The following is a 448,073-nucleotide window of genomic DNA, read 5'->3' on the forward strand; positions in this document are numbered from 1 at the left end:
TGAAGCCAGCGACGAAGCGCGTCGCCGGCTTGTGGTAGAGCTCGTTCGGCGTGCCGATCTGCTCGATCCGTCCCTTGTTCATCACCACGACGCGGTCGGCCAGCGTCATCGCCTCGACCTGATCGTGGGTGACGTAGACCGTGGTGGTCCGCACCTTCTGGTGCACCTTCTTGATCTCGATCCGCATCTGCACGCGGAGTTTCGCGTCGAGATTGGACAGCGGCTCGTCGAACAGGAAGACCTTCGGATTGCGCACGATGGCCCGGCCCATCGCGACACGCTGGCGCTGGCCGCCGGAGAGCTGCTTCGGCTTGCGGTCGATAAGGTCGGTGATGTCGAGGAGGCGGGCGGCCTCGGTCACCCGCGCCTTGATCTCGGCCTTGGGATAATGCTTCAGGCGCAGGCCGAACGACATGTTCTCCGCGACCGTCATGTGCGGATAGAGCGCGTAGTTCTGGAACACCATGGCGATGTCGCGGTCCTTCGGCGGTACGTCGTTGACGACGTCGCCGCCGATCATGATGTCGCCGTCGCTGATGTCCTCGAGGCCTGCGATCATGCGCAGCGTGGTCGACTTGCCGCAGCCCGAGGGGCCGACCAGCACGATGAACTCGTGATCGGCGATGTCGAGGTCGATGCCGCGCACGGCCTCGACATCATCGTAACGCTTGACCACTTTCCGCAAAGCAACCTCAGCCATGAGCCATCAACCCTTTGTCGCGCCGGCGGTCAGGCCGGCAATGTAGTAGTCCATCAGGAAGGCGTAGATGATCAGCGGCGGCGCGGCGCCCAGCAGCGCGCCGGTCATGATCTGCCCCCAGTTGAACACGTCGCCCTTGATCAACGTGGTGGTGATGCCGACCGGCAGCACGAGTTGATCAACCGACGTCGTGAACACCAGCGGATAGAGGAACTGCGCCCAGGACACCGTGAACGCGAAGATGGTCGCGGCGATCAGCCCGGGCAGCGCGACGGGGATGAAGATCCGCGTCAGGGTCTGCAGCCAGGAGGCGCCGTCGATGAGGGCGGCCTCATCCAGTTCCTTCGGGATCGAGGCGAAATAGCCGATCATGATCCAGGTGCAGAACGGCACGGTCAGGGTCGGATAAATGAACAGCAGCACGTACCATCGGTTGAGCAGCGTGATCCCGGTCAGATCCTGGACCACCGCCAGCATCTTGAAGAGCGGAATGAACAGCAGGCTGTCGGGAACCAGGTAGGTGAGGAACACGCCGGTCGCGAGCGTCGTCGAGCCCCAGAACTTCATTCGCGCCAGTGCGAACGCCGCCGGAATGCTGATCAGCATGGTGACGATCACGACCACGATGGACACGATGGCGGAATTCCAGAAGAAGCGCAGAAACTGGTTCGAGGTCAGAAGCTCGACATAGTTCGCCAGGGTCGGATGAAACACCCACCAGGGATTGGTCGCCGCCGAAATCTCCGCGCTGCTCTTGAGAGAGGTAATCAGCATGTAGATCGGCGGAGTGAGCGAGAAGATCGCGAACACCACCAGGAAGAAGTAGGACCAGCGCAGCGCCCAGGCGCGGTCCCGGCTCATGCTCCGGTACTTGATCTTGCGCGTGGGGCCGCCTTTGTCGATTGCGAGCGTGCTCATCAGGCTTCGTTCCCACGTTTGCTGACATCGCGCAGTATGAAGATCGCCGCGACTGCGAGGATCGGCACCATGAACAGCGAGACGCAGGCGCCGAGCGGAATGTCGCTGCTCTGGATTCCGACCTGGAATGCCCATGTGGCGAAGATATGGGTGGAATCCAGCGGGCCGCCCGAGGTCAGGATGCGCACGATGTCGAAATTGGCGAAGGTCACGATCAGCGAGAACAGCGTCGTGATGGCGATGATGTTGCGCATCATCGGCAATGTCACGTACCAGATCCGCTGCCACCAATTGGCGCCGTCGATGGCGGCCGCCTCATAGAGCTGGTCCGGCACGGATTTCAGCGCCGCGAGATACATGATCATGAAGAAAGGTGCGCCATACCAGACGTTGACGAGAATGACGGAGAAGCGCGCCCAGAAGGTGTCGCCGAGCCAGGGGACCGGGCCGACGCCGAAGAATGACAGCGTATAGTTGAAGGCGCTGTAGGAAGGATCGAACAGCCATAGCCACGCCAGCGTGCTCATCGCCGGCGGGATCACCCACGGGACCAGCAGCATGCCGCGCCATTTGCGCTGGCCCTTGGCCGGAAGGTTGTGCACGAAATGAGCGACGATGAAGCCGAGCAACGCCTTGAAGAAAACGGCGGTGATGGCGAAGATGCAGGACTGCCTCACCACCATCCAGAACGTGTCGCGCTTAAACAGGAAGGTGAAGTTGGCGAAGCCGACGAATTTCTGCATCGACTTGTTCAGCGTCGCAAGGTGCATGGAGTAGAAGGCAGGATAGAGCACGAGCAACGCGATCAGCAAAATCAGCGGCAGCGTCAGGAAGAACGCCATCGTCGACTTCCGCCTGAGGGCATTGCGCAGGCTGGTGCGTTTGCGCGGGCTCGCAGCGTGGACGGAGCGACCTTGCTCAACGACGACATCGGCCATGGTCAGACTTTCTCGCGGATTTCAAAGGGGAAGCCGGCCGGATCGGTCGGCTTCCCTCGACAATGTGATGATGGGACGAGCGGATCGTCGGCGGCTCACTCGTGAGCGCGTGAACCGCCATGAGCACCCGGCATCAGCTCCGCATGAAGCCTTCGCACTCGCCCTCGGCCCAGGCGAGCGCCTGGTCCATCGTCTCGCCCCTGGCATAACGCAGCGCCAGCTTGGTCAGCGTCGCCTGGGAGTAGATCTGCTGTGCGATCTTTGGCGGAGCGGGCGATGCCGCGATCGACATCGTCTGGCTGCCGTGCGGATCGGGATAGTGGTAGAGCGTGCCCTTTGGCGGCCCTTCCTCGGCCCAGGTCTTGAGCTTCGTCAGGTTTGCGAAGGCCGGCAGGTCATAGCCGCCGCTCGCTGCAACGAATTTTTCGATCGAGGACGGCTGCGAGAGGTGGGCGAGCAGGCTCTTGGCCGCCGGCTTGTTCTTGCCGAAGGCCCATACGCCCCAGAAATACGGCAGGAAGGGCGCGAAGCGGCCCTTCGGACCGGCCGGCATGCTGTGGGTCCAGCATTGCTCTGCAATCTGCGGGGCATCGCGCTTGGCCACTGCCCAGGCGCTCGGCGGATTCAGGATCAGCGCACCACGGCCCGAGATCAGCCATTTGTTGTTGGACGCATCGTCCCAGGACGCTGCGTCAGGCGGCAGGACGGCAATCAACTTCTTGTAGAACTCGAGCGCCTGCCGGACCGCGTCCGTCTTCACCGTGACATCGCCCTTGGCATTGACGAGCTCGGCGCCGAACGACTGGAAGATCGCGCCGGCCGTGTCGACGCTGTCGGTGGTCTCGCCAAGACCGATGCCGAACGCAACGCCGGCCTTCTGACAGGCCTCCGCCGCCTTCAGGAAAGTATCCATCGTCCAATTGTCGGCCTTGGGCGCGCTGCCGGCCGGATACATCGCCTGAACGTCGATGCCGGCATGCTTCTTCATCAGGTCGATGCGGGAGCAGGGCCCCTTGATCTGGCTGCCAACGGTCGCGGGCACGGCAAGCCATTTGCCGCCGCCCTGGCCCAGATACTTGACGGTGCCGTTGACGTCGCCGTTCTGCTTGATGATCGGCTCCATGATGTCGTTGACCGGCTCAAGCTGGTCGGCGTAGGCGTGCGGCCACCAGGTCGGCATCTGGAGAATGTCGTGACCGGATTTCGCTTGTGCTTCGGCGGCAACCGTCAGTTCGAGCTTCTTGTTGTTGCTGGTGATGTAGTCGATCGAGACTTCGACCTTCTCCTTCGCCGCCCATTCGTTGACGAGGTCGGTCGAGGCCTTGTTGGCGCCTGGCACCCAATGGTCCCAGAAGCCGATGGAGAGCTTGCCGGCGGCATAAGCGCCCCGGACATAGGGCGCGGTGATCAGCGCCGCGGAGGACATTGCAGTGGCAGCCACAAATTGACGTCGCGTCAGTGTCTTGCGTGACATCTCGTTTCCTCGCTTGGGTGTTGTTGTTGGAGTTTCCTCTAGAGACTTCTTTATTGATTTATCGAGTGTTTCTTGTTGGCGTTTCTTATTGGGGCCGTCGGCTCGCACGAGCAATTCACGCAAGCCGCAGCAAATTGGTAGCGCGATCAGATCATGATTGATCGCATCTGTCGAGAAAGCCGAACGGCTCCGCGGCTAAAACTAACGTTGTGTCCGGAAAAGGCGTGACGCATCGAGGCGGCACGCTGCAGGCGAAGGGCGTTCGCTGTTTTTGCGACGCACACGTCGCGGCAAGCCGCCTGGAACGGTCCGTGCGCATTTACGCCGCAGTTTCCAATAACCGTGCGTAACCGCTTCGCGTGAAAGACTTTTCGGGCGTGGACAACAATGGCTGCGTCTGGACCGCGAAGCGGCTGAAACGATACAATTGCAGCCGGCGGTTATTCCCGCCCGATGGACCGTCGATTCGATAATGGAGACGAGGATGATCAACCCGGCGCACACAGCGCTGCTTCACCTGCGGCGATGGTTCGCGCTCGGGACCGTGCTCGCGCTGCTGCTCGGCGCCGCCGCGCCGGCAAACGCTCAAGGCTTGGTCAAAGGCGTTCAGGAAGGCGCGGAAGCCGGGAACAAGGCTGCCGGTCCGGTCGGCGGCGTGCTCGGCGGTGCGATCGGCGGCGTGGTTGGCGTCTTCACCGGCGTGCTCGGTGTCGGCGGCAACAATCAGCCGCCAGCCCCCAAGGAGTCTGGCAAAGACGCCAAGCAGCAGGGGGTGGCCAAGGACAAGGATGCCAAGAGCGCCAAGACGGGTAAGAACGCCAAGGCGAGCAAGGAGGCGAAGAACGCGCCCCGGGACAAGAGCAGCAAGGAGAACAAGGGTGTCACGGTTCTCACCCAGCCCGGCGCACCCCAGCAGAGCGCGGAACAAATCGTCGCCAACAGCGACGCCTATATCGAGCGGATCAAGTCCGAGCTGAACCTCACGCCGGATCAGGAGAAGCACTGGTACGGCTTCTCCAGCGCGATGCACTACCTCGGGCACAATGGTGCAGAGCGGCTCAACCTTCGGATTGCGCGCGCCAAGCGGGATCCGCCTGACGACATCATCGAGCAGATGCGCAACGAGGCCCAGTTCCTGATCGATCGAGCCGCCGACCAGCGCAACGTTGCCGACGCCGCCGAGCCGCTCTACTCGAGCCTCGACGACAAGCAGAAGCAGGTCTTCATTCAGGAGATGGTGCGCCTCAGTCATGAGCGCGGATTGGATTGATCAAGTTGGATCGGTTCGGGCGCGCCTGAATTAACGGCGTCCGCCACGAATTCGTGTATCCACACCGCAGTTCGGTTATGCTTAGCTTCGCAAGGTTGATTGCGGGGTTGAAATGGCGGACGGACTCTCCGTTTTCCTCGTCGAAGACGAGGCGTTGATCCGGATGATGATTGCCGACATGGTGGAGGAACTCGGCCACCACGTCGTCGCGGAGGCGGACAATGTGCGGGACGCCAGCGCGTTTGCCATGACCGCGCAATACGACCTCGCCATCCTCGACATCAATCTCATGGGTGTCTACGTCGATCCCGTCGCCGACCTGATCGAACGCCGCGGGAAGCCCTTTCTGTTCGCGACAGGCTACGGTCCGGAATTGCTGCCATCCTTGCTCAGACGCAGGCCCATCCTGCGCAAGCCGATCGCAATGGATCAGCTCAAGGCGATGATTGATTCGATGTTCCCCGAGCGGCCAGCCACAAACCCGAACTGACAGGTGACGGCGGGAGAGTTGTTCAACCGCTCAGTCGCGCCCGTTTCTCAGCACCCTTGCGATCGTGTGGGCCGTCATGGCCGCGCGGTCCGAAGCGCGCTGGGCCGCCAGCCGCTCGCGCGCCCGTTCCGCGATCAGGAGTTCGATCAGCGCCAGCCGCTTGTCTTCGTTGTCCGCCTCGCTTAGCAGGCGGTGGTAGCGGTGATAGTCGAAACTCAGATCCTGCTTACGCATGTCACGCCCCCCGCAACCACGCCACACACGGTGAGATTGTTTCCCATCCGAAACGGGCAAGCAAGTACGTTCCGCCTGGAACCAGGCGCGCGCCGAAAACAAGTTGTGTATTACTGGAACTCGCGGTCGGGAGTGATCGTCCGTCAGTCAGCGGTGTGGTCGGCGAACATCTTCAGCCCGACGAAGCTTGCATCCGGCTTGATCACGAGCCTGGTCGGAATGTTGCGCAGATAATCCTGGAAGCGTCCCTTCGCTTCGAAACGTGCGCGGAACGCCGAGGCCGCGAGGAAGTCGCGAAAGCGCGGCACGATCCCGCCGGCGATATAGACGCCGCCGCGGGCTCCGAACGTCACGGCGAGATTGCCGGCCACCGAGCCGAGGATGGCGCAGAACATCTGCAATGTGGCTTGGCTGATGGGACAACTTCCTTCCAACGCGGCTTTGGTGATGGCGGCGGCATCGCGATGCGGTACCTGGGCGCTCTCGACTTCCGCGAGCGCTTCGTACAGGTTCTGCAGCCCGGAACCCGAGAGCGCGCCACGTTCGATGGAGACATGGCCTAGGCGCTTGCGCAGGCAGGCGATCACGCGTTCCTCGCGCTCGTTCTCGGCCGGTAGCGTGGCGTGCCCCGCCTCGGTGACGACCGCCAGCCGCGCACCGTGGCGTTCGATCAGACAGGAGACACCAAAACCGGTTCCGGGGCCGGCGACCAGCAAAGGCTCTCCGGGCAGGCCATCGCCGCCGCCAAGCGGGATCAGGTCGGCAGGCTGCAGGGCGGGCAGGGACCAGGCCACCACCTCGAAGTCGTTCAGCACGTGCACGCTGTCCAGGCCGAGCGCGGGTTGCAGCTCGTTGCCGTCGATGACCCATGGGCTGTTGGTCATGACGCAGCGATTGTTGGTGACGGGCCCCGCCACGGCCAGCACCGCTCTTTGCGGCGGCTCGTCGCCCGACCGGCGCGCCAGGACGTCCGCGATGGCTTCCCCGACGGTCGGGAAGTCTGCAACTTTCACATAATCGATCGGTCCGGTCTGACTGCCGTCATTGGATTCGGATGAGCTCAGCGCGAAGCGCGCATTGGTGCCGCCGATATCGGCGAGAAGAATCTTTCCTGACTTGCCGATGCCCATCGCCCTGCGGCTTCCGCGGCCTTGCCTGGCCTCGGGAACCTTCGCCTCCGTTCCTGATCCGATCCGCAAGCGCGGACGGTCTGAGAATCCTCGCTTGGTTGTTCCTAGTCAACTCGGACAGGATCAAACCGTTTCATCCTGCATGAGCCTTGTCGCCAGCGCGGTCTCGCCGCACGCGGTCAGTGGTTGCGAAGCCGCGCCGGAAGGCCGACATTGGGAGGGCGTCCGACGCGCGCTGCCGGACGGATCGGGTGGGGACTTGCGATGAAGATTTCCGACCGTGACGTGTTGCTGGTGATCGACGTGCAGAACGACTTCTGTACCGGCGGGGCCCTCGCCGTTCCCGGAGGCGAGAAGGTCGTCCCGGCCGTCAACAGGATCGCCCAGAAATTCGCCAATGTGGTGCTGACCCAGGACTGGCATCCGCGCGACCACATCTCGTTCGCGCCGAATCATGACGGCAAGCAGCCCTTCCAGACCATCGAACTCGACTACGGCACCCAGGTGCTATGGCCGCCGCACTGCCTGCAGGGCACGGCCGGGGCCGAATTCCATCGCGATCTCGACGTGACGCGGGCAACCCTTGTGGTGCGGAAGGGCTTTCGCCGTGGCATCGATTCCTACTCGGCGCTGTTCGAGAACGACCATCGGACACCGACCGGTCTGCTCGGCTATTTGCGCGAGCGCGAGCTGAAGTCCGTCTTTGTCGCCGGCCTGGCGCTGGATTTCTGCGTACGCTTCTCGGCGGAAGATGCGCGTAAGGCAGGGTTGGAGGTAGCCGTCATCGAGGATGCCTGCCGCGGCATCGATCTCGACGGCTCGGTGGCCGCGACCCACAAGAGTTTTCGGGAGTTCGGGATCTCTGTCGTCAGCCTCGAGGCGTTCCTGTGAGGATGTTGAGATAGCCATGGTGGAGAAGGCCGGTAAAGAGCAGGGCCCGGGGCCTGCTCCGGAGGAGCCCATGCTGTGGCCGTTCGCGGCGGCCCGGCTCGCCATGGACGCCTGCTTCTGGTGGATGGAGCGCGGGCCGACCGAGCCGGCCCAGAGCAGCCTGCCATGGACGACGCCGAGCACGGTGGCGCTTGAGCTAGCGACCATGCGCCTGCGCGATTGCTCGCAGGGTCACTCCGGCCAGGCGGCTCTGATCTGTGCACCCTATGCGTTGCATCGGGCCTTGATCGCCGACTTCGCACCGGGTCACAGCGTGGTGCAGTCCCTGCAAGGTGGCGGCATTGGCCGGGTCTATCTCACCGATTGGCGATCGGCCACGCCCGAGATGCGGTACCTCTCGATCGACAACTATCTCGGCGATCTCAACGTTGCCGTCGACGAGATCGGCGCGCCGGTTGACCTCATCGGGCTTTGCCAGGGTGGATGGCTGTCGCTGCTCTACGCGGCGCGCTTTCCAACGAAGGTGCGGCGGTTGGTCCTGGTCGGTGCTCCCGTGGACGTGTCGATCGCTTCCTCGCTTTCCCGGCTCGCCCGGGACGCGCCCGAGCTGGTTTATGACCAGCTCGTCGCGCGCGGCGGCGGCAATGTCAGCGGCGAGGAGATGCTGCGCCTCTGGTCCAAGGCGCCGAGCCGCGACGATATCGTGGCGGCCCTGCAGCGGGATCTCTCGGACGAGCAGGGGGCGGCGCTGCTCGCGCGGTTCGACCGCTGGAACGCGGAGACGCTCAATCTGCCGGGCAGATACTATCTCGAGATCGTCAACGGGATATTTCGGGAGAACCGGATCGCTACCGGCAATTTCGTTGCTCTCGGCCGCACTGTTGATCTGAAGGACGTGAGGGTGCCGGTCTTCCTCCTGGCAGGCCTCGATGACGATGTGGTGCCTGCGGCGCAGGCGTTCGCCACTGCCGGCCTGCTCGGCACGCCGCCAGCCTTCATTGCCGCGGCTTCCGAGCAGAGCAATCATCTCGGCCTGTTCATGGGCGCGCGGACCCACGCGCATGCTTGGCCCCGGATCGCTGCGTGGCTGCGAGATGACCTGCCGGGCGCCTTGGCTCGCAGCGCCTGAGCTCGCCGGGCGCGGCGAGGCAGGTTGCGCCCCGGCAAATCCGTTATGCATGAGGGCCGATGGCCTGCACGGGACGCGGTTGATGGGCTACATAGAGTCCGGAGCTGATGGCTTCGGCAAGAATGAGATTTAAGGGTACTGCGCTCGATGACTTTCCACTCGATCTACGCTCACGGATTTGCGCGCGTGGCAGCCTGCGTCACCACGTCCCATGTCGCCGATCCCACGGCCAACGCGAAGGCTGTCCTGGCGGCGGCCGAGGCCTGCCATGAGCAGTCGGCGGCGGTCGCGGTGTTCCCCGAGCTATGCCTGTCCGGCTATGCGATCGAGGATCTCGTCAAGCAGGACCCGCTGCTCGATGCGGTCGAGCGAGGACTCGCCAGCATTGTTGAGGCTTCCGTTGGACTGATGACGGTCCTGATCGTCGGCGCGCCGTTGCGCTTTAGCAATCGCATCTACAATTGCGCCGTCGTCATTCACCGTGGCAATGTCCTCGGAGTCGTACCGAAGTCTTATCTGCCGACCTACCGCGAATTCTACGAGGGCCGGCATTTCGCTTCCGGCGCGGGCATCTCGGGCGAGACGATCGCCTTTGGCGGCCTGCATGCTCCGTTCGGCGTCGATCTCTTGTTCTCGGCCGAGGACGTCCCGGGCCTCACCATCGGCGTCGAGATCTGCGAGGACATGTGGATCCCGGTGACGCCCGCCTCCGAGCTCGCGCTCGCGGGCGCCAGCGTGCTCATCAACCTTTCGGGCAGCCCGATCACGATCGGCCGGGCCCGCTCGCGCGCTCTCCTGTGCCAATCGACGTCGGCGCGTTGCCTTGCGGCTTACGTCTATGCCGCCGCGGGAGCCGGGGAATCGACCACGGATCTCGCCTGGGACGGCCAGACCTCGATCTACGAGAACGGCGTGCTGCTGGCCGAGGGTGAACGGTTCCGCCAGGGCGGCCAGATCACGCTGGCCGACATCGACCTCGACCTGCTCAGGCAGGAGCGCGCGCTGATGGGAACGTTCGACGACAATCGCCGGCAGCGCGAGGCCTTTTACCGCAAGGTGACGTTCGCCATGAAGCCGCCGGCCGCCGACATCGGCTTCCTGCGAAAGATCGAGCGTTTTCCGTTCGTGCCGAGCGACGAAAGCCTGCTCGAGCAGGATTGCTACGAGGCCTACAACATCCAGGTCGCCGGCCTCGTGCAGCGCATGCGCGCAACCGGCACCAAGCGCGTCGTGATCGGCGTATCCGGAGGCCTCGATTCCACCCACGCGCTGATCGTCGCGGCCAAGGCGGTCGATCTGCTCGGCCTGCCGCGCGAGAACATCCTGGCCTATACCATGCCGGGCTTTGCCACCGGCAGCGAGAGCAAGACCCGCGCGCTGGCGCTGATGCAGGCATTGCACACGAGCTGGCAGGAGCTCGACATCAGGACCACCGCGACGCAGATGCTGAAGGACATCGGCCATCCCTTCGGCAAGGGCGAGAAGGTCTACGACGTCACCTTCGAGAACGTGCAGGCGGGCCTTCGCACCGACTATCTGTTCCGGTTGGCCAACCATCATGGGGGCATCGTCATAGGAACCGGCGATCTCTCCGAGCTCGCACTCGGCTGGTGCACTTATGGCGTTGGCGACCAGATGGCGCATTACAACGTCAATGCCGGCGTGCCGAAGACGTTGATCCAGCACCTCATCCGCTGGGTGATCTCATCCAGGCAATTCAGTGACGACGTCAACAGGACGCTAGGGTCGATCCTTGTTGCCGAGATATCACCGGAGCTCGTGCCGGTGGAGGCCGGCGAGAAGCCGCAGAGCACGGAAGCGGCCGTCGGGCCTTACGAGCTGCAGGATTTCAACCTGTTCTACACGCTACGCTTCGGCATGCGGCCTTCGAAGATTGCCTTCATGGCGCAGCATGCCTGGAAAGACGTTGCCAAGGGCGAATGGCCGCCGGCATTCCCCAACGATCGACGCAGGGCCTATGATCTGCCCGAAATCCGCCGCTGGCTGGAAGTATTCCTGCGCCGCTTCTTCGCGTTCAGCCAGTTCAAGCGCTCGGCCATGCCGAATGGACCCAAGGTCTCGGCTGGCGGTTCGCTTTCGCCGCGCGGCGACTGGCGCGCGCCGTCGGATTCGAGTGCGTCCGCTTGGCTCGAGGATCTTGAACGGAACGTGCCGGGCTGATCGGCTGCCGATCGGCAATGTTGGGGAGGGAGGATTTGATGTCGGCCGGGGACGGCGCGGGTACGGGTGAGGAGGCCAAGGTCACGAACGGCCTCTACATCTTCGACATCGAAATGCGGGACGGCAAGCGCGGGCAGGCCAGAGGCGTGGTCGTGCTCTGCGACGGCCGCATCATGGGCGGCGACAGCTACTTCTGCTACACCGGCAGCTACTCGTTCCGGAACGGCAAATGGCGCGGCGACATGATCGTCAATCAGCACACCGAAGCCGTCGGCAGGATGCTTGCCTTTGGCGGTCGGGAGGTCACCTGCGGCTTTTCCGGCGACTATTTCCCCGGTGGCGCGGAAGTCGAAGGCATGGCGCTGGTCGGCAAGACCAGCGTGACGTTCACGGCGCGGCTGACGCTCAAGGATGCAATGTGAGCGCGACCTGATCTGCTCGACTCATTCCACGGCCACGTTCCTGCTCAGGAACATTCGCACGAACAGAACGTTCGCGTTTGTTGTTGCGATTTGTCGAGGAGAGGGACCATGCGTAAACACTTGATGTTATCGACTGCGGCCATTGGGCTGATGCTCGCATCCGGCTTCGCCTACGCCCAGTCGCCCGGTGAACGAAGGGACGAGCCAAGACGGACCGAGGAACCGGCGAAGGGCGCCGCGCCGCAACGCGGTGCAGCGCAAGAACGCGTTCAAGAGCGCGCACAGGGCGCCCAAGAGCGACTGCAGGGCGCGAGCCGCGAGGAGAAGGGCGGCGCTGCCAAGCAGGAGGCGAACGACGACAAGCGCCAGTCACGCGGTCCTGCCGATCGCAACCAGACGAAAGGCAGGGATCAGGCACAAGAATCCCGCGAGCCTTCGCGCGATCGCAACCGGGAAGCCGAGAGCACGAAGCCGGGACGCGACAGCAAGAGCAGCGCCGAGACCAAGCAGGACAAGTCTGCGCCGCAGAAATCGACCGCGGAGTCCGAGAAGTCCAAGAGCGGCCCTTCCGGCCAGCAGAACGAGCGCGCCGGGACTGCGGCCAACCAGAACGAGCGCAATCAGTCTCAGCCGCCGCGCAATGCCGCCGAGCAACAGCCGGCGCAGCAGAACAACCGGCCGGCCACCGCGACCGACACGAACCGCACCGCACCGACCAACAATGCGCAGACTGCGCCGGCCGCCACCGGCACGCAGACCAATCAAGCCAATCAGACCACGCAGACCAACACGCAGGTCAATCAGCAGGCCCAGGTGACGACCGAGAAGCAGGTGCGGATCTCCGAAACCGCGAGACGCGCGCGCCTGGCCCCGCCGGTACGCAATCTGAACGTCTCGATCCGGGTGGGTGAGACGATCCCGTCACGCGTACGATTGCATAGGCTTCCGCCAGAGATCATTGCGATCGAGCCGCAATACCGGGGCTACGAGTATTTCTCCACCGAAGAGGACATCGTCATCGTGGAGCCGCGCACGCAGCGCATCGTCAGCCAGGTGCCGCGCGATCCCTCGCGAGCCCGTGCGCAGATGGGTGGCTCCGGCACATCGAACGTGGCAGCTGCAGGCAGCAACACGAGCAGCAACTTGAATTGTCGGATCATGCGGCGTGATGCCTCCGGCAATGTCGCCGAGGCAGAGCCGACGACGGTCGGCTCGACCGCGCGCATGGATTCGATGAACGTGACGGTTCAGATGCCGGGCGGCGGCACCTCCGCGCCGATTGCTCTCGACGCTGCCGCCGGCAGCATCCTGGTCGCCACGCAGGGGCAGGGCGACTGCACCGTCACGATCGAACCGCAAGCGCGCTGATCGCCGCGAGGCACTGAAACGACAACGCGCCGCCCGGATGCCCCAGCCGGACGGCGCGTTGTTGCGTTCAATCTAGGAAAGCTTCGAGGTCCGGAGTGCCTAGGAGTCCGGACCTCGTCACCTGCCCCAGCCTTCAATCCCCCGCCCCATGTGGTCCCCCAACCCCATGCTGCGCGATCAGTAGGTGATGCCCGTGGAAGTGGCCGCCGATCGATGTCCCGCGATGTACGCGAACGCTGGATAGGATTCCATTCCGGATCACTACGGACACAGATCTCGCTTGCCATGTGTTCGTTCTACATCGGTCACGCGCGTCCGTGCCTGATCTGCTCCGGGTGGCCGGCAAGATGTCCACACCCTCCTTCGTTACGGCGCATCGGCATTCATGGGCCTGTCATTGAACTGGTCTAGCGCTGCTCTCCGTCATTGCTGACGACCGAGGAGCAAGCCATGTCGAAGCCGGTGCTGGGCGCCGCATTGTCCATCAAATCGATCCCCGCGCATCGCGACTGGCTTCTCGAACGGCAGCGTGACCTCGAAATACAGGATTTCTTCCGGGCCGATCTGCTCGACAGCGATTGGCGGAGCACCGCGGGCGAGATCAAGCAGATGCTCGCAGGCCATACCGGGCGCCTCGGCATTCACGGCCCGTTCTGGGGATTCAAGATCGACAGCCACGATCCCATGATCCGCCAGGCGGTGACCAAGCGCTTGCTGCAGGGCCTCGACGCCGCCGAATTCCTCGGCGCGACGCAGATGGTGATCCATTCCCCGTTCACGACCTGGGACCACAACAATCTCGATCTCTATCCTGACAATCGCGGCAATCTGGTCGAACGCGTCAAAGCAACGCTCGCCGAGGTGATCGCGCGGGCCGAGACGATTGGCTGCGAGATCGTGATCGAGAACATCGAAGACAAGGATCCTCGTGACCGCGTGCGCCTCGCCAGGGCGCTCGAAAGCAGCAAGGTTCGCGTCTCGCTCGACACCGGCCACGCCAATTACGCGCATATCTCCACGGGAGCGCCGCCGGTCGACTATTACGTCGAAACTGCGGGCGACATGCTGACACATGTGCATCTGCAGGACACCGACGGATTTGCCGACCGGCACTGGGCGCCTGGCGAAGGCAACATCCCGTGGGTCGCCGTATTCCGGGCGCTGGGACGGCTCACGTCGAACCCGCGGTTGATCCTCGAGCTCCGCAATCACGACGACGTCCGCGCCGGCGCAGCCCATCTCGCCGCGCTCGGGCTCGCCGAATAACCGACATCACAAGGGCAGGGGTCCAATATGAGCAAACTCACCCGTCGTACCATCCTGAAATCCGGCGGCGCTGCCGCGAGCACGCTGCTGCTGCCGCGCTTTGCGATCGCGCAAGGCGACAACCGTCCGTCGGTGACGATCGCCGTGCAGAAGGTGACCAATTCGAACGTGCTCGACGTGCTGCGCGAGCAGTCCAATGTCGGAGAGCGCGTGTTCTTCTCCTCGATCTGGGAAGGCCTGATCTCCAAGAACTGGCGCGGCGATCTCGAAGCCGTGCCCGGCCTTGCCACCGAATGGCGCCGCATCGACGATCAGACCGTCGAAGTGAAGCTGCGCCAGGGCGTCAAGTTCCACAATGGCGACGAGCTCACGGCGGAAGACGTCGTCTTCACCTTCAGCCGCGAGCGCATGTTCGGCGAGACCGAGGCCAAGAACCGCTCCACCATCAGGGCCTTCGAGAAGATCCCGACGCCGCGGCCGGGCAAGGAGCTGCCGCCCGACGTGCCGGCCGTCGCCCGGCGCATCTGGCCGGACCTCGTGCGCGTCGATGCCGTCGACAAGTACACGGTTCGCTTCTACAACGCGACGCCCGACGTCACCATCGAGGGGCGGTTGTCGCGCTACGGCTCCGACATCATGAACCGCCGCGCCTGGGACGAATCGGCGAGCTATCTCGACTGGGCGCGCAAGCCCGTCACCACCGGTCCCTACAAGGTCGTCGAGCTCAAGCCCGACGTGTCGTTGACCCTCGAAGCGCATGACGAATATTGGGGCGGCCGCCCGCCGCTCAAGCGCATCCGTTTCCTCGAAGTGCCCGAGGTCGCGAGCCGCATCAACGGCCTGTTGTCGGGCGAATACCAGTTCGCCTGCGACATCCCGCCGGATCAGATCGCCGGCATCGAGAAGAACTCCGCCTTCGAAGTGCAGGGCGGCACCATCCTCAATCACCGCCTCACCGTGTTCGACAAGAACCACGCCGTGCTCGCCAATCCCTTGGTTCGGCGCGCCTTCACCCATGCGATCGACCGCCAGGCCATCGTCGACAGCCTGTGGGCCGGCCGCACCCGCGTGCCGAAGGGGCTGCAATGGGAGTTCTACGGCGACATGTTCAACGCCGACTGGAACGTGCCCGCCTATGATCCGAAGCTCGCGCAGGATCTGCTCAAGCAGGCCAATTACAAGGGCGATGCGATCCCCTATCGCCTGCTCAACAATTACTACACCAACCAGGTCGCGACCGCGCAGATCCTGGTCGAGATGTGGAAGTCGGTCGGCCTCAACGTTCAGATCGAGACCAAGGAAAACTGGTCGCAGATCATGGAGCGCGGACCGGCACGCGCCGTGCGCGACTGGTCGAACTCGGCTGCGTTCAACGATCCGGTGTCCTCGCTGGTCGCCCAGCACGGCCCGAACGGCCAGCAGCAGCAGATCGGCGAATGGACCAACGCCGAACTGAACAAGCTCTCGGAGTTCCTGGAGACCTCGACCGACCGCGCCGCGCGCAAGAAGGCGTTCCGCCGCATGCTGGAGATCGCCGAGCGCGAGGACCCCGCCTACACCGTGCTGCACCAGAACGCGACCTTCACCGCCAAGCCGAAATCGATCAAGTGGAAGGCCTCGCCTGCCTTCGCGATGGATTTCCGCGCCGGCAATTTCGAGGCCTGAGGTGACGCAGCTGATCGCCATTGCAGGCCTGAGCGTCGCCTTCAGCGGCGTGCCGGTGCTGCGCGGCGTCGATCTCGCTCTGCAAAAGGGCGAGGCGCTCGGCCTCGTCGGCGAGTCCGGCTCCGGCAAGTCGGTGACGTGGCTGGCTGCGCTCGGCCTCCTGCCGCGGCATGCGCAGGTCGCAGGTTCGGTGCGGCTCGACGGACGAGAGATCCTCGGCGCGCCGTCCGCAGAACTCGATCACGTCCGGGGCGGGCGGATCGCCATGATCTTCCAGGATCCTGCCAGCGCGCTCAACCCGGTGCTCACCATCCGCAAGCAGCTTTGCGAAGCGCTGGCGCTGCATCGCGATCTCTCGGGCGAGGCGGTGAAGGCGGAAGCGCGACGGCTGCTCGACCTCGTCGGCATCCCCGACGCGGCGCGGCGGCTGTCCGCCTATCCGCACGAGTTCTCCGGCGGCCAAGTCCAGCGCGTCATGATCGCGATGGCACTCGCCGGAAATCCCGATCTGCTGATCGCGGACGAGCCGACCACGGCGCTGGATGCCACTATCCAGGCCCAGATCCTGGAACTGCTCTCGCTGGTCCGCCGCGAGATGGGCATGGCGATGGTCCTGATCAGCCACGATCTTGGCGTCGTTGCCGAGAATTGCGATCGCGTCGCGGTGATGTATGCCGGGCGCATCGTCGAAGCGGCGCCGAGCAACCAGCTTTTCGCCGATCCCGTGCATCCCTATGCGCAGGGCCTGATCGGCGCATTGCCGCCGCTCGACGGGCCGCGTCGGCGCCTCACTGCCATTCCTGGAACGGTGCCTGATCCGGCGCACATGCCGAGCGGCTGCGCCTATGCGCCGCGCTGCGCGCTTGCCGGCGAATCGTGTGGCCTTGCTGCGCCGACCCTGGCGCCGATCGCCGATGACCGCAGCGTCGCCTGTGTCCGCGCCGAGGCTTCGCGCCGCGCGGTGCTCGGGATGGCTGCGGAATGAGGCCTCCGCTCGTCGAAGTGTCCGCGATCTCGCGCAGCTATGCCATGCGCTCGGGTATGTTCGGACGCGCGACGGCCGTTCATGCCGTCGACGGCGTGTCGCTCACGATTGCCAAGGGAGAGACGCTCGGCCTCGTCGGCGAGTCCGGCTCGGGCAAGTCGACCACGGGCCGCATCGTGCTCGGCCTCGAGCCGCCCGACAGCGGCGATGTGCGGTTCGAGGGCAGGCCCATGGCTGCGCCGGGAACGGCCGCGTGGCGGGCGCAGCGGGCGCGGATGCAGATGATCTTCCAGGACCCGCTGGGGGCGCTGGACCGGCGCTTGCCCGTCGCGGTTCAAATCCGAGAGCCGCTCGACATTCACGGCCTCGGCACGCCCGCCGAGCGCGAAGATCGCGTCCGGGAGCTGCTGCGCGCGGTCGAGCTGACACCGGCCCACGGCGCGCGCTATCCTGGCGCGCTCTCCGGCGGCCAGCGCCAACGCGTCGTGCTGGCGCGAGCACTGGCCACGAAACCCGATTTCCTTGTTTGCGACGAGCCAGTCAGCGCGCTCGACGTCTCGATCCAGGCGCAGGTCGTGAACCTGCTTTGCGACCTGCAGGCACAACTATCGCTGACGCTGCTGTTCATCAGCCACGATCTGCGCGTCGTCAGGCAGATCAGCAACGTCGTGGCCGTGATGTATCTCGGCCGCATCGTCGAGATCGGCAGCGCCGACGATCTGTTTGCGCGGCCCGAGCATCCCTACACCCAGGCGCTGGTCTCGGCCTCGCCCGCGCCTGGCCGCCGCAGCGCGGGCCGTATCGTTCTGTCAGGCGATCCGCCGAACCCGGCCGCGCGGCCGAACGGCTGCGCCTTCCATCCGCGCTGTCCGCGCGCCGTCCCGCGCTGTGCCAGCGAGGTGCCGGCGCTCCTGGCTGTCGGCGGCAACCGCCAGGTGGCCTGCCATCTCGTCACGGGCGCCGAGACACGGGACGCCGCCTGATGGGACGCTATCTCGCCATTCGGATCGGACGCGCCGCGCTCACGATCGTCCTCGTCGTCACCTTCGCCTTCATCGTGCTGCGACTCTCCGGGGATCCCGCGCTGATGATTTTGGGACCCGAGGCGCCGCCGGAGGTGCTCGCAGCGTTCCGCAAGGCCTGGGGCCTCGATGATCCCATCTGGGCTCAGTATTTCGACTATTTCGGCGCCATCGCCAAAGGCGAGCTAGGCCGCTCGATGCGCGACGGCCGGCCTGCGATCGAGCTGGTGCTGGAGCGGATTCCGGCAACGCTGGCGCTGACCTTGCCGGCCTTCTTCTTCAAGGTCGCGCTCGGCATTCCCGCCGGCATCTACGCTGCGCTGCATCGCGGCTCGGGAATTGATCGCGCCGTGATGATGACGGCAGTGGCCGGCTTCACGGTGCCGAGCTTCGTGCTGGCGCTGCTCTTGGTCCTCGTCTTCGCCGTGCAGCTCGGCTGGCTGCCGTCAGGCGGGCAGGACAGCTGGCGTCACGCCATCCTGCCGATCACGACGCTGAGCCTCGGCGGCGCCGCGGTGCTGGCACGCTTCACCCGGAGCGCGATGCTGGAGGTGCTGGGCCAGCCCTACATTCGCACGGCTTCCGCCAAGGGCGTGCCGTGGCGCAAGGTGGTGACGTCGCACGCGCTGCCGAACGCAGCGATCCCGACCGTGACCATTCTCGGCTTCATGGTCGGCACGCTGATCGCGGGCGCGGTCGTGGTCGAGAGCGTCTTTGCCTGGCCGGGAGTAGGGCGGCTTCTCGTCGTCGCCGTCGCCAACCGCGATCTCGCCGTCGTGCAGTGCATCCTGTTGCTGGTCGCGATGACCATGGTGACGTCCAATTTGATCGTCGATTTCCTCTACGGCTTTCTCGACCCGCGCCTGCGCACCAAAGGAGCGCACGCATGACCGATGCGACGCTGAAGGATACGTCTGTCCGCCGCCGCATCAACCTGCCGGCCATTCCCGTCTCGGTGGCGCTGGCGGTGGCCTGGATCGTCGCGATGCTGCTGATCGCGGCCTTCGCCGAGAAGATCGCGCCGTACGGCTATACCCAGCTCGACCTGCGCAACCGGCTGGCGGCGCCCGGCAATGCTGCGCATTGGCTCGGCACCGACGAGCTCGGCCGGGACGTGCTGTCGCGTCTTCTCGTCTCCATCCGCATCTCGCTGCTGATCGCGTTCGGCGCCACCGCCATCTCGGCCATCGTCGGCACCACGCTCGGCTTCCTCGCCGCGCATTTCCGCGGGGCTGTAGAGCAGCTCGTGCTGATGCTGTCCGACTTCCAGGCCAGCATGCCGTTCCTCATCATGGCGCTTGCGGTGCTCGCCTTCTTCGGCAACTCGCTGCCGCTTCTGGTCGGCCTGATGGGCCTGTTCGGCTGGGAGCGCTATGCCCGCATCGCGCGAGGTCTTGCCATCTCGGCCAGTGCGCAAGGTTATGCGGCCGCGGTGCGCCAGCTCGGTGCGACGCCGTCGCGGATCTATCTTCGGCACATCCTGCCCAATATCGCCTCGACGCTGATCGTCTCGACCACGCTGGTGTTTCCCGAGGTGATCCTGATGGAATCCGGCCTGTCGTTCCTCGGCCTCGGGGTGCAGCCGCCGATGACCAGCCTCGGCAACATGGTCGGCTATGGCCGGGAATATCTGACCCGTGCGCCCTGGATCATGCTGGCACCGGCGACCACCATCGTGGTGACCACGCTGGCCGTCTCCGTGATAGGCGACTGGCTGCGCGACCGGCTCGATCCAACCCTGCAATAGGCACGCGGGCCAGGAGGGTCCGCGCCGGGAGCAGGGGAGCCCTGTCCGGGCCAAGTTCCCGTTGCGCCCGCACGGTCCGTGCGCTATCCGGCCGGAAAGGCCTGAGGCGGCTCCACATTTTCCCGCCCGGCTGCAAACCCGAGGACGGAAACCGCCATGCCAGCCTATCGCTCCCGCACCACCACACACGGCCGCAACATGGCGGGCGCCCGCGGCCTCTGGCGCGCGACGGGCATGAAGGATGCCGATTTCGGCAAGCCGATCATCGCGGTCGTCAACTCCTTCACCCAGTTCGTGCCGGGCCACGTCCACCTCAAGGACCTCGGCCAGCTCGTGGCACGCGAGATCGAGCAAGCCGGCGGAGTCGCAAAGGAATTCAACACCATCGCCGTCGATGACGGCATCGCCATGGGCCATGACGGCATGCTCTACAGCCTGCCGTCGCGCGAGCTCATCGCCGACAGCGTCGAGTACATGGCCAACGCCCATTGCGCCGACGGCCTCGTCTGCATCTCCAATTGCGACAAGATCACGCCCGGCATGCTGATGGCCGCGCTGCGGCTCAACATCCCCGCCGTGTTCGTCTCGGGCGGGCCGATGGAGGCCGGCAAGGTCAAGCTGCAGGGCAAGACCAAAGCCGTCGACCTCATCGACGCCATGGTGGCGGCCGCCGACTCCAAGGTCAGTGACGAGGACGTCAAGGTGATCGAGCGCTCGGCCTGTCCGACCTGCGGCTCCTGCTCGGGCATGTTCACCGCCAATTCCATGAACTGCCTGACCGAGGCGCTCGGCCTCGCGCTGCCCGGCAACGGTTCGGTGGTGGCAACCCATGCCGACCGCAGGCGCCTGTTCGTCGAGGCCGGACACACCATCGTCGATCTCGTCCGCCGCTACTACGAGCAGGACGATGCCAGCGTGCTGCCGCGCAACATCGCGAACTTCAAGGCATTCGAGAACGCGATGACGCTGGACATCGCCATGGGCGGGTCGACCAACACCGTGCTGCATCTGCTCGCCGCCGCCCATGAAGGGAAGGTGGCTTTCACCATGAAGGACATCGACCGGCTGTCGCGCCGCGTGCCCGTGCTCTGCAAGGTCGCCCCGTCGGTTGCGGACGTACACGTCGAGGACGTGCATCGTGCCGGCGGCATCATGGGCATTCTCGGCGAGCTCGATCGCGCCGGCCTGATCGACACCTCGGTGTCGACCGTGCACGCGCCGACCATGAACGAGGCGCTGGAACGCTGGGACATCAAGCGCACCAAGAGCGAGGCGGTGCGGACCTTCTACCGCGCTTCGCCGGGCGGGATCCCGACCCAGGTCGCCTTCAGCCAGGAGCGCCGCTACGACGAACTCGACGCCGACCGCGAGAAGGGCGTCGTGCGCGATCTCGACCACGCCTTCAGCAAGGACGGCGGTCTTGCCGTGCTCTACGGCAACCTGGCGCAAGACGGCTGCATCGTGAAGACCGCCGGCGTCGATGCCTCGATCCTGAAATTCTCCGGTCCCGCGCGCGTGTTCGAAAGCCAGGATGCCGCCGTCGAGGGCATCCTGGGCGGCAAGGTCGTCGCCGGTGAGGTCGTGGTCATCATCTACGAAGGCCCGCGCGGCGGCCCCGGCATGCAGGAGATGCTCTACCCCACGAGCTATCTGAAATCGATGGGCCTCGGCAAAGCCTGCGCGCTCGTCACCGACGGCCGCTTCTCGGGCGGTTCGTCCGGCCTGTCAATCGGCCATCTCTCGCCGGAAGCGGCCGAGGGCGGCAATATCGGTCTCGTGCGCACGGGCGACATCATCGCCATCGACATCCCGAACCGCAGCATCAACCTCGAAGTCTCCGACGAGGAGCTCGCCAGGCGCCGCGCAGCGGAGGAGGCCAAGGGCGATTCCGCCTGGCAGGCGCAAGGCCGCAAGCGCAACGTCTCGACCGCGCTCCAGGCATACGCTGCGCTCACAACCAGTGCCGCGCGTGGCGCGGTGCGGGAGGTGAAGCGACGCGTGAAGTAAGCCCGCGCCGTTCGCCTCACGCGCATGGTCAACAAGTTCTGAACGGCCGGCGATAGCCGGCCGTTTGCATTAAGGATGCCCCCACGAAGTTCGGCAGCCCAGGATTTTGCGGCGTATACTGGCGCGACCTTCGCAAATCCATTTCGGGCAACTGGGGCACCACCGCAATGTCTCGTACTCTTGCTGTCGTCTTCTCAACGGCTGTCGCCGCGATTTCCATGACGGGCGCAGCCTCCGCTGGCTGCTACAATTGCTATGCGCCGCCGCCCTGCACGACCTGTTACCAGCAGCAATATGTGCCCCCGCAATACCGCACTGTCGACGAGACCGTGATGGTGTCGCCGGGCTCAGTCGTCGCACACCGCACGCCGGCGCAGTACCGCACCGTGATGGTGCCGCAGACGGTGATGGTGGCGCCGCCCAGCGTCCAGTACGAGCGCATCCCGCCGCAATACGCCACGCGCCAGCGCGTCGAAATGGTCTCGCCCGGCTATTCCTACTACGCCCCGGTGCAGATGAACTGCGCGTCCTGCGGCTACTGAGCCCAGACGCAGCTAGGAAGAACCTGCGGCGCTCCTCTCGGGGGCGCCGCTTTCTTTTTGCGAGATGTGAGGGGCGGGCACTATGAACCGGTAAGCCCGGAACGAGACAAAACGGCATGAACTCGTTCCTAACAACCGTTGAGCGACCGCAACTCGGGATGGTCGCTGCCCTCGTTGGATCGCTGATGTGCGCGGTCGCGATTGTCTGGTCGATCGGGTCGACCGACCGCGTCACCTATCTGGGTGCGGACCACGGTCAGGAACAGACGGCCGCGCACATCCGCCTCAAGACGCTCCCTCAAGGAAGCTATGTGATCGAGCGAGGACCAATCTATCAGGCGATGCGCGCAGGGTGCCGTTACGACCTCAGTTTCAGCCCTCAGTTCGGCCGCCACGTCAGCGACCGCCAGAGAACGAAGTATATCAGGAGCGCCGTGCTGGTTGACTGTCCTCCAGCTAAGACCAAAGCGGCCGCTTCAGCTGTCCGGCTCACGGAATAGCCACCCTGTTCGACACCACTCTTCGGAGCCGCAACCGGTCGGTAAGCGTGATGTAGACCGACCTCGGGCGCTGGGCGGACGGAAGCGAGAACCAGAGCTGCGTCAGGCTAAACGGCTCGCCGAGGTCGCAGAATCCGTAGAGTCTCGTGTTCCTGACATTGTAGATGTCGACCCAGGTGCGAGATGCAGCGGCGTTGAGCCCGCACGGCGGCAGCTTCGGCGACGCCGCAAACAGCGCTGGCGAGTAGTCATTCCAGTTGACGACCGTCAGCCCGACAATGAGCGTTGATCCAAAAACGAACTGGCCGGCGTATTGGAGCACCGGACGTGGAAACGGCTGCGCCAGCGCCGGTGCCGCAAATCCAGCCAGAAGCGCGGCGGTCAGCAGAATTCGCTTCAAGCTCATATCGATCCTCCCTCGAACGTATGGGCCAAGGCTAACGACGATCAGCCGAAGCCCTTTGATCGTGCTCAACTCGGAGGCTCGTTCGCGTTGGCGGCGAGCACCTTTCAGGTAAGGACATTGCCACGACAGCTCATCGAAACGCGGCCCCCTCGGGGTCCCAAAACCCGATCACGCCGCCAGCACCAAGTTCGCGTTGCCTTCCCCGACCGACTGCGTTAAGCGACACCCACTCCCGGACTGGAAGGGTGGCCGAGTGGTTTAAGGCACCGGTCTTGAAAACCGGCGTGCCCGCAAGGGTACCGTGGGTTCGAATCCCACCCCTTCCGCCAGTATCCACTCCTCCAAACGGCAATAGTTAAGGGATTGAACCTTCTACGATTTTCTGAGGGCGACCTGAGGGTGGCGCGAAGTAGCTACGGTGACAAGCTACGAACTCTGTCACCAAGCGGAGACCGGCAGGGTACCTCGCGTTTCTTCATCGGCAGCTGAGTTCTGGTGTGAGATTGTAGACTGCTGCGGCGATGCAGACGCTGGTCTGCCTGCCCGGCCCATGCGGGAGTTCGAACTTTAGGAGAGGGGGCTACGGCACGACCAATACTGGTACCATTCCATTCGCCAGGACCTCGGATGTTTGACTTCCCAAAAACAGCCTCCTAAGGCCGCGTCGCCCGTGAGATGCCATGACGATCAAGTCGCAACCTTTGGACTTTGCTGTTTCGATGATTGCAGTAGCCGGGTGCGAATTCGGAACATGCAGAAAGTCTGAAGAAACGCCGATTTCCTCCGCCATCGATCGAACCACCTTTAACACATTGTGCGCGTGCTCCTTATGAGCTGCCTCGTAGCTATCGATCTCGTCCTGAGACGGTAGGATCGCCGAGGTGTGCCCACTCCCATAGTCAATGTACATTGCCTCCGTCACTGTAATGATCGTTGCTTTGGCGTTTAGAGCCTTGGCAAGGGCGAGTCCGTGTCTGACGCCTTTGTTCGCAAGGTCTGATCCATCGGTGCTCAAGAGGATGTTGGTATACATTCGATCTCCTCCCCGATCTGGCCAATCACCCGACGCGAATTTGTTCGTGCGCGGATGTCGAACTAGCGGCTATCCACCAGCGGCATAAAAAGTCGCTCAACGACTCATGGTGCGATTGAGCAAAAACGACTTTATTCATCGAACAGGCAATAGCGCGGCACTACTTGGTGAGCGTATCCTTGTATATTTTTCCGTCTTTCATGATGATTTTGAGATTGTTGACGGGGTCGGCAAGAAGGCTGATATCGTTCAACGGATTTCCGTCGACGAGCAGCAAATCCGCTAATGCGCCTTGTTCCACAACGCCGAGTTTGCCGGGATAAGGATTCCGCTTGCCGGATAAGGCCAGCAGTTCGGCATTGGTCGATGTAGCCATGGTCAGCGCTTCGGCGGGCGTGTACCAGCGGGCGAGTGAGGCCAGGATGGCCCCCTGTTGTCGCGCTAGCGCTGCAGAGAACAGAACATCGGTTCCCCACGCCGTCTTGATCTTGTACTTCCTCGCCAATTCGTAGGATCTCGCTATCCCGGGCCAGACCTCATCGGCCTTGGCTCTTTGAACTGAGCCTACTGGAAAGCCCAACCTCAATTCTTCGGGCAGAGGCTGCATACTCAGCCAAACACCCCTGTCTGCAATCAGTTTTGCTGTCTGTTCGTCCATGAGGAAGGCGTGTTCGATACACTTTACTCCGGCTGCAAGTGCTCCTCGAATCGCCGCAGGCGTGAAGGCATGAGCCGTGACGTAGGTGCCCCAATTCTCAGCGGCTTCAACGGCAGCACGTATTTCGGGTTCGGTGAAAGTGGTCACGTCGATCGGACTGAAAGGCGACGACACTCCGCCGCCGGCCGTCAACTTGATTTGTGAAGCGCCTTGCATGAGCTGTTCGCGGGCACGGACGCGGACCTCGTCCGGGCTGTCCGCAACCATCGCGCCGCCGGTCTGCTCCATGCGGGTGAGCATACCGCCGATCGTTCGTGGTAAATCTATAAGCTGGCGAAAATCCCCATGGCCACTCGTCACAGTAATGACGGCGCCTGAGGGATAAATGCGTGGACCCTTGATGATACCTTCGTCAATGGCGCTCTTAAGACCAAATACCGGACCGCCCACATCTCGAACAGTAGTAAAACCGCGCATCAGGGTGTGCGTAGCCTCGTCGCCAGCAACAAGATTGAGGTAGCCGACATCGCCAAATGATTGCACCGGGGTAACTCGGATCAACATCGCATGCCAATGGTTATCGATGAGGCCGGGCATCAGTGTGCGTCCGCCGCCTTCGATATTGCGAATTTCCGCGAGGCTATCCACCGCTAGTGGGTGTAGGGAAATTGTTTCGATCTTGTTACCACGGACCAAGACATTGGAGGGAGCAGACAGCGTGGTGCTCTTGCCGTCGAAGATGCGGACATTCTGAAATAGCGTAGTCCCCCCTTCTGCCGGAGGCGCCTGCTGCGCTAGACATACTCCACCAAACCAACTCGACAGCGCCACCGCGACGGCCAGTGAACGACATGTTGCGCTACCTCGCATTCGCCGCCCCATGCCCAGAGTAATCGAGAAAACTCCCAGCATCACCCGCGCATTCCCCCTCTATGTTCTGTATCAGCGACAGGATATCTTTACGAATGATCAGAGCGGATCGCTCTGATTGCGCCGAACGATTTTCAGAGCCAGGGAGATTGCGCCAGCAACAAGAAAGGCAATGCCGATAGCGGTGAAGCCGGCCGACTCGCTGCTTAAGCCGACCGCTGTCAGCAGCAAACCAAAAAGCAGGAGGAGCATACCCGCGAGCTTCTTGACCAGAAGGATTGGTCTTTCAACTACGATCGCCATCAGCGTACTCCCTTCTTATTGATCAATTCTCGCTATGTCGCTCCACCGCCGGCCCCATGCGTAGGTCAGCCTGACCTGCGCCGTGGGATGTTAGGCCACGCCGAGGACAAATCCGAGCACCCACACTCGGCCGGGAATTCAGCAGGCATGACAAGGCGCCACAACGATGACTAACGCCAATGCCTGTAACCGCAAATGCGACGCCCTCTGCGCCACCAGCACTCCCAGCGACGACGCCGACGCCGACGCCGGCGATGACGTTCCGGGAGGGGCCGCGGTGGCGGGCCTAAGCCAACTTGCGCCTTCTGTTTCAGATTGCTCGACTCGGCCGGAAGGTCTTTGGAAAGTGCAAGCGGTATGGCATTGGCCTCGCTGGGCCGCAGAGTAACGCCGCAACCCGCGGCGAAGGTGACACACAAAAGTCCACGAAGCGCGGCGCGACGATCGACGGTGCTCATGGTTCGATCCTCTTGTTTCGTTGCTTCTTATTCTTCGAACTTAAGACATGTGGCACTCTTCTACGTAGCGAAAATCTACTGTAGCGTGTATCACATAAGAATGAAACGACAGGCGAGCTGACACAACCGGGCGGTTGACGAAGACACGCCAATGCTTCGCGGCAGGAGCAGCCAGGTGAACTCTATCACTAAATCTGGATCCATGTTGCTCGGCTTGTTGAGAACAACAATCGGCGTTCTCATCCGGATCGCGATAGTCACATGGGCCGCACTGGCCATCTATTACTCGAACTTGCCTTGGAGCTGGCTGCGCACGTTTTTAGCTCTGGCATTTGCGGCCTTCGGGATTTGGGCGCTCTGGCGTTCGCGCCAGCGGCGCATGTCCATTCTCTTCCTCGTTTTGTTTCTTGGCGTCGTGGCATGGTGGATCGCGATTCCTCCATCGCACAATCGCCACTGGCGGCCGGAAGTTGCGGTGATGCCGAGGGCGACGATTGATGGCGACCGCGTGCGCCTATCCGGTGTGCGTAACTTCAGCTACCGCAGTCGGAACGAGTTCACAGTAAGCTACGAGGAGCGTGAGGTGTCGTTGGCTCACTTGATAGCCCTGGATTTCTATGTTTCCTATTTTACTGAAGGTCCAGTTGGACACACGTTTGTGAGTTTCGTGTTCGACAATGCGCCACCGCTCGCCATCTCCATTGAAACACGTCCTGAGGTCGGCGAAGGCTTCGCGCCTGTCGCCTCCTTGTTCAAGCAATTCGAGCTGATCTACGTCGTAGGTGAAGAGCATGATATTGTAGGTGTGCGCACCAACTATCGCCACGAGCCGGTGTACCTTTATCGCCTCAATACATCTGTTGAGGACGCGCGCCGGCTACTGATGGTCTATTTGACGCGCATCAACGAATTGGCCGATCAGCCGGAGTTCTACCATCTGCTGACCAACAGCTGCACGATCAATATCGTACGCTATGCAAATGCGGCGGGTAGGCGAGGACGCTTCGACATTCGACATCTGTTCAATGGACTCATCGACAGCTATCTCTACCACTCGGGCCGGATCGAGGCGACGCTGCCGTTTGATGAACTGAGGCGGCGGTCCTTGATCAACGCAGCAGCACATGCGGCCGATGGCACAGCGGATTTCTCGCAACGGATCCGCTCATCTCTGCCGACCGTGATCGGACCTTAACTAGCCTTCTGGGGCGCTGATAATTCGCACCGCGTCTTGAGCGGCTGCACCCGTCTCACGACTGGTAGCTTCAAGCGTCTCAGCTCTTCGTATCAGCGCCCTTCAGCGCCTCCCAGGCGGCCTTGTTCGCCTGATCGAACGCCTTCCGGGATTCGGCGAGCGCGGCGCTCATCACCGACCAGGACTCGCTGCCTGCCTGCTTCAGCTTCTGAAGGCGCGCTTCGGCTTCGGAGGCATCGGATTTCATCTGCTTGAGCGCCGCGTCGATGTCCCCGGTGCGGGCTGCGGCCACCTTGCCCGCGGCCTCGCCGATTTTGTCTGCGGCCTCCCGCCAGGCCCTGGCCTGTGCAGCGGCAATATCCTTGAACGTCGCTTGCTGCTGCTCGAGCTGTTTGCCCGCGCCTTCGAAGTAGGCCTTCACCTGCGCTTCGAATCCATTCCACTGCCTTTCCAGGTCGGCTTTGGCCTCCACCCAGGCCGCTTCGCCGGCCTGCGCCTTGGCCTTGAGCATCTCCTGAAACTCGTCGCGGCGCTTCGTCAGATCGGACAGGAACTGATCGGTCTTCGCCTTGGACTCAACCTTGGCCTGGCCGGCCTTGACCTCGAACGAGGCCAACGCGGCATCCATTTCGTCGATCCGCTCCTTGGCCCAATTCAGATAGTGATGCATGCTGCTCTGCTGTGGCATGGCCGCCTCCGTTGACTTGCCACGTCAGAATTCCAGAACTCCGGCTTGCTTGTATTGACCTGCCTCAACGACCTGCTGGTCCGAAGCGTGCCGGGCCTGACCACCAGGACGTACGAAGCTGCACAGGAACGCGATCCAATCTGAGAGATTAGCCTGACAAGAAGCGTCACGGCGGGCAACGCATGTTCTTCTTTTTCTCGAACCGGCTGGGATGTCTCGGTTCGCTGCTGATCTCCGGCTTCATCACGGTGGCGCTGCTGCTCCTGTTCGGAATAATTCGGTTCTGATCATCGCCGCTCACTGCCAATCCGTCATCTTCGACTTCGAGATATGCTGCGCGCGCGGCTTCAGGAACTCGGCCCCGGCTCGCCCGTTGTTCGCACTCGATCACACGGAGAGCCTCCTTGGAAACGACCATCATCGGAGAATTCGACACGCGCCGCGGCGCCGAGCTCGCGGTCGAGCACGTCGTGCAGGAATGCGGCGTGCCGCGAGGCGACGTCTTCGTCCAGCCCGCCGGCGATGCGAACACGGTGGGAACACGCCCGGCGGGCCCTGACGTCAAGGCTGCGCCCGCACCGGAGGGGCGACAAAAGCTCGAAGGTGTGATTGAAGTCTCCGTCGATTTCCACGGCGACGCCCCGGAGAAAATCGCCGATGCCTTGAGGAGCGCGGGCGCAAAGACTGTCCGCACCAAATGAGGGCAGTGTGCGATGTGCGCCGGACCTGCGGCATCGCGCCGGTTGAACCCCGGCCCCTGAGGCGTGGAACCCGTTGCTTGTTCGAGGCGTTTAGACGCGAATCCCAGTTGCGAGGTCCACCTGCTTCAGACTGCATCGACACTGATCCCCGGCGACACCGTCTGGCGGCGGTGCGAAGCCGCTCGGGTAGCGGTTCTGAACGATGCGGCCGCATATTTCGCGGCCCTGCGGGAGACGCTGCTGGAGGCGCAGGACGTCGTCTACATCATCGGGTGGGATATCCATAGCAAGACCCCGCTGGTCGGCGCGTCTGGGCGGGCGGATGACGGATTGCCGGAGCAGCTTGGTCCATTCCTGCGAGCGCTCGTTCGGCGACGTCCCGCCTTGCGCATCAACATTCTGGTCTGGGATTTCGTCTCGTTCTACGCCTCCGAGAGGGAATGGAATTCGGCGGCGAAGTTCACCGCGGACACGGACGACCGCGTGCGGTTTCACCTCGACGCGACGCTTCCGTTTGGTTCGGCGCAACACCAGAAGATCGTCTGCGTTGATGGCTCACTGGCATTCGTCGGCGGGCTCGATCTGACGGTCAGGCGCTGGGACACGAGTGACCACCGCGCCGACAATGCAATGCGCTGCGATCCCCAGCGGAAGCGATACCCGCCGTTTCACGACGTTCAGTGCCTGGTCGACGGGGATGTTGCGGAGCGGCTGTTCGAACTCGCCGAGGAACGCTGGCGGGCGGCGGGCCAACAGGCTGATGAACGGCGCGTCCTGAAGAGCGCTCGCTGGCCGACGAATGTACCGGTCGAAACCGAGCACTTGCCTGTGGGTATTGCCAGGACCGATGTGGTCTCTCCTGCGGGCTCGACGATCAGGGAGGTCGAACGCTCGTTCATTGCAGGCATCCGGTCGGCGACGAACTTCGTGTACATCGAGAATCAATTCACGAGCGCGACCAGGATGGCGCGCGAACTGGCAGAGCAGATGCGTCGCGTGCCGTCGCTTCGCGCTCTGATCGTTGCGCCCAAACTGCATTCCTCGTGGCTGGAATCCCAGGCCATGCAGAACGGCCGGGGCGCCTTCATGGACTGCTTCGGGGAGACTGGCGTCGCCGATCGCATCCGTTTCGTCTACCCGGTCTCGCGCAGCGGAAACAAGGAAGCCGCGGTGATGGTCCACAGCAAGCTCATGGTCGTCGACGACCGGATCCTGAGGATCGGCTCGGCCAACCTGAACAATCGGTCGATGGGCGCCGACAGCGAATGCGACCTGATCTTTGAAGCTGCAACGGAGGAGCATCGGGATGTCATCACCTCGGTGCGCCGTCGCCTGATCGGCCATTTCTGCGGTCTCGACGAACACGCCATCACGCAGAACGAGCATCGCCTGTTCGCCCTGCTGGACGAGGTGTCGAAAGCTCGTGGCCCCCAGACGTTGCGGAAAGTCGAGTCTTCGGTTCTAACCAGTACGCTGGCCACCCTGGTTCAGCCGGTGGCGGACCCTGAGCTGCCTCTTCATCTGGAGCGCGCGGCCTCTCGCATGTGGAGCACGAAAACGTTAATCGGGATCGCCTCAATCGCCGTGGCGCTTTTCGGGCTGGCGATGGCCTGGTCGTACACCTCCTTGAGCGATTTCGCCGATGCAGGTCATCTTTCGACGCTTCTGTCTGCCTATTCGCAGTCCATCTGGGGGCCGCCATTGGCAGTCGCGGCCTTTGTCGTTGGCGGGCTCGTCGTCTTTCCAGTTCTCGTGCTGATTGCAGCAACTGCCGCTGCCCTTGGCCCATGGCTGGGTTTCGTCACGGCGATGGCGGGCGTCCTGGTCAGTGCTTTGATCCTTTTTGCGATCGGCCGCGTCCTCGGCCGAGAACGCCTTCAGCGTCTGTTGGGCCGACGTGCCGCGCGCATCCAGGAGCGTGTCGTTGGGAAGGGGGTCGTGGCGGTTGTCGTCATCCGGATGCTCCCCGTAGCGCCGTTCTCAGTAGTGAACGTCGTGGCCGGTGCGAGCACACTGCCTCTTCGTGACTTTATCCTCGGAACTCTGTTGGGCAGCACGCCCGGTATCCTCGCCATGGCGGTTCTGGGCTCGCAGATCGCAGAACTCGCCAGAAATGCGTCCTGGAGCAACATGTTGCTGCTGGCACTGGCATTCCTCGGCTGGCTCGCACTCTGCGCCGGCGCGCAGTTCGTTACGACGTGGCTCGCCGGGAGGCGTTGATGGCGCCCGTGCGATTCATGACGTGGAATGTGCACGGTACGTTCAATCTCAATCCAAGGTTCGATCTGGAGGGTGTTTGTTCCATCATTCGCAAGTGGTCGCCGGATGTCGTCGCACTCCAGGAGGTGGATTCGCGATCCCGGTCGGACGATCCATTTGCGAAGCTGGCGAGTGTCGTCGGCGATCACCGTGTTCACGCCAAGTCGATCGTCACGAAGGATGGCGACTACGGTCAGATGCTGCTGAGTCGCTTTTCGTTCTCCAGCGTGCCCGAGATCGTCGACGTGTCGTATCAGGAGCGGGAACCACGCCGGGCCATTGCGACGGATTTGCTGACGCCTGCCGGCGATGTGCGCGTGGTGGCCACGCATCTCGGCTTGAGCATTCATGAGCGCTATGCCCAGGCACGGGCCCTTGTGAGCCTGGTGAAACCGGTGAGAACCGTCGTCCTCGGCGATTTCAACGACTGGTTCTGGGTCCGGTCCGTGCGGCGCGTTCTCGCACAGGCCTGTCCCAATCGTACGCAGCTGCGGACTTTCCCGTCACGCCTGCCTCTGATGCGGCTTGACCGGATCTATGCCACGCCCGACAGCCGCATCGGGAAAGTCTGGACCGACGGAGAGGCGAGGGCCTATTCGGACCATCTGCCGGTCATTGCGGAGATCGAGATTCCGCAAACGGAAGGTGCCGGTCATCCGGATCGGTCGGGCCCGGGATGATTTTCCGGTGTCAGAACCCGGCTGTTTTGCCCGACACGTCAACTACCGCTGCGCCTATTTGAAACGCTTGCATCCTGAGCGACTTGGCTACTGTGCATGGGGTTGTTTCGCGGTTTCAATGTCCGCGTCCATGCCTCCGCCTGGCCATGCGGAACTTTTGTCTCGCTGCCGGGTTGTATGGCCATGACTGAAGACCTTTCCTTCCGACGCAAACCCCTGACCCCCGAACAGCGCCAGGCCCGCGACGCGGCACGCCGGATCGAGGCCGAGAAGGCCATGCGCGACCATGAAGCGGCGCAAAAGGCGTTTTACGCCAACAAGGAACGGCTGAGGGCCGAGCGGCTTGCGCGCGAAGCTGCCGCCTCAAAATCCTGAATTCGCGTCCGGCGGTCCAGACCTGCGCTAGTGCCGCCAGGACTTCGTCTTTGCGCCCAAGGCGAGCTTGAGCGCCTGGACGGCCTCTGCGAATGGCCCGCGAGGCATTTGTGCCTCGATGGTCTCGGCGGCGATGCGACAATCGTCCGCGACCTTGAGCAGCCCGCTTCGCGTGAGATCCATGGTGGAGAGGGCGGCCTGCTCCAGGCAGACCCGTTCAAGCCGTCGAAACTCCCGCAGCTCTCTGTTCATGCGTCAGCTCTCGATATGTCCCAACGCCATGCGGCGCTGAGTCTCCCTAACGAATGGTAAACACCTCTGTGTCGCCGATCTTGCTGGCGCGGAGCTGTTGCCTGCGCCGCTATGCAGGCGCCCCGGAGCACGGGGGAGCGTAGGCGGGGACTCGTCTCGAAGCCATTCGGCAAATGATCCGCCGGGATCGCGAAAGCCGCTGCACTTATCGCCGGCGGCTCGACGGAGGCCCGCGCCAGCTTCTATCGCCGTTCGTTATTGGGGCTACGCCAAGCGGCGTGTCAGCGGCGCTTGCGGTCAACTGGAAAGGTTGCGAGCTGTGTCGCAATTGAGCTGGCTGGGCTCACACAGGAAGAGAGCGCTCAGGCAAACGCCAGGGCAACGAGGCTCGAGCAGAGCAGAACCAAACCGCCGGCAGTCAATGCCAGGAAGCCATCGGATACAAAGTCGTGGTTACGCATGGGACACCTGCCGCTCTCGTTTTCGATGCTTGAACGGATCGATCAAAATCGCCCGAACGCCCCGCCTTGAAAGAGGTGATGCTTGCCGCCCGCGCGAGTGCCTTCACGCCCTCGTGCGGTAACCTTCAAACGCATGGGCCAGGAAGATCCCCGCGCTCACCAAGCCCATCAGTGCCGAAACCGTCTCGATCATCGTTCAATTCCAAATCCCACCCTTGCATCCGAGAGAACGCGTGCGGCCTTGCACAGTCAAAAGAATTTCGGTCAGCGACGCGACAATGGGGGCGGGGTGAGGATTTGGCGCAACAGAATGTCCAGCCTTGGCACAGAGCAGGGGGCGTGCGCCCCGTAGATCAACGGGAAGAAGCGAACCTCCCGTTTACCATCCTGACGTGATCGCTGTGGGCTCCCCATTTCCGCCGTGTTCCGGTTGCGTTATCCTTACCACTTCCGATGCGGTGGTGGGCCGCCTCGGAATTTGAAGGACCGGACAGCGCGCCCCCGTAGCCAAAGCGGGTTGGGTATGCCTCCGGCGAAGTGGTATTTGGGGCGCATGGGGATCCGACGGTCAGATTCGGTTTTGCGGGCCGCGCGCGGTGTTGCGGCGGTCGCGACCTGCCTTGCGCTCGCCAATTGCGCCTCCTCCAACAAGTTCGCCGGCCGCGTCGATCCGAAATACGGCGTGTCCTCGAGCCCCAGGGTCGTGGCCTGGGGTGACCCGGTCCCGAAGGGGGGTGGCACTTACCGAGTCGGCAAGCCCTATTTGGTGGCGGGCCGGACCTACGTGCCGGAGGAGGACGTCAACTACCGCGCCGAGGGCATGGCGTCCTGGTACGGCGACAGTTTTCATGGCCGCCTGACGGCCAATGGCGAGGTGTTCGACATGACTTCGCTGACGGCGGCGCATCCGACCCTGCCGATGCCGTCCTACGCGCGGGTGACCAATATCTCGAACGGCAAGTCGCTGATCGTCCGCGTCAATGATCGTGGGCCCTATCACGGCAATCGCCTCATCGACGTGTCGAACAAGGCCGCCGAACTGCTTGAATTCAAAGGAAATGGCGTCGCCAAGGTGCGGGTCGAATATGTCGGCCGGGCACCGCTTGAGGGCTCGGACGACCGCCAGCTCCTGGCGACGCTGCGCACTGGCGTTCCCGCGCCGTCACCCTCGATGGTGCGGGTCGCCTCGGCCAAGCCGTTCGTACCGGAGCTGTCGTCCTCGAGCCGCGGCGCCATTCGCGGCGAGGTCCCGATGCCGGAAGGGCGTCCTTATAATCTCGGCAACAGCCAGGCCGACATGGCTTCGCTCAATGCGACGACGGAGATGTCGGCATCGGGACGCGGCCGGGGCCGGGCACTCCAGAACGCTCGGGCGGTGTCCTACGAGGAGGATGGCCGCTACGCCGCCGGGAGCGCTGGCTCGCCGGCGAATGGTGCGGCCGAGGCCCGCAGCATCCTGAGTGGTCGCGGGCTCTACTGAGCCGCACTCGCCTTCAGGAATTGCACCAGCGCCGTGTTCACCTCGTCAGGTCGCTCCTGCTGCACCCAATGCCCGGCGCCCTCGATGATCAGCTTCCGCTTCAGGTTGGGCAGCACGCGTTCGAGCTCGTTCACGCGCTTGGCGCCGATCAGGCCTGTGATCACCGCGTCCTTCGAGCCTGCGATGAACAGGGAAGGCTGGTAGATCTGGGCATCCTGCCAGGGCGCGGTCAGCTCCCAATTGCGGTCGATATTACGGTACCAGTTCAACCCGCCGCGGAAGCCGGACTTGCGGAAGCTTTCGGTGAAATAGGCGAGGTCAGCCTCGCTCAGCCAGCCGGGGAGCGGCTCTTCGGCGCCCGCATGGCCGAGAAAGCCCTTGCCCTCCTGCACGAACATGGCCGCGGACGGATCGGCGAGGCCGCGTCCGCCGAGCACGATGCGCATGGTGCGAGCGACGTCGCGCTCCAGCTCGGCTTCGGCGACGCCTGGCGTCTGGAAATACTGCCAATAGAAATTGGTGATGCCACCCTGGCGCAACAGATCGAGCGGCTTGCCACGGCCGCGGAATGGCGGCGGCACGCTCAGTCCCGCGACCGCCGTGAAGATGTCGGGCCGGAACAGCGCCGCGTGCCAAGCGACCGGAGCGCCCCAATCGTGGCCGACCACCATCGCCTTGCGCTCTCCGAGCGCCTGCACGAGACCGACGATGTCGCCGACCGTGTCGAAGATCGAGTAGGCCGCAGCGTCGGGCGGCGCGGCGCTCTGGCCATAGCCGCGCATGTCCGGGGCGACGACGTGAAAGCCGGCCGCGGCCAGCGCGGGGATCTGGTGACGCCAGGAATAGGATAGTTCCGGCCAGCCATGGCAAAGCACGACCAGCGGACCCTGGCCGGCTTCGCGGATGAACAGCTCGATCCCGTTGGCCTTGATCATGCGGGTTGAGGACATTCGCTTTTCCGCCTTGTTTCAGGGGTTTGGTCGAGAAACATGAGGCACGATAGGGGCGCGGCGAGAATCGTGCAATCTCAGGGACAAGCGTCCAGCCGCGTGTTGTTCGCATCTGTTCCAACTGTTAGAACGCTCTCTCAGGGCTTCGCCATGTCACTTCGTCTTCCTATGCTTCGTTGCAACCGGTTCACCGCCGGCACGCTGACGCGCGGCCTGATCGCGGCGGCCTTGATCGCAGGCATGGCCTGGGGCGGGGCGGTTCTGGCTGCCAACCAGAGCGTCCAGGGCGCCAAGAAAGCGGACGACGTTGGCTTCGATGGCGATGCCCCGACGGCGATCCTGATCGAGGCCTCCTCAGGCAGCGTTCTGTTCGAGAAGAACGCCGACGAGCTGCGCGCTCCGTCGAGCATGATGAAGCTGATGACCGCGGAGGTCGTCTTCAATGCGATCAAGAAGGGCGACATCAAGCTGACGGACGAGTACCGGATCAGCGAGAATGCCTGGCGCCGAGGCGGTGCGCCCTCGGGCGGTTCGACCATGTTCGCCGCCATCAACAGCAAGGTCTCGGTCAACGATCTCCTGCATGGCGCGATCATCCAGAGCGGCAATGACGCCTGCATCGCGCTCGCCGAAGCCATGGCGGGCAATGAGCGGATTTTCGCGGCCGACTTCATGACCAAGCGTGCGCGAGAACTCGGTCTCACCAGATCGACTTTCGCCAACTCCAATGGCCTGCCCGACCCCCGCAACAAGATGACTGTCCGCGAGCTCGCCATGCTCGCCCGGCACATCATTCTCGACTTCCCCGAATTCTACAAACTGTTCGGCGAGAAGGAGTTCACCTGGAACAAGATACGACAGCAGAACCGCAATCCGCTGCTCAATTCGATGGAAGGCGCCGACGGCCTGAAGACCGGCTACACCAAGGAGGGCGGCTACGGCATGGTCGGTTCGGCCGTCCAGAACGGCACGCGCCTGATCGTCGTCGTCAACGGGCTCGACGATTCCGACGACCGCGCCAGCGAAGCGAAGAAGATGCTGGAATGGGGCTTCCGCAATTTCGAGACGCGCACGCTGTTCGCGGCCGAGCAGCCGGTCGGCTACGCCAAGGTGTTCGGCGGCGAGAGCCGCTCCGTCAAGCTGGTAGCCAAGACGCCGGTGAAGGTGATGGTTCACAAGAACGGCAGCGACAAGCTGATTGCGCGCATCGTCTATAGCGGTCCGGTGCGTGCGCCAATCGAGCCCGGGCAGCGGGTCGGCGTGGTCAAGGTCTGGCGCAGCGGCAACGTCGCCGTGGAGACGCCGGTCTATGCGGCCGAGGCGATCGGCACCGGTTCGACCATGCGCCGCGCGATCGACGGCGCCAGCGAGCTCGTGATCGGCATGTTCCGCGCAGGCGCCGAGAAGCTCTGACCATGGCTGAGGGCTCGCTACAGCGGCCGTCCGGACGTGGACGCTTCATCACCTTTGAAGGCGGCGAGGGCACGGGCAAGTCGACCCAGATCAAGAAGCTCGCAGACCGCCTCAAGGCGGCAAAGCTGCGCATCCGGGTGACGCGCGAGCCGGGGGGCTCGCCGGGCGCCGAGATCATGCGTCATCTGGTCCTGTCGGGCATGGGCAAGCTGCTCGGCCCGGAAGCGGAGACGCTGCTGTTTGCCGCTGCCCGGGACGATCACGTCCGCACCGTGATCCAGCCGGCGCTCAGCCAGGGCGTCTGGGTGCTGTGCGACCGCTTCGCCGACTCGACCCGGGCCTATCAGGGCAGCCTTGGCCGCGTGCCCGATGGCCTGATCAACGCCATGCAGCGGGTCACCATTGGCGACCTCAAGCCGGACCTCACCATCGTGCTCGATTTGCCGGTCGAGATCGGCCTGCAACGCGCCGCCGCGCGCCGCGGCAGCGGCACGCCCGACAGGTTCGAGGCCGAGAAGCTCAGCTTCCACCAGGGCCTGCGCGAGGCCTATCGCAAGATCGCAGCCGAGGATCCCGCGCGTTGCGTGCTGATCGACGCCAATTCGGACCCTGACACGGTCGCCGCGCGGGTCTGGACCGCGCTGCGCGAGCGTCTGCTTCCCACGCCGGCGTCAGTGGTGTCGGCATGAGCCCACGTCAGGCCGAGCGCGAAACCGCAGTTACGCATCCGCGCGAGACGTCGCTGTTGTTCGGCCATCGCGAGGCCGAGGCCGCGCTGCTGAGCGCCTATCGCAGCGGGCGCATTCCTCATGCCTGGCTGATCGGCGGCCCGCAAGGGATCGGCAAGGCAACGCTGGCCTATCGCATGGCCCGCTTCGTGCTCGCTCATTCGCAGCCGCTGGCGCCCGCCGTGCAGCGCGCCGAAGATCTTGCGATCGATCCTGACGATGCCGTGGCGCGGCAGGTGGCGGCCGGCTCGCACGGCGGCCTGCTGACATTGGAGCGTACAGCCAACGACCGCGGTGTGATGCGCACCGTGATCACCGTGGACGAGACGCGGGAGACGATTGCGTTTTTTGGCTCGACCGCTGCGGCCGAAGGTTGGCGTGTCTGCATCGTCGACACCGTCGATGAACTCAATCCCAACGCGGCCAACGCGCTTCTGAAGATTCTCGAGGAGCCGCCGCAGCGATCGCTGTTCCTTCTGGTGAGCCATGCGCCGGCTCGCGTGCTCGCCACGATCCAGTCACGGTGTCGCAAGCTGCGGCTGCGGCCGCTCGCGACGGATGATGTGATCGGAGCGGCTTCTTCAGTCGCCAACATCGATCCGAGCGATGCCGCGCTGCGCGAGGCGGCGGAAGCATCCGAGGGCAGTGTGGCGCGCGCCTTGGCGCTGCTCGGCGGTGATGCGCTCAAGCTCCAGCAGCGCACCGCGGCCCTGCTGGCCCGCCTGCCGCAGGTCGACCCGCGCGAATTGCACACGCTCGGCGATTCGCTCGGCACCAGCGACCGCGTCGCGCTCGCCGCCTTCGTTGACGGCATCGATCGCTGGATCGCGGAGCGCCTGCATGCGGACGACGTCAATGCCAACCAGAACCTGCCGCGCCTTGCGCGCTTAGCTGAGGTATGGGAAAAGATCGTCCGCGCCGCGCGCGACACCGAAACCTACAATCTGGAGCGCAAGCCCTTGGTTTTCTCGGTGTTCGGCTGGCTGGCGGACGCAACGCGCTAGAGCATGATCCGAAAAGGTGCGCAGCGGCTTTCCGAGGGGATCATGCGCAAATCAACAATCGAACTCAGGTTCGTTTCCAGATTTCGAGAAGCCGGCAAAGGAATTCGTGGTGGCAACGCGAGCTAGGAAAACCGTCAAGAGCAAGAGCGGCAAGAAGGCTGCGAAAAAAGCCGTCAAGAAAGCCACGAAGAAGGCCGTGAGGGGGCGCACGCGCAAGACTGCGAAGAGTGCCAAGAAGGCAGCCAAGTCGAAGACGGCTCACGCCAAGAAAAGCGCTGCCAGGACGGCAAGGAAGGCCGGCAAGAAGGCTGCTAGGAAGCAGCTGGCTGCCAAGAAGACGGTGAAGAGGGCGGCCAAGAAAGCAGCTGGAGCTCCGGCGAAGAAAGTGGCCAGGACGGTGAGGGGCACTGCGCCTGCAGTGATCGTCAAGCCAGCTTCCGCCGTTACGCCGCCGAAGGCAGCGAAGCCGAAGATCTCGACTCCGAAGGTGCCGCGTGCGCCGAAGCCCGCAGCGCCCGTTGCCAACCCCTCGCGCGACAACGTGTTCTACGTCACGACAGCTATCGCCTATCCCAACGGCAGCCCGCATATCGGCCATGCCTATGAGGCGATCGCGACCGACGTGCTGGCGCGCTTTGCCCGGCTCGACGGCAAGGACGTGTTCTTCCTGACCGGCACCGACGAGCACGGTCAGAAGATGGTGCAGACGGCGGCCGGCGAAGGCATGTCCGCCGCCGCGCTTGCGACCCGCAATGCCGGCCGTTTCAGGGAGATGGACGAACGCCTGAACGTGTCGTTCGACCGGTTCATCCGCACCACGGAGGAGCAGCATCACCGCTCCAGCCAGGAGATCTGGCGGCGCATGGAGGCGAACGGCGACATCTATGCCGACACATATGCCGGCTGGTACTCGGTGCGCGACGAGGCCTATTACGCTGAGGACGAGACGCGCCTGAACGATGATGGCGTCAGGCTTGGACCGCAGGGCACGCCTGTCGAATGGGTCGAGGAGAAGAGCTATTTCTTCCGTCTGTCCGCATACGAGGACAAGCTGCTGAAGCTCTATGCCGATCACCCTGATTTCATCGGTCCGGACTCCCGGAAGAACGAGGTGGTGAGCTTCGTCAAGAGCGGTCTTCGCGACCTCTCGATCTCGCGCACCACCTTCGACTGGGGTGTGAAAGTGCCTGGCGACGAAGAGCACGTGATGTATGTCTGGGTCGACGCACTGACCAACTACATCACGGGCGTCGGCTTCCCCGACGAGCAGGATGCGAACTGGCGCTATTGGCCGGCCGATGTGCACATCATCGGCAAGGACATCATCCGTTTTCACGCCGTGTATTGGCCGGCGTTTCTGATGTCGGCCGGGATTCCGCTGCCGAAGCGGGTCTATGCCCACGGCTTCCTGTTCAACAGGGGCGAGAAGATGTCGAAATCGGTCGGCAATGTCGTCGATCCCTTCAACCTCGCCGAGCAGTACGGCGTCGACCAGCTGCGCTACTTCTTCCTGCGCGAGGTGCCGTTCGGGCAGGACGGCAATTACAACCACGAGGCCATCGTCGCGCGGATCAATGCCGATCTTGCCAACGACCTCGGCAATCTCGCGCAACGCTCGTTGTCGATGATCGCCAAGCAGCTCGGCGGCGTGCTGCCGGAGCCCGGCGAGTTCAGCGACAATGACAAGGCAATCCTTGCGATGGCCGACGGCATGGTTGCCACGTCACGCGAAGCCATGGCGACGCAGCAGATCCATCAATGGCTGAACGCCGTGTGGGCCGTGGTCGCAGAAGCCAACCGCTACTTTGCGGGAGAGGCGCCGTGGGCGCTCGCGAAGACTGATCCCGTCAGGCAGAGGACGGTGCTTTATGTCACCGCCGAGGTCGTGCGGCAGATCGCGATCCTGGCCCAGCCGGCGATGCCGACGGCCTCGGGATTGCTGCTCGACAGCCTCGGCATCCCCGCAGACGAACGCAATTTCGCGATGCTCGGTGGCGCCAAGCGGATCGCGCCCGGCTCGATCTTGCCGGCACCGACGCCGGCATTCCCGCGCTACGTCGAGCCGGCGGCCTAGAGGCGTTCGCGCAATGTTGGTCGACAGCCACTGCCATCTGGATTTTCCGGACTTTGCGGAAGATCTCGACGGGATCGTGTCGCGGGCGCGAGCTGCCGGCATCGTGCGCATGGTCACGATCTCGACGCGGGTGCGGCGGCTGAAGGACCTACTCGCGATCGCCGACCGTTACGACGACGTATATTGCTCAGTCGGCACCCATCCGCACAACGCGGACGAGGAAGACGGCATCGCGCCGGACGAGCTTGTTGCATTGACGGAGCACCCCAAGGTCGTCGCGCTCGGCGAGTCCGGGCTCGACTATTTCTACGATAACGGCTCGCCGGAGGCGCAGGCGAGGGGCTTTCGCACCCACATCGCCGCCGCTCGTGCCACCGGCCTGCCGCTGGTGATCCACACCCGCGAGGCCGACGAGGACTGCGCACGCATCCTGGAAGAGGAAACAGCAAAGGGATCGTTTCGCGCCGTGCTGCATTGTTACACCGGCGGGCGAGAGCTGGCGCTGAAGGCGGTGTCGCTCGGGCTCTATGTTGGCTTCACCGGCATCCTGACGTTCAAGAAATCGGAGGCCTTGCGCACGCTCGCGGCCGAATTGCCGTCCGATCGCATCCTGGTCGAAACGGATTCGCCCTATCTCGCACCGGGTAAATTTCGGGGCAAACGCAACGAGCCCGCTTACGTGGTCGAGGTCGCAAAGGTGTTGGCAGAGACTCGCGGAGTCTCGCTCGACGAGATCTCGCGCCAGACGACCGAAAACTTCTTCCGTCTGTTCTCGAAGGTGAAAGCTTGAGACTGGGAGCTACATGACGCTGACGTTGACGATCCTGGGCTGCGGCTCCTCCGCCGGCGTTCCCCGCCCGGCGCTCGGCTGGGGCGCCTGCGATCCCAACAATCCCAAGAACCGCCGTCGTCGCTGTTCGCTGCTGGTCGAACGGATCTCCGAGCATGGCACGACACGCATCCTGATCGACACCTCGCCCGACCTGCGCGAGCAATTGCTCTCGACCAATGTCGACCACATCGACGCGGTGTTCCTGACGCACGAGCATGCCGATCAGACCCACGGCATGGACGATCTTCGCTCCGTCGTCATGCACATGCGCCGGCGTATCCCGACCTATTTCAACCAGTCGACGGCCAAAGACATCCTGTCCCGGTTTTCCTATTGCTTCATTTCGCCAGAGGGCAGCGATTATCCGCCGATCCTGACCCGGCACTCGATTGAAGCTGGCGAAAGCCAGACCATCCTGGGGAAGGGCGGGGCGGTGACGATGACCGCCTTCCTGGTGCAGCACGGCAACATTCCCGCGCTCGGCTACCGCATCGGCGATGCCGCCTACACGCCTGATCTCAACGACATCCCGCGCGAGAGCTGGGGTGCACTGGAAAATCTCGATCTCTGGATCGTCGATGGTCTGCGCTATACCAGCCATGTCAGCCATTTCAGCATCAACGACGCGCTGTCGTGGATCGAACGGTTCAAGCCAAAGCGCGCAGTCATCACCAACATGACGGCCGATGTCGATTACGAGGTCATCAGGCAGTCGCTGCCGGCCGGCGTGGTGCCAGCCTATGACGGGCTGCGGCTGGAGACGCATTGAACCTGAGGTAGAAATTCCGGCACATGCCGGCACACTCCTTGCTTGCACAGGCCGCATCATGTTGATCTAACAGGCGTTGGGTGGGGCGATATTCAGACACGATCCGGCGTGGTCGATTGAATCGCTTCGTGTGAGGATGGGGATTGCGTTGGCAGGAGACGATGTAGGAGCTCGAGGACCGGTGCGCCGCGCTCTGGACCTGCTTTATCTCGGCGCGGGCTACGCCGCGGGCGTCTTCCTGGTCGCAATCTTCGCAATCATGATGGCCATGTCCGTCGGGCGCCAGTTCGCGATCAACATTCCCGCCGGCGATGATTTCGCGTCTTGGTGCATGGCGGCGATGGCTTTCCTCGGTCTCGCGCACACATTCAAGCGCGGGGAGATGATCCGGGTGGGACTCTTGCTGGAACGCCTGCACGGGCGGACCAAGCAGATCGCGGAGATCTTGGCGCTCGGGATTGCCACCGCCTTCATTCTCTATTTCACGCGCTATGCCGTGCAGATGACTTACGACTCCTGGCGCTTCAACGATGTGGCCCAGGGCGTCATCGCACTTCCGCTCTGGATTCCGCAGCTCGGCTTTGCCGGCGGCCTCGCGATCCTGTCGATCGCGCTCATCGATGAATTGGTCAATGTCGCCGGCGGCAATCGCCCGAGCTACGAGAAGGGCTCGCCGGACGAGACGCCGGACGAATTCATCGAGCGCATCTCGCAGGGCGGCGGAGGTTGACCATGGCCAATCTCGGCATGATCGAGCTGGCGTTCGTCCTGCTCGGCGTAATGATTCTGCTGCTGGGAAGCGGCGTGTGGATCGCAGTCTCGCTCGGCCTCGTCGGCTTCGTAGCGATGGCGCTGACGACCAGCTTGCCGCTCGGCGCCGTGCTCGCCACCACAACTTGGAGCGCCAGCTCCTCGTGGACGCTGGCCGCGCTGCCGCTGTTCATCTGGATGGGCGAGATCCTCTTCCGCACCAAACTGTCGGAAGAAATGTTCCGGGGACTGTCGCCCTGGGTTCAGTGGCTGCCCGGGCGGCTCACGCATGTCAACGTGATCGGCTGCGGCATCTTCGCGGCAGTGTCGGGCTCGTCCGCCGCGACCTGCGCGACCATCGGCAAGATTGCGCTGCCCGAGCTCGACAAGCGCGGCTACGACAAGAGCCTCAGCCTCGGATCGCTCGCAGGCGCCGGCACGCTCGGCCTGCTGATTCCGCCCTCGATCCCGATGGTGGTTTACGCGGTCACCGCGAATGTTTCGGTGCTTCAGGTGTTCCTCGGCGGATTCCTGCCGGGCGTCCTCGTGATGGTGCTCTATTCCGGCTACATCATCATCTGGTCGCTGCTCAATCCCAACAAGGTCCCGCCGCGCGATCCGCCGATGCCGTTCCGACAGAAATTGCGAGAGTCGGCCAAGCTCGCACCCTGCTTGCTCCTGATCCTGGCCGTCTTTCTTTCACTCGTGTTGGGCTTCGCCACGGCCACGGAATGCGCGGCATGGGGCGTCACGGGCGCGTTGCTGCTGGCATGGTGGAGCGGCACGCTCACGCGCAAGAATTTCCTCGAGAGCATCATGAGCGCGACGCGCCTCACCTGCATGATCATGCTGATCCTGGCAGGCGCGGCCTACACCACGGCTGCGATGGCCTATACGGGCATTCCGGCCGCGCTCGCCACCTGGGTGCAGGGCCAGCAGCTCACGCCGAGCATGCTCGCACTGTATCTGAGCATCATGTACATCATCCTGGGCTGCCTGATCGACGGCATATCGATGATCGTTCTGACTGCCGTCATCGTGCTGCCAATGGTCAGGCAGGCCGGGCTCGATCTGGTCTGGTTTGGCGTTTATCTCATCATTCACGTCGAGATGGCGCAAATCACACCGCCGGTTGGCTTCAATCTTTTCGTGCTCCAGAACATGAGCGGTCGTGATACGTTCACTGTAGCGCGGGCGACATTCCCGTTCTTCGTGCTATTGCTGGCTGCCGTATTCATCATCACGGAGTATCCGCAGATCGTGATGTTCTTGCCCAAGCTTGCTTTCCCAGACTGATATAGCCGTTTCCGATTGACTGTGAGGAGAAGCCTGATGATGTCTCGTTTAGTTCGCGCATCCTTGATCGCTGGCGCGATGCTGGCTGCAACCCCCGCTTTGGCTCAGACCAAATGGAATCTGCCGGCAGCGTATCCTGCCGACAATCCGCACTCCGAAAACCTGGTGGCCTTCGCCAAGGATGTCGAAGCCGCCACTTCCGGCAAGCTCCAGATCACGGTTCATCCCGGCGCCTCCCTGTTCAAAGCACCCGACATCAAGCGTGCGGTGGTAACCGGGCAGGCGCAGATGGGCGAAGTGCTGTTGTCGATCCACGAGAACGAGGACCCGCTGTTCGGCGTCGACGTCGTACCGTTTCTCGCGACCAGCTTCCCCGACGCGATGAAGCTGTATCAGGCGTCCAAGCCCGCGATCGCCAAGAAGCTCGACGCGCAGGGTCTCAAACTGCTGTTCGTCGTGCCATGGGCGCCCCAGGGCGTCTACGTCAACAAGCCGCTCGCGGCGATCGAAGACATGAAGGGCTTGAAGTGGCGTGCCTACAATGTCGGGACTGCGCGTATCGGCGAATTGGTGGGCGCCCAGTCGGTCACGATCCAGGCGGCCGAGCTGCCGCAGGCGCTGGCGACCGGCGTCGTGAACTCCTTCATGTCCTCGGGGGGCACCGGCTACGACGTGAAGGCCTGGGAGTCGCTCAAGTATTTCTATGACGTGCAGGCCTGGATTCCCAAAGACTACACGTTCGTCAACAAGGCCGCATTCGAGGCACTCGACAAGGCGACCCAGGAGGCCATTCTCAAGGCCGCTGCGACCGCGGAAACCCGCGGCTGGAAGGCCTGGCAGGACAAGAGCACCTGGTACCTCGATCAACTCAAGGCGAAAGGCATGACCGTCGAGCCGCCGAGCCCGGCGCTCAAGTCCGGCTTCCAGAAGATTGGTGAGCAGCTCACGGCCGACTGGCTCAAGAAGGCCGGGGCCGACGGCCAGGCTATCGTCGACGCCTACAAGAAGATGTGAGACCGATGCAGCCTTCCGCTCTCCGCTTTCCGGCGCGGGGGCGGAAGGCCATCCGGCAGTTGAATCAGCTCGAAATCGCCTGCGCCGAGCCAACCTCGTTGCGCAGCAGGAATTTCTGGATCTTGCCGGTCGAGGTCTTGGGGATCGACCCGAACACGACGGCCTTCGGGGTCTTGAAGCCCGACATGTGGCTGCGACAGAACGCAATGATGTCAGCCTCGGTCGCGTGTGCACCGTCCTTCAATTCGACGAAGGCGCAGGGCACTTCGCCCCATTTCGGATCGGGCTTTGCGACCACGGCTGCAAACAAGACGGCCGGGTGCTTGTAGAGGATGTCCTCGACCTCGACGGAGGAGATGTTCTCGCCGCCGGAAATGATGATGTCCTTGGAACGGTCCTTGATGATCACGTAGCCGTGCTCGTCGAGCACGCCGAGGTCGCCGGTGTGAAACCAGCCGCCTTCGAAGGCTTCCTTGGTCGCTTTCTCGTTCTTGAGATAGCCCTTCATAACGATGTTCCCGCGGAACATGACCTCGCCGATGGTCTCGCCATCGCGCGGGACTTCCTGCATGGTCTGCGGATTGATCACGGTGACGCTTTCCTGGAGCGGGTAGGGCACGCCCTGCCGGCGCTTCATGCGGGCGCGTTCGGCAGGCGCAAGCTCGTCCCAGCCGGGCTGCTCGGCGCAGACGGAGGCGGGACCGTAAACCTCGGTCAGACCGTAGACATGCGTCAGCTTGATGCCGATGCTTTCGGCGCCTTCGAGCACGGCGACCGGTGGCGCTGCGCCTGCGATCAGGCCCACCAGGCGGCGGACAGCATTTCCTTTCGGCGCATCGGGCGCGTTGATCAGCGTGTTGTAGACAATCGGCGCGCCGCACATGTGGGTGACGCCGTGCTGCTTGATCAGCTCGAAGATCTTGGTCGGCTCGACCTTGCGCAGGCAGACATTGACGCCGGCGGCGGCCGCGATCGTCCAGGGAAAGCACCAGCCGTTGCAATGGAACATCGGCAGCGTCCAGAGATAGACCGGATGCTGACCGAGATTGCCGGCAAGGATGTTGCTGACGGCGTTGAGATAGGCGCCGCGATGGTGGGTGACGACGCCCTTGGGATTGCCCGTCGTGCCCGAGGTGTAACCGAGCGCGATGGCGTCCCATTCGTCCCGCGGCGGGATCGCTGTGAAGTTCGGATCCCCTTGCACGACCGCCGCCTCATATTCGATCTCGCCAATGCGCTTGCCGCCTTTGAACGCGGCGTCGTCGACGTCGACCACCAGCGGTTTCGGACCGCTCATCTGAGCCAGTGCGTCGCTGATGACGCCCGAAAACTCGGGATCGACCAGAATGATCTTGGCGCCGCCATGGTCGAGCTGAAACGCGATCGAGGGTGCATCGAGGCGTATGTTCAATGCGTTGAGCACGGCGCCCGTCATGGGAACGGCGAAGTGCGCCTCGTTCATCGCCGGGATGTTCGGCAGCATGGCCGCGACTGTGTCGCCAACGCCGATGCCCTTGCTCGAGAGCCAGGACGCGAAACGCTTGCAGCGATCGGCGGTCTGCGCCCAGGTGAAGCTGCGTCCCTCGTAGACCGTGCTGACATGATCGGGATAGACGGCGGCACTGCGCGCGAGAAAGCTCAGCGGGCTTAACGGCACGTAGTTGGCCGGAGTCTTGTCGAGCCCGACATTGTACGGGTTCTGCCGCTCACTCATCGACTCACTCCTTAAATGGCGTCAAAGGAATCCAATCGAGATCCAGGGGAAGATCGCGACGATGATCAATCCCACCAGCAGCGCCAGCAGGTAGCCCCAGATCGGCCGGATACCTTCGGCCGGATCGACGCGTCCGATGGCGCAGGCGGCATAATAGCCGACGCCGAAGGGCGGGGCGAATAGTCCGATACCCATGGCCAGAATAATGATCATCGCATAGTGCACCTCGTGCACGCCGACGGCGCGGGCGATCGGAAACAGCAGCGGCCCGAACAGCACGATGGCCGGAATGCCCTCAAGCACGCTGCCGAGAATGGTGAAAGCCAGGATCGAGACGGCGATGAAGGTCGCGGCGCCTCCGGGCAATCCCGTCATGGCGGATGCCAGCGAGCGCGAGAAGCCGGATTGGGTCAGACCCCAGGCCATGCCCGTCGCTGTGCCGATGATCAGGAGGATTGCGCCGGAGAGCGATGCGGTCTCCACCAGCATCGGAAATATCCGCCGCCAGTCGAAGCGGCGGTAGACGAGGAGGCCAACGAGGGCGCCATACACGATGCCGATGGTGGAGACTTCGGTTGCGGTCGCGATACCCTCGACCACGGCGTAGCGGATCACGAAGGGCAGCGCGAGCGCGGGCAGGGCGACGATGAAGGTCCTGCCGATCTCGGATGCCGTGGCGCGGCGGACATGGCTCATGTCCTCGTGGCGATAGCGCCACCAAACCAGCATGCACAGCGTGATCGCAAGCACGACACCGGGCAACAGGCCGCCGGTGAAGAGGGCGGCGATGGAGACGCCCGTCACGGAGCCGATCGTGATCAGCACCAGACTCGGCGGAATGGTCTCGGTTTGGGCGCCCGTGGCCGCAAGAAGCGCGACGAGATCGCCCGGCTTGGCGCCACGCTCTTTCATCTCCGGGAACAGGACGGGCGCCACCGCCGCCATGTCGGCGGCCTTGGCGCCTGATATGCCGGAGACCAGGTACATCGCGCCGACCAGCACATAATGCAGGCCGCCCCTGATATGGCCGAGCAGGCTTGCCAGGAACGCTACCATGGCCCTGGCCATGCCGGTCATCTCGATCAGAACGCCCAGGAAGACGAACAGCGGCACCGAAAGCAGGATCAGGTGACTCATGCCTTCGTCCATTCGCCCGACCAGCACCATGACGGGCGTGCGCGTGGTCAGCGCCAGATAACCGAAGATCGCGAGGCCAAAGCCGAATGCAATGGGAACGCCGGCAAAGACGCAGAAGCCGGCGACGGCGACGAAGAAGATGACGAGGTTGAGATTGCCGAGCGGCCGCAGGAGCGGCTCCGAAAGCCAGAACAGGCCGATCACGGCGGCGACGGTGACGAGCGATGCAGCGACCATCCGGTAATCGGCGGAACGCAGCAGGCGCAACAAGGCGAAGGCCGCCATCAGGCCGATGCCGACCGGCAGCGCCGCAGCTCGCCACATGTTGGAGATCTGCAGCGCCGGCGTCGTAATGTAGCTCTCCTCATAGGCATAGTCGCAGGCCGGCCAGACGATCAGCAATAGAAACGCCAGCGCCGCCGAGGTCGCGACCAGATCGAGATACGCCCGCATCGCCGGCCTGGCGCTGGCGACGATCGCCGTCATGCGCATGTGCTCGGAGCGACGGAATGCGACCGCCGCGCCGAGCATCGCGAGCCACAGGAAGAGAATCGAAGCGAGCTCGTCGGACCAGATCAGCGGCCGCTGAAAGCCGTAGCGCGCGACCACGCCGGCAAACAGGATCACGATCTCGGCGACGACCAGGATCGCCGCCGGGATTTCGACGACGAGACCGAGCATGCGCTCGGCCGAAGCCAGCAACGAAGGTCGGCGAGGGGATTGAGACGCCGCCTCACCCGCCAGTTCGGTCATTTCGATCCCGACATGAGCCATGACGGCCGCAACGCGTTACGACAGCTTGCCGACGGCCTTTTCCAGGAGGCCCCAGGCCTGGTCGCCATACTTCCCCTTCCACTCGGCATAGAAGCCGGCGGTGCGCAACTTGTCCCGGAATGGCGCGACGGCGGGCTGGTTGAAGGTCAGGCCCTTGCCCGCGAGCTCCTGCTGGAGGCTGGCGTTGAGCTTGGCGGTGTCCTCACGCTCCTTGACGGCAGCGGCATTGATGTTCTTGGCGACGACTGTGCGCACATCCTGCGGCAGCCTTTCCCAGGCCCTGCGGTTGGCCAGGAACCAGAAGCCGTCCCACATGTGGTTGGTCAGCGAGCAGTACTTCTGCACCTCGTAGAGCTTTGCGGTCGAGATGATCGCCAGCGGGTTCTCCTGGCCCTCGACGATCTTGGTCTGGAGCGCGGAATAGACCTCGCTGAAATTGATCGAGGCGGGCGCCGCGTCGAACGCCTTGAACATCGAGGTCCACAGCGGCGACACCGGGACGCGGATCTTGAAACCCTTGAGGTCATCAGGGCCGGTGATCGGCTTGGTCGAGGACGTGGTCTGGCGGAAGCCGTTGTCCCAGATCTTGTCCATGACCTCGAGGCCGGCCTTCTTGATCTCGCCGCGCACGTGGGCACCAAGATCGCCGTCCATGGCCTTCCAGACCGTGTCGTAGTCCGGGAACGCGAAGCCGATGCCGTTGATCGACGCGGCCGGAACCAGGGTCGACAGGATCAGGCCGGACAGCGTGAAGAACTCGACGCCGCCGGAGCGGATCTGGCTCAGCATGTCGGTGTCGGAACCAAGCTGGTTGTTCGGGAAGATCTGGAGGTCGAACTTGCCGTTGGTCTCGCTCTTGATCGCTGCCGCCATTTCCCTGGCGCGGACGTTGAGCGGATGTGTGTCAGGCAGGTTGTTGGCGTATTTGTAGGTGAACTCGGCGCTCTGCGCGCGGGCCACATGCGGTGCACCGATGCCGCCCAGGACCGCGGTCGCGGCGGAGGCCTTGAGAAGCGTGCGTCGGGAAAAGCTCATGGGTCTGCTTCCTTGGGAAGTGTGTTGTTGTTGTTGTTGTGAGATGCAAACCTATACGGACGGTCAGCCTGAAGGTCATCAGCGATCTCGCGGGCCCCGCTTATTGCAGCCGGACGAAGTCACGGCAACATCGGCTTTCGGCGCACCGGTCCAATCTCCAAACCTGAAAAACAACCCCATGCACAGTAGCTGTCAAGGATCTGACGCGATCGTCGATGCGTGGAGGCGAAACGGTGCCGAGCGAAGGTAGCGCGGCAACATTTCGATCTAAGTGTTGTCGTTTCGCGTTCGATCTGAGTCTCGGGTCGAGAAAAACCAATAGTTTCAGCCCACAGATGTTGGCTCCTTCAGAGTCTATTCAGGTTCCATCAGAGTCATTTGGTCGGAATTCGGGTTCCATCGGAGTCATTTTGACCCCAGCGGGTTCAAGGGGTGGCCGGGAGTTGAGGGCAGGGACCTCAAAGAGCGGATCTCACCTGTTCAGGCATCTCAGGACCAGGAAAGACGTCCCGGAAGGAGGGTGAGGCGGAGCGGCTCGCGCGTCTAATCGACTTTTACGGACAAAAATGGATAATTAATCGAATTTTACGGACGTTTGGCTTGCGAAGGCAGACTTAATCGAATAATACGGCGACAGCTGATCGAGCTTTACGGACAAAGCCGGGCCGTTAATCCAATTTTACGGACAAGGCTGAGGCTTAATCGACTTATACGGACCGAGACTGCAGATGGTGTCGTTCGGGGAAATCCAGATCACGACCGGCGACGACGAAACGGCAAACCGGCAGATCCGCCGCCGGGCCGAGGCCGGAGAACTGAGGCAGATCACCGAGCGCGTCTACACGTCGAACCTTCACGACGACCTGGCAGCCGTCGTGAAACGCAACGTCTGGTACATCCTTCCTCACCTCTTCCCGAACACCGTCATAACGTCGCGGACGGGCGCAAAGGTCAGCGTGTACCAGCCGGAGAAGAACGGAAGATCGTACGTGTTCCTGACTGGCCCGTATGCGACGCGCAACGTCGAGCTTCCCGGAATGGAGGTGAGACTAATCCGTGGACCGTCGGCGTTGCCCGGCGACACGCCAATGACAACGGCAAGCTTTTATGTCCCTTCGCGGGCGCGCGCGCTCCTCGAAAATCTTATGCCATCTCGCGCGCGTGGCGGCATCCAGCGAAATCTCCGGGACGACGAATTCGAAGAGTACCTCGTCACGCTCCTCGATTCCGGCGGCACCGAAAATTTCAACGAGATCCGCGATCAGGCGCGCGCCTTGGCGCCCCAACTCGAAGCCGAGGAAGAATTCAAGAAGCTCGACCGTCTCATGGGAGCACTCCTTGGGACGCAGAAGACTCGCTTCGCCAGTCAGGCTGCCAAAGTGCGTGCATCTGGAGCAGACAAGGCCTGCGTCGAGCGCCTGCAAGCCTTGTTCTCGCACTTGAAGTCCCTGACTTTTCAGAACCTGCCTGCATCGAGTGACGGCGCAGTCCGTCAGTCGACCGCCTTCATCGAAGCCTACTTCTCCAATTTCATCGAGGGCACCGAATTCACTCCCAAGGAGGCGCAGCGGATCGTCTTCAGCGGTCAGGCGCCGGTCAATCGCCCCGCCGACGGTCACGACATCCTTGCAACCTACCGTCTTCTGACCGATGAGCGCGCTTTGAAGGCGAAGCCCTCAAACTACGAGGAATTCGAGAACGTGCTGCGCGCGCGCCATGTATTGCTAATGGAGGCGCGCCCGGAGAAGCAGCCTGGCAAGTTCAAGACCACGATGAATAGCGTCGGCGGAATCCAAATGGTCGCGCCGGACCTTGTCATCGGCACCTTCAAATTCGGTTACGACCTGCTTCAAGGCCTGAGCGAACCATTTGCTCGCGGGTTATTCCTCCACTGTCTCATTGCCGAGGTGCATCCTTTCGACGACGGCAACGGTCGCATGTCGCGTCTCCATTTCACGTCGGAACTGCTGCAGGCCGATCAGGCCCACGTCATTATCCCGACGGTCTTCCGGGACGACTACATCGGAGGCATGTGGTCGCTGACGCGGCGTGGCGATCCGGCGCCGATCACGAGGGCATGTATTCGAGCCCAGGAGACAACGGCCGCGATTCAGGTGCCAACCGTAGACGATGCGATCATCGCATGGGCCAAGACGAACGCCTTCATGAAGCCCAACGCAAACGCCCGATTGGAGGTCTACAATCCGGCCACTGAAATCGATTGGCGCGGCGAGATGCCAGCACCCGTCAGCTACTGGGAAGCGGAAGAAAATCCGGAAACGATCCTTTCGCCGGCCTCTCTTAGCCGGTGAACGTGGAACCTGGCTGATTGCATTCGACGCCTTCCTGGCCACGCGCCACCCGGAGAATTCCAGTTTGCTTTCCGTCACACGCAACGCACCTGCAAACAGACGCGTCGGAAACCTTGCAGAAGATCGGCCGTGCGTTCGGATTTCAGGCTTCGTCCCGACAAAAAGTGTCGCCCCTGGGTTATCGAGAAAGAAGATAAACCTTCGGTTCCGAAGCTGTGAGTAGCTGCCGTCGGCGATGTTGACGGAATTCACGCGGTCGCGCTCGGCGCTTGCAGCGTGAGACCAACTAGAGCCAAGGATATCTTGGCCTGCAGCGAGACGACCGCCGATCTCTCCAAGTCGTCACGGCCAGATACGGCAGTCTGGACCGCCTCGCTCCACGTGATGATCTCAAAGTTAGGAGCAGACCTGGGCGCCGTAGATGCGTGGCAGTTGTGCTGACGAGCGTCATCGTGAGTGCCTGCAACTGGCTCAAACTGGCCCAATGATGGACTGGACCGAGAGCTCAGGTGTTTCAAATGGTTAGAAGGCATTGTGTGCACAACGTGTGCACCGGGAGATCAAGAAAAATCCATCGGAGGCAAGCGCAAGGTAGTCGTTCGTTGGACCTGCGCGCGGCGTTCGGAAAGCGCTGACGAGGGGAGAGCGGAGGCGGTGCGCAGGCTCGGCAAAGTCTCACGAGCAGGGCTCAGCGTCGGTCAATCCCAAGATGTAAAGTGAGCTGCAGTGAGAAAAACAAAAGGCCAGCGTCGGGGTTCTAGTCGCTCCCCCGCTACCAATCATACGATTTTCTCACCAAACTGCGATTGTATATGATGGGATCGCTTCACGGAGCACAGAAGGCGCGAAATGCGGTCCTCCTGCCTGCGTCGAAGCACGGCCTGACAGGGCGACTCTCCGCCGCTGGCGGTCTACTGCGGGTCGATACCGGCCGCTTTGATGATCATTCCCCATTTGCCGATCTCGGCTTTCAAGAAGCCTTCGAGGGCATCCGGCGTCGCACGCTCGGGCTCGACCGGAGCCATGCTGAGCTCGGCAAAGCGGTTGACCAGTACGGGGTCCCTCAGCGCGCCCTGCAACGCACCAACAAGTCGGTCGAGGACTGGCTTTGGCGTGCCGCGCGGCGCGTACAGGCCGTACCAGGTCGTGACGTTAAATTCTGGAACGCCAGCCTCGGCCGAGGTCGGCACGTCGGGCAAGGTCGCGACACGCGTCTTGCTGGTGATGGCGTAACCCCTGATCGTCTTCGACTGGATGTATGGCGTCGGTCCGGTCGCGGGATCACAATAAACGTCGATATGCCCGGCGATCACATCATTCAGCGCCGGCCCGCCACCCTTGTAGTAGATCGGCGTGAGCTTCGTATCGGTGGCGCTCATGAACATCAGGCCGCAGAGTTGTGAGGCAGAGCCCAGTCCGACATTGCCGAAGGTCATCTTGCCGCCTTCGCTGCGGATGCGTGCGATCATCTCGCTCAAGTCCTTGGCCGGAAAGTTCGGCCGGGCCACCAGGATCATCGGGACGTCGGTGACGAGCCCGATCGGGGCGAAGTCGCCGACGGGGTCGAACGGCAGCTTTGCGTACAGCGCGGGCGCTGTCGCCTGGCCGACATGCATCAGCAGCAGCGTGTAGCCATCAGGAGCGGCTTTGGCGACGCGGTTGGTGCCGAGCGTGCCGCCGGCACCAACGGCATTCTCGATCACAATGGACTGTTTCAGCGCCGCGCTCATTGCGCTGCCGAGAATCCTCGCGATCACGTCTCCGGGACCGCCAGCCGAGAACGGCACGATGATCGTGACCGGGCGTGAGGGATATTCATCCGCGATGGCCGTGCCGCTGGGAGAGAGCAGGAAAAGCAGGATTAGCGATCGTACGAGATACGGCATCGAACACTCCCTGGCGGCATTGTTCTAGTCGTCGGAAGGCGCCGCCTCCTTGGCCGCCGACGATTTTTCGATCATGTCGAGCGCGGCCACCGCAGCCGCATTGATGTGGTCCACGCAGCAGCGCTCGGCGAGGTCCGCATCGCCGGCCTGGATCGCACGCCAGATCGCGGTGACTTCGCGCAGGCTCTTGTTGATGCGCTTCGGCTGCGACATCGATGTGATCCGCAACAGCTGGATGCGGTCGTGCAGCGGCTTGAGCATGCGCTGGATGAACGCATTGCGGCAGCCGCCGATCAGCGCCGCGTAGAATTCGGTCTTGGCTTCGAGGCATCCGATGAGGTCTTGCTTGGCCGCGGCCGCCTTGAGCCGCGTCAGGGCGTCGCCGATCCGGCGGGCCACCTCGGGGTCGTGAAGCCTGGCGCATTCGCGGCCGGCGAAGCCTTCGAGGACGGCGCGCGCTGCGTAGAGCTGCCGGGCTTCTTCGAGGCTGATGGTGGACACCACGGGGCCGCGGTGTGGCACCATATTGACGAGCCCGTCGGCCTCGAGCGCACGCAGCGCTTCGCGGATCGAGGGGCGGCTGACGCCCATCATCTCGCAGAGCTCGCGCTCGACCAGCCGTTGGCCCGGCTTCAGCGTTCCCGACATGATCGCCTCACGCAGCTTCTGCGCCACCATCGCACGGACGGTCGGGACGTCCTCGATGCGGAGTGTCGATTGCAAGTCGCGGCGTCTATCCATGTCCGGGTCCTGTTCGGGAAAACTCAGTACCGGTTTACAGGCAGAATCATCATTTCGGCAATTTGAACGTGGGCGGGCTGGTCAAGCGCGAAGACGATCGACCGGGCGATATCGGCCGGATCGAGCGCCATCCTGAACTGGTCGAAATAGTCCTTTTCCTTCTGCGTATCGCCGCGGTAGCGGGTCAGGATGATGTTGGTGCGGGTCAGGCCGGGCTGGAGCTCGGTGACCCGGATCGCGGTCTCCGCCAGCTCGCCGCGCAGGGTCTCGGTGAACATGTGCACGCCCGCCTTGCTGGCGCTGTAGGCCGCCATGTCGGGCACGATCCGTACCGCGTTGATGGAGCTGATATTGACGATGTGCCCGGCATCGCGCTGAACCATGCCGGGGAGGATCGCGCGCGTGACGCGCATCAGGCCGATCAGATTGGTCTGGATGATGTTGGACCAGTCGTCGGCAGAACCGATGTCGAAGCGCGTCCGGCCGCCGATGTCGTGGCCGGCATTGTTGATGAGGACGCCGACCGGCCTGAAATGATCGGGAATGGCATCGGGCAGGCGATCGACGGCCTTTGCATCGCTGATGTCGAGCTCGATCGGAAACACCTTGTCGCCCCCCGTCGCCGCCACTTCCCGAAGCGCCCTGGCGTCGCGGTCGACCAACACGACGCGGCGGCCGCTGTCGATCAGCGCCTCGGTAATGGCGCGACCCATGCCGCCGGCGGCACCGGTCAGCACGACGGTTTGGCTCGATTGTTCAGTCATCGCGAAACTCCCATTCCGGTGCTCATGCGACCGACCAGCCGCCGTCGATTGGCAGGCTGGCGCCGGTGATGTCGTTTGCGGCGGGGCCGCAGAGAAAGACGACCATGGCCGCAACTGCGCCCATGTCGATGAAGCGGTGCGTCGGCTGGCGTTCGCCGAGATAGTCGCGCGTCACCTCGGCGACGGGACGGCCGCTGGTCTCCGCCATCCCCGCGATCTTGTTCAGGATCGCTGGCGTTGGCAGCGTGCCGGGGCAGAGCATGTTGCAGGTGATGCCGCTGCGCGCCGTTTCGATGGCGACGGCGCGGGTCATGCCTGCGATCGCCGTCTTGGTGGTGACGTAGTCGATGCGGTCCTCGACCGCGCGGCTCGAATAGATCGAGCCCATGTTGATGATCCGGCCCCAGCCACGCTGCTTCATTGCCGGCAGAGCCAGCCGGATCAGGTGGAACGGCGCCGACAGATTGACGGCCAGCGCCTCGTCCCAGCGCTCCGGCGGGAACTGCTCGATCGCAGCGAAATGCCTGACAACCGCGTTGTTGACGAGAATATCGATGGCGCCGCAGCGGTCGAGTAGGTCGGCCATCATGGTGTCGATGGCGTCCCGCCGGGCCAGGTCGGCCGCGGCGGGGATGACCTCGACGCCGAAGCGGGTGCGGAGATCGTCCGCGGCCTGCTTCGGCGCAACGAGATCATGAAGGACAATATTGGCGCCCGCGCCGGCCAGGCCCTCGGCCACGGCGAGGCCAAGGCCTGCCGTCGCACCGGTCACGAGCGCCCAATTGTCCTTCATCGCAGCTGCGCTCCGTTACTTCTTGTCGAGCTCGGCGAAGACTTCCTTCGCGTTCCGGAACGCGTCTACGCCGGCGGGCACGCCGCAATAGATCGCGACCTGCATGAAGACCTCGCGGATCTCCTCGCGGGTTGCGCCGTTGGCGAGCGCGCCGCGGACGTGGGTCTTGAGCTCGTGCGGCCGGTTGAGCGCGCAGAGCATCGCCAGATTGAGGAAGCTGCGGGTCTTCCGCGTCAGGCCTTCGCGGCCCCAGACGTAGCCCCAGCAATACTCCGTGGTGAGGTCCTGCATCGGCCGGTTGAAGTCGTCCGCGGATGCGATCGCCTCATCGACGAACTCGTTGCCGAGCACGCTCTTGCGAATTTCGAGACCGCGGTCGTAGGTCGCCTTGTCCATTCTGTTCTCCGTTTCTCCTTCGGGCGGTATCAGCTCTCAGCTCAGCTCTTACCTTAGCTCTTGGGCCAGAATGGCTTTGCCAGCGCGAGCTCGGGCGGGAACACCGTCACCGGCACGCCGGATTGCCACTGCACGATGGTCATGCCGGCGCCGACGCGGCGGCCCTTCTCGTCGAACTTGATCTCGCCGAGCGGGTAATATTTCGAAGGACCTGCATCCATGGTGCGCAGGGCTTCGCCGACGGCGACGCGGTCCGCCTTGCCGGCTTTCTCCAGCGCGTCCTTGATCACCCACATGTCGCCATAGGTGGAGATCGCGTTCTGCGTCATCCAGGGCTCCTTGTAGCGGGTCTTCAATTCCGCGATCAGCGCCTCGTGGCCTTTGGCGCCCCAGCTCGCAACGCAGGTCAGGACCCCCTGGAGCAGTTCGGGGCTCACGGTCTCCAGCATGTCCGGCTCGGCGATGGCGATGCCGAACGAGATCGTGGGAATCTTGCCTTGACCGAGGCCGAACTCGTTCATCTTTTCGAGCAGGAGTTTTGCGTCCGAGATCACTGTCGGGAGGAAGAAGAGCAGGTCGGGCTTTGCCGAACGGATCTTCTGCACCAGCGATGTCGCATCCGCCAGCGGCGGCGTGAACGTCTCGTCGACTATCAGCTGCAGCTGGTTTTCCGCCAGCAGGCCTTCGCGCATCGATTTCGCCGAGGCGATCGACGCGGCCGTGTTGTCGGTGAGGATCGCGACCGTCTTCGGTCGCTTGCCGGACGCCGTCTCCGCCAGCTTGATGATCTGCGGCAAGGCCTGACGGGCCTGCGATCCTGCCGTGGCCGAGGTCTGGAACACGTATTTGAAGCCGCGATCGGTGATCAGGTCGGAATAGGAGAGGGTGAGGACGGGCAGGTTGGCACGTTCGGTGACCTCGGTCACCGCGAGCGTGAACGACGACAGGTAGGCGCCGCTCGCCGCGACCAGATCGCTCTCCTGCGCGACCATGCGCTGGGCTGCGTTCTTGGCCTTCTCGGTGGAGTCGCCGGAATCGAGCACCACGAGCTTCAGCTTGGCGCCGCCGAGCGCCTTGATGCCGCCTTGCGCGTTGATGTGCTCGACCGCCATCTCGGCGCCATGACGCATCACCGTGCCCGGGCGGGCGTACATGCCGGAGATCGGCACCAGCAGGCCAACCCTCACTTCCGCAGGTTGCTGGGCCCAGGCGCGAGATGCGATCAGCGTGCCGGACGCGCCGGCAAGCAGCGTTCGTCGACTTAGCGTGAATTTACTCATGACAATCCTCCTCCCTGAAAAATTGCGCGATGCTACTTCTTCGGCCAGAACGGCTGTGCCTGCGCGAGTTCGGGCGGATAGACGGTGACCGGAACGCCCGATTGCCATTGCACGATGACGACGCCGGCGCCGATCCTGCGGCCCTTCTCGTCGAACTTGAGCTGGCCGCCCGGATAATATTTCGACGGGCCGGCATCCATGGTGCGGAAGGCCTGCGCGACCGCATTGCGGTCGGCCTTGCCAGCTTTTTCCAAGGCTTCCTTCATCAGCCACATGTCGCCATAGGTCGAGATGACGTTCTGTGTCATCCAGGGCTCCTTGTATTTGGCCTTCAGCTCGGCGATCAGCGCCTCGTGACCCTTCGAGCCCCAGTTGGCGACGATGGTCATGATGCCCTGCACGGTCTCTGGGCTCACGCTCTGGAGCATGTCTGGTTCGGCGATGGTGATGCTGAAGGACACGGTCGGGATCTTGCCCTGGCCGAGGCCGAACTCGCTGATCTTCTCGAGCCCGAGCTTGGCGTCCGACACCGCGTTCGGCATGAACAGCAGCAGGTCGGGCTTGGTCGAACGAACCTTCTGAATCAGCGGCGTCGCATCCGACAGCGGCGGGGTCCAGACCTCCTCGACGACCAGCTGGAGGCCTTCCTGCGCGAACAGTCTTTCCTTCAGCGCCTTCGCGGTGGCAACCGAAGTCGCGGTGTTGTCCATCAGCATCGCGACGGTCTTCGGCTTCTTGCCGGAGGCGTTCTCGGCGAGCTTCATCAGAGTCGGCAGGCCGAGCTCGGACTGGCGGCTTGCGGTCGCGGCGGTCTGGAAGATGTATTTAAAGCCGCGATCGGTCAGAAGGTCCGAATAGGACAGAGTCAGCACCGGCAGCTCGGCGCGCTCGGTCACCTCGGTGACCGCCAACGTGAAGGACGAGAGATAGGAGCCGGTTGCGGCGACCAGATCGGGCTCCTGCGCCACCATGCGCTGCGCCGCGTTCTTGGCCTTCTCGGTGGTGTCGCCGCAGTCGATCACGACCAACTTCAGCTTGGCGCCGCCGAGCGCCTTGATGCCGCCTTGCGCATTGATGTGCTCGATGCCCATCTCGGCGCCCATCTTCATCACCTGGCCGGGGCGGGTGTAGATGCCCGACAACGGCACGATGAGGCCGACCTTGATCTCGGCCGGCGTCTGCGCGTGCGCCACGCCGGCAAGCCCCACGGCGGCAGCGCCGGACAGCACGGTTCGGCGCGTGAGTCCGTTCGATGTCTTTTTCATTGTTTTCTCTCCCTAGTCATTTGTTCTTGTCGTCACATGCCAAGATAGGCCTTGCGCACGCGATCGTCCGCGCGCAGCGTGTCGTTGTTGCCCTCGAGCACGACGCGCCCGGCTTCGAGGACGTAGCCATGATCCGCCGATTCCAGCGCTTCGGCGACGCGCTGCTCGACCAGCAGCATGGTCAGGCCGGATTGACGGCGGATCTCGATCAGGCGCTCGAAGATGAAGTCGGCGGTCGAAGGCGCCAGCCCCATCGAGGGCTCGTCGAGCATCAACAGCTTCGGCGAGGAGGCGAGGCCGCGGCCGATCGCGAGCATCTGCTGCTGGCCACCAGACATCGTGCCTGCGAACTGGTTGCGGCGTTCCTTCAGCACCGGTAGCCACTCGAAGATGCGCTCGATGTTGCTCTGCCAGTCGCGCCGGCCGCTCTCCGTCATCGCGCCCATTTCCAGGTTCTCCATCACGGTGAGAGACGGGAAGACCTGTCGGCCCTCGGGAACGTGGGCGATGCCGAGATGGGGGCGCTGCGGCGGCGGCACGGCGAGCAGATCGACGCCGTCGAAGGTGATGGCCCCGCCGCTCGGCTTGACGATGCCGGAGATCGTCTTGAAAAGCGTGGTCTTGCCGGCGCCGTTTGGTCCGACGATCGCGACAAACTCGCCGGCGCCGACATTGATCGAGATGTCGTTCAGGACGGGCTTGGCGGAATAGCCCGCACTCAATCCCTCAATTCGCAGCATGGCCCACCCATTTCTTGCCGAGATAGGCCTCGATCACGCGATTGTCGCGCGTCACCACTTCCGGCAGGCCTTCGGTGATGACGGCGCCGTGGTCGAGCACGACGAACCTGTCGACCAAGCGGACCATCGCCTGCATCGTGTGCTCGATGATCGCGATGGTCGTGCCGTCGCGCGCGAGCTGCTGGATCACTGCGACGACCTCATCGGCCTCGCCGTGGCCAAGGCCCGCGAGCGTCTCGTCGAGCAGCAGGATGCGCGGCTGGCCGGCGATGGCGCGGGCAAGTTCCATCAGCCGCAGCTCCTTCGTCGAAAGCTCGCCGGCCAGGCGGTCGGCGACGGCAGAGAGCCCGACACGGGCGACCGCGTCGGAAGCGAGCTTGCGCGCCACCTCGTCGGATCGCGCGCGCACATAGGCGCCGACCACGACATTGTCGAGGATCGACATGCGCAGGAACGGCCGCATGACCTGGAAGGTGCGGCCGATGCCGGCTTCACAGATCACGTGCGGCCGTTGACCGGACATGTTGCGGCCGCCGATCAAGACTTCCCCCTCGCTCGGCTTCAGGAAGCCGTTGAGGAGATTAAATAGCGTCGTCTTGCCGGCGCCGTTGGGCCCAATGATGCCGAGGATTTCGTTCTGGTGCAGCTTGAAGCTGACATTCTGCACCGCCTTGAGACCGCCGAACGAACGCGAGAGGTTCTTGACCTCGAGCATGATCTCGCCGGTGGCCGCACGCTGCTGCGAGGCGGGCTTCAGCGCGGTGACGTTGGCGACCGCTGTTTCGGGGACGTCAGCTGCAGCCGCCTTCGGCGCCATCCGCTTGCGCAACAGATCGCGCAGCTTCCAGAACAGACCCTCCGGCGCCAGCAGAATGACGCAGACGATGGCGAAGCCGAAGATGACGCCCTGGATGCCGGGGAAGCGGTCGCCGGCCTCGGCATGCAGGACCTCGGCGAGCGGAATCAGGATCACCGAGCCGATCACCGGGCCCCAGACCGTGCCGACGCCGCCGAACATGGCGACGGTCAGTGCCTGGGCCGACACCAGCATGCCGAACACTGATTGCGGCGTCACGACCAGCAGCACCTGGGCGTAGAAGCCGCCGATAGTGGCGGCGATAGCGCCGCTCAACGTGATCGCGCGCAGCTTCCAAGCGAGCGTGTTGATGCCAGCCGCCTCGGCCGCGGCCTCGTTCTGCTTGATAGCGAGCAGCGCCATGCCGAAGCGGGAACGCTCGATCACTTGCGTCAGCACGATGGTCGCCAGCATGATCGCGAGCCCCAGCAGCGTGTAGATGTGCGGGTCGGAGAACTGCATGTAGGCGATCGGCGCATTGCGCTTGATCGGAAGCGTCACCTCCTGAAAGCCGAGCCACTCGAACACGTAGAGGATGGCGAGCGGGTAGGCGAGCATCGCCAGGGCGAAGTAGTGGCCCTGGAGGCGGAAGGTCGGAAATCCGATCAGGAGCCCGGCGATGCCGCCGAGCACGGCTGCGACGGGGATCAGCAGCCAGGGGGAGATGTCGAAGTAGATTTGGCCGAGCGCAGTCGCATAGGCTCCGATGCCGAAGAATGCGGCGTGGCCGAAGGAGATCAATCCGGTGTAGCCGCTGAGCAGGTTCCAGGACAGGCCGAACACCGCCCAGACCGGCACCAGCGTCAGGATCAGCTGGTAATAGGAATTGGTCACGCCGAGCGAGAGCGCGGCATAGGCGAGGGTGAACAGCAGGGGGGGCAGAAAGGAGCGCGTCCGGAGCATCGTCACGTCCTCTCCACCATCCGTCCGAAGAAGCCTTGCGGACGGAAGAAGATGATGAGGAGGAAGACTGCGAAGATCGCTGCGTTCTGCAGCTGCGTCGGCAGGATCAGCGTCGACATCTGCTGCACCAGGCCGATGGTCATGCCGCCCCAGAACGCGCCGATGATGCTGCCCATGCCGCCGAGCACGACGCCCGCATACATGACGATGACGTATTCGAGGCCGACGAACGGGTGGAACGGATAGTTGGTGGCAAGCAGGCCGCCGGCGATCGCCGTGATGCCGCAGCCGAGCGCGAAGGCGGTGCGGTGCGCCCGGTCGACGTCGATGCCCATATAGGTCGCGGCGGTCGGATTGTCGGCGGCCGCCCGTAACGACTTGCCGATCCGCGTCCGCGTGATCAGCAGCGAAAGCAGGATCATCATGACCAGCGAAACGATCATGTCGATGCTGCGCGCCTTGTTGAGGAAGATGCTCATGTCGAAGAAAGGGCCGAGCTCCCAGGCCGAGCTCGACAGCGGCGTGCGGATCGAGGCCAGCACCGATCCGAAGACGAGCAAGCCACCGTTCTGCAGAATCAGCGCGATGCCGAGCGTCAGGATGAGCTGGGCGTAGTGGCCTTCGCCTTCCAGCGAAGCGGTGCGCGTCCCTGAAACGTGCGAGATCAGTGTCCGGTGGACGAAGTAGCCGAATACAGCGAGGACGGGGCCGGCTAGCAGGATAGCGACGAATGGTCCGACGGCATTGCCAAAGAACGATTGAACGCCGGCGGCGGTGAATAGATAAAAGGCGGTGTACATGCCGAGCATCATGAAATCGCCATGGGCGAAGTTGATGACGCGCATGACGCCGAAGATCAGGCCGAGCCCGACGCACATAAGCCCGTAGACGGCGCCGATCAGAAGGCCCGCGGCGAGCGCTTGCAGGAATCCCTCCATCAGCCCCGCCTCCGCGCGGCTGACGAACTTAAGCAGGTCTCGAAATCGACCATGTTTCCCCCGTACTCTCCGGCACTTCTTATGATGCCGATCGTAAAACCCGTTCCGCCGTGTCCAGGCGGCATTGCGCTGCGATCTCGCCGGCATTGTCGAGCCGGTCACTGTTCTCGATGAGTTGCTCCAGCCTGTGCGCGCGGGCCTCACCGAGGACCGGGCAACTGGCAGCGCGGAAGCGCGCGCGAATATCAGATGGTGTTGCGGCTATGACGTCGGGCAACATGTGCTGGATGGTCCGGCCGCTCCGCAGATGCACGGTCACATCCGCGCCCTGCTTGCCAGGGAAGGCGGCGGTGAAGCCGGCATCGGCCTCGAGGTCCGTGACCGAAACCAGGCGGATGATGTCGGCATTGCCGAGCTCGGCGTAGTTCTCTTCCTCAATCTCGCCCCGCGCCAGCGTCGCCGCGACGCTGAAGGGAATGCTCATCTTGGCCTGGAGCGCGTTCCGGTAAGGCCCCAGGGAGTCGCAGCCCGGATAGCGAACCGCAGCATCGGGGGCGCGAATGACGACGCGATCGATCTCGTCGGTGCCGACGAGTTCGTGCGAGACACGGAGCGCAGCTTGAGCGGCGGTTTGCGCGAAATTGCAGGCCGGAACCGGCTTGTTGTACACGGCCATGATCTCGCACTCTCCGCCAGGGAAGATCGCGATGCTGTCGGGTGCGGCTTGGCGACGATAGGCGGCGAACAGGCCTGCCTCGCCTTCGAGGATGGTTTCGGAGCCGAAGGCGCCGGCTGCGGCCAGGCCGATCGCCTTGATCGCGTTGCTGGCGGCAAAGCCCGGATGGAAATACATGTCGGAGCCGCCGGCATGCGGCCACTCGTTGAGACCGCTGGACGTATTGGCCGCGATCGCCATGGCGCTGGTCGCCTGGTCCTCGGAAAGGCGGAGCGCGAAACTTCCCGCGAGCGCCGCGCCCAGAGGAGCCACGACGCCGGTCGGGCGATAGAGCCGCGCAAGGTCGGAGGTCAGAAGCGCGCGGCCGATCCGCGCGCCGGTCTCATAGCCGATGATGGCGGCCGCGAGTAGCCTCGCGCCGGACAGCGGCGCCTGTTCCGACAGCGCGAGCAGCGCCGGCCAGATCACCACGCCGTGGTGCGCGATGCTGGCCGCGTGCATGTCTTCCCGCACGAGGCCGTGCCCCATCACGGCGTTGCTGAATGCCGCGTCCGCCGGCGAGGAGAGTTGCGAGGTCCCGATGATGGTCGCGCCGCCGCCGTCATGCGCGATCTGAATCGCCTGACGGCTCCAGGGATGCTGACCTGCCTCGAACGCACAGGACAGGAAATCCAGCAGGCAGAGCTTGGCCTTGGCGACGACTTCGGGCCCGAAATCGCCGAGATCGACGGCGAGTGCGCTCCGCGCCATCTGGCGCGCGAGCGATGCCTTGCCGGATCTGGTCGGGCCGTTCGTCATTGCCACGTGCTCTCCCCAAGACTCGCGCGCTCAGCCGCGCATCTCGACCCCGGCCCACTCCTCGAGCACCTTGGCGATCGAGGTGAAATCGGATGATGAACCGTACTTGGCATTGGTGATCGCCAACATCTGCCGCACGACCGCGCCGCAGACCATTGGCACGCCCATAGCCTCGGCCTCGTCTACGCAGAGACGGACGTCCTTGTAGGAAAGGCCGGTGGTGAAGCCGAAATCGAACGTGCCTGGCAGCACCGATCGGGGGAATTTGTCTTCGGAAGCGCTGTTGCGGCCGCTGCTGGCATTGATGATGTCGATCAACACCTTGGCGTTGACGCCGCCCTTGACGCCCATCGCGACCGCTTCCGACGTGATCACGAGCGCCGCCGCTGCCATCAGATTGTTGGCGAGCTTGGCGGTCTGCGCCACGCCGGGCTTGTCGCCGGTGTAGAACAGCTTGCCGAAGTTCTTCAGGATCGGCTGCACGATCTCGTAGGTCGCCTGCGGGCACGATACCATCACGGCCAGCGTGCCGTTGACGGCGCCCTTGATGCCGCCGCTGACCGGCGCATCGACCAGCGTCATGCCTTTCGCCTTGAGGCCTTCCGCGACGAGCTTCGCCGCGCCCGGACCCGAGGTCGAGAGATCGATCACGATCTTCGCGCGGTTGCCGCTGCTGATGCCATCCTGGCCCAGCGTCACCGCCTTGACGATGTCAGGCGTCGGCAGACTTGCGAGCACGATGTCCGCGCGGGAGGCGACGTCCGCGGGCGACTTGCCGAGGAGAGCGCCGCGCTTGACCAGCGGCTGCGTTGCGTCGCTCTGCGTGTCGTAGACGACGAGCGAATAGCCCGCGTCCATCAATCGCCCCGCCATGGGGCCGCCCATGCGACCCGTTCCGATCACGCCGAGTGTTTCTCCCGCCATCGTCCACTCCTGTTGCGTGCTCCCGCGATGGGCGCGCCGTCTTGATCTTGTCGTTTCCTTTACCAGTCGGCCTGGACGACCGCCGTCGTTGCGGCGGCGGGGATCCCGCGCCAGCGGCCGGATTGTTGTGATTGTCAGACAAGCTGTCAAGCATAACATTTGGGGTCGACAGTTAGCCGCGGATCGGCATAAAGTCCGAACAAAACGAGGAAGAAGCCCCGCGTGCCGCAATATTCCATTCCTAGCGTGAGCAGGACGCTCGCTGATTTCGTCGCTGCCTCATCATGGGCGGAGGTGGAAGCGCAGAGCCTCGAGGCGCGACGATCGATCCTCAATTTCTTCGCGACGGCACTCGGCTCCGCACGCGATCCCGTCGTCATCGCAGCGATTCGCGCGCTGGCACCGTTCAGTGGTGCCGCGACATCGACGGTGATCGGTCATTCCGAGCCGATGGATGCGCTCTGCGCGGCGTTCCTCAACGCCATCTCGGCGAATCTGCTCGACTTCGACGACACCCATCCCGAGACGATCATTCATCCGGCCGCGCCGGTCGCAGCCGCCATATTTGCGCTCGCGGAGACGCGAAGGTTGTCGGGGCACGAGGTGCTGACGGCATTCATTCTCGGCGTGGACGTAGAATGCCGCATCGGCAATTCAGTCTCGCCGCGCCATTACGCGCGTGGCTGGCACATCACGTCGACCTGCGGGATTTTTGGAGCGGCTGCGGCTTGCGCGAAGCTCCTGGGCCTGCCCGCGGAGGGCATTGCAAACTCAATCGGAGTTGCGGCGAGCCAGTCGGCCGGCAATGTCGAGAACCTGCCGACTGGAGCCAAGAATGTCAGCGTCGGCAATTCGGCGCGAAACGGGTTGTTCGCCGCGCTGCTGGCGCAGCAGGGCTACGAGGCGGCGCCCCGTGCCATCGAAGGACCGCTCGGCTGGGCCCGCACCATGGGCGATGAGCCCGACATCGCGCGGCTGCTCAACGGTCTCGGCAGGACGTTCGAGATCGCAAAGAACACCTACAAGCCGTATCCCGCCGGCATCGTGTTTCACGCGGTGATCGATGCCTGCCTCCTGTTGCGCAAACGGATCGCTGGACGCATCGACCAGATCGAGCAGGTGACGGTGCAAGGCTCGGCCCTGCTGCTCGCCCGTGGCAACCGCCCGGTCAACAACGAGCGCGATGCGCGCGTCAGCATCCATCATTGCGTGGCATGCGGTCTTTTGCTCGGTGCCGCCGGGGTCGCCGAGTTTGTGCAGGAAACCGTAATCCGGCCCGACATCGTGCAACTGCGGCAGAAGGTGAGTGCGGAGCTCGACAGCGAAATGCGCGATGGCGCCGCGCGTGTGACGTTGCGCCTGGCGTCCGGGGATGTCCTCACCGAGACAGTCATTTCGCCGCGCGGCAGTCTTGCCGCGCCGCTCACGGATCGCGATCTCGAGGCCAAGCTGCGCGAGGGCGTGCGGACCGGCCGAAGCGACTGGGACGCCGACCGTGTCATCGACGCGGTCTGGCGGATCGACGCGGTCGATGACGTCGCTGCTTTGCTGCAATCGCTGCGGCCGCTATTGCGTTCATCGACTTCCAACTCAACTCTCAAGACCTGAAAGGGACGATCATGAGCAAGACCGAACTGTTCGACAAGGGGCTCAAGGTTCGCAAGGAAGTGCTCGGCGAGGATTACGTCAATAAGTCCATCGCCGGTGCCGACGACTTCACGCGCACCATGGCGGAATGGTCGACCGAGTTCTGCTGGGGCGCGTTGTGGACTCGGCCCGGCGTCGACCGGCGCACGCGCTCGATCGTCAATCTGGCGATGCTCGGCGCGCTGAACCGGCCGCACGAACTGAAGCTGCACGTCAAGGGCGCCTTGAAGAACGGGCTCACAAAGGAGGAGATCAAGGAGATTTTGCTCCAGGTCGCCGTCTATTGCGGCGTGCCCGCCGGCATTGACGCCTTCCGTAACGCGCGCGAGGCGTTCAACGAGGTCGACGCGGCCGGCTCCTGAGCAGATCGCAGATACATGGCTGATCCGGTCTACGAGCTGTTCGCCATCCGCTACGCCACGCGGGAGGCGCAGCGCAGCGAGCACTTCATCGGCGGCGACCCGCATGACGGGCCGATGCCGATGGATTATTTCATGTGGCTGGCGCAGGGAAGCGGGCGCACCTTCGTCATCGACACCGGGTTCAACGCCGAAATCGCCAGGCAGCGCAGGCGGACATTCCTGCGCTGCCCGGTAGAGACGCTTGCCGCGTTCGATATTGACGTGGCCGACGTCAAGGACGTCATCCTCACGCATCTGCACTACGACTATGCGGGCAATTTCGACCGGTTTCCGAACGCGCGGTTTCATCTGCAGGAGCGCGAGCTAGCCTACGCCACCGGCCGGTACATGCAATATCCGAGGTTGTCGCATTCCTTCGAGGTCGAGGACGTCTGCGGCATCGTGCGGCTGAACTATGCGCGTCGCGTCCTGTTCTACGATGGCGATGCTGAGATCGCTCCCGGTCTGACGGTCCATGCGGTGGGCGGACATTCCGCGGATATCCGAAAATCCTGGGATTGGCTTGAGTGTTGCCAGCCCAGATCATAGGAGACTGTGATTACCTAGTGCGGATAACAACGAAGAACGTCCCCAATGGACAAGGTGCGCACGGTAGGCCGGCGAAAGCCACGTCCGATCAGCGTCTTCGGGCCGACCGAGGACGAGGTCGTGGCGAGCATGGACCAGGCGAAGCTGGCGCCGCGCGTCGCGCCGAAGGGTGTTCATCGATACCGCTCGCTCGCGGAGGCGAACGTCGCGGCCGACCGGTGGGCGGCCGCAGGCATGGCGATGCGGGCGAGGGAGCTGGAGGATGCGAGCCGCAGCAAGGCGGGACGGACCCGCTCCGCCATCCTGGCGTTCCGCTTGGCGTGGCGATGGCTCTGCCGATGGGTTCGCCGAGTGCGATAGTTTTGCTCGATGTTTCGGGTCAGCTAGTGCGGTTCACATTGAGAAAATCTCTTTTCGTGCTGTGGCTTAGGCTCCCAAAGTTCAACCGCCTGGATCGGCCTGACAGACTCCCATTGAACGCGAATGACTCAGATCGAACACGGAACGACAAGTGTTGTCGTTTCGCGTTCGATCTGAGTCTCGGTCCGAGAAAAGCCAATAGTTTCAGCCTACGGACGTTGGCTCCTTCAGAGTCTAGTCGGGTTCCATCAGAGTCATTGGCTGGGATTCCGGTTCCACCGGAGTCAATTTGATCTCACGGGTTCGAAGCGGTTCAAATGTCGTCTGGCGAGGATCCGGAAGACAGGCCAGGGTTCCACCCGAGGCTAATGCTCTAATATCGTTGATGTAATTATTGGGGGTATTTTTTTGTAAAACCCCCTCCAAAATTACATGGAGACGCCGTATCCCCTTCCGCATGCAGGTCGACGGCGAAAAGAACGAGCCCCCATCTTTTGGCAAAATCCGGAAGCTTCTTTCCGGAAATCGGCTCCTGCCGCCCTCAGCTCTGGTCAAGGCAGGGATCAATCCGGCCAGCCTGGCCCGCGCGGTCGAAGACGGTGTCGCCGTCGTTTATGCGCGCGGCATCTACATCGCTTCAGACGCTGACCTGCCCGAAGGGGTCAGTTTCGCGGCGACGGCTTTGCTCAATCCTGGCGGAGTGGTGTGCCTGTCCTCGGCAGCCCTCTACCACCGACTTTCAGACGAAAATCCAGGAGCCGTCTGGTACGCAGTCGATCCCCATAAGACAAAACAAATACGGAGCAAGGCTCGAGATCCAGTGAAGCTGGTCTTTTGGACTGAGGAGGCCAGGAGGATCGGCGTGGATGACATAGAAATTGCCGGCGTGCCGATCAGGATCACCAATCGTTCGCGCACTGTGGTCGATATGCTTCGATATCGCACCAAGATCGGCGACGAGCCGGCAATGAAGACACTCAAGGATTACGTGTCGGATGGCGGCGACCTGAACGAGGTGATACGGCTTTCGAGCCAACTCGGTTGGAGAAAATCGATCGAGTTGGCCGTTCGGGCGGCGGAGGAGTTGCAATCTCTAATCGGAAGGAAAATGACGCCATGAGCAACATGAGCAACACCTCAGCTCGAGCGTGCTTCAGCGCGTCCTCAACGATTTGTCCAAGCTCGGTGTCACGGCGATCGAAAGGGCTTCTGTTGGCCAAGATGCTGCCTGAGCTTCACGACTGTTGTGAATTTTCTGCCTCCTAGCTAGGCTCCCACTCCGAGCCGAAAGTCACGCAAATGAGACGCTGGCTGGGTTCCCGGCTTTTCGTTTGCTCCCGCGGGTGCAATTCGGGCCCGCAGCGTGAAGTAGGGAGGGGGGGTATGGCGGTAACGGACCCCGCTCACCAAGGCCGCGATTTTGTACGCCAAACTATGATACTCCGGGCTTTCGTACGCTCGATGATAGCTTCTGGCGCGCGCGAGGCCGCCGAACGGCTGCCAATGATCGCGGAGCATACGATCGCGTACCGCTCCTAACGGTGAGTGCCGCACGGTGCGAAATTCAGGTTGGTTCGCTGTTTGGCGCCCAAGATGCCGAACTGCGCAATGGCAGGTCCAGTCTGATGCGCTCGATGAGATCACGGGTCGCCTTCGACGGCGAAATGCCCAGTTCACTCTTCAACAACTGAGCTAGCCGATCATATTGGCGTATCGCTGCCGCCCGTTGCCCGGATACGGAATAAAGCTCGATCACGTGCTGCTGAACCAGTTCCTGCAAGGGTTCGATCCGAAGGGCCGATAGGCCGGCGGCGAGCGCGTTCTCGAGATCCCGAGCGGCTGAATAGTGCTCCATCAGCCTCCGATAGCCGCGCAAGCAAAGCACGCGCAGCCGCTCGCGCTCGACCAGCACCCAATCGTCATACCACCCCAGCATCAGATCCCCGCGATAGTGGTTGAGGGCGGTAGCGAGGCCATTGACCAGCGCCGGCTCCAATCGGCCGGGTGAAGCGGCGAGCGACGGTGCGATGCCGGTTTCAAATGCGACAATGTCAAACCAGACCTGCGATGAAACGCTAATTCGAGGCTCGCCACGCGACGAAAATTCAAGGCAGCTCGACCCGCTGACCTTCAACACATTTCGCAGGCGCGACAATGCCGTACCAAGACACGATCGCGCGCGCGTCGGCTCGCTCGACGACCAGAATTGTTCGATGAGAACCTCACGAGGATGGTCGATCTCACGAAACAAGACTAGATAAGCCAGGAAGGAAATGCTTTGCCGCGACACCGAAATTTCTTTGTCGCCAGCGCAGACTCGTGTTCGGCCCAAAAATTCTACTGAAACCTGCACCCCCGTCCCCCCGAAACATACGATAGGAAGACACCCTCTAAATGTGGCAAGGCTAGTCGCAGTCAGTGGATTTCGCAACCCTCGAATGTATCGCGCTCGAGCGGCCTTACGGCGCTGGCCGGACCGCCACGTTGGCTACTGCGTGCGGCTGGCCAGGGCCGGTGTGGGTTCGGTCGCGCGTCTGCGCTTTGCCGATGCTGGTTGGATTTGATTTGGCGCCTCACATTGGTGGCCGCGCACTTGTTCGGTCGACGGTCACTCCAACACTAGCTGCTGCCAAGAATGCACCTCCGCTGCGCCGCACGATGGTAACGGGGTCAGCCTCCCAAAAAATCGCCCTCAATCAAGAGGATCGCGCACGATCAACTCGAATGAGCCGGCTTCGAAGCCCGTGAGGCGAATGGCGCTGTGACGTCGCGGTGACGACTAAGTCATCCTTCGGTCAAGCGAGGGTTTCGTCCGGCTGCGTCTGCACTCAATCGCGTGTGCTGGAGCACTGAGGACGATCGGCTAGGCTCAACGTACGAACCAAATTCCCGTTCCCCAGGCATGCGATGGATCGCCAAAGCGAACCTCAAGCCGAAATGAGTTTCGTGATTCACGTTTGGCTCGAGGATCGAGTGACGTGGCGCGGACGGGTGACTCTCGACGACAACAAGCAATCGGCCATGTTCGAGGACGCCCAAACGCTGATCGATTTCATTGACGGCCAGCTCAGGAGCCATGGGGTCTCGCTGCCGATGCATCGAACTCACTCGTGAACATGATGGCCGGATCGATCGCCTGCACTAATTTCTGCGACTGCCGCATTGCAGGCAAACCGCTAAGGCTGTCCTGGGGCGGGAGCTTGGTCGCATGCGGGATGCCGTGGATGCGTTCCAGATCGATGGCATCACCCCTGAAGAGTACCGAGAAGTCGGACCGTTGGCTCGTCGGCAAATAGCCGCCCGAGCGATAAGCGCGGTACTGGCGCCAAGGCAAAAAAGCTTGCTTGAGGCGCGGTCCCGATCTCGCCGGATGCGGCTGATGAGAGGAAGCCTTGATCTGGTCCTAATGTCAGCCTGGCCGCCAGGAAGCGCTCCAGTCATCTCCAGGAGCTTGCTGAGTCGGCGCGGGGCACGGCGGCGGGACCGCCTTGTGTGCCCGCGGCCACCCGCAGGTGCGGTAGACTCCAATTGAACGCGAATGACTCAGATCGAACACGAAACGACAAGTGTCTGATCCGGTGGAAGATAAATTTATTCCATAATATGCCTTATGCGAATCCGACTTTTAGGCTGGGCGCGGTTGACCGAGCCGATGTCGTTCGCCTTTCATTTTATCTGCGGCCGTTGGCGACCGGCGGGTCCCCAAAGAAACCGCCTCTACGCCAGGTGCCAATCGCCGTGAGTTCCCTGGAAGATCATCTGGCTTCCTTCGGTGCTGATCGACGGGTCGGGAACGAACGCGCCCCCTTCTACCGCGTTGAACATGAAGTCATCCTGCGCCATCTGGCTCTTTTGGATGCCCTCCAGAAAGATTGATCCGTCGCCCCAGCTCACCAGGACCCCCGTGTGTCCATCGCCGTGGGGAGATAGCGAATCAATGACGCTCACTTCGTTGGGCATGATATCCATGAAGGCGACGTGATCGAAGGCGCCCGGTCCTGGATCGAAACCCGCGACAACAGTGTCGTTACCGCTGCCGTGGGAAACCATGAAAGCGTCGGCGCCGTCGCCGCCGTTGTAGATATCGTCACCCGGTCCTCCTTCGAGCATGTCGTGTCCGGCCCCGGCGTTCAGATGATCGGTGCCCGCGCCGCCCATGAGGTTGTCGGCCATAGCTCCGCCGTAGAGGCTGTCGTCCCCGTCGCCACCGCGAAGGTCGTCCCGTCCGTTTCCGCCGTCCAGGACGTCATTGCCGGCATCTCCCGCAAGATGGTCGTCGCCCCTCCCGCCGGAGAGATGGTCATCGCCCCCCAAACCGAAATAGTGATCGTTCTTGGACGTCGCATGGAACACGTCGTTCTGTCCATCGCTGCCGTACTTGACGAGATTGCCATCGAAAGAGCGCTGGAATTGCGCCGGCGTCTCGCCCGCTGACGGCGGCGCATCCTCGTTACCCTCGTCCTTTACGAAGTGTTCCGCGGCGACGCGGTCGGAATGAGAACTCGTCGGGTCAATCAGGTGCCGATCGTCGGCGAACATGAAGTCATCCTGTGCGAGGTCCGCCTTGAATACACCCTCGAGCAGCACCGAACCGTCGCCCTTGCTCGTATGCCAACTAATCCGGACGCCGTCCCGCGTATCGTTGAAGCGGAACTGCTCCGGTTCGATGTCCATGACCGCAAGATGGTCGAACATCCCCGGACCGGTGCGGAAGTCGGTTATGATATCGTGGCCGCTATCGGGAGAGATCATGAACGCGTCCGCTCCCGGACCGCCGGTTAGAACGTCGTTACCGCGGCCGCCCTCGAGATCACCATGACCCGCACCTTCGTCCAGGACATCGTTGCCGTCGCCCCCGATCAACGTGTCTGCCTGATCGCCACCGTCCAGTTGGTCGTTTCCGGCGCCGCCAACGATATGATCGCTCCCCGCGGCCCCTACGAGATGCTCGTTGCCAACTCCACCGATGAGATCGTCGTCCATCGCTCCGCCGGACAGGCGGTCGTTTCCGGCGCGGCCGAACGCTATGCTCATCTGGTCATCGGAGCCCGCGAACCGGTCAGAGTGCCGGTCACCAATGAAGAGAAGATAGTCGTCGAAGGTCTGGGCGATGGTTTCGTCGACGGAGTGATGATGATGCCGATCCTGGAAACGCCTGCTCATGTGATTGCTCCGGTTGGAGGCCACACGGCGAGTGCTCGACCCGCCTGGACGCGTTCGCGCCAGCCGTCAGAACCGAAGCGCGCCACCGATGTTCCTCATTCGATCGGCGCTAGCGCAGAATAGATTAGTCTCTTTAACGTGGATTAAGCGTTGGATCGGCTTTATGAATCAGCGCACGATGTTCCATCGCGCCGCGGTAACCGAGCACGAGGGCGCAGCGTAGAACACTGAACGCACACCCAGGCGCCCGGTCTGCCCTCCACTCTCCCGCGCGGCTGCAGGCGTGCATCAGAAGACGTCCACGGTGCCAGCGGCCAGTCGGGCGACGAGTTCGGGAGTTCGGCTGAGACCGTCCGACACGAGGGCCTCGACCGGGTTTCTCAACTGGGCGAGCGACGCACCGTTCCGCGTTGCAAGCCTGAGATGAACCAGCGCCGGTTCAGATATCGGTGCGCCGATCTTGCTGACGAGGAGGCAGTGCGCGTGGTCAATGTCCGCAATGGCCGACACCAACGTTTCAGCCAATTGCGTCGCGAGAACATTATAGATCTTACCAACATGGCTGACCGGATTCTTGCCGGCTGCAGCCTCGAGGCTCATGGGTCGGCACGGCGTGATCAGGCCGTTGACACGATTGCCGCGGCCGACCTGCCCGTCATCGCCGGCTTCGGCGGACGTTCCCGTGACCGTTAAATAGACCGACCCGGATGCCGGATCGTCGGCGGCATTGATCGCGATGTGGCACTCCGGAAAGCCGTACTGACTGGCGCAGTCGCGGACCCTAGCGGCCAGTGCGCTCTTCTCCTCCAGATAGTCGTCGATGCCGGCAAGAAATCCTCCGATCATGGCACAGGCGATGGTTAGATCGAGGTGGCTGCCGTTGCGGACCGCCATGATCTTGATGTCCTCGCCCCACGCGGGATGGTCAGATCCGCGATCACGGCCATTTAGCCGCTGCTCGATGGCGCGCACCAGGCGCTCGAGTGGGCTCAGCGGCGCATGACCGACACCAAACGACGTGTCGTTCGCAAGCGGAATGTCTTCGATGCGCCGCCGGGAGTATATTGACCGCAGGTCGTGCGAACCCGGACGGACGAGAGCCTCGATCCGGACGTGGCGATCAACGTCGAGCGCGTGCAGATTGGCCTTTAGCCAGGACTTCGAACCTTCGACGGCAATTGTGTCGATTGGGACAGTCACGCTTCCAAATTCGGCGATGGCGCGCCCAGCCAGGAAGATTCGGATGGGGACCGTGACAGTTCCTCCTCCAAAGGCCGGCACCGCCTGCCCTCCGCACAATAACGCCTTGTCGACGTTGTGATGGAGCACCCGACCGAATTGCTTCTGGTACTCGCGGCAGAGATTCCGAGACAGCATCTCGGCCAGCGCGTCACAGATGGTGTCGGGGTGACCGATGCCCTTACGCTCGACGATCTCGATTTCGTCGTCTGTTTCAAGACGCGAGATTGCGATAGGGATCATGGAGCCGGCCCTCCAGTAGCGGCCTTGCTTCGTGACCTTCGCAAAAAAATGAACCAGTAGGTAATCCCAACCAATACACCTCCAACCATGTTGCCGACTGTTACCCAGGCGAGATTGAACACGGCGCCGCGCACCGTTAAATGCGGAAAATGGGAGGGCGTCTTCCCGATCAGATCCCAAAACGTACCGTCTGCGCCTGACTTGGTCAGGAGTGCAACGGTCAGCAGATACATATTCGCGATCGAATGCTCGAAACCGGTCGCGGCAAAGGCCGCAATCGGGAAAACTATGGCTAGGATCTTATCCGTCGTCGATCGTGCGCCATAGCATAGCCAGGTTGCAAGACAGACGAGTACGTTGGCAAGAATGCCGTGAATGACTGCCTGGGTCGCCGACAAGGATGCCTTTGCATTGGCGGCCGCCAACGCGGTCAGCCCAACCGCTCCACTCCCGTGGTCGTAACCGGCGGCTAAAAAGACGAGCAGCGCGAGACCGGCAGCGCCGACAAAGTTTCCGATATAGACCAGCGTCCATGCCCGCAGGAGAGCACCTGGTGCGACGCGGCCACTCGCACAAGCCATGATCATGAGATTGTTGCCGGTAAAGAGCTCGGCGCCGCCGACGATCACCAGGATGAGGCCTAACGAAAAAACGGTGCCGCCCAGCAGGCGTATGACACCGTATGGCAACACACCTTCGGCGCCGGCGGTCACCACAACGGAGAACATTGAACCAAAACCGATGAACGCACCCGCGAGCACCGCAAGCGCCATCAAGCTCCCGGTTTCGAGATGCGTCTTGTCGACACCAATCTGCTCCGCGCGTTCTGCCATCTCTCGCGGCAGTAGCGCATCGATCGAATTGTGGCCTGTCGCTTCGAACATTCAGAACCCCGACCCAGGATGAGGCGCTTGACTGTCTGTTACGACGGCACTCATTTTGTCCCCCCGCGAGCTGCCTGACACACGACAGAGGCTCCAATGTCGGCGCTCCGCGTTTTCCTGAAGTGTCCGTCTAGAGCACCTCGAACCAGATTTCGCAGGTCGCCACCCTAAGCTCATGCGCCGAGCCGTGAGGCGGAACTCAGCACGTGACCCGGTGCCATTCTGACCAGTCTAGCCGCGCAAGGTTTGATCTATGTCAGACCGCAACTCCCGGCTCCTGCGATCTCGGCTGGAAGCACAAGCTTCCTGGTGCGGCGCTGAGCATCGACGCACTGGGGTGAAGTCACGGGTGACTCGAATGAAACTCGAAACTCGCCGGTGCTAAAGCGGATGTCTGCGACACCGTCCAGTAGCATTGGCAACCGCCGCCCCCTTCTGAGCCGCGATGCGATCTCGGCGCTGCGACGGCAAGGCTAATCTTCCATGAGCGAGCGCATCCAAGCCAGTCTTGAGATGGCCTGTTCTGCGAGCCGCTGCAGGCTCGCGAGGCGAGCCGCATCGCTCGCGCGCTCGGCGCCGTCGAGGTAGGCGTCGGCCAAGGCTTCGGCGATCTCCAGCGAATCCTTTCGCTCCATGGCGGCCGGAAAGCTCCCGAACCCGGCGGCCTCGTCAGCCAACCTGGTTGCTTGCTGGCGGATATCTCGTGCCCGGACGGCGGCCGGGCCGCGCAGACGTTGTTCAATCTCCCCAAGCTGTTCCACCAGACGAAGCTCTAGTCGGCGCGCATCGATGGGCAGCTGAGGCGCGGCGGATGCATCGGCGCTCTCCCGTTCGTGTTGTTGATGATAGGCGCGGCGCCTCTCCTGTCGCAGCGTGGCAACATGACCGAGTTCCTCCCTGGCCATTGCCTCGGACGCCTTCTTGACCTCGGGATCATGCGAGTAGGCTGCCAGATAAGACCAGAAGGCAAAGGCGCGCTCCTCGTTACGGACCGCCATGGCGAGCGCGCGGTACGGCGTCATCAGGCGGGATGCTTTCACCTCTGCGGCTGCTTCCTTATCAAGGGCTTCCGGCGGTTCCCAGCGTACCAACGCGGGATCCGGGCTCTTGCCCCGGCGCGAATGCGACCATTGTGCGACGCTATCGACGTGCTCGCGCTCAGCCGAGGCAAGCCGGGTGAACACGTCGGCAAGATCATCCTTGCCCTGCGCGCGCATGTCCTGGGCAAGAGCGTCGTACTTGTCGGCCGCTTCCTGCTCCATTGCGTGCGCTAGCGCAAAGAGCTCGTCGAGAGACTTCAATACACCGGCAGGCTCAGCGCTCAGTAATGAAGTGCGTAGAAATGGCATGGTCTTGGTTCCCAATGCAGTCGTTTGCTTCGGTTCCCCAAACACGAATCCTTTTCGTCGGGGTTGACAGATGCGGGCGCGCGCGATGATTGTGACACGTCAGCGGCGACAAATCATCGACCAAGAATCGCAACGCATCCGCGGCCCGGTTGGCCGCGCAGATGGCATTTGAATCGACATGTCGAAGCGCCCGGTTGACGATATCGCCTTGGCAAGGCGTGCAGCGCTCGCGCTCGCGGGCTTGCTGTTGGCGTGTCTGACATATATTTCGCCCGCATGCGCGGCCGGTGACTTGCAGACATACCTGCCGAAGATCGCACCTGGCGAGTTCTTCGCCAGCGCGGATCGCTTCGGCCCGCCACAGGGCGATCCGCCAATCGTGCCCGTCTACCGCGGCGATCAACTGCAAGGGTTTGTCTTCCTCAACTCCGATTTCGCGAACTCAGTCGGCTACTCCGGAAAACCGATTCACCTGCTGGCTGGGATCGACCCGAAGGGTGTCATCACAGGGATCAAGCTCGTCGATCACAAGGAGCCGATCGTGCTGGTCGGCATTCCTGAGGCCAGAATCGTCGCTGCCGTGAACGCGCTGATCGGCAAGGACATGAGGCCGGTCGCAAGTGGCGCCGAGAAGCCGCCTCAGGTCGACATCGTGAGCGGCGCAACCGTCACCGTGCTGGTGATGCACGACAGTATCGTCCGCGCCGCCTCCAAGCTGATCCGGAGCGGCCGCGTCGGCGCCGGCGACGGCGCTGCGGCTTCGGCAGCCCTGCCCCCTGTCGTCAAGACTCTCGATCTCGAACATAGTGAAGTGCGTGACTGGGAGAGCCTCGTTGGCGACGGCTCGGTGCGCCGGCTTCATCTCGGCATCGGTGACGTCAACGAGGCGTTTGCAAAATCTGGTAGTGCGGCAGCGAGCCAATATCCCGAACCAGGCGAGGCCAGCGAGACCTTCATCGACCTCTATGTGGCGCTCGTGAGCGCGCCTACGATCGGCCGCAGCCTGCTCGGCGACGATGGCTATCAGCGTCTCAAGGGTCGTTTGAAGCCTGGGCAGCAGGCCATCGTCGTCGCCGGCAACGGCCTCTACTCCTTCAAGGGTTCCGCCTATGTGCGCGGCGGCATCTTCGATCGCATCGAAATCCTGCAGGAAGGCAACAGCACCCGCTTCCGCGATCGCAATCATACCCGGCTTGGTGCGTTGGAGGCCGCCGGCGCGCCCGAGTTCAGGGAAGTTGCCCTATTCGTCACCCCTCCCGAATTCACCCTGGATCCGACGGAGCCGTGGCAGCTCCAATTGCTCGTGCAACGGAGCCTCGGCGGTCGCGACAAGGCCTTCCTGACCTTCGATCTCAGCTACGCCCTGCCCGACCGCTATATCCGCCGCGAGCAGCGTGCGGTGACGGTGCCGGAGAATGCACCGCCTCCTGCTTCGCAGCCTGCCGCTGCTGCCTCTGCCGCCCCGCCAGAGGCAGACGAGCCGCTGTGGATGCGGATCTGGCGATCGAGCACGGTGTCGATCGCCATTACCGCATTCATGCTGGCCGGCCTCACCGGAATCTTCTTCTTCCAGAATCTGCTTGTTCGCCGACCTGTGTTGTACAACTGGGTTCGGCGAGGCTATCTCGCCTTCGTTCTGGTCTGGCTCGGCTGGTACGCGAACGCGCAGCTCTCCGTCGTCAACGTCGTCACCTTCACCAACGCGCTGGTGACCGGCTTCCGCTGGGAATTCTTCCTCGCCGCTCCGCTGATCTTCATTCTATGGGCCGCGACGGCCGGCGGGCTCCTGTTCTGGGGACGCGGCCCGTTCTGCGGCTGGCTGTGTCCCTTTGGCGCACTGCAGGAACTCACCAACACGGCCGCGAAATGGCTGAAGGTGCCGCAAATAACGGTGCCGTGGGGACTGCACGAGCGGCTTTGGCCGATCAAGTACATCATTTTTCTCGGACTGTTCGGGCTATCGCTCTACTCCGTCGACATGGCCGAGCGATTTGCCGAGGTCGAGCCGTTCAAGACCGCGATCATTCTGAAGTTCTCACGAAGCTGGCCGTTCGTCGCCTATGCAGTCGCCCTGCTGGTCATCGGCCTCTTCATCGAGCGTTTTTTCTGCCGCTATCTTTGTCCGCTTGGCGCCGCGCTCGCGATCCCCGGTCGCATGCGGACATTTGAGTGGCTGCGCCGCTGGCAAGAATGCGGTTCGCCCTGTCAACGCTGTGCGAAGGAATGCCCGGTGCAGTCGATCCATCCCGAGGGGCACATCAACGTCAATGAGTGCATCTACTGCATGCACTGCCAGGAACTCTACTACGACGATCATCGCTGTCCGCACATGATCCAGGTCCGGCTCAAGCGCGAGAAATTCGCGGCCATGTCGTCGCCTTCGATGCGTTCAGGCGGCAAGGGTCCGGCGACCGTCATCACCGCCGGCGGTAAGCCCGTCGGCGCTTCAGCCGCCATCTCTCCACCACCACACTGAACCGGAAGCCCAGGAGGCAATCATGAGCGAGAACGAAAAGACCAAAGGCGTCAGCCGACGAGCTGTGCTGGGAACGACGGCGGCCGCAGCGGGCGTGGGGCTGGCCGGTGGAGTGGCGATGAACGCCGGCAGCGGCTTCGTCTCGTCCGCCGACGCTCAGACCAAGACAGCGGCACCAAAGGCGCCGGCGGCGCGACCGGCGGTGCAGAAGGCCGAAGTGGCGCCCGGTGAGCTCGACGAATACTACGTGTTCTTCTCGAGCGGCCAGACCGGCGAAATGCGGATCATCGGCCTGCCCTCGATGCGCGAACTGATGCGCGTTCCGGTTTTCAATCGCTGCAGCGCGACCGGCTGGGGGCAGACCAACGAAAGCATCAAGGTTCTGACAGAAGGGATGCAGCCGGCAACGCGCGAATTCCTCAAGAACCGCGGCGGTACCTACCTGAACGGCGACCTCCACCACCCGCACATCTCCTTTACCGACGGCACCTATGACGGGCGTTATGCCTTCATGAACGACAAGGCCAATAGTCGCGTCGCGCGCGTGCGGCTCGACGTCATGAAGTGCGACAAGATCATCGAGCTTCCGAACCAGCATACGGTCCACGGCCTGCGCGTGCAGAAATATCCGCGCACCGGCTACGTGTTCGCCAACGGCGAGGATGGGGTGCCCCTGCCCAACGACGGCAAGATCCTCGACGATCCCAAACAGTATCGTTCCATCTTCAGTGCGATCGACGGCGACACGATGAAGGTCGCCTGGCAGGTGATCGTCAGCGGCAACCTCGACAACGTCGATGCCGATTACCAGGGCAAATACTGCTTCGCGACCTGCTACAACGCCGAAGAAGGCGTCACGCTGGCGGAGATGACTGCCGCCGAACAGGACTGGGTCGTCATCTTCAACATCAAGCGGATCGAGGAGGCCGTGAAGAAGGGCGACTTCAAGGAAATGAACGGCGTGCCCGTCGTCGATGGCCGCAAGGGATCGGCCTACACGCGCTACGTCCCGGTCTCGAACAACCCGCACGGCATGAACACGGCTCCGGACGGCATCCATGTCGTCGCAGCCGGAAAGCTCTCGCCCACCGTGACCGTCATGGACGTGCGGCTGTTCGACCAGCTGTTCGACGACAAGATCAAGCCACGTGACGTCGTCGTCGCGGAACCCGAGCTTGGCCTCGGGCCGCTACACACCGCCTACGACGGCAAGGGCAACGCCTATACGACCCTGTTCCTCGACAGCCAGGTCTGCAAATGGAACATCGACCTCGCCAAGCGGGCTTTCAAGGGGGAGAAGGTCAATCCCATCCTCCAGAAGCTGGACGTGCACTATCAGCCGGGCCACAACCATACCTCGATGGGCCAGACCAAGGAGGCGGATGGAAAATGGCTCATCTCGCTGAACAAGTTCTCAAAGGATCGCTTCCTGAACGTCGGGCCGCTCAAGCCGGAGAACGATCAGCTGATCGACATCTCAGGCGATCAGATGAAGCTGGTGCATGACGGCCCGAGCTTCGCCGAACCGCATGACGCGACCATCGTCCATCGTTCCAAGATCAATCCGATCTCGATCTGGGATCGTGCGGATCCGATGTTCGCGGATGCGGTGAAGCAGGCCAAGGCCGACGGCATCAACCTCGAGGCGGATTCGAAGGTCATTCGCGACGGCAACAAGGTGCGTGTCTACATGACGTCGACCGCGCCGGCCTATGGCCTCGATCAGTTCCAGGTCAGGCAAGGCGACGAGGTCACCGTCTTCATCACCAACATCGATGCGGTCGAAGACCTGACGCACGGCTTCTGCATCGTCAACTACGGCATCAACATGGAGATCGGACCGATGGCCACCTCGTCGGTGACCTTCACGGCCGATAAGCCAGGCGTCTACTGGTACTACTGCTCGTGGTTCTGCCACGCCATGCACATGGAGATGAAGGGCCGCATGTTCGTCGAACCGAAGTCGGTCTGACCGGAGCGAACTGGTGCGTCTCCTGTCACGCATGTTTCCGGCGGTGCTGGTCGCCGCCGGATTGTCCAGCTTCGCTGAAGCGGAGACCTTGACGGCTGCGCCCGGCCAGCCGCTGCAAGCGGTGCTGGATCGCGCGCGCGCGGGCGACGTCGTCAAGCTTGCCCCGGGGGACTATCACGGCTCGATCCGGATCGACCGTCCCCTGGAGCTCGTTGGGACCGAGGGCGTGGTGCTGGACGGCGATGGCTCCGGCAACGTGATCACCGTCAGCGCGCCCGACGTCGTCGTCCGCGGCGTAACCATTCGCGGGTCGGGTCGCGACCTGCAGGCGATGGATTCCGGGATCTTCCTGCAGAAGACGGCCGAGCGTGCGAAGATCGAGGACAACCGGCTGGTCGGAAACCTGTTCGGCGTCTACGTGCACGGTGCCAGGGGCTCCCGAGTCGTCCGCAACGAGATCGAGGGACTGCGCGGCGGGCGCCTCAGCGAGGCGGGCAACGGGGTCTCGCTGTGGAATGCACCCGACGTCACCATCGCGAACAACACGTTCCGCTACGGCCGCGACGGCATCTTCTCGATCTCCAGCAGCAAGGACCGCTTCATCGACAACCGCTTCGAGCAGGTTCGCTTCGCGGTCCACTACATGTACACCAACGACAGCGAAGTCAGCGGCAACGTGTCGATCGGCAACCATGTCGGTTACGCCATCATGTATTCGAACCGCCTGGTGATCCGCGGCAATTCCTCCGATCGCGATCGCGACTATGGACTACTTTTGAATTACGCGAACTATGCGCGGATCGAGAACAATCGTGTCACCGGCGGCCCGCTGAATCCGGTCATGCAGAAGACTGAGGATGCTCCGGACGATGAGCGAGGCATGCTTCCGCAGCCGAAACGGGAGAGCTCTCTCAGGACCGGCCCGGAGAAATGCGTTTTCATCTACAACACCAATCACAACAAGTTCCGCAACAACTGGTTCGAGCGTTGCTCCATCGGCGTGCACTTCACGGCCGGCTCCGAAGGCAACGAAATCACCGGCAATTCCTTCGTCAGCAACGCCAACCAGGTGAAATATGTCGGCACCCGGCATCTCGACTGGTCGATCGGCGGGCGCGGCAATTATTGGAGCGACAACCCGGCATTCGACCTGAACGGCGACGGAATCGCGGACACCGCGTACCGGCCGAACGATATGATCGACCGCGTGCTGTGGACCGCACCCGCTGCCAAGGTTCTCATCAACAGCCCCGCCGTCCAGGTGATCCGCTGGGCGCAGGCGCAGTTCCCGGCGCTGCTGCCGGGTGGCGTCGTCGACAGCCATCCGCTGGTATCGCCGCCGAACAGCCGCACACCGAAGGAAACGCGATGACCGGTACGGTACGCGTCAGCGAGGTCACCAAGACGTACGGCCGGCTCACGGCCGTGCGCGATGCCTCGTTCACGCTTGGACAAGGCGAGCTCGTCGCCTTGATCGGTCACAACGGCGCCGGCAAGACCACGCTCATGAAGCTCATGCTCGGGCTGATCCGGCCGACAAGCGGCTCCATCGAGGTGCTCGGAGACAATCCCGCCGCCGGTGAATTCGCGGGCCGACGGCAACTCGGCTATCTGCCGGAAAACGTCTCCTTCGACCCTGCCCTGACCGGCCGCGAGACGCAGGCGTTCTACGCCAGGCTGAAGCGGGAGCCGGTTGCCAAAGCCCTGGAGCTGCTCGATGCCGTGGGCCTCGGCGCAGCCAGCCGCCGCAGGGTGAACACCTACTCGAAGGGCATGCGCCAGCGGCTCGGCCTCGCGCAGGCGCTGCTGGGGCATCCGCGCGTGCTGTTGCTGGACGAGCCGACCACCGGTCTCGATCCGGAGCTGCGGCAGACGTTCTACGACATCATCGCGCGGCTTGCAGCTGGCGGCGCGACCGTACTCCTGTCGTCGCATGCGCTCACCGAGCTCGAGGAGCGCGCCGGCCGGGTCATCATCATGAACCGCGGCATCAAGGTTGCGGACGGATCGATCGACGAACTGCGTCGCCTCGCCCGGCTGCCCACCAGGATTCGCCTGAGGGTGGCGGGCCTCGCTCCGAGCGAGCTGCCGGGTTGGGCGCCCAAGGACGCGACCTGCCGTCGCTTGAACGGCCACATCGTCGAGATCGACGCTGCGCCGGAGCGGAAGATCGAGCTTCTGCATCGCGCGACGGCCGCCGGAAACTCCGTCGAGGACGTCGACGTGGTCCCGCCGACCCTCGACGAGCTTTATGCTCACTTTCTTCGGCAATCGGAGCAGGCGCCATGAACGTCCTGATCATCGCCGCCAAGGAAATCCACCAAGCCATCCGCAATCGCTGGGTGCTGGCAGCAACGCTCCTGCTCGCCGGCCTTGCCCTGTCGCTGACCTTTCTCGGCAGCGCGCCGACGGGGAACGTGGGCGTTCGCGCGCTCGACGTGGTCATCGTCAGCCTGTCGAGCCTGACGATCTTTCTCGTTCCGTTGATAGCGCTTCTGATCTCCCATGATGCCGTCGTCGGCGAAATGGAACGAGGGACGATGCTGTTGCTGCTGAGCTATCCGGTCGCGCGATGGCAGGTGCTGCTTGGCAAATTCCTGGGCCACCTCGCCGTTCTCGGCTTTGCGACGTGCCTCGGTTACGGCGCCGCCGCCGGAGCGCTGGCGGCGACGGGCAGCGACATCGACAGCGATAGTCTCCTGGCATTCGCTGCGATGGTGGGCTCCTCGGTGCTGCTCGGCGCTGCGTTCGTCGCCATCGGTTATCTGGTCAGCGCGCTGGTACGCGACCGCGGAACTGCGGCCGGCATCTGCATCGGGCTGTGGCTGCTGCTGGTGCTGATCTACGACATGGCGTTGCTGGGCGTGCTTGCGCTCGACCAGGGGCGCAGCATCTCAGCGACCGTGCTCAACGCCCTGCTCCTGTCGAACCCGACCGACGCCTACCGGCTGATCAACCTGACCGGATTCGCCAATGTCAGCACCTTCGCCGGCATGGCCGGCCTTGCTCAAAGCACGTCCCTGACGATACCGGTCCTTCTCGCCGCCCTGCTCTGCTGGACGCTGCTGCCGCTGGGGCTTGCTGCGCTCGCCTTTTCGAGGAGGGAGCTATGAGGCGCGTGGCCATCGCTTGGGCCTTGCTGCTGCCATTCGCGCTTGCGGCCTGCAACGAGAAGCAGACCGCGAAGATCCCGCCGCCGCATCGGATGACGGCAGAGGACATCGGGCATTACTGCGGCATGAACGTGCTCGAACACCCCGGACCGAAGGGCCATATCTTCGCTGCGAGCCTCATTCAGCCGGTATGGTTCTCGTCGGCGCGTGACACCCTCGCCTTCACCATGCTGCCGGACGAGCCCAAGGACATTCAGGCGATCTACGTGTCCGACATGGGCAAGGCGGCGAACTGGGATGCGCCCGGCTCCGACAACTGGGTGGAGGCCCGCAAGGCGCTGTTCGTGATCGAGAGTCGAGTCAAGAGCGGCATGGGAGGGGACGAGGCCGTTCCGTTCTCGGACCGGGCGGCCGCGGAGAAATTCGCCGGCGAGAACGGCGGCAGGATCGTCGGCTTCGACGAGGTGCCCCGCGACTATGTCCTGGCCTCGGCGAATGCCGGCGGCGGCGCTGGGCCCGGCGAAGCCGAAGGGCCGCCCGGCGACGGATCGAGGAGGACGCCATGACGCAAGCGCTGACGCGCCGACGGTTCATCCGGATCAGCGCGGCGGCGGCGGGCCTCGGCCCGCTGTCCATCAGCGGACGGCTCCGGGCGGACATCGCGCCAGTCACCTGGCGCGGCACGATGCTGGGCGCCGTCGCGACAATGGAGATCCACGACGAAGACCGCCGCCGGGCCGAGCGGCTGATAACGCTGGCCTGCGCCGAGGCGCGTCGGCTCGAACGGCTGTTCAGCCTCTACTTGGACGATTCCGCCCTGGTCGAGTTGAACCGGAAGGGCATCCTGATCGATCCGGCCGCCGAAATGGTCGATCTGCTGTCGGCGTCGCAGCATTACTCCACGCTGACAGGCGGTCTGTTCGATGTCACCGTGCAGCCGCTGTGGGATCTCTATGCCGGCCACTTCTCACGAGATGAGGCGGATCCGGCGGGACCTGCCGCAAAGGAGATCCAGGCAGCGCTCGCGCGCATCGGCAGCAGCCGGCTGTCGATCAGCCGCGACCGGATCACGATGCCCCGCGGCATGGCCGTCACCCTGAACGGGATCGCGCAAGGCTATGTCACGGACAAGGTGGTCGATCTGCTGCGGGCGCACGGTATCTCTCACAGCCTGGTCGACATGGGCGAGGCCCGCGCGATCGGCGCCCGTCCGGACGGCCAGCCTTGGGAAGTCGGCATCGCCGACCCTGATCATGTCGGCCACGCCGAAGCGGTGCTCCCGATCGTCGACCGCGCAGTGTCGACGTCCGGCGCCTACGGCCTACAGTTCGGCGCCAAGGCGCAGTTCAACCATCTGTTCGATCCCCGAACAGGAAGCTGCGCAACGGGCTATCGCAGCGTGACCGCTGTGTCCCGCAGCGCGACTGCGGCGGACGCATTGTCGACGGCGTTCAGCCTGATGCAGGAAGAGGAGATTCGATCCTTGTTGCCGCGTGCCGGCATCGACCGCGTCGATCTCATCAACGATGCAGGCCACACCACGCTCACGGCCAGTCGGCAAAGTTGAGGGTCGGCCTCGACTGTCCGGCTCGCGAGCGGGCGGCAACGCGCCGTCGCCAGACGCCCGGTGCCTCACCGGTGTGCTTGCGGAAGAAGCGGCTGAAATAGGCGGTGTCCTTGAAGCCGAGCGCGAACGCGATCTGCTTGACGGCAACGGTGCCGGCCTCGAGCCGTGTCGCGGCCTCCTTGACGACGCGCTGCTGGATCAGCTCGCTCGGCGAACGCTTCAGTTCGCGGCTACAGAGGGCGTGCAGACGGTCCGGGGTCATGCCGAGAAGCTTGGCGTAATCGCTGACGCGCAGATGCTGCTGATAGCGCTCCTCGAGCAGCCGGCGGAAGCGGCTCAGTATCTCGGCGCTACTGCCCTCCTCGTTCCGGTCGCTGTCGGCGAACAGCCGCCAGAGGCGCAGCACGCACAGCGTCAGCTCGGCCGACATGATCGATGCCGCAGCGCTGCGTGCGGGCGATGCGATTTCCGCGGCGATTGCCGCGATTGATCGCGACATCGTGGTCACGAGGTCGGGTTCGACCGGCAGCGCCATGATGCCGCCGGCGGCTTCGAGCGCGAGATAGGCAGGCTCGGCCGAGGGCGGCAGATAGCGGTGCCAAATGCCAGCGCGTAGTTGCAGCAACTCGGCCGTCGCCCCGGCTGACACCTCCAGGTATTCGGCTGAACCCGCCGGGAGCCAGACGATGGCAGGCCCGGTGAAGGCCATCGTCCTGCCGGGCTCGCCGACGTCGATGCTGGCGCCTTCATGCAGGCAAAGCAGATGGATGAACGGCCTGGCGGCCTTCGACGACAGCATCCAGCGGCGCGCAACGTAATGCGAACGGATCAGCTCCGCGCCGACAGGCGCAGCGCCGCTCGCGGCCGCCGAAACGGTCCCCGCGACGCCTCGACGCACCTGCCCGTCGCGACCAGAAGCGTCCAATCTTTCACCGGATCTGTCCATTGTGCGAACAAACCGCGCGGTGCTTGTTAGGTCAAGTCCTGGTCGCGGCCGGCTAAACGAAGCTGCGCCGAAGAAATCAGGCCAAGAGGAACGACCACTCATACCGCTTGCGAACAATCGCTTGCGTGAAACACGAGGGAGGATCGACATGTTTTCGGCGAACCGTCGAACGTTGCTGCGCGCAACTGGCCTGGTTGCGGCAGTGCTGGGAGCCTTGGCATCCACGGCCGAGGCGCAGGAGAAGATCCGGATCGGCTATGCCATTTCCAAAACGGGGCCCTATGCCGGCGGCGCCGGCATCACCACGCTGCCGAATTACGAGCTGTGGGTGAAGGATGTGAATGCCGCCGGCGGCATCAAGCTCGGCGACAAGAAGCTGCCGATCGAAGTGGTCGAATACGACGACCGCAGCAGTTCTGAGGAAGCCGTCAAGGCGATCGAGCGCCTCGCCAATCAGGACAAGGTCGATTTCATTCTTTCGCCCTGGGGCACCGGCCTCAACCTCGCGGTCGGCCCGACGCTGAACCGTCTCGGCTACCCTCACCTCGCGGTGACCTCGGTGACCGACAAGGCGCCAGAACTTGCCAAGCGCTGGTCCAACGCGACGTTCTGGCTCGGAACGTCGGCGCAGATCTCCCAGGCGTTGGCCGATCTGCTCGGGAAGCTCAGGAGCGAAGGCAAGATCGGGGCGAACATCGCGATGGTCAGCATCGCCGATCAGTTCGGCATCGAATTGTCCGCTGCGGGGCGCGAAGCGTTCAAGAAGCACGGCTTCACGCTGGCCTACGACAAGACCTATCCGATGGGAACGCAGGATCTCCAGCCGCTGGTGAAGGACGCCATCGCGTCCAACCCGGACGCGTTCGTCGCCTTCAGCTATCCGCCGGACACGATCGCGCTGACCGAGCAGGCGCAGCTCCTGAAGTTCAACCCCAAAATCTTCTACGTCGGCGTCGGCACCGCATTCCCGCTCTACAAGGGCAAGTTTGCCGCCAACAGCGAGGGCGTTATGGGGATCGGTGGCTGGAACGCGGACTCGCCGCGGCTGAAGGACTATCTCGCGCGCCACAAGGCCGCGACGGGCAAGGAGCCCGATCGCTGGGCAAGCTCGATCACCTATGCGAGCCTCCAGGTGCTCCAGCAGGCGATCGAAAAGGTAGGTAAGCTCGATCGCGCCGCAGTCGCAGCGGAAATCCGCTCGGGCACGTTCGACACCATCATCGGCAAGGTCAAGCTGAAGGACGGTCTGCTCCAGGAGGTCTGGAGCGTCGGCCAGTGGCAGAACGGCGAATTCTACGCCCTCGCACCCGCTTCGCTTTCAGGCGCGCGTACGCCGGTCGTGCCGAAGGCGCAGTGGCAGTAAGGCAAGGCTGGCGGGCAGGCCTTGCGCTGCGAGGCCTGCCCCCATCCACTAGGAACCCCGTTCATGCTGCTTGTCGACATCGTCCTGCCGGGCCTGGTGCTTGGCGGCATGTACGCGCTGATCGCGCTTGGGCTGACGCTGCAATATGGCGTGGCGCGGATCATGAACCTCTCTTATGGGGAGTCGCTCGTTGCGGCCGCGTTCGGCGCGTTCTCGCTCTACAGTGGCCTCGGGCTGAGCCCGCTGGCTGCGCTGCTCCTGGCTGTCCCTGTCGCGATGGTGGTGAACTGGCTGCTCTATCGCTTCCTGCTCGAGCGCCTGATGCGGCGGAGCAAGGACAGAGGCGCGCAGGAGATCGACAGCATCCTCGTCACCTTCGGCGTATTGTTCGTGATCCAGGGCGCCATGCTGGTCGCCTTCGGCGGCCAGTATTACAGCTATAGCTATCTCTCCATTCCGCTGACGATCATGGGCTCGACGCTCGCGGTCAATCGCCTGGTCGCACTGCTGTTCGCGGCCCTGGTCGGCGGCGCCGTGTATCTCGCCCTCACCCGCACGCGGATCGGCACGGCCGTACGCGCCATCGCTGTCGATGCCAACGCCGCGCGCCTCGTCGGGATCGACGTGGCCGCCTTGTCGGGGCTCGCGTTCGCCTTTGGCGGTGGCCTGGTCGCGGTCGGCGGCGTGTTGGTCAGCATGTTCCTCACCTTCAATGCCGCGATGGGCGTGATATTCACCATGAAGGCGCTGGTCGTCGTCATCATGGGCGGGGTCGGCAACGTGATGGGCGCGCTGGTCGCGGGACTGCTGCTCGGCGTGGTCGAAACCGCGGTGGCGCGGCTGGTCGATCCGGGCCTGACGCTGGCTGCCACCTACGCGCTGTTTCTCGGCGTGCTCCTGATCAGACCGACCGGCCTGTTCGGGAGAGCTGCGTCATGACCGGGCCCAAGCGCGCATTGTTGTGGTGCGCCGGGCTTGCCCTCGCCGCGGCCACCGTCACCTACCCGCTCTATGCCAATGGTTACTATCTCGCGCTCGGCATCAGCGTCCTCTATTTCACGATTCTGGCGACCGCCTGGGCGATGTTCTCAGGTCCGACCCGCTATATCTCGCTTGCGACGGTCGCCTTCTTCGGCCTCGGCGCCTACACCGCCGCAGTGCTCGGGGAGACCATGCCCTGGCCAGTCGTGCTGCTGGCCGCGGCGGGCGTGGGCGCATTCACCGCCGCAATCACCGGCCTTTCAACGCTGCGGTTATCAGGCATCTATTTCGTGATCTTCTCGTTTGGGCTTGCCGAGCTGATCCGGCAGCTGGTGATCTGGTACGAGGTCAACATCCACAAATCGGTCGGCCGCTATCTCTTCAGTGCGGTGACGCAGGATATTCTCTACTGGCAGCTCCTGGGCTTGACCGCGATTGTGTTCCTGGTGGGCTGGCTGCTCGGGCGCTCGCGCTACGGGCTGGCGCTGCGCGCCATCGGTGCCGACGAGACCGCGGCCAGCCATTCCGGCATCGACGCCACGCGGGTCAAGCTCGGCGTCTTCATCCTGAGTGCAACCTTCATGGCAGTAACCGGCGCGGTGATGGCTCCGCGCTGGACCTATATCGATCCAGCCATCGCATTCAATCCGACGATCTCGTTCCAGGTCGTGATCATGGCTCTGCTGGGCGGCGCCGGCTCGCTGTTCGGGCCCGTGCTCGGCGTCATTCCGCTGGTCCTGCTGTTCGAGGTGCTGAGCGCGACGCTGCCCAACCATTTCAGCATCGTGCTCGGCCTCATCTTCGTGCTCATCGTCATGGTGCTGCCGAATGGGGTGATCGGCCTGTTCGGGACTGGCCGCTGGCGCGTCCCGACCGGCGGCCCCGTGGCCGCGCGCGCGGGTACAAGCGATGCACCGCTCCTCGCAGTCGAAGGCGTCAGCAAGTCGTTCAGCGGGTTGCGTGCCGTCGATGATGTCAGCTTCAAGGTCGCACCGGGCGAGATCGTCGGCATCATCGGCCCGAACGGTTCCGGCAAGACGACGCTTCTCAACACGCTTTCCGGCGCCTTGAAGCCCTCGTCGGGCACGATCCGGTTCGGTGGCATCGTCCTCAACGGCCTGCGCGCGCACCAGATCGCACGCCTGGGCCTTGCCCGCACGTTCCAGCTGGTGCGTGTGATGCCGGATCTGACCGTTGCCGAAAACGTCGCGGCGGCGCAGCTGTTCTCCACGTCGAACGGTTCAAGCGCTACGGCAAGCGAGCTGCTGGACCTCGTCGGGCTCGGCACCGTGCACGCCGCCCCCGCAGGCGACCTGACTTACATCGACCAGAAGCGGCTGGAGCTTGCCCGCGCGCTGGCGCTGCAGCCGCGCCTCGTGCTGCTCGACGAATGGCTGGCCGGGCTCAATCCGAGCGAGCTCGAAACAGGCATCGCCCTGATTGCCAAGCTGCGCGACCGCGGCTTCACCATCATCATGGTCGAGCATGTCATGGACGCGATCCGCGCGCTCTGCGGCCATTGCATCGTCATGAACGCGGGCTGCGTGATTGCACGCGGCGGGCCGGACGAGGTGCTGTCCGATCCAAAGGTCGTGGCCGCCTATCTCGGAGACGACGATGCTTGAGGTCGCCGCCCTCTCCCACTTCTATGGCAAGCACCAGGCCCTGGCCGATGTTGCGCTCGGCATCGAACAAGGCGAGATCGTCGCTATTCTTGGTGCCAACGGCGCCGGCAAGTCCACCCTGCTCAAGAGCATCGCCGGGCTGGTCAGGCCTGCCGCGGGCGCAAGGATCAGATTCGAAGGACAGAGCATCGCCGAACTGCCTGCCCATCTGATCGTGGAGCGCGGCATCGCTTTGGTGCCGGAGGGCCGCGGCGTCTTCGGCGATCTGACCGTTGCCGAGAATCTCCAGCTCGGCGCCTATCCCGCTCGTGCCCGCGCTGGCGAGGCAGACCGGCTCGCAAAGATCCTGCAGCTGTTCCCGCGCCTCGCCGAGCGCCTGCCCCAGGCCGTCCGCACCATGAGCGGCGGCGAGCAGCAGATGGTGGCAATCGGCCGGGCGCTGATGTCGAATCCATTGCTGCTCTTGCTCGATGAGCCCTCGCTCGGTCTATCGCCGCTCCTCAGCCGCGAGGTCTTCCGTGCATTGACGCAGATCCGCGGCAGCGGCTTGAGTGTGCTCCTGGTCGAGCAGAATGCCCGGGCAAGCCTCGATATTGCCGATCGCGTCTACCTGATCGAGTCAGGCCGCAACGCCGGCACCGGGCTTGCCAGCGCGATGAAGAACGATCCCGAGATCCAGCGCGCCTATCTCGGCAAGGCGCGCGGCGCGTCAACACCAACGTAATCCTCCCCAGCACCTCACGGAGAACGCCATGAACGCGATCGACCTTCTCATCGGCGGTAAGGACCAGTCGGCCAGCAACCAGCGCACCTTCCAGCGCCGCAATCCGATCTCCGGGGAGATCGCGACCATCGTGGCCGCGGCCTCGATCGACGATGCGATGCGCGCCGCCGATGCCGCAGCCGCCGCCTTTCCGGCCTGGTCTCAGCTCGCCCCCTCCGAGCGCCGCAAGCGGCTCAGCGCGGCGGCCGACATCCTGGCACGTCGGGCGGCGGAGTTCACCGCGCTGATGGTCGCCGAGACCGGCGCCACCGACGGCTGGGCCGGGTTCAACGTGCATCTCGCCGAAGGCATGCTGCGCGAGGCCGCCGCCATGACGACGCAGATATCGGGCGAGATCATTCCAACCGACAAGCCTGATAATCTCGCAATGGCGTTCCGTCAGCCGGTCGGCGTCGTGCTCGGGATCGCGCCGTGGAATGCGCCCGTGATCCTGGGCGTGCGCTCCGTCGCGATGCCCCTTGCGTGCGGCAATACCGTGGTGTTGAAGGCGTCCGAGATGAGCCCGGGCGTGCATCGCCTGATCGGCAGCTGCCTGACGGAGGCCGGGCTCGGCGACGGCGTCGTCAACGTCGTGACCAATGCGCCGGAGGATGCGCAGGCGGTCGTCGAAGCGTTGATCGCCCATCCCGCGATCCGCCGCGTCAACTTCACCGGCTCGACACGGGTCGGCCGTCTCATCGCACTCGCCTGCGCCAAGCATCTCAAGCGCGCGCTGCTGGAGCTCGGCGGCAAAGCCCCGCTCGTCATCCTCGACGATGCCGACCTCGAGGCCGCCGTGAACGCTGCGGCCTTCGGTGCCTTCATGAACCAGGGTCAGATCTGCATGTCGACGGAACGGATCGTCGTCGACGACAAGGTGGCGGATGCTTTCGTCTCCAAGTTCGTAGCCAAGGCGAACAGCCTGCCTCACGGCGATCCTGGCAAGGGCAATGTCGTGCTCGGCTCGCTGATCAGCAACGCAGCCTGCGACCGCGTCCGAGGCCTGATCGACGACGCCGTCGCCAAGGGCGCGGTGGTTGCGGCGGGCGGACATGGCAGCGGCACGATCTTGCCGGCCACCATCGTCGATCACGTCACGCCTGCAATGCGCATCTATGGCGAGGAAAGCTTCGGTCCGGTCGTGACCGTGGTCCGCGTCAGCGGCGTGGACGAGGCGGTCCGCGTCGCCAACGACACGGAATACGGTCTCTCCTCCGCCGTGTTCGGCCGCGATATCGCACGCGCCCTTGGCGTCGCCAAGCGGATCGAGGCCGGCATTTGTCACGTCAACGCACCGACCGTGCACGATGAGCCCCAGATGCCGTTTGGCGGCACCAAGGCGTCGGGCTACGGGCGTTTCGGCGGCAAGGCCGCCATCGACGAGTTCACCGAGTTGCGCTGGATCACCGTACAGACCGGACCACGGCACTATCCGTTCTAACGCCAGTCCAAGTCTCAGCGCGCCAGCAACGAATCCAGCTGTGCCTGCGCCTTCTTCACCGCCGCCGCGAACCAGCTCTGGCTCGGTGCTTCCTTCGCGAAGCACTTGGTGTAGGCGTCCATCGCCTGGTCCTCGCGCGCCATGGCATCCTGTGGCGTCTTCCTGGCCATCATCTGCTTCCAGACCTTTTCGCAGGCCGGAATCTCCGCCGTCTTCACGGCATCCGACGTGGCGATGAAGTAGACCTTGTCACCCTGGATCGCGACCATGCCAATTTCGCTCGGCAGGCCCTTCAGGTCGCCGTTGCCGCGCAGGCCCAGCACGGCGACCGCAGCGCTGGCAGACGCGGGCTTGGTGACCGGCAGCTCGGCGTACTTCGCGAAGGCGGCGTCCTGGATGGCGTAATGGTAGAAGCGGTCCGACCTGAGCGCGGCCGCGATCTCCTGCGGCATGCCGTCCTCGCGATGCTCGCGCAGCCAGTGCCCGAGCAGCGTCATCGTGGTCACCACGGCTTGCGTCCTATAGTCTTCCGAGGCGAAGCTGAGCCCATCGAGGTGACCGAAGCCGACGTCATCCCTGAAGAGCGTGTCGACGTTCGACTTGCCCTCTGCCGGGAGCCCCTTGATGGCGACCGGACCTACCAGGCCACGCAGCACGCCGGCCAGCTCCTTCAGAGCCGTATCATGTTGCTTGGATGTTTCGTCGCTCTCCTTTGCCTTCGAGAACTTGGCGATATAGCGATCGCGCAGCTCGAGATAGTGCTGCTCGGGCGCGGCGGCATGGCCCGGCGCGGCGAGGACGAGCAGGCAGACCAAGGCAAGGGATCTCAATTTCAGCTTCCGGAACGACTGGGAGTGATCTCCCAGTGTTTGTGCTGGCGCGGGGCGGCGAGGTTCATCTGCATAGGGAGTTAGAATGCCCTACTCCGCCGGTGTCAGCTGCCGGCTCAGCCGCATTGCCGTGGTCTCGCGCACGCGGACCCGGGCGCGGCGCTTGCGCCACCAGATCACGACGCCGGTGACCGAGAGCGCGGCCACCACGAGCCCCATGACGGAGATCAGGATGCGTCCGAACAGTCCGACGATGCGGCCTGAGTGCAGCGGGAACTGTGCCTGCACGAAGATGTCGGCGGCGGTGCCGACCCAGGGCAGCCGCTCGCCGATCGGGCGGCCGTCCTCGCTGTCGTAGTAGAGCTGCGCCGGACCGACACCGCCGGCGCCGTGATCGTCGCCAGGGTGGAAGAAGGCCGCGGCATAGACGCCGTGGGCCGGGCCATAATTGATCGAGCCGACAGGGGTGGTCCACCCGCGCGCCTTGCCGTCGGCGGCGGCGCGCGCGGCGATGTCGGCGAAGGTCACCTTGGGCTCGATGGGATCGTCGAGATCGCGATAGGGCCGCTGCTCGTAGGGCGTCGGCGTGTAGTTCGACACCATCTTCATCAGCGGCGAGAACACCTCGAAATAGAGGTTCAGCGAGAACGCCGTGAAGGCGACGATGAACAGCAAGCCCCAGGTCCAGAGGCTGAAGGCGCGGTGGATGTCGAAATTGATCCGGTAGGCGCTGCCCGAGGTCTTGATGGTCCAGGCCGGTGCCCAGCGCGCCCAGAAGCCGCGCTCGAGCTGGCGTGCGACTTCAGGTGCCCGCGCCGCCTTGGCGCGCCGCCGCGAGGGCAGCGTCAGGTAGAACCCGACGAAGCAATCGATGGTCCAGATGATGGCGATGATGCCGAGCACCCGCATGCCCCAGCGATCGCTGCCCCAGAACTCAGGGATGTGCATCGTGTAATGCAGCTTGTAGAGGAACGAGACGAAATTCTCTCGCGTGACGGGCCAGACCGCGCCCCAATAGCGGCGCCCAAGCTCCGCACCGGTGTTGGGATCGAGGAAGACCTGGTTGTAGTCAAGTGCATAACGCTTGCCGGTCGCTGGATCGATCCGCGGCATGACGAAGAACCACAACGAATGGCCCTCCTCCGGCATCATGAAGAGATGGACGACGCGTGCGCGGTGATCGCGCTGCTCGATCATCTTGGCGAGCTCGATCGACGGAATCGCCGGTCCTTTGGTCGAGACGTCGAACAGATGGCTGTTCAGGACGTCGTCGAGCTCGTGATCCCAGGAGATGATTGCGCCGGTGATGCCGGAGAAGAACAGGAACCCGGCCGTGAGCAGGCCCGCCCAGCGGTGCAGTTTGCCGAACATCGCTCTCATCGCCTTGTCTCCTTACGCCGCACGACGTGAGAGATTGGTCGGTTACTTTCCGCCAGCGTCATGGCCGGCCTGTCCCGGCCATCCACGCCGCGCCACGGAGCACAAAGAACGTGGATGCCCGGGACGAGCCGGGGCATGACGATCGCCTGTGAAAGGTCATGAACGAGCGCCATCAAGCATCACCAGCGATAGGTCAGCCTGCCGATCGCCTTGCGGCCTTCGGCATAGAAGCAGCCTGAGAGGCTGTAACAGGCAGCGACGTAGCGCGTATCGGCAAGGTTCGTGACGTTCAACGACAGGCGCCAATTGTCCCGGGTGTAGGCGAGCAGCGCGTCCAGGACGGTCGAGGCTCCCACCTTGAACGTGTTGGAATCATCGCCCCAGGTTGCGCCGACATGGCGGATGCCGCCGCCGAACTGCAAGCCTGCCAGCGGTCCGGTCTGCAGCGTATAGTCGCTCCACAGCGAGGCGCGGTTGAGCGGCACGGTGACCGGCGCCTTGCCGACATTGACCGGATCCTGCGTGACCACGGCGTCGACATAGGCGTAGGCGGCGCGCAGGTTCCAGCCGTCGGCGAGCGACATGGTGCCTTCCAGCTCGACGCCCCGCGATTTCACCTGCCCGGTCTGCTCAGCGACGAAGGTGGGGGGCGGATAGGTCACGACGTTGTCGCGTGTCAGGTCGAAGGCGGCGAAGGTGAACAGCGCATTCCATCCGAGCGGCTGGTACTTGACGCCGACCTCGTACTGGACGCCGGTCTCGGGGCTCAGCAACTGGCCGGAAGCAGTGGCAAGCACCGGCAGAAATGACTCGGAATAGCTGAAATATGGCGCGATGCCGTTGTCGAAATTGTACATCACGGCAGCCCGGCCGGTGAAAGCCGAGGCATCCTTCGACGCCGTGGTGTTCGCGAGACCGTTGTCGACCTGCGTGGTCACGAAATCCTGGCGGCCGCCGAGCTGGAACGAGAGCCGGCCGAGCTTGATCTGATCCTGCGCATAGACGCCGACCTGGGACTGCTTGACTCCCGTGTTGTCGCTCATGGTTCCAATGACGTAGTCGTAGCTGTAGTTCGGGTTGAAGACGTTGATCTCGGGGGACGAGGTCGTGACGCCGAAGGCGGTGTCGCGGAAGGAGGTGTTGCGATAGTCGACGCCGACCAGCGTGGTGTGGCTGAGCATGCCGGTGGTGAACTTGCCCTGGAGCTGATTATCCACGGCGAAGGAATTGATGTAGGAGTTGCTGTAGCTGCCGTAGCGCGCGAGCTGACCCGCGGCCTCGTTGGTATAGCCGCCGCCGTAGAACACCTTCTCCTCGTTGTGCTGATAGGCGTAGCGCAAATTCTGCCGGAACGTGATGTTGTCGGTGAAATTGTGCGAGAGCTGGTAGCCGGCGGTCGCGATCTCGGTGTTGAAGGCGTCGAAGCCCGGCACGCCCGCGAAGAAGGACACCGGGATCGTACGGCCGTTGTTCGGCCACACAGTGCCCGAGGCGGGCAGGAACTGAAGGCCCCACCCTGCCCGGTCGCGCTGATAGTTGGCGAGCAGGGTGAGGGTGGTGTCCTCATTCGGCTTGAACGTCACGGCGGGCGCGATGAAGACGCGGTTGTCCTTGCTGAAGTCGACCTGGGTCTGGCCGTCGCGGACGACGCCGGTCAGACGCCACAGCACGGTGCCCTCCTTGTTGGCGGGGCCGCCCATGTCGAACTGACCCTGATAGCGGTTGAAGCTGCCGCCGGAGATCGAAACTTCTCCAAACTGCTGGGCCGTCGGCAGCTTGGTCACGTAGTTGAGGATGCCGCCGGTGCCGCTGCCGCCGTACATCGCCGATGACGGGCCCTTCAGAACCTCGATGCGCTCGGCGCCATAGGGATCGAGGCCGTTGAAATGCACGTAATTGCTGGACGGAATTCGCAGGCCGTCGATGTAGAGACCGGGCATGGTCATGTCGAAGCCGCGGATCTGCAGGCCGCCGAAACGGGTGTCCGAGCCGCCATTGACGTCGCCGCTGACGCCGGCAGTGTAGCGCAAGGCTTCGCCGATGGAGACCGCGCCCTGGTTCCTGATCTGGTCCGTGGTGATGACCGAGACCGACTGCGGAGTTTCGATCAGGGGCGTGTCGGTCTTTGTCGCGGTGCCGCTCCGCGTCGCGACGAAACCGCGCACCGGTCCATTGGCACGTTCGCCCGTGGCGCCGTTCGATGATGCCGACTGGGTCGGCGCGGGCTGCTGCGCCGGGGCGCGACGAGCGGCGCGTGCGGTGCGTGTCGCCGCCGCTCTTCGCGACGAAGCAATCGCCGCGGGACGGGCGCGCTGCGCCGGCGCTTCCACAGTCACTGCAGGAATTTGCGTCTGCGCCTCCACGGAACCGATGGGAACGACGAGGGAGAATGTGCTGACCGCTCCGAGAAAAAGCACCTGAATGGGTGGACGACGCGTGCTGCCACGCGAAGAAAGTTGGAAGTCGGTCACGTTTTTCGAAGCCCCACGCACTGCCGGCTTTGCCGGTATCGTTCTTGATGCCTCGCCGTAACTCAGGCCGTTTCGTAGTGCGATAGGAACGAGGTTAGAATCTCTCCAGACCCGTGCGCAGCATGTGCGGCGAAAGCGCCCACGGCAAATGACGCCGGCGGCGATTTGCAGTCGACGTGCATGCGAGCAGCGATCTCGCTCCTCGCTGCCGTCGAGCATTTGGAATAATTCTAGATGGAAACACGCCCTCACTTATCGGCAACGGCCGGACATAGTCGACCCGTTACCGCGCGGGCTCTACGTCTTGCCGGCGCAGCAGCACGATTCGTCGCGGTTGCTCCCGCTTGCGAGCACGCTGCGGCTGTTGCGGTCGGGCGGAATGTCTCCGGCCGCATTGGCGGCGAAGAAGCCGGTCGGCTTCAGCACGAAACCGGCATATTCGACCGGCATGATCGGAAAGTCCTCGGGCTTGCAGACGTGGGTATGGCCGAAGGAGTGCCATACCACGATGTCGGCATTCTCGATGTTGCGATCCTGTGCAGCGTAGCGCGGGAGACCGTCGCCGCCGGCATGGACGTTGGGGTAGTCGCCGCTCGCGTATTTCTCGGCGGGATCGAACGCCGTCACCCACACGTGCTTGGTCGCGAAGCCGCCGCGCTTGCGCACGTAGCTGCCCTCTTGCGCCAGCATCAACGGGCTCGGATTGACGACAAGCTTGTAGGCCGGAGCATTGCCGACCGAGTTGGTCGCGTTGGGATTGCTGATCTTCCAGAACCGGCCGGTTTCGCCGTTCGCAACCGCCGCCGCGTCTGACTCGCGCGACAACACCCGCGTCGTGGTGTCGAACACGTTGCCATGCGGATTGTCGTCACCCCAGGGCCGAGGCACGAAATCGTGCTCGGTAACGGTGTTGCCGCCGCCATCCAGATCCATGTGCAGCCGGACGTTGAAGAAGTGCTGGTGCGTGGGTCCGCCCAGGTTGTCGTCGATCATGCCGCCCCATCGATACTTTTCGCCTGATGGCACGGCGGCGGTCTGGATGATGCCGGTAAGCTTGGTCTCCAGCTGGATCGTGCCGTCCTGGTAGAGATACCAGTAGAAGCCGTAATCGTAATTGCCGACGGTCGCGAAGAACGAGATCACGAGCCGCCGCGAGCGGCGAACCTCGAACAGGCCGTTGCGGAACTCGTAGTGCTTCCAGGCGATGCCGTAGTCTTCCTCATGCATGCAGATGGCGTTCTGCATGACAAACGGTTCGCCTTTGTTGTCGGCGGCCGGCACGTCGAAATAATGGATGTTGCCGAGGCAGTCGCAGCCGAGTTCGAGTGCGTTCGCAAGCATGCCGAGGCCGTATTCGCCGGCATCGAACGCCGATTTCCAGAAATGGTTCGCGGTCGGATCGGCGTATGGCACCACCATCTCGGTGACGCTGGCGCGATGGATCAGCGACCGCTTGCGCGTCCCGTCCTGGTAGGCGAGCTGATGCAGCACGAGGCCCTCGCGCGGCGTGAAACCGACACGAAAGCTCCATTTCTGCCAATCGACCTTCCAGCCGTCGACGCGAAAGCTCGGGCCCTCGGGCTGCTCGATGTGCAGCGGCTTGATGTCGGTGCGCGGGTCCGTAACCTCATGTGCGCCATAGTTCCGCTTCTTGCGCGGGATCGGCACGATCGGGTCTTCGTCGGTGAGGTCGATGACCTTGCCTCCGATCAGATCGACGACTGCGACGACGCCTTCGATCGGATGGGCGTAGCCGTTGTCCTGGGGATGCTCGCGGAAATAGCTGACCGCGCGTACGATGCGAGTGCCGCGCTCGAACTCCTTGTCGAAGAAGCCGGACGAGAACGGGTCGACCTGAACCAGCTCGATATCCTTGTCCGTCAGCCCGCGGCGGTGCATCGCGGCGCGCCAGCCAGGATCGGCCTTTACCGCGGCCTCGCATTTGAAGAACTCCTCCAGCATCACCGGCGGCTGGCCATAGGGGGCCTCGCGGTTCGGGAGCATTTTTCGCGTGACGATCTCGCCGCGGCCGAGATCGACGATATGCTCGATCGCCTCGCCCGTCATCGCGTCCAGTGTCAGCACGAAGGCGCGGCGGCCTCCCCGGCCCGCGGCGAGCTGTTGCTTGGTCGGCTCTTCCAGCCGAACGATCGGGAAGCGGCAGTTCTCCGGGGCGGTCGCCGCCGCCCGCACCCATGTGCAGGCCGCGGTGATTTCCTCAGCCGTGAGCGGATCGAGCGGATGTGGCCTGGCGGCTTGGAGCCTTGAATTCGCTTCGGTGGGATCGAGCATGTTCTGTCCGAACGTTCAGCGCAGGGCGAGATGCGCGGTGATGGCACGGAAGGCGGCGAGCCAGCGATGGTCGAGCGGCACGTCCATCGCCTTCGGCTGCGTGGCGAGCTTGACGATCACGGTGTCGGCGGCAGCGTCGATGTAGAGCCACTGGCCATGAATGCCGATCCCGGCAAGATCGTTACGCGAGGGATCGATCGTGTACCATTTGCTGCGGTAACGCGCGCCTGGGAAGATGTCGGCGAGATCGCCGTCGGCCCAGGCGTCGGGATCGCCGTTCTCGTGGATGTCGTCGATCCACCAGCCCGGCACCACCTGTCGGCCCTCGACGGCGCCGCGGCAGCGGATCATCTCGCCGAAGCGGATGAGATCGCGCGCGGTGACCGAGAGGCCGCCGGCGATGCGGCCCATGCCGTGGCTGTCGAGGGTCAGGGAGCCGTCCTCCTCCGCGCCCATCGGCTGCCAGAGATATTCGGAGAGGATGCGCGGGTAAGGCGCACCGCAGGCACGCTCATAGACCCAGCCGAGCACTTCGGTATTGGTCGAGACGTAGTGAAACACCTTGCCATGCGGCTTGCCGGTGCCGCGCAGCGTTGTGAGATAGGCACGCTGGTGGCTGGGCTCGACACCCTGCGGCGGCACGTCCCAGCCCGATGAAAAGCGGTAGCGCGCCACGTCGCCGGCGGGGTCCTCATAATCCTCCTCGAACTTGATGGCGACCGCCATGTCGAGCACATTGCGGACCGTGCAGCTGCCGTAGACCGAGGCCTCCAGCTCCGGCACGTAGCGCACCACCCTCGCCTCGGGATCGAGCAAGCCGCGCGCGGCGAGAATGCCGCCGAGCGTGCCCGCGATCGACTTGCTGATCGAGCAAATCAGATGCGGCGTGGTCGCGCTCATGCCGTCGCCATACCATTCGTGGACCAGGGTGCCCCTGTGCATGACCAGCAGCGCATCGCCGAAGGTCTCGTGCAGGGTGGCTTCGACGGTGGTCGGCTGGCCGTCCGGCGTGGTGAAGCCGAGCTTTGACAGTTCGCGCGGCGCGCTTCGCATCGGAGTCGGATGAGCGGAACGGCGGACCTCCGCGGTCGGCAGCACTTCGCGGGTGTGGGTAAAGCCCCAGCGGATCGCCGGAAAACTGCGCCAGTTGGCGCGTGTCACCTGCGCCTCGGGCGCGGGCGGACTGCCGCGCATGATCTCGGTCGGTCGCATCTCGATCCTCCGCAAAGCGGCCCCGACCCCGATGTCGGGAACGGCCGCCAACGGAGAGTGCATTGAAGGTCGCGGCAGGCGTTATCGAGATCCGGCAATATTTTGCTGGACAGCGCCCGTGGCCGTGCCAGTCTGGCGTGGTTCCCTGCCAGGTGCCGGATGGCAAATTTCCAGTGTTGTCATGCCCTTAAGCGCAATTCTTCCGATTCAAGACTCGGGCGCCAGTCTGCTTCAGGCGAGCAGTAGCGATGTCGACGAGCATTGCGCTTCGCTCGGAGGCTGGCGGCTGAGCTACGACCAGATCAGCGCCGGCGCCTTCAGGGGCAGCTTTACCCAGCTCTCCCTGCCGCGACTCGACGTCTTTCGTGAGATCACCAGTCAGCAGGTCCGCCAACACGGTCTGCTGGGCGACGGCTGCTTTGGTATTGCTCTGCCGTGGCAGGGTGACGGTGAGATCAATTGCAACGGCGCCAGCGTTGCAGGCGCCCAGGTCATCGCCTGCATCGACGCCGAAATCGACATCTGCACGCCGAAGTCGTTCGAGCTGCGCGGCGTCGTCGCCAGCGCGGCGCTGATCGAGGAACTCGCCGCCCGGCTCGATATCGAGCTGCCGCGCGTGGTCTGGCATCAGCTGCGGGTGATCGAAATGGCACAGGCGCCGGTCGCGCGATTGCGAGCCCACCTTGCGGCCATTCACGACACCATCACGACCACGCCCGAACGATTCGACCAACCGGCCGTCCGCGCGGGGCTCGAAGACGCCCTCCTCGTCGAGATCATGGACATGCTGCCGACCGCACGCGCGAACGATTCCGGCCGCAGCGCGGCGGCGCGCAAGCGCACCGTGGAACGTGCCCGGGCGCTGATGCATGGCAGCGGCGAGCGTACGCTCTCGCTGCTGGAGGTCTGCAAGGCGGTCGGCGCCAGCCCGCGCAAGCTCGGCTATTGCTTCCAGGAGGTGTTGGGCACGAGCCCGATGCACTATTGGCGCGCGATGCGGCTGAACCGCGTGCGGCGTGATCTGAAGCGCGCCGCCGGCACGGGCGCCTCCGTTTACGACGTCGCCGTACGGCACGGCTTCTGGCACTTCAGCCAGTTCTCGCTCGACTACAAGCGCCATTTCTCCGAGCTGCCATCGGAGACGCTGCGGCGCACCAGACTGGCGCCTTGAGGCGCACCGCTCGCCTCTACCAGGTCGGCAGACAGTTCCTTGAAGCGAGTTTCCAGGAACGCCTTCACGGGCTCTGAGTGGTTCTAGCGCCCCCTGAAGCGCGGCTTGCGGCGGGCCAGGAAGGCCTCGACGCCTTCCTTGTGGTCCTCGCTGAGACTCGCGAGTGCGAACTGATCGATGTCCATGTGGCTGGCGAGATCGTCCAACGCGTGCGCGAGCCGGTTCACGGTGAGTTTCGTCATTGCGACCGAGAGCGGCGGCTGTGCGGCGACTTTCCGGGCAAGCTCCATGGCGGCGTCGAACGCGTGGCCGGGTTCGGTCACCTGCTCCACCAAGCCCCATTCATGAGCCTCGTCCGCGCTGATCCGCTGGTCGGCCAGGATCACCGCCTGCTTGGTGCGGGCCGGTCCGATCAGATGCAGCATGCGCGGGATGCTCTGCCAGCTCATGTTCATGCCGAGCCCGATCTCGGGCACGCGCAGATGCGCATCGCGGCCCATGATGCGGAAATCGAGTGCCACGGCCAGCGCGACGCCGCCACCAACGCAAAAGCCCTCGATCGCCGCGATCGTGATCTGCTCCATTTCCTGCCAGGCTTGCGTCAAGCGCGGCCCGAGCTTGAGATGCCGCCGCAGCGTGCCGAGATCCATGTCCTTGCGCGAACGTCCCTCTGCGTCCTTGAGGTCGAACCCGGCGCTGAATGTGCTCGTGCTGCCGGTCAGCACCACGACGGAGGTCGCCGCGTCGTCCTCGAAGCTGCGCGCCGCCGCGGTGAGCTGGCGCAACGCTTCCGGCGAGAGCGCGTTGATGCCGTCGCCGCGGTCGAAGCGCACCACCGCAATCCGTCCCTCAGGCCCAAGGCCCTTCTCGATCTTCACGTAGTCCGTCACCATCGTCTCCACCCCGTCTGCGGCGATACTAGCGCAGAAGCTTGGCTGCGAATACAGGCCCGATTGCGCTGCAACGAATACTCGACAGGCAGGGACCATTGCGCCTATCCTTCCGCCCATGAGCCACGAGCACGAACATCATCACGATCACGACCATTCCGAGCTGTCGGAGACCGAGCTGCGCGTGCGCGCGCTCGAGACGATCCTGACCGAAAAAGGCTATGTCGAGCCGGCCGCGCTCGATGCCATCATCCAGGCCTACGAGACCAAGATCGGCCCGCATAATGGCGCCCGCGTCGTTGCCAAGGCCTGGACAGATCCAACCTTCAAGAAGGCGTTGCTGGACGACGGCAGCAAGGCGATCGGCACGCTGGGCCATGTCAGCCGCGTCGGCGACCATCTCGTCGTCGTCGAGAACACGCCTGGACGCCACAACATGGTCGTGTGCACGTTGTGCTCCTGCTATCCCTGGGAAATGCTGGGGCTGCCGCCGGTCTGGTACAAGGCCGCGCCCTACCGCTCACGCGCCGTGAAGGACCCGCGCGGGGTGCTCGCCGATTTCGGCGTCGCCTTGCCGAAGGACACGGAAATCCGGGTATGGGATTCCACTGCGGAGACGCGCTTCCTGGTGCTGCCGATGCGCCCCGAAGGCACCGAGGGCTGGAGCGAAGAGCAACTCGCCGGGCTCGTCACACGCGATTCCATGATCGGCACCGGCTTGCCGCGAAAGCCCGGAGCGCCATCATGAACGGCGTGCACGACATGGGCGGCATGGACGGGTTCGGCAAGGTCGAGCCCGAAGCCAACGAGCCGATGTTTCACGAGCAGTGGGAGTCTCGCGTGCTGGCCATGGTGCGCGCAATGGGCGCAGCCGGCGCCTTCAACATCGACACCTCGCGTTTTTATCGCGAGACCTTGCCACCGCACGTCTACCTGTCGAGCTCGTACTACAAGAAGTGGTTTCTCGGGCTGGAGGAGATGCTGATCGACAAAGGCTACCTCACCCGCGAGGAGGTCGCCGCCGGCCATGCGATGCAGCCTGGAAAGGCGCTCAAGCACGGCAGGTTCGATCTCGCCAATGTCGAGCGCGTGATGGTGCGGGGCAAGTTCGACCGTCCTGCTCCGGCACCGGCGAAATTCAGCATCGGCGACCGTGTGCGCGCGAAGAACATCCATCCGACGACGCACACGCGGCTGCCCCGATACGTGCGCGGCCATGTCGGAGTCGTCGAGCTCAACCACGGCTGCCACGTCTTTCCTGACACGGCCGCGATGGAGCGCGGCGAGAATCCGCAATGGCTCTACACCGTGGTGTTCGAGGGCCGCGATCTCTGGGGCCCTGACGGTGATCCAACCACGAAGGTCTCGATCGACGCGTTCGAGCCCTATCTGGACCCCGCATGAACAGCAGCACACAAGCCGCCGCCGCGGCGACGGCGGCGATCCCCAGCATTCCCCGCGACGATGAAGGCCCGGTGTTCCGCGCGCCTTGGGAAGCGCATGCGTTCGCGATGGCCTTGACGCTTCATGAGCGCGGCGTGTTCACCTGGCCGGAATGGGCCGCAGCACTCGCTGACGAGATCAAGCGTGCCCAGGCGGCGGGCGATCCTGATACGGGTGAGACCTACTACCTGCATTGGCTCGCCACGCTTGAAGGTCTTGTTGCGCGCAAGGGTGTCGCCTCGACGGAAACACTGCACCGCTATCGCGACGCCTGGGACCACGCCGCCGATCGGACCCCGCACGGCAAGCCGATCGAGCTGCAGCCGGAGGATTTCCGCTAACCGACCGAAGCGTGCATGCGGGTCGAGCGCGATATTGCCCAACCGCGGGCGCGATCATTCGAGCAGCAAAACGGTCATTCCTCACGCACTTGCATCCCTGCACGCGGAAGAGCCATTCCGCCTGCTCGCGCTTTGAACTGAATCTAAGCTGGGCCTGTTGACCTCGGGCAAACGCACGAGATAACCGATGCGCGTAACAGCCGTTTCGCCGTGGGGACCCCGTGAGCGCGCCAATTCAGCAAGGACCTACGATTACCATCTTGGCCGAGGAGGAGCCCATCGAGATCGGCTTTCCGATGGTGGCCGCCTATCATGGCCAATCCGCGCTCGCCATGGCCGCGATCGTATTCCAGGCGCAGCGTGCCGCGTTCGCCTTGCTGTCGCCGCAAGCTGTGCCGGCACGACGCGACATCAGCATCGTGAGCGGACACCCTGGCCCCGGTGTGCGCGACGCCTTCGAGGTCATCACCCGCGCCGTGACCCGCGGAGCTTATGTCGTAGACCGCTCGCTGCCCGATGCGAGATTCGTAGCGGGCCACGCCATTTCGTACAGCTTTCGAATTACGCTGGGTGAACGCACCGTCGAGATGGCGTTGCGGCCGGGCGTTCTGCCCGGGCGGTTTTTCGAGCTCGTGTTCACCAGGGATCGCACAACAGAGCAGGAGCGTGAGCTGAGCGCATTGAAGCGTGCCGTTGCGCAGGATGTGCTCGCCAAGGAGCCAGACACCCTCTTCACGATGCGGGTGAGCTGAAAGATGAAGCCGGGACTTGCGCTCAGCTTTGGCTACGAGGACGGGTCGCTGCATGCTTTGACCAGCGCAGGAACGGCGCCGGAAATTCTGCTCCGCGACATCTATTCGCTGCCCGGGATCGACCTGAACGATTTCAGCGTCCTCTTCGTGAGCATGCATAGCGATCAGCGCTTCCTGGCGGCTCGCGCGCTCCAGATCGAGCAATTCCTGGTTCGCGGCGGCGTCGTCGTCGCCAACGGTCATCATGCCTATTCCTATCTTCCGCGCATGGCAGGCTTTCACACCATTCACCATTACAGGCTCAGCGACATCACCGTGCTGCGCCTCACCGATCATCCCATCTGGCACGGCATCGATCCGCGCGATCTGACCTTCCGCCGCGGCGTGTCCGGGTTCTATGGACGGGTCTGGCACGAGGCGCCGCCGGATGCGCAAATCATCCATGCGCTTGGCAAGCCGGACATGCCGCTGGACTTCATCTATCCCGTCGGTCGCGGTCACGTGCTTTTCCATGGGGGAAACGACCTCTGGACCTTTGGCGGCGAGGACAAGCAACTGGCTTCCCGGATCATGCAATGGGTCGCAGGAGAGCGAGACGTTCAATGAGCCTGGCGATCCTTGACGGCGGCACGTTTTATCATCACGCGGCAATCCACGGTCAGCGCTATCGAGAGCTGTTCGACAAGACCATCTATGCCCCCGAGCTCACGGCTGATGCCTTGGTCGGCGTCACATTCCTGATCGTTCCGGATCGTGTCAATCCGAATATTCTTCGCACCAAGCGCGACGTTTTGATCGATTTTGCAAAAGCCGGGCACACGCTGGCCGTGTTCGGCGAAAATCGTGCTGACACATGGTTGCCGGGCGTCACGTGGGCGCCACGGCCAACCAATTTCTGGTGGTGGCTCGACAAAGACGCGCGTCCGCCGAACCGTCTGCTGGCGTCCGAGCACGAGTTCTTCCAGGCGGTGCCATTCGAACATACGATATGGCACTTTCACGGCGTGCTAACTCCGCCTGCGGGGGCCCGGGCGTTGATCGACGTTCCGGCCGATCCGCAGGGCCGCGACAGCGGCGGCGCGTTGCTCTACGAGGATCGCGTCACCCTGCCCGGCAGCATGCTCGTCTCGACGCTGGATCCATTCTATCATCACGGCAGCAACTTCATGCCCGCAGCCACGAAGCTTCTCGACGGCTTCCTGCCCTGGGCCAGGGCGAAGGCCGCTCTCCGAGCTTATTCCAGCGACGTCTGATCTCAACGCGCCGCCAGATCCGGCACTCTGCCTCGCAAGCCGTGCAGCGGCACGATCGCCGATGCCGTCTCTTCGTCCGCATGAACATCCACGCGGCGCACCGGCACGCCATACATCCGGGCGAGATTGCCTTCCGTCAGCACCACCTCGGTGCGGCCCGCAATGTGGGTGGCATCCCGCTGCATCAGCAACGTCGTATGGGCGATGCCGATCGCGTGGTCGGGGTGATGCGTCGTGAACAGTACGGTCAAGCCTAATGAGCTTGCAAGGCGAAGGAGCAGACGAAGAACGACGCCCTGGTTGGCGATGTCGAGCGCCGACGCAGGCTCGTCCAGCACCAGCACCTTGCAGTCGCTAGCCAGTGCGCGGGCCAGCAAGACAAGCTGTCGCTGCCCGCCGCTGAGCCGGTCATAACGCTGCTGCGCGAGCGCCGTGAGGCCGACCTCCTCGAGACATGCATAGGCGCGCTCCCGGTCCTTGCGGTTCGGTGAGCTGAACCTGCCGAGGTAGCGGCTTCGACCGAGCAGAACCATGTCCGCCGCGCTATAGGACTGATCCGCCGTCAGTGCCTGCGGAACGAAACCCACGTGGCCGTCGATGGCGACGATTCCTTCCTTGAGCCTCAGCGTCCCGCTGATCGCCCTCAGCAGGGTGGTCTTGCCACAGCCATTGGGCCCGAGGATCGCTGCGATCTTGCCGGCGGGAAAGGTCGCCGACAGTCCACGAAAGAGCCACTGCCCGGACCCGTAGCTGTGGCCTGCATTCTCGATTTGGATCATGCCGCGCCACTCTTCGTGGTGCGCCGAAGAAGCAGCGCAAAAATCGGGGTGCCGACCAGGGCCGTGATGATTCCGACCGGAATCTCCGCCGGCGTGAGCGACCGCGCCAGCGTGTCCGCCACAACCAGAAAGATGGCGCCAAGAACCGTCGATACCGGCAGAAGCCGGCGGTTGTCTGCCCCGACCATCATGCGCGCCAGGTTGGGAATGATGAGACCCACCCAGCCGATGGTGCCGCTGACCGCAACCTGGGACGAGATCGCAAGACACGCCGCGGCAAGCAGGATCAATCGGTCCCGAGCCGGATTGACGCCGAGGGTTCGGGCCTCGTCGTCTCCAAGCGAAAGAACGTTCACGCGCCACCGCATCCCAATGAGAACGATGGCTGCGAGCGTGGTGCAGAATGCAATCAAGCCGAATTGCGGCCAAGTCGAAGATGCAAAGCTGCCTAACAGCCAGAATACGATCACCTGCAATGTCGTCTCGGGATCGGCGAGGTAAGTCACGAGTCCGACCAGCGCGCTGCAGAACGCGCTGACGACCACCCCCGCGAGAACGAGCGTAAGGATCGGCGAGAGATTGTCGCTGCGATGAAACGCAAGCACCGCCAAGAGCGCCAGGGCGGCTCCGCCAAACGCTCCGACCTGGACGAGTGGTCCGAACCCGACCAGATAGATGACGGTGACGCCCCCGAGGGCGGCACCGGAGGATGCCCCGATCGTCTGCGGGCCGACGAGCGGATTGCGGAAGATGGCCTGGAGCACCGCGCCGCAGAGTGACAGACCGGCGCCTGCGATGGCGGCGGTGAGCACGCGCGGCAGCCTCACCGTTTCGACCACCACGGACTCGGTGGTCGTCCATGTCACTTTGACGGCGACCAGGTGAGACAGGATGATCGACAGGACCGTGTCGAACGGGACCTGATACCGTCCCGATGCGACCGACCACAGCAAGACGAGGACCAAGCTCGCAACGAGCCCAACGCAGAGCAGGCCGTAGGATCGTTCACCTGACGATTGGGCCCGTGTCGCCGATCGTGAGACAGCGCTGTCCATCAATGAGCCCGATATGCTTCGTAGCCGGCCGAGCCCGCGTTTTCCTGCAGAAATAGGATGCGGTCCAACTCCTCGTCCGTCGGATCGTAGGCATAGAGAAAGCCAAACCAGTCCCTCACCGACCTACGAATGTCCACCTGCCCACGCTCAGGATGCAGCAGACCCGCCAACCAGAGCCAGCCAAGGGCCGACTCGTGACTTGGCGGATCCCAGCGGTAACCGCCCAGCGGAACGCGATAGACGCGACGAGCCCGAACCGCATCGACGCCCTGCCAGCGCGGGTCGCTGTAGAGATCGGACGGCATCGCTGAATCGAAGTTTCCGAGCAGGATGACCTGCGGATTCCACGCCAGGATCTGTTCGATGGTCACGGTGCTGATTGAAGGCGTGCTACCGATCGCGTTCTGTCCGCCGGCCAATTGGATGGCGAGATCCTGCGCCGTGCCTTGGCCGCTGACGCGCAGCATGTTGGTCGCGCGATTGAAGTAGAGTACGCGTGGCCGCTGGGTCGATGATAGATCGGCAAAGCGCGATGCCAGGGACTGACGTATCTCTTCCTGCTTGCCGAGAAGTTCGGCGGCCCTTTCTTCCCTGCCCGCGATCTTCCCCATCAGCCTCACGTACGCGACGTAATTCTCGAACGAGCCCACACGCATTCCGACGACGGGTATTCCGGTTCGATCCAATGGCCCGATGACTTCGTTGCTGTTGGCCCATTGGAAAATGGCATCCGGTCGCAATGCGAGGATCGCCTCCACATTTGGAGCGAAATTCGAGGCGTCTCCCCCGGTCGTCACGCCCGTTTGAATTTGCTTGAAGCCTGGAAACAGCTTTCCGGAAATGCCCTCCTGCATCGCGCGTGCGGCGTATTCGTTCATGCCGACGATCTTCCTCTCGCTGCCATCGATCGCCATGAAGGTCGAGGGCGCCGGAATCGGGATGATGACCAGACGTTCCGGCAGTCGGCTGAATGAGATACTGCGATTGCGCTGGTCAGTCAGATCAATCGCATGAGCCGAGCTGAATGCGCCGAGCGCAATCACGAAGCTCCCCCCCAAGCCCAGCAATGATCTTCCCCAGCGCAACGACGGCAGCATGAAATTCGAGAACCTCGGGGGGCGCCAGCGAGGATCTGCGCGGCGCCGCGACATGGCTACATAGTGCCATGAGAGGAAAACGCAAAACCAAAATGTTCGTCCCGCGCTGCAAGTGGCGATCTGCAGAACTGGAATTATTCAAAAGAACGAGTAGGCGCCGCTCGACCACGACGATGCGTGATCGAATTGCGTGCATCGACCGCTTGCGCGATGAGCATCGCAGACGCCGCAATTTGAATAACTCGAAACTCGTCTGCGGACCATGGCTCACGCGCCTGCAACACGATAAGGACCCCGAGGCTGAGGGAATGCTGAGGGATATCGCTGATGTTGTTGAGGACCGCGCTTGATTGCAAAAGGAGCTGGATCTTTTCGTCGACCTGCAAACTGAGCTTCGGATTTGCCTGTGTCGTGACCGCGGCATCGAGCGTGATCGCCGAAGCCCAGACCGCGAGCGGCTCATCTCAGCAATCCGTGCTGCCGGCCGTGACAGTCGAGGCTGGAAAGCCGGCGACGCCGCGCCGCACGAGACGGCAGAGCACGGCGCGTGCGACGCGGCAAACTCAATCACCCGCCGTTCAGCCGGCGCAAGGCCGGCAAGCCACGGCAGCGGCTCCCGAAGGCACGAACAGCGATTCCCTGAAGCCGATGGGCGGCAGGCTGCCGCAACCGGGCATTCCTCATCCGCCGACGCAGAGCATTTCGGTTGTCGACCGAGCGCAGATCGAGGCGACGTCGCCAACTGGTCTGCTCGATGTGCTTGCCTCTGTCCCGGGGATATCGATCGCCCGCTCCGGTGGCATCGGCGGCCAGATCTACTTGCGAGGGTTCTCGTCAAACAACTTCCGCTCACCCCTGTTCATCGACGGCGATCGCTTCCGCGGCCGCAATACGCTGCAGCTCAACTATCTTGCCCCTGATGAAGTCGAGCGCGTGGAGGTCATCCGCGGTCCAGGCTCCGTCGTCTACGGCAGCGAGGCGCTGACCGGGCTGGTCAACGTCGTGACCCGATCGTACAGCGGCGACACGTCGGGGCCGTTCCGGTTCACGGGCGGCGGCTGGTCAGCTGGTTACGGCAGCGTCGCCAACTCGTTCAGCACCTATGATTGGGTCAAGGGCGCCGGACAGGGTTTCGATTTCATCGGCGGTTTTGCCGGCCGCTGGGGTAGCGACTATCAGACTGCGCTCGGAACGGTGCCGAACAGCGACTATCAGAGTGTCGGCGGCAACATCAAGCTCGGCTACACGCCCGATATCGGCCAGAGGCTCGAGCTTTCGTTGCGCTCCTACAGCGAGGTGGACGGGCGCGCCGGCGGTGTCGGCGGAGCGCCGGGCGCGCCATACCTGCAGGTCCGACAGGATCCCAATCAGGTGCATTCGGCGCGCATCGCCTATACCGGCGAGCTCGACGGCCTGGTGAAGCACGTCGAGACATCCTTCTACGTCAACTATTTCGATACGAAGCTGTCGACGATCAACAATACGATCAACGCCGCGGGCATCGCCACGAAGACTGTCAGGTCCACCAGCCATGTCATCGGTCCGCTGGTGATCGGCGGGCGCTCACTGGCTGAAATTCCCTGGCTCGGTCCTTGGGGCGCAACGAAGACGACGCTCGGCCTCGATGGCTTCCGGGAAGCACGGCCGGGCAGCGAGTCGACGTCCGAGACCATCACCCGCAACGGAACGACGGGGGTCGTGACAAGCGACGTGATTTCTCCTTACACCAAGCAAGGCCCCGACACGACGCAATCCAACGTCGGCGCGTTCGTCCTGCATGAATGGAAGCCGATTCAGCCGCTGACGCTTTCGGCAGGCGGCCGTTTCGACTGGTTCAACACGACAACTGATACCTCGCCGCTCGCCTCGACCATTCCTGCAAATGTCAGAGCGGTATACGCAAGCAAGACCAACGTGGATCAAACGGCTCCGACCGGCAGCCTCGGATTCGTCTACGCCGTCCTGCCAAACGTCGACCTGCTCGGCAACGTGGCGACCTCGTTCCGCCAGCCGACGAATTCCGAGCTGTTTGCTGTGACGGCCACCCAGCTCCCCAATCCGAACCTGAAGCCGGAGAGCGGCGTGACGTATGAAGGAGGCGCACGCTTTCATACGACCAATGCGGAGCTCAAGGTCACTGCGTTCGATACGCACTACGAGAACTTTCTTCAAACGGTCGCAGTAACGCTCAACGGCGTCGGCGGATACACCCAGTCACAGAACGTCGGCAAGGCCGAGGTGACCGGCGTCGAGGTGGAAGCGCGCTGGCAAGTGACGCCGGCCGTCAACCTGTTCACGAATTTTGCCCAGCTGCGCGGCACCAACACGGTGACGGACAAGCCGCTGCCCTTTCTCGCCCCGTATCGCGGGCGGGTCGGGATACAATACGCGGACCCGAGCGGCGCCTACTCGATCCTTGGCGTGATCGATTGGGCCGCCAGCAAGACCCGGATCGATCCGGCGCAGGAATATACGACCTCGGGCTACGCCATTCCCAAGCTCTATGCGACGCTTCAACTGGGCAAGCTGGTATCCCCTCAACTCGGCGATACCAAGCTGATCCTCGGCGTGGAGAACATCTTCAATACGGCTTATGTCGACGCATCGACGTTCGTGAATCGCTCCTATCCGCGGAGCTTCACAAACCCTTTGGTGGAGACCGGCCGCAACATCTCAGTGAAAGTGCAGCACACCTTCTAGCGGGCATCATCTGCCCGCCACAAACTCCCGCCATCCCTTCGCCCGCAGGCTGCACGCCGGGCACTCCCCGCAGCCATAGCCCCAGTCGTGCTGCGCGCCGCGTTCGCCGAGATAGCAGGTGTGGGAGTGCTCGCGGATGAGATCGACGAGGCCGTCGCCGCCAAGATCCTGCGCGAGCTGCCAAGTCGCGGCCTTGTCGATCCACATTAACGGCGTATGCAGCTCGAAGTTGCGCGCCATGCCGAGCGAGAGCGCGACCTGCATGGCGCGGATGGTCTCATCGCGGCAGTCGGGATAACCGGAATAATCGGTCTCGCACATGCCGCCGACGATGTGCGTGATGCCGCGCCGGTAGGCCAGCGCTGCCGCAAACGTCAGGAACACAAGGTTGCGGCCGGGCACGAAAGTGTTGGGTAGGCCGTCCGCGCCCATTGCGATCGCGACGTCGCGGGTCAGCGCCGTGTCGGACACGGCCGCCAGCGTCGGAATCGACAGCGTGTGGCTCTCGCCCAGCTTTGCGGCCCAATCGGCCCGCAGCCCCTTGATGCCGTCGAACAGCCGGTCACGGCAGGCAAGCTCGATAGCGTGGCGCTGGCCGTACTCGAACCCCAGCGTCTCGACCCCCGCAAAGCGGCTCAAGGCCCAGGCGAGGCAGGTGGTGGAATCCTGGCCGCCGGAGAACAGCACCAGCGCGGTTTCGGAGGAAAATGCGTCACTCATGCCCGCGCTTTAGCATTGCGCGACTTGCCCGCCAATCCGTGGAAATCGGCCCGTTCCGCGCGCCTGCGCTGGGAACGGCGGCCCGCTTTTGGCATAAGGCTCTGGACCCAGGAGACCACCCCGCAATGACCCCTTCCCGCGACATTTCCCGCCTGATCGAGATCATGGCGGCGCTGCGCACGCCGGTGACCGGCTGCCCCTGGGACCTCGAGCAGGATTTTGCGACCATCGCACCCTACACGATCGAGGAAGCCTATGAGGTGGTGGACGCCATCACCCGCGGCGATCTCGACGATCTCAGAGAGGAGCTCGGCGACCTCCTGCTCCAGGTCGTGTTTCACGCCCAGATGGCGTCCGAGCAGAACGCATTTGCTTTTGGAGACGTCGTCGAGGCCATCACACGCAAGATGATCCGGCGTCATCCCCACGTCTTCGCCGACAAGGACGGCAATCTCGCGCCCTCCCACGTCAAGGAAGTCTGGGACCGCATCAAGGCCGAAGAGAAGGCCGAGCGCGCTGCGCGCCGACCGCCGGAAGACGCGGCCGGGCATAAATCGCTGCTGTCGGGCGTGAAGGCCGGCCAGCCGGCACTCACCCGCGCAATGGAGCTGCAGCGCAAAGCCTCCACCGTCGGCTTCGACTGGAACGATCCGCGTGCGGTGCTGCAAAAGATCCGCGAGGAGGCAAACGAGATCGAAGCGGCGCTGGATCGCAACGACAAGCAGGAGCTGGCAGAGGAAACTGGCGACCTCATGTTCGCCCTGGTCAACCTCGCCCGCCATGTCGATGCCGATCCGGAAGCTGCGCTGCGTGCCACTAACGCAAAATTCGAGCGGCGCTTTGCCTATATCGAACGCGCGCTTGAGGCGCAGGGCCGGACGCTCGAGCAGGCGTCGCTTGAGGAGATGGACGCGCTGTGGAATGCGGCGAAGGGTGAGGAGACAGCGTCAGAGGAGCGCAATCGGGCCCGCCGCTAACGGCACGGCGTCTGCGCCAAGCGCGCCTCAGTCGCGCGCAGGACCCGGCAGGACAGCACCGTTCAGCAGCAGTGCGCAGCTCGCGGCGGGACCTATGTCGCGTGCGGCACGGCGTCGAACCGCGACACGACGATGTCCCGCTTGGTCTCATCCACCCGCACCGTCATGTCGAAGCGGCCGTCGTGCAGCTCCTTCGACAGCACCTCGGCATTGCGATGCAGCCAGCTGATGCCGGCGCCGTCGGTGGCATCGATGGACAGATCGAGCGTCGTACGCTTGGCCGCGAGGCGTTGCTCGATCGCGGCGAGCAGCGCGTCGATGCCCTCGCCCGACACGGCCGAAACCAGCATCGCCGGATGATCCTCCGGCCTGCGCGCGGCGATATTGAGCAATTCTTCGCGCTGCTCAGGGGCGAAACGGTCGATCTTGTTCCAGACCTCGATGATGCGGCCGGAATCGTCGGGGTTGATGCCGAGCTGGCGCAGCACGGCATCGACGTCGCTCTGCTGGGCTTCGGCATCTTCATGAGAGATGTCGCGCACATGCAGGATGACGTCGGCTTCGAGCACCTCTTCCAGTGTGGCACGGAAAGCGGCGACGAGCTGGGTCGGCAGGTTGGAGATGAAGCCCACAGTATCCGACAGCATCGCCTTGCCGCCATGCGGCAGGTTGAGCGCACGCAAGGTCGGATCGAGCGTCGCGAACAGCATGTCGGCGGCCTGAACGTCGGCGCGGGTCAGACGGTTGAACAGCGTCGACTTGCCGGCATTGGTGTAGCCAACCAGCGCGACCACGCGATACGGCACGCGTTGGCGGCCGGCGCGATGCAGACGCCGCGTCGCCTGCACCTTCTTCAGTTCGCTCTCGAGCTTGGAGATGCGCTCCTGGATCAGGCGGCGGTCCGCTTCGATCTGCGTCTCGCCGGGGCCGCCCATGAAGCCGAACCCGCCGCGTTGGCGTTCGAGATGGGTCCACGAGCGCACCAGGCGCGAGCGCTGATAGTTGAGGTGCGCAAGCTCCACCTGGAGCGAGCCTTCTCTGGTCTTGGCGCGGCGGCCGAAGATTTCCAGAATGAGCCCGGTACGGTCGAGCACCTTGGCTTGCCATTCCTTCTCGAGGTTGCGCTGCTGGATCGGCGACAGTGCGCAATCCATCACCACGAGCTCGACCTCCAGCGTCTTGATCAGCCCGGCGATTTCCTCGACCTTGCCCTTGCCGATATAGGTCGCGGGCCGGATCTGGCCGACCGGCGCTATGATGGCATCTGCAACGACAAGATCGATCGCGCGGGCGAGGCCCGCAGCCTCGTCAAGCCGCGCCTCCACATCGCGCATCGCATGGCTTTCCGATTGCGCGTCGGCACCACCCCCACGCACTCTCAGGTAGGGGCCGATGACAAGCACCCGTCCCGTATGAGCCCCTGCCGACCGCGGCCGGTCGGCATCCCCGCCGAAATTCCGGGGTTCCAATCAGATCACTCTCAAGCCGGCTGATCCTCACCGCCTTCGAACAACTGGATCGGAGCGCCCGGCATGATGGTCGAGATCGCATGCTTGTAGACGAGCTGCGAGTGACCGTCGCGCCGAAGCAGCAAGCAGAAATTGTCGAACCAGGTCACGATGCCCTGGAGCTTCACTCCGTTGACCAGAAAGATCGTCAGTGGCGTCTTGGTTTTGCGAACGTGATTAAGGAAGGTGTCCTGTAGGTTTTGTGCGCGGTCTGCCGCCATTGTTTTTTTCTCGCTTTGAGTTTCTTTTTATTGCGCCGGTTGCTGCCCTCTTGTGACGTCGGGGCCTCTCCCGGTGCCGCTCCCTCATGAGATCCCCCTCGGAAGGAACAGCGTTTCGATTAGAGGACAGGTCGGGATATTAGGCAAGCTGCTTCACGCGGCAGGCCACCCCTATTGTCCCGGAAAACTACGGAAATCGACGGTTCTCCTCGCTCATCCCTGACGCGCGGCAGCAGGGTCGCGCGCTAGGCCATTGTTTTACCGCGCCTTCTTCGACGGGGACCGGCCTCCACTCCGGCGGGAATAACGCCTAGCCCACACCGAGGGCCTTCAATTTCCGGTGGAGCGCCGACCGTTCCATGCCAACGAACTCAGCCGTACGAGAAATATTTCCTGAGAAACGGCTGATCTGGGCGATCAGATAGTCGCGCTCGAACACTTCGCGGGCCTCGCGCAGCGGCAAGCCCATGATGTGCTCGCCGTTGTTGCTGGTCGGCATTGCCGGCACCATGGAGCCGACATCCTGCGGCAACATGTCGGCCGTGATGATCACCTCAGGTCCGCCAGCCGCCAAAATCATGACTCTCTCGACGTTGTTGCGGAGCTGACGCACGTTGCCGGGCCAGACATGGGATTGCAGCACCGCCATCGCATCCTGCCCAATCTGACGCTTGGGCAGGCCGCTGCCGGCGGAGATCTGCTCCATGAAGTAGTCGATCAGTTCCGGAATGTCCTCGCGTCGCTCCGACAGCGCGGGCACGCGGATCGGCACCACCGAGAGCCGGTGGTAGAGATCTTCGCGGAAACGGCCGGCCGAGATCTCCTCTTCGAGATTGCGCGCGGTCGAGGAGATGATGCGCACATCGACCTGCACCTTGGCGGTGCCGCCGACGCGCTGGAATGATTGCTCGACCAGCACGCGCAGGATCTTGTTCTGGGTCTCGCGCGGCATGTCTGCGATTTCGTCGATGAACAACGTGCCGCCATGGGCTTCCTCGAGCGCGCCCGGCTTGCGCGGCTGCTCGCCGTTGGACTGCTCGATGCCGAACAGCTCGTGCTCCATCCGCTCTGGCGTGATTGCGGCGGCGTTGATGACGACGAAAGGACCGTCGGCGCGACCCGAGGCCGCATGCAGCGTACGCGCCGTCAATTCCTTGCCGGCGCCGGCAGGGCCGACGATCAGGATGCGGCTGTTCGCCTTGGCCGCGCGCTCGATGGTCTGGCGCAGCTGGTTCATGCTCGGCGAACGGCCGACGAGCTGGCTGGCGCTCGGTGCGAGCTGCTTGAGCTCCTTGACCTCGCGCTTGAGCCGGGAGTTTTCCAGCGCTCTGGTCGCGACCAGGATCAGCCGATCGGCCTTGAACGGCTTCTCGATGAAGTCGTAAGCGCCGCGCTTGATCGCGGCAACCGCGGTCTCGATGTTGCCATGCCCGGAGATCATCACGACGGGCAGATCGGCGTTGTCCTTCTTGACCTGCTCCAGGAGCTGCAGGCCGTCGAGCTTGGAGCCCTGCAGCCATATGTCGAGGAACACCAGATGCGGCCGACGATTGGCGATCTCGGCCAGCGCCGTGTCGCTGTCGCGCGCGGTCCTCGTGACGAACCCCTCGTCTTCGAGAATGCCCGCAACGAGATCCCGAATATCGGCCTCATCATCGACAATCAGAATTTCACTTGCCATGGATCGCGCCTGTCTTGTCAGCTGCCTGTTGAGGCTTCGATTTTGGTTGAATCATTGGTCTTTTCAGCCGGCTCTTTGGTTCCGGCGGCCGGCTCTTTTGTTTCCAAATCCCTGTTGGACTCCTTGATGAATTCCGCGGCCGTCTCCTTGCCTTCCGGCTTGGTTGCTTGCCCGGCGGGCGCCGCTGGCTCGGATCCCCCGGATTTTGCCGGTTGCCCGGAGACCGCAAAGCGCATCCGCATCCAGGCGCCGCGCTGCCCTTCGCGGAAGTCGGAGGCGTCCTTCAGTTCGATGCGCCCGCCATGGTCTTCCAGCACGCGACCGACGATCGCAAGGCCAAGGCCGGTGCCTTTGGCGCGCGTCGTGACATACGGCTCGAGCAGGCGCGAACGCGCGACCTTGGGCAGGCCTATGCCATTGTCGATCACGTCGATCAGCACGTCGTCGCCCTCTCGTGACACCACGACGTCGATGCGGCCTTTGCCGAGTTCCTCCGCTGGGACCTGCTCAATCGCCTCGGTGGCGTTCTTGACGATGTTGGTCACCGCCTGGGAGATCAGCCGCCGGTCAAACTGGGCACGGAGCGGATCCTGCTTGAACTCGGCCTCGATATCGATCTCGGGATGAGCGACCTTCATCAGGAATACCGCCTGACGCACGGTGTCGGCGACGTCCTCGCCTTCCATGACGGGTTTCGGCATCCGCGCGAAGCGCGAGAACTCGTCGACCATACGCCTGATGTCATCGACCTGGCGCACGATGGTGTCGGTGCACTGGTCGAAGATCTGCTTGTCCTTGTCCTCGGTGATCGTCTTGCCGAACTTGCGGCGGATGCGTTCGGCCGAGAGCTGGATCGGCGTCAACGGATTCTTGATCTCGTGAGCGATGCGGCGGGCCACGTCACCCCAGGCTGATGTGCGTTGGGCCGAGACCAATTCGGTAATGTCATCGAGGGTGATGATGTAGCTGTCATGCGGCTGATTTTTCTCGGCACTCACGCGGACGGAGAGATTACGTTCCTGCCCGTCGCGGTTGATGGTGATCTGGCCCTGGACCAGCCGCTGGGTCCCTTCCCGCGCCGTCTTCATCATGTCGTCGAGTTCGGGCAGCACGTCGGAGAGCGGGTGGCCCAGCGTCTCCGCTTCGGAGTGCCCGATCAACTTCTCGGCGGAGCGGTTGAGAATGCCGACGCTGCCAGATGCATCGACGCCGATGATGCCTGCGCTCGCCGAGGACAGAACGGCTTCGATGAAGCGGCGGCGACTGTCGATGAGGTCGCTCGCATTGACGAGCTCGTCGCGCTGGCTGCGCAATTCCTGCGTCATCTTGTTGAAAGTCTCACCCAGCTGGGCGAGATCGCCTTCCGATTGGTGCACGGACACCTGGACATGAAGGTCACCGGTCGAAACCGTCTGCGCCGCGTTCATCAGCCGCCGGATCGGCGAGACCAGCGAATTGGCGAAGTTGAGGCCGATCAGCACCGAGGCCATCAGAATGGTCAGCGCGATCACCGCGAACATCAGCGCGAACGCGACCTGAATGCCGAGCCGGCGCGACTCGATCTGAGCGTATTCGGCGACGCTGACCTCCGTCTGCTTGAGCTGATTCACGACGTTCGGATCAAGGGGGCGGGCGACGTAGAGGAACGTGTCGTTGAAAGCGCGCAGGCGGATCACCGCGGCGACGAAGCTCGCATCTGGGAGCACCGCGATTTCGGGCTCGCTCTCGTTGACATTGCTGAGAAAGTCCGGCGCCGGCGGCGAATAGGCGAGCCGCATGCCGGTGTCGGCCGACTCCAGGATGTTGGTGTTCTTGTCGATGATCATCGCGCCCGGCAAATTGCGCGAGCTGGCGCTGGCCGTCAGCATCTCGCGAAAGGAGCGGCGATCCTGGTCATAGAGCGGCCGGGCGTGCGCAATGTCGTTGGCCATGCCGAGAATGTCGCCTCGGATCAGCTGCGCGTGGTCTTGCATATAGGCGCGCGCAATCGTCAGCGAGTTCTGGATCACCTCCTTGGTCGGACCGGAGAACAACCGGTCGAGGCCGCGCGAGATGGTGACGTTGGCGACGATGGCGACGAGCACCGCGGGCAGCACCGCCACGATCGAGAACAGGCTGACGATCTGGACATGCAGGCGCGCCGCCGCCCTGCCCCTTCTTCGCGCCAGGATCAATTGCCAGAGTTCGCGGATGATGATGCCGACCAGCAGCAGGATCGTGGCTGCATTGATGAGGTAGAACGTGCGGACAACCTCCGGCGTCGGCTCGATCCTGGTGAGGCCGGTGAGAACCAGGAAAGTCAGGAAGGCCGACAGCAGCGCCAGCGCCACCGCAACCGGCGCCAGCCAGCGCCGCACCGACCAGCGCCGGGGCTCTTCCGCTGGGGTCGTGTCAAAGTGTGCGGCCGAGGTGTCTGCGCTGGTCATTCCGGCAATGGTGGGTGCTGAAAACGGGTCCGCGATGGGCGGATACTGATGTATTCGTACCACATTGTTGCTGAATTGCGACAATTCCGCGGCGCTGCGCGCGCGGCGGAGCGGCGCAATCCACAGGCACATCTTGCCCGTCAGGGTGGAACGGATTCCGACCATCCCGGCTTGATCCGGCATGGATAGGATCTTTCTCGCAACGATGGTGTCGGCCGTTCTGCTGCTGATCGTGGCCGCCGACCTTATGGTCAATGGCCTCGGCCGTCAGCAGGCGGAGGTGGATGTCGCCAGCATGATGCCGGCGTCAGTGGAAGGCCTGTCAAATCGATGCGACGTCACACGTTGCGGCCAATCGGCCAGCTTGGACGCGCGAGCGGAACATTTCGGTCCGCTCCGGACTTCTGCTCACCGCGTCAGCCACAACGGCCAGCGCGATCCGGACAGGCTCAGCTCTGCCTTTGTAGGGGGAGCTGAGCCACCTTCCGCTCCGAGAGACTAGCCCCCGCTCCGATAGACTTGGATATCGAGGTCCCGGATCTTCTTCCGGAGCGTATTGCGGTTGAGACCGAGCAGGTCCGCCGCGCGGATTTGATTGCCGCGGGTGGCAGCGAGAGCGGCCGTGAGCAGCGGAACCTCGATCTCCTTGAGGATGCGGTGGTAAAGGCCGGGCGGCGGCACGCCATTTGGAAATCCCTGGAAGTGTGAGGACAAATACGCCTCCACCGCACCGCCGAGGTTGTCGACGCCCTGCTGAACCGCGGCGCCGGGGCTGACCGAAGGCGGCGCGAGCTCGCCGTCGATGACAGAGGCCGTGATCACGTCCTGCGGATAGAGCGCGGCGAGGCGCCGGGCGAGATTTTCGAGCTCGCGGACGTTGCCCGGCCAGCGGTGCTGTTTCATCCGCTCCAGCGCCAGCGTGTCGAGCTTCTTCGGCGGCAGGCCGTCCTTCTCGGCCAGCGCGAAGAAGTGCCGCACGAGATCGGGCAGGTCCTCGATGCGCTCGCGCAAGGGCGGCAGCCGCAGCGGGACGACGTTGAGGCGGAAGAATAGATCCTCGCGGAACAGGCCCTGCTGTATCAGCACGCGTAGGTCCTTGTTGGAGGCTGCGACGATGCGCACGTCGGTCTTGATCGGGGTGCGGCCGCCGACAGTGGTGTACTCGCCCTGCTGCAGCACCCGCAGCAGGCGGGTCTGCGCCTCCATCGGCATGTCGCCGATTTCGTCAAGGAACAGCGTGCCCCCCTCGGCCTGCTCGAAGCGGCCGGAGGCGCGGGTGTTGGCACCGGTGAAGGCTCCACGCTCGTGGCCGAACAATTCGGACTCGATGAGGTCGCGCGGGATTGCGGCCATATTGACCGCGACGAACGGACCGTTGCGGCGCTTGCCGTAATCGTGCAGTGCCCGCGCCACCAGCTCCTTGCCGGTACCGGACTCGCCCGTGATCATCACGGTGAGGTCGGTCTGCATCAGCCGCGCGAGCACGCGGTAGATTTCCTGCATGGCCGGCGAGCGGCCGACCAGCGGGATCGCCTCCATCTCGGCGTCCTCGTCCGGCGTCGAGGTCCGCTCCTTCGGCTCGGCGAGCGCGCGGCCGACGATGGCGATCAGCTCCTTCAGGTCGAAGGGTTTCGGCAGATATTCATAGGCCCCGCGCTCGGAGGCGCGGATCGCGGTCATGAACGTGTTCTGCGCGCTCATGACGATGACGGGCAGATTCGGCCGCATCTTCTTGATCCGCGGCAACAGGTCGAAGGCGTTTTCGTCGGGCATCACGACGTCGGTGATGACGAGATCGCCCTCCCCTTGGCTGACCCAGCGCCACAGCGTTGCGGCATTGCCGGTCAGCCGCACTTCGTAACCGGCGCGGGACAGTGCCTGATTGAGAACGGTGCGGATGGCGGTATCGTCATCGGCTACGAGAATGCTACCTGCGGGCATCGTTGATCCTCATTTTGCCCCCTGTGACGCAGGCGACGACGTCCCGGCAGAGTCGGCGCGACTGCTTTGATCGGCATGTTTCACCGATGTGGAATACATCGGCATCAGCACGCGGAAGGTGGTCTTGCGCGGCTGAGATTCGCATTCGATGATGCCCCCGTGATCGCCGACGATCTTGGCGACCAATGCAAGGCCCAGACCGGAGCCGGTCTGCTTGGTGGTCACGAAGGGATCGAACAGGTTGGGCAGAAGATCGTCCGGCACGCCCGGCCCGTTGTCCTTCACGCAGAATTCCAGCGGCAGGGATACCCTGGATTTCTGACCGGGCACCGACAGCCGCACGCCGGGGCGGAACGCTGTTGTGAGCTGGATCTCGGCGTCCGGTACGTCGATCAGGGCTTCGGCGGCGTTCTTCACGAGGTTGAGGAACACCTGGATGAGCTGGTCCTGGTTCGCCAGCACCGGCGGCAGCGAGGGATCGTAGTCCTCGACGAAGCGGATGTTGCGGGCAAAGCCCGACTGCGCCAGCCGCTTCACGTGATCGAGCACCGAATGGATGTTGACGGGGCCGCGCACCACGGGACGCTCGTCTCCGAATACCTCCATGCGGTCGACCAGCGTCACGATGCGATCGGCCTCGTCGCAGATCAGCCGCGTCAGCATGCGGTCCTCGGACGAGGCCTGCTGCTCCAGGAGCTGCGCCGCGCCGCGGATGCCTGAGAGCGGGTTTTTGATCTCGTGTGCCAGCATCGCGGCGAGCGCGATCACCGAGCGCGCGGCGCTGCGATGGGTAAGCTGGCGGTCCATCTTGTCGGCGATGGTGCGCTCCTGCAGCATCACCACGATGTGGCCGGGCCGCTCCGTCAGCGGGGCGACATGCAGATCGACCTGACGGTCGCCGCCCATCCGCGGCGTGCCCAGGTCCACCTTGTATTCGTTGACCGGCGAATTCGACGAACGCACCTGGTCGATCAAAGCCAGCAGCGGGCTGCCGAACGGCACCAGTTCCTTCAGCGACTGCCGTTTCAGGAACTGGGTCGAGATCTCGAAGAAGGCTTCGGTCGCGATATTGGCAGCGACAATCTTGCCGTCCGGCCCGATCATCAGAACGGGATTGGGAAGTGCATCGAGGATCGCGTCGCTGTCGGACGGCCGACGATGTTCAGCGGCTAAGCTCATGCAGCAGCCCTCCATGCGAAATCGTCGAAGGCGTCTTGCAGCGATTGGTGGACGAGGCGCGGATCCTCCGAGACCAGGATCTTCTGGCGCCAGGATTTCAGCTTCTCAGCGGGGGCACGGCTCGCCTGCGCGGCGACATCAAGCGCCCAGCCCAGGTGCTTACGGGCATGCCTGAGACCGATGCGCAAACCGTAGAGCGCGCAAACGCCGTCATAGAGCGTGCGGACGTACTGCAGCTGCGCTTCGAGTGAGGGCATGGCCTCCTCAGGCCCGCCGTTGAGACGGCGACCGATCTGACCGGGCAGCCAGGGCTGGCCCTGCGCGCCGCGGCCGATCATGACGGCGTCGGCGCCGGAGGCCTCCAAGGCTGCGAGCGCCTTCTCGTAGGTGGTGATGTCGCCATTGACGACGAGCGGAATGGAGATGGCCTCGCGCACGGCGCGGATCGCATCCCAATCGGCCTCGCCCTTGTAGAACTGGCAACGGGTGCGGCCATGGACAGTGACGAGCTTGACGCCTGATGCCTCCGCGCGCCGCGCTAGTTCCGGCGCATTGCGCGTGCGGTCGTCCCAGCCAAGCCGCATCTTCAGCGTCACCGGCACCTTCACCGCCGCGATGGTTGCGTCGATCAGGCTGACCGCATGGTCGAGATCGCGCATCAACGCCGAGCCCGACTGCCCGCCGGTGACGTGGCGGGCCGGGCAGCCCATGTTGATGTCGATGATGTCGGCGCCTTCGGATTCGGCTATCCGGGCACCTTCGGCCATCCAATGCCGTTCGCAGCCGGCGAGCTGAACCACGTGCGGACCGATTCCCGTGGCTTCGCAGCGCAACCGCGACATCCGGTGGCCGCTGGCGAGCTCATCGCTCGCGGTCATCTCGGAGACGACGAGACCGGCCCCAAGCTCGGCGGCCAGCCGGCGGACGGGCGAGTCCGTCACACCTGACATCGGCGCCAGGAAGACCGGGGTGGCGACATCAATATCGCCTATTTTCAACGGCTTAGAGCCGAATACTGCCGGGCCGGTCACAGGGGTCTCGTTGACTAGGCAGGGCCTCATCGCGCCTGCCATGATCTATCTTGCGCACAATTCTTGTGCAGTCAAGCGTCATGCCTACAGTTTAGACAGTTCTGCAAATCTTTCAAGTGCAGTGCAGCAAAATGCTGTTTCCCACAATCCGGGGAAACCCCCTTTTTTTGCGGGCCTGCCGTGCTAGAGGCATGCCGGCAATAAATCCTGCCCTTCATCAGCAACTGAGTACTTCAGTCCTATGGCGAAATCACAACGCACCGCGGTCGTCCTGGTGGCTGCCGGACGCGGCCTGCGCGCTGGCGCCGGCGGACCGAAGCAGTATCGGACGATCGGCGGTGTGCCCGTTATCTATCGCGCCATGGAGGCGTTCAGCCGCCATCCGGACGTATCAGCGGTGCAGCCCGTCGTTAATCCCGACGACAGCGCCATGTTCACGGCTGCGGTCGCAGGGCTGATGCACGAGCCGCCGACCATGGGTGGGGCCACGCGGCAGGCCTCGGTGCTCGCCGGCCTGGAGGCGCTCGCCAGGCACGAGCCCGACATCGTCCTGATTCACGACGCTGCGCGTCCTTTCGTTTCGGCAGGCGTGATCTCCCGCGCGATCGAGGCGGCGAGCCGCACCGGCGCCGCGATCCCCGTTGTTCCCGTCACCGACACGATCAAGCTCACCGGCGAGAACGGCGAAGTCGAGGACACACCGGACCGGGCGCGCCTCAGGATCGCGCAGACGCCGCAATCCTTTCGTTTCGACGTCATCCTTGAGGCGCATCGTCGCGCGGCAAAGGACGGGCGCAGCGATTTCACCGACGATGCGGCGATTGCCGAATGGGCGGGATTGACGGTCGCAACCTTTGAAGGCGATGTTGCCAACATGAAGCTCACCACCCCCGAGGATTTCGTGCGCGAGGAAGCGCGCTTGGCCGCCCAGCTCGGCGATATCAGGACCGGCACCGGCTATGACGTGCACGCCTTCGGTGAAGGCGACCATGTCATGATTTGTGGCGTGCGGGTGCCGCACACCAAAGGTTTCCTGGCCCATTCCGACGGCGATGTCGGCCTGCATGCGCTGGTGGATGCGATCCTCGGCGCACTCGCCGACGGCGATATCGGCTCGCATTTCCCGCCGAGCGATGCGAAGTGGAAGGGCGCCTCTTCCGATCAGTTCCTGAAATACGCCATCGAGCGCGTCGCCCAGCGCGGCGGCCGCGTCGCCAACCTCGAGGTGACGCTGATCTGCGAGCGGCCCAAGATCGGCCCCTTGCGCGACGCCATGCGCGCCCGCATCGCCGAGATATCAGGCGTGGACATCTCCCGCATCGCGGTGAAGGCAACGACAAGCGAGCGGCTCGGCTTTACCGGCCGCGAGGAAGGCATCGCGGCCACCGCGAGCGCCACCATCCGCCTTCCCTGGAGCGTGTAAGATCATGGGCGGCAGCGACCCACGCGCCCTCTCCCGCTCGCTGCTCGATCTTTGCCGGATGCGCAAGCTGACGATCGCGACTGCCGAATCCTGCACCGGCGGTCTGGTCGCGGCCGCTCTGACCGACATCCCGGGCTCCTCCGACGTGATCGACCGAGGCTTTGTCACCTATTCCAATGACGCCAAGCGCGTCATGCTCGGGGTCGAGCCAAGCACGCTGACGAATTTCGGCGCAGTCAGCAAGGAGACCGCAACCGCTATGGCGATCGGCGCACTGGAGCGCGCCGATGTCGATCTCGCGGTCGCCATCACCGGCATTGCGGGCCCCGGCGGCGCCACGCCCGGTAAACCGGTCGGTCTCGTGCACTTTGCCGCCGCCGCACGCGACGGCCGTATCATCCACCGCGAGCATCGTTTCGGCGCGATTGGCCGCAGCGCGGTGCGCGCCCGCTCGGTGGTCGAGGCGCTGCGCATGCTGATGGATCTCGCCCGCGGGCCGCAAGTCGCAGCCAAGCCGCAGCGTGCCGCCGCCAGCCGCCTGCGCCCGCGCGTGACACGCTCGCCGCGCCGGCATGCAGTGAAGCGCAGGTCGCCGCGTTCGCCGCGGAGCTGAACGACTGCGCCTTCCAAGCCTCTACGCCGCTGCGAGCAGCGCGCTGGCGTGATCGAGCACGCACTGCCTGACCGCGTTCGCCTCCGAGGGCTTTGCCTTCGCACTCACAGTCAGCTCCAGGATCGGCGACGCCGGATTGGCAACATCGACGACTCTGGAGATGTTGACCGAAGGCGCAGCCTGATCGTCCATTCGGGAATCGCTGCGAAGCTCATTCAGGATGCGATCAGCGAGAGCCGAAGCGGCGCTCGCCGGTACCGGAAACGTCACCTTGATCTCGCCTGTGCCCGGATAGGTGCTGTGGTTGATGATGGCCGCGCCCCAAACCTGTCCGTTGGGCAGCAGGATCTGCGTGTTGTCGGGCGCGACCAGCTCGGTCATGAACAGCGACAGAGATCTCACCTTGCCTGCCTTGCCGGCAACCTCGACATCGTCGCCGATGTGAAAGGGCCGGAACAACAATAGCATCACGCCGGCGGCGATATTGGAGAGCGTGCCCTGCAACGCCAGACCAATGGCGAGCGATGTCGCGCCCAATACGGCGACAAGGCTCGCGGTCTGGATGCCGAAGAGCTGCAGCACGGCAATGCCGACGACGGCGAGGACGCCGTAGCGCGCCAAGCTGCCCACGAACAACGTCACCAGCGGATCGACGCGGTGCGCGACGCTCAGGACGCGAGCAACGAAACGGTGCATCGCGCCGGACAGATACCAGCCGACCGCCAACAGCAGGATCGCATAGATCGCGTTCAAGCCGTACAGGATGAGCGATGCTTTCAGCGTATCGAAATTGATGGTCATGGTGACTCCAACCCGAGACAATCCGGAGAGAACTCGTGGCACCGCGAAATGATCCCGGCGGATGTTGATAGGGAACGTAGGCTCGTAACGTGTCGGAGCGTCGCGCAATCAGGAATCGCTCACGCAGAGTCGGCGGGCCTGATTTGCTTTGCACTGCATCCAGGCTACGCACTCATGTGCGCCGGGGCCCAATAGCGAAGGCGGTGGATTGCATGGGTTTCTCCACCGTCATTTCGAGCACAACAAAGCAATCCGAATCCTTCCGCGGAGAGATCTGGATTGCTTCGTCGCAAGAGATCCTCGCAATGACGGTGGAAAGATCGGTGCCTGCGGCAGCTACGTCGACGCGAGCTTCGGCCGCCCGTAGATCGCGTCCGCCCGTTTCTCGAACGCTGTGGAGAAGCGCGCGAAGGCGGCATCGAACATCGAGCCCATCAGCATCGCGAGCATGCGGCTCCTGAACTCGTAGGACAGGAAGAAACCAACATCGCAGACGCCCTCGCCTTTGGGCTCGAACGTCCAGCGGTTTTCGAGGTTGCTGAAGGGTCCTTGCAGGTATTCGACGAGGATCTTCAGGTTGGCGCGATCTAGCGTCACCCGGCTGGTGAAGGACTCCTTGATCAGCTTGAACGACACCGTCATGTCGGCCACCAGCACCTCGGTGCCATCGGGCTTGGCCATGCGCTGACGAACTTTCAGCGCGCTGCACAGCGGCACGAATTCCGGGTAGCGCTCGACGTCGGCGACCAGATCGAACATCTCGGGTGCGCTGTGATTGACACGGCGCTTGCTCGAAAAACGGGGCATATCGGTTCAGCGGGCGTTAGCGGCCCGCGCGGCCTTCAGTCGGGCAAAGTCCTCGCCGGCATGATGCGAAGAGCGGGTCAGCGGGCTCGCCGACACCATCAGAAAGCCCTTGGTGTAGGCGACCTTCTCATAAGAACTGAATTCGTCCGGCGGCACGTAGCGCATCACGGCGTGATGCTTGCGCGTCGGCTGGAGATATTGCCCAATGGTCAGGAAGTCGACGTCCGCCGACCGCAGGTCGTCCATCACCTGGAGCACCTCGTGGCGCTCCTCGCCGAGGCCGACCATGATGCCGGACTTGGTGAAGATGGTGGGATCGAGCTCCTTGACCCGCTGCAGCAGCCGGATCGAGTGGAAATAGCGCGCGCCTGGCCGCACGGTGAGATAGCGCGACGGCACGGTCTCGAGATTGTGGTTGAACACGTCGGGCTTCGCCGCAACGACAACCTCGAGCGCGCTATCCTTGCGCAGGAAATCCGGCGTGAGGATCTCGATCGTGGTCGAGGGACAGGCGACCCGGATCGCGCGGATGGTCTGCGCGAAATGCTCGGCACCGCCGTCGGCGAGGTCATCGCGATCGACCGAGGTGATGACGACATGGGCGAGGCCCAGCTTGGCGGTCGCCTCGGCAACGTTCTGCGGCTCGGCCGCATCCAACGCATTCGGCAGGCCGGTCTTGACGTTGCAGAAGGCACAGGCGCGGGTGCAGGTGTCACCCATGATCATGAAGGTCGCGTGCTTCTTGTCCCAGCACTCGCCGATGTTCGGACAGCCGGCCTCCTCGCAAACCGTGTGCAGGCCGTTGGACCGCACGATGTTCCGGGTGTCGGCGTAGCCGCGGGTGCTCGGCGCACGCACGCGAATCCAGTCCGGCTTCGGCGGCGAAGCGGAATCGGGCCGGTTCACCTTTTCAGGGTGGCGCGGGCGCAACGGGTTCGAGATGGTATCGACAATAACGACCATGGGGTGTCCGGTCTGTTCAGACCCTACCTAGTCGGTCTGGCCAGGCATCGCAACCCGCCTCGCCCCGCTTCAGGGAACATGGCAGATATGGGCAATATCCTGCTCTGTTCTCAGGCGATTCTCACCTCGAATGGCTCCAATCTCGAAGATCTCATCCCCGCCTCTTGGCAAGCGGCTGAAGCGGGCCTTTTTCAGCCGCAGCGTTCACGAGGTCGCTCCTGACCTGATCGGTGCGACCATGCTGGTCGACGGCGTCGGCGGCATCATCGTCGAGGTCGAGGCGTATCATCACACCGATCCGGCTGCGCACTCCTATCGCGGGCCGACTCCGCGGAACCAGGTCATGTTCGGCCCGCCGGGCTTTGCCTATGTCTATCGCTCCTACGGCATCCACTGGTGCGTGAACTTCGTCTGCGAGGAGGAAGGCTCGGCCAGCGCCGTACTGATCCGCGCGATTGAGCCGACGCATGGCCTGGCTGCGATGCGCCGCCGGCGGCACCTGCAGGACTTGCATGCGCTATGCTCGGGCCCAGGCAAGCTGACCGAGGCGCTCGGCATCACTATCGCGCACAACGCCCTGCCGCTGGACCGCCCGCCGATCGCGCTGCATGCGCGGACGGAGGATGTGGAGGTCGCAACCGGGATTCGGATCGGCATCACCAAGGCGGTCGAACTTCCCTGGCGCTATGGCATCAAGGGCTCGAAGTTCTTGAGCAAGCCATTTCCGAAATAGGCTTACGATGCCTGTTTCAGCCGCTCCAGCGCCTCGAGCAGCTTGGCCTTGCGGGCCAGCGCCGCCTCGCGCTTTTCACGCTCCTCCTCGACGACCTCCTCGGCCGCGTTGGCGACGAATTTCTCATTGGCCAGCTTGGACTCGGCACGCTTGATGTCGGCGTCGGCCTTGCCGATCTCCTTGTCGAGACGCGTGCGCTCGGCGGCGACGTCGATCACGCCCTTCAGCGGCAGCGCAGCGACCTCACCGCGCACCAGAAGCTGAACCGCGCCGTCGGGCGCGCGGTCGGCGAAGGAGATGTCCGACAACCGGGCCATACGCTTGATCACATCGGTCCAGCGAGGGGCGCGCTCCTTGGTCTCCGCAGATGCGCCCGCAAGCACCAGCGCCGTCAGCGTCGCGGGCGGGATATTCATCTCGGCGCGCACCGAGCGGATCTGGGTGATGAGGTCGATCACCCAGCCGATCTCGGCCTCCGCCGCAGGATCAGTGAAGTCGGCATGGTCGAAGATCGGCAGCACCCAGGCCGGCGAGACCAGCGCATCGGTCGGCCCCGTCGTCGCGGCGAGCATCGCGAGTTGCTCCGGCGTCGGCCCGACCGGCTTGAGCGGCCACGGCGCCAGCGCGAGCAGGCCCTCACGCTTGGCCGTCACCTCCCACAGCTCTTCGGTGATGAAGGGCATAAACGGGTGCAGCAGCTTCAGGATCGCATCGCGCGCCCAGGCGACCATGGCGCGGGTCTCGTCCTTGGCTGGGCTGTCCGGACCCAGCAGCATGGGCTTTGCGAGCTCGACATACCAATCGCAATAGACGTTCCAGACGAAGCGGTAGATGCTGCCTGCGGCGTCATTGAAGCGATAGGCCTCGATGGCCTCGGTGACCTCACGCGTGGTGTGCGCGGTCTCATGCGCGATCCAGCGGTTGAGTGTCTCCTTCGCCTTCGCCGGCGCGAAACCTTCTGGCACTGCGCAGTGGTTCATCTCGGCGAACCTGCACGCGTTCCAGAGCTTCGTCGCGAAATTGCGGTAACCCTCGACGCGGCTGGTGGCGAGCTTGATGTCTCGCCCCTGCGCCGCCATCGCGGCCAGGGTGAAGCGCAGCGCGTCCGCCCCGTATTCGTCGATCAGGTTGAGGGGATCGATGACGTTGCCCTTCGACTTCGACATCTTGGCGCCCTTCTCGTCGCGGACGAGGGCGTGGATGTAGACGGTGGAGAACGGCACTTCCTTCATGAAGTGCAGGCCCATCATCATCATGCGGGCGACCCAGAAGAAGATGATGTCGAAGCCGGTCACCAGCGCATTGGTCGGATAATAGCGCTGCACCTCGGGTGTATCGTCGGGCCAGCCAAGCGTGGAGAACGGCCACAGCGCCGAGGAGAACCAGGTGTCGAGCACGTCCTCGTCACGGGTGATGAAGCCTTCGCGCTTGTTACGGTCGAGCGCCATCTCGCGCCCCTGCTCCGGGGTGATGACTTCCTGCTCGACGTAGTAGCCAAGGGCGTGGCTGATCGCCTCCTCCTCGGTCTCGGCGACAAACACCTTCCCGTCAGGGCCATACCAGGCCGGAATCTGGTGGCCCCACCAGAGCTGGCGCGAGATGCACCAGGGCTGGATGTTCTCCATCCAGTCGAAATAGGTCTTCTCCCAGTTCTTCGGCACGAACGTCGTTTCGCCCGAGCGCACCGCCGCGATCGCAGGCCTCGCCAGCGTCTTGGCGTCGACATACCATTGGTCGGTCAGATACGGCTCGATCACGCTGTTGGAGCGGTCTCCATGCGGCACCATGTGGGTGTGCGGCTCGATTCGCTCGACGAAGCCGAACGATTCCAGCCGCTCGACGATGCGCTTGCGGGCGGCGAAGCGGTCGACCTTGTGGAACTCCTCGGCGAATTGCGAAGCCCCTTCGGGCAGGTCCCGCAAATAGTCTTCGTTGTCGAGGAGATCGAGACACCCCTCCCTGTCGAGCACGCTGATCCGACGCAGGCCATGGCGATTGCCGACCTCGAAGTCGTTGAAGTCGTGCGCCGGGGTTATCTTCACCGCGCCCGAGCCCTTCCCCGGATCGGAATACTCGTCCGCGACGATCTGAATCTTGCGGCCGACCAGGGGCAGGATGACGTTCTTGCCGATCAGGTTCTCATAGCGCTCGTCATCGGGATGCACGGCCACGCCCGTGTCGCCGAGCATGGTCTCGGGGCGCGTGGTGGCGACGACGATGAAGCTGGAGGAATCATCTGGGCTGAATGTCTTGCCCTCGATCGGGTAGCGCAGATACCAAAGGTTGCCCTTGACCTCGATCTGCTGCACTTCGAGATCGGAGATTGCAGTCAGCAGCTTGGTGTCCCAATTCACCAGCCGCTTGTCCTTGTAGATCAGACCCTCGCGGTGCAGTTCGACGAAGACCTTGACGACGGCCTTCGAGAGGCCCTCGTCCATGGTGAACCGCTCGCGCGACCAGTCACAGGAGGCGCCGAGCCGCTTGAGCTGGTTGATGATGGTATCGCCGCTCTCGGCCTTCCACTGCCAGACCCGTTCGAGAAACTTCGCGCGCCCCATCTCGCGGCGGCCGGGCTGCTGACGCTCCATCAGCTGGCGCTCGACCACCATCTGCGTGGCGATACCGGCATGATCGGTGCCGGGCTGCCAAAGCACGTCGCGGCCGCGCATGCGCTCGAACCGGCACAGGATGTCCTGCAGCGTATTGTTCAGTGCGTGGCCCATGTGCAGCGAGCCCGTCACGTTCGGTGGCGGGATCACAATGGTAAAGGGCACGGCATCACGGCGATCAGGGCGGCCGGCCTTGAAAGCGAGGCTGTCCTCCCACACGACGGACATGCGGGTTTCGATATCGGCGGGCTGGTAATTTTTCTCGATCATGGGCTGTTAGAAAGCCGCGCGAGGGGGCCAAGTCAACGGACAAGTCAACAAAGGTGAGCGCAGACGGGCGCTCCGGTCCGCTCAAACGCCAGTATGGCGCACAAGCGGGGCCATATCAGGGCCGGGCATATCCTTCCTATCGGCCGCCGCGCGAGACCCGTTCGATTTCCGCCTTCACGATGCGCTCAACGAGGCCCGGCAGGTTGTCGTCGAGCCAGGACTTCAGCATCGGCCGCAGCATCTCCTTGACCAGATCCTCCAGCGTCCGTGCATTGCTGCTGAGCACCGTATGGGCCAGGGAGTTGAACGCGGATTCGACCGCCGAGACCGTCGATTGCGCCAGGATCGGCTGCTGCGGCGGCAGTGGCGGCGCGTCGAAATCCACCGGCGCGTAGGAAGGTGGCGGCGTCGGACGGGGGGGCGACTCGGCGAATTCAAGATCGTCCCGCGGCTCGACCTTGCGGAAGCTCGGCGGCGGTGGAGGCGGTGTCGGATCCATCACCATCTCGTCCGTCAGCTCGAGCACGTCGGGTTCCGGCTCGGGCTCGGGCTCGGGCTCGGGGGCACGGACCTCGGGCGCAGGCGTAGCTGCGTCGAGCCCAGCCAGCAGCGCGTCGATATCGTCCTGGCTGTTGGAGGCATCCGCCGCCGGCGCGGGTGGCGCCGCTGGAGCCGGCTTCGCAGCTGGCGGCGCAGGCTTCTCAGCGGCCGGTTTGGCAGGAGCGACCTTGGATGGTGGAATGTCGTTCATGGCCTGCGGCTTCGGCGGAGCGGCCGGCGCTGCAGCCTTCTCGGGCTTGGTGGCCTCGGCCGGCGGTGGCTTGGCCTCATCGTCGGCAATGATGCGCCGGATCGAGGCCAGAATCTCCTCCATCGAGGGTTCTGTAACCTTTGCAGGCTGCGTCATCTCCGACTCCACATCATCAACGCCCTCGCATGCGTTGTTTTACACCAAGCACGACAGGATTGGCCGGTTCCGCAACGAGAGGCCCGTCATTTTCGTCGCGGCGGCCCGACTTGTCCCCAGATCACGGCTCAACGTGCAGCGGTGCGCCCCTGCCCCCGGGCACTCAAGCCTTACGCACACGACATCAACGCGGGCGAATCGACCCGCATCATCTTGGCAAGGCTATGTCAGGGAATTTGACGATTGCAAGCAAAGCACCGGTCGACCTCAGCTGTTTGCGAGGTCGACCGGATGACTACGGGAATCAGCGCCCGTCGGGCGTGCGTACGCCCGCCCAGCTGTCGCGGACCTGATGGTAGTGAACGCTTGCGTCGTAGGTCGTGGTCCGCAGACCAAGCACCTGCGGCGACAGGCGGCCGACGGCCGCGAGAACATTATAGGACGCAACCACGCGATCATGCTGCGCCGTGACCAGCGCGACGCGTGCGTTAACCAGCGCCTGTTGCGCGTTGAGGACGTCGAGCGTGGTGCGTTGCCCGGCTTTCGCTTCCTCGCGCACGCCGTTCAGCGCGATCTCGGACGCAGCCACCTGAGACTGGGCTGACTGCACCTGCGCCTTGGTGGCCTGCAACGATCCCCACCATTGCACCACGGTCGCACGAGTCTGGTCGCGCGTGGTTTCGAGGTTGAGGCGCTGCTGCGCCAGATTCTCCTTGGACTGGCGGATCAGCGAATATTCGCTACCGCCCTGATAAATCGGCACCGAGACCTGCGCGATCGCGGCAGCGTTGAACGCCCTATACTGGATCAGGGATTGTTCGTATGCCTGCGTGGCGCTGGCCTGCAAAGTGACGGTCGGCAGAAGGGCACCTTCGGCGACTTTCACCTGCAGAAAGTTGACGTCGATGCCGAACATTGCGGCCGTCACATTGGGATGCTCGACCAGACTGAGCTCGATGGCCGAAGCGAGCGTCGGAGGCAGGAACCGATCGACGGGCGAACCTGGCGCCAGATTCGTTGGCTCGTTGCCGATGATGCGCCGGAAGTTCGCGCGCGTCGTGGTGAGATTCGCCTCGGCGGTGAGCGCCTGAGTCCTGCCGGCAGCCAGTTGCGCTTCCGATTGGGCGACGTCGGTGCGGGTCACTTCGCCGACGTTGAAACGGTCACGAGTCTGCTTCAGCGTTTGCTCGAGCACGCGCACGTTGCTGCGCTGGACTTCGAGCGTGGCGGCATCGCGCAGATAGTCCATGTAAACCGTGGCCGCCTGGAGCAGCACATTTTGATCAAGACTGCGCAGGGCTTCGCGGGCTCCGGACACCTGACTCTCAGCGGCGCGTGTCCGATTGGCCGTCTGGTTGCCGTTGTACAATGTCTGGGAAGCAGTCAGTCCCACGCTTCGGGGGATGCCGGTCCCGTTAGCCGGAACGCTGGTGCTGCTGCTCTTGAAGTCCGAGTACTGATAACCAGCGCTCGCGGACAGCGAGACCCTGGGACGATAGCCGGACAGGGCCTGAGGCACGTTTTCGTCAGTCGAGCGCACCTGGGCGCGCTGCGCGTTGAGTTGCGGATTGTCCTGATAGGCACGCACCAGCGCGCCTTCCATGGTCTCCGCCAAGGCAGGCGTCGGCCCGGCAAGCGCGAGCAGCAGGACCGAAACCGCAGCTCCGGTGAAGAGCTTCACCCCATGCATCCCTGAATTCCGTTCATTCTAACGCCCGGCTCGTGCCCGCGAGCTAGGTACCGTCTACCAGTGGAGTCGCTGCCCCGCCGCAACATAGGACGCGGTCAAGCGCGACGGAACTACCCGGGAGGGGTTCTCAGTGGAAACTCTTCACGTGCAGCATCCCGGCCACACTTCTGATTCGGAACGGGATTTTAACGGGCTGTGGGCTCAGAAGACGAAGGCAGGCGCCCGTTCCAGCCCGGGAAGGACCGGGGCTGCGGCGTCGAACAGCGTCCGATGGCCGAATTCACCGTGGGTACGGGTCACGAGCATGGCGCGCGGCGGCTTGGACTCGGCCGAGACCCCCACCAGACGTCCGCCTTCCTTGAGCTGCCCGAGCAGAGCTTCCGGCAACACCTCGGCAGCGCCGTTGAGGATGATCACGTCATAGGGGGCGGCGGAGGGATCTCCCTCGGGGCAGGCCGCCGCCCTGCAGGCGATATTGGCAAGTCCCAGAGAGGTGAAGGCGGCCTTGGCCTTCGCAGCCAAGGCCGAATCGCACTCGGTCGCAGTGATCTGCCGCGCGAGCTTGGCGCTCAGAGCGGCCAGGTAGCCGGTGGCGCAACCGACGACCAGCACGTTGTCAACCTCGCCTATCTCAGCGGCCTGGAGCAGCTTGCCGGTCAGCGCCGGCTTGATGAGGAACCGCTTGGCCGCCCCTTCGCTGACGTCCAGATCGAGATCGAGGTACGATAGCGCCTGCCTGGCGGCCGGCACGAAGGCCTCACGCGGAACCGTGAGCATGGCATCGAGAACACGACGATCGGTGACGTCATTGGTGCGCACCTGGCCATCGACCATTTTTTGGCGCGCGGTCGAAAAACCGGACATTTGCGGACCCTGCAATGCGGACGATGCCGCGGACGAGAATTCGCGGCATCTTTGGAGCATGCTCGGTCAAAACGCAACATGGCCGGTAGACCTGAGACACCAGGCTACGCCACTCCCTCGGAGCCCGGCCGATCAGCCTTATTCGATCGCCACCGCGAGGCGGCCGATCAGAGCGGCGATCTCGCCCAGCCGGGCGGAATCCGGCGTCTCGACCGCGCGCGCCAGGCAGGCGAGGCATTCATCGTCGCTGAGCTCGGGAACGCCCGCCGGCAGAATCGAGGGGGCCATGTGAGAGCGGTCGACCGGGATGTCTGGCATGGGAATCGGCTCCGTAAATGTCCGGCAACTCAATGCTGCATCCGGATTGGGTCGATTTGGCGCCGTCCGCATGGCGTCACCGCGCCCGCGCATCCTTTTGACGTGCGATCCACCCCTTGGGACATGCTCCAGCACTACGCGAGCGAGTTCACTCGCCACGCTAGATCACGAGCCTAAACCACAGAAATACTTGAAGGATTTGGCTCCCCGGGCTGGATTCGAACCAGCGACCATCCGATTAACAGTCGGATGCTCTACCGCTGAGCTACCGAGGAAAAGGCGAACCGTTCGTTCGCGCGCGGCTGCGTATAACAAAGCCGCTTGCGCTTGCAAAGGACGAATTCGTCATCGTCCGCAATGCGTCTTGAGAAAGGGGGCTGGAATGGCTCCTCCTCCAGCCAACCCCGGCCACGCACTATGCCGCGAGGAACGAATTGCTTGGTCCGGCGTCGCAGCGCGGCGACTGGGAGAGGTTGGCGTTCTTCCGCCTCGTCCTCGTCTTGCCAATCAACGCGGATGTTCCAGACGCAGCCTTCGTCGTCGAACCGACAAACGTGCTGGCCGGGGTCTGCAGCACCTTGTCGATTCGCGACGCGAGATGCGCTGCGCATTCTCGGCAGCAATGAACTGACCTTCACAGATCCGCGGCGCTTGCTTTCTCCGGGAGTGGCGTCGGCACGGCCGCGCCGTTGCTCTTCCCAGTAACGGCACCCACCAGCGCCTTGACGGGATCGTCGTCCGGCGCAAAGCCGCCCTGGCGCAGGATCTCGTCGATCATCGGACGCAGCGCATGCACCTTCAGGAGCTCGCCCGCGAGACCCTCGCCGAAGCCGACATTGCCGCCCGCGCCGGTGCCGTTCCCGCCGAACGCGCCGCCGGTGTGCAGGATGCGGACATCCTTCAGATTGGCGATCGGCCTGACCATTTCGGCCAGCGCCGAGGGCATCGTCTCGATCCGCTTCTTGGCGATCTCGAAATCGATGACGTTGCTGCCGAGCTTGTTCTGCGCCTCGTTTTTCATCGTGATGACGGCGGCCTCCGCCTCACCGATGTTCCTGACGCCGACCGCCTTGATCTTGTTGGACTCGGCTTCGGCGGTGGCCAGTGTGGTGATGGCCTCGGCGCGGTCGAGCGCCGCCCTCTTCTCCGCCTCGGCTGCCACGATGACCTCGGTCGACTTGCGCTCGGCCTCGGTGCGCGCAGCGAGCACCTGGGTCAGGCGGGCGCGATCGGCGACTTCGACGGCGCGCGCGGTCACGACCTTTTCTTCCGCCGAGACGGCGAGCGCTTCTGCGGTCTTGGCTTCGGCGACGGCTTCCGAGGTCTCCTTGCTCTTGGCCGCGATCTGGATCTCGTTCTCCTGGGTCGCGATCTGGATCTCGCGCTGGGCGTCGGTCCTGCGCTTGTTGATCGCTAGATCCGATTCAATGACTGCGGTCTCCTTGACCTGCTTGGCACCCGCCTCCTTCTCGGCAACCGCACGGTCGGTATCGATGCGCGCGTTCTCCTCGGTCAGGCGTGCGGTTTGCGTCGCTGTTGCGACCTCGGCGCGGGTGCTGGCGGTCTTGTTGGCGATGTCGCGCTCCTGCGACAGCTCGGCTTCTTTCTTGGTGCGCTCGATGGTCAGCGTCTGCTGCCGCGCCTCGAGGTCCTTCTGCGCGATTGCCACCTCGTTGTCGCGCACGATCGCATTGCGGTCGCGGCGACGGGTCTCGGTGATGGTCTTCAGCTGGGTAAGACCTTCGGCGTCGAAGAAGTTTTCCGGATTGAAGAACTTCACGTCGGTCTGGTCGAGCTTCGTCAGGGACACCGATTCCAGCTCGAGGCCGTTCGACTTCACGTCGGACTCGACCGTCGACTGCACGTGCTTGACGAAATCCGAGCGCTTCTCCTGGAGCTCCAGGATGGTCATGGTCGCCGCCACCGACCGCAAGCCGTCGACGAATTTCGCCTCGACCTGGTTGCGTAGCGCCTCGGCATCGTTGGTCAATGCACCCAGCGTCTGGCTGGCGAGCGCAATGCTCTCCTCGTCGGGGCGGACACGCACGTAGAACTCTGCAACGATATCGACGCGCAGACGGTCCTTGGTGATGAGGGATTCCCGCTCCTTGCGCTCGACGGTGAGGCGCAGCGTCTTCAGGTTGACACAGGCATAGGAGTGGAAGATCGGCAGGATCATGGCGCCCCCGTCGAGCACGACCTTCTTGCCGCCAAGCCCGGTGCGCACGAAGGCTTCGTCGCGGGTGGCGCGCTTGTAGAGGATGGTGAAGACGATCCCCAGAACGACGATCAGCGCGACGCCGATCATGGCCGGGACTGCAATGTCGAACATGGACTCTCTCCGCTGGATGGGGCTTGCTAACTGCTTAGACTGGGCTTGGACGGCTTGAGTTCATCGTCAGCTTTCACCGCGACGAAACGGGTGCCGTCGCGGTCGACCAGAAGGACCATGGTTCCCTGCGGCAAAGGTCCCGATGACGGCGCGGCGACCGCCGAGACAAAGTGGCGATTGCCGTGGACGTCGGCGACGCTGACGCGGCCAGGCGGCCCGTGGTCGAGCGGGCCGATGACGACCTCGCCGATGCGGCCGACGAGATCGCCGAGGCCGACGGCATAGCTTTCATCCTTGGGAATGAGCCGCGCGATGGTCCTGCTTGCGGCGCGGACCAGCGGAACCGACACCACGACCGCACCCACCGAGGCGGCTGTCGCCGGCAAGGGACCCGCAACCATTCGTGCGATGTCCTGGATCAGGAATCCGGTGATGGAGAAGACGCCCAGCAGCAGCAGCAGGAAGATCAAGAGCGGTACGCCGCCGACATTGATCCAGGAGATGGCATTGACGACGCCATTGTCGCTGGGGTGAGCGAAATCGATGTTGGTGCCGAGTATTTCGCTGAGCGAAGCCCCCACCAGAATCGAGACGATCTCGATCGAGCCGACGATGATGATCATGGCCGCCGCGATCGCGAACGGCCTGACCTCCGGCGCCATGACGTGTTCGAGCAGAGCGCTCATGACACGGCACTCAGGAGCCCGACTTCAACCGGGCCAGCCTTGCCGCAATTTCCTTGTCTCGATGCAATGTGCTGAGCTCGTCGATGTCGCTCGAATAGGAAATGCCAGGGGGTACGCCGGTGGCGCGTGCCACTGCCCGTCCTGCCCGCAGCGCCTTCGCGGCCGCCGAGCTGCCGCCCTGCTTCCGCGGCGACGCCGAGGTTTGATGGTTCGCGGCCGCCTCGCTCTTTTCGAGATCGGCGCGGCGCTGCTCGGCGTCCTGGAGCGCCGAGAGCACGGCGCGAAGCGATGTCACGCACTGTTCGATCTTCTCGTTGTTCTCGTCGATGGCCCGCGAGAGCACCTCGAATTGTGCCTCCAGATCCATCTGTCGCGCGATGCCGGCACGCGCGAGATCGTCACGGCTATCAGCGACCGCGGCTTCGATCTTGGGCGCAAGATCGGCCATCTGGCGCTCGATCTCGGTACGGCGCGCGTTGAGGCGATATTCCTCGGCACGCGCGGCCGCGAGCGCATCGCGCGCCTCCGTCTCGGCGCGCTCGATCTCGCGGATGGCCTGTCCGACCACCTTCAGCTTGTTCTTGCCTTCCGCCTGCTCGATCGCGTCATAAGCGATGCCGGCGATCAGGCGCCCGACCCGGGACAGGAAATTTTCGGGAGCGGCAGCGATGGTATCCATGGCATTCTCCTCCTCTGGCAAACTGTTCGGCGTGACGCCGTAGTGGATTTCAAAACCGTCGTCGGTGCGGATGAGGTGCGCGGGCACGCTCTGCCCCCAGCCCTCGACATAGCCGGCATAGTCGAAAGGCACGCTGAAGCGCCCTTGTACGGTCGCGATCGACACAGCGGCCGGTCCCTTGATCTTGACGAGCTTGTCGTCGAGCGGAAGCCGGCGGCCCTGCGCCGCGCGATACTCGGCGCGATCGCGCAGGCCGAGCGTCACCAACCGCGACGGCAGCCCCGTCTGTTTGCGGACGGGCTCGTAGGCATGGGCATGGAGCAGGACGACATTGGAGCCGACATTGTGCGCACGAGCCACCTCGTCGAGGATCTCCATCATCCGGTCATAAGCCTGAAACGTTGCCTCCAGCGCAGCCTTGGCGGCCGCGTCGGGAACGAGCCTGTAACGCAGGGCAGAGGGAGCGTTGCGGGGCGACTGCTTCATGGAAAGCACTAAAGCACCATTTTGGTGCTTTAGGAAGAAGGAAGCTGATCACGTTCCTCTGATCCAATGCACTCTGTTGGTTAGTCGCCGTGGTTCGGGCGCGCGTTCAAGCCGGCCGATCACCCCTAGCGCACCGCCAATCAAGACTTCCTGCACGCAAAAGTTGCAATTTGAAGCGAACTGCAAGCTCTCACCGCCATCTGGCGAGGAGCCCCTCGCGACGGAGAAGTCCAGAGTCTTTCTGCGGACTCTCGATGCTGATCTCAACTCGCAATGAGGGAGCGATGAGCACGCGAGACGTTCCGGGGCGATCGACCTTGCCTTGTGACGCCTAGGGCCGCCGGCACACCAGGTCGATCTCGATCAGCGCCTCATAAGCGAGCCCGGTGACGCCGACGCAGGTGCGTGCGGGCAGCCGGTCCGGCGGAAAGAACGCGCGGTAGGTCTCGTTCATGGCCGTGTAGTCCTCATTGAAGCGCGTCAGATATACACGCGCCATCACGACGTGCTCGAGGCCCAGATCGAGGCCGGCCAGAACGACCTTCAAGTTCTCCATCACCGCGCGGGTCTGCGCAACGATGCCGTCGGGCAAGACTCCTGGTGCCTGCGGCGTGTCCGGCATCTGGCCCGTGACGAAGACGAAGCCATCGGTCTCGACCGCGTGGCTGAATGGCGCGACCGGCTTCGGTCCGCCGCTGATCATGTGGAATTTCACTTCGGTATCCTCGTCAAGGTGCGTCTTCAAACAGGCGCTTGCTGAGGATGGCGTGCACGCCCCAATTGCCGTCGACCACCTGCGTGACGCCGAAATCGACCGCGGCCGACATCAGCGCGATGGCCTCGTCCTCGCTCAGGCCTTTGACGTTCATCAGGAAGCGGCGCATCTTGCGGAACGCATCTTTCATGGCGAGGTCGAGCGACGATTTTGCGTAGACCTCGCTCTGCCCCTGGGCGCCGAATTCGGCGAGATAATTAGGATGGCTGAAGCCGGTCAGCACCCAATCGGTGGCGGTCTCGATCAAGGGATAGGAGAGATCGGCGAAGGGACGACCGGCGAGGTCCGCCTTCTTGTGCAGGATCACTTCGAAGGTGCCGGTCATCGAGCATTCGATCGCGGTCCCGCTGAGCTCGCCGTCGCCTTGCGCGGCATGGGGATCGCCGATTGACAGCAGCGCGCCGGGTACCGAAACCGGTAGATACACGGTCGCCCCCTTCCCCAGCCGCCAATTGTCGAGATTCCCGCCGAAATAGGACGGAGGCACGGAATCGATGAAATCGACCTCGCGCGGCGCCAACGCGATCACGCCGAAATGCGGGCGCAGGGGAATCTTGATGCCGTCGAGCACGGCATGGCGACGCTTGATCGTGGCGGGTGCGACGGGAACGCCGGGATAGTCGTAGGTGGTGTGCACAACACCGAAAGGGTCTGTCTGCGGCTCCCAGCGGTAGGAATAGAGGGCGCGGGCGTGCGGCACCTCAGCGTCGTCGAAGATCTCGTAGATGGTGACGGCCTCGCGCGGCTTGGGGCCGCCAAGAAATTCGTTGTAATGATAGCCCCACCAAGCCGCGACCGAGGAGCCGAATACCCGGCCCGCGTGGTTCGGATTGCGGCTCGCCCGCGGGACGATGTCGAGGATGCGCACCTCCAGCACGTCGCCGGGCTGGGCGTCCTTCACCGCGACCGGGCCGGTGCAGATGTGCACGCCAAACCCCTCGCCGGCGCCGCGACCGAACACGCTGGCATCCATGGGTCCTGCGCCGCGGCGGTCCACGTTCTTCCTGTTTCGCGTCCAGCCGAACACGCTTTCAGCGGCGGCATCGCCCGCGATCATCAACTCGGGATCGTCGGAGGCGTGCTGGGTCAGCGTCTCGATGGTGATCGTATCTCCGGAGGCGATCTCGATCTGCGGTGGCAGCGAACGGCTGAAATAGCCCCAATGCACGCGGCTGGCCTCGACCGGGAGATGGTGATGCCTGCGCTCCGAGGTGGCCCGCTTCTCGCCGTCGCCCGGGGCGATGCTGCTGCGCGCCGCTACGCTCTGATGCGCCCGCAATTGAGCCAGCGCCTCCTGTGGCCAGCCGCGCTGGCCCGCGATGCCAAGCTGCGAGGCCGCCCGCTCTGCCTCCTGTTGACGAAACTCTCGCGGCGGCAGGCCGAAGCGATGGCGGAAGGCTCGGCTGAAATGCGCGGAGTCACCAAAGCCGTAGGCATAGGCGATCTCCGAGATCGAGCGATGCGCCGCGGTCGGATTGGACAGATCGGCCCAGGCGCGCTGAAGCCGGCGTTCACGGACGTAGTGGGTGAAATTGTCTCCCACCGTCTCGAACAGCCTTTGCAGGTAGCGCTCGGAAATCCCTTCGGCCTGGGCAACGCGCGCCGGCACCAGATCGGGATCTTCGAGGCGACGCTCGATGGTCTGGCAGATCCGGTGCAGGAGCGCGGCTTGCGCCGCACTCGATCCGGCATCGGAGTTCGAGGCCGCCAACTGATGCGCAAGCGTCAGCAGCAGGTCTGCAAGCGATCGTGCCACCAGATCCCATTCGGCATCGCTCAGGGTGTCGAGCGTGCGCGCGGTTGCATCCAGCAGGCGCGAGAACAATTCGGCAAAGCCGCTCGGCGGAACGACCCGGGGCTCGCCGAGCCGCGGCTTGCCCGAGAGGCGCCCCTGCAACGCCTCCGACGTCACCGACAGCACGATGGCGCGCATGTCGCGCTGGAACACGATGCTCCAGTCGCCGCTGCGCGGCAACAGCACAAGGTGACCGACGGGAACGATGCGGTGATCACCGGCGCTCTTCAGCACCATCCCATCCTCCACCGGCATCAGTGCGATGGGAATGTCTTCGCTGGCTCGCGACAGCGGCCCGACGCTCTGCGCACCCGCGGCCATGCGTGTCAGCGCGATGCCTGCAGCGCGCCGGTGCGATGCACTCGCATGTCCGTCGAAGACGTCGTGACCACCCGCCGGTTGCAGGCCGACAGCGGCCAGCACGTCCCGCCAGGCCTCCGGACGGTCGTCTTGCGCGTAGGATTCGCTCGTGAACGGGCGGAAGCTCATCGGATCGACCCAAGTTGCAGTCGATCGAAGCAACCTCCGTGCCAGAAGCACGCGATCGTCCGTCGTGGCGACGGGCCGCAAATGATCTCCGCTCGTCACACGCTCACCCCGAAGACAGGCCGCGCACTAGTCGCACCGGAAGATGTTCTTACGGATCGTACCGTGGACGCCCCAATTGGCATCGACCACCTGGGTGACACCAAAATCGGCGCCGACGGACATCAGCGAGATCGCCTCGTCCTCGCTGAGTCCATGTACGGTCATCAGAAACCGGCGCAGTTTCCTGAACGCATCGCGCATCGCACGGTCGAGACTGGAATGATTGGCAATCTCGGTTTGCGCCTCGGGGCCGAGCGCAGCGAGGTAGTTTGGATAGGTGAAACCGTAGAACGACCATGCCTGGTCGGTCTCGAGCATGGGATGGTCGAGGCCCTCGAGGCTGGTACCGGCAAGGTCGGCCTTCTTGTGCAGGATGAATTCGAAATCACCCGTCAGCGACGTCTCGATCGCGGTGCCGCCGAGCTCACTGTCGCCCTGCGCCGCATGAGGATCGCCGACCGAAAAATAGGCGCCAGGCACCGCGACCGGATAGAACATCCGCGCGCCCTTGCCGATGCGCCAGTCGTCGATATTGCCGCCGGTATAGCTCGGCGGAATCGAGCTGACGAAATCGGCCTCCGATGGTGCGAGCCCCATTGTGCCGAAATGCAGCCGCGCCGGCACCTTGACGTTGGAGAGAATGTTCTTGCGCTTCTTGATGGTGGCGTGGTCGACGGGGACGCCGGGATAATCGATGGTTGAATGCACGATGCCGTCAGGGTCGGTCTGCGGCGTCCAGACATAGTTGTAGATGGCCTTCGCATAGGGCTCGCCCGAGGTATCGAGCTCGAAGATGGTGATGACCTCGCGCGGCTTCGGCTCCTCGATCAGATCGTGATAGTGAAAGCCCCAGTTCGCGGCGACGTTGGAGCCGAAGCAACGGCCGGCGTGACAGGCGCTGCAGCTCGGACGCGGCCGGACGTCGAGGATGCGCACTTCCAGAATATCGCCGGGCTCGGCGCCCTCGATCGCGACCGGGCCGGTGAGAAGATGCACGCCGATCCCCTCCCCGGCGCCACGAATAAAGGGACCTTCGACCGGACCGGAGCCACGGCGGGCCACCGCCTTGTGCTCGCGCGTCCACTGGAAAACGCTCTCGGCGCCTGGATCGCCCTGAATCATCCGCTCGTAATCGTCGTTGGCGTGATGCGTCAGCGTCTCGATGGTGGCGCGATCCCCGGAGCGCAGCGTCAGGGCCGGCGTGACCTTCTTGGAGAAATAGCCCCAGTGGACGGTCTTCGGCGAAACCGGCAGCGTGAAATGCTTCATCAGGTGGCCTCCTGGAAAATCTTGAACAGTGCGGAGACAGCGCTCATCGCACCGCCTCCGGCCTCTTGTCGGCTTCCATCACGCTGAGGAAACGCGCGGTGAGCGGACTACGCGGGTTGGAGAGCACCTCATGCGCCGGGCCCTCTTCAATGATCGCCCCCCCGCTCAAGAAAGCGACGCGGTCGGCGACCTCGTCGGCGAAGCGGATCTGGTGCGTCGAGATGATCATGGTGAGGCCGTCGTCGATGGCGAGGCGCCGGATGACCTCCAGGACCTCGTTGACGAGCTCGGGATCGAGCGCGGAGGTCGGCTCGTCCAGCAGCAGCACGCTCGGGTTCGGAGCCAGCGCACGGGCGATGGCGACGCGCTGCTGCTGGCCGCCGGAGAGATGCCGCGGCAGCGCGTCGGCGCGATGCGAAAGCCCGACGCGGTCGAGCAACTCGGCCGCGCGGCGATCGGCGTCGATCCGGGTCATGCCGTGAACCCAACGCAAGGGGCCGGCGATATTCTCCTTCGCCGACAGATGGGCGAACAGGTTGAACTGCTGGAACACCATGCCGACGCCGACACTGGCGCGCTCATTGGCAATCGCCCGGGGCGATAGCAGCTTGCCGTGTTCGGAAAAACCGAGGCGCCGGCCGCCGACGCGCACCGTGCCGGAGTCCCAGCTTTCGAGGTGATTGATGCAGCGAAGCAGCGTGCTCTTGCCGGAGCCGCTGGGACCAAGCAGCGCAACGACCTCGCCGACCCGCACCGTGAGATCGAGTCCGTCGAGCACGGTCTGCGAGCCGTAGCTCTTGGTGAGGTCCTTGACCTCGACCGCGATGTTGTTGCGCGCGATCGTCGCAGCACGGCGGGCGCGCTCCTCGCGCGTCAAGGCCAATGGCGGCGTGTCGGTCAGCTCCGCTGGTGCGGGCTCAGGATTCGCGGCGGTCGCAGCGGCAAGCTCGAGCTTGGTGCCGAGATCGACACGGCGCCACGGCAGATAATCGGCGAGCTTGCGCTGGCGGCGCGTGGTCCGGTCGAGATCGAGCAGCCATTCGACAAAGAGCTGGATGACGCTGATGGCCGTGGTCAGCACCAGATAGAGAAGTCCTGAGGCGAAGAAGATCGAGAAGAAGTCGAAAGTTGAGGAAGCGAGCTGCGTCGAGCGCAGCGTCAGTTCCTGCACCGCGACGACGGAGGCGAGAGAGGAATTCTTGAGCGCGCTCACCGCCTCGTTTCCGAAAGCCGGGATCATCGTGCGGATCGCCTGCGGCGCGATCACCCGCCACATCAGGATCCGGGGCGTCATGCCGAGCGCCTGGCCTGCGGTCACCTGCCCGCGATCGACGCCGAGGACGCCGGCGCGCAGCATCTCCGCGATGAACGGCGCCTCGTTGCAGGCGAGCGCGAGACCGGCGGCGAGCACCGCCGGCAGCTTGATGCCGATATGCGGCAGCGCGTCGTAGGCGAACACCATCTGCAGGATCAGCGGCGTGCCGCGAAAGATCACGGTGTAGGCCCTGGCGATCGCCGCCAGCAGCCAGAAGCGGGAGAGCTGCATGCTGGCGAGGATCAATCCGAGGATCAATCCGCCGCCGAGTCCGAGGGCGGTCACCTCCAGGGTGAGCTCGATGCCCGCGAGCAGATACGGCATGCTCAGGTAGTGAAGGAACAGCGACATCAGTCAGCCGTCATCAACGGAATGAAATTGGCAGAATGCGAGTGAGCCTGGCTCGATCCACCTCTCCCATAGGGAGAGGTGGGGTCGCATCGTCAGATGCGAGCCGGGTGAGGGATTACGCTGCACCGCATTTGCCGCGCCGCCCCCTCACCCGGCGCTTCGCGCCGGCCTCTCCCCGTCGGGGAGAGGTAAACCGCGCTCAGTCGGCCGTGAGAATTCCCGGCTCCATGAAGTTGTTCACATCGAGCCCATGCTTCTTAAGGAGCGCCATGTGCGTGCCGGCCTTCTGCACCTCGATCAGCGCGGCGAGCACGGCATCGCGGAATTTCGGCTTGTTCTTGGGCACGGCGATGCCGACGGAATACGGGATCGTCACCGCAATCGCCTTCTCCAGCTTGTCCGGATAGGCCTTTACGGCGCTGTCGACGGTGTTGACGTCGTTGATGTAGGTGTCGGCGCGGCCGGCGAGGATCGCCTGAATGCAGTTGGCGTTGTTGTCGTAGAGCTGGATGGTCGGTTCGGGCTTGCCGGCCTTCTTGCACTCCGGGATCAACGCCTGGATCAGGGGCACCTCGACATAGCCGGTGTTTTCGGCGGCAGCGGCGCCGCACAGCGACAAGTTGATGCCGTTGATGCCCTTCGGATTGCCCTTGGCGACCAGGACGCCGTCGAACACTTTCGAGTAGGTGATGAAGTCGGCGGCCTTGGCGCGCTCCTTGGTGGCGTAGATGTCGGAGATCACGATGTCGGCCTGCCCGGCGGCCAGTGTGGTCAAGAGGGCTGCGAACACCACGGGCTTGTAGGTCAGCTTGAAGCCGAGGCATTCGCCGATGGCTTCGCCGAGATCGATGTCGAAACCGATGTACTTGCTGGGGTCCTTGGGATCGATCGTCTCGTAACCCGGCGTGTGCGGGTTGATGGCGTTGACGAGTGTCTTGCCCTTCCAGTCCGGGTATTTCTCCTGGAGTGCGGCGCAGGCGGCGGGCGGAGCGGCCTGCGCACCGAGCGGTGCGGCGACGACGAGGCCGAACACGACGGCGGCGCCAAGCGTGGCCTTGCGCCATGGCGTTGATGCGCGCGCCATTCCCCGCCGCGCCTGGGGCCAAACCGATTTCTCCATTTCGCCAGTTCCTCCGAATGTCATGGCGCCTGCCATGGTCCAGTGATCGGGGAGGAAGCGTGCGGAACCGGGCCGTGAAAAGCTTGTCCGCGGGCGCACAAAAAATTGGATGGAGTGCGCCCGGCATTTGGGCAAGCGGCTGCACAAAAACTGGGATCTGCAGAATACCGTCCGGTCGTCCACAGCCTGTCCGCAGCATATCCACAGGCTGACCGTGGCGGATTCGCCAGCCCATGCGAGCTACTTGCTGCGCACAAACTCACAAGGCGGCACGCTCAGCCCCCCGCCTGATCGAGCACCGCGCGGCAGGCCTCGCCGGTGGCGTGGACGTTCAAGATCTCGCCCGCGTGGAGCCGGTACACGTCGGGCGTCCAGGCCCGCCGCTGCACCGCTGTGCCCTGTGCATGAGCCGAGGAGGCAAACAGCGTCAGGAACAGCCCGACGGTGGATGCGCCGCGCGCTCGGCTCTTCACGCCCGCAAACCGCAGGAATCTTGCCTTCATGACCAGTCTCCTGCTCTGCCTCTCCCGCCGAAGCCACCGCGGCTGGCGTGGCACGAAGAGATAGGAGAATAAACCGTTGGGAATGTGATCTCTTTCACACCCGCGGCGCGCAGGAGGCACCTAGGCTTCGCCGAGGAATTTTCAGGAATTGCTAACCAATCGGATCCCGATCGCCGGATCGTTAAAATGCGAGCGATCGGGTCAATCCGGAAACAAACCGGCTTTGCGACATTGCGCCATCCGCGTTCTGCGAGGGTGTGATGAGCGAAGCCGAATTCAACTTGATGCTGGATGCTGTCCGGGACGCCATGGTCTTCGAAGATGTCGCGCCCGTGCCTGAGGTGGAATTCGTGCCCCGCTCGTGGAGTCTTGAGACGACGCCCAAAGCCGCCAATGACAACGAAGGCGCCTGGCCCCTCCTGCCCTTCCCCGAGGGGTGGTACGCGGCCAGCTGAGGGGTTTTTTCGCGGCAGTCTGGATGCACGCCCGCCTCACGGGCGCAGTGCGTCTGACCGTGGGCAAAGCCGTCGGTACAGCGGGGGCAAGCCTCGACGCTCTCTCCCGGCCGGAAGTCGAATTACGACGATAGATCAGTGATTTATGAATGGAGGCCACGACCAGAATTGAACTGGTGTACACGGTTTTGCAGACCGTTGCGTAACCACTCCGCCACGTGGCCCCGTAAGGGCGGAGCAATATAGGGGATGAAGGGTTTAGGCAACCGCCTTCGTCCCACTTTCCCGCCGACTTCCAGGCTCTTGAAAGACCCAGAGTGCCATGCCGTCAGGCGCGTTTGCGGCGTCGGAAGTCGCGCCTGCGGCCTTTCGCGGCGGGTCTGGGCGCCAATTCCGGCATCTCTGCCTGGACCTCGCGGTAACGTGCAAGCAGCCTTTCAAAACTCGCGTGCAGCGTCTCGGCGATGTCGGGACGCCGCTCGAGCCCGGCGAGGATCGTCGCCGCGGCCTCGATGGTCGAAAGCCCGTCGCTCCGCGGCTCCCTGCGCAACCGCCCGTATCGCGAGGGGTGCGCCGGGTTGAGGATCACGCGCTGGCACTTGAGCATCCAGGGATTGCGCCACCACAGCGCCTTCGCCTGGCTCCAGGTTCCGTCGAGCAGCACGATGCCTTCGAGCTTGCTGAGGATCGCGCGCTGATTCTCCGCGACCTCGCCCTTGCGGTTGAGCGCGACGATCTCGCCTTCGGCTTCCAGATCGGCCGCGCGCGCCGAGCCGAGGTAGAGCACGGCCCAGTGCGAGGCGTTCTCGATCGGCCGGCCCATTGCTTTGGACAGGCTCGGCCAGGACAGGCCGACCCGCACTGTGGCGTCGGCAAAATGCTTCGCCAGCAGCCGCGCGGTGCCGAGCGCCCTGTCCTGCTCCTGCGGGTGCTGGAGGATCAGCAGCGAAAGACGGTTCTCGATCGGCACGACGCTGTCGCAGATGCAGAGCGGCATCGGCTTCTGACAGTGCGGGCATTCGGGAATCGTCTCGGGCGGCGCGGCGGTGGTCTGGGGCGGGTTGGACATGGGCGCGCTATACGCTTGAAGCTGCACTTCAACAACCTATTCCGCCGGCACTGCCAGCGGACGCGGCTCGGACCGCCGCCGCAGGCGGTCGATCAGGAGGTAGATCACCGGCGTGGTGTAGAGCGTCAGGATCTGGGAGACGAACAGGCCGCCGATGATGGTGATGCCGAGCGGGCGGCGCAGCTCCGTGCCGGGGCCGGTCGCGACCACGAGCGGAATGCCGGCGAACAGCGCCGCCATGGTCGTCATCAGAATGGGGCGGAAGCGCGCCTGGCAGGCTTCAAAGATCGCCTCGGCCGACGATAGACCTCGCTGGCGCTCGGCATCGAGCGCGAAATCCACCATCATGATGCCGTTCTTCTTGACGATGCCGATCAACAGGATGATTCCGACGAAGGCGATCACCGTCAGCGGCGTGTTGGTGAGCTGAAGCGCGAGCAGCGCGCCGAGCCCGGCCGAGGGCAGCGTCGAGATGATCGTGAGCGGATGAGCGAGGCTCTCATAGAGCACACCCAACACGATATACATCGCGACCAGCGCACCGAGGATCAGAAGCGGTTGACGGCCGGCGGTCCTGGCGAAGTCGCCGGCATTGCCATCGAAGCTGCCGCGAATGCCCTCCGGCATGTGCAACTCTTCGACCGCGCGCTGGATGTTCTGCGTCGCCGCCTGCAGCGGTACGTCCGGCAGCAGGTTGAACGACACGGTGGTCGAAGGGAAAGACTGCGAGTGATAGACCGCAAGCGGGGCGAGCCCGCGTGTAGCATGCACCACCGCCGATAGCGGCACCTGGGCGTCGCCCGCACCGGCGACATAGATGCGATCGAGGTTGGAGGGATCGACCTGGAACTTCGGGTCGATCTCCAGCACGATCATGTACTGGTTGCGCTGGGTGTAGATGATCGAGATCTGCCGTTGCGCGAATGCATTGTTGAGCGCGGTGTCGATATCCTGAACCCGGACGCCGAGCGCCGAGGCTTTCTGGCGGTCGATGGAGAGCGTGAGCTGGAGCCCGCCGGGGTCGCGATTGCTGGAGATGTCGGTGATGCCTTCGACGCTCTCCATGCGCTTGGCCACGATCGGAGCCCATTTCTGCAGCAGCCCGAGATCGGTGCTGGTGAGCGTGTACTGGTAATCGGAATCGCTCTGGCGCCCGCCAGCGCGCACGTCCTGGGCTGCGAACATGAAAAGACGGATGCCGGGCACGGGGTACAGCGCGCGCCTGAGGCGATCGATGACAACTTGCGTCGAGACGTGGTCGCGCTCCTCCGGCGGCTTCAGGCTGATGAACATGGTGCCGCGATTCGAGGTCGCCGCTCCCGGCCCGCCTCCGCTGCCGACGGTCGATCCGATACCGGCAACGGCGGGATCCTGCATCACGATGTCGGCGAGCCGCTGCTGGAGGCTGAGCATCGACTGGAACGAGATGTCGGCCGAGGCGCGCGTCGCGCCGATGATGAAACCGGAATCGTCGGTCGGGAAATAGCCCTTGGGCACCTTGATGTAGAGCGTCACGGTGAGGCCGATCGTGGCGAAGAACACCAGCAATGTCGCCAACGGATAATCCAGCACGGCACGCAAGCTTCTGGCGTAGAAAGCCACGATGCGCGACAGCGAACCCTCTATGATGCGATCGAAAAGGGTCGCCGTACCGGACGTGGTCTGGCGGATGTAGTGAGCGCAGATCATCGGCGTGACCGTCAGTGACACCAGCGTCGAGACCAGGATGGCGAAGGTCAGCGTCAGCGAGAATTCGCGCAGCAGACGGCCGACGATGCCGTCCATGAAGATCAGCGGGGTGAAGGCGGCGATCAGCGACAGGCTGATCGAGACGACGGTGAAGCCGATCTGCTTCGCACCCTCCCGCGCGGCCTGGAACGGCCGCATGCCATGCTCGAGATTGCGATACATGTTCTCGATCATGACGATCGCATCGTCGACGACGAAGCCGACGGAGATCGCGAGCGCCATGAGCGACAGATTGTCGATCGAGAAACCTGCGACCCACATCCCGGCGCAGGTGCCGGCCAGCGCCAGCGGCACCGATATCCCGGCCGCGATCGTCGGGGTCAGGCGGCGGAGGAACACGAACACCACGACCATCACCAGGAACGACGTCGCCAGCAGGGTCCATTGCATGTCCAGGACGCTGGCGCGGATCGTGCTGGTACGGTCGACCAGAGTGGATATCTCGACGCCGGCCGGGATCCACTGCTTCAGCGCGGGGATCAGGGCCTTCACCCTGTCGACGGTGTCGATGACGTTGGCATCACCCTGCTTGGTGATCTGGATCAGCACCGCCGGCTGTTTGTTGAACCAGGCGATCGAGCGGGCGTTCCGGACGGAATCCTCGATGTCGGCGACGTCCGAGAGCCGCACGAAATTGCCGTTGGAGCTCTTGATGACGATGTCGCGGAACTCTTTGGCGGTGCGCATCTGCCGATTGAGCGCCAGCGTCTCGGCCTGGCGTTCGCCTTCGAAGATGCCGACCGGACCGAGCGGATTGGCATTGACGATCGCGGTCCTGACGTCGTCGGTGGCGATGCCAGCACTCGAGAGCGCGACGGGGTTGAGCTGCACCCGTACGGCCGGCTGGTCGGCGCCGGATACCGTGACATCGCCGACGCCGGGCACTTGCGAGATGCGCTGCGCGATGACCGTATCCGCAACGTCGTAGATTGCACTGGCCGACAGAGTTTTCGAGGTCAGCGCCAGCACGAAGACGGGCGCGCCGGCCGTATTGGCTTTCCGGAAGCGCGGCAGCGTCGGCAGGTCGGTCGGCAGGTCGACCATCGACGCGTTGATGGCCGCCTGCACGTCGCGTGCGGCCTTGTCGATGTTGCGGCCGATGTCGAACTGAAGCTGGATGCTGGTGGTCCCGAGGGTCGAAGTCGAGGTGATCTGGTTGATGCCGGCAATCTCGCCTAACCGCCGCTCCAGGGGCGAGGCCACCGTGGCCGCCATCACGGACGGGTCCGCGCCGGGGCGGCTGGCCGAGACGAAGATGGCGGGGAAATCGACATTGGGGACTGAGGCGACGGGCAGAAATTGGTAGGCGACGACGCCCAGCAGGAACAACCCGATCGACAGCAGCGTGGTCGCGACCGGCCGGCGGATGAAGGGCTCCGAGATCGAAGCCATCACTGCATACCCTCGGTCGCACCGGCGACCGGCGGCCCGCCGGATTCGGCAGGCGGCAGTGCCTGTTCGAGGCGCCGGTTGATGCGGTCGAGCGCGAGATAGATCACGGGCGTGGTATAGAGGGTCAGGAGCTGGCTCAGCAGCAGGCCGCCAATGATGGAGATGCCGAGCGGAAAGCGCAGCTCGGCGCCCGTGCCGCTTTCGATCGCGAGCGGCAGCGCCCCGAACAGCGCCGCCAGCGTCGTCATCATGATGGGGCGGAAGCGCAAGAGACACGCCTGCACGATCGCCTCGTTCGGCGACATGCCCCGCCCGCGCTCGGCCTCGAGCGCAAAGTCGATCATCATGATCGCGTTCTTCTTGACGATACCCATCAAGAGGATGATGCCGATCAGGCCGATCACCGAAAGATCCTGACCGCATAGCATCAGGGCCAGGATCGCACCGACGCCGGCCGAAGGCAGCGTCGAGAGGATCGTGATCGGATGGATGTAGCTCTCATAGAGCACACCGAGCACGATGTAGATCGTGATAACGGCGGCGAGCAGCAGCCAGGGCTGACCGGCGAGCGCCTTGGCGAATTCGGCGGCGTCGCCGGCGTAGACGCCGACGATGCTGTTGGGCATGCCGATGCGGGTCTCGATGGTCTTGACCGCCTCGACGGCATCGCCGAGTGCCGCGCCCGGCGCGAGGTTGAAGCTGAGCGAGACGGACGGGAACTGCGCCTGGTGCGAGATCGCGAGCGGCGCCGTGGTGCGCTTCAGCGTCGCCACCGCCGACAGAGGCACTTGGGCGGCGGGCGCGCCCGCGGTCACGCTCGCAGCGCCCGGGAGATAGAGCTTTGACAGGATCGAGGGATCGCGCTGGTACATCGGCAGCGCCTCCAGCACGACGCGGTATTGGTTGGCCTGGCCGTAAATGGTCGAGATCTGTCGCTGCGCGAAGGCGTCGTTGAGCGTGTCGGTGATGGCCTGGAGGCTGACGCCGAGCTGGCCTGCGCGCGTCCTGTCGACATCAAGCTGAGCCCGCAGGCCTCCCTCCTGCGCCTCCGAGGAGACGTCCCGGAACAAGGGATCGCGCCGCATCTCGGCAACCAGCTTGCGCGCCCATTCCGAGACCAGCGTCGCATCGGTACCGGTCAGCGTGTACTGATATTGCGAGCGGCTCGACTGCGTCGATATCTGCACGTCCTGCACCGGCTGGAAATAGACGGTCATGCCGGGGATGCCCGACACCCGCTCCTTCAGCCGGGCCACGACGACTGTGATGTCGTCCCGTCGCTCGCCGCGCGGCTTCAAGCCCATGACGAGCCGGCCGACATTGGTGGTCGGATTGACCGAACCCGCACCGATCACCGAGACCACGCCGAGCACATCAGGGTCGGCCCTGATGGCCTCCGCCACCTCGGCCTGCCGTCTCTTCATCTCCGCGAACGATACGTCGGGCCCAGCCTCGGTTACCGCCGTGATCGAGGCGGTGTCCTGCAGCGGGAGGAAACCCTTGGGCGCGACGACATAGAGCACGAGGGTCGCGATCAGCGTAACGAATGTCACGACCAGCGTGGCGCGCTGGCGTTCCAGCACCCACAGCAGCGATCTGTGATAGGCCTCGACCGTGCGGTCGATGAAGCGGCTGATCGCGGCCAAGCCCGGCACCGCCAGCTCTTCGTGGGAATGCTTGAGCAGGCGCGAGCACATCATCGGCGTCAGCGTCAGCGAGACCACCGCCGACGTCACGACCGCGATCGTCAGGGTCAGCGCGAATTCGCGGAACATGCGCCCGACGAGACCCGACATGAACAAGAGCGGAATGAACACCGCGATCAGCGACACCGTCAGCGAGATCACGGTGAAGCCGATCTCGCTGGCGCCCTTCAGCGAGGCCTCCATCGGACCGTCGCCGTTCTCCATGTGCCGCACGATGTTCTCGATCATGACGATGGCATCGTCGACCACGAATCCCGTGCCGATCGTGAGCGCCATCAGCGAGAGATTATCGAGACTGAAGCCGGCAAAATACATGATGCCAAAGCTCGTGATCAGCGACAGCGGCAGCGCGACGCCGGCGATCACCGTTGCGCGCAGCGAGCGCAGGAACAGCAGCACGACCAGCGTTACCAGCACGACGGCGAGGACCAGCGTGAACTGCACATCGCGCACCGAAGCGCGGATGGTGACGGTGCGGTCGGACACGATAGTGAGGTTCACGCCGGCCGGGATCGCGCGCTGCACCTTGGGGATTTCCGCGCGGATCTGGCTGACGACGTCGATGACGTTGGCGCCGGGCTGGCGCTGGATGTCGATGATGACGGCCGGCGCGCCCTGGTACCAGCCGCCGGTGCGATCGTTCTCGAGACCATCGATAATCTGTGCGACATCGCCGATGGTGACGGGCGAGCCGTTGCGATACGTGATGATGATGGGTTTGTAGGCGTCGGCGGCCGCGATCTGGTCGTTGGCAGCGATGATGTAGGATTGTTGCGCGCCGTCGAGCGAGCCCTTCGGCCCCGAGACATTGGCGCTGGCGATCGCGGTGCGCAGATCCTCCATGGCGATGCCGTAGGCGGCGAGGCGCGCCAGATCGGCCTGGATGCGCACGGCCGGCTTCAGCCCGCCCAGCACCGAGACGCGCCCGACGCCAGAGATCTGGCTCAAACGCTGCGCCAAAATGGTATCAGCGATGTCGCTCATCGCTCGCAGCGAGATCGTGTCCGAGCGCAGCGCCAGCGTCATCACCGGCGCATCCGCCGGGTTCACCTTGGCGTAGGTCGGCGGATAGGGCAGCGTCTTGGGCAGCACGCCGGCCGCCGCGTTGATCGCGGCCTGCACGTCCTGGGTGGCGCCGTCGATGTCGCGGTTGAGGTCGAACTGGAGCGAGATCTGGCTGACGCCGAACGAGCTGGTCGAGTTCATCGACGTCAGCGACGGGATCTGGCCGAGCTGCCGCTCCAGCGGCGCGGTGATCAGCGAGGCGACCACGTCGGGGCTGGCGCCAGGAAGCTGCGTCGTCACCTGAACCGTCGGGAAATCGACCTGGGGCAGCGCCGAGACCGGGAGCGCGAAATAGCCCAGCAGCCCGCCGATCATGAGAGCGATGCCGAGCAGCGAGGTCGCGATGGGTCGACGGATGAAGGGTTCGGAGACGCCCATGGGATCTGCCTGCCGCTCAGGCGGCTGTTGTCGGGATCATGGCTGCTTGGCTCCTGGTCCCGATGCCCCCGGCCCCGGTGCCGGCCCGGTCTGCCCCTTCTGGTCGCCTTCGCTGCTCTTGCGCTTGGCGCGGAACTCGCCCTCCTTGACTTGGCCGTTCTTCTGGCCGTCTCTCGCACCATCCTTCTTCTGGGCGTCCGGCCCGCGCGAGCGCTTGCGCGGCGCAAGATCCGCTGACGGGGTCTGGTCATCGCGGCCGATGATCACCTTGGAGCCGTCGGCCAGATTGGCAAAGCCCGTGGTGACGACCTTGTCGCTCGCGGACAAGCCGCCGGCTATCACGGCATCATGCTCGTTCTGCTGCGTCACGGTAACGGGCTTGGCCGAGACGATGTTGTCCTCACCGATGACATAGCTGAACGTCCCGACCGGCCCTCGTTGCACTGCCGAGGTCGGCACCACCAGCGCCTGCGTCAAGGTCTCTACCTTGAGGCGGACATTGACGAACTGGCCCGGCCAGAGCTGGTAATTGGCATTGGGGAATTCGGCCTTGAGCTTGAGCGTGCCCGTTGTCTGGTCGACCAGGTTGTCGATGCCGGTCAGCTTGCCGGTGTCGATCACGGTCACGCCGTCATTGCCGAACACGTCGACCGCGAGGGGCCCTCTTGCCGCGGCCGCGTTGACGCGCATGATCTGCTGCTGAGGCAGGCTGAACCACACCGCGATCGGCTGCAATTGCGTGATCACCACGAGGCCCGTGGTATCGGACGCGCGGATGATGTTGCCCTGGTCGACCTGGCGCAGGCCGGCCCGCCCCGAGATCGGCGCCACGATCTTGGTGTAGCTGAGCGTTGCCGCCGCATTGTCGATTGCGGCCTGATCGGCTTTCACCAGCGCCTCGGTCTGCGCCACCAGCGCGCGCTGCGTGTCGGCCTGCTGCTTGGAGCCGGCATTGGAGGCGGCGAGCTGCTCGTAGCGCGCAAGGTCGATGCGCTGGTTGGCGAGCTGCGCCTGGTCCTGCGCCTTCTTGGCGACGGCCTGGTCGTACTGGGCCTGGTAGATCGCCGGATCAATCTCGCCGAGCACGTCGCCTTTCTTGACGTCCTGGCCTTCCGTGAAATTGACCGAGATCAGCTTGCCATCGACCTGCGAGCGCACGGTCACGGTGTTGAGCGCGCGGACCGCGCCGACGCCGTCGAGAAAGACCGGCACGTCCTGAATGCGCGGGGTCGCCGCCAGCACCGGCACCGGCAGATCGGGGCGCTGGTTGCGATTGTTGGCCTGCTGCTGGTGCATCGCAATCCAGCCGAGGTAACCAAGGCCACCGAGGATCGCGAGCGTGATAAGAGTCACGACGAAGCCGCGTGCACGCGATCTTTTCGCCCTCCCCTCTCCCGCGCCTTGCTTCGCATCCGGCTTAAAGAGCATTGACCGGTTTCTCCATTCGCGGCTCCCAGCCGCCGCCGAGCGCCTGATACAGGCTGACGATGGCGAGCAGGCGGGCCAGTTGCGCCTGCAACAGCGCATCTTCCGCCTGGAACAGGGTCAGCTGGGTGTTGAGCACGGTCACGATATCGGCAGTGCCGGCGCGCAGCTGCTGCTCGGACAAGTCGAATGCTCGGCGCGAGGCGGCAACGACGTCGCGCTGCAATTGCAGCCTGATCGTGGTTTGCTTGATCGAGAACAGTGCGTTGTCGACGTCGGCAAAGGCCTGGATGATGGTCTTGCGGTAGATCTGAAGCAGCTCGTCCTGCCGTGCCTTGGCAAGCTCGAAATTGCCGAGGATCCTGCCCCCGTCGAAGATCGGCTGCGTCGCGCTGCCGACGAGCTGGAAGAAGGCCGCATGCGGCTGGAACAGCGAGACCAGCGCCGAACTCTGATAGCCTCCATTGCCGGTGAGCTGGATGGTCGGAAAGAACTGCGCGCGGGCATTGCCGATGTTTGCGGTGGCGGAGGCGAGCTGCGCCTCCTGTCGGCGAATGTCGGGCCGCTGCGTCAGCAGTTCCGACGGCAGGCCGGGTGTCACGCGCGGGATCGCGATCCGGTCCAGGGAGCCGCCGTGCACGCGCACGCTTTCCGGCGGGCGGGAAACCAGCACCGCGAGGGCATTGACATTCTGGTCGAGCGTCTGGCGCAGTGGTGGCACAAGCGCCTTCTGGTTTGCGAGCACGCTCTCCTGCTGGGCGACGTCGAGATCGGTGCCGGTGCCGGCGTTGCGCCGTTCCCTGACGGCGTCGAGAATGCGCTGCGCGCTCGCGATGTTACGCTGCGAGGTCCTGATGCGGTCCTGCGAGGCCAGCACCTGGAAATAGGCGTTGGCGACGGCTGCCAGCGTCGTCAGTGCCACCGTGTCGCGATCGAAGCGGTTGGCGTTGGCCGTCTCCTCTGCGGTCTGCAGCGCGGCGCGGTTCTGGCCCCAGAAGTCGAGCTGGTAGCTCGCGCTGAGCGAGGCCGAATAATTGACGACCTCGCGCCCGCCGATGGACAGGCCCGAAGCGCTCGAGCCCGAGGTGCGCGAATAGGTTTCCGAGCCGCCAGAGGAGACGCTGGGCAGCAGCGCGGCGCCCGCCTGCCGCGCCTGGGCATCGGCCTGGACGATGCGCGCAACGGCGGCTGCGATGTCGAGATTGACGGTCTGCGCCTCCTGCATCAGCTGCGTCAGCTCCGCAGAGCGGAAGCCGCGCCACCAATCCAGTGACGGCGGCGCATCGCCTTTGCCCGCATATTTGTACTGCGCGGGAACGTCGAGGGCGGGATCTGGAAGATCCTGGGTCAGCACACACGCACCGGAACCGGCACCGAGGCACAGCACCGCAATCCAGCGCGCCGCGCGCAGCGTCCATGACGGAGAACCGAGAAACCGCCGCGCGGCGATCGCAGGAACTTCCAGTGTCACATCCAGCCCCCGCCGGGCAGAACGAGCCGCTGCCGCACAGCCGGATTAACCGATTCGCGGCGGGGCAGTCGGGAGGCTTTGAACGACGCGTTCACAGGCGTGATGCTTTCTGCGGAACCTCGAACCATACTAGCCGGGCGCGGAATGGCGGGACAGTGCCGCAGTTGCGAGATGCCCATGTCAATGCGCCGGCAGGGAGCGCGCAAGAATGCCGAATGTGCCTGTCTCGCAGCGGCTTCTTGGATTGCGGTACATTGGAAGCGCGATCAAGCTTACCAAGATTTCATGTGATATTGCTGCAACACGGGCTGCTGAGCCCTTCAATACGACCACACCCTGCGGCTTCAGCTCAATCACGCCCTCCGGCAACTCACAAGACCGTCAACTGCCGACCCCCGTGGCTCTTTCGTGCCGATGTCGCTCCGGCCTTCCCACGCCTCTCGAACTCGACCGGTGTCGCCCGTAGCAAGAATTGGTCGCAAGACTGCTCATGAAGCGCGTATCATTTCGCTCCCTGACCAAGCTCGATGATTTCCTCCTACCGATATCCCCGCCTCGCGGCCACGCGCATCTTCCGCCGGTTTCGTCCCTCGAGAATATCAGTGTTTGAGCGGACGTTTCGCTCCGGTTCGCCGCACCGCAAAGGCCTTCCCCTTTGGCCTGCCAAGCACTACGTTCTCGCCAGACCTGATCAACCCCCTGGTAGCGATTTTCCCCGACATGCCCATTCGAAACGACGTTGTCGAAGCCATCGGCAACACCCCGCTGATCAAGCTGAAGCGCGCCTCGGAATTGACCGGATGCACCATCCTCGGCAAGGCCGAGTTCATGAATCCGGGCCAGTCGGTCAAGGACCGCGCCGGCAAATGGATGATCCTGGAGGCGGAGAAGCGCGGCGAGCTCAAGCCTGGCGGTCTCGTGGTGGAAGCGACCGCCGGCAATACCGGCATCGGACTGGCGGTCGTGGCGAGCGCGCGCGGCTACCGCACCTTGATCGTGATCCCGGAAACGCAAAGCCAGGAGAAGAAGGACTTTCTGAAGCTGTGCGGTGCCGAGCTGATCGAAGTGCCCGCCCTTCCTTACGCCAACCCCAACAACTACCAGCATGTCGGCCGGCGACTCGCCGACGAGTTGCGCAAGACCGAGCCGAATGGCGTGCTATTCGCCGATCAGTGGAACAATCTCGATAATGCCAAGGCGCATTACGAATCCACGGGGCCGGAGATCTGGGAACAGACCGCAGGCAAGGTCGACGGCTTCGTCTGCTCGGTCGGCAGCGGCGGCACGCTGGCCGGCGTCAGCCGTTATCTGAAAGAGAAGAGCAAGACCATTCGCATCGCCTGCGCCGATCCGCACGGCGCCGGCATGTACGAATATTTCAGGACCGGCGAAGCCAAGGCGACGCCCGGGAGCTCGATCACCGAAGGCATTGGCCTCAACCGCGCCACGGCGATCGTCGAAACAGCCAAAGTCGATGACGCCTATCTCATACCCGATGCTGAGGCCGTGAGCGCCATCTACGAGCTGCTGCAGCACGAGGGCCTGTGCCTCGGCGGCTCGACCGGCGTCAACATTGTCGGCGCGATGCGCCTTGCGAAACAGCTCGGGCCTGGCAAGACAGTCGTGACCATGCTCTGCGATTCCGGCAGCCGCTACCAATCCAAGCTGTTCAACGCCGACTTCATGCGCGCCAAGAACCTGCCGGTGCCGGAGTGGCTGGAGAAGCGCAGCAACATCAAGCCGCCGTTCGTGTGATCGCGGAGGGAAGGCTCACGTCGGAGACACCGCCCGAGCTCGCGCACGGCAGGATGCCCTATACCATCGCGCCGTGTTCCGACCCCGCCGCACAATAGTCACGCCAGAACTGGCGATATCCCGCCTCGACCTTGCGCGTGTAGATCTCGACATTGCCGGCGGGGGATGCGGCGATCCGAGCCGGCAATTCGTTGCGCAACTTCGCCAGACAAGCCGGCTGCGTCGCGTATTTGTACGCGATCGCGGCATAGCCCTCATCATCTTCGGCGACCCAGTCCTCGAGACCGACTGCCGCCACAATCGACCCGCCGGCGCGCGAGGAAGCGCCGTTGCCCAGCTTGGCGACGACGGGAACGCCGGCATAGAGCGATTCCCAGGTGCTGATGCCGCCGTTCTGCGGGAACGTATCGAGCGAAATGTCGACATTCGCAAACGCCCGCAGATGCTCATCGCGCGGGGTCGAGCCCATGCAGATGACATTGTCTTCGCCGATACCCTGCCCCACGAACCGCGCGACCAGGCTGTCGCGCAGCAAGGGATCGTCAAGCAAGGTATGCTTGATGATGATCTTCGACCCTGTCACCGCGCGCATCACCTTCGACCACACCCGGATGGCCTCGTCCGATATCTTGAAGATGCGGTTGAACACGCCGAACGTCACATAGCCGTTGCGAAGCATGGGAAGCTCCGACGACGGCACGTCCAGGATGGGATCGATCGTGATCAGGCATGGCAGATCGTAGACTTTTTCTGCCAGCAGATGGCGCGCCGACTTGGGAATGAAAATCGGATCTGCGAGCACATAATCCATGGTCTGAAGGCCGGTGCCGGTGGCGTGCCCGAAGCCTGTGACCTGGATGGGCGCCGGCTTCCGTGCGAAGACTGGAAGCCTGTTGCCCGAGGAGTGACCCGACACATCGATCAGGATATCCACCTTGTCGGCCTGGATACGATCGGCCAGTTCGTCGTCCGAAAGCTGCCAGGCATCGACCCAGACGTCCGCATAGGAGTTGAATTCGGCCGTCATCTCATCGCGTCGCGGCGAGCACGAATAGCAGACGATCTTGAACCTGGCGTGATCATGGTGGCGTAGCACCGGCAACAGGGCGAACGCAGCCGAGTGGTACCAGAACTCGGCCGCGACATATCCGATCACGATCCGCCTGTCCGGATCGCGCTCCCGCGGCGCCAACGTCCGTTGCGGCAATCTGGACCCGATCGCCTCCCACCAGTATTTCCGCGCAGCCTGCTGGAGCGCGAAATCGGCGTCGGAGAGAAAGTCCAGAAAGAAGATCTTGCGTGCAATCAGGTCGGCATCGTCAGGCGCGAGCGCCAGCGCGGCGTCGAGATGCGCGATGGTGGATGCGATCTCTCCCTGGTTGGCGAAACAGGCGCTCAGCAGCGTCACCGCAATCGCGGAGCGCGGATTTTCCACGAGCAGGATCCTGACGGCCTCAATCGCCTCGGCCGTATTCCCAAGCTGGATGCTGACTTGCGCCTTCCCCTGCAAGGCGACCTCGAGCTTGGGCGAAAGCGCAAGTGCTGCATCAAAATCCACGGCCGCCTGGTCCAGTCGCGACAGCTCGAAATGCAGCCGTCCGCGGTGCGCCAGGGCCTTGGCCCAATGAGGCCTGATCGCGAGCGCGGCTTCGAGCGCGGCTTTCGCTTCATCGTAGTGCTTGAGCTCAATACAGACCACGCCTTTGCCGACGAGCGCTTCCGTGTGCCGCGGCTGAAACACGAGAGCGCGATCGAAACTCTGCTTGGCGCGGTCAAACTGGCGCAGCGCCAGCTCCGCCAGGCCGCGATTGCAGAGCGCATCGGCATGGTCCGGCTTCAGCTTAATCGCGCGTTCGTACATTTCGATCGCCTGCTCCGCGAAGTTGAGCTGGAGCAGTGTATTGCCGAGATTGGCCAGACCCTGCGGAAAATTCGGCTTCAGTGCGATCGCCTTCTCCTGGCAGCGGCGCGCTTCATCGAAGTTCCTGAGATCGAAATGCACTGCCCCAAGATGGCTGTGGGCCTCGTGCGAACGAGGATCGATCGCGGTCGCACGCTCCAGCAGCCGTTGCGCCTCGTCCAGGCGTCGGCCGTTCTGCGCACACAGGCCGAGCAGGTGCGTGGCGTCGAAATGATCCGGAAGCGCTTGCAGGATCTGACGGCAGAGCGCCTCGGTCTCCGCATATCGGCCCTGGCCATAGGCGCTTGCCGCGGCGGCGACGACCGCGTCTGCCTGTTTCTTCAGTTTCTTCTGCAATCGCGCGTTCTGGAATGCGCGCGCGCCGGCGCCGCTGCTCTGCAAAGTATTCTCTCCGGAGGATCGCCCGGAGAAAGTCTAACTGATTCGCAGGCCCCGCCGGCCGCCCGCGGGACCGGCCTCGCCTCCGGAATGTCCCGGTGCTCAGCGCCTACGCCGGGCCGCGTTCCGAGGCCGAGGCGCAATAATCGCGCCAGAACTGGCGATATCCCGCCTCGACCCTGCGCGTGTAGATCTCGACATTGCCGGCAGGGGATGCGGCGATCCGAGCCGGCAACTCGCTGCGCAACTTCGCCAGATGAACAGGCTCCGATGCATGTTTGATCGCGATCGCGGCATAGCCTTCATCGTCCTCGGCCACCCAGTCCTCGAGACCGACGGCAGCGACGATCGACCCGCCGGCGCGCGAGGAAGCGCCGTTGCCGAGCTTGGCGACGACGGGAACGCCGGCGTAAAGCGATTCCCAGGTGCTGATGCCGCCGTTCTGCGGGAATGTATCGAGCGAAATGTCGACCTTCGCGAAGGCGAGCAAATGCTCGTGGCGCGACGTCGACCCCATGCAGGTGATGTTCTCCGCCGCGATACCTTGCGCCACGAACCGCGCCACCAGGCTGTCCCGCAGCAAGGGATCGTCGAGCAGTCCGTGCTTGATGATGATCTTCGACCCGGTCACCCCGCGCATCACCTTCGACCACACGCGGATCGCCTCGTCCGATATCTTGTAGATGCGGTTGAACACGCCGAACGTCACATGGCCGTTGCGGAGCATGGGAAGCTCCGACGGTGGCACGTCGAGGATGGGCTCGATCGTGATCAGACACGGCAAATCATAGACTTTCTCGGCCAGCAAGTGGCGCGCCGATTGCGGGATGAAAGTCGGGTCCGCGAGCACATAGTCCATGGTCTGAAGGCCCGTGCCTGTGGCGTGTCCGAACCCCGTCGCCTGGATTGGCGCGGGCTTGCGAGCGAACACATGGAGCCTGTTGCCGGTTGTATGCCCGGATACGTCGATCAGGACATCGACCTTGTCGGCCTGGATACGGTCGGCCAACTCGTCGTCCGAAAGCTGCCCGGCGTCGACCCAGACGTCCGCCAAGGGCTTGAATCGTTCGGTCATCTCATCCGGCAACGGACAGCAGGAATAGCAGATGATCTCGAACCTGGCGTGATCATGATGGCGCAGAACCGGCAACAAAGTGAGCGCCGCCGAGTGGTTCCTGAACTCGGACGCGACATAGCCGATCACGATCCGCTTGTCCGGATCGAGCTCCCGCGGCGCCAACGTCCTTCGCGGCAGCTTGACGCCGACTGCATCCCACCACGATTTTCGCGCCGCTTGTTGAATGGCGAAACCGGCTTCGGACAGATAGTCCAGCAAGAAGATCTTGCGCTCGATGGCGTCCGCGTAGTCCGGCCTGAGCTCCAACGCCGCGTCGAGATGCGCGAGTGCCGTCGTGATGTCGCCCTGACTCGCGTAACACGACGCCAGCAGTGCCATGCCGATCTCGGATCGCGGATTTTCCTCGAGCAGAGTCTTGACCGCCGCAATCGCCTGCGCCGTGTTCCCCAGGAGAATGTTGACTTGTGCCTTCCCGCGCAATGCCAGCTCGAGGGTCGGCGCTTGCGCCAGCGCGGCCTCGAAATCCGCAGCCGCCTGCGGCAGCCGCGACAGATCAAAATTGAGCCGTCCGCGCTGCGCCAGCAGCCTCGGCGAATTGGGCTTGATGGCAAGCCCGGCCGCGAGCGCGGCTTCGGCCTCGTCAAAGTGCCGGAGTTCGACGCTCACCATTCCCTTGCCGGCGATCGCTTCGGCGTGACGCGGCTGAAATACCAGGGCGCGATCGAAACTCTCCCTGGCACGCTCGATCTGGCCCATCATGAGTTCCGCCATGCCGCGGTTGCAGAATGCATCGGCATAGTCAGGCTTCAGCCTGATAGCGCGTTCGTGCAGCTCGATTGCCTGCTCGGCCTGCTTCATGTGCAGCAGCGTGTTCCCGAGGTTGGTCAGCGCAAGCGGAAAGTTCGGCTTCAGCGCGATAGCCTTCTCCTGACACCTGCGCGCATCCTCGAACTTCTTCAGGTCGAAATAGACCGTCGCGAGATTGCTGTAGGCCTCATGCGAGCGTGGATCGAGCGCAATCGCCCGTTCAAGCAACTGCCGGGCCTCCTCCAGGCGCCGGCCTTCATGTGCACACAAGCCGAGCAGATGCGTCGCGTCGAAATGCTCCGGAAGCGCCTTCAGGATCTCCCGGCAGAGCGCCTCGGCTTCTCCATACCTGCCCTGGCCATAGGCGGCCCCGGCAGCGGAGATGACGGCGTCCGCCTGCTTCATCAGTTTCTTCTGCAATCGCGCGTTCTGGAATGCGCGCGCGCCGGCGCCGCTGCTTTGCAATGTGTCTCTCCGGAGAATGGCCGTACGGAGAGTCTAGCTGATTCGCCGTCGGGGCCGCCGATCAGCCGAGCCTCCGGGATTTCCCGGGGGCTCAAGGCAACATCCGGCCGGGCCCAAGCTACCTCCCGCCCTTTGAGGCCACGGCACAATAGTCTCGCCAGAACTGGCGATATCCCGCCTCGACCCTGCGCGTATAGATCTCGACATTGCCGGCGGGGGATGCGGCGATCCGAGCCGGCAACTCGTTGCGCAACTTCGCCAGATGAACAGGCTCCGATGCATGTTTGATCGCGATCGCGGCGTAGCCGCCATCATCTTCGGCGACCCAGTCCTGGAGACCCACGGCGGCCACGATGGAGCCGCCAGCGCGCGACGAGGCGCCGTTGCCGAGCTTGGCGACGACGGGAACGCCGGCATAGAGCGATTCCCAGGTGCTGATGCCGCCGTTCTGCGGGAACGTATCAAGCGAAATATCGACGTGCGCAAACACCCGCAGATGCTCCTCACGCGGGGTCGAGCCCATGCAGACGACGTTCTCCGCGGCGATGCCCTGGGCCACGAACCTCGCGATCAGGCGATCGCGCAGCATTGGGTCGTCGAGCAGCCCGTTCTTGACGATGATCTTCGACCCTGTCACCGCCCGCATCACCTTCGACCACACCCGGATGGCCTCGTCCGATATCTTGAAGATGCGGTTGAACACGCCGAATGTCACATAGCCGTTGCGGAGCATGGGAAGCTCGGACGGCGGCACGTCCAGGATCGGATCGATCGTGATCAGGCACGGCAGATCGTGGACCTTTTCAGCCAGCAGATGGCGCGCCGATTGCGGAATGAAGATCGGGTCCGCAAGCACGTAGTCCATGGTCTGAAGGCCGGTCCCCGTGGCATGCCCGAAGCCGGTGACCTGGATAGGCGCCGGCTTCCGTGCGAACACATGGAGCCTGCTGCCGGTCGTATGCCCGGATACGTCGATCAGAATGTCGATCCCGTCCGCCTGGATGCGATCGGCCAGCTCGTCGTCCGAAAGCTGCGCAGCATCGACCCAGACATCGGCGAGAGGCTTGAAGCGCTCAGTCATCTCGTCCTGAGATGGCCAGCAGGAATAGCAGACGATCTTGAATTTGGCGTGATCGTGATGGCGCAGCACCGGCAGCAGCGAATACGCTGCCGAGTGGCGCCTGAATTCGGAGGCGACATATCCGATCACGATCCGCCTGTCCGGATCGACCTCGCGCGGCAGCAGCGTCCTTTGCGGAAGCTTGGCCCCGATCGCGTCCCACCAATATCTTCGCGCAGCCTGCTGGGCCACGAAGTCGGCCTCCGGCAGATAGTCCAACACGAAAATCTTGTATCCGATAGCTTCCGGAAAATCCGGAGCGATCCTGAGCGCCGCGTCCAGGTGCTCGAGTGCGGTCGCGATGTCTCCCTGGTTCACATGGCAAGCCGCCAGAAGCGCCATCCCCATCTCAGATTGCGGATTGACCTCGAGAAGTCGCTTGACGCCCGCCAGAGCCCGCGCGGTATTCCCCACGAGGAGGTCGATCTGCGCTCTCCAGCACAGTGCGAGCTCGAGCCGCGGCGATTGCACCAGCGCCGCATCGAGGTCCGCGGCCGCCTGCTCCAGCCGGGACCGGGTTAGATTGAGACGCCCGCGCTGCAGCAGAAGCTGCGGTGAACCGGGCTTGAGCGCGAGTGCTGCGTCAAAGGCGACGACTGCCTCCTCGAAGTGTCGGAGCTCGAGGCTCACCATGCCCTTGCCGGCGATCGCCTCCGCATGACGCGGCTGAAACGCCAGCGCGCGATCGAAGCTCTCTTTGGCGCGTTCTAACCGGCCGGTCATCAGTTCCGCCATGCCCCTGTTGCAAAGTGCGTCGGCATAATCCGGCTTGAGCCTGATCGCGCGTTCGTGCAGCCCGATCGCCTCCTCGGCGAGGCCGATATGCAGCAGGGTGTTGCCGAGATTGGTCAGGGTGATCGGGCAATTCGGCTTCAGCGCAATGGCCTTCTCCTGGCATGCGCGGGCTTCCTGAAATTTCTGGAGGTCGAAATACACGGCTCCGAGATTGCCGTGGGCATCGGGCGAACGCGGATCGAGCGCAATCGCACGCTCAAGCAGGATTTCCGCTTCCTCGAGCCGCCTGCCATCGAACGCGCGCAGGCCGAGCAGGTGCGTGGCGTGGAAATGATCCGGCACCTCCTTCAAGATCTCGCGGCAGAGCATCTCGGCTTCGTCAAGTCTGCCCTGCCCGAGTGCCTCGACCGCGAATGCCATGACGGCATCGGCTTGCTTCTTCAGCTTCTTTTCCAGTCGCGCATTGTGATATGCGCGCGCGCCGGCGCTTCTCTGCAAGATCTCTCTCCCGAGTATTGCTCGGAAAGAGGCCAGCTGATTCGCATGGTGCCAGGCTTGCGGTCGGTCAGACCGCGAGGCCGGATCGCAAGGTTCACCGCAGAATCTGGCTGAGGAACAGCTTCGTGCGGGCGTGCTGCGGAGCGGCGAAGAACTCGTTCGGAGTGTTGGCCTCGATGATCTGGCCAGCGTCCATGAACACGACGCGGTTGGCGACCTCGCGGGCAAAGCCCATCTCGTGGGTGACGACCAGCATGGTCATGCCCTCCTCGGCCAGATCGACCATGGTGTCGAGAACCTCCTTGACCATCTCGGGATCGAGCGCCGAGGTCGGCTCGTCGAACAGCATCACCTTCGGATTCATGGTCAGCGCGCGGGCGATTGCGACGCGCTGCTGCTGGCCGCCGGACATCTGCCCCGGAAATTTGTTGGCCTGGTGCGGGATCTTGACCCGCTCCAGGAACTTCATCGCCGCCGCCTCCGCATCCTTCTTGGGGATGTTGCGGACCCAGATCGGCGCCAACGTGCAATTGTCGAGCACGGTCAGATGCGGAAACAGATTGAAGCTCTGGAATACCATGCCGACTTCACGGCGCACGGCATCGACATGCTTGAGGTTGGGACCAAGCTCGATACCGTCGACGACGATCTCGCCCTCCTGGAACTCCTCCAGCGCATTGATACAGCGGATCAACGTCGACTTGCCCGAGCCCGAGGGGCCGCAGATCACGATGCGCTCGCCCTTGTTGACCGCCAGATCGATGTCACGCAGGACGTGGAATTCGCCGTACCACTTGTTGAGGCCCGAGATCTTGACGATGGGGTCGGACATGGTGACCTCGATCAGTTGCGCCGGTGGGCGTTGAGGCGGTGCTCGACGAACAGCGAGTAGCGCGACATGCCAAAGCAGAAGACGAAGTAGATGATCCCGGCGAAGGCGAAACCCGTGAACGCCGTCGACGGCGTCGACCATTTCGGATCCGAGAACGAGGCACGAAGGGAGCCGAGAAGATCGAACAGCGCTACGATCGAGACCAGCGAGGTGTCCTTGAACAGCGAGATGAAGCTGTTCACGAGGTTCGGAATGACGTGGCGCAGCGCCTGCGGCAACACGATCAGCGAGGTCGTTTTCCACCAGGACAGGCCGAGGGCGGCCGCCGCCTCGCTTTGCCCGCGCGGGATCGCAGCGAGCCCGCCGCGGACGTTCTCGGCCTGATAGGCCCCGGTAAACAGCGCAATGCCGATCAGCGCGCGGACGAGCCCGTCGACGCTGAAATTGCCGGGCAGGAACAGAGGCAACATATAGGTGGCGAAGAACAGCACGGTGATCAGCGGCACACCGCGCCAGAACTCGATGAACGTGATCGAAAAGATGCGGATCAACGGAATCGTGGAGCGGCGGCCAAGGGCCAATGCGATGCCGATCGGCAGCGAGGTGACGATGCCGGTGACAGAGACCACCAGGGTCACCAGAAGGCCGCCCCACAGATTCGTCGACACGACCGGTAATCCGCCGCGATCGAGGCCCATCAGCTGGATGACGACCGCGATGCCGATGAAAACGGCGACGCTGGTCACCAGAGCGCGCCCTCCAGCACGAACGCCGCCCCCCAGTACGAAGGCGACGAGGGAGACAATCGCGGCGGTAACGGCAAAATCGATCCAGACCGGTTGCGCCGTCCCCTGGATATGATCGCTCAGCCAGGTGAGCGGAAAGATCAACCAGGAGATCGCCGTGCCGACCAGCATGATCAAGCTTCCGAGACTCCACAGCAGAGGGCCGATTGCGGATGTCTTGCTCAGATTGAGCAGCGCCTGCCCGGCGCCGATAATGCTCTCGTCGAACAGCTGAAGCAGCCCGGCCGTCCAGCTCAAGCCAAATCCCTTGATGCCGCCACCGTACAGCAGGAAAAATGCGACCACCGGAAATGCGACGAAGAAGAGGCTGGCGTTGATGCCCTTCGCCGGCAGCCGCGGGACGAGCAGCGGCACGAGAAGGACGGCTGAAAGGAGGAATGTGACGTTGACGCGCCAGCGCTCGGCCTCGGGATAGAAGCCGTAGATCAGCTGGGGCAGCTTGGCCTGGATGTAGGGCCAGCAGGCGCCGACCACAAAGCCTGCGTTCTCGGGGAGACACGCGGTGCGGTCCTGGCCGGTCCAGACCGCATCGACCATCAGGAACTTGACCGAGGGAACGATGGTGAACCAGAGCAGCAAGGCACCTACGACCGTGAGTAGGATGTTGGTCGGCGAGTTGAACAGGCGCGTGCGCATCAGGCCGATGAAGCCGGTGGTCTTCACCGGCGCGGGACGCTCGGCGAGCAGATCCCGCCGCACGAAGCTGAGCGAAGTGACATCGCTCATGCGCCGAGGCCCCGATTGACGCGCCAACCGTAGACGCTCATGACAGCGCTGGTGAACAGCGAGATCAGGAGGTACATGCCCATCGTCATCGCAATGATCTCGATCGCCTGTCCGGTCTGGCTTAGCGAGGTGCCGGCGAACACCGAGACCAGGTCAGGATAGCCGATCGCGACCGCCAGCGACGAGTTCTTGGTGAGATTGAGATACTGGTTGGTCAGCGGCGGCACGATGACGCGCATGGCCTGCGGCACGACGATGAGGCGGAGCGTGGCGCCGCGGCTGAGACCGAGCGAGGACCCCGCCTCCATCTGCCCCTTGTGAACGGACAGGATGCCGGCACGCACGATCTCGGCGATGAAGGCGGCGGTATAGGTCGACAGCGCCAGCGTCAGCGCCACGAATTCGGGAATGATCCGCGAGCCGCCGGCGAAGTTGAACCCCCTGAGCTGCGGCAGCTCGAAGGTTAAAGGCAGACCGAACATCAGGACGGTAGCGAGCGGCAACCCGAACAGCAGACCCAGCACATAGGGCCAGATCCGGATCACCCGCCCCTGCCGAAACAGCGCACGCCGCGCATGGAAGTGCAGGGCCAGTGACGCAACGACGCCGAAGGCCAGCATTGCCAAAAACGGTTCGAGTCCGCGCTCGCCGATCGCGCTCGGAATGACGAGTCCGCGATTACTGATGAAGGCAATGCCGAGCAGCGAAATGCTCTGTCGTGGATTGGGCAGGGCCGCGAGCACCGCGAGGTACCAGAACAGGATCTGGAACAATAGCGGCAGGTTGCGAATGACCTCGACATAGATCTCGCTGACGCGCGACAAGAGCCAGTTGGGCGACAGCCGACACAGCGCGACGATGAACCCGATCACGGTGGCAAAGACGATACCCACCGCCGAGACCACCAGCGTGTTCAAAAGCCCGACCACGAACACGCGCAGGAAAGTGTCCGATCCGGAATAGGAGATCAGGGTCTGGTTGACGTCGAAGCCGGCATTGTTCCTGAGGAAGCCGAAGCCGGCGGCGATATGCTGGTTCTCCAGGTTGGCACGAGCATTGGAGATGATCTCATAGCCGATCCAGCCGAGGATCGCCGCGAAGGCAAACTGGACGGCAACGCCGTTCCAGCCTGCCCTGCCGCCCAGAATGCGCCGGATCTTCAGCGCGATCTGGGGCGGCGGCTTTCGGGCCTCGGTGCTCATGCCGCTGCTGGCCGACCGGGTGATCAGCGGATCGGCGGCGCGTACTGAAGACCGCCCTTGTTCCAGAGATTGTTTAGGCCGCGGTTGATGGCGAGTGGCGAGCCTGCGCCGACGTTGCGATCGAAAACTTCGCCGTAATTGCCGACGGTCTTCACGATCCGCACCACCCAGTCCTTGGTCAGGCCGAGTTGTTCCCCGAAATTGCCGTCGCTGCCGAGCACGCGCTTCAGCTCCGGATTTTCCAGCTTCGCCTTCTCGTCGACGTTCTTCGAGGTCACGCCGAGCTCTTCGGCGGTGATCATCGCGAACAGGGTCCACTTCACGATGTCGAACCACTGGTCATCGCCGTGGCGCACCATCGGCCCGAGCGGCTCCTTCGAGATGATCTCCGGGAGCACCATGTGGTCGTTGGGATTGGCGAGCTTGAGGCGATTGGCGTAGAGGCCCGACTGGTCGGTGGTAAAGACGTCGCACCGCCCGGCTTCATAGGCCTTGACGGTTTCGTCGTTGGTGGCGAACGCGATCACCTCGTATTTCATGTTGTTCGCCTTGAAGTAGTCGGCGAGATTCTGCTCGGTGGTGGTACCGGTCTGCACGCAGACCGATGCGCTGTTGAGCTCGAGCGCCGAATTCACCTTGAGCGACTTCTTCACCATGAAGCCCTGCCCGTCATAGTAGGTCACGCCGGTGAAATTGGCGCCGAGCGAGGTGTCGCGCGAGATGGTCCAGGTGGTGTTGCGCGAGAGCACGTCGATCTCGCCCGATTGCAGCGCCGTGAACCGGTCCTTGGCCGACAGCGGCACGAACTTGACCTTGGCCGGGTCATTGAAGATCGCGCCCGCAATGGCACGGCAGACGTCGACGTCGATGCCGGTCCAGTTGCCCTTGTCGTCGGGTGAGGAGAAGCCGGGCAAGCCCTGGCTGACGCCGCAGGAGAGCATGCCGCGGTCCTTGACCGTCTTGAGCGTTTGCGCATCGGCGGCTTGGGTAGACAGGCCTGCGGCGAGAGCAAGGGTGAGAGCCAGGGTTACGCGTTTCATGGGCTTTGGGCCTTTCAAAGGTCGTCTCAAGGTCAGGAACGTTGTCTCTGGGATCATCTGTGCCGGGGAGAGCCCTGCAAGAGTCATGCTGGCAAACCTAGCCGAACACTCGCCGATGCAGGGAGGCCATATCCATACCTTAATCCCTGTCCCGGCGCCCGCCCTGGTGGCTATGGCGTCTGGCCCGGTCAGACATCGGATCGAAGGTCGCGGCAGGCCCCTCAACATGCGGCGACTGAATAGCACCTGCGCATCACAGAACGACTGGCCTGCCCGGTCAAGGGGTTGACGGGACTCTTCTGTGTTCTGTTATTAACGACAGTGGCCTTCGGGCCTAACCGCGGGCGCGATGCGTCCGGTGGAAATTTTGAAAGCAGGCGCATGGACTCCTCGCACCCTCAAGAGCAGCACGCCGAGACCCGGCTGGTCACCTCCGGCCGCGACACCAAGGCCCAAAGGGGGTTCGTCAATCCACCTGTCTTCCACGGCTCGACCGTGCTCTATCCGACCGCCGAGGACCTGCATGCCCATCGCGGCGAGTTCACCTATGGCCGCCACGGTTCCCCGACCACCAAGGCGTTCCAGGAGACGCTGATGGCGCTGGAGGGGCCGCAATGCGCCGGCGTGGGCATCGTGCCGTCGGGGCTGTCGGCAATCTCCACCACCCTGCTCTCGGTGCTGAGGGCCGGCGACCACATCCTGGTCGTCGACAACATCTATCGGCCCTCGCGCAATTTCTGCAACGGCATGCTGGCGCGCTACGGCGTCGAGACCACCTATTTCGATCCGCTGATCGGCGCCGGCGTCGACAAGCTGTTCAAGCCGAACACCCGCGCGGTGCTGGTGGAGGCCCCCGGCTCGCAATCGTTCGAGATGCCCGACATCCGCGCCATGGCCGAGGTCGCGCATGCGCGCGGCGCGCTCGTCATCGACGACAACACCTGGGCGACGCCGCTCTATCACCGCTCGCTCGAGCAGGGCGTCGACATCAGCATGCAGGCCGCCACCAAATATATCGGCGGCCATTCCGACATCATGTTCGGCACCATCTCGGCCAATGCCAAGGCCTGGCCACAGATCAACGAGGGCATCCGCCTGCTCGGTGTCTGCGCCGGTCCCGACGACGTGTTCCTCGCGCTGCGCGGTCTGCGCACGCTGTCGGTGCGGCTGGCGCAGCATCATCGCTCCGGACTCGACATGGCGCGCTGGCTCGCGGGCCGGCCCGAGGTCGCGCGCGTGCTGCATCCGGGCCTGGAGACCGATCCCGGCCATGCGATCTGGAAGCGTGACTTCACCGGTGCATCAGGCCTGTTCAGCATCGTGCTGAAGCCGGCGCCGCAGAAGGCGGTCGACACGATGCTCAATACCCTGAAGCTGTTCGGCATGGGCTTCTCGTGGGGCGGATTCGAGAGTCTTGCGATTCCCTTCGACTGCGACAGCTATCGCACGGCGACGAAATGGGCGCCCGGCGGCCCGACATTGCGCCTCCACATCGGGCTCGAAAACACTGACGATCTGAAGGCCGATCTCGATCGCGGCTTCGCTGCCCTGAAGGCGGCAACGTGAGCCTGCTCACAAGGCACAGCGCCATAGGAACGCGCATTCGCCGCAGGCGTTAACGCCCGTTGCCCAACAAACGGTTTGAACGCCGGACGTTTGGCGCTAGCCTCACCGATCGACTCCAATCCGGACACGGAGCATGGGAACGTTGGTTCTGCTCGATCTCATGGGCGGCGTTGCGCTGCTATTGTGGGGCCTGCACATGGTCCACAGCGGGATCCTGCGCGCCTTCGGTCCCGACCTCAGACGCCTGCTCGGCAAGGCGCTAGGCAACCGCGCCAGCGCGTTCGCCGCCGGCCTCGGGCTGACCGCGCTGCTCCAGAGCAGCACGGCGACGGCCCTGATCACTTCTTCGTTCGCAGCCGAGGGGCTCGTCAGCCTCGCCGCGGCGCTCGCCATCATGTTGGGCGCCAATGTCGGCACCACGCTGATCGTGCAGGTGCTGTCGTTCAACATTGCGGCCGTCGCGCCGGTGCTGTTCGTGCTCGGGCTCGTCGCCTTCCGCTCCGGCCCGCGATCCCGGATCAAGGACATCGGCCGCGTCTGCATCGGCCTCGGCCTGATGCTGCTCTCGCTGCACATCCTGCTCGATACGCTGGCGCCGGCGGAGAACGCGCCCGGCGTCCGCATCGTCATGTCGGCCATCACAGGCGATCCCATCCTGTGCGTCGTCATCGCCGCTCTCGTCACCTGGGCGGTGCATTCGAGCGTCGCCAGCGTGCTGCTGATCATGTCCCTCGCCTATTCGCAGTTCATCTCGCCCGAAGCGGCACTGGCGCTGGTGCTCGGGGCCAATCTTGGCAGCGCCATCAATCCAGTTTTCGAGGGCGCCAGGCGCGACGACCCGGCGAGTTATCGCCTGCCGGTCGGCAATCTCGTCAACCGCGTGGTCGGGATCGGTCTCGTCCTGCCCTTCCTGGGTGACGTCGCCGGGCACATGCACGCCTGGCAGCCCGATCTTGCGAGGATGACCGCGGCCTTCCACATCGCTTTCAATGTCGGCACGGCCATCCTCTTCATCGGCCTGCTCGACACCATGTCGCGCCTGCTCACCCGCCTCCTGCCAGATCGCGTCCAGGAGGCCGATCCCGCCGGCCCGCGCTATCTCGACGAGACCGCGCTGGAAACGCCGTCCCTGGCACTCGCCGACGCCGCCCGCGAGACGCTCCGCATGGGCGATTTCGTCGAGGTGATGCTGCGCAAGGTCATGACCGCGATGATGTCCGGCGACCGTGCGCTGGTCGACCAGGTCTCCAAGATGGACAATCTCGTCGATGGTCTCGACGAGGCCATCAAGCTCTACGTGACCAAGCTGATGCGGGGCAGCCTCGACGAGAGCGAAGGGCGCCGCGCGATGGAGATCATCTCCTTCGCCATCAACCTCGAACATATCGGCGACATCATCGACAAGAGCCTGAGCGAGCTCGCCACCAAGAAGATCAAGCGGCGCTTCCAGTTCTCGGCGGAAGGGGCCGAGGAACTCGCCGCGTTTCACAAGCGCACGATGGACTCCCTGCGCATCGCGTTCGGCGTTTTCATGTCGGGGGACGCCACCGAGGCGCGCAAGTTGCTGGTAGAGAAGACGGCGCTGCGCAACACCGAGCTTGCCGCGGTCGAGCGGCATCTCGATCGCCTTCGCGAGGGCCGCCCGGAGACCATCGAGACCACCTCGCTGCATCTGGACGTGCTGCGCGACCTCAGGCGCATCCACTCGCACATCTGCTCGGTCGCCTATCCCGTGCTCGATGCGGCCGGCGAGCCTTACCGCAGAGCCGAGGTGGACACCGTCACCCTGCCCGCATCAGGCGCAGCGTCGGCATTGCCGCGATGACGCCTTGGATCAGCGGTCCAGTGTCTTCGAGGCGGTGCCGCGGTTCTTCCAGATCAGCATGATGTTTCTGATGTAGATGACGGTCGCAAGGGACTGTCCGAGGATGATCACGGGCTCGCGCTTCACGACGCCGTAGACCAGCGTCATCAGCCCGCCGCCCATCGAGCAGAACCAGAACGCCATCGGGACTACGCTGTTGCCGGCGCGTTCGCTCGCGATCCACTGCACCAGGAAGCGCGCGGTGAAGAACAGTTGCGCGACGAGCCCGAACGCGAGCCAGAAGTCGAACTTGGCGACGAAGACGTCGTAGAGATAGTTGCTGAGCGCCTGACCGTATTGGATGATCATGCATGCACCTCGGTCACTTCCGGCGTCGGCTTCTTGCGGCGGATCAGCCACCATACGCCCGCGAGATCCATGATGCCGATCCACAGCCGGTCGAAGAAGCCATAGTTCGACACGCCGGAATGGCGCGGCCTGTCGATCACGTCGACATAGGCGATGTCGTAACCTTCCCGGCGGACCAGCGCCGGCAGGAAGCGATGCAGCCCGTCGAAATAGGGTAGCATCAGGAACACGTCGCGCCGAAACGCCTTCAGGCCACAGCCGGTATCGCGCGTCCCGTCCTTCAGGATCGCGTTGCGTACCCCGTTCGCCACGCGCGACTGGAACTTCTTGAAGCCGGTGTCCTTGCGGCCAACGCGTTGGCCGGCAGCGAGCCCCACGCGCCCTGCTCCTTTCTCGACCGCCGCGATCAGGTCGGGCAGGAAGGCCGGGTTGTTCTGGCCGTCGCCGTCGAGCGTCGCCACGATCTCTCCGCGCGCCGCACGCACGCCGCTGCGCACGGCGGCGGATTGGCCGCCCGATCGCGCATGGCGAAGCTGACGCAGATTGCTCCGCTGCTTCATGATGGCGGCGAGACGCTCGCCCGTCGCGTCGGTGGAGCCGTCGTTGACGTAGATGATCTCGTACGGCCACCGGCCATCGAGCGCCGCGCCGATCTCCGCGATCAGCGGCGCGATATTGTCGGCTTCGTTGCGCACGGGAACGACGATGGAAACCGAGGGCTGGGACGTCGACAAATCAAGGCTCGTGGTTGGAATTGGCCGCCTCAAAGGGAACCGGCGCCCCCCGCAGGCAGCCGCTTTTATGTGGCAGATGCCCCGCGGGCAACCTTTTTGAGGCGGTTCGAAACCCTCCCCGGAAGCGGCACGATGGTGCCGTCAGAGCGGATCGCAAAACCGAGCCGTCTGGCCGCGAACCAGTAGCGGACCGCCATGGCGCCGGCCGTGCCCACCAGGGCGCCGGCAACGACGTCGCTCGGATGATGGGCAAGCAGCACGAGGCGCGTCAGGAGAATCACGATCGCGTAAGTGAACATGAAGGCGCGCAGGCGCGGCCACAGCGACGACACGGCAAACGCGAGGGCGAATGCGGCCACGGCATGCCCCGAGGGCAGGCTGGCATAAGCGCCAGTCCCTTCGAATGGAACGAAGTTGAACGGATTGGGCGTGCCGCCGACGAACGGACGTCCACGACCGATGACGTATTTCAGGATCTCGGTCACCAATGCCGAGACGGCAACCGACAGAAACAGGAATTGCAGGCGCGTGCCGAAGCCGAGCAGCAGCGCGCGGCGAGTCCCATGTAGTCCCGCCGCAACGAAGGCGAGGACCACCAGCGCAGCCCCCAGCACCGAGAGCAGATACTCGTCCTTCCCGAAGTCGGTGAGGATACGGATCGGCCAGAGGCTGGGTGTCCCGCGGGGCGGCATCAGCTGGATCTCGGTCTGGTCGAAGGTGACCATGAGCGCAATGATCGCGATCGAGCCGGCCACGGCAAGCCACAGCGAATGCCGCGCCAGCTTGCGGGCTGCCTCGGCCCGGCGCGAATGCGAGGGCGAGCGCACGAGCTGCGCCAGCCCGCGCCTGGTCACGGCGAGCACTTGCGCGGGATAGCCGGCGCGCGGCGCACTGTCGGCCGGGGCCCGCATCCTACTCGGTGCCTTCCGAGCGGAAGATCGAGATCGAGATCGCGCGTCCTTGCGAGAAGTTGTAGCCCTCGATGCGGGCGCCGACCTTGTAGCGCAGCCCGATCGCCTCCGCGCGCTGCACGAAGCTACGCTCGGAGCGCTGCTCGATCAGCGCGAAGCGGCAGCTGCCCTGCCCGAGGAAATCGGCGGCACCGGAACCGTCAGTGAGCAAGGTTCGCGTGCCTACCAGAAAGACGAGGCTGGGCTCGTGATAACCGGCCGCAGCCGCTTTCGGCCCGACACAGGTGACGTTGCGCAGCGCGCGCGCGATCTCGATGCTCGGAAACAGCGGCGTCAGTGACGGCAGCACGATGCCGTAGACCGCCACCGCCAGCATCAGCGCGGCGACCAGCGCGTTGAGGAAAGAGCGCTCGGCGCGATTGTTGTCGTAGAGCCACCAGGCGAACAGGCCAAAGATCAGCGCGGCGGCGAAGAACGGCCAGGCCACGAATGCCGGCTGCCGCGTCAGGATCACCGCGCCCACGACCGCGATGATCGAGGCGCCCGCGGGGATCGCGAACCACCAGGCCGAACCGCGCGCCAGCCAGGAACGCGACAGCACGCGCTGCTCCACCGCGCCTGCGGTCAGGATCGCGATCGCCGGATAGAGCGGCAGCACGTAATGCGGCAACTTGGTCAGCACCGCCTCGAATACGATCCAGGACGGGATCAGCCAGGCCAGCAGAAATTGCGCGCCGGGCTCGCGCCGGGCCCGCCAGACTGCGGGAGCCGCCATCGCTGCAAGCGGCGCACCGGGCCAGAAGGTGATCCAGAACAGCACGAGGTAGAGTCCGGGCGGTGCACCGTGGGATTCCTGGGCACCCAGCTTGCTCAGCATGTCGCCGCCGACGGAGGTGGTGAAGAAGGTGTCGCCCGCGCGCCAGAAGATCGCGACAAACCAGGGCAGCACCAGCACCAGCATCCACATCAGGCCCCACACCGGGCGCAGCTTCCACAGCCAGGAAGCATCGCGATCCTGAATCGCGAGCGCAACGATGGTCAGGCCCGCGAACATCAGGATCAGCGGGCCCTTGATCAGGATTCCGACAGCGAGCGCAGTCCAGAAGATCGCGGGCCAGCTCCAGGGCGGATGCGTCTCGTCCTCGGCTCGTTGCCAGGACACATAGGCCCGCGCCATCGCGCCCATTGCGGCCACGACGCAGAACAGCAGCATGGCGTCGGTCTTGGCGAGCCGTGCTTCGACGCCGAGCAGCACGGAAGCGCACATCATCAGTGCGGCAAGCACGGCGGCACGCCGCGTGACGAAGCCGAGCGCGGCCCAATAGGTCATGAGCACGGCGCCGATCGCGCCCATCAGCGACGGCAGCCGATAGACCCAGATGCGCAATTCCGCCCTCGGCAGCTTGAGCAGCGACGCCGCCTCCACGGTCGCCGATTGCAACCAGTAGATGCCGACGGGCTTCTTGTAGCGGACGTCCTCCTGGAAGCGGATGTCGACGTAGTCGCCGCTCTCGACCATCTGCTTGGTGGCCTGGGCGAACCGCGCCTCATCGCGGTCGATCGGCGGGATGGTGAAGAAGCCCGGCAGGAAGAGCAGTAGCGCGCACAGAACCAGGAAGCCGACGGCGCGCGCATGGCTGGTCGTGACGATGTCGAGCATGCGCACGAGACCGCTGCCCGGATTTGCGGGCGATTTCGACTCTCGGGGTGCTCCAAAACGGGGGCTTGGGTAGGTCTCGGCCATTGGTTCCGCTTACGCCGAAACCGCCATCGCCACAACCGCTTGAGGCAGGGATCATTGAATTCGAATGACGACTGTGTCCGCGGCGCCCGTGGCATCGATCACGGTGAGCCGGGCAAAGCCGGGACCGGGCGGATCGATCAGCCGCTGACGGCGACCGTCGATCTCGCCGAGCGCGGTGCCATTAACCATGACGGTCATCGGCAACACGCCGCCGGCGACTTTGACCGGCATGGCTGCGCTTTCCCGACCACCCGATCGGTCGACGTCGATCCGCGAGCCGTTGAGCGGAAACTGAATGTGCAGCGGCTGCTCGCTTCCGGCGCGCACCAATTCTCCGACTGGGCGGAACCGCTTCAGCGGCAGCGGCAGCTTGGCGTTGCTGGCAACCAGGGTTCCCTTGGGCGCCTTGGGCAGCGGGACAAGCGTCTTGCCGCTCCGCGCGAAAGCGTCGAACAGGATCGGCGCCGCGGCGACGCGGCCAATCAGGCCGGGAACTGGGGCGCCGTCGGGCCGGCCGACCCAGACGCCGATGGTCATGCGGCCATCGAAGCCGACCGACCAGGCATCGCGGTAGCCATAGGACGTTCCGGTTTTGAACGCGATGCGGTTATGAGCGGCGTTCTCCGGGGGCGGCGTACCCAGGAGCACGTTGCCGACCTGCCAGGCTGCGACCTGATCCAGCAACCGCATCGGCTCGCGGTCGTCCTTGTCAGACATGATCTCCCGAATGGGCCTCGTGGTGCCGAGCCGGGCGAAGCCCGCATACAGCTGGGCGAGATCCTGAAGGGTGACGCCCACCCCGCCGAGGCCCATGGCGAGCCCTGGCGCCTCGTCCTTGGGCAGGACCAGGTTGCCGCCGGCCTGGCGCAGTCGCGACGCCAGCCGGCTGGAGCCGACGCGGTCGAGCAGCACGATGGCCGGCACGTTCAGCGACAATTGCAGCGCCTTCTTCACGGGCACCGTGCCCTGGAAGGTCATGTCAAAGTTCTCCGGCGCGTAGGAGCCGAAGCGGGCCGGACGGTCGTCGATCAGACTGTCGGGATGGACGAAGCCGTCCTCGAAGGCGAGCCCGTAGATGAAGGGTTTGAGCGTCGAGCCCGGGGAGCGGATCGCACGTGTCATGTCGACCTGCCCTGCCCGGCTTTCGTCAAAATAATCGGCCGAGCCGACGCGGGCGAGCACGTTCCCGCTCTCATTGTCGACCACGATGATGCCGACCGAGATGTTGGGCCCGAGCGCGATGGCGCGGTCGCGCGCCAGCGGCTCCAGCACCTTTTGCAGGTTCGCATCCAGCGTCAGCTTGACTACCGGCTTATCCTTGATCATCGACAGCGCGGCGTCCGAGGCGTGCGGCGCCAGGATCGGCATCGGCTTGCGCAGCTTCGGAATGGGAACGGCCTTGGCCTGCTTCGCCTCCTCCGCACTGACCTGATGCTCCCCGACCATGCGGTCGAGCACACGGTCGCGCGCGATGCGGGCAGCCTCGGGATGGCGATCGAGCCGGCGCGTCTCCGGCGATTGCGGCAGAGCCACCAGCAGGGCGGCCTCGGCCAGCGACAGCCGCTTCGGCTCCTTGCCGAGATAGGCAATCGACGCGGCGCGGATGCCCTCAAGGTTGCCCCCGTAAGGCGCCAGCGCGAGATAGAGATCGAGGATCTGCTCTTTGCTCAACGTTCGCTCGAGCTCGATCGCGCGCACGATCTGCCTCAGCTTGGCATAGAGCGAACGCTGGCGCCGCGGCTCCATCAGCCGCGCGAGCTGCATGGAGATGGTCGAGCCGCCCGAGACGATGTGGCCGCGCGTTCCGAGCTGCAACGCCGCGCGCCCGAGCGCAAGCGGGTCGAGGCCGTTGTGGGCGTAGAAGCGCTGATCCTCGTAGGCGAACAGCAGCTTCAGATACGTGGGATCGACGCTGGTCTTGGCATCGACCGGCAACCGCCAGCGCCCGTCGGCCATGGCATAGGCGCGCAGCAGCTTGCCGTTGCGATCGACAATGGTGGTGGAGACCCGGCGGGCCTCGTCGAGCGGGAGAGGACCGAGAGAGTAGACCCAGCCGACGAAACCGACGAGGGCGAGGATGAGCGTGAACGCAGCGGCTGACAGCAGACGAAAGGCTATCCGCCCTCGCCGCCCGTCATGGCCCGGCTTGACCCGGCCATCCACGCCGTCATCCACCGCCGCTGCGGCCGTGGATGCCCGGGTCAAGCCCGGGCATGACGACTGGTTGTGTGGCTCCGCTGCGCTCATCCAGTTCAACTCAGATTCGAGCTCGTCTCACTTCGCGGCGCGTACCTCGACAGTGCCCGTGCCGGTCCGCCCATAACGCGATGGATTGTACATGTCCTCGACATAGGCCTGCGGCAGGACGTATTTGCCGGGCGAGACCGCGCGCACGACATAAGCGACGGTGAACACGGACTTGGAGTCCGAGGCGCGGTCGACCGCCGCAGTGAAACGGTCATCGCGGAACTCGGTATGCTCGGGCTCCTCGCCATCCTCGATCCAGTCCAAAGTGCCGCTGTCACCGGACGACACCAGGTTCGGATTGTCGATCTCGAGACCGGCCGGGAGATAATCGGAGACCATGATGTGGCCGTACTCGGGCTTTGCCTCGGTGATCTTCAGCACCACCGCAAAGCGCTGGTTCTGCTTGACCTTGCTGATGTCGGCGGGCTTGCCGTCGAGCGTGAAGTAAGTGCGCTCGATCTTGAAGCCGTTCGATGCCGCCGGCTCCGGCGTCACCGGCGAGCCCGACACCGAGACCACCGCCTGCACCGGTGCGTCGCCGGTGTTGGTGATCTTCATCGGCTTGCCTTCCAGTGTCGCAGCCTTGTAGCTGCGGTACAGCGCGGTTTTCACCGGCTGGCCGTCCACCTCCATGGAAAGGTTCTCCTTGGCGAGCGCGCGCGCCGCCAGCACGAGCCAAGCATTCTCCTGCGTGGAGGTGTAGGGTGTCAGCCCGCGCGCGGTCTCGACCCGCACTACCGCCTTCGTCAAGGTCGCCTTCGGCGCGTTGCCTTCGCTGGCGAGCGACACCAGCGCTGCGGCGTCGCGAAGCTGCGAGCCGTAGTCGGTGCGGCCGAACTCCAGCGCCGGCTTCGGCGCGAGGCTGTCGAGAGCGGCACCATAGACCCGCTCGGCGCGGTTGCGATCGCCAACCAGCGCCAGCGCCGCCGCAAGCTGGGACTTCGCGATCGGGGTCGCGAGGTTGTTCAGCTTGGTGTCGGCGAGATAGCGGAGGTCACCGATCGGGGCTGCGCCGTTCCGTGCGAGCACGTAGAGGCCGTAGGCGAGTTCGCGGCCGCCATCCTTCTCCGGCTCGTCGGCATTGACGACGGAGTTGCGGATACGGTCGAGCGCGTTCTTGAACAGCACGTCCGGCACCGCAAAGCCCTTTTCGCGGGCGCGGGTCAGGAAGTCCGTCACATAGGCATCCAGCCAGGCATCGTCGCCGCCCGCCGACCAGAGCCCGAACGAGCCGTTCGAGCCCTGGCGCGCCAGCAGCCGCTCGATCGCGTCGCGGATGCGCTGGTCGACCTCCGTGTCCATGGCCAGATGCGCACCGGCTGCGAGGTCATTGACGTAGAGCAGCGGCATGGCCCGGCTCGTGATCTGCTCCGAGCAGCCGTAGGGATAGCGGTCGAGCGCTTTGAGGATCGTCGCCGCATCGAGCGCGGTCGACAGGCTCGCCGAAACCGAGACGCTGCCGGTGCCCGGCACGAGATCGGAGAACATGTCCGAGGTCAGCGTCAGGCTCTCGCCCTTGGCCAGCGTCCGGACCGAGCGCCGCGCGAGCACCTGGGTCGCCGGCTTGACGTCGAACGCATAATGGCGCGCCAGGGCAAGGCCATTCGGCCCCTTGATGTCGACATCGAGCGTCGCCTGCCCCGCCGCCGTTGCGTCAAGCGCGAGCGAGAAGGAGTTGCGCTGCTTGGCGGCAAGCTTGACGGTCGTGGCGGGATTGCCCGTCATCTTCACCGGGCCGCCTGTCTTCACGTTGATGGCGTAATCGCCGGCCTGGCCCTCGACGTTGTCGATCTCCAGGTTGACCGTGCCGTGGTCGCCATTGAGCAGGAAGCGCGGCAGGGTCGTGGTCAGCACCACGGGATCGCGGATCACAACGTCGGTGTTGGCGCGGCCGACCTTGGTTGCGGTCCATGCCACTGCCATTACGCGCGCGGTGCCGGCGAACTCGGGAATGTCAAAGCTGACTTCGGCGGTCCCATCGGCGGCGACGGTGACGATGCCCGAATAGAGCGCGAGCGGCTTCTGCGTGGGCGGCGAACCCTGGAGCTCGCCCGCACCGGCATCGCCGCCGGATTTGATCTGGCCGCGCGTGCCCGACATGCCGTCGATCAGTTGCCCGTAGAGGTCGCGGATCTCCGCGGTCAGGCGGCGCTGGCCGAGATAGAAATCATCAGGCGCCGGCGGCTTGTAATTGGTGAGATTGAGGATGCCTACATCGACCGCGGCGATCACCACCTTGGCGTCCTCGCCCGGATTGAGCCCGTCGAGCTTGACCGGGATCTTCAGCGCGGCGTTCGGCCGGATCAGCGCCGGCGGCGTCAGCTTCACCTGGAGCGTGCGGGTCTGCTTGTCGATGCCGAACCATTTCAGGCCGATCGCCCGGCCCGGCATGCGCTGGGCGGCCGCATCGAGGGGACGGCGCAGCGTCGCCACCACATAGGCCCCCGTGCCCCAGTCCTTGCCGACCGGGAGCTTCACCTGGGCGGTGCCTTCCTTGACGTCGATGGTCTGAGTCGTCAGGAGACGGTCGCCGAGCACATTGACGGTCAGCTTGCCGGCGCTACGGACATTGACGGACACCGTCATGGTATCGCCGGAGGCGTATTGCGGCTTGTCGATCGATGTCTCCAGGAGGTCAGGCGTGTCGGCGCTTCCATCCGAATACCAGCCGACGTCGAACTGCACGGAGGTTACCGGGCCGTCGGCCTCGTTCGATTTCACATCGAGCCGATAACGGCCGGGCTGCGGGCTGAGCGAGATCCGCGTCGGCCTGTCGGCCGCGATTGCGACATCGCCGTCGGCGACGCGCGAGGTCGATTTGACCGGCTCGTACTCCCAGTAATTGTTCTGGCGATACCATTGGTAGCGCGACTCGATCTTCAGGAGCTCGTACCGCAGACCGTCGCGAGCGAGCTGCTTGCCCTCCGGCGAGACGAACACGACGTCGAACTCGGCCTTGTCGCCCTCGGCGACGTTCTTCTCGCCAAACAGCGGCTTGACGCCGATCTGCGCAGCGGCCGGCGCGACCGGCAGCACGAGCTTGCGCTCGACGGCGCGCCCGCCGGTCTCGACCATGCGAACGAAGATCTGCGCCTCCTGCGGCCGGGTCGATGCCGGCTGACTGTCCAGCGTCACCGGGAAGGTCGCGACGCCGTTGGCGTCAGCTTCGGGCAGGTTCTCCAGCGGCGTGCGCTCGTTCGAGGTGGTCTCCTCGTCGTCGACGCCGAACTGGTAGCCGGCAAAGCCCGGCCGCTCGCTCGCAGGCGCGACCAGCATGTCGCCTTCAAGCGCAAGGCCTGAGGCCGGTGCGCCGTAGAGGAAATGGCCGTCCGCCTTCAGCTCCACTGGAACGTTAGCTTTGATAAGCTTGTCCTTGGCGGACAGGTCGAATTCGATCCGATCGGGGACGTAGTCCTCGACCATGAAGGTGGTTTCCCCGACCGACGATCCCTTCGGGTCGGTGAAGGCGCGCACCCGCCAGGTGCCGGTCGGGACAGCCGAGTTGAGCGGCACGGCCAGCGTGCGGCCGCCGGCGCCTTGGTCTGCCAGCACGGCACGGCGGAATTCGACGCCGTCAGGACGCTCGATCACCAGCGTCATCGGTCCCCCGGTGACGGCATTGCCCTGCCCGTCGCGCAACAGCGCGGTCAGATAGACGGTCTCGCTGGAACGGTAGACGCCGCGCTCGGCATAGACGAAGGCATCGGCACCCGCCGGGACGGTGCGCCCCGAGACGCCGCGGTCGGACAGGTCGAAGGCCGAGCTCTTCAGGCTGAGGAAGGCGTAGTCGGCCTTCTCGCCGGTGACGGTCAGCAGCGCTGGCGACAGCCCGCCCTCGCCTCGCGCAAGGCCGGCCTCGAACAACACGTGACCGGACTCGTCGGTCTTGCGCGTCGCCAAGATCTCGTTGTTGCGCGCGACCAGCCGCACCTCGGCCTTGCCAACCGGATCGGTCGAAGCCAGCGAGTTGACGAAGACGTGGATGCCGTCATTGCCGGAATAGGCGGAGACGCCGAGATCGGAGACGATGAACCATTGCGTGGCGATCTGGTAGTCGTCGTCCGAGCCCGGGCCCTTGGCGGCGGCTGTCATCACGTAGACGCCGGGCTGAAGCTCGCCAATCGCCTCGTCGACCGGGAATGCCGTGGTGACGTCCTGGTTCAGCGTCATCGCGGTTGCGAGCTCGCCGGACCAGACCTTGACGCCGCGCTCGTCGCCGAGATCGCTGAGCTGGTATTTGGACAGGGTCTTCTGGAAATCGCTGTCGACCACCGTGTTGATCAGGTTGCGGTCGCCGATCCGGAAGACGTTGATGTTGACGGCGGGCGTATTGACGCTGACGACGGGAATGCCGCGCTGGCCGCTCCGCGGCAGCACATAGGCGCGGCTGGTGAAGCGCACGAAGGGCTTGCGGTCGCGCACATAGATGTTGAACTCGGCCGATTTCGGCAGGCCCTCCTTCACCGTGGACGGCAGGCCGGCACGCAGATTGATGTTGTACCGCTCGCCGTGCTTCAACCCGTCGACGCAGAGCTGCTTGCCCTCGGCCGACAACGCCGGCTTGTCCTGGCCCGCCAGCGCCAGGAACGGTGCGAAATCGGTGCGCTTGGCGAGCTCCTCCGAGAACTGGAAGCAGGCGCGCGGGCTCGCCGAATCCGAGTCTACGGTATAGTCGAGCAGCCGGAAGCCGTGCTCGTCCCGCATCTTCTCGTACTGGCCGCGGACGTCGGCGACCTCGCGCATGTCCAGCGATAGCCGCAATGCGTCCAGGGCCGGCCGCCACAGCTTGCGCTCGGCGAACGACTTGCCGAGCACGGCGAGTGCGTCGGCCTCCACGCCCGGATTTCCTGCACGCTGATAGGCGATGTAGGCCGCAGTCGAGGCCCGCTCCAGGAGGAACGTCTGCTCGCTCGAGCTCTTGGGGGTGATCTGGAAGATGACCTTGGCGAGGCGCAGCCAATTGCCGGCATCTTCAGGCGTGGTGGCGGCGATCTGGCCGAGCACCGAGAGGCCGGTGCGGTAATCATTGCGCCGGAACGCGGCGTCGGCGTCCGTCTTGAGCGTCGCGCTGGTCTTGGCGACCGGCCCCGCCTCGCTCTTGATCTGCGCCTCCAGCTTGATCGCGGAATCAGCGAGATCGTCGCGCTTGAACGCCTTGTCCGCGGCTTGCGCGGCGCTTAGGCCGAACGCCAGCGTGGCGCAGAGTGTGACGGCGCGAAGCAAAGCGATCATGATGGACTCCCGGAAATCGCGGCAAACGCCGCGTCAGATGAAATGCGCGGAAAGGTGACGGACTCAAGGCGATGGAACCACAAGAACAAAACGCCGCATTGCGCCATGACAAGTCCTAACCAAACCGGTCAAGGTAGCGGCGCGCGCGCCCTTCCGGTTGGCGCAGCCTGACATGGCCGGTCGACCGGCAACCGTGTCCCGGAAGCTGTTCAGCGGCCCTGGCGATTTAACCGATCGTCCGTTCCGCTGCCGCTCGACCCCACACCCCGCCGTTCCGCTTTGTCGCCGCATTGAGGAAAAGGGTTCGGTTCAGGCTTGGCGAAACACCAGATTTTTCATATTGGCTGCTAGATGAACGGCCAGCCGTCCAGACCGGCCGGCTCGAGACGGTCCCGTAGCTCAACTGGATAGAGTAGCGGATTTCTACTCCGCGGGTTGCAGGTTCGAGTCCTGCCGGGATCGCCAATTCTTGCATCGCCAATTCTTGCGCTGATGGACCTCGTTCACGAACGCGTGGGTCGCTTCGCTCCGGGCTTTGAAGCTTCCACATCAGCCCTATCTATGCGCCGGGCGAAGTGCACCCGAACAGGATCCCAATGCCTCAACCCGAGTGGACCAGAATGGCGATCGCATCTGCGGTGGCGATCGTCGCGATGTCATACTTGGCGATCGACGCAGGCGTCGTGAATACGAACGTTGTCAAGAAGCCTATCGAAGTGGCGCAGGCATCGATCGTCGGCGCCGCGATGGGTCAGCATCACCTTGCCTTCGCCGTTCAGGAGTGGGCGCGTGGCGGCCAAGAGAAGCCGGCCTTGGAGCAGTGCCTGGCGACCGATTGATGCGAAGCGCGCTCGCGGAGCTGTCGAACGGACATCGCATTCACCCACCACCTCACGCCTGATGTGCCAGCCACCATCGCGCGATTGCGGCGGCCAGATCATTCCAAAGCTCGGTCGGAAGATCCGGGACCGCCACCCGGACGCTATACTGGTCCGTGGTCGCGTCGTGAAACCACTCCGTCGCGGCGAAATCAAAGCCGAAGCTGCCGGCGTGGCGGATGGGAAAGCCCTCACGCCGCAGTTCGCTGCTCATGTCTTCGGCAGCCTGGCGCGCTGCCGCCTCGTCGAGCGGGCGCCTTCCCCGGAGGGTCACGTACAGGCCGTGGGCGAAATGCAGTTCGGCCGAGAGCGCCGGGAGCTTTGCGGCAAAATACCGAGCGGTGCTTCGGCCGTTGCGCAAGATCGCCGCAACGCGCCTTTTCGTGAGAGCCCAGTACGCGGCGCTGCCCGCAAAGGGCGGGAAGTGGGCCGGCAGCGCCGCGCCCCCGAGCAGCCGCACCGCGTTTCGCGTTTCGGACGCGAGACGCGCCCATTCGAGCCCCCCTGCCCGCTGCTGACGCTCATTTTCATGCACGAAGACGGCCGAGCCAAGCCGGCCATACTCCGCTCCGAGCGAGTCGAGCTTGTTGTGGCTGCGCACCAGCACCAGCGGAATGCCGTGTCGCCGGGCCCAGCTCAGGACCCGCCTGATCCGGCCTGACCGGCCGGCGAAGCATGTCGTATCGAACACCAGGAGGTCGAGGCCAGAGCCGTCGCAGCGCAGCGCCGCCTCGAAAGCGCCGGCCAAGGAGCAGGAATCCAGCAGCAAGATGCGCGGCCGGCCCGCCCGGGCAAACGCATCGCCCAGCGGCAGCTTCAAAGCCTCGAGCCGCAAATGAGCGACGTAGCTCCGGATCAGTTCCAGCGTCTCGCCATAGGAGCCCGGCAGCACCAGGATATCGGCCTTCGGCGCGATCTGCGCGGAGGCGAGCAGCGCGGCAGAGATCGCGGCCATACCCGAGGCGGTATAGATTGCGGTGCTCGTGGAGGCGCAGTCGACTTCATAGAACGGCGGCCCGCGTACCGTAAGATCGGCCCGCTGATAATCGTAGCCGAACTCGAACGGTCCGCTGGCGGGATTGGCGGTGTGCGACCAGGCCGTCTCCGTCGCCTTCCACTCATGCAGTTCGTGCTCCGCCCTCAGCGCCGCAGTGATCCGGAACTTGGACCCGACCACGTCATCGACGGATTGCGGACGCACTAAGTCAATCCGGTTTCTCAGGCAGCCATTCAACAGCCTGAGTTCCTCATGCTTTCGTTGCAGATAGGCTTGAATGGTCTCCATGCGCTTCTGACAGATCTGATCAGGCGTCAACGTATAGAAAGCGCCTTGGGTCCAAGGCCCGTGCAACGAACATGCGTTTTCGCAGTTGAATCCGTGCAAGGAGGACAGCATGTCTGAAATCAGAGAGCACATGAAGATCATCGGCAAGGACGGCGCACATGTCGGCACCGTCGATCGCGTCGAGGGCAACCGCATCAAGCTGACGCGCAAGGACAGCCCGGAAGGTCACAAGGACCATCATCACTACATCGACACGAAATATGTAGGAGCCGTCGAGGGCGACGTCGTGAAGCTGTCGATGAATGCCGACGCGGTACCGAAGACGGAAGCCGCATGAATCACTGAGCCCCTTCGGGGGCTTTTTGTTTGTTCACGATCCGACTCTGCTTCGTTCGCACGGCACGAATCGCGATCGCAAATCGAAGCGTCGAGCAATTGTTAAGAACTGGTTCAATGCATGGATCAGGCAGTCACGAGCGCGGGCCGCAGCCGATAGGCGTCGATCGCGGCATTCGAGAGCAGCAATCTGCGCCGCTCTCCGCGCTGCATCATGCGGTCGATCCGGCTCAAGATGAAACGGGCGGAATCCTTGTGCTCACCCGTGAGCAGGCCGGACTGGTCGAGATATCGCCAGGCGATCTCGAAAGACTGTGCTCGTAGCTCGGGATCGGTCATAGCCGCACAACGTCGCCGCGGAACGGACGTTCCTTCCTGCCAAGCGCAGGCGTCACTCCAGGAGTGCAGGTCTCAGCCGCGCCGATAGACCTGGAACGAACGCGCAAGCAGAGCGTTGAATGACCGACTTGAGTGGTGCCGACCGCCAACCCCGGTCGGCTTTGCAGAGCCCCGTGCTTGTCCCCCGAGCACGGGGTTTTCTCATGTCCGCGTTATCGGACCGCGGCTGTGTGCCCGGCTGGATGAGAGAGGCCGGTTCGCTCGCCACGCGGATCGCGGGCGAGCTGGTGCCATGCCAGGGCCAGCTGGATGAGCCGTTGCCTGTCCGCACCTTCGGCCTCCGCAGCGCGCTTCATTGCGAGCTCGGCTTCATGCTGCGGATCGTACTCGGTGCACATGAGGCAGACCCTAACCGACCATCTGGACAAGCGCGTGGCAATTTCGTCCGTATGATTGCGGGGTAACCGGCAAGGCTCTGTGAACTGCGTCACAACTCGCGCCGGAAATCTTCGCTAAACAGCGCTTCATGGCTCTATGGATGATGTCCCGTCATGACACGCAAGGCAGCAACGGAAGCCATCGTCCCGCCGCGGCGGCATAGCTCGGATCTGCTCGGCGTCGCATATCTCGGCACCATTGCGATCGTGATGCTGGCCTGGATCGCCAGCCTCGTCTGGGGGGCGATCGCGTTCTTCAGCTGGCTCGTGTCTTGATGCGCGAGCAGATTGGTTCAGGTGCCACACGCATGGGTTGCCGTGGCGAATCGTGCGCTAGAACAGATATGGTAACGCCTGCGAGAGTTTGATCCCGCCACAGACGATCATGGCCCAAAGCGCCAAGCTGATCTGGATGGCATCCAGCATGTCCCACATCCCCGCGAATCATCCCGACGTTTTCTTTTGAGACTTGCGTGAGGCGGCGACGAGCGCCAGCGCTAATTTGCTGATTTGAAGCAATCGCTGCGGCGCAAAACAAAAAAGGCGGACCTAAGCCCGCCTCTTCTTCGATCCGGATTGGAAAACTCAATAGCACGCGCGAGGATCGGCCTGCACATACTGGCCATTCGGATAACGGTAGTAGCAGGTGCCCTGCGCCCAGTAATAGCCGGGCTGGGATGCAGCGGTGGCCCCCGCAATCGCGCCCGTCGCGCCGCCGAGAACCGCGCCTGCGGCAGCCCCCGTTGCATTGCCCGAGATCAGGCCGCCCAGCAAGCCGCCGACGAGCGCCCCGCCGAGCGCGCTGGCACCGGGATCCGCCGGTGCAGGAGGCGGAGGCGGCGGCGCATAGGCGACCGGAGGTGGGGCGTAGGCCACCGGCACGTCGTCGATGTAATCCTCGGAGATGTAAGCGGGCGGGCCCGCCATGCGCTGCGGATAATAATACCAGACGCCGCCGACGTCCCACCACCAGCCGGACCGTCCGTTGCGGACTTCGTGCCGCCACCGTCCCCCATCCCAGGCGCGGTTGCCGCGATAGATGTGACCGCCCCAATGGCGCTCCGGCGCAGGACCGCGGGCGACGTGCCGTCCCGGCGGCGGCCCCCCGGCATGGTGCGCACCAGGACCCGCATGGGGCCGATCGGCAGGGCGCTGCGCCGGCCGGACCGCCTGCTGCTGCGGCGGAAGGCCTTTACGCATGTTCTGATCGGTCGGGGCCGGCGCACCAGCGCTGGGGCGGGCCGCTGCCGGGCCGGCATCCCTCGGCCTTGAGTCCTGAGCCTGCGCCGAAAGCGCGAGGAACGACATGGCCGAAGCCACGGGAATGATGATCTTGATGCGTTTGGACGCACTCATGCGTGCTCGCCCCCTGCTCTGTCGATGGCCGTGGTGCCCGGCGCGATCGGCGAATCGCCGCGCGCCGGGCTGATGCCGGCCGAAACAACTGCCCTGCTTGATCGGCTAAGTCCCGTTACAAATGATTAAGATCACGGCAATTTTTGGCCCCAACCGCTGCGGCGGAGCCGGACTCTAGCGGGCCGGTTCAATCACATTACAATTGGTGCGGCCCGACATCAGGCAGTCCTGCATCTTGCTTGCCGAGGTGAGGTGGCGAGCAAGCCACCAGCCGACGGCGAGGATGACAAGCGTAATGATCAAGCCGGCAATGGCGCCGCGCCGATTGCCGACGGGTCGAGGTCTTCCAGCTGGTTTGGGCTTCTGGCCCAGTTCGGGCTTGGACATGGCCACCTGATCGCGCAAGGGGCTCTATCACCTGTGCGGCGTCGCGTCACATCCCAATCCGCGCCCTCATTCAGCCGCGCCGGGACGGAATAGCTTCCTTACCCGAGGTCTCGACCGCCGGGATCGCCTGCAGATCCCGCGGTGCGCAGCTCGTGAGCACGAAAGCGGTCTGGGTGCATTCCCAATCCGCCCCAAGTACGGCACTTTCAATGGGCTGCGGACGGGCTAGCAGCACCGCGGCGCCGGTCAGGCTTGCCAGGACGAAGGCGATTGAGAGCGCCTTCAGGTTGGGTCTGGAGAACGTCATGGCTGTGCTCCGTCTCGTAGCGGGCGGACGCTAGGCGTCGCCCTCGTGCTCCCTTATGAGGGAGATCACAATTCGGCAGTTTTTTCGGGCTACGAGAGATCGTCGGGGCGATTTCGTTGACCTGATCGGCTGCGATTTGGGTGGCTTCGCGACGCGCGGCGATGTACACGCTTCTGCGTCGCGTGGCGCCTGCTATGCCCAGCCGACGTACCAACAGGCACGGATGTAGGATCGAAAGCGAGGAAGACAAGGCTCGTCGATGAGTGGATTCAGGGAACCAGGTTTCGCAGACCGGCAAAAAGCGGCGCAAGAGGCGCGCAAGAATCTTTTGAACAAGTTCAAGTCGCAGCCGGGTCCCGATGATCCCGCGGTGGCGGCGAAGCGTGCCGAACGCGAGGCTCTCGCGGCCAAGCGCGCCGAGGCGAAGGCTGCGCGCGAGGCCGAAAAGGCGGAGCAGAAGCGACGCGAGGAAGAGGCCAAGGCCGCCGAGGCCGCGCGGATCGCGCGCGAGGCTGAGGAGGCCGAAGCTCAGCGCGCTGCGCTGGAAGCCGAGCAGAAGGCCAAGCGCGACGCGCGCTATGCCGCCCGCAAGGCCAAGCGCAAGTAAGGCTTCTGGTCGCGTTCAATTGAACCAGAATTGAAGAACCTTCCGGAGGCTTCCAACGGCTGCCACCGGAAGTCGAGAGAGTGCGGCCGCCTCAATGTAGGCTCTGCTCCGAAGGCGAAGGATCAGTTCTTCTTCATCATCCCGTCTTCCTTCTTCATGCCGTCCTTGGACATGTGGTCCTTCTTCATGCCGCCTTCCTTGGACATTGTGTCCTTCTTCATCATGCCGTCCTTGGACATCGTGTCCTTTTTCATCATGCCGTCATCCTTGCCCATCTTGTCTTGGGCAAAGGCGGCCGGGGCAAACGCGAGGCCGAGCGAGAGAGCGGCAGCCGAGACGCCGAGCACGATGCGGGTGCGAATGGTCATGGTTCATGTTCCCTTCGAGTGGTGGTTGTCAGCGACAGACGCCGCTATTTGATGTCGACGGATCGCGAGCCCGCCTTGTTACGCCCCCGCCGATAAAATTGGCGCGACCGACCTCGAGGATCTTCGAGCTTGCGAGGAGTCGGAAGTGTGCAGCGCAGCACGACCGGTACCTGCCGGAACATCCGGTCTCAAGCTGTCAGTTGAAAGAAGTTCGACTGAAGGACCGGCCAGGACGGGCGCAAGTGCCGGTCTCGATGCCCAAGCCCAAATCACAGCACAACAATAATGCCCAAGGACATCCCGCCATGCTCGCTGCACCTGCCGCGCTGGGAGCTGCTGTTCGCGATCCATGGCAGACGTTGAACGGTCAGGCGGGTACCGCGCTACGCCTCCCTGCCGTCCTATGAGGCGGCCCGCTTCTTCTTCGCGTTCAGCGCCGACGCCACGCGGCTGACGGGCGGCTTGCCCAGGAGGCCACTCATCGCGTTCGTGGCCGCGAGCAGCTTTTCCATGTCGATGCCCGTCCTGATGCCCATGCCTTCGAGCATGTAGACGACGTCTTCAGTCGCGACGTTGCCCGTGGCACCTGGCGCGTAGGGGCAGCCGCCAAGGCCGCCGGCGGCGGCGTCGATGACGCTCACGCCCTCCTCCATCCCGGCATAGAGGTTGGCGAGCGCCTGGCCGTAGGTGTCGTGGAAATGCATCGCGAGTCTGGCCGGCGGAATGTTGGCCGCCACCGCGCGCAGCATCTCCTTGGCCCTGGTGGGCGTGCCGACGCCGATAGTGTCGCCGAGAGAGATCTCGTAGCAGCCGAGTTCGAACAGCGTACTCGCAAGGTCTGCGACCGCCTTCGGCTTGATCTCGCCGTCGAACGGGCAGCCGAGCACGCAGGAGACATAGCCGCGCACCGGCACGCCGTCGGCCTTGGCACGCGCCAGCACCGGCTTGAACCGCTCGATCGACTCCGCAATCGTGCAGTTGATGTTCGCTCGCGAAAAGCCTTCCGAGGCCGCTGCAAACACGGAGACGACCCTGGCGCCCGCGGCGCGCGCGGCGTCATAGCCCTTCTCGTTCGGCACCAGCACGTGAAATTCGGCGTCCTTGACGTGGCTGACGCCGCGCAGCACGGCGTCCGAGCTTGCCATCTGCGGGATCGCCTTGGGCGAGACGAAGGCGCCGACCTCGACCGTATCGAGGCCGGCCTCAACCAGCGCCTCGATGAAGGCGATGCGCGCCTCGACGCTGACGGGAGTCTTCTCGTTCTGGAGGCCGTCGCGCGGGCCCATTTCGATGATGCGGACTCGGTCGCTCATGTCACTCCCCGGACGGCTCGACGACGGCGAGTTCGACACCCTCCTGGACGATGTCGCCGACCTTGCACTTGACCGACTTCAGCACGCCGGCAAAGGGCGCGCGCAGCGTCTGCTCCATCTTCATCACTTCCAGGGTCAGGATCGGAGCGCCCTTGTCGAGCTTGGCGCCCTCCTCGGCCAGCACCGCGACGACCGTTCCCGGCAACGGCGCGGCGATCTTGTCCTCGCCCGTCTGCTCCTCGGTTTCGCCGCCGAACGGATCGACCCAGTGCAAATCGAAGCGGCCGTTGCGCGTGCGCAAGTAGAGCTCATGGCCGTCGATCACGGCCGCGACGGACGATTTGACGCCGTCCAGCGTCAGATCGAAGCCGCCGTCACGCGGCGCAATCGCGAAAGCCAGCTCGCGCTCGCCGATCAGCAGCGTCGACGGTCCGCTGCCGTAGTTCAGCACGATCTTCTGCTCCGGTCCGTGACCGACGCGGAAGGCAAAGCTGCGCTGGCGGCGGCCGACCGGCTGCCAGCCGAAGGTCTGCCATGGCGAATTTGCCTGCGCACGGGCCGCCTGCTGCTCGTCCTTGAGGATCGCCGCCACCGCGGCGCAAAGCTCGAGCTCGCCGGGTACCGGCGCGGCCTGTGTGAGAACCGCCAGCTCACGCTCGATGAAGCCGGTGTCGATCGCATTCATGCGCACCTTGGGATGCGTCATCAGCGCCGACAGGAACGGGATGTTCGTTACGATGCCGCGGACGTCGGACTCTTCCAGCCCGCGATTGAGCCGCTCGATCGCGACGTCCCGCGTCGGCGCCCAGGCGATCATCTTGGCCAGCATGGCGTCGTAATACGGCGAGACGCTATCACCTTCGCGATAGCCGGCATCGATGCGCAAGCCCCCGGCTTCCGCCGGCAGCCGCCAGGTCGATATCCTGCCGACCGACGGCATGAAGTTCTTGGTCGGATTCTCGGCGTAGACGCGCGCCTCCACCGCATGGCCGTTGAGCCTGATCTCGTCCTGCCTGAGCGGCAGCGCCTCGCCGAAGGCGACGCGAAGCTGCCATTCGACGAGGTCGATGCCCGTGATCAGCTCGGTCACGGGATGCTCGACCTGGAGGCGCGTGTTCATCTCGATGAAGAACACGTCCTTGCCGTCGGAGACGAACTCGATCGTGCCGGCGCCGACATAGTTGACGGCACCCGCTGCCTTGCGTGCGGCGGCGCAGACGGTCTCGCGCTGGGCGGCGTTCAGCGTCGGTGACGGCGCCTCCTCGATCACCTTCTGGTGCCGGCGCTGCAACGTGCATTCGCGCTCGAACAGCGAGAGCAGATTTCCGTGGCTATCGCCGATGACCTGCACTTCGATGTGCCGGGGATTGTCGACATATTTCTCGATCAACATGCGGTCGTCGCCGAACGCGGCCTTGGCCTCGCGCTTGGCACTGACGACCGCAGGCCCAAGCTCATCGGCCGACCGGACGATGCGCATGCCCCGGCCGCCGCCGCCGGCGGAGGCTTTCACCAGGATGGGGAAGCCGATCCTGTCCGCGGCCTTCGCAAGCGTCGCCTCGTCCTGGGCCTCGCCGTGATAGCCGGGCACCAGCGGCACGCCGGCCTTCTCCATCAGCTCTTTCGAGCCGGACTTCGAGCCCATCGCATTCATCATCCCGGCGGTCGGGCCGACGAACACCAGCCCGGCGTCAAGGCAGGCCTGCGCGAACCCGGCATTTTCCGAGAGGAATCCGTAGCCGGGATGCACGGCCTCGGCGCCGGTCTTGCGGGCGGCCTCGATCAGCCGATCGATGTTGAGATAGCTGTCGCGGGCGCGTGCCGGCCCGAGCAGCACGGCCTCGTCCGCGAGCGCGACATGCATCGCGTCGCGGTCGGCCTCCGAATAGACCGCGACCGTGCGCAGGCCCATGGCGCGCGCCGTGCGGATGACGCGGCAGGCGATCTCGCCCCGGTTGGCGATCAGGAGCGTGCGAAAACGCCGGTAGAGCTTTGAGCTGTCCATCGCATCACATCCTGAACAGGCCGAACTTCGTCGGCTCGATCGGCGCATTCGACGCCGCCGAGAGGCCGAGGCCGAGCACGAGGCGCGTGTCGGCCGGATCGATCACGCCGTCGTCCCACAGCCGCGCGGTCGCATAATATGGATGCCCCTGGCTCTCATATTGCGCCCGAATCGGCTCGCGGAATTTGTCTTCCTCTTCCTTCGACCAGCTGTCGCCCTTGGCCTCGATATTGTCCCGGCGGACCTGGCTCAGCACCATCGAGGCCTGCTCGCCGCCCATGACAGAGATGCGCGCGTTCGGCCACATCCAGAGGAAGCGCGGCGAGTAGGCGCGGCCGCACATGCCGTAATTGCCCGCGCCGTAGGAGCCGCCGATCACCACCGTGAATTTGGGCACCGAGGCCGTCGCGACCGCCGTCACCAGCTTGGCGCCGTCGCGGGCGATGCCGCCGGCCTCATACTTCTTGCCCACCATGAAGCCGGTGATGTTCTGCAAGAAGACCAGCGGAATGCCACGCTGGCAGCACAGCTCGATGAAATGCGCCCCCTTCAGCGAGCTCTCGCTGAACAGGATGCCGTTGTTGGCGATGATGCCGACCGGATAACCCCAGATGTGGGCGAAGCCGCACACCAGGGTCGTGCCATAGAGCTTCTTGAACTCGTCGAACTCGGAGCCATCGACCACACGCGCGATGATGTCGCGCACGTCGAACGGCTTGCGGCCGTCGACCGGCACCACGCCATAGATTTCCTCCGCCGCAAACAGCGGCTCGCGGGGCGGATGCATATTGAGGTTCGGCCGCGCGGGTGGCTTCAGCGTGCCGACGATGCGCCGCGCAATGCCGATCGCATGGGCATCGTTCTGGGCATAGTGGTCGGTCACCCCGGACTGGCGCGAATGCACGTCGGCGCCGCCAAGCTCCTCCGCGCTGACGACCTCGCCGGTCGCAGCCTTCACCAGCGGCGGCCCGCCAAGGAAGATGGTGCCTTGATTGCGGACGATGATGCTCTCATCCGACATCGCCGGCACATAGGCGCCGCCCGCGGTGCAGGAGCCCATCACGATCGCGATCTGCGGAATGCCTTGCGATGACATCTGCGCCTGGTTGTAGAAGATGCGACCGAAATGCCGCTCGTCGGGAAAGATCTCGTCCTGCAGCGGCAGGAAGGCGCCGCCGGAATCGACCATGTAGACGCAAGGAAGATTGTTCTGCCGCGCGACGTCCTGCGCGCGCAGATGTTTCTTCACGGTCATCGGATAATAAGTGCCGCCCTTGATGGTGGCGTCGTTGGCGACGATCACGCATTCGCGGCCCGCAATGCGCCCCACCCCGGTGACGACGCTCGCCGAATGCACATCGCCACCATAAAGGCCATAGGCCGCGAGCGGCGACAGCTCCAGGAACGACGTTCCCGGGTCGACCAGCAGATCGACGCGCTGGCGCGCCAGCATCTTGCCACGCGCGGTGTGGCGGTTGCGCGAGACCTCGCCGCCGCCGCCGGCGACCTGGCTGAGCTTCTCGCGCAAGTCGGCGACGAGCGCGCGCATGGCCTCGGAATTGCGCGCAAAGTCTGATGAAGACGGATCGATGCTGGAATGGAGCGGCATGGTGATTCCAATGAAGTGAAACGTTTAGGCCGTCTCGGCCATCAGCTCGCGGCCGATCAGCATGCGGCGGACCTCCGAGGTGCCGGCGCCGATCTCGTAGAGCTTGGCGTCCCGCCACAGACGCCCCACAGGGAATTCGTTGGTGTAGCCGACGCCGCCGAGCGCCTGAATCGCCTCGCCGGCCATCCATGTCGCCTTCTCCGCGGAATAGAGGATTGCGGCCGCCGCATCCTTGCGCAAGGTACGCGCATGGTCGGCGCGATCGCAAGCGCGCCCAACCGCATAGACATAGGCGCGCGTGGCTTGCCAGGTCGAATACATGTCGGCGAGCTTGCCCTGCATCAGCTGGAAGTCGCCGATCGGCTGGCCGAACTGCTTGCGCTCGTGCATGTAGGGAACCACCGCGTCCATGCAGGCCGCCATGATCCCGAGGGGGCCGCCTGAGAGCACCGCGCGCTCATAGTCGAGGCCGGACATCAGCACCTTGACACCCTCGCCCACCTTGCCGAGCACGTTCTCCTCCGGCACCTCGCATTCGTCGAAGAACAGCGGATAGGTGTTGGAGCCGCGCATGCCGAGCTTGTCGAGATGCTGGCCGTGGGTGAAGCCCTTGAAGCCCTTCTCGATCAGGAACGCCGTCATGCCGCGCGGGCCGGCCTCCGGATCGGTCTTGGCGTAGACCACGAGCACGTCGGCGTCGCCGCCGTTGGTGATCCACATCTTGGAGCCGTTGAGCACATAACGGTCGCCGCGCTTGTCGGCGCGCAGTTTCATGGAGACCACGTCGGAGCCGGCCCCGGGCTCGGACATCGCGAGCGCGCCGACATATTCGCCTGAGATCAGCTTGGGCAGATAACGCTGCCGTTGCGCATCGTTGCCGTTGCGGCGGATCTGGTTGACGCAAAGATTTGAATGGGCGCCGTAGGACAGCCCCACCGCCGCCGAGCCGCGCGAAATCTCCTCCATGGCGACGATGTGGGCGAGATAGCCCATGTTGGAGCCGCCATATTGGTCCGGCGCGGTCATGCCGAGCAGCCCAAGGTCGCCGAAGCGCTTCCAGAGGTCCGCGGGGAACAGGTTTGCTTTCTCGATCTCGGCGGCGCGCGGGGTGATCTCCGCCTCGACGAAGGCGCGGAGCGTGTCGCGCAGCAGGCTGATGTCTTCGCCCAGATCGAAGTCGATGCTCGGGATGTTCAAGGCGATTCCTCCCTATTTTGGGGTCCGAACCTAGCCCGGTGCCGGCCCTCTTGCGGTCGAAAAGGTTGCATTTTCCGCCAAACTTGGCGAGGATTTTCGAAAGGAACTCCGATGCCTTTTCAAGCCGCCACCGCAATCCCGCGCCGCGCCGTGACCCCCGCGGCCTTCGTCCGCGGCGTGGTTGCCGCTTATGAGCGATACGGCCTCGATCCCGCGGAGGCATTGAGCCGGGCCCAGGTCGCGCCAGACCTCGTCAATTCTCCGGATGGGCGGGTCACCGCCACCCAGTTCGAGGCGCTGGCAGACCATGCCATGCGCGAGCTCGACGACGAGGCGCTCGGCTGGTTCTCGCGGCGGCTGCCTTGGGGCACCTATGGCATGTTGTGCCGGGCCTCGATCACCGCGCCGACGCTGGAGGTCGCGCTCAAGCGCTGGTGCCGGCACCACCGTCTCGTTACCGAAGATGTGTTGCTCGATCTCGCGGTTGGCAAAGAGACCGCAATCGTGTCGATCCGTGAGCTGCGCGACCTCGGGTCTTTCCGCGAGTTCTGCCTGGTCACGCTACTTCGCTACGTACTCGGCTTCTCGTGCTGGGCCGTCGACTCCCGGATCGCGCTCCGGGCGGCCGAGTTCCCCTTCGCCGAGCCCAGCCACGTCTCGGTCTATCCGACCATATTTTGCAGGACTGTCCGCTTCGATGCGGACCGTGCGGCAATCGTCTTCGACAAGCACTATCTTTCGCTGCCGCTGACGCGCAGCGCGGCCGATCTCGACAACATGCTCAAGGGCGCGCTAAGGCTGACCGTGCTGCCCTACCGCCGCGACCGGCTGCTGGTCGAGCGTGTCCGCCGCGTGCTGCGCCATGCGCGCGGACGCGTCCTCGGCGCCGAGGATGTCGCAAGCGAGCTCGCGCTCTCCACCCGCACCATGCACCGCCGCCTCCGGGAGGAGTCCACCTCGCTGCGCGATCTCAAGGAAGAGGCGAAGTTCGAGCTCGCCAAGCAGGAGCTGATGCGCGGCCGCACTCCGATCAAGCGCATCGCGGAGATCGCCGGCTTCCGCAACGAGAAGAGCTTCTCCCGCGCCTTCCGCAGCTGGACCGGCGCAAGCCCGCGCGAATTTCGCGGCCGCTATCGCTGAGGCGCAAGCCAGTGCGATCTGGCTTAATTGCTCTGTATCGGCGGCCCCGACATGGGTCGCAGACCGCAACGTCGCCAAGCTGCTCTCGCTTGCAGCCCTAGTTCGAGTTGGTCTGTCCGCCCGGTCGAAGCTTGCGCGATCGCGACTGTTTCGGCTGCAAGGCGAACGCGTCGTTCGCGGTCTTGGCGCCGCCGCTCTGCGAGCAGATGCCGCCGATGCCAGCGGTTGCGGCCCGGCACGCCTCCATCGTCGGATAGCCGCAGCCATGAGCGGCCTGGGCGCCGTTGGTGATGCAGTATTCTTCCGCCTGTGTTGCTGCGGGTGCGGTCATCGTGAGCAACGCGGACGCAAACAGCGTTGCAGCGGATGCGACGAACGTGTTCGAAATCGATGTCATGGAGTCTGTTCCTGCTTCAGGGTCTCACAAGAGACCCTCGGCATGCCAAGCATGCTGAGGTTCACATCTTGGAGCTAAGCGGCGCACAGGAACCAGCAATCACGGCCCAGCGCATTGCAGGACTTCAAAAATCACATGTTGCACTTAGGTGATTAACTCATACTTAATGTGCGCAGTTTCATTCTCATCTGGGGAGTGTTCAGATCGCTATCCTGCCGGCGCCGCGGAGACCTCCTGCAGCGGCAGGGGCACATCCTTTGCGACGCCCAGCACGGGGAAGCTGCGGACGTTCTTCACGTTGGGCATCGCCGCGAAATGCAGGAGTTGCTGGCGCATGCTCTCGACACTCGGCGCGACGCATTTCAGCAGATAATCGGTATCGCCCGAAATCCGCCAGCACTGCTGGATGCGCGGGATTGCGGCGATCGAGCCCTCGAATGCCTCCAGCACCGGCTGGGCTTGGCTGCCGAGCTGGATCGAGACGAACGACGTCACCTCATAGCCAAGCAGCCGCTCGTCGATGACGGCGCGCACCGCCCGGATCACGCCCCGGCTGAACAGCGATTTCAGCCGCCGCAGGCAGTTCGGCGCGGACACGCCAACGCGCAGCGCCAGCTCGTTGTTGCGAACCCGCCCGTCCTGCTGGAGCTCGGACAAAATTTTCAGATCGATGCCGTCGAGCTGGTCACGCCCGGCCATCTCCTAACCTCGCCGATGAGCTGTCATGCGCGGTAGCGAAGCACGAGGCCAAATTGCTGCCAAGGGGCTCTCGCGGCGGGCGGCCGGCGGCCCTCCTCATCAGGCCGGGCTTGTCCCAGTCATCCACATTCCTTCATCGGCTACCAAAACGTGAATGCCCGGGACAAGCCCGGGCATGCCGTGCCGATGGCACTCGTCGAGGATCAATGCGTCCAGGGTTCGCCGCGTCGGAACGAGAAATTGTCGGCATAGGCGACCGGGCGGCGGATCGATTCCTTCGGCTCGATCACCTGGTAGGCGATACCCTTGCGCTCGCAATAGGCGATCGCCTCTTCCTTGCTGTGGAAGCGCAGCGTGATCTGCTGCTTCATGTCGGCCGACGAGGTCCATCCCATCAGCGGCTCGACCGAACGCGGCTGCTCCGGCTCGTAGTCGAGCTGCCATTCCCGGGTCTTGGACCGGCCGGATTGCATCGCGTTCTTGGCGGGCTTGAAAATGCGTGCGGTCATGGTTGGTCCGGGCCTCTTGGTCTTTTCGTCCGATTCCGATGCGTCACGGTGGCAGTTGGTGGAAACCTCGGGGATAGTATAGAGACACCGACCGGGAACTGATCGGTGATTCCGGGCCCTCCCGGCACCCTCGCCAACGGTATAGTCATTATGCTGCACCGTGACAATTGCGTACCCGCCTTCGCCGGGATGCCACCCGGCGGTACTTTGTCGTCGACACCAGCGTATCCGTCCCCTTCGAGAGCTCCCGTCGCATGGCCTTCCTGAACATCACCGCCACCCTCCCTGAAAAGGGCCGTGACCTCAGGCTCGACCTGTTTCGCGGAATCGCGAACTGGGCGATCTTTCTCGACCATATCCCCGACAACGTCGTGAACTGGATCACGACCCGCAACTACGGCTTTTCCGACGCGGCCGATCTGTTCGTCTTCATCTCGGGTTATACGGCCTCCTTCGTCTATGCGCGGATGATGCTGGAGCGCGGCTTCATCGTCGGCGCCACGCGGCTGACCAAGCGCGTCTGGCAGCTCTATGTCGCCCACATCATCCTGTTCGTGATCTACATCGCCTCGATCAGCTATCTGGCGCTGCGCTTCGGCGATTCCGAGATGATCAACGAGTTCAACGTCGCCGGGCTCGTCGACAACGCCACCGAGACGTTGCGCCAGGGCCTTTTCCTGCGCTTCAAGCCGCTCAATCTCGATGTGCTGCCGCTGTACATCGTGCTGATGGGCCTGTTTCCGCCGGTGCTGTGGCTCATGCTGCGCAAGCCCGACCTGACGATGATCTTGTCGATCGTGCTGTGGCTGACCGCGCGCCATTACGGCCTCAACCTCACCGCCTATCCGGCCGGCCAGTGGTACTTCAACCCCTATTGCTGGCAGGTGCTGTTCGTGTTCGGCGCATGGTGCGCGATGGGCGGCGCCCGGCGTTCGATGACGCTGATCAACTCGCCGATCACGCTGTGGGTCTGCCTCGGCTATCTCCTGTTCGCGCTGGTCATGACCATGGCCGGGCGCTTCCCCACCTTCGGCGCCATGTTCCCGGAATGGCTGTTCTCGGCCTTCAACCCGAACGACAAGACCAACCTCGCGCCGTATCGCTTCCTGCATTTCGTGGTGATCGTAATCCTGGTGATCCGCTTCGTGCCGAAGGAATGGCCGGGACTGGAGTGGAGGATCTTCGACCCCTTGATCGTCTGCGGCCAGCAGTCGCTCGCCGTGTTCTGCGTCGGCGTGTTCCTGTCCTTCGTCGGCCATTTCGAGCTGACGATGAGCTCGGGCTCGCTGCTCGCCCAGATCTTCGTCAGCGTCGCCGGCATCGCGATCATGACGACGGTGGCCTACTACATTTCGTGGTCGAAGAAGCAGGATAAGCCGCTGAAGCCGCCACCGTCCAAGCCGGGGGCAGCTGCGGCAAAGGCGGCCTGAACCCGCACCGGAGCGCGGCGCCCGGTTGCCCGTGCTTGCTCAGCCGGGACGGACCTGATTGACATGGGTCAACAGAGGCGGCGCCGGCCGGCTTAGTGTCGCCGCGACATGCGCCGCCGCATCGACGCCGGCGGCCTCCTCTCGCACAAGGCCCAGACACATGCCTACTCATTTCCACGCCGTGGTTTGGATCGACCATTCGCAGGCCAGGATCTTCCATCTCGGCCTGAGCGGCTCGGATGAAGTCACGCTGCATCCGCAACTGGCGACACGCCATCTTCATCACAAGGCCAATTCGATCGGCAGCGGCCATGCTGCACCCGACAAGGCATTCTACACTGACGTGACCAAGGCCCTCGCCGAGGCCGGTGAGATCCTCATCATCGGTCCGGCAAGCGCCAAGACGGAGCTCGCCAGCCACATTCGCGCGAGCGCACCCGATCTGGCCAAGCGGATCGTGGCGGTGGAAGCGGCCGATCATCCCTCCGACGCCGAGATCATCGCGTACGCGAAGCGTCATTTCAAACTGCCGCTGCCCCGCGTTCAGGCACCGGGATCGGCCGCAGGCGAGCGGCACACCCGCTAGAACCGCACAGAGCCAGGCTTGAGCCGCGAGGAGATTATCACAATCTCCTCGCGCGCTTCAGGCAGCCTCTTCGCCGTCGAACTCGGTGAACTTCTTGTAGATCCAGTCGCGACCGTCATGGCGGCGCCAGACCTTCCCGACCACGAACTGCCCATTGATGGAGCGGCGCGGCACGATCACTGTCCACAGATGCCAGATCTCGGTCCAGCTCGACCGCGAACCAACGGTCTTCAGGTTGCGATCGAAGGGCATGGACGACACTCGCTGGCGCAGAACTCGACTGATACGCGCGGCGCGACGAACCGTGAGCTGTGGTCGCCCGGATTGAAAGGCAGGCCGTCGCGAGCCGATGTTGATCTAATAACAGCCGGCAAAACGGCCGCAACAACCGCCCGCCCTTAACCTAACCGATCAACCTTACTCCTTGGGATGGAGCGAAGCGACCGGTTGAAAGCCAGAAGCAGCCTTTCTAGAATGCAGATCATTCGAGAACGGGCGCGCTGTTTCGGCGCACCGTCATTTTCATGCTGACCTCGAACTTTGAAAGCAACCGGTCGTTTGGAATTAATCGTTCTGCCGGGGGCCAAATCATGAAATTGCTATGTTCACGCCTAGCGCTGCGCATGACGCCGCCTGCACTGGCCGCGAGGACGCCGTCTCAGGAGACGCCGCAAGCCGCTAACGACAACCAGGCGGTCTGGCCGTTCGCCCCGTTCCCGCCCGGCTGGTACGCGTCAAGCTGACCCGCCCGATCGGAAAAGCGCAACGCCGCGCAAGCGGAATATCATCGCTTGGCGGCGTCCGTTTAGACATTGGGCGCTGAAATCCCCAACACACATATGTCTGCGGCAACAGCTAAAGGTTCGATGAATCTTTGGCAATTCGGCGCCGCGCGCCCCTCAGCAACACCTTGAAAAATCCCGCAGAAGTCGTGTGGCGCAGGCTATGAGCGCCAGGGCTTCAAAGTGATTGGACAGACCTCGCGCAAACGACTCACCCGCACTATGCCGCCCGCCCCGCCTCGGCGATCAAGCCGACTGGGACGTGGCGCTGGAGGCGCTGCCGGACGCGTTCTGCGCATTTGTCCCGAGCGCGCCTTGCGCGTTGTAGGTCTGCCCGGACGGACTGCCTTGCGTGCTCGCGGAGGTCTCGACCTCTGTGGTGCCGTCGGAATAGGTGATGGTGGTGGTGGTGACGCCGTCGATAGTCATGGAGACCTCGCTGACGATGGTCTTGGCCGAGCCGCCGCCGCCCGATCCCGAGCTTCCCCCCGCCGCTTGCGAGGACGATTCCGACGAGGTCGATGAGGCGACCTCCGTCGACGAGGCCGCAGACGTTGAGGATGCCGCAGACGACGACGGCGTCGCGGTCGAAGCGGACGTCGTCACGGCCGCGGTGGTGGATACAATCGCGCTGATCGACATGGAGACCTCGCTCGAAGGAGACCTCGGGCAAAGTGCTGGTTGCGCGCCCGATCCTTGCTTCACGCACACATCCCGCAAAGCAGGCGCGGCGCTGCGAAAAAATCGGCCCGGCAGATCTACTAGCTCGGACGGAGCAACCAAACGCAGCGCCGTGCGTTGCAGGTTTTTCCCAGCGATCTCAGGGTCCCCGTGAATGTCAACTATCAGCGCGCGCCCGCCATGGACGGAGTCATCTCGTCTCACGTCCGTGTGAGCAGAAGCGCGGCCGGTGAATTTCTGCGATCGAGCCGAGACCAATGATGAGCAGGCCGCATAACCAAGGGGGAGCAGTGAGCCAGATCGATAGGACCGAGAAACTATCCAACGTCCCGGAGACCGGAAGCTCGCTGTTGCCGCTCCTCGGACTTGGCGTGGCCGTGATCGCAATGCTGGGCTGGATCTGCACCCTCGCCTGGGGCGCCTGGCGGCTTGTCGACTGGCTGCTGTTCTGAGCGGAGTTGCGGTCGCAGCTCTGCGATCCCATGCCCTGCGAGCCTTCTCGGGACTGGTCGGGGCAGCTGGATTCGAACCAACGACCTGCAGTACCCAAAACTGCCGCGCTACCAGGCTGCGCTATACCCCGAATGTCCGGCGAGCCTCGTCGATACACGCTTCCCGAGCGGTCAGCAAGCTTTCCCAGCCCATCAGCAGGGCTCAACGCGCAGCAGCACGGCGGGCAATCGTCCCGGCCCGCTGGCGCTATTTGCTGCCGAACAGGGGATGGCCGACGCGGTCGCCGGGGCGGATGCCGTACTTTTGCGCCGTTCCCGCCACGACCTCCAGGACGGCCCTGGCGGGACCTCGGGACGAGATGATCTTGGTCGACAGCGGCTCGGTGTTCTCGGCAATGCGCAGGATCCGGCCGTCGGCGCGGATGAAGATCATGTCGAGCGACACGTACGTGTTCTTCATCCACATCGAGATTTCCTGCTCGGGATTGAAGTCGAACAGCATGCCTTTGCCGTCGGCCAATTCCTTGCGGTACATCAGGCCAGTCCGCCTCTCGTCCTCGGTCGTCGCCATTTCCACCGAGAACACCTGTACGCCGTTCTTGGTGACGATCTCGAGCGGCTGGAAGGTGGCGGCGCCGGCAGGCGCGGCGGCGGCACAGCCGATGATGACGAGGATGGCGGCAAGCCAGCCCTTCGCAGCGGACCAGATGGCCTTTCGATCAGAATTCATGTGGGCTCTCGAGGCGTGGCACTTGGCCAGTCCTTACGCGGCGGCAGCCGCAAAGGAAAGAGGCGCGCCGGACTGCCGGCACGCCTCTGCTCACGATGGCGGGAATTGGTGCTCTCAGTGCGACTGCAATCCCGGCGATCCGGTCTCGGGATGAATCTCGGCCGCCATCATGCCCTTGGAGCCGGGCCCGAAGCGGACCAGCACATACTGGCCCGGCCTGAGCTCTGTCATGCCGAAGCGGCGCAGCGTCTCCATGTGCACGAAGATGTCGGGCGTGCCCTCGCCGCAGGTGAGGAAGCCGAAGCCGCGCAGCCGGTTGAACCATTTGACCTGGGCCCGCTCCAGCCCGCTGGTCGGGGTGACCGTGACATGGGTGCGCGGGGGCAGCATCTGCGCCGGGTGGATCGCGGTCGACTCGTCCATCGAGACGACGCGGAAGGCCTGGTAACCCTTGGCGCGCTGGATGCATTCGACGACGATGCGGGCGCCTTCATAAGCCGTCTGAAAACCGTCGCGCCTCAGCACGGTAACGTGCAGGAGAACGTCCGGCCAGCCATTGTCGGGAACGATGAAGCCGTAACCTTTGGAGGCGTCGAACCATTTGATGACGCCATGGACCTCGACGAGATTGGCGCTGGTCTCACCAAGCCCGCTGAACGGACTGAGCCCACTATCCCGGCCGGCCCCCCCGTGCTCGCCCGGCGTCATTCGCCCGGGCGATACTCCCTGCCCGGGAACCCCGAGCTTCTTGGACTCAAATCCGTCCGACGACCCCATAACCCCGGACCCCACACTGCCATGCAGCCCGCCACATCGGCGGCGCTCGAATCACGCGTCTTTAAGAGAATGTTCTCAATTCGACGCGACGCGAATCTTTCGACTCAAAAGATAACACTCTCGGTTGCGAGGCATAGACAAAAAAGAGATTCGCCGGAACCTATGAACAGCTTGCACAGCCGCGAATCAAACTGATGCCTCAATTGCCGACAAAGGGCCCGAGCGTCTCGCCGATGTCGTGGCGGATGACGAGGTCGGCGATATCGTCCTGCTCGGTCGGCTCGCGATTGATGATCACCAGACGTGCGCCGGCCCGCTTGGCCATCATCGGAAAGCCCGCCGCCGGCCACACCACGAGCGAGGAACCAATCGCGATGAAGAGATCGCAGGCCTGCGACAATGCGGTCGCGCGCTGCATCTCGTCGTCCGGCATCATCTGGCCGAAGGAGATCGTGGCGGTCTTCACCGGCTCGTCGCAGGCCGTGCAGTTGGGCGCCGCGCCATCGTCGTCGAAACGACGCCTCACCCAGTCGAGCGGATAGGCCTGCCCACACCCGATGCAGCGCGCATAAGTGGTATTGCCGTGAAGTTCAACCACGTGCTCGCCGGCGAAGCCCGAGGCTTGGTGCAGATTGTCGATGTTCTGGGTGATGACGGCGGGAACCTTGCCTGCGCGATAGAGCGAAGCCAGCGCGCGGTGGCCGCGGCCGGGCTTCGCCGCGGCAAAGACCTCCTCCATCGCGAAACGGCGGCGCCAGGATTCGTTGCGGGCCTCGAGGCTCGCGACGAACTCGTCGAACGGGATCGGACGGTTTCGCGTCCAAATTCCACCCGGCGAGCGGAAATCGGGAATGCCGCACTCGGTCGAGATGCCGGCGCCGGTGAACGGAACGATGATCCTCGACTCGGCAATCATGTCGCCGAGCCGCTCGACGCCGCTCTGAAGATCCAATGCGATCAATCGCGCCTCCCGACTCGTTTTGCCTGACAGCAATATGCGCAAGCGGCAAGATCGTTGACGCTTTTATCAAGCGCGAATGCAATGCGCCCGGCAATCCTTTCCGATCTTCGCTTATCACAATCCTGCAATGCCTCCTCCCCATTGACGCCCCATTCAAGAGCGCCAATGGATGTGTTGACGCGACTCAACGTGATTGCGGCGGCAGCGCTTGAGTTCAGGTGTGCACATACTCAGGTGTAGAGGGGATTTGACATGACCGAAGATGAAGAACGGAAAGAGCGCGAACGCGAAGAGATCGCTGCCCGTGTCGCCGCCTTCCGTGCCACGCAGGAAAAGTTCAAGCGCGAGCGCGACGAATATTTCGTGTCGACGCTGGAGAACGCCCGCAAGGTCGAGCGGCCCTCGCTTTGGCCGTAGGCCGGTCACGCAAGCATGAGCGGGAAGACGCGCGAACGAAAAAAGCCCGGAGCATCGCTCCGGGCTTTTCGCTATCCATGACTACCAATGGCGCCAGTGGTGATGGCGGTGGTACGGCCCGCCGCCGTAATAGGCGTGGGGTCCCGGTCCGTAATAATAGCTCGGGCCGCCGTAATAGCCGTAGCGGGGACCGTAGTACCCATGAGGCCGGGAGGCTGCGACCGCGCCGGCGGTGATCGCGCCGGCGGCAAGGCCGAACGCGAGGCCCGGGCCGATGCCACGACCGCGCGCTTCTGCCGGTGACGGCGCGGCTACTGCCGTCACGCCAACGGCGGCCATGGTGGCCAGAACTGCCAGTGTCTTCTTCATGCTCTCTCCTTCGCGTCGTGCGGAGATAACCGTCAGCGCCAGCGATGGTTGCGGGCCCGGTGAAACCGACCGCTCGAAAAAATGTCGCGACACCGGGAACAGAATCGTCGAGCGCAGATTGACCTTCCAAGTGCGGGAGCCTCCGCCATCCGGGTCGAGGCAACGGCACGAAGACCCCGTCAGCATCTCCGCGATGCTGGCGGGGTTTTCAGTTTCACGGGAGCAGATGGCAGCAGACCATGACGGTTGCCAGCGGGGCCGACGTTCGAGGAGGAGAGCTTGCCGTTATCCGCTTTGCTGGCCCGTATCCGCAGATTGGTTCCCAAGTCCGACGATCAGCACTACGAGGAAATCGTGCGCAGCTTCGGCGTCGGCACACTGCGCCCGCCGCCGACACCGATGAGTGATCGTGAGCTGGCGCGGGCCATTGCCGAGTTCCTGAAGGAGCAGCCGTCGAGCAAATCGGTCGCGACGCTCGGCCGGCGCCTCGACCCCTCCTCTCCCCTTTGAGCAGCGCCCGCCTTGATTTGAGCGGCACTCGTTCGGGAACATGCGCTCCGCGCGCACGTTGTTCGTCCCTTCAAGACGAGGAGGTATGACATGCCGGTGTGGCTCGAAGTCCTGGTGAACCTGTCCGGCTATGCGGGTTTCGTTGCGCTGGCGACCTGCGGCGCCGGCTGCGCCGACACGTCCACCGACGATCGGATGTGCAGCAAGGAACGTTAATTCGCGCGCGGCACTTGCCCTGCCGTTCGCAACAGCCGGTCGGCCTTCACGGCGACGCGCGTGTCCTCGGCCTGCGGCGGCCGCAGCGAGAAGCTGATCTCCACGAAGGCAAGACAGAACAGCGCGCCGACGATGGCGACGCGACGGTAGGTGTGCCGGTCGCCCTGATAAAAGGACGTTTCTGAAAAAGGTGTCATGGCAAAATTGCTTCTTGGCGAAGTCGTTTCTTGCTTGTCTTTGCCCGACACCTATCGCAACCCGCAGCAAGCGCAATGCGATTGAGCTTTTAACCTAACCGAATAGCGTTATCGGCATTCGTGCAAGCTATCGTTAGGCACCACAGGCGGGCACCTTCGCGAAAAGCCCAGACGGACAGCCGACTTGTTCCGGCTTCGATACCATTTCGTTCTCGCAGAACGAATCGGAATCGCAGAAATCGATGCGGAGCAATTCTTAACAGGGGGTTCGCAACGACATGGTCGCGTCGCGTCGTCTTCGATTGCGGATCCCTGCGGCCGCACTGGAACGGAATGAGAGCGTGGTGCCGCTCGCATTTGCTCTCTCTTCGCCTCATAGGGGCGATGAGCACAGGACTGTGCCAGGCACCACGCCTTGCGATACGCACGGTCTTATCGCAGACAGCGGGCAGCGCGTGTTCTGCATCCGACTCCATTTCGTTCCCGAAGAACGAATCGGAATCGGATGAGCAGCGCGCAGCGACTCCTAACAATCAGTGAAGCACGCTCTCACCCTTCGGCGGCACCACTCGTCGTCAGGAATCCATCAGGGGCAAATCAAGCGCGCGCCGCGAGGCACGAGATCGCGCTCACGTGCTGCCGCAGCGCCGGCGCTGATCAAGCCGCCCGCTTCGTCTTGTCCTTCGCCGAGAAACATTCGAGAATCTGGATACGAAGTTCTTCCGCGGCCGGCCCCTCGAGCTTCCTGAGTTCGTTCCAGAGCCTGATCACTTCGCGCTGCTTTTCGACGGTCATGAGTCACCTCCAATTGATCACAAAGGCGGCTCATACTAGAACAAAAAGAGAACGAAATGTCCAGCCCTCTTCAGAAATTTCGCAGACCGTCGAACCTTTTCAGCCGGCCAAGAACTCATGGAGGCTGGGGATTTCAGCGCCCAGTGATACGGCAGCGCCGCCTGACGAACATACTCCGTCGCCGCGGCGCTGTTGCTTTTTGATATTTCAACTTTAAGTTAGCGACACGGCTGGCGGCCAGGCGCTGAATCCCAACGCCGTCAGCCAGAGACCCCGCGTGAGAGCGCGGGGTTTTTCTTTCAGGTCTGAGAGTGCTCGCGTCGGGGACTGCCGTCATCGTCGTGGCAATGTTCGGCATGGCCCCGAGCACCACCTGTCCTCAGCCGTTTATCGTTGCACCGTCCTGCGAGGACGCGCTGCAACGGCATCGCAGGCTTTTCAGACGGCGTCCTTTGCCACCTTCAACGGCGAGGCCTTGACCGATTTGCTGGCGGGCTTCGCCGCAAACTGCATCGGCTCCTTGGTGAAAGGATTGACGCCCATGCGGGCCTCGGTCGCCGGCTTGTTCACGACCGACATCTTCACGAAGCCGGGAACGACGAACTCGCCGGACTCGTTGAGCTCCTTGTAGCCGACCGTCGCCATGTACTCGATCACGGACTTCACATCGTTCTTCGAAAGCTGCGTGCCCTCGGCAATAGCATCGATCAATTGGGTCTTCGTCATCTTCGCCATGTCTGAATTCCTTCGAATGGATTCGCGCGAGCAATGCCTGCTGGAGACGCGGTCGGACCGCGATGGCGCGCTGCTGATTCATGCCAGAAGCCATGAAGCGATGGGGCTTAGAGCCCATCGAGGCCGAAAACGCAAGCACGGGTTCTGCGAGGTTCCCGACTTGTTGTGAAAGACGGCGGGATGCAATTTCCTTGAACCATTCTGCAGCGGGCGCGTCTCGTCGACGATGTCCCTGCGCTTCATCCACGAGAGAGCCACCTCCCGCGCGGGTCTTCGCTTTTGCGTGCCGGCAGAACGCCCCCGCTGCTATAGTGACCCGAATATTCTCGTGGGGCGCTCATGAAGGTTGCTATCGTCGTCGCAGGTTTGATCGTCATCGCTGTCGTAGCGTTCGTCGCGATACAGCCAAGCTTCCTGAAGCCGGCATCCCTCGCACTCGTCAAGAAGTCCGACATCTTCGGCTTCTCGCCCGGAATGACGTTCGAGGAGACCAGCAAGCTCGTCAGTCAACGCCGTTATCTCTGCCGCCGGGGCCGCAGCTCGCCCAGCCTCGAATGCGAGATCAATGGAGCCAAGGTCTCCGTCGACAGCGACGAGTCCGACGCCAGGCACCCGATCTGGCGCGTCAATGCGACGTTGAGCAATCCGGGCTCGCAGGAAGCTGCCGTGAAGTCGATCTCCGACCAGTACAACGCACAGGCCATCAAGAGCCGGGAGGGATGGACATGGATCGTCGGCCGCGGCTTCAAGCTGAGCTATGACGGTCTCGCCTTGAACCTCGTGGACGAGGCCGCGGAGGCACGGCTTCGCAAGGACGAAGCAAAGCGATAGAGCGTGGAGTCACCTCCGCGTGAAATCTGTGGCTCTGCAGGCGTTGTTGACACTTCAGTAACCCAACGCCGCCAAGCTCCCATCAGGTTCGTTGCGTTGGAGTACCCCACAGTGCTGGATTTTGACGAGCTGCGTGAACTCGCAGCCGATGTTCGTATTTTTGTCGACGTCGCCGAAGACAAGGCCGAGGCGCTGAGGGCCGTCATCGCGGCTTACGACGTTGTGCTGGCGATCTTCCCCACCGAAGAGGGCATGGGCCTTCACGTCATCAAGGGCGGCGAGATCCTGGATGGCATTGCAAAATCGCGGACACATGCGATGTACAGCCATACGGCGATCGCAGTTCCCGACCTCGCCCATGCCGAAGCCCTCAAGTTCCTGACGAGGCCCGTCGAACAGCGGATTGCGGCCTGACGCCGCGCAACTTCGCCGGCCTCGGCTGCAATGCCGCGGCCGCACGTAAACATCCGCGCCTGCTCGAACGTGGTGCAGGCCGGGGGCTACAGCTTCGCGGAATTTCTTTGCTCTTGAATATCCTGTTCCCGGGAACATGATTTCCGCACTCCCGTTGGCTCCAGGCAACCAACCAGGAGTTTGCGATGAAGAAAATCATGATCGCCACCGCCGCCCTCGGTCTGATGTGCGGTTCCGCCTTTGCGCAGAACCAGACCGGCCCGGCCCCGCAGTCCAACAACATGCAGAAGCCCGGCATGAACAGCACGGACAAGGGCTCGATGAATCAGGGCACGACCGGAATGAGCAACGACGGGATGAGCAAGGGCGGAATGGTGAGGCCGGACGCGTCCGGTCAGGGCGGCTCGGGCCCGGGCAGTGACCAGGGCGGCACCAAGACGCGCAGCAACATGAAGTAAATCGCTTTTCGCAGAGCCTGCTTCCCGGCCGCGCCGCTCCGCAGCAGAGCGGCGCGGCCGAATTATGCGCGGGCTTCAGCGGCCCGGCTCTAGGCGGTTCGCGGCTTCCGCCGCAGACCGATGCGGGTGCCGGGCAGATTGATCCCGAGCTCGATCGCCCGCGACCTGATCGATGCAATGGGACGCTTGAGTTTCACGATCATCAGCGTGAGGCTCTTTCCGGTTTCACACATGGATCGCAGCAGCCGGTCGTCGTCTTCCGACCAGCGTTCGTGATTGTAGGTTCGGGCAGCCATGGACATGTGCCTCTGAGGCCGGTGAGGCGGGGCCAAGCGGGGGAATGTCAAAGGACCCAGCTTCGCCTTTTCTGAGCGCGGCGGCTGGGTGTCAGTTGAAGGGCGGCTTGTTACGCTGCCGCCTGATCCAGAGATAGTTTTTAGACGCAGCTTTTCAATCGACTTACGGATTTGTAATCGCGGATACGTCTCGCGCCCGCGTTCAGCGAAATTCGCGAACTTTCCGCGTCAATGATCGAGAAAGAATGCTGCGAGTCCGATTGCAATGCAGGAAAGACCGACGATTGCAGTGGTGAGTTCGACGGCGTTCTCCAGGCGCAAGAACCTGACGACGGCGTTCCACACAGAAGTGAGGAGCGTTTCCACGATGGCGCTGAGCAGGCCCTGAAGCATGGCGATTGGTCACAGCCGGTCTCGCCGAGGTTCATCCGCGACTGATCCAAGAGCCGCCTCCTCCGCGAGGCAGTGCATTTTGTTTTGAACTTTCGACCGGCTCGCGCGTCTTACAGTTGAAGCCCCCAAGGCTTCCCCCCGACAGAGAACCCCGCTTCCCCCAGGCGGGGTTTTCCGCTTTCGCGCGCTGCATCAGCTTGCCCGGGATTTCAAGCGCTCTTTGCCGTTGACCTCGCTACCCCTCCCGGCGCACTTTTTGCGCCGGGCAGGGTTTTGAGGAGCCGTGATGCCGAAAACCCTTGTGGAATTCAGAGCGCAGAACCTTCGTTTGCTCGAGCGGCTTTGTCCCGACGATCCGCGATACATCGCGGCGTGGCTGAAGCAGTTCGATGAACAGAACGGGATCGTATCAAAAGCTCGGCCGAAGTCCGGCAAAACCGGTGGAACGTCTCCGCCGCGCAGGAAGGCTGCTTCACCCGGCCGGGCCAGATCAGTGCCCTCCCCTGTCTCACCTCGCTGATCGCAGCAAACGGCGGCGCGCACCCGTTCGCCTTGCGCGCGCGTGCGCTTCCCAGCGCCGGCCGCAAGCTCATGCGGCTCGGCGCTTCCTTCGCGGCCCTGCGGACTTCGTCTTCGGTTTTTCGGTGCTCACCGTGGAGACCCGCGCGACCGAACCGAGAGACGCGGAAAGAATCTCGCGCTGCGCTTCGAGCCAATGCGTCTCGGCGTGGCCGTCCTGACCGCCGCTCTCCATCCAGATCTGATAGGCACGCTCGCGGATCGCTTGTTCCAGGTCTGACATCGCTGTGTCCCTCCGAATTGGAGCGGCATCCTGAGCGTGCTCGGTTAACAAGCTCTCAAGCGAATGACGTTCCCGCACCGGAACAGTTTGCACAGAGCACGCGGCTCTTCGAGGAACCCGTCATCGTACGTCGGCAATGATGGCTGCGACGCGGCGCGAGTGATGATCCACGATCACGAGGGACTTCCCCGCTATCAAATATTGATCGCCCCAAAACCCGTTGAGGATTTGCGTCACCTCAGCCGGAAGATCCGCGGTCTCGGTTTGTCGCGGGACCGACGTGCCGACCATCATTTCGAAATTCGGCCGATCCACCGCAGGACCTTGCGCCGTCGAGAGCACCGACTGGAGTTGCTGGCGCTGCTGCTCGGAAAGGTTCGCGGGCTGGCTGCTCTGCTTGATCTGGCGGGCGCGACCGCCGCTCGAATCCTCGTTTACAGCCGGATCTTCTTTTGCAGCCGTGCTGATCGCGTCGCGCTGTGTTGGAACACCAGTGCCGACCGTGGTCGCCGGCGCGCTGCTGTCGGCTCCGGTCGTTGGGCGCCCAACGTAATCGGTCATGCCGAACATCTGGGGAGCCGCAAGCCAAAGCCCGGAGCCCACGAACAGGATCGCGGCAACCGCCGATCCCCACATCATCAACTTGCGCGTGCCTTCTCTCTCTTGGTCCCGGGAAAGATCTCTGGCCATGTCGAGGTGCCTCCAGTTGCTTGTGGCCAACCCGGGCATTGCTTGTCCGTTCCTCCTGAGCTTCGGCCAACCTCTGTCCGGCGCCTCATCCTTGATTTGGAACGTTGCGTCCGCACCCGCGACAACGATGACAACAGCGCAATCGCCTGCGGTGCTTGGAAGGGGCGATGCCCGACAGTCCATCGGCCCCTTTGACGCTCCCGTTCGAACGGTCAGGCAGAAGCAATGCAGAGCACTCAGAAACCAGGCTGCAGTCGTTCCGGCGGATGCATCCGCTGAACGCAGCCAGCACCCTGCCGGCCCGCACGCCGCGCCGGAGCTGACCGACGCGGACAGGACGCCCGGTTGCGGAATGTTGCCTGAACCGGATGACCCAAACATCAGTCCCAGGGGCTAAGTCGGATGAACGATACTCGGCGGCGCAGTGGTCCCGCGAGGAGTGACGTGTGCATGGGTGGAGCTCCGCCAGTTCCACCAAATAGAGCGGATAGACAATCAAGGAATGTCGGCAGCTTTCCGGCTCTCCCCGATCGAAACCGGCTTGTTCAGGAAATACTCGCGATTGCCCGTCGCGGCTTCCGCGTACTGGTCGATGGCCACGATGATGGCCTGGACGTGGGCATAGCACCACCCTTCCCGCGTCGCTCTGCGACGAACGTCCTCGAGCGCGGTCAGGAAGGGCGACAGGTCTCTCTCGTCGTCGAACCATCGCCTGCTCACCATGTTCTCCCGCCGAGCACCCTGCCCTTGGTCTGGCGCGGCTGTGCCGCCTTCAGCGCGTCGCGTTCGGCACAGAGACTCTCGACCTTCGCCTCCATCCGCGACAGCAGCGCTTGCGCCGAGGCCGTCCCGATCCCCGCGCGCTGCAGCTGGAGGATCTCCTTCCTCTGTCTGCCCATCTGGATGCGCATCCGTTCGATCTCCCGCCTGAGAAAGTCCAGGTCCGGCATGTCTGGCCTCGCGATTTTGAATATGGCCCAATGAGAACAAAAACGGAACGAAGAGTCGAGTCCGACGTTCTACGGAAAACGGAATAGGAGATGTGCAATGGCCGACAACACCCAGAAGGACCCGAAAGACTGGGTTTCCGGAGACGACCCGATGACGGGTGCTCAGGAATCCTATCTCAAGACACTTGCCGAGCAGGCCCATCAGGACCCGCCAGCGGAAGACCTGTCCAAGGCCGAGGCCTCCGAGCTGATCGACAAGATGCGGCAAAAGGCCGGGCTGGAGGAGTGAGCCAGTAGAATTGCGGGAACTCGCCGCCATGTGTATGCAAACGAAATTGGGAATCGAAAATGCCATATTTCGTTTGCGCCCGCGACGGAGCGGGCCAGATCATCTTGAAGCGCGACACCAAGGAGGCAGCCGAGAAGAAGGCCGCCGAACTCCGCGACATGGGCTATTTCGAGGTCGAGATCGTCGCGAAGGGAGTCGAGAAGGCGGCGTGAGGGAACGGAGGCGCTCGGGGCGAGTTGGCCGTGCATGACCAAAGTATCGCTCCAGCACCAAGCCGACCGCGCCGAAGCCCTCGCTGCCCAGACGGCGGATGGCGAAATCAGAGAGGCTCTGTTGAAGGCTGCGCAGGAATATCGGGCCCAGCTCGAGAGCGACGATGACAAGGCCGACCTTGAGTAGACGCGGCCTCATCAGCAAGGTTCGCGTATTGGACCTTGGTGGCGGCTTGACCGCGCGCCCCGCATCGATCGAGCTTCGTCAAAGCAAGTCGCCGACGAGCTTGATGATGCTGACGATCAGGCCGGACAGACATGCCGCGGTGCCGAGGTCGGCCACGTAAAGCAACGCGTGACGTTCGTCCTCATTTAGTTCTGCCAGCGCCTTTCGCATCTTCCCTCTCCATGGCCTCGATGAGTTCTTCGTCATCGAGAACATCCAAAAGACCATCAGTCGTCTTGTTGCAGTCGCGCAGTCCCGGCCCGGCCGACGCCTTCCCTCCCGCGATCCGGCATGCCGGTACTCACTCTGTGAAGCAAAACGCGATCACGAGCGGCGCGTTCCTCTGCTCGATCCTTTGAATAGGCCTGCGCGACAACCCTTCGGAGGTCGTGTCGCGATACTCGTCGTCCACATCGTGTGTCGGCTCGACCCAGATCGCCTTCGGCTTCTGACGGGCTCGGTCAGCTTGGTCTCGGGTTGAGCGGATTCGTAGACCAGCAGGTGCCGAGACCTTGGTCTCTGCCAAGGCTGCCGAGCCAAATACGTCAAACGTTATCGCGCAGCCGCTTCTGACCCAATCCCGATCATCTGTGATGAAGCACACGCAAGCTGCTTACGTCCTGCCGGATTGAATTCACCCTTGTTTTCAGACGCATCGTCTCTATCTGTCTCGCATGGAAATATCCGACATTCAGGATTTTGCGATCCAGGCCCGCCTAGCGGCGGTCCTCGGCGCAGCCGAGTTCGACCGCGTCTTCGCCGGGGTTCGTTTTGCCGAGGTCGAGGGGCCGCTGTTGTATGTCTATGCGAAAGACGAAGCCGCCGCTGCCGCGATCGAGGACGACTTCGCGCTGCTCGTCGCGGACATTGCCGGCCACATCTTGAAGCAGAACATTGACGTCGTGGTCGTGCTGCCGAAGGTGTTGCAGTAGCTGAAGTGACACTTGGCGGCGAGTTCAGTCAATCGCACGCGACCGCCGACAGCGCTTCGGCCTGAACGATCCCGATGTTCGGTCACATGCAGTAGTATTGCCCCATTCGACGCATCGCTTCCGCGCGTACGCTTCGCGCGGTGGCGGTGGCGGTATCGCCCCTAGCGAGCGCTTTCCAGCACAGCGCGATGTTCTGCGGAGTCAAAGCCATCACTTCGGCAAGTCGGCTTTGCGTCAACCGTCGCTTGCGTGAGCAATGCCGAAAGCTCCATGCTCGGCAAGTGATCGTTCGCAGCCTCTTCCCTTCAATCGCGCCTGCCGCGAGCCATTCTCAGATCCTCTCGTTCTAAGCTCGACGAGAGCCCTGCCCTTCCTCCCTCTTTTTTGCTATCTCTCGCTCCTGCCGGCTTCGCCGCCTCAAGACCCTCCATCTTTTCCAGGGAGCAACAACCATGAGATATCTCCACACCATGCTGCGCGTGAGCAATCTCGATGTCGCGCTGAAGTTCTACCAGGATGCGCTGGGGTTGAAGGAGGTGCGGCGGATCGAGAACGACAAGGGGCGGTTCACACTTGTCTTCCTGTGTTCGTCGGACGATCTCGAGGCGCTGAAGACGCAGCCGCCGACGCGCGGGGCGCCGCTCGTCGAGCTCACCTGGAATTGGGACGAAGAAAAGTACGGCGAGGATCGCTTCTTCGGCCACCTCGCCTACGAGGTCGACGACATCTACGCCACTTGCGAGAAGCTGATGAAGGCAGGCGTCACCATCAACCGGCCGCCACGCGACGGCAACATGGCCTTCGTGCGCTCGCCCGACCTGCACTCGATCGAGCTCTTGCAGAAGGGAGATCCGAAGCCGCCGCAGGAGCCCTGGGCTTCGATGCCGAACACCGGTCATTGGTAGCTGCGCGCGGGAACAAGCGCGCACGGCCCGCGTTCACCCTCCAGTGATGCAATTGGAGGAGGATGCGATGGCGAGAGGGCTGTTGCTGTGGATGATCGGCGTGCCGATCCCGGTGATCATTCTGTTGTGGCTGTTCTTCGGCCGCTGACCGTCAGGTTGAACTTTGCAATGAAAGCTCCGCCACGTGCGGAGCTTTTTGCATGAGAGGCGCGCCGCATCGCGCATCGCGTCTTTCGGGAAATTCCGCTATCACCCGCGCAAGGTGGACTTGTAGCCCGGATGGAGCGCAAGCGTAGTCCGGGACAGCCGATGTCAAAGCCCCCCGGATTGCGCTCCGCTCCATCCGGGCTACGACTCCGGACAACGCTGCGGGGAGACGCCTGATGCCTGAGACCAAGCTGACGATCTGGGGCCGCGCCAATTCGGTCAACGTGCAGAAGGTGCTGTGGTGCTGCACCGAGCTTGGCCTGCCTTTCGAGCGCATCGATGCCGGCATGCAATATGGCAAGACCCGCGAGGCCGACTACCTCGCGATGAACCCCAATGCCCGGATCCCGACGCTGGTCGAGGGCGACTTCGTGCTGTGGGAGTCCAACTCGATCATGCGCTATCTCTGCCTCGCGCATGGCCGCGGCACGCCGATCTACCCGGAGGCGCCCAAGCAGCGCGCCAGCGTCGACCGCTGGCTCGATTGGACGCTGTCGACGGTGCAGCCGGTCGACCGCCCGGTGTTCTGGGGCATCGTTCGCACGGCGCCCGCCGAGCGCGACATGATCCAGGTGCAGCGCGATGCCGATGCGGCCGCCGAGGTCTGGGCCATCGCCAACCGCCTGCTCACCACGCGCAGCTTCATCGACGGCGATGCGTTCACGCTCGCCGACATCGCGATCGGCTGCTATGCGCGGCGCTGGCTCGGGGTCGAAGGCATCACCCGGCCGGCGCAGCCGCATCTCACCCGCTGGCTCTCCGAGCTCGGCAAACGGCCCGGATTTGCGCAATTCGTCGCACCGCCGATGTCCTGAGCCGGTGATGCGGCTCAAGCCGCGGCGAGGACGCGAGGAATCGTCGTTCGCGCGCCTGCCGCCGGGCGCTACGGCAGCGCTTGACGGCTACTGTGCATGGGGTTGTTTTCGCGGTTCTGTTTGAGGCCTTAGCGCCAGCCGCGCTCGACCAGCAGCACGATGACGATCAGCACCAGCGTCACCGCGACGGTGGCGAGCCGCGCCGTCCAGCTCATCCCGCGGCCGATCCACCAGAGCAGCGCGCAATACATCAGGACGGGAACGATGAGGTCGAGCCGCAGCAGATCCGCCGGCATGGGCTTCAGCGCCTGACGGCGGTGTCGATGCTGATCGCGCCGCCGATCTTCACGCAGGTCCCGGTGCCCTCGACCATGACGAAGCGCGGGCCGTAGGAGGCGCAGGAGCCCGCCCCGGCCTTTCCGGCGGTGCCCTTCAGCGGCAGGGCCTTGCCTGCTTGCGGGCGCTCGGCAGGCGGCAGGCGCAGGCTCTCAGCCGCAGCTGCGGACGTGGCCATGAGCGAGATCAGGACGAGGAGCGGCATGCGCATTGCCGCCTTGTAGCCCGAACGGAGCGGGCGCGCCATCGGCCCCGCTGCGGCGCGATGTCAGATGAATTTGACGCCGGCCGACTTGCCGCGGCGCCAGACCACCTGGCAGCTCCGCCCCGTGCGGGCGTCGCGTGCGAAGGCCATCCGGATCACGCCCGGAAGCTGGCTCGCGTCCTCGTCCAGCGTGATCCTGGCCCCGGAGTCCGAAATGTCCTGGACCAGGCAATGCCGCGCGGCGAAGCCGCCGTCGAGCGTGATCCAAGCGTGCTGCGACAACAGCTTGCGGGCTGCGCGCTTTTTCGGCGGTGGCATCGGAAATCTCCTACTCAAGCGCTACGCAGGGAACCCTAAGAAACCGTTGAGATCGCTGCCGATCATGCCGAGGCCCGCCGCTGTTCACCGAGGCCCAAAACTCCGTTCCCGAACGGCTTGCCCGGGAGCGCAAAGGCCACTATACGTTCGCCGCTGCAAGCCGCCGGGCGCTGTTCGGCCGGCCAGCGGCCGTGCCGCGGCAAGCGGCAGGGCCCTGTTTGCTCCCTTCGTCTATCGGTTAGGACGCCACCCTTTCACGGTGGAGAGAGCGGTTCGATTCCGCTAGGGAGCGCCAAAGGCGGGAAATCCACCCGCCTGGCATGAACCTCCGCACCTCCGATTTCCGACCAACCTGCGATCGGAACCGGCAAGAGGCCATGGAGCAGCGCCAGACCATCCCGAACGACTCGTCCGGCGCTGCCTCGCCGCCGCCGCCCTGGATGCATCGTGCTGCCGCCCACCCGCCGGACCGCCGGGCCAGGATGCTGGAGCACATGGCGCGCGCCCGATCGCTTCCGCAGCCCCAGGCCGCTGCTTTGCGGCCGACGGCCAAGACGCCGCTCGCGGCGGGCCTCGCCATTCTCGGAGATGCCTGCGGCTACGCAATCCTGTTCGGCACCATCACGCTTCTGTTCCAGTCTCACGTTCCTCTTTACCTCGGCGCGTTTCTTTTCCTTGCCGACGGCAAGCGCATCGAAAGCTTGCTCGGAGCGATCGGCTTGAGGTTCGAGCCTGATGCGATCGGGCCCGATATCGTCAAGGGCTGCGCCTTCTGGTTCGCCTGGATCGCACTGCTCGTCTCCTTGCGGGGCTCTGCCCCCGCCTGGCTCGCGCCGTGGATGCCGCCAGCCGAGTCATGGGCTTCGATCGCCGTCATCATTCTGGCGCTCGCTGCTTTCGATGCAGTCGCAGCGCTGGCGATCCGGCGCGCAGGTGCGCGGTTCGGATTGGCAATCCGCCCCGACAGCCTGATATGGACGACGATCAAGTTCGCCATCGTCGTGGGGCTGCTGGCCTTGCTGGTGCTTCTCGGCGCGGTTTGACACCACCGCCCGGCAATGCACCCCGTTGTGACTTTGTGCCGCGCGTCGTCGCCCCATCTTCGCTCCCCGCATTTACCGGAAATTTACCCCCACTCATGAGCGCGGGTATCAATTGCTTAGAGTTTGCGCCCTACCGTGAAACTACGGGAATAATCCAAGAAGATTGGCGTCCATGTCCGTCGCAGAGTTCCTCAGGCAACGAGCGGTGGACGTGGCGGTGAGCGGCAGCTACTCGCTGCCTCGCTGGTATGATTGCGAGGGCAAGCTCCGCAGCTTCGCTTGCCGGACCAAGCGCGTCTCGCCCTTCCGGATGATCGTGGACGTGCCGGTGGTCGGCAAGGTCGGCGAGCGCGTGACCTCCTACTTCCAGGATTTCGGCGAATTCCAAAGCACCATCAGCGCGACACTGAAGTCGGGCTTTCTGATGGAGCTCGACATGACGCGGGCGCGGCGCGCCTGGATGTCGGAAAAGCTGACGTGGCTCGAGAAGAAACAGAAGGACGACAGCATTCGAGAATTGCGACGTGACGCGCGTTTCGTTCCGCAGGTCTCGCACACCGTCCTGACCCTCGCGGACGGCAGCACTCACCCCTGCTTCATCATCGACGTCTCCACGGCCGGCGTCGCGGTCTCCTCGGAGCATGATCCGGCGGTGGGAACCCCGCTCGCGGTCGGCGCCTGCGTCGGACGGGTGATCCGCAAATTCAACCACGGCTTTGCGGTCAAGTTCGCCGAGAAGCAGCCGCGGGACGACCTCGTCCGCCTGATCGTCCGCGCGCCCATGCTGAAGTCGGCCTGACCCTCGGCACCACCTGCCCTATAGCAGCCCCAATGCCGGATCAGCCTTTCGAGGTCCGTGCCGCGGGCCGGACGTCATTTTGCAGACTTGCGATCGGGGGACCGAATGGCAGTCGACAAGATCACGGTTGATAAGATCAAGGTTGGCAAGATCACCTGGGACAGGGTCGGCCGGGTCACCGAGCCCGGACGCTACATATACACGTTCGGCTGGCTCACCATCACCGCCGGTGACCTCGAAATCTGGAGACGATATCCGCAGGCTGCATTCACGCTGCTGGCCCAGCCTTCCGAATCGCTCGAATCCGTTGGTGAGGAATTCCATCTCGGCGCCTTCGACGTCGCACCCGACGCCCCGCCGCCCATCACCACCCACTGAGCCCGGAGAGCGCGGCCGTCACCAGGGGCGATCAAGCGCGGCCGGCCTGAGCGCTGGCCGACAGGTCCTCGCGGCGGGATGCTGCACGGTGAATCGAAGAAACCTGCGCATTTCCCTGATCTGGCTTGGCTATCTCGATCGATCCAAAGGCGCGCGGACGCTGCCATGGATGGCGAGCATCTTTTGTCATGCAATTGATTGCGCTTGTGTTCTACATCTCCATCGACGCTGCGATTGAACGGGAGCTATCGCACCCATGAAGCGAGCCGACAGCAGGCGCATGACACATGGTCGCATCGGCGAACGTAGATAAGCGGATCAAGGGAACCTATTTTCGGCGCCAATGTATTTGATCGAAGCGCTCCCCACCGTCGTTGGAACTGCCGCCATCGCCCCGGCGCTCCTGATGTTATGGCTCGTCATCGCCGCTGAAGAGCGCCCCGGCCCGCCGGCCCAGGTCTGGACTGCCTTCTTGCTTGGTGCAGCCAGCATTTCGCTCTTGGGCCTCGCCCGCGCCCCCTTCGCCAAGATGGTCGCGGCCCCCGACGACCCGTGGGCCGCGCTTGCGATGCATTCGATCTTCGGCGTCGCGTTACCTGAGGAAGCCGTCAAGGTGATCGCCATCGTGCTGATCTCCTCGACCAAGCGGCGAACCTTTGCCAATCCGATGGACACCGTCGTCTATGGCGCTGCGGTCGGCCTCGGCTTCGCCGCTTACGAGAACCTCGCTTACCTGGTCCAGCACGCGGACATGTGGCGCTCGCTGGCCGCCCTCCGCAGCGTGCTGACCGTGCCGTTCCACGGCGCTCTCGGCATCATCGCAGGCGCCTACCTGACGATCGCGCGCGCGGGCACGGCGCTGGGCGCGAACCGCCATCATCGCGATTGGGCTCGTCTTTCCAGCCGGCTGTTGATCTTCGCTGCGCCGCTCGCGTTGCATTCGGCCTTCGACTTCCCGTTGCTGACGCTCCAGCGCATGCCCGATCTCGATCCGACCCTGCGGATGTGGCTGGGCGCCGCCAGCCTCCTGATCGGCTTCGGCTCGATCGCATTCGCGATCCGCCTGGTCCGGCGCGTCGCGCGCCACCATGCGCCCCGGACCGATCTCGCGCGCGAGCGGCTCAGCCAGCTCCGGCGGATGTGGGCACTGCTGCTCGCCGGCGGCGGCATCGGCTTCCTCGGGCTCGCCTTCGTCCTGACCTCGATCCATCACTGGCTGACCAACCCCGAGCGCAACCTGACGCTGGCTCTGATCCCGATCGGTTTCGTCTCGATCCTGCTCGGCCTGGCACTTCTGATCGTCACAACGGCGATCTACATTCTCGGCCGCAACCGCATCCGCACCAGCGCGGACGGCTTTTCCTCGGCACCCGGCGGCGGCTGAGGCGCGCAATGGCAAGCGCCGGGCGCGCATACTAGATTAGATTGATCTGCAGGGCTGCTTACGGGATCGAGGCAATCATGACATCGCCTGAAGAATTTTCACGGCTGCAATCCGCTATGAACCAGGCGGTCAAGACGCATTGGAAGGCTTTCCTGTTCGAGGGAATCCTGCTTGTGGTTCTCGGCATTGCCGCTTTGATCCTCCCGCCACTCGCAAGCCTTGCGACCACGATCTTCCTCGGCTGGATGTTCCTGATCGGCGGTATCGGCGGACTGATCGCGACCTATTGGGCGCGCAGCACGCCAGGGTTTTGGTGGTCGCTGATCTCCGCCGCACTCGCCGTCCTCACCGGGATGCTCCTGCTGGCGCGACCGATGCAGGCCGTGCTGACGCTCACCATCGTGCTCGGCGCCTACTTCCTTGCCGAGGGCGTTGCCACCATCATGTACGCGCTGGAGCACCGCCGGGAGCTGAGCGGCCGCTGGTCTTGGCTCCTGATCTCGGGGCTTGTCGACATCGCGATCTCGTTCATGGTGATCACGGGACTGCCGAGCTCGGCGGACTGGGCGATCGGCGTTCTCGTCGGTATCAACCTGCTGTTCGGCGGCGCCTCGCTGATCGGCATGGCCCTCGCGGCACGCAAGGACAGCACCTGAAGCGCTCGTCACGTCTTGCGCCGATTTGGGGGGTGACAACCCGCCGGCGGCACGCTATATGGCCTGCCATGATCACCGTCGCCACCAGCTATTTTTGGTACTTTAGCTACGACAGCTCGCTGGCGGCGGGAGGATCGCGCTCAATCTGACACATTGCAGCAGACGTCCGAACAAGCCGCCAGACCTGGCGGCTTTTTTGTTGGCCGGCAGGTTCTAAACCAGACAGGAGCCCGCCGTGCTGAGCACGACAGACGATCTTCGCATCCGTGAACTGAAAGAACTGAGCACGCCGGAAGAGGTGATGCGGGAGGTCCCGCGGACACTCACCGCCACGCGCGTGGTGATGGCCGCGCGCAACGCCATCCATGCGATCCTGAGCGGCCAGGACGACCGCCTCCTGGTCGTGGTCGGCCCCTGCTCGGTGCACGATCCCAAGGCCGCCCTCGACTATGCCGAGCGCCTCGCGAAGCTGCGGGAAGATCTTGCCGACCAGCTCGAGATCGTGATGCGCGTCTATTTCGAGAAGCCGCGCACCACCGTCGGCTGGAAGGGGCTGATCAACGACCCCGATCTCGACGGCAGCTTCGACATCAACAAGGGCTTGCGGCTGGCGCGCAACGTGCTGTCGGCTGTGAACAATCTCGGCCTGCCCGCCGGCACCGAATTCCTCGACATGACGACGCCGCAATACATCGCCGACCTCGTGTCCTGGGCCGCGATCGGCGCGCGCACGACCGAGAGCCAGATCCATCGCGAGCTGGCGTCGGGCCTGTCCTGCCCGGTCGGATTCAAGAACGGTACCGATGGCAACGTGCGGATCGCGGCGGACGCGGTGAAGTCGGCCTCGCATCCGCATCATTTCATGGCGGTGACGAAGCTCGGCCGTTCGGCGATCGCCTCGACCGCGGGCAACGAGGACTGCCACATCATCCTGCGCGGCGGGAGCAAGCCGAACTACGACGCGGCAAGCGTGGCGGCCGCCTGCAACGATTTGACCACGTCCGGCGTCGCGCCGCTGGTGATGGTCGATGCGAGTCATGCCAATTCGAGCAAGAAGCCGGAGAATCAGCCGGTGGTGATGGCCGATATCGCTGCTCAGATCACCGGCGGCGAGAGCCGCATCATGGGCGTGATGATCGAGAGCAACCTCGTCGCGGGCCGGCAGGACGTCGTACCGGGCAAGCCGCTCACCTACGGCCAGAGCATCACCGATGGCTGCATCGACTGGCCCACCACGGCAAGCGCGCTCGAGCAGCTCGCCGACTCCGTCGAGATCCGCCACAACATCCGACGCGCTGGGCGGCACGAGCGGTCGGCCTAGCTCTCGAGCAACCAGCTGTCGCTCCACCACCTCTCCCAACGGGAGAGGTGGAAGCCTCAACAGCCGCGGCAGATGCTCTTGATCTTGCGATCGAGCTCCGCGTCTTCCTTGTTCGCGGGCGTGTTCGGATTGCTCAGATTCTTCTCGCTCGGCACATCGGCCGCGCGCGGCTGACGGTGACCGACCGGCGCCGGCAATACCGTTGCAGGGATCCCACTGCCGGACGTCGGCCCCTTGGAGCCACCGGTCTGTGCCATCGCGCCGTCACCCAGCAAGAGCACAAGCGATGCTGCCAGCATGATCTTTTTCATTTTCGGTGCTCCATTCTTAAATCGGCGCTCTCCACTTCCGCTCAAGTCTCTGGCGGATAAAGATGAACGTCGCCACAATAATCCACGATACGATAGCGCGTTTCGGCTCCCGCATCATCCGCAGGCAGTGCGGTATTTTGCGTCGTCAATAGGTAGCTGGGTCCTACCGGCGACTTGCCGGCGCCGCCGGGAATGTCGATGACATAGTCCGGCTGACAGAGTCCTGACACGCGCCCGCGCAGTTGCCGCATCAGGTCCTGTCCCTGCGCCAACGTCGTTCGCAGATGCGCGGTGCCCGGCGCAAGATCGCCGTGATGCAGATAGTAGGGCTTGATCCTGCATTCGACGAAAGCTCGCATCAAATCCGACAGAGCGACGATGTTGTCATTGACGCCGCGCAAAAGCACGGACTGACTCACCATGGGAACGCCGGCGTCGACCAGACGCGCGCAAGCGGCGCGCGCCGCTCCAGTCAGCTCGCGCGCATGGTTGGCATGCAGCGCGATCCAGGTGGTGGCGCCATCGACCTTCAGTGCAGCGACCATCTCGTCGCTGATGCGCGCGGGTTCGGCCACCGGCACGCGGCTGTGAAGACGGATGATCTTGACGTGTTGGATCGCGGCCAGATCGGCCATGATCTCGCTCATCCGCCGCGGCGACAGCATCAGGGGATCGCCGCCGGTCAGAATCACCTCCCAGATCTCGTCATGTGCCCGGATGTAGTCGATCGCCGCGCGATAGGCGCTGTCGGACAGCGCATTCTCCTTGCCGGGCCCCACCATCTCGCGGCGGAAGCAGAAGCGGCAGTAGACCGCGCAAACGTGAACGAGCTTGAACAACACGCGGTCGGGATAGCGGTGCACGATCCCGGGAACCGGCGAATGCGGATGGTCACCGATCGGATCGGCGTTCTCGCCCGGCTTCAGGTCCAGTTCGGCCGCGGTCGGAACGAATTGTCGCGCGATGGGATCGTCGGGATCCGATGCGTCGATCAACTCGGCCAGATCGGGCGTGACCGCCACGGCATAGCGCGCGGCAACGCGTTCGAGCGCCGGTAGCGCTGCCGCGGGCGCCAACCCCTCGGCGATGAGCTCGGCAGGCTCACGCAGGGTGCGTGCAAGATTCGCCTTCGTCATCTATCATCCGCGGGCGGTGTCCACACCACCTGATCAATTCGTGTTGCGCCGCTCGCCAACATGACCAGCCGGTCGAAGCCGAGTGCGACGCCACTCGCCTCCGGCATTGCGGCAACCGCAGCCAGAAAGTCCTCGTCGAGGGGATAGGCTTCGCCGTATCGGCGCTGTTTCTCGATCATCGACTCCGTGAAACGTTTTCGCTGCTCGTCGGCATCGGTCAGCTCTCCAAAGCCGTTGGCGAGCTCGACGCCGCAGGCATAGACCTCGAAACGCTCGGCGACCCTCGGGTCGTCCGCCTTCGCCTGCGCCAGCGCCGCCTCTGGAGATGGGTATTCAAACAGGATGGTCAAACGCCCCTGCCCCAGATGCGGCTCGACATGCTCCACCAGGACCTTGCTGAAGATGTCGGACCAGCTGTCGTCCTCGGCAACACGGACCTTGGCCCCGGCCGCCGCAGCGAGCGCGGTACGGTTAGCCTCGCCGCCCGGGATTGTCGACAGCAGATCGATCCCAGCGAAACGTTCGAAGGCACCCGCGACGGTCAGAAGCTCGGGCTCGGCGAACGGATCGGCGGTCCGACCGCGGAAGGAGAAGGACCCGATCCCGGTCGCCTGCGCCGCACGGGCGATCACGACGATGCAATCGGCCATGATGGCATCATAGGGCGCGTCCGCTCGATACCATTCCAGCATGGTGAATTCGGGCAGATGCAGGTCGCCGCGCTCGCGGTCCCGGAACACCCGCGCGAACTCGAAGATTCGCGTCTCACCTGCCGCCAGCAGCTTCTTGCAGGCAAATTCGGGCGAGGTCCGCAGGTATCGGCTCGCACGGCTGCCGTCGGGCCGCATGATCTCGGTGCTGGGGGCGTGCAGATGGGTCTCATTGCCGGGGGAGACCTGTAGGACCGAGGTTTCGACCTCCGTGAAGCCCTGTTCGGCGAAAAAGCCCCGCAACGCCCCGGTCACGGCTCCCCTGGCCTGGAGGAACGGACGCCGGTCAAGGTGCCGCGAGGGCGCCCAGAATGGCGACAACGGCTTGTCCCCGGCCATCAACCGGTGGCCCCAGCCGGCAGCAAAGTGCTGGCTTCCAACGGCAAAATCAGTATGTTGCGGCCCGAAACGGGCGCCAAGGTCCGATTTGAGGCCCCAAGTCCCCCATCAATTTGACCACGTCCTGGCCGCAGCCGGGCCAAGCAAGCAGGAAATACAGCCTTGAGAGTCATCGCCAGTTCTATTCGCAAGGGCAACGTGATCGAGCAAGACGGCAAGCTTTATGTCGTCGTGAGCGCCGAGAACATCCATCCCGGCAAGGGTACCCCGGTTAGCCAGATCGAAATGCGCCGAATCTCGGACGGGGTAAAGATCTCCGAACGCTACAAGACCACCGACCAGGTCGAAAAGGCCACGATCGAGGAGCGCAACTACACCTACCTCTACGAGGATGGCGACGGCTACCACTTCATGAACCCCGAGACCTACGACCAGGTCCAGGTCTCGAAGGACGTCGTCGGTGATGCCGCCGCCTACCTTCAGGAGAGCATGACCGTCAAGCTGTCCATGCACGACACCAACCCGGTTGCGATCGCGCTGCCGCAGCGCGTGACGCTGGAAGTGGTAGAGACCGAACCCGTGACAAAGGGCCAGACCGCCTCCTCCTCCTACAAGCCCGCGGTGCTCTCCAACGGCGTGCGCACCACCGTCCCGCCGCACATCACCGTCGGCACCCGGGTGGTGGTGATGACCGAAGACGGCTCCTACGCCGAGCGCGCCAAGGACTGAGCGAGCAATCGAGGATCGGAACAGGTACCGCCGGGGGGCGAGGCAGTGGGCAGAAAGAGTCTCCGCTTCGTCTCGCTTCTGCTGGCGCTGCCGCTTCTCGTTGCCACCCCCCTCGCTGCGGATGAATTCCGCAGCCCCTCGCTCACGGCCCTGCGCGTCGACTGGCGCGCAGCGCTGGACCAACTCCGGATCGAGATCAACAGCCGTCCCCAGATTGCGGGCGAGTTCATCTTCGCACCCCGCCGCTCGGTGCCGCGCTACGATCCGCGCGCGATGCCGGCATTGGTGCAGCTGAATGCGGTCTCTTCGCGCTTCTTCACCGGCATTGCCCGAAGTCCCGTACCTGTGCTGCTGCCGTTCGACGTCGCCGCATACATCGAGGCGCAGCGCAGCGGCGCGCCGGTGACGCTCGCGCTGTCACGCTACCAGGCCGACTTCAATCCCGTCGACATGTTCCATGCCGGTCCGGCCGGTTACAGCGCGACCTTCTCGTTGGAGCCCGGCGCCGGTGAGGGCATGCCGAGCCGGGTGTTCGCAAGGCCCGTGGAGGTACAGATCACCGGCTCGGCACTCGTCTACGACATCGCCGATCCCGCCGGCGGCAAGGGCGAGCCGGTCAAGCCGCTCGCGACAACCTATCCGGATCTGCGCAGGTTCATCCGGGAAGGTTATGTGCGCTACGCTTTCACCCGCTTCGGCGCCGCCTATGTGGTATCGATCCAATGCCTCGACAGCGTCGCCAAGCCGCGGCGGCTCGCCTGCAAGGAGGCCTATCCGGTCGCCGAGCGCTTCCTGAGGGCGCTGCGAGTCGCAGGCGGCCAGCGCATGCGGCCGTTGACGGACATTGCCTCCAACGTCATCGATCGCCCCGCGGCGCGTTCGCCGGATTTCAGCTACCGGCCGAGCGGCGATATCATCCCGAATACCGGCTACCGTAAGCAAGGCGGCCATCCCGACGCGATGGCCTATGCGCAGATCCGCTTTCCGCTCGAGAAGGCACCCGCTTTCGTGCGCTCGCAATCCTACGGCAAGCGCGACAAGAGCGGCGAAGGTCCGACCGCCTATCCCTGGCGCGACAATTTCTGCGAGGCGCGCAGTTTCGAGGTGTGGCAATGCGCCGGCGGATACGGCCATCAGGGCGAGGACATTCGCGCCGCCGACTGCCCGTCGCCCGGCGAAGGCCGCGAGCCCTGCGACCCCAAGCAGCGTGCCGTCGTCGCGGTGCGCGACGCCATCGTGATCCGCGGCGTCAGGGACCAGGCCGCGACGCTGCAGATCAACAGCCGCACCGAGCACATCCGCTTCCGCTATATGCACATGAACCCGCAGGCGATGAACGCCGACGGCCTCGTCAACGGCCGCCTCGTCAGCGAAGGCGAAAAGATCGGCGTGGTCTCGAACTATCTCGACCGTCCCGCCGGAACCTCGCTGCACCTGCATTTCGACGTCCAGGTGTTCACCCGCGACGGCTGGATCTGGGTCAGTCCCTATGTCACGCTGGTCTCGGCCTACGAGCGGCTGATACGCGCCCGCGGCCGCGAGATCGGCCCAGATATCGCAGTCACGTCGCAGCCGGTGGCTCACGCTCTGCCGGAAGACGTGATCAAGCCGCACCGGCGCGAGGGATCGAGCGGCGACAATTGACGGCTTGCTCGTTCCAATGCCTGGCTATGCAAGATTGTCGTCGCGCACCACCGCCAGTTCGAACGAAGAAGGGACAGGATTGATGAGCGTCGGACTGATCGGTCTTCTCGACGATATCGCGGGGATTGCCAAGGTGGCGGCGGCCTCGCTCGACGATGTGGCGGGCCAGGCTGCCAAAGCGGGCACAAAGGCTGCCGGCGTGGTGATCGATGACGCGGCCGTCACGCCGAACTACGTCATTGGTTTTGCATCGAAACGCGAGTTGCCGATCGTCGGCAAGATCGCGCTCGGATCGCTGCGCAATAAACTGCTGATTCTGCTGCCCGTTGCCCTGTTGCTCGGATACTTCCTGCCTGCAGCGGTCACGCCGCTCCTCATGCTGGGCGGAGCCTTTCTCTGCTACGAGGGCGCCGAGAAGGTGCTCGAAGCGGTGCTGCCCCATCATGCGCATCACCACGAAGCTCAGCTCCAGCCGATTGCGCTGAATGCCCGCTCGGTCGAAGACGAGAAGGTCGCGAGCGCTATCAAGACAGACTTCATCCTGTCGGCGGAGATCATGGCGATCACGCTGGCGGCGATTCCGGCGGGCAGCATCTGGACCCAGGCGTTGGTGCTGGCGCTGGTCGGTGTCTTCATCACCGTCGGGGTCTACGGCGTGGTGGCTCTGATCGTGAAGGCAGACGATGCCGGCATGGCGCTTGCGCGCTATGACGGCGCCTCAGTCATCGGCGGCGCGATCCGCATGCTGGGACGCGCGCTGGTCCGCGGCATGCCTATCTTCCTGGCCGTGCTGAGCACCATCGGCACCGCCGCCATGATCTGGGTCGGCGGCGGCATCATCCTGCACGGCATCGAGAAATACGGCCCGCCCGCGGTCGGTCACACCGTCCATGCTGCAACCGAGGCGGCCGCACACCTTCTTCCCTCCGTCGCCGGCATCATCGATTGGTCGGTCGAGGCGGCCATCTCGGGCGTCGTTGGACTGCTTGTCGGCGCGATTGCTATTCCGGTTGTCGAATACGGCCTCTCGCCGGCATGGAAGCTGTTGAGGCGATCGGAGCCGGCTTGAATACGCAGCCGAGACGACGAATGGCGGCTAATCCAAGAAAGTCGTGAGCTGCGCGCCCTCATCCGCGACGAACACCGCGATCAACTCTGCCGGCTCCGTCATGCTGGCATTGGCCGAGACCAGATGCGTCGAGCCGGGCGGCTCGAAGAAGGACTGGCCGACCCCGAACGTCTCGACTGGGCCGCCACCGAGCTGCGAGCGGATCTCGCCCTTGGTGATGTAGGCGGTGACAGAGCCCGCATGACGATGCGGCCGTGAAAATCCGCCGGGACCATAGGACACGCGCACGATGGTCACGCGCTTGCCGGGGACGTTCGGCAGCGCGTAGGAGCCGATCGGCTCGATCTTGTCGAGCGGCGAACTCTCCGCCGCAGTGGCACAGAGCGGGGCTAGCGCGTCTGATACACTGTCGATCGTCACCGGCAGCGCTTTTCCAATCGCAAGCGCGCAGGCGAGTCCTGCAACGACGGCGAGCGCCGTCGAACGTGACGGTGCCGGGTATGGCAGGGCCGAAACGCTGATGGCCGACATCGTGACCTCCCCTTCTGCTGATCAGGAGGCAGCGGCGGCCGCGACGGCCGGTCGCTTCGCCGGCGTCCAGCGATAGGCGGCGCCAAAGCGGTTCCAGACATTGATCGATGCGACGGCCGAGGTCAGGTACATCAGCTCGGTCTCGGAGAACTCGCGGGACGCTTCGGCGTAGACCTCCTCGCTGACGCCCTCGGGCAGACAGGTGAGCGCCTCCGCCCAGGCCAGCGCGGCACGCTCGCGCGACGAGAAGATCGGCGCCTCGCGCCAGACCGCCACCAGGTTGAGCTTGTCCGCAGGCACACCAATCCGTTCGGACAGGAGAATGTGATGCTGCACGCAGAAAGCGCAGCCGTTGATCTGCGAGGCGCGCAGCTTGACGAGTTCGAGCAGCTGCTTGTCGAGCCCAGCCTTGGCCGCGAGCTGGCCGAGCGCCAACACCAGATCATAGGCATCGGGAGCGATCTTCTTGAAATCCTCGTATTCGCTGCGGGCGTGTGACATTGCCGTTCACCTCGTCTTGTTATATGAACCCTTACATCTTATAAGAGCTCTGATATGACGCGCAAGGCGAAACACGTCGTGAGACCGGGACGAAAAGCGCTCGAAGCCGGCACCGTGCATGTTCCTGCTCCGGGCGAAGGCAAGCGCGGCGAGCAGGGTTATCTCGGCTACCTCCTGCGCCAGGCCCATGCCGCGGTCCGGCTGAAGATGGAGCGCACCCTTGCCGATCTCGGCGTAACGTCGCCGCAATTCGCGGTATTGACGATGTTGAATGCCTATCCGGGCCTGTCAGGCGCCGACGTCGCCCGCCTCACCTTCCTGACCCCCCAGACCGTGGGCGTCATCATCCGCAATCTCGATCGCGACGGAGCCATTGCGATGACGCCTCATCCGGTCCACGGCCGCATCCAGCAATGGACACTGACGCTGCGCGGCGCCACGCTGTTGAAGGAGTGCCGGCAGCGTGTGCTCGAACTGGAAAAGCGTCTCGCCAGGGATTTGGATAGGAAAGCTGAAGCCGCAATCCGGCATTGGCTTGCCGCGATTGCGACTGACCTACAGGAGGGTTAGACGACGTCCCCTCGGAGCCGCGGGCGCGCCCCTCTACCCATCTTTCAGCGCATTCTTGACCTCGCCGTCGGGCCAGGTCTCATCGGCCGCGATGACCCGTACACAGCTTTGGTCGGCGGTGTTCACCAGCACATGCGAACTCACACGGTCGGCGCTCCGCTCCAAGTGCAGATCGGTCTCGGGCTTCCAGCTCAGCGTGGCCGCGAGGTCGCCGGGAAAGATCTGCCATTGCGATCCGTCGTCGAGCTCGACAACATGGCTTTCCGCATGCGCGCGTATCTTCATCCGACCCCCGGCTCGATCAATCAATGGTGAAGGAAGGCCCCAGCCAAAGCCGAGGCCCCTATTCGTCAGTCGTTGTCGTGATGAATCACGGTTTTGCTGCGATTGCCGAATTCATCTTCCTTCTTGATCACCGTGGTGCGGCTTGACGGCTCGCGTTCCTTGATGACCGTGGTGCGATCACGCTCGCGGACGCGGTAATCCGGCGACTGGCCCACAGTGACACCGGCACCGACCGGACCAACATGAACGCCGACTTCACCAGCGAATGCAGGCGCCGCGATCGCGGTAGCCATGGCGGCGGCAAACAGAACTTTCCTCATCTTCTCCTCCTCGTTTCCTTCGGAGGGAATGCAGGACTGCGACACTTTGTTCCGCGGGAAACGGGTTGTTCCGGCCCTGTGGGAACCGGCTCACATGGGCCACGTTTCCCGCTAGAATGGCTGGATGACACAAACTGATTCCTGCGCCCAATACACCCGCCGCACCCTCCTGAAATCTGCACTCGGTGCGACCGCCCTGCTTGCGTCGGCGGACCGCGCTCTCGCGGCACCCGCGGGCTTCGACGAGTGGCGCGAGACCTTCCGCGTGCGCGCGACGGCCAAAGGTATCTCCGCCGCGACATGGCAGCGCGCGATGGGACGTGTCGAGCCTGACATGAGCGTGTTCAGGCAGATGCGCAACCAGCCTGAATTCCGCGAGGAGATCTGGCAATATATCAACCGCCGCGTGTCCGACTGGCGCATCATCAACGGCAAGATCGCGCTGAAGAACAACGAGGCTTTGTTCGCGCGCATCGAGCGCGATTTCGGCGTCGAGCGCGGCACGCTGCTGGCGCTGTGGGGCGTCGAGTCCGCCTATGGCGATCCCCTGGTGCAGCAGAATCACATGAGGCCGGTGTTTCCCTCGCTCGCTGCGCTCGCCTGGAACGAGCCGCGCCGCAAGACCTATTGGGAGACCGAGCTGATCAACGCGCTGCGCATCGTCGAGAAGGGTTGGAGCACGCCGGAAGAAATGCGGGGATCCTGGGCCGGCGCCATGGGACATTCGCAATGGATGCCGGAGGTCTGGCTCAATGTGGGCATCGATTACGACGGCGACGGCAGGGTATCGCCGTTCGGCAAGCCCGACGACGCGCTGGGTTCGACGGCCAAATACCTCGTCAACCGCGGCAAATGGCATCGCGGCGAGCATTGGGGCTACGAGGTGCGCGCGCCCGGCAACCTCAGCGGCCGCCGCACCTATGCGGCGTGGCAGGCAGCCGGCGTGACCCGCGCCGACGGCCGTTCGTTTCCGCAGCCGAACGCATCCGCGCAGATGTGGACGCCGGTTGCGGGCGGGCCGACCTTCCTGCTGGGACCGAACTTCTATTCGGTGAAGAGCTACAACCCTTCCATGAACTATGCGCTGGCGATCTGCCATCTCGGCGATCGTTGCCTGGGCGCACCGCCCTTCATCCAGCCGTTCCCCGGCTCCGAGCGCGCGTTGACGCTGGCCGAAGTACAGGAGATGCAGACGCGGCTGACCAAGGCCGGCTTCGACACCGGCGGCACCGACGGGCGCGTCGGCAACGATACGATGAAGGCGGTCAAGGATTTCCAGCAGCGCGCCGGGATCACGCCGGCGGATGGCTATGGCGGGCTGAAGGTGCTGGCCAAGCTGCGGCAGGGGTTGTAGGCCGACGTCCTCTCATACGGTCACTCCGGGTTCGCGCTTCGCGCGCCCGGGAAGGACCCGCTGAGATCAATGCCGATACTGCGGCTCTTCCGCATCGAGCTGCCTACGGATTGCGACGAGATGCAGCCGCGCGGATTCGGCATCCCCCTCGCGCATCTGCCTGTAGGTCTCGGCCGCCACGGCCGGATCGACCGGCAGCACCTTGCGTCCGGTCGACATCGCCAGCACCTGCACCTCGGCGGCGCGTTCGAGGTAATAGAGATCGTCCCAGGCTTCCGCGATGGTCGGCGCCAGCACCATCACGCCATGATGCTTCATGAAGACGATGTCGGCATCGCCGACGGCAGAGGCAATGCGCGCACCCTCGCGGTTGTCCAGCGCGAGGCCGTTATAGTCGCGATCGACCGCGGTGCGGCCATAGAATTTCAGCGCGGTCTGGCCGGCCCAGATCAAGGGGTCGCCTTCAGTCATCGACAGCGCCGTCGCGTAAGGCATGTGGGTGTGGAAGGCGACTTTCGCGCGCGGCAGGCGCTTGTGCATCTCGGCATGGATGTAGAAGGCGGTCGCCTCGGGCACGCCGTCGCCGTCGAGCACATTGCCATGGAAATCACAGATCAGGAGCTTCGACGCCGTCAGCTCGCGGAAGGCGTAGCCGTAGGGATTGACGAGGAACAGATCGTCATGGCCGGGCACCACGGCCGAGAAGTGGTTGCAGATGCCTTCCTCGAAGCCGTTCCGCGCCGCCATGCGGAAGCAGGCGGCAAGATCCTCGCGTGCGGTGCGGATCGCATCGGTCGCAAGGTCCGGCCGGTTGGAGCGGATTGGCGCTGGCGCGGGTGAGGAAGCATGAAGGCTGTGCGCCATGGCGAAGGACACCTCTGTCGGTAAGCTCCCCGCGTTGTACAGGGCTGGCGCTTGCACGTCAGCCCCTTGCGTGCGCCGCCCTGCCCTGCGTGGCTTATGCGCGCCGCGGCACGCCCCCGGCATTCATGCCGCCATCGATGACGAGCTCGCTGCCGGTGACGTAGCGCGAGGCATCGGAGGCCAGATACAGCACGCCCGAGGCGATCTCCGCGGCCTGACCGGCACGGCCGAGCGGCGTCACGACACGGGCGCGCTCCTCGGGATCGATCGGGGCGTTCTGGCCCGCGCCGGTCGCTCCCGTCGGGATCTTTCCCCAGATGGGCGTATCGATAATGCCGGGGTGAACCGAATTGACCCGGATGCCGTCGCCCACCGCCGCACACTCCATCGCGATCGATTTGGCGAACAGCCGCACGCCGCCCTTGGTGAGCGAATAGGCGGAAAGGCCGGGCGCACCGCGCAGGCCCGCCAGCGAGGACATCATGATGATCGAGCCGCCGCCGGTCTTGCGCATCAACGGCAGGCAATGCTTCACCGAGAGAAACACGCCGTCGAGGTTGATGGCATTCTGCTTGCGCCAGTCAGATAACGTCATGTCGACGATCGAGGGCACGGCGATGCCGATACCCGCGTTGGAGACCAAGATGTCGAGCCGGCCGTAGCGCTTCGCAATTTCGGCGACCACCTCCATCCAGCGCTCTTCGCTGGTGACGTCCTGCTCCAGGAAGATCGCCTTGCCGCCGGCTTGGGTGACGCGCCTGGCGAGTTCGGGGCCCCTCAGCTCGTCGATATCGGTTGCAATGACGGTGGCGCCTTCGCGCGCGAACAGCTCGACGACGGCCTCGCCAATTCCGGACGCGCCGCCCGTCACCAGCGCGACCTTGCCCTCAACCTGCCCTGCCATGTTCACTCCCTTTTTTTGTTGTTAGCGACCGTTGCTATCTAATCACGGATGGCCCCTGGTCCGGTAGCGCGACGTCGACGACGCGGAATTGCACGCGCTCGGCACCCTGGTAGCGATCGACCGACAATGATCCCGCGACATGCAGCTGCTGGCCGCGGTTGGCGAGCAGCGCATTGCCGAGCTTCTGGCCGACCGAACGGAATGCGATGCCGTTGACGATGGCGCCGTCGCCCGACTTGAAGCGAAGGCGCAGATGGGCCTGCCCGACCTCGTCGGCAAACACGAGCTGGTGCGCCGGCAGCGCCAGCACAGGCTCCGGGTTGCCGCTGCCGAAGGGACCGGCGCGGTTGAGCGTCGTCGCAAGCTCCGGCGTCACCGCACGTGCGGAGACCGCGCCGTCGATATAGAGCTCGTTGACGTGGCGCGCCTCGGCGACGTCGCGCGCCAGCGCCTGCTCCATATAGGCGCGGAATTCGGACAGCTTCTCTTTCCGCAGTGTCACGCCGGCGGCCATCGCATGGCCGCCGCCCTTGAGCAGGATGCCGTCGGCGACCGCCTGCCGCACCGCCTTGCCGAGATCGACGCCGGCGATCGAGCGGCCCGAGCCGGTTCCGATGCCGCCGGGCTCCAGCGCAATGGCAAAAGCGGGCCGCGCGAATTTCTCCTTCAGGCGGGAGGCGACGAGGCCGACCACCCCGGGATGCCAGCCTTCCGAGGCCGTGACGATCACCGCGAGCTTATCCTCCAGTCCGATCGAGGCCAGCGCCTCCGCTTCAGCCTGCGCCTCCGCGGCCTGCTCGATGACACGGCGCTCACTGTTGAGCCGGTCGAGCTCGGCGGCGATCCGCGCCGCCTCGACGCTGTCGCCCTCGAGCAATAGCCGCACGCCGAGGTCGGCGCGGCCGATGCGGCCGCCGGCATTGACGCGCGGTCCCAGCATGAAGCCGAGGTGCCAGGCCTCCGGCGGGCCGTTGAGCCGTGCCACGTCCATCAGCGCGGTATGACCGACGTGGTCGCGCCGGCGCATCGCGATCAGGCCCTTGGCCACGAAGGCACGGTTGAGGCCGATCAGCGGCGCCACGTCGGCCACGGTGCCGAGCGCGACGTGATGCAACATGCCGAGCAAATCGGGCTCAGGCATCTCGTTGCTCCAGAAGCCACGCTGGCGCAGCTCGCGATTGACGGCGACCAGCGTCACCAGCACGAGGCCGACGGCGGCGAGATGACCCAAGCCGGAGAGATCGTCGGGGCGGTTCGGATTGACCAGCGCGTCGACCTCCGGGAGATCGAGACCGCATTGGTGGTGGTCGATCACGACCACGGACATGCCGAGGCGCTTGGCTTCGGCAAGCGGCTCCATGCTGGTGGTGCCGCAATCGACGGTAACCAGCAGCGTCGCGCCCTTCGCGGCGAGCGCTCGCACCGCCTCGGTATTCGGGCCATAGCCCTCGAAAATGCGGTCGGGAATATGGATCAGCGGATCAAGCCCGCAATGACGCAGGTGCCAGGCGAGCAGCGCAGCAGAAGTCGCGCCATCGACGTCGTAGTCGCCGAAGATGGCGACCTTCTCGGTCCTCGCTGCAGCATCGGCGATCCGCTTGGCGGCGGCCTCCATTTCCGTCACCGTGAACGGATCCGGCAGCAGCTTGCGGATGGTGGGATCGAGAAAATCGGGCACGGCGTCGATATCGACCCCGCGTCCGGCCAGCACCCGCGCCAGCAGCTCCGGCAATTGGTGTCGCTGCACGATGGCGAGCGCCTGGGCCGCCCCGCGCCCGTCCAGACGGTCGCGCCAAAGCTTGTCGGTCAGCGAGCGCGACACGCCCAGGAAAGCCTGGGGCGCTTCGACGGGCAAGGCGGTAGCAGGCGGCGTCATGACGGGAGGCAGGCTGTTGGAACTCGGGTCCAGGCGATCACGCGGACGCACGGTCACTGGGGCTTCCGGGGATTGGCCGGCAATCGGCCCGGATTTGCAACGGCCCGGCCGCACAAAGCGGTGGATGGCCGTCGGCCCGGGAGAGAGTGACTACCATTTAGGCATCCCGTCGAACAGCAAATTAAGCGGGCGTTAGGTGGAATCCTCGAAAAAGAATCGTATTCGATCTGTAATTGATTGTTCCGGGTTCATTGCAGATCAGACCTCATTGCCAAGGGAAGCTCCCCGATGTCTGCTGCGCTGGGTCTGAAAACCAAGCCGAGTGCTACCGAACCCGCGGACGATGATTCCGATGTCTCCGCGCTGATCAATCGCCTTACGGCAGAGGTCAACCAGATCGCGGTCGACAAGACCAAATCGATCCAGCAGATCACCAACCAGATGAAGATGCTGGCGCTAAACGCGCTGATCGAGAGCTCGCGCGCCGGCGCCCAAGGTGCGGGCTTTGCGGTGGTTGCGCAGGAGGTGCGCGGCGTCGGACAGCAGGTCGAGACCATCGCCCGCGAGCTCGAAACCCAATTGACGAAGCGCACCGGCGATCTCGTCGCCTCGATCGAGCGCATGAGCCAGCGCTCCCGCGGGGAACGCATGGTCGACCTGTCGCTGAACGCCATCGAGCTGATCGACCGCAATCTCTATGAACGTACCTGCGACGTGCGCTGGTGGGCGACCGACTCTGCCGTGGTCGATTGCGCGGCCTCGCCCAGCGCTGCCGCCGTCTCCCATGCCTCGCAGCGCCTCGGCGTGATCCTGGGGGCCTACACCGTCTATCTCGACCTCTGGCTCTGCGATCTCGACGGCAACGTCATCGCCAATGGTCGGGCCGATCGCTTTCGCGTCGTCGGCGAGAACGTCGCTCACACCAAGTGGTTTCGCGAGGCGAAGGGTCTTCGCTCCGGTGACGATTATGTCGCCGGCGACGTCGAGAACCAACCGCTGCTCGGCAATGCGCAGGTCGCGACCTATTGCGCCAGCGTCCGCGCCGGCGGCCAGGCCAATGGCGCGCCGATCGGCGTGCTCGCCATCCACTTTGACTGGGAGCCGCAAGCCCGCGCCATCGTGCAAGGCGTCCGCGTCGGCGACAGCGACAAGGCCCGGGTGCTGCTGGTCGATTCGAATTTTCGCGTGATCGCGGCCTCCGATGGTCAGGGCATCCTCAGCGAGCGCATCTCGCTTTCGCTGAACGGCCAGCGCTCCGGCTTCTATCACGACCGCACGGGTACGCTGGTGGCATTCCATGCAACCCCCGGCTACGAGACGTATCGCGGGCTCGGCTGGTATGGCGTGATTGTCTGCGGAGCATGAGGCGAACGCCGCCGGTCGCCTTACGAGATCCTCACGAGATCGAGCAGGTCACGCGACCAGCAGACATGATCACGACACAAACCTTGCTTGTCTTGCGCCGACCCATGGAATCGTTCTGACGGCAAGAACGTCGGCGACGGCGCGTATGCCATGCGCCAGAATTTCCGTGCCAGCTTTGAGAGCAGCGATCAACCCCGAACCAATTCCACTTGCTAGCTTGTTCAAACCAGCGCAGCATCGCGCGGCCGGCTCCAGGCCGGTCGCAACGCGCAAATGGTTGCGAAAAATAAAGCGGAGGAAACGCATGACAATCGATGTCTCTCGTCGGTCCCTGCTCGCACTCGGGGCGGGTCTTGGTGCTAGCGCCATGCTCGGCAGCAGCGCGATGGCGCGGGCGCCCAAGCTTGGTACTCAGACGCCCTACTGGCACCGCTTCGTGCTCGGCGACGCCGAGGTGACCGTCGTATCCGACGGGCCGCTGCCCCTCGGAGACCCCTCGGGGACCTTCACCGGCGTTCCGAAGGAAGAGGTCAAGAAGATGCTCTCCGACAATTTCCTGTCGCCGGACAACGTCGTGCTCGAGCAGAATTCGCCGATCGTCAACACCGGCGACAAGCTCATCCTGTTCGACACCGGCATGGGCAGCTCGAAGATGTTCGGCGCCAGCACCGGCCGGCAGCAGAAGAGCATGACGGAAGCCGGTATCAAGCCGGGCGACATCGACGCCGTCGTCTGCTCGCATGCCCATATCGACCATATCGGCGGCATCGTGGACGAAGGCGGCAAGCCGCTGTTTCCGAATGCCCAGATCTACATCGCCCAGAGCGATTTCGACTTCTGGACCGACGAGGGCAAGCTCGGCAGCGCCGCCAAGGATTTCGTCATTCACGCCCGGAAGAACCTGCTGCCGGTTCGCGACCGCATCGTGTTCTTCAAGGACGGCCAGGAATTCCTGCCCGGCGTACAGGCGATCGCCGCCCCCGGACACACCGTCGGCCACACCATCTTCATGGTCTCCTCGGCGGGGAAATCGTTCGCGTTCCTCGGCGACCTCTCGCACCATTCGGTGCTGCTGCTGGAGCGGCCGCGGATGGAGTTCTCCTATGACTCCGACCCGAAGCAGGCGGCCGAGTCGCGCGTCAAGCTCCTGACGATGCTCGCAACGAACAAGATCCCGGTGATGTCCTATCACTTCGCCTGGCCGGGCTATGGCCATGTCGCCAAGGTAGGCGAAGGCTTCCGCTACTATCCGGAGCCGATGAAAATGACGCTTTAACGCAGATCAGCTCCGGGCGGCGCTTGCGCTGCCCGGACCGATGTTGCCGCGCACATCACCGGAAACGCCGTTAGCACCCCAACCTGTCGGCGATGCCGCCAAAATCCTTCGCGACGATGTCCCAATTGCCGGTCGCCTCGAAGTCAATCTTTTGAAGCGGACCATACTCCGTCGGTCGTGCCACGAAGGCAGTCTTCAGCCCGTTCTTCTGCGCCGCCGCGAGATCGCCGTTGTGGGCAGCCACCATCATCACCTCTTCCGGCTTGAGACAGAGCAGCCGCGCGGCGCCGAGATAGGTTTCCGGATCGGGCTTGTAGTGCTCGAACAACTCGGCCGACAGGATGAGGTCCCACGGGAGCCCCGCAAACTTCGCCATGTTGGTGAGCAGCGCGACATTGCCGTTCGACAGCGGCGAGATCACGAACTTCGTCTTGAGCCGGGTCAGGCCGGCGACGCTGTCCGGCCACGGGTGCAAGCGGTGCCAGCCCTTGGTGAGATAATCGAGATCGGCTTCCGTCAGCCCCTTGATCGCGAACTTCTCGACGAGCTTGTCCAGCGAGCGGCGATGCAGATCATCCAGCATGACATAGCCGCGCTCGGGATGCTGGCGAACGTCGTCCATCGAGGCCATGTACATGCCGCGCCAGCCGTCGACGAGCGCGGTCCAGTCGGCGCTGATGCCGCGGCCTTTCGCCCACCACATGAAGTCGGTGATCAAGCTGGTGCGCCAGTCCACGACAGTGCCGAACACGTCGAAGACGAGGGCTTTGACGGCGGAGAGATCGGACATGGGCGGTTTCCCTGCTTGTTCTTGTTGTCGCTATTGTCTTGTTGTCATTCCGGGGCGATGCGCAGCATCGAGCCCGGAATCCATTTCGCGTCGGAGTCTGCCGCCCGTTGGATTCCGGGCTCTCCGGGCCCGCGCTTGCGCGGTCCCGTCGCCCCGGAATGACGGAAAGCGTCAATCCAAATGGAACTTGGCCAGCTCGCGGTGCTCGGCCTTGATGTAGCGCACGGTGCCGGTGACGGAGCGCATCACGACGGTCTCGGTCTCGATCACGCCATCCTTACGGAATTTGACGCCCGAGAGCAGCGAGCCCGTGGTGACGCCGGTGGCGGCGAACAGGCAGTCGCCGCGCGCCATGTCCTCGATGCCGTAGATCATCTTGGGATCGTTGACGCCCATCTTGGCGGCGCGCTCGCGCTTCTCCTCGGAATCGAGAATGAGACGGCACTGCATCTGGCCGCCGATGCAGCGCAGCGCCACGGCGGCGAGCACGCCTTCCGGGGCACCGCCGGTGCCGAGATACATGTCGACACCAGTGTTATCAGGGTCGGCGCAGTGGATCACGCCGGCGACGTCACCATCCGTGATCAGGCGCACGGCCGCGCCGGTCGAGCGCACGCTCGCGATGATGTCGGCATGGCGCGGACGGTCGAGCACGAGCACGGTGATTCCTTCCGGCTTGACGCCCTTGGCCTTGGCGAGGCGGCGGACGTTGTCGGCCGGCGAAGCATCGAGATCGACCACGCCCCTGTCGTAGCCGGGGCCGATCGCGAGCTTCTGCATGTAGACGTCGGGCGCATGCAGCAGCGTGCCGCCGTCGGCCATTGCCATGGTAGCGATCGAGCCCGGCATGTTCTTGGCACAGAGCGTGGTGCCTTCGAGGGGATCGACCGCGATATCGACCTCGGGCCCCGCCTTGAGGCCGACCTGCTCGCCGATATAGAGCATCGGCGCCTCGTCGCGTTCGCCCTCGCCGATCACGATGGTGCCCTGGATCGGCAGCTTGTTGAGCTCGCGTCGCATGGCATCGACGGCGGCCTGGTCTGCCGCCTTCTCGTTGCCGTGGCCGCGCAGCCGCGCCGACGACACCGCCGCCCGCTCCGTCACCCGCACGATCTCCAGCGTGAGGATCCGCTCAAGCAACGCTTGCGGCGGGACTGAAATATGGGTCGACATCGGCTGACTCCTTCGAAACAGTTTGGGACAGACTTCTCTGCCCGCATCAACTCACAGCACCCACAGTTCGTTCGAACCGTGTCAGTTCTTCTCGATCCGGATCACCTGCGGCCGTCCGCTGATCACCTTGTCCTTCTGCACGGCGGCGAGTGCGCGGCGCACGGCGTCCTCGTGTGTGGCATAGGTGATCAGGATGACGGGCACGGGTGCCGCCTTGCCATTTGCAGGCGCAGCGCCGCCATTGGGATGACGCTGCACGATCGACTCGATCGAAATCTTCTGCTCTGCAAGCCGGGTCGCAATCGCGGCCGCCGTACCGGGGAAGTCGCGCGCGAGCAGGCGGATGTAGTAGCCGCCCTCGTGCCGCTCCATCGGCGCCTTCTTGGTGTCGTGGAGTTGCGAGATCGGCCGGCCGAACGGATTGGCGCGAATGCCGCGCGCAACGTCGGCGATGTCGGCAACGACGGCGGATGCGGTCGCCGCACCGCCGGCGCCGGGCCCGACCAGCGTGATCGGCGGAATGCCCTCGCCGTCGATCGTGACCGCGTTTGTGACACCCATCACCTGCGCGATCGAGGAGGATTTCGGTACCATGGTCGGATGCACGCGCTGCTCGATGCCCTTGGCGGTGCGCACGGCGACGCCGAGCAGCTTGACGCGGTAGCCGAGATCGGCCGCCGCACGCAGATCCTCCGGCGCGATGGATGAGATGCCTTCGACATACACGGCGCTTTGAGCAACTTTCGTGCCGAAGGCGAGGCTGGCGAGGATGGCGAGCTTCTGCGCGGTGTCGTGGCCGTCGACGTCGAAGGACGGGTCGGCCTCGGCATAGCCGAGCCGCTGCGCATCCTTGAGGCATTCGGCGAAGGACAGCCCTTCCTGCTCCATCCGGGTCAGGATGTAGTTGCACGTCCCGTTGAGGATGCCGTAGACGCGGTCGATGCCGGTTCCGGCAAGACCTTCGCGTAACGTCTTGATGACGGGGATTGCTGCGCCGACCGCTGCCTCGAAATTCAGCGCACCACCATGCTTTTCAGCCACCTTGGCGAGCTTGACGCCGTGCTTTGCGAGCAGCGCCTTGTTGGCGGTGACGACCGACTTGCCGGCGCTCAGCGCGGCGTCGACCGCCGACAGAGCGGGATCGCCGGCGCCGCCCATCAGCTCGACGAAGCAATCGACGTCCGGATGGGTGGCGAGCGCGATCGGGTCCTTTGCCCATTCGAAACCGCGCAGGTCGATGCCACGCTTCTTCGCCTTCGAGCGCGCGGTGACGGCAACCACGCGGATGCCGCGGCCGCTACGGCCCGCGAGCACGCGCGCTTGCGTTTCGATCAAACGGACAACCTCGGCACCCACGGTGCCGAGCCCCGCTATGCCCACTTTCAGGGGTGCGACCATGATGCTTCAGAAAACCTGCAGAAGGGAATTAGCGCCGGTTGGCGAGCGGAACCACGTTGTGCAATGTTTCGATGCCGCTTTCAAGGAAGCGGCGCACGCCGCGTGCGGCCTGCCTGATCCGTTGCTCGTTTTCCACCAAGGCGATGCGGACATATCCTTCACCATGCTCGCCGAAGCCGACGCCGGGCGAGACCGCAACGCCGGATTTCTCCACCATTAGGGTCGCGAACTGCATGCTGCCGACGCTGCGGAACGCTTCCGGCAGCGGTACCCACGCGAACATCGAAGCCTCCGGCGGCGGGATCTCCCAGCCGGCGCGGCCGAACGATTCCACCAGCGCATCGCGGCGCTTGCGGTAGGTGTCGCGCATCTCCTTGATGCAATCGTCCGGGCCGTTCAGCGCAGCAGTTGCCGCGACCTGGACCGGCGTGAACGCGCCGTAATCGAGGTATGATTTGACGCGGGCGAGCGCCGCGATCACGCGCTCATTGCCGACCGCAAAGCCCATGCGCCAGCCGGCCATCGAATAGGTCTTCGACATCGAGGTGAACTCGACGGTGCAGTCCATCGCGCCCGGCACCTGAAGCACGGAGGGCGGCGGGTTGCTCTCGTCGAAATAGACCTCGGCGTAAGCGAGATCGGACAGGATCAGAATCTCGTGCTTCTTCGCGAACGCGACGAGATCCTTGTAGAAGTCGAGGCTTGCGACATAGGCGGTCGGGTTCGAGGGATAGCAGACGACGAGCGCCAGCGGCTTGGGGATCGAATGGATGATCGCCCGCTCCGCCGCCTCGAAGAATTGCGGCGTCGGCTCCGACGGCACCGAGCGGATCACCCCGCCCGCCATCAAGAAACCGAAGGCGTGAATCGGATAGCTCGGGTTCGGACAGAGGATGACGTCGCCGGGCGCGGTGATCGCCTGCGCCACGTTGGCGAAACCTTCCTTGGAGCCGAGCGTCGCCACCACCTGGGTGTCGGGGTTCAGCTTCACGCCGAAGCGGCGGCCGTAGTATACGGCCTGGGCCCGGCGCAGGCCGGGGATGCCGCGGGAGGCCGAATAGCGGTCGGTGCGCGGCTTGCCGAGCGTCTCCTTCAGTTTCTCGAGCACATGCGGCGGAGCCGGTAGGTCCGGATTGCCCATGCCGAGGTCGATGATGTCGGCGCCGGCATTGCGCGCAGCCGCCTTGGCCCGGTTGACCTGCTCGAACACGTAAGGCGGAAGGCGGCGAATGCGGTAAAATTCTTCCATGGCTCTCTGGGCTCCGGGCAACCGGTCAGGGACAGAATCGGCAGGCCGCGAGGGCCACTCCAAAACGCGATCGATCTCACCGCGAAAAGTGCTCAAAATCAAATATTTAGAGCAATCATCGACGACGAAGACTGAAGTCGTTCGCCCTGACTCTTGGCTGTACCGACGTCTTTTAGCACGGCAAAGCGGAGGCGCCAGCGATTACCTTGCCAGTCTCCGCCTCCCAGACCTATTTGGCGTCCTTGGTGGCAACGGCCTGACGATCGCGCGCAGCGGCGAGCTCGGCCTCGATCTTGGCGCGCTGCTCAGGCGGGATGATTGCCTCATCGCGGTCCGGCGGCAGATCGTGCACCGGCAGATAGCTGCCGGGCTCCCTGACAGCCGACTGCGCATCCGCGGGTGTCAGATCCGCGAGCTGGCTCGAACAGCCGCCCAGGGCGAGCGCCGCGATCAGCAGCGCGCCGCGGATCGGCAGCGTCTTTTGCAGGTCCCATAACGCCAACACTTGGGAAATCCCCTACTCGTCCCAAAGCACGGCCCCGGGCAACCTTACCCAAGACCGCGCCCAAGCTCAAACCATTGCTGCCCAAATGGTGCGAGCCAGAAAACAGCCCAATGCCCAACAAGCCGAGCGGTGCGGCTCGATTGTGACGGAACCAAGAAGATTTGTCGCAGTGCAACACATCTTCGAGAGTGTTTAACGTCAAACATGCGAGCTTCGCGGTGACGAGTACGGAATGAATCGTTACTGTTCTGCTCATGAGCATGGCCACGACCGAGACGCCGAAATCAGGTACGAAGTTCGACGCGGAAGCCTTCGCGATGAATGTCGCGCGGGCGATGGAGAGCGGCGGCAAGGCACTCGCCGCTTATCTGAAGCCGCGCGAGAGCGGCGAGGTGCAGGATCGGCCACCGGCCGAGCTCGCGGAGATCGTCAAGACGTTCACATCGGTCGCCGAATATTGGCTGTCGGATACGTCCCGCTCCTCCGATCTGCAGACCAAGCTCGCGAAGGACTATCTCGACCTCTGGGGCGCCGCGGTGCGCCGCATGGCCGGTCAGGACGCCGAGCCCGCCATCGCACCCTCGCCGCGCGACAAGCGCTTTGCCGATCCGGAATGGAAGTCGAACCAGTTCTTCGATTTCGTCATGCAGTTTTACCTGCTCACGGCCAAATGGGCGCAGGAGCTCGTGCGCGATGCCGAGGGGCTCGATCCGCATACGCGCCGCAAGGCCGAGTTCTACGTCCAGCAGGTCACCAACGCGCTGTCGCCGTCGAATTTCGTGCTGACCAATCCGGAGGTGCTGCGCGAGACCGTGGCGAGCAGCGGCGAGAACCTCGCGCGCGGTCTGACCATGCTGGCCGAGGACATTGCGGCCGGCAAGGGCATGCTGAAGATCCGTCAGTCCAATCCGGACAATCTAGTCGTCGGCGTCAACATGGCGACCACACCGGGCAAGGTGATCTACCAGAACGAGATAATGCAGCTGATCCAGTATGCGCCCACGACGGAGAAGGTGCTGCGCACACCGCTCCTCATCGTGCCGCCCTGGATCAACAAATTCTACATCCTCGACCTCAAGCCGGAGAAATCCTACATCAAGTGGTGCGTCGACCAGGGCATCACCGTGTTCGTGATCTCATGGGTCAATCCCGACAAGCGGCTCGGCAAGAAGAGCTGGGAAGACTACATGAAGGAAGGCCCGCTCACGGCGATGGACGTGATCGAGAAGGTCACCGGCGAGATGAAGGTGCACACCGCCGGCTATTGCGTCGGCGGCACCATGCTCGCGACCACTTTGGCCTGGCTCGCCGAGAAGCGCCGCCAGCGGGTATCGTCCGCGACGTTCTTCGCGGCCCAGGTCGACTTCACCCATGCCGGCGATCTCCTCGTCTTCGTTGACGAGGAGCAGATCTCCGCGCTCGAGCAGGACATGAAGACCGCCGGCGTGCTCGAAGGCTCGAAGATGGCGATGGCCTTCAACATGCTGCGCTCGAACGATCTGATCTGGTCCTATGTCGTCAGCAATTACCTGAAGGGCCAGCAGCCGAGCGCGTTCGACCTTCTGCACTGGAACTCGGACGCGACGCGGATGACCGCGGCCAACCATTCCTATTATTTGCGCAACTGCTATCTGGAGAACCGGCTCTCCACCGGCACGATGGTGCTCGACAACACATTGCTCGATCTCTCCAAGGTGAAAGTGCCCGTCTACAATCTGGCCACCCGCGAGGACCATATCGCGCCCGCTGAATCGGTGCTGTACGGCTCGCAATTCTTCGGCGGCCCGGTGAAGTACGTCCTGTCCGGGTCGGGCCACATCGCCGGCGTCGTCAATCCGCCCGCCTCGAACAAGTATCAGTACTGGACCAACGACAACATCAAGGACGTCAACATCGCGCAGTGGATGAAGGGCGCCACCGAGCACAAGGGCTCGTGGTGGCCGGACTGGCGCCAATGGCTGGGCGAGCTCGATCCCGAGGAGGTCCCGGCGCGCGCGGTCGGCAGCGAAGCCTTCCCACCGATCGAGGACGCACCCGGCAGCTATGTCAGGGTTCGCGCATAACGGAAGCTTGCTTGCGCGTGGCGCAATCTTGCGCGCTTTCGTATAGACAGGCACAGCGACGACAGAGGGGAGCGGCACTCATGACACGCGAATTGTTCTGGCTGACATTGACGGTGATCCTGACGGGGGTCCTCTGGATTCCCTACATCATCAACCGATGTCAGGTTCGCGGGCTCAGCGGTGCCATGGCCAATCCCTCGCGCGGCGACAAGCCGCAGGCGGAGTGGGCGAACCGGCTCATGTTCGCACATGACAACGCGGTCGAGAACCTCGTCATCTTCGCGCCGCTGGTGCTGATCCTGAACGCGATCGACTATTCCACGAAATGGACCGTGCTGGCCTGCGCCGTCTATTTCTGGTCACGCGTCGCACACATGATCGTCTATGCGCTGGGCATCCCGGTGTTCCGCACGCTGGCCTTCACCGTCGGCTTCCTCGCCCAGGCCGTGCTGGCGCTGGCGATCTTCGGGGTAGTTTAGCTGCGAAGCTCGCTTCCCCTTGGTGTCATTCCGGGGCGCCTGAAGGGCGAACCCGGAATCTTGAGATTCCGGGTTCGGTGCTGCGCACCGCCCCGGAATGACGGAGCGAGACGTCTCTCACTCCTCCGGCAGGCCCAGCATCAGCCGCATGTTTTGCACAGCGGCTCCCGAGGCGCCCTTGCCGAGGTTGTCGAGCCGGGCGACCAGCACAGCCTGATGATACTTGTCGCTGGCGAAGACGTAGAGCTCGAGCATGTTGGTCTCGTTGAGCGCCTCCGGCTCGAGCCGGCCGCTCTTGGTCGCCTCGTTCTGCAGCGGCATCACCTTGACGTACTTTGAGCCGGCGTAACGCTTGGCCAGCGCCGTCTGCAGGTCGGCACCGCCAGGCTTGCCCGGCAGCGTGTCGAGCTGGAGCGGCACCGAGACCAGCATGCCTTGCCGGTAATTGCCGACCGAGGGAATGAAGATTGGCCGCCGCGTCAAGTTCGCATAGAGCTGCATCTCCGGCAGATGCTTGTGCTCGAAGCCGAGGCCATAGAGCTCGAAGGCCGGCGCGCTGCCGTCCTCGAAGCTCGCGATCATCGACTTTCCGCCGCCGGAATAGCCGCTCACCGCATTGACGGTGATCGGATAGTCCTGCGGCAACAGACCGGCATCGACGATCGGCCGCAGCAGCGCGATCGCGCCGGTCGGATAGCAGCCGGGATTGGAGACTTTTCTCGCGGCCTTGATCATTCCGGCCTGGTCCGGCGTCAGCTCGGGAAAGCCGTAGGCCCAGTCCGGCGCGACCCGGTACGCGGTCGAGGCGTCCAGCACCTTCGGACCGGACGGCCCCATGCTGTCGATGAGCGCGACCGTCTCCCTGGCGGCATCGTCAGGCAGGCAGAGGATGACGAGGTCCACCTCCTCCATCAGCGCCTTCTTTGCCGCGGGATCCTTGCGCTTGTCGTCGGCAATGGTCTTCACCTCGACATCGCTCTGCAGCTTCAGCCGCTCGCTGATGCCGAGGCCGGTGGTGCCGGAGCCGCCGTCGACGAAGACGGTCGCGGGCTTCTTGGCCGCGCTGGTGGTCGGGGCTTTCGTGGTGTCAGCGAGGCTCATGGCGTGCTCCCTTCGAGCAGGTTCGTGTCGGCTTTGAAAGCTTGCGGCTTGGCTTGCCGCATCAGTTGTGAGATCTGCCGGGCGTCGGCATCGCCGCCACCAAGTGCGTCCGCAATGGCTGCATAGTCGGCGTCGGATTTGTGCTGGTTCAGCTTGAAGCTGCCCTCGACCTCCTCGACCATCATGACCAGGCCCACGATCCCCTTCTTCATCGCCTCGAGCCGGCCCGCCGTCATCTTGCCCGAGGTCCAGGGCTTCTTCGGCAACAGCCGGCTCTCGAACTTGTCGCTGAGCGTGTCGACCTGCACCGACAGCTCCTCGTCCGACAGCAGCCGCACCGGCCCGCTCAGATGCACCGACTGATATAGCCAGGTCGGCACCTGGTCCGGCGAGACGTACCAGTCCGGCGATACATAGGCATCGGGACCGTTGACCGCGAGCAGCCATGACGCATCACCGCCAGCCAGCTTTACCAGCGGATTGTGACGGGCGAGATGGAACGCGGCCTGCGGCGTCCCGTCAGCCGCATAGGTCAGATAGAACGGCAGCGGCGAAGCGACGGGCTTGTGGCCGTCGAAGGCGCACATGGTGCCGAAGCCGCGCTGCTCCGCAAATTTGAGGCTTACGGCGCGGTCCTGCTTGAAGAAAGGTGGCGTGTACATCGTAGTCTCCTGCTGGGCCTCCTGAGGAAGCCGCCGGATCAGATCGCGCTGACAGGAGAGAGAATGCCGCGGATCGGATCCAGCGGCAAAGACGATGATCTCAAACGCGATCGACCGCCCTAACCGCTGAAGTGCGGCGGCGGCGACGGGCGAACAGGATGGTCGCGGCGTTGATCATGGTGCGCGGCTATAGGGCCAGGCGCAGTTCCCGTCAAGGTTCAGACCGTCAGATCACGCGCCAGATCCATTCCATGATCTTGGCGAGCACGTCGCCAAACAGCAGGAGCACGGCCGACCAGATCAGGGCCGAGACGAAGTTTGCGGCCTGGAAAGTCCAATAAGGCATTTCGAAAATGCCGGCCGCGAGCGGCACCGAGGCGCGCAGGGGACCGAAGAAGCGCCCGATGAAGATGCTGGGTATGCCCCAGTTACGCACGAACGCCTCTCCTCTGGGCAGCAGATCCGGATAGAGCGAGAGCGGCCACATCTGGGCAACCCTCTCCTTGTAGCGGTAGCCGAACCAATAGGAGACCCAGTCACCCAGCGCAGCGCCGAGGCCGCCGGCGATCCAGACAGGAAAGAAGCTGATGCCGCTGACCCCGATGAGCGCGCCGATCGCCACCAGCGCACCCCAGGCCGGAACGAGCAGCGAGACGAACGCAAGCGACTCTCCGAATGCGAGCAGGAACACGACCGGCGCCGCCCAGGCCTGGTGAACGCGCACGAATTCAGCGAGGGCGTGCGCATACTGCTCCATCAAAAATAGCCTTCCCGCCCCGTCTCAAGGTGCTGCTCGATGAAAAGGACTGGTAAGCCAAGGACTTGTGTGACATCAAGTCACAAAAGCCCACATGGCGAGGTCGGAACGTCAAATTGCCGGGAATTGGCCGGCCTGCGGCGTAAAACCGCCGGGATTGTCTCCCACCCACACCGCCCGGTCCGGCCCCCGGTAACCTTTCCACGTCAGAAGTGGCATAGTCGGCCCGACCGATTCGCCGCCAATGCGGCCCTCAGAACGTATCAAGATATATGGCCAAGCAGTTGAAGCCCAAAGCAAAAGATGACTTTTTTGGCGGCGATGAGCCGAAACCCCGCGCGCCCAAGGCGGCGCCGCGTGGAAGCGGCGGAGAAGCCGACTACACCGCGGCCGACATCGAGGTGCTCGAAGGCCTGGAACCGGTGCGGCGCCGACCCGGCATGTATATTGGCGGCACCGACGAGAAGGCGCTGCATCACCTCTACGCCGAAGTGATCGACAACTCGATGGACGAGGCGCTGGCGGGGCATGCGACCTTCATCGGAGTCGAGCTGAGTGCGGACGGGTTCCTGACCGTCACCGACAACGGCCGCGGCATCCCGATCGATCCCCACCCGAAATTCCCGAAGAAGTCGGCACTCGAAGTCATCATGTGCACGCTGCATTCGGGCGGCAAGTTCGACAGCAAAGTCTACGAGACCTCTGGCGGTCTCCACGGCGTCGGCATCTCCGTCGTGAACGCCCTCTCCTCGCGGCTCGAAGTCGAGGTTGCGCGCGGGCAGAAACTGCATCGCATGATTTTCGAGCGCGGCCACCCCAAGGGCAAGCTCGAGGATCTCGGCAAGGTCAACAATCGCCGCGGCACCCGCGTGCGCTTCAAGCCTGACACGGACATTTTCGGGCCCAAGGCTGCGTTCAAGCCGCAGCGTCTGTTCAAGATGACGCGCTCCAAAGCGTATCTGTTCGGCGGTGTCGAGATACGCTGGAACTGCGCGCCCGAGCTGCTCAAAGGCGTCGAGGACGTGCCGGCCGAAGCGACGTTCCACTTCCCCGGCGGCCTCAAGGATTACCTTGCCGCGGCGATCCACGCCGACACGCTGGTGCACCCGGACATCTTCTCCGGCAAGTCGGGCCGCAACGGCGCGCACGGCGCCTGCGAATGGGCGGTGGCCTGGACCGCGGATGCGGACGGCTTCCTATCCTCCTATACCAACACCGTGCCGACGCCCGATGGCGGCACCCACGAGTCCGGCCTGCGCAGCGCGCTGCTGCGCGGCCTGAAGGATCACGCCGAGCGCGTCGGTCAGGGCAAGCGCGCGGCGTCCGTCACCTCGGAAGACGTGATGGTGGGCGCCGCCGTGATGTTGTCGGTGTTCGTGCGCGAGCCCGAGTTCCAGGGCCAGACCAAGGACCGCCTCGCCACCGCGGAGGCGCAGCGCATCGTCGAGCAGGCGATGAAGGATCCGTTCGACCATTGGCTGTCGGGCAATCCGAACATGGCCAACCGGCTGCTCGATTTCGTGATCGACCGCGCCGAAGAACGGCTGCGGCGGCGGCAGGAGAAGGAGACCGCGCGAAAAACCGCCGGCAAGAAGCTGCGCCTGCCCGGCAAGCTCGCCGACTGCACCGACGCCGGCACCGAAGGCTCCGAGCTGTTCATCGTCGAAGGTGACTCGGCCGGCGGCAGCGCCAAGCAGGCGCGCGACCGCAAGACCCAGGCCGTGCTGCCGCTGCGCGGCAAGATCCTCAACGTCGCCTCCGCCGGCAAGGACAAGCTGACCGCGAACGCCCAGCTCTCCGACCTCGTGCAGGCGATTGGCTGCGGCACGCTCGCGCAATATCGCGAAGAGGATCTGCGCTATCAGCGCATCATCATCATGACCGACGCCGACGTCGACGGCGCCCACATCGCATCGCTCCTCATCACCTTCTTCTACCGGCAGATGCCGCGGCTGATCGACGAGGGCCACCTCTTCCTCGCGGTCCCGCCGCTCTACAAGCTGACGCACGGTACCAAATCGGTCTACGCCCGCGACGACAAGCACAAGGACGAGCTCATCAAGACCGCGTTCAACGCCAACGCCAAGGTCGAGGTGAATCGCTTCAAAGGCCTCGGCGAGATGATGCCGGCGCAGCTCAAGGAGACCACCATGGATCCGGCCAAGCGGACGCTGCTCAAGGTGGTGCTGCTGGCCGACGACCGCGACACGACTGCGGATTCGGTGGAGCGGCTGATGGGCACCAAAGCCGAGGCACGCTTCGCCTTCATCTCGGACAAGGCCGAATTTGCCAGCGAGGAGCTACTGGACGTCTGAGACCTCAACCCAGCCCGCAGCACGCCAAAACAGCCCCGGCCAGCCGGGGCTGTTTTGTTTCGGGGGCCGGGCTGTCTTGCCTGGCAGTTCGCAGGCGCTTTCGTTGATTCCCCGAAAGCGCCGCACGGCGATTCGTCCAACGGCTCATAGGCGCCGAGGCTAAGGCAGGATTGCCTCCATTTCGGACGAGGCCGACTTTGCTAACGAGACGTTATCCGAAACAAGAACTGCGAAAATCTCATAACTACATGATTCTTCATATCTATTTTCTGTTCGATCGAGAGGGCCCGGGTTACCCCAGCACCGCCGTTTTCCGGTAACTGTGCCCACCCGGCAACAGCATTTCGGCGAGAACCGTCTATAGTTCGGGCATCAGATGACACGGACTTAAGTGCGCTCGCGCCACGACAGACCAAGTTGGGGATTTTGACATGAAGAAGATTTTGCTCGCTCTGTCCGCGGTCGCGGCGATGACCGGTTCGGCCTCCGCGGCTGACCTGGGTGCCCGTCCCTACGCGAAGGCTCCGATGGCGGCCCCGGTTGCCAACTGGACCGGCTTCTACATCTTCGGCGGCGGCGGCGGCGGCCTTTCGAACCAAGATCAGCACGTGCAGACCACCGTCGGCGCAGTCCCGCTGACGATCGACCAGCGCCAGGGCGGCTCGGGCTGGTTCGGCACGGTCGGCGCCGGCTACGACTGGCAGTTCAGCGGCACCTGGGTTGCCGGTGTGTTTGCTGACGGTCAGTTCGGCAGCATCCGCGGCACCGTGCAGGATCCGATCTTTGGCCTCACCGGTCACCAGAAGCTGGAGACCTCCTGGGCGGCTGGTGTTCGCCTCGGCTGGCTGGTTGCCCCGAATGTTCTTTCTTACGTCAACGGCGGTTACTCCGGCGCCCACTTTGGTCGCACCAATTTCACCAACCTCGCCGGCACTCCGGCCGGTATCCACCTCGACGGGTATGACCGTCACGGTTGGTTCATCGGCGGCGGCGTCGAGAACAGCCTGAACATCTTCGGCATCACCTCGCCCGGCTGGTTCATGAAGACCGAGTATCGTTCGGCCTTCTACAACGCCACCACTCGTGACGAGCTGTTCGATGCCGGCAACATTCCGACCGGCAACAGCATCCGTACGAACCACTGGAACCAGACGATCTCGACCTCGCTGGTCTACCGCTTCAACTGGACCGGTCCGGTCGTCGCGAAGTACTGATCTGATTTGACCTCACGATCGAACGTCAAAGCCCTGGCATCGCCGGGGCTTTTTCGTTTGGGCGGGGCGACCAACGCTTGACTGCAATACCGCGTCCCGCGAGCCGGGTTTCGCCAGCCGACCATCGGCACTGATTGCCAAGCAGCGAGTTGCCTTTGACGGACACGCTCCCTTCCCGCCGCCAGCCGGGACCGGTGGCGCCATTGTATCCACACCGAAGCTGCGGTTACTGTGCACCCTAAGCCTCGCGGTTGGCGGCACTTCGCCGCCACGCGCGACGGAAGCGGACGATGGGAGGAATGCTTGCGCAGATTTCTGCTTGTGGCAGGCCTGCTTGCGACAGCCGTCGGTCTGCTCTGGATCGGACAGGGCACGGGCACCGTTCCGTGGCCGCGATCGAGCTTCATGGTCAACCAGTTGCAATGGGCGGGCTATGGCGCAGCCATGGCCGGCTTCGGGCTGGTGCTGATCTGGCAGAGCAATCCATAGAAGAAACCAGGGAATACCAGCATGACATCCAGCCGGTTCGATCTCAGCGGCAAGGTCGCGATCGTTACGGGAGGCAATGGCGGCATCGGCCTCGGCATGGCGCGCGGCCTTGCCGACGCCGGCGCCGACATCGCCGTCGTCGGGCGCAACGAAACCAAGTCCGCCGCGGCGGTGGCCGATCTCCGGCAGCGCGGCGTGAAGGCGATCGCCGTCTCCACGGACGTGACGGACATGGCGGCGATCGCGGCCATGATCGATCGGGTCGTCAAGGAGCTCGGCCGCATCGACATCCTCGTCAACAATGCCGGCATGAGCATCCGAAAGCCGCCGCACGAGCTCGAGCTGGACGAGTGGAATAAGGTGATCGACACGAATCTCACCAGCGCCTTCGTCTGCTCGAAGCTGGCCTATCCGGCGCTGAAGGCGTCCGGCAACGGCAAGGTGATCAACATCGGCTCGATGATGTCGATCTTCGGCGCGAGCTTCGCGACCGCCTATGCGGCGAGCAAGGGCGGCATCGTGCAATACACGCGCGCCTGCGCGAATGCTTGGGCGCCCGACAATATCCAGGTCAATGCCATCCTGCCGGGCTGGATCGATACGGATCTCACCCGGGGCGCGCGGCAGCAGGTCTCGGGGCTCCACGAGCGCGTGCTGGCGCGCACGCCCGCAGGGCGCTGGGGGGACATTGACGACTTCGCCGGCATCGCCGTGTTCCTTGCCTCGCCTGCTTCGAATTTCGTCACGGGCACCGCGATTCCGGTCGACGGCGGCTTCTCCGTGATGGCCTGACGCCGCGCCTGCCTGCAATCCGGCAGAGGCAAAAAAGAAGCCCCGGCCTGGCCGGGGCTTTTGAAATTTGCAGTGCTTTTCTTGATCGTTGGTCGCGTTGCGTCGACGTGCTCAGTAGCGGGAGATGGTGGGTGCGTCGAACTTGTAGCTCGCGCGCACCACGGCCCACTGAATGTCGCGCGGCTTGGCATCGAACGTGTAGTTTCCGGAGGTGCCGCCGAGCTGATAGGTCTGGCTGCCGAAGGCAGCGTAGTTGTATTCGAGGCCGACGATCCAGTTGCGGGTGACGCCGTATTCCCAGCCGGCGCCGACAGTCCAGCCGTTGGCCCAGTGGGTTTGTCCGCCCGAACCCGTCGCCACACCGACTGTGTCGGTGACCGAGAGGCGGTTGTTCACGCCGGCATAGCCGCCCTTGATGTAGAAGAGGTTGTTCTGCACGGCGAAGCCGGCGCGGCCGACGATGGTCGCGAGCACGTTGGCGCGCCAGGAGAACACGTCGTCCGCGGCGCCAAACACGTTGTTTACGACCGTGCCCTTGTTGTCGAGGCCGGAAATCGTGCCCTCGATGCCGAACACGTAATTGTTGGCCTGCCAGTTGTAGCCGATCTGCGCGCCGCCCATGATGCCCGATCCGCGCTGGCGATAGCCCTCGCCCGGAATGAGGTCGCCGAACGCCGCACCGGTCCCGTTGTTGATGAACTGCTGGTTGGTCCAGGCGCCACCGATGTGGCCGCCGACATAGAAGCCGGTCCAGGTGAACAATGGCTCGACATAGGCCGGCGCCTTCGTGTAGCGCGCAGCGAGATCGGCGGCAGAAGCCGCGCCGGTCGAAACCAGAGCCGTCGTGCAGGCGAAGGCGGCAATCAATTTATTACGCATGGTACACCCCGTGTCCTTTGATGGGCGCACGGTCACACGCAGGTCTTACTCAAATTTGAATCAACGAAGTTAATGCGCCGGATTGGCCTGCCGCGGTCCTACAATCCATCTGCGCTGTTGCACGCACGCAACGCGCGGGACGCCATTTAATGCGACGTTATCCCTACTAAATTGCTGCGCCAAATCTTGCGGCCTTCGAATGCACATGCTCGGGCCGCGCCACGAGCACAAGCAAGCTCGCCGGCATGCCGCGTAGCCATGGCAGCGCGGTGACGAGGCGCAGGATCGGCGACACCTTCAGCGGCCGGTCGCCGCTCTGCAAGGCACCGCTGATGATGTTGTTCTGCACGACCACCTGCATGCGTTGCGTCATCTTCACCGGACGCTCGCGGCGGCGGCGCACGGCATCGAGCTCGTCCTCGGACAGGCAGCCCTGCTGCAGATTGTCTGCCAGGAGGTTTTGCGGTCGCGACCGGGTCCCGCACGGCGAGATTGACGCCGACGCCGCCGACCGGCGACATCGCATGCGCGGCGTCGCCGATGCACAGCGGAGATCGACGTTCGCGTGACTAGGGCTTTGCCGACTTCCGCTCCCATGGGCGCTTGCCGTCAGCGTCGCGATCCCAAGGGCGCGTGATCGGAGCCACCTTCTCGTCCTCGGCTGCCTTCGCACGATCCGCTTGGACGCGCTCGCGGTCCGTGGGCGGCGGCACGGTGAGAACTGGAGTCGTTTGGGCCAGAACCGGAAACGTCGTAAGAAGCACGACGATGATGAATTTTGTCATCCCCGGCTCTAGCACTTTCACCTTGGCCCGTCGATTAAAGTTCGTCCACTCCGTCAGCCGAGCGTTCCTAACCCCAATCCGCCGGCTGCACAGCCCATCAATTGTTGCTGCGGTTGACGCTCCGGAAGCTCTTGATCTCGGACACGCTGCCATCGCGATAGGTCAACTCGACCGAGACAGTCTGCGTGCTCGGCGCGAGCTTCATGTAGAGCGGCATCCCGGCGCTGATCGCGCTAGGGTCGCGCATGTCACAAGGCGGCATCTTCAGCACCTGGTTGGGAACGGCGGTGTCGATGCCGATGCGCACCTCACGGATTGCGCAACGGTAGGACACGAGGTGGGTGTAGTAGACCAGGAGTCCGTTGAACTCGCGGAACGACAGCCAGCTCGTCGACGTCCTGTCGAGAATCTTGCGCTGATCGCGGATCAGCGCAGCCTCGGGATCGAACCTGATCGGGAACGGCCCCTGCAAGTCGCCGGACTGATCGACATAGCGGACCTCGATGGTGCCGGGCTGCGCATCCGGCGGCAGCTCGATCGAGGGGTTCGGCATCCGCTTGCGCGTGCGCGGATCGAGCGTGTCGATGAAGCCGGTCTCGCGGAAATCGCCCTTGCCGGCCATACGCCAGGAAATGCCGAGGGTCGGATCGGCGAAGGAGAACACCACGCTCCAGCCGCCATTGTGCCGGGAGAAGCTCGCGATCGGCGCGTTGAGCGTCTCCTCCTTGGGCAGCTGCGGAACGGATACCGGCGGCAGCGCCGCAAGTTTCTGCGGCGGCGGATCGTCGGAGCGCGCGGCGGTATCCTTCGCCATGCCGCTGAGGAACACGTCGTCGACCATCTGGTCGAAATAAACCGGCACCTGCCTGTGCTTGACGGTCTCGGCCATCTCGCTGACGGCACGGCGGGTGCGCTGCGCCACCTGCACCAGGTTCTCGCCGGGCTTGAGCAGTTCCTTCGCGAAGGTCCGCGTGAACACCGAATTGGGATTGGCATCGTCGTTGGACAGGCGATCGAGCGCGGTCTGGCGGGGGCCTGCCGAGAACACGGAGAACACGCCTTCCGGCAGCTGCGTCATCGGCGCGAGCCCGCCGCCGCCGGCGACTGCGCGGGTGCCCTTGCGCTCGAACGGATTGTTGCGGCAGGCATCGAACACCAGGATCGAGGTGCGCGCCTTCTTGTTCTGGAGGCGCTCGACGATGCGGTCGGCCAGGATCGAAGCGTCACGCACCAGCTCTTCCTGCCCTTCCGTCGCCGCCGGCACGTCGGTCGGCAGCAGATAGTTCTGTCCCGCGATCTCGAAGCCGTGACCGGCGTAGAAGAAGAACGCAGTGTCGCCGGGCTCGATCGCCTTGTCGAAGGCGAGCAGCGTCTCGGAGAATTGTTGCCGGCTCTGGTTCTCGGCGACCATCACCGAGAAGCCGAGCTGCTTCAGCGTGTCGCCCATGGTGCGAGCGTCATTGACCGCCTTGAGCAGCTTCGGGACGTTCCTGTAGTCGTTGTTGCCGACGACGAGCGCAACGCGCTTCTCGGCATAAGCGGGACCTGCCAAGCCGCTCAGGCCCGCCGCGAGGCCAATGGCCGCCAGAATTCCGAAAAGCCGACGCGTCATCGCAAAATTCCTGTTGCAGGACGGCCCTGCCGCCGATCCGTTGGAACGGCAGTTCATTTGACCCCCTGCCGCTGTGTGATAGTCGACCCAGGCGTGAGGACGGTTCAAGGGCCTGGGCTCCGTCCGGCCATGGCGGACTTCGGCGAAATCTGCTTCTTCTTGGACCATTTCGCCGGAAGCGAGGAGCTGCCGTGTTTCGCTGGTGTACCGACGAGGTCGAGCCGAGGGATCGCTTCGACTATTGGCGCGAGGTGCGCGCCAAGGGATTGTTCGGCGTCACGGCCGAGCTCGCGCGCGAACGGCGCGCGGACTTCGTTGGCGAATTCTCGCTGCGCCAGCTCGGCGGTGCCAGCCTCGTCGAGCTGAAGGCATCGCCCTATTCGGTCGAGCGCAGCACGTCCGACATCGCCGCCGCCCCAGGTGACGCGATCTGCGTCTATCAGCAGCTCGGCAGTGGCGGCTGGTTCGGCGGCATTCGCGCAAGCGCCTTTTCGATTGCCAACGGCAGCTTCGCTACCAGTCATACCAACCTGCCCTACCGCACCGCGCCGCTCGGCGCCGGGGGCTTCCATCTGCGCATCCTGAAAATCCCGTTGAGCAACATCCCGGCACAGGACAGCCGCATGCGCGAACTTGCGCCACGAACGTTTTTCGACCCCGCTCTGGCGCCCCTGCTCGCTGCCTGCTTTGCCGATCTCGGCGAGATCGCTGGTGCCGCCACCGATGCTGGCTCTGCCGTTCAGACGCCCTTGGTTCAAGCTTTAGGGCATCTGGCTTTGATGGAGCGCGGTGTCGTGCGGCCCGGCAGCAGGCGCGGACAGGCCGCGCTGCGGACGGCCCGCCTCTCGCAAGCCCGCCGCCTGATCGCGCACCATTTGCAGGATCCCAATCTCGCCCCAGCCATGGTGGCCGATCTGCTCGGGGTGTCCGTGCGACACCTGCACATGCTGTTCAAGACAGCCGAGAAGAGCTTCTCGCAGACGGTGACGGAGGAACGCCTTGAGCAGAGCCGCCGCCTGATGCAGGAGAAGCCGGAGCGGCTGATCGCCGACATCGCGGCATCGTGCGGCTTCGAGAGCCTGGCGACCTATTACCGGGTCTTCAACGCTGCCTATGGCATGGCGCCCGGCGACTTCCGGGCGGGGACCACCGACCGGCGTTAACCCCCCGTCCTGGCCGCTGCGGACGCACTCCCGGCTCCTCGGAAAACCCGAGCCGCGCCCGTAGTTTGAGCAAAAACCTCAGGTTTTTTAGGGCCTTCCCGCGCCCGCTCCATTGACTTTGGCCAATTCCTGCCTATGTTCCGGGTCGACGCGGCTCAGATCGAAGAGCGATTCCTGAGCCTTGCGCTTTGTTCGCGTGTGTCAGCACCCCCAGCTTCTTTGAGAGCGCGCCGTTTCGGGGTGGAACGCGACCAGCCTTATTACCCTCGATTCCGAACGGCGGTTTCGACCAGAGGCTCAATGTCCTTCTCAGATCTCGGACTGTCCGAAAAAGTCCTCGCCGCAGTAGCGGCCACCGGTTACACCACCCCTACCCCCATCCAGGAACAGGCGATTCCCCACGTCCTCGCACGCAAGGACGTGCTCGGCATCGCCCAGACCGGCACCGGCAAGACCGCGGCCTTCGTGCTGCCGATGCTCACCATTCTCGAGAAAGGCAGAGCCCGGGCGCGCATGCCGCGCACGCTGATCCTCGAGCCGACCCGCGAGCTCGCGGCCCAGGTGAAGGAAAACTTCGACCGCTACGGCGCCGGCCAAAAGCTCAACGTCGCCCTCTTGATCGGCGGTGTCTCTTTCGGTGATCAGGACGCCAAGCTGATGCGCGGCGTCGACGTGCTGATCGCAACCCCGGGCCGCCTGCTCGATCACACCGAGCGCGGCGGCCTCTTGCTCACCGGCGTCGAGCTGCTCGTCATCGACGAGGCCGACCGCATGCTGGACATGGGCTTCATTCCCGACATCGAACGCATCTGCAAGCTCGTCCCGTTCACCCGGCAGACCCTGTTCTTCACCGCGACCATGCCGCCGGAAATCCGGCGCATCACCGAAACCTTCCTGCATAATCCGCAGAAGGTCGAGGTCTCCAAGCCCGCCACGACGGCCGTAACCGTGACGCAGGCGCAGGTGCCCGCCGGACGCGAGGCGCACGAGAAGCGCGAGTTGCTGCGCCGCCTGCTGCGCGACGCCAAGGATCTCAAGAACGCGATCATCTTCTGCAATCGCAAGCGCGAAGTCGCCATCGTTCACAAATCGCTTCAGAAGCACGGCTTCAGCGTCGGCGCCCTGCACGGCGACATGGATCAGTCGGCCCGTACCGCGGCGCTCGAACAGTTCCGCAGGGGTGAACTGCCGCTCCTGGTCGCCTCCGACGTCGCAGCGCGCGGCCTCGACATTCCCGAGGTCAGCCACGTCTTCAACTTTGACGTTCCCCATCACGCCGACGATTACGTCCACCGCATCGGCCGCACCGGCCGCGCCGGCCGTACCGGCACCGCAATCTCGATCGTGACCCCGCTCGACCAGAAATCGATGGCAGCGATCGAAAAGCTGATCGGCCAGAGCATTCCGCGGGTCGAAGGCGATTACGAAGCCCCGGCCGAGCCCTCCGAGGCAAGCGAGCGTCCCCGCGAGCAGCGCGGCCGCGAACGTTCACGTGGCGGGCGTGGCAAGCCGCAGCGCGGCCGGGATCGTGAACGCAGCCACGAGCCGCGCGAGGCCCGGGGCGAGGCAAGAATTTCTTCGGAACCAAGACATTCTTCCGAATCAAGGAGCTCGTCGGAGTCGCGCCAGCTCGCCGAGCCAAGGCATCGATCCGACGACAAGCGTCGGGCGGACACACGCCAGCAGGCCAGTACGGCGCACGTGCCCTCGATCGGCCGTCCCGAGCCGCGCCGCCAGCGCGAAGTCGATACCGAGCCGGGCGATCACTCGCATCTGCCGGCGTTTCTGCTGCGGCCGGTTCGCTCCCCTGCGGGAGCCTGAGGCGCGACGCGTTCCGGGTTTCGGTTGAGCGAACCCGGCACACAATTTTTTGGACGCAGTCGTGCACGTAAATTTACGGGGCGTTCACGATCGTCCATTAGCCTACGACCATAGTTTAAGTATTGCTACGGTCGATGGCGCGCCGACCGCTGTGGGGTATGTTCCGTGATCAAGGTGCTCGACGAACACGAACGCACGATGGCGTTCGCCGAGGTGGCGCTCGGTCAGATCCGATCGCTTCGGCAGACGGCAATTCCCCGCAATTACGAGATCTGGTACGTCTACGCCACCGGCTACAATGCTCCGCTCAACAAGATCATCAACGAGACGCTGGCGCGCAGCGGCAAGCTGACCGAGGCCGATCTCGAGCAGATCTACGAGACCTATCTCTCCCACATCAAGACCACCGACCGCATCGACAAGGTTGGCGCGCGCGTCATCGGCGAGATCGACGACGTCATGAAGGTCTTGGGCGATGCCCTCGGCATGACCGGCGCCTATGATGCCAACCTGTCGGGCGCCACCGAAGAACTGTCGTCTGCCAAGAGCCGCGAGCAGGTCAAGGCGATCGTCGAGGCGCTGCTGCGCTCGACCAGCGAGATGCGCGAAGCCAACAAGGCGCTGGAAGACCGGCTGACGCTGTCGAAGAACGAGATCAGCAATCTCCAGCAGAGCCTCGAAGCGATCCGCGCCGAGAGCCTGACCGATCCGCTCACGGGCCTCGGCAACCGGAAATATTTCGACCGCATGATCGGCATGGCCGTGCAGGGCGCACTCGCCTCGGGCGAGCCGCTGTCGCTGCTGCTGTTCGACATCGATCACTTCAAGTCGTTCAACGATTCCTACGGCCATCTCACCGGCGATCAGGTGCTGCGGCTGGTCGGCCTCTCGCTGAAGCAGACCATCAAGGGCCAGGACATCACCGCCCGCTATGGCGGCGAGGAATTCGCGGTCGTCCTGCCCAATACGACGCTACGCCAGGCGCTCACGGTGGCCGACCACATCCGCCGCGCTGTGATGGCGAAAGAGCTGAAGAAGAAATCGACCGGCGAGATCCTCGGCCGGGTCACGATCTCCGTCGGCGTCTCGCTGCTGAAAGAGGGCGACGACACCGACGCGCTGATCGAGCGCGCGGATGCCTGCCTCTATGCCGCCAAGCGCAACGGCCGCAACCGCGTCATCTGCGAATCCGATCCGGAATACGCGGCCGAGACGCACACCCGGGTGGCGTGACATCTCGTCGGATGAGACCATGTAGCCTGAGCAAAGGCTACGGCGCCCACCAGCTCTCCAGCATCACACTCTTGAACGACGCTTCCGCTTACGCTCTGCAAGCCTCGGCGCGCGAGTTGCTTTGTCCACCGGACCCGCCGTCGTCTTGGCAGCGTTCTTGGTCGGACGCTTCTTTGCAGCAGATTTCTTCGCCGCCGCCTTCTTCGCTTTTGGCTGCTTCTTCACCTTGGCGCGCCGGGCTGCGGCGAGTGCCGCCCTTGCCCATTGCGCAAGCTCCGTGGAATCGTCGAACAGGCGTGCGGGAAGCTCCCAGTAGGAGTTCACCATCACGGTTCTGGCGCGCGTCTGATACTGGAACGGCTTGGAGCCCTCGGCCTCGAAGTCCGGGATGGTCATCTCGTCGGCGCGGAAGAACAGGCCGGCACGCAGGGCCAGCGCGAAATTGACGCCGTCGGCGGAGATGCCGTAGCCGGAGAACATCTTGCGGATGGTGACGGGGCCGAAATCGGCGAACAGGTCGGTCAGGAATTCTCGGTCCATCGGGGGTTTTCCTGCGCAAGCAAGCAAACCCTCATAGCATTCTCGTCAATGCGAGCGAAGCAGTCCATACGACCTCCGCGGAGGCGGTCTACCCGTCGATCTTGGCCGGCCGCAGCTCGACCGATTCGCCGCAACCGCAGGCGGAGATCTGGTTGGGATTGTTGAAGACGAACTGGGCCTGCATCTTGTCGGCCTTGTAGTCCATCTCGGTGCCGAGCAGGAACAGCACGGCCTTGGGATCGACCAGGATCTTCACGCCCTTGTCCTCGACGACCTCGTCGGTCGGGCGGATCTCGTGGGCGTATTCGACCGTGTACGACTGGCCGGCGCAGCCGCCATTCTTCACGCCGACACGCAGGCCGACGATCTCCGAGTCTGCACGTTGGGTCAGTTCGGTGATGCGCTGGGCAGCGGCATCCGTCAGCCGCATCACCTGCGGGCGCGGCCGCCGCGGCTTCGGAGTGGAGGATGCTGGTGTCACCTGGGTCATGTTGTTTATGTGGTCCGTTGCGGAGCGAATTCAATGCGGGCTGAGGCCGTCACCACATGTTGAGCACAAGGCGCGCCTCGTCGCTCATGCGTTCGGGGGACCACGGCGGCTCCCAGACGACCTTGACGTCGACCACGCCGACGCCCGGAACGCTGGCGACCGCGTTCTCGACCATGGTCGGCAGTTCGCCTGCGGCCGGGCAGTTGGGCGTCGTCAGAGTCATCAACACGTTGACCGAACGGTCGTCCTTGATCTCGACCTTGTAGATCAGGCCGAGTTCGTAGATGTCGGCGGGAATTTCCGGGTCGAACACGGTCTTGAGCCCCGCGATGATCTCGTTGGTGAGACGCTCGGTCTCCTCAGGCGGCAGCGCCGACTGGGTCTCCATCGGACTAGCTTTGACTTCGGCCGTGTCACTCATGCGAACAAATCCCGCGCCTTCAAAAGCGCCTGTGCCAGATGATCGACTTCTTCCCGCGTATTATACATGCCGAACGAGGCCCGGCATGTCGCGGTCACGTTGAACCGCTCTAAAAGCGGCATCACGCAATGGGTGCCGGCGCGGACCGCGATGCCCTGACGGTCGATCACGGTGGCGACGTCATGAGCGTGCGCGCCCTTGAGCTCGAAGGAGATCACCGGCCCCTTGCCGCGCGCCGTGCCGATCAGCCGCAGCGAGTTGATCTCGCGCAGCCGCTCCTGGGCATAGGTGGTGAGATCGTGCTCGTGCGCGGCGATGCGCTCCTTGCCGATGGAGTTGACGTAATCGATGGCGGCGCCGAGGCCGACGGCTTCGACGATGGGCGGGGTTCCGGCCTCGAACTTGTGCGGGGGATCGCCATAAGTGATGACGTCGCGCGAGACCTCGCGGATCATCTCGCCGCCGCCATTGAACGGGCGCATTGCGACGAGGTGGTCGTACTTGGCCCAGAGCACGCCGATGCCGGTGGGGCCATAGACCTTGTGGCCGGTGAAGACGTAGAAATCGCAGCCGAGATCCTGGACGTCGACCGGTAGATGCACCGCGCCCTGGCTGCCGTCGACCAGCACGGGAATGCCGCGCGCATGCGCGATTCTGACGACGTCCTTGACCGGCACGATGGTGCCGAGCGCGTTCGACATCTGCGTGATCGCGACCAGCTTGGTCTTGGCCGTCAGCAGCTTTTCGAACTCGTCGATGAGGAAATTTCCCTCGTCATCGACCGGTGCCCATTTGATCACGGCACCCTGACGCTCCCTGAGGAAGTGCCAGGGCACGATGTTGGAATGGTGCTCCATGATCGAGATGACGATCTCGCCGCCTTCTTTGATGTTCGGGCCACCCCAGGACGAGGCAACCAGATTGATGGCCTCGGTCGCGTTGCGGGTGAAGATCACTTCCTCGGTGCGGGGCGCGTTGATGAACTCCGCCACCTTGGTGCGGCCGCCCTCATAGGCTTCCGTCGCCGCATTGGCGAGGAAATGCAGGCCGCGATGCACGTTGGCGTACTCGCTCGTGTAAGCCTGCGTCATGCGATCGAGCACCGACTGCGGCTTCTGTGCGGATGCGGCGTTATCGAGATAGACCAGATTCTTGCCGTAAACCTGCATGGCGAGCGCCGGGAAATCCTGGCGCACGCGCGCGACGTCATAAGCGCCGTTCTTGACTGCCGGATGCGTGCTCATGAGCGCCGCTCCAGCCAGCGCTCGGCCATGCCGATCACATGCTCGCGCAAGCCATCGTCGGCGATCTGCTCGATCGCCTCGCCGACGAAGGCCTGGATCAACAGCGCCTGGGCCTGCTTCTCCGGCAGGCCGCGGGCCTTCAGATAGAACAGGAGACTGTCGTCCAGCGCGCCGGCGGTGGCGCCGTGGCCGCAGGAGACGTCGTCGGCGAAGATCTCGAGCTCCGGCTTGTTGTCCGCCTCGGCTTCGTCGGAGAGCAGCAGCGCGCGGGTCATCATCTTGCCGTCGGTCTTCTGCGCGTCGGGACGGACGATGATGCGGCCCTGGAATACCGAATGGGCGCGATCGTCGATCACGGCGCGGAAGGTCTCGCGGCTGACGCAGTTCGGCACGGCATGGTCGACCACCAGCGTGGTGTCGCCGTGCTCGGTCTTTTTCAGGAGGTTCACGCCATTCACCGAGAGCTCGCTGCCCTCGCCCGCCAGCGTGATGAATCCCTGCAAACGGCTGACCGCGGCGCCGCTGGTCATGCTGAAGAGGTTCAGCTTGGTGTTGGCCCCGACCGTGATGAACTGCGACGTGATGTTCACCGCATCGGGCGCATCGTCCATCAGCCGGATATGCGCGACGTCGGCGTTGTCGCCGACCGAGACGATGACGGCGTCATTGACCTGGTAGGCCTTCGCTTCCGCCGCCACAAAAGTCTCGACGATGGTGGCGCGAGCGCCCTTCCCGATCGCGACCCGCGAGCGGGTGAAGGCCGATGCCGACGCGGCAGTCGCGATGTGGATGATCTGGATCGGCGCGGACAATTGCGCGCCGTCAGCGATCGAGAGCACGACCCCGTCGGTCGCCATCGCGGCGTTCAGCGCGATCACCGCATCGGTGCTCGCGGTCTTCAGCAGGCCGGCATCCTTCTCCAGCGTCTCACGCAGGGTCTTGAAGCCTGCCTCGGGGGCGAGTGCCCTCACGTCGGACAGATCGGCCGCGAACACGCCGTCGACCAGCACCACCTTGCGGGCGCCCTCGATCGCATGCGCCTTCACCGCCTCCGCGGCGCGCTTCAGCGCGCCCGCATCGGGGATCGCTGCCAGGGGCAGAACCTCGCCGACCAGCGCGCGCAGATCGGTATACTTCCATTCCTCGATCCGGCGATGCGGCAGGCCGAGACGCTCATAGCTCTCGAATGCCTCGCGCCGCGCCGCGATCACTTCGGGCGAACCCGGCAGCCGGCCTTCGGCGCTGGCGAACAGATCGCTCACCGCGCGGCCACCTCCGGTCTTTGCCACAGCAACGTTCATTGCAACCAATCCTTACGCGGCCTCGAATTGCGCGTAGCCGGACGCTTCCAGCTCCAGCGCCAATTCCTTGCCGCCGCTCTTCACCACGCGCCCCCTCGACATCACATGCACGACGTCGGGCACGATGTAGTTCAGAAGCCGCTGATAGTGGGTGATGACGACCATCGAACGCTTGGGCGAACGCAGCGCGTTGACGCCGTCGGCCGCAATGCGCAGCGCATCGATGTCGAGGCCCGAATCCATCTCGTCGAGGATGCACAGGCTCGGCTCGAACAGCGCCATCTGCAGCACCTCGTTGCGCTTCTTCTCGCCGCCGGAGAAGCCGACATTGACGCCGCGCTTGAGCATGTCCTGCGGGATGTTCAACGATTTCGAGACTTCCCGGACCTTCTTCAGGAAGTCGGGCGTCGAATATTCGCTCTCGCCACGCGCCTTGCGCTGCGCGTTGAGCGCGGTGCGCAGGAAGTTCATGGTGGCGACGCCGGGAATCTCGACCGGATACTGGAACGCCAGGAACACGCCCTTCGCGGCGCGCTCGTCCGGCTCCATCTCCAGGAGGTCCTCGCCTTTGAAAAGGATTTGGCCGTCGGTGACTTCATAGCCGGGCTTGCCGGCGATGACGTGCGAGAGCGTCGACTTGCCGGAGCCGTTCGGCCCCATGATCGCGTGCACCTCGCCCTCGTTCACGGTCAGCGTCAACCCGTGGAGGATCTCACGCTCCTCGACACGAACCTTGAGGTCTTTCACTTCAAGCAAAGCCATCATGTTTTTCCATCTATCCCCTCATCCCAGGGAGCGCCGAAGGCGCGTCTCGAAGGATTGAGGCCAACAATCTTTCCGGTAATCCATCCTTCGAGACGACCGCGTTCCGCGGCCTCTTCAGGACGAGGCCGGTGCTAGCCGACCGACCCTTCGAGCGAGATCGAGATCAGCTTCTGCGCTTCCACCGCGAACTCCATCGGCAGCTGCTGCAGCACGTCCTTGACGAAGCCGTTGACGACGAGGCCGACCGCCTCTTCCTGGCTGAGCCCGCGCTGGATGCAGTAGAACAGCACGTCCTCGGAGATCTTCGAGGTCGTCGCCTCGTGCTCGAACGTCGCCGACGAGTTCTTGGCCTCGATGTAGGGCACGGTGTGCGCGCCGCATTTGTCGCCGATCAGCAGCGAATCGCAGGCGGTGAAGTTGCGCGCCCCGGTCGCCTTGCGGTGCGCGGTGACCAGGCCGCGATAGGTGTTCTGCGACCTGCCGGCGGCGATGCCCTTGGAGATGATCCGGCTCGACGTGTTCTTGCCGAGATGGATCATCTTGGTGCCGCTATCGACCTGCTGGAAGCCGTTCGAGATCGCGATCGAGTAGAACTCGCCGCGCGAATTGTCGCCGCGCAGGATGCAGCTCGGATACTTCCAGGTGATGGCGGAGCCGGTCTCGACCTGGGTCCAGGAGATCTTGGAGTTGGCGCCGCGGCAGTCGCCACGCTTGGTGACGAAATTATAGATGCCGCCCTTGCCTTCCGAATTGCCGGGATACCAGTTCTGCACGGTCGAGTACTTGATCTCGGCATCGTCGAGCGCCACGAGCTCGACCACGGCGGCATGCAACTGGTTCTCGTCACGCTGCGGCGCGGTGCAACCTTCGAGATAGGAGACGTAGGAGCCCTTGTCGGCAATGATCAGCGTGCGCTCGAACTGGCCGGTGTTGCGCTCGTTGATGCGGAAATAGGTCGACAGTTCCATCGGGCAGCGCACGCCCGGCGGCACGTAGACGAACGAGCCGTCGGAAAAGACCGCCGAGTTCAGCGTGGCGTAGAAGTTGTCGGAGGTCGGCACCACCGAGCCCAGATATTTCTGCACCAGTTCGGGATGCTCGCGGATCGCTTCCGAGATCGGCATGAAGATCACGCCAGCCTTCTTCAGCTCGGCCTTGAAGGTGGTCGCAACCGAGACCGAGTCGAAGACAGCATCGACCGCGATCTTGCGGCGGGCCGGGTCCTCCTCGCCAGGCTTGGGCTCGACGCCTTCGAGCATGGCCACTTCCCGCAACGGGATGCCGAGCTTCTCGTAGGTCTTCAGGATCTCCGGATCGATCTCGTCCAGCGAGGAGACCGTCTTCTTCGGCTTCGGCGCCGCGTAATAATAGAGATCCTGGAAATCGATCTTTGGATAGTCGACGCGCGCCCAGGTCGGCTCCTGCATGGTCAGCCAGCGCCGATAGGCCTCAAGCCGCCACTGGAGCATCCAGGCGGGTTCGTTCTTCTTCTCGGAGATAAACTTGACGGTCTCCTCCGACAGTCCCTTGGGGGCCTTGTCGGACTCGATCAGGGTCTCAAACCCATAACGATACTGGTCGACGTCGATGCGCTTCACGCGCTCGACCGTCTCTTGTACGGCTGGCATTCCATCCTCCGCTCGCGGTTTCAAGGACCGCGGTGGATCAAACTCGGACGAGTATTACGATATTTCACTGCGGAAAGCACGGGCTTAGAACCGTTCAAGCCGTGTTTCGTCGCTTAGCCCTTAAGTAGGGTATTACCCAGCTTTCGCCAAGCCTCTAACGCCCTATTGATGTCCTCCGGTTGGGTGGACCAGCCAAGACTGAGACGCACCGCTCCCTGGGCCACAGCGGGATCATAGCCCATGGCCGACAAGACGTGGGATGGCTGGACCCTCCCTGAGGAACAGGCGGAGCCGGAGGAGACCGCTATGCCCTCCAGGTCGAAGCCGATGACGGCGGTTTCGGCCTTCAGGCCCGGCGCGGTGAAGAGCACCGTGTTTGGCAACCGCGCCACATCGTCCGCAAAGACCGTCGCCCCGGCGATGCCGCGAAGGCCATTTTCCAAAAGATCTCTGAGGCTTGCCATTCGCTCCACATCCTTCGCCAGAGCCTGAAGGGCAGCCTTTACCGCCGCCCCGAAGCCGGCGATGCCCGCGACATTCTCGGTCCCGGCGCGGCGGTTGAGCTCTTGTCCGCCGCCTCGCAGGACCGGCTCGAGGCCGCCTATGCCTTCAGCCATCACCAGGGCCCCGACACCCTTGGGGCCGCCGATCTTGTGCGCAGAAAAGGTGGCAAGGTCGGCGCCTACCGTATTGATATCGAATGGGATTTTCCCCAGCGCCTGGATCGCATCGACGTGCAGGAGGCCGCCGGCCGCGTGGACGATGCTTGCCGCCTCAGCGACGGGCTGGAGGGCGCCGGTCTCGTTGTTGGCGGCCATGATGGAGACCAGGGCTGGCGGGCCATCCTGCAGCTGGATCTTCAGGCGATCGAGGTCCACCACGCCGGAGCGCGTGACCGGGATGAGGCCGATCTTGTCGCCAGGGAACCGGCCGCCGGCCAGCACCGAAGCATGCTCGACCGCAGAGACCAGCAGCCGCTCGACAGGTCCGCCAGACCGCCCCCGCAGGCCCGGCGAGAGCGCAAGCGCATTGGACTCGGTGCCGGCGGAGGTGAAAACGACGTTGCGCGGCTGAGCGCCGACCGCGCCCGCCAGCGCGGAGCGCGCCTCCTCGACCAGTCGTCGTGCCTCCCGGCCCTCGGCATGGACCGAGGATGGATTACCGATCAGGTCGTATGCAGCCAGAATAGCAGCCCGCGCTTCCGAACGGAGCGGCGTGGTCGCGTTCCAATCGAGATAGACCCGGGCAAGCATTGAGTATTTTGTTACCTCGCATCGCGGGCGGCGTTTCGCGCCGACCCGACATGGGCCGCGGGCGCGCAATTGGCAACCCGATTCCGAGCGAGCGGGCGCCGTGACGCGGTCATGACAAGCTAACGTGTTGAACCCATTGGGGGATGTTCAAGATGCTTGCTTTTTGACCCTCTGCCTATGTTAGAACGCGCTCCGTCAAGTCACCGCGCGCTCTTAGCGCATCACCGCAAGGCGCGCCTTCTCACCCTTCATTCGCGCTTCCGTCGGCATCTGCCGACGAGGCTACAATCGGTTGATTGCTAGGGATCATCTCTCCAGGAAATCAATCAAGAGACACCAATGCCCGAAGTCATTTTCACCGGCCCTGCTGGCCGCCTCGAAGGCCGCTACCATCCGGCCAAGCAGAAGAATGCGCCGATCGCGATGATCCTGCATCCGCATCCGCAGTTCCACGGCACGATGAACCACCAGATCGTGTACCAGTGCTACTACGCGTTCGCGCATCGCGGCTTCTCCGTGCTGCGCTTCAATTTCCGCGGTGTCGGCCGCAGCCAGGGTTCGTTCGACCACGGCACCGGCGAGTTGTCGGATGCCGCCGCCGCGCTCGACTGGGCCCAGACGATCAATCCCGAAGCGCGCGCCTGCTGGGTTGCCGGCTTCTCCTTCGGCGCCTGGATCGGCATGCAGCTCCTGATGCGCCGCCCCGAGGTCGAGGGCTTCATCTCGATCGCGCCGCCGGCCAACCTTTACGACTTCTCGTTCCTCGCGCCCTGCCCGTCGTCGGGCCTGATCGTGCATGGCGAGAAGGATGCGGTGGTGCCGCCCAAGGACGTCAACACGCTGGTCGAGAAACTGAAGACGCAGAAGGGCATCGTCATCGACCAGCAGATCATCCCCGGCGCCAACCACTTCTTCGACGCCAAGCTCGAGCCGCTGATGGAAACCATCACGGCGTATCTCGACATGCGCCTGGCGAACGTGCGCTGAGGGATTCGGCTTGAGCGCGCTGCGCTCAGGCCGCAAGCTTCAAAAGATGCGCGTCGTGCCGTACGAGGAAGGCGCGCAGCAATTGCGGATAGTCGGCGTCGACAGCGCTGCGTACGCTCGGACGCTGCGCAAGCGTGGTCCGCCACGCCCTGACCTTCGGCGCGTCCTGGAAGATGCCGTGCTCGGTTAGTTCGTCGAACAGATCGAAATAGCGGAAGACGGGCGCGAATACCGCGTCGACCAGACTGAATGCGCGGCCCGCGAAATACGGACCGGCGCCGAGCGCGGCTTCGACACGCCTGAATTTCGCAACCAGCGCCTGGCGCTTGCCTTCGAATGTCGCCGGATCGCTCGTGGTTTCCAGCCCCCAGAGGTCGCCGAGGATCGCCGAGCCGAACTCCATCCAGGCGCGGTGCTCGGCACGCTTCAGCGCATCCACCGGATGCAGCTTCGCACCGGCTTGCGTCTCCTCGAGGTACTCGCAGATCACGTTGCTCTCGAACAGCGCGACCTCGCCCTCCCCGGTGGTCACCACCAGCACCGGCACCTTGCCGAGCGGCGACAGTTTCAGAAACCAGTCGGGCTTGTCAGCCAGATCGATGTCGATCCGCTCGAACGGCACGCCCTTCTCCTTCAGCGCGATCACCGCGCGCTGCACGTAGGGGCAAAGCTTGTGGCTGATCAGTTTCAACGAAACGGTCATGGGCGATCCCGGCGGTTAGATGCAACTGCATTCAATGTAGATGCATTTGCATCTACCCGTCAAGTTGCATGCAGTTGCATTGATCTAGCCTTGCGTCAGGGACGCGCGATCACCCCGCCGGTCACCGGCATCGGCACACCCGTGGTAGTGGGATAAGATAGCGGCAGGCCTTTCATGCCGCGGACCGCGAGGAAGCCGAAAGCCTGCGCTTCGATGGCGTCGGAGGCCCAGCCGAGCGTCTCGGCCGCCTCCACCCTTGCCGAGCCCACCTGCTCCCGCAGCATACGCAGCATGGTGAGGTTGCGGGCGCCGCCGCCGCAGACGATCCAGCTCCGCGGCCGCCGGGGCAAAAGCGGAATGACGCGGGCGATCGCAGCCGCAGTGAAGGCGGTGAGCGTCGCGGCGCCGTCGGCCGGCTCGATGGCGCCGAGCTTGAGTGCAGCGAAATCGTTGCGATCGAGCGATTTGGGTGGGGCCGCCGCGAAGAAGGGCAGTTCCAGCGCCCGTGCGATCCAGGCCTCATCCACCTTGCCGAGCGCCGCGAACTTGCCTTCCGCATCGAACGCCTGATTCATGGTGCAGTACATGAAGTCGTCGAGCAGCGCGTTGCCGGGGCCGGTATCGCAGGCAATCAATGCATCGTTGCCGTCGATATAAGTGATGTTGGAGACGCCGCCGACGTTGACCACGACGATCGGTCCTTCGCGTTCCAGCGAATGAGCCAGCGCGCGGTGGTAGACGGGCACGAGCGGCGCGCCCTGCCCGCCCGCCTCGACGTCGGCGGCACGGAAATCATGCATCACCGGGATATGGATTGCCCTGGCCAGTAACGGCGCATCGCCGATCTGGACGGTCAGCCGCTTCTCGGGCCGGTGCAGCACGGTCTGGCCGTGGAAGCCCACGATATCGATGTCCTCCGGCCTCATGCGGTTCTGCGCCAGGAAGGCGGCCACCGCCTCGGCATGGGCACCCGTCACGGCCTGCTCGGCCTGCGCCAGAATGCCCGGCCGGGCGTCGCGCTGCTGCAGATGCACGGCCTCGCTCAGCGCCTGGCGCAACACGTTGCGCTCGGCCGGGCTGTATGGCCGGTAGCCGGACGGCCCGAACGCCTTCACCTGCTTTCCGTCGGTCTCGATCAGCGCGACATCCACCCCGTCCAGCGAGGTGCCGCTCATCAAGCCGAGTGCCGTCAACATCATGGGATCAGCGTCCTGAAAGACCCCTCCGGCATGCCGATCTTGTGCCAGAGGGACACATCTTATAATGCCACAGCGCCAAGTGGCGGGCGGACATCGGGTTCCCGCGGAAGACCCTTAAATTGCCCCCAAAAGAGTAAACCAAGAATTGTCAGGCACGCCGACAGATGACTGCATTTAAATCGGATTTCCTCAATACCCTGCAGGAACGTGGATTCATCCACCAGTGCTCCGATTTCGAGGGGCTGGATGCGCTTGCCGCCAAGGGTGAGGCCATCGCCTATGTCGGATACGATTGCACCGCCCGCTCCCTGCATATCGGCAACTATCTGACCATGATGATGCTGCACTGGCTGCAGCAATCCGGCAACAAGCCGATCACGCTGATGGGCGGCGGCACCACCATGGTGGGCGATCCCTCCGGCAAGGACGAGACGCGCGCCATGCGCACCATTGCCGAGATCGAGGCCAACAAGGCCTCGATCCGCGGCGTGTTCGCCAAGGTGCTGCGCTATGGCGAGGGCAAGAGCGACGCCATCATGCTCGACAATGCGGAGTGGCTGACCAAGCTGAACTGGATCGAGATGCTGCGCGATGTCGGCCGGCACTTCTCCGTCAACCGCATGCTGACCATGGACTCCGTGCGGCTGCGTCTCGAGCGCGAGCAGGAGATGAGCTTCATCGAGTTCAACTACATGGTCTGCCAGGCCTATGACTTCGTCGAACTCGCCAGGCGCACCGGCTGCCGCCTCCAGATGGGCGGATCGGACCAGTGGGGCAACATCATCATGGGCGTCGATCTCGGCCGTCGCATGGGCACGCATCAGCTGTTCGCGCTGACGACGCCGCTGCTGACCACTGCGTCCGGCGCCAAGATGGGCAAGACCGCGCAAGGCGCGGTCTGGCTCAATGCCGACCAGTTCTCGCCCTACGACTTCTGGCAGTACTGGCGCAACACCGAGGATGCCGATGTCGGCAAGTTCCTGAAGCTGTTCACGACGCTTCCAATGGCCGAGATCAGAAAGCTCGAAGCGCTCGGCGGCTCCGAGATCAACGAGGCCAAGAAGGTGCTCGCGACCGAGGCGACCGCTCTGCTGCACGGTCGCGAAGCTGCGAATGAAGCCGCGGAGACCGCGCGCCGCACCTTCGAGGAGGGCGCGCTCGCCGAGAGCCTGCCGACGGTGGAAATTCCGCGCGGCGAGCTCGACGCCGGTCTCGGCGTGCTCAACGCCTTCGTCAAGGCGGGTCTCGTCGCCTCCAACGGCGAAGCCCGGCGGCAGATCAAGGGCGGCGGCCTGCGCGTCAACGATGCGCCTGTCGCCGACGAGAAGATGGCGCTGTCGGCGGACAATCTGACGCCGGAAGGCGTGATCAAGCTGTCCTTCGGCAAGAAGAAGCACGTCCTCATCAAGCCTGCATAGGCGTATGAGCTTTTCACTGCTTGTCAGGGCGCGCATAAGCGCGCTCCCTGATGGCAATGGACCAGAACGCGCCCAAGGAAACGACAGCGGAAGCGAGCAAGGAACAGGTCGGAAGCACCAGGCAGGACGCAGTCCGCATCGCGCTCGTCGTGCTCTGCCTGTGCTTTGCGCTGGCTGTTCTTGGTCGCGGGCTGAGCGAGAGCTTCACGGTCTTCCTCAAGCCGATCTCGGAAGATCTCGGCTGGGACCGTGCCCAGGCCGTTTCGATCTATTCACTGGCCTGGCTCATCAGCGGACTGACCGCCCCCCTGGTTGGCCGCCTGTTCGATCATTCCGGACCACGCATCGTCTATGCGCTCGGCTTGCTCTTGCTCGGTTCGGCCTTTCTGAGCGCGAGCCATGCGCAAGCACTCTGGCAATTCCAGCTTTCGATCGGCATCTGCGTCGGCATCGGCGTTGCCTTCATCGGCAATGTGCCCAACTCGATCCTGCTCGGCCGCTGGTTCGGGCCGCGGCTGCCGACCGCGATGGCGGTGGTCTACTCGGCAATGGGCGGCGGCGTGCTGGCACTGCTGCCGGCCTCGCAACTCCTGATCGATCATCTCGGCTGGCGCGAGACCTACCAGGTCTACGGTCTTGCCGCGCTCGCCCTGCTGGTGCCGCTGCTGCTCCTGCCTTGGCGCCTGTTCGCGGCCGGCTCGCCGCATGTGGCCAAGAAGAGCGATCCGGACTTCGTCGACAACGGCTGGACGCTCGTGAGCGCGATGCGCCACCACGCCTTCTGGGCGCTGTTCTCGACGTTCTTCTTCACCGCGGTCGGCATGTATGCCATCGCGGCGCAGATCGTGGCCTATCTGATCGACGCCGGCTTCCCGCCGCTCCAGGCCGCGACCGCCTGGGGCTTCTCCGGCGTCGTGCTGGTGTTCGGGATGCTGGGTGTTTCTGCGCTCGACGGCTTGATCGGACGCCGCCCGTCGGTGCTGCTCAGCTACGCGATCTCGATCCTCGGCATCGTTCTGCTCTGGCTCCTGCAGTACTATCCGAACGTCGTCCTGCTCACCGGCTTCGTGGTCTGCTTCGGCAGCATGATGGGCTCCCGCGGGCCCCTGATCACCGCAACTGCGATGAAGATCTTCCGCGGCAAGCGCGTCGGCACCATCTTCGGGACGATCTCGATCGGCAGCGGCCTGGGCTCGGCGTTCGGCTCATGGAGCGGCGGCCTGATTCACGATGCGACTCACGGCTACGATCTCCTGCTCATCTTCGCGCTTGCGAGCGTCGTGCTCGGCATGATTCCGTTCCTGGTCGTTCCCGCCTTGCGGGAGTAGGTCTCCCCTACGTAACCTGCATCCCCGGACATCACCGGAATAGTACGTACCGACCACAGGTGAACACGTTCGAAAAACCGCGGCGCGTGCGGATCAACGACCGCTACTGCGATGTTTTGTCCGACATGACGAAAATGTCAGGGCGCATTGATCCCAAGTGGCTTGCGAGACGAAACTGAATACGGTCCAAGTCGCGCATTGGATGGAGGGCACAAACCAATGGACTTTCCCTATCTCACCCGCTTTCAGCCGGTTCTCCTGAGCCTGTTTCGCTTCATCACCGGCCTGTTGCTGTTTCAGTACGGCGTCGCCAAGCTGTTCAAGTTTCCGGCTGTTCCGATGTTCGCCAAAGTCGAGCTGATGTCGCTTTACGGCGCGGCCGGGGCGCTTGAACTGGTGCTTGGCGCACTACTGATGATCGGCCTGTTCTCGCGGCTGTCGGCCTTCATCCTGTCCGGTGAAATGGCTTTCGCTTATTTCATGGGCCATATGTTCAGGGGCGAAACCCCGGTGTTCCTGCCATTGCTGAACAACGGCACTCTCGCGATACTCTTCTGCTTCGCGTGCCTGTATCTCTCGGCAGCTGGCGGCGGCCCGATCAGCGCCGACGCCGCAATGGGCAAGAAATAAGTGCTGCACCGGCGCAGCCCGCACCGCGCTGACACACTCAACTTATCCCGCTAAGCACGGCGGCACCGGCAGACCTCCGGTGCCGCTTAGCGCGCGCCCAGCACATTCCAGATCAGAACGAGGGCCGCGACGAGCAGCAGGGACATGACGGCGCGATGAACGAATCGATTCATTGCCTGTCCAACCTGTCTCTTTGGCTACCAAGGTCCATGTCGATTTTCGACTCCGGATCGGCCGCCGCCTGCCGGCAAGAGCAGATTCGCCTGCACGGTTGCGCATAAGCCTGCGGCAGCCGTCCCGCGCGGCAGGCCGGCCATGCCTACGTTCATGATTGGTAAGAACTTCATGCTACCCATGCGAGCAATAACAACCATTCCGTAGGGGCTGTGATGAATCTGCTGAGTCACCTGAAGATCCGCACCAAGCTTGCCAGCATGGTCTGCCTTGCGGCGCTCACAGTCACGGCCATCATCGGCGTATCGTCGGTGCTCAGCAAGAGCCGCATGATGGAGGACCGCGTCGAGCAGATGCGGACCGCGGTAGAGCTGCTCTACAACTATGCACAGTCGCTCCAGGACGAGGTCACAGCAGGCAAGCTGACGCCGGCCGAGGCCAAGAGCATGTTCCACCAGCGCGGTCGCCGCATGAGCTTCAACGGCGGCCAAGGCTACCCGGTGGTCTATAATCAGGACACCTCCCTGGTCGTCAACGGCGCCAATCAGCAGCTCGAAGGCAAGATCACCGGCGCCAAGGATTCCAATGGCGTGCTGATCGCCGACGCCATTATCAAGGCGGGCAGCGAGACCGCGCAGGGCGGCGTGACCTCCTATCTCTACCCGCGCCCCGGCCAGACCGAGCCGGTCCGCAAGACCGTGTTCGCGCGCAAATTCGCACCATGGAACGTGACCATCAGCTACGGCGTCTACGTCGATGATATCGACGCCGACGTGCGCGGCTTGACGCTGGAGCTGGCCGCGATCGGCGGCGGCCTGATGTTGTTGATGGCGGCGCTGTCCTGGCTGATTGCTCGCGACGTGCTCGGCGCGCTCGATCGCCAGAAGAATCGCATGCAGGAGATTTCCGAAGGAGCCATCGACAAGCCGGTCGAGGAGACCGACCGCGGCGACGAGATCGGCCGCATGGCCGAGACCCTCGAAGTGCTCCGGCAGACCGCGCTGACCGCGCGCACGCTGGAAGCCGAGCAGGTCGCCATCAAGGCCCGCACCGAGCAGGAGAAGCGCGACGCCCTGATCGCCCTCGCCGATCGCTTCGACGCCTCCGTCGGCCAGCTCGTGGGCCTGATGGCCTCCGGTTCCGGCGAGCTCGAGAACACCGCCAAGTCGATGTCCTCGACTGCCGAGGGCACCAACCGCCGCGCCGCCGTGGTCGGCTCCGCCGCCACCGAGGCCAGCCAGCGCGTCCAGACGGTGGCAGCTGCCGCCGAGGAGCTCTCCTCCTCCATCACCGAGATCAGCCGTCAGGTCGCGCAGTCCGCGGAGGTCACCGGCCGCGCCGTGGACAGCGCTCGCCGCACCGACACCATCGTCCGCGCGCTGTCGGACGGTGCGCAGCAGATCGAGCATGTGGCCGAGCTGATCTCCAGCATCGCGGCCCAGACCAACCTGCTCGCGCTCAACGCCACCATCGAAGCCGCGCGTGCCGGTGAAGCCGGCCGCGGCTTTGCCGTCGTCGCTTCCGAGGTGAAGTCGCTGGCGAGCCAGACCGCGGAAGCCACCCGCGAGATCGGCGACAAGATCGCCCAGATCCAGGGCGCAACCAAGGAAGCTGTGGACGCGATCGGCGGCATCACCGCCACCATCGAGGAGGTCAGCCGCATCGCCACCTCGATCGGCGCCGCCATCGAGGAGCAAGGCGCCGCCACCGCCGAGATCGCGCGCAGCGTCTCGCAGACGGCGGAGGCGACCAGGGAGGTCACCACCAATATCGGCGTGGTCTCCACCGCCGCAAACGAGACCGGCAACGCCGCCGGCATGGTGCTGGCAGCAGCTTCGAGCCTCTCAAAACAGGCCGAGCAGCTCTCCGGCGAAGTCGGCACGTTCCTGGCCGGCGTGCGCGCGGCGTAGCCGCTCGTTCACCTCTCCCGCTTGCGGGAGAGGTCGGCGCGAAGCGTCGCGTGAGGGCTTTCTCCTCGTTGGGAGCCGCTCTGTGGAGGCCCCCTCTCCCCAGCCCTCTCCCGCAGGCGGGAGAGGAGCGCACCTTGCATCGCGGCTGCAACTGGATCGCGCTACTGCCGCCGCGAGACGCTGCAGCCGCTCGACAGCTGACGGGTCGATGCCGTCGAGCCGTCGTTCGACTGCGACGGGAATTCATCGAACGGCGAGTTCTGCTTGCCGGTGTTGAATTCGAATATCTTGCGGAACAGGCCGGGCGCCATCGCCGAGATCGGATTGACGCGCATCACGGGCGCGGCCGGTGTACCGACGACCTCGTAGGTCACGCCGATCAGCCCCTCGTTGTTGCCGCCGCCGAGGAAGATGCCGAACAGGGGGATCTGGCCGAAGATGTTGTTGACGCCATACATCGGCACGAAGGTGCCGCTCATGCACACCTGGTTGCCGGGATAGTCGATCGAGCCCTCGATGGTGGCACCGATCATCGGCCCCTTGACCACGCCGTCTCGGATCGTCAGCGCGCCGTTCTGCCGGGTGAACTCGGCACGGAGCGCGTTGAATGAGACTCCGTTGCCGGTGCCGTTGGGCGCGCCGGCGGCCACGCGCTCGAGCTGCGCCTCGCCCTTCACCGTGAAGTCGCGCACGTTGATGAGCCCCTCGCGGGCGGTGTTCGGCTCGGATGTCGGCGGCTCCATCGCCACCACCATCTGGCCGCCGACCGCCTTGGTGTAGGTGTCGGTGAAGCGCAGCAGCGCGCCAGCATCGTTGGTCTGGAGATAGATCACTTCGCGACTGCCCTGCGCGCGGCCGCCGCGAAGATCGGCTGCCACCGGCGTGTCGCGGCCGATCTTGCCGCTCAGCGTCAAGGCTTTCACGGCGCCGTTGCGCTTCGACATCTTGGCATCGACGCTGCGCATGGCCTCGCCGTTGAACCCGGCCACGGCACCGAGCTTCACGTCGATATCGAAATCGACGTTCTTCAGCTTGCTCTTGTCCTCCTTGGAATGGCCGGAGATCGCCGACTTCAGGAAACCGCGGCCGTCGAACACGTCGCCACGCATCGTGCCCTTGATGACGCCCTCCTGGCTGCGCTCAACTCTGAGCGAGGCCTTGTCACCGTCTGTCGGCGCGTAAATCGGGAAATTCGCGTTCATGAGATCGCCGTTCGCGTCGACCTCGAGTGAGCCCTTGATCGAGGCACCGCCGCCCTCGATCACGATGTCCTCGAAACGCGTCGATTGCGCCGTGGGCACCACCTTGAAGCTGGCCTTCGCGGACTTGCCCGGCAGCTTGACCCAGCCGGGCAGGATGTTGTCGAGCCGCACCGACGTCAGGTCGGCCTCGACGCCGAGCTTCGTGGTCTGATCCGCGCCGCTCGCGATCTTGCCCGACAGCCTGATCGGCAACGATCCGCTGACGGCGGGGCTGAGATCGAAGCCGAGGCGCGCGCGGCTGGCATCGTCCAGCGTCGCCTGCAGCCTCACGTCCGCGTCGCCCTCAGCCGGCTTGCGATAGTCCAGCGAGGCTGCCTGACCGTTGATCTTGACGTCGCCCTTGACCTGGTAGCCCTGGTTGTTGGCGATGATCTTGAGGCTGTTCGCCTCCAGCTTCTGGTTCATCACCAGCTTCTCGGCGGCGAAGCCGTTGAGGTCGGCGGTGACGGAATAGGTGGTGTCGGCCTTGGTCAGCTCGCCCTTGACCGGCATGCCGAGCTGGATGTTCGCGGTGAACGTCCCCTTGCTGGTGTTGGGATCGATGACCGTCGCGGAGAGATCGCTCAGCCGGTCATTGGCGAGCATTTCAGCGGCGGCAGGCACCGGGCCATCGACGCGGAACCTGCTTCGCGACGGCGACGGCTTGGGCGCCATGTCCGGCACCTCGAACACGAAGTCTGAGATCGTAACCTTGCGGCCCGAGGGCGTATCGGCAACGCCCTGCCCGATGTTCACGGTCGCAGTGCGCCCGGTCACGCGCGCCCTCAGATCGGCATCGCGCACCACCGGCATGCCATCCACGGGGCGAACTGCGACGCCGCTCGCCACGATGTTGACGGACAGGCCGTCGTCCGGGATTGGCGGTCCCTTGCGCGGCAGGTTCTTCGTCGGCGAGTTGACGCCGATCTCGATGCGCTGGAGCGTTCCGCGCTCGATCCGCTCGATCACCCATTCGCGCAGTTCGGGGACGATCAGCGTCGGCCACATCCGCTTCAAGGCGGAAGCCGACATCGGCGTTCCCGCAAAGCCGAGAGTGAGCCGGGGCTCGCCGGAATAATCGATGGCGCCAGTGCCGGCAACGCCGATCTCGCCGTTGGAGACATCCGCCTGTGTCAGCAGGAGGCGCTTGTGATCCGTGTCGAAGCGAAAGCCGATCGCAATGCGGTTGAAGACGAGCGGCGGCTCGTTATCGATGCCGCCAAGCAGGATCGAACCGCCGCTGAATCCGAGCTGCCAGTCATTCCTGGTGCCGTTGGGCGGCTCGAGATGGGCCAGCAATGTCAGGCGGTTCGCGCCGGAGAGGATCTTGAAGGGTGCGACCAGCACGCGCCGGTTGGCGTCCCACTCGACGTTGATCTCGGCCGAGTCGATCCCCATCGGATAGTCGGGCGTATCGGTGTCGATGATGTTGCCGGCACCCACCGCGATCTTGCCGCGGAAGAAGGTCGGCACGCCGTCGCGGCCGAGTTCGCCCTTGAGCTCGCCCGTCAGCGGCATATCCGCCGTATAGGTGAGGTCCTTCACCCGCAGCGCCAGGAGGATGTTGGAGGTCGAGACCTTGTCGGCCTTGATGTCGACGGACCGCACGCCGTTCTCGGCAGGGCCGATCGTGGCGCGCAGCAACCACGGGCGCGCGCCCTCCTCGCCGAGGCTGAGCGCGATACCGCCGCGGCTCGGCCGGCGCAGGCTGAGGGTGATGTTCTCGAACGACCATTTGCTGCCGCGCTGCTGGTCGTCGACGATCAGATTGCCGTTCTTCAGGCCGATCTCGTTGAGGTTCTGGCCGTCGAGTCCCGTCATGCTCAGACTGTCGAGCCAGTCGAGGCTTTGGAGGATGCCGCTCTGCCCCGCCGCCTGCGGTGAGGCCTGCGGCGCTTCGGGACTCGTTGGCTGAGCAGCGAACGGCGGCGGGGGCACCCCGTTGCGGGGGAATGTCGGCGGCAGGCCCGCGTCCTTCTTGGACGCGACGCCGGTCGCAAGCGGCTTGGTGGTGTCGCCGGCGGACACGGTGACAGTGCCATCAGGCGCGATGCGGATCGCGAGCTCGGCATCGACGAGATTAAGGCTTTCGGCGCGCAGCCGCCCCATCAGCAGACCCGCACCCGACAGCTTCACCTCGGCCTTCGGCGCGCTGGCAACCACGGCCTGATCGCGATCGCGAACGATGATGTCCCGGATGCGTACGGCGATGCGAACCCGGCCGGCGCGCTCGATCTGGGTACCGCCGACCTCGACCGTGTTGCCGTGACCGATATTGTCTTCGATCGCGGCCGCCAGCCATGGCGTTGCGATATCCAGATTGATCGGACCGGCGCCGAGCCGCCACCACAGCGCACCGAAACAGCCGACGAAAATGACGAGCACGGCGCCGACGACAACGGCCAGACGCTTCAGCCAGCGGCCTCCACCCATCCAACGGCGCAATGAACCGAATCCGTCTCCGAAACGATGGAAACCCGAACCGGAACGCGCCAGCAGCCGGCGTGCGCGATGGCCCGCCGCCGCTTCCTGATCCGGATCCCACTCGGCATCGTCCCATTCCTGCGGCTCGTATTGGCCGCTGCGCCGATCAAAATTCCGGTTGTAGTCCTGGGGCGACGTATTCCTTGCCATTGCCTCTTGATACAAGCGCCCGTCGTAGGGGTGAGCGCCGCCGGGACCGCAGCCGTTCACAGGACGCGAAGCCCCCTGCGCCGGCACTGCCGCCATACCTCGAATATTCCTGCTGTTCGTCATTTCGCCCCGGGAGCGCGTTCAACGAGCAGTGGGGTGGTGCGTGGAATTCCTTGTAACCATACTCCGGCGCCGCCAAACTTGCCCAGCCGAGGGCGCGATTCCAGCACGCCGGACGAGAGCTGCAATACCGCTTCGGTTGACCCGCCGAAAGCGTCGAAAGGAAGGCGTATGTCCAAGAAATCCCGCAAGAAATCGTCCAAAACGTCCTCCGGCAGCCCGACCGCCAAAAAGAAGACCGCAAAAACGCAGGCATCGACTCAAACAAGGTCCGCGAAAACACAGCGGACCCCGGCAAGCAAATCAACCGGGACCATAGCAAAAGCAGGATCACATAAGGCCGCATCGAAACAGTTAAATACGTCCAAATCGTCTCCCCCACCCGCTCGGGCGAAGTCCGGCCTGGCCGAAGGCCAAAAGGCCCCCGGCTTCAGCCTGCCGCGCGATGGCGGCGACACCGTCACACTGGCGGACTATGCCGGCCGCAAACTGGTCCTGTTCTTCTACCCCCGTGCCGATACGCCTGGCTGTACCCGCGAGGCGATCGACTTCACTCGCCTCGCCGAAGCCTTCTCTGCCGCCGGCACTGCCGTGCTCGGCATCTCCGCCGACCCGTTGAAGGCCCAGGAGAAATTTCGCGACAAGCACAAGCTCGCCATCCCGCTCATCTCGGATGAGAAACATGAGGTGCTCGATGCCTATGGCGCCTGGGGGGAAAAATCCATGTATGGCAAGAGCTTCCTGGGAGTTCTTCGGACAACAATCCTGATCGGGACCGACGGTAAGGTGGCACGGATCTGGCGCAATGTCCGGGTCGATGTCATGCCGACGACGTGCTGGAGGCGGCAAGAAGTCTTTAACCAGTCCGTCGAATTCGCGCGTTCCCATTTCCGGAAAATTAACCATGACCGGCCCAGATTGCTGCGGCAATTGAGCCGCAAGGAACCCATCCGACCGGCGCGGGAGTGCCGATGTCGAAAAGTTCTGCCCAATACTCGCAGTACCCCCAACATCACCCTCACGACCACGGACGAGCCTTCCAGCGCCGCCCGGCTGCTGCGGCGGCGGCAACTGCGATTCCCCTGCCCCCCACCGACGATGCCTACACCATCGTCCATGCCGGCAAGCAGGTCCGCTTTGGGCCCGTCGTATTCTGGATCGTCGTTGGCACCGTGGTGCTGCTGGGGCTGTGGTCGGCGGCGACGGCCACTTATTTTGCCTTCCGCGACGACGTTCTGACCCGGCTGATCGCCCGCCAGGCCGAGATGCAATACGCTTATGAAGATCGAATCGCCGAGCTGCGCGCCAGGGTCGACCGCACCACCAGCCGCCAGCTGCTTGACCAGGAGCAGTTCGACCAGAAGCTCGACCAGATCATGAAGCGCCAGACGGCGCTGGAGTCCCGGGCCACGGCGCTCGGGGCCATGCCCGACGTGACTGGCTCGATTCCCCGCTCGGCCCCGCAGCGCGGCGACGCAGCCCATACCACACCGAAGCCATCGCCGATCAGCGACACCGTCATCTTCGTGGCGCCGCCGGACCGGGAAGCGCGCCTCGAATCGCGCGCGCCGACCGTGGTGGCAGCGCCGAGCAGTCAATTTGCCCGGAATCAAAGCTTCGAGAACGTGCTGGTCCGGCTCACGAACTCGCTTGACCAGGTCGAGCGGCGCCAGATGGCGGCGCTCAGCGCCGTCGAGGAAAGCATGGACTCACGCATGCGGCGGATGCGCGGCGTGGTCAGCGATCTCGGCTTGAACCTTGCCCATCTCGAAGCCGCCGTGCCGCGCACCGCGATGGGCGGGCCGTTCGTGCCCATCAAGCTGACGGCCAATGCCGGACCGTTCGAGAAGCAGCTCCATCGTATCAACACCACACGCGCCGAGATGGATCGTCTCAATCGCACGCTGGCGTTGGTCCCCTACCGCAAGCCCGTCATCGGCGAGGTAGAGTTCACCTCCGGTTTCGGCGTGCGCAGCGATCCCTTCCTGGGCCGGCCCGCGATGCACACCGGCCTCGATTTCCGCGCTGCCACCGGTGACCCGGTCCGCGCCACGGCCTTTGGAAAGGTGATTTCCGCCGGCTGGTCCGGCGGCTACGGCCGCATGGTCGAGGTCGATCACGGCAATGGGCTTTCCACCCGCTACGGCCATCTCTCCGAGATCAACGTCAAGGTCGGCGAGATAGTGAAGATCGGCCAGGTCATCGGGCTCGTCGGCTCGACCGGCCGTTCGACCGGTCCCCACCTGCACTATGAGACCCGCATCGAAGGCGAAGCGGTGGATCCGCAAAAATTCTTGCGCGCTGGCGTCCGGCTCAGCGCGGGTTGAGCCTGCGCTTCTCTCATCGGAACGTCGGGGCGAAAGCCATTGGAAGCGACTGGTGGCCAAGAGCTCATGCGCCGCGGCGCAGCAGGCCAACCGCACGTCCGTCGATCACGAGCAGCGCGCTGCCGATGACGATCGCGCCCACGATCGCACGCATGGAAATCGGCTCCCCCAGCACCAGCCATCCCAGAAGGATGGCGGTGACGGGAATGAGCAGCGTCACCAGCATCACGTTGCTCGCGCCCGAGCGCCGCACGATCTGAAAGAAGACGATATAGGCAAGCGCGGTCGAGAGCGTGGCGAGGCCAAGCACGGCAAGCCAGGTCGCAAGGGCCGGCATCGGCAGTTGCCAGGGCCGCTCCACAGTGCCGGCGACCACCGCCATCATCACGGTTGAAGCCATCAGTTGAAATGTCGCCGTTCCGAGCGGGGCTGAGTTTTTCAGCAACCGGCGCGCGGCGAGCGCTGCAAGACCGTAGCTGAAGGCGCCGCCGAGGCAGAGCAGGATGCCGAGCCCCTGCCCAGGCCTTGCCTCAATACCCCATCCGCGCAGGATGACCACGCCGACGATCCCCAATGCGACGCCGGCAATCCGCCGCATCTGCAACGTCTCTTCGCCTGCCATCGCCATGACGATGACCGTGCACATCGGCGTGGTCGCGTTCAGGATCGACCCCAGCCCGCTCGGAATGAACGTCTGGCCAATCACGATCAACGAGAACGGGATGACATTGTTGAGCAGCCCGATCGCGACGAAGGGCGTCCACTCCGCCATGCTCTTGGGAAAGCCGATCCCCTGCATGCGGAGCAATGGCGCAAGAATGGCCGCTCCGAACGCGACACGCAGCAACACGAGCGTCAGAGGCGGCAATTCGCGCAGAGCCGCTCCGTTGAAGAAGAACGAACCGCCCCAGAGAATGGAGAGCGCCGCAAGCAGCGACCAGTCCCGACCATCGATCCTGTTGGCATTGATGGTCATACGCGGCTCATCGACAAGCTAACGATCACAAAGGCCGGCAGGAGACAGCAAAGCCGGCGGCGAAATTCAGGGCGCCTGGCCTCTAGAAGGGGCCTACAGCCCGTTTCGCGCAACGAGGATTTCACCGACAGCTCTTTCGACCTGTTGCCAGTCCGTCGCCGGAACGATCTTCAAGGCAGCGTCGAGCGAGCACGTCCGTTGTTCGTGCTCTCTCGCCAGTGCTGCCAGGTCGATCTGTATCTCGGATCGAAGTTGGCCTGATGCCACCTGCTCGATCCGCGCCGCCATCTGCTCCATGAGGCGAACGTGAAACGACTTCATCTCTTCGATGAATTCGCTTTGCGACACGCGATAGGAGCCGAGGCTCGCCGACCACGCCGGCGATCCACCGAGTTGGCGATCGCGATTATCCCACTCGATGTGCACATGCTCTTCATCGGACCAGATTGCGATGTTGGCCGATGGAGCCAGGTACGAACTGTCCAGACGACGCTTTCCGACCCACATGACTGCAACGTCGGCAGAGTCAAAAAGGCCATCCTCATCGGGGACGTCATCGGCTCTCTCGCACCAGGCCTCATGGGCGCTTCGCAGAATTCCGGCCCCGTCGCCGGAGATGTACGGCACGAGCGCATCAGGAACCGGCTCGAGTATGTAGGGAAGCATGTCCATCAAGTCCTCGTAGAGGCGGACGACTTGATAGGTGCAATAGCGCTCTGCACCGGCAGCCCGGGCATGGTCGCTGTATTCGAAGAGTGTGGCTTCACCGGCTTGTATCCAGTACTCGCCGAAAGTGAGACCAAACCAATGAAGGCAATAGCTCCCCGGCTGGCCCCAGGGGATGATCTTTTCGAGTGGCGCGAGCGTGAAGTTGATGAGCACGACGAACCCTGGCCTGACTACGGAGAGACAGATCTAGTCCACCGCGATCGATCTTCCCACCCGATTTCAGGCAGCAGGTTCGTGAGCCCGCTACTTCCGCCGCGACACCAGCTCGATCATCCGCCCCTCATCGTCGTCAGGCATCGCCGCCTTCGCTTTCGCATAGGCCTCGACCGCCGCTCGTGCAACGATCGGCTTATCGGCGAGCAGGCTCTCCGCTAGCTTCACAGCGTAGGCGGCATCCTTGTGCCGCAGCGCTGCCGTGAAGGTCGCGCCGGAGAAATCGCGGGCGACCATGCGTTTGGAGTGACGCTGCACCTGGGGGCTTGCGGCAACGCCAGCCTGGATCGATTCCAACACGAGGTTCATGTCGAGACCGGCCTGCTCGGCGATTGCGAGGCCTTCGGCGAGTCCGGCGATCTGGATAGCGCCCATCAGATTGTTGATGAGCTTGTAGACCGTGCCGGCACCGACCGGGCCGAAATGGCGCATGCTCGAGCCGATCGGTTCGAGATAGGGCCGCGCACGTTCGAGATCGGCTGCGTCGGCGCCGGCCAGGAGAGTCAACTTCCCGGCCGCGGCTGCATCCGGCAATCCGGTCACCGGGCAGTCGATGTAGATGAGCCCGCGCGCGTTCAGCTCGCGGCCCATCTCTCGCGCGTGGTCGTAGGAGACGGTGGAGCAGTCGATCGCGATGGTGCCGGCCTTCGCTGTCTTGGCGGCGCCTTTCGGCCCAAGCCAGACCGCACGCGAGGCCTCGTCGTCGGCGACCATGGTCACGACCGCGTCGGCGTCGATCGCAGCATCCTCCGGCGAGGTCGCCCAGTGCGCCCGCGCGCGATCAGGTCTTCCGCCTTGGACTTGCTGCGATTCCAGACCGTCACCGTGAAGCCAGCATCGAGATAGCGGCCGGCCATACCATGACCCATTCGCCCCAATCCGATGAAGGCGACGCGAGGCATGATCAGTCCACGTCCTCGATGTCGCCGGTCGTAGTGCCGAACGCGCGTTGCGCCAGTGTCGCCGCCATGAACTCGTCGAGATCGCCGCCAAGCACGCCTGCGGTGTCGGAGGTCTGCACGCCCGTGCGCAGATCCTTCACCATCTGGTACGGTTGCAGCACGTAGGAGCGGATCTGGTGGCCCCAGCCGATGTCGGTCTTAGCGGCTTGATCGGCCGCCGCTTTCTCCTCGCGCTTCTTCAGCTCGATCTCGTACAGGCGCGCGCGCAGCATGTCCCAGGCCTGCGCCCGGTTCTTGTGCTGGGAACGGCCGGCCTGGCAGACCACGGCGACGCCCGTCGGGATATGCGTCAGCCGCACCGCGGATTCGGTTTTGTTGACGTGCTGGCCGCCGGCGCCGCCCGAGCGCATGGTGTCGACGCGCACGTCGGATTCCTTGATGTCGATCTTGATGCTGTCGTCGATGACGGGGAACACCTGCACGCTCGAGAACGAGGTGTGCCGCCGCGCGTTGGAATCGAACGGAGAGATTCGAACCAGACGATGGACGCCGGCTTCCGTCTTCAGCCAGCCATAGGCATTGTGGCCGGAGACCTGGATCGTCGCCGATTTGATGCCGGCCTCTTCGCCCTCGGACTCTTCGAGGAACTCGACCTTGAATCCGTGATTTTCCGCCCAGCGCGTGTACATGCGCAGTAGCATCTGCGCCCAATCCTGACTCTCGGTGCCGCCGGCGCCGGCATGGATCTCGAGATATGAATCGAAGCGATCGGCCTCGCCCGACAGCAGCGCCTCGAGCTCGCGCCGCGCGACCTCCTTCTTGAGGTTCTTCAGCGCAGCTTCGGCTTCGGCGACGACGCCCTCATCGCCCTCAGCCTCGCCGAGCTCGATCATGCCGATATCGTCTTCGAGCTCCTGCTCGACCTTGCCGATGCCGGACAGCGCATCCTCGAGCGAGGTGCGCTCCTGCATCAGCTTCTGGGCTTTCTGGGGATCGTTCCAGAGATTGGGGTCTTCCGCGAGCTTGTTCAGCTCAGCAAGGCGCGCCGTCGATTTCTCGACGTCAAAGATGCCTCCTCAGCAGCCCGACCGACTGCTTGATCTCTTCTACCAACCGTTCGATTTCGGCGCGCATGTTGTTCTCTGTCTTGCGGAATCCCGCGTGCAATTCGAGAGGGGGATGTAGCGGCGGCGGCCGCAAAGCGCAACCGCCGGAACCGTGATCGTCGGCCTTATCCGCGGCCTACCACAGCCCGCCGGTGCCCGGCCGAATGAGGAAGCCGGAATCCGGCTGCTGCTGCTGCGAGAGCGGCATGCCGCGTCCGTCGGCGTCGGCAACGCCGATGACCGAATAATTGTCCGGCGGCGCCGTGCCGGGCTTGAAGGCTTCGAGGATGGTTCCGCCGGTCTCGCCGGGGCCGGCGCGCATGCCGGTCTTGGCGACGACGCGGACCAGCTTGATGCCAGCCGGCACCTTGAACGGGACCGCAGGCTTGTCGGCAAGCGCGAGCTTGAGGAAGTCACGCACGATCGGCGCAGCGAGATGGCCGCCGGTCGCCGCATTGCCCCTGCCGAGAGGGCGCGGCTTATCAAAGCCCATGTAGACTGCGACCGCGATGTCCGGCGAGAAGCCGACGAACCAGGCATCCTTCGCCTCGTTGGTGGTGCCGGTTTTGCCCGCGACCGGCTTGCCAACATCCTTGATCACGGTGGCCGTTCCAGCCTGCACCACGCCTTCCATCAGCTCGGTGATCTGATAGGCCGTCATGGGATCCAGCACCTGCTCACGGCGGTCGATCAACTGCGGCTCGGGCTGGTTCTTCCAACCGCCCGGCGCGTCGCAGCCGCGGCATTCGCGCTGGTCGTGCTTGAAGATGGTGTGGCCGTAGCGGTCCTGGATGCGGTCGATCAGGGTCGGCTTCACGCGGCGGCCGCCATTGGCGAGCATTGAGTATGCCGTGACCATGCGCATCGCGGTGGTCTCGCCGGCACCGAGCGCGTAGGAGAGATAGTTCGGCAGTTCGTCGTAGACGCCGAAGCGGCGGGCGTATTCGCCGATCAGCGGCATGCCGATGTCCTGCGCGAGGCGCACCGTCACCGTGTTGAGCGACTGCCGCAGCGCGTTGCGCAGCGTCACGGGACCCTGGAACTTGCCTGAGGAGAAATTTTCGGGCCGCCACACGCCGGCGCCCTGACCCTGGTCGATTTCGATGGGAGCATCGAGCACGACCGTCGAGGGCGTATAGCCGTTGTCGAGGGCGGCCGAATAGACGATCGGCTTGAACGACGAGCCCGGCTGCCGATAGGCCTGCGTGGCGCGATTGAACTGGCTCTGATCGAAGGAGAAGCCGCCGACCATCGCGAGCACGCGGCCGGTCCAGGGATCCATCGCCACCATGGCACCGGAGACTTCCGGGATTTGGCGGAGCCGGTACTGGCCCTCGACGGGGTGGCCGTCCTTGTAGAGCGGATCGGCATAGATCACGTCGCCGGGCTGGAGCACCTGCGACACCGCTGTTGGAGTCTTGCCCCTGGTGCCGCCTTGCAGGGGCCGTGCCCAGCGTACGCCGTCGACCGTGACGATTCCGGTCTCGCGCTGCTTGCTGACGGCGCCGCCGAGCTCGCGGCCAGGCTGGAAGCCGATCCGCGCCGACTGCTCGCTGGTCTCCAGGACCACCGCCATGCGCCATGGCGAGATGTCGGAGAGCGATTTGATCTCAGCGAGCCTCACGCCCCAGTCGCCCGAAATATCGAGCTTGCTGATGGCGCCGCGATAGCCCTGCTGCTCGTCATAGCTCACGAGGCCGGCCACCATGGTCTTGCGCGCCATGACCTGGATCTTCGGATCGAGCGTGGTGCGAACCGACAGACCGCCCTCGTACAGCTTCTTCTCGCCGTAGCGCTCGAAGATGTCGCGGCGGACTTCCTCGGCGAAATATTCGCCGGCGAAGGTGTGGGCGCCGTTGGAGCGGCTGGTGACCGCCAGCGGCTCCTTGCGCGCCTTGTCCGCGTCGGCCTGCTTGATCCAGCCGTTTTCAAGCAGACGGTCGACGACGTAATTGCGGCGCTCGATGGCGCGGTCGCGGTTGCGCACGGGATGCAGGGTCGCCGGCATCTTCGGCAGCGCGGCCAGGTAGGACGCTTCCGCCACCGTCAGCTCGTTCACCGACTTGTCGAAATAGACCAGCGAGGCGGCCGCGATGCCGTAGGCGCCGAGACCGAGATAGATCTCGTTCAGGTACAGCTCGAGGATCTTGTCCTTCGAGTAGGTCTTCTCGATGCGCATCGCCAGCAAGGCTTCCTTGATCTTGCGGGTGAAGGAGACCTCGTTGGTGAGCAGGAAGTTCTTGGCGACCTGCTGGGTGATCGTGGAGGCACCCTGCGGACGGCGGTTGGAGCCGTAGTTCTGAATGTAAACCAGACCGGCGCGCGCCATGCCGGTGTAGTCGATGCCGCCATGCTCGTAGAAATTCTTGTCCTCGGCCGCGAGGAACGCGTTGATCACGAGCTTGGGCACGGCCTGGATCGGCAGGTACAGCCGCCGCTCCTTGGCGTATTCGCCGACCAGCGAGCCATCGACCGCGTGCACGCGGGTCATCACCGGCGGCTCGTAATCCTGAAGCTGAGAGTAGTCCGGCAAGTCCTTGGAGAAATGCCAGATCAGGCCTGCCACGGCCCCGACACCGACAAGGAACACCACCGTTCCCGCGGCGAACAGGAAGCCCATGAACCGCACCAGCAAGCGCATTATCTGTTTATCCGTTCAAACTCTGGATCAGCCCAGTACCAGCCCTTTGGCACCCCAAACAGGCGCCAACCTCACGTCGCGAATTTACCGGCTTTACGCAATCACATCGATGCCGGACTCAAGACGCTCGCCGAACGGGATTCTCACCGATTCCGGAACCCTCTGCGGCGGTTTTATAAAGCGTCCGCTGTGGCCAAACTAGGGCCTTTGGGTCGGGAGGGAAAACCCTTTCAGTTCGAGGTGCCGGCCGTGGCCATCCGCTTGGTCAGGAACCCGTCGATCGCCTGGGCCATCGAGCCCACGGCGCGGGATCGCCACCCCTCGGAGACCAAGTGTTGCAGGTCCCCCTTGTTGGAGACATAGCCGATCTCGACCAGCACCGAGGGTACATCGGGCGCCTTGAGGACCCGGAAGCCTGCGGACTTCAAGGGATGCTTGTGCATTCGCACCGTCTGCTTCATTTCAGTCATCAAAAGGCGGGCGAAACGGTTTGAAAAAGTGCGGGTTTCCCGCTGCGTGAGGTCGATCAGGATGTCGGCGACGTCGGTCGGCTCTTCCGCGAGGTTGAAGCCGGCGATCGCATCGGCCCGGTTCTCCGCATCCGCCAGCCGCTGGGCCTCGGCGTCGGATGCCTTGTCGGAGAGCGTATAGATCGTCGCGCCTTGCGCGTCGCCCTCCGTCCGCGGCAGCGCATCGGCGTGGATCGAGACGAACAGGGCCGCCTTCAGATTGCGGGCAATCTTGGTCCGGTCACCGAGCGGAATGAAGGTGTCGTCGTCCCGCGTCATGACCACGCGGTATTTTCCGGCCTTCTCCAGCTTGTCGCGCAGCGCCAGCCCGAAAGCCAGCACCAGGTTCTTCTCGCTCTCGCCGCTCGACTGTGTCCCGTTGTCGATGCCGCCGTGGCCGGGATCGATCACCACCACCGGACGGCCGTCGGCCTTCTGTTGCGGAGCATCGGGCGTCGGCGCGCTGGGAGCGGCGGCAGGCGGCGATTCCGCGATTGCGGGCCGCAGTTCAGGACGGCTTTCTGGCTGCGACGAGGAGGCAAAGGCGGTGCGATCAACCTCCTCCAGCTCGAGCACGAGCCGAGCCGGTTGGCCGTTGGCGGCCTCCACGACGTAAGAATTGGCGATCTTCGCGGGCCCGGTCAGGTCGAACACGATTCGCGAGCCGCCTGGCATCACGAGCCCGTAGCGGAAGGCCTTGACGAGCCCCCGTCCTCCGCTGCCGGTACCGGCTGGCAGCCGAAAATTGACTTGCGGCACATCCACCACCACCCGGTAGGGGTCGGCCAGCGTGACCGCGCGGAAGGTGACGGCCTGGTCGATGTCGAGGATGAAGCGCGTGTGCTTGCCGTCGCCGGCCAGCCGGGCGGCCGACGCGACCGGAAAATTCGCTGCTGCGTGAGCGGGTTGCTGCTGGCTTTCCGCAGCAACGAGGCGCGAGGAATCAGCACACGGCAATGCCGCGATGCACAGCAACACGCCTCCCAGCAAAATCCGTCGATTTGTGCGGCTCGCCACCGATTCCGTGCCTCCGAGCAGCCCTCTTAACGCAATAGAACCACAGGGTTAATCGCTCCTTAATGACCGACGCGCGAAACTCGCTGAGTGTGACCGCCGTGCGACGCTCCCTTGCACGGCTGGCTCATTCCTCGTATGTACGGAATGCTGACGGCCGATATTTCCGGTTGTGTCGCATTCAGCCTCCCGGTGCAGCGCCGGAACTCTCAAGGTTTGGGAATTCCAGCGTTTTCCGTTTCCCTCCAGACCAGCGCGGTGCGCGGCAGCGAGGTGGAGCGGGGTCAAGCGCCGGCGGTAGAACGGTCCCGCGTTACCACTCATGTACCGGGATGGTTCTGACAGCGACGTAACCCATTACCCGGTCCCTTGATCCCAAGGGAGCGGTTCGTGATCCCCAAGGCGAGCGCGCTCGCGCCGTGCCTGGCCAGCAGCAACTGATTGAAGGGCGGCCTCACCGTCCAGTGTTTCATACGGGCCGACGCTTGATGCGCCAGACTGTGCCGACGAAATCTGAAGGACCATTCGCAACGCTGCGGAGTGACAATGCCGCGCGTCGCATTGGTCCTGAAGCTTCCGGTTCGGCACGGCGCGAGAGACGGCGTTTCGGCCTTCCCCTCACCCCCGAATCAGGTGGACCGTCGCGTCACCCGGCGGCGCGATACGCGCCCACGGTTTATCGCGCCCGCCGCCGCCAAGAGTTAAGACATGCCCAACAAGATGTTGATCGATGCCACCCACCCGGAAGAGACCCGGGTCGTCGTGGTCCGCGGCAATCGCGTCGAAGAGTTTGATTTCGAGACCGCGCAACGCAAGCAACTGCGCGGGAACATCTACCTCGCCAAGGTCACAAGGGTCGAACCCTCGCTCCAGGCCGCCTTCGTCGAATATGGCGGCAACCGCCACGGCTTCCTCGCCTTCAGCGAAATCCATCCCGACTATTATCAGATCCCGGTCGCCGACCGGCAGGCGCTGATCGAGGCCGAGGAACAGGCCCATCGGGAGGCGGAGGAAGAAAGCGAGAATCGGTCGCACGGCCGCCGCCGTTCACGCCACCGCAACGCCCGCCGCCGCGGTCATGGCGAACGCGTGCGCAGCGACATCGTCGAAGGCCTCGATGCCGGCGCCGATCCCGTGGCCCAGCCCGTGGAGGGCGAGCCCCCGCATGGCGAGGGCACGCCGCACGAGGGCGAGCATCTGCATGCCGACGCGGAGCATCACGGCGAGCACGACGCCCATCATGAACATGATCACGACAATCATCATCATGATGACGAGCACCACCACGGCGACGATGGCCATGGCCACGAGCACGATCATCACGACCATGACCATGCCGATGAGACGCCCGCGCCTGTCGCGGCCGTCGGCGCCGAACCGGTGCTTGCGACCGAGGCCGTTGCCGAGCCCCAGGAATCTCACGCCTTCGAAGCTCATGTCTCCGAGACACCAGCTTCCGAGGCACCCACGGAGGCCCTGGCGGAAGCGGTAACGTCAGCCGCGGAGCCGGCCGATGCCGTCTACGCCGCCGGCGAGAGCACTGAAGCGTCGCAGGCCGAAGCCGCGGAAGCAACCGGCGATGATGATGATGACGACGACGATGATGATGAAGAGGACGAGGACGGCGAGGAAGCCGAAGAGGAAGTCGTCGAATCCGTCGGCGGGGACGACGTGCTGGAGGAAGTGCCGGAGCGCACCTTCCGTCCGCGCCGTCAGTACAAGATCCAGGAAGTGATCAAGCGCCGGCAGGTCATGCTGGTGCAGGTCGTCAAGGAAGAACGCGGCAACAAGGGCGCCGCGCTCACGACTTACCTCTCGCTCGCCGGCCGCTACGCCGTCCTGATGCCGAATACCGCCCGCGGCGGCGGCATCAGCCGCAAGATCACCAGCGCGCAAGACCGTTCGCGCCTGAAGGAAGTGGTGCAGGATCTCGACGTGCCCGAGGGCATGGGCATCATCCTGCGCACGGCAGGCGCCTCCCGCACCAAGCCCGAGATCAAGCGCGACTTCGAATACCTCATCCGCATGTGGGAAACGGTGCGCGATCTCACGCTGAAGTCGCAGGCCCCGACCCTCGTCTATGAGGAAGGCTCGCTGATCAAGCGCTCGCTGCGCGATCTCTACAACAAGGAGATCGACGAGATTCAGGTTGCCGGCGAAGCCGGCTACCGCGAGGCGCGCGATTTCATGAAGATGCTGATGCCCGCCAATGTCGGCGCGGTGAAGCAGTATCGCGACGGTCAGCCGCTGTTCTCGCGCATGGGCGTCGAGAGCCAGCTCGATGCGATGTTCTCGCCGACCGTGCAATTGCGCTCCGGCGGCTACATCGTGATCAACCAGACCGAAGCGCTGGTCTCCATCGACGTCAACTCGGGTCGCTCGACCCGCGAGCACCACATCGAAGACACCGCGCTCAAGACCAACCTGGAGGCGGCCGAAGAGGTCGCCCGCCAGCTTCGCTTGCGCGACCTCGCCGGCCTGATCGTCATCGACTTCATCGACATGGACGAGAAGCGCAACAACCGCGCGGTGGAGCGCAAGCTGTCCGATTGCCTCAGGCAGGATCGCGCGCGAATCCAGGTCGGCCGTATCTCGCATTTCGGCCTGCTCGAGATGTCGCGCCAGCGCATCCGTGCCAGCGTGCTGGAGAGCTCGACCGATCCATGCCCGCATTGCGGCGGCACCGGCCATGTGCGCTCGGTGTCCTCGGTGGCACTGCAGCTGCTGCGCGGCCTCGAAGAGATCCTGATGAAAGGCGCGACCCACAATCTCGTGGTCCGCACCCGCACCGACGTGGCGCTCTATGTGCTCAACCACAAGCGCGGCCATCTGCGCGACCTCGAGAACGGGTTCAAGGTCACGCTCTCTGTCATCGCCGATCCCGGCGTCAGCGGCCCACAGGCTTATGTGATCGACCGCGGTGAGCAGGTCCATACGCTCGAAGCCGCCAAGGCCCTGCTTGCTGCGCAGGCCGCCGCGAGCCCGCCGCCACAGGCCGAAGAAGCCTATGACGACGAAGATGGCTTCGACATCGAGACTGAATCCGAGGTCGAAACCGACGAGACCGAGGGTCTTGCCGACGAGCAGGCGGCCGGCGAGTCCGCCTCCGAGCAGGACGGCCAGCGCCGCAAGCGCCGTCGCCGCCGGCGCGGCCGCGGTGGCCAGCGCGAGGGCGAGTTGCGCGAGGATACGGCCCCGACGCTGCCCGAGCCGGCGATGATCGCCGGCGAAGCCGAGGACGAGACCGAGGCCGAGCAGGACGGCGAGGAGGGCGAGGAACAGGCCGCCCGCGGCGAGCAGCAGGGCAGCGATCGCAGGCGCCGGCGCGGTCGCCGCGGCGGACGTCGCCGTCGCGGTGGCGGCGAGGAAGGCCTTGCCGGCTCCATCAACGACGAACTCGGCACCGGCCAGCCTTCGGAAGCTGCCGACGCGGTCGCCGATTTTGACGGCTTCTCCAGGGAAGCTGCGCCCTCTATCGCGCAGGTCGAGCACGCCCAAGCCGAGCACGGTCAAGCCGAGCACGGTCGAGCCGAGCACATCGCGGAGCAAACCGCTGAGCCGCAAATCGTGCGGCCTGAGCCGCACCTCGAGGCGCAGATCGAGGTGGCCGCGAAGCCGGAGCCGGAGCCGGCTCCTGCTGCCGCGACGGCAGAAGAGCCGGCCGACGACAAGGCCACGCGCCGACGTTCGACGGTCCGGGAAAAGGTGAGCTTCCTGTCGAACGGCCGGAGCGAGCCGACAGCGCCGGTTGCGCAGGCAGCCGAGCAGGTCGCTCCGCCCGCACCGGCGGCCGAACCCGCGCCGCAAGCCGCAAGCGAAACCCCCGCGGCCCCGCGCCGCGCCGGCTGGTGGTCGCGCCGCTTCGGCGGTGGCGGCGAATAGGAAACGAAATCGAGATCAAACCGCCCGGCCAAACCGGGCGGTTTTTGGTTGGTGAGGTCAAATGAACAGTGCAATCGTTCTCGGCGGCGGCATGATCGGCGTGAGCGCGGCACTGCATCTGCAGCAGCGCGGCTGGGCCGTCACGCTGGTCGATCGCAGGGAGCCGGGCCGCGAGACCAGCTACGGCAACGCGGGGATGATCCAGGCGGAAGCGGTGCGCCCCTATCCGATGCCGCGCGACTTCGCTTCACTGTTGAAGATCGCGACCGGCCGCACCAACGACGTGCGCTACAGCCTCTCCTCACTCCACCTCCACGTCGAGCCCCTGCTCCGCTACTGGTGGCATTCGGCGCCGAAGCGGCATCGCGAGGCGATCGAGGCGTGGGCACGGCTGATCGCCTATGCGACGGCCGAGCACGACGTCTTGATCTGCGAGGCGCACGCCGACAACCTCATCCGCCGCGCCGGCTACCGCGCGTTGTTTCGCGACTCCGCGTCATTGAATCTCGCGCTCAAGGCTGCGGAGGAAGATCAGCGCGAATTCGGCGTGAACTTTCGCGTGCTGTCCGGCAGCGAGCTTGCCAGGGCCGAGCCGATTTTGCGCGACGATCTTCCTGGAGCGATCCATTGGCTCGACACCTGGACCGTTTCCGATCCCGGCGCGCTGGTCACGGCCTATGCCGAGTTGTTCGAGCGGCTCGGCGGCAGGATCGTGCTCGGTGATGCACGCTCGCTGCAACAGACCGCGACCGGCTGGTCGGTCGACACCGACCAGGGGCGCATCGATGCTCCCCACGCGGTCGTGACGCTCGGGCCGTGGTCGCCCGACCTCCTCCATAAATTCGGCTATCGCATTCCGCTGGTGCGCAAGCGCGGCTACCACATGCATTACAGCGGCGGCGCCTCGCTCGACCTGCCGCTCATCGACAAGACTGGCGGCTATGCCATGGGTCCGATGGCCAAAGGCATTCGCATCACCACTGGTGCGGAATTGACCGGCGCGGACGCGCTGGCGACACCGGTGCAGCTCGCCAGCGCCGAAGCCTCCGCGCGCGAGCTGATCGACCTCGGCAAGCGGGTCGAACCGGATCCATGGTTCGGGACGAGGCCCTGCACGCCCGACATGCTCCCCGTGCTCGGCCGCGCTCCGCGTCACCCAGGCCTCTGGATGAACTTCGGCCATGGCCACCAAGGCTTTACGCTGGGACCCGCGACCGGACGCCTGCTGGCTGAGATCATGAATGGCGAGACGCCGGCCGTCGATCCCACGCCGTACCGGCCCGAGCGCTTCTAGCCCTCGCAAGAAAGCCGATCGAGGATCTCGATCAGCCCTTTTGCTTCATCGTCCGCCAGTGTGGTTGTAGCGCGTCTTTACCCGCGGCGCTCGACGATCCGGCGCGCTGCCGGCAGCAACGCCGCGCCCAGCGCATTCTTGACGAGCGAGGCCGCAAGGAACGGCACGATGCCGACGTGCCAGGCCTTCGCGGCGCCGAGACCGAGGCCAAAAGCCAGCCAGCCGAAGCCGGCAGCCAGAATGGCGACATGGCCAACCGCCATCGCAGCAAACAGCAGCAACACGCTGCGATCCCAGCCGCGCTCGGCGAGCCAGCCGGTCACGAACGCAGCCAGCACGAAGCCGAACAGATAGCCCGCCGTCGGCCCGACCAGCGGCGCAATCCCGCCCACCGGCCCGGCGAACACCGGCAGGCCGAGCGCCCCCTCGGCGAGGTAGGCAATCATGGTTGCACTGCCGAGGCGCCAGCCATAGGCAGCCCCGATCATCAGCACCACCAGCGTCTGCAACGTCATCGGCACATAAGGCAGCGGCAGATTCACCTTGGCGGACAGCGCCATTAACGCCGTGCCGAGCGCGACCAGCACGATGGCGCGCAGCGCGCCGACGGATTCGCCTGGCCGGGTCGGCCACATCAAGGCGGCGAGAGGGGAATGTGGCGCAGCGGCGGATGGGACGGAACGGTCTGACAAGCTGAACTCCGGAAGCGTGACGAAAACTTTCTCAGTCATTTAAGCCAATCAGCAATCCGGTCAACTGCCTCACGCATCTCCCCTGGCGAGCGCGCATAGGAGAAACGAATGAACGAGCGGCCGTGAACGGGATCGAAATCGACTCCGGGCGTTGCCGCAACGCGTGCCTGCTCCAGCATCTGCTTTGCGAACGCGAAACTGTCCGAGGTGAAATCCGAAACGTCGGCGTAGAGATAGAATGCACCATCGGCGGGCAAGAACTTGCTGAGACCTGCCTTCGGCAGACCCTCGCTCAGAATGCGCCGGTTTTCCTGATAGCCGTGCTTGATCGCCTCCATCTCGGCCGCGCCGTCGAAGGCGGCCTCTGCCGCGATCTGCGACAGCGCCGGCACCGAGATCGAGAGGTTCTGTTGGAGTCGCTCGATCGGCCGCACCAGAATCTCGGGCACGACCATCCAGCCGACGCGCCAGCCCGTCATGCAAAAATACTTGGAGAACGAGTTGATCACGATTGCGTGCTCGGTCAGCGCCGCCGCCGTGACGGCTGGAAACGCGTAGTCGAGCCCGTGATAGATCTCATCCGAGACGAAGCGGATGCCGGCATCTTCCGCCGCCGCGATGAGGCCGGCGAGCGCTTCGCGTGACATCATCGTGCCGGTTGGATTGGCGGGACTGCCCACCAGCACGCCCTTCAGCGGCGCCTTGCGATGCGCCGCGAGCAGCGCCTCGCCTGTGAGCGCGTGGCGCGTCTCGTTCGTGGTTTCGATCAAGACCGGCTCGCAGCCGAGCGCGGTGAGGATGTGACGGTACGGGGGATAGCCCGGCACGGTCACGGCGACGCGATCGCCGGGCTCGAACATCGAAAGGAAAGCCAAAATGAAGCCGCCGGAGGAGCCAGTGGTCACGACGATCCGCTCGGCGCTGAGATCACAGCCATAGGTGCCGCGATAATGCCGCGCGATGCGCTCGCGCAAGGATGGGATACCGAGCGCGGAGGTATAATCGATCCGTCCCGCCTCGAGCGCGGCATGGGCGGCCGCGATCGCGGTGCTCGGCGCGCCGGCCGCGGGCTGGCCGACCTCCATGTGAATCACATGGCCGCCGGCGGCCTCGATTCGGGCCGCCGCGGCCATGACGTCCATCACCATAAAGGGGGGAACATCACTGCGGCGGGAGGGCTCGAGCCATTGCCCCAACCGGTTCCTCAATGTCGCGTCGTGCATCGATTTCTGCTATTCGCTGGCGAACCGACCGTCCGGTCCGAAAACGGGGCGCTTGCGCCCCAGACTGGCCGCATTGTACGGCTCATAAAGGGCACGGCTTACAAGGGCATATCGCGTATCCGGTCCGCCGCCAATCGCCAAACCAATCTCGCAACTGCTTGACCAAGACCGTTTGACCAAGACCGCTTGATGTTGCTCCAGATCGCATTGCGCCGGAAGGCCTCCGCCCTCACCGCCCTCGTGACGGCCGCCGCCATCGCGCTGACGCCATTCTCGTCTGCGCGGGCGCGGGCCAAGGGACCGCCGGTCCTGCGCGACACAGAGACCGAGCAATTGCTGCGCGAATATACGCGCCCGATCCTCCGCGTCGCGGGTCTGGAGAAGCAGAACATCCAGATGGTGATCATCAACGACAGCTCGTTCAACGCGTTCGTCGCGGACGGCCGCCGCATATTCGTCAATTGGGGCGCGATCCTGCAGTCGGAGACGCCGAACCAGATCATCGGCGTGCTCGCGCACGAGACCGGCCATCTGGCCGGCGGCCATCTCTCCAAGCTGCGCGAGCAGCTCGCCGCCGCCCAGACCCAGATGATCATCGCGATGCTGCTGGGTGCCGGTGCCATCGCAGCCGGCAGCGCGCAGCGCAGCGGCGCCGGCAACAATGGGCTCGCCAATGCCGGCGCGGCCGCCATTGCAGCTCCGCAGGAGATGATCCGCCGCACGCTGTTGTCCTACCAGCGCCAGCAGGAGGAGAACGCCGACCGCGCCGGCGTGAAATTCCTCACGGCGACCCAGCAATCGCCGAGGGGCATGTACGAGACGTTCAAGCGCTTCACCAGCGAGAGCCTGTTCGCGGCCCGCGGCGCCGATCCCTATCTCCAGTCGCATCCGATGCCGGCCGAGCGCGTCGCCGCGCTTCAGGAGCTCGCCAGCTCCAGCCCGTACTGGACCAAGAAGGACGATCCCGCGCTGCAGCTCCGGCACGACATGGTCCGCGCCAAGATTTCCGCCTTCATGGAGCGGCCGGAGACGGTGTATCGCCGCTATCCGCAGACCAACGACAGCCTGCCGGCGCGCTATGCCCGTGCGATCAGCACCTATCTGCACGGGGATCTGCGCAGCGCCCTCGCTCAGATCGACGCACTGATCCAGGTGCAGCCGAACAACCCCTACTTCTACGAGGTGCGCGGCCAGGCACTTCTGGAGAGCGGCAAGCCGGCCGAGGCCATCGCTCCCCTGCGCAAGGCGGCGCAGCTTTCGAACAATGCCCCCCTCATCGAGATGTTACTTGGGCAGGCTCTGGTTGGAACCGATAATAGGGCCTACACCGACGATGCCGTCCGGATTCTCCGTGCCGCGGTCGCACGAGAGCCAGAGGCGGCGCTCGGCTATACCCAGCTCGCGATGGCCTATGGCCGGAAGGGAGACTATGCCGAGGCGGATCTCGCCTCCGCCCAGGCCGCTTACCTGCGCGGCGACAACAAGACTGCCCGCGAGCTTGCTACGCGCGCGAAAACCCGTTTCGCCGTCGGCACGCCCGGATGGGTCAAGGCCGACGACATCGTGGCGGCAAAGCCGCCGCGCAACTGACGTAACGTAACCGACGCCCCTACACGACGTCACGACATCGAGCTTGAGTTCGCGACGTTTTATCGACACCTGCTTTGGATAGAGGATTTGCCCATGCTTTCGCTGCGCCTGCTTGCTCCCGCGCTGTTCGCGCTCGCCATGTTCGGCGCATCCGACCCTGCGTCGGCCGACAGCTTCTCCGATGCGCAGCGCACCGACATCGAGAAGATCGTCAAGAACTATCTCGTCAGCCATCCCGAGGTGCTGGAGGAGGCCATGGCCGAGCTCAGCAAGCGCCAAACAGCGGCCGAGACGCGGAAGCACGAGGCCAGCATCGCGCAGAACGCGGACGCGATCTTCAACTCGCCGCGCCAGGTCGTGCTCGGCAACAAGGACGGCGACGTCACGTTCGTCGAGTTCTTCGATTACAATTGCGGCTACTGCAAGCGCGCCATGGGCGACATGCTCGACATCATGAAGAGCGACCCGAAGCTGAAGGTCGTGCTGAAGGAGTTTCCGGTGCTGAGCCAGGGTTCGGTCGAAGCGGCCCAGGTTGGGGTCGCCGTGCGCATGCAGGATCCCACCGGCAAGAAGTATCTCGACTTCCACCAGAGGCTGCTGAACGGCCGCGGTGCCGCGGACAAGGCGCGCGCGATCCAGGCGGCCAAGGAAGCCGGCCTCGACACCGCGAGAATCGAGAAGGATATCGCCAGCCCCGAGGTCCGCGCCACCATCGAGGAGAACTTTAAGCTCGCCGAAGCGATGGGCATGAACGGCACGCCGAGCTACGTGATCGGCAAGCAGATCGTAATCGGCGCCGTCGGTGTCGAAGCCCTCAAGGAAAAGATCAGCATCGCACGCTGCGGAAAGGCGACTTGCTGATCGCACGTTGTAGGATTACCGAGAACATCGAGGGCCGGCAGAAAAGCCGGCCTTTTTCTTTCGCCGAAGGCTGGCCGCTTCGTGCAAAGTCATTCATCTGGCGTTCAACAAACAAATGCCGCGGAACAGCCGAAGTTCCGGAACAACTCAAATCTCCTTTCGTTGTCGGCGCGGGCAATGACGCGAATGAACACGTGAGGAGAATTTCGATGTTGAACCGCTTTATGATCTCGGTTGCCGCGGCCGCACTCGTTGCGGGCACCGGCCTGGCGAATGCACAGGGCACCATGGGCCGCGACAGCGGTGGCGGCGCCGGCGGCGCACAGATGCAGCAGTCGCAGCCCTCCAGCGGCGGCGCCGAGCGCGGCGGCTCGATGGGCCGCGACTCCATGAGCCACGACAAGGGGACTGTCGGCCAGTCCGGCGGCTCCGACACCATGAAGTCCGGTCGGGCTTCGGAGGACAAGTCCGGCGCGACGAACAAGAACGCGGCCGACGACAAGTCGGGCACCAAGGGCCAGCGCACCGACGACCGTGCACAGGGCCAGACGGACAAGTCGCAGCAGGACAAGTCCAAGAGCATGAGCCAGGACACCAGCAAGTCCGGCAGCAAGGACCAGAAGGACATGAAGGCTGAGGGCAGCAAGAGCGGCGCCTCGACCAACAACGCCGAGACCCGCCAGGGCACCGGTGCGAGCACCAACCAGAATGCGCAGGGTCAGGGCTCGTCCTCGACCACGGTCGGCCAGGCCGGCGCCGCTGCCAAGCTCTCGACCGAGCAGCGGACCCAGATCACCTCGGTCATCCGCGAGCAGCGCGTCGCTCCGGTGACGAACGTGAACTTCTCGATCTCGGTCGGCACCCGCATTCCGCGGGAGGGCATCACCCTTCACTCCCTGCCGTCCCGGGTCGTGACGATCTATCCGGAGTGGCGGAGCTACAAGTACGTCCTGGTCCGGGAAGAGATCGTGATCATCAATCCGGATACCTACGAGATCGTGGCCGTCCTGAACGTCTAAGGGCGCATACCGGCAGCCTCAGGGGGCGGGCAGCAATGCCCGCCCCCTTTTCGTTCGGCCGACATCCACGTTTTCGACTGGTTAACAAGCAATTTCCGTGGCTTCCGCACAAGTTTTTGCACACCGGATGAGGCGCCTGATCCCTCCCCTGAGGCCCTTCAAGGCTTCCCCTCACGCGCTTTGTTACCTATAACCCGCCACGCCGAAGCACCTCCGCCGGGATTGGAATGGCCGAACCTGCAACCGACACGATCCTCGTCCTGAACGGGCCGAACCTCAACATGCTGGGGACGCGCGAGCCCGAAAAATACGGCCATGCGACACTGGCGGACGTCGAGGCGCTGTGCCGGGACGCGGCGGCGAGCTTCGGTCTAAAGGCCGACTGCCGGCAGTCCAACCGCGAAGGCGAGCTGATCGACTTCATCCACGAGGCGCACCGGCGCAAGATGAAGGGCATCATCATCAATGCCGGCGGCTATTCACACACCTCGATCGCACTGCACGATGCGCTGCTCGCGGTGCAGATTCCGGCGGTCGAGGTGCATGTGACCAACATCCACGCCCGCGAGAGCTTTCGTCACCATTCCTACACCGCGCGCGCGGCCTTCGCGTCGCTGTGCGGTTTCGGCATCGAAGGCTACCGCCTCGCCATCCAGGGCCTTGCCGCCAAGCTCGGCATCAAGCCCAACGCCTGACGCCCCCTTCCAACAGAACATTCGGATCAAACAACATGGCGCGCCAGCCAGACGACAAAGCAGCCGCAAAGTTTTCCAGCGAGGATTCCGCGCTCGTCCGCGAGCTGGCCCTGCTGCTCGATGAGACAAGCCTGACCGAGATCGAGATCGAACGGGCGGGCCTGCGTCTGCGCGTCGCGCGCAACATCAGCGTTGCCGCGACCATGCCGATGCCGATGGCACCCGCTCCCGCCGCCGTTCCGGTGGCAGCAAGCGCCGCCGCGTCCGCCCCAGCCGCCTCCGATCTGTCGAAGCATCCCGGCGCCGTGACTTCGCCGATGGTCGGCACCGCCTATTGGGCGCCGGAGCCGGGCGCAAAACCGTTCATCGATGTCGGCACCAAGGTCTCTGTCGGCCAGACGCTGCTGATCATCGAAGCCATGAAGACCATGAACCAGATCCCCTCGCCACGCGCCGGCACGGTGACGCAGATCCTGGTCGAGGACGGCCAGCCGGTCGAGTACGGCGAGCCGCTGGTGATTATTGAGTGACGCGAATGGGGAATAGCGAATAGCGAATGGCGTCAGCCTTCCCTACTCGCCATTCGCCACTCGCCATTCGCTGCAGGACAATATGTTCGACAAGATCCTCATAGCCAATCGCGGCGAGATCGCGCTTCGTATCCTCAGGGCCTGCAAGGAGCTCGGGATCGCGACCGTCGCGGTGCACTCCACCGCCGACGCCGATGCCATGCATGTGCGCCTGTCGGACGAGAGCGTCTGCATCGGGCCGCCGCCCTCCAAGGACAGCTATCTCAACGTGCCCGCGCTGCTCGCGGCCTGCGAGATCACCGGGGCGGACGCAGTGCATCCCGGCTACGGCTTCCTCTCCGAGAACGCCCGCTTTGCGGAAATCCTCACAGAGCACAATCTGCATTTCATCGGCCCGAAGGCCGAGCACATCCGCCTGATGGGCGACAAGATCGAAGCCAAGAAGACTGCCAAGCGCCTCGGCATCCCGGTGGTGCCCGGCTCCGAGGGCGCTGTCGGTCCCAATGACGACGCGATGGCGATCGCCAGGGAGATCGGCTTCCCGGTGCTGGTCAAGGCGGCCGCCGGCGGCGGCGGCCGCGGCATGAAGGTCGCGCACAGTGAGGCCGACCTCCAGCTCGCGCTGTCGACCGCGGCCAATGAGGCCAAGTCCGCCTTTGGCGATGCCTCCGTCTACCTGGAAAAATACCTCCAGAAGCCGCGCCACATCGAGATCCAGATCCTCGGCGACGGCCGCGGCGGCGCGATCCATCTCGGCGAACGCGATTGCTCGCTGCAGCGCCGGCACCAGAAGGTCTGGGAGGAAGGTCCATCGCCCGTATTGGCCGCCGCCGCGCGGGCCAGGATCGGCGAGACCTGCGCCAAAGCGATGCGCGAGATGAAATATCTCGGCGTCGGCACCATCGAGTTCCTGTACGAGGACGGCGAGTTCTACTTCATCGAGATGAACACGCGAATCCAGGTGGAGCATCCCGTCACCGAGAGCATCACGGACATCGACCTCGTGCTGGAGCAGATCCGCATCGCCGCGGGCGGCGACCTGCCGGCCAGGCAGGACGAGGTCCAGGTCATCGGCCACGCGATCGAGTGCCGCATCAACGCCGAGAACCCGCAGACCTTCCGCCCGTCACCAGGGCGCATCCTGCAATATCATCCGCCCGGCGGCCTCGGCGTCCGGATCGATTCCGCGGTCTATCAGGGCTACACGATCCCGCCCTATTACGACTCCCTGGTCGGCAAGCTGATCGTGCATGGCAAGACCCGCGCCGAATGCCTGATGCGGCTGCGCCGGGCGCTGGACGAGATGGTGGTCGAGGGCATCGAGACCACGCTGCCGCTGTTCCGCGCCCTGGTCCGTGAAGCCGACATCATCAACGGCGACTACCACATCCACTGGCTGGAGCAATATCTCGCCGGAAAGATGGAACCCGCCCAGAGATAATTCTCCTCCCGAGGAACTATTGGGGCCCAATCGCGTTCTGGACGGTTGGGCAGTTCCAAGGGGGCGTTTTGAATTCCACTGAACTTACAGGTGACCTGTCGTGACGGCTGAGGCCCAGCGACGGCGGGCGTTTTGGCAGGTCCTGCTGTTTTCGGCGGGCCTTTTGGTGCTGACCGCGATCAGCGCCGGCTCGGTCTACTTGGTCAACAAGGCCCGGCAGGACGCCGAATGGGTGGTTCACACGATCGAGGCGCAGAACCAGATCAACGCTCTGCTGCTCGAAATCCGGCGTGCCGAGAGCACCGCCCGCGGCTACCTGCTGACGCAAGCGACGGACTTCAAGGCCGACCATGAGAAGGCCGTGGCGGCAATCATCCCGGCGCTCGACAGGCTCACGCGTCTGACCGGCGACAACCCTGCACAACGTGCGAACATCGAGAAGTTGAGCGCGGCGATCGAGACCCGGCTCGGCCAGTTCGCTCAGGAGATGGATTTCATAAGTCAGGGTCATCCGGACAAGGCAGCAGCGGTGGTCCGCGAGGTCGGCTCCACCGATACCACTGCCGCGATTGCCAAAGTCGCGACGGCAATGATTCGGGAAGAGGAACGGCTGTTCCGGCTAAGAACGGTGAACTCCGACCGCAGCCAGACTCTGGCCGCATCGATGACCGGCATCGGCTCCGGGCTCGTCGTGGTGTTGGCGCTGATCTCCATTTGGCTGGTGCGCCGCTCGGCGCTCGCCCGTGACGAGGCCGAAGCACGCTTGCGCGATGCCAATGTCAATCTGGAGGCCGTGGTCGACGAGCGCACTGCCGACCTGCGCGAAGCCAACAACGAGATCCAGCGCTTTGCCTATATCGTCAGCCACGACCTGCGCTCGCCGCTCGTCAACATCATGGGCTTCACCAGCGAGCTCGAGGAGCTCGGCGGCGACATCTTCCGCCGTATCAGCAGCCTCGCCCGCGCTCGTGGGGATGGGACGCCGCCGGCGCCCGCAGGGCCCGGTGAGATCGCGCTCGAAGGCGCCGACAAGCAGCTCTCGGAGGATTTTTCCGAAGCGCTCGGCTTCATCAAGTCGTCGATCGCCAAGATGGACCGCCTGATTTCGGCCATCCTCAACCTCACCCGCGAGGGCCGGCGCGAATTCCAGCCGGTGAAGATCGACACGCGCGAGCTGATCGCGGCCATCGTCTCGACAGTGGCGCACCAGGCGGCGGAGGCCCGGGCCGAGATTCACCTCGAGCCTCTGCCGGACGTCGTGAGCGATCGTCTCGCGCTCGAGCAGATCTTCTCCAATCTGATCGACAACGCGGTCAAATATCTCAAGCCGGGCGTGCCCGGCGAGATCAGAATCAGCGGGCGGACCAAGCTCGGTTACGCTATCTTCGAGATCAGCGACAACGGCCGCGGGATCGATCCGAGGGATCACCAGCGGATATTCGACCTGTTCCGCCGTGCGGGAACCCAGGACAAGCCCGGCCAGGGCATCGGGCTTGCGCATGTGCGTGCACTTGTGCGTCGCCTCGGCGGCACCATGTCGGTATCATCGGAACTGAACGCGGGCAGCACCTTCACCATCACCCTGCCCATCGCCTGGAATGTGAACAACCGGAACGCAGATCGATGACCCAGCCTGTCACCATCATCATGATCGAGGACGACGAGGGCCATGCCCGCCTGATCGAGCGCAATATCCGCCGCTCGGGCGTCAACAACGAAATCGTCTCGTTCGCCAACGGCACCGACGCGATGCTGCACCTGTTCGGCGCCGACGGTTCCGGGCTCGTGCAGAAGGGCAATGCGCTCCTGATCCTGCTGGACCTCAATCTGCCAGACATGACCGGGATCGACATCCTGAGGCAGATCAAGGAGAACAAATATCTGAAGGCCTCGCCCGTGGTGGTGCTGACCACCACCGACGATTCCCAGGAGATCAAGCGTTGCTACGAGCTCGGCTGCAACGTCTACATCACCAAACCGGTCAACTACGAGAATTTCGCCAATGCCATCCGGCAGCTCGGCCTGTTCTTCTCGGTCATCCAGGTCCCGCCAGCCGCCACATGAACCAGAGCACGCCGACACTTCTCTACATCGATGACGACGACGCGCTGGCGCGCCTGGTCGATCGCGGCCTGACGCGGCGCGGCTACAGGGTCGTCCATGCCGCGAGCGGCGAGGAAGGCCTCGAGCGCATCCGCCGCGCCGGCGCCCAGGGCAGCATTGAAGACAGCATCGATGTCGTGGCACTCGACCAGTACATGCCGGGCCTCGACGGGCTGGAAACGCTCGAGCAGATCATGGCGATCCCGGACGCGCCGCCGGTCGTATTCGTCACGGCGTCGCAGGATTCCAGCATCGCGGTGACTGCACTGAAGGCCGGGGCGGCCGACTATCTGGTCAAGGACGTCCATGGCGATTTCATCCCGCTGCTGCATGTCGCCGCCGACGGCGCGCTGCGCCAGGCCGAATTGCAGAGGGCGCGCGAGGAAGCCGAGGCCGAGATCCACGCCTCGCGCGACCGCTACGCGGCGCTTGCCGCCGAACGCGAGCTTCTGCTGCGCGAGGTCAACCACCGCGTCGGCAACTCGCTTCAGATCATCGCCTCGTTGCTGCACCTTCAGGCAAGCTCCGCCGCGCAGGACGAGGTCAAGGCGGCGCTGACCAATGCGATGGGCCGCGTTGCCGCCGTCGCGCAAGTGCACCGCCGCCTCTACACCTCGCAGGACCTGAAGAGCGTGGTCCTGAACCAGTATCTGGACTCGCTGCTCGAGGATCTCCGCCGCTCCGCCGAGGGCAACCGGATGTCGCGCCTGACGTTGAAGGCCGAGCCGATCGAGATCGATCCGGATCGCGCGGTCGCCGTCGGCATCATCGTCAACGAGCTGGTGATGAACGCGGTCAAGTACGCCTATCCGGACGGCGCCGGCCCCATCCATGTCGAGCTGATCTCGCGGGGCGACGATCTCCAGCTCTCGATCTCCGACGACGGCGTGGGCGACAACGTCAAGGCCGATCCGCGTTCCACCGGCATGGGTCAGCGCATCGTCGCGGCCATGGCTTCCAAGCTCGACGCCACGGTCGAACGCGATCCCGCGCATTCCGGAACCCGGATCGTGCTGAAATTCGGCCGCGTGCCCGCAGTCCCCGGCAAGACCAGCACCGCCGCCGCAAGCTGACCTCGCGCCCTGCCGCGCCACCCATCGCAACCGCAATGCGATCCTGCTATGATGGCGCATGACTTCGCGCGACTCCGCCCCGTCTGAAATCACGCCGGCCGTGCTGCTGCGCGCTTATGCCTGCGGCATCTTTCCGATGGCGGAAAGCGCCGACGATCCGACCCTGTTCTGGGTCGAGCCGGAGTTGCGTGGCGTCATCCCGCTCGACGGATTTCGCGTCGCCTCGCGGCTGGCGCGCACGGTGCGCTCCGACTCGTTTCGCGTCACCGTCAACACTGCGTTCAAGGCGACGATCGCCGGCTGCGCCGCGCCGCAGGCCGGGCGCGAGGACACCTGGATCAACAAGCGCATCCGCGACCTCTATGGCGGCCTCTTCGAGCTCGGCCATTGCCACAGCGTCGAGGCCTGGCAGGGCGACGATCTCGTCGGGGGGCTCTACGGCGTCAGCCTGGGACGTGCCTTCTTCGGCGAGAGCATGTTCCACACGGCGCGCGACGCCTCGAAAGTGGGGCTGGTGCATCTGGTCGCGCGGCTCATTTACGGCGGCTTCGAGCTGCTCGACACCCAATACGTCACCGAGCATCTGAAGAGCTTCGGCGCAGTCGAGATTTCGCGGCGGCGCTACACCGCGCTGCTCGACAAGGCGCTCGCGGGCGAGCCTGGCGATTTCCTGAGACTCTCCGCCGGCGAGCCGATCCCCGGCGCACGCGCGCTCGAGATCATCGCCTCGCGGCAATGATCGACAGCTGGGGTTAGCGCCCGAACCCGGGGATACCGAACAGACCTGGCCGTTGCTCCGGCGGCGGAGGCGGCGGCGGTGCCGGTTGCTGCTGCTGGATCGGCGGCAGCGGCTGCGGCGGACGCTGCTGCGCCTGCTTGGGCGCGGCCTTCTTCTGTGCGGGCGGCGGAGGTGCCGGCTTGGCCGCCGGGTCCGGTGCCGCAGTCGCGATGGTCTGCTGCGGCTCTTTGCAGTCGGTCAGCCAGATGTCGTAGATCGGATGCTCGACGCCGTGCAGGCCCGGGCTCGCCGCGAACATCCAGCCCGAGAAGATGCGCTTCACCTCGCCCTGCAAGGTGATCTCGTCGACTTCGACGAAGGCGTCGGTGTTGGCGGCCTCCGTGGCCGGACGCGTATAGCAGGCGTCGGTCTTGACCCGGAGCGCACCGAATTGGACGGTCTCGCCGATCTCCTCGTCGAAATTGATGATGCGCCCGGTGATCTTGTCGAGGCCCGAAAAGGTCGCCTTCTTGTTCGCGATCTTCTGGGCCGGCGGCTCGGTAACGACCTCGTCGCCCGGCTGCAGGCTCGCCGGCGTCTGCGGGACAGTGCCCGGCGCGCCCTTCTGCTGGGGCTGGCGCTGACCGGGGACGCCTTGCGGACCGGACGGGGTGATCGCCGCGGAAGGCGGCTGGTTCGGGGGCGCGAGGGTGGAGCCCGGCGGCGGGGCCAGCGGCTGGCTCTCGACCGGCCCCGGCATCACGTTACCTTGGCGGCCCGGGGGCAGCGGCATCGGGCGCGACGGCAGCACACGGCCCTGCGGCGGCAGTTCCGGCACCTCCTCGTCGTCCTCCGGGATCTGCTGCGGCTGGCCGCGCGGAATGCTGCCCGGCGGCCGTAGCGGCGGCGGGTCGGAGAAAATCGTGCCGATCTGCGCCTGAGCCGGCGTCGCGACCGTGAGTGCGGTGGCGGCCAGCAGTGCCGCAAGGCCTGTCAGGGTAAAGGTTCGAAACATCTCGCGCGGCTTCAACAGCGAATCGGGCTTGTTGGACATTCTACAGGGGATACCGCCGCTCGCAGGCCCTCCGGTTAACACGCCGAATACGGCGGGGAAAGGGCGGCATCCCTGCCCTTCCCGGCGCGGTCTGGCCAGGCCAGCTGCCGGATGGGATAGTCATGAGCCCCTCACCAGGCCAGGGCGGGCGTCGCCCGAAAATGACACCCAATGATAACTGGAAACCCCGAGGTCCCCGTTCATGCCCGTTGTGCTCGATCCCGATGCCGCTGCCGTCTACAAGGCATTCCAGGAGGCCGGCCGCCCTGCCTACGAGACGCTGACAGCTCCGGAAGCACGCGCCTATTATTCGCAGGCCCGCTTTGCCACCAACCCTGACGCGCCGGAGCTCGCCCGCGTCGCACCGCTGGCGATCCCGGCGCCGCACGGCGTGATCCCCGCCCGCCTCTACGTGCCCAAAGAACCGCGCCAGCGCGACGGCCTGTCGCCGGCGCTGGTATTCTTCCATGGCGGCGGCTGGGTGATCGGCGACCTCGACTCTCACGATGTCGTCTGCCGCCAGCTTGCGGTCGAAGGTGCGCTGATCGTGATCTCGATCGACTATCGGCTTGCGCCCGAGCACAAATTTCCCGCTGCCGCAGAGGACGCCGTCGCCGCAACGCAATGGGTCGCTGGGAACGCGCGCGAGCTCGGCATCGACGCCTCGCGCCTCTCGATCGGCGGCGACAGCGCCGGCGGCAATCTCACCGCGGTCGTGGCACTCGCGGCGCGCGATGCCGGCGGCCCTGCGCTCGCAGGCCAGGTGTTGATCTATCCGGCGACCGATTTCGCCATGACGCACGGCTCCCACAGCGAGCCCGAGACCAGCGTGCTCCTGACCCACTCGGTGATCCGCTGGTTCCGCGATCACTATCTCAACAGCGCGGCCGACATCCACGACTGGCGCGCCTCGCCGGCGCGCGCGCAAAGCCTCGCCGGCCTGCCGCCGGCCTATGTGCTGACCGCCGGTGCCGATCCCCTGCGTGACGAAGGCGACGAATACGCCGACCGCCTCAGGCAGGCCGGCGTGCCCGTGACGACCAAGCACTATCCCGGCCAATTCCACGGCTTCTTCACGATGGGCAAGCTGCTGGCAAAGGCCAATGTTGCTGTCGGCGAGATCGGCGCCTGGCTGAAAGGATTGGGCTGACAGCAGTCCCCTCCCACATGAGCGCAGCAACCTGCGGGACCGCTCTTACCGCGGCAATAGCTTCTTCCGGATATCGCCGCGCTCATTCGGGCTACGGGTTGGACTGATGCCACACTCAAGATGACTTCCTTTCTCCAATCCATCTTCGCTCTTCCCCTGCGCGGCCTGACATGGCTCGGCGGCCAGGGCACCCGTGCGGTGGCCGCCGTCGCGTTCATCGCAGTCGCGGTGCCGCCACTTGGGGCGTTGCTGCGCCCTTACGTCACCGAGGCGATTGTCCTTCTGCTCTGCATCTCCTTCATGCGCGTCGATTTCGCCGCGCTGCACGGCCATCTCCGCAGGCCGGCGCTGGTCGTAACGGCTACGGCCTGGACGATGATCGGTGTTCCGCTGATCGTCGGGCTGATCACCCATGCAATGGGACTGACGAGCCACTCCCCCGGCCTTGCTCTTGCGCTGATGCTCCAGGGCATGGCCTCGCCGATGATGGCCTCGCCGGCACTCGCCGCGCTGATGGGGCTCGATGCCACCTTGGTGCTGGTCACGCTGGTGACATCGACTGCGCTCGTTCCCTTCACCGCTTCACTGTTTGCAGCCCTGTTTCTCGACGGAATGCTCAGCATCTCGCCGCTGACGCTCGGCCTCAAGCTCCTCGGCATCCTCGCCGCATCGCTGCTGGCCGCGACCGTCACCCGCTGGGTCTTTGGCGCGGAGGCGATTCAGCGCGCGAAGCGGCCGATCGACGGCTTCAACATCATCATCCTCTTTGTGTTCGCCTCCGCGGTGATGGGCGACGTCGCCGGCGCCTTGGTAAGCCAGCCGCTGTTCACCATCGGCCTCGCGCTGCTGTCCTTCGCGATCTATTTCACCCTGCTCGCCGTCACCGCGCTGCTGTTCCGCCGCATTGGGTATGAGCGCGCGCTGGCGCTCGGGCTGATGGTCTCACAGCGCAATCTCGGATTGATGCTGGCGGCGACGGCCGGCGCATTGCCGCCTAGCACCTGGCTTTATTTCGCGATGACACAGTTCCCGATCCACCTTGCGCCGTACATGCTGATGCCGATCGCAAGGCGACTGACTGCGGACGTAGACGCGCTCAACGGGACGACCAAGGCTGACGCTCGCTCGTTCGCGTCGCACCGACGCAGGGGAGGAACATCAGTTCAGGACCCCGGTTGAAGCCTCTCACCGCAAGGAGGTTCGCGATGAAGTTTGCCATGATTCTGGTTCTCGGCTCGCTCGCCATGGGCTCGGCAGCGAGGGCCGATCAACCCGGACCTGACTGGATGCCGATGGAGCAGGTGAAATCCAAGGTCATGGAGTCCGGCTATTCACAGGTCACCAAGCTTGAAGCCGACGACGGCCAGTGGGAAGGCGAAGGCGTCAAGAACGGCCAGAAAATGGAATTCCACGCCGATCCCAAGACCGGCGCCATCGTGCGCGAAAAGCCCGATAAGTGACCATCGCCTAGCCCGCTCCTGAGCGAAGCAGGCCTGGCCATTCCGCACGGAGCGCCAGTTCAGGAGTACAGGGCTGCTAGCCCGCGCGCGCCGCGCGCCGCAGCGCCTGCGGCGGCTGCCCGAAGGCGCGGATGAAGGCGCGCCGCATGCGCTCGGGATCGCGGAAGCCGGTCGTTTCCGCAACGCGCTCGATCGCCTCGCGTGAGGACTGGACGCGCTCCCGGGCGGCTTCGAGCCGCAATCGCTCGACCGCCTTGGATGGTGTCGTGCCGGTCTCGGCGGCAAAGGCGCGGGCGAAGTGCCGCGCGCTCATGCCGGCGCGGTCGGCGAGATCTTCCACCGTCAAAGGCGCATCGAGGTTTTCGCGCGCCCAGGACAATAGCGGGCCGAAGCGCCCGCTCGGCGTCTTCAGCTCCAGGAGCGACGAAAATTGCGACTGGCCTCCGCTGCGGCGGTGGTACAGCACGAGCTGGCGCGCGGTCTGTCGTGCGATCTCCTCGCCGTGGTCCTCAGTGATCATTGCGAGCGCGAGGTCTATGCCTGCGGTAATTCCCGCCGAGGTCCACACATTGCCGTCGCGGGTAAAGATCTGGTCCGGCTCGAACTTCACCTTGGGAAAGCGCGAGACGAAATCGCGCGTGCGCCCCCAATGCGTGGTGGCGCGGCGCCCGTCGAGCAGGCCTGCTTCGGCCAGCACGTAGGCGCCCGAGCAGACGCTCGCGACGCGTACGCCGCGCCTTGCGAGCCGTTGCACGAAAGCGCGCGTGGCGTCGCAGCGCGCGGCATCGGCCACCCCGGTCCCGCCCGCAACGACCAGCGTCGTGATCGTGCTGGCCGACTTGAGGTCACGCGCCATCATCTCGACTCCGGACGAACTGCGCACGAGTCCGGGCTTCGCCGCCAGCACGCGAAGGAGAGGCGCCTTGCCGATGCAGCGCGCTGCGATCTCGAATGCCGAGATCGGGCCTGCCGCATCGAGCAGCTGGAAGTCGGGGAAGATCAGGATGCCGATCATCGGTGATGTCCGAAAGTGAGGGAATTACGCCATTCCGGACAGAACGGCACCATGCCATCCTGCCCGCGTCAAGCTCGCAATTGAAGGACCCTGTCGATGTCGTCCCCGCTTCAGATTGGCCTCCTGGTGTTTCCGCGCGTCACCCAGCTCGATTTCACTGGTCCCTTGCAGGTGTTCGCCATGGTTCCCGACGCAAAACTGCACCTGATCTGGAAGCGGATTGAACCGGTGCCGAGCGACTCCGTGATGACGCTGACGCCGACCACGACCTTTGCGGATTGCCCCCAACTCGACGTGATCTGTGTGCCCGGCGGCCACGGCACCAACGACCTGCTCAACGATGAGGAAGTGCTCGATTTCCTGCGCCGGCAGGCTGATGGCGCCAAATACGTCACCTCGGTGTGCACGGGATCGCTGGCGCTCGGCGCCGCCGGCCTCTTGAAGGGATACCGCGCCGCCACCCATTGGAGCGCAATGGACATGCTCGCCGAGTTCGGCGCGACGCCGACGAAGACACGCGTCTGCATCGACCGCGATCGCATCACTGGCGGCGGCGTCACCGCCGGGATCGATTTCGCGCTGACGCTGGTGTCGATCATGGTCAATCGCACCATGGCGGAAGCGATCCAGCTCCAGATGGAATACAATCCAGCCCCGCCATTCAATTCGGGTTCGCCCGACACCGCACCCGCCGAGGTGATGGCGTTGCTCGGAGCGCGCGGCGCGCAGAACCAGGCGCGGCGACTCGAGGCGGTCAAGCGGGCTGCCGAGCGCGTGATGTAGACTCGCTCTCGTGTCTGGCATGCGGTGCAGCGTGCAACGTTGGGGAACGAGCATGCAGGTCCAAAAAGAAAAAGGCCGCTCGGTTTCCCAAGCGGCCTTTCCTGTCTCACGGCGGCTGCACATTCACATCGGGCGATTTCGGAGCTTCAAGACCGGGGGCCTATCTCCCGGTCGAGTCCTTCGTCGGCGGCCGCTGCATCTCGGGACAGTCGCGAGCTGTTGCCCGAACCGAACGCGATGGTCTCCCATCTCCGCAAGATGGGATCATTGAGCTCCATCGCCCGCGTCAAAGCAACGCCGGCGCAAGCGGCATCCCCGCTGTTCCCATTGTCCACAGCGGCATGGCGCGGATGCATGTGCATCCGCTTAGGCACGATGGCGGTTTGCGGGTGGCTGAAAGCTAACCGGGCGTCCAGGGCTGGTAGTCGCCGGTTGCCTTCGGGCGCCGGCCGCTGGCAAGCGTCGAGCCGGAAGGACGATAGGCCTTCGCCGTGCCGGTGAGATTCGGCTGGTGCGGCTTTTCCCACTCGCGCGGCTGATAGTTGATCTCAGTCGGCGGCATGTCGACGACGTGATGAATCCAGCCGTGCCACGACGGCGGAATCCGGCTCGCTTCCGCGTAGCCGTTGTAAATCACCCAGCGCCGCTCGAAACCGAGCGCCGGATCGATGGCTCCGCCGCGGGTGCGGTAGTAGCGGTTGCCCTGCTCGTCCTCGCCGACCAGCTCTCCGTACCGCCTGGTCCAGAGTTGGGTGCCGAAGGTCTGGCCATTCCACCAGGTGAAGAACTTGAGGAAGAACTGTTTCATGCGGCAAGGGCCCTGCTTTCGTGGGGTCCTGATGCCATCCGGGCGACGAAATGTCCAGTTCGACAGGGCTCACGATGTGCCGCTGCGACAGGTATTGCCGCAAATCGGACGCGATCCGTTCATGCCGGGTACAGCGGCTGCGCGCGAGGCTCAATTCCCGCGCAAACTGGCATGGTCCCAGGAACTCCTGCCCACTCATGGTGTTTGCTTGCGGGAAAGGAGTTAAACCATGAACACTTTGAAAGTTTTGAGTGCTGCCGCAGCGCTGGCTCTCGTTCTACCCATGACCTCTCCGAGCTTTGCGCAGGGGCTGAGCCCCGGCGGCGCTCGCGGTGGCGGCGGTGGCGGTGGCGGCGCATCCATCGGCGGTGGTGGCGCCTCCATCGGCGGGGGCGGGGGCGGTGGCGCGCGGATGGGGGGCGGCGGCCCCGCGTTTCAAGGCGGTGGCGGCGGTATGGGCGGTGGGGCCGGCATGCGGCCGAGCACCGGCAATTTCGCGGCGGGCCCCGCGGCCCGTCCCGGCGGCGGCAGCTTCGTAGGCGGTTTGGCATCCCGTCCCGGAGTCGCACCGTCCTATAGCGGGTCTCGCCACGTTGCGACGGGCGGCAACTGGCATGGCGGCGGCGGCCGCCACTGGCACCGTCATCATCGCCGCGGCGGCTTCTGGCCCGGCTTCGCGGCTGGCGCCGCAATCGGAGGAATCGGCTCGTACGCTTATTACGGCAGCGGCTACGGCTATTACGATGATCCCTATTACTACGGCTATTATGACGAACCGTCGGTTGCGGTGGTGCAGGACGGCGGTGGCGACTCCGTGGCCTATTGCTCCCGGCGCTTCAAGTCCTACGACCCGGCTTCGGGCACCTATCTCGGCTATGACGGCAAGCGGCATCCCTGCCCGTAAGCGGATCGCCGACGCATGAGGCGAGAGGCGTCGCAGCGATGCGGCGCCTCTTTCGCGTTGAGGTGTATGTAGCCTGTTTTCGGTTCCCTCATGCTCCGTGCCCCGCGAGGCTGCGTACGAAATGCAAATGCACCTTTATGCACTGCGCCGTGCATATCCTCGGTGATCCAATCCAAAATTGACCCGACCCACGATTCGCGGATATCACAAAAAGCAGAGGGGACTTTGATTGCTGGGAAGTGTCATGCCGCGTGTTCTCGTGGTTGATGACGATCCGATGGTCGGTGCGACCATCGAGGTCCTCCTCCAACGTCAGGGCTTCGACGTCACGCTGGCCGATGGCGGCGAAACCGGGCTGGCGGCGCTCGAATCGCAGGTGTTCGACGTGATGCTGGTCGACATCTTCATGCCGCATATGCGCGGCTTCGAATCCATCCGCATCTTTCACGAGCGCGCGCCGACCACTCCGCTGATCGCGATGTCTGGCTACGCCTTTGCCTCGTCCGCCTCGCCTTCTCCCGATTTCCTGCGCATGGCCCTGGAACTCGGCGCAACGCGCTGCCTGCGCAAGCCGTTCACGCCGGAAGCGCTGCTGACGACGATCCGGGAATGCCTCGCCGGCGCGGGCGAGAGCGCGCAGCCGAAGGACAAGAAAGAAGCCCCTTGATTCCAACGCAGCGCGTCATTCTGGGTGCCGGACTTGCCATCCTCCTGATCATCACCGCGGCCTCGATCGCTCTCGACGTCAAGTCGCGGTCCGACGCGGCACGGGTCAATCATACGATCCAGGTGCAGAAGAAGATTTCCGATCTGCGCGTGCTGTTGCGCCGCGCCGAGAGCGCCGCGCGCGGCTTTGAGCTTTATCGCACGCCGGGCTTCAACGATGAGTTCCGGACAGTGCAGGCCAGGATCGCGCCTGCCCTCGCCGAGCTCAAGCGCGACGTGCGCGACAATCCGGACCATGTCGCGCTGCTGGAGGGCACCGAGCCGCTGGCGCTGCGCCGGATCGAGATCGCCGCCACGGCGATGCGCCTGCGCGCCGAGAACGACGAGGCCGGCATTGCCGCGCTCATCAGCAAGGCCGAGGGCCGCGGCCTCATGGACACCGTGATGGGCAATCTCGACCGTCTGGGTGCCCAGGAAGAACGCCTGCTCACCGAGCGCACCCAGGATTCACGCCGCACCGGCATCGTGCTGCTCGGCATCGACGTCGCCGGCGCCCTGCTCATCCTGCTGCTCGTCGCGCTGGTCTTGCGCGAAAGCCGGCGCGCCACGGGCGAGCTTCAGAGCTCGCTGGCGCAGACGCAAGCCGCGAAGGCGGCGCTCGAGGCTGCGGTGGCCGAGCGGACCGAGCACCTCGTCACCGCGCATGACGAGCTCCGCCTGTCGGTCAACGTGCTCCAGAGCACGTTTCGCAGCATGGCGGAGGCGGTGCTCGTCATAGACGCCGAGGGCACCGTGCTCCTCTCCAATCCGGCGGCCGAGCGCATGCTGCTGCATCGCACCGGCATGAACGTGAGCAATCTGCGCGCGCTGTCCGACGTGTTTCACGGCGACGGCGTCACGCCGCTCAAGACCGACGAACTGCCATCGGCGCGCGTGCTGCGCGGCGAGCACTTCGAAGAGCTGGAGATGATCGTCCGCCCGCACAGCGGCAATCCCACCCGCCATCTCATGATCAGCGGCCGACCGATGCGGGACGGGCAAGGCAACGTCTCCGGCGCGGTGCTGGTCTATCACGATGCGACGACCTCGCGCGAGACCGAGCGGCAGCTGCACCAGTCGCAGAAGCTGGATGCGGTCGGCAAGCTGACCGGCGGCGTCGCGCACGACTTCAACAACATGCTGACCGTGATCTCCGGCAACACCGAGACGCTGGTGGAGGGCCTGAAGGACCAGCCCGAGCTTCAGCGCACGGCGCGGCTGATCGACGATGCCGCCGAGCGTTGCGCCGAGCTGATCCAGCATCTGCTCGCGTTCGCGCGCAAGCAGCCGCTCGAGCCGCGCAACGTCGAGATCAACGCCGCGATCGCGGATATCGCCAAGCTCCTGCGCCCCACCCTGGGCGAGCAGATCCAGATCGAGACCGTGCTGGAACAGGGGACGATGAAGACGCACATCGATCCGTCCAGGCTCACCAACGCGGTGCTCAACATGGCGATCAACGCCCGCGACGCCATGCCGAACGGCGGCAAGCTATTGCTGGAGACGCACCGCGTCGTGCTGGACGAGGCCTATGCGCAGGCCAATGCGGACGTGACGCCCGGCCCCTACGTGATGCTCGCGGTCAGCGACACCGGCACCGGCATGCCGCCCGAGGTGCAGCAGAAGGCGTTCGAGCCGTTCTTCACCACCAAGGAGGTCGGCAAGGGATCCGGCCTCGGCCTCTCCATGGTCTACGGCTTCGTCAAGCAGTCCGGCGGCCACATCAAGATCTACAGCGAGGAAGGCCACGGCACCACGATCAAGCTCTATCTGCCGCCGGGCGAAGGTGCGGCGGACGCGGCCGCGCCCGTCACCCCTGCCGCCGAGGGCGGCGCCGAGACCATCTTCGTGGTCGAGGACGACAATCTCGTGCGCAATTTCGTCACCACGCAGCTGCAGAGCCTGGGCTACAAGACCGTGGCCGTGCCGGACGGCAGATCCGCGCTGGACCTGATCGACGCGGGCCAGGCGTTCGACCTGTTGTTCACCGACGTCGTCATTCCCGGCGGCATGAGCGGACGCGAGCTGGCCGAAGAAGTGGCCAGGCGCCGGCCGGGCGTGAAGGTGCTCTACACCTCCGGCTACACCGACAACGCCATCGTCCATCACGGCAAGCTCGACGACGGCGTGATGCTGCTGACCAAGCCCTACCGCCGCAACCAGCTCGCCGAGATGATCCGCAAGGCGCTGGGCAACTAGCCGCGCGTCGCCAGCACCACCGCCGCCAGCGTGAAGACCAGCGCGGCGATCTGCCCTGCCCCGAGCGGCTCGCCGAGCGCGACCGCCGACGCCACGACGCCGATCACAGGCACCGCCATGGTCCCGATCGCGGCGACGGAGGCCGGCAGCCGCGCCAGCGCTGCGAACCAGCTGACATAAGCGATGCAGAACTGCACCACGGTCGAATAGACCAGCAGCCACCAGCCGAGCGGCGTCACCTTGCCCAGATCCGTGGTCTCGACCAGCAGGCCGACGATCGAGATCGGCAGGCACCCGATCCCGATCTGCCAGGCCGCGGCCGTGATCGGCGGCAGGTGGATCGGGTACTTCTTCGAGAGCACCGTGCCCAACGCGAAGCCAAACGCGCCGACGAGCACCATGATGATTCCAGGCGCTTTCTCCGCGCTGGCGGCGATCCCGTTGCCGCCCATGATCGAGGCGAGCCCCGCGAAGGCCAGCACCAGCCCCAGCGTGCGCAAGACCGTCGGCCGCTCGCCCAGCACCGGCCAGGCGATGATCGAGGCCCAGACCGGCATCGTGTAGGCGATCAGCGCCGCCTCGCTCGCCGGCAGCCAGAGCAGCGCCAGCCCCATCAGCACCATCCAGCCGGTGACGTTGAGCGCGGCGGCGGTGAGCAGGCGCGGCCAGATCGCGCCCGGAACGCGCAGGCTCTGCCGCCGCATCACCGCGAACAGCGCCAGCAGCACCGCGCCGAGCACGCCCGTGACCCCGCGCAGGGTCAGCGGCGGCAGCTCCGCGAGCAGGAACTTGGTCACGGGCCAGTTGAAGCCCCAGCCGATCGAGGTGATCGCGAGGAACATCAGGCCGGCCGGGGCGATACGCGGCCGCGCATCCCGGCGAGTCGAATCATGCATGAGGGCAGTCCGGCAAATCTGACAGCAGCTTGGCCCGGATTCGCCGGCCGAACCACCGCCCTAGCGGGCATGCCTGCCCTCGCCTTCCGTAGGGCAACGTGAGTCCCGCAGACGCAATCCCAATCGCCAAAAATATACCTGGCCTGTGAACAGCGGGATGAAGGCCCGCATCACCCCGAGACGCAAATTTTTTCAGTTGGGAATCCCTGAGGACTCACTGATACTTGGCCCAAGACAGGCGCGGCGAAGACCCCTGTTATCCCCCACAATCCACCATATTTAGTATTTGATTCAGGAACTCGCACTAGTTCTTGACGGGCGCAACGGAGAGTCCTAGCTTTCGGTCCGTTCGGCGCGAGTGAGTTTGCGTCCCGCCGGCACTCCCCCAAAGGGCACCGCAAATTTCAGCTCCGCCGGCCAGCCAAAGGCAGCGGATGAGGGCTTGTCTGCCCTCGAAAGGCGGGACTCCTGGGGCGCCAGAGCGGGCCGGCAACAGGCTCGGATGGCAGACTTCGCGGTGGTTTCGAGTGACACCTGCGTGAAGTGAGAGAAGTAGCGGCGTTGTGGGGCGTTGATCGCCTGTCGGGCTCATCCCCTTGGGGGCGGATGGGTCTGGACAGGCAGGCGGGATGTGAGGTGCGCGCACCGAGCCATCGCGTCGGGAGAACAAGGGCCGGGTCCACCGGCTGAGCTGCGGAGCCTGAAGGCCGACGGCCGAGGGACTCGCGAAGTGAAATGACGACCCGGGACGCCTTCAACGAGGGGCGTGACCGGTCAGAGATGAAAGACGGGGCAAGACATGCGGATTGAGCGGCGCCACACCAGTGCGGGACAGTCACCTTATGCGGGAATCGAATTCCGGCTGACCACGTCGGAGATTCGCAATCCCGACGGCTCGGTCGTGTTCAAGCTGGACAATGTCGAGGTGCCCTCGGAGTGGTCGCAGGTCGCCTCCGACGTGCTGGCCCAGAAGTATTTCCGGAAAGCGGGCGTTGCCGCGCGCCTGAAGAAGGTCGAGGAGGAATCCGTCCCCTCCTTCCTGTGGCGCTCCGTGCCCGACACCGAGGCCCTCGCCGCGCTGCCCGAGAAGGAGCGCTATGTCAGCGAGCTCTCGGCCAAGCAGGTGTTCGACCGTCTCGCCGGCTGCTGGACCTATTGGGGCTGGAAGGGCGGCTATTTCACCTCCGACGACGACGCCCAGGCCTTCTATGACGAGCTCCGCTACATGCTCGCCATGCAGATGGTCGCGCCGAACTCGCCGCAATGGTTCAACACCGGCCTGCACTGGGCCTACGGCATCGACGGTCCCGGCCAGGGCCATTATTACGTCGACCCCTTCACCGGCAAGCTGACCAAGTCCAAGTCGGCCTACGAGCATCCGCAGCCGCACGCCTGCTTCATCCAGGGCGTCGGCGACGACCTCGTCAACGAGGGCGGCATCATGGACCTCTGGGTCCGCGAAGCCCGCCTGTTCAAGTACGGCTCCGGCACCGGCTCCAACTTCTCGCGCCTGCGCGGCGAGGGCGAAAAGCTCTCCGGCGGCGGCCGCTCCTCCGGCCTGATGAGCTTCCTCAAGATCGGCGACCGCGCCGCGGGCGCCATCAAGAGCGGCGGCACCACCCGTCGCGCCGCCAAGATGGTCGTCGTCGACGTCGATCACCCCGACATCGAGACCTATATCGACTGGAAGGTGAAGGAGGAGCAGAAGGTCGCCGCCCTCGTCACCGGATCCAAGATCAACCAGAAGCACCTCAAGGCGGTGCTGAAGGCCTGCGTGAACTGCGAAGGCTCGGGCGACGATTGCTTCGATCCCGAGAAGAACCCTGCCCTGCGCCGCGAGATCAAGCTCGCGCGCCGCAGCCTGGTGCCCGATAACTACATCAAGCGCGTCATCCAGTTCGCCAAGCAGGGCTACAAGGACATCCAGTTCGACACCTACGACACCGACTGGGACAGCGAGGCCTACCTCACGGTCTCCGGCCAGAACTCCAACAACTCGGTCTCGCTGAAGGACGACTTCCTGCGCGCGGTCGAGACCGACGGCGACTGGAATCTCACCGCCCGCACCTCGAAGAAGGTGACCAAGACGCTGAAGGCGCGCGACCTCTGGGAGAAGATCGGCTACGCGGCCTGGGCCTCCGCCGATCCCGGCCTGCACTTCAACACCACGATGAACGACTGGCACACCTGCAAGGCGTCCGGCGACATCCGCGCGTCCAATCCGTGCTCGGAATACATGTTCCTGGACGACACGGCGTGCAACCTCGCCTCCGCCAACCTGCTGACGTTCTACAACACCACAACCAAGCGCTTCGACGTCGAAGGCTATGAGCATCTCTGCCGGCTCTGGACCCTCGTGCTCGAAATCTCCGTGATGATGGCGCAGTTCCCGTCGAAGGCGATCGCCGAGCTCTCCTACGAGTTCCGCACGCTCGGCCTCGGCTACGCCAATATCGGCGGCCTCTTGATGACCATGGGCCTGCCCTATGACAGCAAGGAAGGCCGCGCGCTCTGCGGCGCCCTCACCGCGGTCATGACCGGCATCACCTACAAGACCTCGGCCGAGATCGCCTCGGAGCTCGGCACCTTCCCCGGCTACAAGAAGAACGCGCCGCACATGCTGCGCGTGATCCGCAACCACCGCCGCGCCGCGCACGGCCAGTCCAACGGCTACGAGGCGCTCAGCGTCAACCCGGTGCCGCTCGACCTCGTCTCCTGCCCGCAGGCAGACATCGTCAGCCGTGCCCAGGCGGCCTGGGATGCGGCGCTCGAGCTCGGCGAGAAGCACGGCTATCGCAACGCCCAGACCACGGTGATCGCGCCGACCGGCACGATCGGCCTCGTCATGGATTGCGACACCACCGGCATCGAGCCCGACTTTGCGCTGGTGAAGTTCAAGAAGCTCGCCGGCGGCGGCTACTTCAAGATCATCAACCGCGCCGTGCCGGCCGCGCTACGCACGCTCGGCTATCGCGAAGCTGAGATCGCGGAGATCGAGGCTTACGCCGTCGGCCACGGCTCGCTGGCGAACGCCCCCGGCATCAACGTCACCACGCTGAAGGCCAAGGGCTTCACCGAGGAGGCGATCGCCAAGGTCGAGAAGGCCCTGCCGACCGCGTTCGACATCAAGTTCGCCTTCAACAAGTGGACCTTCGGCGAGGACTTCATCCGCGAGCAGCTCGGCATCGGCGCCGAGGCGATCGCGGCCCCCGGCTTCGACCTGCTCCAAGCCGTCGGCTTCACCAAGCGCGAGATCGAGGCGGCCAATGTCCACATCTGCGGCGCGATGACAGTGGAAGGTGCCCCGCACCTCAAGGCCGAGCATTATCCGGTGTTCGACTGCGCCAATCCCTGCGGCAAGATCGGCAAGCGCTATCTGTCGGTCGAGAGCCACATCCGCATGATGGCGGCGGCGCAGCCCTTCATCTCGGGCGCGATCTCCAAGACCATCAACATGCCGAACGACGCCACGGTGGAGGACTGCAAGTCCGCCTACATGCTGTCGTGGAAGCTCGCATTGAAAGCCAACGCGCTCTACCGCGACGGCTCCAAGCTCAGCCAGCCGCTCAACTCGCAGCTCATCAGCGACGATGAGGACGAGGACGATGCGGTCGAGGCGCTGCACGAGAAGCCGATGGCGGCGCGCGCCACCCACGTGGCCGAGAAGGTCGTCGAGAAGCTGGTCGAGCGCATCATCGTGATGCGCGAGCGCGAGAAGATGCCGGATCGCCGCAAGGGCTACACCCAGAAGGCGGTCGTCGGCGGCCACAAGGTCTATCTCCGGACGGGCGAATATGACGACGGCCGTCTCGGCGAGATCTTCATCGACATGCACAAGGAAGGCGCGGCGCTGCGCTCCTTCATCAACAACTTCGCCATCGCGGTGTCGCTCGGCCTGCAATACGGCGTGCCGCTGGACGAATATGTCGACGCCTTCACCTTCACCCGCTTCGAGCCGGCGGGTCCCGTGCAGGGCAACGACAGCATCAAGTATGCGACCTCGATCCTCGACTACGTCTTCCGCGAGCTGGCGGTGAGCTATCTCAGCCGCTTCGACCTCGCCCATGTCGATCCCAACGAGACGGGCTTCGACGCGCTCGGCAAGGGCGTCGACGAAGGCAAGGAGCCGGACGACGACGGCGGCCACCACGCCACCAAGCTGGTCTCGCGCGGCCTCACCCGCTCGCGCACGGACAATCTGTTCGTGATGCGCGGCGGCTCGGCCGCGGTCAGCCAGGGCAGCGACAGCGCGCCCTCCGGCGGCAGCAAGGTCACGGCGATGGCCTCGCATGGCGCCAGCGCCCGCGTCGGCGACGCCCTCGAAGGCGCCGTCGCCCTGAAGCAGGAAGTCCAGCACGACCTCTCCCCGACGGAAAAGCTGGAGGCCCTGCAGTGGAGCAAGGCCGGCAGCGCCGCGACCGCTGTCCCCAGCAAGGCCGAGCGACGTGCGGAAGCGAAGGCCAAGGGCTACGAGGGCGAGATGTGCTCGGAGTGCGGCAACTTCACGCTGGTGCGGAATGGGACCTGCATGAAGTGCGATACGTGTGGAAGCACGACGGGGTGTTCGTAAAAGACAACTGGTGAAACAAAGGGGCAGCCGCAAGCTGCCCCTTTTTTTATAGAGTCGTTCGACTATGGGCACGCTCAATCGAATTCAAATTCGCTCGTTCAAGAAGATAAATTCTTCCGAACTGGATCTTAGTCCGATCACCGTTCTCGTCGGCGGCAACAATTCCGGGAAGAGCTGCTTTCTTCAAGGAATTCATTTTGGAGCTACACTTTCGCAGTCCCAGATCTCCGCTGGAGCACAACAATTTCCTCCGGAAAAGCTTCGATACTGCCCAACCGACGACTTTCTCAATCTGCGCCACGGTGAACGACTGACCGAGACCTCTGAGATTGTCATCAGCTTCACGGAGAATGAGCCTCAGCTTAGAGAGGCGAGCATTTCGTTAACCCGTGGGAGAAACGGAGTAGTCAAAGCCGTTGGGATGGATAGCGATCTGGGGAGAGAGATATCAAACCCCAAGGCATTCTTCACCATTTATGTGCCTGGCCTTGCAGGCGTCGCTATACGAGAAGAGTACAGGTCTGATCTTGTCGTGAACAACGGGATCGCGCGAGGGGATGCCAACCTCTACCTTCGCAACGTGCTCCTCCGGATTCAACAGCACAATGATCGACGCCTCAGATTCACCGATCTTCTGAACCGCGTTTTTCCAGGCGTCGTTGTCACCGCAAAATTTGACCTCGCCAACGACTTGTTCATTTCGGCGGATGCGACCCTGCCTGACGGCAGAACTCGCCCTCTCGACATGTCCGGCACGGGACTGCTCCAAGCGGTGCAATTGTTAGCCTACGTCACGAACTACGAGCCAAAACTCCTTCTGTTAGATGAGCCTGACGCTCACCTACATCCTAACAATCAGCGACTGCTGGCTCAAACGCTCAACCTCATCGCAAGAGAGAGCGAAACACAGATTTTGCTCGCCACGCACTCGCGCCATTTACTCGATGCGTTAAGTGAGTACGTGGACGCAAAGCTCTATTGGGTAAAGGACGGTTCCGCGACACCACAGGAAACTTGGTCAGACGTCGCGGTCCTTATCGACCTTGGCGCGCTCGACCGCGGGGAGCAGTTCTTGCATGGCCAGTTTAAGTACCTCGTCTGGACGGAAGATACAAACACGCGCTATCTCGAAGCACTTCTCGAAGCTAACGGCTTTCCGCTCGATCAAACACTGGTCTTTTCTTATAAGGCAAGCAGCAAGATCGACGCTGCGGCCCTCATGGTCAGCTTCGTACAGCGTGTCAGACCCGGCGTTAAGCTTATTGTTCACCGAGATCGAGACTTCATGACCGATGATGAGGTTGCTCGCCTCACCAGAAAGTACTCTTTGCCTGAGGGCGCAAACGTTGCACTGCTGATTACCAAATTCTCCGATGTTGAGGGCTATTTTGCCCAAGCAAGCCACTTGGCCGCATCTCTACAGCGACCGATAGAAGACATGACGATATTGGTCGACGACGTCGTTAGAAACGACAATAATACTTTTGTGATTAAGTTTCGGGACAAACGCGAGGAGATTAAGAGAACTCTCTACAAAGGTGACGAAGACAATTGCCCGGATCCGGCTGGCTTACTGCCGGCGAACCAAATCACCGTAGAGAATGCCATGGGAAAGCTGTTGCTAAGGAAACTAAACGCTCAAGTGCAGGCACTCGGGATGAATCCGGCGAGCATCATCGTCGCGAGCCTCGCGCTTCGAGACGAAGGTGTTAGCTCACTGCTTTAACGATGACAGCTTCAGCACGTTGAAGCGGAGCCATCGGGGTGGACGGGGGCACTAAGTGCACTGTCGCCGATTGAGGTTGGTTCCGGCTTCGATGCTCAGCAAACCTATCGCCGAAATTGCCTTTGCGGCTGCGCCCTTCCCTCCTAAACTCCAGACGCCACCGGCATGCGTTCCGACTGGCCCGGTAACAGCGGAGTCAAACTATGCCCAAACCGGAAAGCTTCCCGATCGAGACAATCTTCGTACCCACGAAGCAGAAGAAAGCCATCAAGCCCGAGACCGTCGCGGAGATCGCGGAGAGCATGCTGGAGATCGGACAACAGACCCCCATTTCCATTCGGCGCGACGGAGACCGCCTCGTTCTGGTCGAGGGACTGCATCGGTTGGAGGCCTGCAAGGCGCTCGGCGAGACGACCATTCTCGCCGTCGTGGTCACGGCGGAATTTGCTGAGCACAAGCCGCAGCTAGCCGAACGGCCCGAGGTCGAGGCCGAGCGCCTCAAAATGGCGCGATTGAAACAGTTGCGCCTGGAGAGGGAAGCCGCGGAGGCATCGACGGCTGCCTCGAAGGGCGCCGGCGCAACGCAAGCGTCGCGCACGCATCCGGCGAAAGGCGCTCGCGACAATCCGAAGGCATCACCGGGCCGGACTGTGAAATCGAAGCCGAAATCATTGTCGGACTGGATCACGCAGCAAAAGGGCAGCGGCGGCCGCTATTGACTGTCGGTGCCGGTAGTTCTGGGGCTAAGTAGGGTGGGTTAGCGCAGCGTAACCCACCTCTTCACCCTTCGCAGACACAAGATCGGTGGGTTACGCCTTCGGCTAACCCGCCCTGCGCGCCGTCACCGTAATGACGACTACGCCGCGTTGCTGCGCTGCGTGTGACGTCCTTCCCTCACCTCTTCGATGATCTTCGCGCTGAAGGCCTTGAGGTCACCGGGATTGCGCGAGGTGATGAGGCCCTGGTCGACGACCACCTCCGAATCCTCCCACTTCGCCCCGGCATTGGCGACGTCGGTCTTGATCGATTTGTAGGACGTCATCCTGCGGCCCTTCGCGATGCCCGTCTCGATCAGCAGCCAGGGCGCATGGCAGACCGCGGCCACCACCTTCTTGGCGTCGAACACGCTCTTGATGAATTGAAGCGCCTTGGGCTCGACACGCAGCAGGTCGGGGTTGATCTGGCCGCCGGGCAGCACGAGGGCGTCATAGTCGGCAGGCTTGGCCTGGTCGAGGGTCTTGTCGACCTTGACCGGGCGGCCCCAGTCCTTCTCGTCCCAGCCCTTGATCTCGCCGGCTTGCGGCGAAATGATCTCCACTGTTGCGCCGGCCGCCTTGAGGGCATCACGCGGCATTTCGAGTTCGGACTGCTCGAAGCCGTGGGTGGCCAGAATCGCGATCTTTTTTCCGGACAGTTCCATCCGTGTCTCCATTGCGTGTGAGGCGATGCCACTCAATCGAATGCTTTCGCCTTTGGTTCCTCACACGACATCGAGAGCCGTAACCCTTGCGCTGTCATTCCGGCGCGGATGACGGTAAGTTCCGCAGCGCTTCACCTTGCGTGGTTGCCAACGCATGACAGCCGCAACCTTTCGATCGCGGCCGTGTCTCCCTCACCGATCAACCTGGCTGTCTCAAGCCGCCTTCGCCTGCTCCGGCGACGCTTTCCATCGCGCGCATGTAGAGGTCGAGCAGGCTTCCGCGCTCGTCCGAGTGGGCGGCCTGCAAGCGCACAGCGCCAGTCCATCAGGTCATCCAAACATGCTAGCAGGAAGCTCCTGTCTAGATGCGAGGCCCCATGTTGAACTTCCAGCTCCCATGGCACGAGATCTTTGCTCCGACGCATTCTCTCATCGAGATGATCGTACGGGGCACCATCATGTATTTCGGCATCTTCACGTTGATGCGCCTCATCCTGAAGCGACAAACCGGCGGAATCAGCATCCCGGACGTGCTCCTCGTCGTGCTTCTGGCCGATGCCGCGCAGAACGGCATGGCGGGTGAATACCGGTCGATCACGGAAGGCCTGGTGCTCGTTGCCACCATCATCTTCTGGAACCTTGCCATCGATTGGGTCGGTTATCACGTCCCCTTCGTCGAGCGGCTCGTTCAGCCCCCGCCGCTACTTCTGATCAAGAACGGCCAGGTCCTTCGCCGCCATTTGCGACAGGAGCTGGTTACGATGGACGAGTTGCTGAGCAAGCTCCGGGAAGAAGGCGTCGATAGCCCTGCGGACGTCATCGAGGCCTACATCGAGGGCGACGGCAACATCAGCGTGAAAAAGAAGGAGAAGTGACACGCGAGGTCGGGAGCGGCCGAGAGGAAAGCGCGTAGGGTGGACTAGCGAAGCGGAATCCACCGTCTTGCCCGTCGGATACGCGGTGGTGGGTTACGCCTTTCGGCTAACCCACCCTACGAAGTAGCCGGCATTCGCCGATTGCAGATACGTCCGCGAAAGTGACCCTCTGCTCTTACGCCGCCTTCGCCTGCTCCGGCGTGGCCGTCTCCATCGCGCGCATGTAGAGGTCGAGCAGGCTTTCGCGCTCGTCGCGCTCGTTCTTGTCTTCCTTGCGCAGCTTGATGATCTCCTTGAGGATCTTCACGTCGAAGCCCTCGCCCTTGGCTTCCGCGAAGACTTCCTTCTTCTGTTCGCTCAACTCCTGCATTTCGCTGTCGAGGTTCTCGATCCGCTCGACGAAGGAACGGATCTTGCCGCCGGGAATGGTGATGTCGGACATGGTGCCTCTTTGCTGACTGAGGTCGCGAAAATGACCGCAAAGAAATGACCAATGTATTAACCCTCGCTGCCGGACCTGCAGCGACCGCGCGCGATCAGAAGGCGCCGTCGAAGTGCGCTAACGGCCGTCTCTCACCACCAATACGGCCAGCGCCATCCCTGATAGCGCACGTAGGACGGCACCAGCGGCGGGCCGTAGGGATCGACCTTGTCGTCCTCGGGACGATAGCGATAGCGCGGCACGATGTTGTAGTCCCATGGGGTCGGCCGCAGCACGGGCGCCGTGATGATCAGCCTCTCCTGCGGCGCGCGTACCACTTGCGCCTTCCGCGGCCTTGCTTCGGCGGCTGATGTTGCGAGGCCGCCCAGCACCAGGGCGGTTCCGAGCGCATAGGCGATGATCTTCGTCTTCATTGCGTTGGTCTCCTTGCCGCCAGAGTGCAAAAGGACGCTTTGCATGGCAAGCGAATTTGTTCTCGACTTTGCGTGAACGACCGATGCGGGCCTCGACTTTCCGTCATTGCGAGCCATCGGGTCCGCGCGGAGCGCAGCCCGACGGCAGGCTCCGCAACACACCGCCGCCGCCGCATATTCCGTCATTGCGAGCGCAGCGAAGCAATCCAGAGTGCCTCCGCCGAGGGACTCTGGATTGCCTCGTCGCCTCGCTCCTCGCAATGACGGTCGAGAGGCGCAGACCCTGCAAGCCGCAATCGTATTTTCGCGCAGCTGCGTCTTACTCGCCCCTCCCCCCGTTCAACCGCGCCAGCGCCGCCGGCACCTGATCGCGATCCGCGACCAGCACATATTCCTGCCGCGCCAGGCTGGCGCCGCTCGCGAGCACGATCGACTTTTTCGGGCACAGGCCGAAGCATCCGGTCATGACCAGCTTGGCCGGCTTGATGCCGTCGCGCTTGTTCGCCTTCAGTTCGGACTTCAGCGCGCGCCTGACGTCGCGGCCCTCGTCGCTGCGCTTGAGGCACTTGGCGCACACCAGGACCGGCGCCGCGCGGCGCGAGCGCACGATCATCGGGCCTGCAGGTTTCGGGGATTTTTCGGGCATTCCAGACCTATAGGAGACTCGATCTCATATGGGGATGGAACCGCGATCCCGCCGCTGGGCGATGTGATGACGTGATGGGCGCGCCCGCCGCTATTGGTGCGCGCGGCGCACCGCCTGCTCCAGCTTGAGCCTCTGCTTGTCCCAGCGCTCCTGCTCGGCTTCGGCACGCGCGTCGAGCGCGGCGCGCTCGGCTTCGATCGCCTCCGCCTTGGCGTCGTGCTCGCGCCTTGCCTTGTCGAGCGCCGCCTCGGCGGCGGCAACCGCCTTGTCGCGGCGGGCGCGCGCCCTGGCGCGGGCGGCCTCTTCCTTGCGGCGCTCGGCCTCGCGCCGCCGCTCTTCCTTCTCGAACGCCGCGGCGGCCTTGCGCGCCGCCGCATCGTCCTCCTCGCGGGATGCCTTCTTCGCGGTCTTCGCTGGCTTCTTCGCCGGCTTCTTTGCCGGATTCTTGGCCTTGCGGCCGGGCCTGGCCTCGTTCTCGACGAGATCGGTCGGCAGCTCCGCGCTCTCCGTGAAGCGGCCGTCCGAGCCGACGGGCCGCCTGAGCACGACACCCGGCTTCGCCATGGTCGCCGCGACGATGTCGGGGTCGTCGGTCTCCCTGGCGACGCCCTGATGGAACAGGTTGGAGCTGGCGCCCCAGGCCTCGAGCGCCGCCTTCATCGAGGGCGCCGCGATCGCCTGATCGTAGAAGCCGAGCGAGGTCTGGTAGGTCTTCAGTTTTCTTTTCGGCTTGCTTTTCGCTTGCTTTGCCATGCCGCCCCGATCTTGGCTACGTAGCCCGGATGGAGCGTAGCGCAATCCGGGGTCTTGTGTCCGCGGGCCAAGCGTCCCGGATCACGCTTGCGCTTCATCCCGGCTACGAGCTTCCAAGCAGCGCGTCGTACCCCTTCTCGCTGAACGCCAGCAGGCAGAAGCCGTGGCCGAACGGATCGGCCAGCATCGCGATCCGCCCATAGGGCGCATCGCGCGCCGGCGCCTCCAGGATCGCACCCGCGCCGACCGCACGCGCGACGGCGGCATCGACATCGTCGACGACTACGTCGATATGCATCGGCGTCCAGTGCCGCTCGTAGCGGCGGCGGTCGCCGCCGGCCCCCGGCGTGCCGGCCTGCTTGGTCAAAAGATAGACCGGCGCCGGCCAGCCGTTGAGCTCGACGAAATCGGTGCCGAAGCGGCGTCCGACGGTGAGGCCGAAGGCCTCGGTGTAGAAGGTCGTGGCTTTGCCGACGTCGGGGACGTCGATGTTGAGGAGAAAGCTCATGTCAGACTCGTCGCAAGTTGCGGAGCGACCGTAGCCCGGATGGAACGCAAGCGTAAATCCGGGGTGATGCCGCACGTCATATCCGGGATTTCGCACCCCGGACGACGCGCAAAGCGGCTCGCCACCGCTCGAGCGCCAGCATGCCATCATGCCCCTGTTTTGCCCGACGCCGCAACTATTTTTCGGTATCACCGAAGTCGACGGGAACCCCGAGCGATTTCATGGGGACCTCTACTGTGCATGGGGTTGTTTTCGCGAAAGCGAGTCCGGGCCCGTCTCTCAACGGCTCCTCAGGCTCAGGATGTAGGCCGACAGCGCATCGGCCTGCTCCGGCGAGATCACGATGTTCGGCATGTTCTGGTGGCTCGTGCGCCAGAACACCTTCAGCGACAGCGCGGTGGTGCCCCGGCGATCGGCGATGGCCTGGAAGCTCGGCGCCTCGTCGAAGAAGTCGGTCATGTGCGGCTCGATGGCATGACAGGACTGGCACCACGCCTGCGCCAGGCGATGGCCCTCCGCGGCCATGCGCGATGCGGGCCTCGGCGCGCCGGCGGCGGTGTGGACCACGCTGAAGAGGAACAGCACCGACAACACGATCAGGACGATGATGCCGATGGAGATTCGAACACTGTGCGACATCGCCAAACCTCGCGATTGATTCATCGGGCCAGCGTAGGTCGGCACCGCCCGGTCAGGTTGATCTGCGTCAAGAGCGCGGTCGCGCAATGCCGTTGATGCAGCTCAACGCGCGCAGGCGCTGCCGCATCGATCATGCCGCTCGCCAGGATCGCGTTCACCGCATAGGCTCGCGCTCATTCGAGGTCAGGAGGCATCACCATGAACGAGAACCGCTATTACGGCGTGCGGGTCGAGGGCGCGAAATACGGCGTGGGGTTCGGCTCGGCGCTCGCCATCGCGATCTCCTACACCAACAACCATTCGATCCTGTGGGCGATCATCCACGGCATCCTGGGCTGGTTCTACGTGATCTTCGTCGCGCTGTTTCGGTGACATCGCACCGGCAGGTCGGGCCCGCCGCGCGCGGTTCGCAGCTTTTCCTTGCTTTCCCGGTTCCCGCCTCTACGGTCGCGCCGCGCACGAACCCGCGAGACGAGACCAGAGATGCCCGACACGATGAAATGCCCCGCCTGCAACTCCGAGCACGCCTACCAGGATCGCGATCTCTGGGTCTGCCCGGAATGCGGTCATGAATGGAGCGGCGCGGCGGACGCGCTTGCAGACACGGCGCAGGATGCCGGCGTGCGCGATGCCAACGGCAATGCGCTCGCGGACGGCGACAGCGTCATCGTGATCAAGGATCTCAAGATCAAGGGCTCGTCATCCGTGGTCAAGGGCGGCACCAAGGTGCGCAACATCCGCCTGCAGGATGCCAGCGACGGTCACAACATCGCGTGCAAGATCGACGGCATCGGCGCGATGAACCTGAAATCGGAGTTCGTGAGGAAGACGTAAGCTCGCGCTAGCTTTGCCGCTGCGCCAGGTAGAATCCGCACAGCACCGTCACGAGGCCCGCCGTCTGCAGCATCGTCGGCGGCTCGCCGAGCAGCAGCCAGCCGGTGAGCAGCGTCAGCGCCGGCACGCAGGCCGGAAACACCGCGGCGCGGGCAACGCCGAGACGCTGGACCGAGACGGCGTAGAGATAGAGCGCGGCGGGGCCGGCAAGCACGCCCTGCGCCAGCGCCTGGATGGCGTTCTCGGTCAGACCGATGGCCGCAACATGGGCGAGGCCGACGGTCGCGATGTAGACCGGCACCAGCAGCAGCGACAGCACGTTGATCACCAGCGCAGCCGGGACGGCCGAGACGCGCCAGCGGCGCAACATCGCGCCGAAGCCTGCGAACATGAGTCCGGCGAGCACGAAGATCAGATCGCCCTGAACGCCCTCGGCGCCGATGTGGCCGATCGATTCCGCGCCGATCACGCCGAGGCCGCCGACGATGACGAGCGCGCCGGCCAGACGCGAGGCGGAGATCCGCTCCTTCAGCACGAGCGCCGCCAGCAGCAGGCCGCCCAGCGTCGCGCAGGAGGGCTGGATCACGCTGCCGTGGCCGAGCGGCACGAACAGGAAGCCGGCGTAGGAGATCAGCGACATCACGGGACCGCCGAGCACCATCAGCACGAGGCCCCTGCTCCAGCCGATCCCGCAGAGATCGGAGACGCCGGCGCGCAACACGAGCGGCACGAACGCGATCCCCGACCAGACATAGCGATGCACCAGGAGATCGACCGGCGTGAAGCCGACCTTGAGCCCGTGCCGCGTGGCGGCAAAGCCGAACGCCCAGAACAGCGCCGCCGCAAGCCCGCAGACCACGCCGAGCAGCGCCGGCGCTGCATCGTTCTTCTGAGTGAGAGCGTCGGCACCGCTCGTCCGCTGATCCATGGATCAAGCGATATGTCGGCGCGCCGGGCCGCTCAACCCACGCAGTTGCAGGGCTGGCACGCAGGCGTCGCCGAATGCGGCGAAACTCCGCGATGGCCGCACGCACAAATGCGCATGCGGCGCCTTGATTGTCGACGGCGCGAGGCGAGCCGCGCCTCAGGCGAGCTCCGCCTTAGCGGGCTGCGCCCGTGGTGACGTCCGCGGTCTTGACCTTGCGGGGGCTGAGCACCTTGGCCTGGTGGACCGAGGCCACCGTGGCGGGCGCCTCAACCTGCTGCTCGACATGCGCCGCACCGAGCACGCGCACCTGCAGCGGGGAAACCGGGAAACCGCCAGCCTCATAGGTCGGCAGCTCGGCAGCGACGGCAGCGGTGCCACCCGCGATCGTGAGGACAGCAGCGGCGATCGACAAAGTCTTCTTGTTCATTGGTGATGCTCCAGAGGTGAGAACTCGGAGCATATTTAGGTCCGCTTTGCTGCATTGCGACATGCTTTGTTGCAACGCAACATTCCCTTCAATGCATGGCGGTATGCTTGATGCTTACGCCGGTATGGAGAATCGCGGCGACGTTCGCCTCAACCACCAAGGACGTTGCCCCATCCGTCGAACACGTAGCTCCTCCAAGCAACGGTTCCGTCTGCGCCAGGCCGGCTGGCTCGGCGGTAGTCGTCGGCCTGATCGGCGGTCCAAGTAATGATCGTGTCGGAAAGACGATCGTGCAGGATGGCGGGCTCGTTGGGATCGAAGGCGTCCATGGGACGAAGCGAGGGATGCGTCATGGCGCCTCCAACGCACCAGCCGCTGCAAAGTTGCGGCAGAGACATCAAGCAAAACACCGGGCCAGAGGCCGAAGATGCAGGCGCCTCATTTCAATGCGGTTGCCAGCGATTGCAGCTTTGCCACGAGATTGATGCCGAGAGCATGAATGACCTCGATGATTGCGAGTGCGATTCCGGCTGCGATAAGTCCATACTCGATCGCGGTGGCGCCGGATTCATCGGCGGCGAACTCGGCCAATATGCATTTCAATTTCACGGGCAACGATTCTCCCAATTCTACTCGAAACTGGCGGCCGCGTAGAAATGCACGACCACAATCCAAGATTGTGTAAACGCAATTGCTGCAAGTTGACAGCAATCCAGCATTTGCCGGTTTTTGGCGGCGGCCCGCAGCTCGGGCTTGCATGGAACCCGCGTTGCACCTCGGCAACACCCGCCTCGAAAAGCCGGTCCTCGTCGGTTTGCGCCATTGCGCCGCCACACGATCCCCCGAACAATCGGCGGGCTGCGTGCCTTTCCGTGCAAGACTGTTTTCGTCAAGCGTCTGCATCATGACTGTTCGGACCAGATGGCTCGGACAGAACCGTTTGGAGGCAGGATCATGAACGATCGACGGTCTCTTCTGGTTGCGGTGTCGTGTCCCTCCGCCGTTCTCGCCGGCTGGCTGGCGTTGTCTTTTTCTGCCTATGCGCCGGCCCTCATCGAGAACAGCGGAGCGAATGTGGCGGTCGTCTCACCGGCGAAGGATATCAGCCGCCTTGACCTCGCCGACGTACCGCGCGCTGCGACCATCGAGGACGGCGTCGCCTTGACCGCCGAAATCGCCGCCGCCATCACTGCGACCCCTGCCCCGGCGACGACACCGCAGGAGACGGCCGAGGCGCCCGCCGCCGCCGTCAAGCTCGCTTCGGCCGACCCGCTGCTGATCCTGCCGACAGATGCGGCGCCCGTAGCGCAGATCTCGCCCGAACCGGAAGCCATCGTCTCCGAAGCTGCACCCGCGCCAGAACCCGTCAAGCTCGCGTCCGCCGATCCCACCGAGATCGTGACGACGGACGCATTGTCGCCTGCGGCGATCGCGAGCGGCCCCGTCCCGCCCGCGAGCAAGGCATCTCCACCGGCCGACACCGTCGCCGTGCTCGACGAATGCTTCGTCATGGAAGCCTGCGTCGACCGCTATCTCTGGACGCTTTATCAGCGCACCGCCAAGGAGGACACGATGAAGGTCCAGGAGCGGCGCGCCGTCACCATCAAGCGCAAGGGCAAGACCGTCACGGTGATGCGCAGCTCCACCAAGCTGGTCGATCAGGACTTCACCTGGAAGGATCCGAAGGCAGCCGAGCGCGCCGGCATGTCGATGATGGACTACGTCATCGGCGGCATGGACAAGAGTTTCAAGCTGAAGCTGTTTCGCATGATGCTCGCGGCCGAAGCCGCCGGCCTGTCGCCGGGCATCACCAGCGCATTCCGCGACGACTATCGCCAGTCCATCGCGAGCGGCCTCAAGGCCGCCTCCGACCGGTCCTATCACGGCGGCAGCGCGCGCGGCGGTTATGGTCACGGCATGGCGGCCGACATCGTCAGCACCCAGGGCAATAACCGCGCGCAGCGCTGGGTCTCGACCGAGATCCTGTGGAAGTGGGTCGATGCCAACGGCAAGGCGTACGGCATCGGCCGGCCTTACCTCGGCCGCGATCCGCCACATGTCGGCCCGATCGATGGCAAGGAATATATCTCGCGTCGCGGCACGGCGGACCGCAAGGAAGCAGCCAACGTCAAGCCGAAGAAGACGCACACCGCGGCCCACGCAAAGCCCCCCAAGGCCCAGGCGGCGCGAGAGCAGAAGGGTCCGGCAAAGCCGCAGAAGTCGGCTCAATCGGGCGTCAAGCCCGCAACCTGAAGCCGTTACGGCTTGCGGCCCGGCAGCGGCACGAGGCGCATTTCGGCTGTGCCGGCCTCCTGCGTGCGCACCAGCACTGCAAAGATCGTCTCCACTGCGAGCTGCACCGCCACCTCCGTCGTCTCGCCCTTGGCCAGTTGCGCGGCGATCAGACCGCTGAGGAGATCGCCGGTGCCATAGGGCCGGATCGGCAGACGCGGCGTCGCAAAGCGCGACAGATCGCCATCGGCACAGAGGATCGTCTCCAACCGCCCTTCCGCCGTATCCGCGAGCGTGCAGCCGGTCGCAACGACATCGATGGGGCCACTTCGCGCGAGCGCCGCACAGGCCGCGCGCAGGTCCTGCGCATCGGCAATCGCAAGGCCCGCAAGCAGCCCGAGCTCGAACTGGTTTGGCGTCGTCAGCTTCGCCGCCGGCAGCAGCCGGTGCCGGACCACGTCCAGAATGCCGTCGGCGACATAGACGCGGCCGTCATCGCCGATCACGGGGTCGCAGAGATAGACCAGCTTCGCATTCCGCATGAGCGCGCGCTCGACGAAATCGGCAATCACGTTGGCATTGCCGGGCGAGCCCAGATAGCCGGTGACGAGTACCGCGGCCTCCTCGACCAGGCCGCGCTCCTCGACGCCCTTCAGGAGGTCGGCGACGAGCTCGGTCTCCAGCACCCGCCCGCGCAGGGTCGGATAGCGCGGATGGTTCGACAGCAGCGTCGTCGGTACCGCGGCAACGTTCACGCCTTCCGCCTGGATGGCATAGGCAGCCGCGCTATTGCCGACATGGCCGTGGACCACCTGGCTCTGAATGGAGATGACGAGCATGACAGAGGTCCGTAGGGCCAATCAGGCCAAGACGCAAGCAAGCACAGCCTTTTGTCGCGGACTCGTCATTCCGGCGTGATACACCCTGCCACACGCCCCACATTGTCATCCCGGACACAGCCTCCGCATGACCTCCGCCTTCAACGCCTATGCGGCACTCGCTCTCGCCATCGTGTTCGAGGTCACCGCGTCGGCGTTCCTGCAGCAATCCGCGCAGTTCACCCGTCCCTGGCCAACGCTGGCAATGGTGCTGTTCTACGTCGCCTCGTTCTACGCGTTGTCGGTGGCGATTCGCGTCATCCCGCTGAGCATCGCCTATGCGATCTGGGGCGGGGTCGGCATCATCTTGACCGCCACCGTCTCCTTCGTGCTGTTCCGCCAGATGCTGGATGCCGCGGCCTTCGTCGGCATCGCGCTGATCGTGTCGGGGGTCGTGGTGATCAACCTATTCTCGGAGACGGCGATGCATTGATGCCCGCCGCTTAGGTGGCGCGGGCAATTGACGCCAAAGCCCTCCGACCGTCGTCCCCTCGCCCGTCTTTTCACGCCGCCGACAGCTGATCGAATTCGGGCGGCGCGTAGGCCTTGCCGTCCTGATCGGTGATGACGACCCGCCACCCCTCGCTCGCCCACACTTTCGCCTTCGCCACGATGAGCAGCCGGCTCTCGCGGTCGAAACTGTACTTCTCGTTGTCGCGTTCTGCGACCATTTTGTAGGCCAACTCGCATCCCCTTGCGTCGCCCTGCACCCCGCCTCCTCGTGGCAGCGGGCTTTGGCGGCAATTCGCCGGGAGCGTGGCAATTTGGTGCCATCCGCAGCAGTATGGCCAGTCCCGTCTCTTGCTGGAACGGAGTCGATCCTGCTGCGTCGAATCGGCGCCAAAGCATGATCCGGACAAGCGCGGGTCGGTCTTCCGCAGAGGCCATGCGTAAACAACCTAGAGCGCGACGACGATCCAGGATGCCATCGCTTAGTGGACGCGGATGATGTGGGGGCGGCCGAGATTGATCAGGCCCTGCACCGCCGAGAGGCGGTCGTCGAGGGCTGCAATGGTGAGCAACAGATTGTTGCGGCGCTCGTCGAGAAAGCCCATCTCGGGGCTGGAAAGCTTCGTGCTCATTCGTTCCTTCTGGATCCCTTCAAGCGACTTGCGCAGTCCCGCGATCAGGCTGGTCAGCTGCCTGACCTCCTTGGTCATCGACCGCTTCGCGACATTATGGCGGCGCGTCTCCGCCTGGCTCTGTCTCATCGCATCCTCCCGTGCCCCGCTGCCCCGAGTGGATGCGTACATCCTTGGGTACACATCTTACGATCGATGAAATCTGCCGGCGAAGAACTTTCTTAAATTGTACGCGCAGGGAACCCGAATCCCCACGTAGCCGGCCGGCGCATCATGGGACACTGAGCGAAGTCCAATTATCGTCCGCTGTTTCATAGGCGCGACGGTCGAGGTGCCTGAGGCAACAGTTGGCCATCAGCATGAAGCGGTCGAAGTACGACGCAAGCCCGGCATAATCATCGAGCGGGAGCACATTCGCGACATACTGGTCTGGCCGCACCACGACCATGCAGCCGACCTTCCGGTCAATGCCGCGCATTGCGAAGACATCGTGACCGCCCTTGAGATCCGGACAGAACATCTTCTCGTAGTCGATCAGACCGTAGCGGCCCTTGCGCGGAAGCAGCAGCGGCGGCATCGCCGCGACGGCAAGCTCGCGATGATCTTGCTGGAAGACGGCGCGCAGGTCGATGACGCTGTCGATGTCCGTGCCAAGGGGCGTATATCGCCTCACCGGCGATTCCCCTGCTTCGGTGAGGAAGTCGCACAGCGCGCGGATGGCCGAGCCGGCGGCTGCAGGATCTTCCGCCGGCGAGAACGCATAGATGCGGAAGCGGCCGTCGGCTTGCGCGGCATGGCCGAGATGTACCGGTTTGGCGTCTGCCAGCCGGATCACCGGCGCGGAATGGAAGCGCTTGCCGACGATGAGGCCTTGCGCGAGGTGCTGATGCGAAGCCGCACCGGTCAGGATCGATGGCCTGTAGTGCGTTGCCGTGCCCGCGGTGTAGCGCCCGTGCCTGACGAAATAGTCCTGCGTTTTGGTCGCGTCGACGCCGCCGGCCCTGGCTGCGGAGGCGAGGATTCCCGCCCATTCGCGATCGAAATCGATCAGCTCCTTCGCAACCGCCTGGCGCTCGGCGGAGTAGGAATGCAACAGACTCGGCGCACACTGCTTGCGCAGGACCGCGGCAAGCTTCCAGCCGAGATTGAAGGCATCCTGCATCGAGACATTCATCCCCTGCCCCGCCTTCGGGCTGTGAGTGTGGCAGGCATCACCGGCGATGAAGATGCGCGGCAGACGCGTATCGACCGCGCTCTCCGGCACGTCGTCAAACTTGTCGGTGAGGCGCTGGCCGATCTCATAGACTGACCACCAGGCGATCTCCTTCACCTCCAGCGTATGCGGCTTCAGGATCCGCTGTGCTTTTGCAATCACGTCGGCGGCGGAGATGTTGCGGCTCGCAACACGCTCGCCGACGTCGAGTTTTGCGAGCTCGACATAGATGCGGACCATGTAGCCGCCTTCACGTGGAATGATCAGCAGGCTGCCGTCCTTGGCCGACTGGATCAGCGACTTGAAGCGGATGTCCGGGAAGTCCGTGACCGCCAGCACGTCCATCACGCCCCAGGCGTGATTGGCGGAATCCCCATGCAGCTCGCGCCCGATCGCCTTGCGCACCGTGCTGCGTGCGCCGTCGCAGCCGACGACGTAGCGTGCCCTGATCGTCTCGACCTTGCCCTCGTTCGCGGGATCGACGCGCTCGAGCCGCACGGTCACGGCATGATGGGCAGCCGGATCGACCTGGAGGTCAAGCACGCGCCGGCTGTAATACGGCTCGAGCTTTGCCGGAGACTTGCGCATGACGTCGAGAAAGCAATCATGGATGCGCGCCTGGTTGAGAATGACATGCGGGAACTCCGAGAGCCCGTCCTCGACGTCCTGCACCCGGCCGCTGCGGGTGATCTTCTCCGGCGTCCGCTCGTCCGGCTTCCAGAACGTCGTTTCATTGACCCAATATGCTTCCTTCAGCACACGCTCGCTGAAGCCATAGGCGTGGAACATCTCCATGGTGCGGCAGGCGATGCCGTCGGCCTGACCGACCAGCAAGCGGTCCGGCTTCTGCTCGACGATGCAGGTCTTGATATCGGGAAATTGCGCAAGCTGGGCGGCGAGCGTCAGGCCGGCAGGCCCGCAGCCGACGATGAGAACATCGACCTCGTCAGGCACAGCGCCCGCTGCACCCGAGGATCGAACGCGTTCGGCGGGATCGGTGATCTCAGGGTCGCCGGGCTGAAATCCATTGAGATGGAATTGCATGCGCTCCTCTCCGACAACGCTCGTTTTGATATTGCTCAGTATGCTGACTATCAGTATACTTGTCAACGACGCCTCATTCGCCGCGACGTCCGGAGAATTCGGTGAAAGACAACAACGACATGCCCGGGCATTTGGCGCGCCGCTTCCAGCAGATCGCGGTGGCGGTCTTCCTGGCCGAGGTCGAGGACGCCGGCTTCGACCTGACGCCGGTGCAATACGCTGCGCTCGCCACCATCAAGGCCAATCCGGGGCTCGACCAGGTGACGCTCGCCGGATTGATCGCATACGATCGCACCACCATCACCGGCGTGATCGATCGCCTCGTTCAGAAGGGCCTCGCGGAGCGTCGCCCCTCCAGCCGCGACCGCCGCGCCCGCGAGCTTGAGATCACCGGCGAAGGACGGCGCACGCTGCGCAAGATCACACCGGCGGTCGAATCTGCCCAGCGCATCATGCTGCGCGGCCTCAGCGCGAAGGAAGGCGAGGAGCTGATGCGGTTGCTGCGTAAGGCCATTGCCGCGGGCAATGAACTCAGCCGCGCCCCGCTGCGCGACGCGCAGGTCTGATCCCGGGCCAAGTGCGTAATTGTCGCAGCGCACGAAACCAGGAACTAACCTTCAGCTGCTAACGTCGACCCCATTGGGCGCTTAACGCGCAATTAACTTTGCGGGGCGGAGTTTGGGAATGTTCAGGTTCCTGGTTGGGGCTGCAGCCATCGCGCTCTCGATCGGTCAGGCGTTCGCAGGTGGCCATGGCGGCGGCGACCCTCCTCCGCCGAAAGCCGAGCCGGCGGTTGCGCCGGCGAAGGTCATCCTGACCAAGCAGGGCGCCAAGCTCGTCGATCTCAACGGCATGACGCTCTACTATTACGAGCGCGACACGACCGGAAAATCATCGAGCTGCAACGGCAAGTGCACGGAAAGCTGGGTGCCACTGGCGGCGACGGCCGACGCCAAGGCCGTCGGCGATTTCACCGTGATCAACCGTGACGACGGGAGCAAGATGTGGGCGTATCGCTATCGTCCGCTCTACACCTCGCCCGCCGACAAAGCGCCCGGTGACGCCAACGGCAATGCCACGACGCTGCAATGGCGCATTGCGCGGCCGGAGAACTAGAGCCAAGTACGGCCGGCGGAACCAAGCTAACCGCAGGCGGCCGTCAGCCGCGCCAGCGCGTGCCCCTCTCGGCTTGCGCGTTCTGTCCCGGCGGCAGCACCACGACCATCGAGTTGAGCTTCACCCGATCATAGAGATCGATGATGTCCTCGTTGCGCATCCGGATGCAGCCAGACGAGATCGCCTGCCCGATATATTCCGGCTGGTTCGTGCCGTGGATGCGGTAGAGCGTGTCCTTGTTGCCGACATAGAGGTAGATGCCCCGGGCCCCCAACGGATTGGCGGGACCGCCAGGAACGCGCGGCGGATACGGGCCGAGGCGCGCCTGGATGTCGGCTGTCGGAACCCAGTCCGGCCATTCCGCCAGCCGGCCGACACGCGCAACGCCTGAGAACGCCATGGCTTCCTCGCCGACCGCGACGCCGTAGCGCATGGCCTTGCCGTCGGGCAGCACGAAATAGAGGTAGCGCGCGTCGGTATCGACCAGGATCGTGCCCGGCTGCTCCTTGCGGTGGTAATCCACGATGTGACGCAGATATTGCTCAGGCACGTTGACCTTCGCATACGGCGCGTGCGCGAGCAATTGCCGGTCGCGCGGCGTCATGCTTGCGTCCGTCGATGGCGAAAGCGTCGTCTGCATGCAACCGCCGAGCGGCAGCAAGGCAATCGCAAATAAAACGAACAAAGATCTTGGCACCGCCGGCCCCCCAACTGCGGACAGCAACGCCCCCGCCTCCCCACATACCGTCAAAATCGTGCTGAAAACAAGGCGGCTCGGAACACGTGCGCGTGTCCGGCGAGATGGGTTCCATCACCACAAAGGGCGGAGAAGCGTCCCACCATCTCCTTCCCCTCGCCTTGCTTTGGTCAAACGCGGCTGGACTCGTGGGGGCTGGGGATGAGCGACCTCGCCGATCGGCGCCGCGCCAATGAGAACGACCTGGGCCTCACACGCCGGGCTTCAAACTGGGTTTCCACCACTGGGCTTCAAAGGAGCTGCGATGCTCGCGACGCTGAACGCCAAGCAAATCGTCGATGAGATCGTGAAGGACACGGTCAAGGACAACGATCCGCACGACGCGGTTCAGATCTCTCCCGAAATCGTGCTGGCCTCACGGCCGGTCAACGTATCGCCGGCGCTGGCGACGGAGATCGCCCCCCGTCCGGAGCCGAAGTTTGCTCCGGAGCCAAAGTTCGTTCCGGAGCCGCCGCGTGCTCCTGAGCCCACCATCAACGTGGTGTACGGAAAAGCCGCTGCGGCACCGCCGGTCGACACGGCCATCCGCGTCACGACCAGTGATGGACTTGTCACGCGGAAGCGATCCGCCGCCGGCAAGTGGCTGCGCGGTGCATTCGTCGCATTTTTGTTCGCGGGCGGCAGCGTGGCTGCCTCGATAGCCTGGGAGCAACACGGCGACACCGCAAAGCAAATACTCGCCGAATGGAAGCCGGTGCTTGCGTCGTTGATGCCTTCGACGTCGCAGACGATGCCGGTTGCCGCCGTGCAAGCCGACGATGGGCCGGCACAAGCTGCAGTGGAACAATCGGTCGTTCCATCAGCCTCGCCGCTTCCAACGCAAGCTGGCGTTCCACCGGCTGCAGCGCAGCCCGACCCGGCGCCACTGGTGCAGTCGATGTCGAACGACCTTGCGGCGATGGCGCAGCAGATCGATCAGCTCAAAGCCAACATCGCCGAGTTGAAGGCCGGACAGGAGCAGATGGCGCGCGAGATGGCGAAGCCTGCCGCGCAAGGGCCAGCGGCTGCTGAAACGAAGCCGGTCGATTCGCGCGCACGTGCTGCTGCGTCGCCTCCGCAGCCTTCAGCGCAGCGGGTTCGCAAGCCGAAGCCGCCGGTGACCCGGACCTATTCGCCCACGCCGCTCGCACCTCCACCGCCGCCGTCGCAAGCTTCCGCGGCGCCGCCGCCGGCTGCGGCGGTTGCAACGACTCAAGCCGTAGCCGATGACGATGGACCTATCGTGCGTCCACCGATGCCGCTGCGCTAACATGGTTCGGGCGACGTACCACGTCGCAGCTTGCCCACGTGTCGGAGTGGATGTGATCGATTGAGACCGGGCAATTACGGTAAGCGATATTTCGCTCAAGAGAAAAGGCCGTCGGGATCTATGCCGCCGGCCTTCTCTTGCAGCTGCCGGTTCCCGGAGCCCGGTTCTGCTGCAATTCCATGCCTCATGATCGCGCCGGCATATTTAATAAATTCTTAACGAGCCCACGCGCTGCACATCATTTCTGCGCCATAAGCACAGAGATTGCGCGGCCTGTTCATTCGATAGATATCGACTCAGTGGTACATTCCGGCATGGGTTGAGACTTGCACTGAAGCTGACATCCTCACACCGGGGAATTCGGATGCCCTACTACTATTTCGATCTTGTGGTTGGTGGTGAGTTCAGGAACCAGGGTGGAATCATCCTCGAAGACATCGAGGTTGCCTCCGATCGCGCCGACCAATTGGCTTGCGAGCTGTCGCAAGTGAAGCCGGAGCTGCAGCAGAAGGGTTGCGCGGTGCGCGTCACCGATCGCGATCACAACGAGCTCTATCGCACGCCGCTCGATCCCGTGCCAGCCTGGCAGCGCTAGCTAGATATCGAGCACCGGCGGCTCGAACCAGTTCGTCAGCGACAATCCGCCGTCGACGACGAAGGCTGCGCCGGTGACGTAGCCGGACAGCTTGTTCGACAACACGGTGAGCGCCATCGGTGCGAGGTCATCGGTCGCACCAAGACGCCCCAGCGGAACGTGCCGCGCCAGCGCGGGATCGGCCACGAAGCCGCCGGCTGCGATCGCGCCAGGCACCAATGCGTTGACGCGGATGTTGTAGCGCCCGAGCGTCTTCGCGAGCTCCTTCACCAGCATCGCCATTGCCGCCTTCGCCGTCGAATAGTGCGCCAGGTTGCGCGGCGTGCCCGCATGCAGCGAGGTGAGAAACAGGAACGAGCCCGGTTGCTTCGCCGCGATCAGCCGTTTTCCGAGTTCGCGCGCCAGGTGAAAGCCGGCATCGAGATTGACGGCGTGCATCTCCTGCCATGTCTTGCGATCGACCGCGAGCAAGTGATCGGATTCGCGCCGTGGCGGTGAGGCGCTGTGGACCAAATGCGTGACCTCGCCGAGCGCCGCGTGGGCGGCAACCAGCAGCTCATCGCAGGCCTCGAGCCTGCCGAGATCGCCGACCCAGGGCACAGCCAGACCGGGGCGCTCGCACGCGGCGATCGCGGCACGTACGCGCTCCGCGCTGACATCGGCGAACACGGTGCGGACGCCCTCGCCGACGAGGGCCTGCGCGATCGCACGGCCGATGCCATTGCCCGCTCCGGTGACGAGCGCGGTGTCGCGTTCGGGGTCGAAAGGCGTGCTGAACAGGCTCATGTCGCGCTCCGAGACTGGGGAGTTCCAGATTAGCCCACCACCCGGACGAACGACAATCGCGCCGTGCACCATTGCCGAGCAGCGCGACCGGCGCTAGCCTCTCAAGAAAATGGAGGAGGTTCCAGGATGCGCACCGGTTTTCTGATTGCGGGTCTGTTGCTGCTGGCTGCGCCGGCCGTCGCGGGCGACGCACCGCCACGCTCGACTTATGTGACCATGGTCTTGCAGGCCTTCGCTGCCAAGGTCGAGTGCCCCAACACGGATCTCGTCTACCAGGACCTCGTGCAGAGAGCGCAGCAGATGCAGCTGCCCGACGGCACCACCGAGCGGGTGCGCAAGGCGATCGCCTGGATGCACACCGGCGGCAAGATGGGCGAGAAGCAGGACGACGATCTCATGGTCGAGGTCGCGGTCGCGACCCAGGCCACCGATCTGGACCAGCGCCGGCTCGGCATGTCCGGCTGGTGTGAGGCCCAGAAGACCAATCTGGCCGGCCTGATCCGCAGCAAGGGCGGCTAGCAAGCCGGTCGTGGACGTTAAGCACGCCGCGGCAGCCCGGTTGATCTGGCTAAAAATCGTCACAATTTTTCACAGCATGCGGCTTCCTCGAACACGAACAGGAGGTACTGATGCGGAGTATCCATTTCGTTTTCGCCGGCGCTATTGCGGCTGCTGCGCTGCTGACTGCGCCCGCACTGGCGAGGAATTCCGACGCCCAGAGGGGCGAGGAAAAATCCACCTCGTCGTCCTGCAGTGCCTATCAGCAGGCGCCGGACGGCTCCTGGGAGCAGCTCCCTTGCAAGGAGGCAGGCGAGCGCGGGCAGCCGCAGACCCAGCATCGTTCGTCATCGCGAGGTGCCGATCGCGGGGAGCGTTGAAGACGCTCGCGCTCGGATATCAGCCCTGATGCGGGCCACGCATGATCTTCATGGCGTCCGCAATGTGACGCCACTCCCTGGCCTCCTCGGCATCGCCACGGCCCTCGCAGGCCTGGGCCTGCTCGGCCGCCTTCGCAATCGCAGCAAAGCCGTGCTGTTCGAGCATTTGCCTGGCAATGGTATGGACCTGGACCTCGGACATCATGGGCGCTCTCCCGCTTGAGGGAACTGCGGTGCAGCGCGTCGCTGCCGCCGCGGGTCGCTCATAACGATTGGGCCTGGAGCTCGTTCCGTCAGATCGTAGCGAGCCACACCATAATGGCGGCCCGCCATGCCCGGCGGACCGCGTTTCTCCCCCAAGAGGCCAGAGTCTTCGGCCGGGCCCTACGCGACCGCCGCGCGCTTGCGCTCGAAATCGTTGGGCACCTCGATATCGACCTCCAGGGTCGAGACCTCGTCGCCGCGCTCGAGCCGCACGATGACCTTGGTCGGGTCCAGCGTCACGTGCTTGGACACGACGGCGAGAATTTCCTCACGCAGCACACCGAGCAGATCGGGCTGGCCGCGCATTCCGCGCTCATGGGCAAGCAGGATCTGCAAACGTTCGCGCGCGACCGGTGCAGTGGCCTTGTTGCCGCGGAGAAGCCGGAGCAAACCCATGCTCATGCAGCCCTCCGTCGCAGCAGGCGGTCCATGAAACCCTTGCGCTCGGCCGGCACCTGCATGGCGATCGTTTCGCCGCACAGCCGCCGCGCCGCGTCGATATAGGCGCGAGCCGGTGCGCCGTCCGCATTCGACAGCGTGACGGGCGTGCCGACGTTGGAGGCGCGCAGCACGTCCTGGCTCTCGGGGATGATGCCGAGCAGGGGCGTAGCGAGGATCTCGAGGATGTCGTCGATGGTCAGCATCTCGCCGCGCGCGGCGCGGGCGGGATCGTAGCGGGTGATGAGGATGTGCTTCTCGACCCGCTCGCCCTTCTCGGCCCGCATGGTCTTGGAATCGAGCATGCCGATGATGCGGTCAGAATCGCGCACCGAGGAGACTTCCGGATTGGTGACGATCACGGCCTCGTCGGCGAAGCGCATCGCCATGGAAGCGCCGCGCTCGATGCCGGCCGGGCTGTCGCAGATCACCCAGTCGAAACGGCTGCGCAGGTCGGCAATGACCTTGCCGACGCCCTCTTCCGTCAGCGCGTCCTTGTCGCGTGTTTGCGAGGCCGGCAGCAGCCAGAGATTCTCCAGCCGCTTGTCCTTGATCAGTGCCTGCGGGAGCTTGGCAACGCCTTGTACCACGTTGATGAGGTCGAACACGACGCGGCGCTCGGCGCCCATGACGAGATCGAGGTTGCGCAAACCGACGTCGAAATCGACGACGACGACCTTGTCGCCGCGCTGTGCGAGCGCCGCTCCCAGCGCGGCCGTGGTGGTGGTCTTGCCGACCCCACCCTTGCCTGATGTCACGACCAGTACCTTGGCCATCTCAATTATCTCCTTCTGGTCAGTTCAGCGCAGTAATTCGCATGGTGTTGCCCTGCAGGAAGGCCTGGGCCGGCCGGCCGCGCAAGGCCTCGTCGATGTCGTCGGCTGTCTGGTAAAACCCATCGATTGCAAGCAGTTCGGCTTCGATCTTCTGACAATAGATGCGCGCGCTGGTGTGACCGTTCACGCCCGCCATGGCGCGGCCGCGCAGCGCGCCGTAAACGTGGATGGAGCCGCCGGCGACGACCTCGGCGCCGGACCCGACCGAGCCCAGAATGGTGACGTCGCCGTCCGGGAAGATCACGGTCTGGCCAGAGCGTACGGGGTGTTCCAGCAGCAATGAAGTCGGCTTGACCTCGACCTTCGCGTCGGCCTTCTTCGGCGCGCTCGGTTCCACCACGCAGCTGCGTCCGCCGGACAGCAGCGGCGGCATCATGGGAGTCAGCCTTCCCTCCTCCACGCCCTCGATGCCGAGCACGCGGATGTTGCGGTCCTGAAGACTTGTGAGCAGATGGCCGATGCCAGCCTGGCTTAGCTCCACCGAGGACAGATCGATCACCACGGGCCGTCCGGCGAAGAATCCCGGCGAGCGCGCAATGGTGGCGTCGATCTCATGCAGCCAGTCCTGCACCGGAACCGTCGGCGTGAAAACAAAGGCCACATAGGAGCGCCCGCGCAGGCGCACCATTTGGCGTTGAGGTTTGACTGCAGCCTCCATGGCGGCCGACTCGTTCCCTGTTATTGAATGGTTAACGATGCGGCCGACATGGTTAACGGTCAGTTAATTTCCCCAGGGCGTCACGTGGGAACGTGAACCAGCGACGGCTGCCGTGTCCGGGTCGCGCTGCGAGCAGTCACGGCAAGCGGAGCATGCCCTACGTCCTTCGGATGTCATGCCATCCATGTGGTTGCAGGCCCGCTTGCCGGATTGACACCGTGGTACCAACTGGTTTCGATGCGCGTCCCGCAGACGGAGCCCATCATGTCAATTCAGTCGTCCATCAGACGCAAGACCGCGCCGGACATCCGCGCCCGCAAGCACGGCGAGCCGGTCGTCATGCTGACCTCCTATCATGCGCACACGGCAGCGCTGGTGGATCAGCATTGCGACGTCATTCTGGTGGGCGATTCCCTTGGTAACGTCATGCACGGCTTCGAGACGACCGTGCCGGTCACGCTCGACATGATGATCCTTCAGGGCGCGGCGGTGATGCGAGGATCGAAGCGAGCGCTGGTCGTCGTCGATATGCCGTTCGGATCCTATGAAGCCTCCAAGGAGCAGGCATTCAATTCCGCGGTACGGATCATGAAGGAAACCCAATGCGGCGCGGTGAAGCTTGAAGGCGGTGTCCGCATGGCGGAGACCATTGCATTCCTGTCCGGGCGCGGCATTCCGGTGATGGGTCATATCGGCCTGACGCCGCAATCCATCAACACGCTGGGTTCGTTTCGCGCCCAGGGACGCAGCGAGATCGACTGGGGGCCGATCGAGGACGATGCAAAGGCGGTCGCCGATGCGGGTGCGTTCTCAGTCGTTGTTGAGGCCGTGGCCGAGCCGTTGGCGCGCAAGATCACGGAAGCGATCGCGATCCCCACCATCGGGATCGGCGCGAGCGCAGCCTGCGACGGCCAGGTACTCGTGCTGGAGGACATGCTCGGGCTTTCGCCACGAACGCCCAAATTCGTTCGCCGCTACGGCGACCTCGGTCCGGCCATTGAAGCGGCGATCGAACGCTATGCCGCCGACGTGCGGTCGCGCGCCTTTCCCGGACCGGAGCACGTCTACGACATGAAGAAGGGCTGACGCAGCGAGCGGTCAAGCGCCGCTCACTTCTTCACCTTGCTCGCATCCATTTTGATGCTCGGATCCAGCATCTTGGTCGTGAACGCCGTCGTCACGTCGAACGGCTTCTCCATGCCGAGATAGGTCTGCACCAGCTCGTAATCCTTCTTCATCCGCTCACCGTCGATCCAGCCGAGCCCCTTGGTCGTCGTGAACTCGTCCGTCATCAGGAACTTGATGCGCTCCCACTGGCGCTCCTGGTTCGCCTTGTCCAGGCCCGAGACCTGGTCCAACAGCGCCTTCAGGCATGGGTTGACGTCGGCGACGCACGCCGCGAACGCCTTCTGCGTGACCCGCACGAAGTCCTCGACGACCTTCGGATTCTTCTGCAAGTAGGCGCCGTTGACGATCAGCGAATTGCCGTACGGGTTGAGCCCGATGTCCTTCCAGTTGAGGTAGCCGAGGTCCTGGCCGAACTCGATCACCTTCAGATCGTGCTCGTTGTAGAAGTCGCTGATGATGTCGACGGTGTGGCTCTTCAGCGCCGCGATCTTCGCGGTCGGCCCGACATTGACGAAGCCGACGGAGTCGGGCGCAAGGCCGGCGGCCTTGGCGAAGGCCGGCCACATCACGCGCGAGGCATCGCCGGGCGGATTGCCGATCTTGTGGCCGGCGAAATCCTTGACGCCATTCACGCCGTAGCTCTTCAGCCAGTAGAAGGTCTGGCCGGTATTGGCATAGACGCTCATCACCGCAACGGTGTCGGCGCCCTTGCTCTTGGCCACCAGCATGGTGGCGAGGTCGGCGACGCCGAACGGCGAGCCGCCGGAGCCGACCTTCGCGGCGGAGACGCCGGAGCCCTTGCCGGTCTCGATGGTGAGATCGATGCCCGCCTTCTCGTACCAGCCCTGCGCCTTGGCGTAATAATACGGCGAGTGGTCGGCCGTCGGCGTCCAGTTCAGGATCAGATTGACGGCCTCTCCCGCCTGGGCGGGCACCGCCGACACGCCGAGCCCCAAGGCCAACACCAGGGCCGAGCCCGCCGCCTGCAAACGCTTCATCGCATCTCTCCTCATTGCCGCGACCCGGCTTGTCGCTCTCCCCATGTGACGATACCAATGCAACAAGCCCGCCCTCCACTTGTCAACTGTTTGGTTGGAAATGCCCGCAAAACGATCCGGCGACACCGCGCCGCAGCGCCGCGACCCCGTCGCCACCCGCAAGAAGCTCCTGACCGCGGCGCGCCAGGAATTCGCCCGGCACGGCCTTGCGGGCGCCCGCGTCGACGAGATCGCCGAGCGCGCCGGCGTCAACAAGCAGCTCGTCTATCATTACTTCGGAGACAAGGACGCGCTCTACCTCGCCGTGCTCGAATGGGTCTACGAAGATATCCGCGAGCAGGAGCGCAGGCTCAATCTCGAAGGCCTGCCGCCGGAGAAGGCGATCCGCAAGCTGATCGAGGCTTCGTTCGACCATCTCGCGGCGAACCCCGATTTCATCGTGCTTCTGAACGACGAGAACCGCGGCGGCGCCCGACATGTCCGCGGCTCGACCCGCCTCGAAGCAATGCACTCACCGCTCGTCAGAAGCGTCTCGCACATCCTCAATGAGGGGGTGCGCGCGGGCGTGTTCCGCAAGGGGATCGATCCGGTCCAGCTCTATATCTCCATTGCCGGCCTCAGCTATTTCTTCTTCTCGAACACACCGACGCTGTCGGCGATCTTCGGCAAGGACCTGTCGAGCCGCACCGCACGCCGCGCCCGCCGGCGCCACGTCGCCGATCTGGTGCTGCACTCGCTTCGGCCATAATCAACCAACTGGTTGAAACTTGTCCCGAGGCCGGCTAGGCTGACATCGTGGCGGCGAGGCCACGGACAACAGGGAGCAGAACGTGGCAGCCGACCGGGCACGCGCGGCACGCAGCTTTGCGATCGTCCTGATCGTGCACCTTGCCGTGCTCGTGCTCTGGCAAGTCGCGGTCGACGCGTTCCAGGTTCCGAAATTCATCCTGCCCTCGCCGCTCGCTACCGTGCAGACGCTGGGAACCTCGGGCTATGCCTGGGGCGCCAACACGCTGGTGACGGCGATCGAGATCCTCGGCGGCTTCGCGCTGGGCGCCTTCGTCGGCGTGACACTCGCTGTGATCTTCAGCTGGGCGCCGCTGCTGAGCCTCGTGCTGCTGCCGCTGTTCGTGACGCTGAACATGATCCCGAAGGTCGCGCTCGGCCCGCTCTTCATCGTCTGGTTCTCCTACGGCATAGTCCCGAACATCCTGATCGCCTTCAGCATCTGCTTCTTCCCGATCCTGCTCACCACCGCACGAGGATTGCGCGAGGTCGAGCCTGATCTGCTCGATCTCGTCAAATCGCTGCGCGGCTCGCGCTGGACTCTGTTCCGCAAGATCCAGTTGCCGGGATCGCTGCCCTACATCTTCTCCGGCATGAAGGTCGGTGCCATCCTCGCGGTCGCTGGCGCCATCGTCGGCGAGTTCATCGCCTCCGAGCGCGGGCTCGGCTACCTCATGATCCAGGTGCAATCCTCCCTCGATACGCCCGCGATGGTGATGGCGGTCGTGCTGCTGACGCTGCTCGGGGTCGCCCTTTATGGCCTGGTGCTGGCCCTCGAACGCATGTTCGTGGTCGGCGACGCCAGGCAGAACTAGGACTGGAAAGATCCATGCTGCTCACCCGCCAGACGCTGCCGAAGACCATTCCCGATATCGCCGCTCTCGACGAGCTGCTGTGCCGGCCGACGCAGGCGCTGATCGACGACCTCGAGAAGGTCGACGGCGACATCATGATCCTCGGCGTCGCCGGCAAGATGGGGCCGACGCTGGCGGGGCTGGCGAAAGCCGCCACGCCCGACCGCCGCGTGATCGGCGTCGCCCGCTTCAGCGAACCCGGTGTGAAGGACTGGCTGCACGCGCGCGGCGTCGAGACCATCAATTGCGACCTGATGGACGAGCGCTCGATCCATGCCTTACCGAAGGCGCCGAACATCATCTTCATGGCCGGCCGCAAGTTCGGCGCCGAGGGCGATCTGTCGCTGACCTGGGCGATGAACGCGCATGTGCCGGCGCTGGTCGCGCAGGCCTTCCCCTCCTCGCGCATCGTGGCGTTCTCGACCGGCTGCATCTATCCGTTCGTGCCTGTCGACGGCAAAGGCTCGACCGAAGACATGGCGCCGAACCCGCCCGGCGAATACGCCCAGTCCTGCGTCGGCCGCGAGCGCATGTTCGAATATTTCTCGCGCAAGTTCGGAACGCCGGGGCGGCTGTTCCGCCTCAATTACGCGATCGACATGCGCTATGGCGTGCTGCACGACATCGCGACGAAAGTGCTCACGGGTACGCCGATCGACGTCAGCCTCGGCCATGTCAACTTCATCTGGCAGGGCGATGCGTCCTCGCAGGCGTTGCGCTGCCTCGCCCATTGCACCACGCCGACTTCCCCGATCAATGTCAGCGGCCACGAGATCCTGGCGGTGCGCGATCTCGCGCAAAAATTCGGCGCGAGGTTCGGCCGTGCGCCGGTACTGACGGGCAAGGAAGAGCCGACCGCCTGGCTGACCGACACGTCCAGGGCGGTCGAATTGTTTGGTCTGCCCGTCGTCGATACCGAGCAGCTGATCGCCTGGACGGCGGACTGGGTCTCGCGCGCCATGCCGAGCCTCGGCAAGCCCACCAAATACGAGGTGCGCGATGGACGCTACTGACGGCCCGCCGGTCATCAAGCTCGGCGAGCAGGATGAGATCGCCGGGCTGGCGCTCTCGACGGAAGCGCACTGGAACCAGACCGAAGAGGACTGGCGCATCTTCCTGCGCGACGGAGTCGTATTCGGCATCCGCGACGGCGCCCGACTGGTCGCGACCGCGGCGCTGCTGCCCTATTCAGGCAACAACGCCTGGATCAGCATGGTGCTGGTATCGGGCACCCATCGCCGCCGCGGCTTGGCAACGCGTCTCGTCGACGCTTGCATGGAAACGGCGCGCAAGAGCGGCCTGACGAGCTGGCTCGATGCGACGCCTGACGGCGCCAAGGTCTATGGTCCGCTCGGGTTCACGCCGACCCTGCAGTTACGACGACTGAAGCTGGTCAACCCCGCGCCGTCATCCGCGCCGGCGCCATCGGCCGCAACGATCGAGGCGCTTTGTGCCCGCGACCGGCGCGCCGGCGGTTTCGACCGCACCGCCCTGCTGACCGCCTTCGCACAGCGCCCGGGGTCACGCATCGTCGCCGCAAACGGATGCATCGCGCTGGTCCGCGACGGCAGAACCGCGCGCCATATCGGTCCGTTATTCGCCGATCATGCTGCCGATGCGCTGGCCCTTGTTGGCGCGATCGCAGCATCGGAGACCAGCCCGCTCCTGATCGACGCCGTCGCATCGCAAAGCCAGTTCCTGGACGGCCTGACGGCCTCTGGCTGGACCATCGAGCGACCGTTCCAGCGCATGCGGTTCGGCCCCGCCACCAATGCCGCGAAGGAAACGCCATTCGCCGTCGCCGGCCCTGAATTCGGATAGGACATCATGCACCACAGCCAGATCAACAGCGACATCCGCAAGCTGATCGCCGAGGGCACCGTGCTGCCTGCGCATCCTCTCGCGCTCACCGCCGAGCGCCAGCTCGACAAGACGCATCAGCGCGCGCTGACGCGCTATTACGTCGACGCCGGGGCGGGCGGCCTCGCCGTCGGCGTGCACACGACTCAATTCGCGATCCGCGACGTCGGCCTCTATCGCCCCGTGCTGGAGCTTGCCGCCGAGACTGCCGCGAACTGGACCAAGCGTCCGCTGGCGCTGGTTGCGGGCCTCGCGGGTCCGACGAAGCAGGCGGTCACCGAAGCCCGTACGGCACGGGATATCGGCTATCACGCCGGCCTGCTCAGCCTCGCCGCGATGAAGAATGCGTCCGAGGACGAGATCATCGCGCATTGCACGTCCGTCGCCGCCGAGATCCCGCTGGTCGGCTTCTACCTGCAGCCCGCCGTCGGCGGCGTCATCCTGTCCAGCCGGTTCTGGCAACGCTTCGCCTCGATCGACAATGTCATCGCGATCAAGATCGCGCCGTTCAACCGCTACAGGACTCTCGACGTGCTCCGCGGCGTCGCAGCCGCCGGTGCGCTCGATCGCGTCGCGCTCTACACCGGCAATGACGACCACATCCTGCTCGACCTGGTGCTGCCGTTCGACCTGCGCGATAACGGCGTCACCACCCGCACCTACTTCAAGGGCGGCCTGCTCGGCCACTGGTCGGTGTGGACCGCAAGCGCCATCAAGCAGTTTGAGCGCTGCAAGGCGGCGCGTCACAAGGACAGCGTGCCCGCCGATCTGCTGGCGCTTGATGCCCGCGTCACCGATTGCAACAGCGCCTTCTTCGACGTCGCCAACAATTTCCACGGCTGCATCGCCGGCTGCCATGAAGTGCTGCGGCGCCAGGGCCTGATGAAGGGCCTGTGGTGCCTCGATCCGAGCGAGGGCCTCAGCCCCGGTCAGAAGGAAGAGATCGATCGCGTCACGCGCGAGCACGCCGACCTCAGCGACGATGTCTTCGTCGCCGCAAACCTGGACAGATGGCTGGCATGAGCTCGGCCCCTTTCATCAGCCTGCAGGGCGTCCGCAAGGTGTATCGCAGCGGCGGCACCGACTTTCTCGCGGTGTCCGACGTCACCATGGACGTGCAGGAAGGTGAGCTGGTCTCGCTGGTCGGCCCCTCCGGCTGCGGCAAGACCACCGTGATGAAGATCCTGGCCGGGCTGCACGGCGCCGATGGCGGCACCGTGAAAATCGGCAATGCCAGCAGCCCGTTCGATCCCACCCGCGACATCGGCATGGTGTTCCAGCAGGCGCTCCTGCTGAAATGGCGAACCATTCTGGACAACGTGCTGCTGCCGGCCGAGATCGTCGGCCTTCCCGTGAAAGCCGCGCGCGAACGGGCGCGTGACCTGCTCAATTTGGTCGGGCTCGCCGGTTACGAACAGAAATACCCGCAGCAGCTCTCCGGCGGCATGCAGCAGCGCACGGCGATCGCGCGCGCCTTCATTCACGATCCAAAGCTGATCCTGATGGACGAGCCGTTCGGCGCGCTGGATGCGCTGACGCGCGAGCAGATGAATCTGGAGATGCTGAAGATCTGGCGCCAGAGCGGCAAGACCATCATCTTCGTCACGCATTCGATTCAGGAAGCCGTCTTCCTGTCCTCGCACTGCGCCGTGCTCACGGCGGGCCCGGCGAAGATGGCCGATTACTTCGCGATCGACCTGCCCTTCCCGCGCGACCTGCCGCTCAAGACCACGGACGCGTTCGGTGCCTATGCAAGGCGGATCTACGCGAAGCTGGGGTTGGGAACGGCGTAGCGCGCCGTTCCGCTGTCAGTCCGGGGCGCGACGAAGTCGCGAACCACGATGCGCAATTGCGCATCTGAGAATCCATCGGGCAGCAAAACACGCGTGAAATGGATTCCGGGTTCGCGCCAAGAGGCGCGCCCCTGAATGACGGTGCGCGGCCTGACGACCGCGCCCGGTTCTTCCGCTCAGGTCTTGTTGCGCGTCTTGCTCAGCAGATAGTTGTCGTAGAAGTTCTCGGCGATCTGCGTGTAGAACAGGAGCTCCTTCATGTAGGCGTCGTGGCTCTCCTTGGTCCGCTTGAACAAGGCGCTCTTGGCGGCGAGTTCGTTCAGGTGGTCCTGGGTCGCATTGTAGCAGGCTTCCAGCACCGGCTGCGGGAACGCCTTCAGCTCCGCGCCATTGGCGATCAACCGCTTCAACGCTGCCGGATTCACGCTGTCATACTTCTCCAGCATCCAGGCACCGGCCGCCGATCCTGCCTGGTTGACGATGGCCTGATACTGCTTGGGCAGCGACGCCCATTTCTCGTCGTTGACGATCATGTGCAGCATGGCGCCGCCTTCCCACCAGCCGGGGAAATAGTAGTACTTGGCGACCTTCTGGAAGCCGAGCTTCTCGTCGTCATAGGGGCCGACGAACTCGACCGCGTCGATCGTGCCCTTCTCCAGCGCCGGATAGATATCGCCTCCGGCGATCTGCTGCGGGACGACCCCGAGCCGCGCCAGCACATGGCCGCCCATGCCGGCGATGCGGAATTTGAGACCCTTGAGGTCGTCGACGGTCTTGATCTCCTTGCGGAACCAGCCGCCCATCTGAGTGCCCGAATTGCCGCAGAGGATGGCGTGCGCCTTGAACGGCTTGAGCGCTTCGTTGGTGAGATCGGCACCGCCGCCGAAGTGCCACCACGATTCCTGATGGCGATGGTTCATGCCGAACGGCGCACCGGTGGCATAGGCCAGCGCCGGCTCCTTGCCGATGTAGAAGTAGAGCGGCGTCTGCGCCATCTCCACCGAGGCGGTGCTGACGGCATCGAGCGCCTGGAGGCCCGGAACGATCTCGCCGGCCGCAAAGGTCTGGATCTGGAATTTGTTGTCCGTGGCCTCGGCCACGTATTTCGCAAAGGTCTGCGCCGTGCCGTAGATGGTGTCGAGCGACTTCGGGAAGCTCGAGGTCAGGCGCCATTTGATCTCGGGCATGCTCTGCGCGATCGCAGGTGCAGCAACCAGCGTCGTCGCACCGGCGACTGCACCGCCCTTGAGGAAACAGCGTCTAGTGCTTGGCCTGGCTAGCATCTGTCAGTCATCCCTTTGAGTTTTGGACATCTAAGGAATTAAACGGAGGACTGTCAAATGGCCGAGGTTTCGGCGATCTCTTGGACGGACGCGACCTTCAATCCGTGGATCGGCTGCACGAAGGTGTCGCCAGCCTGCGACCACTGCTACGCCGAGCGCGACAACAGCCGGCGGGGTTGGGTGCCAGGCTGGGGGCCGGGCGTCCCGCGGAAGCGAACCAAGACTTGGGGCGACCCCGTCAAATGGAACAGGAAGGCCGCCGAGACCGGCCGGCCGCTTCGGGTGTTCTGTGCCAGCCTTGCGGACGTGTTCGATAACGAGGCCCCGCAGGCGTGGCGCGACGACCTCTGGCAGCTCCTACGGGAGACCCCGCACCTCCGCTGGATCTTGCTGACTAAGCGCATCGGCAACGCCCGGAAGATGCTGCCGGCCGACTTCGGGCCAGACACCTATCCCCACGTCGGCATCATGGCGACCATGGGCAACCAGGAGGAATACGATCGGGACAGGCTCAAGCTGGCGGCGGTGCCGGCGGCCTGGCGCGGCATCTCCATGGAACCGCTTCTTGGCCGGATCGTGCTCGACCACGCCAGCCACAAGCGGGACCGCTGGTGCGACTGGATCATCACCGGGGGCGAGAGCGGCCCGCAGCGCCGGCCCTTGGACATGGATGCCGTGCGGTATCTCCGTGACCAGTGCGCCGCACTCGGGATCACCTTCCACCACAAGCAGAACGGCGGGCTTCGCGGCAAGGACAACGGCTGCCTGATCGACGGCGTCGAGCACAAGCACTTCCCGCCCGCGCTCGCAGCCTGACCCACCAACCGGAGATGAGACAATGTCGCCTGCCGAGATCAAGAAGCTGAGGGTCAATGACGAGATTACATGCGGCCCGTTTTTGGGGCGCGTGACGTGCATTGATCTAACCGATGATGACAAGATTGTCGTCAAGTGGGATTGCGCAGAAAGCGAGGACGTTCTGTGCGAAACATCGCCGCTATGGCCCTGCGTCGAGCCGGCATAGCCCCTCGCACCTGAAAGTAATGCTACCTGGAGAACCCAAGATGGACCAAGCCACCGACGCCAAGCTCGACACCAGGACGTGCACTTGCCATCCGGACGACGACCGGCCTGTGCCATGCCCTCGCAAGTTTGCCCTGCATCATTGCTGGCGATCAGCCGTCTATGACGAGACGCGGGAGCACATCGTCATCCTGAAGAACAGAGATCGGAGCCCGATCGAACAGGAAATGCTTGACTACTTCATGCGGGTCGAGCGCGCCCTGGACGGCACGTACTAGCATCTGGAATGGGAGCGAAGAACTGATGTTGACCATGCAAGAAAAGGTTGAGCTTCGATATCTCGGACGTTCACGTAAGCCGCTCTGGGGCGGACATCTAGAGCGCGGCGAGCCTTTGTCTGATCAGACAATGCAGCGTTGGCTGTCCTTAGGGCTTATCCAGCAGGTCGGGAAGGAAGGCTATGTGCTCACCCCGAAGGGCGAACAGCAAGCGAACGCCGGGAGCGTGAGATGAGCAGAATGCCGTTCGTGCCGCCACAACCTGCCCCAGAGCCTTCAGAAGAACTGAAAGAAATGGTTCATAAATACGGGCGGTTTGCGATTCAAAGCGACGTGACCGACGAGATGGTAGAGAACGGATGCCGCGGCATGTACGGCAAGACCTGGGATGGACCGCCCGAGAAGATGCCGGGCGAAGAGATGAAGAATGTTTGGCGCAAGCTGGCGCGCAAGTGCCTCGAAGCTGCACTAGCCTGACTCACATATAGGAAGAACGGCGGCCCACCGCTGAGCCGCCGTTAATTCCGGACTCATAGCAATCCGGGCGGGGCTACCCCCTCCCTTCGGCCTCAGCCGAATTGAGGAAAGATATGGCAGATGTCGGTAACATTATCAAGTTGGCCGGCCAATAGAGAGATTAAGAGTTTGGGATGTGGACAGGAAAAGCGGCTGTTTGAAAGTCGGACCAAGCCAGCCGCCGGCTCGCCCCACGGGGCTAGATACTTCCAGGTGAAACGATCCCCGGCTTCCTACGGCATGTGCGGGTAAGGAGCTTTCCGCTGCCGGGAGACGAGGTAATCGCTGGGGTAGCGCCCGGCCGTCCCGCCATCAACAAAGAGGCAGAAAATGGAAATCGTGACCACGATCGAATGTGACCCTGAGGTCGAACTGGTGGCGCGGGCGCTCTACGCCCACAACCATTGCCCAGGCCGGCCGTTGTCAGAGGCTCCATGGCCTCCGAAGACGAGGCCACAGCTTGGACACTACCTGAATCAAGCAGCGTCGGTGGTGAAGGCACAGCGAGAGGCGCAGCAGCAGCGCGTGACGCTGGTCGATATCTCGCGCTGTGAAGGGTTGAAGGCCGCCCTGATGTCCCGTCCTAAATAGCCCCTCACACATTGGAAGACTGAGACAATGAGGATCATCAAAAGCGAGCGCGGCTATTTCCGCGGTACCCACAAAGGCTACGAGATCGAGATCCAGCGTGATCACGACCTTGAGGACCACCATTTCTATATCTGGGTCCGATCGCTTGAGTCCGGAATGCACGCCTACGACGGCTATGCGCCGGAAGGGATCACCACCATGGCTGAGGCGAAACGCGAGGCGATCCGCGGCGCCTGCTTAGACCGCCGCACCTGAAAGATGACCTGCATGGCACCGCGTCATAAGCCTCGGTACGAACAATACGACATCCCGCACCAGTTCATCGACTTGGCGCAGCGCCGCACCGAGTTCCTATTCCGCGTGATGACCTACGGCGATCAACCGATGAAGATAGTGCTCGCGTCGGCCTACCTTCAGGGAATCAATGACGCATCAGACGCGATGGAGAACAAGAATGAGCGAGACCGAGCGGCTAGAGAAGGAGTTGGGGCGAGCGTACCGAGCCCTGCAAGGCTTCTACCGTTGCATTGCTAATGGCAGGGTGCCGGATCGCACGATGCTGGTTTACCACTCCCCGGCAGTCGGCGCGGCCTTGCGATACGTGGATGAAGGCGCCCTCGACGGCGCAGACTATTTCACCGGCAAGCATATCTCTGTGCTGCACGAAGTACTCGGACGCGCCGTCAGCCCTTCGCACTCGAATGGAGATCGAACGTGAGCAACTATTTGAAGCGAGAACAAGAGCGCGATTTCCTCCTCTCGTCCATCATCTCGCTCGAGTCCCTAGCGAAGGGCGGCAAACTGACAAATGAGAACGTGCTTGAGGTTACTCGGCACATCCTGAGTCGCATCGAGCCGACCTCGCAGCCGCACGCATCTGAGCAGAATGCGGCCCCGAGCGGCCAATCAGGCCCGCTGATACCCTGAGTGTGCAGGACCGTGACCGAGACCAAGTTCGTCCGCATCATCCGCCACTCGATTGTGCCAGACTGCGGAAGCTTCGAGGTGCGCTACAAGGACGGCCGCCAGAGCGTCTATTTCTATTGGGATGACAATGCAGGCCGGCGCCTCAGGCCGGAAACCTTAACGCAAGAAGAGGCCAAGAAACAGGCCCAGGAGACCGCCAGAAGGGGCTAGGCGGGAGGGGCAACGTGGGGTAGTGGTGGGGTATGGAAGGTATTGCTTTTATTGTGGTCGGCGCGCTCGTCTGGATTTTGATGCTCGCCGCCATGTTCTTTAGTGATCGAAATATTAAAAATGCGCCCAATCAGTCAGACAGACGACGGCAAAAACAACTTTGACGCCATTCGATTAGCGATGGCTCTTGCCGTTGTCTGGTCACACAGCTTTGCCCTTGCTTTGCCAGAGGGCGAACGCGCGGAGCCAGTCTCGCGGATAACCAACGGCCATTATAGCGCCGGCAGTATAGCGGTCATGGTCTTCTTTACGATCAGCGGCTATCTCATCTGCCAGAGTTGGATGTCTAGTCGGGATTTGCGTTCGTTTTTAGAAAAGCGCGTGCGGAGAATTTATCCTGGCTATATGGCCGCCACCTCCATCTGCGCGTTTGTCGTCGTTCCAGCATTCTCTACCGTTTACGACCTGTCGCCTTACACGATCGCAAAGACCATCAGTTCGAATCTACTTCTGCGAAATTTCTTTCCACCGTCCACTGCATTTGCTCACAATCTCAACACAGCAGTTAATGGTTCCCTCTGGAGCATCCCCTTTGAATTTTGGTGCTACATATTTACGGCCGCTCTGGGGCTTTTAGGACTCCTGCGCAGCGCGCGGGCTGTCATAGCGATCATTGCGGTCACCCTGCTTGCGCGCGCAGCCTTCGATCTTTTCGACCGGAAACCGGGATGGGGAGCGATCGGCTATATTTTTGGATGGCCCTACCTTTGGACGTTCGTTCTCCCGTGCTTCCTTTCTGGCGCTCTCGTGTTCCTGCTGAAGGATCGCATTCCGAGACATCTAGCAATTCTCGTCGCCCTCGTGACCGCATTTTTTGCGGCCTGCTACGCCCCCCTTGGCGCTAAGTTCCAGCAGATCGCATCGCAACTGATCTTCCCGGCGGCAGTAGCCTACTCGACATTTTACCTTGCGTTTAGCGACAGAATACGCCTCAGGAACGCAGCGTGCTACGGCGACCTCTCTTATGGGACGTACCTTTATGCGTTCCCCATTCAACAGGCTCTTATCTCGGCCAACCTGTTCAGCCTTCCGGAGGTCGTTCTCCTCTCAGCGGCGCTCTCCATACTCGCTGGGGCTTTAAGTTGGCACCTTGTTGAAAAGCATTTTCTGAGCAGATCAAAGCTCGCTCGTCGCCAGTTGCATCCCGCCATCACCACCTGATGCGCCGCAAGCGATTGTTGTAGTGTTTGATGAACGTTGCCTGCGGCTGCTCCGGCGTCTGATACAGATCCTCCATGACGGCCCATGGATATTGCTTTGGAGCGTACCCGCCCATCTGGAAGCATGACGGAAACTCACCGCCGGCAGCCTCAAAATTCAGGTACATCAATCGGAGATAATCATAGAGCTTTTGATAGCTCTTGCACCGATCGCGCCATGTGACGAGGTTAGCCGCCTGATCTTTGTAGAGATAGTTGTACCCGCCTTCGTACATTGTCATCCGGAGAGGGTGTCCGTCTTTGGTCGAGAAGCGCGTTCCGAGCACGGCCAAATTGACGAAGAGCGCATTCATAGCCTGAATGCCATCGTTCCCTACGCTCAGCAGATCATCCATATAGGTCGCGATGTTCGCAGTGTTACCGGTAGAGACATAATCATTCGCCCACGTCGTCTCTTGAGCAGTTCCGTAGTAAGTCGAAGACCGGAAGTACATCGCCGCGCACGAGTGCGTCAGCCAGTTCGACGCCGCATCGGACGACGGCCGGCTGAACGTCGAGCGATAGAGCGCGCTGGTGTAGTGCTCGTCGTGGCTCATGCTGGGGCCAGAAATGAAGTTCGCCAGCCAGACATTATTGATGGTCTGGTAGGGCGCCGTCGCCGGATTGAGGACGCCCCCAGAAGGAAAGAACGTGTTGTAGACGACCTGAGCCGCTCGCGAGTTCACCATTCCCGCCCAAGCGTGCCAGTTGCCGTTATCGGTTCTCCACGATGCGTTGTTCTGCCAATACGCGATGGCGAAGCACTGCGCGACGGCACAGCAGTTCGGGAGAGCAGTGAATAGGAACGTCTCGTTCGGGATGGTCTCAAGTCTCGGGATCATCCACGGCGTCTCTTGGACGGCATCGTAGACCATCTGGACGAGACCGGGCCAGAAGTCCGACTGAGCGTAAGCGCCGGGGTGCAGGTTCGAGAACCACGGGTGCGCGCCCATCTCCTGGCAAAGCGAAAGCATGACCTCGTATGGCACGCTGTTCAGGTAGCCGAGATTGTCCTCTCCTGAGGAAATCGTGCCTCCTCCGGCTATCCACGATTTTTGGAGGTCGTCATAAGTAAGGATATAATAGTTATTCTTCATCCGCAGGTTTTGACCGAAGCTCCCATAATTCGGGCTCTTGATCGGAATTCGCGTACCGCCGTTCAAAGTGAGTGTCGGCTGGCGTGTGGCAAAGAACCCCGTCGATGTCCCGGTCCCGCCGGTCGAGAACAGCACCTTGGCACTGCCCGGAACAATCTGACAAATCTCGATGCGGTTGGCATCGACAACAGTCTTGACGTAGTACATCACCAATGTGCTTAGCTCGGGAGGCAGCGCGGTAGCGCCGTCCAATCCAAACATCACGGGCTCGTCTACGCTAAGTCCGTGCGATGTCCAATTGACATAGTCGTTCGTTGCATCGAACGAGATGCCAGTGACCTTGGCAAAGGTCTGCGCATTCGGGATCAGAACAGAGATGGCCATGCCGTCCGTGGGGTCACCGCTTGTTGGGATGATGCCCGGAACGCTGGCCCCATTGCCCACGTTGCCGTTGACGGCATAGTCATTGGTGCCCGTGCAGCCGGAGCAGTAAAGCTCGGGTCGGACGTCCGAACTGCCCCACGTCGCGTAGGTCAGGGATTTGCGATCCGACCACTTCCAGATGTTGTTGTCGTTACCGGACTGCCAATTCAAGAAGCGATAGACTCCCCAGCCCATCTCTCGCAGCTTGTTCTTGAAATCAGTGCTGAAATAGCTGGTTGATAGATTTGCTTCCTCGTCCTTGAAGAAAATCTTGATGTTGGTGATCTTGGTTGTCCAAGACGTGATGCCTACCTGAGCTTGGCTCGTGTTCGGGATCGTGAACTCGTAACGGCCCGAACCTGTTGTGCTGGTGAGGCTCCCGACCCCCGCATAAGTCAGGCCGGAAACAGACAGGCTCATGGTCCCGTTGCCGTCCCACGTCATGACGAGCGTACCTGGGCGGACGTTGGCACCCGGCAGCGCTCCGTTGATGACGAAGCCCTTCCCGGACGGATTGATGTTCGGATAGCCGTCCGCGTCGAGGTCGGTCGGCGCCATTGCGCCAAGCGTCCAACGTGGCCGTCCGAACTGCTTGAAGATATTGTTCGCCCACCACTCCCCGCTTTGTGTGGAAGACGGGAAGTTGAAGTTGACCTGAGATCGGCCGCCGTTGTGAGACGTTGCGAGGACCGTCATCAGGCCACCTTGAAGCCGACGAGCGGGAAGCCGCCGGAACTTACGGTCTCGACGAGTGTCGCCGCCGTCAAATCGTCCCATGTGCCAAGAGACACACTAGCAATAGAGTATCCCGGAACGAATTGCGAGGTGATCTGATCAACGTTGGCGAGCGTGGTCGTGCCAAGAAGCGACGATAGTCCGAACAGACTTCCAGCAGCACTAAGAATATGAAAGGTCGGCGAGACCGTACTGGCGTTAAAAGCAAAGTAATAAAGAACGCCTTCACTCAACGAAGCATTGGTATCCAAACCACCAGCAGCGACGACAGTGTTCGAACTGCTCGTGCTCGCGCTTGCACTGCTCTTTGCAATCAGAGTGGTAGGATGAAACGTGCTCTGGTCTGCGTTATAGATTGCAGCTTGCCAATTCCCAGCAGCTCCAGTCGAGACTCGAACCCAAAGATCAGAGATCGTCACGTCAGCCGGGAAAATAACCGGGAACAGAAGCAGGGTATTGGCGCCCGCAGGAGACCCCGACGACGGAGCGATGTTATATCCAAACGGGTAGTGATACGTTCCCGTCTTATAGGGCTTCCAGAGTTTGGCCCACGAACCTGCGTTGGCCCGAACCGTGCTGGCATTCGCAGAAATTTTGCTGAGTATCCACGTCCAGATCGCGGCGAACGTCTGGTGAAGCGTCGAGGCCGGCGCAGAAAAGGACTGCTGCACCTCGAAAGCGTCAGTGTCACTAATATCCGACCCAAGCGTGAGGCCGGACGAGGTGCCATCTGTCTTGATGAGATAGTCGGTCATGCTGCTGCAATCCTGTAGTTGCCGGCTGAAGAGATGCGACGGTTGTTGGAAGAAGCGATACGGAAGTTACCGGTTACGATGTCGCTGACGACGACGGTTAGAGTGTTCGACCACGCGCTGACTGCACTGTCAGAGGCGCGCGTCACGCGCCCGCGGACGTAATAGGTGCCGTTTGCCGGCGCCTGGTACTGATCCGTCGTGACCTCGTTGGCGGTATCTTCGCCAGACGTGATGACGTGCGGCGTGGTGTCGATGATGGTTGAGAAGCCGCTGTCGGTCGCGACTTGGCGCGTCAGCGTGTCGCCAGTCGTTACCGTATCGTCCAGATCCCAGAAGAAGGTCATCAGGCCGGCAACGGCGGTGTTCAGGCTCAGAACCGGCGCGGTTGGAAGGTCAACAGGCGGCCCGCTGCCTGCCGCACTCCCAAGGCGTCTGTCACGCCAAACCCGGTGCAACTGAGCTTGAACCCGCCAAGGGATCTTCTTTTTGGCCTTTGCCATCATGCCCTCAAGAAAAAGCCCGGCTCAGCCGGGCGGCTTGTAGACTAGTGCGACAGGCTGCCGTCATTTCAGACACCGCCTTGCAGCGCGAATCTGAGCGAGCGAGAAACCTTGCTTGATGGCCCAAGCCAGAGATGCGGCCTTGCCGTGTTCGGCGACCTTCTCGCGAATGACTTCGCAGGTTGCGCCGGCAGGAAGGCCGATGTCAGGCGTCGCAGCCGCCCTTGCTTGGCGCGTCATGAGCATGATCAACGCTGCTGACAACACGAAAATTCCGACGACCAGCAAGAGCAGGAAGAGATTGGATCTACGTCTCATGTGTGGCATCAGCTCGGCTTCATCTTCAGCAATTCCCGGATGTCGTCCCTGATCTCACCGAGACCACTCTTCAAATCCGCCGAAAGGCGCTCAATAGCGCGTTCGAAGTCCGGAATTTTCACATAGTTGTCCCTGCCATAGATCTCGACTTCGCGGATCTTGTTCTCCACGGACGCGATTTTTTCCCGCATGGCGTGGCCGACCTCTCCGAAGTTGTGATCTTGATTCCGTTGCTCATCTGCAAACTTGGCTTCGAGCCTTTTGATTTCCGCGAGTATCTTGTCTCGCTCATCATCAATCTGCTTTTTTAGAGCAGCCTTAAGCTCTCCAACCGCTTGCCCAAGTCGAAATGAACCGAATAGGCCCTGCCCGATAAACCCTAAGATGACGACGCCCACCGAAATCCAAGGATACAGCTCCTTCATCCCCGTCACTCTCCTAGCCGTCCGCCGCCGCTAGGAAGATTCCCAGCATGTTAACCTTTCCGAGCTAGGGTCCGCCCAGCCCGTGCTATGGTGCCGCCACAGCGCGGGTTAGGATCGTCGTGGCGGCTGCAACCGCCGCGGCGATCCGCTACTTCTTTCGGCCAGTAACGGCCTTGATCGTGGATGCGACAACACCTTCGGGAGCCTGCCCCGTGATCGCCGTCTGCTTCATCGCAGTTGTGTCAGAGGCAACGTATCCAAGCAAAGCGAACAGGCCGGCAGTAAAGATGGCCGTGGAGTTGAACAATGTCGCTAGCTGGTCAGGCGGCACGCCCTTGCCGAACATCGTGTAGGCGATCGCAGCAACTTGTTCGATGCCGTAGAGCAGAACCAGGTAGCCAAGAAGGTGACGCCAGTGCCACCACGGAACCTTGCCGGTTTCTGCACGGATGGTCTTGTTAATCTCAGAGATGTTTGCCTTGTCGACATCGCCCTTAACTTCGGCCAAGCGTGTTAGATAGGCGTATTTCGCCTGCACGTCGGACTGAGCGGCCTCAAGGGCCGCGCGCGCGGTGTCCGGATCGGCTACGACTGCCGTGTTCACCTCTTCCGGCGTTGCCGAGGACGGCAGCCCGAGAGCCTTCTTGATCGCGCTGACCGCGAATGAGGACACCGGGCCAGGAACGCCGAGCGCGGTTCCAAGGATCGGAAGGCCGAAGTCGATCGCGGTGTTTGCAAGCCACGACCATTTGCCGAGATCGATCGCCATGTCAGGCCGCCTTCCGCTTCTTGGTGGTCTTACGCTTAGCTTTGGTCTTGCCATTCTTCGCCGGAGCGCGCCGCGCGCGCGGCTTCGCTGGCGCCTTCCACACATCGGCCGGCGCCGGGAGTGCAGCCAGCGCGCCCGAGGACTTTGCCCGATCTGCCGACAGGAGAACGTCGTGATAGGGCTCCGGCTGAGCTTGATGCCGTTTCCACCAGCGCCAAGCGAAATACCCCAGCGCCGCGACCGCGACGACCGCAGCGGCCAGCAAACCCCACTGCCAAGCAGACCAGCCCTGTTGCACGCCAGCTGCAACGGTACCGGCCACGACCGCGCCGCCGCCAGCCTTGCCGGCATCAGATGGTGTCACCGTCGGCTTTGGCGCCTCAAACCTGATGGTCGGATCGATGGCCTGCATGGCGAGGATAAGACCGGCACAGCCGAGTTGCTTGTCGACGACGTTCGGGTCAAAGACGTGGTCCGCGACGTATTTCCCGGCTTTGTATTGATCCGTACCCGACCAGACATAGGGCGACGGCAATCCGCGCTGCGCATAGCCGAAGCCGTTGTAACCCTCGAGCAGCGTCAGGATGCCGCCAATAGACCAATCCTTGTTCCGGGCAGCGTAGGGCGGACAGTTGACCAGCGCATCATAGGCGGCCTCCTCCCAGCTCTTGAACGGCCCCCTGCCCTTCGGAACGATGGTCGAGACCTTATTCCAAGGCTGACCTTGAGCGATGCTCCTGAGCCACTGCGGATCGGCACCAGACTCCCGTTCCTTGATGACCGCGATCACAAACCAGGGGACGCCGGTGCGGGCCTCCATGGCCTGAAAGCGTGCCTTCCCCGCTACGAGCCGGCGAGCGACAGGACCGAATTCAGGGCCACGGGTAAGTTTCGCCGCAGCCCATCGGCGTGCGTTGGCTGCTTTAAGCTTTTGAACATCGATTGCCATAGGTTCTCCTCGTCAGAGCCATTCTCTGGTTGAATCAACGGCTGGTTGTCTGGTAAGTACCCCGCCCGGGCTGGGAGAGGAATGATGCGGACTATCTGGTTAATAGCTGCTGGAGCCCTGATATTGGCTGCGGCAGCGATCGGAGCTAGCCTCAGTAACGATCGATGTTACGCCTACAACGGCGCGCTAATAGAGAAGCCCTGCTCTACGGAATGAGCGGCCCGAACGTTGCGGTCATGAGCGGCATGGTTACGCGCTGAAGGCCGCTCAGAAGCGGATGAATGCCGTCATCAACAGCATATTCTTCCGGATGGAGAACTGGATCGCCCCAGGCTGTTCGGACATCGATCAGTTGGACGCCCAGAGTTATGGCCAAGCTCCGAATGCGAGCGTCATAGCCAGCAAGGTTCGGGAACGTGGCCGCTATGGCATCCGCTCGCGGCTGTGATGCAAGCATGAAATAGATCGAGGTGTTCGGCGATCCACTGCGGATCGCGGCAACCATGGCCGTCCAGTTAGACGCGGCCTGCGAAATGCTGACCCCCTGCGCGGGATTCGCGTCGTTGATCCATTCCAGGACGGCGGCGCGAGGACGGAGGTTTACGACCGGCTGGATATTGGCAAGCCCGTACCCGGAGGCCTGGCCTTCTCTGCCTGTTAGATAGGTTTTGATGCGGCTGACTCGACCAACCTGCATCGACTTTTCCCAAATGATCGGCCAGTTGCGCGCGTTGCGGTCGACAGTCAAGCTAGTGCCATGGATCGCAATGTCAAAGACATTCATCAGGCGTACTCGTCGCGAAGATCGGTCCAGCCCTGCAAGAACACGTTCACCAAGTTGTCCGTGTCGGTAGAACCCGCGCTATACGTATAGACCTGCCCGGCTGTGCTCGTGAACGTCTCGACCAAGCCGCCATCAAACCCCGCCTGCTTGTATTGTGAGGCTTGCTGCCCGAGCGTTGGCGCACCGAGATCAGGGTCACGAAAGATCACGAAATATGCCGGGTTTCCTGCGTCAACGAGGTTTTCATAAGTCAGGAAACAACGGGCCTTCATCTTGACGCCGATCGGGACAGGCAAAGTCAGAAGCGAGGCGAGGCCGAGAGATCGCCCGCTCGTGACCGTGATGGGAGTTGCAAACTCAAAAGAACCATCGGCACGCCATAGACCGGCGAGAATGAACCCACTTGCATCAGTGCGGAAAGCGCCGATGCGCCGCTTTTGCGTGTATCCAGACGGCATTGTCGGCGACACAGCCGACGTGCTGAATAGAATATCGACCGCAGAGCTCGTCGGATTTCGGATGATGAAAATGTGATAACAAGTATTGATCGCGACGGACCCCGTGTCCAACGCACCGTTGCCCGATCCTGAAACCCATGCGCTTGTGGTCTTGGTCACACCAGCGCCGAGCGTGATGTCGATCAGGTTATTGTTGTCGCGCGCCGTGCCCGCCGTAAAATCAAGTTTCGTGTTGGGCGTTGTTGCGTTGTTCGATGGAAGAAGACCGGAGATAGCCTTTGCAACACTCGTCGAAACGGCTGATGCAGAATTAGCGGCAGCAGTAGCCGAAGCGGCAGCGGCGGAAGCAGACGCAGCCGCGGCCGTTGCAAGATCGCTAACCGCGTCCGTCGCTTCCTGAAAATCCGCTTGGTTCATCCAGTATTCCCAGGCGATATTGTCCGTTCCGATGTCGGGCCGATCAGTTGCGAGGCTCCAGACATCGCCGCCATGGGCAGTTCCAGCTTGAACCGAAACCTTCATGCCCGCGATCAAGGTTCGATTGGAGGCCGCGTCAGGAGAGCGACGCCACGACCCCTCCGATGCCGTGTAAATCCCATTCGCGGTCGCATCGCTCTGGTCTTTGACCAAGATGCGATCACCGGAAACAGTCAGCACGCCGTCAATGGTCTGTAGGCCTGACAACGTGATGTTTGCTGTCGTCGCGAGACGAACGGGTTCCTTATCGCCAGCGAGCAGGCGAACAGCGGCAGTCGAGGGGGTCGGCATCATTTACCTCGCTTAGACCGCGGCCATCGTCACGCCGTTGTCCTGCCCGTTCAGAAGACGGGCCTCGAACATGCAGGCGTGATCGGTGATGGTGCCGGTGACGACGAGTGTCACCTGAACGTCGAACGTCTGCGTTCCAGTGTTCGCGCCGGAAATCGCGCTCACGCTATAGGCGAGCGTCAGTGTGCCGCCGCCGGAGACCGTCGCGATGCCGGTCAGGGCAATGGTAGCCGCCGCTGCCACCGTGTCGACGCTCCCGGTCTGACGCGCGATGGCGATCAGGCCCTTACCGATGCGGGTGGACTCGCTCTGATCGGTGCCGGTGCCGAGCCAGGCCGCCAGCGTCAGCTCAATCGATGCGTTCTGATTGCCCGACGGCACCGTGACGCGGATGATCGACGTCGCGGTGTTGTTAGCGATGCCGGTCTTGCGGCCGGTCAGGGTCGAGAGGTTCCCGGCATAGCCAGGGCGGTTGCCGAAATCACTGCCGCTGGTGCGGGTCCGTCCAAACTTACGTGCCATCTGCTTTTTCTCCTCAAGAGCCGCCTCTCGGGCGGGATTGCGGGCTGCCGGCCCGTGCGGTAGAAACCTGCCTCCGGGGATGGAGGCAGGCTATGCGGTTGCATTCTGTTGGCCGGTTTACGGTCTACTGTATGGGCGCGGTCGTCATCGCCGCAGCCCTGATCCACATCGCAAGGGTTGCTATCGGCTGATGTGGCGCGAGCTCGTCTACTGGATGTCCAAGCGGTCACACTGGCTTGCGCCTCTAGCCGCCCTGATGGTCGGGCTTTCGATCATCATTCTATCTGGCGGGCCGAAACCGATAGGGTCCGGCACAAAGCCTCCAGCCGAATGCGGAACAGGCCTTTCACGCGAGTTCTGCTAGGTCTGAGGGTTGACGACGTAGCGGAGAAATTGCCTCAGGCCCAAATAGCTGTTGAATGGCAACAGGCGCTCAGCCGCGTTCTTCTGAGCCTGCGTCACTTCCTCGCCGTCGATCATCTTCTTAGGAAGGCCCATGACCGTCGCGGTGTCGTCGACAAGTCCGGCGCTCGGCCCGACGATCGAGCCGATAAGGCTCCGGTTCTGCATCCTCTGCGAGATCGCCGAGCCCTCGTCCGCCGCCTTGATCGGCGTCTTGATCGGGTTGAAGCCGGTTGCCTTCTCAAACGTATTGGCCAGCTCCATCGGGACGGCGAAGATGCCGGAGCGGTCCAACCCCTCTGAAATCCACCAGCCAGGGTTCTTGCCGATGTCCTGAAGCTTCTCGGTGCGGTTTCCGGATACGGCCTTCATCCAGGTTGCCATCATGCCGATGGTCGTCATGGCGATCAGGCCGCCGACAAAGCGCGCCTGTCCTTCCTGAAGCCCGCGCAGCAACACCCGCTGATGCGAGGCCAGCGCGAAGGACTTGAATTGCAGCATGGCCCGGCCGGTCGGGGTATTGGCGAACAGCGGAGTATCGGCGACGCCCTTGGTCGTGATGATGGAGTCGACGTCCTTCGACAACGCCGCACGATAGGTGCGCGCCGCAACCTCGTCCGTCCAGCTTTCAACGTTCGCAACGCGGACCTTATCGACAGTCTCGCCGTGCTCGGCGAACTGGCGGGCAATGCGCTCGGCCATGCTCTGGTCGATGCCGAGATAGGCCAGATATGCCCGCTCCTTTTCGGCAACTTCGGCAAACTGCGCAGAGCCGCGCAGGATCCGGTTCTGCGTCATCACCGCGGCAATGGACTTCTGCATATCGGTCAGCAGCCGGATGCCGTTCCACTTCGAGGCGATGTTCGTCATGTTCTCAAGGAACGCCTCGACCGGCCCGCGCGAGGCGTAGGGGTCGATGATTTCCGAGAGCGTCGCCAATCTGGTTCCGAGCACGCGCTCGGTCACGACGCCGGCAAGCTGTGCTTCCTTCACCGAGGCCCGAATACCCTTCAGGTTCGTCAGGGTCTGGCCCAGCGTTTCCATGTAAGGCATCAGGCCGTGCACCATCGCCGGCCGTACGGTTTCCGTCAGGGACGCAATTGCCACCTCACCCATGGACCGCAGGTAGTTGAAGTGGTTCACCGAACGGACGATACGGGAATAGTTCGCCTCAACCGCAGCTCCCGGGTTGGTCCCGCGCAGCATGTCGCGGACTGCCTCAAGATCGCGGATATCGGCCTTCTCACGATCGGCAAGTTTCTTCAGCTGCTTCTCGTCAGTGATGCCGGCGCGCAGGTTGCGGTAATCATCCCTGATTTTGTTGATCTGGTCGACCATGTCGACAGACCCAAATTTACGGGCCAGCTCCACATCCGCGCCCATCACCCGAGTATAGCGCCGCGCCACGTGCTCAACGTCATGCTCGAGATAGTCCTCAACAGCCCGGCCGTTCGATGCGCGGAATAGGTCGGCGATGTTGAAGGTGCGTTCCTTGAGCGGTCCCCGCGCCTTGATCGTCAGGAAGTCGTTGCGGACTCCGCCGCCCGTCCGCCCTGTCAAAGTGTCGAATACCTCGTCCGCGATGCTCCTCGCGAGTTCCTTAGGATCGCCGAGGAATCGGCTTTCCCGGTCAACTCGAATATCCGCCTGGCGCTCGTTCAGCTTATCCTTGAGAACGGCAATCTTGCGATCGGCCTCCGCATCCAGCGCCTTATAGACCCGCTCGACCGCCCCCTTCATTTCCTCGGACGTCGAGAACCGCGGCGCCTTGCCGTCGACGCCAACGCCCGCCCTGGCAAGATCTGCCTCGAGCTGAGCGACAAGCTCCGTCAGGCGATAGGCGTCCTCGTCACCCCGCTTGAGCACAGCCCGCGTCTTACTGAAATCATCGTTCAGGGCTTCGACAAATTCATCAATGCCGGGCCGCTGGCTATGCTCCGGGAAATAGCCGTTTTCCCAGGCGTGCCGCGCCATGTCATCCAGCGTCCAGCCGCCGCCATTGCCTTGCGCCGTCCGCCGTTCCTTGCGGATCATGCCGGGCCGAGCCTTGTTCGTGATGCCGCGGTGCGCCAACTCGCCGGCATCATCAACCAGGCCGCCCTGCTCGACCACGAACTGAGACAGCGTCTTGACGCCCTTTGGTTTCGGCGCACCGCCCTGCACAATCCGCAGGGCCTGCCGGATATCGCCTTCCGACATTTCTGAGGTGTCAGCCACGTCCGCGCGCTGCTTCAGATCTTCCGCGCGCCTGACCTTCTCCATCTCAAGCGCGGAAATCTCGCGGTGCATCGGATCAAGCCGCCGCTCGGCCGCCTTGTCAAACTGCTCGGCCCACTTCGGTTGGTTCTGCTCAACCCAATCCTGCACCATGCCCTTGAACCCCTGCTCGTCGGCAGAGATTTTCCGGCTGTTCCACATGCGGGTGAAGTAGGACTGCGCCGTATCGACCGACACATCCGGCGGGAGGAGCCCCGCCTTGATGGCCTGCTCCTTCAACGGCTCGAACACATTGGCTCGGTATTCCTGCGCAACACGCGCCACGACCGGATCAGCATCCGTGTCGCCGCGGCGCATCGCCTTGCCGACGGCCTCCCGGAACTCATCCCGCGCGAGCTGACCACCCGCCTTGCGATGCTCGAGATAAGCGTCATTGGTCGCCTGAAGGGCCTTGGCGAGGCCCCCGTTGTATTCCTTCATGAGGGTTTCGACCGCCGGCGCGGACGCTACCCCCTCGAAATTCTTGGTCAGGTAAAGCGGGTTTTCGACCGTATCCAGCATGATTTCGCGATAGGCCGCCGACGGGCTATGCAAGGCGCGCAGCAGCGGGTTCATCTGGGCCGTGGCCGCCGCAGTCATGCGCGCCGCGCCGCCGGCAATGGTGTTCTCCTCGATCGGCGCCGCAGTGTTCGCAGCCGCGCCAGCGGCGCGCAGCGGCGCGTTAGAATTGGCAGCCTCAAGGAGTGCCTCCGGCGTCACAGAAGGCGCCCTAGCCGGCGCCTGAAGCTCCTGATCCAGCGCGGCAACGGCCCTCTGCCACTCACCCTTCGATAGCAAAGCTTGGCCCCCGACCCCCAACAGGCCACCCAGGAACAGCGAGGATCCTATCGCCGTGGCGCTTTCAGCCGCCGTCCTGGTCTGCTCGATTGATTGCAGCGCGCCTTCCTGAATGATTGCACTGACAGCATTCGCGCCGCCGACGACGGCACCGGCCTTGGCCAGCGCGATCCCGCCCTTGGCTCCCTTCACGAACGAGCCGCCAGGAATGAGCGATGTCGGGCTGAGCACGCCGGCCGCGCCTTCGGTCACAAGCCCCATCCACCACGGCTGCGAATCCAGGAGCTTACGATCCTCGGTCTCGCGCGCGATGTCCGCCCTGATGGCGTCGAATTTACGCTGATTGCGCGCCTCCGACAGCGCCTCAAAATTCACTTCGTCCGCCGTTCCCTTGATCTTGTCCCACGGATTGAAGCCAGGTTCGGCCTGGTTATCTATCCAGTATGAATTCGAGGCGGCCAACGCAGCCACCTCGTTGTTACGGCGGAACGCGGCGCCCCAATTCCATGACGGCTTTTGCGAGCCCTCCTCAAGATCGGCCGCTCCAGGCGCCACCGCAAACCCCTTCGGAACGTCGATCGTCCGCGACAGGTCAATAGCCTGATCCTCTTCAAGGAACGGCATCACTGCACCCCGAAGTTGGCGCGGGACAGGTCGACGTTGTCGGCCGTGATACCGGCGGCTTCGTTGATTTTGGCCGACTGCGCCGCGCGGGCCGCGGTCTGAGCGTCGCGCATCGCAGCTGGATCGGCGTAGAACTGCCTCGGGATAGTCTGCACGTGCCCGTTCTTGTCGACATAGGAAAGGACATAGGTCGGCGGCTCGCCGCGCGTGAACCGTTCGCCGGTGTTGCGGACCTCGTCAAAGCGGAGCTTTGAGCGCTCGACGTCGGCGCCGTTCAGATCCTTGATGGCGGCCAGAGCCTGCATTGCGATCTGCTCGCTGGTATTCTCCACCCCGGCGTAGGCCGGAGACCGTTCTGGCGGGTATTTCATCACCGTCTTAGTCCCGCTCACCGATGTCACGCCCCAGGTTTTCTTCATCTCCTCGAGCGCCAGCGTCTTGCTTAGCGAGACATCGCCATTTGCGAGGTACTTCTCCCGGAAGATTTCCTCGTAGTCTCCCATCGCGCGCACGCGCATTTCCGGACTGAAGGTCAGCTGCGGGTTGGGCGCCAAGCCAAGGAACGACGGATCGAACGCCGAGCGAATATCGTTGACGTTCAGTTCCTTCTTGACGACGGCAGTCACATCGTCTGACTTCAGCTTGGCCCTTACCTTCTGCTCATACTCCGGCGTCCGCTCTTCCATGATGCGCTTGGTGGCATCGGCCGCTGTCATGCCTCGATCATAGACGTAGTGGCGGAATGTCAGCGCGGCGTCGGTCAACTGCTTGCCGTCGGCGACACTGGCGAAGATGTCGGGATAGCGCCCGCCCACCAGATTTGCCGAGGTCTGTAGCGCGTTCTGCACCGTTTGCGCGTTGGGCGAAAAGAGAGCGCCCTTCAGAGCCACGCCCGCACTTGCCGGCACAATCCCGGTTTTCTCGGCAATCGTCTGCAACGCCTGCATATTGCCACCGAGCGATTTGAACCCGGCGTCCGCCCAATCCCGCTGATCCTTGTCGACCGGGTTCCACGCAAAATTCGGGTCGGCAATCGCCTTGCCGAAATTCACACTATCGGCCAGACCCTTGTCCCGCGCCGCGATCATGTTCTGCAGGCGCAGTATGTCCCCGGCATCCTTGAGCCACCCGTCCGCCCGCGCCTTCTGGATGTCCGCGAGCGTTGCGTTGTTGTCAATGATGGCCGTCTGCAACGTGTTAAAGCGGTCGTTGTAGACCTGTGTATCAGCCGCAGCCGTCGCAGCCTCGCGGCGCCGCATCTCAAGATCGGCCATGCCGGCAAGCTGCAGCCGCTTGTCGGCTGGAACGCCATCGAACCTCGCGTCAGGCTGGTAGACGCCGGGTACAGGACCATCACCTGAGCTTCGCGCGAGCGCCGCTTCCGAGAGACGACGGTTGCGGTTCACGCCCTTGTTGTCGTCCTGACGCGCCTCGATCGCCGCAGCTATTGCGCTGGCATCACCCGTGCGAGCCGCAGCCGCGATGTTCTCCGGCAGCCGTCCGTAATTGTAGGTCACCGAGCCGAGCGCGGCCTGCTGGTTCGGATTGAGGCGGGAAAACGCCTCCTCGCCGATCGCCTGCCGAACCTGGTTGAGCGACTCCTGCGTCCGGCGCTGAAGATCCCGCTCAGCATCCGCTCGCGTGACCGTGTCGCCCTCCTTGACGGTCCGCACCGTGCCGTCCGGACCCGTTATCGTGTCCGAACCATAGCCGAGCCGATGCGCGTTGACGTCCCAATATGTGCCGGTCTTGAAACCCTCCTTGTCCCTCAACAGCTGCATGGTGCGGTCGACCGCAGTCCCGGAGAACCCCTTGTCGATGCCCCAGCCCTTGGCGACGCGCTGGGCCTCCTCCGGGTCGCGCTTGGCGAGCGAAAGGAAACCGGTCTCAGCCAAATCAGCCTTGACCTTATCCTTGGCCTGCTGCTTGGCGATCGGCGTAAGTGTCGAGGAGTCGATCAGCTCCTCGACGTCGCGCTGATAGGCCGCGACCGCCTCTGGCCCGGACTGCAGCACGCCAGACTTGGCGCCGTCGAGCCGTTTGGTAATGCCGTCGATCTGGAAGCGGTCGCTCTCGTCCTTTTCCAGCCTGGCAGCACCGACAGAGAAGGTTTCCCGCTTCGCCCTGATGCGCGCCTCAAACTCCGGCCGCTGGCTTTCTGGCAGCGTTGCAAGCCATTCCTGCGAGCGCCTATCATAGTTCTCGAGCAGCTTGTCATGCAGGCCGAGAGCGCCCGGCTGCATGTCCTGCTTGGCCTTGTCTGTGTCGGCGACGAGCGAATTTGAAAATCCATCGAACGAGATCAGCGACTGAAACCGTTCCTGCTGGTTGACGCGATCTTGGTAATGGATAACGAGCGACTGCAGCTGCTTTCCGCTCTGCTCCAGTTGCTGCCCGACCGGACTTCCGGACGGATACGAAACGACGCCCCCAGGATCGAGGCTTCGGCCAGCGACAATGCGAGGAATAGTTGCCATCAGGCAAACGCGCTCCCGCCGAGCCGCACGGAAGAGCGCGGCGTATAGAGCTGGGTCAGGCCGCCGGCGACATTTGTGATCGCCCCGAGATAGCCCGCCTGCTGCTTCTGTTGCCCCTGCATAAACGCAAGATCGCCCTGCGTGCGAAGGTTCTGCTGCTTGATCTGAGAGCCAAACCGGATCGCGTCGACATCCATCTGGGTCTGGATAGCGTTATCGGCGAGGACTTCCGTCGGCGAACCAGCTAGCGAAACGCCAGAACCCGCCACCTGCACCAGCGCCGCCGACTGCGCGCGCCGGCCCCGGTCGTAAACCCGGGTCGCCTCATATCCAGCAGCAAGCCGCTCATTTTCAGCCGCCTGGTTGTAGGCTGCCTGCTGAGCCGCTCCGGCATCGGCTGCAGCATTTCCCTGCATAATAGAGCCCATGGCCTGAAGGCCAGTTGTCGCGATCAGCAACGGCGCCATAGCGCACATTATGAACCCTCACTATCGAAGCCGGGGATAATGGCCCGGATGGTGCACGGCACTGGATCTGGAGCTTCAATCCTCAATCGCCCCTGACCCTCCCACGTGTCATCAAGCTTCACTTCGTCCAGATTGCCGGTATAGAGCGAGACAACATCGGACGCCGCGGCCACAGTGTTCCGGCCGGCGCGCTGGAGCTCAAATCCATCCCTCGATGCAGACCGAACATAGATGTTCGCGCTTTCCAAGACCGACAGGATCACCGAGTTGATCCGCTTACGACGGCCCATAACAGAGCCGTCGCGCCCGCCCACATCAAGCTCCAGCGTTTCCGCCACCGCAGTATAGGGCAATCCAACATGCCATTTCGAAGCCGCGACCGGGATCGTCACAGCGCCGTCGCTCACAACCTTGTCACGGTAAACGACGCCATCAGCAAGGATAGATACGGTCTCGCCCTCGAGATGGTCGAGCCCAGAAACTGACGTCACTTCCGACCCATCATAAGTCAGTCCGGAATCAACGAGAAACGCATTTTCGGCGTCATCATATTCAAATCCAGGCTGCAGAACCTCAATGTAGCGCCGCGTCGCGCCTCCAATCGTACGCTTTACAACCAGCCAGATATCGTCTGAACCCGACTGTCCAGGCGTCGCCGCTACCCATTCCACTACCCCATGATCGAGATTGCCAAATGATCCACCCAGCTTGTGACGATGCCAACCCCTGACGTTCTGGTCGGCCTCAAAAGTCATCCCAGCGAACTGACCGTCATCCAAGCCCATCCAAAAAATCTGATCTGTCTCGCTCTGATAGCACAGCGATGAAATGCCAAGTTTCGGTATATGCTCTGAGATGATGCTGATCGGAGCCGTGGAATAGCCATTGCGCTCAAGAGAGAAGTTCATCTCAACAACAGATTTCCGATCGAAGCCTACATAAACGAACGTAGAACCCGCCTTAACGGGTGGGACGCTCGAGCACCGCTTGGTTGGAGATCCACGCGTTTTGAATTTTGAGGGTGTCAGCTGTTGATCAGCCCCACCACCCGAAAGCGTCCTAACCCCGCCGATCGTGCCTATGATTAGAAATCCGTCCGACTCTTCCAGCCAAGTAATCTCACGCGCGCCGGCAAACTGGAATGAGATCGCATCATCATCATCAGCCCCACCACGAAAGGATGTGAAGTCAAATGTTTTGGAACCGTAAACAGAATATTTCTGACCAAAGGTCAGCCGCTCCTCGAATATCTTCACCGAGCGTGGATATCCTCCATCACCTCCAAACCCGCCCAAACTCCACCGATACGATTTGTTTCCGGACCCAACAACTTCAGTTGGGAACGTGGAAAGCACGGATGCAGTAGCTGATAAACCATCTACAGCAACAGCCGTAATGCGCGCCACGCCAAACCCAGAATGCAGATAGGTCCACTGCACGCCGTAATTATCATCGAACGCGCTTGCAGAACCGTCGTAAGCCTCTCCGGTCTCCGAACCGCCGTCCCACTCGGCACCTTCCAAATGGGTTGGTGGCGTTCCGCCCATACGCACCTTTCCGGTCACGGTAAGGGGAGCTGTCGCCTGATATACATTCCCGTTGTGGCGTCGGTAGATCGGCGTTCCAGACACGCCAGAAGTCGTTAAGAACCCGCCAGACTCCCAAGGCTTCCATGCCTCATAGGTTTCGACCTGGATTTTGACGAGTTGACCGATCATTTCTGAGGTGAATACCGCAGCATCGGCCGTCAATGTAACGGTGCCTGTTGCAGCACTCGCATACATTTTTACGGACTCGTCAGAATTCCCGGCGGCAAACGGACCATCAGTCAGACTGACCTCATCCAACGTCCAACTTGTGTTCGATGAACGCGTGATCCTCCGAGGAGCATAGCTGGGATGTGTCAAATATAGAACGTCACCAGATTGTTCGAACTGGAGATCAACCACATCTGCATACGGATATGGCGTCGTCACCTCAACAACATCCGACCCATTTAGGATCGGCCCACCGTAAGCATACACCCTGAAATACAAATTCCCGAAGAACAGCATGTAAGCCTGATCCTCTGAGAAGACGAATGGGATCGGTCGCTCCTGCTGTGAACTTGACGTCTCGCCAGCGAAGTATGTTCCACCACGCTTGCGGATGCCACCATGCGGCAGGGTTATGAAGTTCTCGCACGTCCTCAGGGCTGACCGATAGAGATCTAGCGACGCCCGCGCGTGAAGGCGCGGCGAAATCTCACCCCTGACAAAGCTATCCTGAGATGGAAAAAGCGTCATCGAACGTCAGACCAATCGCCGCGCTGCTGCGCCCAGGACGGAACGGTCGCCGCCGAGCTTGCCACAATCGAGTTAATGCGACGGGCTTCTGAGATTGCTTCGTTGTAGACGACCTGAGCTCCCTGCAGAACGCTTGGCTTGTTCGTCAGCGGCATGGCGATTTTCATCGCGAGCCGCGCGGCTAGGGCTTCAACAAAGAGCGGATCCCAATCAGCAGGATCGGTCAGGTTGGCGATGTAGCGAACAAGGCGCGGGCCGGAATAGTTGGTCAGGAGAAGCCCGCCCTCGTGCTTGAACGGGATGCGGGCGCCCTCAGCCTCTCCGGTATCCGTCAGCGGAAGAACGCGCAGCGCATCGTCCGGAACGGAATAGCCATATCCATAAACGTCGCCGGTCGGTGCGTCGGCCTCCGGATCAAGCTCGACCCTGAAGATCGCAAACGACCATGCGTTCTTCATCAGTTCAGATTGCCGGGTCGTTTCATAGTGAAGATTGAGCAGGCGCGCCGCCTTGGTATTGTCGTCCAGGCTGTCGATTGGCGCCTCGACAAGAATGCCGAGCGCCATGTTCGCAAGATCTTCTACGGTAACGCTTGCCATCAGCCGTAACTCGCAAACGAGCCATGCAGTCGATCTGCGGCAGCCCGATAGGCTTCATGGGCTTCCTCGGCAGTGTCAAAGCTGCCGATTGTCTTTGCTTTGCGGTTGACTTGGATCGTCGCCCTGAAGCGACCATCTCGGCAGGAAACGCCCTTCAACCCGGTCTTGTTATTGCGGTAAATGGACCTATTCATGCCGTTTTGTGGCAATGAACAAGCGCGCAGGTTGTCGATCCGGTTGTCAGATCGAGTGAGATTCTTGTGGTCAATCTGTTCCGGCTCAGTCCCGCGAACCATTTTCCAGATGATGCGGTGACCGAAAAAAAGTTTGCCGTTCAGTTTGACGACCAAATAACCCTGAACACTGATATTGCCCGCAGACTTACCGGCCCATTTGGTGTTGAAGCAACGCCGATGCTTATCTCGCACGAAGTGATGGAGTGGGCGGTTCTTCCAGACGAGTGTCCCTGTCATGCCGTCATACGAGAAACATTCGCGCAGATAATCCGGTGAGGGCAACGTATTCGCCATGGTCAGCCCTTGATCACGTTAGGGTGCAGGACCGGACGCCGACTGACCTCTTCCTTACGTCTGGCGCCAAGACGAGGCGGACGATGCAAATCAGCAGTAGGATCAACAGCAGCGCGCCGAAAGCCTTCGCGAGCGCGTTCGAGCGGCTTGATCGGCGCCGCCTGAGTAGGCTCGGGCTGCTGCACCGGCTCATTTGGCCGTTGCTTCCTGGGGCGGCCAGGCGGGTTTCCCGTCGGCTTGTAAGGCATCGATCGTCCTCATCAAGGAGTGAGAGGCGGCCCGTAGGCCGCCCCGGCTTGCGCATCGGAGGTTACGATTCAGTCGTACGCAGGAACACGAAGCCCGTGTTCTTGATGTCAGTCGCCGTCCGATTCCAGTTGGCCGCAGCAGCCAACTCGGTGTCGGTCGGGAAGACGCCAGCCACGGAGCCGTGCAGCCAGTCGAAGCCGCGCGGATGGATGATCATCTGCCGGCGAGCAACCAGCTCGGTCACGCCGCCGCCGTGCGCCTGGCGCGGCTTGCGGTCGGTCTCGATCGGGCCGCCCTCGGTATTGACCGGGAGTTCGTCGTAAACGACGGCGCCCGGCTTGAAGATGATCGCGTTGTACTCGTTCGAGCCGGTCTTCGTGATACCGTCGTCGACGATCACACGCAGGCCCTGATAGGTCGGGATCATCATGCCGCCCTGCTCGGAGGGGGGCATGTAGTCGATCAGGTCCGCCTTCTTCAGAACCTTCATCTGCTTGGAGTGCATCAGCACGCCGACGAAGCGGTCCGCCTGGTCGCCGTGCAGGTACGCCGCATCGATCAGGTCGGTGTCGACGATCGAGGCATTGGTGTCGCGGATCATGTCGCTGGAGTCGTTCGCGATGTTGTCGGCGAGAACGCCGGCTATCGAGGCGAGCACCATCTTCTTGATCGCACGCTGCCAGTAGTCGGTCTGGCGATCCGCAATGACCTTGCCCGGATCATCGCCGGCGAGAACCGCCGTCAGATCGGGCCAGGCCCACGCCTGAGCGCGCATCTGGCGAAGCGCAGTCTCGGAGCGGGTGAGCAGCTTCTTCGTCTCGATCGAATCCGACGGATCGTCGTTGATCGGCTCAGAAGCATCGCCAGTGATGTCCTTCCAACCCGGCAGTTCGACGAACTTGCCACCCTCGCCGAACTTGCCGGCGATCATGGGATCGGTGCCGAGGAGGCCCGCCTGGAAAATGTCGAGGACTTCGACATGCTTTTCAAACGAGTAACGAGCGTAAGGAGTCGGCAGGATTACGTCAGAAATCCTGGTATATGCGTCAGCCATTGAGGCAGTCCCTTCAGAAAGGGCACGGCCGCGTGAATTGGAGTGCTACCTTCTGGGCACCCAATGGTCAGGATCAACGCCTGCTTCACGCGCTAAACGCCGCGCCTTGTCAGGGTCGCTTTTCACCAGGGCTGTAATCTGCGTGAGGTTCTTTTCACCCTTGAAGGGATTCGGCCCACCTTGGCCGCCCTCGCCGTCAATCGTGTCCTCGGCGAACATCTTCTCGCCGATTTGCGAAAACGCCACCGCCAGAGCCGGGTCGGTCAGAGCGCCATCGTTGAGGATGATGCCCGACTTCTTGAAGCTCTCGACAAGCCCGAGCTTCTTCAGAGCCCGGTTTGCCAGTTCGTGCTTGGCCTTGAAGGTCTCGGAATCCTGCGGACCCCATTCCTTCGCCAGCGCGTCAGCAGTAGTTTCGACGGCCTTGGTCAATGCTGTCACGTGCGCCTTGGCCTGTTCAGCCTGGGCGAGCGCGAAAGCATCGTGCAAGGATTGAGCCTGCTTGCCGTTCAAGCCTGCCTGATGAGCCCACGTCTTGAAGCTGCCCGCAAGGGCCTCGTCATACGGGAGATCAGCCGGCAGCCCGTCTGGCCGCTTCAGCTCATATGCATCTGGCTTTTCCGGACGCCCGATTTTGGAATAGAACTTATCCCATTCCGCAGCCGGCGCGTCATCGGCAGGGCGGCGGACCGAAGAACCGATGATCGATTCCTGGTTGACGGCTGCCTTAGCCAGATCCTCTACAGATTTGTAGCCCTTTGTCTCGACCCATTTCCGGGTGCCTTCATCTTGAAGACCGGCGAAAGGCGATGCTGCCGCAGCGGCGGACCCGTTATCCGCTCCGGCGTTCTGCGTGTCAGGGGTGCCCGCCGACGCAGCAGATTGCTGCGCCACGGACCCTGCGTCCGCGGTAGTCATGAAAAACCTCGATTGTTGGAGTGCTATTCCTCGGCAAACCCAAAGCGCGCGATCCGCTCCAAGCGGAGCATTTCGCTTTCGTTCAGGCTGGCGAAGCTCGAAACCACGGCGAACAAGGCACGCTTGCCGTTCAACTCATGGCAATTGATCTCATATCCCTCGGTCGTGCCGGTCTCGGCCTTCCATGCGGCGACCGACGGCACGCCATAGAAGCCGGCGCGGCGCGCAAGGTCGGTCAATACGATCAGGCCGTCACCACGGCGCGGCGCATCACTGAAGAGGCGGGCATAGGCCAGCCGCACTTCGGCGGCTTGCTGCTCACTCGTCGTCATCGCCGGTGATCCGGTGGACATATTCATGCTCGAGCCAGTTGATGGCGCCGAGCATTTCGTAGACGTTCATGTGCTCGCCGGCCCAGCAGGACAGGCGGCTGCCGTCGGACGTGAACCCCGTCCCGACGAAGTTTTGCAGCTGACCGGACTTCGCCATGGCGAGCATGTCTTCCAGCGCCTCAACGAGGGCCTTGTTTGGCTCGCCTAGCTGAAGCGGACGGTTGCCGGAAATGCTGATTACGTTGCTCATTGCGGCGCCGCCGCGCCAAGGTTCGGGATGAGGCCGGCATCAGCCGCTTGCGCCATGGCGGGCACGGCATCCTTGGCGACGCCAGCCGCCGCCTGAGCCGCGGCAAGGCCCTGCTGAGCTTGCGCCGCGCGTGCCTGCTGCGCCCGGAACTCAGTGACCTCTTCCTTACGCTTGAGAATGGATTGCGGCGCGCGGCCGGCAGAGTGGAACACCCGCAAGCTCTCGTCCTCATCGAGGTTATCGAGCACGCCAGGCTTGGCCTGTGCCAGTTGCGCCGCAAAGCTCCAGGTCTCGACAACAGCCTTTGCTTCACCTGCCTTCCGTAGGATGTCGAGCGGAGACGTGAATTGAACCCTGATGCTCTTGCCCTGAAGCGACTGCGGCGGGACGAACCGGCTATCCGGCTCATAAAGCCCCTTGCTTTCGAGGATTGAAAGCTCGCGGTCAGTCTGCATCGAGAGACCGTTCTGGATGCTTGATCCGGCCGGGCCAAGCAGCGCGCCCTTCTCCTCCTGCCTGATCAGCGCCTCGGTCGCGGTCTGATTGCCGGGCTTGGAGACCAGCGTCTGGAACAGGTTGACGTAAAGCCCCTCCTGGATCGTGTTGCGGCTTTGCTCGATATACTGGAACGCATAGTCCGGACGTGCGCCCGTGACGATCGGCTGAGCCATCAGGCGCCCATTGTCGTCGATCAGGCCGGGATGGCGCGAGCCGGGATCCAGCGGCGGAAGCCAGTCGACCTTGCTACCGAGGGCGAGCGCAGGATCGGTGATGCCCTGCAAGCCGCGCAGCGTGCCCTTCCTGACGGCGTTGATCTCGCGGACCTCAGTCAGCAGCTCAATGACCGGGCTGGTGCCGTAGTCATCGCCATCATCCCTGCCCCAATTGAAGCAGGCCACCGGGAATGACTGAAAATCCTTCTCCTTGACGATTTTCTCATCCTGGCAAACCACATGGTAAGACCGGAATGGCCCTTCCAGGTAGATCGGAGCGCCGCCGACACGGGCCACCTTGCGGTCATAGTTCGGGCAAATGGCGTGGACGAACTCGATAAGCTCGTCGCATTGCTTCGGGTTCTTAGCCATTTCGATGATTTTGGCCGGCAGTTTGTCGCCAAACATCTGATATGCGACGCGAGCGGAACGCTTATAGCGCCGGTGCAGCGTGTCGACCTCGCCCCATTTGTTGCGGGCGATCCAAACCTCGGCCACCGGTAGCGAGCGATAGCGAATATACCGGCCGCTGAAATCCTCTTCGGCATAGAGATAGGCCGGGCCGAACCGAACAATATTCGCATAGCATGCCTGCATGGCCGGCACGTAGCCCGAACCGGGCGAATAGCGGATCGAGAACAGGAAATCGCGGACCTTCTCGGCCCATTCCTTTTCCTCGTCGGTTTCCTCGTCGTCCATGGCCGCGGTCGTGAGGCCCTGCCACTTATCGTTCTGTGGCGTGATCAAGCTTTCGAGGCCCGCGGCAAGCCGGCGGCCACCGGTACGAACCGTCGTGTCATAGACCCGGCGCGTGCGGCGATCGGTGCGCGTGACCTGATTATCCGACCGACCCGCCGAAAACGCATGGCGAAGCGGCTCCGGCGCATCCGGAGCGCAGTATTCCGCGACGTCCTTCCATACGGACTCGTAATCCTTGCGCGTGTCCTCGAGCTGAGACTGACGCGACAGGATCTCTCTGGCGGTTACTTCAGCCATTTACTGACCCAGCACCACGGATTTAACGGGGTTCAGCACCGGCCGCGCGCTGGCGACGTCGCTAGATTTCAGGTCGGACACGATGTTGGCTTGCGAACCGCCACGGGCCGCAGCCAGCCGACGGGCTTCGTCAGACTGCTGCTGAGCTTGGAAGCTATCAGGCTGCGGCGTGCGCGGCGCCGGCGCTGGCGTCGGCATTGATGGAGTGTTGAACAGGCACATAGGTTTCCCTTGTCCAATCGTAGAGGACGAAGTCCTCGCCACCCTTGCCGTATGCCGGCAGGTAGCAGCGAAACTGCCCGCCGATCCGCTCTAGGAAGTGGCGGGCTTGTCTGTGTCGCGCCAGCGCGCGAGCCTCGACCCTGAGCGCGCCAGCCTCATAAACGGCCGGTTGCAGCTGCTCGGTGATGAAGCGGACCATGACCGGCAGACATTTCGTCAGCCGATCCGTGCCCCAGCTCCAAGCTATCCAGTAACCTTTGCGGACCTGACCGCATCCGAAGGCGGCCTCAGGATTTCCGTTCAGCTCGACGCAGAACGCGAAGTCTCGGAGCGACATGGCCGCGATAGCAGGCGCGCTCCATTCATCTAGTTGCGCCTCGACCTCAGCCCGATCGGCCGCCCTCATATGCGCCGCGATATAGGACAGGTCGCGGAACGTGGCGTCGACCACGCTGGTGAACATCACATGCCTTCAAGCGGATCAGCCTGCCGGATGTCGCGCGGCCGGATCACGATCCGAGCATTGTCAGCGTCGAGATGCGTGTCGCATTCCTCGCAGCGCCTGCGCTCGATGTCATCGCGATAAGGATGGTCCTTGCCGCAGAGCTTGCAGCGCACAACGGCCGGCATCAGAAATGCTCCAGCGGATCCGCGCCGAGCGGGTTGCGCGCCGCGGCCTTCTTCCTGTTCTCAGCCCGAAGCGCCGGCGGCAGCAGAGCATGGCGCAACATCATGATCCCGTAGCGCGTGGCAGAGAGCAAGTCGTCGGCTTCCTTGACGATCTTGCCGTCCTTGCGATGATAGAGGCGAAACTCCTCAAACCATTCAGCCAGGTTCGAGAAGACCTTGAGCCGGCCGGTCTGCATCCTATCCAGCATGTCGAAGACGCCGGCCTCGACACCATTTGTCCCATCCGGGAACGTTGCGCGGCTGCCCAGCATGTTGAGCCCGTGGCTCTCATACTGCTTCGCCAGCTGCTCACCAGAGCCCTTATCGTGCTGCAAGCCGTCATGCGGCCATGCCCACGGAATCCAGTTTCCCCAGGCTTTCAAGGCCGCAGCGTGCAGGATCGGCGTTTCCTGCCGTGCGCGATATGCCTTGGTCACATAGACCACGTCGCCTTCAGGATCGAACGTGATCTCCACAGCAGCGAACGGGTGGTCCCACCCGAAATCCATGCCGCCGATCTTCGGCCAGTAAACCGGCATCTGGAACGGGGCGACCGTGATTTCCTCTTCCGCGATCGGGAAGATGCGACCTGAACCGAGAACCGGCGTCCCCTTGGACCGCGCCTCTCGTTCATGTGCCGGAAAGCTCGCGATGATGCGCGCCCGTTCCTCTGCAGGAATGTGCAGAGCATCATCAATGGTCATGTTTGTGTCGTGGCGATCGCTCGAATTCTCGGTCAAGAAGCGCCTCACCACTTCCGACATGCCGAGCAACGGCGTGAACGTCAGATAGACGAGACCGCCCGTCGCGATCGTGCGCGCCAAGCCCTCGTCATAGATATCCTGCGGCGGCTCCTCATCGAACCATACCACATCAACCGGCGGGCCCTGCCACTTCTGGCGGCCCTGCTCGTAATACTTGAAGCGCAGCGTCGACAGTCCGCCCGATTTGTGCCGGACCTTCACATAGTCCAACAGGTCCGAGACGCCGCGCGCCGGCGCCGTGTCGACGATGCGGTCGGCAGGGATGGTGCCCTTGCCCTGGTCGCCGACGTTCCCAAGCAGAACACGCTGCGGATTGTCGCGCGTGGTCTCTCCGGTGACGCCCGCCGCCCACATGACGACTGGCTTTTCGAAGCGGCGACCAACCCACCAGGACGGATAGTCTCCGGTCAGATGATAGGCGCCCTCGCAACCGCCGCAGAACGTCTTGCCGTTCTGATTTCCGGCGCGCAGAAGTCGCTCGCGAAACTTAGCGCCAGCCGCATGGAACACCTTCTGCTTCTCATACGGCCCGTAAAGAGCCAGCCGGTTGCGGTCGGCAAGCTCAAGATCCTTCCATAGCGCGTCAAGCTGATCCGGCGACAGCGCCGATACGATCGACTCCCAATTCTTTGACGCGGCCGAGGATACGTTCACGCTTCTGTTCCGTGGTCAATTCGTCAAACTCGCCGGGCTTCCCGACCTCAGAGCGATCAATAAACATGCCCAGATGCTTACCGATGTCGACCAGGGCCGCCCGCTTGTCAGCCAGCTTGAACTTCACCTTGCGAACGTCGCGAGTCTGCCCCCCGCGCGCATCCTTGAAATCCTCGACCGTGACCTCTTGAAGTGCTGCGGCCTGATCACGCGTCAGAGCGCTGAAATCGAGGCAGGGGTCACCGTCCGCGCCCACCCGCATATAGTCAGCCATGTTGGCGAAACCGAGCTTAGCAAGCTCCCTGAGCACATTCTCGACGGTGATCTCTGCCCTCTCGGCCCCTTTGGCCAAGATTTCATGCACGCGTGTTGAAATGTGTTCCTCGCGCGCAAGCGCAGCCGCATTGTGCCGGTTCTCTTTGTACCCGGCCTCGACATAAGCATCACTGGCGGGCTTCCCCGCCGCGAGGGCTTGAGCGAAGCGCTCATGGCGGGGGTTGTTGAGGATGGGCAAGGCTACTGCATATCCGCAAGGCGCGCCGCACCCTGACCGGCAGGATTGCCGTGAGCGGCCTTGTCCTCAGCATCGCGCCAGCCAAAGCCGTCGACGCTCTCGAACTCTCCACCCTCGCGCATGCCGATCATGACGCCGGGGCCGACCTGCTGATAGGTGTACTTCTCGGCGTTCTCATTGCCCTCCGCAGCGAGGCTGCCGTCGACCTCAGGCGGGCCGTTCTCCATGATGGAGATGTTGATGACCTCCTTGCGGGGATCCTTGTCGAAGATGCCGTCGGTTTCCTTGAGAGTGGCCCAGCGGTTCGTAGCCACAGCCGCAGCGCGCGCGCCGACGGTGTCCTTGACCGAAAGAGCCTTATTCGCCGAAGTCGTGCGAGCGGGCTTCTCTGCCTCGCCTGCGGCGTCTTTGGCGGCCGAGCGTTTCGCAACTGATTTCTTCGCCATGTGACTTGTCCCTGAGTTGGGGTTTACCCGCTCAGATGCGGGGCGCATGAAAAACTTGCTGACGGGGTTTTACGTTCCGAAGCGGCCCGGTTTGCTCACAAACTGCTTTCGGGCACGAAAGCGAATGTCCGGGCCGCTCCGAAGTGAAAGGAAAAAGCCCCGGCTCTGGGGGACAGGAGCCGGGGCGTGAAGTCTAGGGAGGAAACGCCCAAGAAACGTCGGAAGGCCCGACAAGGAAACGGCAAAGCTATCCGTCTGGCTTGAACCGCTTGCGGCAAGCCCGGCGGAAAGGCCAATGACCACTTCACCGTTGGGGTTTTCTCGCATGTTCCAAACCGATTTGCCTATTGTGGAAACTACATAGACGCGAGGTTACGCAGACGTTTTCCAGGTCGGGGTTTGCGGCTGGTCTTGCGCGCTACCGGCTTCGGCCTCTCGCCGCGGAAATACTTGGTGTACCGCGGCGGGTCGGTGCGATTGTATTCGCCGCCGGCATGACCGAGCACTATGCGAAACATCTCGGAATCGCGGACGCGCTGCGCACGATGGTTCGGGTTCGACGGGACATGGTAGATCCCATGGATATCCGGGATGCCAGCCCAATCGTCGCCATCGGTCTGAAAGAACACATACCCGGTGAAGATCGGACGCTCCGTCACGTGGTCCCGTCCATCAACCTTCTGACAACGCGCATAAGTCGGCAAAAACGCGCCGTGGTTCGTCTTCTCGATCTCCCGGCGGGCGATGTGCTCCATCTTCGAAACCGTCTGCGCGACCGTCCAATAGCGCTCCGTCATACCTCGGCTCCAAGCATCTTGCGGGTGAGTTCCACGGCGTTGCGAACGCCCATCTTCTCGAAAACGTTGGCCCGGTGGGTCTCCACCGTCCGGTGATCAATCCCCAGCTTCGCCGCGATCTCCTTGTTGCTCCAGCCCTTGACCACCAGCTCGCAAACAGCTTCCTGCTTCGCTGTCAGCCGATCCCCGTCCATGCGCTGCTTTCCTTTCCTGGTAAGCTCGTAACCACTCTCTCGACCTCTCCAGCCGCTCTTGCGCGTCGGTGCGCGTGGGCTGGCGGATGCCGGTGTCGGGCGCGACCGTTCTTTGCGTTTTCTGCAAAGAAGTCTTCGGCGGCTCTCTCACCGAGCCGTCTGAGGGATCGCGGATCATTGGATACCCTTCCCGTGAAGCAGCTTCTCCACATCAGCGACCATGTTGGCCTCATAGCCGGGCGGCCACTTGGACGGGAATCGCCAACCTCCCTTGCGGTTGCGGGGATATGGCTTCCCGAGATGCTGCTTGCCGTACTCGTCCCAAGCCTCAAGCTGGAGCTGATCCAAGACCTCGATCATGCCGTCATCCGCAGCGAACGCGGTCGCCGCATGGTCGGACCAGCGCTGTTGGTTCAGCCAAGTGATCGCCTGGGGGATGAACTGCGTTCCAATCTTGCCGCGTCTGGACTCCTCTGCCGCTAGACGCTTGGCTGCGTCGATCATCGCGTCAGGGTCAACCCCCGTCTTCGTGAGCGCGTTGAACTTCTGCTCTGCCGGCTTCCGTGGATTGGGCCCGTCTCGGCGTGGGTAAGCCTTCCAAAATTCTTCGAACTTCGAATCCTCCACGGGTCGCGTCGCGTCAGCGACCGACCGAGAGACTTTTCCTTTCCCTTCCCCTTCCCTTCTCTTCCCTTCCCCTTGGACTTGCACAAGGGGCGTGGCCCTCGCGTCATCCACGCGTGCCTCACGCGTCAAGATGTTGTTTTCGTCAGGCTCGGGTATGTCCGACGCTTTTTCGCGGTTGTTGATGACCTGGTGTTGATGCCAGCTCGGAATGTGCCCGTATTCCTTGCCGTCAACTTCGTACTTCACGATGAAGCCACGCGTCATCAACGCGTCGAGCACGCGTGAAAAGTCGCATTCGTCGTAAGGAAGGCAGTCGAGCTTGAGCTGACGGGCCGACCAACGAAAGCGCCCCTCCCTATCAGCGGCGGTCCAGAGGCCGGCAAACGCCAACCGTAGCGGGAGTTTGGTTTCCTTCTCCGCTTCATACAGGGCTTCATGCCTGAAGAACTCAGGTTTGATGCTACGAATGCGAGCCACGCGAGCCCCCGTGAACGAAGTCGAAGATTTCCTTGGCGCATTCGTCGGCGCCGCGGTGGATCTGCGAGCCAGTGAACCGCATAGTCAGGTAGCCGCGATCATGCGCAGCCTGGTCTTTGCGCATGTCGTGGCTGATCTGGTTCACAGACGAATGATAGTCCTTACCGTCGCATTCGATCAGCAGCGCGCCGCTGGTCCTCGGGTTATAGATTGCCCAATCCGAGCGATAGATCGCCCATTTGAACTGCGGCACAAGCAGCAATCCCCTTGCATCCTGAGACGGCTCCGAGGCCAGCAGCAGAGGCTTTCCATTGTGCTGGAAGCACAGGATTATTGCCGCACCAAGGATTGTCTCAATCGGGCTGTCGGCCGTGCGATTGGCTTCCATAGCCACCCGAGCACGTTCCACTACGCTGGCGAAGGCGCTTCCGATCGCTACAGGCTTGAACTCGCCAATAATCTCCTCGGAGCCCTGGACGTATGGCCGCGGGAGCGGATAGCCGTCATCATCCAGGCCATCATCATATCGAGGCATCAGTCGATCCCAAGTTCGCCGCGGTAAAGATCAACCAGAGCTTCGCGGTTGCGGCGCTTCTCTGCGTCCTCGCGCTGGGCTCGGATGATCGCCCGCAATGCTGGGATATCAAATCCGGACGATTTCGCTTCCGCAAAAACGTCGCGGATGTCCGCGGACACCTCGTCTCGGCTGTCCATCAGGTTGTTGATGCGCTCGACCAGCGCCTTAAGCTGTCCGTTGTGACCCTGCGCTGGAGTGTCCATTTGCGCTCTCTGTGTTGGCGGTGACGGGAACGCGGTGGAAACTCTGGCGAAGCATGAGCGGAACGCCGTCGCTCAGGATATTTCGCATGTGGTCCGGACCCAGCTCGATCTGGATCAGATCCTCCGAGCCGAAGAGTTGGAAGTTCAGGACATAGCGGCCGGCGTCCGGAGACGTGAGCCAGGCGAGCTTTGCGATGCTCATGCGCGCAGCTCCCGCCTGATCTGAGTAACCCGCTCGAGCACATGCACGCGGTGCCGGAGCCGATCGCGCGACTTCGGAGAGGCTTTGCGGAGCGCGTCCTTACGACGCTTCAATAGGTCGCGGAGTTTCATGCTGTCCTCGCAAATTCGCCGAAATGCTCGATAGCGGCTTGTGCATAAGCCGCGTGCGCCTCTTCAGCTGTGTGGAAGTACCCCAAGAAGATAAGCTTCTCGCCTACCTTGATCTGGCTGCGCCACTTCTTGCCCTTGTGGGCTGCGTGATAGTAGGCACCCTTAAGGCCAGATCGATTGTTGGACTGAACACGCTTGTTCTGCTTCTGTTGGCGTGACGTAGCCAAGCGAAGGTTAGCTATAGCGTTGTTGGTCGGGTTGCCGTCGATATGGTCGATTTCACCGCCACCGATCGTCGGGCCGTGCATATAAATCCATGCGAGCCGATGTGCGCCCATTTGGGCATGCCCAGGCGCGCCGATCATGATATAGCCTCGGTTCAGCGCTCCCGCAGGTTTGCCCAATAGATGCGGATTAGTGTAATGAACCTTCTTCCAAGTAAAGACGCCCGTTTCGGGGTTGTAGTCGAAATGCTCGCGCAGCAGCGATTGAGATGGCAGTTCCCGGATCTTCAACGAAACTGCTCCTCCAATTCAGAGATGGTTCGCGCAACTTCTTTGTCGCTATCAATCAAGCGCTCCATCTTCCTTATGCCAAAGAGCACGGTCGTGTGGTCACGCCCCCCCAAGCGTCGTCCAATCTCTGGAAGACTGCGAGATGTGAGTTTGCGCGCTAGATAAAAGCAAGTCTGCCGAGCCCTGACCAATTGCGCGAGGCGCCGCGACGATTCCAGTTCGTTCATCGAGATGTTGAATCGCTTGGCGACACACTTGCCGATCTCTCTGATCGTCGGCTTGCGCGGCCCCTCCTCGATTTCGGTCACGATTTCAGCGATAGCCATGCTGGGCGCCGGCGGCGCGGGCTCTGGCGGCGCTTCCAGAACCACGACCGGCGAGACCGTCCGAAACTCGTCCCCGTGAAACTGCACTAACCGCGACAAGAGCGCGTTGCACGAGTGCATGTTCTTGGCGCGCAGACCTTCCTGATATGTCTTGAATTGCTGACTCTCTTCCATCACTTCCCCCGTTTCAGAAACTCGCGCATCCTAAGTTGCGCCGCGATCCGTTCTTTTCGCTGCGTCCACCAGTAGACCAGCGCTTTCCAAAGCCGCATCAATCTCTTCCTTGAGCTTGCGTTCTCGGTCTCCTGCCTGTTCGACGCGCTCACACACCCGGCGGTAAACCTGGATGAGGTTGATCCCCACACTGAAGCGAGGCTCTGCGGCCTCCTGCGATGAAATGTACTTGCGTACCCACTCGGCCGACGCGCCGACCATCTGGCCGACCGTGTGATAGGCGACCATTCGCGATCCTGTGCGCCGCTCCTCGCGCTCGACTAGCGCCGCTGCGGCGCTCCTTGTGATGCTGACTGCCCCGTTCATTGGTTTACGCTTCCCACTAATTGGTCTCATTTCCCCAACGCTCCATGCTTGAATCATCAAGTCATGAAGCAATTCGACAACGACAACGACCCATTCACATTCACGACGCTCGGCGCTGCAACGCTGAACGTCGTTAGGTGGTTAGAACAAGACAGACAGAAGCCAGCGGCAGGCGATCAAGATCAGGCCCCAGGCAATGAAATTGACAAGCAGCGCGAACACGACCGCTTTGTTGAGACGCGCTTGAGAGAGATTGAGAGGTTCGAGCGCAGGTATTTGCGCAATCGACCCTGAAGGCATGCGGACTATTTCGGTGCGGTGATTGTATTGCTTCTTCGCACCACCACCCGGCGCGTCAGTGCTTATCCCCGTGAGGCTGGCGCGCCGGTTCATGCTTCACCCGCAGCGGTTGCATTTGTTCCAAATCGGGAAACATCCGATGCCAAATTTTCCCGCTCCTGCGACGCAAGTTCACTTGCGCGTGCGCCGCGCATTGTGGTTGCATTGTGACGCGCACATTTCGCGCCAACAACCAGCGCGGGGAAATTGGAATGACCCAGGATTTCGCGGAGGAATTTGCCGGCCTGCCTACTTACTTCGTTACGAATGCGCGCACCGAGGCGTTCGGGCACAACGTCCGCGTCTATCACTGGGAGAAGCGTGGAAGCATCCTGGCTCCGCAGTTCATTGCGGTACTGCCAGCGGCAGAACTCGTGATGATCAACCGAGATATCCGCGAAGCAGTGTCGCGGATATTGCTCGGAGGAGGTCAGGAGGTCGGCGCGAGCGCTCATTGAGCGGCCTCGAGCGTCAGGTAATCGTCGGCCGTCGAGGCGCCCTGCGTAAACTCCACGATCTTCTCAATGGTCGGCCAGTCAGGCCGTACCTTGCGGCGCCGAATCCGGCTCACCGTTACGCGCGTTTTGCCGATGCCGGCCGCGACGGCGTCGTCATCGAGGTTGTGAAGTGTCATGTAATCCGAGAGGTGCATGACGGATGTTGTACGCTAGGCGTACATAAGCCGTCAAGCACTTTGTACGCACCGTGTCATTTTCCCGGAACACCGGACCGTGCATGATGCGTACATGGCAAAACGACCCCAAAAACCGGCGCCGAAGCCAAGATTACGGCCCCTTTATCAAAAGACCTTCATCCGGGCATGGCGGGAACACCGCGAGATGTCCCAGGAGGAACTTGCCTATAAGGTGGGCGAGTATCTGCGGGAAGCCGGGATCAGTGAGAAGGGTTACAGCTACGCAAGCATTGGCCGGATCGAGAATGGCCGCATGCCATACTCCCAACCCATCATGGAGGGCATCGCTGACGCCCTGGGCGTGACCGTGGCGACGCTGATTGCCGAGCCGCCCCCACAGGAGGGCGAGGAAATGCCACCGGACAGGGAAACCCTGATCCAGCTCTGGCACGACGTTAGGCGCACAGTCCGCCGCTGACACAAGTTAACCCGCTGATTCTAGCGGGTTTTCTTTTGCCGAAAAAATATGTACGCCAGACGTACGATTTTCCTTGCGGCGTATGTACGCATGGTGTACGTTCGTTTCCATCAGATCGACGGGGAAACGATATGCTCCAGCGCACACCATCCCGGCTCATAGCCGTCAGCAACCTGCTCAATCAGGACACCGGCAAGCTTAACCGCGATGTCTACGAGGCGCTGGTGCGCCGCGAGGCAATGCGGACCTTCGCGAGCTGCGCGCCGCGCTATCTCCGCGAGGCTTCCAAGCTCTACCGCGGATATGTCGCTGATCAAGTCATCGCTTGGCGCCAGGCGCGCGGCCTGCCCGTAGCGACCTTGATGATCTCGCCCTTCTCTGGCGGCTTCGGGAGTGCGTTCTGATGCTCCGCGCCCTATCCGAACTCGCCTCTCTCAGCCTCTTCCTCTCGATGATCTTCGTGGTGGGAGTGACGCTGCAATGAGCCCCGATACCCGCGCGATCGTCCGAGCGATCCAAGAGCAATTCCACCAGATCATGAATGCCGATCCGCAAGAGAAGCGCCGGCTGATCGATCTGATTTTCGACTACGAAACCGTACAGCAGTCCGTCGCCGAGGCGATGGCCGAACCGGAGTTAGCCGCATGAATTTGCCCGCCGAGAACGTGAAGCCCGCCGCGCCAGATCAATACGACTTTTGGCGCCGCCGCATGGCCGGCGAGGTTGTTCCGATCCACGATGGCGAGCCGCAGGCCGGCTTCTATCGCACCAAGACGAAGGACGGCACTTGGCACCCGGTCGCCTATTGGTTTGGCCGTGATGGCGCGTTGCGCTGCCGTGTCGGCACGCAAGACATAAACGAGCAGACCGCAGCCGAGCGCTGGCCGTACATTTCCAAGACCCCGATCTCGCACGAGGTCTACAAGGCCGTGCTCGCCGGAGAGCCGTGGCCGGATCAGCACGAGGCTGTGATCCGCGACCGCGCCAACTCGACGGGCGCCGAGGACGAGAACTCTTTTGAGGGGTTGAAGGATCGGATCGAGGATCTGGCGCGCGATGCTCAGAAGCTGATCGAAGCCGGACCGGCTGCCGACCAGTCCGCGGCAGACCGCGCCTCCGACCTGGCGAACCGTCTCGCCGAGCTTCAAAAGTCGGCCGACGCCGCTCGCGCCGCCGAGAAGAAGCCGCTGGACGAGCAAGTCGCCGCCGTACAGGCGAAGTGGAAGCCGCTGCTTGGCGCCGCCGACATCTACAAGCGCATCAAGGCCGCAGTGATCACGCCGTTCCTGGTAGCCGAGGCCGCCAAGGTGCGCGCCGCCGAGGAAGCGGCTCGCAAGGCTGCTGAAGAGGCTGCCAAGACCGGCCAAGTCATTCCCGAGGCGCAGCCGCAGCGCGCAGCTCCGAAGGCAGGGAGCGGTGGCCGTCGTTCTGTTGCGCTCCGCACGGTCAAGGTCGTGACCATCACCGACCGGCCCGCGCTGCTCGCCTTCTTTGCCGACAACCCGCTGATCACCGAGGCGCTCCAGAAGATGGCCGAGAAGGCCGTCGCTGCCGGCGTCAACGTGCCCGGCGTCGCCGTCACCGAAGAGCAGAGGGCCGCCTGATGTCTAACGTTGTAGCAGTTGAGCCCCGTCCCAGCCTGGTCACGGGCAACCGTCCCGCCGCGATCGTGCCGACCGACATGGATTCCGCATATCGCCTGGGCAAAGCAATCTGCCTCGCCGGCATGGCGCCCAAGGGGATGGACACGCCAGAGAAGTGCATGATCGCCATCATGCGCGGCATGGAGGTCGGTCTGACGCCGTTCATGGCGCTCGACAAAATCGCCATAGTCAACGGCCGGCCTACGATCTGGGGTGATGGTGCCATTGGCCTAGTGCGTGGCTCCGGCCTCTGCGAGTTCATCAAGGAGCGCATCGAGGGCTCAGGCGACGCGCGCATGGCTGTATGCGAGGCCAAGCGACGCGGCGAGCCCGAGCCGATCCGCCGCACGTTCTCAGTGGCCGACGCGAAGAAAGCCGGCCTTTGGGGCAAGCAAGGACCGTGGCAGCAGTATCCGGAGCGCATGCTTCAGATGCGCGCCCGTGCCTTTGCGCTCCGCGACGGCTTCGCAGACGTTCTCGGTGGCCTGTACCTGCGCGAGGAAATCGAAGACGCGCAGCCGATGCGGGACATCACGCCGCGGGAGGAACCGCCAGCCCCTCCTTCCGCGGCGCAGATCTCGCCGAAGGCCGATGATCCGCCAGCGCCTGAAGCGCCTGAAGAAGTAGCGGCCGACGATGGCGACGACATGGTTGCGTTCATCACGGCCAAACTGATGGAAGCGCAATCCGTCGAGGCCCTGAACGAAGTTTGGGACAAGCACGTTACGCCGATCGAGCGTGACCTGTTCCCGCATGACCAGGAAAACCTCATGTCGATCTTCCGCAAGCGAGAGGCGGAATTAGCATGAGCCGGGCTCAGCTTACCCTTTGCGATCGGTCTGTTCGTGAGCGCGCGATGCGATGGATCGAGCAGGCGCCGGCGGGGACGCGCGTCATCTTCAAGGACTCCAAACGGACCACTGCGCAAAACGATCGTATGTGGGCGATGCTGACTGACGTTGCCACGCAGAAGGAGCACGCAGGCCGTAAGTACACTCCCGATCAGTGGAAGGTGCTCTTCATGCACGCTTGCGGTAGGGAGGTGCAATTCATCCCCTCACTGGACAACTCCACCTTCATTCCGTGGGGCCAGTCATCATCTGATCTGTCGAAGAAGGAAATGACGGACCTGATCGACTTCATCCACGCCTGGGGCGCCCAGAATGGCGTTACCTTCCACGACGATATTTCGAACGTGCCGAGCTTTCCCCCCTGCCCCCCGCTCGGCACCAGTGGGGACGACGCAGTGGTGATGCCTGCGTCGTCCCCGCGCAGGGAGGTCGCAGCATGAGCCGGCGCGAGTTCTCCAAGGAAGTGAAGCGCCAGGCGCTCAAGCGCGCCGCCGGCCAGTGCGAAGCCGAAGGATGCGGCGCTCTGTTCGGCGTCAAGTTTCACTTTGACCATGTCATTGCGGACGGGCTCGGCGGCGAACCGACATTGGAGAACTGCGCCGTGCTCTGCCACGTCTGCCACGGCGAAAAGACGCGCAAGCATGACGTGCCGCGCATCGCCAAGATGAAGCGCATCCGCGACAAGCACAGCGGCATCACCGCTCCGCGCGGCAAGATCCAGAGCAGAGGCTTTGCGAAGGCACCTCCACAGCGGAAAGCGTCGGCGCCAATCGAGAAGTGGAGAGGTTTCTGATGATCAGCCAGCCCTTCATCAACCAAGCGATCTTCTGGGCCTTCGTGATCGTGTTCAGCATCGGGATTGTGGCGATCCTTGAACTCGCGTTGTTCGCCGTTCGGCGGCGCTAGGTCCGCGCACTTCAGGAGAATGAGAATGTCTGTGACAGACAACGTGATCAAGCTGAAACGCCGGCCGCGCCCGTTGCGCAAAACATACCAGCCGAACGCGCCATACGAGGTTGAGCGGATCGACCACGATGACGGCGAAATCGTCTACGAGGTCATGGACATGCGGCCCGACACCTACCGGCGGGTTTGCTTCGCCAGCGACGACCAGGGGCGCAACGGCTACGCCAAGCACGACGCTGAGCAGATCGCTCGCGGCCTCAACCTTCTAGTTCAGTACGGCAAGGAAAGCCTTCCCGCCGTGAAAGACAACGACTTTTCAGATCTGGGGGATGAAGATGACGACGATTTCTGACATCTACGCGGCGATCAATCCGATGCCGGCCATGCTTTCGGCAAAGGGAAAGGTGATGCCTGATGTCACCTTCATGATCCACGCGAACGCTCGCATTACGATCCACATGAACTGGAAGAAGCCTTTCGCCCCCCATGATTGGGAGACGGATTGCGAATGCTTCTCGGGAGATACTTTCGAGGAATCGCTTGAGCGGGCGATCACCTTTATCAACGAGCTCCCATCGGCAGAACAGGCGAAGCTCCACCACTTCATGGGCAAGCTCGGCAACCTGATCGACGCCGGCAAGGATGCGGGGATCGCTGTCGATTACCTGAACCCGCTGCTGGACACGATGAAGCGGCTTTCCGCGAACGTGATCACCCACCGGCCGGCATAGCCCTTCGCACCCAGCAGAAGAAAGACAGCCCGTGACTGATCTGCTTGATCATATTCCAGGCAAACCCGTTTCCGCTGCGGTGACGACCGGCGCAATCATGGTCGCGCTGCGCGAGCGGTATTGCTCCCCGGAGTTTTCCTTCTTTGAGGAGGTCGGGGATTCCGGGTCTGGTAGTGGTGTCTATGCGGATGGCGTCGCCATCAACATGTGGGCCTCGCGCGGCTATGCCATTACCGGCTTCGAGGTGAAGGCCTCTCGGTCGGACTGGCTCCGAGAGCTCAAGAAGCCGGAGAAGTCAGAGCCGATCCTGTCGAAGTGCGACTATTGGTATTTGGTCGCGGCTGAAGGCGTCTATCAGGATGACGAAGTCCCGGTGAATTGGGGCATTCTCAGCTTCAAGGATGGCAAGCTGCGCGAGAAGCGTAAAGCCCCGAAGCTGGAGCCGAAGGACATCACGCGCGCCTTTGTGGCTCAGATGTTCCGCCGCGGCCACGCCAAGGAAGAGCGGGACATCTCGGCTCGCGTGGCGAAGGCGCTCCAGGCCGATCGCGACGCCTACCAGAAGCGGGTGGACGAGACTGTCGCGCGTAAGACGCGGGAACTGCGAGAGAAGGCCGAGAAGTGGGAGCACTTCGTCAAGCAGGTTGGCGAGCATGAATGGGTGGCCGCTGAAGATGTCGTGCAGGCCGTGAAGGCGGTGCAGAAAGCCGGCGTGACTGGCACCTATCACGGCATCGCCAATCTGCTTCAGCAGATGCGGCATTCGCTGAAGGGGCTGGAAGAAGCTCACGCCAGCCTGTCTCACATGGACGCTGACGGAGGGGGTAATGTCGCAACGCGATAGCGGGTATGAGCGGAAAGAGCGGGATCTGTACGAAACGCCGGCATGGGCGACCGAGGCCCTGCGCCCTCACCTCCCGCGCATGCCGAAATTTATCTGGGAGCCGGCGGCCGGCACCGGAAAAATGTCTCGCGTGCTTGAAACGTGGGGGTGCAGAGTGGTCTCGTCCGATATCGAGCCGAACCAGCTTTGCTACCCTGCCGACTTCCTAAAGTGCCCAATTCACGACGGGGTCGATGCGGTCATAACCAACCCGCCGTATGAGCTGGCTACCGAGTTCGTGCAGCGAGCCCTTGGCAGCGTCGGACGCGGGATCGTGGCGATGCTTCTCCGCACGGATTTCGATCACGCCAAAACGCGCCAATACCTGTTCGGCGGGCATCGGGCCTTTGCGAAAAAGGTCGTCCTTACGAAGCGCATCAAGTGGTTCGAGGACTCCAAGGGTCAGCCCAGCTTCAATCACGCTTGGTTCATTTGGGATTGGCAGCACGAGGGGCCGCCGACGCTGGCTTATGGCCCATCGCAGGCACTCGCACAGGGGGAAGATGTTCATGACTGATACTGTCAAACATATGTGGGACCAGGTCGAGAAGGCCCGCGCTGATGGCACGTTCTCGTCTGAGCATGCTGCCGTACCTGCCCAATGTGATGCGGCCAGCGCCAAACTCCTGGCTATCGCGAATGATCTTGAGGCTTGTCAGGTCTTCTATGGGCCAGCCGCGACAAAACCGACCGACCTTAAGTTTGTCGCCGGGTTCTGCATCTCCGAGAAGGATCAACCGCTGATCGTGGGCGCACTTCGTGCCGCGGCCAGAAGTACACCGGCAGAGGTCGTGCACCCAGACGACTTTGCGCAATTCCTTCGCGATGTCGAGCGCGAGCAAGGCAATTGCTCGGACGAAGACACTTGGCTCGGATACCGCCAGACCGCAGAAGCCATCCTCGAGAAATTCGACGTCAGGCCGAAGCACTCATCGACCGTGAGTCCTTCCACCGACATCTGCGGGTGCGGGAAACACAAGCTCAACTGCACCTATCCCTATCACCCATGTCACAGCGTCGCGACTGCTCAAGAGCACGCTCCGCATGAACGAAAGGCTGACGTATGATCGATTATCAGGAATTGGCCGATCGTGTAGGCCGAGGAGAGATCAAGGCGCTCTCGATAAAGCAGCCCTATCCTCATCACATCTTCCACGATGGTAAAGATGTCGAGAACCGGGATTGGCCGACGAAGGGCCGCGGCTGGTTCATCGTGCACGCCGGCATCAGCAAGAGCGAGATTGACAAGGAAGATCCGCTGGAGACCGCCATGCCTCGCGGCGGCGTTGTCGGGATGGCCCGTATCGTCGATTGCGTCGAAAAGATGGATAGCAGCTGGTTCTTCGGTCGGTACGGTTTTGTGCTCAAGGATGCATTCTCTTTGCCGTTGATACCCTGCCGCGGCGCGCTCGGGTTCTTTCACCTCTCGCCGGAGACCTGCCAGCACGTCGCCACGGCGATCCGCGCGCATTCGCCCCTCCCACAGGTGAGGCAGCCCAATGATTGACGTCATCCAGGCACTGACGGATGTCCTCAACGAATTGCGCATGATGCCGGAGACAAACTCGGCTGCAATCAAGCTGATCGAGCAAGCTCGTGTCGAACTGTACACGCAGCGCGACAAGCGTTCACCCATTTCCCATATAAGCGGGGCTAAGCCGTGACCGAGCAAACTTGCCGCAATTGCGAATACTTCGATGCGTTCGGGACGCCGCCGAAGTTTATAGAATCTGAGTTTCGTGGCGACTGTCACAATCGACTTTCGCCGTGGTTCACGCCGATGGCAAAAGATTCATGCCGGCACTTCTACCTCAATTCGACGCTTTCCCAGGGGCGAAGCCATGACTGAATTGTTGCCATGCCCTTTTTGCGGATCGGAGGCGATCGAGACCTCACATCCGTCCTGCGATTGTTGCGGCAAGGCATGGAACGGCGAAGTTTGCTGTACGAAATGCGAGGCGAGCGTTTCGCATCTTGACACCAGCGCAGAGGCGATAGCCGCCTGGAACAGACGTTCGCCCCTTCACGAGATGAGAGGACCTAGCGACCAATGACGATGCCGAGCCCCGAGACCTTGGAGCGCGAGAAGGACAAGCTCTATCTCACGGATGCCGAGATGATCCGGCGGCTAGGCGTGCCTGAGAAAATGTTGCGCCCTCTCCTGCCGGCGCTTGAGGCCAAGCACGCTTTTCCGAAGAAGTCTGCTTTCTTCGGGGATAGACGGTACTGGCCCGCAGTGAAAGCTTGGCTCGACAAGCACGAAGGGCTTACACTCCCCGACGCCGTATCTAAGGGGAGAACGAGGTATGGATAAACCGAAGATTGAGGGCGCTCCCGGCCTTGTCTGGCGCCCTCGGAAAAGCGCATGGGTTGCCACCTGGCAGGCGCGATCTGATCTGATCAAACTCGGATTCATGCCGCAGACTGTGCAACTTATGTCATTCGACAAGCCGCCGACCGAGACAGAGGCGAAGCACGTCAAGGCGAAGTGCGAGCGGCTTCAGGCCGAAATGCTGATGTTCTCTCGCGCTGGCGAATTTGTGGTGCCAGAAGGCGTCCGCACTGTGCGCGAACTGATCAACAAATATCAGACGGACACGGCATCGCGGCACGTCAAGAAGCGTTACTGGACGCGCCGCAACCACGATAGCGTCCTGAAGAAGATCGTTGAGACGCACGGCGATGAACAGATTTCAGACATCAGATTCAAAACGCTCGTCAATTGGCACGACGAATGGAGCGAGCAAGGCCAGAAGCTGACCACCGGCCATAGCTGCATGTCCCTGCTCCGCAGCTCGTTCTCTTTTGGGATGAGCATCTTGGAGGACCGGGAATGTGAGCGAGTTCTGCCCCTCTTCCGAGAACTGCGGCTGGAGAGCGGCGGCGAGCCGCGCGAGGAAGCGATCACGGCCGAACAAGTGATTGCACACCGCGCCAAGTGCCGAGAGATCGGTTATTTCTCGATGGCGCTCGCGCAAGCCTTCCAATTCGACTGCATGTTCCGGCAGAAAGACGTAATTGGTGAATGGATACCGCTGGACGAGCGCGAGGTCTCCGACGTGATCCACCGCCGCCGCAAGTTGAAGTGGGTCAAAGGACTTCGCTGGGAGATGATCAGCGATGACTTCATTCTGACCAAGGTCACGAGTAAGAAGGGTAAGAAGATATCGATCGATCTCAAGCTCTGCCCTATGGTGATGGAGGATTTGCAAATCCTGATCGCCTTCCTCGGCGGCAAGCCGGCCAAGGGTCCGGTAGTCGTCCTGGAAAGCACGGCACAGCCGTACAGCGCAGAGTTCTTCCGGCAGACTTGGCGCAAGATCGCTCGCATCTGCAAAATCCCTGACAACGTCCAGAACCGGGATAGCCGGGCTGGCGCGATCAGTGAGGCCACGGAGGCCGGCGCCGAGCTCGAACACGTCAAGCACGCTGCGACGCACAGCAACATCAACATGACCGAGCGCTACGCTCGGCTGAGGGACAAGAAGATCCGGAACGTCCAGCTTATCCGGCTGGAAAAGCGGAACGGAACGAAAACAGAATGATGGATGACTGACATGCTAACTGACTGAGATCCGTCGCAAAAATTTCCTCAGTATTTGTAATTACTTACAATCTACACCGCACCTGAGGAATGTACGGCGTTTCATGATGAGGCTCTCCCTGAAAGTCAGTTTCAAACTTATGGACTTGCGGTCGCGGACCGTTTGCCCGTTCCTGTAGCGGAGTTCAAGATGCGAGGAGAAGGCCTGGAGCGCGGGCGGACGCAAGCGCAGGGCTATCGATCCGCGGCAACCCCTTCCCGGGCTGCATCCGGGCCGAGACTGTGAGCTGAAAAGCCCTCAAAGCAGCTTGGCACTCACGAACAGCGCCCGCACGGCGTTGGTTGCCTGCACGGCCAGCATGGCGTTACCGGCAGCACCTTCCAGGGCTGCGACGGCGTCCTCGTGCAGGGAGCGGAATTCCATCCACTCGACCGACTTGAAGTTGGTGAGGAATTGATAGGCCTGACCGACGGTCGCGATCGCCAGCGTATCGCCGTTCAGCTTGATCTTGAACGTCGTGCGCAGCGGTGTTTCGGAACTTGAGGGATCACTCATGGGCTGCTTCTGGACGAGGACGGCTTAACGAAGGGGAAACGGCAGCCCCGCCGTCGCAGGCGAATATCAGGAATCGGTGCTCGCGCGCTGCGAAGCGGTCGTCGCGCCGCGCAGGCTCGGCACCACGACCAGGCGGTTGAACTCGCCATTGTCGTAGGCCTTGAGGAAACGATCATAGTCCTTGATCGAGACGCAGCCGTTGGAATCGCCGCGCGGTCCGAGCAAGTAGCTGTGCGTGAGCAGACCGACACGGCCGAGCGCGCTGGTGCCTTCGACCGGAGTCATGCGCAGCGCACGGACGCCGTGGAACGGCTTCTCGCGCGGCTTCAGGTCGTAGGTGGCAGGCGGTGTCGCGCCGACCATGCGCCGGTCGACATACTGCGGATCATCCATCAGCGCGCCCAAGCCGGAATGCGCTTCCAGCGTGACCCCGCTCGGCAGATAGACCGCCTTGGCCGAGATGTCATAGACCGCTGTCCGCGAATCGTAGCCGAGGGCGGCGAGATCCGGCGCCTTTCCGAACAGGCCGTCGCTGGGCGTCAGTGAGGCCAGCTTGATCTTGTCGGTGAATCTTTCGAAGAAATTGCGGTTGTCGGCCCGGGAACCGGTATCGGCATAGGCCTGACTGGAGGCGATCTGGGCGGCCAGGTCCGCCTGGACCGGACGCGAGCGCGGCATTGGGATGGCGTCGGCACGGTGCGAGGACCTCCGCTCGTCCTCCGCGCTCCCGTCGTCGTCGGTCAGCATCGAGCGCCAGTCATCGCCCTGGAGCTTCTGCGCGAGCATCGCCTTGGCGTCCCGCAGCTTCAACTGGACCGCATTCACGGTGGAGCGCTCCAACACCCGCAGGCCGAGCTCGCGTGGCGTCGGGCTGCCGGACGCCGACGCGAAACGGTCCTCGAATGAAGGGGCATTGGCCGGCGGCAGCGCGGCGGAGACCAACGGACTCGAATCGCCGATATCCGCGACCCAAGCGGCAGCACCCAATGCCAGCGCGACTGCCGCCAGAGACAGCAGAATCGTCTCGGCCCGCCCGACACGGCGGCGCGACAACAGCCTCTCGGCATGTGCTGCGTCGGAAACCATCAGATCCCCAAATCGACCCCCGGGGGCTACCCACCCCCACCCGGAGAGACTCTATACCAGCTACCACATTGGGAGCCAAAAGTTAGGCATAATCGCGGCGCAAAGGCCTGCCAAGGTATCCAATGACCGACCCTTTCGATCTAGAACGCTTTGTCCGAGCCCAGGACCCGGTCTATCGCGACGTCCAGGGCGAGCTCGGCCGGGGACGAAAGCAGACTCACTGGATGTGGTTCATTTTCCCGCAGGTCGCCGGCCTCGGCTTCAGCGCCATGTCGCAACGCTACGCGATCGGCTCCCGCGCGGAGGCGAAGGCCTATCTCGCCCACCCCGTCCTTGGGGCGCGCCTCATCGAGTGCACAAGGCTCGTACTCGCCGTCGAGGGGCGGACCATCAACGCGATCCTCGGGGCTCCGGATGACGCCAAATTCCGCTCGTCGATGACGCTGTTCGGTGCGGTGTCCGACGAGCCGATCTTCGATCAGGCGATTGCCCGATATTTTGCGGGCGAACGCGACCGCGCCACGCTGGAGATCCTGTCCAAGCTCGACCGGGCACCCGGCTGAGTTGATCGGACCTGCAGCGTAAACCCGCGATTAACACGGACCGCCTAACGTCCGGCGAAATATAGTTCTCCGTCAATTGCCGGACAGATCATGAAAATCGGTACGCTCCTGACCAGCGCCATCGTCTCGCTCTCGACCGTGGGCGGTGGCCTCGCCGTCTACGTCGCCGTGACGAAATACCAGACCATGGAGCGGATCAGCGAAGCCGAGGGCCGCCTGGCGATCGTCCGCGCGGTCAGCGACATCCCGCGTTACCTCAACCCCGAGCGCGGCTTTGCAACCAATATCCTCTACGGACCGGCCACCGTTGATCCGGCACAGCTCTCCGGACATGACAAGCTGCGCAAGCAGACCGATGGCGCCCGCGACAAGATGAATGCTCTGCGCAAGGAGCTGCCGGGCTCGCTCGACGACGGCAACGCCATCGGCACCGAGATTGACGCCATCAACTCGAAGTTCACGGCACTGCGCGAGGCCATCGACAAGGCGATCGCAGGACCCGCGGAGGCACGCAAGGATGCCGCCAGGAAGGTCGTAGCCGACAATGCGGTGCTCAACGCCGGCGTCACCGCCTTGCTGAACGAGCAGGTTCGCCGCATGGCGATCCTCAACGGCGATGCCTTCCGCCAGGCCAACTACGCCAACATCGCCATGACGCTGCGCGACATCGGCGGCCTCAATGCCAGCGTCCACAAGAACCTTGTTGGCGGCAAGAAGGTTGCAACCGACGCCGAGAAGGCGGACGTTGCCCGCATGCAGGGTCGAAGCGACCAGATCGTGATGGCCCTGATGGAGCTGCGCGGCCATCCGGCGACCCCGGCCAATGTCGGCGCAGCATTGGAGGCCATGAATTCGCGTTATGTCGAGGAATTCGGACGCGAGCTCAAGATGGTCAAGGACGGTGCCATCAGCGGCAAATATGAGCACGACGTCGAGACCTATTACGCAGCCTCACAAAAAGGTCTCGGCTCGATCATCGGCGTTCGCGATGCTCTTTACGACAATGCCGAGCATATCCTCGCCGACGCTTCCTCCGCCGCGCGCACCAGCTTCACGATCGCGCTCGCGGGCCTCGTCGCTGTGCTGATCGCGAGCGTCGGCCTCATCGTGATGGTTCGCCGCCGCGTCTGCGCTCCGATCGTGACCCTGACGACGCGGATGTCGCGGCTCGCCGACGGCGAGGTTGCCGACAGCATCCCCGGCGCCGAGCGCTCCGACGAGATCGGCGCAATGGCGGCGGCGGTGCAGGTGTTCAAGGACAACATGATCAGGGCTGACCGGCTCGCGGCCGAGAAGCAGGCGGAGAACGACGGCAAGATGCGCCGCGCGCAGGCGCTCGACGAGCTCACCCGCGCCTTCGAGGCCAAGGTCACCGAGCTGGTCGGCGGCCTGTCCCGCGCCTCGGCGACCATGGAAAGCACCGCACAGTCGATGACCTCGACCGCGGCGCAAACCAACAGCCAGGCCGCAGTGGTCGCCGCCGCGTCCGAGCAGACCTCGACCAACGTCCAGACGGTCGCCAGCGCCACCGAGGAGCTGACCTCCTCGATCGCCGAGATCGGCCGCCAGGTCGCGCAATCGACCGAGATCGCGGCCCGCGCGGTCGACAACGCCCGCCGCACCGGCGACACCGCGCGTACCCTTGCCGAGGGTGCCCAGAAGATCGGCGACGTCGTCACGCTGATCCAGAGCATTGCCGAGCAGACCAACCTGCTCGCCCTGAACGCGACCATCGAGGCCGCCCGTGCCGGTGATGCCGGCCGCGGCTTTGCCGTGGTGGCTTCCGAAGTGAAGTCGCTGGCCGGCCAGACCGCCAAGGCCACGACAGAAATCTCCGAGCAGATCACCGCGATCCAGACCGCGAGCGACGAGACCGTCGCCGCAATCCGCAACGTCGCCGAGGTCATCAGCGAAATCGACCAGATCGGCACCGCGATTGCCGCAGCGATCGAGGAGCAGGGATCGGCCACCAAGGAGATCGCCCGCAGCGTTCAGGAAGCCGCCCGCGGCACCCAGGAGGTCAACACCAACATCTCGGGCGTACAGCGCGCCGCCGATGACACCGGCTCGGCCGCCAGGGAAGTGCTGGGCGCAGCCGAACAGCTTTCCACGCAGTCGCGCGACCTCGCCGGACAGTTCGACCGCTTCCTCAGCGAGGTCAGGGCCGCCTAGGAGGGCGGATTCGTAGCCCGCAACGCGACGTCAGTAGGGCGGCGCCTTGCGCGCCCGCTGCGCTTTCGCCGCCTCGATCCACCAGGTGAGATCGTCGGCAAAGCGCGGGAACGAGCGCTCCAGCGCCTTGCCGCCCTCGCCGATCGGCTCCCCCTCCGCCGACAGCGTCTGCGCGATCGGGCCGACGCCAATGGTGCTCGACACCACCACCATGCCCATCTCGGACAGCGTGCCGTGCCATGCGGTCGCGGCACGCGCGCCGGACAGGCGGCCGGCGGAATAGCTCACGATCGCGGCCGGGCGCCAGAACCACTCTTCGAGGAAATGGTCGGTGAGGTTCTTCAGCCCCGGCTGAATGCCCCAATTATACTCGCCGGTGACGAAGATGAATCCGTCGGCATCGCGGATCTGCCCGGCCAGCTTCTCCATCTCGGCGGGCGCCGAGCCCTTCGGGTACTCCTTGTACATGCGGTCGAGCATCGGCAGGCCGATCGCCTTGGCGTCGATGAATTCGACGTCGTCGCCGCGGTCGCGCAGCCGATTGATGACGAAATTCGCAAGGCGGATGCCCATGCGGTCGGAACGGTATGACCCGTAGAGGACGAGGATGCGGTTGCTCATGACCAAACGGTAGCACGAAACCGTCGCCCGGCCCTACTCGATTTTCTGGCGCGCTATCGGCCGCGTCCGCGCTCCAGCGTTTGCGACGGCGTCTCTCCGAACTGGTTGCGGTAGCTTCGGGAGAAATCGCTCAGATGCCAGAAGCCGAACGCCAGCGCGACCGCCTTGACGCTCTCGGCCCCGGCCAGAAGCTGCCGGCGCACCAGCCACAACCGGCGCAGGCGCAGGTAACGGTGCAGGCTCATCCCGCGATAGCGGCGGACCACGTCGTGCATGGTGCGAACGGACAGCCCCAGCTTCTGCGCGATCTCGTCGCTGTAGATCGGCTGCGACAGGTCGGAGAGCAGCGAGCGGATCTCCTGGAAGATCCTGAAACTCCGTCCGTCGTTTGGGGCCAGCGTCCAGCGGGCCGAAACGACGCTGTGGAGGGCTTCATCAACGGCTGCGAGCAAGGACTCCCTCATCGCCGCGCCCTTCAATGAAAGCTCCGGCACCTCCACGGGGCCGGCGGCCTCGGCCAGCACCTCGCGAACCACGCTGCGCAGCCGCTGCAAGCCGTCCGCGGAGATCTCGAAAATCTTGAAGCTGGATGGCGTAGGCGGCCAACCACGTCCCCCTACCTCCGGCCTGAAAACCACCGAGGCGATTTGACGCTGCACCTCCTCGATGGTGGTGTAGCCGGCGCCACTGCTGCCAATGACCACGACCGGTCGCGCGCGTTGCGAGCCGTTGAAGCGGATGGGCACGTTGAGGTCGTCCATCGTGAAGCCAATCGCCGTGCAATTCTCCACGAGCTGTGCGTCGACCACCCGAGGAAAGGCGTGCGTCAGATTCACGTCGCAGCCGGGTAAGGACAGGATCGTCTGCTCGGCCGAAATCTTCCGTACGAAAGGTGTGAATTCGAAATTCAACCCGCGTATGGCGCTTCGAAATTCGTCGACGTCTGAAAAACGAAACGTTTTGAGTGCCGACCCCGGCACATCATCAATACTGTTCATGGCGAGATGAACCGCGGCGCCGCAATTGGCGCGCGTCCGGCGACCACGCCGGTTAGCTTCCCCCTTCGGCTTTACGCTAGGCCCGATAATCAATCTTAACTTGTCCTGAGCAATTGGCGAGGGGGCTAATTGCAGGGACAAGCCGGGGCGCCCCGTCTCGCCGAATTTCGATAGCGTTTTTGGCTCCCCAGACGGTGCGGCGATACCGGAGCCGTCGGTGCCTAAAATTCAAATTAATGTCCGTGAGGCTGAATGACGTCGTTTGATCGTCAAGTTCATTTCAATTCAGGCTGCTGCCATGAAGGCAAACTCGCCTACTGATATTTTGGTCGAATTGGAAGATGCGGTAGCAGCGTGTCCGCTCGACCGCTGCGCCCGCATCCTGTCCGGCATTGTGCAGTTGCTCACCGGCAGCGGCGACCGGTCTCAGGAGCTGCTCGCGGGAGTCACCGATGGTGTGCTGCTGCGACTGACAGACCGGGTCGAGGCCGTTGCGCTTGTTCAACTGAGCCATGCGCTTGCCGAGTTGAAGGCAGCTCCGCCGCAGACCTTACGACGTCTCGCCTCACACGACGATCCGGACGTGGCCTGTCCAGTCCTGCTCAAATCACCGGCCCTGTCCACCTCGGATCTCGAGGTAATCGCGACCTCGCGCGGCAGGCGGCAACAGCTCGCGATCGCCGCTCGCGATTTGATCGAGCCGCCACTGACGGGGGCGCTCGTCAAGGCAGGCGACCGGGCCGTCCACCTCGCGCTGATCGGCAATGCAGGAGCACTGTTCTCCGATGCCGGCTACGCTGCGCTCCTCGAGAAGTGCGCCGGGGACGACGAGCTCACGAAGGCACTGGCGCTCAGGCCTGACACGCCAGATCTGGTCGTGCGGAAACTGCTGTCGGCCGCACCGGATCCGAACGCCCGCAGGCAGCCAGAGGCGCTCCCGGTCTCGCGTCCAGAAGCTGCCGCGTCGATCGCCCCCAAGCTGCCCTGCGCGGCTGACTACGCAAACGCGCGGCCCGAGATCGTCGCACTCAACCGCATCGGCAAGCTCAACGATTCCACGGTGAACCGCTTCGCCATCCGCGGCGAGACCGCCAATCTGTTCACGGCTCTGTCGGTGCTCTCCGGGGCTCCGATCGAGATCATCGAGCGCGTCATGACCGATCAGGATTGCGAGGGCTTGGTCATGGCCTGCCGGGCTTCGCGGCTGAACTGGCAGACGACGCTTGCCATCCTCGGCAACCGCAGCGGCACGAGGCTCTCCTTCGCCGAGCGCGAACGCGCGCAGCACATTTTCGAGACCCTGCTTCTCTCGACCAGCCAGTGGACGGTGCGATGGGGTGAAATCGCCGCAAATGCCAAAGGGAGCAGTCGGGAAAATCGCGGCGCAAAAATGGGAGTTAGGCGATGAAGTTCGACGGCCGCAAAGCTTCGCGCGTGCGGATGGACCACAGGCATCCCGTCAACCTCATGGGCTCCGACGGCACATGGCGGCGCAGCTGCGTTCTGCTCGACGTGTCGCAGACGGGCGCGAAAGTCGAGGTCGAGGGGACGCTGGACGTGCTCCAGGCGAAGGAATTCTTCATGCTGCTATCGTCGACGGGACTGGCCTATCGGCGTTGCGAGCTCGTCTGGATCGACGGGACCACGGCGGGCCTTCACTTCATCACTGCAGATGGCAAGAGGAAGCCGGCGAGCGGACCGGCGGCCGCGGCGCAGAACTCCGATCATCCCAAATAGGCAGAGAAGTTCATCCGGGCATATTGCACTTCTGGGATCACAGGTCGAACCGTGCAGAACGCGCGAACCATCTCAAGGCCCGTCGACCGTAACGGCATCCGCGAAGGTGAAGCGGCCCGCCCCTTCGTGCATGTGCTGGCCGATACCTCCGACAAGCTGGCGGGCGTGTGCTCGATTCTCGAGGAACGGTTCTCCGTCGCAGGCGAACGGCTGGACGCCGAGGCCAAGCTGTCACAGGTGCCGTCCGCCATCGTCATCCGCGCGGAGCTTCGCGACGTCGACAACATCGCGGCCATCAAGAAGCGGGCGGGCAAGCTGGCGAAAGCGAGGAAGCGAATCTTCCTCCTGGAGCACGCGTCTCACGTCGGCGTTTCACAGGCCTACGCGCTGGGAGCGACGACCGTGTTGCCCGGCACGATCAACCGGATCAAATTGCTGTCCGCCCTGTCCGATCCGCCGGCTCGGTCCTCCGCGTCAGCAAGCGAAACTGCGCAATCCGACGATGCTGTCGAGACTGCGGCAACCGCGATCGCCTCGATGTTCACGGCGGTCACCCTGGGCCAGCCGCTCGATATCGACGGCACCAGGGAAGCCGGCCGCCAGATTGCCGAACGCATCACCGAACATGGTTTGTCGGAATGGCTCACGACGGTGCGGCGCCACCACGAAGGAACCTATCAGCATTGCCTGCTCGTGACCGGGGTCGCCATCGACTTCGGCCTGAGCCTCGGCGTCAGAAGACCCGATCTGGAGCGCCTCTACTCGGCGGCCATGTTCCACGACATCGGCAAGGCGCAAATCCCGCTCTCCCTCCTCGACAAGCCGGGCCGCCTCGATGCGCAGGAACGCGCCCTGATCGAGACCCATCCGGCCGCGGGCTACGAGTTTCTGAAGGGGCACGACAAGATCTCGCCGGAGATCCTCGATGCCGTTCGTCATCATCACGAATATCTCGACGGCAGCGGCTATCCCGACGCCCTCTGTGCCGATAGCATCGGCGACATCGTGCGGATGCTCACGATCTCCGACATCTTCGCAGCGCTGATCGAGCATCGGCAGTACAAGCCGACCATGCCCCGCGCGGAAGCGTACGGGATATTATGCGGGATGACCGGAAAGCTCGAGAAGGCGCTGGTGACCGCGTTCAAGCAAGTCGCACTCACGAGGTGAGTGCCGCCGAAACCAGCTTGGGCATGATCCGGAAAGTGTGCAGCGGCCTTCCGGAGAGATTGTGCTCAAGTAACAACTCAAAGCGAGATGCCTTCCATGATCTCACGGCGCTTTAGTGCGTCGCACGATATCTGGCGCGGCGCCGAATGGACCGGCAGGCCAACCCCTCGGCCAGCAGCTTCATGTCCTCGTGCCTGCCGCTACGAATGAGGCGGCCGAACTCGTCGGGTGTGAAAGGAAGACTCGGATCATCATCGATCGGACGCCGCATCCGCGGGCCGAAGAACCGCCGAACCAGGCTAGCCAGCCGCCGCATGTCAAATCCCTCGCGCCAGCAACAAACCTCTCACTCCGGACATTGTTCCTCCTGCATCTTCGAGATTGCAAGAGGCCGCTCGCAGCGCCGCACCGAAAATTTCGGCCGGAGAATAATCTCCTCCTGCTCGTGCTAGTCGGCAAAACCCACGTAACGCACGAACTCGTCGTTGTGCTCGCGGTCCGAGCGCACGGCATTCGCGGCAAAGCCGTCGTCCGGATAGCCCGTCGCGACGCAGGTCATGATGACCTCGTCCTCCGGAATCTTCGCGACCTCGCGCACGATGTCAGAGCGCATGATGCCCTGCCCGTTGATGACGGAGCCGAGGCCGCGGTCCCAAGCCGCGAGCACGATGCCGTAGCAAAGCGCGCCCAGGTCGAAATGGCAGACTGCGCCCGGATCGAGCACGCGGTCGTAGGTCAGGACCAGCGAAACCGGCGCGTCGAACTGGCGGAAACCGCGCAACACCCAGTCCTGCCGCATCGGCTTGTCGTCTCGCGCGATTCCCATCGCGCCGAACAGTTTCTTGGCGATGTCCACCTGCCGCGTGCGGTGCACGCCCTGGTACTCGCCATGGCTGACGATGTCGCGCTTGACCTTGGCGCCGCCCACCATCTCCTCCATGTTGCGGCGGCGCAGCTCTTCCAACGGACTGCCGGTGAGCACGTGGACATGCCAGGGCTGGGTGTTCATCGACGATGGCGCGCGCTTGGCGCTCTCGATGATCGCCTCGATCACCGCGCGCGGCACCGGGTCCTTCCTGAAACCGCGTACGCTGCGGCGCGATTGGACCAGCTTTTCGAATTCCACTCGTGAACCTCCCTGCCCGTTCGTCCGGCATGGCACACGGCCGGTTGCCGATGTCCCGCGCAAAACCTATGCTAGCCCGCAAGCAAGACCAAGAACCTCGCGAGGAGACCCGCCATGGCCGCGCCGCTCGATCCCGTCATCGCCCAGATCATCCCGCTCATGCCGATGCGCGATCCCACGGTCATGACGCCACAGAGCGCCCGCGATTCCTTGCGCGCACTGGCTGCCTCGCGCGCCGCCATCCCGCCTCCGCCCGTCGACAGCGTGCAGGACATCAAGGTGAAGGGCGGTGCCGGTCCGCTCGACGCACGGGTCTATCGGGTCGGCGCCACGCCGGCACCGACCGTGGTGTTCTTCCATGGCGGCGGCTGGGTTGCGGGCGATCTCGAGACCCACGACCGGCAGGCGCGCAACCTTGCGATCGAAACCGGCGCGGTCGTGATCTCGGTCGACTATCGTCGCCCACCCGAGACGCGCTTTCCCGGCGCCTTTGAGGATGCCTTCGCCGCTGTGAACGACGTCTTTGGCCGCGTCGCGGAATTTGGTGGCGATGCGCGGCGCCTCGGCGTGGCCGGCGACAGCGCCGGCGGCAATCTGGCGGCGACCACTGCGATCGCCTGCCGCGATGCCGGCATTAGGCTCGCCGCACAATTGCTGGTCTATCCCGTGACCGATGTCCTCGGCCGTTACGCCGATCCGCAAGAGAACGCGCGCTATCCATCCCGCGCCGAGAACGCGGAGGGCTACTTTCTCACCCGCGCAACGATGGAATGGTTCTGCGGTCACTATCTCGCCGATGCCAACCACGCCACCGATTGGCGGGTGTCACCGCTCCGCGCACCCTCCCTCGCCGGGGTCGCGCCGGCCATCGTGACCACCGCCTGGTTCGATCCCCTGCGCGACGAGGGCGCAGCCTACGCCCGGGCCCTGGAAGCCGCCGGCGTGCGCGTCAAGCACCATGAAGGCCCCGGCCTGATCCACGGCTATTTCGGCATGGGCGATGCCTCCGACGTCGCGCGCGCCGAAGCGCAGCGGGCGCGAGCCGAATTCAAGGCGCTGCTCATCCGGGGCGCATAACCCTAGCTGGGAGATCTCCGCTGGGCGCCGGTGTGCCCCCATATCTCGTCCCAGTCCTGGCCGGCCGCATCGACCACGCGGCCGTCGGCTTCGAAGAACTTGTTCGGCACCTGGAAGATCGCAAGGATCAGGGCGCCCTCCGGGCACCAGGCGGCATGCCGGCTGCCCGCCTCGCGCCAGATGAATTCGCCGGCCTTGCAGGCGATGCCCTCAGCCGGGCCTTCCTTGTCGACGAGCGCGCCTTCGATGACCCAGCTTTGCTCGATCCCGACATGCTCGTGATCGGGCAGCACCGATCCCGGCGCAAAACGCATCAACGCAGTCATCAGCCCGCTGCTGCGATCGAACAGCAATGTCTTGGCCTCGCACCCCGGAAAGCGGGTCTTTTGCCATTCCATGTCTTGGGGGCGAACCAGATGAGAATGCCGGTCGGCGGATTGTTGGCCTTTCGCGATCGTGGCGTCCATGACGATGCTCCATCCAGCTAGGGTGATCGAAGCTAGCAGGATCGCCGGACGGGGTCAGCGAGCGGTGCAACACGCAACAGCTGCCGAGCCGGCGTTGAAGAATCGCCAGGGACACCGGACCATGGCTGCTCATCCTGCTTGATTGCGCCATGATTCCCGGCTCCAATCCGGCGGCCATTTCTGGTTAGGAGACACCCATGATGAAGCGGATTTTCCTCGCCGCGATCGTTGCCAGCTTTGCGGCGGGCTCGGCCCTGGCGCAAGAAACCTGCGAGAGCAAGGCCGTCGGCAAGGACGGCAAGCCGCTGGCCGGCGCCGCCAAGACCTCGTTCCTGAAGAAGTGCAAGGAAGACGCCTGCGCGCCCAAGGCCGTCAGCGCCGACGGCAAGCCGCTCTCGGGCGCCGCCAAGAACAGCTTCATGAAGAAGTGCGAGACCGGCGCCTGATCGCTGCAGATCGCTGCTTCCGCGAACATTCGCTCCATGAACTCGTCATGCCCGGGCTTGTCCCGGGCATCCACGTCTGGGGCGTCGTGCCAGGAGATCGTCGATGGCCGGGGCCAGGCCCGGCCATGAGCGAGGGAGCTATTCCCGCTTGAACCGATAATCGAACGCCCCCTCAAGCGGCCTGATCAGCCCGACGGTCGGCGCGGGAAAATGGATCGGCAGGATCAGCGTGTCCGTGTCCACAACGGAGGCGAAGAATTTCCGCCGCGACAGCGCCGACAGCTTTGGATCCCAGTCGGGCTTGGCTGACCACTCCGGCTCACGGCACTGGATCTGGTGATGCATGAGATCGCCGGTCACCACGGCGCGCTGACCTCTGGAGACGATGTTCACGCAGCAATGGCAGGGCGAGTGCCCCGGCGTCGGCGTCAGCGTCACGGTGTCGTCGAGCGCGTAATCGTCATCGACCAACAACGCCTGCCCCGCTTCGACGATGGGCAGGCAATTGTCGCGAAACACGGTGCCCGGCGGATCGTTGCCCTTGGCGTGCTCCGCCTCCCAGGCCGCGTACTCGCCCTTGTGGAAGACATACTTCGCGTTCGGGAAGGTCGGCACCCAGCGGCCGTCGCGCAGGGTCGTATTCCAGCCGGTGTGGTCGATGTGCAGATGCGTGCAGAACACGTAGTCGATCTGCTCGAAGGAGATGCCGAGCGCGAACAATTCGTTGCGCCAGCGCTCCTTGCCGGGAAAATCGAACGGCGGCGGGTGGCCCTTGTCCTCACCGGTGCAGGTATCGACCAGGATGGTGTAGCGCGGCGTGCGCACCACGAAGCTCTGGTAGGTGATGACGATCATACCCCGCGTGGCATCGAACACCTCCGGCTCCATCGTCGGCAGATGGCGTCTGAAGACCGACTCGTCGTAGGCCGGGAAGAAATCCTGCGCCCGCCGCCACGGCCCTTCCCGCTCGATCACCGCATCGATGGTGATGTCGCCGATCCGGATTTGCTTCATGATGTTCGCTCCCTTTGGCGAAAGCGTAGCGAACGGACTCAGGGTATTCAAGGCGCCGAACCCGGAGCCTCCAATGCGCCGCGTGCCGCAAATCAACCTCAAACGCCGGAGAAGATGCTCGCGGAATGAGGACCGTCCGGTGGGTAGGAAACTGAGAGTGACCGCGGCGATCGTGATCGCCGTCGCAGCTGCAATCTATGTCAACAACACAAGCCTTCTGGCGTCACATCAGGACGACAAGCCGCTGTTGCTCGCCCATCGCGGCATGGCGCAACGCTTCGACGAGCGCGACCTGAAGAATGACACCTGCACCGCCGCGCGGATGCTGCCGCTGGCGCACGACTATCTCGAAAACACGCTGCGCTCGATGCGCGCGAGCTTCGCGGCTGGTGCCGACATCGTCGAGCTCGACGTGCACCCGACCATCGACGGCGAGTTTGCCATCTTCCACGACTGGACACTGGACTGCCGGACGGACGGCAATGGCGTCACCCGCGCGCAGACCATGGCAAAGCTGAAGTCACTCGACATCGGTTACGGTTATACCGCCGACGGCGGCAAAACCTTCCCGTTTCGCGGCAAGGGGATCGGAATGATGCCGACCCTATCGGAAGTGTTCGCAGCCTTTCCGGACAAGAAGCTCCTCATCAACGTGAAAAGCCGCGACCCGGACGAAGGCGAGAGACTTGCCGGCGTGCTGAACGCACTGCCGGCCGAGCGGCGCCGGACCATCATGGTCTATGGCGGCGACGAGCCCATCGACGTGATCCGTCGCCTCGCCCCGGATGTCCGCACGATCTCGCGCGCAGCCATCCGAAGCTGCCTGTTCCGCTATATCGGCTATGGCTGGACAGGCCTGGTCCCGAAGGCCTGCCGCAACGCGTTGGTGCTGGTGCCAATCAACGTCGCCCCTTGGCTATGGGGCTGGCCCGATCGCTTCCTCGCACGCATGAATGGCGTAAACAGCGCCGCGTTCGTGCTCGGCCCGTACAGCGGCGGCGAGTTCTCTACGGGCGTCGACACGCCGGAATTGCTGGCCCGCCTCCCGCAAAGCTATTCCGGCGGCATCTGGACCAACGAAATCGAGACCGTCGCCAGGCTGACCGGCAAGAGCAATGACTAGCTTCGCAATCCCGGCGCCTCCTGCCCGGTGCGTGCGACATATTCCGTGTAGCCGCCGCCATATTGATGGATGCCTTCCGGCGTCAGCTCCAGCACGCGGTTCGACAGGACGCTGAGGAAATGCCGGTCGTGCGAGACGAACAGCATGGTGCCCTCGAAGTCCGACAGCGCATTGATCAGCATCTCCTTGGTGGCGAGGTCGAGATGGTTGGTCGGCTCGTCCAGCACCAAGAAGTTCGGCGGGTCGAACAGCATCTTGGCCATCACGAGCCGCGCCTTCTCGCCGCCTGAGAGCACGCGGCAACGCTTCTCGACGTCGTCGCCGGAGAAGCCGAAGCAACCGGCGAGCGCGCGCAAGGAGCCCTGCCCCGCGGTCGGAAACGCGTCTTCGAGCGACTGGAACACAGTCCGCTCGCCGTCGAGCAGGTCCATCGCATGCTGGGCGAAATAGCCCATCTTGACGCTGCCCCCCAGCGCCACGGTGCCCTCGTCCGGCTCGCTCGCGCCCGCAACCAGCTTGAGCAGCGTCGACTTGCCGGCGCCGTTGACGCCCATCACGCACCAGCGCTCGCGCCGGCGGATCATGAAATCGAGGCCGTCATAGATGCGCTTCGAGCCGTAGCCCTTGTGGACGTTCTTGAGCGCCACGACGTCCTCGCCCGAGCGCGGTGCCGGCAGAAAATCAAAGGCCACGCTTTGACGGCGGCGCGGCGGTTCGACGCGCTCGATCTTGTCGAGCTTCTTGACCCGGCTCTGCACCTGCGCGGCGTGTGAGGCGCGCGCCTTGAAGCGCTCGATGAACTTGATCTCCTTGGCGAGCATGGCCTGCTGGCGCTCGAACTGCGCCTGCTGCTGCTTCTCGTTCTGCGCCCGCTGCTGCTCGTAGAATTCGTAATCGCCGGTATAGGTGGTGAGCGAGCCGGAATCGATCTCGATCACCTTGGAAATCACGCGGTTGATGAACTCGCGGTCATGCGAGGTCATGAGCAGCGTGCCTTCGTAATCGCGCAGGAATTTCTCCAGCCAGATCAGGCTTTCGATATCCAGATGGTTGCTCGGCTCGTCGAGCAGCATCACGTCGGGACGCATCAGGAGAATGCGCGCCAGCGCCACGCGCATCTTCCAGCCGCCGGAAAGTTTTCCCACGTCGCCGTCCATCATCTCCTGGCTGAAGCCGAGGCCGGCCAGCGCTTCGCGCGCGCGGCCGTCGAGCGCGTAGCCGTCGAGCTCCTCGAAGCGGTGCTGCACCTCGCCGTAGCGGGCGATGATCTCGTCCATCTGGTCGGCCTTGTCGGGATCGGCCATCGCAGCCTCGAGCTCGCGCAGCTCGGCCGCGACTTCGCTGACGGGACCGGCGCCATCCATCACCTCGGCCACCGCGCTGCGGCCAGACATCTCGCCGACGTCCTGGTTGAAATAGCCGATGGTGATGCCGCGGTCGGTCGAGACTTGGCCCTCGTCCGGCAGCTCCTCGCCCGCGATCATCCGGAACAGCGTGGTTTTGCCTGCGCCGTTCGGGCCGACAAGGCCGATCTTCTCGCCCTTGTTGAGGGCGGCGGAGGCTTCAATGAACAGGATCTGATGGCCGGCTTGCTTGCTGACGTTGTCGAGGCGGATCATGGGGTCTTTGTGGGGGGATTTTGCGTTGCAGCGTCATAGGCCATGCGGGCCGCCAGGGGAAGCCCGGGACAGGCGAAGTCGACCGCAATCCCCCCGTTCAAGCCGCAGCTCGGAGGATTTTGGACCCAGATGATCCGGCTATCGGTGCTCGAGCTGTCGCCCGGCGCCGGTGATCGTCACTTCTTGAGAATACCCGTGTTGGTGTTTCCAAGCTGCTGGACGGCAGCATTCGCCGCGGGGGTGTTGTAGTTCGGTCGAGATCCACCGCCTTCCTGTGTAGGAGCGGCGACGCCAAGTCTCTCACCGGTGGTGCCCTGGCCTTTGGCATTGGCCGAGTTCGGACCTGGCGAGCCGCCGGTTCCGCTGAGTGTGGTCCCGTTCGACAGCGTCGAGCCACCGCCAGAGCCAGAACCAGCTGCGCTCGCCCCTCCGCCGGATGAAGAACCGCCTGAAGCGCCTCCTGAGCTTTGCGCCATGGCGAACGAAATGGTGCTCAGAAGAATGGCTGCGGCCAAAGCTGGAATTCTCATGTCCGTCCTCCGTCTGCCAGCCGGCTCCTGAACCGCTGGGTTCCTTGTCACGAAGAGCTCCTATCGCCGGCGCGCGATCCATGCTCCGGCCAGGAACGCAATAAGCAATGACCGTAACGGCGCCTTAACAGTGATCTCGCGCAGCTGGTCAGCCAGCCGCTTCGCGGCGTCTGCAGGCGGCGACCGGAGCTGCGGATCAAAAGCTCCGCTTTGCCCTCCGGAGCCCGACCGCAAGCTCGAACTCTGCTCTATGCCGCCCTGATCGTCCGTAAGCCCGGAGGCCTCTGTCATCGCGGCGGCTTCCTTCGTGTCCATGCCCATGCTCCAATCCTGCTGCGGTTGCAGAACAACCACGTCCTCTCGGGTACCCGTCCGACCCCGGCACCAATGGGAGCAGCTATGGCGTCGGCATCGACGCGAACTATATGTCTTCTCGAAAGCCTCGCCGTACCGCTCCCTTGAAAAAGCCCTTGCTGATCTTTCTGTTCCTTGTCTTCGCCCCGCTGACCGCATCCACCGTCAGATATTTCTGGCTGGGCGATGGCCGCCAGAACTGGCAAACGGCCGATCGGTCGAGTGCCGGTCTCTTGACCGCCGCTGCCGATCACCCTGCAGCCGTCATACGGGTGTTCGGGGCGAGAACGGTGAGATGGCGCAGCATCTTCGCCATTCACACCTGGATCGTCGTCAAGGAGAAGGATGCGGCGACCTACACCCGCTACGACTACACGGCGTGGGGCGAGCCGCTCCGCACCAACGGCTTTGCTCCCGACGGGCGGTGGTTCGGCGCCGCGCCAGAAATCATCGTGGCTGTCGACGGAGATCGCGCGGAGGCGCTGATCCCGAAGATCCGGCATGTGATCGAAAACTACAGGTTTCGATCCTACGGGGATTACAGCGTCTGGCCCGGTCCCAATTCGAACACCTTCGTGCAGGCCGCACTCGACTCCGTCCCTGAGCTCCGGGCCGTCCTGCCGCCGACCGCGATCGGCAAGGACTTCCCGTACACCGGCAAATGGTTCGGCCTGACGGCGTCCGGCACGGGCATCTTTGCTTCGCTCGCCGGATACGTTGGCCTGTCCATTGGCTGGGTCGAAGGCGTGGAGATCAATTTCTTCGGCGCCGTTCTCGGCCTCGATATCCGCCGCCCGGCGCTCAAGCTGCCTGGCCTCGGCCGCTTTGGGGTAACGCCAGGCGCGTAACGGGCTCTCCTGTTGATGCGGCTGTCAACGAAGCTGACCGGCTGCTGCCTGGAATTGCACCAACTCGTCGGCGGGAATGCCGATTGCCGAGACGCACGAATAGACGTGACGATGCAGATCGATGAGACCGGGCATCACGATCTTGCCTGAGCGCGGTATGCTGCGGCACTGATCGTTGCTCAAATATCGAACGTCAGCTCCGATCTGGTGCCGCGGCGACCTTCGCGATTCGATATGGTGAGTTTCGCCCCGACCTTCGCAAGCGCGAGCTTGACGATCGCGAGGCCCAGCCCGCTTCCGATCGGGCTCCTCAGCCTTCCCCGGAAGAAGCGTTTGCCGATCTGGTCGAGCTCCTCGGGAGGGATTCCCGGCCCCTCGTCCTCGATCGCGATGGCGTTCTTGCCAGCGCTCCAGACCACACGTCCTTCTCGAGTGTGCTGTACGGCGTTTTCATGCAAGTTCCGAAGCGCGAGTTGGAGGCATTCGGCATTCGTGTTGAGCACCATCGTTCGGACGCCGGCGTCGATCGTCACGGTCGTCCGCTCGTGCCTTGGCGTAGCGGCGACGATTTCCTCCAGAATGGGCCCGACCGCGACGGGCGCCAGCGGCGCGTCGACAGCGTCGGAATCCAGCCTTGCGATCGTCAGCAATTGGCGCACCAGGCGCGTGCTGCGATCGACCGCGGTTACGATCTGCTCGAGCGCACCACGGACGACCTGCGGATCATCGGCAGCCAGAGCCACCTGGGCCTGCGTCTTCAGGCCCGCGAGCGGCGTGCGCAGTTCGTGCGCGGCGAAGGCGGTTACCTCGCGTTCGTGCCGGCGTGCGGCCTCAACCCTGCTGAGAAGGCCGTTCAGGGCGAGGGCCAGCGGCCTGACCTCGGCCGGGGCCCGCTCGGTTTCCACCTGCCGCATGTCGTCCGGCTCCCGCGTGCCGAGGTCCTGAGCCATTTGTCGCAGCGGGCGCAGGCCCTGTCCGACACTCGCCCAGATCGCGGCACCGAGCAGCGGCGCGATCAGCAGCGCGGGCAGCATGAGTCCCTTGATCAGATCCGTCACCAGGCGTTCCCGCAGCCCGACACGGTCCCCGACCATCACCCGCAGATTGTGGTCGGCGTCCTCGACGGAGAACACGCGCCAGGGTTCGCCGTCGATGATCCGGTCCGAGAAGCCGGATGCGGCGGGCGAGAGCTGCTGGTCGGGCGCGCCGCTCGACTTGGCGACCATCCGGCCGTCGAGCGACCAGATCTGGCACGACAGCTGGCGTTCGTAGCTGCCGAGCGGCTGCGCGGCCGCAGGCACCGAGTTTCCGGGGAGGTTGTCGAGTCCCGACGCCAGCGAGGCCACCATGCGCGCGGCCTCCTGCAGGCGCGTGTCGAGAACATGCTCTACCTCGTCGCGGCTTCCGACGTAGATCCAGACGACCGCCGCGACCCAGACGATCCCGGTCGCGGCAAGCAGTATCGCGAACAGTCTCAATCTCAAGGACCTCATCGGACGGTCCCCATCCGGTAGCCCACGCCGCGCAGCGTCTGGATTGCATCCCTCCCGATCTTATTGCGGAGATTGTGGATGTGAACCTCGACTGCGTTGCTTTCCACGTCCTCCTGCCAGCCGTAGAGGCGTTCCTCCAGTTCGGCACGCGAGCGGACCTGCTCCGGACGCTCCATCAACGCTGCCAGGATGGCAAACTCGCGGCGCGACAGGTTGATCGGTTCGCCTGAGACGGTCGCCGAGAGATCGGCCGGTGAAAGCACGATGGCGCCGTAGGTCATCGTTGGACCCGCACGCCCGCCTTCCCGGCGGACGATGGCGCGCAGGCGCGCGGCCAATTCATCGAGATCGAACGGTTTCGCCAGGTAGTCGTCGGCTCCAGAATCCAATCCGGAGACCTTGTCGCCGACGCTATCGCGCGCCGTCAGGAGAAGAACGGGCGTCGCGTCCTGGCGTCCCCGGAGCCTGCGCAGCAAATCCAGGCCGCTTCCATCCGGCAGCATGATGTCGAGCACGACCGCCGAGTAGCGGGTCGTCGAGAGCGCGTTATCGGCGTCCTCGCAGGTGGCGACCGCGTCGACGGTTGCGCCCGTCAGAGACAGGCCCGCTCGCAGACCGTCGGACAGGATCGGATCATCTTCGACAACGAGTATGCGCATCATTTTCTCCGAGACTCCCCTCGGTCGCCCGCCTTAAGGCTGGCTTAAGGCAGACTATCCAAGTCGCGGCATCCGCTCACAAGACGCAGGGCCGCCACAGGATGCCGGGCTTTCATCGACTATCGGTCATATTGGTCGTTCTTCTGTCGTCCTCCTTCGCGGTGGCCCGGGCAGGAACGCCGCCTCCCGCCGACGAGGCGTTCCAATTGAAGGTTTCGCGCGACGATGCCGGGCTCTCCCTCGTCTGGGCGATCGGACCGGGCAGCTACCTCTACCGCGCCATGATCGCCGCCAACAACGCAGTGGTTCCCGGGACGCCCGTCGCGGTCCGGACGCCGCCGGGAGAACCCAAGGATGATCCGGACTTCGGGTCGCAGGAAATCTACCGGAACTCAGCAAAGGCCGAAATCGCATCCACCGATCTGCAAGGGCTGCACCAGATCGTAGTGACCTATCAGGGCTGTGCGGAAGAGTACCAGATCTGCTACCCGCCGGTCGCCAAGACGATCGATCTGCAGACGCTGGCCATCAAGAACCGCGACGACACCAGCGCGTTGTCGCCCGGATCCTCATCACCTTTCGTGGATGCTCCGGTCGCAGCCGGCGTACCGGAAGACGATGGTTTGAAGACGGCCGCCCTCACACCTGACGTGGACATCTCCTTCTGGGTGACGCTCGGCGGCACGCTGGCATCGTTCTTCGGCTTCGGCGTTCTGCTATCATTCTCACCCTGCACCTTCCCACTTGTGCCGATCTTCTTCGGCGTATTGGCCCGTTCGCAGGAGGAGCTTTCGTTCAGTCGCGGTCTCGCCCTGGCGGCGACTTTCGTCGGTGCGTCGGCATCGGCCTACGCGACGCTGGGCGCGTTCGCGGCCTGGTCCGGCTCCGGAGAGAACCTGCAGATCCTGCTGCAGACACCGCTCGCGCTTGGCGTGATCAGCGCGGTGCTCGTCATCCTTTCGCTGTCGATGTTCGGCTTATTCGACATCCAGCTGCCGGCCGCCTTTGTCGCGCGTATACCGGACGTGGCCTCCGGCGGCGGTCGCGGACCGCTGGCCGCCGCCGCCGTTCTCGGCTTCGGATCGGCGCTGATCGCGGGGCCCTGCGTCACACCTCCGCTTGCCACGGCGCTGCTGTATGTCGCCAGGACCGGCGACGTCGTGCGCGGCATGGCCGCCCTTTTCCTATTCGGCGTCGGCATGGGCGTGCCGCTTCTCCTCTTTGGAGCGCTAGGGCCGAGATTCCTGCCCAAGCCCGGCCGCTGGCTCGTCCGTGTCAGGCATGGCTTCGGGTTCATCCTGCTCGCCGTCGCGATCTCGATCTTCTCTCGCGCTCTGTCGCAGCAGACCACGCTGCAGCTGTGGGGCGCGCTCGCGACGGGTATCTCCGTCTATTTCGGCACCCAGTTCCTGACAGCGCATAGTCGATGGAGGTTCGTCTCGATGGGCATGGCGAGCTTCGCGCTTCTGGTCGGCTCGGTCCTGATGATCGGCTCGGCGGACAACGACAATCCGGACGCGACGCGCATCCTCGACCAATTCGTGAGCCGCGACACCGGACCCGACCCCTCCGTCCGAACGATCCGATCGGTCGCCGCGCTGGACCATGAACTCGCCGCGGCGCGCGCCGACGAAAGGCCGGTCATGCTCGACTTTTCCGCCGACTGGTGCGTCGAATGCAGGGTCATGGATGCCGTCCTGCGCAAACCTGAAGTACGCAAACGGCTGCAAGACTTCAGGATAGTGCGTGCCGACGTCACCGCTGTCGACGACGCGAGCCGCGCCCTGATGAAACGCTTCGGAATCGTCGGGCCGCCGACGATCCTGCTGTTCGGCGCACACGGAAGCGTCGATCCCACGACCAAAATCATCGGCGCCGTCGATGCCGACGCCCTGCTCGGAAAATTGTCGGCCGTCGCCTCGGCCGACTGACCCCAAACTCACGGAAGAAGAAAGGCAGACATGATTCAGCACATCTCCCGACGCACGCTCGCTCAGATGATCGCCGTCGCCGCCATCCCCTGCCTGGTCGGGCCCGCGCGCGCCGACGACGGCCCCTCCGAAGCAGACGTATCGCGCGAGGCGATCCTGTACGATCCCGCGGCACCGACCGCGGGAAACCCGAAGGGCGATCTGACGATCGTGGTTTTCTTCGACTATAATTGCCCCTTCTGCAAGCTAGCGGAGCCCGAGCTTGAGCGGTTGGTGAAGACCGATGGCAACATCCGCCTCGTCTACAAGGACTGGCCGATCCTAACGCCGGACTCGATCAAGGGCGCTCAGTGGGCTCTGGCCGCGAAGTATCAGAACCGCTACGACGCCGCGCACTTGGCAATGATGGGCATTCCCGGGCCGAAGATTCCCGCCGAGCGGATGCGGGAAGCGATCGCGAAGTCCGGCGTCGACATGGCTCGTCTCGATGCCGATCTCCAGGCCCACGGCGACGACATCACCAAGCTCCTGCGCCGCAATCTCGCCCAGGCGGACTCGCTGGGGCTGATGGGCACGCCCGCCTACATCGTCGGCCAGTACCGTGTGACGCAGGCCCTGAACTACGAAGGCTTCAAGCGCGTCGCTGCGGACGCGCGTGCCCGCGCGGCAAAGAAGTGAGCAACGCGGAGCCGCTCTCAAACCTGGCGTAGGCTGTAGATCGAAGCTTGCCGCCATCGGCGGTGGCACGCCGGGATCGTCGAATCTCGGACGCACGCCTTCTCTCAAGGACGGACGCATGGAGCGTAGGATATTTCCCGGGACCTGGTACGCCGGCGTCCCTGATCAGCGATCTTCGCTACGACAAACTCGACTACGTCGGCTTCCGCCGGGCTGTCGCGAACCCGCGCCGACAGGCGGCGTCGAAGGAGCCGAAATGATGTCTCACAAGCGATGGGCGGTAGCTGCGGCGCTACTTCTGCCGATGGCGCTCGCAGGCTGTGTGTCCGGTTCCGACATCATGCCCAAGGCGGCGGCCTACGCGTCGACGTCCGGTTCTCGATATGATGCGGTCTCGGACGGAGACTACACTATTGCTGCTGTTCCTGCCCGCGACTTGAAGACTCGCTATATGCGTCAGCTCGTCGACGATCCGACCGGAGAGTCTGTCGGGACCGTTGTCGTAGATCCGAAGAACCGATTCCTCTACCTTGTGCAGGAAGGTGGCAAGGCATTGCGTTACGGCGTGGGCGTCGGCAAGGCCGGCATGGCGTGGTCAGGTACGGCCAAGGTAGCCATCAAACGTGAATGGCCGAGCTGGACACCGACCAGGCACATGATCGCGCGCGAGCCGAACAAATACGTCAAGTGGGCCCGAGGCATGGACGGCGGCACGCAGAACCCGCTCGGTGCGCGCGCGCTCTATCTGTTCAGAAACGGCAAGGACACGCTGTACAGGATTCACGGCACCAACGAGCCGTGGTCGATCGGCCAGGCGATGTCCTCCGGCTGCATTCGCATGATGAACCAGGACGTGATCGATCTGTACCGTCGCGTTCCATCGGGAACCAAGGTCGTGGTGCTTCCGGCCGCCGTGGAGTCCGCAGCCGCCCGCGAATGATTTCATGCCGCGATTGAGGTCCGACATGTCGTCGCACCGACGAGGCGAGTAACGCCAGAGCGACTTAGATCGCTTCGACCGCCGCCCTCAACTCACCGCGAACTTGTTCCGCGATGGCTCTCAGGGATTCGTTTTGTATCGCCTGCATTGACGCGACCGGATCGACCGCCGCGACCTCCGTCTTTCCGGCAACTTCCTGAACAATCACATTGCACGGAAGCATGGTGCCGATCTTGTCCTCCGCCATCAGCGCCTCGTGAGCCATCTTTGGATTGCAGGCGCCGAGTATAACGTAGGGCCGGAAGTCGGCCCCGGTTTTCTCCTTTAGAGTCGACTGCACGTCGATCCTGGTCAACACCCCGAACCCGCGGCCCTTGAGCGCCGATATCGCTCGGTCGACGCCTTCCGCAAAAGGAACGTCAAGCTTCTTCGCGAAGTAGTAGGACATTCCAGACTCCTCTACTGGGTGACCGGCAGAGCTACGCCGGTACGGTCGCGTTCGTCCTACCGGTGGAAGCCCGAAGGGCCGCGTCGGCGCTTTCAGCCGCGTGTCCGAAATCGCCTCTCAGCGCCATGAGGGCTCGGCGTTCCTCCTCGATTTCGTAGGACGTCCGGAAGCCCAGCTTTCTCAAAACCGGGACCGGAGGGCACCAGCCTTGGATCGCATGCTGAAATAGAAAGCTCGTGACCAACGCCGGAAGGGCGAGCCAGCGCCGGCTGTTAGTGGCGGCCAGCGCGACGCCGGCGAAGCCGATAACCGCGGCATTGGCTTCGATCGCCCTCTCGATATCCCACTCCTCGTCGATTTCACGCAGTCGGCCGGCGATCTGATCGCGGTGTTCGGCGAAATAGGCAACGTTGGCCTGCATCGTGCGTTTGATGCGCAGGTTGTCGCTTTCGGAAGAATGGAGAGGCACACGGTTTCGCGTCGTCGTCATGAATCCTCCACGCGTTGGCCCGACTACGCACGGGGTTTTGGTTTGTTCCTAATCTACATGGCGATAGGTTTGGTCCGCGATCGCCTGGGTTCGGATGGCGGGAATTGCTCCTCGCCAACGTCAGCCCCAGCTCAAGCCACTCGCTCCCGAAACCTGCTTCGGCCCAAGGACACCGTTCAAACTTGAACAGCATTCATGTTCAATCGAGTGGCTGACACAACCGTGTGAGTACGGGTCCTACGCCCTTCTCATCAGCTTGAGCGAGGCCGCAAGGCGCAAGCTGCGTTTGCCGGCAAGTGCGATGCCTTCGAGCTCGCCGCTGTCTTCCGTGCAGGTTCCGGAGAACCCGATCCCGACCTCGAGGCCGCCGAACACCGGGTTCTCCCCCTTCGCCGGCGTATGCTCCTGGTTCAGCATCTCGCCCTTCCAGCGGCCGTCCGCCGAGGAATAGGAGCCAAGATAATAGAAGAACGCATCGCCGCCGAGGATGCGACCGTCGATCAGCAGCATCACTCCGGACAGTCCGGCATCGATGCCGTCCAGCGCGCTCAGCTTCATCCCGTAGAGCCCGTTGGCGATGCCGCCCGGCCCGACCGCACCGCTCGGAGGCAAGCCCTCGTCGTCAAGTCGCGTGAGATTGGCCCAGAATCTGGCGCCCGGCATCGTATCCGAGCTGCCCTCCAGACGGATCTCGTTGCCATACAGCCGGCCGCGCGCCCCGATCGAGGCGACGTCCGCACCCATCAGCGGCTTGTAGTTGGGATCGTGGTTGTGCCGCTCGGTGATGACCCCGGCGATAATCTCGCCGTCGCGCTCGACGTACGTGCCTAGATGCGCAAACCCCGAATTGCCGCCCAGCATCTTGCCGTCGTGCAAGCACATGATGCTGCGGCCAAAACCGTCGTTGACGCCGTATTCAACCTTGTAGAGTCCGTCCAGCAACGTCATGAACCCGAAATCGGAAAGAATTGCGCGCTACCTAGCATCGTGGCCGGTTTGAAGCCACACGGCTTTTCCGCGCATGACCGCTCACGGGACCCTCAGCGCTACGATGCGAGTATGTCCCTGTTTTGCCTGACAGGTCAAATCGACTGCGCAAAATCCGCATTCGTGTGATGTCAGTGGCTTGGCTACTGTGCATGGGGTCGTTTTTCGATTTCGTGTGCGGCTCGCGCAAGAGACCCCGGACGCAGTCGGCATGACGCTTGAACCGGCTTCCTCCAAGGCACGACCAAGCGGCATGAATGCGACACCGCAAGCAGCCGATGACGAGCTCAGCGCGATCATCTCCAGCGCCGCAAGGCAGCCGCTGCTCGATGCGGCGTACGAGCTCTGGCGCCAGCGCCATCGCCTGGATACGATTGCGGGCCGGCCGACGGCCGAAGAGATCCGTGTCAACCGCACCCTCACCCCTGAGCAGCTCAGCGGCAAGTACCGCCATGATCGCGACCACGCCCATGAAGGGCCGATGTTCGGCTATGTGAAGCGTGCCCATCCGCGCGCCGACGACCGGGCGATCCGGCAGGCCATCATGACCGCCGTCAAGTTCGAGGATGAATACAACAAGCAATTCGACTGGAACGGCGATTTCTGGAATTGCGTGGTGCGCGCTGTGGCGCAGGCCGGGCGAAAATATCCGGACTATCTCGAGACCACCTACCGCGACGCCCGCAACGATCTTGCCTACTACATGAAGTGAGCTAGAAGCATAGCGTGGTGACGAGCTTGCCCTGCTTGTCCTTGATCGCATAGGGGCAACGAATGCGCTCCAGCGCCTTCCTGGCGTCCTCGTCGCCGAGCGCGGCGGCGCGCTCGTAGTACGCCTTCGCCGCTTGCTTGTCTTTCGCACCGCCGCGGCCTTCCTGTGCGAATGCGCCCATCCTCTCCAACGCGCCGGGATGGTTTTGTGCCGCCGCCTTCTCGAACAGCGCACGCGCGGCGGCATCGTCCCTGGCGCCGCCCGAGCCTTCGGACAGCATCAGGCCAAGCTGGTACTGCGCTTCCGCATTGGTCTCGGCTGCCTTGCCGAGCAGCGCGCGCGCCTGGGCAGGGTCGGCCGGCGCGGCGCCACCTGCGCCGCCGAGCGCGGCGAGATTGCTGACGCCGCGAGGGTTGCCGGACTGCGCCGCCTTCTCGAACAGCCTTCGCGCTTGCCCTTCGTCCTTGGCAATGCCGGAGCCGGTGGCGTAGGCGACGCCGAGCTCGACCATGGCCGCACTCGATCCCTTCTCGGCAGCCTTGCGCCAGGCCGCAATCGCCTCGCCGGTCTGCCGGTTGGCCGCATAGGCTCGGCCGAGCGCGAACATGGCGCGGCGCGCTGACGGCGCGGCCTGCTTGCAGAACTTGATGGCGGTGGCGACGTCTGACGGCGCGATTTCCGTCACGCCCTTCACGTCCGCCGGTTTGTCGGGATCGCTGGGATCGGCGGCAATGCGGTCGCACAGGACGAGGTCGGCCGATTGCGCATGCGCCATCACGGGCACGGCCAGCGCGAAAATCATCGCGAGGAGATTGGTTCGCATAGTCGTTACGTTGCGTCCCCGCCCCGGCAAGTTCAAGGCTCAAGTCTCGACCAGCAACGCAGACACGAGCGTCAGAGGAACGAGCATCATCACGATGCAAAAATCCGCCGGAGCTTTCGCTCCGGCGGATTGAGACCAACCCGGGCCAGCCCCCCAGCCCGGGCCGGGAGGATCTTAGGCGGCGGCCTTCTTGTCGGTCGGCACGGACGCGATCGTCTTCAGGATCTGCGAAGCGATCTGGTAGGGGTCGCCCTGCGAGTTCGGACGGCGGTCTTCCAGATAGCCCTTGTAGCCGTTGTTGACGAACGAGTGCGGAACGCGGATCGAAGCACCGCGGTCGGCCACGCCGTAGCTGAACTTGTTCCAGGGCGCGGTCTCGTGCTTGCCGGTCAGGCGCTTGTCGTTGTCCGGGCCGTAGACGGCGATGTGGTCCATCAGGTTCTTCTCGAAGGCAGCCATCAGCGACTCGAAATACTCCTTGCCGCCGACCTCGCGCATATAGGCAGTCGAGAAGTTGGCATGCATGCCGGAGCCGTTCCAGTCGGTGTCGCCGAGCGGCTTGCAGTGGAATTCGATGTCGATGCCGTACTTCTCGGTCAGGCGCAGCATCAGGTAGCGGGCCATCCACATCTGGTCAGCAGCGGTCTTGGAGCCCTTGCCGAAGATCTGGAATTCCCACTGGCCCTTGGCGACTTCCGCGTTGATGCCTTCATGATTGATGCCGGCAGCCAGGCAGAGGTCCAGATGCTCTTCGACGATCTTGCGGGCGATGTCGCCGACGAACTTGTAGCCGACGCCGGTGTAGTACGGGCCCTGCGGCGCCGGATAGCCGTATTCCGGGAAGCCGAGCGGACGGCCGTCCTTGTAGAAGAAGTATTCCTGCTCGAAGCCGAACCAGGCGCCGGGATCGTCGAGAATGGTGGCGCGCTTGTTGGACGGATGCGGGGTCTTGCCGTCGGGCATCATGACTTCGCACATCACCAGCACACCGTTGGTGCGCGCGCCATCCGGGAACACCGCGACCGGCTTCAGCACGCAATCGGAGCTGTGACCTTCGGCCTGCATGGTGGAGGAGCCATCGAAGCCCCAGAGCGGAAGCTGCTCGAGCGTCGGGAACGACGCGAATTCCTTGATCTGAGTTTTGCCGCGCAAATTCGGAGTCGGCGTATATCCGTCGAGCCAGATGTACTCGAGCTTATACTTGGTCATTGAGCCTCTCTGTAGATGATGCGAAAGGTTGGGGGCCCGGGAGGCCCCCGCACGTTTTGTACCCGGCCATCATCGGCCGGGCCTTCCCAAGCATTTGTCGTGCCAAAAGGACGCAGGGCGAGAGGTTTTCCGCGGAGCGGGTCTCTCCGTGCCACCGACGAGGCCCCACCTTGACTGTGCGTCATAGCCGCGCACCCTCGCGTGATGCTGCACGGCGGAATGGCGGGGAAAACGCCCGTTTCTCAAGCAGTGGACGGGCACTTTGAGGCTGCCGACCAAACGCGCATCAACGGCCGGCAATTTTCGCAAAGGCTGACACCCCTGCCCAGCAACCTTTGGAACGGCCTACGCGTTAGCCTTCGAGACGCTGCCTCGGGAGATGCAGCAGGCCGCCTGCCTACAAAATAAGCGGCAACTGATCTCCTTTTCAGCACTTTCCAATTCGGGAAGCGCGGCCGATATGGGGACTCCAGTAACCACAATCGAACGAGTCGGGCGCACCATGGAGGCCAAGGCGCTTCGACCAAGGAGAAATCGCAATGATGAACAATGGTCTAAGTCACGGATCTGCGAAGATCTATCAATTCCCCGCCGGGGGCCGCGCGGCTCTCGCCGGACGCCGCTATGGCGACACCCGCCTTCCTGCCGATCACGCTTCGCCGCCTTCGAACGTCTCGATTTGCAGCGACAGCTGGTATCATCAGGATGCAGTCGACGAAGCCAAGCCGAAATGGGACCGCTGATGCCTTTACTCGGTTTGAAAGCGCCGCACCCTCGCCGTCACGCGGTGGCAGTTCGAAAAGGACCGAAACAACGGAGTTTCGGTCCTTTTTGATTCCGGCGCGAACCACATCATTCAGATCACCGCGCAGGCCGTAACCGGGCGCTTCAGGTGCTTCACCGTCGTGGGCCCGGCCTTGGGAATCCTCAATGTGACCCCAGCCCCCGAATAGCGTATCCCCGAAACCGCCGGTCTCCTGGCCAGCGTGACCGGCTCACCGTCGATCTGGAGGAAGGCGCGCCTGTCGCCGTCATAAAGCCCGATAATGAACTGCGTACCATCGACACAGCGATAGGTCTGGAACGTCTGTGCGTCGGCCCGCCGTGCTGCCAGGATTCCGGCCACCAGCATGGTGACGACCAAAACAATGGCCTTGTGTCGGTCCATGTTCGCCCTCTCTAATGGACTCAAGGATGCCGTAGCGCATCCATGGAACCATAACCCAACCTGATCTCATGTCAGACTCTCCTGCCCGTCATCTTGCCCTGCAAGGCGCCAGCAATTTTCGCGATCTGGGCGGTTATCCGACCACCGACGGCCGCATCACGCGTTGGCGGCACATCTTCCGCTCCAATCATCTCGGCCAGCTCACCGCTGCCGACATCGAGATCGTCCGCGCACTGGGCGTCAGAAGCGCATTCGATTTTCGCGGGCTGGAAGAGCGCGCGGCCGGGCTCTGCGCCCTGAACGAGATCATGGTGCATCCGCTTCCGATCGAGCCGACCGTGGTGGCCGCGCTACGCACCGAACTCGCCCGGGGCAAGCTCACGGCGCCGGTGGCGCTGGAGCTCATGCGCGAGTCCTATCGCAACTATGTTCGCCACAACACGCACTGCTTTCGCGCGCTGTTCGGCCATCTGCTGGAAGACCGCGCGCCGCTGGTGATTCACTGCACCGCCGGGAAGGACCGGACCGGCTTCGCCAGCGCGCTGATCCTGCATGCGCTCGGCGTGCCCGATGACGTCATTGCCGAGGACTACCTCTTGACCAAACGGCACTACAGGCGCGACGTGTCAACCGCCTCGGATCTTCCCGCCGATGTTCTCGAGGCCATCGGCAGCGTCGATGCCTCCTATCTTGCTGCGGCTTTCGAAGCCGTCGGCCATGAATATGGCGATCTCGAAACCTATCTGCGCGATGGGCTCAAGCTCGGCGCGGCAGAGCGAAGCGCGCTAAAGGCTCGCTATCTGCAATCATAGGCGGCCGCGCCGGAGAACGACATGCAAGACAGAGTCCTGATAGTTACAGGCGCACGCGGCGCGCTCGGCAAGGTGGTCGTCGAGATCGCACAATCACGCGGCGCGCGCGTGGCCGGCATCGATCATGCACCGTCGCAAGAGTCCGCAACGCTTGAGGGCATCGAGATCGGCGGCATCGATCTGTCCGACGCGGCTCAAGCGAAAACTGCGGTCGATGCGGCGGCAAGGCATTTCGGCCGGCTCGATGCGCTGATCAACGTCGCCGGCGGCTTCGCTTTCGAGACTGTTGGCGACGGCGACATCAAGACCTGGCAACGCATGTACGCGCTGAATGTCCTGACTGCACTCAACACTTCACGCGCGGCGCTGCCGCATCTCGCCGCATCCAAGGCTGGCCGGATCGTCAACATCGGCGCAACGGGCGCGCTCCAGGCCGGCAGCGGCATGGGTCCCTACGCGGCGTCGAAAGCCGGCGTGCATCGCCTCACCGAAGCGCTTGCCGACGAGTGGAAGGGCAAGGTCACGGTCAACGCCGTGCTGCCTTCGATCATCGACACCCCGGCCAACCGCGCCGACATGCCGAAAGCCGACTTCTCCAAATGGGTGACGCCGCAGGAGCTCGCCGAAGTCATCCTGTTCCTCGCCAGCGCCGCCGCGAGCGGCGTCACAGGCGCCCTGATCCCCGTCGGCGGACGAGTCTGATCACGCACTGTCTGGTTGCTGGCCCGATTCAATCGGAGCCGAGAAGGCACTAGACTGGCCAACAACTGATTCTCCGACTCGGAACGACCTTGGAAACCGCGCTCTATCTGCCCGTCAAACGCTTCCTTGAGGAGCTCGGCTTTACGGTCAAGGGCGAGATCGGCGGCTGCGATCTCGTCGGGCTCAGCGCGGGCGATCCTCCGGTCGTTGTGATCGGCGAGCTAAAGCTTGCCTTCAATCTCGAACTGATCCTGCAGGCGGTCGATCGCGCGCCGGCCGGCGACGAAGTCTGGATCGCAGCCAAGATGTCAGCGCGTGGCAAGGGACGCGAGAACGATGCGCGCTACCGCAATCTCTGCCGTCGTCTCGGCTTCGGCATGCTGGGAGTGACCGATCGCGGCCAGGTCGAGGTGCTGGTCAAGCCGCCGACCGCGGCACCGCGGCGCGAGCCGAAGGTGCGCTCGCGGCTCGTCGCCGAGCATCAGCGGCGCCAGGGCGATCCGGTGCTCGGCGGCAGCACCCGCGCACCGATCATGACGGCGTATCGGCAGCAGGCATTGGCCTGTGCATCCGCGCTCGCCGAGGGCCCGAAGCCCGTGCGCGAACTGCGCGAACGCTGTCCCGACGCCGGAAAGATCTTGCTCAACAATGTGTATGGCTGGTTCGACCGCACCGAGCGGGGAATCTACGGACTCACCGAAGCCGGACACGCGGCTCTGAAACGTTGGCCCCAGCAGCGGGTTGGGGCTAATGCCGGTCCGGCGACACTGCCGTGACGCCGGCCAATGCATAGCTGAGATGCCACACCGATTTCATATTGCAATGCAGCATTCTCGGCACTAGGTATCCCGGCATCACGATGAGGCCGTTATGAGCGCAGACTGGAACACCAAATATGGCACGCGGCGTGTCCGCCACGATCCGCCCACCTTGGACGAGGCAATCTTCGCCGCGGTCGGCATCACCGACGATCAGGCGCAGCAGGCCGAGATCGCCGCAGCCTTGATGGGAATGCCGCTCGACGTCGTCCAGGCCGAAGTGAAGAAGCAGGCTCGAACCAACAGCCGCCTCACCGCAACCCGCGTGATCGCCGGCGAGCAAGGCGCGCAGCGCTCCGTGGTCGTCGAGCGCCGCGTCGTCCGCCGTTTCGGCAACGACAAGCGCACCGGGACCTGAGCGTTTATTTCATACCCGGAATACGAAAGCGGACCGGCCTTGCCGGTCCGCTTGTGATTCCTGCCCGTTGTTTTCGGGCTATGCGGCGCGATTGCCGTACATGCTGGAGATCAGCTTCCAGCAAGTGCTGTTGAAGCTCAGGAGAGCACGCCCGGTCGTGAACGGCGAGGCTGCGAGATCGGCGAGCTCTGCCTCGGGCGTCTTGACGAGGTCGATCGTACCGGTCGACTCCCCGTGGCGGAAAGCCAGATGCGCGCCGAACTTCCGGGCGAGCGCCCGCATCGCGTGATTCTCGGCGCCCGTGGTGATCCGCAGCTGCTTGTAGCCTTTCCAGCGCGCCTCCGCGATCAGGCGACGGAACAGCACGGTGCCGACACCCTGGCGACGCGCGGAGGCTTCCACGCTGAAGGCGACTTCAGGCAAGCAATCACCTTCCGGCGGGTGCAGTTCGGCCGCGCCACGCACGACCCCATCGACGATATAGGCAACGATGACGGTGCCGTCCTCAGCGCAGCGGGCAGCGTAGCGCTCGATGAAGCTGTCATCGAGAAAGCCGTTGAAACGGTCGTGTCGGCTGGCGGCATCGAGCCTCAGCAAATGATCGCGCAGGAGCGGTAATTCTTCCTGCTGAATCAGGGTCCGCACATAGCCGGGAGCCGTGCGGACGGTATCTTCAAGTACCACGTCAGAACTCCTCTTGGTGTCCCTCGAGGAGGCGTTCGAATCCCTAGGCCCCCTATATTGTGCATCGCAGCATACTTTGCAAGACGAGGACCTGCCCAAGTTTGAGGCATGGAAAACGACCAATTCGTTAACAAAATCAGAGTCCCGTAGTCTTACAGGACGAGCTGAGTCTGGGTGACCACGGCAACGAGCTTGCCGTCTTCGGTCTCCAGCCGCGTGGTCCAGACCTGGGTCCGTCGTCCCCGATGGACCGGCGTTGCCGTGGCAATGACCGTGGTTCCCTCCTTCGCCCCACCGATGAAATTGGTCTTGCTCTCCAGCGTTGTCGTGCCCTTGGCATCTTCGGGCAGATTGATCACGGTAGCAGCCGCGCCAACGGAATCGGCCAGCGCCATCACCGCCCCGCCATGGATGGTGTGGTGAAGTGTGCAGAGATCAGGCCGAACCGTCATCCGCGCCACCACGCGATCCTTTCCGGCCTCGATGAACTCGACGCCCTTGAACTCGGCGAACGGCATCTTCATCGCTTTAAGTTTCTCGAGCGGCGTCATCATATCTCCTCCCAATTCGTTGTTCTCGCAGCGTGAATTGCTTGACGCGGCAAAGCAATGACCTCGGAGGTAATGGCCGTGCTGACATAGGCCCGCTGCGCCGACAGTCTCGTGTCCCGGACGCGCAGCGTTGCTGCGCCGCGTTCGGGCACAGCAGAGCTCACGTCACCGCATTCACGACCTGATATTCTGGCCGCCGCCACACCTCGTCCACGATCACCTCCTCGATGATCTCCGCGGCCCGCACAATCTCGATCTCACCTATGTAGAGCGGCGTAATCCCGAACCTCATGATGTCAGGCGCGCGGAAATCGCCGATGACCCCGCGGGCGATCAAGGCCTGCATCGCTGCGTAGCCGGCCTCAAAGGCAAAGGAGACTTGCGAGCCGCGATGCTCATGTGCCCGCGGGGTGACGAGCTTGAGCTGCGGGCAGCGGCGCTCGACTTCACTGATGAGGAGATCGCCCAGCGCCAGCGAACGCGCGCGGACCTCGGCGATATCGACACGGTCCCATACGTCCAGTGAGGCTTCCAGCGCCGCCATCGCCAGCACCGGCGGCGTGCCGACGCGCATCCGTTCGACGCCGCCGGCGGCCGCATAGGCGAGCTCGAACGCAAACGGCTTCGCGTGGCCCATCCACCCCGACAGCGCAGCACGGGCGCTCTCGGCATGCCGCGGCGAGACGTAGAGGAAAGCCGGCGCACCGGGACCGGCATTGAGATATTTGTACGTGCAGCCGGCGGCGAAATCGACGGCGCAGCCGGAGAGATCGACCGGCAGCGCACCCGCGGAATGGGCGAGATCCCAGACCGTGACGATCCCGAGCGCATGCGCTTTCGCGCTGAGCTTCGCCATGTCGTGGCGGCGTCCGGTGCGGTAGTCGACCTCGGTGATGTAGAGCACTGCAATCTCCTCCGACAGCGCAGCCTCAATCGCCTCCGGAGCCACCAGGCGCAATTGATGCCCGCGCCCGAGCGTCGCGATCAAACCCTCGGCCATGTAGAGGTCGGTCGGGAAATTGCCGGTGTCGGAGAGGACGACCCCGCGCGAAGCATTCATGTCGAGCCCGGCGGCGAGCGCCTGATAGACCTTGAGCGAGAGCGTGTCTCCGACCATCACCGAACCGGCTGCAGCCCCGATCAGCCGCGCGATCCGGTCGCCGAGATGACGGGGTTGGGCGTACCAGCCTGCGGTGTTCCAGGCGCGGATCAGCTCGTTCCCCCACTCGGCCGTGATGACGCGGTTGACGCGCTCGGCAACTCCGAGAGGCAGCGCGCCAAGCGAGTTGCCGTCGAGATAGATCACGCCGTCAGGCAGATGGAATAACGCCCTGGTGTCGTCGTAGACGCGAAGCCTGGCCATGACATCCCTACAGAATCGTCCGCACGCGCCAGAGCTCGGGAAACAGCTCGACCTCCAGCATACGCTTGAGATAGCTGACGCCCCCCGTGCCGCCGGTGCCGCGCTTGAACCCGATGACGCGCTCGACCGTGGTCACATGATTGAAGCGCCAGCGGCGGAAATAGTCTTCGAAATCGACCAGCTTCTCGGCCAGTTCGTAGAGCATCCAGTGCGTCTCCGGCGCCTCGTAGACGATGCGCCAGGCCTGCAGCACGCCTTCGTTGAAGCTGTGGGTCTCGCGAACATCGCGCGCCAGCACCGCCGCAGGCATCCTGAGCCCGTTCCGGTCGGCCAGGCGCAACACCTCGTCATAGAGGCTTGGCGTCGCAAGTTCGGCTTGGAGCAGCTTCGTCGTCTCCGCATCGTGCGCATGCGGCTTCAGCATGGCGTGATTGCGGTTGCCGAGCAGAAATTCGATCAGCCGGTATTGGGTCGACTGGAAGCCTGAGGACTGCCCGAGCTGCGAGCGGAAGCGGGTATATTCGCTGGGCGTCATCGTGCGAAGCACGTCCCATGCCGCGTTGAGCTGTTCGAAGATGCGCGACATCCGCGCCAGCATCTTCATCGCGGGTTGCACCTCATCTCGCGAGATCGCTCGGCGCGCTGCGCTGAGCTCGTGAATGGCAAGGCGCATCCACAGCTCCGTGGTCTGATGCTGGATGATGAACAGCATCTCGTCATGTGCTTCCGAGAGCGGATGCTGCGCGCCGAGGATCGCATCCAGCGCCAGATAATCGCCATAGGACATCCGCCGGGCGAAATCGGTCTCGGCGCCTTCGCTCGTGGGATCGTAATTGCTGGACGTCATGACGGGTGCCTTTCGATCCATGTTCCCCGCTTCAGTCAAGGCCGATCAGGCGGGCTGTGATTGCCGACGACGCATCCTTCAGTCCGTCGACCACGGTAAAATGGTTCAGCCCTGGATCGATAACGAGGCGGGTGGGTACGTCGAAGCCGGTCCAGATATTGGCCATCAGATCCGACTGGCGAATGAATTCGGGCCGTTCGCCGCCGCCGACCCAGGCGGTCAGGGGCGAATGCCCGCGCGGCAGATGCAGCGCCGCGCTTTCCAGCGTCGCCTCCTCCATCGTCATGCGTAACGTCTCGTTCATCCTGGTCTTGAGCAGCGGACGCAGATCGTGCAGGCCGCTGATCGAAAGCGTGCCGGCAATGCGATTGTAGACGGCGGGCTCCAGCCGGCTGTCGTCGCACAGCATGCGCGTGACGAGATGGCCGCCCGCGGAATGTCCCGCGAGCCGGATCGGCCCTGGTATGAGCGCTGCCGCTTTGGTGATTGCCGCGGCGATCTCTGCAGTGATATCGGAGATGCGTGCGGCCGGAGTCAGCGTGTAGCTCGGCAGCGCCACCGTCCAGCCGTGATGCCGCGCGCCTCCGGCGAGATCGGTCCAGGCCGATTTGTCGAAGCGCATCCAGTAGCCGCCATGCACGAAGACGACGAGGCCCTTGCTGTCGCCATCGGGCAGGATCAGATCGAGCTTCTGGCGCTCGCCGGCGCCATAGGCGATGTCGGAGCGAAATTCCTTCAGCCCCGCGCGGTAGGCCGCCGCCCGCTCCGCCCAGAGTGCCGGCAGCTTGTCCGAGCCCGGGACGTGGGCCGAATTGGCATAAGCATCGTCCCAATCGCGCATTGTGACTCCACCGTCTCGTCCAGCGATCGGGCGCCAGTCTGCCACCGGTCAGGGCAGCATCCTAGTCTTTATTTTAAGCTTAAAGGATTAGCGAAGCCGGTGGATGGGCAGCGAGAAGCGCCCCTCCCGTTTGGTTGGCGGCGGTGCGAGAGCGCCTTGCCCACCTACTATCATCCGTCATCGCGAGCGCAGCGAAGCAATCCAGAACCTATCCAGGGCGGCAGTCTGGATTGCCTCGTTGCAAGAAGTCCTCGCAATGACGGTGGAGAGACGCCTATGCCTTCTCCACCCCGCACCACTCGGCAATGAACAGGGCCATCGCCTTGGTCGTCTTCCTCAGTGATTCCAGGTCGACGAATTCGTTGAAGCCGTGCATCTCGCCGCCGCTGGCACCGAAGCACAGGCTCGGAATGCCGTGGTTGAGGCCGTAGAAGCGCGTGTCGGTGAGCGCGGTGAAGACGAGATCCTCGACCGCACCGCCATAGACGGCGTTGAAGGCCTTGCCGAACGCGGCTTCCGGCGCGGCGGCGTCGGACAGTTCGTAGCCTTCCGACAGGAAGCCGGACCATTCGATCTCCGGCGGATTGTTGGCGAGGAAGCGGTGGTTACGCGCTGCAGCAGCGACACAAGCCGTGATCTCCTTCTGGTGATCGGCGATCGACCAGCCCGGCAATACGGCAATGCGGCAATCGACGTCGCACCAAGCGGGGACGCTCGAGGCCCAGTCGCCGCCCTTGATGATGCCGGGATTGAAGTTGATGGGATGGTTGAGCGTCTTGAAGTGACGATCGGCCTTGGCCCGCTCGTTCCATTCGATCTCGAGCTTTTGCAGCGCCTGCATCAGGTGATACGCCGCCATGATCGCGTTCGCGCCGGAGCCTGCGAAGGCCACGTGGGTTGGATGCCCCTTCACGCGCAGGCGAAACCAGATCACGCCGACCTGCGAGCGCACCATCTTGCCGCCTGTCGGCTCCGGAATGAAGCAGGCGTCTGCGCGATAGCCGCGCTGAAGCGTCGAGAGTGCACCGACCCCGGTGCTCTCCTCCTCGATCACCGACTGAAAATGAATCCGTGCCGTCGGCCTCAAACCCGCGGCCTTGATCGCGTCCAGGGCGTAGAGCGCACCGATCGTGCCTGACTTCATGTCGCAAGCGCCGCGGCCGAACAGCTTGCCGTCCTTGATGACCGGCGAGAATGGCGGCGTGTCCCACAGTTCCAGCGGGCCCGCCGGCACCACGTCACAGTGCCCCTGGAGGATCAGCGATTTGCCGGCATTGGTTTGTGGACGGTAAGTACCCACCACAGAACGCGCCTTCGAAAAGTCGTGCTCGATCGGACCGAAGCCGCGCAGATCCTTCAGATCGTCGACGTTGATGTGCCAATCGTCGACCTCGTAGCCGCGTTCGCGAAGGAGGTCGCCGATCATGTCCTGGCAGGGCCCCTCAGCCCCGCGGGTCGAAGGGATCGCGACGAAATCGCGGGTGGTTGCAAGCTGAGCTTCGAAGCCGCTATCGACGGCGTCAAGAATCCTCTGCTGCGTTTCGGCATTCATCAGGCAACTCCAATCGGCATTCGGATCATCGATGCCGCGCAACCTACTCGATTTCAGCCGTTCGGGTACTCCACAAAATAAGCATCCCGCAATGCATCTTCGAGCAGCCGGCCTTCCCTATAGCCATTCAGCGTCGCAGGCCGGCTGACGCCGTCGAGCAGGCGCGGGCACGGCTCCGGGGGGCCGAGCACGGTGCGGACCGGGATGCGCTCGGCGTAGATGGGCAACGCATAGTCCTCGTCGTCGTCAGCTACACCCTTGGCGCGGATCTTGGCCGAGGCCTCCTCGATCTCCATCGCGATAAAGGACGTTGCCTTGATCTCCTGCGTGGTGCTCTGGCGCAGACTCGCCGTGCGGCCCGGGAAAAAGCGGTCAACCATCGCGATCACCGCGCGGTCCTTCTCCTCGGGATCAGTGACGAGATAGGCAGTACCGAATGCCATGACCGCGCGGTAATCGGCGGAGTGGTTGAAGCCGCAGCGCGCCAGGACGAGGCTGTCGAGATGAGCGACCGTCAGGCAGACGCGCTCGCCCTTGCTCTGGTTGCGCAACATCCGGCTGGCGCTCGATCCGTGCCAGTAGAGCCTGGTGCCCTCGCGCCAGAAGAAGGTCGGCGTGCAGTAGGGCTGTCCATCGATGACGTAGGAAACGTGGCAGAGCATCGAGGAGTCCAGGATGCGATGAACCGTCTCATGATCGTAGAAGCCGCGATCGTGCCGGCGCTTCACTTGGTTGCGCGCCGATGTCGGATAGGAATCTGAGGTCTCGGTCTGGCTCACGGCCGCTCCTGTTCGGATTGGAAGAACTGCAAGGAGTTGTAGCCGCGTATTTGGTCTGCGATAGTTCCAATTCCATGCAAAAAATTCCAACCAATTCCCCCTCGCCTGGCAAGGCGGAGCTGCCCCTCGACCTCACGGGGCCGCACATCACTGCGGGTGCTTCCGCAGCGCACCGTCTGTACCAGGCCCTATGCGAGATGATCGTCTCCGGTCTCGTGAAGCCCGGCGAGGCGCTGCCGCCATCGCGGACGCTGGCCAGGCAGACCGGGTTTCGGCGCAATGCCGTCGTCACCGCCTATGAGCGCCTGATCGCCGACGGCTTTGCCGACGCAACCGTCGGTTCCGGAACGTTCGTGGCCGCACGCATTCCCGCGAGGGCGGCAGAAGCGAATAGGCCGAAGGTCGTTGTCGAAACGCCGAGGCAGGGCGCGTTCGCGCTTGGCTGCACCCATATCGACGAGCGCGCTCTGCAGCGCTTTCGGGCCTTCGTCGGCCGCCGCATGCGCGCGTTCGGGTCCGAGCACCTGCATTACGGCGACCCGCGCGGCAGTCGGGAGCTGCGCGCTGCGATCGCCGACCATCTGTTGTCAGCGCGAGGCCTGCGCTGCGATCCCGATCAGATCATGCTGACATCGGGCACGCTGCACGCGTTGCGCATCGTTTTGAGCGGAATCCTGAAATCCAACGACCAGGTCTGGTGTGAGGATCCCGGCTATCCCGCCGCTCGCAACACCATCGCGCATTGCGGCTACCGCGCGGTGCCCGTTCCCGTCGACGAGCATGGGATGCGTGTCGCCCGAGGCCGTATCGCGGCGCCAGCCGCGCGCGCGGCATACGTCACACCTTCGCACCAGTTTCCGCTTGGCATGCAGATGTCGATGCCCCGGCGGCTCGAGCTTCTGGAGTGGGCGAGGCAAACCGGCGCATTTGTGATCGAGGACGATTACGACAGCGAGTTCCGCTATGACGGCGCGCCGCTCATGTCGCTCGCGGGCATCGATCGCCTCCAGCGCGTGATCTACCTGGGCACGTTTGCCAAGACGCTGTTTCCGGGCCTGCGCATCGGCTATTGCGCCCTGCCCGAACGCCTGGTCGCAGTGGTAACGGCAGCGCGCGCCGCACTCGACCGCTTTCCCGGCACACTGATGGAAGGCGCGGTGGCGGACATGCTCAATTCCGGCGCATTCGCCGCAAATCTTCGGCGCGTGCGCAAAATCTATCGCGAGGCGCGCGATGTGCTCGCCCAGACGCTGGAAGTCGCATCCGATGGCGCACTTTCGGTGCCGGTGCCCTCACAGGGCCTGCATCTTGTCGCCCGGTTCGATCCTTCGGTCGCCCTGTCGGTGCCAGCGCAGGCCAAGCGTGCGGCCAACGCAGAAGGCTGGCTCTTGGCCGACACCTATTCGCGCGCGCCCCCGCTGCCTGGCTTCGTGCTGGGATTTTCCGGCCATGCGGTTCCACAGCTCGTCGCCTCAGCCGAACGACTGGCCCGCGAATCGCGAACTGCCTTGCGTCGCGGCAGATCCGCCCACCGGGGGTAGCAAACGTTCACTATGAGAATCGGCTGCGGCTGCCTACAGTGCAGGCTCGATGTCGGGATTTCTCACCATGCTGTTGGGCCGTGCGGTCTGCCTCTCGCTCCTGATCGCCACGACGCCGGTCGTGACGGCAGACGCAGCTACGGTCGGACGCGAGCAGGATATCGGCGATCTCAAGCTGGGCCAGCGCGTGCAAGTGGATGATGGAACCTGCCCCGCCGGTCAGGTCAAGGAAGTGCGCGGCGCCAGGATGACCGACAAGGGGGTGGCGCGGACCAGCACTTGCGTGCCGCGCTACGGCCCCAAATCGAAATGACGAGCTGAAGCGCTACTTTGCCGGATCGAACATGCACTGCAAGGTCGGCTTGGCGATCTTGGTGAAGGTCGGGCCGATCTCGCTCTGCTTGGAGGCCGGCACCCAATCGGTCTCAATGGTGGGCACGCCCGTCTCGCTGATGCCGCGCAACAGTGCTTCACGCAGATCGCGGTCCTCGACGGCCGCGGCGGCGTGATCGTGCAGGCAGCCGCAGACCTCCTCCGGATGTTCCCAGCGCCCGAGCATGTGCGGGGCGCATTGGCGCACGAATTCGCCGCGTGGATCGGGAAGCCTGGAGGGTGCGCGCGCTTGCGCTTGAACGGAACCGATCGTCAGCAGAAACACGAAGGCTGCGGCGCAGAGACGTAGCAACATGATTGCCTTTGCCAGCTGTTTTCTCGCGCGCGGTCAGGAGCGCGCGGCGACCATGACCTGCTTCGCGGTCGCGGCCGGCGAGCCGCTGTACTGGAAGGTGCCGATTCCGGGGAGATTGCCGTCGGGCGTCCCCGCCAACGACGGGCCGGCGAGCACAAAACCGAGGGCCAGGATGAAGCTGAGCGCGCGCATGATCGTGTGTCCCAATTCAGTGGCGTCGGTACGCCGTCGTCGTTGTGAAGCTGATAACCATGGGCGGTTTCCTGGATGATGCGCCAAAAGCTGAAAATGGTTTCGTCTTGGTGAGAATTGTTTCGTCCGTCGCTGGACAACGAAGCAATTCTCAGAAAAAGCCAGTCATTTCAGAGGGGGCGAGCTGCAGGTCAAAGTGGTCTGCCAGGTTCCGGCTCAGTTGCCGGAGACGTACGACGCAGACCCGTCATGCCCTCGCCTTGAACGCTTCACACGCATTTTACGTTTCTCTGCTGAAAGGAGCGGCAAACGGGGGCTGGACTCCATCGAACCGGCGGTGGTTCGGCAGCGACCCAAGCCATCGGAACC

453 protein-coding genes, 6 tRNA genes and 3 pseudogenes (1 of these 462 only partly in view) are annotated in these 448,073 nt (G+C 63.8%); 207 read left to right on the forward strand and 255 right to left on the reverse strand.

Features of this window, described 5'->3' with window-relative positions:
* The 4 genes from K408_RS0105505 to K408_RS0105520 form a co-directional block, all read right to left on the reverse strand.
* Window positions 1-700: the 5' portion of an ABC transporter ATP-binding protein gene (locus K408_RS0105505; protein WP_024341881.1), read on the reverse strand. It extends 401 nt beyond the left edge of the window; only the first 700 of its 1,101 coding nucleotides appear in the window; the start codon lies at window positions 698-700; its stop codon lies beyond the left edge, outside the window.
* A 6-nt stretch (window positions 701-706) separates the two neighbouring features.
* Window positions 707-1,618: a carbohydrate ABC transporter permease gene (locus K408_RS0105510; RefSeq protein ID WP_024341880.1), complete on the reverse strand. Its 912-nt coding sequence runs from the start codon at window positions 1,616-1,618 to the stop codon at window positions 707-709.
* Window positions 1,618-2,556: a carbohydrate ABC transporter permease gene (locus tag K408_RS0105515; protein WP_024341879.1), complete on the reverse strand. Its 939-nt coding sequence runs from the start codon at window positions 2,554-2,556 to the stop codon at window positions 1,618-1,620. Before K408_RS0105515 ends, K408_RS0105510 begins: the two co-directional genes overlap by 1 nt.
* 133 nt (window positions 2,557-2,689) lie before the next feature.
* Entirely contained in the window at window positions 2,690-4,030 is a 1,341-nt protein-coding gene (locus K408_RS0105520; protein ID WP_024341878.1) for an ABC transporter substrate-binding protein, read from the reverse strand.
* A 484-nt stretch (window positions 4,031-4,514) separates the two neighbouring features.
* On the opposite strand from K408_RS0105520, the gene K408_RS0105525 reads away from it, so the two are divergent.
* Complete coding sequence (locus K408_RS0105525) at window positions 4,515-5,300, forward strand: Spy/CpxP family protein refolding chaperone (RefSeq protein WP_024341877.1); 786 nt, start codon at window positions 4,515-4,517, stop codon at window positions 5,298-5,300.
* A gap of 112 nt (window positions 5,301-5,412) precedes the next feature.
* Complete coding sequence (locus K408_RS0105530; RefSeq protein ID WP_024341876.1) at window positions 5,413-5,790, forward strand: response regulator; 378 nt, start codon at window positions 5,413-5,415, stop codon at window positions 5,788-5,790.
* A gap of 30 nt (window positions 5,791-5,820) precedes the next feature.
* Here the strand turns inward: K408_RS0105530 and K408_RS0105535 are convergent, their stop codons facing one another.
* Both K408_RS0105535 and glk read right to left on the reverse strand, forming a co-directional pair.
* Window positions 5,821-6,024 (reverse strand): hypothetical protein, encoded by a 204-nt coding sequence (locus K408_RS0105535; protein WP_024341875.1) that lies wholly within the window; start codon window positions 6,022-6,024, stop codon window positions 5,821-5,823.
* 143 nt (window positions 6,025-6,167) lie between these two features.
* Window positions 6,168-7,154 (reverse strand): glucokinase, encoded by a 987-nt coding sequence (gene glk / locus K408_RS0105540; RefSeq protein ID WP_024341874.1) that lies wholly within the window; start codon window positions 7,152-7,154, stop codon window positions 6,168-6,170.
* 264 nt (window positions 7,155-7,418) lie between these two features.
* On the opposite strand from glk, the gene pncA reads away from it, so the two are divergent.
* From pncA to K408_RS0105615, 14 genes are all read left to right on the forward strand, one after another.
* Window positions 7,419-8,045: a bifunctional nicotinamidase/pyrazinamidase gene (gene pncA / locus K408_RS0105545; RefSeq protein ID WP_029674398.1), complete on the forward strand. Its 627-nt coding sequence runs from the start codon at window positions 7,419-7,421 to the stop codon at window positions 8,043-8,045.
* A 16-nt stretch (window positions 8,046-8,061) separates the two neighbouring features.
* Window positions 8,062-9,174: an alpha/beta fold hydrolase gene (locus K408_RS0105550; protein WP_024341872.1), complete on the forward strand. Its 1,113-nt coding sequence runs from the start codon at window positions 8,062-8,064 to the stop codon at window positions 9,172-9,174.
* Window positions 9,175-9,321: 147 nt separating this feature from the next.
* Complete coding sequence (locus K408_RS0105560; RefSeq protein WP_024341871.1) at window positions 9,322-11,355, forward strand: NAD(+) synthase; 2,034 nt, start codon at window positions 9,322-9,324, stop codon at window positions 11,353-11,355.
* A gap of 38 nt (window positions 11,356-11,393) precedes the next feature.
* Window positions 11,394-11,777, forward strand: coding sequence for a GrlR family regulatory protein (locus K408_RS0105565; protein ID WP_024341870.1), 384 nt, complete (start codon window positions 11,394-11,396; stop codon window positions 11,775-11,777).
* Between the two features lie 108 nt (window positions 11,778-11,885).
* A complete protein-coding gene (locus tag K408_RS0105570) occupies window positions 11,886-13,145 on the forward strand; it encodes a DUF1236 domain-containing protein (RefSeq protein WP_024341869.1) in 1,260 nt (419 codons plus the stop codon).
* Window positions 13,146-13,595: 450 nt separating this feature from the next.
* Complete coding sequence (locus K408_RS0105575) at window positions 13,596-14,411, forward strand: sugar phosphate isomerase/epimerase family protein (RefSeq protein ID WP_024341868.1); 816 nt, start codon at window positions 13,596-13,598, stop codon at window positions 14,409-14,411.
* A gap of 27 nt (window positions 14,412-14,438) precedes the next feature.
* Entirely contained in the window at window positions 14,439-16,076 is a 1,638-nt protein-coding gene (locus tag K408_RS0105580) for an ABC transporter substrate-binding protein (protein WP_024341867.1), read from the forward strand.
* A 1-nt stretch (window position 16,077) separates the two neighbouring features.
* Window positions 16,078-17,061 (forward strand): ABC transporter ATP-binding protein, encoded by a 984-nt coding sequence (locus tag K408_RS0105585; RefSeq protein ID WP_024341866.1) that lies wholly within the window; start codon window positions 16,078-16,080, stop codon window positions 17,059-17,061.
* Window positions 17,058-18,044, forward strand: coding sequence for an ABC transporter ATP-binding protein (locus K408_RS0105590; protein ID WP_024341865.1), 987 nt, complete (start codon window positions 17,058-17,060; stop codon window positions 18,042-18,044). Before K408_RS0105585 ends, K408_RS0105590 begins: the two co-directional genes overlap by 4 nt.
* Window positions 18,044-18,973 carry an ABC transporter permease gene (locus K408_RS0105595; RefSeq protein ID WP_024341864.1) on the forward strand — a complete coding sequence of 310 codons (930 nt, stop codon included), beginning with the start codon at window positions 18,044-18,046 and terminating at the stop codon, window positions 18,971-18,973. The genes K408_RS0105590 and K408_RS0105595 overlap by 1 nt, the downstream gene beginning before the upstream one ends.
* Window positions 18,970-19,830, forward strand: coding sequence for an ABC transporter permease (locus K408_RS0105600; protein ID WP_024341863.1), 861 nt, complete (start codon window positions 18,970-18,972; stop codon window positions 19,828-19,830). The genes K408_RS0105595 and K408_RS0105600 overlap by 4 nt, the downstream gene beginning before the upstream one ends.
* 156 nt (window positions 19,831-19,986) lie before the next feature.
* Complete coding sequence (gene ilvD, locus K408_RS0105605; protein ID WP_024341862.1) at window positions 19,987-21,837, forward strand: dihydroxy-acid dehydratase; 1,851 nt, start codon at window positions 19,987-19,989, stop codon at window positions 21,835-21,837.
* 218 nt (window positions 21,838-22,055) lie between these two features.
* On the forward strand, window positions 22,056-22,379 hold the full coding sequence (locus K408_RS0105610; RefSeq protein WP_035697870.1) for a hypothetical protein: 324 nt from the start codon (window positions 22,056-22,058) through the stop codon (window positions 22,377-22,379).
* Between the two features lie 116 nt (window positions 22,380-22,495).
* Window positions 22,496-22,879, forward strand: a complete 384-nt coding sequence (locus tag K408_RS0105615) for a hypothetical protein (RefSeq protein ID WP_024341860.1) — start codon at window positions 22,496-22,498, stop codon at window positions 22,877-22,879.
* Here K408_RS0105615 and K408_RS0105620 read toward each other — a convergent pair.
* On the reverse strand, window positions 22,869-23,285 hold the full coding sequence (locus K408_RS0105620) for a hypothetical protein (protein ID WP_024341859.1): 417 nt from the start codon (window positions 23,283-23,285) through the stop codon (window positions 22,869-22,871). The two genes, K408_RS0105615 and K408_RS0105620, sit on opposite strands and share 11 nt — an antisense overlap.
* A gap of 239 nt (window positions 23,286-23,524) precedes the next feature.
* Here K408_RS0105620 and K408_RS0105625 point away from each other — a divergent pair.
* A tRNA-Ser gene (locus K408_RS0105625) sits at window positions 23,525-23,614 on the forward strand.
* A 251-nt stretch (window positions 23,615-23,865) separates the two neighbouring features.
* On the opposite strand, the gene K408_RS0105630 is transcribed toward K408_RS0105625, so the two are convergent.
* The 3 genes from K408_RS0105630 to K408_RS0105640 form a co-directional block, all read right to left on the reverse strand.
* A complete protein-coding gene (locus K408_RS0105630; RefSeq protein ID WP_024341858.1) occupies window positions 23,866-24,318 on the reverse strand; it encodes a universal stress protein in 453 nt (150 codons plus the stop codon).
* A 160-nt stretch (window positions 24,319-24,478) separates the two neighbouring features.
* Complete coding sequence (locus tag K408_RS37610) at window positions 24,479-25,846, reverse strand: metal-dependent hydrolase family protein (protein WP_080654941.1); 1,368 nt, start codon at window positions 25,844-25,846, stop codon at window positions 24,479-24,481.
* 99 nt (window positions 25,847-25,945) lie between these two features.
* Window positions 25,946-26,149, reverse strand: a complete 204-nt coding sequence (locus K408_RS0105640) for a hypothetical protein (RefSeq protein ID WP_051160721.1) — start codon at window positions 26,147-26,149, stop codon at window positions 25,946-25,948.
* A 633-nt stretch (window positions 26,150-26,782) separates the two neighbouring features.
* Between K408_RS0105640 and K408_RS0105645 the strand changes: the two genes are divergently transcribed.
* Window positions 26,783-27,802, forward strand: a complete 1,020-nt coding sequence (locus K408_RS0105645; RefSeq protein WP_028145806.1) for a lipoprotein N-acyltransferase Lnb domain-containing protein — start codon at window positions 26,783-26,785, stop codon at window positions 27,800-27,802.
* Window positions 27,803-27,881: 79 nt separating this feature from the next.
* Here K408_RS0105645 and K408_RS0105650 read toward each other — a convergent pair whose 3' ends face one another.
* On the reverse strand, window positions 27,882-28,490 hold the full coding sequence (locus K408_RS0105650; RefSeq protein ID WP_024341854.1) for a sll1863 family stress response protein: 609 nt from the start codon (window positions 28,488-28,490) through the stop codon (window positions 27,882-27,884).
* A 404-nt stretch (window positions 28,491-28,894) separates the two neighbouring features.
* Here K408_RS0105650 and K408_RS0105660 point away from each other — a divergent pair, with 404 nt between their 5' ends.
* The 4 genes from K408_RS0105660 to K408_RS0105675 all read left to right on the forward strand — a co-directional run bounded on the left by K408_RS0105660 (window position 28,895) and on the right by K408_RS0105675 (window position 32,505).
* Window positions 28,895-29,191, forward strand: coding sequence for a hypothetical protein (locus K408_RS0105660; RefSeq protein ID WP_024341853.1), 297 nt, complete (start codon window positions 28,895-28,897; stop codon window positions 29,189-29,191).
* Window positions 29,192-29,254: 63 nt separating this feature from the next.
* Window positions 29,255-31,411 carry a VTT domain-containing protein gene (locus tag K408_RS0105665; RefSeq protein WP_024341852.1) on the forward strand — a complete coding sequence of 719 codons (2,157 nt, stop codon included), beginning with the start codon at window positions 29,255-29,257 and terminating at the stop codon, window positions 31,409-31,411.
* Entirely contained in the window at window positions 31,411-32,130 is a 720-nt protein-coding gene (locus K408_RS37615; protein ID WP_024341851.1) for an endonuclease/exonuclease/phosphatase family protein, read from the forward strand. Before K408_RS0105665 ends, K408_RS37615 begins: the two co-directional genes overlap by 1 nt.
* A gap of 183 nt (window positions 32,131-32,313) precedes the next feature.
* On the forward strand, window positions 32,314-32,505 hold the full coding sequence (locus K408_RS0105675) for a hypothetical protein (RefSeq protein ID WP_024341850.1): 192 nt from the start codon (window positions 32,314-32,316) through the stop codon (window positions 32,503-32,505).
* A gap of 27 nt (window positions 32,506-32,532) precedes the next feature.
* On the opposite strand, the gene K408_RS0105680 is transcribed toward K408_RS0105675, so the two are convergent.
* On the reverse strand, window positions 32,533-32,757 hold the full coding sequence (locus K408_RS0105680; RefSeq protein ID WP_024341849.1) for a hypothetical protein: 225 nt from the start codon (window positions 32,755-32,757) through the stop codon (window positions 32,533-32,535).
* Window positions 32,758-33,771: 1,014 nt separating this feature from the next.
* On the opposite strand from K408_RS0105680, the gene K408_RS0105690 reads away from it, so the two are divergent.
* Window positions 33,772-34,698, forward strand: coding sequence for a septal ring lytic transglycosylase RlpA family protein (locus K408_RS0105690; RefSeq protein ID WP_051160720.1), 927 nt, complete (start codon window positions 33,772-33,774; stop codon window positions 34,696-34,698).
* On the opposite strand, the gene K408_RS0105695 is transcribed toward K408_RS0105690, so the two are convergent.
* Window positions 34,692-35,648, reverse strand: coding sequence for an alpha/beta fold hydrolase (locus K408_RS0105695; RefSeq protein ID WP_024341847.1), 957 nt, complete (start codon window positions 35,646-35,648; stop codon window positions 34,692-34,694). The two genes, K408_RS0105690 and K408_RS0105695, sit on opposite strands and share 7 nt — an antisense overlap.
* 150 nt (window positions 35,649-35,798) lie before the next feature.
* Between K408_RS0105695 and K408_RS0105700 the strand changes: the two genes are divergently transcribed.
* From K408_RS0105700 to K408_RS0105740, 9 genes are all read left to right on the forward strand, one after another.
* Window positions 35,799-37,061 (forward strand): D-alanyl-D-alanine carboxypeptidase family protein, encoded by a 1,263-nt coding sequence (locus K408_RS0105700; protein WP_024341846.1) that lies wholly within the window; start codon window positions 35,799-35,801, stop codon window positions 37,059-37,061.
* A gap of 2 nt (window positions 37,062-37,063) precedes the next feature.
* A complete protein-coding gene (gene tmk, locus K408_RS0105705) occupies window positions 37,064-37,750 on the forward strand; it encodes a dTMP kinase (RefSeq protein WP_024341845.1) in 687 nt (228 codons plus the stop codon).
* Window positions 37,747-38,793, forward strand: coding sequence for a DNA polymerase III subunit delta' (locus tag K408_RS0105710; RefSeq protein WP_024341844.1), 1,047 nt, complete (start codon window positions 37,747-37,749; stop codon window positions 38,791-38,793). The genes tmk and K408_RS0105710 overlap by 4 nt, the downstream gene beginning before the upstream one ends.
* A 109-nt stretch (window positions 38,794-38,902) precedes the next feature.
* A complete protein-coding gene (gene metG, locus K408_RS0105715; RefSeq protein ID WP_024341843.1) occupies window positions 38,903-40,867 on the forward strand; it encodes a methionine--tRNA ligase in 1,965 nt (654 codons plus the stop codon).
* 13 nt (window positions 40,868-40,880) lie between these two features.
* Complete coding sequence (locus tag K408_RS0105720) at window positions 40,881-41,657, forward strand: TatD family hydrolase (protein WP_024341842.1); 777 nt, start codon at window positions 40,881-40,883, stop codon at window positions 41,655-41,657.
* Window positions 41,658-41,670: 13 nt separating this feature from the next.
* Window positions 41,671-42,468 carry an MBL fold metallo-hydrolase gene (locus K408_RS0105725; protein ID WP_024341841.1) on the forward strand — a complete coding sequence of 266 codons (798 nt, stop codon included), beginning with the start codon at window positions 41,671-41,673 and terminating at the stop codon, window positions 42,466-42,468.
* A gap of 136 nt (window positions 42,469-42,604) precedes the next feature.
* Window positions 42,605-43,198, forward strand: a complete 594-nt coding sequence (locus K408_RS0105730) for a TRAP transporter small permease (protein ID WP_028145809.1) — start codon at window positions 42,605-42,607, stop codon at window positions 43,196-43,198.
* Window positions 43,199-43,200: 2 nt separating this feature from the next.
* A complete protein-coding gene (locus tag K408_RS0105735; protein WP_024341839.1) occupies window positions 43,201-44,514 on the forward strand; it encodes a TRAP transporter large permease in 1,314 nt (437 codons plus the stop codon).
* Between the two features lie 36 nt (window positions 44,515-44,550).
* Window positions 44,551-45,528 carry a TRAP transporter substrate-binding protein gene (locus K408_RS0105740; RefSeq protein ID WP_024341838.1) on the forward strand — a complete coding sequence of 326 codons (978 nt, stop codon included), beginning with the start codon at window positions 44,551-44,553 and terminating at the stop codon, window positions 45,526-45,528.
* A 64-nt stretch (window positions 45,529-45,592) separates the two neighbouring features.
* Here the strand turns inward: K408_RS0105740 and K408_RS0105745 are convergent, their stop codons facing one another.
* The 3 genes from K408_RS0105745 to K408_RS0105755 are packed head-to-tail and all read right to left on the reverse strand — an operon-like array spanning window position 45,593 to window position 50,188.
* Window positions 45,593-47,242 (reverse strand): acyl-CoA synthetase, encoded by a 1,650-nt coding sequence (locus K408_RS0105745; protein WP_024341837.1) that lies wholly within the window; start codon window positions 47,240-47,242, stop codon window positions 45,593-45,595.
* A gap of 21 nt (window positions 47,243-47,263) precedes the next feature.
* Window positions 47,264-49,153, reverse strand: coding sequence for a TRAP transporter large permease (locus tag K408_RS0105750; RefSeq protein WP_024341836.1), 1,890 nt, complete (start codon window positions 49,151-49,153; stop codon window positions 47,264-47,266).
* Between the two features lie 15 nt (window positions 49,154-49,168).
* Window positions 49,169-50,188 carry a TRAP transporter substrate-binding protein gene (locus K408_RS0105755; RefSeq protein ID WP_024341835.1) on the reverse strand — a complete coding sequence of 340 codons (1,020 nt, stop codon included), beginning with the start codon at window positions 50,186-50,188 and terminating at the stop codon, window positions 49,169-49,171.
* Window positions 50,189-50,916: 728 nt separating this feature from the next.
* On the opposite strand from K408_RS0105755, the gene K408_RS37620 reads away from it, so the two are divergent.
* Window positions 50,917-52,500: a Fic family protein gene (locus K408_RS37620; RefSeq protein ID WP_024341834.1), complete on the forward strand. Its 1,584-nt coding sequence runs from the start codon at window positions 50,917-50,919 to the stop codon at window positions 52,498-52,500.
* A gap of 911 nt (window positions 52,501-53,411) precedes the next feature.
* On the opposite strand, the gene K408_RS0105765 is transcribed toward K408_RS37620, so the two are convergent.
* The 12 genes from K408_RS0105765 to K408_RS0105820 form a co-directional block, all read right to left on the reverse strand.
* Window positions 53,412-54,386: a tripartite tricarboxylate transporter substrate-binding protein gene (locus K408_RS0105765; protein ID WP_024341833.1), complete on the reverse strand. Its 975-nt coding sequence runs from the start codon at window positions 54,384-54,386 to the stop codon at window positions 53,412-53,414.
* A gap of 24 nt (window positions 54,387-54,410) precedes the next feature.
* Window positions 54,411-55,127, reverse strand: coding sequence for a GntR family transcriptional regulator (locus K408_RS0105770; RefSeq protein ID WP_024341832.1), 717 nt, complete (start codon window positions 55,125-55,127; stop codon window positions 54,411-54,413).
* A gap of 23 nt (window positions 55,128-55,150) precedes the next feature.
* Window positions 55,151-55,891 (reverse strand): SDR family oxidoreductase, encoded by a 741-nt coding sequence (locus K408_RS0105775; RefSeq protein ID WP_024341831.1) that lies wholly within the window; start codon window positions 55,889-55,891, stop codon window positions 55,151-55,153.
* Between the two features lie 22 nt (window positions 55,892-55,913).
* Entirely contained in the window at window positions 55,914-56,684 is a 771-nt protein-coding gene (locus tag K408_RS0105780; protein WP_024341830.1) for an SDR family oxidoreductase, read from the reverse strand.
* A 15-nt stretch (window positions 56,685-56,699) separates the two neighbouring features.
* The gene (locus tag K408_RS0105785; protein WP_024341829.1) at window positions 56,700-57,080 is read right to left on the reverse strand and encodes a carboxymuconolactone decarboxylase family protein; all 381 of its coding nucleotides are present in this window, start codon (window positions 57,078-57,080) and stop codon (window positions 56,700-56,702) included.
* 53 nt (window positions 57,081-57,133) lie between these two features.
* On the reverse strand, window positions 57,134-58,360 hold the full coding sequence (locus K408_RS0105790) for an ABC transporter substrate-binding protein (RefSeq protein ID WP_024341828.1): 1,227 nt from the start codon (window positions 58,358-58,360) through the stop codon (window positions 57,134-57,136).
* A 32-nt stretch (window positions 58,361-58,392) separates the two neighbouring features.
* Window positions 58,393-59,625 carry an ABC transporter substrate-binding protein gene (locus K408_RS0105795; RefSeq protein WP_024341827.1) on the reverse strand — a complete coding sequence of 411 codons (1,233 nt, stop codon included), beginning with the start codon at window positions 59,623-59,625 and terminating at the stop codon, window positions 58,393-58,395.
* 32 nt (window positions 59,626-59,657) lie between these two features.
* Window positions 59,658-60,365, reverse strand: a complete 708-nt coding sequence (locus K408_RS0105800; RefSeq protein WP_024341826.1) for an ABC transporter ATP-binding protein — start codon at window positions 60,363-60,365, stop codon at window positions 59,658-59,660.
* Window positions 60,352-62,124, reverse strand: a complete 1,773-nt coding sequence (locus K408_RS0105805) for a branched-chain amino acid ABC transporter ATP-binding protein/permease (RefSeq protein ID WP_024341825.1) — start codon at window positions 62,122-62,124, stop codon at window positions 60,352-60,354. The genes K408_RS0105800 and K408_RS0105805 overlap by 14 nt, the downstream gene beginning before the upstream one ends.
* Before the next feature lie 2 nt (window positions 62,125-62,126).
* Window positions 62,127-63,062, reverse strand: a complete 936-nt coding sequence (locus K408_RS0105810; RefSeq protein WP_024341824.1) for a branched-chain amino acid ABC transporter permease — start codon at window positions 63,060-63,062, stop codon at window positions 62,127-62,129.
* Window positions 63,063-63,141: 79 nt separating this feature from the next.
* Window positions 63,142-64,536 carry an MmgE/PrpD family protein gene (locus tag K408_RS0105815; protein WP_024341823.1) on the reverse strand — a complete coding sequence of 465 codons (1,395 nt, stop codon included), beginning with the start codon at window positions 64,534-64,536 and terminating at the stop codon, window positions 63,142-63,144.
* A 30-nt stretch (window positions 64,537-64,566) separates the two neighbouring features.
* Window positions 64,567-65,460 (reverse strand): NAD(P)-dependent oxidoreductase, encoded by an 894-nt coding sequence (locus K408_RS0105820; RefSeq protein WP_024341822.1) that lies wholly within the window; start codon window positions 65,458-65,460, stop codon window positions 64,567-64,569.
* Between the two features lie 222 nt (window positions 65,461-65,682).
* Here K408_RS0105820 and K408_RS0105825 point away from each other — a divergent pair, with 222 nt between their 5' ends.
* From K408_RS0105825 to K408_RS37630, 5 genes are all read left to right on the forward strand, one after another.
* Window positions 65,683-67,068 carry an MmgE/PrpD family protein gene (locus tag K408_RS0105825; protein WP_024341821.1) on the forward strand — a complete coding sequence of 462 codons (1,386 nt, stop codon included), beginning with the start codon at window positions 65,683-65,685 and terminating at the stop codon, window positions 67,066-67,068.
* 11 nt (window positions 67,069-67,079) lie between these two features.
* Window positions 67,080-67,469, forward strand: coding sequence for a carboxymuconolactone decarboxylase family protein (locus tag K408_RS0105830; RefSeq protein WP_024341820.1), 390 nt, complete (start codon window positions 67,080-67,082; stop codon window positions 67,467-67,469).
* Window positions 67,470-67,484: 15 nt separating this feature from the next.
* Window positions 67,485-68,057: an N-acyl homoserine lactonase family protein gene (locus K408_RS37625; protein WP_024341819.1), complete on the forward strand. Its 573-nt coding sequence runs from the start codon at window positions 67,485-67,487 to the stop codon at window positions 68,055-68,057.
* Window positions 68,058-68,102: 45 nt separating this feature from the next.
* Window positions 68,103-68,417 (forward strand): hypothetical protein, encoded by a 315-nt coding sequence (locus K408_RS0105840; protein ID WP_024341818.1) that lies wholly within the window; start codon window positions 68,103-68,105, stop codon window positions 68,415-68,417.
* A 457-nt stretch (window positions 68,418-68,874) separates the two neighbouring features.
* Window positions 68,875-69,537, forward strand: coding sequence for a type IV toxin-antitoxin system AbiEi family antitoxin domain-containing protein (locus K408_RS37630; RefSeq protein WP_024341817.1), 663 nt, complete (start codon window positions 68,875-68,877; stop codon window positions 69,535-69,537).
* Window positions 69,538-69,981: 444 nt separating this feature from the next.
* Here the strand turns inward: K408_RS37630 and K408_RS37635 are convergent, their stop codons facing one another.
* Window positions 69,982-70,770, reverse strand: a complete 789-nt coding sequence (locus K408_RS37635; RefSeq protein WP_196232348.1) for an AfsR/SARP family transcriptional regulator — start codon at window positions 70,768-70,770, stop codon at window positions 69,982-69,984.
* A 554-nt stretch (window positions 70,771-71,324) separates the two neighbouring features.
* Here K408_RS37635 and K408_RS0105860 point away from each other — a divergent pair.
* Window positions 71,325-71,531 (forward strand): hypothetical protein, encoded by a 207-nt coding sequence (locus K408_RS0105860; RefSeq protein ID WP_024341815.1) that lies wholly within the window; start codon window positions 71,325-71,327, stop codon window positions 71,529-71,531.
* Window positions 71,532-72,134: 603 nt separating this feature from the next.
* Here K408_RS0105860 and K408_RS0105865 read toward each other — a convergent pair.
* The 5 genes and pseudogenes from K408_RS0105865 to K408_RS0105880 form a co-directional block, all read right to left on the reverse strand.
* Complete coding sequence (locus tag K408_RS0105865) at window positions 72,135-73,169, reverse strand: calcium-binding protein (RefSeq protein WP_230646525.1); 1,035 nt, start codon at window positions 73,167-73,169, stop codon at window positions 72,135-72,137.
* 36 nt (window positions 73,170-73,205) lie between these two features.
* A pseudogene (locus tag K408_RS44070) lies at window positions 73,206-73,580 on the reverse strand (calcium-binding protein); the annotation flags it as partial.
* Window positions 73,581-73,868: 288 nt separating this feature from the next.
* Window positions 73,869-75,062 carry a methionine adenosyltransferase gene (locus K408_RS0105870; protein WP_024341813.1) on the reverse strand — a complete coding sequence of 398 codons (1,194 nt, stop codon included), beginning with the start codon at window positions 75,060-75,062 and terminating at the stop codon, window positions 73,869-73,871.
* Window positions 75,059-75,946: a formate/nitrite transporter family protein gene (locus K408_RS0105875; RefSeq protein WP_024341812.1), complete on the reverse strand. Its 888-nt coding sequence runs from the start codon at window positions 75,944-75,946 to the stop codon at window positions 75,059-75,061. The genes K408_RS0105870 and K408_RS0105875 overlap by 4 nt, the downstream gene beginning before the upstream one ends.
* A 473-nt stretch (window positions 75,947-76,419) precedes the next feature.
* A complete protein-coding gene (locus K408_RS0105880; protein WP_024341811.1) occupies window positions 76,420-77,295 on the reverse strand; it encodes a ferritin-like domain-containing protein in 876 nt (291 codons plus the stop codon).
* A 178-nt stretch (window positions 77,296-77,473) separates the two neighbouring features.
* On the opposite strand from K408_RS0105880, the gene K408_RS0105885 reads away from it, so the two are divergent.
* The 7 genes from K408_RS0105885 to K408_RS0105915 are packed head-to-tail and all read left to right on the forward strand — an operon-like array spanning window position 77,474 to window position 86,423.
* Window positions 77,474-79,771 carry a NosR/NirI family protein gene (locus K408_RS0105885; RefSeq protein WP_024341810.1) on the forward strand — a complete coding sequence of 766 codons (2,298 nt, stop codon included), beginning with the start codon at window positions 77,474-77,476 and terminating at the stop codon, window positions 79,769-79,771.
* Window positions 79,772-79,793: 22 nt separating this feature from the next.
* Window positions 79,794-81,743, forward strand: coding sequence for a TAT-dependent nitrous-oxide reductase (gene nosZ / locus K408_RS0105890; protein WP_024341809.1), 1,950 nt, complete (start codon window positions 79,794-79,796; stop codon window positions 81,741-81,743).
* A 13-nt stretch (window positions 81,744-81,756) separates the two neighbouring features.
* Window positions 81,757-83,115 carry a nitrous oxide reductase family maturation protein NosD gene (locus tag K408_RS0105895; protein ID WP_024341808.1) on the forward strand — a complete coding sequence of 453 codons (1,359 nt, stop codon included), beginning with the start codon at window positions 81,757-81,759 and terminating at the stop codon, window positions 83,113-83,115.
* A complete protein-coding gene (locus K408_RS0105900; RefSeq protein ID WP_024341807.1) occupies window positions 83,112-84,032 on the forward strand; it encodes an ABC transporter ATP-binding protein in 921 nt (306 codons plus the stop codon). Before K408_RS0105895 ends, K408_RS0105900 begins: the two co-directional genes overlap by 4 nt.
* Window positions 84,029-84,856 carry an ABC transporter permease subunit gene (locus K408_RS0105905; protein WP_024341806.1) on the forward strand — a complete coding sequence of 276 codons (828 nt, stop codon included), beginning with the start codon at window positions 84,029-84,031 and terminating at the stop codon, window positions 84,854-84,856. The genes K408_RS0105900 and K408_RS0105905 overlap by 4 nt, the downstream gene beginning before the upstream one ends.
* A complete protein-coding gene (locus tag K408_RS0105910) occupies window positions 84,853-85,422 on the forward strand; it encodes a nitrous oxide reductase accessory protein NosL (protein WP_024341805.1) in 570 nt (189 codons plus the stop codon). The genes K408_RS0105905 and K408_RS0105910 overlap by 4 nt, the downstream gene beginning before the upstream one ends.
* Window positions 85,419-86,423 (forward strand): FAD:protein FMN transferase, encoded by a 1,005-nt coding sequence (locus K408_RS0105915; RefSeq protein ID WP_024341804.1) that lies wholly within the window; start codon window positions 85,419-85,421, stop codon window positions 86,421-86,423. The genes K408_RS0105910 and K408_RS0105915 overlap by 4 nt, the downstream gene beginning before the upstream one ends.
* Here the strand turns inward: K408_RS0105915 and K408_RS0105920 are convergent.
* Complete coding sequence (locus K408_RS0105920) at window positions 86,401-87,348, reverse strand: helix-turn-helix domain-containing protein (RefSeq protein WP_230646520.1); 948 nt, start codon at window positions 87,346-87,348, stop codon at window positions 86,401-86,403. The genes K408_RS0105915 and K408_RS0105920 overlap by 23 nt on opposite strands.
* Before the next feature lie 169 nt (window positions 87,349-87,517).
* Here K408_RS0105920 and K408_RS0105925 point away from each other — a divergent pair, with 169 nt between their 5' ends.
* The 5 genes from K408_RS0105925 to K408_RS0105945 all read left to right on the forward strand — a co-directional run bounded on the left by K408_RS0105925 (window position 87,518) and on the right by K408_RS0105945 (window position 93,542).
* Window positions 87,518-88,732, forward strand: a complete 1,215-nt coding sequence (locus K408_RS0105925) for an amino acid ABC transporter substrate-binding protein (protein WP_024341802.1) — start codon at window positions 87,518-87,520, stop codon at window positions 88,730-88,732.
* A gap of 63 nt (window positions 88,733-88,795) precedes the next feature.
* Complete coding sequence (locus K408_RS0105930) at window positions 88,796-89,671, forward strand: branched-chain amino acid ABC transporter permease (RefSeq protein WP_024341801.1); 876 nt, start codon at window positions 88,796-88,798, stop codon at window positions 89,669-89,671.
* Complete coding sequence (locus K408_RS40210; RefSeq protein ID WP_024341800.1) at window positions 89,668-91,338, forward strand: branched-chain amino acid ABC transporter ATP-binding protein/permease; 1,671 nt, start codon at window positions 89,668-89,670, stop codon at window positions 91,336-91,338. The genes K408_RS0105930 and K408_RS40210 overlap by 4 nt, the downstream gene beginning before the upstream one ends.
* Window positions 91,331-92,062: an ABC transporter ATP-binding protein gene (locus K408_RS0105940; RefSeq protein ID WP_024341799.1), complete on the forward strand. Its 732-nt coding sequence runs from the start codon at window positions 91,331-91,333 to the stop codon at window positions 92,060-92,062. Before K408_RS40210 ends, K408_RS0105940 begins: the two co-directional genes overlap by 8 nt.
* A 28-nt stretch (window positions 92,063-92,090) precedes the next feature.
* Window positions 92,091-93,542 carry an aldehyde dehydrogenase gene (locus tag K408_RS0105945; protein WP_024341798.1) on the forward strand — a complete coding sequence of 484 codons (1,452 nt, stop codon included), beginning with the start codon at window positions 92,091-92,093 and terminating at the stop codon, window positions 93,540-93,542.
* A 14-nt stretch (window positions 93,543-93,556) separates the two neighbouring features.
* Here K408_RS0105945 and K408_RS0105950 read toward each other — a convergent pair whose 3' ends face one another.
* The 5 genes from K408_RS0105950 to K408_RS0105970 form a co-directional block, all read right to left on the reverse strand.
* Window positions 93,557-94,372 (reverse strand): hypothetical protein, encoded by an 816-nt coding sequence (locus tag K408_RS0105950; protein ID WP_024341797.1) that lies wholly within the window; start codon window positions 94,370-94,372, stop codon window positions 93,557-93,559.
* Between the two features lie 90 nt (window positions 94,373-94,462).
* Complete coding sequence (gene fsrB / locus K408_RS0105955) at window positions 94,463-95,752, reverse strand: siderophore utilization protein FsrB (RefSeq protein ID WP_024341796.1); 1,290 nt, start codon at window positions 95,750-95,752, stop codon at window positions 94,463-94,465.
* A 179-nt stretch (window positions 95,753-95,931) separates the two neighbouring features.
* A complete protein-coding gene (locus tag K408_RS0105960) occupies window positions 95,932-97,917 on the reverse strand; it encodes a TonB-dependent siderophore receptor (protein WP_024341795.1) in 1,986 nt (661 codons plus the stop codon).
* A gap of 603 nt (window positions 97,918-98,520) precedes the next feature.
* A complete protein-coding gene (locus tag K408_RS0105965) occupies window positions 98,521-100,515 on the reverse strand; it encodes a primary-amine oxidase (RefSeq protein WP_024341794.1) in 1,995 nt (664 codons plus the stop codon).
* A gap of 15 nt (window positions 100,516-100,530) precedes the next feature.
* Window positions 100,531-101,727: a serine hydrolase domain-containing protein gene (locus tag K408_RS0105970; protein ID WP_024341793.1), complete on the reverse strand. Its 1,197-nt coding sequence runs from the start codon at window positions 101,725-101,727 to the stop codon at window positions 100,531-100,533.
* A 181-nt stretch (window positions 101,728-101,908) separates the two neighbouring features.
* Between K408_RS0105970 and K408_RS0105975 the strand changes: the two genes are divergently transcribed.
* Window positions 101,909-102,898, forward strand: coding sequence for a helix-turn-helix domain-containing protein (locus K408_RS0105975; protein WP_024341792.1), 990 nt, complete (start codon window positions 101,909-101,911; stop codon window positions 102,896-102,898).
* 83 nt (window positions 102,899-102,981) lie between these two features.
* Here the strand turns inward: K408_RS0105975 and K408_RS0105980 are convergent, their stop codons facing one another.
* Entirely contained in the window at window positions 102,982-103,788 is an 807-nt protein-coding gene (locus tag K408_RS0105980) for an enoyl-CoA hydratase/isomerase family protein (protein ID WP_024341791.1), read from the reverse strand.
* A 118-nt stretch (window positions 103,789-103,906) separates the two neighbouring features.
* On the opposite strand from K408_RS0105980, the gene nthA reads away from it, so the two are divergent.
* The 6 genes from nthA to K408_RS0106010 all read left to right on the forward strand — a co-directional run bounded on the left by nthA (window position 103,907) and on the right by K408_RS0106010 (window position 107,577).
* The gene (gene nthA, locus K408_RS0105985; RefSeq protein ID WP_024341790.1) at window positions 103,907-104,536 is read left to right on the forward strand and encodes a nitrile hydratase subunit alpha; all 630 of its coding nucleotides are present in this window, start codon (window positions 103,907-103,909) and stop codon (window positions 104,534-104,536) included.
* Window positions 104,533-105,192 carry a nitrile hydratase subunit beta gene (gene nthB, locus K408_RS0105990; RefSeq protein WP_024341789.1) on the forward strand — a complete coding sequence of 220 codons (660 nt, stop codon included), beginning with the start codon at window positions 104,533-104,535 and terminating at the stop codon, window positions 105,190-105,192. Before nthA ends, nthB begins: the two co-directional genes overlap by 4 nt.
* Entirely contained in the window at window positions 105,189-105,572 is a 384-nt protein-coding gene (locus K408_RS0105995) for a nitrile hydratase accessory protein (protein WP_024341788.1), read from the forward strand. Before nthB ends, K408_RS0105995 begins: the two co-directional genes overlap by 4 nt.
* 260 nt (window positions 105,573-105,832) lie before the next feature.
* Entirely contained in the window at window positions 105,833-106,324 is a 492-nt protein-coding gene (locus tag K408_RS0106000) for a hypothetical protein (protein ID WP_051160717.1), read from the forward strand.
* Window positions 106,325-106,327: 3 nt separating this feature from the next.
* On the forward strand, window positions 106,328-106,930 hold the full coding sequence (locus K408_RS37650; protein WP_024341786.1) for a hypothetical protein: 603 nt from the start codon (window positions 106,328-106,330) through the stop codon (window positions 106,928-106,930).
* A complete protein-coding gene (locus K408_RS0106010) occupies window positions 106,927-107,577 on the forward strand; it encodes a hypothetical protein (protein WP_024341785.1) in 651 nt (216 codons plus the stop codon). The genes K408_RS37650 and K408_RS0106010 overlap by 4 nt, the downstream gene beginning before the upstream one ends.
* Window positions 107,578-107,579: 2 nt before the next feature.
* On the opposite strand, the gene K408_RS0106015 is transcribed toward K408_RS0106010, so the two are convergent.
* The 4 genes from K408_RS0106015 to K408_RS42630 form a co-directional block, all read right to left on the reverse strand.
* Window positions 107,580-108,356 (reverse strand): ABC transporter ATP-binding protein, encoded by a 777-nt coding sequence (locus K408_RS0106015; RefSeq protein ID WP_024341784.1) that lies wholly within the window; start codon window positions 108,354-108,356, stop codon window positions 107,580-107,582.
* Window positions 108,353-109,411, reverse strand: a complete 1,059-nt coding sequence (locus K408_RS0106020; protein WP_029674379.1) for a FecCD family ABC transporter permease — start codon at window positions 109,409-109,411, stop codon at window positions 108,353-108,355. Before K408_RS0106020 ends, K408_RS0106015 begins: the two co-directional genes overlap by 4 nt.
* Window positions 109,411-110,508, reverse strand: coding sequence for an ABC transporter substrate-binding protein (locus K408_RS0106025; protein WP_028145814.1), 1,098 nt, complete (start codon window positions 110,506-110,508; stop codon window positions 109,411-109,413). The genes K408_RS0106020 and K408_RS0106025 overlap by 1 nt, the downstream gene beginning before the upstream one ends.
* Window positions 110,509-110,642: 134 nt before the next feature.
* Window positions 110,643-110,894, reverse strand: coding sequence for a hypothetical protein (locus K408_RS42630; RefSeq protein ID WP_162250028.1), 252 nt, complete (start codon window positions 110,892-110,894; stop codon window positions 110,643-110,645).
* A gap of 25 nt (window positions 110,895-110,919) precedes the next feature.
* Between K408_RS42630 and K408_RS0106030 the strand changes: the two genes are divergently transcribed.
* The gene (locus K408_RS0106030) at window positions 110,920-113,208 is read left to right on the forward strand and encodes a TonB-dependent receptor (protein ID WP_230646519.1); all 2,289 of its coding nucleotides are present in this window, start codon (window positions 110,920-110,922) and stop codon (window positions 113,206-113,208) included.
* Window positions 113,209-113,214: 6 nt separating this feature from the next.
* Here K408_RS0106030 and queC read toward each other — a convergent pair whose 3' ends face one another.
* Window positions 113,215-113,928: a 7-cyano-7-deazaguanine synthase QueC gene (queC, locus tag K408_RS0106035; RefSeq protein ID WP_024341780.1), complete on the reverse strand. Its 714-nt coding sequence runs from the start codon at window positions 113,926-113,928 to the stop codon at window positions 113,215-113,217.
* A gap of 125 nt (window positions 113,929-114,053) precedes the next feature.
* Here queC and mazG point away from each other — a divergent pair, with 125 nt between their 5' ends.
* Window positions 114,054-114,905, forward strand: a complete 852-nt coding sequence (gene mazG / locus K408_RS0106040; protein WP_024341779.1) for a nucleoside triphosphate pyrophosphohydrolase — start codon at window positions 114,054-114,056, stop codon at window positions 114,903-114,905.
* A gap of 92 nt (window positions 114,906-114,997) precedes the next feature.
* On the opposite strand, the gene hflX is transcribed toward mazG, so the two are convergent.
* The 7 genes from hflX to dusB all read right to left on the reverse strand — a co-directional run bounded on the left by hflX (window position 114,998) and on the right by dusB (window position 124,859).
* A complete protein-coding gene (gene hflX / locus K408_RS0106045) occupies window positions 114,998-116,374 on the reverse strand; it encodes a GTPase HflX (RefSeq protein ID WP_024341778.1) in 1,377 nt (458 codons plus the stop codon).
* Window positions 116,375-116,385: 11 nt separating this feature from the next.
* Window positions 116,386-116,634 (reverse strand): RNA chaperone Hfq, encoded by a 249-nt coding sequence (gene hfq / locus K408_RS0106050; protein ID WP_007591126.1) that lies wholly within the window; start codon window positions 116,632-116,634, stop codon window positions 116,386-116,388.
* Between the two features lie 310 nt (window positions 116,635-116,944).
* Window positions 116,945-118,315: a nitrogen assimilation response regulator NtrX gene (ntrX, locus tag K408_RS0106055; protein WP_024341777.1), complete on the reverse strand. Its 1,371-nt coding sequence runs from the start codon at window positions 118,313-118,315 to the stop codon at window positions 116,945-116,947.
* A gap of 17 nt (window positions 118,316-118,332) precedes the next feature.
* Window positions 118,333-120,741, reverse strand: coding sequence for a sensor histidine kinase NtrY-like (locus K408_RS0106060; RefSeq protein WP_024341776.1), 2,409 nt, complete (start codon window positions 120,739-120,741; stop codon window positions 118,333-118,335).
* Between the two features lie 498 nt (window positions 120,742-121,239).
* On the reverse strand, window positions 121,240-122,682 hold the full coding sequence (gene ntrC / locus K408_RS0106070; protein WP_024341775.1) for a nitrogen regulation protein NR(I): 1,443 nt from the start codon (window positions 122,680-122,682) through the stop codon (window positions 121,240-121,242).
* Between the two features lie 9 nt (window positions 122,683-122,691).
* Window positions 122,692-123,861 (reverse strand): two-component system sensor histidine kinase NtrB, encoded by a 1,170-nt coding sequence (locus K408_RS0106075; protein WP_024341774.1) that lies wholly within the window; start codon window positions 123,859-123,861, stop codon window positions 122,692-122,694.
* Window positions 123,858-124,859 carry a tRNA dihydrouridine synthase DusB gene (gene dusB / locus K408_RS0106080; protein WP_196232363.1) on the reverse strand — a complete coding sequence of 334 codons (1,002 nt, stop codon included), beginning with the start codon at window positions 124,857-124,859 and terminating at the stop codon, window positions 123,858-123,860. The genes K408_RS0106075 and dusB overlap by 4 nt, the downstream gene beginning before the upstream one ends.
* A gap of 274 nt (window positions 124,860-125,133) precedes the next feature.
* Between dusB and K408_RS0106085 the strand changes: the two genes are divergently transcribed.
* Entirely contained in the window at window positions 125,134-126,315 is a 1,182-nt protein-coding gene (locus K408_RS0106085) for a bifunctional 2-C-methyl-D-erythritol 4-phosphate cytidylyltransferase/2-C-methyl-D-erythritol 2,4-cyclodiphosphate synthase (RefSeq protein ID WP_024341772.1), read from the forward strand.
* A gap of 4 nt (window positions 126,316-126,319) precedes the next feature.
* Entirely contained in the window at window positions 126,320-126,928 is a 609-nt protein-coding gene (locus tag K408_RS0106090; RefSeq protein WP_024341771.1) for a CinA family protein, read from the forward strand.
* Window positions 126,929-126,949: 21 nt separating this feature from the next.
* On the opposite strand, the gene K408_RS0106095 is transcribed toward K408_RS0106090, so the two are convergent.
* The 3 genes from K408_RS0106095 to lipA form a co-directional block, all read right to left on the reverse strand.
* Entirely contained in the window at window positions 126,950-127,729 is a 780-nt protein-coding gene (locus K408_RS0106095) for a mechanosensitive ion channel family protein (protein WP_024341770.1), read from the reverse strand.
* Window positions 127,730-128,065: 336 nt separating this feature from the next.
* A complete protein-coding gene (locus tag K408_RS0106100) occupies window positions 128,066-128,536 on the reverse strand; it encodes a type II toxin-antitoxin system RatA family toxin (RefSeq protein WP_024341769.1) in 471 nt (156 codons plus the stop codon).
* A 6-nt stretch (window positions 128,537-128,542) separates the two neighbouring features.
* A complete protein-coding gene (lipA, locus tag K408_RS0106105; RefSeq protein WP_024341768.1) occupies window positions 128,543-129,499 on the reverse strand; it encodes a lipoyl synthase in 957 nt (318 codons plus the stop codon).
* Between the two features lie 130 nt (window positions 129,500-129,629).
* Between lipA and K408_RS0106110 the strand changes: the two genes are divergently transcribed.
* A complete protein-coding gene (locus K408_RS0106110; protein WP_024341767.1) occupies window positions 129,630-130,232 on the forward strand; it encodes a DNA-3-methyladenine glycosylase in 603 nt (200 codons plus the stop codon).
* A gap of 2 nt (window positions 130,233-130,234) precedes the next feature.
* On the opposite strand, the gene K408_RS0106115 is transcribed toward K408_RS0106110, so the two are convergent.
* The 15 genes from K408_RS0106115 to K408_RS0106190 all read right to left on the reverse strand — a co-directional run bounded on the left by K408_RS0106115 (window position 130,235) and on the right by K408_RS0106190 (window position 148,789).
* Window positions 130,235-133,111: a valine--tRNA ligase gene (locus K408_RS0106115; RefSeq protein ID WP_024341766.1), complete on the reverse strand. Its 2,877-nt coding sequence runs from the start codon at window positions 133,109-133,111 to the stop codon at window positions 130,235-130,237.
* A 136-nt stretch (window positions 133,112-133,247) separates the two neighbouring features.
* Window positions 133,248-134,018: a PopZ family protein gene (locus tag K408_RS0106120; RefSeq protein WP_024341765.1), complete on the reverse strand. Its 771-nt coding sequence runs from the start codon at window positions 134,016-134,018 to the stop codon at window positions 133,248-133,250.
* Window positions 134,019-134,322: 304 nt separating this feature from the next.
* The gene (locus K408_RS0106125; protein WP_024341764.1) at window positions 134,323-135,708 is read right to left on the reverse strand and encodes a TolC family outer membrane protein; all 1,386 of its coding nucleotides are present in this window, start codon (window positions 135,706-135,708) and stop codon (window positions 134,323-134,325) included.
* A gap of 201 nt (window positions 135,709-135,909) precedes the next feature.
* Window positions 135,910-136,572, reverse strand: a complete 663-nt coding sequence (locus K408_RS0106130; protein WP_024341763.1) for a protein-L-isoaspartate O-methyltransferase family protein — start codon at window positions 136,570-136,572, stop codon at window positions 135,910-135,912.
* Between the two features lie 138 nt (window positions 136,573-136,710).
* Window positions 136,711-136,890: a hypothetical protein gene (locus K408_RS0106135; protein WP_024341762.1), complete on the reverse strand. Its 180-nt coding sequence runs from the start codon at window positions 136,888-136,890 to the stop codon at window positions 136,711-136,713.
* Between the two features lie 200 nt (window positions 136,891-137,090).
* Window positions 137,091-137,165, reverse strand: a tRNA-Asn gene (locus tag K408_RS0106140).
* A gap of 359 nt (window positions 137,166-137,524) precedes the next feature.
* Window positions 137,525-139,222, reverse strand: a complete 1,698-nt coding sequence (locus K408_RS0106150) for a flotillin family protein (protein ID WP_024341761.1) — start codon at window positions 139,220-139,222, stop codon at window positions 137,525-137,527.
* Window positions 139,223-139,248: 26 nt separating this feature from the next.
* A complete protein-coding gene (locus K408_RS0106155) occupies window positions 139,249-139,908 on the reverse strand; it encodes an OB-fold-containig protein (protein WP_024341760.1) in 660 nt (219 codons plus the stop codon).
* A 10-nt stretch (window positions 139,909-139,918) separates the two neighbouring features.
* The gene (locus tag K408_RS0106160) at window positions 139,919-141,082 is read right to left on the reverse strand and encodes a PspA/IM30 family protein (protein ID WP_024341759.1); all 1,164 of its coding nucleotides are present in this window, start codon (window positions 141,080-141,082) and stop codon (window positions 139,919-139,921) included.
* Between the two features lie 322 nt (window positions 141,083-141,404).
* The gene (locus K408_RS0106165; RefSeq protein ID WP_024341758.1) at window positions 141,405-141,788 is read right to left on the reverse strand and encodes a RidA family protein; all 384 of its coding nucleotides are present in this window, start codon (window positions 141,786-141,788) and stop codon (window positions 141,405-141,407) included.
* 13 nt (window positions 141,789-141,801) lie between these two features.
* Window positions 141,802-144,132, reverse strand: coding sequence for an acetamidase/formamidase family protein (locus K408_RS0106170; RefSeq protein WP_024341757.1), 2,331 nt, complete (start codon window positions 144,130-144,132; stop codon window positions 141,802-141,804).
* 126 nt (window positions 144,133-144,258) lie between these two features.
* A complete protein-coding gene (locus tag K408_RS0106175) occupies window positions 144,259-145,500 on the reverse strand; it encodes an acetamidase/formamidase family protein (RefSeq protein ID WP_024341756.1) in 1,242 nt (413 codons plus the stop codon).
* Window positions 145,501-145,543: 43 nt separating this feature from the next.
* Complete coding sequence (locus tag K408_RS0106180) at window positions 145,544-147,166, reverse strand: amino acid ABC transporter permease/ATP-binding protein (protein WP_024341755.1); 1,623 nt, start codon at window positions 147,164-147,166, stop codon at window positions 145,544-145,546.
* A gap of 199 nt (window positions 147,167-147,365) precedes the next feature.
* Window positions 147,366-148,286 carry an ABC transporter substrate-binding protein gene (locus K408_RS0106185; RefSeq protein ID WP_024341754.1) on the reverse strand — a complete coding sequence of 307 codons (921 nt, stop codon included), beginning with the start codon at window positions 148,284-148,286 and terminating at the stop codon, window positions 147,366-147,368.
* Between the two features lie 275 nt (window positions 148,287-148,561).
* The gene (locus K408_RS0106190) at window positions 148,562-148,789 is read right to left on the reverse strand and encodes a hypothetical protein (protein ID WP_024341753.1); all 228 of its coding nucleotides are present in this window, start codon (window positions 148,787-148,789) and stop codon (window positions 148,562-148,564) included.
* Between the two features lie 260 nt (window positions 148,790-149,049).
* Here K408_RS0106190 and K408_RS0106195 point away from each other — a divergent pair, with 260 nt between their 5' ends.
* The gene (locus tag K408_RS0106195; protein ID WP_024341752.1) at window positions 149,050-149,244 is read left to right on the forward strand and encodes a hypothetical protein; all 195 of its coding nucleotides are present in this window, start codon (window positions 149,050-149,052) and stop codon (window positions 149,242-149,244) included.
* A gap of 150 nt (window positions 149,245-149,394) precedes the next feature.
* Here K408_RS0106195 and K408_RS0106200 read toward each other — a convergent pair.
* From K408_RS0106200 to K408_RS0106225, 6 genes are all read right to left on the reverse strand, one after another.
* Window positions 149,395-149,468, reverse strand: a tRNA-Cys gene (locus tag K408_RS0106200).
* Between the two features lie 104 nt (window positions 149,469-149,572).
* Complete coding sequence (locus K408_RS0106205) at window positions 149,573-150,313, reverse strand: tRNA-uridine aminocarboxypropyltransferase (RefSeq protein ID WP_024341751.1); 741 nt, start codon at window positions 150,311-150,313, stop codon at window positions 149,573-149,575.
* Window positions 150,314-150,349: 36 nt separating this feature from the next.
* Window positions 150,350-153,454, reverse strand: coding sequence for an efflux RND transporter permease subunit (locus K408_RS0106210; RefSeq protein WP_024337760.1), 3,105 nt, complete (start codon window positions 153,452-153,454; stop codon window positions 150,350-150,352).
* The gene (locus K408_RS0106215; protein ID WP_024337761.1) at window positions 153,454-156,603 is read right to left on the reverse strand and encodes an efflux RND transporter permease subunit; all 3,150 of its coding nucleotides are present in this window, start codon (window positions 156,601-156,603) and stop codon (window positions 153,454-153,456) included. The genes K408_RS0106210 and K408_RS0106215 overlap by 1 nt, the downstream gene beginning before the upstream one ends.
* 36 nt (window positions 156,604-156,639) lie before the next feature.
* Entirely contained in the window at window positions 156,640-158,031 is a 1,392-nt protein-coding gene (locus K408_RS0106220; protein WP_024337762.1) for an efflux RND transporter periplasmic adaptor subunit, read from the reverse strand.
* Window positions 158,021-159,505 carry an efflux transporter outer membrane subunit gene (locus tag K408_RS0106225; RefSeq protein ID WP_024337763.1) on the reverse strand — a complete coding sequence of 495 codons (1,485 nt, stop codon included), beginning with the start codon at window positions 159,503-159,505 and terminating at the stop codon, window positions 158,021-158,023. Before K408_RS0106225 ends, K408_RS0106220 begins: the two co-directional genes overlap by 11 nt.
* Before the next feature lie 714 nt (window positions 159,506-160,219).
* Between K408_RS0106225 and K408_RS0106230 the strand changes: the two genes are divergently transcribed.
* Window positions 160,220-161,254: a cysteine synthase A gene (locus K408_RS0106230; protein WP_024337764.1), complete on the forward strand. Its 1,035-nt coding sequence runs from the start codon at window positions 160,220-160,222 to the stop codon at window positions 161,252-161,254.
* 58 nt (window positions 161,255-161,312) lie between these two features.
* Here K408_RS0106230 and K408_RS0106235 read toward each other — a convergent pair whose 3' ends face one another.
* From K408_RS0106235 to K408_RS0106265, 7 genes are all read right to left on the reverse strand, one after another.
* On the reverse strand, window positions 161,313-163,556 hold the full coding sequence (locus K408_RS0106235; RefSeq protein ID WP_024337765.1) for an O-linked N-acetylglucosamine transferase, SPINDLY family protein: 2,244 nt from the start codon (window positions 163,554-163,556) through the stop codon (window positions 161,313-161,315).
* 106 nt (window positions 163,557-163,662) lie between these two features.
* A complete protein-coding gene (locus K408_RS0106240) occupies window positions 163,663-165,903 on the reverse strand; it encodes an O-linked N-acetylglucosamine transferase, SPINDLY family protein (RefSeq protein WP_024337766.1) in 2,241 nt (746 codons plus the stop codon).
* Window positions 165,904-166,021: 118 nt separating this feature from the next.
* Window positions 166,022-168,256, reverse strand: coding sequence for an O-linked N-acetylglucosamine transferase family protein (locus K408_RS0106245; RefSeq protein ID WP_024337767.1), 2,235 nt, complete (start codon window positions 168,254-168,256; stop codon window positions 166,022-166,024).
* A 94-nt stretch (window positions 168,257-168,350) separates the two neighbouring features.
* Window positions 168,351-169,088, reverse strand: coding sequence for an amino acid ABC transporter ATP-binding protein (locus K408_RS0106250; protein WP_024337768.1), 738 nt, complete (start codon window positions 169,086-169,088; stop codon window positions 168,351-168,353).
* Between the two features lie 11 nt (window positions 169,089-169,099).
* Window positions 169,100-170,620 carry an amino acid ABC transporter permease gene (locus K408_RS0106255; protein ID WP_024337769.1) on the reverse strand — a complete coding sequence of 507 codons (1,521 nt, stop codon included), beginning with the start codon at window positions 170,618-170,620 and terminating at the stop codon, window positions 169,100-169,102.
* Entirely contained in the window at window positions 170,617-171,822 is a 1,206-nt protein-coding gene (locus K408_RS0106260; protein ID WP_024337770.1) for an amino acid ABC transporter permease, read from the reverse strand. Before K408_RS0106260 ends, K408_RS0106255 begins: the two co-directional genes overlap by 4 nt.
* Before the next feature lie 23 nt (window positions 171,823-171,845).
* Complete coding sequence (locus tag K408_RS0106265; RefSeq protein ID WP_024337771.1) at window positions 171,846-172,862, reverse strand: amino acid ABC transporter substrate-binding protein; 1,017 nt, start codon at window positions 172,860-172,862, stop codon at window positions 171,846-171,848.
* Window positions 172,863-173,243: 381 nt separating this feature from the next.
* On the opposite strand from K408_RS0106265, the gene metC reads away from it, so the two are divergent.
* Window positions 173,244-174,428, forward strand: a complete 1,185-nt coding sequence (gene metC, locus K408_RS0106270; RefSeq protein ID WP_024337772.1) for a cystathionine beta-lyase — start codon at window positions 173,244-173,246, stop codon at window positions 174,426-174,428.
* Window positions 174,429-174,561: 133 nt separating this feature from the next.
* The gene (locus tag K408_RS0106275) at window positions 174,562-176,253 is read left to right on the forward strand and encodes a Na/Pi cotransporter family protein (RefSeq protein WP_024337773.1); all 1,692 of its coding nucleotides are present in this window, start codon (window positions 174,562-174,564) and stop codon (window positions 176,251-176,253) included.
* 9 nt (window positions 176,254-176,262) lie between these two features.
* Here K408_RS0106275 and K408_RS0106280 read toward each other — a convergent pair whose 3' ends face one another.
* The 6 genes from K408_RS0106280 to K408_RS0106305 all read right to left on the reverse strand — a co-directional run bounded on the left by K408_RS0106280 (window position 176,263) and on the right by K408_RS0106305 (window position 187,469).
* Entirely contained in the window at window positions 176,263-176,601 is a 339-nt protein-coding gene (locus tag K408_RS0106280; protein ID WP_008559030.1) for a lipid-A-disaccharide synthase N-terminal domain-containing protein, read from the reverse strand.
* Window positions 176,598-177,335 (reverse strand): glycosyltransferase family 2 protein, encoded by a 738-nt coding sequence (locus K408_RS0106285; RefSeq protein ID WP_024337774.1) that lies wholly within the window; start codon window positions 177,333-177,335, stop codon window positions 176,598-176,600. Before K408_RS0106285 ends, K408_RS0106280 begins: the two co-directional genes overlap by 4 nt.
* Before the next feature lie 65 nt (window positions 177,336-177,400).
* Window positions 177,401-178,246 carry a phosphatase PAP2 family protein gene (locus K408_RS0106290; RefSeq protein ID WP_024337775.1) on the reverse strand — a complete coding sequence of 282 codons (846 nt, stop codon included), beginning with the start codon at window positions 178,244-178,246 and terminating at the stop codon, window positions 177,401-177,403.
* A 1-nt stretch (window position 178,247) separates the two neighbouring features.
* Window positions 178,248-179,990, reverse strand: coding sequence for an ArnT family glycosyltransferase (locus K408_RS0106295; RefSeq protein WP_024337776.1), 1,743 nt, complete (start codon window positions 179,988-179,990; stop codon window positions 178,248-178,250).
* 51 nt (window positions 179,991-180,041) lie between these two features.
* On the reverse strand, window positions 180,042-182,153 hold the full coding sequence (gene pbpC, locus K408_RS0106300) for a penicillin-binding protein 1C (protein ID WP_024337777.1): 2,112 nt from the start codon (window positions 182,151-182,153) through the stop codon (window positions 180,042-180,044).
* Window positions 182,154-182,264: 111 nt separating this feature from the next.
* On the reverse strand, window positions 182,265-187,469 hold the full coding sequence (locus tag K408_RS0106305) for an alpha-2-macroglobulin family protein (protein ID WP_024337778.1): 5,205 nt from the start codon (window positions 187,467-187,469) through the stop codon (window positions 182,265-182,267).
* A gap of 388 nt (window positions 187,470-187,857) precedes the next feature.
* Here K408_RS0106305 and K408_RS0106310 point away from each other — a divergent pair.
* Window positions 187,858-187,934 (forward strand) — tRNA-Arg (locus tag K408_RS0106310).
* A gap of 155 nt (window positions 187,935-188,089) precedes the next feature.
* A complete protein-coding gene (locus K408_RS0106315) occupies window positions 188,090-188,308 on the forward strand; it encodes a hypothetical protein (RefSeq protein WP_230646518.1) in 219 nt (72 codons plus the stop codon).
* Window positions 188,309-188,360: 52 nt separating this feature from the next.
* Here K408_RS0106315 and K408_RS0106320 read toward each other — a convergent pair whose 3' ends face one another.
* Complete coding sequence (locus tag K408_RS0106320) at window positions 188,361-189,632, reverse strand: hypothetical protein (protein ID WP_028145818.1); 1,272 nt, start codon at window positions 189,630-189,632, stop codon at window positions 188,361-188,363.
* A gap of 109 nt (window positions 189,633-189,741) precedes the next feature.
* Here K408_RS0106320 and K408_RS0106325 point away from each other — a divergent pair, with 109 nt between their 5' ends.
* Entirely contained in the window at window positions 189,742-189,969 is a 228-nt protein-coding gene (locus K408_RS0106325; protein ID WP_018323146.1) for a DUF2171 domain-containing protein, read from the forward strand.
* A 125-nt stretch (window positions 189,970-190,094) separates the two neighbouring features.
* On the opposite strand, the gene K408_RS0106330 is transcribed toward K408_RS0106325, so the two are convergent.
* The gene (locus tag K408_RS0106330; RefSeq protein ID WP_024337780.1) at window positions 190,095-190,307 is read right to left on the reverse strand and encodes a hypothetical protein; all 213 of its coding nucleotides are present in this window, start codon (window positions 190,305-190,307) and stop codon (window positions 190,095-190,097) included.
* Between the two features lie 551 nt (window positions 190,308-190,858).
* Here K408_RS0106330 and K408_RS42635 point away from each other — a divergent pair.
* Window positions 190,859-191,020 carry a hypothetical protein gene (locus K408_RS42635; RefSeq protein ID WP_024337782.1) on the forward strand — a complete coding sequence of 54 codons (162 nt, stop codon included), beginning with the start codon at window positions 190,859-190,861 and terminating at the stop codon, window positions 191,018-191,020.
* 309 nt (window positions 191,021-191,329) lie between these two features.
* Here the strand turns inward: K408_RS42635 and K408_RS0106350 are convergent, their stop codons facing one another.
* The 3 genes from K408_RS0106350 to K408_RS0106360 all read right to left on the reverse strand — a co-directional run bounded on the left by K408_RS0106350 (window position 191,330) and on the right by K408_RS0106360 (window position 192,794).
* The gene (locus K408_RS0106350) at window positions 191,330-192,100 is read right to left on the reverse strand and encodes a hypothetical protein (protein WP_024337783.1); all 771 of its coding nucleotides are present in this window, start codon (window positions 192,098-192,100) and stop codon (window positions 191,330-191,332) included.
* Window positions 192,101-192,274: 174 nt separating this feature from the next.
* Window positions 192,275-192,487, reverse strand: coding sequence for a hypothetical protein (locus K408_RS0106355; RefSeq protein ID WP_024337784.1), 213 nt, complete (start codon window positions 192,485-192,487; stop codon window positions 192,275-192,277).
* A gap of 70 nt (window positions 192,488-192,557) precedes the next feature.
* Window positions 192,558-192,794, reverse strand: coding sequence for a hypothetical protein (locus K408_RS0106360; protein ID WP_024337785.1), 237 nt, complete (start codon window positions 192,792-192,794; stop codon window positions 192,558-192,560).
* Window positions 192,795-193,053: 259 nt separating this feature from the next.
* Between K408_RS0106360 and K408_RS0106365 the strand changes: the two genes are divergently transcribed.
* Complete coding sequence (locus K408_RS0106365; protein ID WP_024337786.1) at window positions 193,054-193,401, forward strand: DUF6481 family protein; 348 nt, start codon at window positions 193,054-193,056, stop codon at window positions 193,399-193,401.
* Window positions 193,402-193,523: 122 nt separating this feature from the next.
* On the opposite strand, the gene K408_RS0106370 is transcribed toward K408_RS0106365, so the two are convergent.
* The 5 genes from K408_RS0106370 to K408_RS0106390 form a co-directional block, all read right to left on the reverse strand.
* Window positions 193,524-193,769: a pentapeptide MXKDX repeat protein gene (locus K408_RS0106370; protein ID WP_024337787.1), complete on the reverse strand. Its 246-nt coding sequence runs from the start codon at window positions 193,767-193,769 to the stop codon at window positions 193,524-193,526.
* Window positions 193,770-194,170: 401 nt separating this feature from the next.
* The gene (locus tag K408_RS0106375; protein ID WP_024337788.1) at window positions 194,171-195,082 is read right to left on the reverse strand and encodes a hydroxymethylglutaryl-CoA lyase; all 912 of its coding nucleotides are present in this window, start codon (window positions 195,080-195,082) and stop codon (window positions 194,171-194,173) included.
* A 1-nt stretch (window position 195,083) separates the two neighbouring features.
* On the reverse strand, window positions 195,084-197,087 hold the full coding sequence (locus K408_RS0106380) for an acetyl/propionyl/methylcrotonyl-CoA carboxylase subunit alpha (protein ID WP_024337789.1): 2,004 nt from the start codon (window positions 197,085-197,087) through the stop codon (window positions 195,084-195,086).
* 4 nt (window positions 197,088-197,091) lie between these two features.
* A complete protein-coding gene (locus tag K408_RS0106385) occupies window positions 197,092-198,696 on the reverse strand; it encodes a carboxyl transferase domain-containing protein (RefSeq protein ID WP_024337790.1) in 1,605 nt (534 codons plus the stop codon).
* A 24-nt stretch (window positions 198,697-198,720) separates the two neighbouring features.
* Complete coding sequence (locus tag K408_RS0106390) at window positions 198,721-199,893, reverse strand: isovaleryl-CoA dehydrogenase (protein WP_024337791.1); 1,173 nt, start codon at window positions 199,891-199,893, stop codon at window positions 198,721-198,723.
* Window positions 199,894-200,004: 111 nt separating this feature from the next.
* Here K408_RS0106390 and K408_RS0106395 point away from each other — a divergent pair, with 111 nt between their 5' ends.
* On the forward strand, window positions 200,005-201,033 hold the full coding sequence (locus K408_RS0106395; protein WP_024337792.1) for an AraC family transcriptional regulator: 1,029 nt from the start codon (window positions 200,005-200,007) through the stop codon (window positions 201,031-201,033).
* Between the two features lie 97 nt (window positions 201,034-201,130).
* Here K408_RS0106395 and K408_RS0106400 read toward each other — a convergent pair whose 3' ends face one another.
* The 3 genes from K408_RS0106400 to K408_RS0106410 all read right to left on the reverse strand — a co-directional run bounded on the left by K408_RS0106400 (window position 201,131) and on the right by K408_RS0106410 (window position 202,638).
* A complete protein-coding gene (locus tag K408_RS0106400; protein ID WP_024337793.1) occupies window positions 201,131-201,430 on the reverse strand; it encodes a DUF3551 domain-containing protein in 300 nt (99 codons plus the stop codon).
* 207 nt (window positions 201,431-201,637) lie between these two features.
* Window positions 201,638-202,129 carry an Lrp/AsnC family transcriptional regulator gene (locus K408_RS0106405; RefSeq protein WP_024337794.1) on the reverse strand — a complete coding sequence of 164 codons (492 nt, stop codon included), beginning with the start codon at window positions 202,127-202,129 and terminating at the stop codon, window positions 201,638-201,640.
* A 203-nt stretch (window positions 202,130-202,332) separates the two neighbouring features.
* Window positions 202,333-202,638, reverse strand: coding sequence for an ETC complex I subunit (locus K408_RS0106410; protein WP_024337795.1), 306 nt, complete (start codon window positions 202,636-202,638; stop codon window positions 202,333-202,335).
* A gap of 254 nt (window positions 202,639-202,892) precedes the next feature.
* Between K408_RS0106410 and K408_RS0106415 the strand changes: the two genes are divergently transcribed.
* Both K408_RS0106415 and K408_RS0106420 read left to right on the forward strand, forming a co-directional pair.
* Window positions 202,893-204,068 carry an OpgC domain-containing protein gene (locus tag K408_RS0106415; protein ID WP_024337796.1) on the forward strand — a complete coding sequence of 392 codons (1,176 nt, stop codon included), beginning with the start codon at window positions 202,893-202,895 and terminating at the stop codon, window positions 204,066-204,068.
* 160 nt (window positions 204,069-204,228) lie between these two features.
* Window positions 204,229-204,654 carry a hypothetical protein gene (locus tag K408_RS0106420; RefSeq protein ID WP_024337797.1) on the forward strand — a complete coding sequence of 142 codons (426 nt, stop codon included), beginning with the start codon at window positions 204,229-204,231 and terminating at the stop codon, window positions 204,652-204,654.
* A gap of 57 nt (window positions 204,655-204,711) precedes the next feature.
* Here the strand turns inward: K408_RS0106420 and K408_RS0106425 are convergent, their stop codons facing one another.
* Window positions 204,712-204,906, reverse strand: a complete 195-nt coding sequence (locus K408_RS0106425) for a hypothetical protein (RefSeq protein WP_024337798.1) — start codon at window positions 204,904-204,906, stop codon at window positions 204,712-204,714.
* Window positions 204,907-205,682: 776 nt separating this feature from the next.
* Complete coding sequence (locus K408_RS43300; protein WP_230646517.1) at window positions 205,683-205,865, reverse strand: hypothetical protein; 183 nt, start codon at window positions 205,863-205,865, stop codon at window positions 205,683-205,685.
* Here K408_RS43300 and K408_RS43305 point away from each other — a divergent pair.
* Both K408_RS43305 and K408_RS37665 read left to right on the forward strand, forming a co-directional pair.
* Window positions 205,864-206,271, forward strand: a complete 408-nt coding sequence (locus tag K408_RS43305; RefSeq protein ID WP_244490924.1) for a hypothetical protein — start codon at window positions 205,864-205,866, stop codon at window positions 206,269-206,271. The two genes, K408_RS43300 and K408_RS43305, sit on opposite strands and share 2 nt — an antisense overlap.
* A 136-nt stretch (window positions 206,272-206,407) precedes the next feature.
* Window positions 206,408-206,569 carry an RNA-binding protein gene (locus K408_RS37665; protein WP_230646515.1) on the forward strand — a complete coding sequence of 54 codons (162 nt, stop codon included), beginning with the start codon at window positions 206,408-206,410 and terminating at the stop codon, window positions 206,567-206,569.
* 54 nt (window positions 206,570-206,623) lie between these two features.
* Here K408_RS37665 and K408_RS0106440 read toward each other — a convergent pair.
* The 4 genes from K408_RS0106440 to K408_RS0106455 all read right to left on the reverse strand — a co-directional run bounded on the left by K408_RS0106440 (window position 206,624) and on the right by K408_RS0106455 (window position 209,037).
* Window positions 206,624-206,700: transfer RNA gene (locus K408_RS0106440), tRNA-Pro, on the reverse strand.
* Window positions 206,701-206,816: 116 nt separating this feature from the next.
* Entirely contained in the window at window positions 206,817-207,299 is a 483-nt protein-coding gene (locus K408_RS0106445; RefSeq protein WP_024337800.1) for a DUF192 domain-containing protein, read from the reverse strand.
* A gap of 114 nt (window positions 207,300-207,413) precedes the next feature.
* Window positions 207,414-208,076 (reverse strand): cold-shock protein, encoded by a 663-nt coding sequence (locus K408_RS0106450; RefSeq protein ID WP_024337801.1) that lies wholly within the window; start codon window positions 208,074-208,076, stop codon window positions 207,414-207,416.
* A 199-nt stretch (window positions 208,077-208,275) separates the two neighbouring features.
* Entirely contained in the window at window positions 208,276-209,037 is a 762-nt protein-coding gene (locus tag K408_RS0106455) for an SIR2 family NAD-dependent protein deacylase (protein ID WP_024337802.1), read from the reverse strand.
* Window positions 209,038-209,289: 252 nt separating this feature from the next.
* On the opposite strand from K408_RS0106455, the gene K408_RS42640 reads away from it, so the two are divergent.
* Entirely contained in the window at window positions 209,290-209,454 is a 165-nt protein-coding gene (locus tag K408_RS42640) for a hypothetical protein (protein WP_196232350.1), read from the forward strand.
* 81 nt (window positions 209,455-209,535) lie between these two features.
* Here the strand turns inward: K408_RS42640 and K408_RS0106465 are convergent, their stop codons facing one another.
* Window positions 209,536-209,823 carry a hypothetical protein gene (locus tag K408_RS0106465; protein ID WP_024337803.1) on the reverse strand — a complete coding sequence of 96 codons (288 nt, stop codon included), beginning with the start codon at window positions 209,821-209,823 and terminating at the stop codon, window positions 209,536-209,538.
* 279 nt (window positions 209,824-210,102) lie between these two features.
* Between K408_RS0106465 and K408_RS0106470 the strand changes: the two genes are divergently transcribed.
* Window positions 210,103-210,333: a hypothetical protein gene (locus K408_RS0106470; RefSeq protein ID WP_024337804.1), complete on the forward strand. Its 231-nt coding sequence runs from the start codon at window positions 210,103-210,105 to the stop codon at window positions 210,331-210,333.
* Between the two features lie 90 nt (window positions 210,334-210,423).
* A complete protein-coding gene (locus K408_RS43870; RefSeq protein WP_283805263.1) occupies window positions 210,424-210,549 on the forward strand; it encodes a hypothetical protein in 126 nt (41 codons plus the stop codon).
* Here the strand turns inward: K408_RS43870 and K408_RS0106480 are convergent.
* From K408_RS0106480 to K408_RS0106495, 3 genes are all read right to left on the reverse strand, one after another.
* The gene (locus K408_RS0106480) at window positions 210,546-210,746 is read right to left on the reverse strand and encodes a hypothetical protein (RefSeq protein WP_024337805.1); all 201 of its coding nucleotides are present in this window, start codon (window positions 210,744-210,746) and stop codon (window positions 210,546-210,548) included. The genes K408_RS43870 and K408_RS0106480 overlap by 4 nt on opposite strands.
* Before the next feature lie 657 nt (window positions 210,747-211,403).
* Window positions 211,404-211,541: a hypothetical protein gene (locus tag K408_RS42645; RefSeq protein ID WP_196232351.1), complete on the reverse strand. Its 138-nt coding sequence runs from the start codon at window positions 211,539-211,541 to the stop codon at window positions 211,404-211,406.
* Between the two features lie 438 nt (window positions 211,542-211,979).
* Window positions 211,980-212,276: an HU family DNA-binding protein gene (locus tag K408_RS0106495; RefSeq protein ID WP_024337806.1), complete on the reverse strand. Its 297-nt coding sequence runs from the start codon at window positions 212,274-212,276 to the stop codon at window positions 211,980-211,982.
* 339 nt (window positions 212,277-212,615) lie between these two features.
* Here K408_RS0106495 and K408_RS0106500 point away from each other — a divergent pair, with 339 nt between their 5' ends.
* From K408_RS0106500 to K408_RS0106510, 3 genes are all read left to right on the forward strand, one after another.
* Window positions 212,616-213,107, forward strand: a complete 492-nt coding sequence (locus tag K408_RS0106500) for a hypothetical protein (protein ID WP_024337807.1) — start codon at window positions 212,616-212,618, stop codon at window positions 213,105-213,107.
* Between the two features lie 111 nt (window positions 213,108-213,218).
* On the forward strand, window positions 213,219-213,521 hold the full coding sequence (locus tag K408_RS0106505) for a hypothetical protein (RefSeq protein WP_024337808.1): 303 nt from the start codon (window positions 213,219-213,221) through the stop codon (window positions 213,519-213,521).
* 185 nt (window positions 213,522-213,706) lie between these two features.
* On the forward strand, window positions 213,707-213,979 hold the full coding sequence (locus K408_RS0106510) for a hypothetical protein (RefSeq protein ID WP_024337809.1): 273 nt from the start codon (window positions 213,707-213,709) through the stop codon (window positions 213,977-213,979).
* Between the two features lie 89 nt (window positions 213,980-214,068).
* Here the strand turns inward: K408_RS0106510 and K408_RS0106515 are convergent, their stop codons facing one another.
* From K408_RS0106515 to K408_RS0106540, 6 genes are all read right to left on the reverse strand, one after another.
* Window positions 214,069-214,275, reverse strand: coding sequence for a hypothetical protein (locus K408_RS0106515; RefSeq protein WP_024337810.1), 207 nt, complete (start codon window positions 214,273-214,275; stop codon window positions 214,069-214,071).
* Between the two features lie 228 nt (window positions 214,276-214,503).
* Window positions 214,504-214,668, reverse strand: a complete 165-nt coding sequence (locus tag K408_RS41920; protein WP_155248290.1) for a hypothetical protein — start codon at window positions 214,666-214,668, stop codon at window positions 214,504-214,506.
* A 589-nt stretch (window positions 214,669-215,257) separates the two neighbouring features.
* Window positions 215,258-215,470, reverse strand: coding sequence for a DUF2934 domain-containing protein (locus tag K408_RS37670; protein ID WP_024337811.1), 213 nt, complete (start codon window positions 215,468-215,470; stop codon window positions 215,258-215,260).
* A gap of 120 nt (window positions 215,471-215,590) precedes the next feature.
* The gene (locus K408_RS42650; RefSeq protein ID WP_196232653.1) at window positions 215,591-216,160 is read right to left on the reverse strand and encodes a DUF1236 domain-containing protein; all 570 of its coding nucleotides are present in this window, start codon (window positions 216,158-216,160) and stop codon (window positions 215,591-215,593) included.
* Window positions 216,161-216,655: 495 nt separating this feature from the next.
* The gene (locus K408_RS0106535; protein ID WP_245265879.1) at window positions 216,656-216,880 is read right to left on the reverse strand and encodes a hypothetical protein; all 225 of its coding nucleotides are present in this window, start codon (window positions 216,878-216,880) and stop codon (window positions 216,656-216,658) included.
* Window positions 216,877-217,110 carry a Dor-1 like family protein gene (locus K408_RS0106540; RefSeq protein WP_024337814.1) on the reverse strand — a complete coding sequence of 78 codons (234 nt, stop codon included), beginning with the start codon at window positions 217,108-217,110 and terminating at the stop codon, window positions 216,877-216,879. Before K408_RS0106540 ends, K408_RS0106535 begins: the two co-directional genes overlap by 4 nt.
* 97 nt (window positions 217,111-217,207) lie before the next feature.
* Here K408_RS0106540 and K408_RS0106545 point away from each other — a divergent pair, with 97 nt between their 5' ends.
* Genes K408_RS0106545 through K408_RS41930 form a run of 3 tightly spaced genes read left to right on the forward strand, consistent with a single transcriptional unit; the run spans window position 217,208 to window position 217,798 of the window.
* The gene (locus K408_RS0106545) at window positions 217,208-217,399 is read left to right on the forward strand and encodes a DUF3072 domain-containing protein (RefSeq protein WP_024337815.1); all 192 of its coding nucleotides are present in this window, start codon (window positions 217,208-217,210) and stop codon (window positions 217,397-217,399) included.
* A 59-nt stretch (window positions 217,400-217,458) separates the two neighbouring features.
* Window positions 217,459-217,611: a hypothetical protein gene (locus tag K408_RS41925; protein WP_155248291.1), complete on the forward strand. Its 153-nt coding sequence runs from the start codon at window positions 217,459-217,461 to the stop codon at window positions 217,609-217,611.
* Window positions 217,612-217,645: 34 nt separating this feature from the next.
* Complete coding sequence (locus K408_RS41930; protein ID WP_155248292.1) at window positions 217,646-217,798, forward strand: hypothetical protein; 153 nt, start codon at window positions 217,646-217,648, stop codon at window positions 217,796-217,798.
* Window positions 217,799-217,876: 78 nt separating this feature from the next.
* Here the strand turns inward: K408_RS41930 and K408_RS43875 are convergent, their stop codons facing one another.
* The gene (locus K408_RS43875; RefSeq protein WP_283805264.1) at window positions 217,877-218,008 is read right to left on the reverse strand and encodes a hypothetical protein; all 132 of its coding nucleotides are present in this window, start codon (window positions 218,006-218,008) and stop codon (window positions 217,877-217,879) included.
* A 503-nt stretch (window positions 218,009-218,511) separates the two neighbouring features.
* Between K408_RS43875 and K408_RS0106570 the strand changes: the two genes are divergently transcribed.
* From K408_RS0106570 to K408_RS0106585, 3 genes are all read left to right on the forward strand, one after another.
* Window positions 218,512-218,769, forward strand: coding sequence for a hypothetical protein (locus K408_RS0106570; RefSeq protein WP_024337817.1), 258 nt, complete (start codon window positions 218,512-218,514; stop codon window positions 218,767-218,769).
* A 452-nt stretch (window positions 218,770-219,221) separates the two neighbouring features.
* A complete protein-coding gene (locus tag K408_RS0106575) occupies window positions 219,222-219,674 on the forward strand; it encodes a VOC family protein (RefSeq protein ID WP_024337818.1) in 453 nt (150 codons plus the stop codon).
* A gap of 383 nt (window positions 219,675-220,057) precedes the next feature.
* The gene (locus K408_RS0106585) at window positions 220,058-220,696 is read left to right on the forward strand and encodes a glutathione S-transferase family protein (RefSeq protein WP_024337819.1); all 639 of its coding nucleotides are present in this window, start codon (window positions 220,058-220,060) and stop codon (window positions 220,694-220,696) included.
* Between the two features lie 128 nt (window positions 220,697-220,824).
* Here the strand turns inward: K408_RS0106585 and K408_RS41935 are convergent, their stop codons facing one another.
* Genes K408_RS41935 through K408_RS0106600 form a run of 3 tightly spaced genes read right to left on the reverse strand, consistent with a single transcriptional unit; the run spans window position 220,825 to window position 221,555 of the window.
* A complete protein-coding gene (locus K408_RS41935; RefSeq protein ID WP_035697885.1) occupies window positions 220,825-220,992 on the reverse strand; it encodes a hypothetical protein in 168 nt (55 codons plus the stop codon).
* 5 nt (window positions 220,993-220,997) lie between these two features.
* Window positions 220,998-221,243, reverse strand: a complete 246-nt coding sequence (locus K408_RS0106595) for a hypothetical protein (RefSeq protein WP_024337820.1) — start codon at window positions 221,241-221,243, stop codon at window positions 220,998-221,000.
* Window positions 221,244-221,300: 57 nt separating this feature from the next.
* Window positions 221,301-221,555: a PilZ domain-containing protein gene (locus K408_RS0106600; protein ID WP_024337821.1), complete on the reverse strand. Its 255-nt coding sequence runs from the start codon at window positions 221,553-221,555 to the stop codon at window positions 221,301-221,303.
* Window positions 221,556-221,775: 220 nt separating this feature from the next.
* On the opposite strand from K408_RS0106600, the gene K408_RS0106605 reads away from it, so the two are divergent.
* The 7 genes from K408_RS0106605 to K408_RS0106635 all read left to right on the forward strand — a co-directional run bounded on the left by K408_RS0106605 (window position 221,776) and on the right by K408_RS0106635 (window position 227,136).
* Window positions 221,776-221,850, forward strand: a tRNA-Glu gene (locus K408_RS0106605).
* Between the two features lie 82 nt (window positions 221,851-221,932).
* Complete coding sequence (locus tag K408_RS0106610) at window positions 221,933-222,598, forward strand: hypothetical protein (RefSeq protein ID WP_024337822.1); 666 nt, start codon at window positions 221,933-221,935, stop codon at window positions 222,596-222,598.
* A 172-nt stretch (window positions 222,599-222,770) separates the two neighbouring features.
* Window positions 222,771-223,397: a PilZ domain-containing protein gene (locus K408_RS0106615; RefSeq protein WP_024337823.1), complete on the forward strand. Its 627-nt coding sequence runs from the start codon at window positions 222,771-222,773 to the stop codon at window positions 223,395-223,397.
* A gap of 105 nt (window positions 223,398-223,502) precedes the next feature.
* Complete coding sequence (locus K408_RS0106620) at window positions 223,503-223,775, forward strand: hypothetical protein (protein ID WP_024337824.1); 273 nt, start codon at window positions 223,503-223,505, stop codon at window positions 223,773-223,775.
* A gap of 343 nt (window positions 223,776-224,118) precedes the next feature.
* Window positions 224,119-225,159, forward strand: coding sequence for a PrsW family glutamic-type intramembrane protease (locus K408_RS0106625; protein WP_024337825.1), 1,041 nt, complete (start codon window positions 224,119-224,121; stop codon window positions 225,157-225,159).
* A 77-nt stretch (window positions 225,160-225,236) separates the two neighbouring features.
* Window positions 225,237-225,815, forward strand: coding sequence for an HdeD family acid-resistance protein (locus K408_RS0106630; RefSeq protein ID WP_024337826.1), 579 nt, complete (start codon window positions 225,237-225,239; stop codon window positions 225,813-225,815).
* Window positions 225,816-226,050: 235 nt separating this feature from the next.
* Window positions 226,051-227,136 carry a 3-deoxy-7-phosphoheptulonate synthase gene (locus K408_RS0106635; protein ID WP_024337827.1) on the forward strand — a complete coding sequence of 362 codons (1,086 nt, stop codon included), beginning with the start codon at window positions 226,051-226,053 and terminating at the stop codon, window positions 227,134-227,136.
* Window positions 227,137-227,192: 56 nt separating this feature from the next.
* Here the strand turns inward: K408_RS0106635 and K408_RS0106640 are convergent, their stop codons facing one another.
* The 3 genes from K408_RS0106640 to epmA are packed head-to-tail and all read right to left on the reverse strand — an operon-like array spanning window position 227,193 to window position 229,632.
* A complete protein-coding gene (locus K408_RS0106640) occupies window positions 227,193-227,447 on the reverse strand; it encodes a hypothetical protein (protein ID WP_024337828.1) in 255 nt (84 codons plus the stop codon).
* A gap of 41 nt (window positions 227,448-227,488) precedes the next feature.
* Entirely contained in the window at window positions 227,489-228,583 is a 1,095-nt protein-coding gene (locus K408_RS0106645; RefSeq protein WP_024337829.1) for a lysine-2,3-aminomutase-like protein, read from the reverse strand.
* A complete protein-coding gene (gene epmA / locus K408_RS0106650) occupies window positions 228,580-229,632 on the reverse strand; it encodes an EF-P lysine aminoacylase EpmA (RefSeq protein ID WP_024337830.1) in 1,053 nt (350 codons plus the stop codon). Before epmA ends, K408_RS0106645 begins: the two co-directional genes overlap by 4 nt.
* A 162-nt stretch (window positions 229,633-229,794) precedes the next feature.
* Between epmA and efp the strand changes: the two genes are divergently transcribed.
* The 3 genes from efp to K408_RS0106665 all read left to right on the forward strand — a co-directional run bounded on the left by efp (window position 229,795) and on the right by K408_RS0106665 (window position 233,074).
* Window positions 229,795-230,361 (forward strand): elongation factor P, encoded by a 567-nt coding sequence (gene efp / locus K408_RS0106655; protein WP_024337831.1) that lies wholly within the window; start codon window positions 229,795-229,797, stop codon window positions 230,359-230,361.
* 45 nt (window positions 230,362-230,406) lie between these two features.
* A complete protein-coding gene (locus K408_RS0106660; protein ID WP_024337832.1) occupies window positions 230,407-232,005 on the forward strand; it encodes a DUF4397 domain-containing protein in 1,599 nt (532 codons plus the stop codon).
* A gap of 82 nt (window positions 232,006-232,087) precedes the next feature.
* Entirely contained in the window at window positions 232,088-233,074 is a 987-nt protein-coding gene (locus tag K408_RS0106665; protein ID WP_024337833.1) for a DUF808 domain-containing protein, read from the forward strand.
* Window positions 233,075-233,101: 27 nt separating this feature from the next.
* Here K408_RS0106665 and K408_RS0106670 read toward each other — a convergent pair whose 3' ends face one another.
* Entirely contained in the window at window positions 233,102-233,605 is a 504-nt protein-coding gene (locus K408_RS0106670) for a cupin domain-containing protein (protein ID WP_024337834.1), read from the reverse strand.
* Window positions 233,606-233,626: 21 nt separating this feature from the next.
* The gene (locus tag K408_RS0106675; protein WP_024337835.1) at window positions 233,627-234,106 is read right to left on the reverse strand and encodes a carboxymuconolactone decarboxylase family protein; all 480 of its coding nucleotides are present in this window, start codon (window positions 234,104-234,106) and stop codon (window positions 233,627-233,629) included.
* Between the two features lie 54 nt (window positions 234,107-234,160).
* Between K408_RS0106675 and K408_RS0106680 the strand changes: the two genes are divergently transcribed.
* Window positions 234,161-234,676, forward strand: a complete 516-nt coding sequence (locus K408_RS0106680; RefSeq protein WP_024337836.1) for a MarR family winged helix-turn-helix transcriptional regulator — start codon at window positions 234,161-234,163, stop codon at window positions 234,674-234,676.
* A gap of 33 nt (window positions 234,677-234,709) precedes the next feature.
* Here K408_RS0106680 and K408_RS0106685 read toward each other — a convergent pair whose 3' ends face one another.
* Together K408_RS0106685 and K408_RS0106690 are read right to left on the reverse strand one after the other, a co-directional pair.
* Window positions 234,710-234,961, reverse strand: a complete 252-nt coding sequence (locus K408_RS0106685) for a hypothetical protein (protein ID WP_024337837.1) — start codon at window positions 234,959-234,961, stop codon at window positions 234,710-234,712.
* Between the two features lie 65 nt (window positions 234,962-235,026).
* On the reverse strand, window positions 235,027-235,281 hold the full coding sequence (locus tag K408_RS0106690) for a hypothetical protein (RefSeq protein ID WP_024337838.1): 255 nt from the start codon (window positions 235,279-235,281) through the stop codon (window positions 235,027-235,029).
* Between the two features lie 124 nt (window positions 235,282-235,405).
* On the opposite strand from K408_RS0106690, the gene K408_RS0106695 reads away from it, so the two are divergent.
* The gene (locus K408_RS0106695; protein WP_024337839.1) at window positions 235,406-236,635 is read left to right on the forward strand and encodes a lytic murein transglycosylase; all 1,230 of its coding nucleotides are present in this window, start codon (window positions 235,406-235,408) and stop codon (window positions 236,633-236,635) included.
* A 66-nt stretch (window positions 236,636-236,701) separates the two neighbouring features.
* On the opposite strand, the gene K408_RS0106700 is transcribed toward K408_RS0106695, so the two are convergent.
* From K408_RS0106700 to recJ, 3 genes are all read right to left on the reverse strand, one after another.
* Window positions 236,702-237,499: an aldolase gene (locus K408_RS0106700; RefSeq protein ID WP_024337840.1), complete on the reverse strand. Its 798-nt coding sequence runs from the start codon at window positions 237,497-237,499 to the stop codon at window positions 236,702-236,704.
* Window positions 237,500-237,593: 94 nt separating this feature from the next.
* Window positions 237,594-238,403 (reverse strand): SDR family NAD(P)-dependent oxidoreductase, encoded by an 810-nt coding sequence (locus K408_RS0106705; RefSeq protein ID WP_024337841.1) that lies wholly within the window; start codon window positions 238,401-238,403, stop codon window positions 237,594-237,596.
* A 34-nt stretch (window positions 238,404-238,437) separates the two neighbouring features.
* Window positions 238,438-240,279: a single-stranded-DNA-specific exonuclease RecJ gene (gene recJ, locus K408_RS0106710; RefSeq protein WP_024337842.1), complete on the reverse strand. Its 1,842-nt coding sequence runs from the start codon at window positions 240,277-240,279 to the stop codon at window positions 238,438-238,440.
* 288 nt (window positions 240,280-240,567) lie between these two features.
* Here recJ and K408_RS0106715 point away from each other — a divergent pair, with 288 nt between their 5' ends.
* The gene (locus K408_RS0106715) at window positions 240,568-241,644 is read left to right on the forward strand and encodes a methyl-accepting chemotaxis protein (RefSeq protein ID WP_024337843.1); all 1,077 of its coding nucleotides are present in this window, start codon (window positions 240,568-240,570) and stop codon (window positions 241,642-241,644) included.
* Between the two features lie 69 nt (window positions 241,645-241,713).
* Here K408_RS0106715 and K408_RS41940 read toward each other — a convergent pair whose 3' ends face one another.
* Window positions 241,714-241,950 carry a hypothetical protein gene (locus K408_RS41940; RefSeq protein WP_155248295.1) on the reverse strand — a complete coding sequence of 79 codons (237 nt, stop codon included), beginning with the start codon at window positions 241,948-241,950 and terminating at the stop codon, window positions 241,714-241,716.
* Between K408_RS41940 and K408_RS0106720 the strand changes: the two genes are divergently transcribed.
* Window positions 241,949-242,920 (forward strand): MBL fold metallo-hydrolase, encoded by a 972-nt coding sequence (locus K408_RS0106720; RefSeq protein ID WP_024337844.1) that lies wholly within the window; start codon window positions 241,949-241,951, stop codon window positions 242,918-242,920. The genes K408_RS41940 and K408_RS0106720 overlap by 2 nt on opposite strands.
* A gap of 70 nt (window positions 242,921-242,990) precedes the next feature.
* Here K408_RS0106720 and K408_RS0106725 read toward each other — a convergent pair whose 3' ends face one another.
* From K408_RS0106725 to K408_RS0106745, 5 genes are all read right to left on the reverse strand, one after another.
* Window positions 242,991-243,710, reverse strand: a complete 720-nt coding sequence (locus K408_RS0106725) for a haloacid dehalogenase type II (RefSeq protein WP_024337845.1) — start codon at window positions 243,708-243,710, stop codon at window positions 242,991-242,993.
* A 171-nt stretch (window positions 243,711-243,881) separates the two neighbouring features.
* Entirely contained in the window at window positions 243,882-244,883 is a 1,002-nt protein-coding gene (gene glpX / locus K408_RS0106730; protein ID WP_024337846.1) for a class II fructose-bisphosphatase, read from the reverse strand.
* Window positions 244,884-244,964: 81 nt separating this feature from the next.
* Entirely contained in the window at window positions 244,965-246,281 is a 1,317-nt protein-coding gene (locus tag K408_RS0106735; protein WP_024337847.1) for a homoserine dehydrogenase, read from the reverse strand.
* 28 nt (window positions 246,282-246,309) lie between these two features.
* Window positions 246,310-247,530, reverse strand: a complete 1,221-nt coding sequence (locus K408_RS0106740) for an LL-diaminopimelate aminotransferase (RefSeq protein WP_024337848.1) — start codon at window positions 247,528-247,530, stop codon at window positions 246,310-246,312.
* A gap of 229 nt (window positions 247,531-247,759) precedes the next feature.
* On the reverse strand, window positions 247,760-248,035 hold the full coding sequence (locus K408_RS0106745; protein ID WP_024337849.1) for a hypothetical protein: 276 nt from the start codon (window positions 248,033-248,035) through the stop codon (window positions 247,760-247,762).
* 254 nt (window positions 248,036-248,289) lie between these two features.
* On the opposite strand from K408_RS0106745, the gene K408_RS0106750 reads away from it, so the two are divergent.
* Window positions 248,290-250,098 (forward strand): PHA/PHB synthase family protein, encoded by a 1,809-nt coding sequence (locus tag K408_RS0106750; protein ID WP_024337850.1) that lies wholly within the window; start codon window positions 248,290-248,292, stop codon window positions 250,096-250,098.
* Between the two features lie 80 nt (window positions 250,099-250,178).
* A complete protein-coding gene (locus K408_RS0106755) occupies window positions 250,179-250,577 on the forward strand; it encodes an MAPEG family protein (protein ID WP_024337851.1) in 399 nt (132 codons plus the stop codon).
* A gap of 117 nt (window positions 250,578-250,694) precedes the next feature.
* Here K408_RS0106755 and argC read toward each other — a convergent pair whose 3' ends face one another.
* The 3 genes from argC to K408_RS0106770 form a co-directional block, all read right to left on the reverse strand.
* Window positions 250,695-251,678 carry an N-acetyl-gamma-glutamyl-phosphate reductase gene (gene argC, locus K408_RS0106760; RefSeq protein ID WP_024337852.1) on the reverse strand — a complete coding sequence of 328 codons (984 nt, stop codon included), beginning with the start codon at window positions 251,676-251,678 and terminating at the stop codon, window positions 250,695-250,697.
* Entirely contained in the window at window positions 251,675-252,340 is a 666-nt protein-coding gene (locus K408_RS0106765; RefSeq protein WP_024337853.1) for an FMN-binding negative transcriptional regulator, read from the reverse strand. The genes argC and K408_RS0106765 overlap by 4 nt, the downstream gene beginning before the upstream one ends.
* Window positions 252,341-252,566: 226 nt before the next feature.
* A complete protein-coding gene (locus K408_RS0106770) occupies window positions 252,567-253,097 on the reverse strand; it encodes a DedA family protein (RefSeq protein WP_024337854.1) in 531 nt (176 codons plus the stop codon).
* A 272-nt stretch (window positions 253,098-253,369) separates the two neighbouring features.
* Here K408_RS0106770 and parE point away from each other — a divergent pair, with 272 nt between their 5' ends.
* The 4 genes from parE to K408_RS0106790 all read left to right on the forward strand — a co-directional run bounded on the left by parE (window position 253,370) and on the right by K408_RS0106790 (window position 257,907).
* The gene (parE, locus tag K408_RS0106775; protein ID WP_024337855.1) at window positions 253,370-255,412 is read left to right on the forward strand and encodes a DNA topoisomerase IV subunit B; all 2,043 of its coding nucleotides are present in this window, start codon (window positions 253,370-253,372) and stop codon (window positions 255,410-255,412) included.
* 431 nt (window positions 255,413-255,843) lie between these two features.
* Entirely contained in the window at window positions 255,844-256,626 is a 783-nt protein-coding gene (locus K408_RS0106780; RefSeq protein WP_024337856.1) for an outer membrane protein, read from the forward strand.
* A 303-nt stretch (window positions 256,627-256,929) separates the two neighbouring features.
* Entirely contained in the window at window positions 256,930-257,115 is a 186-nt protein-coding gene (locus K408_RS0106785; protein WP_024337857.1) for a hypothetical protein, read from the forward strand.
* Between the two features lie 21 nt (window positions 257,116-257,136).
* Complete coding sequence (locus K408_RS0106790; protein ID WP_024337858.1) at window positions 257,137-257,907, forward strand: SDR family NAD(P)-dependent oxidoreductase; 771 nt, start codon at window positions 257,137-257,139, stop codon at window positions 257,905-257,907.
* 111 nt (window positions 257,908-258,018) lie between these two features.
* On the opposite strand, the gene K408_RS0106795 is transcribed toward K408_RS0106790, so the two are convergent.
* From K408_RS0106795 to K408_RS0106810, 4 genes are all read right to left on the reverse strand, one after another.
* Entirely contained in the window at window positions 258,019-258,786 is a 768-nt protein-coding gene (locus K408_RS0106795; protein WP_024337859.1) for an outer membrane protein, read from the reverse strand.
* A 146-nt stretch (window positions 258,787-258,932) separates the two neighbouring features.
* Complete coding sequence (locus tag K408_RS0106800; RefSeq protein WP_349509753.1) at window positions 258,933-259,307, reverse strand: hypothetical protein; 375 nt, start codon at window positions 259,305-259,307, stop codon at window positions 258,933-258,935.
* 48 nt (window positions 259,308-259,355) lie between these two features.
* Window positions 259,356-259,571, reverse strand: a complete 216-nt coding sequence (locus K408_RS0106805; protein WP_024337861.1) for a hypothetical protein — start codon at window positions 259,569-259,571, stop codon at window positions 259,356-259,358.
* A gap of 97 nt (window positions 259,572-259,668) precedes the next feature.
* Window positions 259,669-261,183: a caspase family protein gene (locus tag K408_RS0106810; RefSeq protein ID WP_024337862.1), complete on the reverse strand. Its 1,515-nt coding sequence runs from the start codon at window positions 261,181-261,183 to the stop codon at window positions 259,669-259,671.
* A 191-nt stretch (window positions 261,184-261,374) separates the two neighbouring features.
* On the opposite strand from K408_RS0106810, the gene K408_RS0106815 reads away from it, so the two are divergent.
* The 3 genes from K408_RS0106815 to K408_RS0106825 all read left to right on the forward strand — a co-directional run bounded on the left by K408_RS0106815 (window position 261,375) and on the right by K408_RS0106825 (window position 265,400).
* Window positions 261,375-262,346, forward strand: coding sequence for an AraC family transcriptional regulator (locus tag K408_RS0106815; RefSeq protein WP_024337863.1), 972 nt, complete (start codon window positions 261,375-261,377; stop codon window positions 262,344-262,346).
* 300 nt (window positions 262,347-262,646) lie between these two features.
* Complete coding sequence (locus K408_RS0106820) at window positions 262,647-264,167, forward strand: DEAD/DEAH box helicase (RefSeq protein WP_024337864.1); 1,521 nt, start codon at window positions 262,647-262,649, stop codon at window positions 264,165-264,167.
* Window positions 264,168-264,332: 165 nt separating this feature from the next.
* Window positions 264,333-265,400, forward strand: a complete 1,068-nt coding sequence (locus K408_RS0106825) for a GGDEF domain-containing protein (protein WP_024337865.1) — start codon at window positions 264,333-264,335, stop codon at window positions 265,398-265,400.
* 63 nt (window positions 265,401-265,463) lie between these two features.
* Here K408_RS0106825 and K408_RS0106830 read toward each other — a convergent pair whose 3' ends face one another.
* From K408_RS0106830 to K408_RS0106865, 8 genes are all read right to left on the reverse strand, one after another.
* On the reverse strand, window positions 265,464-265,940 hold the full coding sequence (locus tag K408_RS0106830) for a TfoX/Sxy family protein (RefSeq protein ID WP_024337866.1): 477 nt from the start codon (window positions 265,938-265,940) through the stop codon (window positions 265,464-265,466).
* 88 nt (window positions 265,941-266,028) lie between these two features.
* Window positions 266,029-266,430: a HesB/IscA family protein gene (locus tag K408_RS0106835; RefSeq protein ID WP_024337867.1), complete on the reverse strand. Its 402-nt coding sequence runs from the start codon at window positions 266,428-266,430 to the stop codon at window positions 266,029-266,031.
* A gap of 49 nt (window positions 266,431-266,479) precedes the next feature.
* Window positions 266,480-266,851 carry an SUF system Fe-S cluster assembly protein gene (locus K408_RS0106840; protein ID WP_024337868.1) on the reverse strand — a complete coding sequence of 124 codons (372 nt, stop codon included), beginning with the start codon at window positions 266,849-266,851 and terminating at the stop codon, window positions 266,480-266,482.
* Window positions 266,848-268,095 carry a cysteine desulfurase gene (locus tag K408_RS0106845; RefSeq protein WP_024337869.1) on the reverse strand — a complete coding sequence of 416 codons (1,248 nt, stop codon included), beginning with the start codon at window positions 268,093-268,095 and terminating at the stop codon, window positions 266,848-266,850. The genes K408_RS0106840 and K408_RS0106845 overlap by 4 nt, the downstream gene beginning before the upstream one ends.
* Window positions 268,092-269,396 carry a Fe-S cluster assembly protein SufD gene (gene sufD / locus K408_RS0106850; RefSeq protein ID WP_024337870.1) on the reverse strand — a complete coding sequence of 435 codons (1,305 nt, stop codon included), beginning with the start codon at window positions 269,394-269,396 and terminating at the stop codon, window positions 268,092-268,094. Before sufD ends, K408_RS0106845 begins: the two co-directional genes overlap by 4 nt.
* A gap of 12 nt (window positions 269,397-269,408) precedes the next feature.
* Window positions 269,409-270,158 carry a Fe-S cluster assembly ATPase SufC gene (sufC, locus tag K408_RS0106855; protein ID WP_024337871.1) on the reverse strand — a complete coding sequence of 250 codons (750 nt, stop codon included), beginning with the start codon at window positions 270,156-270,158 and terminating at the stop codon, window positions 269,409-269,411.
* Between the two features lie 134 nt (window positions 270,159-270,292).
* Window positions 270,293-271,789, reverse strand: a complete 1,497-nt coding sequence (sufB, locus tag K408_RS0106860) for a Fe-S cluster assembly protein SufB (protein WP_024337872.1) — start codon at window positions 271,787-271,789, stop codon at window positions 270,293-270,295.
* A 113-nt stretch (window positions 271,790-271,902) separates the two neighbouring features.
* Complete coding sequence (locus tag K408_RS0106865) at window positions 271,903-273,042, reverse strand: cysteine desulfurase family protein (protein WP_024337873.1); 1,140 nt, start codon at window positions 273,040-273,042, stop codon at window positions 271,903-271,905.
* A 339-nt stretch (window positions 273,043-273,381) separates the two neighbouring features.
* Between K408_RS0106865 and K408_RS0106870 the strand changes: the two genes are divergently transcribed.
* Window positions 273,382-274,029: an alpha/beta hydrolase gene (locus K408_RS0106870; protein WP_024337874.1), complete on the forward strand. Its 648-nt coding sequence runs from the start codon at window positions 273,382-273,384 to the stop codon at window positions 274,027-274,029.
* 25 nt (window positions 274,030-274,054) lie between these two features.
* On the opposite strand, the gene K408_RS0106875 is transcribed toward K408_RS0106870, so the two are convergent.
* Window positions 274,055-274,732 (reverse strand): glutathione S-transferase family protein, encoded by a 678-nt coding sequence (locus tag K408_RS0106875; protein WP_024337875.1) that lies wholly within the window; start codon window positions 274,730-274,732, stop codon window positions 274,055-274,057.
* Between the two features lie 95 nt (window positions 274,733-274,827).
* Entirely contained in the window at window positions 274,828-275,931 is a 1,104-nt protein-coding gene (locus tag K408_RS0106880; protein ID WP_024337876.1) for an anhydro-N-acetylmuramic acid kinase, read from the reverse strand.
* A 164-nt stretch (window positions 275,932-276,095) separates the two neighbouring features.
* Here K408_RS0106880 and tyrS point away from each other — a divergent pair, with 164 nt between their 5' ends.
* The 4 genes from tyrS (at window position 276,096) to K408_RS0106905 (ending at window position 281,391) form a co-directional block, all read left to right on the forward strand.
* Window positions 276,096-277,349 carry a tyrosine--tRNA ligase gene (tyrS, locus tag K408_RS0106885; RefSeq protein WP_024337877.1) on the forward strand — a complete coding sequence of 418 codons (1,254 nt, stop codon included), beginning with the start codon at window positions 276,096-276,098 and terminating at the stop codon, window positions 277,347-277,349.
* Window positions 277,350-277,405: 56 nt separating this feature from the next.
* Window positions 277,406-278,677, forward strand: coding sequence for an MFS transporter (locus K408_RS0106890; protein ID WP_024337878.1), 1,272 nt, complete (start codon window positions 277,406-277,408; stop codon window positions 278,675-278,677).
* Between the two features lie 219 nt (window positions 278,678-278,896).
* Entirely contained in the window at window positions 278,897-279,307 is a 411-nt protein-coding gene (locus K408_RS0106895; protein ID WP_024337879.1) for a DoxX family protein, read from the forward strand.
* Between the two features lie 389 nt (window positions 279,308-279,696).
* A complete protein-coding gene (locus tag K408_RS0106905) occupies window positions 279,697-281,391 on the forward strand; it encodes a methyl-accepting chemotaxis protein (RefSeq protein WP_024337880.1) in 1,695 nt (564 codons plus the stop codon).
* 161 nt (window positions 281,392-281,552) lie between these two features.
* On the opposite strand, the gene K408_RS0106910 is transcribed toward K408_RS0106905, so the two are convergent.
* A complete protein-coding gene (locus K408_RS0106910) occupies window positions 281,553-285,362 on the reverse strand; it encodes a YhdP family protein (RefSeq protein WP_028145820.1) in 3,810 nt (1,269 codons plus the stop codon).
* Window positions 285,363-285,557: 195 nt separating this feature from the next.
* Here K408_RS0106910 and K408_RS40930 point away from each other — a divergent pair.
* Window positions 285,558-286,246, forward strand: a pseudogene (locus K408_RS40930) (peroxiredoxin).
* 111 nt (window positions 286,247-286,357) lie between these two features.
* The gene (locus K408_RS0106920) at window positions 286,358-287,713 is read left to right on the forward strand and encodes a M23 family metallopeptidase (RefSeq protein ID WP_024337883.1); all 1,356 of its coding nucleotides are present in this window, start codon (window positions 286,358-286,360) and stop codon (window positions 287,711-287,713) included.
* Window positions 287,714-287,777: 64 nt separating this feature from the next.
* Here K408_RS0106920 and K408_RS0106925 read toward each other — a convergent pair whose 3' ends face one another.
* From K408_RS0106925 to K408_RS0106950, 6 genes and pseudogenes are all read right to left on the reverse strand, one after another.
* On the reverse strand, window positions 287,778-288,689 hold the full coding sequence (locus K408_RS0106925) for a DMT family transporter (RefSeq protein ID WP_024337884.1): 912 nt from the start codon (window positions 288,687-288,689) through the stop codon (window positions 287,778-287,780).
* Between the two features lie 93 nt (window positions 288,690-288,782).
* The gene (locus K408_RS0106930; RefSeq protein WP_024337885.1) at window positions 288,783-289,571 is read right to left on the reverse strand and encodes a DUF5984 family protein; all 789 of its coding nucleotides are present in this window, start codon (window positions 289,569-289,571) and stop codon (window positions 288,783-288,785) included.
* A 90-nt stretch (window positions 289,572-289,661) separates the two neighbouring features.
* Window positions 289,662-290,533: pseudogene (locus K408_RS37695) on the reverse strand (NAD(P)-dependent oxidoreductase).
* Window positions 290,534-290,535: 2 nt separating this feature from the next.
* Window positions 290,536-291,667 (reverse strand): peptide chain release factor 2 gene (prfB, locus tag K408_RS0106940; protein ID WP_155248298.1). Its coding sequence is split into 2 segments (ribosomal slippage): window positions 290,536-291,597 and window positions 291,599-291,667, totalling 1,131 coding nucleotides; the frame shifts between segments, so codons are not numbered across the junction.
* A gap of 108 nt (window positions 291,668-291,775) precedes the next feature.
* The gene (locus K408_RS0106945; RefSeq protein WP_024337888.1) at window positions 291,776-294,280 is read right to left on the reverse strand and encodes a penicillin-binding protein 1A; all 2,505 of its coding nucleotides are present in this window, start codon (window positions 294,278-294,280) and stop codon (window positions 291,776-291,778) included.
* 230 nt (window positions 294,281-294,510) lie between these two features.
* Window positions 294,511-295,806 carry an N-acetylmuramoyl-L-alanine amidase gene (locus K408_RS0106950; RefSeq protein WP_024337889.1) on the reverse strand — a complete coding sequence of 432 codons (1,296 nt, stop codon included), beginning with the start codon at window positions 295,804-295,806 and terminating at the stop codon, window positions 294,511-294,513.
* 705 nt (window positions 295,807-296,511) lie between these two features.
* Between K408_RS0106950 and K408_RS0106955 the strand changes: the two genes are divergently transcribed.
* A complete protein-coding gene (locus K408_RS0106955; protein ID WP_024337890.1) occupies window positions 296,512-299,685 on the forward strand; it encodes an Rne/Rng family ribonuclease in 3,174 nt (1,057 codons plus the stop codon).
* A gap of 61 nt (window positions 299,686-299,746) precedes the next feature.
* The gene (locus K408_RS0106960) at window positions 299,747-300,979 is read left to right on the forward strand and encodes an NAD(P)/FAD-dependent oxidoreductase (protein ID WP_024337891.1); all 1,233 of its coding nucleotides are present in this window, start codon (window positions 299,747-299,749) and stop codon (window positions 300,977-300,979) included.
* A 77-nt stretch (window positions 300,980-301,056) separates the two neighbouring features.
* On the opposite strand, the gene K408_RS0106965 is transcribed toward K408_RS0106960, so the two are convergent.
* On the reverse strand, window positions 301,057-301,614 hold the full coding sequence (locus K408_RS0106965; protein ID WP_024337892.1) for a biotin transporter BioY: 558 nt from the start codon (window positions 301,612-301,614) through the stop codon (window positions 301,057-301,059).
* A gap of 92 nt (window positions 301,615-301,706) precedes the next feature.
* Window positions 301,707-302,894: a pyridoxal phosphate-dependent aminotransferase gene (locus K408_RS0106970; RefSeq protein WP_024337893.1), complete on the reverse strand. Its 1,188-nt coding sequence runs from the start codon at window positions 302,892-302,894 to the stop codon at window positions 301,707-301,709.
* Window positions 302,895-303,083: 189 nt separating this feature from the next.
* On the opposite strand from K408_RS0106970, the gene K408_RS0106975 reads away from it, so the two are divergent.
* From K408_RS0106975 to aat, 10 genes are all read left to right on the forward strand, one after another.
* The gene (locus K408_RS0106975) at window positions 303,084-304,484 is read left to right on the forward strand and encodes a M48 family metalloprotease (protein ID WP_024337894.1); all 1,401 of its coding nucleotides are present in this window, start codon (window positions 303,084-303,086) and stop codon (window positions 304,482-304,484) included.
* Between the two features lie 93 nt (window positions 304,485-304,577).
* Entirely contained in the window at window positions 304,578-305,345 is a 768-nt protein-coding gene (locus K408_RS0106980; protein WP_024337895.1) for a DsbA family protein, read from the forward strand.
* 209 nt (window positions 305,346-305,554) lie between these two features.
* Window positions 305,555-306,364, forward strand: a complete 810-nt coding sequence (locus K408_RS0106985; protein WP_024337896.1) for a DUF1236 domain-containing protein — start codon at window positions 305,555-305,557, stop codon at window positions 306,362-306,364.
* A gap of 227 nt (window positions 306,365-306,591) precedes the next feature.
* Window positions 306,592-307,059 carry a type II 3-dehydroquinate dehydratase gene (gene aroQ, locus K408_RS0106990; protein ID WP_024337897.1) on the forward strand — a complete coding sequence of 156 codons (468 nt, stop codon included), beginning with the start codon at window positions 306,592-306,594 and terminating at the stop codon, window positions 307,057-307,059.
* A gap of 35 nt (window positions 307,060-307,094) precedes the next feature.
* Complete coding sequence (gene accB, locus K408_RS0106995) at window positions 307,095-307,589, forward strand: acetyl-CoA carboxylase biotin carboxyl carrier protein (protein WP_024337898.1); 495 nt, start codon at window positions 307,095-307,097, stop codon at window positions 307,587-307,589.
* Between the two features lie 82 nt (window positions 307,590-307,671).
* Window positions 307,672-309,030 (forward strand): acetyl-CoA carboxylase biotin carboxylase subunit, encoded by a 1,359-nt coding sequence (gene accC, locus K408_RS0107000; RefSeq protein ID WP_024337899.1) that lies wholly within the window; start codon window positions 307,672-307,674, stop codon window positions 309,028-309,030.
* Between the two features lie 100 nt (window positions 309,031-309,130).
* The gene (locus K408_RS0107005) at window positions 309,131-310,657 is read left to right on the forward strand and encodes a sensor histidine kinase (protein WP_024337900.1); all 1,527 of its coding nucleotides are present in this window, start codon (window positions 309,131-309,133) and stop codon (window positions 310,655-310,657) included.
* Window positions 310,654-311,094: a response regulator gene (locus tag K408_RS0107010; RefSeq protein WP_024337901.1), complete on the forward strand. Its 441-nt coding sequence runs from the start codon at window positions 310,654-310,656 to the stop codon at window positions 311,092-311,094. The genes K408_RS0107005 and K408_RS0107010 overlap by 4 nt, the downstream gene beginning before the upstream one ends.
* Window positions 311,091-312,206 (forward strand): sensor histidine kinase, encoded by a 1,116-nt coding sequence (locus K408_RS0107015; protein WP_024337902.1) that lies wholly within the window; start codon window positions 311,091-311,093, stop codon window positions 312,204-312,206. The genes K408_RS0107010 and K408_RS0107015 overlap by 4 nt, the downstream gene beginning before the upstream one ends.
* 58 nt (window positions 312,207-312,264) lie before the next feature.
* Window positions 312,265-312,945: a leucyl/phenylalanyl-tRNA--protein transferase gene (aat, locus tag K408_RS0107020; protein WP_024337903.1), complete on the forward strand. Its 681-nt coding sequence runs from the start codon at window positions 312,265-312,267 to the stop codon at window positions 312,943-312,945.
* Window positions 312,946-312,958: 13 nt separating this feature from the next.
* On the opposite strand, the gene K408_RS0107025 is transcribed toward aat, so the two are convergent.
* Window positions 312,959-313,978, reverse strand: coding sequence for a DUF2155 domain-containing protein (locus tag K408_RS0107025; protein ID WP_024337904.1), 1,020 nt, complete (start codon window positions 313,976-313,978; stop codon window positions 312,959-312,961).
* Between the two features lie 202 nt (window positions 313,979-314,180).
* Here K408_RS0107025 and K408_RS0107030 point away from each other — a divergent pair, with 202 nt between their 5' ends.
* The 3 genes from K408_RS0107030 (at window position 314,181) to K408_RS0107040 (ending at window position 316,588) form a co-directional block, all read left to right on the forward strand.
* Window positions 314,181-315,128: a LipP1 family hormone-sensitive lipase gene (locus tag K408_RS0107030; RefSeq protein ID WP_024337905.1), complete on the forward strand. Its 948-nt coding sequence runs from the start codon at window positions 314,181-314,183 to the stop codon at window positions 315,126-315,128.
* A gap of 120 nt (window positions 315,129-315,248) precedes the next feature.
* Window positions 315,249-316,307, forward strand: coding sequence for a bile acid:sodium symporter family protein (locus tag K408_RS37700; protein ID WP_024337906.1), 1,059 nt, complete (start codon window positions 315,249-315,251; stop codon window positions 316,305-316,307).
* Window positions 316,308-316,333: 26 nt separating this feature from the next.
* Window positions 316,334-316,588: a PepSY domain-containing protein gene (locus tag K408_RS0107040; protein ID WP_024337907.1), complete on the forward strand. Its 255-nt coding sequence runs from the start codon at window positions 316,334-316,336 to the stop codon at window positions 316,586-316,588.
* 76 nt (window positions 316,589-316,664) lie between these two features.
* On the opposite strand, the gene K408_RS0107045 is transcribed toward K408_RS0107040, so the two are convergent.
* The gene (locus K408_RS0107045; protein ID WP_024337908.1) at window positions 316,665-317,603 is read right to left on the reverse strand and encodes a GlxA family transcriptional regulator; all 939 of its coding nucleotides are present in this window, start codon (window positions 317,601-317,603) and stop codon (window positions 316,665-316,667) included.
* 96 nt (window positions 317,604-317,699) lie between these two features.
* Here K408_RS0107045 and K408_RS0107050 point away from each other — a divergent pair, with 96 nt between their 5' ends.
* Window positions 317,700-318,386, forward strand: a complete 687-nt coding sequence (locus K408_RS0107050; RefSeq protein ID WP_024337909.1) for a DJ-1/PfpI family protein — start codon at window positions 317,700-317,702, stop codon at window positions 318,384-318,386.
* 400 nt (window positions 318,387-318,786) lie between these two features.
* Here K408_RS0107050 and K408_RS0107055 read toward each other — a convergent pair whose 3' ends face one another.
* Complete coding sequence (locus K408_RS0107055; protein ID WP_024337910.1) at window positions 318,787-319,194, reverse strand: NADH:ubiquinone oxidoreductase subunit NDUFA12; 408 nt, start codon at window positions 319,192-319,194, stop codon at window positions 318,787-318,789.
* 229 nt (window positions 319,195-319,423) lie between these two features.
* Between K408_RS0107055 and K408_RS0107060 the strand changes: the two genes are divergently transcribed.
* The 3 genes from K408_RS0107060 to K408_RS0107070 all read left to right on the forward strand — a co-directional run bounded on the left by K408_RS0107060 (window position 319,424) and on the right by K408_RS0107070 (window position 323,002).
* Window positions 319,424-320,098 carry a BA14K family protein gene (locus tag K408_RS0107060; protein WP_024337911.1) on the forward strand — a complete coding sequence of 225 codons (675 nt, stop codon included), beginning with the start codon at window positions 319,424-319,426 and terminating at the stop codon, window positions 320,096-320,098.
* A 244-nt stretch (window positions 320,099-320,342) separates the two neighbouring features.
* A complete protein-coding gene (locus tag K408_RS0107065; protein ID WP_024337912.1) occupies window positions 320,343-320,765 on the forward strand; it encodes a response regulator in 423 nt (140 codons plus the stop codon).
* A complete protein-coding gene (locus K408_RS0107070) occupies window positions 320,762-323,002 on the forward strand; it encodes a CHASE3 domain-containing protein (protein WP_024337913.1) in 2,241 nt (746 codons plus the stop codon). Before K408_RS0107065 ends, K408_RS0107070 begins: the two co-directional genes overlap by 4 nt.
* Here the strand turns inward: K408_RS0107070 and K408_RS0107075 are convergent.
* Window positions 322,999-323,898, reverse strand: coding sequence for a DMT family transporter (locus K408_RS0107075; RefSeq protein ID WP_024337914.1), 900 nt, complete (start codon window positions 323,896-323,898; stop codon window positions 322,999-323,001). The genes K408_RS0107070 and K408_RS0107075 overlap by 4 nt on opposite strands.
* 799 nt (window positions 323,899-324,697) lie before the next feature.
* Between K408_RS0107075 and K408_RS0107080 the strand changes: the two genes are divergently transcribed.
* From K408_RS0107080 to K408_RS0107090, 3 genes are all read left to right on the forward strand, one after another.
* A complete protein-coding gene (locus tag K408_RS0107080) occupies window positions 324,698-328,468 on the forward strand; it encodes a vitamin B12-dependent ribonucleotide reductase (protein ID WP_024337915.1) in 3,771 nt (1,256 codons plus the stop codon).
* Window positions 328,469-328,532: 64 nt separating this feature from the next.
* Entirely contained in the window at window positions 328,533-330,194 is a 1,662-nt protein-coding gene (locus K408_RS0107085; RefSeq protein WP_080654837.1) for an AAA family ATPase, read from the forward strand.
* Window positions 330,195-330,397: 203 nt separating this feature from the next.
* Window positions 330,398-330,913, forward strand: a complete 516-nt coding sequence (locus K408_RS0107090; protein ID WP_024337917.1) for a ParB N-terminal domain-containing protein — start codon at window positions 330,398-330,400, stop codon at window positions 330,911-330,913.
* A gap of 137 nt (window positions 330,914-331,050) precedes the next feature.
* Here K408_RS0107090 and K408_RS0107095 read toward each other — a convergent pair whose 3' ends face one another.
* Entirely contained in the window at window positions 331,051-331,614 is a 564-nt protein-coding gene (locus K408_RS0107095) for a type 1 glutamine amidotransferase domain-containing protein (RefSeq protein ID WP_024337918.1), read from the reverse strand.
* Window positions 331,615-331,991: 377 nt separating this feature from the next.
* On the opposite strand from K408_RS0107095, the gene K408_RS0107100 reads away from it, so the two are divergent.
* Window positions 331,992-332,489: a DUF421 domain-containing protein gene (locus K408_RS0107100; RefSeq protein ID WP_024337919.1), complete on the forward strand. Its 498-nt coding sequence runs from the start codon at window positions 331,992-331,994 to the stop codon at window positions 332,487-332,489.
* 175 nt (window positions 332,490-332,664) lie between these two features.
* Here K408_RS0107100 and K408_RS0107105 read toward each other — a convergent pair whose 3' ends face one another.
* From K408_RS0107105 to K408_RS0107130, 6 genes are all read right to left on the reverse strand, one after another.
* On the reverse strand, window positions 332,665-332,931 hold the full coding sequence (locus K408_RS0107105) for a DUF2312 domain-containing protein (protein WP_024337920.1): 267 nt from the start codon (window positions 332,929-332,931) through the stop codon (window positions 332,665-332,667).
* Between the two features lie 131 nt (window positions 332,932-333,062).
* Window positions 333,063-333,344 (reverse strand): hypothetical protein, encoded by a 282-nt coding sequence (locus K408_RS0107110; RefSeq protein ID WP_024337921.1) that lies wholly within the window; start codon window positions 333,342-333,344, stop codon window positions 333,063-333,065.
* A gap of 319 nt (window positions 333,345-333,663) precedes the next feature.
* Window positions 333,664-333,957: a hypothetical protein gene (locus K408_RS0107115; protein ID WP_245269066.1), complete on the reverse strand. Its 294-nt coding sequence runs from the start codon at window positions 333,955-333,957 to the stop codon at window positions 333,664-333,666.
* Window positions 333,958-334,080: 123 nt separating this feature from the next.
* The gene (locus K408_RS0107120; protein WP_024337923.1) at window positions 334,081-334,743 is read right to left on the reverse strand and encodes a hypothetical protein; all 663 of its coding nucleotides are present in this window, start codon (window positions 334,741-334,743) and stop codon (window positions 334,081-334,083) included.
* 103 nt (window positions 334,744-334,846) lie between these two features.
* On the reverse strand, window positions 334,847-335,251 hold the full coding sequence (locus K408_RS0107125) for a VOC family protein (RefSeq protein WP_024337924.1): 405 nt from the start codon (window positions 335,249-335,251) through the stop codon (window positions 334,847-334,849).
* A gap of 279 nt (window positions 335,252-335,530) precedes the next feature.
* A complete protein-coding gene (locus tag K408_RS0107130; protein WP_028145821.1) occupies window positions 335,531-335,890 on the reverse strand; it encodes a c-type cytochrome in 360 nt (119 codons plus the stop codon).
* A 198-nt stretch (window positions 335,891-336,088) separates the two neighbouring features.
* On the opposite strand from K408_RS0107130, the gene K408_RS42655 reads away from it, so the two are divergent.
* Both K408_RS42655 and K408_RS0107145 read left to right on the forward strand, forming a co-directional pair.
* Complete coding sequence (locus K408_RS42655; protein WP_196232353.1) at window positions 336,089-336,262, forward strand: hypothetical protein; 174 nt, start codon at window positions 336,089-336,091, stop codon at window positions 336,260-336,262.
* A 111-nt stretch (window positions 336,263-336,373) separates the two neighbouring features.
* On the forward strand, window positions 336,374-336,724 hold the full coding sequence (locus K408_RS0107145; RefSeq protein WP_024337926.1) for a zinc ribbon domain-containing protein YjdM: 351 nt from the start codon (window positions 336,374-336,376) through the stop codon (window positions 336,722-336,724).
* A gap of 7 nt (window positions 336,725-336,731) precedes the next feature.
* Here K408_RS0107145 and K408_RS0107150 read toward each other — a convergent pair whose 3' ends face one another.
* From K408_RS0107150 to K408_RS0107165, 4 genes are all read right to left on the reverse strand, one after another.
* Window positions 336,732-337,652: a DMT family transporter gene (locus K408_RS0107150; protein ID WP_024337927.1), complete on the reverse strand. Its 921-nt coding sequence runs from the start codon at window positions 337,650-337,652 to the stop codon at window positions 336,732-336,734.
* A gap of 172 nt (window positions 337,653-337,824) precedes the next feature.
* Entirely contained in the window at window positions 337,825-338,079 is a 255-nt protein-coding gene (locus tag K408_RS0107155; RefSeq protein ID WP_024337928.1) for a hypothetical protein, read from the reverse strand.
* Window positions 338,080-338,228: 149 nt separating this feature from the next.
* Window positions 338,229-338,432 (reverse strand): hypothetical protein, encoded by a 204-nt coding sequence (locus tag K408_RS0107160; protein ID WP_024337929.1) that lies wholly within the window; start codon window positions 338,430-338,432, stop codon window positions 338,229-338,231.
* An 85-nt stretch (window positions 338,433-338,517) separates the two neighbouring features.
* Window positions 338,518-338,688 (reverse strand): Flp family type IVb pilin, encoded by a 171-nt coding sequence (locus tag K408_RS0107165; protein WP_080654853.1) that lies wholly within the window; start codon window positions 338,686-338,688, stop codon window positions 338,518-338,520.
* 345 nt (window positions 338,689-339,033) lie between these two features.
* Between K408_RS0107165 and K408_RS0107170 the strand changes: the two genes are divergently transcribed.
* Complete coding sequence (locus tag K408_RS0107170) at window positions 339,034-340,332, forward strand: M15 family metallopeptidase domain-containing protein (protein ID WP_024337931.1); 1,299 nt, start codon at window positions 339,034-339,036, stop codon at window positions 340,330-340,332.
* Between the two features lie 5 nt (window positions 340,333-340,337).
* Here K408_RS0107170 and pdxY read toward each other — a convergent pair whose 3' ends face one another.
* On the reverse strand, window positions 340,338-341,150 hold the full coding sequence (gene pdxY / locus K408_RS0107175; RefSeq protein WP_024337932.1) for a pyridoxal kinase: 813 nt from the start codon (window positions 341,148-341,150) through the stop codon (window positions 340,338-340,340).
* Window positions 341,151-341,277: 127 nt separating this feature from the next.
* Between pdxY and K408_RS0107180 the strand changes: the two genes are divergently transcribed.
* Window positions 341,278-341,622: a DMT family transporter gene (locus K408_RS0107180; protein WP_024337933.1), complete on the forward strand. Its 345-nt coding sequence runs from the start codon at window positions 341,278-341,280 to the stop codon at window positions 341,620-341,622.
* A 70-nt stretch (window positions 341,623-341,692) separates the two neighbouring features.
* On the opposite strand, the gene K408_RS0107185 is transcribed toward K408_RS0107180, so the two are convergent.
* The 3 genes from K408_RS0107185 to K408_RS37710 form a co-directional block, all read right to left on the reverse strand.
* Entirely contained in the window at window positions 341,693-341,899 is a 207-nt protein-coding gene (locus K408_RS0107185; RefSeq protein ID WP_024337934.1) for a hypothetical protein, read from the reverse strand.
* 222 nt (window positions 341,900-342,121) lie between these two features.
* Window positions 342,122-342,400, reverse strand: a complete 279-nt coding sequence (locus K408_RS0107190; RefSeq protein WP_024337935.1) for a hypothetical protein — start codon at window positions 342,398-342,400, stop codon at window positions 342,122-342,124.
* Between the two features lie 142 nt (window positions 342,401-342,542).
* Window positions 342,543-344,528: an FAD-binding monooxygenase gene (locus K408_RS37710; RefSeq protein ID WP_024337936.1), complete on the reverse strand. Its 1,986-nt coding sequence runs from the start codon at window positions 344,526-344,528 to the stop codon at window positions 342,543-342,545.
* Between the two features lie 101 nt (window positions 344,529-344,629).
* Here K408_RS37710 and K408_RS0107200 point away from each other — a divergent pair, with 101 nt between their 5' ends.
* A complete protein-coding gene (locus K408_RS0107200) occupies window positions 344,630-345,094 on the forward strand; it encodes a MarR family winged helix-turn-helix transcriptional regulator (RefSeq protein ID WP_024337937.1) in 465 nt (154 codons plus the stop codon).
* 118 nt (window positions 345,095-345,212) lie between these two features.
* Complete coding sequence (locus tag K408_RS0107205) at window positions 345,213-345,644, forward strand: COG4315 family predicted lipoprotein (RefSeq protein ID WP_024337938.1); 432 nt, start codon at window positions 345,213-345,215, stop codon at window positions 345,642-345,644.
* 43 nt (window positions 345,645-345,687) lie between these two features.
* On the opposite strand, the gene K408_RS0107210 is transcribed toward K408_RS0107205, so the two are convergent.
* The gene (locus K408_RS0107210; RefSeq protein ID WP_051160651.1) at window positions 345,688-346,284 is read right to left on the reverse strand and encodes a L,D-transpeptidase; all 597 of its coding nucleotides are present in this window, start codon (window positions 346,282-346,284) and stop codon (window positions 345,688-345,690) included.
* Window positions 346,285-346,645: 361 nt separating this feature from the next.
* Between K408_RS0107210 and K408_RS0107215 the strand changes: the two genes are divergently transcribed.
* Window positions 346,646-347,650: a hypothetical protein gene (locus K408_RS0107215; RefSeq protein WP_024337940.1), complete on the forward strand. Its 1,005-nt coding sequence runs from the start codon at window positions 346,646-346,648 to the stop codon at window positions 347,648-347,650.
* A 364-nt stretch (window positions 347,651-348,014) separates the two neighbouring features.
* Entirely contained in the window at window positions 348,015-348,245 is a 231-nt protein-coding gene (locus tag K408_RS0107220; RefSeq protein WP_024337941.1) for a DUF6894 family protein, read from the forward strand.
* On the opposite strand, the gene K408_RS0107225 is transcribed toward K408_RS0107220, so the two are convergent.
* Complete coding sequence (locus K408_RS0107225; protein WP_024337942.1) at window positions 348,246-349,031, reverse strand: SDR family NAD(P)-dependent oxidoreductase; 786 nt, start codon at window positions 349,029-349,031, stop codon at window positions 348,246-348,248. It lies immediately after the preceding gene.
* Window positions 349,032-349,157: 126 nt separating this feature from the next.
* Between K408_RS0107225 and K408_RS0107230 the strand changes: the two genes are divergently transcribed.
* Both K408_RS0107230 and K408_RS0107235 read left to right on the forward strand, forming a co-directional pair.
* Window positions 349,158-349,550 carry a hypothetical protein gene (locus tag K408_RS0107230; RefSeq protein ID WP_024337943.1) on the forward strand — a complete coding sequence of 131 codons (393 nt, stop codon included), beginning with the start codon at window positions 349,158-349,160 and terminating at the stop codon, window positions 349,548-349,550.
* Window positions 349,551-349,660: 110 nt separating this feature from the next.
* Window positions 349,661-349,909 (forward strand): hypothetical protein, encoded by a 249-nt coding sequence (locus K408_RS0107235; RefSeq protein ID WP_024337944.1) that lies wholly within the window; start codon window positions 349,661-349,663, stop codon window positions 349,907-349,909.
* A 19-nt stretch (window positions 349,910-349,928) separates the two neighbouring features.
* On the opposite strand, the gene K408_RS0107240 is transcribed toward K408_RS0107235, so the two are convergent.
* The 4 genes from K408_RS0107240 to minC form a co-directional block, all read right to left on the reverse strand.
* Window positions 349,929-350,114 (reverse strand): hypothetical protein, encoded by a 186-nt coding sequence (locus K408_RS0107240; RefSeq protein WP_024337945.1) that lies wholly within the window; start codon window positions 350,112-350,114, stop codon window positions 349,929-349,931.
* Between the two features lie 179 nt (window positions 350,115-350,293).
* Window positions 350,294-350,575, reverse strand: a complete 282-nt coding sequence (minE, locus tag K408_RS0107245) for a cell division topological specificity factor MinE (RefSeq protein ID WP_024337946.1) — start codon at window positions 350,573-350,575, stop codon at window positions 350,294-350,296.
* Window positions 350,572-351,387: a septum site-determining protein MinD gene (gene minD, locus K408_RS0107250; protein ID WP_024337947.1), complete on the reverse strand. Its 816-nt coding sequence runs from the start codon at window positions 351,385-351,387 to the stop codon at window positions 350,572-350,574. Before minD ends, minE begins: the two co-directional genes overlap by 4 nt.
* A 19-nt stretch (window positions 351,388-351,406) precedes the next feature.
* Window positions 351,407-352,105, reverse strand: coding sequence for a septum site-determining protein MinC (minC, locus tag K408_RS0107255; RefSeq protein ID WP_024337948.1), 699 nt, complete (start codon window positions 352,103-352,105; stop codon window positions 351,407-351,409).
* A 264-nt stretch (window positions 352,106-352,369) separates the two neighbouring features.
* On the opposite strand from minC, the gene panB reads away from it, so the two are divergent.
* Window positions 352,370-353,191 carry a 3-methyl-2-oxobutanoate hydroxymethyltransferase gene (panB, locus tag K408_RS0107260; RefSeq protein ID WP_024337949.1) on the forward strand — a complete coding sequence of 274 codons (822 nt, stop codon included), beginning with the start codon at window positions 352,370-352,372 and terminating at the stop codon, window positions 353,189-353,191.
* 23 nt (window positions 353,192-353,214) lie between these two features.
* Here the strand turns inward: panB and K408_RS0107265 are convergent, their stop codons facing one another.
* A complete protein-coding gene (locus K408_RS0107265; protein WP_024337950.1) occupies window positions 353,215-354,231 on the reverse strand; it encodes an ABC transporter substrate-binding protein in 1,017 nt (338 codons plus the stop codon).
* A 100-nt stretch (window positions 354,232-354,331) separates the two neighbouring features.
* Here K408_RS0107265 and K408_RS0107270 point away from each other — a divergent pair, with 100 nt between their 5' ends.
* From K408_RS0107270 to K408_RS0107295, 6 genes are all read left to right on the forward strand, one after another.
* Window positions 354,332-354,979, forward strand: a complete 648-nt coding sequence (locus K408_RS0107270; RefSeq protein ID WP_024337951.1) for a TetR/AcrR family transcriptional regulator — start codon at window positions 354,332-354,334, stop codon at window positions 354,977-354,979.
* Between the two features lie 82 nt (window positions 354,980-355,061).
* Entirely contained in the window at window positions 355,062-355,832 is a 771-nt protein-coding gene (locus K408_RS0107275) for an ABC transporter permease (protein WP_024337952.1), read from the forward strand.
* A 14-nt stretch (window positions 355,833-355,846) separates the two neighbouring features.
* Window positions 355,847-356,884, forward strand: a complete 1,038-nt coding sequence (locus K408_RS0107280) for an NAD-dependent epimerase/dehydratase family protein (RefSeq protein WP_024337953.1) — start codon at window positions 355,847-355,849, stop codon at window positions 356,882-356,884.
* Window positions 356,871-357,692, forward strand: a complete 822-nt coding sequence (locus K408_RS0107285) for a GNAT family N-acetyltransferase (RefSeq protein WP_024337954.1) — start codon at window positions 356,871-356,873, stop codon at window positions 357,690-357,692. The genes K408_RS0107280 and K408_RS0107285 overlap by 14 nt, the downstream gene beginning before the upstream one ends.
* A gap of 6 nt (window positions 357,693-357,698) precedes the next feature.
* On the forward strand, window positions 357,699-358,754 hold the full coding sequence (locus K408_RS0107290) for a dihydrodipicolinate synthase family protein (protein ID WP_024337955.1): 1,056 nt from the start codon (window positions 357,699-357,701) through the stop codon (window positions 358,752-358,754).
* Window positions 358,742-359,524, forward strand: coding sequence for an ABC transporter ATP-binding protein (locus K408_RS0107295; protein ID WP_028145822.1), 783 nt, complete (start codon window positions 358,742-358,744; stop codon window positions 359,522-359,524). Before K408_RS0107290 ends, K408_RS0107295 begins: the two co-directional genes overlap by 13 nt.
* 176 nt (window positions 359,525-359,700) lie before the next feature.
* On the opposite strand, the gene K408_RS0107300 is transcribed toward K408_RS0107295, so the two are convergent.
* Complete coding sequence (locus K408_RS0107300; protein ID WP_028145823.1) at window positions 359,701-360,807, reverse strand: TRAP transporter substrate-binding protein; 1,107 nt, start codon at window positions 360,805-360,807, stop codon at window positions 359,701-359,703.
* Between the two features lie 57 nt (window positions 360,808-360,864).
* Between K408_RS0107300 and K408_RS37715 the strand changes: the two genes are divergently transcribed.
* The 10 genes from K408_RS37715 (at window position 360,865) to K408_RS0107355 (ending at window position 365,573) form a co-directional block, all read left to right on the forward strand.
* On the forward strand, window positions 360,865-361,623 hold the full coding sequence (locus tag K408_RS37715) for a DUF5131 family protein (RefSeq protein WP_024337958.1): 759 nt from the start codon (window positions 360,865-360,867) through the stop codon (window positions 361,621-361,623).
* Window positions 361,624-361,871: 248 nt separating this feature from the next.
* Window positions 361,872-362,108 (forward strand): hypothetical protein, encoded by a 237-nt coding sequence (locus K408_RS0107315; RefSeq protein WP_024337960.1) that lies wholly within the window; start codon window positions 361,872-361,874, stop codon window positions 362,106-362,108.
* 25 nt (window positions 362,109-362,133) lie between these two features.
* A complete protein-coding gene (locus tag K408_RS0107320) occupies window positions 362,134-362,343 on the forward strand; it encodes a hypothetical protein (RefSeq protein ID WP_024337961.1) in 210 nt (69 codons plus the stop codon).
* Window positions 362,340-362,585: a hypothetical protein gene (locus K408_RS0107325; protein ID WP_155248303.1), complete on the forward strand. Its 246-nt coding sequence runs from the start codon at window positions 362,340-362,342 to the stop codon at window positions 362,583-362,585. The genes K408_RS0107320 and K408_RS0107325 overlap by 4 nt, the downstream gene beginning before the upstream one ends.
* Window positions 362,586-362,954: 369 nt before the next feature.
* Window positions 362,955-363,215, forward strand: a complete 261-nt coding sequence (locus K408_RS0107330) for a hypothetical protein (RefSeq protein WP_024337963.1) — start codon at window positions 362,955-362,957, stop codon at window positions 363,213-363,215.
* 27 nt (window positions 363,216-363,242) lie between these two features.
* Entirely contained in the window at window positions 363,243-363,470 is a 228-nt protein-coding gene (locus K408_RS0107335; protein WP_024337964.1) for a hypothetical protein, read from the forward strand.
* Between the two features lie 199 nt (window positions 363,471-363,669).
* Window positions 363,670-363,933 (forward strand): hypothetical protein, encoded by a 264-nt coding sequence (locus K408_RS41945; RefSeq protein WP_155248304.1) that lies wholly within the window; start codon window positions 363,670-363,672, stop codon window positions 363,931-363,933.
* Window positions 363,930-364,142, forward strand: a complete 213-nt coding sequence (locus K408_RS0107345; protein WP_024337966.1) for a hypothetical protein — start codon at window positions 363,930-363,932, stop codon at window positions 364,140-364,142. Before K408_RS41945 ends, K408_RS0107345 begins: the two co-directional genes overlap by 4 nt.
* 12 nt (window positions 364,143-364,154) lie before the next feature.
* A complete protein-coding gene (locus K408_RS0107350; RefSeq protein ID WP_155248305.1) occupies window positions 364,155-364,352 on the forward strand; it encodes a hypothetical protein in 198 nt (65 codons plus the stop codon).
* A gap of 120 nt (window positions 364,353-364,472) precedes the next feature.
* The gene (locus K408_RS0107355) at window positions 364,473-365,573 is read left to right on the forward strand and encodes an acyltransferase family protein (protein ID WP_024337968.1); all 1,101 of its coding nucleotides are present in this window, start codon (window positions 364,473-364,475) and stop codon (window positions 365,571-365,573) included.
* Here K408_RS0107355 and K408_RS0107360 read toward each other — a convergent pair.
* The 34 genes from K408_RS0107360 to K408_RS0107535 all read right to left on the reverse strand — a co-directional run bounded on the left by K408_RS0107360 (window position 365,563) and on the right by K408_RS0107535 (window position 396,844).
* Window positions 365,563-367,827: a hypothetical protein gene (locus K408_RS0107360; RefSeq protein ID WP_155248306.1), complete on the reverse strand. Its 2,265-nt coding sequence runs from the start codon at window positions 367,825-367,827 to the stop codon at window positions 365,563-365,565. The two genes, K408_RS0107355 and K408_RS0107360, sit on opposite strands and share 11 nt — an antisense overlap.
* Window positions 367,827-368,621 carry a hypothetical protein gene (locus tag K408_RS0107365; protein WP_024337970.1) on the reverse strand — a complete coding sequence of 265 codons (795 nt, stop codon included), beginning with the start codon at window positions 368,619-368,621 and terminating at the stop codon, window positions 367,827-367,829. The genes K408_RS0107360 and K408_RS0107365 overlap by 1 nt, the downstream gene beginning before the upstream one ends.
* Window positions 368,618-369,121, reverse strand: a complete 504-nt coding sequence (locus K408_RS0107370; protein WP_155248307.1) for a hypothetical protein — start codon at window positions 369,119-369,121, stop codon at window positions 368,618-368,620. Before K408_RS0107370 ends, K408_RS0107365 begins: the two co-directional genes overlap by 4 nt.
* A 326-nt stretch (window positions 369,122-369,447) precedes the next feature.
* On the reverse strand, window positions 369,448-369,864 hold the full coding sequence (locus tag K408_RS0107380; protein WP_155248308.1) for a hypothetical protein: 417 nt from the start codon (window positions 369,862-369,864) through the stop codon (window positions 369,448-369,450).
* 148 nt (window positions 369,865-370,012) lie between these two features.
* The gene (locus K408_RS0107385) at window positions 370,013-370,633 is read right to left on the reverse strand and encodes a hypothetical protein (RefSeq protein ID WP_024337974.1); all 621 of its coding nucleotides are present in this window, start codon (window positions 370,631-370,633) and stop codon (window positions 370,013-370,015) included.
* A 1-nt stretch (window position 370,634) separates the two neighbouring features.
* Window positions 370,635-371,453 (reverse strand): hypothetical protein, encoded by an 819-nt coding sequence (locus K408_RS42660; protein ID WP_024337975.1) that lies wholly within the window; start codon window positions 371,451-371,453, stop codon window positions 370,635-370,637.
* A gap of 334 nt (window positions 371,454-371,787) precedes the next feature.
* Window positions 371,788-372,366, reverse strand: coding sequence for an SGNH/GDSL hydrolase family protein (locus K408_RS0107395; protein ID WP_024337976.1), 579 nt, complete (start codon window positions 372,364-372,366; stop codon window positions 371,788-371,790).
* Window positions 372,366-373,595: a phage major tropism determinant gene (locus K408_RS40215; RefSeq protein ID WP_024337977.1), complete on the reverse strand. Its 1,230-nt coding sequence runs from the start codon at window positions 373,593-373,595 to the stop codon at window positions 372,366-372,368. Before K408_RS40215 ends, K408_RS0107395 begins: the two co-directional genes overlap by 1 nt.
* 9 nt (window positions 373,596-373,604) lie before the next feature.
* Entirely contained in the window at window positions 373,605-374,114 is a 510-nt protein-coding gene (locus K408_RS0107405; RefSeq protein ID WP_024337978.1) for a hypothetical protein, read from the reverse strand.
* Between the two features lie 360 nt (window positions 374,115-374,474).
* Window positions 374,475-378,194, reverse strand: coding sequence for a hypothetical protein (locus K408_RS0107410; RefSeq protein ID WP_024337979.1), 3,720 nt, complete (start codon window positions 378,192-378,194; stop codon window positions 374,475-374,477).
* On the reverse strand, window positions 378,194-380,671 hold the full coding sequence (locus K408_RS0107415; RefSeq protein ID WP_024337980.1) for a lysozyme: 2,478 nt from the start codon (window positions 380,669-380,671) through the stop codon (window positions 378,194-378,196). The genes K408_RS0107410 and K408_RS0107415 overlap by 1 nt, the downstream gene beginning before the upstream one ends.
* Window positions 380,671-381,138 (reverse strand): hypothetical protein, encoded by a 468-nt coding sequence (locus K408_RS0107420; RefSeq protein ID WP_155248309.1) that lies wholly within the window; start codon window positions 381,136-381,138, stop codon window positions 380,671-380,673. The genes K408_RS0107415 and K408_RS0107420 overlap by 1 nt, the downstream gene beginning before the upstream one ends.
* Before the next feature lie 8 nt (window positions 381,139-381,146).
* A complete protein-coding gene (locus K408_RS41950; protein ID WP_155248310.1) occupies window positions 381,147-383,192 on the reverse strand; it encodes a phage tail protein in 2,046 nt (681 codons plus the stop codon).
* 227 nt (window positions 383,193-383,419) lie between these two features.
* Window positions 383,420-384,022 (reverse strand): phage connector family protein, encoded by a 603-nt coding sequence (locus K408_RS0107430; protein ID WP_024337983.1) that lies wholly within the window; start codon window positions 384,020-384,022, stop codon window positions 383,420-383,422.
* Window positions 384,022-384,552 carry an HNH endonuclease gene (locus tag K408_RS0107435; RefSeq protein WP_029673977.1) on the reverse strand — a complete coding sequence of 177 codons (531 nt, stop codon included), beginning with the start codon at window positions 384,550-384,552 and terminating at the stop codon, window positions 384,022-384,024. Before K408_RS0107435 ends, K408_RS0107430 begins: the two co-directional genes overlap by 1 nt.
* Before the next feature lie 310 nt (window positions 384,553-384,862).
* On the reverse strand, window positions 384,863-385,855 hold the full coding sequence (locus tag K408_RS0107440; protein WP_024337985.1) for a major capsid protein: 993 nt from the start codon (window positions 385,853-385,855) through the stop codon (window positions 384,863-384,865).
* A gap of 45 nt (window positions 385,856-385,900) precedes the next feature.
* Window positions 385,901-386,773, reverse strand: coding sequence for a hypothetical protein (locus tag K408_RS0107445; RefSeq protein WP_024337986.1), 873 nt, complete (start codon window positions 386,771-386,773; stop codon window positions 385,901-385,903).
* Between the two features lie 23 nt (window positions 386,774-386,796).
* Complete coding sequence (locus tag K408_RS0107450) at window positions 386,797-387,075, reverse strand: hypothetical protein (protein ID WP_155248311.1); 279 nt, start codon at window positions 387,073-387,075, stop codon at window positions 386,797-386,799.
* Between the two features lie 16 nt (window positions 387,076-387,091).
* On the reverse strand, window positions 387,092-387,355 hold the full coding sequence (locus K408_RS0107455) for a hypothetical protein (protein ID WP_024337988.1): 264 nt from the start codon (window positions 387,353-387,355) through the stop codon (window positions 387,092-387,094).
* A complete protein-coding gene (locus tag K408_RS37735) occupies window positions 387,352-389,064 on the reverse strand; it encodes a portal protein (RefSeq protein ID WP_024337989.1) in 1,713 nt (570 codons plus the stop codon). Before K408_RS37735 ends, K408_RS0107455 begins: the two co-directional genes overlap by 4 nt.
* A gap of 157 nt (window positions 389,065-389,221) precedes the next feature.
* Window positions 389,222-389,749 carry a GNAT family N-acetyltransferase gene (locus K408_RS37740; protein ID WP_024337990.1) on the reverse strand — a complete coding sequence of 176 codons (528 nt, stop codon included), beginning with the start codon at window positions 389,747-389,749 and terminating at the stop codon, window positions 389,222-389,224.
* Window positions 389,749-389,916, reverse strand: a complete 168-nt coding sequence (locus K408_RS41955; RefSeq protein WP_155248312.1) for a hypothetical protein — start codon at window positions 389,914-389,916, stop codon at window positions 389,749-389,751. Before K408_RS41955 ends, K408_RS37740 begins: the two co-directional genes overlap by 1 nt.
* Window positions 389,916-391,373, reverse strand: coding sequence for a terminase large subunit domain-containing protein (locus tag K408_RS37745; protein WP_024337991.1), 1,458 nt, complete (start codon window positions 391,371-391,373; stop codon window positions 389,916-389,918). Before K408_RS37745 ends, K408_RS41955 begins: the two co-directional genes overlap by 1 nt.
* Window positions 391,303-391,887 carry a terminase small subunit gene (locus K408_RS37750; RefSeq protein ID WP_024337992.1) on the reverse strand — a complete coding sequence of 195 codons (585 nt, stop codon included), beginning with the start codon at window positions 391,885-391,887 and terminating at the stop codon, window positions 391,303-391,305. Before K408_RS37750 ends, K408_RS37745 begins: the two co-directional genes overlap by 71 nt.
* 2 nt (window positions 391,888-391,889) lie before the next feature.
* Window positions 391,890-392,333, reverse strand: coding sequence for a hypothetical protein (locus K408_RS0107490; protein WP_024337993.1), 444 nt, complete (start codon window positions 392,331-392,333; stop codon window positions 391,890-391,892).
* Between the two features lie 356 nt (window positions 392,334-392,689).
* Entirely contained in the window at window positions 392,690-393,130 is a 441-nt protein-coding gene (nusG, locus tag K408_RS0107495; RefSeq protein WP_024337994.1) for a transcription termination/antitermination protein NusG, read from the reverse strand.
* A complete protein-coding gene (locus K408_RS0107500) occupies window positions 393,127-393,324 on the reverse strand; it encodes a response regulator transcription factor (RefSeq protein WP_024337995.1) in 198 nt (65 codons plus the stop codon). The genes nusG and K408_RS0107500 overlap by 4 nt, the downstream gene beginning before the upstream one ends.
* A 174-nt stretch (window positions 393,325-393,498) precedes the next feature.
* On the reverse strand, window positions 393,499-394,428 hold the full coding sequence (locus tag K408_RS40225; protein WP_024337996.1) for an LvrA C-terminal domain-related protein: 930 nt from the start codon (window positions 394,426-394,428) through the stop codon (window positions 393,499-393,501).
* Window positions 394,412-394,963: a DUF559 domain-containing protein gene (locus K408_RS37760; protein ID WP_024337997.1), complete on the reverse strand. Its 552-nt coding sequence runs from the start codon at window positions 394,961-394,963 to the stop codon at window positions 394,412-394,414. Before K408_RS37760 ends, K408_RS40225 begins: the two co-directional genes overlap by 17 nt.
* A complete protein-coding gene (locus tag K408_RS0107515; protein WP_024337998.1) occupies window positions 394,963-395,208 on the reverse strand; it encodes a DUF2312 domain-containing protein in 246 nt (81 codons plus the stop codon). Before K408_RS0107515 ends, K408_RS37760 begins: the two co-directional genes overlap by 1 nt.
* A complete protein-coding gene (locus K408_RS41960; RefSeq protein ID WP_155248313.1) occupies window positions 395,171-395,410 on the reverse strand; it encodes a hypothetical protein in 240 nt (79 codons plus the stop codon). Before K408_RS41960 ends, K408_RS0107515 begins: the two co-directional genes overlap by 38 nt.
* A gap of 127 nt (window positions 395,411-395,537) precedes the next feature.
* On the reverse strand, window positions 395,538-396,056 hold the full coding sequence (locus K408_RS37765; protein ID WP_051160648.1) for an HNH endonuclease signature motif containing protein: 519 nt from the start codon (window positions 396,054-396,056) through the stop codon (window positions 395,538-395,540).
* Window positions 396,053-396,556, reverse strand: a complete 504-nt coding sequence (locus tag K408_RS0107530; RefSeq protein WP_024338001.1) for a helix-turn-helix domain-containing protein — start codon at window positions 396,554-396,556, stop codon at window positions 396,053-396,055. The genes K408_RS37765 and K408_RS0107530 overlap by 4 nt, the downstream gene beginning before the upstream one ends.
* Window positions 396,557-396,586: 30 nt before the next feature.
* Window positions 396,587-396,844 (reverse strand): hypothetical protein, encoded by a 258-nt coding sequence (locus K408_RS0107535; protein ID WP_155248314.1) that lies wholly within the window; start codon window positions 396,842-396,844, stop codon window positions 396,587-396,589.
* A 141-nt stretch (window positions 396,845-396,985) separates the two neighbouring features.
* On the opposite strand from K408_RS0107535, the gene K408_RS41965 reads away from it, so the two are divergent.
* Both K408_RS41965 and K408_RS0107545 read left to right on the forward strand, forming a co-directional pair.
* Window positions 396,986-397,216, forward strand: a complete 231-nt coding sequence (locus K408_RS41965; protein ID WP_155248315.1) for a hypothetical protein — start codon at window positions 396,986-396,988, stop codon at window positions 397,214-397,216.
* Between the two features lie 257 nt (window positions 397,217-397,473).
* On the forward strand, window positions 397,474-397,719 hold the full coding sequence (locus K408_RS0107545) for a hypothetical protein (RefSeq protein WP_024338003.1): 246 nt from the start codon (window positions 397,474-397,476) through the stop codon (window positions 397,717-397,719).
* Here K408_RS0107545 and K408_RS0107550 read toward each other — a convergent pair.
* Window positions 397,713-397,913: an XRE family transcriptional regulator gene (locus K408_RS0107550; protein WP_024338004.1), complete on the reverse strand. Its 201-nt coding sequence runs from the start codon at window positions 397,911-397,913 to the stop codon at window positions 397,713-397,715. The two genes, K408_RS0107545 and K408_RS0107550, sit on opposite strands and share 7 nt — an antisense overlap.
* Window positions 397,914-398,007: 94 nt before the next feature.
* Between K408_RS0107550 and K408_RS0107555 the strand changes: the two genes are divergently transcribed.
* The 16 genes from K408_RS0107555 (at window position 398,008) to K408_RS40240 (ending at window position 406,932) form a co-directional block, all read left to right on the forward strand.
* Entirely contained in the window at window positions 398,008-398,373 is a 366-nt protein-coding gene (locus K408_RS0107555) for a helix-turn-helix domain-containing protein (protein WP_080654838.1), read from the forward strand.
* A gap of 131 nt (window positions 398,374-398,504) precedes the next feature.
* Entirely contained in the window at window positions 398,505-398,777 is a 273-nt protein-coding gene (locus K408_RS0107560) for a hypothetical protein (RefSeq protein WP_024338006.1), read from the forward strand.
* Between the two features lie 76 nt (window positions 398,778-398,853).
* Window positions 398,854-399,021 carry a hypothetical protein gene (locus K408_RS41970; RefSeq protein WP_155248316.1) on the forward strand — a complete coding sequence of 56 codons (168 nt, stop codon included), beginning with the start codon at window positions 398,854-398,856 and terminating at the stop codon, window positions 399,019-399,021.
* The gene (locus tag K408_RS0107575) at window positions 399,018-399,977 is read left to right on the forward strand and encodes a hypothetical protein (protein WP_024338007.1); all 960 of its coding nucleotides are present in this window, start codon (window positions 399,018-399,020) and stop codon (window positions 399,975-399,977) included. The genes K408_RS41970 and K408_RS0107575 overlap by 4 nt, the downstream gene beginning before the upstream one ends.
* Before the next feature lie 158 nt (window positions 399,978-400,135).
* Entirely contained in the window at window positions 400,136-400,825 is a 690-nt protein-coding gene (locus K408_RS0107580) for a recombinase RecT (protein WP_245265880.1), read from the forward strand.
* Window positions 400,822-401,307 (forward strand): recombination protein NinB, encoded by a 486-nt coding sequence (locus tag K408_RS37770; RefSeq protein ID WP_024338009.1) that lies wholly within the window; start codon window positions 400,822-400,824, stop codon window positions 401,305-401,307. The genes K408_RS0107580 and K408_RS37770 overlap by 4 nt, the downstream gene beginning before the upstream one ends.
* Window positions 401,304-401,660 carry an HNH endonuclease gene (locus K408_RS0107590; protein WP_024338010.1) on the forward strand — a complete coding sequence of 119 codons (357 nt, stop codon included), beginning with the start codon at window positions 401,304-401,306 and terminating at the stop codon, window positions 401,658-401,660. Before K408_RS37770 ends, K408_RS0107590 begins: the two co-directional genes overlap by 4 nt.
* Window positions 401,661-401,816: 156 nt before the next feature.
* Window positions 401,817-402,125, forward strand: a complete 309-nt coding sequence (locus K408_RS0107600; RefSeq protein ID WP_155248317.1) for a hypothetical protein — start codon at window positions 401,817-401,819, stop codon at window positions 402,123-402,125.
* Window positions 402,103-402,504: a hypothetical protein gene (locus K408_RS0107605; RefSeq protein WP_024338012.1), complete on the forward strand. Its 402-nt coding sequence runs from the start codon at window positions 402,103-402,105 to the stop codon at window positions 402,502-402,504. The genes K408_RS0107600 and K408_RS0107605 overlap by 23 nt, the downstream gene beginning before the upstream one ends.
* 31 nt (window positions 402,505-402,535) lie before the next feature.
* Window positions 402,536-403,348, forward strand: a complete 813-nt coding sequence (locus K408_RS40230; protein ID WP_024338013.1) for a hypothetical protein — start codon at window positions 402,536-402,538, stop codon at window positions 403,346-403,348.
* Window positions 403,332-403,904: a TRM11 family methyltransferase gene (locus tag K408_RS40235; RefSeq protein WP_024338014.1), complete on the forward strand. Its 573-nt coding sequence runs from the start codon at window positions 403,332-403,334 to the stop codon at window positions 403,902-403,904. The genes K408_RS40230 and K408_RS40235 overlap by 17 nt, the downstream gene beginning before the upstream one ends.
* The gene (locus tag K408_RS0107620) at window positions 403,897-404,454 is read left to right on the forward strand and encodes a hypothetical protein (protein ID WP_024338015.1); all 558 of its coding nucleotides are present in this window, start codon (window positions 403,897-403,899) and stop codon (window positions 404,452-404,454) included. Before K408_RS40235 ends, K408_RS0107620 begins: the two co-directional genes overlap by 8 nt.
* Complete coding sequence (locus K408_RS0107625) at window positions 404,451-404,894, forward strand: ASCH domain-containing protein (RefSeq protein WP_028145828.1); 444 nt, start codon at window positions 404,451-404,453, stop codon at window positions 404,892-404,894. Before K408_RS0107620 ends, K408_RS0107625 begins: the two co-directional genes overlap by 4 nt.
* Entirely contained in the window at window positions 404,887-405,051 is a 165-nt protein-coding gene (locus K408_RS41975) for a hypothetical protein (RefSeq protein ID WP_155248318.1), read from the forward strand. The genes K408_RS0107625 and K408_RS41975 overlap by 8 nt, the downstream gene beginning before the upstream one ends.
* A 177-nt stretch (window positions 405,052-405,228) precedes the next feature.
* Entirely contained in the window at window positions 405,229-405,441 is a 213-nt protein-coding gene (locus K408_RS44260) for a Lar family restriction alleviation protein (protein ID WP_080654839.1), read from the forward strand.
* 252 nt (window positions 405,442-405,693) lie between these two features.
* Window positions 405,694-406,932 (forward strand): tyrosine-type recombinase/integrase, encoded by a 1,239-nt coding sequence (locus K408_RS40240; RefSeq protein ID WP_024338018.1) that lies wholly within the window; start codon window positions 405,694-405,696, stop codon window positions 406,930-406,932.
* A gap of 297 nt (window positions 406,933-407,229) precedes the next feature.
* Here the strand turns inward: K408_RS40240 and K408_RS0107645 are convergent, their stop codons facing one another.
* Window positions 407,230-407,487, reverse strand: a complete 258-nt coding sequence (locus K408_RS0107645; protein WP_024338019.1) for a hypothetical protein — start codon at window positions 407,485-407,487, stop codon at window positions 407,230-407,232.
* Window positions 407,488-407,553: 66 nt separating this feature from the next.
* A complete protein-coding gene (locus K408_RS0107650; RefSeq protein ID WP_035697948.1) occupies window positions 407,554-408,504 on the reverse strand; it encodes a DUF2778 domain-containing protein in 951 nt (316 codons plus the stop codon).
* A gap of 191 nt (window positions 408,505-408,695) precedes the next feature.
* Between K408_RS0107650 and K408_RS0107655 the strand changes: the two genes are divergently transcribed.
* Window positions 408,696-409,136, forward strand: coding sequence for a DUF1810 domain-containing protein (locus tag K408_RS0107655; RefSeq protein WP_024338021.1), 441 nt, complete (start codon window positions 408,696-408,698; stop codon window positions 409,134-409,136).
* A 90-nt stretch (window positions 409,137-409,226) separates the two neighbouring features.
* Complete coding sequence (locus K408_RS0107660) at window positions 409,227-411,308, forward strand: methyl-accepting chemotaxis protein (RefSeq protein ID WP_024338022.1); 2,082 nt, start codon at window positions 409,227-409,229, stop codon at window positions 411,306-411,308.
* Between the two features lie 30 nt (window positions 411,309-411,338).
* Here the strand turns inward: K408_RS0107660 and K408_RS0107665 are convergent, their stop codons facing one another.
* Window positions 411,339-411,929 carry an NADPH-dependent FMN reductase gene (locus tag K408_RS0107665; protein ID WP_024338023.1) on the reverse strand — a complete coding sequence of 197 codons (591 nt, stop codon included), beginning with the start codon at window positions 411,927-411,929 and terminating at the stop codon, window positions 411,339-411,341.
* A 53-nt stretch (window positions 411,930-411,982) separates the two neighbouring features.
* A complete protein-coding gene (locus K408_RS0107670) occupies window positions 411,983-412,927 on the reverse strand; it encodes an AraC family transcriptional regulator (protein ID WP_024338024.1) in 945 nt (314 codons plus the stop codon).
* Window positions 412,928-413,225: 298 nt separating this feature from the next.
* Between K408_RS0107670 and K408_RS0107675 the strand changes: the two genes are divergently transcribed.
* The 3 genes from K408_RS0107675 to K408_RS0107685 are packed head-to-tail and all read left to right on the forward strand — an operon-like array spanning window position 413,226 to window position 415,834.
* Complete coding sequence (locus K408_RS0107675; protein ID WP_024338025.1) at window positions 413,226-414,335, forward strand: DUF2336 domain-containing protein; 1,110 nt, start codon at window positions 413,226-413,228, stop codon at window positions 414,333-414,335.
* Window positions 414,332-414,664 carry a PilZ domain-containing protein gene (locus K408_RS0107680; protein WP_024338026.1) on the forward strand — a complete coding sequence of 111 codons (333 nt, stop codon included), beginning with the start codon at window positions 414,332-414,334 and terminating at the stop codon, window positions 414,662-414,664. The genes K408_RS0107675 and K408_RS0107680 overlap by 4 nt, the downstream gene beginning before the upstream one ends.
* 51 nt (window positions 414,665-414,715) lie before the next feature.
* Window positions 414,716-415,834 (forward strand): HD-GYP domain-containing protein, encoded by a 1,119-nt coding sequence (locus K408_RS0107685; protein ID WP_024338027.1) that lies wholly within the window; start codon window positions 414,716-414,718, stop codon window positions 415,832-415,834.
* A gap of 448 nt (window positions 415,835-416,282) precedes the next feature.
* Here the strand turns inward: K408_RS0107685 and K408_RS0107695 are convergent, their stop codons facing one another.
* On the reverse strand, window positions 416,283-416,960 hold the full coding sequence (locus tag K408_RS0107695; RefSeq protein WP_024338029.1) for a nitroreductase: 678 nt from the start codon (window positions 416,958-416,960) through the stop codon (window positions 416,283-416,285).
* A 114-nt stretch (window positions 416,961-417,074) separates the two neighbouring features.
* Between K408_RS0107695 and K408_RS0107700 the strand changes: the two genes are divergently transcribed.
* Entirely contained in the window at window positions 417,075-418,037 is a 963-nt protein-coding gene (locus tag K408_RS0107700) for an alpha/beta hydrolase (protein ID WP_024338030.1), read from the forward strand.
* 2 nt (window positions 418,038-418,039) lie between these two features.
* Here K408_RS0107700 and K408_RS0107705 read toward each other — a convergent pair whose 3' ends face one another.
* Complete coding sequence (locus tag K408_RS0107705; protein ID WP_024338031.1) at window positions 418,040-418,504, reverse strand: cupin domain-containing protein; 465 nt, start codon at window positions 418,502-418,504, stop codon at window positions 418,040-418,042.
* 197 nt (window positions 418,505-418,701) lie between these two features.
* Between K408_RS0107705 and K408_RS0107710 the strand changes: the two genes are divergently transcribed.
* On the forward strand, window positions 418,702-418,950 hold the full coding sequence (locus K408_RS0107710; protein WP_029673989.1) for a hypothetical protein: 249 nt from the start codon (window positions 418,702-418,704) through the stop codon (window positions 418,948-418,950).
* Window positions 418,951-419,088: 138 nt separating this feature from the next.
* Here the strand turns inward: K408_RS0107710 and K408_RS0107715 are convergent, their stop codons facing one another.
* On the reverse strand, window positions 419,089-419,964 hold the full coding sequence (locus tag K408_RS0107715) for an MBL fold metallo-hydrolase (protein ID WP_024338033.1): 876 nt from the start codon (window positions 419,962-419,964) through the stop codon (window positions 419,089-419,091).
* 139 nt (window positions 419,965-420,103) lie between these two features.
* Between K408_RS0107715 and K408_RS0107720 the strand changes: the two genes are divergently transcribed.
* Window positions 420,104-421,087 carry a glycerophosphodiester phosphodiesterase family protein gene (locus tag K408_RS0107720; RefSeq protein ID WP_024338034.1) on the forward strand — a complete coding sequence of 328 codons (984 nt, stop codon included), beginning with the start codon at window positions 420,104-420,106 and terminating at the stop codon, window positions 421,085-421,087.
* Here the strand turns inward: K408_RS0107720 and K408_RS0107725 are convergent.
* The 3 genes from K408_RS0107725 to K408_RS0107735 form a co-directional block, all read right to left on the reverse strand.
* The gene (locus tag K408_RS0107725) at window positions 421,084-422,706 is read right to left on the reverse strand and encodes an ABC-F family ATP-binding cassette domain-containing protein (protein WP_024338035.1); all 1,623 of its coding nucleotides are present in this window, start codon (window positions 422,704-422,706) and stop codon (window positions 421,084-421,086) included. The genes K408_RS0107720 and K408_RS0107725 overlap by 4 nt on opposite strands.
* Before the next feature lie 176 nt (window positions 422,707-422,882).
* Window positions 422,883-423,236, reverse strand: a complete 354-nt coding sequence (locus tag K408_RS41980; protein WP_155248319.1) for a hypothetical protein — start codon at window positions 423,234-423,236, stop codon at window positions 422,883-422,885.
* Window positions 423,237-423,296: 60 nt separating this feature from the next.
* Window positions 423,297-423,551, reverse strand: coding sequence for a hypothetical protein (locus K408_RS0107735; protein ID WP_028145829.1), 255 nt, complete (start codon window positions 423,549-423,551; stop codon window positions 423,297-423,299).
* Window positions 423,552-423,706: 155 nt separating this feature from the next.
* Here K408_RS0107735 and K408_RS0107740 point away from each other — a divergent pair, with 155 nt between their 5' ends.
* Window positions 423,707-424,438, forward strand: a complete 732-nt coding sequence (locus K408_RS0107740; protein WP_024338038.1) for a DUF3750 domain-containing protein — start codon at window positions 423,707-423,709, stop codon at window positions 424,436-424,438.
* 24 nt (window positions 424,439-424,462) lie between these two features.
* On the opposite strand, the gene K408_RS41985 is transcribed toward K408_RS0107740, so the two are convergent.
* The 3 genes from K408_RS41985 to K408_RS0107755 are packed head-to-tail and all read right to left on the reverse strand — an operon-like array spanning window position 424,463 to window position 426,590.
* A complete protein-coding gene (locus K408_RS41985) occupies window positions 424,463-424,621 on the reverse strand; it encodes a hypothetical protein (protein ID WP_155248320.1) in 159 nt (52 codons plus the stop codon).
* Window positions 424,618-425,931, reverse strand: a complete 1,314-nt coding sequence (locus K408_RS0107750) for an ATP-binding protein (protein ID WP_024338039.1) — start codon at window positions 425,929-425,931, stop codon at window positions 424,618-424,620. The genes K408_RS41985 and K408_RS0107750 overlap by 4 nt, the downstream gene beginning before the upstream one ends.
* Complete coding sequence (locus K408_RS0107755) at window positions 425,928-426,590, reverse strand: response regulator (protein WP_024338040.1); 663 nt, start codon at window positions 426,588-426,590, stop codon at window positions 425,928-425,930. The genes K408_RS0107750 and K408_RS0107755 overlap by 4 nt, the downstream gene beginning before the upstream one ends.
* A 101-nt stretch (window positions 426,591-426,691) precedes the next feature.
* Here K408_RS0107755 and dsbD point away from each other — a divergent pair, with 101 nt between their 5' ends.
* The 3 genes from dsbD to K408_RS0107770 all read left to right on the forward strand — a co-directional run bounded on the left by dsbD (window position 426,692) and on the right by K408_RS0107770 (window position 430,139).
* Entirely contained in the window at window positions 426,692-428,521 is a 1,830-nt protein-coding gene (gene dsbD / locus K408_RS37795; protein ID WP_024338041.1) for a protein-disulfide reductase DsbD, read from the forward strand.
* 42 nt (window positions 428,522-428,563) lie between these two features.
* Window positions 428,564-429,199 (forward strand): DsbA family protein, encoded by a 636-nt coding sequence (locus tag K408_RS0107765; protein WP_024338042.1) that lies wholly within the window; start codon window positions 428,564-428,566, stop codon window positions 429,197-429,199.
* Window positions 429,200-429,455: 256 nt separating this feature from the next.
* The gene (locus K408_RS0107770; protein WP_349509754.1) at window positions 429,456-430,139 is read left to right on the forward strand and encodes a L,D-transpeptidase; all 684 of its coding nucleotides are present in this window, start codon (window positions 429,456-429,458) and stop codon (window positions 430,137-430,139) included.
* Window positions 430,140-430,203: 64 nt separating this feature from the next.
* Here the strand turns inward: K408_RS0107770 and K408_RS0107775 are convergent, their stop codons facing one another.
* From K408_RS0107775 to K408_RS0107785, 3 genes are all read right to left on the reverse strand, one after another.
* Window positions 430,204-430,587 carry a DUF302 domain-containing protein gene (locus K408_RS0107775; RefSeq protein WP_024338044.1) on the reverse strand — a complete coding sequence of 128 codons (384 nt, stop codon included), beginning with the start codon at window positions 430,585-430,587 and terminating at the stop codon, window positions 430,204-430,206.
* 31 nt (window positions 430,588-430,618) lie between these two features.
* On the reverse strand, window positions 430,619-431,077 hold the full coding sequence (locus K408_RS37800) for a DUF2892 domain-containing protein (RefSeq protein WP_024338045.1): 459 nt from the start codon (window positions 431,075-431,077) through the stop codon (window positions 430,619-430,621).
* Window positions 431,078-431,314: 237 nt separating this feature from the next.
* Window positions 431,315-432,019, reverse strand: coding sequence for a hypothetical protein (locus tag K408_RS0107785; protein WP_024338046.1), 705 nt, complete (start codon window positions 432,017-432,019; stop codon window positions 431,315-431,317).
* A gap of 256 nt (window positions 432,020-432,275) precedes the next feature.
* Between K408_RS0107785 and K408_RS0107790 the strand changes: the two genes are divergently transcribed.
* Entirely contained in the window at window positions 432,276-432,776 is a 501-nt protein-coding gene (locus K408_RS0107790; protein WP_155248321.1) for a hypothetical protein, read from the forward strand.
* Window position 432,777: 1 nt separating this feature from the next.
* Here the strand turns inward: K408_RS0107790 and K408_RS0107795 are convergent, their stop codons facing one another.
* Both K408_RS0107795 and K408_RS0107800 read right to left on the reverse strand, forming a co-directional pair.
* On the reverse strand, window positions 432,778-433,599 hold the full coding sequence (locus K408_RS0107795) for a tetratricopeptide repeat protein (protein ID WP_024338048.1): 822 nt from the start codon (window positions 433,597-433,599) through the stop codon (window positions 432,778-432,780).
* Between the two features lie 174 nt (window positions 433,600-433,773).
* Complete coding sequence (locus K408_RS0107800) at window positions 433,774-434,808, reverse strand: glutamine synthetase beta-grasp domain-containing protein (RefSeq protein WP_024338049.1); 1,035 nt, start codon at window positions 434,806-434,808, stop codon at window positions 433,774-433,776.
* A 539-nt stretch (window positions 434,809-435,347) separates the two neighbouring features.
* Here K408_RS0107800 and K408_RS0107805 point away from each other — a divergent pair.
* On the forward strand, window positions 435,348-435,551 hold the full coding sequence (locus tag K408_RS0107805; RefSeq protein WP_024338050.1) for a DUF2735 domain-containing protein: 204 nt from the start codon (window positions 435,348-435,350) through the stop codon (window positions 435,549-435,551).
* Window positions 435,552-435,664: 113 nt separating this feature from the next.
* On the opposite strand, the gene K408_RS0107810 is transcribed toward K408_RS0107805, so the two are convergent.
* Window positions 435,665-435,976, reverse strand: coding sequence for an MliC family protein (locus K408_RS0107810; protein WP_024338051.1), 312 nt, complete (start codon window positions 435,974-435,976; stop codon window positions 435,665-435,667).
* Window positions 435,977-436,044: 68 nt separating this feature from the next.
* On the opposite strand from K408_RS0107810, the gene K408_RS0107815 reads away from it, so the two are divergent.
* From K408_RS0107815 to K408_RS0107830, 4 genes are all read left to right on the forward strand, one after another.
* Window positions 436,045-436,788, forward strand: coding sequence for a tyrosine-protein phosphatase (locus K408_RS0107815; protein ID WP_024338052.1), 744 nt, complete (start codon window positions 436,045-436,047; stop codon window positions 436,786-436,788).
* Window positions 436,789-436,809: 21 nt separating this feature from the next.
* A complete protein-coding gene (locus K408_RS0107820; protein WP_024338053.1) occupies window positions 436,810-437,490 on the forward strand; it encodes an SDR family oxidoreductase in 681 nt (226 codons plus the stop codon).
* Window positions 437,491-437,579: 89 nt separating this feature from the next.
* Window positions 437,580-438,266, forward strand: coding sequence for a DUF2161 domain-containing phosphodiesterase (locus tag K408_RS0107825; RefSeq protein WP_024338054.1), 687 nt, complete (start codon window positions 437,580-437,582; stop codon window positions 438,264-438,266).
* A 94-nt stretch (window positions 438,267-438,360) separates the two neighbouring features.
* Complete coding sequence (locus tag K408_RS0107830; RefSeq protein ID WP_024338055.1) at window positions 438,361-438,666, forward strand: hypothetical protein; 306 nt, start codon at window positions 438,361-438,363, stop codon at window positions 438,664-438,666.
* A gap of 78 nt (window positions 438,667-438,744) precedes the next feature.
* Here K408_RS0107830 and K408_RS0107835 read toward each other — a convergent pair whose 3' ends face one another.
* The 7 genes from K408_RS0107835 to K408_RS0107865 all read right to left on the reverse strand — a co-directional run bounded on the left by K408_RS0107835 (window position 438,745) and on the right by K408_RS0107865 (window position 445,283).
* Entirely contained in the window at window positions 438,745-439,350 is a 606-nt protein-coding gene (locus K408_RS0107835; RefSeq protein WP_024338056.1) for a GNAT family N-acetyltransferase, read from the reverse strand.
* Between the two features lie 152 nt (window positions 439,351-439,502).
* The gene (locus K408_RS0107840; RefSeq protein ID WP_024338057.1) at window positions 439,503-439,901 is read right to left on the reverse strand and encodes a PaaI family thioesterase; all 399 of its coding nucleotides are present in this window, start codon (window positions 439,899-439,901) and stop codon (window positions 439,503-439,505) included.
* Window positions 439,902-440,061: 160 nt separating this feature from the next.
* A complete protein-coding gene (gene kynU, locus K408_RS0107845) occupies window positions 440,062-441,264 on the reverse strand; it encodes a kynureninase (protein WP_024338058.1) in 1,203 nt (400 codons plus the stop codon).
* Window positions 441,265-441,271: 7 nt separating this feature from the next.
* Window positions 441,272-442,111: a tryptophan 2,3-dioxygenase gene (kynA, locus tag K408_RS0107850; protein ID WP_024338059.1), complete on the reverse strand. Its 840-nt coding sequence runs from the start codon at window positions 442,109-442,111 to the stop codon at window positions 441,272-441,274.
* A gap of 31 nt (window positions 442,112-442,142) precedes the next feature.
* Entirely contained in the window at window positions 442,143-442,952 is an 810-nt protein-coding gene (locus K408_RS0107855; protein ID WP_024338060.1) for a hormone-sensitive lipase, read from the reverse strand.
* 274 nt (window positions 442,953-443,226) lie between these two features.
* The gene (locus tag K408_RS0107860) at window positions 443,227-444,504 is read right to left on the reverse strand and encodes an ArgE/DapE family deacylase (RefSeq protein ID WP_024338061.1); all 1,278 of its coding nucleotides are present in this window, start codon (window positions 444,502-444,504) and stop codon (window positions 443,227-443,229) included.
* 53 nt (window positions 444,505-444,557) lie between these two features.
* A complete protein-coding gene (locus K408_RS0107865) occupies window positions 444,558-445,283 on the reverse strand; it encodes a pyridoxamine 5'-phosphate oxidase family protein (protein WP_024338062.1) in 726 nt (241 codons plus the stop codon).
* 74 nt (window positions 445,284-445,357) lie between these two features.
* On the opposite strand from K408_RS0107865, the gene pdxR reads away from it, so the two are divergent.
* Together pdxR and K408_RS0107875 are read left to right on the forward strand one after the other, a co-directional pair.
* Window positions 445,358-446,824: a MocR-like pyridoxine biosynthesis transcription factor PdxR gene (gene pdxR, locus K408_RS0107870; RefSeq protein ID WP_024338063.1), complete on the forward strand. Its 1,467-nt coding sequence runs from the start codon at window positions 445,358-445,360 to the stop codon at window positions 446,822-446,824.
* 67 nt (window positions 446,825-446,891) lie between these two features.
* The gene (locus K408_RS0107875) at window positions 446,892-447,137 is read left to right on the forward strand and encodes a DUF6719 family protein (protein ID WP_024338064.1); all 246 of its coding nucleotides are present in this window, start codon (window positions 446,892-446,894) and stop codon (window positions 447,135-447,137) included.
* 12 nt (window positions 447,138-447,149) lie between these two features.
* Here the strand turns inward: K408_RS0107875 and K408_RS0107880 are convergent, their stop codons facing one another.
* Both K408_RS0107880 and K408_RS42665 read right to left on the reverse strand, forming a co-directional pair.
* Window positions 447,150-447,512, reverse strand: a complete 363-nt coding sequence (locus K408_RS0107880) for a hypothetical protein (protein ID WP_024338065.1) — start codon at window positions 447,510-447,512, stop codon at window positions 447,150-447,152.
* 33 nt (window positions 447,513-447,545) lie between these two features.
* On the reverse strand, window positions 447,546-447,704 hold the full coding sequence (locus K408_RS42665) for a hypothetical protein (protein WP_196232357.1): 159 nt from the start codon (window positions 447,702-447,704) through the stop codon (window positions 447,546-447,548).
* Between the last annotated feature and the right edge of the window lie 369 nt (window positions 447,705-448,073).

Origin of the sequence: Bradyrhizobium sp. in8p8 (assembly GCF_000426845.1) — a bacterium.
Lineage (GTDB): Bacteria > Pseudomonadota > Alphaproteobacteria > Rhizobiales > Xanthobacteraceae > Bradyrhizobium > Bradyrhizobium japonicum_C.

Bases quoted from the DNA above. Each gene is read 5' to 3' on its own strand.
- K408_RS0105510 (WP_024341880.1), bottom strand. From the start codon at position 1,618: ATGAGCACGCTCGCAATCGACAAAGGCGGCCCCACGCGCAAGATCAAG.
- K408_RS0105515 (WP_024341879.1), bottom strand. From the start codon at position 2,556: ATGGCCGATGTCGTCGTTGAGCAAGGTCGCTCCGTCCACGCTGCGAGC.
- K408_RS0105520 (WP_024341878.1), bottom strand. From the start codon at position 4,030: ATGTCACGCAAGACACTGACGCGACGTCAATTTGTGGCTGCCACTGCA.
- K408_RS0105525 (WP_024341877.1), top strand. From the start codon at position 4,515: ATGATCAACCCGGCGCACACAGCGCTGCTTCACCTGCGGCGATGGTTC.
- K408_RS0105530 (WP_024341876.1), top strand. From the start codon at position 5,413: ATGGCGGACGGACTCTCCGTTTTCCTCGTCGAAGACGAGGCGTTGATC.
- K408_RS0105535 (WP_024341875.1), bottom strand. From the start codon at position 6,024: ATGCGTAAGCAGGATCTGAGTTTCGACTATCACCGCTACCACCGCCTG.
- glk (WP_024341874.1), bottom strand. From the start codon at position 7,154: ATGGGCATCGGCAAGTCAGGAAAGATTCTTCTCGCCGATATCGGCGGC.
- pncA (WP_029674398.1), top strand. From the start codon at position 7,419: ATGAAGATTTCCGACCGTGACGTGTTGCTGGTGATCGACGTGCAGAAC.
- K408_RS0105550 (WP_024341872.1), top strand. From the start codon at position 8,062: ATGGTGGAGAAGGCCGGTAAAGAGCAGGGCCCGGGGCCTGCTCCGGAG.
- K408_RS0105560 (WP_024341871.1), top strand. From the start codon at position 9,322: ATGACTTTCCACTCGATCTACGCTCACGGATTTGCGCGCGTGGCAGCC.
- K408_RS0105565 (WP_024341870.1), top strand. From the start codon at position 11,394: ATGTCGGCCGGGGACGGCGCGGGTACGGGTGAGGAGGCCAAGGTCACG.
- K408_RS0105570 (WP_024341869.1), top strand. From the start codon at position 11,886: ATGCGTAAACACTTGATGTTATCGACTGCGGCCATTGGGCTGATGCTC.
- K408_RS0105575 (WP_024341868.1), top strand. From the start codon at position 13,596: ATGTCGAAGCCGGTGCTGGGCGCCGCATTGTCCATCAAATCGATCCCC.
- K408_RS0105580 (WP_024341867.1), top strand. From the start codon at position 14,439: ATGAGCAAACTCACCCGTCGTACCATCCTGAAATCCGGCGGCGCTGCC.
- K408_RS0105590 (WP_024341865.1), top strand. From the start codon at position 17,058: ATGAGGCCTCCGCTCGTCGAAGTGTCCGCGATCTCGCGCAGCTATGCC.
- K408_RS0105595 (WP_024341864.1), top strand. From the start codon at position 18,044: ATGGGACGCTATCTCGCCATTCGGATCGGACGCGCCGCGCTCACGATC.
- K408_RS0105600 (WP_024341863.1), top strand. From the start codon at position 18,970: ATGACCGATGCGACGCTGAAGGATACGTCTGTCCGCCGCCGCATCAAC.
- ilvD (WP_024341862.1), top strand. From the start codon at position 19,987: ATGCCAGCCTATCGCTCCCGCACCACCACACACGGCCGCAACATGGCG.
- K408_RS0105610 (WP_035697870.1), top strand. From the start codon at position 22,056: ATGACGGGCGCAGCCTCCGCTGGCTGCTACAATTGCTATGCGCCGCCG.
- K408_RS0105615 (WP_024341860.1), top strand. From the start codon at position 22,496: ATGAACTCGTTCCTAACAACCGTTGAGCGACCGCAACTCGGGATGGTC.
- K408_RS0105620 (WP_024341859.1), bottom strand. From the start codon at position 23,285: ATGAGCTTGAAGCGAATTCTGCTGACCGCCGCGCTTCTGGCTGGATTT.
- K408_RS0105630 (WP_024341858.1), bottom strand. From the start codon at position 24,318: ATGTATACCAACATCCTCTTGAGCACCGATGGATCAGACCTTGCGAAC.
- K408_RS37610 (WP_080654941.1), bottom strand. From the start codon at position 25,846: ATGCGAGGTAGCGCAACATGTCGTTCACTGGCCGTCGCGGTGGCGCTG.
- K408_RS0105640 (WP_051160721.1), bottom strand. From the start codon at position 26,149: ATGGCGATCGTAGTTGAAAGACCAATCCTTCTGGTCAAGAAGCTCGCG.
- K408_RS0105650 (WP_024341854.1), bottom strand. From the start codon at position 28,490: ATGCCACAGCAGAGCAGCATGCATCACTATCTGAATTGGGCCAAGGAG.
- K408_RS37615 (WP_024341851.1), top strand. From the start codon at position 31,411: ATGGCGCCCGTGCGATTCATGACGTGGAATGTGCACGGTACGTTCAAT.
- K408_RS0105675 (WP_024341850.1), top strand. From the start codon at position 32,314: ATGACTGAAGACCTTTCCTTCCGACGCAAACCCCTGACCCCCGAACAG.
- K408_RS0105680 (WP_024341849.1), bottom strand. From the start codon at position 32,757: ATGAACAGAGAGCTGCGGGAGTTTCGACGGCTTGAACGGGTCTGCCTG.
- K408_RS0105690 (WP_051160720.1), top strand. From the start codon at position 33,772: ATGGGGATCCGACGGTCAGATTCGGTTTTGCGGGCCGCGCGCGGTGTT.
- K408_RS0105695 (WP_024341847.1), bottom strand. From the start codon at position 35,648: ATGTCCTCAACCCGCATGATCAAGGCCAACGGGATCGAGCTGTTCATC.
- K408_RS0105700 (WP_024341846.1), top strand. From the start codon at position 35,799: ATGTCACTTCGTCTTCCTATGCTTCGTTGCAACCGGTTCACCGCCGGC.
- tmk (WP_024341845.1), top strand. From the start codon at position 37,064: ATGGCTGAGGGCTCGCTACAGCGGCCGTCCGGACGTGGACGCTTCATC.
- K408_RS0105710 (WP_024341844.1), top strand. From the start codon at position 37,747: ATGAGCCCACGTCAGGCCGAGCGCGAAACCGCAGTTACGCATCCGCGC.
- K408_RS0105720 (WP_024341842.1), top strand. From the start codon at position 40,881: ATGTTGGTCGACAGCCACTGCCATCTGGATTTTCCGGACTTTGCGGAA.
- K408_RS0105725 (WP_024341841.1), top strand. From the start codon at position 41,671: ATGACGCTGACGTTGACGATCCTGGGCTGCGGCTCCTCCGCCGGCGTT.
- K408_RS0105730 (WP_028145809.1), top strand. From the start codon at position 42,605: ATGGGGATTGCGTTGGCAGGAGACGATGTAGGAGCTCGAGGACCGGTG.
- K408_RS0105735 (WP_024341839.1), top strand. From the start codon at position 43,201: ATGGCCAATCTCGGCATGATCGAGCTGGCGTTCGTCCTGCTCGGCGTA.
- K408_RS0105740 (WP_024341838.1), top strand. From the start codon at position 44,551: ATGATGTCTCGTTTAGTTCGCGCATCCTTGATCGCTGGCGCGATGCTG.
- K408_RS0105745 (WP_024341837.1), bottom strand. From the start codon at position 47,242: ATGAGTGAGCGGCAGAACCCGTACAATGTCGGGCTCGACAAGACTCCG.
- K408_RS0105750 (WP_024341836.1), bottom strand. From the start codon at position 49,153: ATGGCTCATGTCGGGATCGAAATGACCGAACTGGCGGGTGAGGCGGCG.
- K408_RS0105755 (WP_024341835.1), bottom strand. From the start codon at position 50,188: ATGAGCTTTTCCCGACGCACGCTTCTCAAGGCCTCCGCCGCGACCGCG.
- K408_RS37620 (WP_024341834.1), top strand. From the start codon at position 50,917: ATGGTGTCGTTCGGGGAAATCCAGATCACGACCGGCGACGACGAAACG.
- K408_RS0105765 (WP_024341833.1), bottom strand. From the start codon at position 54,386: ATGCCGTATCTCGTACGATCGCTAATCCTGCTTTTCCTGCTCTCTCCC.
- K408_RS0105770 (WP_024341832.1), bottom strand. From the start codon at position 55,127: ATGGATAGACGCCGCGACTTGCAATCGACACTCCGCATCGAGGACGTC.
- K408_RS0105775 (WP_024341831.1), bottom strand. From the start codon at position 55,891: ATGACTGAACAATCGAGCCAAACCGTCGTGCTGACCGGTGCCGCCGGC.
- K408_RS0105780 (WP_024341830.1), bottom strand. From the start codon at position 56,684: ATGAAGGACAATTGGGCGCTCGTGACCGGTGCGACGGCAGGCCTTGGC.
- K408_RS0105785 (WP_024341829.1), bottom strand. From the start codon at position 57,080: ATGGACAAGGCGACCTACGACCGCGGTCTCGAAATTCGCAAGAGCGTG.
- K408_RS0105790 (WP_024341828.1), bottom strand. From the start codon at position 58,360: ATGAGTAAATTCACGCTAAGTCGACGAACGCTGCTTGCCGGCGCGTCC.
- K408_RS0105795 (WP_024341827.1), bottom strand. From the start codon at position 59,625: ATGAAAAAGACATCGAACGGACTCACGCGCCGAACCGTGCTGTCCGGC.
- K408_RS0105800 (WP_024341826.1), bottom strand. From the start codon at position 60,365: ATGCTGCGAATTGAGGGATTGAGTGCGGGCTATTCCGCCAAGCCCGTC.
- K408_RS0105805 (WP_024341825.1), bottom strand. From the start codon at position 62,124: ATGCTCCGGACGCGCTCCTTTCTGCCCCCCCTGCTGTTCACCCTCGCC.
- K408_RS0105810 (WP_024341824.1), bottom strand. From the start codon at position 63,062: ATGGAGGGATTCCTGCAAGCGCTCGCCGCGGGCCTTCTGATCGGCGCC.
- K408_RS0105815 (WP_024341823.1), bottom strand. From the start codon at position 64,536: ATGACGAACGGCCCGACCAGATCCGGCAAGGCATCGCTCGCGCGCCAG.
- K408_RS0105820 (WP_024341822.1), bottom strand. From the start codon at position 65,460: ATGGCGGGAGAAACACTCGGCGTGATCGGAACGGGTCGCATGGGCGGC.
- K408_RS0105830 (WP_024341820.1), top strand. From the start codon at position 67,080: ATGAGCAAGACCGAACTGTTCGACAAGGGGCTCAAGGTTCGCAAGGAA.
- K408_RS37625 (WP_024341819.1), top strand. From the start codon at position 67,485: ATGGCTGATCCGGTCTACGAGCTGTTCGCCATCCGCTACGCCACGCGG.
- K408_RS0105840 (WP_024341818.1), top strand. From the start codon at position 68,103: ATGGACAAGGTGCGCACGGTAGGCCGGCGAAAGCCACGTCCGATCAGC.
- K408_RS37630 (WP_024341817.1), top strand. From the start codon at position 68,875: ATGCAGGTCGACGGCGAAAAGAACGAGCCCCCATCTTTTGGCAAAATC.
- K408_RS0105860 (WP_024341815.1), top strand. From the start codon at position 71,325: ATGGATCGCCAAAGCGAACCTCAAGCCGAAATGAGTTTCGTGATTCAC.
- K408_RS0105865 (WP_230646525.1), bottom strand. From the start codon at position 73,169: ATGATCTCTCCCGATAGCGGCCACGATATCATAACCGACTTCCGCACC.
- K408_RS0105870 (WP_024341813.1), bottom strand. From the start codon at position 75,062: ATGATCCCTATCGCAATCTCGCGTCTTGAAACAGACGACGAAATCGAG.
- K408_RS0105875 (WP_024341812.1), bottom strand. From the start codon at position 75,946: ATGTTCGAAGCGACAGGCCACAATTCGATCGATGCGCTACTGCCGCGA.
- K408_RS0105880 (WP_024341811.1), bottom strand. From the start codon at position 77,295: ATGCCATTTCTACGCACTTCATTACTGAGCGCTGAGCCTGCCGGTGTA.
- K408_RS0105885 (WP_024341810.1), top strand. From the start codon at position 77,474: ATGTCGAAGCGCCCGGTTGACGATATCGCCTTGGCAAGGCGTGCAGCG.
- nosZ (WP_024341809.1), top strand. From the start codon at position 79,794: ATGAGCGAGAACGAAAAGACCAAAGGCGTCAGCCGACGAGCTGTGCTG.
- K408_RS0105900 (WP_024341807.1), top strand. From the start codon at position 83,112: ATGACCGGTACGGTACGCGTCAGCGAGGTCACCAAGACGTACGGCCGG.
- K408_RS0105905 (WP_024341806.1), top strand. From the start codon at position 84,029: ATGAACGTCCTGATCATCGCCGCCAAGGAAATCCACCAAGCCATCCGC.
- K408_RS0105910 (WP_024341805.1), top strand. From the start codon at position 84,853: ATGAGGCGCGTGGCCATCGCTTGGGCCTTGCTGCTGCCATTCGCGCTT.
- K408_RS0105915 (WP_024341804.1), top strand. From the start codon at position 85,419: ATGACGCAAGCGCTGACGCGCCGACGGTTCATCCGGATCAGCGCGGCG.
- K408_RS0105925 (WP_024341802.1), top strand. From the start codon at position 87,518: ATGTTTTCGGCGAACCGTCGAACGTTGCTGCGCGCAACTGGCCTGGTT.
- K408_RS0105930 (WP_024341801.1), top strand. From the start codon at position 88,796: ATGCTGCTTGTCGACATCGTCCTGCCGGGCCTGGTGCTTGGCGGCATG.
- K408_RS40210 (WP_024341800.1), top strand. From the start codon at position 89,668: ATGACCGGGCCCAAGCGCGCATTGTTGTGGTGCGCCGGGCTTGCCCTC.
- K408_RS0105940 (WP_024341799.1), top strand. From the start codon at position 91,331: ATGCTTGAGGTCGCCGCCCTCTCCCACTTCTATGGCAAGCACCAGGCC.
- K408_RS0105945 (WP_024341798.1), top strand. From the start codon at position 92,091: ATGAACGCGATCGACCTTCTCATCGGCGGTAAGGACCAGTCGGCCAGC.
- fsrB (WP_024341796.1), bottom strand. From the start codon at position 95,752: ATGAGAGCGATGTTCGGCAAACTGCACCGCTGGGCGGGCCTGCTCACG.
- K408_RS0105965 (WP_024341794.1), bottom strand. From the start codon at position 100,515: ATGCTCGATCCCACCGAAGCGAATTCAAGGCTCCAAGCCGCCAGGCCA.
- K408_RS0105970 (WP_024341793.1), bottom strand. From the start codon at position 101,727: ATGCGACCGACCGAGATCATGCGCGGCAGTCCGCCCGCGCCCGAGGCG.
- K408_RS0105975 (WP_024341792.1), top strand. From the start codon at position 101,909: ATGCCCTTAAGCGCAATTCTTCCGATTCAAGACTCGGGCGCCAGTCTG.
- nthA (WP_024341790.1), top strand. From the start codon at position 103,907: ATGAGCCACGAGCACGAACATCATCACGATCACGACCATTCCGAGCTG.
- nthB (WP_024341789.1), top strand. From the start codon at position 104,533: ATGAACGGCGTGCACGACATGGGCGGCATGGACGGGTTCGGCAAGGTC.
- K408_RS0105995 (WP_024341788.1), top strand. From the start codon at position 105,189: ATGAACAGCAGCACACAAGCCGCCGCCGCGGCGACGGCGGCGATCCCC.
- K408_RS37650 (WP_024341786.1), top strand. From the start codon at position 106,328: ATGAAGCCGGGACTTGCGCTCAGCTTTGGCTACGAGGACGGGTCGCTG.
- K408_RS0106010 (WP_024341785.1), top strand. From the start codon at position 106,927: ATGAGCCTGGCGATCCTTGACGGCGGCACGTTTTATCATCACGCGGCA.
- K408_RS0106015 (WP_024341784.1), bottom strand. From the start codon at position 108,356: ATGATCCAAATCGAGAATGCAGGCCACAGCTACGGGTCCGGGCAGTGG.
- K408_RS0106020 (WP_029674379.1), bottom strand. From the start codon at position 109,411: ATGGACAGCGCTGTCTCACGATCGGCGACACGGGCCCAATCGTCAGGT.
- K408_RS0106025 (WP_028145814.1), bottom strand. From the start codon at position 110,508: ATGCTGCCGTCGTTGCGCTGGGGAAGATCATTGCTGGGCTTGGGGGGG.
- queC (WP_024341780.1), bottom strand. From the start codon at position 113,928: ATGAGTGACGCATTTTCCTCCGAAACCGCGCTGGTGCTGTTCTCCGGC.
- mazG (WP_024341779.1), top strand. From the start codon at position 114,054: ATGACCCCTTCCCGCGACATTTCCCGCCTGATCGAGATCATGGCGGCG.
- hfq (WP_007591126.1), bottom strand. From the start codon at position 116,634: ATGGCGGCAGACCGCGCACAAAACCTACAGGACACCTTCCTTAATCAC.
- ntrX (WP_024341777.1), bottom strand. From the start codon at position 118,315: ATGGCAAGTGAAATTCTGATTGTCGATGATGAGGCCGATATTCGGGAT.
- K408_RS0106060 (WP_024341776.1), bottom strand. From the start codon at position 120,741: ATGACCAGCGCAGACACCTCGGCCGCACACTTTGACACGACCCCAGCG.
- ntrC (WP_024341775.1), bottom strand. From the start codon at position 122,682: ATGCCCGCAGGTAGCATTCTCGTAGCCGATGACGATACCGCCATCCGC.
- K408_RS0106075 (WP_024341774.1), bottom strand. From the start codon at position 123,861: ATGAGCTTAGCCGCTGAACATCGTCGGCCGTCCGACAGCGACGCGATC.
- K408_RS0106085 (WP_024341772.1), top strand. From the start codon at position 125,134: ATGGCGAAATCACAACGCACCGCGGTCGTCCTGGTGGCTGCCGGACGC.
- K408_RS0106090 (WP_024341771.1), top strand. From the start codon at position 126,320: ATGGGCGGCAGCGACCCACGCGCCCTCTCCCGCTCGCTGCTCGATCTT.
- K408_RS0106095 (WP_024341770.1), bottom strand. From the start codon at position 127,729: ATGACCATCAATTTCGATACGCTGAAAGCATCGCTCATCCTGTACGGC.
- K408_RS0106100 (WP_024341769.1), bottom strand. From the start codon at position 128,536: ATGCCCCGTTTTTCGAGCAAGCGCCGTGTCAATCACAGCGCACCCGAG.
- lipA (WP_024341768.1), bottom strand. From the start codon at position 129,499: ATGGTCGTTATTGTCGATACCATCTCGAACCCGTTGCGCCCGCGCCAC.
- K408_RS0106110 (WP_024341767.1), top strand. From the start codon at position 129,630: ATGGCTCCAATCTCGAAGATCTCATCCCCGCCTCTTGGCAAGCGGCTG.
- K408_RS0106115 (WP_024341766.1), bottom strand. From the start codon at position 133,111: ATGATCGAGAAAAATTACCAGCCCGCCGATATCGAAACCCGCATGTCC.
- K408_RS0106120 (WP_024341765.1), bottom strand. From the start codon at position 134,018: ATGACGCAGCCTGCAAAGGTTACAGAACCCTCGATGGAGGAGATTCTG.
- K408_RS0106125 (WP_024341764.1), bottom strand. From the start codon at position 135,708: ATGCATGGGGTGAAGCTCTTCACCGGAGCTGCGGTTTCGGTCCTGCTG.
- K408_RS0106130 (WP_024341763.1), bottom strand. From the start codon at position 136,572: ATGTCCGGTTTTTCGACCGCGCGCCAAAAAATGGTCGATGGCCAGGTG.
- K408_RS0106135 (WP_024341762.1), bottom strand. From the start codon at position 136,890: ATGCCAGACATCCCGGTCGACCGCTCTCACATGGCCCCCTCGATTCTG.
- K408_RS0106150 (WP_024341761.1), bottom strand. From the start codon at position 139,222: ATGTTCGACATTGCAGTCCCGGCCATGATCGGCGTCGCGCTGATCGTC.
- K408_RS0106155 (WP_024341760.1), bottom strand. From the start codon at position 139,908: ATGAGCGCTCTGCTCGAACACGTCATGGCGCCGGAGGTCAGGCCGTTC.
- K408_RS0106170 (WP_024341757.1), bottom strand. From the start codon at position 144,132: ATGAGCTTCCGCCCGTTCACGAGCGAATCCTACGCGCAAGACGACCGT.
- K408_RS0106175 (WP_024341756.1), bottom strand. From the start codon at position 145,500: ATGAAGCATTTCACGCTGCCGGTTTCGCCGAAGACCGTCCACTGGGGC.
- K408_RS0106180 (WP_024341755.1), bottom strand. From the start codon at position 147,166: ATGTCGCTGTTCCTTCACTACCTGAGCATGCCGTATCTGCTCGCGGGC.
- K408_RS0106185 (WP_024341754.1), bottom strand. From the start codon at position 148,286: ATGGAGAAATCGGTTTGGCCCCAGGCGCGGCGGGGAATGGCGCGCGCA.
- K408_RS0106190 (WP_024341753.1), bottom strand. From the start codon at position 148,789: ATGAAGGCAAGATTCCTGCGGTTTGCGGGCGTGAAGAGCCGAGCGCGC.
- K408_RS0106195 (WP_024341752.1), top strand. From the start codon at position 149,050: ATGAGCGAAGCCGAATTCAACTTGATGCTGGATGCTGTCCGGGACGCC.
- K408_RS0106205 (WP_024341751.1), bottom strand. From the start codon at position 150,313: ATGTCCAACCCGCCCCAGACCACCGCCGCGCCGCCCGAGACGATTCCC.
- K408_RS0106210 (WP_024337760.1), bottom strand. From the start codon at position 153,454: ATGGCTTCGATCTCGGAGCCCTTCATCCGCCGGCCGGTCGCGACCACG.
- K408_RS0106215 (WP_024337761.1), bottom strand. From the start codon at position 156,603: ATGGGCGTCTCCGAACCCTTCATCCGTCGACCCATCGCGACCTCGCTG.
- K408_RS0106220 (WP_024337762.1), bottom strand. From the start codon at position 158,031: ATGCTCTTTAAGCCGGATGCGAAGCAAGGCGCGGGAGAGGGGAGGGCG.
- K408_RS0106230 (WP_024337764.1), top strand. From the start codon at position 160,220: ATGCCCATTCGAAACGACGTTGTCGAAGCCATCGGCAACACCCCGCTG.
- K408_RS0106250 (WP_024337768.1), bottom strand. From the start codon at position 169,088: ATGTCCGACCCCATCGTCAAGATCTCGGGCCTCAACAAGTGGTACGGC.
- K408_RS0106255 (WP_024337769.1), bottom strand. From the start codon at position 170,620: ATGAGCGATGTCACTTCGCTCAGCTTCGTGCGGCGGGATCTGCTCGCC.
- K408_RS0106260 (WP_024337770.1), bottom strand. From the start codon at position 171,822: ATGAGCACCGAGGCCCGAAAGCCGCCGCCCCAGATCGCGCTGAAGATC.
- K408_RS0106265 (WP_024337771.1), bottom strand. From the start codon at position 172,862: ATGAAACGCGTAACCCTGGCTCTCACCCTTGCTCTCGCCGCAGGCCTG.
- metC (WP_024337772.1), top strand. From the start codon at position 173,244: ATGGACTCCTCGCACCCTCAAGAGCAGCACGCCGAGACCCGGCTGGTC.
- K408_RS0106275 (WP_024337773.1), top strand. From the start codon at position 174,562: ATGGGAACGTTGGTTCTGCTCGATCTCATGGGCGGCGTTGCGCTGCTA.
- K408_RS0106280 (WP_008559030.1), bottom strand. From the start codon at position 176,601: ATGATCATCCAATACGGTCAGGCGCTCAGCAACTATCTCTACGACGTC.
- K408_RS0106290 (WP_024337775.1), bottom strand. From the start codon at position 178,246: ATGCGGGCCCCGGCCGACAGTGCGCCGCGCGCCGGCTATCCCGCGCAA.
- K408_RS0106295 (WP_024337776.1), bottom strand. From the start codon at position 179,990: ATGGCCGAGACCTACCCAAGCCCCCGTTTTGGAGCACCCCGAGAGTCG.
- K408_RS0106305 (WP_024337778.1), bottom strand. From the start codon at position 187,469: ATGATCGCTTTGCTTCGCGCCGTCACACTCTGCGCCACGCTGGCGTTC.
- K408_RS0106315 (WP_230646518.1), top strand. From the start codon at position 188,090: ATGGCGATCGCATCTGCGGTGGCGATCGTCGCGATGTCATACTTGGCG.
- K408_RS0106320 (WP_028145818.1), bottom strand. From the start codon at position 189,632: ATGGAGACCATTCAAGCCTATCTGCAACGAAAGCATGAGGAACTCAGG.
- K408_RS0106325 (WP_018323146.1), top strand. From the start codon at position 189,742: ATGTCTGAAATCAGAGAGCACATGAAGATCATCGGCAAGGACGGCGCA.
- K408_RS0106330 (WP_024337780.1), bottom strand. From the start codon at position 190,307: ATGACCGATCCCGAGCTACGAGCACAGTCTTTCGAGATCGCCTGGCGA.
- K408_RS42635 (WP_024337782.1), top strand. From the start codon at position 190,859: ATGACACGCAAGGCAGCAACGGAAGCCATCGTCCCGCCGCGGCGGCAT.
- K408_RS0106350 (WP_024337783.1), bottom strand. From the start codon at position 192,100: ATGAGTGCGTCCAAACGCATCAAGATCATCATTCCCGTGGCTTCGGCC.
- K408_RS0106355 (WP_024337784.1), bottom strand. From the start codon at position 192,487: ATGTCCAAGCCCGAACTGGGCCAGAAGCCCAAACCAGCTGGAAGACCT.
- K408_RS0106360 (WP_024337785.1), bottom strand. From the start codon at position 192,794: ATGACGTTCTCCAGACCCAACCTGAAGGCGCTCTCAATCGCCTTCGTC.
- K408_RS0106365 (WP_024337786.1), top strand. From the start codon at position 193,054: ATGAGTGGATTCAGGGAACCAGGTTTCGCAGACCGGCAAAAAGCGGCG.
- K408_RS0106370 (WP_024337787.1), bottom strand. From the start codon at position 193,769: ATGACCATTCGCACCCGCATCGTGCTCGGCGTCTCGGCTGCCGCTCTC.
- K408_RS0106375 (WP_024337788.1), bottom strand. From the start codon at position 195,082: ATGAGCGACCGAGTCCGCATCATCGAAATGGGCCCGCGCGACGGCCTC.
- K408_RS0106380 (WP_024337789.1), bottom strand. From the start codon at position 197,087: ATGGACAGCTCAAAGCTCTACCGGCGTTTTCGCACGCTCCTGATCGCC.
- K408_RS0106385 (WP_024337790.1), bottom strand. From the start codon at position 198,696: ATGCCGCTCCATTCCAGCATCGATCCGTCTTCATCAGACTTTGCGCGC.
- K408_RS0106395 (WP_024337792.1), top strand. From the start codon at position 200,005: ATGCCTTTTCAAGCCGCCACCGCAATCCCGCGCCGCGCCGTGACCCCC.
- K408_RS0106400 (WP_024337793.1), bottom strand. From the start codon at position 201,430: ATGACATCGATTTCGAACACGTTCGTCGCATCCGCTGCAACGCTGTTT.
- K408_RS0106405 (WP_024337794.1), bottom strand. From the start codon at position 202,129: ATGGCCGGGCGTGACCAGCTCGACGGCATCGATCTGAAAATTTTGTCC.
- K408_RS0106410 (WP_024337795.1), bottom strand. From the start codon at position 202,638: ATGACCGCACGCATTTTCAAGCCCGCCAAGAACGCGATGCAATCCGGC.
- K408_RS0106415 (WP_024337796.1), top strand. From the start codon at position 202,893: ATGGCCTTCCTGAACATCACCGCCACCCTCCCTGAAAAGGGCCGTGAC.
- K408_RS0106420 (WP_024337797.1), top strand. From the start codon at position 204,229: ATGCCTACTCATTTCCACGCCGTGGTTTGGATCGACCATTCGCAGGCC.
- K408_RS0106425 (WP_024337798.1), bottom strand. From the start codon at position 204,906: ATGCCCTTCGATCGCAACCTGAAGACCGTTGGTTCGCGGTCGAGCTGG.
- K408_RS43305 (WP_244490924.1), top strand. From the start codon at position 205,864: ATGGAGACCTCGCTGACGATGGTCTTGGCCGAGCCGCCGCCGCCCGAT.
- K408_RS43300 (WP_230646517.1), bottom strand. From the start codon at position 205,865: ATGACTATCGACGGCGTCACCACCACCACCATCACCTATTCCGACGGC.
- K408_RS0106445 (WP_024337800.1), bottom strand. From the start codon at position 207,299: ATGAATTCTGATCGAAAGGCCATCTGGTCCGCTGCGAAGGGCTGGCTT.
- K408_RS0106450 (WP_024337801.1), bottom strand. From the start codon at position 208,076: ATGGGGTCGTCGGACGGATTTGAGTCCAAGAAGCTCGGGGTTCCCGGG.
- K408_RS42640 (WP_196232350.1), top strand. From the start codon at position 209,290: ATGACCGAAGATGAAGAACGGAAAGAGCGCGAACGCGAAGAGATCGCT.
- K408_RS0106465 (WP_024337803.1), bottom strand. From the start codon at position 209,823: ATGAAGAAGACACTGGCAGTTCTGGCCACCATGGCCGCCGTTGGCGTG.
- K408_RS43870 (WP_283805263.1), top strand. From the start codon at position 210,424: ATGCCGGTGTGGCTCGAAGTCCTGGTGAACCTGTCCGGCTATGCGGGT.
- K408_RS0106480 (WP_024337805.1), bottom strand. From the start codon at position 210,746: ATGACACCTTTTTCAGAAACGTCCTTTTATCAGGGCGACCGGCACACC.
- K408_RS42645 (WP_196232351.1), bottom strand. From the start codon at position 211,541: ATGACCGTCGAAAAGCAGCGCGAAGTGATCAGGCTCTGGAACGAACTC.
- K408_RS0106495 (WP_024337806.1), bottom strand. From the start codon at position 212,276: ATGGCGAAGATGACGAAGACCCAATTGATCGATGCTATTGCCGAGGGC.
- K408_RS0106500 (WP_024337807.1), top strand. From the start codon at position 212,616: ATGAAGGTTGCTATCGTCGTCGCAGGTTTGATCGTCATCGCTGTCGTA.
- K408_RS0106510 (WP_024337809.1), top strand. From the start codon at position 213,707: ATGAAGAAAATCATGATCGCCACCGCCGCCCTCGGTCTGATGTGCGGT.
- K408_RS0106515 (WP_024337810.1), bottom strand. From the start codon at position 214,275: ATGGCTGCCCGAACCTACAATCACGAACGCTGGTCGGAAGACGACGAC.
- K408_RS41920 (WP_155248290.1), bottom strand. From the start codon at position 214,668: ATGCTTCAGGGCCTGCTCAGCGCCATCGTGGAAACGCTCCTCACTTCT.
- K408_RS37670 (WP_024337811.1), bottom strand. From the start codon at position 215,470: ATGTCAGACCTGGAACAAGCGATCCGCGAGCGTGCCTATCAGATCTGG.
- K408_RS42650 (WP_196232653.1), bottom strand. From the start codon at position 216,160: ATGGCCAGAGATCTTTCCCGGGACCAAGAGAGAGAAGGCACGCGCAAG.
- K408_RS0106540 (WP_024337814.1), bottom strand. From the start codon at position 217,110: ATGCCGGACCTGGACTTTCTCAGGCGGGAGATCGAACGGATGCGCATC.
- K408_RS0106545 (WP_024337815.1), top strand. From the start codon at position 217,208: ATGGCCGACAACACCCAGAAGGACCCGAAAGACTGGGTTTCCGGAGAC.
- K408_RS41925 (WP_155248291.1), top strand. From the start codon at position 217,459: ATGCCATATTTCGTTTGCGCCCGCGACGGAGCGGGCCAGATCATCTTG.
- K408_RS41930 (WP_155248292.1), top strand. From the start codon at position 217,646: ATGACCAAAGTATCGCTCCAGCACCAAGCCGACCGCGCCGAAGCCCTC.
- K408_RS43875 (WP_283805264.1), bottom strand. From the start codon at position 218,008: ATGCGAAAGGCGCTGGCAGAACTAAATGAGGACGAACGTCACGCGTTG.
- K408_RS0106570 (WP_024337817.1), top strand. From the start codon at position 218,512: ATGGAAATATCCGACATTCAGGATTTTGCGATCCAGGCCCGCCTAGCG.
- K408_RS0106575 (WP_024337818.1), top strand. From the start codon at position 219,222: ATGAGATATCTCCACACCATGCTGCGCGTGAGCAATCTCGATGTCGCG.
- K408_RS0106585 (WP_024337819.1), top strand. From the start codon at position 220,058: ATGCCTGAGACCAAGCTGACGATCTGGGGCCGCGCCAATTCGGTCAAC.
- K408_RS41935 (WP_035697885.1), bottom strand. From the start codon at position 220,992: ATGCCGGCGGATCTGCTGCGGCTCGACCTCATCGTTCCCGTCCTGATG.
- K408_RS0106595 (WP_024337820.1), bottom strand. From the start codon at position 221,243: ATGCGCATGCCGCTCCTCGTCCTGATCTCGCTCATGGCCACGTCCGCA.
- K408_RS0106600 (WP_024337821.1), bottom strand. From the start codon at position 221,555: ATGCCACCGCCGAAAAAGCGCGCAGCCCGCAAGCTGTTGTCGCAGCAC.
- K408_RS0106610 (WP_024337822.1), top strand. From the start codon at position 221,933: ATGGAGCAGCGCCAGACCATCCCGAACGACTCGTCCGGCGCTGCCTCG.
- K408_RS0106615 (WP_024337823.1), top strand. From the start codon at position 222,771: ATGTCCGTCGCAGAGTTCCTCAGGCAACGAGCGGTGGACGTGGCGGTG.
- K408_RS0106620 (WP_024337824.1), top strand. From the start codon at position 223,503: ATGGCAGTCGACAAGATCACGGTTGATAAGATCAAGGTTGGCAAGATC.
- K408_RS0106625 (WP_024337825.1), top strand. From the start codon at position 224,119: ATGTATTTGATCGAAGCGCTCCCCACCGTCGTTGGAACTGCCGCCATC.
- K408_RS0106630 (WP_024337826.1), top strand. From the start codon at position 225,237: ATGACATCGCCTGAAGAATTTTCACGGCTGCAATCCGCTATGAACCAG.
- K408_RS0106640 (WP_024337828.1), bottom strand. From the start codon at position 227,447: ATGAAAAAGATCATGCTGGCAGCATCGCTTGTGCTCTTGCTGGGTGAC.
- K408_RS0106645 (WP_024337829.1), bottom strand. From the start codon at position 228,583: ATGACGAAGGCGAATCTTGCACGCACCCTGCGTGAGCCTGCCGAGCTC.
- epmA (WP_024337830.1), bottom strand. From the start codon at position 229,632: ATGGCCGGGGACAAGCCGTTGTCGCCATTCTGGGCGCCCTCGCGGCAC.
- K408_RS0106665 (WP_024337833.1), top strand. From the start codon at position 232,088: ATGAGCGTCGGACTGATCGGTCTTCTCGACGATATCGCGGGGATTGCC.
- K408_RS0106670 (WP_024337834.1), bottom strand. From the start codon at position 233,605: ATGTCGGCCATCAGCGTTTCGGCCCTGCCATACCCGGCACCGTCACGT.
- K408_RS0106675 (WP_024337835.1), bottom strand. From the start codon at position 234,106: ATGTCACACGCCCGCAGCGAATACGAGGATTTCAAGAAGATCGCTCCC.
- K408_RS0106680 (WP_024337836.1), top strand. From the start codon at position 234,161: ATGACGCGCAAGGCGAAACACGTCGTGAGACCGGGACGAAAAGCGCTC.
- K408_RS0106685 (WP_024337837.1), bottom strand. From the start codon at position 234,961: ATGAAGATACGCGCGCATGCGGAAAGCCATGTTGTCGAGCTCGACGAC.
- K408_RS0106690 (WP_024337838.1), bottom strand. From the start codon at position 235,281: ATGAGGAAAGTTCTGTTTGCCGCCGCCATGGCTACCGCGATCGCGGCG.
- K408_RS0106695 (WP_024337839.1), top strand. From the start codon at position 235,406: ATGACACAAACTGATTCCTGCGCCCAATACACCCGCCGCACCCTCCTG.
- K408_RS0106700 (WP_024337840.1), bottom strand. From the start codon at position 237,499: ATGGCGCACAGCCTTCATGCTTCCTCACCCGCGCCAGCGCCAATCCGC.
- K408_RS0106705 (WP_024337841.1), bottom strand. From the start codon at position 238,403: ATGGCAGGGCAGGTTGAGGGCAAGGTCGCGCTGGTGACGGGCGGCGCG.
- recJ (WP_024337842.1), bottom strand. From the start codon at position 240,279: ATGACGCCGCCTGCTACCGCCTTGCCCGTCGAAGCGCCCCAGGCTTTC.
- K408_RS0106715 (WP_024337843.1), top strand. From the start codon at position 240,568: ATGTCTGCTGCGCTGGGTCTGAAAACCAAGCCGAGTGCTACCGAACCC.
- K408_RS0106720 (WP_024337844.1), top strand. From the start codon at position 241,949: ATGACAATCGATGTCTCTCGTCGGTCCCTGCTCGCACTCGGGGCGGGT.
- K408_RS41940 (WP_155248295.1), bottom strand. From the start codon at position 241,950: ATGCGTTTCCTCCGCTTTATTTTTCGCAACCATTTGCGCGTTGCGACC.
- K408_RS0106725 (WP_024337845.1), bottom strand. From the start codon at position 243,710: ATGTCCGATCTCTCCGCCGTCAAAGCCCTCGTCTTCGACGTGTTCGGC.
- glpX (WP_024337846.1), bottom strand. From the start codon at position 244,883: ATGTCGACCCATATTTCAGTCCCGCCGCAAGCGTTGCTTGAGCGGATC.
- K408_RS0106735 (WP_024337847.1), bottom strand. From the start codon at position 246,281: ATGGTCGCACCCCTGAAAGTGGGCATAGCGGGGCTCGGCACCGTGGGT.
- K408_RS0106740 (WP_024337848.1), bottom strand. From the start codon at position 247,530: ATGGAAGAATTTTACCGCATTCGCCGCCTTCCGCCTTACGTGTTCGAG.
- K408_RS0106750 (WP_024337850.1), top strand. From the start codon at position 248,290: ATGAGCATGGCCACGACCGAGACGCCGAAATCAGGTACGAAGTTCGAC.
- K408_RS0106755 (WP_024337851.1), top strand. From the start codon at position 250,179: ATGACACGCGAATTGTTCTGGCTGACATTGACGGTGATCCTGACGGGG.
- argC (WP_024337852.1), bottom strand. From the start codon at position 251,678: ATGAGCCTCGCTGACACCACGAAAGCCCCGACCACCAGCGCGGCCAAG.
- K408_RS0106765 (WP_024337853.1), bottom strand. From the start codon at position 252,340: ATGTACACGCCACCTTTCTTCAAGCAGGACCGCGCCGTAAGCCTCAAA.
- K408_RS0106770 (WP_024337854.1), bottom strand. From the start codon at position 253,097: ATGGAGCAGTATGCGCACGCCCTCGCTGAATTCGTGCGCGTTCACCAG.
- parE (WP_024337855.1), top strand. From the start codon at position 253,370: ATGGCCAAGCAGTTGAAGCCCAAAGCAAAAGATGACTTTTTTGGCGGC.
- K408_RS0106780 (WP_024337856.1), top strand. From the start codon at position 255,844: ATGAAGAAGATTTTGCTCGCTCTGTCCGCGGTCGCGGCGATGACCGGT.
- K408_RS0106790 (WP_024337858.1), top strand. From the start codon at position 257,137: ATGACATCCAGCCGGTTCGATCTCAGCGGCAAGGTCGCGATCGTTACG.
- K408_RS0106795 (WP_024337859.1), bottom strand. From the start codon at position 258,786: ATGCGTAATAAATTGATTGCCGCCTTCGCCTGCACGACGGCTCTGGTT.
- K408_RS0106800 (WP_349509753.1), bottom strand. From the start codon at position 259,307: ATGTCGCCGGTCGGCGGCGTCGGCGTCAATCTCGCCGTGCGGGACCCG.
- K408_RS0106805 (WP_024337861.1), bottom strand. From the start codon at position 259,571: ATGACAAAATTCATCATCGTCGTGCTTCTTACGACGTTTCCGGTTCTG.
- K408_RS0106810 (WP_024337862.1), bottom strand. From the start codon at position 261,183: ATGACGCGTCGGCTTTTCGGAATTCTGGCGGCCATTGGCCTCGCGGCG.
- K408_RS0106820 (WP_024337864.1), top strand. From the start codon at position 262,647: ATGTCCTTCTCAGATCTCGGACTGTCCGAAAAAGTCCTCGCCGCAGTA.
- K408_RS0106830 (WP_024337866.1), bottom strand. From the start codon at position 265,940: ATGGACCGAGAATTCCTGACCGACCTGTTCGCCGATTTCGGCCCCGTC.
- K408_RS0106835 (WP_024337867.1), bottom strand. From the start codon at position 266,430: ATGACCCAGGTGACACCAGCATCCTCCACTCCGAAGCCGCGGCGGCCG.
- K408_RS0106840 (WP_024337868.1), bottom strand. From the start codon at position 266,851: ATGAGTGACACGGCCGAAGTCAAAGCTAGTCCGATGGAGACCCAGTCG.
- K408_RS0106845 (WP_024337869.1), bottom strand. From the start codon at position 268,095: ATGAGCACGCATCCGGCAGTCAAGAACGGCGCTTATGACGTCGCGCGC.
- sufD (WP_024337870.1), bottom strand. From the start codon at position 269,396: ATGAACGTTGCTGTGGCAAAGACCGGAGGTGGCCGCGCGGTGAGCGAT.
- sufC (WP_024337871.1), bottom strand. From the start codon at position 270,158: ATGGCTTTGCTTGAAGTGAAAGACCTCAAGGTTCGTGTCGAGGAGCGT.
- sufB (WP_024337872.1), bottom strand. From the start codon at position 271,789: ATGCCAGCCGTACAAGAGACGGTCGAGCGCGTGAAGCGCATCGACGTC.
- K408_RS0106865 (WP_024337873.1), bottom strand. From the start codon at position 273,042: ATGCTTGCCCGGGTCTATCTCGATTGGAACGCGACCACGCCGCTCCGT.
- K408_RS0106870 (WP_024337874.1), top strand. From the start codon at position 273,382: ATGCCCGAAGTCATTTTCACCGGCCCTGCTGGCCGCCTCGAAGGCCGC.
- K408_RS0106875 (WP_024337875.1), bottom strand. From the start codon at position 274,732: ATGACCGTTTCGTTGAAACTGATCAGCCACAAGCTTTGCCCCTACGTG.
- K408_RS0106880 (WP_024337876.1), bottom strand. From the start codon at position 275,931: ATGATGTTGACGGCACTCGGCTTGATGAGCGGCACCTCGCTGGACGGG.
- tyrS (WP_024337877.1), top strand. From the start codon at position 276,096: ATGACTGCATTTAAATCGGATTTCCTCAATACCCTGCAGGAACGTGGA.
- K408_RS0106890 (WP_024337878.1), top strand. From the start codon at position 277,406: ATGGACCAGAACGCGCCCAAGGAAACGACAGCGGAAGCGAGCAAGGAA.
- K408_RS0106895 (WP_024337879.1), top strand. From the start codon at position 278,897: ATGGACTTTCCCTATCTCACCCGCTTTCAGCCGGTTCTCCTGAGCCTG.
- K408_RS0106905 (WP_024337880.1), top strand. From the start codon at position 279,697: ATGAATCTGCTGAGTCACCTGAAGATCCGCACCAAGCTTGCCAGCATG.
- K408_RS0106910 (WP_028145820.1), bottom strand. From the start codon at position 285,362: ATGGCGGCAGTGCCGGCGCAGGGGGCTTCGCGTCCTGTGAACGGCTGC.
- K408_RS0106920 (WP_024337883.1), top strand. From the start codon at position 286,358: ATGTCGAAAAGTTCTGCCCAATACTCGCAGTACCCCCAACATCACCCT.
- K408_RS0106925 (WP_024337884.1), bottom strand. From the start codon at position 288,689: ATGACCATCAATGCCAACAGGATCGATGGTCGGGACTGGTCGCTGCTT.
- K408_RS0106945 (WP_024337888.1), bottom strand. From the start codon at position 294,280: ATGCGCTTGCTGGTGCGGTTCATGGGCTTCCTGTTCGCCGCGGGAACG.
- K408_RS0106955 (WP_024337890.1), top strand. From the start codon at position 296,512: ATGCCCAACAAGATGTTGATCGATGCCACCCACCCGGAAGAGACCCGG.
- K408_RS0106960 (WP_024337891.1), top strand. From the start codon at position 299,747: ATGAACAGTGCAATCGTTCTCGGCGGCGGCATGATCGGCGTGAGCGCG.
- K408_RS0106965 (WP_024337892.1), bottom strand. From the start codon at position 301,614: ATGTGGCCGACCCGGCCAGGCGAATCCGTCGGCGCGCTGCGCGCCATC.
- K408_RS0106970 (WP_024337893.1), bottom strand. From the start codon at position 302,894: ATGCACGACGCGACATTGAGGAACCGGTTGGGGCAATGGCTCGAGCCC.
- K408_RS0106975 (WP_024337894.1), top strand. From the start codon at position 303,084: ATGTTGCTCCAGATCGCATTGCGCCGGAAGGCCTCCGCCCTCACCGCC.
- K408_RS0106980 (WP_024337895.1), top strand. From the start codon at position 304,578: ATGCTTTCGCTGCGCCTGCTTGCTCCCGCGCTGTTCGCGCTCGCCATG.
- K408_RS0106985 (WP_024337896.1), top strand. From the start codon at position 305,555: ATGTTGAACCGCTTTATGATCTCGGTTGCCGCGGCCGCACTCGTTGCG.
- aroQ (WP_024337897.1), top strand. From the start codon at position 306,592: ATGGCCGAACCTGCAACCGACACGATCCTCGTCCTGAACGGGCCGAAC.
- accB (WP_024337898.1), top strand. From the start codon at position 307,095: ATGGCGCGCCAGCCAGACGACAAAGCAGCCGCAAAGTTTTCCAGCGAG.
- accC (WP_024337899.1), top strand. From the start codon at position 307,672: ATGTTCGACAAGATCCTCATAGCCAATCGCGGCGAGATCGCGCTTCGT.
- K408_RS0107010 (WP_024337901.1), top strand. From the start codon at position 310,654: ATGACCCAGCCTGTCACCATCATCATGATCGAGGACGACGAGGGCCAT.
- K408_RS0107015 (WP_024337902.1), top strand. From the start codon at position 311,091: ATGAACCAGAGCACGCCGACACTTCTCTACATCGATGACGACGACGCG.
- aat (WP_024337903.1), top strand. From the start codon at position 312,265: ATGACTTCGCGCGACTCCGCCCCGTCTGAAATCACGCCGGCCGTGCTG.
- K408_RS0107025 (WP_024337904.1), bottom strand. From the start codon at position 313,978: ATGTCCAACAAGCCCGATTCGCTGTTGAAGCCGCGCGAGATGTTTCGA.
- K408_RS0107030 (WP_024337905.1), top strand. From the start codon at position 314,181: ATGCCCGTTGTGCTCGATCCCGATGCCGCTGCCGTCTACAAGGCATTC.
- K408_RS37700 (WP_024337906.1), top strand. From the start codon at position 315,249: ATGACTTCCTTTCTCCAATCCATCTTCGCTCTTCCCCTGCGCGGCCTG.
- K408_RS0107040 (WP_024337907.1), top strand. From the start codon at position 316,334: ATGAAGTTTGCCATGATTCTGGTTCTCGGCTCGCTCGCCATGGGCTCG.
- K408_RS0107045 (WP_024337908.1), bottom strand. From the start codon at position 317,603: ATGATCGGCATCCTGATCTTCCCCGACTTCCAGCTGCTCGATGCGGCA.
- K408_RS0107050 (WP_024337909.1), top strand. From the start codon at position 317,700: ATGTCGTCCCCGCTTCAGATTGGCCTCCTGGTGTTTCCGCGCGTCACC.
- K408_RS0107055 (WP_024337910.1), bottom strand. From the start codon at position 319,194: ATGAAACAGTTCTTCCTCAAGTTCTTCACCTGGTGGAATGGCCAGACC.
- K408_RS0107060 (WP_024337911.1), top strand. From the start codon at position 319,424: ATGAACACTTTGAAAGTTTTGAGTGCTGCCGCAGCGCTGGCTCTCGTT.
- K408_RS0107065 (WP_024337912.1), top strand. From the start codon at position 320,343: ATGCCGCGTGTTCTCGTGGTTGATGACGATCCGATGGTCGGTGCGACC.
- K408_RS0107075 (WP_024337914.1), bottom strand. From the start codon at position 323,898: ATGCATGATTCGACTCGCCGGGATGCGCGGCCGCGTATCGCCCCGGCC.
- K408_RS0107080 (WP_024337915.1), top strand. From the start codon at position 324,698: ATGCGGATTGAGCGGCGCCACACCAGTGCGGGACAGTCACCTTATGCG.
- K408_RS0107085 (WP_080654837.1), top strand. From the start codon at position 328,533: ATGGGCACGCTCAATCGAATTCAAATTCGCTCGTTCAAGAAGATAAAT.
- K408_RS0107090 (WP_024337917.1), top strand. From the start codon at position 330,398: ATGCCCAAACCGGAAAGCTTCCCGATCGAGACAATCTTCGTACCCACG.
- K408_RS0107095 (WP_024337918.1), bottom strand. From the start codon at position 331,614: ATGGAACTGTCCGGAAAAAAGATCGCGATTCTGGCCACCCACGGCTTC.
- K408_RS0107100 (WP_024337919.1), top strand. From the start codon at position 331,992: ATGTTGAACTTCCAGCTCCCATGGCACGAGATCTTTGCTCCGACGCAT.
- K408_RS0107105 (WP_024337920.1), bottom strand. From the start codon at position 332,931: ATGTCCGACATCACCATTCCCGGCGGCAAGATCCGTTCCTTCGTCGAG.
- K408_RS0107110 (WP_024337921.1), bottom strand. From the start codon at position 333,344: ATGAAGACGAAGATCATCGCCTATGCGCTCGGAACCGCCCTGGTGCTG.
- K408_RS0107115 (WP_245269066.1), bottom strand. From the start codon at position 333,957: ATGATCGTGCGCTCGCGCCGCGCGGCGCCGGTCCTGGTGTGCGCCAAG.
- K408_RS0107120 (WP_024337923.1), bottom strand. From the start codon at position 334,743: ATGGCAAAGCAAGCGAAAAGCAAGCCGAAAAGAAAACTGAAGACCTAC.
- K408_RS0107125 (WP_024337924.1), bottom strand. From the start codon at position 335,251: ATGAGCTTTCTCCTCAACATCGACGTCCCCGACGTCGGCAAAGCCACG.
- K408_RS0107130 (WP_028145821.1), bottom strand. From the start codon at position 335,890: ATGTCGCACAGTGTTCGAATCTCCATCGGCATCATCGTCCTGATCGTG.
- K408_RS42655 (WP_196232353.1), top strand. From the start codon at position 336,089: ATGAACGAGAACCGCTATTACGGCGTGCGGGTCGAGGGCGCGAAATAC.
- K408_RS0107145 (WP_024337926.1), top strand. From the start codon at position 336,374: ATGCCCGACACGATGAAATGCCCCGCCTGCAACTCCGAGCACGCCTAC.
- K408_RS0107150 (WP_024337927.1), bottom strand. From the start codon at position 337,652: ATGGATCAGCGGACGAGCGGTGCCGACGCTCTCACTCAGAAGAACGAT.
- K408_RS0107155 (WP_024337928.1), bottom strand. From the start codon at position 338,079: ATGAACAAGAAGACTTTGTCGATCGCCGCTGCTGTCCTCACGATCGCG.
- K408_RS0107160 (WP_024337929.1), bottom strand. From the start codon at position 338,432: ATGACGCATCCCTCGCTTCGTCCCATGGACGCCTTCGATCCCAACGAG.
- K408_RS0107170 (WP_024337931.1), top strand. From the start codon at position 339,034: ATGAACGATCGACGGTCTCTTCTGGTTGCGGTGTCGTGTCCCTCCGCC.
- pdxY (WP_024337932.1), bottom strand. From the start codon at position 341,150: ATGCTCGTCATCTCCATTCAGAGCCAGGTGGTCCACGGCCATGTCGGC.
- K408_RS0107180 (WP_024337933.1), top strand. From the start codon at position 341,278: ATGACCTCCGCCTTCAACGCCTATGCGGCACTCGCTCTCGCCATCGTG.
- K408_RS0107190 (WP_024337935.1), bottom strand. From the start codon at position 342,400: ATGAGACAGAGCCAGGCGGAGACGCGCCGCCATAATGTCGCGAAGCGG.
- K408_RS37710 (WP_024337936.1), bottom strand. From the start codon at position 344,528: ATGCAATTCCATCTCAATGGATTTCAGCCCGGCGACCCTGAGATCACC.
- K408_RS0107205 (WP_024337938.1), top strand. From the start codon at position 345,213: ATGTTCAGGTTCCTGGTTGGGGCTGCAGCCATCGCGCTCTCGATCGGT.
- K408_RS0107210 (WP_051160651.1), bottom strand. From the start codon at position 346,284: ATGCAGACGACGCTTTCGCCATCGACGGACGCAAGCATGACGCCGCGC.
- K408_RS0107215 (WP_024337940.1), top strand. From the start codon at position 346,646: ATGCTCGCGACGCTGAACGCCAAGCAAATCGTCGATGAGATCGTGAAG.
- K408_RS0107220 (WP_024337941.1), top strand. From the start codon at position 348,015: ATGCCCTACTACTATTTCGATCTTGTGGTTGGTGGTGAGTTCAGGAAC.
- K408_RS0107225 (WP_024337942.1), bottom strand. From the start codon at position 349,031: ATGAGCCTGTTCAGCACGCCTTTCGACCCCGAACGCGACACCGCGCTC.
- K408_RS0107230 (WP_024337943.1), top strand. From the start codon at position 349,158: ATGCGCACCGGTTTTCTGATTGCGGGTCTGTTGCTGCTGGCTGCGCCG.
- K408_RS0107235 (WP_024337944.1), top strand. From the start codon at position 349,661: ATGCGGAGTATCCATTTCGTTTTCGCCGGCGCTATTGCGGCTGCTGCG.
- K408_RS0107240 (WP_024337945.1), bottom strand. From the start codon at position 350,114: ATGATGTCCGAGGTCCAGGTCCATACCATTGCCAGGCAAATGCTCGAA.
- minE (WP_024337946.1), bottom strand. From the start codon at position 350,575: ATGAGCATGGGTTTGCTCCGGCTTCTCCGCGGCAACAAGGCCACTGCA.
- minD (WP_024337947.1), bottom strand. From the start codon at position 351,387: ATGGCCAAGGTACTGGTCGTGACATCAGGCAAGGGTGGGGTCGGCAAG.
- minC (WP_024337948.1), bottom strand. From the start codon at position 352,105: ATGGAGGCTGCAGTCAAACCTCAACGCCAAATGGTGCGCCTGCGCGGG.
- panB (WP_024337949.1), top strand. From the start codon at position 352,370: ATGTCAATTCAGTCGTCCATCAGACGCAAGACCGCGCCGGACATCCGC.
- K408_RS0107265 (WP_024337950.1), bottom strand. From the start codon at position 354,231: ATGAAGCGTTTGCAGGCGGCGGGCTCGGCCCTGGTGTTGGCCTTGGGG.
- K408_RS0107270 (WP_024337951.1), top strand. From the start codon at position 354,332: ATGCCCGCAAAACGATCCGGCGACACCGCGCCGCAGCGCCGCGACCCC.
- K408_RS0107280 (WP_024337953.1), top strand. From the start codon at position 355,847: ATGCTGCTCACCCGCCAGACGCTGCCGAAGACCATTCCCGATATCGCC.
- K408_RS0107285 (WP_024337954.1), top strand. From the start codon at position 356,871: ATGGACGCTACTGACGGCCCGCCGGTCATCAAGCTCGGCGAGCAGGAT.
- K408_RS0107290 (WP_024337955.1), top strand. From the start codon at position 357,699: ATGCACCACAGCCAGATCAACAGCGACATCCGCAAGCTGATCGCCGAG.
- K408_RS0107295 (WP_028145822.1), top strand. From the start codon at position 358,742: ATGGCTGGCATGAGCTCGGCCCCTTTCATCAGCCTGCAGGGCGTCCGC.
- K408_RS0107300 (WP_028145823.1), bottom strand. From the start codon at position 360,807: ATGCTAGCCAGGCCAAGCACTAGACGCTGTTTCCTCAAGGGCGGTGCA.
- K408_RS37715 (WP_024337958.1), top strand. From the start codon at position 360,865: ATGGCCGAGGTTTCGGCGATCTCTTGGACGGACGCGACCTTCAATCCG.
- K408_RS0107315 (WP_024337960.1), top strand. From the start codon at position 361,872: ATGGACCAAGCCACCGACGCCAAGCTCGACACCAGGACGTGCACTTGC.
- K408_RS0107320 (WP_024337961.1), top strand. From the start codon at position 362,134: ATGTTGACCATGCAAGAAAAGGTTGAGCTTCGATATCTCGGACGTTCA.
- K408_RS0107325 (WP_155248303.1), top strand. From the start codon at position 362,340: ATGAGCAGAATGCCGTTCGTGCCGCCACAACCTGCCCCAGAGCCTTCA.
- K408_RS0107330 (WP_024337963.1), top strand. From the start codon at position 362,955: ATGGAAATCGTGACCACGATCGAATGTGACCCTGAGGTCGAACTGGTG.
- K408_RS0107335 (WP_024337964.1), top strand. From the start codon at position 363,243: ATGAGGATCATCAAAAGCGAGCGCGGCTATTTCCGCGGTACCCACAAA.
- K408_RS41945 (WP_155248304.1), top strand. From the start codon at position 363,670: ATGAGCGAGACCGAGCGGCTAGAGAAGGAGTTGGGGCGAGCGTACCGA.
- K408_RS0107355 (WP_024337968.1), top strand. From the start codon at position 364,473: ATGCGCCCAATCAGTCAGACAGACGACGGCAAAAACAACTTTGACGCC.
- K408_RS0107360 (WP_155248306.1), bottom strand. From the start codon at position 367,827: ATGACGGTCCTCGCAACGTCTCACAACGGCGGCCGATCTCAGGTCAAC.
- K408_RS0107365 (WP_024337970.1), bottom strand. From the start codon at position 368,621: ATGACCGACTATCTCATCAAGACAGATGGCACCTCGTCCGGCCTCACG.
- K408_RS0107370 (WP_155248307.1), bottom strand. From the start codon at position 369,121: ATGGCAAAGGCCAAAAAGAAGATCCCTTGGCGGGTTCAAGCTCAGTTG.
- K408_RS0107380 (WP_155248308.1), bottom strand. From the start codon at position 369,864: ATGAAGGAGCTGTATCCTTGGATTTCGGTGGGCGTCGTCATCTTAGGG.
- K408_RS0107385 (WP_024337974.1), bottom strand. From the start codon at position 370,633: ATGGCGATCGATCTCGGCAAATGGTCGTGGCTTGCAAACACCGCGATC.
- K408_RS42660 (WP_024337975.1), bottom strand. From the start codon at position 371,453: ATGGAGGCCCGCACCGGCGTCCCCTGGTTTGTGATCGCGGTCATCAAG.
- K408_RS0107395 (WP_024337976.1), bottom strand. From the start codon at position 372,366: ATGAATGTCTTTGACATTGCGATCCATGGCACTAGCTTGACTGTCGAC.
- K408_RS40215 (WP_024337977.1), bottom strand. From the start codon at position 373,595: ATGATGCCGACCCCCTCGACTGCCGCTGTTCGCCTGCTCGCTGGCGAT.
- K408_RS0107405 (WP_024337978.1), bottom strand. From the start codon at position 374,114: ATGGCACGTAAGTTTGGACGGACCCGCACCAGCGGCAGTGATTTCGGC.
- K408_RS0107410 (WP_024337979.1), bottom strand. From the start codon at position 378,194: ATGCCGTTCCTTGAAGAGGATCAGGCTATTGACCTGTCGCGGACGATC.
- K408_RS0107415 (WP_024337980.1), bottom strand. From the start codon at position 380,671: ATGGCAACTATTCCTCGCATTGTCGCTGGCCGAAGCCTCGATCCTGGG.
- K408_RS0107420 (WP_155248309.1), bottom strand. From the start codon at position 381,138: ATGGCGCCGTTGCTGATCGCGACAACTGGCCTTCAGGCCATGGGCTCT.
- K408_RS41950 (WP_155248310.1), bottom strand. From the start codon at position 383,192: ATGCTGTTCTTCGGGAATTTGTATTTCAGGGTGTATGCTTACGGTGGG.
- K408_RS0107430 (WP_024337983.1), bottom strand. From the start codon at position 384,022: ATGGCAAGCGTTACCGTAGAAGATCTTGCGAACATGGCGCTCGGCATT.
- K408_RS0107435 (WP_029673977.1), bottom strand. From the start codon at position 384,552: ATGGCGAATACGTTGCCCTCACCGGATTATCTGCGCGAATGTTTCTCG.
- K408_RS0107440 (WP_024337985.1), bottom strand. From the start codon at position 385,855: ATGGCTGACGCATATACCAGGATTTCTGACGTAATCCTGCCGACTCCT.
- K408_RS0107445 (WP_024337986.1), bottom strand. From the start codon at position 386,773: ATGACTACCGCGGACGCAGGGTCCGTGGCGCAGCAATCTGCTGCGTCG.
- K408_RS0107455 (WP_024337988.1), bottom strand. From the start codon at position 387,355: ATGAGCAACGTAATCAGCATTTCCGGCAACCGTCCGCTTCAGCTAGGC.
- K408_RS37735 (WP_024337989.1), bottom strand. From the start codon at position 389,064: ATGGCTGAAGTAACCGCCAGAGAGATCCTGTCGCGTCAGTCTCAGCTC.
- K408_RS37740 (WP_024337990.1), bottom strand. From the start codon at position 389,749: ATGTTCACCAGCGTGGTCGACGCCACGTTCCGCGACCTGTCCTATATC.
- K408_RS41955 (WP_155248312.1), bottom strand. From the start codon at position 389,916: ATGCCGGCCGTTGTGCGCTGCAAGCTCTGCGGCAAGGACCATCCTTAT.
- K408_RS0107490 (WP_024337993.1), bottom strand. From the start codon at position 392,333: ATGGCGAAGAAATCAGTTGCGAAACGCTCGGCCGCCAAAGACGCCGCA.
- nusG (WP_024337994.1), bottom strand. From the start codon at position 393,130: ATGACGGAGCGCTATTGGACGGTCGCGCAGACGGTTTCGAAGATGGAG.
- K408_RS0107500 (WP_024337995.1), bottom strand. From the start codon at position 393,324: ATGGACGGGGATCGGCTGACAGCGAAGCAGGAAGCTGTTTGCGAGCTG.
- K408_RS37760 (WP_024337997.1), bottom strand. From the start codon at position 394,963: ATGCCTCGATATGATGATGGCCTGGATGATGACGGCTATCCGCTCCCG.
- K408_RS0107515 (WP_024337998.1), bottom strand. From the start codon at position 395,208: ATGGACACTCCAGCGCAGGGTCACAACGGACAGCTTAAGGCGCTGGTC.
- K408_RS41960 (WP_155248313.1), bottom strand. From the start codon at position 395,410: ATGAGCATCGCAAAGCTCGCCTGGCTCACGTCTCCGGACGCCGGCCGC.
- K408_RS0107530 (WP_024338001.1), bottom strand. From the start codon at position 396,556: ATGGAAGAGAGTCAGCAATTCAAGACATATCAGGAAGGTCTGCGCGCC.
- K408_RS0107535 (WP_155248314.1), bottom strand. From the start codon at position 396,844: ATGGTCGCCTATCACACGGTCGGCCAGATGGTCGGCGCGTCGGCCGAG.
- K408_RS41965 (WP_155248315.1), top strand. From the start codon at position 396,986: ATGAAGCAATTCGACAACGACAACGACCCATTCACATTCACGACGCTC.
- K408_RS0107545 (WP_024338003.1), top strand. From the start codon at position 397,474: ATGACCCAGGATTTCGCGGAGGAATTTGCCGGCCTGCCTACTTACTTC.
- K408_RS0107550 (WP_024338004.1), bottom strand. From the start codon at position 397,913: ATGCACCTCTCGGATTACATGACACTTCACAACCTCGATGACGACGCC.
- K408_RS0107555 (WP_080654838.1), top strand. From the start codon at position 398,008: ATGGCAAAACGACCCCAAAAACCGGCGCCGAAGCCAAGATTACGGCCC.
- K408_RS0107560 (WP_024338006.1), top strand. From the start codon at position 398,505: ATGCTCCAGCGCACACCATCCCGGCTCATAGCCGTCAGCAACCTGCTC.
- K408_RS41970 (WP_155248316.1), top strand. From the start codon at position 398,854: ATGAGCCCCGATACCCGCGCGATCGTCCGAGCGATCCAAGAGCAATTC.
- K408_RS0107575 (WP_024338007.1), top strand. From the start codon at position 399,018: ATGAATTTGCCCGCCGAGAACGTGAAGCCCGCCGCGCCAGATCAATAC.
- K408_RS0107580 (WP_245265880.1), top strand. From the start codon at position 400,136: ATGATCGCCATCATGCGCGGCATGGAGGTCGGTCTGACGCCGTTCATG.
- K408_RS37770 (WP_024338009.1), top strand. From the start codon at position 400,822: ATGAGCCGGGCTCAGCTTACCCTTTGCGATCGGTCTGTTCGTGAGCGC.
- K408_RS0107590 (WP_024338010.1), top strand. From the start codon at position 401,304: ATGAGCCGGCGCGAGTTCTCCAAGGAAGTGAAGCGCCAGGCGCTCAAG.
- K408_RS0107605 (WP_024338012.1), top strand. From the start codon at position 402,103: ATGAAGATGACGACGATTTCTGACATCTACGCGGCGATCAATCCGATG.
- K408_RS40235 (WP_024338014.1), top strand. From the start codon at position 403,332: ATGTCGCAACGCGATAGCGGGTATGAGCGGAAAGAGCGGGATCTGTAC.
- K408_RS0107620 (WP_024338015.1), top strand. From the start codon at position 403,897: ATGACTGATACTGTCAAACATATGTGGGACCAGGTCGAGAAGGCCCGC.
- K408_RS0107625 (WP_028145828.1), top strand. From the start codon at position 404,451: ATGATCGATTATCAGGAATTGGCCGATCGTGTAGGCCGAGGAGAGATC.
- K408_RS41975 (WP_155248318.1), top strand. From the start codon at position 404,887: ATGATTGACGTCATCCAGGCACTGACGGATGTCCTCAACGAATTGCGC.
- K408_RS44260 (WP_080654839.1), top strand. From the start codon at position 405,229: ATGACTGAATTGTTGCCATGCCCTTTTTGCGGATCGGAGGCGATCGAG.
- K408_RS40240 (WP_024338018.1), top strand. From the start codon at position 405,694: ATGGATAAACCGAAGATTGAGGGCGCTCCCGGCCTTGTCTGGCGCCCT.
- K408_RS0107645 (WP_024338019.1), bottom strand. From the start codon at position 407,487: ATGAGTGATCCCTCAAGTTCCGAAACACCGCTGCGCACGACGTTCAAG.
- K408_RS0107655 (WP_024338021.1), top strand. From the start codon at position 408,696: ATGACCGACCCTTTCGATCTAGAACGCTTTGTCCGAGCCCAGGACCCG.
- K408_RS0107660 (WP_024338022.1), top strand. From the start codon at position 409,227: ATGAAAATCGGTACGCTCCTGACCAGCGCCATCGTCTCGCTCTCGACC.
- K408_RS0107665 (WP_024338023.1), bottom strand. From the start codon at position 411,929: ATGAGCAACCGCATCCTCGTCCTCTACGGGTCATACCGTTCCGACCGC.
- K408_RS0107670 (WP_024338024.1), bottom strand. From the start codon at position 412,927: ATGAACAGTATTGATGATGTGCCGGGGTCGGCACTCAAAACGTTTCGT.
- K408_RS0107675 (WP_024338025.1), top strand. From the start codon at position 413,226: ATGAAGGCAAACTCGCCTACTGATATTTTGGTCGAATTGGAAGATGCG.
- K408_RS0107680 (WP_024338026.1), top strand. From the start codon at position 414,332: ATGAAGTTCGACGGCCGCAAAGCTTCGCGCGTGCGGATGGACCACAGG.
- K408_RS0107700 (WP_024338030.1), top strand. From the start codon at position 417,075: ATGGCCGCGCCGCTCGATCCCGTCATCGCCCAGATCATCCCGCTCATG.
- K408_RS0107705 (WP_024338031.1), bottom strand. From the start codon at position 418,504: ATGGACGCCACGATCGCGAAAGGCCAACAATCCGCCGACCGGCATTCT.
- K408_RS0107710 (WP_029673989.1), top strand. From the start codon at position 418,702: ATGATGAAGCGGATTTTCCTCGCCGCGATCGTTGCCAGCTTTGCGGCG.
- K408_RS0107715 (WP_024338033.1), bottom strand. From the start codon at position 419,964: ATGAAGCAAATCCGGATCGGCGACATCACCATCGATGCGGTGATCGAG.
- K408_RS0107725 (WP_024338035.1), bottom strand. From the start codon at position 422,706: ATGATCCGCCTCGACAACGTCAGCAAGCAAGCCGGCCATCAGATCCTG.
- K408_RS41980 (WP_155248319.1), bottom strand. From the start codon at position 423,236: ATGAGAATTCCAGCTTTGGCCGCAGCCATTCTTCTGAGCACCATTTCG.
- K408_RS0107735 (WP_028145829.1), bottom strand. From the start codon at position 423,551: ATGGACACGAAGGAAGCCGCCGCGATGACAGAGGCCTCCGGGCTTACG.
- K408_RS0107750 (WP_024338039.1), bottom strand. From the start codon at position 425,931: ATGAGGTCCTTGAGATTGAGACTGTTCGCGATACTGCTTGCCGCGACC.
- K408_RS0107755 (WP_024338040.1), bottom strand. From the start codon at position 426,590: ATGCGCATACTCGTTGTCGAAGATGATCCGATCCTGTCCGACGGTCTG.
- dsbD (WP_024338041.1), top strand. From the start codon at position 426,692: ATGCCGGGCTTTCATCGACTATCGGTCATATTGGTCGTTCTTCTGTCG.
- K408_RS0107770 (WP_349509754.1), top strand. From the start codon at position 429,456: ATGATGTCTCACAAGCGATGGGCGGTAGCTGCGGCGCTACTTCTGCCG.
- K408_RS0107775 (WP_024338044.1), bottom strand. From the start codon at position 430,587: ATGTCCTACTACTTCGCGAAGAAGCTTGACGTTCCTTTTGCGGAAGGC.
- K408_RS37800 (WP_024338045.1), bottom strand. From the start codon at position 431,077: ATGACGACGACGCGAAACCGTGTGCCTCTCCATTCTTCCGAAAGCGAC.
- K408_RS0107790 (WP_155248321.1), top strand. From the start codon at position 432,276: ATGACGCTTGAACCGGCTTCCTCCAAGGCACGACCAAGCGGCATGAAT.
- K408_RS0107795 (WP_024338048.1), bottom strand. From the start codon at position 433,599: ATGCGAACCAATCTCCTCGCGATGATTTTCGCGCTGGCCGTGCCCGTG.
- K408_RS0107800 (WP_024338049.1), bottom strand. From the start codon at position 434,808: ATGACCAAGTATAAGCTCGAGTACATCTGGCTCGACGGATATACGCCG.
- K408_RS0107805 (WP_024338050.1), top strand. From the start codon at position 435,348: ATGATGAACAATGGTCTAAGTCACGGATCTGCGAAGATCTATCAATTC.
- K408_RS0107810 (WP_024338051.1), bottom strand. From the start codon at position 435,976: ATGGACCGACACAAGGCCATTGTTTTGGTCGTCACCATGCTGGTGGCC.
- K408_RS0107815 (WP_024338052.1), top strand. From the start codon at position 436,045: ATGTCAGACTCTCCTGCCCGTCATCTTGCCCTGCAAGGCGCCAGCAAT.
- K408_RS0107820 (WP_024338053.1), top strand. From the start codon at position 436,810: ATGCAAGACAGAGTCCTGATAGTTACAGGCGCACGCGGCGCGCTCGGC.
- K408_RS0107830 (WP_024338055.1), top strand. From the start codon at position 438,361: ATGAGCGCAGACTGGAACACCAAATATGGCACGCGGCGTGTCCGCCAC.
- K408_RS0107840 (WP_024338057.1), bottom strand. From the start codon at position 439,901: ATGACGCCGCTCGAGAAACTTAAAGCGATGAAGATGCCGTTCGCCGAG.
- kynU (WP_024338058.1), bottom strand. From the start codon at position 441,264: ATGGCCAGGCTTCGCGTCTACGACGACACCAGGGCGTTATTCCATCTG.
- kynA (WP_024338059.1), bottom strand. From the start codon at position 442,111: ATGACGTCCAGCAATTACGATCCCACGAGCGAAGGCGCCGAGACCGAT.
- K408_RS0107855 (WP_024338060.1), bottom strand. From the start codon at position 442,952: ATGCGCGATTGGGACGATGCTTATGCCAATTCGGCCCACGTCCCGGGC.
- K408_RS0107860 (WP_024338061.1), bottom strand. From the start codon at position 444,504: ATGAATGCCGAAACGCAGCAGAGGATTCTTGACGCCGTCGATAGCGGC.
- pdxR (WP_024338063.1), top strand. From the start codon at position 445,358: ATGCAAAAAATTCCAACCAATTCCCCCTCGCCTGGCAAGGCGGAGCTG.
- K408_RS0107875 (WP_024338064.1), top strand. From the start codon at position 446,892: ATGCTGTTGGGCCGTGCGGTCTGCCTCTCGCTCCTGATCGCCACGACG.
- K408_RS0107880 (WP_024338065.1), bottom strand. From the start codon at position 447,512: ATGTTGCTACGTCTCTGCGCCGCAGCCTTCGTGTTTCTGCTGACGATC.
- K408_RS42665 (WP_196232357.1), bottom strand. From the start codon at position 447,704: ATGCGCGCGCTCAGCTTCATCCTGGCCCTCGGTTTTGTGCTCGCCGGC.